This window comes from Vibrio chagasii (genome assembly GCA_041879415.1).
GTDB lineage: Bacteria > Pseudomonadota > Gammaproteobacteria > Enterobacterales > Vibrionaceae > Vibrio.
This window is the reverse complement of sequence record CP090852.1, coordinates 980,416-1,441,788: the sequence shown is the minus strand read 5'-3', so window position 1 is coordinate 1,441,788 and position 461,373 is coordinate 980,416. Positions and strand designations below refer to the sequence as shown.

The following is a 461,373-nucleotide window of genomic DNA, read 5'->3' as shown; positions in this document are numbered from 1 at the left end:
ACCAAGCCATCACTAGATCAACCGTTTGGTTACGCTCGCTCTCCGTTCCGCCAAGCACGCGGACTTCAACCGGGTCCCCCGGAGGCGGGCCACCAGCATCAATCGAGAACTTAATAAACATCTCATCAGACAACGACGCCAACTCTTCATTCAGTGCAGTAATGATCTGCTCAGCAGAACGGCTACGCTGATCAAAGTTCGTTAGGTTGATGATGCCTTGTGAGACTGGTGACGAGTAAATCAGTTCATAGCTGACTAGCTCGGTTTCAGGCAGAGATTCAATCGCATGTTCAATAGCTTGATGAGCCTCTCGCACTTGAGATAACGGAGTTCCAGCCTTTACCTCGGTATACACATCAATGTATTTACCCGCTTCAGTCGGGAAGATATCCACTTTCAACGAAGACACTAAATAACCTGAAGCGACGAAACCAACAACGGCCAATGCGATAACCGATTTTTTGTAATTCAATGCCACATTGAGCAATGAACGATATTGGTTAGAAACCCATTCAAAACGGTCTTTTTCTTCGACTTTTTTGCTGTTCTCTTTCGCAGAAGATAAGTGAGCGGGTAGTGTTAACGTACACTCGATAAAGGAGAACACTAATGCCGCAATAACTGTAATTGGAATCACTGCGACGGCTTTGCCCATGGTGCCCGGAATGAACATCATTGGAATAAACACCAATGCCGTTGTCACTAGGCTTGCCATCAATGGCTTAATCACTTTTAAAGTCCCCGACACCGCAGCATCGACGCCTTTTTTACCCGCTTCTTTCTCTTGGAAAATACTCTCGGCAATGATCACTGAGTCGTCGACGATAATACCAATCACCAACAGCAACGCAGCCAATGTAATGCTGTCTAAATTCAGCCCCATGATTGGCAGAACCATCATCACGCCAAATACACAAAATGGAATAGAGAGCGATACCCAGAAAGCCACGCGACGCTGTAAGATCATGCTCAAGATCAGTAGAACCAGCACTAAACCTATTGCACCGTTGGTTGCCACGATAGAGAACTTCTCGCCCATGTCTTTACCAAGATCTAGGCTTGTCTGGAAAATGAATTGGTCGCCAATGCGTTCGCTCTCTTTGTCCAACAATGCCTTGATGCTATCGATGGTGGCGATCACATCGGCACTACCGCTATTGGTGATTGAGAAGATAACTGCAGGCTTACCGCTCATGACTGGATCTTGCGTCGCCCGAGCAAAGGTATCGATAACTGTCGCCACATCAGAAACTCGCACAACTTGACCAGAATCCAACGCCTTAATCACGATGTTAGACACATCATCCGTCGACTCTACTTTGGTCATGGTGACGATCTTCTGCTCTTGACTCCACGACTCAACAAAGCCGCCTGATTGCGACAAATTGTGCTGCTCTATCGCGGTGCTGATATCGTTGAAAGCCACTTGGTAGCGACGCGCTTTTTCAGGATCAACCTCAACCCAAAACTCTCGCTCATTAAAGCCAGACATAGTGATAGAACCAACACCGCCAAGGTTGTTGATTTTCTTTTCTAATTGATAAGCATAGTGCTGCAAAGACGCCGAATCTGTATTGTTACCCGCTAGGCTGACGCCAAAATGGTACACATCCAACGAAGAGGTTTTTGGCTGAGTCACCATCGGTGGCGAATCAATATCTTTCGGCAGATTACCGACTCGATCGACGGCTTGTTGGATGTCTCGCAAGATCACGGCGGCATCTTCACCGGGTAGGTACTCAACCTCGATGAAAGAACGTCCCTCCGAAGATTCAGACGAAAAGTACGCAATACCATCCACTGAACGAAGCTCTTTTTCGATTGGATTAGTAATGTTCAACTCAATGTCTTGAGCCGTTGCACCTGGATAGATGGTTTCGATTTCCGCGGTGTCCATCGCAACATCTGGGTACTCTTGCAAATTGAGCTGCATTAACGACATAGCACCGGTTAACAGCACCATTACCGTGATAATACGAGCCAAGAACTGACGATTGGCGAAGTATGCTAGAAAGTTCATTGTTACAGCCCTTTACCTTCATTGGATGCAGTTTGATTCGATTTTATTTGAGCGGTTGTCATGCTTTGCAGAGAAAGATCCGTCGAGGCATAAACCGACATCCCCGGCTTAAACTGATGGCCTTGGTTGGTGATTTCGACGAGCACCGGATAGGTTGAGTTTTGCATCTCAACACCAATGCGCTGCACCTTGGCTTCCATCTTGAATTCTGGATTAGTCTCAGACCACACCACCACTTCCTGACCGACGGTGAAATGTTTTAAGTCATATTCACTTGCCATGAACGATAGCGTCACCTTGTCGATATTAACCACTTCATAAAGCAAATCTCCCTCGCTCACCCAAGCGCCTGATTGCGCGGGTTTATTGGAGATGTAACCCGAGATTAGGGATTCAATCTGAGTGTTTTCGAGATCCACTTGCGATTGTTGATATTCAATTTTCGCGACGGAAACGGCGGCTTTGGCGCTAAGAAATTCTGCACGCGCGGTGTCTAACTCTCCCAATGAAAGGCTGTTCTTTTTGATGAGCGCTTGATAGCGGTTGTAGGTTGCTTTACGCAATGCAAGGTCCGCCTCTGCCAAAGCAAGATTCGCTTTCGCCTTGTTCACGCTAAACTTAAAATCATCGGCTTTTATCTGAGCCAGTACCTGCTGCTGGTTTACCGCATCACCCACCTCAAGGTTATTCATCTCCACCACGCCAGGCACCTCGGCCACGACACTGTGTTTATTTAAACCCTGAACATGACCAATTAACTCCGTCGCTTGAGTTATTGATATTTGAGTTATGGATACTCCCAGAAGAGCTGCAAGCGCGATAATTTTAGTGTTCATAATTCAACCCTCACCTATTGATGCGGACCATTGTTGAATTCGCTTTGTCGAATTAAAGTCGAAGTCGGTTCGACAATGATAAATAATCTGATGGCGTTGTATTTCTGTGCGCAGCAGTATCAATTAGACATAAATTCGACATAATTTTGGATAGGCTACAATTTTTACTGGCCGTATATTTTGGGTGGGAGCAGAGTGATGCTTGAACGCAGTCGTATTTTGGTTATTGAAGACAATATCGAACTACAAGGCATTATTGCCGACTTCTTAGAAGTAAAAGAAGCGATTGCAGACTTCGCTTCTGATGGTGAGCAAGGCTTCAAACTTGCGATGAAAAACGACTTCGACGCTATCGTTCTCGATGTCATGCTGCCCAAACTGGACGGGATGCAAGTGGCGTCTAAGTTACGTCAAAATGGCGTAACCACTCCAATATTGATGCTAACAGCATTGAATGGCCAAGAAGACCTACTAAGTAGCTTTGATTCAGGTGCCGACGATTTTGTCACCAAACCTTTTCAGTTTCCTGAATTAGAAGCTCGCCTTTGTGCACTAATCAAACGCAATAAAGGCTTGGTCGCCAAAAAGTCGTTGAGCTTTGGTGAAGTGATCATCGATGAAAAAACACATACCGCCTCAAGAAGCGGTCAATCACTCAACCTTACTCCAATCATGTTTCATATTCTGAGGGAACTAGTCAAAGCTCAAGGTGGGGTCGTCACTCGCGATAGTTTAATCTACATGCTGTGGGGAGATGATATTCCAGACAAAGATGTGCTCCGCAGTCATATCTACCTACTACGAAATGTGCTCGATAAACCTTTCGATTTCCCGATGCTCAAGACCATTCCTAAACACGGTTTTCAATTACTCGCATCTAACAATGAGCCTAAATCCGCATGAAAATTCGCACAAAGTTAGGCAACTCAATTGAAGATGTCCGAATTCGCACTATGCGAACCTTTTCGGTCATCGCACTAGTCTCTTCATGCATTGTCTTTTTCGTTTTCTCGCTACGCTTGGTGTGGCAAGAAGAGGCGCAAATCGAAAATCATTTAAAATCATATAAAGGAGTGGCACAGCAGTTTTACCGTCTTCTTTCTCCCGAAGGCAGCCTCAAGCTGTCGGAAAACGTGACCGCCTACTATGGTGAAACCGACTTTACCGATCAATTAAAAAGGCTTCCACCAATGGCATTGGAAACCGTAGACAGGCTTCGCTTTGAAATCAGACTTTCAGAAGACAACATCGTGATACCGGGTGTAATCGTCTACCACTTTGCTTTTGAAGACCAAGGAAAAACCATTCCTACTTATATCGCCATCAGCTCATTTGACATGGACCTGTGGGACGACAGTTGGGGCGTTTTAATGGCAATCTCTACGCTACTAATGCTCGGGCTGATCATTGTTTTACGCTTTACGTTAAAACGAGTATTTGACCAACTAATGGCCCCCATTTCAGACCTCAGTTCTCAACTCACTAAACATGAATCTGACAACTTCAAAGTACCTGACCACACGGTTGATGAGCTACAGATGCTCACCTCTCACCTCAACAGTTACTCGACAATGAAAGACAGGCTTGCCAAACAAGAGATGATGTTTGCGAAATACGCTAGCCACGAATTGAAAACACCGATCTCAATCGTGATTGGCGCAGCAGAATTACAAGCTATGAAGCCCGATGATCCTGTATTTCAAGCTAAACAACGAGAACGTATTCTTGGAGCCGCCAACGGCATGAGTTCTACGGTTGAAGTACTGCTGAACATCGTTAAGCAAGAGAACTCTTCAACGGATAATACTCTTACAACGATTAGCCAAGAATCTATCGATGTATCGAAATACCGTGGCATGCTAGCTACTGGCGTTGAGTTAGTTCTAAATATTGAGCCAAACACCACGCTCAACATGCCGCTCCCTTTGGTGAACATGGTATTAAAGAATTACATCGAAAATGCGATTCGATTTACCATGCACGGCAAGATTGACGTGACCATCAACTCCAACACGATTTCGGTTTCAGATACGGGCTCAGGGCTGAATGACAATACTAAAACGGAACACGGCCTTGGCCTCATCATCGTAAAACGCATCGGAGACAGTTACGGTTGGACATCCACATTGGTAGATAACGCCCATTCAGACTCAACCCTAGCTACTACTGGCTGCACGGCAACCTTTACAAAGAAAGCGCATTAATAGCCACTAAATGCAAAAAAGGACATCAAATGATGTCCTTTTCCAATAAGTTAGGAGCAAAGTACTAAGACTTTCCTTTCACACCGCAACCTTTAATCACTAACTGGGTGATAAACTCAGCGGCTTCTTCGTAGTCTTTGTCATCGAGCTTATCTTTCTGCATCACGCTGCAAATCTGCCAGCCAAAATCCGCATAGGTTTGAGTTGCCGCCCAAATGGTAAACATCAGGTGATGCGCAGGTACGTCGTCCATCAGCCCTTTTGCCGACCAAGTCGAGAACTTATCAAGGATCATCTGTGACTGCTTATACAACTCATCACCGATCTCTTTCGGAAGCACTTTAGCACCTGACATCACTTCATTAGCAAACACTTTAGAAGCGTGTGGGTGGTCGCGTGAGATGGTTAACTTAGTTTGAATGTATTGAGATAGGGCTTCTACGGGATCACTCAGCTCTTCAATAGGACGAGAGGCTTCAAGTAATGGCTGCGTGACGGTTTCTAGAACGGCATTGTAGAGCTTGTCTTTCGAGCTGAAGTAATAGAATACATTGGGTTTGGGGATGTCGGCCGCCTTCGCGATATCCGCCATTTTGGTTGCGGCATAACCATGAGTAGCGAATTGTTCACACGCCACCTCGATGATTAAATCTTGATTCTTTTGTCTGATCCTAGACATATGACTTCCTTTACAGCTCATTACTTAAACCATAGTAATCAACGTGCTTCATTAGTCCAGAAGATAATTCAAGAACTCAAGGTCACCGCATTGATAACAAAAAATGGCCGCCCATATGCACAGAAGAGCGACCCTTTCATCCGGTTACTAAAGAATCAATATTGCACGGAAGTCATTGACGTTAGTCAGCGTAGGCCCTGTCGTCAGCAGAACGCCTGTTTGCTTGAAAAAGTCATAACTATTATTTGCCTCTAGATAATCATCGGCTTTGAGTGATAAGCGAGCACCTTCTTGCCAAGTCTGTGGTGTTATCCATGCTCCGGCATTGTCTTCCACGCCGTCAATACCATCCGTATCAGCGGCCAGCGCGAATATGTTGTCCTGCCCTTTCAGTTCGTTGTACAAGCTTAAAAGGAACTCACAATTGCGCCCACCACGACCATTTCCTTTAACCGTTACTGTTGTTTCACCGCCTGAAAGCAATACACAAGGAGTCTCGAATGGATGCTTATTATTAGCGACTTGCTTCGCTAATGCTGCGTGCACCTTCGCCACTTCTCTCGCCTCACCCTCGATACAATCACTCAACACATACGCAGGGATACCTAAACCTTCAGCCTCTGCCGCCGCTGACTCAAGGGCAGACATTGGAGTCGCAATAATATGGTGCTCGGCGTTGTTCCAACAAATGTCATCAGGCTTTACGGTTTCAGACTCTGGGTTATTCAGCCATTCAAATGCCGAGCCTGGTATTTCTATTTGGTAGCGTTCCAATATGGCGAGTGCATCAAAACGCGTGGTGTTGTCTGGTACGGTTGGTCCAGAGGCAATCACACTGATGTCATCACCCGGTACATCTGAAATCGCCAATGACACCACTCTTGCTGGATACGCTGCTTTGGCAAGTCGGCCGCCCTTTATCGAAGATAGGTGCTTACGAACACAGTTCATCTCATCAATGGCTGCACCAGATTTAAGCAGCGCTTTGTTGATTTGTTGCTTCTCTGCCAAGCTAATATCGCCACCAGGCAGACTCAGTAATGCGGAGCCACCTCCTGACAAAAGACATATCACGGTGTCGTCTTCACTGAGGTTACTCACCAACTCCAACATTCGGTGACTAACTTCAAGCCCCATCGCATCCGGAACTGGGTGCGCTGCTTCGAGCACCTCGATGTACTCACAAGGCGCGAGGTGTTCATAACGAGTCACAACCAAGCCTTCTAAATCACGTAGCGCAAGGTCTTGCTGTTTCTTGGCTTGCCATACGGCTTCCAATTCTGCGGCCATCGATGCTGCCGCTTTCCCTGCCCCGATAACGACAGTTCGCCCAGCTTGATTTGCCGAGCGATAGAATATGTCTTGAGGAAGAAAAGGTTCGATGTGATTTTTGGGTAGTGCCTGATTTACAGCACTTGAGAAAAGGGTTTGCAGAAACTGCTTAGCATCAATGTCCATCAGCCACTCCTTAGTTGACGGAGGAAAAAAGAACCCCAATACAAGGCGAAAGGGTGCCTGCTAAGATTAAGTTGGAAAGGAACAACTTCAACCTTTGCCTCGTATCGGGAACGCGTATAAAAGGAGACGAAACTACGCGATTTATAAACAAACTGTTTGAAACTGGGGGCTAACTTATCGAAGCTAGCCCGGATTCATTGGTTTTGGTTTCAGCAGAAACGACAAACCAATTATTGAGACGGATTACTCGTTAGGGATCAGCGAATTGAGTGATCAGAACGTTTCTCTATCGCTTGAATCAGCGCAGAATGGTCCCAACCTTCACCGCCCATTTCAGCACATTCGCCAAATAGCTCTTGCGCGATAGCTGTATTTGGCAGCGCAACGCCTAGCTCTTGTGCCCCCGTTAGCGCAAGATTTAGATCTTTCTGGTGAAGCGAGATTCTAAAGCCAGGGTCAAATGTGCCTTCCACCATTCGTTCACCATGTACCTCAAGGATCTTAGAATTAGCAAAGCCGCCCAGTAGCGCCTGGCGAACTCGTGCTGGATCAGCGCCGGCTTTTGATGCGAATACTAGCGCTTCAGAGACCGCTTCAATGTTCAGTGCGACGATGATCTGGTTGGCAACCTTACACGTTTGGCCAGCACCGTTATCACCCACCAGCGTGATGTTTTTGCCCATCACTTCAAATAGAGGTCGAGCTTTATCAAAAGCGTCTTGCTCACCACCCACCATAATTGTCAGTGCGGCATTGATCGCGCCTACTTCGCCACCTGAAACCGGAGCATCAAGATATGATGCACCACCTTCGTTGATGCGTGCTGCAATAGCTTTCGTTGCGATAGGTGAGATAGAACTCATATCGATAACCAGCTTGCCCGTCGCACCACCAGCGGTAAGACCTTGCTCGACACCGTTATCACCAAACAGCACCTCTTCTACTTGAGGGGTGTTCGGCACCATAAGAATAATGACATCCGCCTGTTCCGCGGCTTCGGCTGGGGAATGACAAACCGTTGCGCCTGCTGCAACCAACTCGGCAGGAGCAGCGTTGAAATGATCCGACAGAATCAAGTCATGACCCGCTTTTTGAAGATTACTCGCCATAGGTTTACCCATGATGCCAGTTCCGATAAATGCAATTTTAGACATGTTGTTCTCCTTAACGTTTGAGGGTTACCAGGCGCAATTAACGGTACTGGTTCAGCCAACCAAGGCCTTCTGTCGTTGTCGTTTTAGGTTTGTATTCGCAGCCAACCCAGCCTTGATAGCCAAGCTCATCAAGGTAGTTAAGTACGAATGGATAATTGATTTCTCCGGTACCCGGCTCGTGTCGACCAGGGTTATCGGCCAGCTGCACATGAGCGATTTGACCGATGTTCTGCTGCATGGTCGGTGTAAGATCGCCTTCCATTATCTGCATGTGATAGATATCGTATTGAATAGAAAGATTATCGCTCGCCACCTCTTTAATGATGGCTTTCGCTTGCTCTGTGGTGTTTAGGAAAAAGCCCGGAATATCGCGCGTGTTAATCGCTTCAATCACTAGGCTAATGCCTTCGGCAGCCAGAGCATTTGCGGCATAGTGAAGGTTAATCACAAAGGTTGCCTGAGCGTCTTGCGGAGTCACTCCCTGTGGGACAATGCCCGCCAAACAGTTCACCTGTTTACAGCCCAGTTTCTTGGCATAAGCTATCGCTTTAGGCACGCCCGCTTGAAACTCTTCAACGCGTGCTGGGTCAACCGCAATACCACGATCGCCTGCATCCCAATCCCCAGCAGGCAAGTTAAATAGCACTTGCTCTAGATTATTAGCCTCAAGCTTTTGTTTAATCTCATCCGCATCAAAGGCATATGGGAAAAGGTATTCGACGCCTTGAAAACCGGCCTCTGCGGCGGCTTCAAAACGGTCCATAAAATCAACTTCCGTGAATAACATTGACAAGTTTGCTGCAAATTTTGCCATGATTCTGTCCTTACTCTTTGTTTGGTGAAGCTAATGTGGTTTGGTGAAGCCTCGCTTTATTGGAGGCTTTCCGTAGAGCTCAATCTCGCTCTACGGATACACATTACTTCGTGATTACTTGTACGCTAGCGCGGTTGGTGCATCGCTGCTGCTTTCCGCAAGCGGTTCAAATTCGTTGATGGCGTTGATCTCTACGCCCATAGAAATATTGGTCACGCGCTCCAAAATCAGCTCAACAACCACAGGCACTTTGTGCTTGTTCATTAGCTCTTTAGCTTGCTCAAACGCTGCTGCAATTTGGTCTGGTTCGCGAACTCGAATCGCCTTACAACCAAGGCCTTCAACAACAGCAACATGGTCAACACCGTAGCCTTCAAGCTCTGGTGCATTCTGATTATCAAATGCCAGTTGCACACAGTAATCGATATCAAACTGACGCTGCGCTTGGCGAATCAAACCTAGGTAGGAGTTGTTCACCAGTACATGGATATATGGCAGATTGAATTGAGCACCTACCGCCAGCTCTTCAATCATGAATTGGAAGTCGTAGTCACCGGAGATAGCGACGATATCGCGATCCGGATCCGCAGCTCGAACACCCAATGCAGCAGGTGTTGTCCAACCAAGCGGACCAGCCTGACCACAGTTGATCCAATGTCGAGGCTTGTACACATGAAGGAACTGCGCCGCGGCAATCTGAGATAGACCAATGGTGCTGACGTAGCAAGTATCACGACCAAATGCTTTGTTCATCTCTTCATAAACGCGCATCGGTTTCATCGGTGCTTCATCGAAATTAGTTTTACGTAGCATGGTCGACTTGCGCTCCTGACACTCACCTACCCAGCCACTTCGATTTGGTAATTTACCTGCATCGCGCCACTCTTTAGCGACTTCAACCATGAGCTCAAGTGCCGATTTTGCGTCTGAAACAATGCCTAAATCAGGGCAGAACACGCGACCAATTTGGGTAGGTTCAATATCGACATGAACAAACTTACGACCTTCAGTGTAAACATCGACAGAGCCGGTGTGACGGTTAGCCCAACGGTTACCCACGCCAAATACGAAGTCCGAGTTCAACATGGTTTCATTACCGTAACGGTGAGAGGTTTGTAGACCCACCATACCCGCCATTAACTCATGGTCATCTGGGATAGAGCCCCACCCCATCAAGGTTGGAATTACTGGTACACCTGTGATCTCAGCAAACTGCTGCAGCAGCTCAGATGCGCCTGCGTTGATAACACCACCACCTGAGACAATCAGAGGTTTTTCAGCTTGTGCCATCATGGTGAGTGCTTTCTCAACCTGTTCGCGAGTCGCTTTTGGTTTGTATGGTTCAAGCGGCTCGTAGGTATCAATATCGAACTCAATTTCGGCTAACTGTACATCTAGAGGAAGGTCAATCAGTACAGGGCCAGGACGTCCTGAGCGCATCAAATGAAAGGCTTTTTGAAAAGCGCGTGGCACTTGAGCTGGCTCCAGTACCGTGGTTGCCCACTTAGTAACAGGCTTGGCAATGGATTCGATGTCGACCGCTTGAAAGTCTTCTTTATGAAGGCGAGCACGTGGAGCCTGACCAGTAATACATAGGATAGGGATCGAGTCAGCCGATGCCGAATAAAGACCAGTGATCATATCCGTCCCTGCTGGACCTGAAGTACCAATACACACACCAATATTATCTTGGTTAGTACGTGTGTAGCCTTCTGCCATGTGTGAGGCACCCTCTACATGTCGAGCTAAGACGTGATCGATCCCTCCGAGTTTTTTCATTGCTGCGTACATTGGGTTTATTGCTGCGCCGGGAACACCAAATGCGATGTCTACTCCTTCACGTTTAAGCACTTCAACCGCTGCTTCAATCGCTTTCATAATTGCCATTCGAACCTCCAGTTCAGATTGTATACAATTAAATTAACTTTTGTGTACTATGAATCATCCTCAGCATTTATCAAGCCCAATTTGAAACAATTTTGTTACATCAACCTATCCTATTGAACAGCAAATATGCCTGAAAACCTTACAATTCATTGCTTTACATAAAATATCTTTACGTAAAAATAAATTACAAAAAGATCAAATGATAAATAAATGTTAAATACCATTTGCTTGTTTACAATTTCTACAATATAAATACCGTTAAAAAGAACATTTTGTATACAAAATGACATCGTATTGTGTAAAGGAGACAAGCAATGATGAATGACGTGAAAGAAAGAGAAGAAACACTGTGTATGCAGGTACTTGGGAATATGGACAACCCCGAGTACAAAGAGATCTTGTCTAAAGATGCATTGAAGTTCTTAGAAGCTATCGTTAACAAGTTTGGAGATCGCCGTCATGCCCTGCTAAATGATCGCGACACAAAACAAGCGCAATATGATGATGGTGAGCTACCTAATTTTAGAAAGGACACTATCTCTATTCGTCAGAATAAAGAGTGGAAAGTCGCAACACCACCACCAGAGCTACTGGATCGTCGCGTAGAGATCACAGGCCCTATCGAGAGAAAGATGGTGATCAACGCATTAAACTCAGGTGCGAAAGTCTTCATGTGCTGTTTTGAGGATGCGTCTTCCCCAACTTGGGCCAACATGGTCGAAGGGCAAATTAACTTAAGAGATGCCAATTTAGGCACTATCAGCTATTTTGATGAGAAGAAACAAAAGAACTACCAGCTAAACAGCGACCCTGCGTTGTTAATCGCTCGCCCTCGTGGAATCCATCTCCCTGAACAATCGATTCAATTCAACAATCAACCTATCGCGGGTTGCCTGATGGACTTTGCGTTGTACTTTTTCCACAACTATCAATCACGAGCTCAGCAAGGCTTGGGCGTTTACTACTACATTCCAAAGCTTGAGAGCATGGAAGAAGCACAGTGGTGGGACGACATTTTCAGTTTCACCGAGAACTATTTCAACGTAGCAAAAGGCACCATCCGTGCGACTGTATTGATTGAAACGCTGCCGGCCGTTTTCCAAATGGAAGAGATCTTGTACGCGATGCGCGATCACATCGTTGCGATGAACTGCGGCCGTTGGGATTACATCTTTAGCTACATCAAAACACTGAAGAATCATAAAGATCGTATCTTGCCAGACCGTCACGGGATCGGCATGGATCAAGAATTTCTGAACGCTTACAGCCAGTTGTTGGTGCGTACTTGTCACGCTCGTGGGGCATTGGCGATGGGAGGCATGTCAGCCTTCATTCCAGCAAAAGATCCGCAAGAGATGGAGCGTGTTACCGCTAAGGTTATTGAAGACAAACAAAGAGAATCACAAAACGGTCACGATGGCACATGGGTTGCGCACCCTGCCTTAGTTGATTTAGCGATGTCGATCTTCGACAAGCACCTTGATGGCAAAGTGAATCAAATGGATTTCCAAAGCCCTGATCACACCATCAATGCCGACATCTTACTGAAACCATGTGAAGGCAGCCGCGACGAGGCCGGCGTACGCAAGAATATCCGTATTGCGTTGTATTACATCGAGGCTTGGATCCAAGGCTACGGCTGTGTACCTATTTACGGACTAATGGAAGATGCCGCCACCGCTGAGATCTCAAGAGCCAACATTTGGCAATGGATCCATCATGGCGTCACGCTCGATGACGGCCAAACCTTTACCAAACAACTGTTCCACTCTTGGCTTTACCAAGAGTTAAACACAATAAAACACGAAGTCGGTGACTCGCGCTACGCAGCAGGTCGATTTGAAGAGACGGCCGATCTTTTCTATCAACTTTCTACAGCCGAAGAGTTCGCTGCCTTCCTAACTTTACCCAGCTATGGGCTTTTGCAAGAATCCAGCTAGGCGTCTTGCGGCGATTCAAACAGATCAATAAACACTGATTTTGGTCTGTTTGAATTAGCCAAGCCCCTGAAAATTAGGAGATAACATGGGAAGTTTGACTCTACAACAAGCGTTAACCATCATAGATGGCACCTTTAAAGCAGGCAAAAAGATTCACACAGAGCCCCTCACTGTTGCTGTGTTAGACAGCGGTGGCAAACTGATTTCTCTGCAACGTCAAGATGGCTCCAGCATGATGCGACCTGACATCGCCATTGCTAAAGCCTGGGGCGCACTCGCACTAGGGTGTTCCTCAAGAAAACTCGCCCAAGATGCTGACAACAGGCCAGCATTTATCTCCGCCGTGAACGTACTCGCACACGGAAACATGGTGCCAGTACCAGGGGGGTTACTGATTCGAGACAAGGATAAAACGGTACTCGGTGCTATTGGTGTCAGCGGTGACATTTCAGACATCGATGAAAGCTGCGCCATCAACGGAATTGGTTGCGCAGAACTGTTTAGCGACGAGATGCTGCAAGCTTAATTCAGCAATAGAGATAACTTAAAAAAAGAAAACCGAAGCCTTATGCTTCGGTTTTCTTCTTCATTAAACTGCGGCAACAGCACTAACGAACAAAAGCGACTAAACGTGTGTATCTAGCATCTTGTTTGAACTTGTTTGTCAGCCAACCATCTACGCTCAACACGCCTGCACCAAGCACAGTCAAAGCAAGGAAACCACCAGCAACAGAGACGTTTTTATAGAAATGAATCATTTGACCCGACGAACTTGGATCGTAGTGAAACATAACACCTGAAAGTAGAGAGAAAAATGCAATCGAGAACGCAGTAAAGCGAGTCATAAATCCAAGTAAAATAGCCAACCCACCACCGAGTTCTAGCAAAATAACCAAAGGTAACCATTGAGCACTGACTCCCTGAGAGGTCATGTACTGCGCGGTTCCTTCATAGCTAAATAGCTTTCCCCACCCCGCTTGAATAAACAAATAAGCCAATAAGATTCGGGCGAAAAAAGTCAGTGTGTCATTCCATTTGATGTTCATAATACTAAGCCTTGATAAGTTTCATTGCCGGTAGACTATTCGACTTAGCATCCAGATGATAACGAGAAAAATAGAACGACTTGTTTGAAATTTTAGTAGACATACTCGTATACAAATTACTGACGAAATACGAATATTCATCGGCACCAATACTGTTACCATTGCCTCAAATTCTTGAGAAGCCAGCCTGACAAATACTGATTTATGAAGACCCTGAAGAAAACACTGCCACTCGATACGTTACAAATTTTAGATGTTTTACAGCGAGAAGGGACTTTTTCCTCAGCCTCTGCACACCTCAACCGTTCTGTCTCCGCCCTAAGTTATCAGGTTCAAAAATTAGAAGATGAACTCGGTATTCTGATCTTAGACCGCTCGGGGCATAGAGCTGTGTTTACTCAAGTAGGGCAAATGTTAGTAGACAATGGCCGTCAATTACTCGAAGGTTCCGATGAACTCATAAACCAAATACAGCGTTTTTCTAGTGGCTGGGAAAGTGAACTGCTTGTGTCTTATGATGGCATCATCGGGCAAGATGTGGTGCTTTCGTTAGTCAGTGAAATGGAATCCGAATGCAGCACACAGCTCAATGTCCAAGAAGATATTTTATCGGGAGGATGGGAAGCATTAATCTCCGGGAAAGCCGATATTCTCATCTCATCGAGACCAAGTATCGAACTGCCAAACACCATCAACCTCAAGGCCATTAGCAATATTGAGATGATCTGGGTCGCCGCAAAACAATCACCTATTTTGGCCGAACAAGCCCCACTAAGTGAGTCGACACGACGTGACTACACCATCATCGCGGTGGCAGATACCGCCAAGTCAGCCCCAAAGACCACAAAAAATATCTTATCGAATCAGAAAACCATTACGGTTAGTTCAATGAACAGCAAGTTAGCAGCTATCCAACGTAATTTGGGGATAGGAACCCTCCCGAGGCATCTAATTTCTGAAGAGTTGGAATCGGGAAGCTTGGTGGAAATTGGTCATGCAAGAACGGTGGATGTCGTACTAGCCTGGCAAGTAGGGAATATGGGAAAGGCCAAAACACTGGCTTTAAAAAAGCTCGAAAAATGTTGGAAAGAGTCAGCGCTAGAGCGCTAAAGAATCAATACAGTTAGCCCAAATATCACGTAACTCCCCTTAAGAATTCGCATATTTGGGCTCATCGATTTACTTGTCTCGTCCAATGAATCGGCTTTGTTGCACACTCTCACCTTGAGGTGTGGTTACCTTAAATTTATACACGCTCGGGAATTCTCCCTTATAGAAAAATGCTTGGCCTTTGTTTGAGGTTTTCTTCACTTGTTGACCATGAATATTGGTGGTCACTTTGGCGTTAGAAAGACGCTCACCGTCTTGGTAAACCGTAACCAACACCCCATTCGTTTGTTCGTTAATCGACATTTTCAGTTCTGCGTGTGAGGCAAAAGAAGTCGTTAGCAATATCGCACTAAGGGTCAATTTAAATTTCATTTCAGTAATCTCTGTATTGTGGGAATACGAGAAATATACGGGTGGGCACTCTCTATTGATAACGGGAACTCTTAAAAGGGATGTCCAAAAAATTTGAATGACATTAGTCAGTTATTTTCATTGTATGCGCTTCTGCGTTTACCTACTTGATAGGCTTGATACAGCAGGTATAAAAAAACCGAAGCTCATCACTTCGGTTTCAAATCAGATACTCCGGTTCAGCAATCTCACTACTCGTAAGCGCTCAGCCAAGTTTTTAAAAGTTGGTTAGTGTTTTTCTTCTGGCTAGCCGATAAAGACTTAACCAGCTTTTTCTGCATTTCGACGTGCTCAGTCATCATCTCATCAATCAGAACTAAACCATCTTTGGTCAATTTCACGCTGACGCTTCGTCGGTCTTCTTTACTGTGCTCACGGCTGATTAACCCTTTAGCTTCCAGTTTATCCAGACGATTAGTCATCGCACCTGAGGTCAGCATCATTGACCCAATTAGCTCAGAGGGCGTTAGTCGGTATGGCTTGCCAGAGCGTCGCAAGGTCGCCAATACATCGAACTCGCCCAATTTCATGTCGTATTTTTTATGAAGGTCGGCAACTTGCGTCTCCATATACTTGGCAATACGCATAATCCGGCCCATCATTGCCATAGGCTCAGTTTCTAATTCGGGCTTTTCCTTTGCCCATTGCTCTACAACGCGGTCGATGGCATCCATTTGCAATCTAGCTCCGTTATTAGTCTGATTACTTTAAACTAGTTTAACATAAAGATACTTTACAACCACTAGTTCTCAGTATACAGTTCACACAATAGTTATCTTAACGTAAAGATATTTTAGATGAATATATTATTAGCAATGATTCCCGCATTCTTCTGGGGAACAACTTATGCAGTGACGCAATTTACGCTACAGGAGTGGCCACCACTATTACTAGGTGCTTTGCGTGCATTACCTGCTGGTTTGTTATTGCTAGCGGTAAAACCGACACTGCCGAAAAAAGGCGAGTGGCAAATCATTTTCACTTTAGGTCTGATCAACATCGCGACCTTCTTTGGTTTGATCTTCGTGATGGCACTGACACTGCCTTCGGCGATTTCGGGCGTGGGTATGATCTCTGTGCCTGTGTTCGCAATGATCTTCCATTGGGTAGTGAAAAAGCAGCGCCCACATTTGATTCAAGCCTTGTCAGGTATTGGATTGGTCACCTTGGCATGGATTCTATTCAACCCAAGCCAAATCGCATTGAACCCTATCGGTTTAGGTGCAATGTTTGCCGCGATCATGTGTATCGTTATCGGCAGCAGCATTACCAAATCACTGGGTAATCGTATGCACTGGTGGAAGGTGCTGACATGGCAGCTGATTCTGGGCGGTGCAATCTTGTCTGTCGCGTCTGGCGTTCATGCCTTCATCGACCCGCAGCCTTATGTGAATGCGGTGACTCATTTCGATACTCGCAACGCAATGGGCTTGGTTTGGGTGATTGGGCTAAACACAGCGCTGGGTTACGGTATGTATGTATGGCTACTACAACGTATGACTGTGGTTGATTTTACCTTTGGTGGTATCGCCAACCCAGTAGCGGGCATCGTGACAGGTATGGTTTTGATGGGCGAATCCTTCACTGCGGTGCAATACTCACTCATGACAGGCATGATCATTATGTCACTCCTACCACAATTGATTCTTGCAATCCGACAGTCCAAGACCGTCAAACCCGTTACGCAGTAAAAATCTAGATTACGACTCATAAGCCCGCCAAGTGCGGGCTTTGTTTTGTCTATAGAACTGTTTATTACAGCGTATCCACACCGTTCTGCGATCGTCTTCTAACCCTTGCACATTACCCCTCACTTTGAAGCTCATTTTTGAGCCTATCGCGTATCAGATATGTTTTTTCGACTCGCTTAAAGTAAGCACATCGAAACGAAACTGAAAGGTGACATCATGATTAAGTCGAAGCTAAAAGCACTTGTGTTGGCGAGCAGTCTCTTTATCTCACATCAAGTACTGGCGACGGAAAACTACAATACCGATATCCCGCCGAGCATTATGACGGCAGATACAGTACAAACCAGCATTGGTGAGCTGAACTTTAAAGATGGTGCGCCAACGGCTGAAACCGCGCAAAAACTCTATGATAATTTAGATACACTTCGCTCAACAGAGGTATTCCTTAATGCAATTCCAATGGCTTCGGTTGAAGCACTGCGAGTTGGTCATGCCGAGATAGGTTCAACATCATCAAACCAAGTGGTGGTATTTGATAACTTAATGGATTCGAATCCGCTATTTCTAACCGGTAACACCGACACGGTTTACGCTTCTGTTTTCCTAGACTTGGAGAAAGATGGCCCAACCGTCATTGAAGTGCCCGAAGGTATGGGACCAACTACGGTGAACGATGCGTTCTTCCGCTTTGTGACTGACCTAGGCATCGTAGGACCAGATAAAGGCAAAGGTGGTAAATACCTGATTTTACCTCCAGGCTATGAAGGCGAAGTGCCTGAGGGTTACTTTGTTTCACAATCCACCAGTTATACCAACTGGTTTATCGCTCGCGGATTTCTGAAAGATGGTAAAACCGATGCGGCAGTGAAAGCATATAAAGAAAAACTAAAAATCTACCCATTAGCGAAGAAAGATGACCAACCAGAAATGGAGTTCATCTCGGGGAGTGGCAAATCGTTTAACACTATTCATGCGAACGATGAGCACTTCTACTCAGAAATTAAAACCGTGTTAGACAAAGAACCGGTGTCATTCATCGCCCCTGAACTGCGTGGACTGATGTCGAGCATTGGTATTCAAAAGAACAAACCTTTTGCACCCGATGAGCGCATGCAGAAGCTGATGAAAGACGGCGTCGCGATTGGTAACGCAACGGCAAGATCTCTGTACTTCCAGCCAAGAGACAAGAAGGCTTACATTTATGAAGATCGTTTATGGAAGACTGCATTTATTGGTGACGATTACCAATGGCTTGTTGACCAAGGTGAAGGCGGACGCAACCTAGATGCTCGTTCTTACTTCTTCTATGTTGCAACGGTGAATACCCCAGCAATGTCGCTCAAGCTGATAGAAAAAGGCTCTAAATACGCATTACTTGATCAAGCAAAAGACGGTGAATATTTTGATGGCGGTAAGCACTATAAATTGAATATCCCAGCGAATGTTCCGGCTAAGAACTTCTGGTCTATTGTAGCTTACGACACACAAACGCGTTCAGAGCTACAAACCAATCAGCCGCTGCCAAGCAAGAATAACCAGCGTGATGATTTTATTGAAAATGAAGATGGCTCGGTTGATTTGTACTTTGGTCCAACAGCGCCAGAAGGCAAAGAAGCGAACTGGATTGAGACGGTACCAGGAAAAGGTTGGTTCACGATTCTAAGACTTTACGGCCCTCAAGAAGCTTGGTATGACCAAACATGGAAGCCAAGCGACATTGAAGAAGTTGAGCTGTAACACTCGGTAGTCTTCAATTAGACAGTAACTAAAACGCGCCAGTATCGGCGCGTTTTTTTTGTTGTTGTCATCTATAAAATCAATAGCTTTCTAAGCTCTCACTTAAGATCTGTTCGATACGCTTCACTATAGGGTGCTGATAACAAGCACGGTGATACTGAATACCTACATCAAAAGTCACCGCTTCTCCATTGAATAAAACAGGTCGTTTGCTCAGTCCACTTGGGATTGAAGCAAAATCCATATCAAAGCCAACGTAGACATACTGGCTGACTTGAACACATTCCAATGCGGAGGATACCGATGCAACAGTCAGTTTCTGCTGCAATACCAAGCCTGTACGTTTTTTTAGGCGTTCGTAATAGGAGTTAGCATCCAATGACCCCATCGAAACGCGCACCGTATCAAAGCTCTCTAGTTGGTTAAGGTCAATGGCTTCGTTTTTCGCTAAAGGGTGGGTATCCGCTACATAAGCAAACAATTCCAACGAACCCACTTTGCGCTCAACAATGCGGTCATTGAGTTCATTCGGGTAGCCCGACACACCAATCGCTAAGGTCCCTGCTTTAGGGAATTCAACGCCATCTAAAGACCAGTCCATCATCGATATCTTGGGCTTAGATTCCTCATTAGTAAGCCCCTGCAACAGAGGAACCGTAAACAGTGTGCTCAGTGGGTTGGCGGCGTGAAAAACATATTCGATGTTCGAATCGTTACCGATAAACGACTGCGATAGTTGCTGCGCTTGCTCTAGCTTTTCCAGCGGTTCTTTTACCACTAGCATCAATTGCGTGGTGAACAAAGTCGGCGTATAAACACCTTTGGTCGCAATGAATAACTCATTGGCAAATAAATCTCGACAATCCGAAAGATGACGATTAAACGTTGCGCGGCTGATATCCAAAATATGGCACACCTTCGCCTGAGATTGTTGCTCATAAAGCAGGTCCAAAAATCGATATAGATTTAAGTCGATTGTGTTTTTCAAATGCCCTACCTCATTTCCATACTATGTCGTCTTTATTCAGTATGAACGTGAACCAAATAAACTTTAAACACTTAATACGATAACTTTGCGACTAATAACTATTTTATCTAAAAGAGGGCATTCGGGAGCAGAGCAAATAAACGTACTCGTCAGCCCTACTTGACCGAAAGTGAGGATCCCGTGAGCAGTTGCAAACGGCTGGGTTGATTTCAGCCAAATCACCTTTCTTCACTTAATTGGTTAATTCTTAAACTAAGATTAAACCTTACAAAGAATAATGACTTTATAAAAATATCAATTAGTGAAAATATTTGCTTTTCAATAGTTATATTAGAGATTTAATTTCTACATTTCATTTCAATTAGAGACAAAAAGGCAAACTTTTTCTCCGACGACCTCCTTATACTGTGCCACGTCATTAAGGCGCTACAAGCCTATGATTTAAAATAATTATTAATGAGTAGTCACCATGAATTCGAAGTCGCTAACTATCTTGCTTTTTGTCTCTGTTTGCTTAATTTGGGGAACCACTTGGTTCGCTATGGAAGTGGCATTGCATTCTATCCCACCAATTTTTGCTACTGGACTGCGCTTTTTACTTGCAGCCCCTCTGCTTGCAGTATTAGCAAAAGCCTTCAATCAACCTTTGCTGTTCCCTAAGGGCAAGCGTCAATGGCTGCTTATTGTGGCACTGATGTATTTTGCGATTCCGTTCACTTTGATGATCTATGGTGAGCAATACATCTCTTCTGGTTTGGCATCGATCATCTTCGCTAACATGCCTGTTGCTGTGATGCTGATGTCGGGTTTGTTCCTTGGTCTACGCTTAGCGAAGCATCAAATATTCGGCCTAGTTACTGCGGTTATAAGCCTGTGCTTAATTCTTGGTAACGAAATGCAAATGGGCGGTGATGACTACTTTATTGGTACGGTTTGCCTGGGGCTTGCAGTTGCGATTCACGCGGTAATGTACGTGTTAGTTCAAAAGCACTGTAAAGGCATCGAGGTACTGACTTACAACGCTGTGCCAAGCTTTATTGCTGCGATTTTCTTGTTTGCTGTGTCGGCTGTTGGTGAGAACGTGAACGTAGAATCTTTCACTTGGGATTCTATCTCAGCGGTTGTGTATCTGGGTTTTGTAGCGAGTGTCGGCGGTATTGTGGCTTACTTCAAACTAGGTCAGGTTTCGACACCTTTCCAAGCATCCATTTGTTTCCTTATCTTCCCAGTGGTTGCACTGTTGATCTCTTGCTACATCAATGGTGAGGTGCTATCGGAACAGTCTCTGCTTATGATGATCCCTCTGCTTTGTGGCATCTTGCTAACTAAAGCACCAAAGAGCATCTTCAAGCTACGTTCAACGCTTAAAACAGCAAGCAGTAACTAACGTAGCGAAACAACTAAGAACTAAGATAAGCCGTATTCAAACTGCCCCAGAAGCCCACCATATGCTTCTGGGGTTTTGTTTAACCCAAGCACTCCTTCACAATCTACTGCCCCTTTACAGCAAGCCCCTTCTCATATCGGATCACTCACCAAGCGAATGACTTAAGCATCGCGATCAACTACATTAGACTCAGCTATTATTACCACCTCTGGTTAGTACCCTAGTTATCTCTCCACAAAGGAATGTCATGAGTAATCCCATCAAACACATGCGTCTTGTCAAAGGTCAACCTTGTCGCGTGACAGAACTGTCTAACAGTGATGATGCGTTCTTAGAGCCGCACAGACATGAATACTGGGAGTTAGTATGGTGCGTGGATAACCATGGCAGTCAGAGCATTGATTTCGTTGACTACGACAACAAGGTCGGCCGTATTTTCACCATTGCACCGGGCCAAGTACACCGCTCGGAGCTAGTCGGAGAAAATGCTCGTTTACTGGTATTTACCCCAGGCTTTGTTAAAACCAATCACCGCAACACTCAGCTGGTCGACACAGTTTTCGCCATGCACCAAAGCCGCCCACCCTATTTGGACTGCAGTGAAGAAGGCAACCGCTACCTGCTGCCTATTTTCGACATGCTGAAAGAAGAGTGCGCACGAGAAGAGAGCGACTGGGACTTAGTAGAATCACTCATGAATAGCTTTTTGCGTTACATTCTGCGTTTTGCTAGCCAATCGTCATTGAAAGGTGAAGTACGCGATAGCCGAGTGAACAAGGTGGTTGATTTGATTGAGCAGCATTACACCACCCATAAACACTGCGATTTTTATGCGCAAGCTCTGTCGATAACCAACAAACGCATTAACGAGATCGTCAAAGCCGAAAAAGGTAAAACCGTCACTCAATTGATCCACGATCGGATCATTTTAGAAGCGAATCGCGAGCTGATCTTCTCAACCAAGACCATCAAGACCATCGCTTTTGAACTCGGCTTCGAAGACCCGGCCTATTTCAGCCGTTTTTATCGCGGACAAATGAAAGAGTCACCGGCACAGTTTCGAACTCGATGTGCAGATAGTGCAATATAATAAGCAGATAATCCCTTTTTTAGCCGCCACTAAGTTCCGATAATGCTCCCTCTTTATTTCATCCATTTTGGTACATCCAAATTGTTGGGAGCTTGTTCTAATGGCCATCAACCTAAAAACCGATCCAATATCTAAATCCTTTTATCAATACCTTTGGCCTGCGTTAACCGGCATGGTGATCAAATCCCTGTTCATCATGGGAGACGCTTGGTTCGTTGGTCATGGTGTCGGTCCTGATGGCTTGGGCGCTATCGCTCTCACCATCCCTGCTTTCTCAATATTCACTGCAATTGCCATGATGGTTGGTATTGGTGGCGCGGCGCTGATGTCTATTGAAGTGGGCAAAGGCAACGTAACCTCTGGGCAAACTCTTTTTAATCAATCGATGTTGATCACCGCTCTGTTTAGCACAGTAACCGTCAGCATTGCCTTGTATTGGCTCGATGAGATTATTGCGCTGATGGGTGCTTCTGGGTACATGGCAGAGCTCACTCACGACTACCTATCTGTAATGCTGCAGTTCTTCGTGCTCTACTCGTTAGCTTGGGTTATGTCGTGCTTTGTGCGCAACGATACCAACCCAAAACTGGCGACTTACGCAATGTCGATTGGCGCGATAGTCAACCTCGTATTAGATTACTTCTTCGTCCTAAAATGGGGCTGGGGCATGAAAGGGGCAGCTTACGGCACAGCCATTGCCCAAGGTGTTATTGCTTGTATTTTATTAAGCCACTTTGTACGCAAACAAGGCACCTTAACGCTGAGTTTAAAAGGCATTGGATTTGATAAACTGCCAAGCATCCTGAAAATTGGCACTCCAACTTTCTTCATTGAAGTAACAGCAGCGATGACGATCTTGCTGTTCAACTATGTACTGTTAGATCAGTTTGGTGAGAACCACATTATCGCTTATGGTTTAACAGCCAACATCGGGGTCTTTGCTCTATTTGTGATGGTCGGTATTGCTCAAGCTTGTCAGCCTATCATTAGCTTCAACCATGGTGCGAACCAGCCAAGCCGCATCGAAGAAATCTTCCGCTTAGGATTAAAAAGTGCGGTCGGCAGTGGCCTAGTATTTATGGGGATTGTGTATCTGTTCGCACCTCAAATCGCAGCGCTTTATCTGGGAGCTTCAAGTGATTTGATTGGGCTATCCGCGACCGCGCTCACCTTCTTTTTCTTTGGTGTGCCGCTAATGGGAATCAACTTAGTGATTGCTAACCTGTTTCAAGCGACTGCCAAACCAAAACAGGCAACACTAATATCTCTTGCTCGCGGTTTTGTGTTCGTGGCTTTGGGTATCATCATTCTGCCAAAGCTGTTCCCAGAACAAGGGATTTGGGCAAGTATTCTATTCGCGGAAACTCTAACGGCAATCATCAGCTTTAGCATGTTACGTAGTTATAAGAAGCGCTTTGCTGACTCCTTAGAGCAACAAATCGTGTAGACGAGCGAACAACAGAAACTAAAAAAGCTCCAATATCGCTATTGGAGCTTTTTATTTATCTCGCGTTAAGTGACCGCAACATTAGCGCCAGCTAAACATTCGCACTTCGTTGCCCTCTTCTGGCTTCTTCGGAATATTCAAAGACAACGCCAAAGATACCGCCGCCATTGCTGCACCAATGTAGAACACAGTCGCAGGCGAAGAGAGCCAAATCACACCGAATACAACAGGAATAACGACTGCTGCAATATGGTTGATAGTGAAAGACACGCCCGCGGTGGAAGCCATATCAGCCGGATCGGCAATTTTCTGGAAGTAGGTTTTGATTGCTAGAGCGAGAGCAAAGAATAGATGGTCGATCACGTACAATGCTGCCGCCCATTCTGCACTTTGCACCAAGCCGTAACCGACAAATACACCAATCAAACCCACGTACTCGAAAATAAGCGCTTTACGCTCACCCACTACACCAATGAACTTGCCGATACGCTTAGCAAACAAGAAGTTAAACAGGTAATTAATTAAGAACAGTAGAGTAACGTCTGCCGCCGAGTAACCGAACTTCTCTACCATCAAGAAGCCTGCGAATACCGTAAATATCTGTCTTCTGGCACCACTCATGAAGGTCAACGCGTAGTACAGCCAGTAACGCTTTCTCAGCACCAACTTCTTATTTTGTTGGGTCTTCGTTTGGAACTCAGGGAAACCAAAAGTCATCACGAGTACCAGAACAAAACCTAGCCCTCCAGTAATGCCATATACCCAAACGAAATCGAGCTTTAACTGCTCCAACATCACCCAGATAGAGCCGTAAGTAAGCAGAGATGCTAACGCACCAACCGAGATCATTTTACCTAGCATCTCTGGCGCTTCTTCTTTGCTCAGCCATTGTAGGGACAAAGATTGCTTGAGGGTTTCAAAGTAATGAAAGCCCGTCGACATCAAAATGGTGGTAAACAAAAGGCCGGTAAGCGAAGGGAACAAGCCAGTAATCGCAGTACCGATAGTGAGCATTGCCAGCGATACCAACATGAAACGTTGTTCTCGGATAAAAGCCAACACAAACACCACAGTAAAAGCTAAAAAGCCCGGAATTTCACGAACGCTTTGCAGCAAGCCGATATCAGCACCGTCAAAGTTCGCTTTCTCTATCACGAAGTTGTTCAACAGAGCCATCCAGCTCGAAAACGCGATAGGTACAACAATCGAAATCAATAATAAAAAGTTTTGCGGCGTTTTCCAGCTCGCCTTCGATGCACTCATAACAACCAGATCCTAAATAGTAATCCAGTATCATACTCCGGTTTTATACCGAGTAACAAATGATTAACTTTTGTTTTTTATGCTTATAATGCGAGTAAATATTGGGTGGTAAGAATGATATGCGGGGGAAATTATTTAATAAAGCTTAGAGGCAAAAGTGTAAAAAGAAGGGAGCTAACCTCCCCCCTTTCACTACCCAAAACTCTTATAGAGATTTATAGAAGGTTAACCACTCGCCTCGTTCTAAGCCGCTAACGTTCACTCCAGTGATGCCACTCGAGGTTGTTGCGTTAGAAGGAGAGAATGAAAGGTTAACATTTTTGAACTTATCAGAAATGCTACTTTCCGTTCCTGTTTGAGAAAGAATGTAGCCCAAGTTAGTAGAGTTCCAACTTGAGTTTCCACTGTCTTCCCATTTTTTAAGGAGTTCTTTTGTTACCAGTTGGCTGCCAACTTTAAGAGCCGGACCACTAATATTTCGGAATTGATAGTAATCTACTCCTGAAGAAGTCAACGCAATCACTTTTTCAGCCAATACATACAAAGAATTGATTGCCGAGCTGCTCAACACCTCTTGTACTAACAAGGTTCTATTCGTGTTATCAACGATATAGAGAGTGTTCGCTGTAGCAACCGCGCTTATTTTGCCATCCTTCGATGTTGCTATCTTACTGATGGTGGAATCGACATCCAACTCCCCAAGTACCGTTTGCTGAATCGAGTTTGAAACCCATTCAAGCTTGTTACTGTCTAGCCCCAACAAAATTTGCTGGTTCGCTACAATATTGGCTGTTTTCAGGTTCAACTTATCAATCGTCATCTTGGTGGACAAGTTAGTTGTATCAATAACCTCAGCCGCTAAATTGGCGCTCGAAAAATAATTTTTGTAAACAATCAAAGCTTCACTCTGATCATACGATGGCATGATTTGAGGTGAAGAAGATTTAAGAGTATGGCGCCAACTTTTCATAGTTAACTTGTCGGCACTTAACGATTTCAGCTCTTGCTGTGAGTAAATCGAACTGCCCGTATTTTTAACTGCCAATAACGAACCGCTCTGCAGCAATGGAACCACTTTAGCGAAGTTATCGTTAATACAAGATTCACTCGAATTAGGAGTCACGGCAGGCTTGGGTTTCGGCGTCGGAATTGGAGGTAGTGTTCCTCCACTTTGGCCGCTATAGCTATCAATAGCGTACGCTTTTGCGCCATTATTATTGTTATTGGTGTCACTTAGATTCGATAAGAAAACACCGTTCGAACCCTTGCTATTACAAACATCACTCGCTGTCGCGGAAACATAGGAGGTCGGCTTATAAAGCTTATAGGCCTGAACGCCATTCAGCGCAGGTACTAACTGAACAATTTCATTAGAGTCTACCGGTATTTCGCCTCCCCCGGTGCCACTACCATGGTCACCATCATCGTCGTCATCGTCATCGTCATCGTCGTCATCATCATGATCGTCGTAATCGTCGTCGTACGAACGAATACCAACTACATCAAAATTCGCTTGGGAAGCAAGGTCACCATCAATTGTCACAGGCTTATTACGTGAAGAGCTATCGATTTGCATAACCACATCATTCGCCGTTAAAAACACAATCTGGCTGCTCGCTGGGTTCAGAGCGATAGACTTCGCACCAGAGAATTCTGGCACCGATTGAGAGCCATGAACAACTAAAGCATCCTCAATTTGTAAGTGTCTCGAAGCGGTTCCCGCGACATCGACATCTGATAGATCTAGCGTTTTATGCTCAATCATGAGATCGAGCGCATGAGCGATATTGGTGTATGCAGCTTGCTTCCCATCAGTTTGTGCCTTTTTCAGAGATTTTAGCAACACATTAGACTGATCTTTAGGGCCGTACGTTGTATCTAGTGAGGAAAAATTAACACCAACATGATCACCCAATTTACTTTGAAGTGAGGCCTTGGCTTGTTCAACATTGTTGCTGACGCCAGGATTAAACATCATCTCACTATGAATCAAAGTGGTGAATGGGGTAACCAACGCCATACTCGGTGAAGCGGTTAAAATTGCACCATCATACTGGCGCTGTTTTGCATAACCAGAAACCTCTTCAAGCTGCTTTTCCTGCTCACTGCATACACCATTCAGATCTGCATCAGCACATACTAATGAACTTTGAAATGCATAGCCTGAAGTAGTAGATCCAACTGGGTTTTCGCCATCAGAACCGCCTCCGCATCCTGCGACCATTAAGACACTAGATATAGCTAGTGATAGTTTGCATACTAAAAAATTATTGTGCATTTTTTCGACCGATTCACCTAGTTTATTGTTGCGTTGATAGTATTTTATTTTGCTATTAAATCACTTAACGAAATAAAAGATCAAATGATATTGATAACTACTATCATTTAAATTAATATTCTCAGCCTTTCTTGCGGGTAATTTATAAATCTTTTGGAGTTCAAGTGGTAAGGAATCCATACAAATTGGCGGGTATTTCACTCGTCTCTACAATGCTTGTTGCTTGTGGTGGTGCAGAGTCAGATCCCAAGCTTAGCCAGTCACAAACTCAGCCAAAATCCTCGAATATTTCAGGCATAGCGTTAGATGGTTATTTGCACAAAGCCAAGGTCTGTTTAGACAAAAATAACAATGCGATGTGTGATTCTGCGGATGGAGAAATTGCGACAACGGACGCCAAAGGACAATTCCAACTCAATGTCGACGACGATGTGGCTCAATACAAAGTGTTGGTTGAAGCCGTAGCAGGCATCACCGTAGATATGGACTCCCCCAACCAAGCAATTGAATCTGGGTTTACCTTAGAAGTACCAAGTAACAACTCGGACGTAGTGAGCCCGGTTACCTCATTGATTGCCAGTGTGTCAAAAACCAGCGGTATCAGCTTCGATGATGCGACTGAGCTTGTTGCTAACGACCTAGGGGTCGACAAAAGCCTAGCATTGGGTGATTACTCTGCTTCAAATTCGGCGAAAAGTCGTGAAGTGCACATGTTTGCGCGCGGCGTGACTCGTGTACTGCAAGAAGCTCAAAAAGCTTCAGTAGACGCAGGCGTCGACCAAGTTAACGCCCGCAAAGGTGCAATGTACAAGCTTGCTGATCTTGATTTGGTCGAGTTCAAAGCCAAAACGGATCGACTTTCACACGGTGCGTCTGGGACAGAGGGTGCTCTAGATCAACTCGGCAAGGAGTACCGAGAGCAGCTCAAAGTCTCGCAAGAAGATATCGACGGTAGTGAAATCGTGGTTAAGCCACCAGCACCCAAGCACGGTAAAGTCAATGATGCATCAGATACTTTCAACTGGCAGTTTGTGCGTGGATTCAATCAAAACACAGATTACGAATATTCCTTAGATTCCGGTAGCACCTGGTCGACTGTGATTCGCAAACCAATTGTGGTTGGAAAACAGGCATTCGATAAAGGCGCTATTCAGGTTCGAGTCGCAGCCTCTAGTGCTCGTAATACTCCAGCAGGTAAACCGCTTCTTTCAAACAAAGCATTTACGCTTACGACGGTCCCGGCAGCACCCGCATGGGTTACAGTGAACAACGCGATCAATCAATTTGATTGGGCACTGGTCGATTCTTTTAATGAATTCTCTCTTTACGAGTACTCTCTAGATAACGGTGCTAACTGGGTAAAAGCAACCGAAAAACCTCAACGTATTCAAGACTTAGATATTCCAGTTGGGCATCTAAAAGTACGTATCGCGAAGGACGACTCCCTAGGTCACCCGACTGGTTTAAGTGCTATGTCAGACAAACCGATGACAGTAACCCCGGCGCAACCAGTAAAACCTGTACTGGACTTTGCAAACGACAGCACTAATCAGATCAACTGGCTTTGGGTCTCTGGATATGATGCGCCATCTTTCTACGAGATTAATCTAGGTAACGGTTGGAATACTGTCACTGAACTTCCCTATGTGGTTGGCAACGTTTCACTTCCGGCTAACAGCATCTCTATCCGTGTAAAATCTAATTTGCAAGACGCTCGCCCTGCAGGCAATCCACTAGTGATTGGTACGGCTTTCACTCGCTCAGAAAACCAGCCTGTTGCGCCAACCCTGCCGATTATTGATGATGCTGAAAACACGTTTGCGTGGACAGAAGTTACAGAGTTTGCAGGCAATGACCTCTACGAATACTCACTAGACAGAGGTCTTACATTTAGCCCGGTAACTAGCAACCCACAAGCAATCCCAGATGAGACGTTTGCTAAGGGACAAGTCTGTGTGAGAGTGAAAGCAGGAACAGATCCTCAACATGATCCTGGTGAAACGCTGTGCTCAGATAAGCCATATTCGGTGACACCTGACAAGCCATCGGCACCCACATTTCCAATCACTCACGATGGGTTAGACACATTTGATTGGACATTCGCAACAGGCTTCTCCGAAGCTGCGGATTACGAGATCAATGTACTCAACACAGGTTGGGCAACGGTTACTCAGAAACCTTATCAGTTAAACGATCAAGCTTACGCTATTGACTCAATTCAAGTGCGAGTTAAACGAGATCCAATTACCGGTCGCCCTAGTGGAGCAGAGCTGACAAATGATACTGCGTTTACCGTTCGTCCATCTGCACCCAATGCTCCAACAGGCCTAGTAGTGAACGATACGGACAACACGCTAGATTGGACATACTTTGGCGAATTCACACAACCAGAGCATTTCGAAGTCACGCTCGACTCAGGTTCTACTTGGACTAAAGTCACCGCAAAACCGGTTGTGATCGGTAACGTCGACAAGAGTATCGGTGAGGTTCAATTACGCGTCGCTCAAAATCCGACGAATGGCATGCCTCATGGCGTAGCAGCATTAACCACACAAGCCTTCACCAAAGTGTTTGAGATTCCAGCACCAACCTCGCCTGAGATTACCAACACCTTCACTGGCTCAAACCCAATCAAGACCAATGGTTTTAAATGGGACTACTTAACGGCCAACGTTGATGGTCAATCTGTTCGCTTTGATGAAGCCGAATACTATGAGTTCACTAACGACAAAGGCCTGACTTGGCACCCTGCTGTTTCGAACCCACAGTTCATTGGCCCTGAAGCATATGACAAGGCTAGTGTCGGTATCCGACTAAAAGCACGTGCGAAAGAAGGCGTCGCAAACTCAACCAGTGACACGCTTTGGGCGACAGCAGCAAGCAGTCGCTTTATCGGCCTAAAATTCGTACCAATGAAAACCCGTTCTCAAGCTGCTGACTTTGGTTATGGTGGCTCATGGAATACGTACTCGCTCAATTGTATTGCTGAATACGATGATAAAGGACAAGGGGAGCCGACATTCTGGGCAGAACGAATCTCTTCAGACATCAATACTGTATTCGATAAAATCGCACAACTGGATGATTGTGGTATCGCGGGTTGGACACTTCCAGACACCAATGAAGTGATCACGTTGTCACAGAGAGATCCTGCAACACTCCCTTCAAATCTAAGAAGTGGTTACTTGGTATCGAATAAGTCAGTAAATGTATTAGCGGATAAAAATGGCGTCGCTGTCACTATCAACAAAGGCCAAGAATCTGTTGAGCAATATTATTCAAAATACGCATACGCTAAATGGCAATTGCCATCAGGTACAAAGTTACTCACTGGTGTAAATAGCGCGACGACTGAAATAACCACCTTTCTGAGTACACAAGATACGAAGATTAGCGCTACAGAGCTTTATTTAGAAACCTGGCTAACCGCCAACCAATCTAAGAGCAAAGGTTACGCTGCATTAGAAACGGAAGCTCAAGCTAAAGTAGTAGAACTGCAGGCTTTAACCCAACCATGGGCAGATGATCTTAAGAATACAAAGCTAAAGCTAAAAGCTCTTGAGTTTCAGGCATCTGTTGCTCAAAGCCGAACTGATGCTGAAAGCCTTGAATTCATTAATAAGGTCAAAGCGTATAAAGAACAAGTCGCTAAATTAGAACAAAACACCGTTGCACTGAGCGCATTAGTCTCTGGTTCTGAGTTTGCTCAAAAATTGGCGTTCATGCAGCAAAAGTCCGTAACTCTATCAAGCTCAACCAACGCACTAAGCTCTGCGTCACTGGCTAAGGATATTCACCAAGCAAGTTTAGACCTATACAAGGCTATCTCAGACTTAGAGTATCAATATGGCATGGTTAATTCGTTCGTAAGCGAGCTGAATACATCAACAAAAACGCTAGGCTCGGAGTTTGCCACCCTAAGTACATTGTTCCAGAAGTTTGTCACTGAGATGAACACAACGGCCACAATCCACAACTTAGTGCAATCAAAAGTACTAGCAAAAGATGGACTGAAACTGGCAAAAGACAATGGCTTTAGCGTTTCTCAAACAGACGCGATGGTAAGCAACCGCTTCGCTAAATTGGACGAGTTAGGTAACTACCTACCAAAAGACACCACCTACCAACAAGGCTGGCGTTGTGTCGAGGACACTAATATCACAGGCAAACGCCGAGTTTGGACACTGCTCAAAGACGGCCGACCAAAAGGTGCTGACGATCTTGCTTATGACGCTTCGGCATCTGGTGTAGCAAGTGTCTTAGGCAGTAACGGCCTGTTAGAAAGCACTAATGATGCGAACTTATGTGGCTTCAACGATTGGAAAGTACCAGCGCTGTCTCAGCTACTTTCACTACAAACTAAAGCAATCTCTAGCTCAAACTCGACCATAACAATCGATACAGATGCGTTCCCTCATCACCGAGGGCTGGATCCGGAGTACGACAAATATAGTTCTTATGGCGGCGTGATCTTTTACTACTGGTCGAATCAAGCAAAGGACGCCAAACAATACATCACAAACTACAGCTCTGAACGCAGCTACCAAGATGTCCGTCGTTCGGCAGTCGGTGGTACTGAAGATGCCGTCATCTTAGGGCGTCTGGTTAGAGAAAAAGAGACAACATACCAGTACCTAGATATGCAAGGGAACGTAGTAGCCGATCGCCAAAATGCCATTTGCGCGCAAGACACTGACAGCAAGCTCGTTTGGCAACTGTTTACCAACGGAGACAGCAGTCGTTTCAAGAAATACGTAGATGTAACACCTTTAATTTCAACACGAAATACACAAAAGGTGTGTGGCAAAGCGAACTGGCGCTATCCATCGAAAGCAGACCTGTATGGATTACTTCCTATCAATGCGGGTGTCTTCAAGTTTAACGAAGCAACTGGTGGAGGTTATTCCAACCATAGTTCCTATATCACCAGCGATCCCGCTCCTTATGGTCGTGTCCTCGGATTGAACATGACAACCATGGATGAAAACCAAGTTGGCACTCAAAGTTACGACGGCCGCTACCTATACCGACTTGTTGCCAAATAGGCACTAAAACCTCTTATTAATTACTACAACAGCCTCTGCTGAGGCTGTTTTCATCTAGGAAACAAGAAATGTTGAACAAGAAAAAGCAACGCGGTGCAGCCGCAATCGAATACGCCATTCTCGCAGCAGCAATGGCAGTCGTACTACTCAATTTTGTTGGCGGTGAGAACGGTGAGCTAACCACAGCTATCAGTGACGCCTACGGTACTGTAGTCGAACAACTAAAAAACGCACAACAAGCCTCAGAGTAAGCCCGTTTATTGCAAATTAAAGGAATAGTTATGACTGCCAAGCGACTCATGTTGCTGTCGTTATTTTGCTCGGTGCTCGGAATATCCGTTTTGCTGTTGAGCCAAACCAATAGCGAGTCTGCGACCACCTCTTCTAAACAAGCCGTTAAGCAAACGGTCAAAGTGCTGGTTCCAACTCGCACGATAGAGATAGGTCAAGCCTACACACCAAACTCGTTCCGATGGAAAGAAGTTCCACAACAAGAGTTGGAGAACTACATCGACCATGTGACACCGGAAGATATTTCTGCTGCTCACTCTATGTCGGGGCTTGCGCGTACCAAGCTTGTCAAAGACTCGATATTGTCTAAAGCGGATATTACCGAGCCAGAAGGCGGCTACTCGCTTTCATTAAAGCTGCAACCAGGTTATCGCGCTATCTCAGTGCCTGTTGATCAGGTGACATCAAATTCGGGTTTTATTGAACCGGGCGACCACGTAGATATTCTCCTGCTCGGTTCACAAGATGGTGAGCTGCTTCGTTATGGCAATTCGTCGCAGGGTTTGTATGTCACAACGATCGCTCATGATGTGAGAGTCTTGGCATTTAATGACAAACAAACGGCTGAGTCTTATCAAAAGGCCCGCGAATCTAATCATTATGAAAATGGTATCCCTGACGACAGCAGTGTCTCTTTAGAGGTAACCCCTGAGCAAGCAAACCAAGTTGTTTTGGCTAAGCAATTAGGCAAGTTAACACTTGTCTTACGCGGGCAAAACGAAGACCCAAGTCAAACTCAGCACGCAAATTCAGCGACGCTGAAAGCCATCTCGCCAGACACAACTCAGGTACTGCCTGACGTCGGTTTGGTGGAATTTAGAGCCGACAACAAAACGATCAACAATAAAACCGGAGCTGATAACAATGGCTAGTACCTGTCGTTGGTGGGGGATTCTCCTACTATCAAGCCTGTGCCTCTCTTTTGCGTCAGCAGCATCTGCGCTTGATGTAACAATCAATGAGGCAAAAATGATTCGCTTACCAGAAAAAGCGAAGTCGATTTTCATCTCTAGCACCCACATTGCGGATTACCAGACATTAACCAACACCAAGGTGATGGTATTTGGTAAGCGAGCTGGCAGTGCCACTATCACTGTTTTGAACGAGCAAGAACGCGTCATCTATACCAATAAGATTCGCGTGACTCACAACAGCCGCGAATTCAATGAATTGGTCAAAAGCAAGTTCCCAGAAGCGTCCGTAAATGCGGAATCTCTGGGTGGAAAACTATGGCTCAAAGGGCAAGTGCCTTCACCTATGATGGCGCATAATATCGTGTCCTTGGCGAAAGGTTACTTGTCTCCTATTGTTGACCAAACCCAGCAACAAGAAAGCTCAAACACTCAAAACGGTGCAGGTAGTAGCAATACGACGACGAAAGATCAGCCAATGCAATCCAATGAAGATGAGCTGATCAATCAATTGGTTGTCACCATGCCAAACCAGGTCAACATTCGAGTGAAAATCGCTGAAGTATCGAGAAATGTTTCGAACAAATTGGGGATCAAGTGGGGCTCTATCGCAGGTGGTGTTGGACAGTTTTCATTCTCAAAGCTGCCGAACGTCAGCAGCTGGGGCAAACCAAGCATTACCGCACTGATTGATGCACTAGCGACAAACGGCATGATGTCTGTACTGGCTGAGCCTAACTTGACGGCGATGTCCGGCGAAGATGCTGAGTTTCTGGTGGGTGGTCAGGTTCCATTGCCTTTGATCACTGCTGATACCACTCAAATCGAGTACAAAGACTTCGGTGTAAAACTGAACTTCACTCCAACAGTGCTCAGCCAAAATCGCATCAGTTTAAAGGTGAACCCAGAGGTCAGTAACGTCTCCATCGAAAGCCAGCAAGTGATACACGGGACTAACTTCCCCTCTTTTACTACTCGTAGCGCTGCTACCACCATCGAATTAGCCAGTGGACAGAGCTTTGCCTTGGGCGGCTTATTGAAATCAGAAGACATTGAACAACTGCAAAAAGTGCCGCTTATCGGTGAAGTACCTGTACTAGGCAGTCTGTTCCGTTCAACTGAATTCACTCGTCGAGAAACAGAGTTGATCATCATTGTCACGGCTTACCTAGTGCAGCCAACTCGTTCAGATTCAATGCAGCTACCAACCGACGGTCTCATTCCACTGAGTGATGTAGAACGTCTTCTAGCATGGCCAAGAATTCAGCGTAAAAGAACACACGACCAAGACACATACACCGACAACCACAAGCCTCGCTTGCTGGGTGACAACGGGTTCTATTACTGAGGACACCATGAATAAATTATCCTTATTGCTCCCTGCCCTATTTGTGTTGGCGGGATGCGCACCTACGCCAACCACTCAACAACCATCAGTCGATGTGGTGTCTGTGACTAACAAGTTCTCTCTGACACTTGCCGGGAAAACGCTGTCGGCTCAGGAAAAGGCCGATATTTCTGACTTTATCGCTCGTCGAGGCAGCGCGAGTAGCTTGATGGTCAAAATAGAAAAAACAACTCCCAAAGGTGAAAAGCAGCTCGAGAAAGTAAGACTTCACCTTATCGAATCAGGTCTCTACCCCTCACAAATTTGGGTAGCAGACGAAGCAACAGTAGGTAAAGGCGACATCACTATTTTAGTCGAGTCTTACCGCGCCAAAGTCACAGCCTGTGACGCGGGTAAAACGCCAAGAACGACGCTCAACGCCTACCGTACTCAGCGCAATTTTGGGTGTGCAAATGCCAATGCGCTTGCACAAATGGTAGCCAACCCTAAAGACCTGATCGTCGGTCAACCGATTAATGGTGCTCAAGGGCAGAAAGCTGTCTCTAGTATCGATAACTACTTTGCTCCACCAGCCCAAAACCAACAGCCAAATAATGGTTCTTCGACGACCACGCAAGGAGGTACGCTATGAATCAAGTACACCAGTTAACGGTACTGATCGCAGCGTCTGAGCAACTCGATGCCCTAGCGCTTACGCATACACTGAATGACTTTGGTATCCACAACATCACTGTCTCTTCAAATCAAGAAGACGACGTAGTGCGACACGTTCTGAAGCATGGCATCAAGACAATATTTCTCGATGTGTTGAATTGTGAACTGGCTGAATCAAAACAAGCCGTGCAGCGCTTGATTAAGCGTACAGGCTGTCAAATTATCGCTATCGGCCATTCAGGTGAAATTTTCATCTACCGTGGCATGCTGGCATCAGGCGCGAGTGACTATCTAGTACCTCCTGTGACTCCGCAAGATCTGGAACACGTTTCTTTCGCGGCTTTACAGAACAACAGCGAAAAACGACATGAAAAAGTCATCTCGGTTGTCAGTGCAAAAGGTGGTTCAGGCAGCAGCACCATTACTGCAACCCTTGCACAGCAACTTTCGGAGCTCGACAAGAAAGTGGCTTGTCTAGACCTAGATTTTTCAATGGGCGACTTGGATCTACTACTCAATGTTGAGGGAAACTCAGCATTGATCGAGCTTTTACAATACCCAGAGAGACTCGACCCGTTAGTTTTCGAGCGTAGTGGGATCAGTGTATCTGCAAAGCACACCCTCTTTACTGGCTATCTACCTTTAGATGCCACACCATTTTGGCCACAAAAGAGCGCTTTAGACCAATTTACCAAGTTTTGCCTACAAAACTCAGACTACCTATTAGTGGATATCCCGACTTACTCTTTGCGTGATCAAGTTGGCTTTGACGTACTGAAAAGTGCCGATATCCGAGTGATTGTCGTAGAGCCAACACTGGGCTCTATCCGCAATGCCGGTCAAATAATCAAACGACTTCAGAATCAAGTCGACTCCCAAACGCTCGTTGTACTTAATCATACCAAGTCCGATTCAGGCTCAATGATTTCAGTTAACGATGTGAAAAAGTCGTTAGGTGTCCCGGTAGACGTAGTCATTCCATTCTCCCCGAACCACTTTTTGAGCAAGTCATCACTTGGTCAACCTGCCCACAAAGGTAACAGGAAAGTGAAAGTGGCGTTCAACTCTTTAGTTGAATTAATCACAGGTGAATCGCAGCAAAGCAGCCGCCGTTTTTGGAAGCGAGGTGCATAATGTTTGGTCAAAAAGCAAACACGGTTGATCCGATTGAAGTCAACCAAGCTCGGTTGCATGAAACGTTAAGATCCGCTCCTTCGTTACGTGATCATTATCATGTGATTCATGAAGAGATCATCAAGGCAATCGATCCATCAGCGGTTGTGAGTTTAAGTGCGTCCGATCTTGAAGCTCGAATTTCAGAAATGGTATCGGAAATTGTGGTCTCTAAGCAGCTACCACTCGGTCATCAGGATGTGACTCATTCTGTAGAACAGCTCTTAAATGAATTTCTAGGGTTGGGACCACTACAACCACTGATTGAAGACCAAACGGTCACTGACATCATGGTCAATGGTTACCGTGAAGTTTACGTCGAGCGTTCAGGCAAACTGCAAAAAACAACGGTCCAATTTCGTAATGAAGAGCAGCTTCTCAACTTAGCGCGACGTATCGTGAGCAAAGTAGGTCGACGAATCGATGAATCGAATCCATTAGTCGATGCAAGGCTAGACGACGGCAGCCGTGTCAATGTCATGATCCCGCCGCTCGCGCTTGATGGAACCTACATATCTATCCGTAAGTTCAATGAAAAGAAGCTGACACTGAGCCAATTGGCACAGTTTGGTGCGATGTCGAATTCGATGATTAAGCTTATTGATATTATCGTTCGCTCTCGCCTCAACGTTCTTGTCGCGGGTGGTACCGGTGCAGGTAAAACCACCCTGCTTAACGCGATGTCTTTCAGCATCTCGCCTCAAGAACGCATCATCACCATTGAAGACACAGCAGAACTGCGCCTGCAACAACCCCATGTGGTGCGTGCAGAAACTCGCCCAGCCAATGCAGAAGGTTTAACGCCGATTACTCAAAGAGAGTTAGTACGAAATGCCCTACGTATGCGACCAGATCGCATCATTTTAGGCGAAGTTCGTGGCGATGAAGCCTTTGAGATGATGCAAGCAATGAACACAGGCCACGAAGGCTCGCTGTGTACACTTCACGCCAATTCTGCAACAGATGCACTGGTGCGCATGGAGAACATGCTAATGATGAGCCAGGCAACGCTGCCTCTCTTTTCACTGCGTCGCCAAATCGCCGACACCATTGATGTGGTTATCCAAGTAGAACGAATGCGCGATGGCAAGCGACGCATTGTTTCAATAACCGAGGTACAAGGATTAGAGGGCGAGCAATACGTCACTCAAGAACTGTTCGCCTTTAAAACGCTATCGGAAGACCAGCAAGGTAACCTAATTGGTGAATATAAGAGTGCCAAGTGCGTGCCAAGCTTCAACGAAAAAGCGAAATATCACCAGCTAGACGCTCAACTAAGGGTGGCAATGGAGCTTGAAGCCGGATGATTGTTGTTCTTACTATTTCTGCGCTGCTGGTTACGGTTTGGCTAATAAAGCTCAACTCAAAACAAGCCATTGTTAATAAGCGCCTGTCATTAGTATCAAATGCTTACAAAGTAAGCCCTGCAGACGTTTCTATCAAAAAGTCGAGCCACCAGCGCGCCAACAAACTGCATGCCTTTTTCCTACGAATAAATGCCTTGCTGCCTGTTTGGGATAAGTATTTTATCGCCTCAATGGTTGTTGGCTTTCCAGTTGCTGGTTACCTGTTAGTACCGGAACTTCCAGTGCATCTTCGATTGCTTGCAGCACTGGGGCTGTGGCTCATATGTACGTGTGCCATTGTGTTTTATCGCAGAAAGAGACAAGTAGAAGAGTTTGAAAAAGACATCATCAACGTCCTTGGATTGATTTCTAGAGCGGTATCAGCAGGGCTATCTATCCCACAAGCGATTGATCAAGTGGCACAGACGCAACCTGGCTTGCTAGGACGCGAGTTCTCTTACCTTCGCGACAATCTTGCGCTTGGCCTTAGTCTTCGTCAGAGTCTCGACGATGCGTGCATTCGCCTCCCTTACAGCAGCTTTCGTTATTTCTCTGTTGCACTGATCCTTAACCAGTCGAATGGTGGTCAACTGCGCGACATTCTTCATAGCTTAAGCCGAACCATGCATGACAACCGAGCGACGAGAAAAAAGGTGAAGAGCTTAACCTCAGAACCTCGTATCACAGCGTTATTTCTCTCTGTCTTACCCATAGGATTGCTAGGTGGCATCTATTTAATTGAGCCCTACATGATTAAGCAGCTGTTTAACACTGAACTGGGCCAACGAGTTCTGACCTATGCACTCATTAGCATCAGCATCGGCACCTTAATTTTGAATGCTCTGACTCGCAATAAGAGGTTCTCATCATGATGTATGTTGCCATGTTGCTGTTGGGATTAGCTGTTCTTCTCACGCTGATCGCACACCTATCTTCGTTCAAACGAGACGTTGTGGCTGAGCGACTGAATCGCGTATCAAGCTATTCCTCAAAGTATAAAAACACGTCGAGTAAGTGGCGTTTCCAAGGTGAGAAATCTCGACGTCAAAAGCTGGTTCTGATTGGCTGGCTTAACCCAAATGCAGAGATGTACTTTTTAGGGCTTAGATTAATCACCATGACCGTAGGTGCTGTTACTTGGTATGCCACTCGCATTCCAGTGCTAACGATGAATTCGGCGGCAGAGTGTATCGCTATCGGCATTGTTGTCGGCATCCTGTTCGATCGCATCCTTGAATGGCGTGTGAACCAAGTTCGAATGCAGATCAGCCGAGTAATACCCGATGCCGTCGACCTAATGGTAGTGTGTGTTGCATCTGGCCTAACACTCGAAGCGGTATTTCGCTGCGTTGGTGAAGAGATGCGTTCGATCTCCCCTGCCTTGTCACGAGAATGGCTGTTAACCGCAACAGAAATCTCTGTTCTCGATTCTCCACAAACGGCACTCAACAACCTAGACAAACGTGTACAACTGTCTGACATCAACAACGTTGTCACTACCATGAACCAAGCATTGCAATACGGTACGCCTATGGCTGATGCCCTCAAACTGATCGCTTCGGATAGCCGTCAATACCACTTTTTAGAGCTGGAAGAGTGGGTGGGAAAAATACCAGCCAAGATGTCATTCCCTTTGGTGGTTTTCATCATGCTACCTGTGGTGGGCATCATCGTCGTGCCAATCATGTTATCTCTTACACAAACTCTGGGGGGCTTATGAGAACCATCCCGTTATTCTTTTTGTCGCTGATATTGTTCGGCTGTCAATCAACCAACCATGTTGAAAAAGATACCGCCGAAAACATGAAGGTGGCAGAAGTTGCGTTAATGAATGGTAAGCCAGAGAGCGCCATGGATCTCTATCGCAAAATGTTGGTAGCGAACCCTAATGACCCGCAGTTACTGCTGTTGATGGGCTCCGCAGCTAATCAAGCCAGTCGTTATGACGAAGCACTGCATTACTTAAAGCGTGGTATCGAGCTTAATCAATCCAATGCGATTTACCGTGAGTTAGGCCGTTCATGGTTAGCTTTAGGAGAGCTTGAACAAGCGACTTCAGCTCTTGAAGAGTCTGTTCGACTGGATGCTTCCGATGACGTTGCTCAAAATAGCTTAGGAGTCAGTTACTCGCTCAATAAGCAGTATTCCAAAGCCAGAGAGTGTTACTCAAATGCGCTTAGCTTAATGCCTTCAAGCAACGAATACCGAAACAACCTCGCAATGGCTTGGGTACTCGATGGTAAACCAGATCAAGGGATTCGTATTCTGCACCCGATCTTTGTCAGAGGTGAAGCTAGCGTAAAGCTCCAGCTTAACCTTGCGTTGGCTTACGCACTTTCTGGTGACAGCGAGTCTGCAAAAGCAATCGCTCGTGAACACTTATCGCAACCGGAGTACGCTAACAATAGCTTGTATTACCAAGCCCTAGCCGCTCACGCTGATCGAGGAGAACAATAATGCTCTCTCGTCAGAAAGGTGCGAATAGCGTTGAGTTTCTAATGATCACCCTACCGTTTCTATTGCTGATACTTGGGTTCTTTGAGATCTGCCGCTTGCTGCTAGTCAACATCATCTTCGATGTCGCCGTTCATGCAGGTGCTCGAGAAGTCAAAACTCGACCATTTGGTCCCATATCAAACCAAGTTTTCATCGACACTATCGACAGTTTCCCACTGATCGAACGCAGCAAGATCAAGTTGTCTCAACCTTTGTACGTTGAAAACCTACCGGACTTAGTTAACAGAAAAGCGGCACCTATAAGCAAAGCAGTATTGGGGGAATACACGGTGTCTTACGGATTTTCATTCGCTCTACTGCCTAGCCTTTCAACTCGTTTTTTAGAACGTACCGGCCAAATGACAACCTTGGAAAGAAAGGTATTGGTGAGTTATGACGGTTAATCACACACACACCCAAAAACAGGCGGGATCAGCAGCCGTGGAATTCCCATTTGTCGTACTCGCGATGATGATCATTCTGTGGGGGTTCGTTGCTATCTACCGTTTATTCAGCCTACAGACTCAGTTAGACAATGTTACCTACAATCTAGTGAATGCGATTTCTTCAACTCAACTTAAACCTGAGCAAGGTAAGAATGGTTTACCCGAGACTCTAAAAGGTCCATTGATCGTACTCGCTGAAAGTTACCTGCCGAGTAGCATTGCCCGTAGCGATATTGGGCTTTTACTTGAAAGTCGTGTCTTTGATATTGCTACTTCAACGTGGGAATACAAACATCTGTATGCGGGAAGCGACTGCCAAAGTGATCGACCGATTGAACAGCTTACGGACATGCTCGTTGTGGGCAGCGGCGATCCTGCGTTGGATGGAAGACCGTCCACCCTGGTTCAGCTGACCTTATGCGTGGAGACACCATTTAGCTACGAACGACTCGCTCTTCCAAAAAGCTTAAAAAGCTCATCAGTAGTGGTAGGTAAGCACTATGGTTAACTCAATGTTTATCGGCCTGGCTCGTCAGCAGAAAGGTTCGATCACCCTTTCCTTCTTGGCACTGCTGACCCCTGCACTATTTATCGCCGTCGGCACTTTGATGATATCAGCGCAAGTGATGGTTTCTAATCGAGCAGCGCAAGCCGCCGACTCTGCCGCATTAGCTTGTGCTTTTGCTGATGAGGCGACTCTGAGAATGATGCGCGCATACCAAGATTACTATCACCCGACACTGAAAGGTGTAAGTGGATTAACACCGAAAAGCCAAGAGTGTCGAATTAGCCTAGGTTACTCCGTTACACCGTTATTGCCTCATTTCAGCTATAGACGCGATGACCAAAAGGTGACGGCAACAGGTGGAGGCTTTAAGGGGGTGGTTGAAAGCAAACACTCTGCGATTCCAACAGAGTTGGTACTAGTGCTCGACGTATCTGGCTCCATGGGCTCAAACATGTCGTCACTAAAATCTATTTTGTCCAACGCATTGAATACGATTCAATATCAGAGCGAAAACGCTAACGATTTAGATTCAGTGAGCATTTCGATCGTTCCTTTCGATTCTGGGGTGGCAACACATCGCCCGCCCTGGTTAGCCAAAGAAGCGACCGGAATCTACTGTATCGATGGGCTTAGCTATCGTAATGGTGATTTCTCTGCGGCGCTGACCGTGGATAACCTCGCGACGCTGCATTCAGAGCGACCTGTGAAGTTTACGCCGCCAAGTAAGTGGTTAAGCGACTGCAATCAAGAATCACCAATGTTGCCATTGACCAACGTCTTTTCCCGCGTCCAAAACTCGATAAACAGCCTCACAGCAAACGGTAATACTCGCTCTTATCAAGGTCTGATATGGGGAGTGAGGCAGCTGATCCCAAGTTGGCAACAAGCATGGGGAGTGAACGTGAGCACCACGCCCGAAACCAGAAGAAAGTTGGTGCTTTTTACCGATGGTAATGACGATGTGGACGCGTTCACCCAACTGGTAAACGCTGGGTTCTGCAATACGGCTATCAAGCAGTACGGCATTGAAATGAATTTCATCGGCTATGGCGTCAGCCCATCTCGAATTACTCAATTCGAGAACTGTGCTGGAAATCCTTTACGCGTATTCAGTGCCACCAATACGACACAACTTAACGAGTACTTCTCCGACATTTTGGCGGTTGAATACTCGGCAAGCATCCACCTCACTCGCTAATTCAAACAAAGCGTTTGATTAAAAACATCTGAATTTAAAACAGAAAAATTAAAAACAATATGGAGAAAAACATGTTTACACGAGCCCTAGCGTTATTGGCGCTGTGCCTTTCCTTGCCTGCAATGGCTTATCAAGAAGGTGACTCTTTATCGCAAGACGTTATCAAGAAACTGCAACTCAACAACGAGGAGCTCACCATCGTCGACTTCTTTGCTGAGTGGTGTGTTTCTTGCCGTGAAGAGCTTCCAGAAGTAAACCAACTCTACAAAGAGCTTAAAGGCACTGGCGTGACGTTCAAAGGCGTTGATGTCGATGAGGATGTTGAAGTTGGCCTTGAGTTTCAAAAACAACTCGGATTGGAATTCCCAGTAGTCAACGATCCAGAGCAAGCATTGATCGCTGAATTTAAGCCTATCGGTATGCCTGCGCTTTATTACATCTACCAAGGCAAGGTTATCAAGATTCGCTTTGGCGCAATCAACTACATTGGCGACGTCATTACTGATGACCTAGTGAAAATGGGAGTGCAGTTGTGATGTTGATGAAAGCCACCCTTGTTGGATTGCTCGCTATTCCAATGACCGCGAACGCAGCTCTTGAACTCGACCTTAGTGGTTTAGGAAAAAAGCCCGTCGAACAGCAAACCAGTAATAACAGCACTAATAGCGATGGTCCCATCGTAGAAGAAGAGATCATCTCCAGCACAGTTTACTCCAGTGGCGGCACGCACTCAAACCAAACCACCAAGAGTGCAACAAGACGCAACATCGACATGGTTACACCAAAGGCAAAGCAACTGGTTATCAAAGAGAAAGCACCAGAAGAGACTAACAAGCCTTCAGCGCTGGCGTTCGTCGATGAATTTCTTGATATTGAGCCGGTAAAACCTTGGGAAAAAGGAACGCTAGCTCAAAAAGAGATGAAACCGGGCGGTCCAGTACCGGAATTTGATGTGTTCTCAGAAAAAGTCTTCGCCTACAAACAAGGCTCTGTGGGTGGCAGCGGTGTTGGCGGCGGTGGCTGCGGCTGTAACTAACGAGTAAATCGACCCCAAAAACTCAATCGAAAAAAAACACTCAATCAATAAAAAAATATTCAGTACTTCAAAAACAAAATAAGAACAAAATGAAAAAACTACCAATTACGCTGCTAAGTGCAGCGGCAGTGGCTAATGTGGCATTAGCTGAAGATCATGTCTCTGTGCATTACCTTAACTATGAAGAGTATGACGACAGAGTTTCGGCTAAGGACACCATGGTTTCGATTGAAAAAAGTATCGGCTTAGATTGGACCCTAAACGCAGAAATAAGCTACGACAGTGTTTCAGGTGCATCTCCAGCATGGGGCCCTACAACGCCTCCTGCTTCGGATGCCGACAAAATAAATCGCGCCCTGAAAACTCAGCAAGCTCAAGACAAAACTAACGAGGTCATCCGTGCGGGTTACGATCCTCACCGAGACAATTATGAGGTCCAGAAAGTCGGCCTAGAAGACACAAGAAAAGCACTCAGCTTGAGTGCCACCTATCGTGACAGACTGCGCAATGAATGGACCTTTGGTGGCAATGTATCCCAAGAAGAAGATTACGAGAGCATTGGTATCAATGGTAAAGGTTTGATTTATGCCGATAGCACTAAAAACCGTTCGTACAGCTTGGGGGGCTCTGCTCTTTTCGACCAAACTCAGGCATTTGGCAAATACGTTATTGGCTCTTCTAATAGCCAGAGCTGGGAAGACATCTTCACGGGTAGCTTAGAAGCGGGGTTATCTCAAACCTTTACACCAAATCTGTACAGCATTTTTACCGCTTACGCAGGCTACCGTAGCGGTTACTTGAGCAACCACTATTTAACGGTTCTTCGCGAAGTCGACATTAACGACGATGGCAAAATCGATGATGACGAAGTGTTCTTGGGGCAAGACTCTAGACCAGATACCCGACTGTCTGGCGGCATCAACATCCAAACCTTCTACTCGCTGTCCGATAGCATCAAAATCCGGCCACGTTACAAATGGTTCATGGATGACTGGGGCGTGATGTCTCATCAAATAGGCGGCAAATTATCTTGGCGTGTCAGTGAGTGGCTAACCCTAGCACCCGGTTATTTCTGGTATACGCAAGATGCGGCAGATTTCTATCGCGACCCTAGCAGCGCTGACCCTTCTTTTGCTTCGACAGGTTACGCGACTTCTGACCTCCGCCTAGGTAACTTCACCGCGAATGCTTATGAGCTTGGCGCGAGTGTTAAGGTCCATAAAACCGTGCGTTTAAATGCGCTGGCGGCTTACTACGAACAGAGCAACGGGTTTGAAGCGCAGTGGTGGGCGGTTGGAGCAACATATGAATTCTAAGCTGCCCTTTGTCCATCGCTTCCATGCCATGACAGTACCATGTGAAGTGCAAATCTTATCGCTTGATTTGACCCACTTCCCAAAGGCGTGCGCAAAAAGCATCGCTGATGAGATAGAGCAGAACACACACCGCTTAGAAGACAAATATAACTTCTACAGCGATGATTCATGGCTAACGCGACATATAAATCAGCGTACAACCAGTGAAGTCGAACTCGATTCAGAGTCTGCGGAAGTTTTTGAGCATCTCGACCGATTAAGCCAACTGACATTCGACACGTTTGATACCACCGTTGGCAGTATCAAACATCTTTTACAGCAGAAGCCGAAGATGTCACATGGTCATGCCTTTCAAGCCCTCTCTTCCGCTCTGGGCAAGCAGGCTTGGGAGCTACAAGAGGCAATAGATCTAGAAGAAACAGTGGATCGAGAAGGAGCCGTCGATCTACAAAGTGAAGTCGACTTATCAAGGAGAAGGCTACACATCCCTGATCCACGCACTCGCTTCGATTTTGGTGGCGTCATCAAAGAGTACGCGGTCGACCAAGCGGTAAAGATAGGTAAGCGACTTGGTGCAACTTCAATGTTGGTGAATTTTGGCGGTGATATCTATGCATTGGGTACAAAGCCAGATGGTTCGCCATTCAATATTGCAGTTCTGGATCCAAGAGACAACAAGACACCTTTTTTTGCCGTTCCGATTACCGACGCGGCGCTGACCACATCAGCCCACAGTGAACGTCAGATGCAGTTCGGCGATAAAACCACGTCTCATATTTTGTCGAAACAAGACGTAGAAAAGAAAATTCTGTCTGTTACGGCAATAGCTTCCTCCACTTTGGAAGCGGGTGTACTTAGCACTTCCTTGACGCTCAACCCGAACATTTCAGTACCAGAAGAGAGCGCCGTTATTTACATCGACGATCAATTACACATTCACCAAAGCACGGAGTTTTTGCATTCATGAAAAACTACCTACTCACGTTAATTCTATTGTTTAGCAGCTTTTTACATGCTCAAGACAGTGAGTTTCTTCCGGTTGAAGAAGCCTTCCCTGTTACATGGGAAGCCACAGGCCAAGGCGCAGTTATCCGCTTTGATACACACCCGGGGTACTATCTTTATCAATCTCGCTTCTCGTTTAAAGAAGAGTCTTCATTATCGACATTAGATCCTCAATACTCTCTGCCAGGTGAAGAAAAACAAGACCCTAACTTTGGCAATGTAGTGGTATTTCACGATCCACTTATTGTTACCGTGCCTTACACCGGAAGTGGCAAGCTCACCGTCCGCTATCAGGGCTGTGCAGACAAAGGGCTTTGTTACCTGCCACAAAAGCTAGTGCTGGATTTACCTACGCTCGAGGCGTTGGCAGAAGTCACTACTGAGAAGCCATCAAATTCTCTGGTTCAAATGCTAGGTGAGATCAGTGACGATACCAATGGCTTGTCGTCGTTTCTCTCTCAAGCAGGCAAATTACAGGCACTACTTGTGTTCTTCTTGCTTGGCTTAGGCCTGTCTCTAACGCCGTGTGTGCTGCCTATGATTCCTATCTTAGCCAGCATCATAGGTGGTGAAAAAGCGATGACAGGCAAGAAAGGTGCAGCGCTTTCTAGCTCGTACGTTCTGGGTATGGCGACCAGTTATGCCATGACAGGGATTTTGGTCACCACATTAGCAAAAGGCATCAATTTACAAGCAGCCATGCAACAACCTTGGCTGCTCAGCATTTTTGCCGCCGTGTTCATTTTACTGGCGTTAGCCATGTTCGGTTTCTATGAACTTCAGCTCCCAGCTGCACTGCAGCAGAAACTCAACAGTGGTTCAGACAAATTGGGCGGCGGTAAAATTGCTAGCGTATTTGCGATGGGCGCGATATCTGCCCTAGTGGTTTCGCCTTGTGTGAGTGCGCCACTAGCCGGTGCATTACTTTATGTATCTACCACTCAAGACTGGATGTTTGGCGGTGCAACCCTGTTTGTCATGGCTCTAGGCATGGGTGTTCCGCTTATCGCGATCGGTGCTAGCGGCGGACGCTTACTGTTAAGAAGTGGCGCGTGGATGGTATCGGTTAAGCAAGTCTTCGGTGTACTGCTGCTCGCGGTGGCTATCGTCTTATTAAGCCGCTTCGTTGACCCATCAATCATTATGATCTTGTGGGCACTCCTTGCTATTGGTACGGGTGTTCACTTCGGCGCGCTAGAAGCGGCACAACCAGGCTGGGCTCGTACTCGTAAGTTTTCTGCGCTGTTGCCACTGAGCTATGGCTTGATTCTGTTTGTAGGTTTTTTCTTAGGAAATTCCGATCCTCTCAACCCGCTTGCGAATCGAGAGTCCGCACAACCTATGGCCATCACGTCTTTTGAGAAAACCGGTTCAGTCACTTACTTAGAGCAGCAATTACAAGCTGCAGCCAATGCTGAGCAAAAGGTGCTAGTCGACCTTTATGCAGACTGGTGTGTCTCTTGTAAGGTAATTGAGACCAACGTATTCAATGATCAAGAAATCAGCCAAAAACTCAAAGAGTGGCAGACCATCAAGCTAGATGTGACAGAAAGCTCGCCAGAACAAATGGCATGGCTTAACAATAAGAATGTGTTTGGCCCACCAGCCATTTTCTTTTACTCACCCGCTAGCGGTGAGTTAGAACCCGCACGAGTCATGGGAGATATCGACAAAGCAGGCTTTAACAGTAAGCTCAAACTTGCTAATCAGCTTGTAGCAGCCCGTACAGCGGAACCCAGCAGCCTGACAAACTAGAGAGTCGCTCAATAACCCCAAACGCCCAATCAGTGATTGGGCGTTTTTGTTTGGTCTGCTGAGTGAAGAAGCTTACTTAGACATTTCCAACCGCTGAACCACCGCTTGAGTCAGCTGCTCAGTATAAGGATTAATCTTCCAGTGCTCCGGACTCCAACCTTTTACGAAACGTTGGAAATCAGCCCACGCAACGTAAAACAGTGGTCGCCATGCGAGTTCGACGTCTTCAAATGAGAGCTGTGGTTGATAGTGTGCAAGTGCATCTTTCAAGTGCTGGAAATAAGTATCTAACACTTCATTTTCATACTCTTGGCAATCTCGAGGCCTAATCGCACTGCTCATGAACAAGGCAACGTCTTTCATTGCACACCCATGGCCAACGTATTGAAAATCGACTGCAGCCGCGTTTTCACTTTCTGGATCAAAGCAAAAGTTTGCGAGCTTAGCGTCGCCATGCACTAAGGTAGGATACGGGCACTCTTTCAATAAACGATCTATGCGCTGCGCTTGTTGTTTCAAAGGTAAATCCGCCAAGGCGCTTAGCTCATCAGGACGCGTGTCTAAATGCCAATAAGTACCGACTGGCCACAAGGATACCGACTGCTCTTGATTGATATTAATGTGCTTTGCGTGAAAGTTAGCCAGCCATTTTAAGCAAGCATTACACTGTTTAACCTCAACAGGCGTGTAAGCATGATGCTGCTCGCCTGAAGCTGGTTCATCAAAAGCGGCCAGTACATCAAACTGAGAGGTTAAAGGGAAACCGCTATCGGCTAAGTCTTGCATCACGATAAGCCATTCGTTGTCTGCTAATTCACATTGCAACCCCACAGGCACGGGGCAGCGCTCATCCCATTGTTGAGTGAAGGATTGATACCACGCCGTCTCTACTTGATAGGAATGCACTTTACGCTGATGAGACAGCTTAGTGTTCCATCCTTTCGGGTGTTCAGTTTTATCGGGCAACGCGACATGTTTAACGATAACGCTGTTGAACCCAGCATCACTACTATTTGTAAAGACTAAGCGCACTAACTCGCCATAGCCGCCCCACAAGCGTTGAATCACGTGAATATCGAACCCTTTGTGACAACCTAGTGACGTGGCTATTTTTTGATAAAGCTCAGGAAGTTGCTGGCTGGGATTAACATCGGATTCGATAGAGTGTTTTGGAAATATTGATTGAGACATATAACTCGTTGCTACGCCTTGTCAGCTAAAAGGTGTGACCATTGTGGCTGTCTATTCATGTAGTGAACAACATAACTGCATACCGGGATAATGGTGTAACCCGCTCGCTCAATTTCAGGGAGTACCGACTCCATCATCACCTTACCAAAGCCCTTACCTTGCAGTTCATCAGGGATTCGAGTGGAGGTGATATGCAGTACCTCGCCATCCTTTTTATACTTAACAACCGCAAATTGATCTGGTTCCAATTCAACCGTGATCTGGTTCGCATCTTGACCCCATCTAACTGCCTGCATTCTCAACTCCTGCAAATAATGGATACGACAAACAATTAAAGTTTGAAGTATGAATTCCTTGTAATAGACTAACGCAAGTGCATATAAATAAAACTAAGTACTTACAAACAAAGAAAATATTATTATAGCGTGTGGTTATAAATAAAATTCAAACCAATAAGAAGCACTCTATAAATTGCGTTAGTACGCCTACTAAATCTAGCACGTAATAACCCCTTGTTAGCAAGTTATCAATATCTAACAGACGCATGTTGGCACATGGAGAACCTATAATGAACGCACCACTGAAGAAGCCTTTGGAGCATAATCAGGCACTGCAAGATCCTCGAAATCGAACCGTCACCACCATTAATAGTACCGATGCGCTGGCTATGATTGAGCATGGCAGTGAGCTGACGTTAAATGTCTCGACACCTGTTGGTACCAAGTTTCTCGCTACCACCAAATTTATCGGCACTCACAGTGATAACTGTATCCTGATTGAGGTACCGGAGATCTCCAGTGATGACCTACGCTTTTTCTTTCAAGAAGGTTTTTGGATGACGGCTCGTGCCTACTCTTTGCGAGGCGAAGGTGCTCTGATCCACTTTAGGTCTCAGATTCACCACACCGTTGGCGAACCCTTTCCTATCATCGTGCTTTCCACGCCAAGTACCATGCAAGTGACGCAACTGCGTAAAGAAACGCGCTATGAAGTAAACCTAAGCTCTCGAGTGATCTTTGATGATCAACGCATGAACTGCGAGATTCGAGACCTCTCAAAGAGTGGTTGTCGCTTTGTTACATCACCAACCTCTCGTCCAATTCAGGTTGCCGACCGAGTCTCTATCGAAATTACGCCTGAGAACTACAATGGTCCGCTGATTCCGCCACTTCGAGGGATTGTGTGTAATCTGCAAAGATCAACGCACTACGCGCGTTATGGTGTCGAGTTTGATGATATCGGTAAAGCCAATGCCAAGAACCTGCTCAGTAAGCTGAAGTTCGACGGCACCAAACTTCGTTTGCGTAATGCTTAAACGCTCTCGATAGAAACGAAGCAAAAGGCCCCAAATAAAAAACAGCCATCGATAATGTCGATGGCTGTTTTGTTTCAAAACGATAATAGGTTTAGAGCTTTTTCCTGCTCTCACCTACCTGCTTCCACTATTTACGTAAGGCATTAAGCTTAGCTTGCGCGATACCAAAGATAGTATCGATAGGGTAACTGCCCTCATCACTCGCTTCACCTGCCGGTTTGCCTGTGAATAGCTCAATCGCCTCTGTCACATGATCAATCGCCCAGATATTGAACTCGCCCTTTTCCACCGCTTTCACAATATCGCTACGCAGCATCAGGTTATGAACATTTGAGCGCGGGATGATAACCCCTTGCTCATTAGAACGACCTTTGATTTCACATACGTCAAAGAAACCTTCAATCTTCTCGTTCACACCACCAATTGGCTGAGACTCACCGAACTGGTTCATCGAGCCAGTAATCGCAATGTCTTGACGGTTTGGTTGCTTAGAGAATGCAGATACAACGGCACAGAACTCCGCCATACTCGCACTATCGCCATCAACGCCACCATAAGACTGCTCGAAAGTGATGTTAGTCGTAAGCGGGACTTTGGCCGTCTTACCAAACACAGAAGAGAGATATGCCGACAAGATCATCACCCCTTTCGAGTGAATGCTGCCACCAAGGTCTACGTTTCTTTCAATATCAATCACTTCACCATCACCATAAGCGGTGGTCGCCGTGATTCGGTTTGGCGCACCAAACATGTGATCCGTTGTGCTTAATACCGACAGCGCATTGACCTGTCCTACTGCTTCACCATCGACATGAATCAGTGTTGTGCCGTTGGTGAAGGTCTCCATTACGCTGTCTTGTAGTCGTCCAACACGCATCTGTTGGTTCGATAGCGCTTGGTCGACGTGCGATGCACGAATCAGATTCGACTTCGAACCCCTCGCCACGTAGTTGGATTCACGAAGCAGATTAGCAATGTGTGCTGAGTGCAGGGACAGCTTACCTTGGTCACCCGCCTGACGAGAACTGTGCTCAATAATGCGAGCAATCGCCTTGCGGTCACAGTGAAGCATATTGTTGTCGTGGACGATGCTCGAAATAAAGCGCGCATAATGCATTTCAGAGTCAGCAGTACGCTTCATCTCATCTTCAAAGTCGGCCGTCACACGGAACAGTTCACCAAACTCCGCATCGTAATGTTGCAGTAGCTGGTATGTGCGGTAATCACCAAACAAGATGATCTTAACGTCCAGAGGAATAGGTTCTGGGTCGAGCGATACCGCTCCAGTTAACGTCACCTCTTTCTCTAATGAAGTGAAGCTTAACTGACGAGAACGCAGCGCACGTTTCAAGCCTTCCCATACGTAAGGTTGTTCTAGCACTTTGACCGCATCTATCAACAGCACACCGCCGTTCGCTCGGTGTAAGCTACCTGCGCGAATCAACGAGAAATCAGTAAATACTGTGCCTTTAAAGGTTGCCGTTTCTACATAACCAAACAGCGAGTGATAGTTCGGATTCTCCTCGACCACAATCGGGAGAGTGTCTTCCTTCTGGCTTACTATCACGTTCACTTTGTAGCGACGCGGCATTTTCTTGTCCAAAGAAGCCGTCGCGACTTCAGCCTGCTCAGTACTCTCTTCTAAGAAAATATCAGCGTTATCGACAATGTCTTTACGCAGTGCGGTTAGGTACTTTTTAATGTCTGGATATTCGCTGTAATCCTTCTTCAATTGCTTGATGAAGTGCGTGATCACATCTCGCGCCGTGTCATCATTCAGCTTTTGAATTTTCTCGGTATACGTCTCTTCAAGTTCCGTCAGTTCACGAGAAACCGTTCGCAACCCAACTTCCAGCGCATCGATGGTTTTATCGAACTGGTCTTGCTCTTCCGGTGACAGCAGATCAAAGCTCTCTTCGGTATGAAGCTCATCGCCGTTCATTGCTACGAATTGGTAATCACCTTGAGTGGTGATCGTCAGATTCACACCGTTCTTTTTCGCTTCTTGGCTGATCGCCTCTAGCGCAGCTTGTTGCTTGGCTGCTAACTGGTTCTTTAGTCGATCAGCACGGCTGAAGTACATCTCATTGTCGAACGCGAGTGGCATCGCTTTGATGAGTTTGCGCATCAGCTTTTCAATATCTTGCTTTAAGCTGCTGCCCACGCCACGCGGAAGTTTCAGTACCTTAGGTGTACGGATATCCTCGAAATTCGCGATGTAACACCAGTCAAAAAGCTCCTCAACTTCATGAGGGTGTCGGTTGAGATAACGCAAGATCATGGTGCGCTTACCCAGACCATTGCGTCCTATCGCATAAATGTTGTAACCCTTTTCCTTAATTGACATCGCGAACTCAACGGCTTTTTGCGCACGTTCTTGCCCGACGATTTCGTCAATTGGAGCCAGTTCTTTGGTCGACTTGCATGGTAACTTTTCGAGTTCTGCTACCTGATACAGTTGTTCTGTATTGAGTCTTTGAATCGCCATCGCCGCCTCCTTAGTCCTTTATTTCTTGGGTGTAGATAAATTCAGTGTAGATGTAATTGCCTATAAATTTAGTGACTTACGCTACATCGCTGTTCAACCGAACAAATAACACACAATTTAATGCAATTTAACGAATAACAAGCTATTTAATTCACCAAACCTAACACATGAATGATTTTAATTTGCAATTGATAATAAATATCATTAACATTTTAAAATATTATAAATCGAGGATGTGGATATGGAAATTGAACGATGCTGGATGCACTACCTAAAAGCTGAACAGTTAATGGAGCAAGGTCACTGGCCAGAAGCACAGCGCCTTTATGGTGATGTTCTCAATTCTCTTCCTCACCACATTCAAGATGCGGCATACCAAAGCGATATCAAGCCTTGCCAATTTGCCTGTCTACTTGCGGGACTCAGAGATGCAAGCGTGGCTCAATCTGAGATTCTCAACCGCCTAGGTCAACACAAGCAAGCCTTTGATACATTGAATCAGTCTTATGCGTTAATGCAATTTATCTCTCTTGAGAGCACAGAGCTGATTCAACGCACCCACGGGTTACTGGAAAAGCAGAGTGAGGATCTACTCAATCACCTGATCGCTTTTTGCAGTGCTCAACGCAGCTCGCATTGGATGCTAGAGCTAGAACAAATTCAACGTGCTCATCACCATTTTGGGCAACTAAAAACAACGTCAGAAGTTCAATCTTCACCAAATGTCTTAAATTGATAAGGATATATCATGTCGGACCGGGCTCTTCTCAAAGTCAATAACCTCTCCGTTAGCTTCAAAACCAACGATGGAATCGTTGATGCGGTGAAAAAGGTTAACTTTACCCTTAAATCTAGCGAAACCTTGGCCATTGTTGGTGAATCAGGTTCTGGTAAGTCTGTCTCTTCTAACGCTCTGATGCGTCTGCTTCCAGACAACGCCATTATTGACCCACAGTCTCAGATTGAGTTTGAGGGAGAATCTGTTCTCGACAAATCAGAGCGTGAAATGCAGTCGATTCGTGGCGACAGAATCGGCATGATCTTTCAAGAGCCGATGACATCTTTGAACCCATATCTGCGCGTAGGTATTCAAGTGGCAGAAGCCATTATGTGTCACCGCAAAGTATCAAAGTCTCAAGCTAAACAGCGTGTGATAGAGCTGTTTAATCTTGTGCACTTGCCAATGCCAGAAAAGTCATACACCAAGTACCCTCACGAATTTTCGGGTGGTCAGTTGCAGCGCATCATGATCGCAATGGCACTGATTAATGAACCGGATATTCTGATTGCGGATGAGCCTACAACTGCACTAGATGTAACGGTTCAAGCTGAAGTGCTTTCTCTTATCAAAGAGATTCAAGGCAAGATGGGAATGGCAATTTTGTTCATCACCCATGACTTGGGTGTGGTGAAACACTTCGCCGATCGCGTGCTAGTGATGTGTAAAGGTGAGCTCGTAGAAGAAGGGATGACTCAATCACTGTTCGATAATCCTAAACATGACTACACTCGAATGCTCATTAACTCGATACCTAAAGGGGCGAAAGATCCGGTAAGCGCCGCAGCTCCAGAGCTTCTATCTGCTGAAGATATTCGCGTTAAGTTCTTGGTGAAACCGCACTTCATCAAGTCAAAAAATCAGTACTTTGAAGCGGTGAAAGGCATCTCGTTGAACCTAAAACAAGGTGAAACCCTCGGTATTGTCGGCGAGTCAGGCTCAGGTAAATCAACCCTTGGACGTGCGTTAATCGGCTTATTGCCAAGCTCAGGTCGTATTGTCTATAAGGGGCAAGACGTCAGCCTACTCAACGACAAACAGCGCCATAGCCTGAAAAAAGATGTTCAAATGGTGTTCCAAGACCCTTATGGTTCCTTGTCACCACGTATGACGGTTGGCGAAATCATCACCGAAGGCTTAACGGTGCATCAACCTCACTTGTCAAAACAAGAACGTTTAGAAAGAGCTCGTAAAGCGCTGATTGAGGTTCGTCTAGAGCCAAATTCAATCAACCGCTACCCGCATGAATTCTCTGGAGGACAAAGACAACGTATTGCGATTGCTCGTGCGCTCATTCTTGAACCATCTTTCATTTTGTTGGATGAACCGACTTCGGCACTCGATCGCTCAGTACAGCTGACCGTGATTGACCTGCTCAAAGACATCCAAACTAAACACAATATCGGCTTCCTATTCATCAGCCATGATCTTTCGGTCGTAAAGGCACTTTCAGATCGTGTACTTGTGATGCAGAAGGGTGAAGTGATGGAAGAAGGCTCAGCTGAAGAGATTTTTAATGCGCCGAAAAACGACTACACCAAGAAACTCATCGCTGCGTCATTCGATTTAGAAAATAATTCGGAAAAAAATGCCGCTTAAAGGGAACTAATCAAGATTAACAGCGTCTTATAAGTACATTCTGAAAAAGCATCTAATGGATTGCACTCTAGAATGGATATAGCAAAACTGGTTTGGCCGCCAAAAGAGAAATGTCGCATGGATGCGACATTTTTCGTTTCTGAAGGGAAATAATGTGTCTTTCAACGTCATCCCCTAAGACTCAATCACTTCACCATCAACTAACGATACAAAGACTTAGTCGATTCTCTAACAAGTAAATCAATCGGTGGTAGTCGCGCTTCATGTCTCTCACCTGAAAGTAAATTCAAAATAGACTGAGCACACACCTCCCCAATCTCTTCAATTGGCTGTCTCAAAGTCGTCAATGCTGGCGTGAAATACTTCGACGTAGGCAAATCATCAAACCCTATTACAGACACATCTTCTGGCACTTTGTAGCCGTGATCGTGGAGCGCCTTAATCGCCCCATAAGCCGTTTGATCATTGGCGGCAAACAGAGCAGAAAAATGAATCTTCGACTCGATTAATTCCACGGTTTTCTCATAGCCAGTTTCACTACTAAAATCCCCTTGCTTAACAAGCTTTGGCATCACCTTAATGCCCGCTTCTTGAAGCGCTTTCTTATAGCCTTCAAAGCGATTACCTGCGTCTGGCTGGCTTGAAAGCCCTTTGATATGTGCAATATTCACATGCCCTTGTTGGAGCAAATGGAGGGTTGCCATATAACCACCCAACACATTATCAATGTTAATTGAGCGAACATTATCCGCAACCATGTCATAGCCCACCGCAACCACAGGAGTGTCTGGCGCGTACTTGGCAATGTCCTCTTTAGTTATACTGCCTGTCACGATGATCATGCCATCGACATTACTCTTAGCAAGATACTCTAAGGCGTGTATCTCAAGCTTTTTTTGCCAATGCCCGGTAGCTATCACCAACGAATAGCCTTGGGCTATCAGGGTTTTCTCCATGTCGTTAAGGATACGACTGGTATAAGGGCTATCAGGGTGTTGCACTAATACACCAATCGTTAATGAACGGCGATTAATGTTTTCCTGCATTTGAAAATTCGGTTTGTAGCCGGTGTCTTTGATCGCCTGTTCGATGTTCTGGCTTTTATCATCCGACACATAGGTTGTTCGATTAAGAAAACGAGAGACCGTGCTTGGCGAAACGCCAGCTAGCCTCGCTACATCGTATACGGTGGTTTTTTTAGTTTTAGTGCGCATCTCGATACCCTAACCCAGTGACATTAAGGGGAGCCCTAAAGCTCCCCATCAGTTTCAACTCAACATTGCTCAAGTTGAAACTCATACTCTTTAATTAATATAAGTAGGCGAAAATCATCCCCGGTCGGAAATAGCGACCTGCTGTATATTTCAAACCTGTGCTGAGAAGCCACTTGTGAAGAACCGTAGCTTGCTCCGCTGAAATTTCACCTTGAACCATATTAACAAATTTATCATTGTCTTTCGTCAAGCTAGGATTAACCCGACCGTCAGACAGCACACAGTTTTGCAATTTAAGTGCATTAATCCACTTTTTCGCATCACTTTGTGACAATTTAAAAGACTCTGAAAGATCTTTCTCATCAAATGAGACAGAACAGTTGAACCCTTCTGGTGCGGCAAATGGAATTTTTGAATAGTCATACAGCGCGGTATACACAGTATCCATCAATGTTTCTGCTTGCTGCGATTTACCCGCTAAGCTCAACGCTGTCGCGACACTAAACTGCACGCCAATCCACACGTCTTGCGCCTGAAAGGCCTCATGCGGCGAACCATCGGCGAGCGTCATATTTGCCACCCCAAGTTTTGGGCTGTTAATCTCGAAGTTATGTTTATAAACATAGTCCAACGCACGCTGAATGCGCTGTTGTGGGAAAATACCCTCTAGGCCAATCAGTTTGAGATAGCTATCGGCAAGCAGCGCATCACCAAAACTATTGTCTGAATCAGGCACCAACTCTAGATATTCTTGCGTGAAAGCTTGAGGTGCCGTTTCACCCAACAAACGTTTCTTGGAGACACGTTGGGCTACCTTACCGATGTTTATTGAAATATCGGTTTGGTTTAGATAATCGTTAAGCATATTCTTATCGGCAATCGCATCCCCCGTTAAAACCAACCCCAGACTTTCTAAAGCTTGATAGCCTTCACCGGTAAGATGCTTGGCTTGGATAGGCGTCACGAAGAAGTGGTAATACCCCTCTTTCTCATCCCACAAGCTCTGCTCAACTGTTGCTAATGCCTTTTTCGAACATGTTAGATAACCCGCGCCTAGATCGTGTTCGCCCACCAATTTTGCAAGCTCACTTGCGGCTTGAAGGCCTGCAACCCAGAGGCTCGCACAGTAAATAGAGATACCGTGAGACGCAAGGTTATCAAAGGTGTCGTCAGTACCGCGGGTTAGCGGTAAATCGTCACCTTCAGCAATCAAGTTCGACAAGAAATCGATGCTCTCTGTTACGGCTTGCCAGCACTCTTTAACTACTGACATATCTTGTGTTTTTTGGTAGTGACGGTACACCATCAAAATGTATTTCGGTGCTAAGTCCTTCCATTCCTTAACATTATGCCAGCTATACGCATCTGGCTGAATGTCGAACGGGCTACCCAAATCGTGGATGACTGCACCTCGAATTGCGCGCACACCTTGGTACTTTTCATCAATCAATTCAGCATTCGGTGTCGCTTCATATTCCCAGTAGCGGCGCTGAGTAAAGTCTTCAGCCAAAATAGCTTTTGAGAACTCTTTCATCACGCAGCCATCAAGTTCAGGTAGCAAGTAAAGCAGTGAAAACGAGCCGTAGAAATACACATCCAGTGAATTAAAGAATGGGTAATCAACACACTCTTTCACCAAGAACTTATCTTCTTTATCCCATACTGTTGATTCAGAAAGGAATGATAATGAGTTCATCGCCATCGTCGCATAGCGTAGTGCCGATTCAGGTTGTGATATTTTGCTTTGAGCTTGCTCTAGGAAAGCGGTCTGTTGTTCAACGATCTTCTGCTCAATGATTTCTAGCTTTGGCAAAACATCTTCTAACATCGGTAAGGCTGGTTTCGCTTGAGGATAGAATTGCGTGTAAGCCTTGTCCGAGTTCCAGCCATTAAGCATCACTTTGCTATGTGCCATCACTTGAGCAAAACGCAGGTCTACAGACTCACCCGGCTCCAGTTCAACCTGAACCACAACTAATGCGCTCAATGCTTCGCGCCCTGTGTAAATGCCAGTTTGGAATTCAGCGTTAGTGCGGCCGGTTTTCAATGCGAACTCGGTTTGCTGGGTCACTTTCGAAGTATAGAGCGTTGGCTTAACAGACACCGACACCTTGCCAGACTTCATCAAACGGTTTTCGGCTTGAACACCAAACACCACCTCACCCTCGATGTCACTTTGATAAGGGGACTGACTAGTAAGCTGAACACCAGTAAAACCGTGGCTTTCACCATCGACTTTCACCGCTTGATGCTGCTGAGCAATCGGGTTTTGAGATAAGGTACACGCCGAATCTTGAATACCATCACGACCTTTTCGGTAGGTTGAACCGATCAGGTTTTGTAGAGGTTGAGCAAGCGTAATCACGCGTGTTTGCTGTGATTCATTAGTAATCTGGAAGTGGTTCCAGTGCATCGGCAAAGAACAGAGACGCTTATCCTCTTTTACGATCGGCGAGACTACCTTTCGCTTTATATTAATACCATCAAAACTATTATATTTATATTCAGCTAATGGATATAAAGCCTTATATTCTATATCGCTACCATTAACACTTTCTATATCACTATTATTTCCCGCAGTTAGTGATAGCTGTCTCGTTGTATCATTTATTAATAAACCATTAAAGAAATCTAAGGCTACATATAATTGACAATCAATCGACGATGAATCGGATTCAATTAATAATTGAGTCTTATTAGAAAACTCGACATTCCACTTTATAAAGTTATCTTTATTTTCTTTATAGAAATTACCATTTTCTAATGCGGCACGAATGAGGTTAATCGCATTCGAAATATTTTCTTTATCTATCTTCTTTCCATCGAATAGCGCTGGGTAAAAATTCAGATGAACGCTAAGCTCTTGCTCATTAAGAACCTGAAGCGTTTCAATGGCCGGCACATCCATCACTGACGCATAAAAATCATTAAAATTAATAACTTGCTCTGAACAATCGACAAATATCCCTGGAATAAAACTGAAGTTTGGCGTGTTACCATTTGGCGTCAGTGTAAAGGTATTACCGATACCACCGATCGCCATACCTGTATTTTCTGGTGTCGTAGAAATTGGCGTGTACCAAGGTTGAATAAATTCAACTGCGTCGCCCTTTTTACACAAGTGTTCTGAATTTCCTGAATAGCTTGAATATGGAATTTTATTATTCATGTTAAAACCGCCATTGAATATTTTTTTCTTCTTGTTAATATCTTTCAAAAATGGAGACATCAACATGTTTAAAATTATAAATGAAAAATTTGGAAATATTGACTCTGTCACATTAATAAATAAGCAACATGGTATAGAACTTCAAATAATCAATGGGTTTGGTGCTGTTATAAATAAATACATTGTAAATAACAGTCCATTCTCGTTTATTTGTGGCTATCAGAATTATGATGAACTGATCAACCAACATCCGTTCTTTTCCCGCAGTGCTAAATTATTTCCTTTTCCAAACCGTTTACACTTAGGTCGCTACAGTTTCGACAACCAAAACCATCAACTCCCAGCTAACTTTCCTTGGTCTGATCACGCCGTACATGGCCTTCTCTACAACCAACCTTTTTCAATCGCAAACAGCGTGGCCAATGATCAGTCAGCCAGTGTGACGCTTGAGTATCAAACGTCGTCTTTACATCCAGGCTTTCCGTTTGCTTTTAACCTTGAAACCACCTTCACCATCGACACAACTGGTAAGCTCTCTTGCTCAACAACCGTCTCTAATTGTGGTGATTATGCCTTCCCATTCGGTGATGCTTGGCACCCTTACTTCTCGCTCGGCAATGACCTAGAACAGTGTGAACTGACCATGTCGCCTTGTGCTGAGGTCGTACATGAGAACGACCTACCCAATGGTGACAAGCGTGCTTTTGATCGTTCCTCTCTGAGTGAAGACCTGATAAATCAAAGCCTAAATCACTGCTTTGAATTCGAAGCGACTGCGACCAACCAACTGACTTTGGCACGCTCAGATTCATCTGCCGCAATTCACTACCAACAAGACGCGAGCTACCCATTTGTTCAGCTGTATACTCCAACGAGTGAAAAGAGCATTGCGATAGAGCCCATGACTTGCCCTGCCGATGCATTCAATAACCAGATTGGCTTATTGACGCTGAACCCGAACCAGTCTCAAACCTTCACTTGGCATTGCCAAGCTACCTATCAGCCAAAATAATTGAGCGAAGCTAAAGCAACTGCTGAACGTAAAACCAGCCCCAGAGAACGCATTGCAAACGAAAAACTACAACCTAAAAACAAACGAAAGAGACTAATCGAAAGAGCAATAAAGGGCGCATAAAGCGCCCTTCTCTTTGTTAACCTAAAACCACTTCCACCGTGTGCTCACCCGATGTAAATACCGGTGCTTTTTTACCTGAAATCAGGTCACCATTGACCTTCATCTCAACCACGCCCTTACACACGTTATTCGGGTTCGTGACATGAATATGATAAGTCGCACCACGGAACTGACGACGGACTTTGAACTCAGGCCACTCAGCCGGGATACAAGGGTCCACCAGCAAGCCATCAATTTCAGGTCGAACACCCAGAATCCATTGTGTACCCGCAACGTATGTCCAAGATGAAGTACCAGACAACCATGCATTACGACCTAGGCCGAACTGTTTATGTTCATCGCCCAAGATGTTTTGCGGGTAGCAGTATGGCTCCGATTCGAAGGTATCAATATCGTCGTTCTTAGAAGCCGGGTTAATTTGACGGTAGTACTCGTAAGCACGCTCGCCATTGCCCATTTTCGCTTCTGCGATCATCACCCATGGGTTTGAATGCAGGAAGATACCGCCGTTCTCTTTCGCACCCGGTGGATATGTCGAAACGCCACCAAGTTTTGGATCAAAGCCGTTGTAACCAGGAGTTGAAAGCTTGATACCATTGGTCGTGTTCAGCTTTTTGTAAACCGAATCTAGCGCTTGTGTCGCACGCTCTTGCGTCGCAAAACCAGAAATCACAGGCCAGCTTTGACCGTTAGTGTAGATCTGCCCCTGTTCATTCTTATGGGAGCCAATCGGCATGCCTTGCTCATCAAAGTAACGCACAAACCATTCGCCATCCCAACCGCACTCATTCACAGTGCTCTGCATTTGTTGGTATTGCTCTTTGAACTGAGCGGTTAGTTGTTCCTCACCGCGTAGCTCACAAAGGTCCAGCATATCAAGCAGGGCTTTACCGTACATGTTAGCTACCATCATCGACTCAGCACCTGTTGGCAGGTTCACCGTGTCATTCCAGTCTGCAAAACCTAATAACGGTAGGCCGTGGTCACCGGTATTGGTGTAGGTAAATTCGATTGCGCGACACAAGTGATCCCAAACGGTGCCGGTTTCCACAGGGTTACCCGCTTTGTCTTTTTGGTAGAACGGAATATCTTTGTTCAAGAAGTCAGCATTGCCTGTCTCTTTCACATATTGAGTGACTGCGTAGATGATCCACAGATGATCGTCACCGTAGTAATCTGGGCGATCTTCTTCTTCACGTGAGTCACCAGCGTTCGCTTCCATGGTCGATGGGAAGAACTGGTGCATCGCAGAACCATTGGTGTTTTGCACAGACAGTAGACGCTCAATGAACTCACGCGCCTCTTCTGGCATATGAGTAATAACGCCCAATGTATCTTGTGAAGAATCACGGAAACCGATGCCGCGTGCGCCATAGCCAAGCTGATAAAGAGACAGGTAACGAGACCAGTTTTTGGTCGTGTGGCATTGACGTGGGTTGTGTACGTTAAGCATCGAGTTCATAGCTGGATCTGGCGTTTCAACCTGAACCGCTTGTAGGTAAGAATCCCAGTGCTCAGCCAGTTCAGCGAATGCCGAATCAACGACTTGGTGGTCACGGTATTTAGCCAGTAAAGGTTGCGCGACTTCTAGACTCTCTTCTTGTGCAATTTGTACAACCGTACGTTCAGTCTGCTCTGGAGATAACCAACCTAAACGCAGGTTCAGCGCACCGATGTTGTCACCACGCAGACACTCGGTATTACCAAGCTCGTCGTTTTCTAACGCTTGTGGAGCAGCCCATGTACCGTAACCAAACTGACCAAGGAATGACTGGCGATCACCGTCAAAAGACGTCGCAGGGCGATCCGCGGTCATCAGGTTTACTGCATAGTCACGCTTCATGAAGGCATACTGCTCAAGCACGGTGTGACCCGACTCTTGCTGGTGTGCTTTCAGTGTCATGGTTTGTGGAACCCAATCCGCATTCAATAGTTGCTTAAGTGCATCGAAGTGAGTGAATTCGTATACAGGCACAACATCAACGTGCAGCGTTTTGTCTGAAATGTTAGTGACTTTGATGTCTTGTAGTAGAACTTGGTCTGCTTTTGGCACGAAGAACGTCGCTTCACAACGCACACCAAACGCTTCTGCAATGATGGTGGTGTAAGACAAACCTGTGTGGTTTTCAAACTTATCAAGCGGCTTCAGAGTTGGAGTGTAGAAAGGCGAAAAAATTTCTACGTTGCCCGCCTCATCACGCACCTTAAGGTACATAGTCGAGCCTTTGAAATCTGAGTTTGGCAGTTGAGCAATGTACTTGGTAATACGGTTCAGTGCCGGATCACCTTTACACAACAACACACCGCCGTTGCTATCGACAATGCCACCGAAATCTAATGTGCCTACATAGTTACACCATTTGATCGGTGTACATGGCGTGGTTGCTACGTATTCTTTGTTTTTATCGTCAAAATATCCGAATTTCATCATCACTATCCCTAGCCCCTCCCAAATCAGGAGGAGCCAAAACAATTTGTCGTAAGTAGAGTGGTATCAGCTCGTTGGCTGACTTAAATTGACTAGCTCGCTAGCGAGTTCTCGCTCAGTGCGTCAAACAGGTGGAAAGCATCCAAATCCAAGTAAAGTGTCAGTTCTTTCACATCCACTTCAGCGGCTTGGGTCTCAACCATCAGCGGTTGGCCGCCGATTTCTGTTTTCAGAAGAATGCTCGCACCTAGCAGTTCCTTGTCTTTGATTTTCACAGGGAATGGCAGCACACGGTCGTGGTCCACTTGCTCAGCACGTAGGTGGATGTCTGTTGGACGAACACCAAAGTGAAGCGCTAGGTTTTTAGACGCCAGAGACTTAAAGCGCTCCGGCAGTGGGATATGAACATCGCCAAGTTCAACGAAGTATTCACCCTCTTTTTCAATCAGCTTAGCTTCCAGCATATTCATTGACGGGTTACCAATGAATTGCGCGACAAACTTGTTAGCTGGGCGTTGGAACACCTCAGTTGGTGTACCCACTTGAGCAACATAACCGTCTTTCAGAATCACGATGCGGTCTGCTAGCGTCATCGCTTCGATCTGGTCGTGTGTAACGTAGATCGTGGTCGTTTTCAGCTCGCGGTGTAGGTGTTTGATCTCTTCACGCATCACGCCACGAAGTTTTGCATCTAGGTTAGATAGCGGCTCATCAAACAGGAACACTTTCGGAGTACGAACCATCGCGCGGCCCATAGCTACACGCTGACGCTGACCACCAGAAAGCTCTTTTGGCTTACGGTTTAGTAACGGATCAAGCTCTAGCATTTTTGCAGCTTTGCGTACTTCTACGTCAATCTCAGCCTTTGGCATGCCCTTCAGTTTTAGAGCGAAAGCGATGTTCTCGTAAACCGTCATGTGTGGGTACAGTGCGTAGCTTTGGAATACCATTGCTAGGTCACGGTCTTTTGCGTCAACCTTGTTCATCACTTTGCCACCAACCACGATGTCACCAGAGCTGATGCTTTCTAGGCCTGCAAGCATGCGAAGTGTGGTCGACTTACCACAGCCAGATGGGCCAAGGAAAACCACGAATTCACCGTCTTCAACCGTAAAATCAAACTCTTTAACCACTTCAACATCACCAAATGATTTCTTGATGTTTTTGAATTCTACTTTAGCCATTATCTGTTCTCCTCAGCGCGCTCTTGAAGCATGTTTCGGTACGCAATTGCGCTCTGTTTCAGTGTTCTTTCTTGGGTGGTGTAATCAACATGGACGATGCCAAAGCGTTGGCAGTAGCCGAATGCCCACTCAAAGTTATCCATTAGACTCCACGCAAAGTAGCCATCAACTTTCACACCTGCTTCAACGGCGTTGTGCACCGCTTCGATGTGGCCTTGGAAGTAACGAACACGTTGGTCATCCATCACTTGTCCGTTAACACGCTCGTCGTTACCTGCGGCGCCATTCTCAGTAATGTAGATAGGCGGCATGTTTTCGTAGCGAGCATCTAGTCTTACCAATAAATCGGTTAAACCTTGTGGGTTGATTTCCCAGCCGATGTAAGTGTGTTCTGCGTCAGTCTGTTTTACTGATTCAATGTCGCCATTTTCATTGAAGCGAGCGACATTGCGTGTGTAGTAGTTGATACCGATGTAATCCACCGGTGCACTGATGATGTCTAGATCGCCTTCTAAAATCATCGGCATGTTCATCGCTTGACGGTCGACTACCGGCTGTGGGTATTCACCTTTCAATACAGGGTCGATGAACCAGTGGTAGTTCTCTGCTTCACAGTAGTCTGCAGCGCCTTGGTCTTGCGGTGTCAGTGGGTAAGCCGGAGTCGCGTTAAATACCACGCCATGCTTAGCATGAGGTGCATTCTTGCGAAGAATCGGCATCGCCAAACCATGGCCTAGCATTAAGTGGTGAGAGGCTAAGAAGCCTTCTTTTTCACCCTTGATACCTGGTGCATGCTCGCCCCAACGGTAGCCTAAGAACGCAGATACAAACGGTTCGTTCAATGTGGTGTAAACATCAATTTTATTGCCAAAGTAGTTACTCACGACTTCTGCATATTCTGCAAACTTGTAAGACGTTTCACGGTTTAACCAACCGCCTTTGTCTTCTAGGTATTGCGGTAGATCCCAGTGATAAAGTGTCACGAACACCTTCATTCCACGAGCATGACATTCATCGATGATCTGCTCGTAAAACTCTAGACCTTGCTGATTCACCACACCGTCTTGCGGCAAGATACGTGGCCATGCAATTGACAGGCGGTAAGCATCAACACCTAAACCTTGAATCATCTCGATATCTTGTTGCCACAAGTGGTAGTGGTCGCACGCCACATCACCACTGTCGCCGTTATCTACCTTACCTGGTGTCTTACAAAACGTGTCCCAGATAGACGGTGTACGACCGCCCTCTTCAACGCCGCCTTCAATTTGGTATGAAGATGTCGCGACACCGAATACAAATTCCTTACTGCGTAACTTTGAATCACTTGGAAGTTGAAATTTATTCATTGTTATAACCCTTAAACCTAACCTTTAACTGCGCCAGACGTTAAACCACTGATCATCTGTTTCGATGCGAACAGGTATGTGATCACGAGTGGTAAAATAGAAATTGTGGTACCTAGCATTACCGCGCCCCATGGCGTATTCGGAATACCTTGAACACTTCGTAGTGCTTGTGTGATGACGTAATTGTCAGGGTTGTTCAGCACCACAAGAGGCTGCATAAACATGTTCCAGAAGAAGACGAACTGCACGATAGCGAGTGTTGCTAGTGCCGGTTTCATCAGTGGCAGTACCACACTCCAGTACGTTCTGAACTCACCTGCGCCATCTAACTTCGCCGCTTCTAATAGCTCTTTAGGAATCGATGCAATCACGTGCTGACGCATCAAGAAGATACCAAATGGCGTGGTTGTGAACGGTAGCCATACCGCCATGTGGTTATCCAGCAAGCCTAAGAATTTCACGATCATGAAGTAAGGGATCAAGCTAAGCACTGGCGGAATCGCCATTGAGCCAACCAACATGCCGAACAACACGTTCTTACCGCGGAACTTAAACACAGCAAACGCGTAACCACCCATGCTACAAAACAGCAGCGAGATCGTGGTGCCTAAGAAAGCCACGTAAATCGAGTTAAACATCGCTTTCCAGAAAGGCATGATTTCCAGCAGTTTTGCGTAGTTCACCATTAGGCTATCGCCAATTGCAAAGCTGATGCCCGAGCCGAAGATCTCCGAGCGGTCACGTGTTGAAAGCAGTGCTGACCACACAAACGGGAACACCGTAATGATTGCGGAAACAATCAGTAATATGCCGAGCATGACCATCAAGATCTTAGTCATGATGTACATGGTGCGTTCGCTTGGCATTAGGCCACCTAGTGGTGAGGTATTTGTCTTAATTGATGTCGACATCTTAATGTTCCCCTAAGCCTTTCTTACCGAAGAATAAAAATTGAACCAAAGTACAAGACGCGATCAGTGCAAACAGAAGCCATGAAATTGCTGACGCTGTGCCCATTTCTAACCATTCCCAACCCACTTTGTAGAGGTACATAGAGATAGTTAAACCAGATTGACCCGTACCACCTGTACCACGCGTTAGAACGAACGGTTCTTCAAACATTTGCAGGTTACCGATGATGGTCATGGTGATTGCAAAGAAGATGAATGGACGAATCATTGGTAGTGAGATGTTCCAGAAGCGGCGGAAGGCATTGGCACCATCCATACGTGCAGCTTCTAAAATGTCTTTAGGAATCGTCATTAAACCCGTGGTGTAAAGGACGATGTTAAAACCGGTGTATTTCCAGAAAACCATGATCGCGATAGACGGCTTCACCATAGTGGCATCGTCTAACCAGCGGATTGGTTGAAAATCGTTAACCCAAGCAAATGCCCAACCAAACAGTGTGCTATCGGCCAATGCCATTAGCGTTTGGTTGATAATTCCTGAGTTAGGAGAATACATATTGAAGAAAATCAGTGACGCTGCGACCGTTGATGTGATGAACGGTAGAAAGTACGCCGATGTTAGCCAGTGACGCATACGGTCACCCATTGAAACCAACATGTAAGCCACTGGAATAGCGACTAAGTGCTGAGCAACACCTGATGTGATTGCTAGCCACAATGTGTTCTTTAATGAACGCCATAGCCATGGGTCAGTCAAGGCAATGTGATAGTTCTCAAAACCAACGAACTCCATTGCATCCATGCCCTGTACTGGGTTCCATTCGTGGAACGACAGGTAAACAGAGAACAACAGCGGGAAGATCCCAAATACAGAAAAAATGATCAGAAACGGCAGAAGGAATCCATACGGTGTAAGCGCTTTCAAATTCAGACGAGAAAAAAGGCTTTGCTCCGAAGGTTCTATCGTTGTGCTCGCTGTATGATTCATAGTAACGACCTCTTAAAAAAGGAAGCGCGTTATCCACGCTTCCTCACTTACTTAAAGTAAAACCAAATTAAAGATTACGCGTACGACGCTTAATTAGGCGCTCTGCCTCTTTAAGTGCAGTTTCGATGTCCTTGCCTTCATCAAGCACTTCCATCAATGCGTTCTCTAAAATAATAGAACGTGCTACGTGGTCGCCTTGAGCTGGAGATACTGGCTTGATGTTCTGTGCCACTTCTGCAAATAGAAGACGCGCTTTCTGCCCACCTAGGAACTCCATCTCTTCTTGGAACAACTCATCGTCATACGTCGTTACGTTCGCAGGGAAAGCTGCAATCGTTTCGAAGTGCTTAAGTTGAACTTCACGGTCAGTCGTCATGTACTCGATAAGCGCCCATGCTTCGTCTGGGTTTTCAGATTGCGTTGGGATAGATAGGAATGAACCACCCCAGCTGCCGTAGATACCATCAGGAAGGTTTTCTACTGCCCACTTACCTTTGGTTTCAGGTGCAATCCAGTTGTTTAGGTGACCAAGTAGCCAAGCGCCAGAAAGTTGAGTTGCAAATGTGCCGTTGCGGAAGCCTTCGTACCATTCGTTAGACCAAGCCAGAATGCGGCCATCTAAGCCTTTGTCGCGAATCTCTTTTGCTACTTCAAACGCGTGAACAAAGCGCTCTGATGTCACAACTGGGTTGCCATCTTTATCGAAGTAAAGACCTTCACCTTCAGGAACTGTAGTAAAGATGATTGCTTGTGCTACGTCAGCTGCTGAAGCGATAAGCTGTACGTTTTGCTCTTTCAGCTTCTCACCAGCTGCGATGTATGAATCCCAGTCTTTGATTGCGTCTTCTACATTGATGCCCGCTTTTTCAAACACGTCGGTACGGTAGTACATAACACCAGGGCCAAGGTCGACAGGAATACCGTACATGTCGCCATCAGCACCTTTACCTTGCGCCCATGCATATGGTGCGAATCGCTCTTGGTACTTATCAGCACCGTAGTTTTCAGACAGGTTTACTAGGCCACCAGAACTTACGAATGGACCAATTTTCTCAACGTCCACAACAATCACATCACCCGCGCCAGAACCCGTTGCTAAGTTAGTTGTCAGTTTCGTGTGGTGGTCACCGTGGTTGTTCATAAGGTAATCCACTTTGATACCAGTTTTCTTTTCGAAATCAGGCAGTAATACCTTCAGGCTGCTATCAAAATCTGGGAAGCCGTCGAAACGAATCTCTTTGTCAGCAGCATTAACAGCTGTTGCACCTAGTCCTAAAGCAACCGCGCATGAAAGCGCTAAGGTCTTAAATTTCATGTTCTATCCTTAATATTTTTTATAGGGTAACGAGTAAATCCGATACCGAGTTTCTAGTGACCAACGTCGGCAGCAATTTAAAGTTCACGTCATGTTTAATTTTCTTTAGCTTTTGCAGAGTGAGCTGAACCGCTTCAATGCTCATCTCTTCAATAGGGAAATTAATAGTGGTCAAACTAGGGGTCAGATAACGCGCGAAGATGGTGTTATCGAAGCCCACAAGAGAGATGTCTTTTGGTACCGACAACCCCTCTTTATGTAGAACTTCGAAGGCGCCAAATGCCATGTGATCGTTTGAAGCGAACACTGCAGTGAAGTGACACTTACGGTTGATGAGCTTTCTCATGGCACTGATGCCAGTCTCTTCGGTAAAACCCGCCTCAGAGACTAAGGCTTCATCGTATGGCACACCCGCCTCTTCCAAAGCCTTGCGATACCCCTGCAAACGCCCCCTAGCGTCTGCTTTATCTAAAGGCCCGGTGATACACGCGATATCTTTATGCCCCTTTTGTAAAAGATATTGAGTAGCGAGTAGCCCCCCGACTTCGTTATCAATATCAATACAACTCATCGCCATTTCTGGGATGAAGCGGTTAATTAAAACCACAGGGGTCCCCTGTTCTTCCAATTCAATTAAATAATCATCACTGAGCAGTTGAGTATGAAGAATCAAAGCATCGACACGACGCCCCAACAGAAACTCCACCGACTCGCGCTGCCCTTGTTCAGTATTCGACCCCGCAGTAACAACAGCGTGGTAACCAAAGCGGCGTAGGTTTTCTTCTATACAGTGCAAAATGCCTGAGTAGAAAGAACCACCCAGTTCAGGAACAACAACACCCACACTGCCAGTACGACTTGAAGCCAAAGCTTGAGCGATAGAGTTCGGGCGATAACCCAACTCTTTGATCGCCTTTTCAACCTTTAGCTTCTTGTCATGGCTCACTCTACTGGTGCCGTTAATCACTCTAGACACTGTCGCTTGAGACACACCTGCATGCTCTGATACGTGTTTAATTGTTGCCACTCGAACCTCGATACTTCATTAGCTTGTAACCGCTTACAAAACGATTATTAAGAAATTACGTATTCCTTGAAGTGAGTGTCATCACACTAAACTTGGAGGTAAAAAGGCAGGATTTGGAAATCTTGAAAGCGCTTACAGATTGGCTTGATGCCATGAAACTGTTTCATGAGATTATTGTTAATATTATCAGGATGACATTTGGTTAATTACCGTTCAGATCAAAAAGCAGCTCGAAACTAAAGGAACAACGCCCTGCAAAAGCTGGGCGTGAAATGATGTGAGAAGACCAAAAGACGCTAACGATCGCAGGCTGGTTGTTCCGCAAGCTTAAACTCTTGAGTTAGTGAGAATTGCTGCTGCGACATGGTTTCAAGCTGCTGCCCATGAGAAAACAGAACCTGAGATCGTTGAGAGTTGTCCTCTGCCAAGGTGTGTATCTGGCTGATGTTTTGTGTGACTTGAGAGGCGACCACTTGATGCTCGGTAGTCGCTGTCGCAATCTGGTGACTTCTTTGCTCTACCTCGTTCAACAGAGTGGACACCTTTGATATTGAGCCATTCACCTCACCGGTTTGTTCAACACATTGAACCATCCCCACCACACATTGATTAATTTGTTCCACCGCCAGTTTAGAACTGGTTTGCAACTGTTCAATCTTGTTGTGTATCTCTTGCGTTGAGGCATTGGTTTTGGCCGCTAACACGCGAACTTCATCGGCAACCACAGAAAAGCCGCGCCCTTGTTCACCTGCTCGCGCCGCTTCAATAGCGGCATTCAATGCCAACAAATTAGTCTGTTCAGAGATCCCAGATATCACATCCAAAATAGAGCCAATGCTGGCGCTTTCGCTTTCAAGCTGGCCGATGGTCGCTGTTGATTCTGCTAATTTGCGTTCCAAGCTACTCATCAACTCGACGCTTTTGTCCATCGTCTGTTGGCCATGATTGGAACTCGACACCGCTTCAGTCACCAGGGTTAACGTTTGATTAGCCGCTTGAGTTATTTCTGTCACCGAGCACTCTATCTGCTCCATGGCCGTTGCCACCATTACGGTCTGATTGGTTTGGTCTTGCATCGCCTCACTCAAAGAGCGGCTAGTGCTTTGGTTCTCCAAAGATGCTTCTTTTAAGCGCGTTGACGATTGGCGCATGTTCTCAATCATTTCAGTCAGATGACAGATAACCAAATTCACTTTATCGCTAACTAAACCAAACTCATTATTCGCTTGATATTGCACCATTTTGCTCAAGTCCTTGTTAGCAACTTGGTCCAATGCGCCTTGCAGAAGCTTGCTTGGTTTACGAATCCCTTTGGCGATATTCAACCCAATCAAAAGAGCAATAACTACAGAAGCGAGAGCAATCACGCCTTGTATCCAAAGGGCTCTCTCTGAAGAATCCATCGATTCGTGATACAAGCGCGTTGCAGTATCTTCGGCGTATAGAGAAAGCTCATCAAAATGACTCAACTGTGTATCAATCAGCTCTTCAATTTCCTGTTTTTGAAGGGAGATAGACTCATCAAGTTTGACGATTTCTTTATGAGTAGATACCGAGCCGCTAGATGAAAACGCATGTGAAGCGAGCAGTGATAAAGACTGTTGACTGCGACGTAGTAAAGATGAGTCCAGGTTATCTAAGTCGGTTACCGCTTGTTCGAATCGCTCTTTGCGACTTTGTAGGCGTCGCTCTACCCCGCGAACTTCTGATGACGTTTGTAATGAGAATGCCTCATTAGCCTCTGCTGCAATCAGGCTTAGTTGCACCAACAGTGCTTCGACCGCCTTTTGTATTTGATCTGATTTCGCACTCGCCAGTTGATTGACCAAGGTGTTATTAAGCTGTCCCACCACAGACTGAAATTGCGCTTGCCCCATCGCACCAAGATCTTTGCTATCCAGATAAGCAACGTAAAGTTCGAGTACTCCTTCTATCTTTTCGATCGTCGATCTACCCGTTTCATCAATGTTGCTAAGCAGGGTTTCCATTTGTGAGCCAGTGACACCTTTACCTTCAAACCAACTCAACTGCTGCTGATATTGCTCAATATTATTCAATACGGTCAGTTTCAGTGGTTCGAGTTCATCCATGTAATTGGCGGATAAATACGGCGTGATGCTGCGATTAATGTCCAGAAACCGAATGGTCAAGGTGGAGGATTGAAGCATAAGTGGCGTAGCTTGCTGGGTGATGTTTTCAATTCGAGTAGTAATATCTTTATTGCTACTGATACTTAGCCATGCGGAACCTAGCATGATCACAATCAGTACGAAGAAACCTAAGTAAACTCGAGACACGATGGAAGAAAGTCTCATAGTGGATCCTTGATCTAGTGGCGAAAAAAAGGGCACAAAGAGTGTGCCCAAGAATGGAGTTATATAACGTGCCCTAATCAATCTGCCTTTAGGGCTAAAATGGACAGTATTTACGTACTATTGAAACGCATGGATATTCGAAAGCATGGCTCTTTGAAAATATGCCGGATTCAAAGAGCCGCTGTTTCTATATCAGTGATTACCACCAAGCTTCAAACATTGCCCCGAACGACAATGTATCTACATTCGTTGTCTTCACAGTGTTGCCTTTAGTTTCTACATCACCCACTGTTGTGTAGAAACGAAGCATTGGACGGCTCCAAGGTAAACCACCTAGAGAAACGTTTTGAGAAAGCGTTACTTTCCATGCGTTCTCTTCACCGTTGTCATCGTAATCAACCATGCCGTAGCCCGCTTCTAACCATGTAGAGTGAACATCATCCCATTGGTACTGTGGACGAACAATACCAGCGTATTCCGTGTTCTCGCGGTCTAGATCAGAACCAGAGTTGTCTTTGTACGACACTAAGTAATCAATGATGAACTGCTCAGATGCTGCGTAGCTACCTTCCAAACTTGCGTAAAACGTTTGGTAATCACCTTTCAGGTCATATACTGACGAATCAGCACCGTCACCATACTTAACAACCAACTTATTAGACTCACCCAAACCTAAAGTTGCACCCAATAGGTATGCTGTTTCATCACTTACTTTTGGTTTTCCGACTTCATCGGCTTCATCTGATGCAAAACCATAGTTCGCGTATAGGTCCAGTTGACCAATGCCCGCGTTAATTGAGTGAAGCTTAGAAGTAATTGCGTATCGACCGTTATCGTTCACTAGGCCGCCTTTCACTTGGCCTACAAAGCCCATGTCTAGCTTGGCACCACCAAAGTCTAAGTTGTTAAAACCAGCACCTTGACCATCGTGTGTCATCCAGAAGTAATCGTTCAAACCTTGTTGCGGACGTTGATGGAAGTCACGACCAGCCCACATGTAAAGCTCAGGCTGACTTTCAAAGACGTTGGTTACACCAGCGTACATTTTTTTCATGCTTAGGCCGCCGTCATCAGCCCATGCGTCAGCTTCCCAGTGGTCAGCCATGAATACGATGTCCCAGATAGCGCCGTTGTCTGCTTGGAAAAACTTAGCGAACTGAACTTCACCGCCGTTGGCTTCGTTACCTAAACGACCAACAGATCTGCCTGTTGTACCGATGTCTACGTAACGCTCATCACCACTCTTGTAGTGAGCACCGTAACGAGCATAACCAGAGAAGACGATACCGTCTGGTACATTGGTTTCTGCAGTCAGAACCGCTTGTTGTTGATCATCAACATACTTGATATCACCAACTTGAGATTCCAGCTCTTGGATTCGTTGTTCCAGAGCGGCAAGATCCGTTTCTGCAGCAAAAGAAGAGATTGAAGCAAGCGAAGCCGCCACTGCGACCGTTATTGGCAAAAGCTTAAATTTTTGCATTGTAATTCCCTATTATTTTTTTGAGTTTTCATCGAACAGGGAAATATTAAGCAATGAAAGCGTTGAAAAGTTGGTCGCTGTTCACACTGATAAATTAGGTCGAGAGCCATGAAACTTTTAGAAAAGTCATACCCAAAACTATTAATTTAATATCAGAAACTTAGAACAGAAATCGCGTGAAATATCAGCTTGAAATCGCTTTCATTTCATCAATAATGGCGGGGTCTATCACGGAAAACAGTGTATGAAAATGAGGGAAAGATGGTGCAGTTTTGACGGCTTTTCATATATATGAAAAGCCTCAAAATCTATCATCAATTTTGAGGCTTTTTAGTTATGGTCAAATATCTATTTTAATTGATTCAAAACATCTCTACGGCGTATCAAGAGACTCAACACCCATGTTGAACAGAGTAAATGCATAGATATCTGCAGTAAGATCGATAGCTTTACTCAATGGCATTCCAGCACCGTGCCCCGCATTAACATCAATACGAATCATCACAGGCGCACCGCCATCGTGCTTGTCTTGTAGCTCAGCGATAAACTTATAAGAGTGAGCAGGCACCACACGGTCATCATGGTCAGCCGTCGTGACCAATGTTGCTGGATAGTCGACACCACGAACCACATTATGAACCGGAGAATAACCAAGCAGGTATTCGAACATCTCTTTGCTTTGCGCGGAAGTGCCGTAGTCGTACGCCCAGCCTTCGCCAGACGTGAATGTGTGGTAACGCAGCATGTCTAGTACCCCAACAGCTGGCAAAGCCACTTGGAATAACTCTGGCCTTTGAGTCATACAGGCACCTACAAGCAAGCCACCATTAGAGCCACCGCGAATCGCTAACTTGTCGCTACTGGTGTAGTTTTCTGAGATTAGGAATTCTGCTGCAGCGAGAAAGTCATCAAACACATTCTGTTTCTGCTGCTGAGTACCGGCTTTGTGCCACGCCTTGCCATACTCACCGCCGCCTCTCAGGTTGGGAACTGCGTACACGCCACCCAACTCCAACCAACTGCCCACCGTGCCCGAGAAAGAAGGGGTTAGGCTGACATTAAAGCCGCCATAGGCGTACAACATAGTTGGGTTATTGCCGTCCAGTTTTAGTCCCTTCTTATAAGAGATAAGCATCGGAACCTGAGTGCCATCTTTTGAGGTATAAAAGACCTGCTTAGATTCAAATTTGTACGACTCAAACGGAGACTCAGAGTGCTGATAGATCTCCGAGTTGCCAGATTCAACATCAAACGAGAAGATAGTGGGCGGCGTAATATAATTGGTAAAGGTGTAATAAAGCTGCGTTTGCTCTTTTTTACCACCCAAGCCGCTGGCCGTTCCTAATCCTGGCATGTGGAGCTCTCGAACTAGGTTACCTTGGTAATCAAGCTGATCAATTTTGGATACCACGTCCACCATATAGTGCGCGAACAAGTACCCTCCACCTGTACTGATATCTAACGGCTGTGGCTTTTCTGAGATGATATCTCGCCACTGCTCAGTACGTGTGTCAAAACTCACGACCTTGCCATTCGGTGCATTAAGATTGGTGTACAGAATGAAGGTCTCATCTTGGTTATCGATGAGATACGTGTCGCTATCCACATGATCAATCAGAGTATTCAACGATTGTTCTTGTGAGTTTAAATCAATATAAAACAGTCTGTTACCAGACGTGGACTCTTTTCCGAGGATGATTAAATAGCGATCGTCTTCGGTAGTGTAGCCGGACACATAGCGGTGCTGTTCGTCGTTGTTTTCGCCAAAAATCACCTTGTCATTGGCTTGCTCTGTACCTAACTCATGGAAGTACAATTTGTGTTGCTCAGTGCGAGCAGAGAGTTCACTACCATCGGGCTTATCGTAGCTTGAGTAGTAAAATCCACGATTGCCTAACCAAGAGATGCCAGTAAATTTGGCGTCAGTGATTTCTGTTTCGAGCTGCTGCTTAGTCTCAGTATCAATCACGAAGATTTTACGCCAGTCACTGCCGCCCTCAGAAATACTGTACGCCACTAAACTATAGTCTTTCGAAAATGACACTGAGCCCAGAGATGTGGTGCCATCTTCCGAGAAGGTATTCGGGTCTAGGAATACTTCAACCGACTGCCCCTCTTTCTGACGATAGAGAATACTGTGGTTTTGCAAGCCATCATTCTTGTAGAAGTAGGTGTAATCGCCTCGGACAAACGGCTGCGAGCTCTTTTTGTAGTCTTGCGCTTTTGCTAAACGTTCTCGCAGTTCTGCGCGGTAGGGAATTTGATCAAGGTAATCAAACGTGACTGCATTTTGGCTCGCTACCCACTGCGCGGTTTCGCCACTTCTGTCATCTTCTAGCCAGCGATAAGGGTCTTCGATTATCTGACCAAAATAATCATCGCTGACAATCTGTTTATTGGTGATTGGATATTGATACTCTTTTAAATAGCTCATCGTGATCCCTATTAAAAATAGTGAGAAATCGTCAGGTAACGCGTTCTTATGTGTTCAATCAGTAACTTAATCTTGTTGGGCGGCTGGCGAGTAAAAGGGTAAACCGCATAAATACCCAACTTCTTACCCACCAAGTCAGGGAATATGTCCACCAGCTGACCGTTGCGAATATCGTGATAAACCAGACAGCGCGGTACATAAGCCACACCATGCCCACCTAAGGCGGCTTTTCTTAGCGCGGTCGCGTTGTCCGTCGAGAAAGAGCCCGAAACGCGCACGATATATTTGTCGTTGTCGGTACAACCGTCTTTACTGTGCAAAAACTGCCACTCACTCGCTCCAGTGGTTTGATAAGCGTATTGCAAGCAGTTGTGCTCAACTAAGTCCTTGGGCTGCATCGGTTTACCGTTTTTGGCGATATACGAGGGCGAAGCACACACCACCCATTGCGAATCCAATATATGTCGTGCAATTAAGCTGGAGTCTTCTAGGTAACCGGTACGAATCACCAAGTCCAAACCATCTTCTACTAAGTCAACAAAGCGATTGTCCAGTGACATATCGACCGTTAAACCTGGATGCATATTACAAAACTCGGCAACGGCGTCTGCCAGAATCAAATCTCCAGAGATAGTAGGCACTGACATTTTGATATGACCGCTGACATTTTCACCAAAGCCTGAAACTGCGTCCATAGCCTCTTGAGTCGCCTGCTTCACATTTTTGGCTCCGTGCAAAATTGCCTTACCCGCCTCAGTCAGGGTCAATTTGCGCGTCGTTCGATATAATAATTGCACGCCAATTTCTTCCTCTAGGCGTGCAATTCTTTTACTAACTACTGAATTTGTAAGGTTATTTTGCTCTGCTACCTTACTGAAACTGCCCAGTTCTACTACCTGTGAAAACAGGATCAAATCGTCTGCTCGCATCTGATTATGTCAATTTTGGAATTAATTATTTTCATTATTTCCCTATATCAATAAAAAATAAAGGGGTAAATTCACGCCAAATTAACAAAACAATTACAAAAGAGTCATTCCTATTACAAGATTCGCAACCAAATGGTTCCCGCTTAGAGGCCAATAGCGAGTCAAAAAATGACAACCCATAACGTGTTATCTACTTCAAACATGAACGTTTGAAAACAGTACGAGGAAGTACCCATGAGTGAAACTCTACTAGCTCTATTGGCCTTTTCACCAATAGTTGTTGCAGCGATTCTGCTGGTCGGCCTGAACTGGCCTGCGAAAAAAGCGATGCCAGTGGCATTTGCATTAACCGTTGCTATTGCCCTATTTGCTTGGGATATGTCTGGCACTCGCGTGTTGGCCTCGGTATTCCAAGGTTTCGGTATTACCGTGTCGGTTCTCTGGATTGTGTTCGGCGCCATCTTCTTATTAAACACTTTGAAACACACCGGAGCTATCACCACCATCCGCAACGGCTTCACGGACATATCCGCTGACCGTCGTGTTCAGGCGATCATCATCGCTTGGTGTTTCGGCTCCTTCATTGAGGGCGCATCTGGCTTCGGTACTCCCGCAGCTATTGCAGCGCCGCTACTAGTTGCTATCGGCTTCCCTGCGCTTGCTGCGGTATTGATGGGTATGATGATCCAATCGACACCAGTATCATTCGGTGCGGTTGGTACACCTATAATCGTTGGTGTGAACAAAGGCTTGGACACGCATAACATCGGTGAAAGCCTGATTGCTCATGGTTCTACTTGGGACGCTTACCTACAGCAAATCACCTCAAGTGTGGCGCTGATTCACGCCTCTGTGGGTGTGATGATGCCAGTCTTGATGGCGATGATGCTGACTCGTTTCTTCGGTAAGAACAAAAGCTGGACGGAAGGTTTAGATATCCTACCGTTCGCACTGTTTGCTGGTGCAGCGTTCACCATCCCTTACGCACTAACCGGTGTCTTCCTAGGCGCTGAGTTCCCATCTCTAATTGGTGGTCTGGTTGGCCTTGCAATTGTTGTTACAGCAGCAAAACGTGGCTTCCTAGTACCGAAATCAAAATGGGACTTTGAGAGCGAAGACAAATGGCCAGCTGAATGGTTAGGTTCTCTGAAAATTGACCTTGATGACAACAATAAAGGCCATAAGAAGATGAGCATGGCGATGGCATGGGCACCATATGTGCTGCTGGCTGTGACTTTGGTTGCGAGCCGCGTGAGTCCTGAGTTTAAAAGTCTCTTGAAGAGCGTTAGCCTATCGTTCAGCAACATCCTTGGCGAAACCGGTGTGAGCACTGCGATTCAACCTCTTTACCTACCGGGCGGTATCTTAGTATTCGTGGCATTGGTTGCTGTTCTGATTCAAGGCCGCAGCGCAGCGCCACTGACAAAAGCGTTCGGTGAATCAAGCAAAACACTGATTGGTGCTGGTTTTGTACTGGTGTTCACCATCCCTATGGTTCGTATCTTTATCAACTCTGGCGTGAACGCAGCTGACCTCGCGAGTATGCCTGTAACAACAGCAAACTTCGCCGCTGACCTTGTGGGATCTGCTTTCCCGGCATTAAGTGCAACCGTCGGCGCTTTGGGTGCCTTCATTGCGGGTTCGAACACAGTATCAAACATGATGTTCAGCCAGTTCCAATTCGAAGTAGCGCAAACCCTGACTATCTCAAGTGCTGTCGTCGTTGCCCTACAAGCTGTTGGTGCAGCAGCCGGTAACATGATTGCAATTCACAACGTGGTAGCCGCTTCGGCAACGGTAGGCTTACTAGGACGTGAAGGTGCAACACTACGTAAAACCGTTATCCCTACCTTCTACTACTTGGTGATGACAGGCATCATCGGCCTAGTGGTTATCTACGGTTTCAATATGACAGACGCACTTATGTAAGCCATAAGTCGTCACCAAAGCACTTGGCGTTAATACTCAATTCCCCGACAGCAACACCGTCTAATAAGACAGTTGATGAGTTCCGAGATGGACACTAGAGCACATCAACACTCACGGGTATTAACGCCACTTTCCCGAATTAAAGCAGCCCAAACCAAGCTCTCAAAGAAGAGCAACATCCCAAGAATTTAGGACTGAAATTATGATCATATCCGCATCGACTGATTACCGCGCCGCAGCAAAATCGAAATTACCTCCGTTTCTTTTCCACTACATTGATGGTGGTTCTTACGGAGAACACACATTACACCGCAACACGGCTGACCTTGCTGAGATTGCGCTAAAGCAGCGCGTACTCAACGACATGTCGGATCTAAACTTAGAAACCGAGCTGTTCGGCGAGAAGCTTGCGATGCCAATCGCACTGGCGCCTGTTGGTTTAACGGGTATGTATGCACGACGCGGTGAAGTACAAGCCGCAAAAGCCGCAGACAACAAAGGTATTCCTTTTACCATGTCGACCGTGTCGGTGTGCCCGATTGAAGAAGTAGCCCCTAAAATTGAACGCCCAATGTGGTTCCAACTTTACGTGCTCAAAGATCGCGGCTTCATGAAGAACGTACTAGAGCGTGCAAAAGCGGCAGGCGTGACCACACTGGTCTTCACCGTTGATATGCCCGTACCCGGTGCACGCTACCGTGACATGCATTCCGGAATGAGTGGACCAAATGCAGCAGTACGCCGCGTATTCCAATCTATGCGTCATCCTAGTTGGGCAGTTGATGTCGGCTTGCTGGGTAAACCACACGACCTAGGCAACATCTCTACTTATCGTGGTTCTCCTACCAAGTTGGAAGACTACATCGGTTGGTTGGGCGACAACTTCGACCCATCGATTTCATGGAAAGACCTAGAGTGGATTCGTGATTTCTGGGACGGCCCAATGGTCATCAAAGGCATTCTCGACGAAGAAGATGCAAAAGACGCGGTGAGATTTGGCGCAGACGGTATCGTCGTTTCAAATCACGGTGGTCGTCAGCTTGATGGTGTTTTATCGAGTGCTAAAGCGCTGCCTTCGATTGCTGATGCAGTTAAAGGCGACACCAAGATTCTGGTCGACTCTGGCATTCGCACTGGCTTAGATGTGGTTCGCATGATGGCACTTGGCGCAGACTGCACCTTGCTTGGCCGCTCATTCGTATACGCATTAGCAGCACAAGGACAAGCCGGCGTTGAGAACTTACTCGACCTTTACGACAAAGAGATGCGGGTTGCCATGACATTAACCGGCGCAAAGACAATCAAAGACTTAACTCGTGAATCTTTGGTGGGGTTAGATTAAGTCCGTCAATTCACTGTAATGCTTTGGTCTACTTAGACTGAAGTTCAATCGGTGTCACAGCAATTCCACTGCCGTTGTGACACCGTTTAAGCACTGGAAAATAAAATAAAAAGCTAGGGCGTGTTGATCTTTCGAGCTGATTTTTGCAGCGAGTTGCTGGGTATTTATACAAGGCAGAGGCGTCGATGTGTAGCTAGCCTACATGAGAAGCCGATAACGTAGTAGAAATGGCCAGCAAACGCTGCCCGAAGGGTTCGACTAAAAGCGTTTTACTCTTTGTTGAGGGGGATTTGCTTAGAGTGACTAGGCTACTTCCCCCTCGCCGCGATTAAAACGCTTTTATCTCGAACAAAATTTAACCACGAAAGGTCAACACGCCCTAACCAGTGCCAAATAAGAAGCACAAGGAAGCAAAGATGGAGACAAACACATCCCATGAGCGGGTAATTGACGCGAAGGCTTATCAGCAGCTTGAGGCGATACTGGCTCAAAGAATAGAAACGGAACGCATTGTCACGCAAGAGGCAAAGCGATTGGCTTACGGCACCGACGCGAGTTTTTATCGCTTGGTGCCGAAAATGGTTCTAAGGCTTAAAAACCTAGACGAAGTAATATTCACCATCCAAAGCTGTCGTGAACTGGGCATTCATTTTACCTTCCGCGCAGCAGGCACCAGCCTTTCAGGACAAGCGGTTTCAGATTCCGTACTTATCACTCTGACCGACGATTGGCGTGGCCATGAGATCGTCGATAACGGCAATCAAATCATTCTTCAACCCGGTGTGATCGGCGCTGATGCCAACAAATACCTCGCCCCTTTCCAACGTAAAATCGGTCCAGATCCAGCTTCAATCAACACCTGTAAGATTGGCGGTATTGCCGCGAACAACGCCAGTGGCATGTGTTGTGGTACCGCGCAGAACTCCTATCGCACTGTAGAAAGCATGAAAGTCGTGTTGAGCGACGGCACCCTACTCGATACTGCAGACAGTGCTAGCGTTGAATCATTCAAGCTGTCACACAAAACGTTGTTTGATGGTATTGCAGAATTACATCGCCAAACCAGCTCAAATCAAGAACTCGCCGACAGAATCCGTCACAAATACCGTCTTAAAAACACTACGGGCTACGCGCTCAATGCATTGGTCGATTACCACGATCCAATCGAAATCATTAAGCACCTGATGATTGGTTCCGAAGGCACACTAGGCTTCATCGCCGAGATCACTTACAACACGGTGATTGAACACCCGAATAAAGCCTCTGCTCTGCTGGTGTTTGCGGACATCGAGCAAGCAAGTAAAGCCGTAACTACTCTATCCAAGACCCCGGTTGCTGCTGTTGAGTTAATGGACGGTAGAGCGCTGCGTTCTGTCGCGGATAAGCCGGGTATGCCTGCGTTTATGCCAAACTTGGATTTAGAAGCCGCAGCTATTTTGGTGGAATCACATGCCAGCTCCCAGCATGACTTAGATTTACAATGTAAATCAATTTTGGATGCATTGGCTGATTACACGATTATTGAATCTGTCCCCTTCACGTCCGATCCAAAGATTGTCGCTACCCTTTGGGGCATCCGAAAAGGCATGTTCCCAGCCGTTGGCGCAGTGCGTGAAGTCGGTACGACCGTCATCATTGAAGATGTTGCTTTCCCAGTTGAAAACCTAGCGAATGGTATTCGAGAGCTACAAGAGCTGTTCGACAAATACGACTACAGTGAAGCAATTATTTTCGGTCACGCCCTAGAAGGCAACCTGCACTTTGTGTTTACCCAAGGCTTTGATAGCCAAGAAGAGATCGACCGTTACGGTGGTTTCATGGATGACGTTGCCGAGCTTGTCGCCGTGAAATATCAAGGCTCTCTGAAAGCGGAACACGGCACGGGCCGCAACATGGCGCCTTACGTAGAATTGGAATGGGGCAAAGATGGCTACTCTTTGATGCAACAGATCAAAGCGCTGTTCGATCCAGAAAGACTGCTCAACCCTGGCGTTATCATCAACGACAATCCAAACTCCCACATCACAGACTTAAAGCCAATGCCTGCTGCCGACGACCTTGTCGACCGCTGTATTGAGTGTGGATTCTGTGAGCCTGTTTGTCCGTCTCGCACACTGACCTTGTCACCACGACAGCGTATTGTGTTGTACCGTGAGCTGCAACGCCGCCGAGCTGCAGGTGAAGAGATAGAAGCCAGTGAACTAGAGAAAACCTTCGAATACCAGGGTATTGATACCTGCGCCGCGACTGGCCTGTGTGCTGAGCGTTGTCCGGTAGGCATTAACACGGGTGACTTGGTGAAGAAGCTTCGTGTTGCCAAGTATGAGAAGTTCACACCAATCGCTAAGTGGACAGCCGATCATTTCTCGACCACTACGAAGCTCACTAAAGCAAGCCTAAAGACCAATCAAGTAGCGAGTAAAGTCTTGGGTGCAAACACGGTCGGCAAGCTTACCAATGGCTTACGCTCAGTGACCAAAGGCGCGACACCGATTTGGATGCCAGAGATGCCGCAGTCCAACAGTCACTCGCTCACGGCTTCACCAATGACAGCCGCAACGTCGAATAACACTAAAAAAGTGGTTTACCTTCCTTCATGTGCCAGCCGAACCATGGGGCAACAGAGTGATGCGGGCGACCAACGTCCTCTTACTGAAGTAACCATGTCTCTGCTCAACAAAGCTGGTTTTGAAGTCATCCTGCCGAAAAAACTAGACGACCAATGTTGCGGCATGCCTTACGACAGTAAAGGGATGAACGCTCTAGCCCAATCGAAAGCACAACAGCTCGAAGAAGTGTTGTGGCAAGCGAGCCGTCAAGGTGAGTACCCTGTATTGATGGACACAGGCCCATGTGCCAAACGCAGTATTGAGCAGTTCACTAAGCCGTTAGAAGTGCTAGAGCCGACATGGTTTGTGAATCAATACTTGCTAGAACACCTGACGCTTGAGCCACTTAAAGAGACAGTGATGCTGCATGTCACCTGTAGCTCTCGCCGAATGGGCTTAGAAGGTGCGATGTTAAACCTCGCTAAAGCCTGTACCGAAGAAGTGATTGTTCCAGAGCATATTCAATGTTGTGGCTGGGCGGGTGATAAAGGCTTCACTACGCCAGAACTGAATGAAGCAGCAGTCCATCCACTTAAAGAACAAGTACCGAGCAATTGTACTCGAGGTTTCAGTAACAGCCGAACCTGTGAGATAGGTTTATCACACCACAGTGGTATTCCATATCAATCGATCTTGTACTTGGTGGACGAAGTGGCGCAATAGCTCCACTCTCACTGCGAGCAACGTGCTCTAACTTAAAACGAAAAATGGCAGCCCAATTAGGCTGCCATTTCTTTATTCGGCTGAAATATATTATTGGACTAAATGCTATTAAGCGAGAACTACAGAGCCTTATGTTATTGAGCTTACAGTTAGAGCGCTAGGCGCATCAACTCTTCTGGCGAGTAGTGCTCTGCCTCTGCACCTTTGGCGATTAGGTCAATTACTTGGAACTCGCTCATATCACCAAACTCTTTGGTCAAGTACTCGCGAAAGGCTTTTTCGTTCGGCCATTTTCCTCGCACGATATAACCCTCTTCTTTGTCGAAATCTTCCGTCTCAAAAAAAGAAAAATCAGTCATACCAATGTTATGGCAATACAAAACGAGATACATGTTGAATCCTTTACACTTAACTAGGGTCTATTGAACTTTCGAGCAGTTCTAAAAGCAGGCCTAAGGTTACAACATAAATAGCCAACCGAAAACTCAAGCTCCTTGCTGATTCGTTAGTCATCAAACATCATGTTGATGGCTGCACCCAGTAGGATAAGCCCAAGAATTGGTCCCATTACCGCCAGTGGTGCACGTTCAATATATGGCAAGTTCTCTGCAATCATTAAGCCCCATTCCGGTGTTGGTGGTTTTGCTCCAAGTCCGATAAAGCTCAGCGAGGTCAGGCTTAGCGTGATGACTGGCAACCTCAACAACGCGTGTCTTAGTAGCGGCGGCAACACATAAGGTAACAAGTAGAAGCGGAAGATTCTCAGCTTGCTAGTACCCCACAATGGCGCGAGGTGCGTATAGGGCTGAGCCTTGGCTTCTACGATTAAGCTAGAGCAGTGCGCCGCTAATGGCGCCCAAGACACCAGTACAATCGCGATTAATGCGCTGTTCGGATTCATCCCTGTTAAGCCCGCAACCAACAGGCCAGCAATGATGTAAGGAATACCCTTAGTGATCTCGATAAGCCCTTGGCTAAAGCGAGTATTGAAGCCCATGATAATGCCGGTCACCAAACTCAAGAAGGTTGCTAAGATGCCCGCTTGGAAGGTCGCGACCATACCAGAACCGATTCTCGCTAACAGGTCTCGCCCAATGCCATCGGCACCCAAAGGCGCTTGCCAGCTCGGTGATGCCAAACGTGCAAATTGGCTGGTGTATGGGTCTCGGAATGCCGCCCATACCACGATAGCAATTAGGAATGAGAAGATCGCAAAAGCAGTGACACGCTTGGCGCGGCTCTGGGTAAAGCGAAACGAAGAGTGACTACTAATGAGCTTGCCGCTTTTCAGGCTGTGGCCCAGAATCAACTGCTGAACAAACAGGCTGATGCTGCTTACTGCAATCGAAAACAGCAGTAACACCAGTAAGCCGCCTTGCAGCATAGGTAGATCTTGCGCCTTCGCAGCACCAAGAATCATGCGCCCGATACCTGGAATCGAGAAGATAAGCTCAACCGCAACTGCGCCACCAGTTAAACCAATCACGATCATCGCGATTTGTGGGATCAGGCTGCTCAACGCTCTTTTCAGCGCAAAGCGAATAATTTGATTGGAGTGAACGTTGGCACTGAGCCAAGTGATCACCCAAGGTTCGTTAAGAACGCGTTGTAAACTGTCTCTGAGTAGGCGGCTAAATAGGCCGCTAGCAGGCAGTGCCAGCGCTAAACTCGGTAGCCAGATATCTTGCCAGCCTTGCCAACCATACGGTGGTAGCCAGCCTAACCAGATTGAGAACACCAGTATTAATACCGAGGCCACCACGTACTCTGGCAAGGATATTAATACCGTGCTTAAACTGCTGTAACTCTGCCCTAATTTGCCCTTCTTCCAACTGCGCAAGGTAACCAGCAAACCAGCACCACACAGTACGAAAGTCATCACTAGTGCGCTAGACATCAAAAACAGAGACGTAGCCGCTGTTTTTTGCAGGCCTAATGCAACCGAAGAACCATCGATCCATGATGTACCTAAATCTCCAGAAAAGGCACTGCCAACCCAGTCGATTAGGCGCTCACTTGCCGAACGATCCAGCTGTAAATCAGCTCGCACTGCGGCTAAAGCTTCAGGCGTAAGCAGGTGTTGTTGCCCCGCCCTCGCTCGCAGGATGGATTGACTTGGGTCGATGCCAGCAATATCAGGCATCAAGCCAACGAGAATCACCACCACAATCAGTGAAGCGATTCTTGATAGCCAAGGCGTCAAAATAAACAAAGTTCGACGCAGAGTTTCAGCAGATAACATCTATTTAGTTAACCTGTGTTGCCGAGTTAACTTGAGTCGTTTGATCAACCAGGCGACGCTCACTTGGGTCACGAACTACATTATTTACACGTTCGCTTTCACCTTGAATCACACGCTCATGAAGCAGCGGAATAGCTGCGAAGTCATTAAGTATTTTTTGCTCAGCTTCAATGATCGCTTGCTGACGCAGTGCACCTAGTGGTTGCAGGTCTGCGTGAGTCAATGCTTTGTCTACTTCTTGAGAGCAGAACTGACCAAGGTTGAATGAACCCTTACAGCCAAAATCACTCATCATGTAAGCCACTGGGTCACCAGAATCCAGAACGGTTGCACGTGAAAGGATGAACGCATCAAACTTGCCAGACAATGCATCGTTTTCAATCTGAGCGTATTCACGGATATCCAGCTCAACTTTAAAACCAGCCGCTTCAAGTTGCTGTTTAAGTAGTGCAGCTACTTCTGGAAGCTCGGCACGGTCAGTAAAGGTACCGATAACAATGCTCTCACCGTTAGCTTTTAGCGTTTTGTCTACCGCCTGACCTTCAGGTCGAATAGGCGCGGCCCAAGCAAGAGCGGGACCTAACAGACCTTGGGCGATGTCCGCATGGTTTTCATATACGGTCTTCACGATTTGTTCACGGTCCACAGCCGCTGCCGCAACTTTACGAAGGTTGATATCGCTAAATACACCCGACTTGTTGTTCAGGTAAAGCGTGTTAGTACGAGGCATTGCCACTTCATAAAGCAAGCTCGAGTCAATGGTCGCGATTTGTGAAACTGGCACCGCTTCAACGACGTCTGCAGTTCCTGTTCGCAGAGCAGCAGCACGTGCAAAGCCGTTTGGAACATACTCTGCAATCACAGATTCAATTCTCGCCTTTTCGCCCCAGTAGCCATCAAATCGCTGGAGCTTGGCACTTGTTGTTCCGTTAATTTCAGTCAACTCAAACGGCCCCGTACCTGCACCAGTTGGGATTACACGACCATCTTCTTGGTAAGCGCTTGCTGCAAGAATCGCTAGCTGAGGGCTTGATAGACGACTTGGTAAAAGAGGATCATCAAAGCTGGTTTTGATCTCAACGCGGTAGTTGTCCAACGCTTTCACTTCCAGGTCTACACCATCAAGAATGCGAGGCTTGGGTGCTGCTTCAAGTGCCTTCTGAAGCGAGTTCACAACAGACTCTGCGCTTAATGTAGAGCCATCATGAAATTTAACGTCCTGACGAATCGTGAATTGCCACGTCAGTGGATCAACCTGTTTCCAATCCGTTGCCAGCATTGGTTCAGCTTCTGAAGTTGGGCTCAGGTTAACTAGCGTTTCAGCCGTACTCCAGCGCGATAACTTAAACGCATCATCAGAAAGTGGCGATAGGCCCGTTCTTGGTGGCTGCATCATCGCAACACGGATTTCTGATTTGACCGCAGCTTCGCTCGACTCTGGTTGAGAGTCAAAACATCCTGTCAAAGGCAGCGCTAGCGCAAGTGCGCAAGCCAATTTGATTGAATTAAAACGCATCGTTGTTTTTCTCTATAGCTGTATTTTATTAATTAGTGAGGTTGTGTTTAACAAGTAGATTTCGATAGAGGCTGAGATTCGATCAGCATCTGAGTCGCTGGATGAGCAGGTGTGCTCATCACTTGAGATGTCGGTCCATGCTCGACCATTTGCCCATGGTCGAGGACCAGAATTTCTTCGCAAAGCGCCTGTGCTGCGCCTAGGTCATGTGTCACCAAAACAAGGCGCATGTCGCGCTTCTTTTTCAAAGAGTTCAATAAGTCGAGTAGCCTCTGGCGATTCACCGGATCAAGGCTACTGGTTGGCTCATCGGCAACTAATACTGCGGGTCTAACGACAAGCGCCCGAGCAATAGCCACACGTTGAGCTTGGCCCGTAGAGAGCTGATTTGGCTTGAGTGATAACAAAGACACAGGTAAGCCAACGTCCGATAGCGTCTCTTCAATGATGCTTTGATGATTGCCAGAAACATCTAGGTTGCTCAGCGGTTCAGCTAAGATCTGCCGAACGGTGTAGTAAGGGTTGAGGCTAGTGTGTGGCTCTTGTGGCACCAATTGGATAAGGCGACATACCGCCGCTTGCACTTTGCTATTTCGAATTGGCAATGAATGCCTAAACAGGCTGATATCACCAACGGTCGGCAATTTCAGCCCAAATAGCAGTTCAATCAGTGTCGATTTACCCGCACCAGAACGCCCAACAATAGCTAGGCTTTTGTCTTCAACATTAAGGTCGATATTTTGTAGCGCTTTGAACGCCTGACCACCTAACCAACGAGGGATGGAGTAATAGTGCACTCCGACGTTCTCGAACTTAATCTCAATCGGTGTAAGTGTTTCTGAATCAATCACAGGCATTGATGGCGAGACTTCTGAATTTAGTGAAGAGGTCGAGCTCATTCGATGAGATCTCTCAATGAACAACAGAACGCGTGAGAACTCGATTCAAGCGCATGTTTCGGTGCTCCATAAGCCACCACACCGCCATCATCGATCACCAATAACTTGTCACACGCTAACGCGCTGTGTAGATCATGAGTAATAAGCAAGCCGCCAATCTGGCGTTGCTTTACGTTGTCTCGAATCAGCTTAAGTATCTCTTGCTCTGTTACCGGGTCTAACGCACTAGTCGGTTCATCGGCAATGATGATATCGGCGTTACTCAACAAGCCAATCGCAATACACACTCGTTGACGTTGTCCTCCAGAGATTTGACTTGGGTATAACGGCAAAATAGTTTCTGGGTTTGGAAAGCCCAACTGAATCAACAATTCGGTGATCTTGGTTTTGTCTTTTGACTTGGGCTTAGTACGAGTTCCCGTTAGTGCCAACGTAAGCTGACCTTCAATGGAGACAAGAGGATTGAGCGCTTGAAGGGCATCTTGAAAGATAACCGCTGGCCTTTGTGCTGCAGTTCTTTGCAACATCGGCAAATCACACACACTCTCACCAGCAAAAGTAATATGACCATCCGCCTCAACAGTATCGGGCATGAACCCCGCAATCGCACGTGAAAGCATCGACTTGCCGATTCCTGAAGGCCCCATGATCGCTAACAATTCACCTCGATATACATCGAAGCAGATATCTTGGAAAAGGGTTCTCGAAGAAGTTTTGATTGTTAACTGGTCAACAGACAAAAGTGGGGCGTTCACGCAAATACTCATAGACAGATGTTATAACATAACAACCTTATCATTTAGCTGAGGTGATGGAAAGAGAACATTGAACTGTATCGCAGTTTTTTTGCTGTTTGATTGACCAGTTTTAACTATCTATCGGGTACAAAAAAGCGCCGTCTAAATTTACTGTGTAAAGATAGACAAGCGCTTTCATAAAGTTTTAGAAGTGACTTTAGATAGAGTTAATTCGTCGCTCCATTAAGGCTCTCTTTTGCCGAGTAACACTTCTGTTTAACCTGAGTGATGAACGGATACAGGAAGGCAATACGCCCAAGGTAGAACAGAGTGAACGCTAGCCACAAACCATGATTACCCCATGCACCAACCGCTAGTGCCTGGACAACCAAGAACACCAACAAAGTCGCAATACTCGAGTCACGAACCGGACGGGTGGTGCCTGTTCCAGTAAAGATGCCGTAAACCGTCAAACCAAACCCAGCCACCAGCGGAAACGCAATCAGCCAAGGTGCCATCTCATGGTACAAAGCAACCAGCGCAGGAATATCGGTAAACAAGAAAACAATCAGATCTTTAAACAGCAAAGTGAGTAGTGTTAGTGCAGCAATGAAACCTGTGGTCCATTGGAAGTTAAGCCTTAATACACGCTCCAACATCGAAGCATTTTTCTGACCAACCGCTTTACCCGCAAACACGCTCGATGCATTGGCAATCCCGTCAAACATGTAACTGACTATAAAGGTCACCTGCATCAAGATCGCGTTAGCGGCCAGAACATCAGTACCCAGTTTAGAACCGGTGCGCGCCATCATATTGAAGAACACCAAGATACAGATAGTGCGTAACAGTAGGTCGGTATTCGATGAGATGATTGTCGACAGGTCTTTCTTGGTCATCTTCGAACCTTGTAGGAACTCAGATACCGAGATATTGCTCGTCTTCATAACCAGCGTCATACCAATCGCAAAGGTGGTGATTTGTGCAATCAAACTTGCGTATGCCACCCCCGCAACACCTAAATCGAAATACAGTACGAACACCGCATCCAAAACAATGTTTAACACGTTGCCAAACACTTGTGTGTAAAGGACTTCTTTGGCTTTCGCCTGCCCCATCAACCATCCAATAATGGTGTAGTTGAGCAGCACAAAAGGCGCGCCATAAATCAAAATACTGAAGTAGATATGCGCTTGTTCAGCCACGTTCACTTCAGGCTCTATCACCCACATCGCCCCTTGCCAGATCAGAGGTTGTATCAAGATAAAGATCAAACCCACCAAACCAGACAGCACAAATGGGCGCATCAAACTGCCCGCGAGTTCCGAACGCTCCCCTTTGCCCAACGCCATCGCGCTTTGCCCTGTGGTGCTGACACGAAAAAAGCCAAACAACCAATACATGGTGTTCATGATGATGGTGCCAATCGCGACGCCACCGATCAACTCAGCAATACCAAGTTGCCCAATGACAGCAGTATCTACGGCACCGAGCAGAGGCTGAGTAATCGTTGAAATAATGAAAGGGAAAGCGATTTTCAGATAATCTTTGTGAGTAATAGTCATGTTTACTAGAAGGTGATATTAAGAACTATTTGCAATAAGAAGGTGATGCTATCTTTTAATCCGTACGTTGTCATCTTTTAATGGAGTACATTATCAACAAAGCGTGTCTATCTTAGCCCACCTGCATAGAATCGTTGGCAGCTATTAGTCGTGCTAATTCGTCTCAACAAAAGAGCAAAGTCTGGTTCAACAAAACAGCACAAGCATCGATTAGTAAAAACTCACCGGAAGATAGAAATCAAGTTCGAACACTTCATCACTATTTAAGAAATGATTCTGGTGATAATGCACATAGGCTGGTGTTGAACGCTGCTTAAAACCTGATGTAGGTAACCATTTTTCTAATACCATACTGATCTGTGGTAGCAATTCTCCATAACGGCCATTGAGTCGAAACACGGCATGTAAGCCGCCGGGAATCACCATCTGATTGACCACGCTGCGATACTTGATCGGTTCACTGATCGCGATACACGCCACATAGCGACACTGGTCCATTTCAACCCAAGCTGGATTTGAATGGTGCAAACCAAACTGGGTCGAAAAATCACGCTGTTCGGCGTTTGCCCACGCTTTCAATATCAACCACGCATTACGAATAGAACGGTTATAGCCAGTGTGGCGAACATAGGCTGCCATGCGCTCTGGTGTTTCCACTATTTTGGGCTCGGGTAGCTTGCGCTGTGCGACATTTTGATAACCAGCCGCCACCTCAGGATCTTTCAAGTACGGCTTTTCGGCAATCTGCAAATCGTGTTTTCGCCACTCGCCCGGAGACATATTAAAAGTCGCTTTAAACGCTCGACTAAATGAAGACACCGAACTGAAACCACATTTATTGGCTATCTCAACCACCGATGAACTGGTATCGAACATCAACTGATTAGCGGCATACTCCATCCGAGTGCGTCGGATATATTGGTGCAGCGACTCCCCCACCACACTTTTAAACGTACGATGAAAGTGTTGCTCTGAGTAGGCTGCTATCTCAGAGAGCTCTTTAGCAGATAACGGTTGGCTGATGTCTTGATGAATATGGAAAAGAACATCATTGATTCGAGATATGTGTTGACGTGACATCGTTTAAATAGCATAAATGGACATGTTTAAGAGCATAAATGGACACGCTAGTTTTTACAATTGCCGTGTAATATCAAGCGATAGAATAAAAACGAAAAACGACGAGACACAACACATGGAAATCGCACAGTCATTACAACAAATTCAATCTTCATATATTCGAGAGATCCTCGCTGCAGCAAGCGATCCAAACGTCATCTCACTGGCCGGTGGTCTGCCTGATGAGAAAACCTTCCCAATCGATTTAATGAAGCCAACGCTAGAAAACCTAGCGAACATGCCTGAAGTTTTCCAATACGGCTCGACAGCGGGTTACGGCCCTTTGCTCGACCACCTAACACAAAGCTACCAATTGCCAGAAACTCACACTGCGATGATCTGTACTGGTTCTCAGCAAGGTCTAGATTTGATTGCTCGTGCATATGTTGATCCGAATGATGTGGTGGTAATGGAAGCTCCGAGCTACTTGGGTGCGATGCAAGTATTTGGTTTGGTTCAAGCAAACATTGTGACTGTGTCTCAAACTGAATTTGGACCTAACCTAGATGAACTAGAAACGTGCTTTGCCGAGCAATCGCCAAAGATGTTCTACGCGGTACCAGATTTCCATAACCCAACGGGCGTATGTTGGACAACAGAGACTCGCCAAAAAGTGGCTGAGCTGTGTATCAAATACAACGTCGCGTTCATCGAAGATGCACCATACCGAGAGCTACGTTTCACAGGCACAGAGCTGCCGTTGGTTTCGTCTTTCTGCCCTGACAACTCTATCGTTCTTCGTTCATTCTCTAAGATTGCATCACCTGGTTTACGTATTGGTGCGGTAACAGGTAAGCGCAGCTACCTTGAGCCACTGATCAAAGTGAAGCAAGGCGCAGATTTGCACTCAAGTGTTCCGATGCAGGCCCTACTGCTTGGCCTTCTAAAGCACCAAGACTTTAACGTGCACATGGAAAGCATCCGCTCACTGTACAAGTCTCGCTATGAAGTGCTGTTTTCAGAACTAGAAAAACAACTGCCTGCTGACTGTGTATTGAAAGCAGTCGATGGCGGGATGTTCATTTGGGTTGAGATTCCAGAATGCGATACTTTTGAACTGGCTAAGACCCTACTTTCAAATGGTGTAGCCGTTGTACCAAGCCCAGTATTCTATCCAAAGCCGGAGGGAGCAAAAGCGGCACTGCGCTTAAACTTCACTAACGCTAACCCAGAAGAGTTGACTGAAGCGGTGAAACGCTTAACGGAAGTACTTAACCAAGCGTAATCGCTGATTAAGTAAGACAGATTCAACACCAAGCCCTGCTGTATTTGTACAGCAGGGCTTTTTCGTTCCTCAGATCATAAATCCACAATAAAACAGGTGATAAATAGCCCTACACTTGGTTGGTTTTTGTCCTACATCGCCTTAGTTATACTGCGGCGGATTTTAATAAGCCATCATGACGAGCTCGGTTTCAATGCCCAGCTATGATCAGAATAGGCAACCGCTCTGGATTTACGTTCCAGCTCGCAGAAAGGAAAAACCATGTCTCAATATGTTGTATGTGCTCTGTATAAATTCGTAGCACTTGATGATTACCAAGAAATTCGCCAACCGCTAACTGAGCTTCTAGAAGCCAATAACATTCGTGGTACTTTGTTACTTGCAAGTGAAGGTATCAACGGTACCGTTGCAGGTAAGCGCGAATCTATCGACGCCCTCCTTCAATGGTTCAAGCAAGACGACCGCCTAGCGGATGTTGTTTACAAAGAGTCGTTCAACGACGAACAACCATTCAACCGCACCAAGGTAAAGCTTAAGAAAGAGATCGTAACCATGGGTGTCGAAGGCATCGACCCTCGCCATGTTGTTGGTACTTACGTTAAGCCAAACGAATGGAACGACCTTATCTCAGATCCAGATGTGATCTTGGTTGATACTCGTAACGACTACGAAGTAGACATCGGCACATTCAAAAACGCGGTAAACCCAAACACGGAAACATTCCGTGAATTCCCTCAGTACGTTGAAGACAATCTAGATCCTAAGAAGCACAAGAAAGTCGCGATGTTCTGTACAGGTGGTATTCGTTGTGAAAAATCAACGGCCTACATGAAAGAGCAAGGTTTTGAAGAGGTTTACCATCTTGAAGGTGGCATTCTAAAATACCTAGAAGAAGTGCCTGAAGAAGAGAGCATGTGGGAAGGCGATTGCTATGTGTTTGATGGCCGTGTTGCCGTTAACCACCAGCTAGAAAAGAGTGGCTACGATGTATGTAACGCTTGTCGTCTACCAATCACAGAAGAAGACAAAGCCTCTGAGCACTTCGAGAAAGGCGTAAGCTGCCCTAAGTGTTTTGATAAGCACTCTGAAGAGCAGAAAGCGCGTTTCCGTGAACGTGAAAAGCAAGTACAGCTATCAAATGCACGCGGCGAAACTCACGTAGGTGGCGATGCTGCTCACCTAATCGAGCAACGTAAGAAAGAAAAGTTGGCATACAAAGAGCAACAACGCTCTGGTAAAAAAGCGAAATAATCTCTTAGCAGAAACGCTATAGCGATCAACGCAACTGAAAGAACAAAGGGCATCAGCGATTCCAATTGGGCACGCTAATGCCCTTTTTTAATCCTAATCTCGCTTTGTGTTTTGAACCACATTTATCTTCAAAAATAGGTTCTATACTGAAGTTAATTTAACGACAGAGGAAGTGCCAATGCTCAATGAAAACCATGCCTTTATCTTAGATTTCCCAGAGCTGAAATTAGACATTGTTCAACTCAACCACGACGACGAAAAGTTCAAAGCAGACATGCAAAAGTACCACCAGCTTGATTATGACATCCGTGAATTGGAAATATCAGGCAGCCCGATTGATGATGACAGCATGCACAACCTCAAAGTAGAACGCATGGAGCTCAAAGACGCGCTACACAAACAACTCACTAGACATCACGCACTGAAAATGGTTTAGCCAGACCAGCACTTAGTGTGGCAGCAGTCGTCACACTAAGTGAATACCTAAACGTTGGTTTTCTTGTTCCCATCAGAAAAATTCAAATAGGTATGAAACCTCTCCCCGTCATCTCGGGTTTCAAAATGCCAGTTCATTCGCTCACAAATACGCTGAACAATAATCAGACCACACCCGTAGCCTGCGTTATAGGTTTCGTTACCATCATGCCTATTGACGATCACCAACCCTTTCTCAGTCAATTGAATATCAATGTCGCCGATACTATAGCTAAATGCATTCTTGATTAAGTTGTTCATGACCACGGTGATGAAGCTTTCAGGCGCATACACGGTAGCTGATCTTGTAACGTTAAGGCGGTAGCTCGCATCCTGTTTGGCAAACAAAATGGCTAGCTCTTTCAATTGCTGTCGGACCATGGTTTCCAAATCATGCTCAGAGAAGCGGTGTTCATCGACACTTTCTTTCCCAAGCAACAAAAACATCTCTGTCAGAATACGCATTTGCTCACTGGCTTCTTGAACTCGATTGATGGCTTTCAACGCCACAGGAGGTTGGTTGTCGACTTTGGCGAGTAAATCTGCAGAACCTTGAATCACCATGATTGGCGTACGAAGTTCATGCGAGGCGAAGCGACTAAACTCCTCTTCTCGCTGAAAGTAGCCCGATATATCGTTTTTAGAATCGAGTAAGGTTTGCTCGATATGACGAGTCTCAGCGTAACCAGTTGTCACCTCAAAAGAGGGCTGGTCGGGCTGCATCAAACTGATTTTTTGCTCTATCTGGCTTAGTGGACGTGACAATGAACGCACCACATAAACACTGTAAAAGACCATGGCTAAGGAAATAAAGCCCCCCAACAGCATGGTGTAATAGTGTAGGCTCCACTCGTAATTATCTAGGTAATCATCTGCATCATCTTGAAAGACGATGTACATCATCCCTTTCCCCGAAGGATGCTTCAAAACAATGAAATGTTTATCCTCCGCCCCCAGAAGGTATTCGTAGAAGCCTGGCGTTTTATAGTAACTTAGCCAACGGGGTAGTTCGTTCTCACTCCAATAGGTAGAGAACTCATTCGGATTGGGCAATAAGGTATCTTCACCATATAACTCATACTCTGCGGTATAGCGGTTCGCTTCAGTATCTAACCAGTGGTGTAAGCTAATGACTTCCATCTGGTTTTCGGCCAAATAAATGGCTGTCCAGAACATGCTGAACATAACAAGTGTCATGATCCCAAAGCTTCTACGAATTTTCTTATAGATACTTGGGTACGTGCTTTCTTTTACTGAGCTTTTACGCTTTGAGTCGGTAACCTTGTCCATGAATCGTCTCTAATCTTGAATGCTCAAAACCCTTATCAAGAGCATTGCGTAACCCATAAATGTGACTTCTCAATGCATCACTCGATGGTGATTCGTCTCCCCAAACTGAGTCAATCACTTCTCTGCGCGACACTATTGCCGGGGCATGTCGAATAAGCACTTTCAATATTTTCAATTGAATACGACTCAGCTTGATCGGCGAGTCACCACGAAACACTTCATCGGTCTGGGAGTCCATAGTGATATCGGCAAAGCGCACCTTACCAACATCTAACCGAGGGCCACGGCTTGCCAATGCGTGCAACCGTAAACTCAATTCTTGCATCGCAAAAGGTTTCAGCAAGTAGTCATCACCACCGGCTTGGAATGCTGCAATTTTGTCGTCCAACTGCTCTTTTGCTGTCAAAAACAAAATAGGAGTACGGCATGATTGTTCTTGTCGCAGCTTTTTGACCGTCGAAATGCCATCTAATTTTGGCATCATGATATCCATAATAATGACATCGTAATGGTTTTCAGCCACTAGCTTTAATGCCGCTTCGCCATGATAGGCGCAGTCAATACCAACACCTTCTAGCTCGAGATAATCAGCAATGGTTTCAGAGACACTATGGTTATCGTCAACAATCAAAACTTTCATCGATTTATTTCACCTTTCTTCACGAGTGCTTCACGTTCGAGTCTATAAGATAGCGCCCAATTAAAACAAATAAACTTAAATAAATTCTAGTAAAGAGTATAAAAATGAGAAAGTTAGCGTTAATTACGGCGGTAAGTTTAATCCTAGCAGGTTGTGGTGGTGGCAGCAGTGACAGCAGCGATACGAGCGAAGCACACACACCATCATCTATTCAAGGCACGATCGACTCTGTTTCAGGCGACACCATTGTTGTAAATGGCTACACCTATCACGTTGACAGCGCATACTATGCAGGTGAAGAAGTTGCGATAGAAGATCTAGAAAAAAACATGATGGTTTCCATCTCCGCTAACGCTCGCAGTGCGTCCACTCATGCTAGTGGAGCCCAAGTTGGTCTGGAGCCGACAATCGTAGGTTTGATTAGCAATACTGACCACGCAAATGGCACATTTGAAGTCAACGGCATACCTCTAACTTTCTCAGCGCTTTCGACTGAGATTGAAAATGGCGATTGGGTGATGGTGTCTTCTCTACCGACCGCTAACGCAGGTTACAAAGTACTGTCGGTAGTGAAGTTCGAACACTCTAACTTAACAGAATCGGTTGAGGTTGAAGGCTTGATTAGCGAGTTAGACAGTAGCGCAAAGACATTCAAACTTGGCGCAAACCTCAGCGTTGATTATTCAAATGCCTACATCGATAACGATAATAACAACTCTGGCTTATCTAATGGTCTTTGGGTTGAAGTAACAGGTTCAATGACAGGCTCAATATTAAAAGCAGACGAAGTGGAAGTTGAAGACTTTGATGAAGTCAGCAATGACACGGAAATCGAAGGCATTATTACTTGGGTGGCGAACGACAAATCATCATTTGATTTAAGCTATAAAGGTCGCTTTCTTGTAAATAACAACACTCGTTACGAAGACGGCAACAAATCGAACTTAACCGTTGGTACAGAAGTTGAAGTCACGACGAAGAAAGCTAACGGCGACAATGTTGCAACCGAAATCGAATTTGAACACGACGATGATGCACAAGATTGGAATGATAACGATATCGACCTCGAAGGTATTGTTCAGAGCATTGATGAGTCCGCATTAAGCTTTGTTATCCAAACAACTTCTGGTAATCAAACGGTCTACGTTAACCAAAACACTCGCTATGAAGATGGCTTAACGTTCGACACGCTAACCAATCAACGAGTTGAAGCAGAAACGTATAAGGTGAATAACCAATATATCGCTAGCGAAATCGAAGCTGAAGACAACGACTAATATCATGAGTTTAAAAGCCACGTATCTACGTGGCTTTTTCATTTCGTAAAAATATTAGCCGCTTATGGTATTGTTTGCTTATCCAGGATTCAGGGTAAGGAAATAGAAAGAATGACAAGCAAATGCGGAGAACTTAGGTTAGAAACCGTCTTAAACTCCGAGTTTGACGAGCTGTTTGACTGCGTTAAGCAAGGTATCTTCGAACACGTCGACAATGTGTTTGGCTGGGATGACGAGCTTCAGCGCAACCGCCTCTCAAACGACTACCAGCCCTCTTGGTTTCATTGGGTGTATAGAGGCTCTCAAAAGGTCGGGCTTACCTGCTTCAAGCCTTACGGCAATGCATACCACGTCCACTTATTGATTATTTTCCCTCAACATCAAAACCAAAACATCGGTCAACAAGTCATGATGCTGATTCACAATAAAGCGCGCCTGGAACAGCGAAACCAAGTCACCCTATCTAGCTTCAGAGGCAACACTCGCGCCATCCAATTTTATGAGGCTCTTGGCTATCAGGTTGTTGATGACAGTGATGAGGACTTTGTTTCTTATAGGCTAAAAATAAAAGCCTCGCTCTAGCAAGGTGACCTTCAGTCCAAAAAGCAAGTAATTGATATTTATATAGATTGCAAGATTTATACATTTGCGAGAGATATGACTCGCACATCAAAATAACCACATTTGATGTAACTCTAGAATAAAAACTCCTACGGTTTCCGCGTAATCCCTATTTGATACATTCCACAACAATGGCACTCAATTTATAAATAGTCATATTTATCAATGACATTCCGCCAATTGATTTCTGAATAGAAGACTTTTATCAATAACTCAATAAAGGAGAACTAACATGAATGGTCAACGTTCACTGTTAGCAGTGGCAATAGCCCTAGGGATAGCAGGATGTGGTAGCGATAGTTCGAATAGTCCCACAACAGATAGTGGTGGTTCAACGGCAACAACAGCATCTCTTACCGCCAAAGCCGCAGATGGCTATTTGGTAGGTGCTAATGCATGTTTGGATCTAAACAACAACAAAGAGTGTGATAAGGATGAGCCAAATGCCGTAACCGGCGACAATGGCGAATTCACCATTGATAACTTAACTCAAGAGCAACTAGAACAGAGCACTCTATTGATTGAAGTTGTCGCCGGACAAACCATCGACACTGATAACCCTGGTGTTGTGTTAAGCAAAAGCTACCGCTTAACAGCTCCACCACAATCAGAGTTTATTAGCCCATTAACCACACTCATACAAAATGAAATTGAAAGTGGCGCATCATTAGATGAAGCCAAAGCAACTATTCAAGAGAAGTTAGGGACAACGCTCGACTTAACTCAAGATTACATTGAGGCCAAAAATAACGACAAGCTAGCAGACTCACAAAAAGCAGCTTTTGAGAACCTACACCGCGTTGCTCAAGTTACTGCATCGGTCATGGCAGAGAATACTGACGCACTATCAGAAACCGCAGCGGGTGCTGGTATTTCTGTAGAAGCGCTCACGGCGTTGATCAATGAAGAAGTGACTCGAGTACTAGATGAAGTTGTCAAAAATATTGAAGCAGCGGGAGAAAACTTCAACCCGAGCGACATTGCTGGCAGCATTAATCGTGACCACATCGCCATTGATGACTCTAACCTTGAAGATAAAATCAAAGAAAACGAAGCAAATAAAGAATCTAAGCAAGCCGACCTTGCGAAGCTGATTAAAACAGATGGCATCAATTGGTTTGGCGGTGAGAATGACACAGGCAAAGACTTGATGGTCGCCTATGGAACACTAAAAGCGGATTCCGATAACTCTGTCACCGAAACTAGTTACATTTATGACTATTTTGCAGAACAGTTTATCGAGGTAGAAACAACTCTGGACTCCAATGGCATGGTATTGGGTCAAAATGGTTGGGAAACTAGCAATGACACTTTAACTAGCATCAAGCCAAATAAAGACGGCAGTGTCATTCTTGAGTCGAGCAGCTCAATTTTTAATGAAGTTGCTAGTGCTAAGCAGTTGGATATTAGCGGTCTTAACGTTCGCTCAATCATGGATCAAACAGATGGTGAGAACGTTTGGTCTCTAATTATGCCAGCAGGATTAAAATTCCCAGATAACACCACAGCATACAAGTTGTCAGTAGAAGATCTCTACGACAACATATATTACTTTTATAAGGGTGATTGGTGTGCTGAACACGATCCAGATCGTTACCAAGCGCTCAATAACTCGTGTAACGGAATAAGTGCCTTTAAAAATGGCGACGTAACAGATACATGGCTGGCAACTTTAGCATCGACTATTGCTGACGATGAGTCAGATCGTCATGAAACAGCATCTAACAATCATGATGACTTAATCCCGATGGCGGGCTTCGAAAATGCTGAAGTATTCGCACAACTTCTGTCTAACGGTACCGTTGTTTATTATTCAAGAGCGTGGGAAGAAAATTCTCAGTTCTTGAGATTAGCAGACCTTGGTTCGTGGAAAGATATCTCATTGAATGGCGAGGTTGTACGTCAGGTGACGATTCCTGAGTCCATCCACTCGCAAACCACATGGTCAAACTATCAAAGACAAGATAACTCTGCTTACCTATCTGTAGTCGACGGGTTTGTGCGTATAACCTATAAAGAGAACGAAGAGCTTGATAGTGAAGCCTATATCTTTGATGAAGCAACTAAACAGTTCATTTTAGATAACGCATTAACGCCACAGCCTCTACACCCTCTAAATCTGCAGGCTTGTCTTGACTCGCTACCAGATGCAGGGTTCGCACCAGCAACCAATGACGTCACGGTTTACGATGTACAGCGCACACCTATGTGGGAAGACACTCCTGTTACCGAAAATCTAACTTATGAGTTTACCTATCTTGGGGATACTTTTTCTTGGCTAAATGACGTTACGTTAGTCACTGGACTTCCAAGTTGGATTTCTGACCTAGAGGGTAGTCTAGAAAAAACACGTATCGATATTAAAGATTCGGAAGGTGTTTTAATAGGGTATGAGTATTCATATAGCTCTGAAGATCACTACCTAGGTCAAGAAGGCTTTAACTCTGATGACTCACTAGGTTGGGGGACAGCTAAAGCAGTATTACCACAAACGGTTGCTGATAACCAAAAAATCATCAATCAAACGATAGACTTTGGGACGTCAACTAACGCCCCACTCACCTCTCAGCTCGATTATTGGTGGGACGAAGAGAGCGGTGAGATAATCGAAATAGAGTATCCTGGATTAAGAACCGTTTCTGTAGAAACCTCATTAGATGAAATCATCAACGCACGACCTTACTACCTATCTACCTTTGACTACCAGCAAACCTACGTAGGTAAAGAGGAAATCACAGTGCCTGCAGGTGCTTTGGTAGCATGTAAAGTAACAAGTAAGACACAATTCGTAGATTATGGACCTATTGATACTCAAACTACCTGGCTTACTAACCGAGGCTCCATCAAATCTATTAAAGAGGAACAATCTTGGGGTATGTCGATTGTAATGGAGGCAAAAAGCTTACCTTCTATTCAGTAATCAATAAGTAGTAAGAACAAGCCAATATTTTATTGGCTTGTTCTTTTTTGCAAAACACACTTTGCTCTCGACACAGAAACTGATTCACAAGATGTGGTGTAAATACCTCTACAAACGCTTGCCGCTACCATCTTCCCACATCACTTCACACTCTTCTTTAATGGCTGCTTTTAATAGCTCTACCAATGGAAATGCTCGGCTGCCAATGTTTACTGGCGCTTCGACAACTTCATCTTCATTGTCGTCATCTATATCGTCTTGCTCTACAGCTTGATTTTGCTCCGCAGCGATTGCAGTGCGCAGGTTATTCAATGCTTGGGGAACCTCTGAAGCGTCAATCGCTCCTGGGAGCGTACCACTATGTCCGAGCATTTTAATAAACTGAAGACCTACTTCACCAAACATCGTGACACTTGCGTGTGCCTTGCAGCTAAACGTGATTAACATAATTGGTCCCTTAATAATTGAATAGTAAAAGAACTATGTGGAGTAAATCCTTGGAAAGCAAGCACATAATGATTCACTTGCTTTTGGCAAGCTGCACCATTAGTGATATCCATCACTATTTAGAATGCGTTAATCAACATTTCATATGAAATATTGATAATAGTCACATTAAATGGTCAGCTAAGGCTCCGCGTAGCCCATTATTTAATCTAGTATTAATACCATTATCAAAATTAGTGGCACAAATCACATGAACAGGCTTGTAGGAAGGCACCTTGAAGAGATGGCGGATATCCGCTCTACGCGAAAACAAAAAATCGTCTACTCCTTTTCACTGACTGCTGCCGCGCTCTTTATCTTTTACACATGGGCTTACTTTCAGGGACAACACTACACGTTGTCCATGTTTGAACTATGCTTCGCTTTTATCGCTATCGCCAATGCAATTTATGTAAGAAGAGTCTTCAATCCTGAGTACTCAGAGTTAATTCTTAGCTGTGTACTGCTTGTGCAAGGAGTCATCTTATTTCTATACAGTTATGCCATTCCCGACCGCATACTTTGGCTCTATCCGATTTTAGCCGCCGTTATTTTTATCAATGACTTCAGAATTGGCGTCATCCTAAGCACCTCTTTTTGTCTGTTCATAAGCACGCTGATCACTGCATTACCTAGCAATTTTTCTCTACCTTTTAACAGCACACACCGCTTTATTCTTAGCTTGTTTACCATGAGCTTGGTGTGCCATACCTCCGCTTACTACTACACCAAAGCAGTAAGTTACATTCAGCGTTTGTATAAAGAAGGGATTGAAGACTTAGCTTACCGAGACCAACTCACAGGGCTAGCAAATCGATGGAGCTTTGAACGTTGGGCTATTGAAAAACTAACAACTGTTGATAGTGAGCGATCACTTACTGCATTGGTTTTTTTAGATATCGATGATTTTAAAGGCATCAATGACAGTTATGGACACGATGTTGGCGACAGTGTGTTGCAGCACTTTGCGAATCGCTTGAGCAACAATATTCGAACTCGAGATCGAAAAAGTCATGAATACGACTATTCGATTGCGCGTTTTGCGGGCGATGAATTTGTATTAATGCTCTACGATATCCCGACGCGAAAAGACCTCGACGGAATCCTAGACCGAATCTGTGGTTTATTCGAAAGCGGCTGCCAAACAAATGAAAGAATAAAAGAACTAACGCTCAGTGTTGGTGTGTCTTTGTATCCACAAGACGCGCAAGATTTACATGAGTTAACGAGATGTGCGGATAAAGCCATGTATGTTGCCAAGCATTCAGGCAAGAACCGATACGCTTATTATCACGACAACCCGGTTTCTACTTTAATAGAAGAGTGTCCGATGGACAGCATCCATGCAGAAGCCAAAGCTCCTGAACGTGAAGAGGATATTCAAACTAACGTAGAAGGGAACAATGTAACGCTACTAAAGACTCGCCAGCGTTAGCCAGCCATATACATAGCCCATAAACTGATAAGACCAATAACAATAATCCAAACCACTTGCCGAACTCGGCTTCGGTTTTCCCACTTAGATCTGGTGACGGTTTTAAGCGCTGATTCCTTTGCCGAATGCACAAAAGGCGCTTCAACTTCGCGCTTTTTGATACGACGTTTCACCGCGTTATTCGCAACCTCAGTAAAACGTTGACCTTGATCTGTCGTAAAGTCATTTTCAAAGCCCATTCGACCGTGCCTTTCGCCATGTTTTTGTTGTACTGCCATAGCGGCCTCCTTGGCGGTCTACCCTATATTGAGTATAGACTTAATTTCATATTGTTACCTGTTCAAAATTTTCGAATAAGTCACTCAACGCAGCACCATCTTCTTTATAAATTAAATTCCATACACTAACCCTATTCAAGCTTATGAGGGTTTCAATATGTCGAATGTAAGAACCGTAGAACATGTAATCTCAGCCCACGCCACGTCCGATGGCGACGGGGTTAAAATCCAAAGAGTTGCTGGTTTTAATAACAAACGCTTCTCTCCATTTTTGATGATTGATGAACTCAAATCAGATGAGAGCAAAGACTATGTTGGCGGCTTCCCTCCCCACCCTCACCGTGGGATAGAGACACTCACCTATATGCTGCAAGGTCACTTTCAACATAAGGACCACATGGGCAATGTAGGAGAGCTCCGTAGTGGTGGGGCACAATGGATGGCAGCAGGTCGTGGCGTTATTCACAGTGAAATGCCGATGATGGAGGAAGGTGCACTTCATGGTTTTCAGATTTGGATCAATCAACCAGCCAAAGACAAAATGAAGCCAGCGCAATACCATGACTTCCAAAGCGAAACTATTACTGAACACCAAAGTGAGCAAAGTGGTTTACTAAGAGTTATTGCGGGTGGGTTTGAATTACTGAATCCTGCAGCTGACACTTTAAAAATACAAGGACCACTACAACAAACGGGCGTGCCACTGAGTGTTTCAGATTGGCGAGCGAGCGTTGGACAACAAATCTCGATAAGCACTAACGTTAGTCACAATGCCATGACGTATGTGTACAAGGGCAGCCTTAAAATTGGTGAAAAAGTCATAAGCCAAGGTCAACTGGCGTTCCTAACAAGCGCTGAAATACTGTCTTTAGAAAGCCAAGAGGATTCCGGTGCACTTATCTTTATCGGAGAGCCAATCGATGAACCGGTTGTGCATTATGGTCCATTTGTTATGAACTCTATGGAAGAGATTGAACAAACCATCCAAGACTATAACAGCGGCTTGTTTGAAACCTATTAGTGTTTGGTTTGGACTTTTGAGGGATTGAGAAGACAACAACGAATTTGGTCGTCGAGTTGATGACTGCAAAACAAGTGACACTATCCACTGCCGGTTATTATCACTTATTTAACCACGCTCTTAGAGCGTGGTTTTTTCTTATTGGAGAGAAGCTAGCTCACTTCTCCCTAAAGGTATTCACATAGGTAAGCCGTTGCTTCTTTTACTTGTAGGTCAAAAGATGAATCGCCTGCAACGTCAAAAGACTCACCAGATTGGTATGTAGTCCAGTCTTCATCACCAACACGTTTTACCGTTAGTGCGCCTTTTACAACCGTCATCTTTTCTGGAGCCGCCGTACCGAAGGTATATTCGCCCACAGCCATTACCCCAACACTCACATCAGCACCAGATTGGTTAAACGCTAGCGATTTTACGCCACCTTCAAAGTATGTGTTTTCTTTAATCATTGTACTTCCTTGTTATCTTGAAATTGCAGTTATTGGGCTCAACAAATAAGCCTATCTGTAAACTTAGGTGATAATTGTTTTAACCAATTCGCGACTTTCCTACAAGAAATAAATACGCATAACTTAAGATTTACTGACAGTAATTTTCATTGATGACATAAATATTGATAGCAATACTCGAAAAAACATCAAAGCAAGTCTATTTATCGTAACATTGGATCTTGCTTCTAACTCTTATAACGATCTTTGCAAACAAAGATTTTAATTTATAGACTCAAAGACGGTACAAGCAAGAAAATGAAGAGATAATGGCAAAAAAGCCCACTAAAAGCAGAGATATATTTGCCAACTCACTACTCTACGGCTTTCTATTAGCAGGTTTTATGATTGCCGTCACCGCTGGTTATTTTGCTTATCAAGCTCATCAAAAGTCTGTCAGTCCAAGTAACGTCCATGGTAATTGGATTGAGATTGGTGCTCCACCATACAATACCGACATCCTGACCCTTTCTGAAAAAGGGGTAATGATCAATCATCGCCTTATTACCACTTCATTTGAGTTTGACGGTAAAATCGTCACGATAAACACAGGCTCTGGACCAAGGGTTTACACCATCAGTGGTACCTACGATTCACCTCGCCTAAAACGACTGGAGCCAAGCACACCAGCCCAGCAATTTATTAAAGAAGGCTTTGAGCATACCGCTACCAGTGATAATCACAGTGTCATGCAACAAAGAAGAGCTTCATTAGCTGAGCAATTCAAAAGATAGCCTTCAATCGCCAAAATCACTCCACCAACACGCTTCATACCTCCCCTGCCTAGCCGCTACTACTTTGTGATATTGCTTCAACTAAACAGTATTTTCATGCAGTTTGTCGCACCTTTACATAACTTCATGTTGTGAAACTTCACATATGAGATTTTCATGCTAGGCGAAATTTTATTTTATAAAACATGGACTCGACCTCTCACTCATTAAGCAACAATTTTGTAACAAGATACAATTTTTTAGTTGTCCATCGAAAACAGATTTATTTTCAGTTATGAAATTAAAACTCTCTCGAATACTGACGGGGAAGCTCCTTCAAAACTGATCGGAGCAACTTATGAGGCCATTTGGTTCTCGTAACCTTCAAGGAATGAGAGAAATAGTATGATTCGTTTTAATACCTGTGCTGCGAGCATTGCTCTAGCGCTATCTGGTACAGCATTAGCTGCTCCAACAGCACCTAGCATCGACATGTACGGTTCCAACAACCTACAGTTTTCTAAAATTGAACTCGCGATGGAAACCACTTCTGGCTACAACCAGATGGTTAAGTATCACGACAAAGCAAAGGTCGACGTTAAGTTTAACCAGTGGAGCGGAACGTCAGGAAACACGTACAACATCTACTTTGATGGCGTTAAAGTTGCGACCGGTCCAATCACTGGCAGCCAAACTACAGCTTCATTCGAATACGGTCAGGGTGGCTTGTTTGATATGGAGATCGAAGCGTGTGACGAAACGGGTTGTAGCAAGAGTGCACCCGCAAAGATCACCATCGCCGATACGGATGGCGCACATTTAGCGCCATTAGCAATGAACATTGATCCAAACAACAAGTCATACAATACAGACCCAAACACAGTAGTGGGTACTTACTTTGTTGAATGGGGCATCTATGGTCGTGATTACACAGTCGACAACCTACCCGCTGATAACTTGACCCATATCCTTTATGGCTTCATCCCAATTTGTGGTCCTAACGAATCAGTGAAATCGGTTGGCGGTAACAGCTACAACGCACTCATGACGGCATGTCAGGGCGTCAACGATTACGAAGTGGTAATTCATGACCCATGGGCAGCTTTCCAGAAAAGTTTCCCTCAAGCAGGTCACGAATACAGCTCACCAATCAAGGGCAACTATGCAATGATGATGGCGCTCAAGCAGCGTAATCCAGATCTGAAAATCATCCCTTCAATTGGCGGTTGGACCCTGTCAGACCCATTCTTCGATTTCACCACCAAAGCAAACCGTGACACCTTCGTCGCATCGGTTAAGAAGTTCCTAAATACATGGAAGTTCTATGACGGTGTGGATATCGATTGGGAATTCCCAGGTGGCGGCGGTGCTGCACCAGAACTTGGTGACCCAGTAAATGATGGCCCAGCTTATATCGCACTAATGGCAGAACTGCGCGCAATGCTTGATGAGTTAGAAGCAGAAAATGGTCGTACTTACGAACTCACATCAGCGATCGGTGTTGGTCACGACAAAATTGAGGATGTGGATTACGGTGATGCTATCCAGTACATGGACTACATCTTTGCGATGACTTATGACTTCTACGGCGGTTGGAACAACGTGTTAGGTCACCAGACAGCATTAAACTGCGGTAACTTCATGCGTCCTGGCCAGTGTGATGGCTCTGGCATTGATGAAAATGGCAAACCGTACACAGGCCCTGCTTACACCACTGACAACGGTATCCAATTACTGCTTCAGCAAGGTGTTCCAGCTAACAAACTTGTCGTAGGTACAGCAATGTACGGTCGTGGTTGGGAAGGCGTATTACCATCAACACTTTCTGACCCAAGCGACCCTATGACAGGTGTCGGTAATGGCAAACTGAAAGGCAGCACTGCACAAGGGGTATGGGAAGATGGCGTTATCGACTACAAAGGCATAAAAGCGAACATGCTTGGCGCCAACAACCAAGGTATCAATGGCTTCGAATATGGCTACGACGAAATGGCAGAAGCGCCATACGTTTGGAACCGTACTTCAGGTCAGTTAATCACATTTGATGACGACCGCTCAGTTAAAGCAAAAGGTGCGTACGTGCGTAGCCTTGGCCTTGCGGGTCTGTTCTCTTGGGAAATTGACGCGGATAACGGCGACATCCTAAATGCAATGCACGAGGGTTTAGCAGGTGGCACTACAGAGCCTGTGAACAAGAAACCAACCGCATCAGCAGGTGCAGACCAATCTGTTGAAGGTCCAGCTTCTGTTTCTCTAGATGGCAGCGCTTCAAAAGACAGCGATGGCACAATTGCGATCTACGCTTGGTCTCAAGTGAGCGGTACAGCAGTAACTCTGGCGAACGCGAATGCCGCGGTTGCAAGCTTCGATGTTGTTGAAGTCGCTCAGCAAGAAACGCTAACCTTCAGCTTAACAGTAACGGACAACGAAGGCGCAACGTCAACGGACACGGTTGTTGTAACGGTAAACCCAAAAGATACAGGTCCAGTTAACACAGCACCAGTTGCAGTGGTTACGGCTCCGGCAGAAGTCAATGCGGGTGATGTTGTGGTCGTGGATGCATCTGCGTCTAGCGATGTCGATCAAGACACACTAACCTTCACATGGGACGTACCTGCAGGTATCGATGCAACCGTACAAGGTGCTTCAGTAAGCTTTGTTGCAGCAGAATACACGCAAGACACTATTCTGAACTTCTCTGTGACCGTGAGTGACGGTACAGATTCATCAGTCGCAGCTGCATCAGTGAAAGTACTTAAGAAAACCACAGACGGCGGTACGTGTACTAACGCTTGGGATTCAAGTGCAGTCTACACTGGCGGCGACCAAGTGACTCAAGCTGGCAAGACTTGGGAAGCGAAATGGTGGACCAAAGGTGATGACCCAGTTAACTCTGGTGAGTGGGGCGTATGGAAAGAGATTGGCCCGGCAAACTGTGCTAACTAAAAATAGGTGCAAGCTAAATACTTACTAAACACCTAAAAGCAAAGGCCAACCAGAAATGTCTGGTTGGCCTGTTTTTATTTGTTTTCTAAGCCTACGTATTACCGAATTGATTAACTAAAACTAACCAATCAAGGCATCAAAGCTCTCAAACACTTGCGGGCACTTCATTACTCGCCCGTGACCTTGCCCTTGAGTGGCAATCAAGGTAACGCGCTCCATTTCATTCGCTGCACGCTGCGACACATCGAACTTAGTAAACTTATCTTGCTCATCATGCACAATGATGGTCTGAGACTGACGAAGCGCAAGCTTGCCATACGGGTCAACCGACTGAATTGGGTAATTAAACTGCTCTTCTACTTCCCCAACTACCGCCTCAAACAGCTTCATTGAATAACCAGAACGAGCAACGCTGCCAAACAAATTATCCAAGTAATCCAATACAGGTGCGATCAGAAGCAGCGGCTTGTTTTCCAATTTAGCGTGCTTACATTCCAACGCTGAAGCGGTACCCATGCTATGACCAACCAAGCCTGCCACTTCACCCACCGAATCTAGAATCGCCTCAAGACCGTTCACAAACGCCGGAATATGACCATGCACGCCATCGCTGCCACCATGCGCCGGGTGATCGTAAGCCAAAGCGGTATAACCTTTAGCTGCGATATGTTCCATCAAAGGGAAGAATTGACTCGCGGTACCAGACCAGCCATGAGTTAATACCCAAACTGGGCCTGCACCCAAAGAGTAAGTTTTTAACACACCGTCGCGGCCTTTAATTTCACTCTTGATCAGCCCTTGTGGATCCGCATTTTTTTGCTCAGTTCGCATTGGCGTAAGCAGCAGTTTACGCGCGGTTTTCTTCGCATGGCTCGGCGCTAAGATGTAATGTAGATTGGTGGTTGCACCAATCAGGCTACGCTTAAAGCTGAATTTGTTCGATGTATTAAAATAGATTTTGTCACTCATGACCGTTCCTTATCTCGCCAAATTTATTAGCGTATCCAGCTCGGTCATAAAAACGAACGACCGTGCTATTTGTTAATATAAAAAATGGCGCTACTGCTATTTATGCACGCTACCGCCACTTATCTTAAATTTTTTAGGCCATAGATAGGCCAAGCTCATGGGCTTAACCAGCTCAATGGCTTACCTGTTAAACCACTTTCCAGCTAGCAATTAAGCGCTCTACGCCACTCCAAAAATGGGTATGGCTTGCTTGTTGGCCTCGTAACGAATAGAACAAGTTCGCACTCAAATAGAGCCCATACAACTCAAAGGTTGCCTGTTTTGGGTCTAGGTCGGCTCTAAACTGTTTGCTCTCCACCGCTTTTGCTATTTGAATCGTCAAGTAATCAATCCAAACCGAAATGGTTTTCTGCAACGCTTGCTGAATCACAGATGTTTCGCTGCCTGCATCTTTCCAAGCATCTATAAACATGCAACTGCCTTGGAATGAGTGGTTCCATCCTAACCAGTTATCGAGTAACTGTTTTAATTTCGCTTCAATGTCAGCATCACCAAGCTCTCTTGCAGGGATGATGACTCGCTCGGTGAAGATAGCATTGGAGTACTCAAGTACAGAGAGCTGGAGGTTCTCTTTAGAGTTGAAGTGCGCAAACAAACCACTCTTAGACATACCACACTGCTTGGCTAATTCGCCAATCGTCAAACTCTCAAGCCCGTTCTCACTCGCAAGCGCGAATGCATGGCTCAAAATATACTCTTTGGTTATCTTTCCTTTACTCATTATTCACCAAGGATAAATCTGATACGTTATTTTTAGCACGTTCGTTCTTTTTTTCAAAGATTTTTACTTATCTATTGGGATTCAATTTCTCTTCTCAAAGAATTGTGGAAAAATGCGACAGTATTCAAAGGATATTGAAGTTGGCTAAAATTAAGGAAAAATAATGGACACACTTTGGGAACAGTTTGCGTTTTCAGCCTCAGTGACAGGCCCTATCTGTTTAATGCTGTTTCTTGGTGTGGTGCTCAAACGAATTGGGCTTATCAATGACAACTTCATTGATATCGCTTCTAAGATTGTTTTTCAGATCACCTTACCTGCGATGCTGTTTTTAAGTATCGTTCAATCCGAACATAACTTCTCTGCCAGCAGCACCCTGGTGTTATTTGCTCTCGCTGCTAACTTCGCTTTTTTCCTCATTGCTACCGTCTCGACCAAGCTATTATTTAGAGATTCGAAGGACCAAGGCGTCATCATCCAAGGTGGATTCAGAGCGAATACGGGTATCATAGGTTTAGCGTATGTCGCCAATATCTACGGTAATCAAGGCGTGGCACTTGCGGCGATCTATGTTGCCTCAATTACTGTGCTCTACAATATCCAAGCCGTGATTGCCTTAACCCCTAAGGGCAAAGACACAGGCGATAAAGCCATTCAAGCGATAGCGAAGTCGATAACCAAGAACCCTCTTATTATTGCTATTTTCCTCGGGGTTTTCTGTTACGCACTGTCTATTCCAATTCCTAAAATGGTGACTGATGCAGGGCAATACTTGGCGAAAATGACCTTGCCTCTGGCTTTACTGTGTACCGGCGGCTCATTGGATATCAGCTCTCTCAAACAAGAGAAACTCGCGACTTGGTTTTCCTCAAGTTACCGGTTAATTGCCTCGCCGTTACTTATCACATTGGCAGCATTGGCCTTAGGCTTTGAAGGACTCGATCTTGGACTGATCTTCCTGATGAGTGCAGCACCAACCGCTGCTGCAAGTTATGTAATGGCACGAGCGATGGGAGGAAATGCAACGCTTGCTGCCAATATTATCGCGCTGACCACTTTAGGTTCACTTATCACTTGTACGCTTGGTATTTTTGCACTTACTGCAATGGATTTAATATAGCTGCGACAGGCTTCAAAAAATCAATACAAGCCTTTATATAAAGGCCGAAACCCTTGATTTAACGCTAACTGGTTCAACACAAAGGCTGCTAGATTCTACGAAAATTTTCTTAGAGATCTGATATGTCTTCCGTTCAAAATACGCCTTCACAACGCATCGCCAGTATCGAGTTAGGTCGAGTGATTGCTATCTTGGCGATCATTGGCTTACATGGCCAAATGGCCCTTACTTATTGGCAAATCAATGACGTGCCATGGATTGGTTATATTCTCAACCAAACTGCTCGCTTTGCCGTACCTCTGTTTTTCCTAATTTCAGGTTATCTGATTCAACCCAAGCTAGTCTCATCTCCTTGGGAAACCGTCATCAATTACTCGAAACCACTGCTCAAAGTTTGGGTGGTATGGAGCATCATTTGCTTAGCGGTACCCTTCAACCTAGCCAGAGTTGAAGAGCTCGGTTATCTAGGTGAACGCCAAGGGTACTGGGGCTTTTTGATGAGCACACCGCTCAACTCTTTCTTAGAGGGCGGATTAGTGCATTTATGGTTTATCCCAGCTTTAGTTTTCGCTGTTTTGATCATCGCTTTGATGGTTGAGATGAAGCTCGATAAGCTTTTATTGCCTCTCGCAGTTGCACTCTACATCTACGGTGTCTTAGCTGGGAGCTATGCAAGCCTGACTGGACTAGAAGCACCTTTCTTTACCCGTAACGGCCCGTTCTTCAGTACATTAATGGTGACCTTAGGTTTCCTTATTCGTCAGCATCAATGGAAAATGTCGTCGGCTAAGGCGCTAGGACTAATCGCATTAGGTATGGGGATTCATTTTGCTGAAGCGGCATGGCTGTCTAAATTCGACATCGCGTTCAACATCCATGATTTCTTGTTTGGTACTGCGCTATGGGGAATGGGCACGTTTATGTGGCTTCTAGCTAATCCAAACGTGGGCAATTATGGTTGGGTTCGTGCTATCTCAAATCGCATGTTGGGTATCTACGTTAGTCACCTATTAATCATCATCTTGTTGTTTAATGTCTGTGGTGTATTGGGCATTACGGAGCTAGCAAAAGACCTAACCGTATTCTTTGGCACCGTGTTACTCAGCTTTGGATTGGTCGTTGCGATTGAGAAAAGCCCACTGCGACACGTACTGCTTCGTTAGCACCAACAAAATGGCGTGATTAACCTTCTCAGTTTAACTAGCCACAAAAAAGAAAGGCAAGATAACTTAGTATCTTGCCTTTTTTGTTCAGATTGAAAGTGAACTTGCGTCACTCATGAGGTGTTATCGGAACGCCATCGCGCCTTTACCTACCCCTTCATAAGCCACAATTTGTAGTGATTGATTTTCTGTCAAACTTGGGGCGACTTGATCCGCAATGTAGCCTGCCAGTAATTCCACCGTGGTATCGGTTGGCAAGATCTCTGTTTCACTCTTAGCAATCGCTAACTCAAACTCACCTTGTGGGGCCGTGTAGCTAAAACCATAATGGCTTTCGTCATTCACACTCTGTGCGCGCTCACTTAGGTTTAATGATGAAACAGAAACTTGGTCTTCTTTAGAGCCTAGGTAGATGTCTTCCCAGCGCTTAGCGAACGCTAGCTCACGTTGCTCATCACGCTGACCATCAACCACAATTTCAACCGGAGAACGGTGGCCATGAGCAATACGCTGACAGTTACCATCGTGCTTTTTCAAACCATGGGTATAGTGGTAGAACGCACCATTAATGTTCTCGTGGCGAAGGGTGATCTCTAACCCTGTTACGTTGCTTGGAAGGTTGTCGCGAAGAATATCGTAAACGTGTGCGGTCACGCTCTCGATGGTGATCGCCTCGGCATCAACCAGACAGTAAGCTTCATCAGGACAGTGCAAGTGAAGACTCTTATCACCACGCAATACATCGACTTTAGCGTAGCCCGGTTTACTTGCTTGATGCACGATAGCTGCATTTTTCATTGGTAGCAGTAAACGGTGATCGACATGCTGATCAACAAGGTTTTTGATCTGTTTTTTGACTCTGCTAAAGTCTAAAACCATGCTCATTTCATTCAGTTCACCAGACATGGTGACATCTAAAATCCAACTATCTCCTACGACCCCTCTGTGTTCACAGATGTATGAAGAATCGATAACGGTAAGGTCTCTTACAAATAGGTTCAAGTGGAACTCCTTAGTGCTTTAATGAGATACGGGAGGCTGAATAATGTTCAGCAGGCACTTCGTCTCATTGATGTCTGATAAAATAGGACGGGCAGGATGTTACAATGAGCTTATAAAGTCCACCTTTTTAGCCCATCATTCGAGAAATGAGCAAACTACGCGCAATTTCCGCTAAAACATAACCAAGCCTAATGCTAATAGCCACATTTCAGATAAGGTTGCCAGGCGCTTTACGCCACATTCTGTTTTAGCCATAACCGCGGCGACATTCCGGTTACATGTTGAAACGCACGAGCAAAACCAGAATAGCTGTTGTACCCCACTTCATCCGCGACCCAGTTGATGGGCTTGTTTTGCAACAGCAACGATTGAGCCACAGAAACCCGCCACTTTTGAACATAGTCACCTGGGGTTTCGCCAACCTCCCGCTTGAACGCTTCAATAAACTGAGTTCGAGACATCGCAGCCAAAGAAGCCATTTGAGCGATAGAAAAGTGTCGAGCGGGCATCAAGTGAATAGCAGTCACCACCGGAGCAAGTCGCGGATGAGCAAGCGCAGAGAACACGCCTTGATCGATTTGCTGGTGCTCTATGAGATGCCGAAAAATCAAAGCCATTAGCGCATCACTCAACTTATCCATTAAGTATTGCTGACCCGATGATGCCTGGCTCGACTCTCTAAACAGCACTTCAATCACCGGCATTACATTCGGAGCATCCTCAAACGGAATCACAATCACATCAGGCAATGCAGCCAACAATGGGTTCATCTGCCCTGATCGGTATTCGACGTTTGCACACACTAATTCAGCGCCCTCTCCCACACCTTCTATTGCATGAGGCGTGCTATTAGGTAAGTAGACGATACAAGGCTGTGAAAGCTGCCTGTGCTCCCCATGAGCACTAGACAAGGTCAGCTCCCCCGCACTCAATACGTGTAGGTGTCCCTCTTTCCCTTCTTGTGCATTAAATGATGAGACGCCACACAAGTGCCCTGAATAGAAAACACCGGTACGTATCGAGAAGTGTTCCATCAACTGTGACAGCAGATCCATGCATCCTCCGAACGATTCGCTTACTTTTTAGTTCTTTTGTCCCTCTATAGACCGGACCAGTCGGCTAATTTATTTCATACAAGTTAACTAACACTGACAAGGAACTTGATATGTCACATTTAAAATCGACCAGTCAAAAAATCACTCTTACAGCCGCGTTACTAGGCGCGAGCTTTTCAATAATGGCAGCTGACCTGGATATGAGTGTCGATAGCAACGATCTTGCCATTAAAGGCTATGACCCTGTGGCTTACTTCGACAACAAGGGTCCAGTGAAAGGCACGTCAGAATTCACTGCAACGTATAAAAATGCCATTTATCAATTTGTGAGCAGTGAAAACCGAGACCAATTCCGCGCTGATCCACAAGCCTATGCGCCTCAATATGGTGGATACTGTGCCTTTGGTGTGGCAATGGGTAAGAAGTTTGAGACCGATCCACAAGCTTGGAAAATAGAAGATGGAAAGTTATATCTGAACTTAGACAAGTCAGTACAAAAGCGTTGGTTGGAGAACACACAAGAGTTCATCCAAGATGCCGACAACAATTGGACCACCATAAAAACGGTTGAGGCCTATAAGCTCTAGATAAATTGCCACTACCCTCCCTTCTATAAACGGAAGACCCTCTGTCTTCCGTTTTTCCAAATATCATATTAACCATATTTAATACGCAGCATCTTACGACGCGAATCCAACCTATTTTTATTCTATACTCATGGCAGATAAGCTTTTCATTTCATGGAAGAATAATGATATTACCTAGGATTTTGGTAGTTGGACTCTGTCTATTTTCAGCTCTCTCTTATGCGACTCCGTGGCAGTTCGTCAAAAGCGAAAGCGGCATCACCATTCATAAACGTAACCATGGGAATGGTCTTGTTGAAGTTCGAGCCCAAATGCAGGTCGCAACGAGCTACTCAGGATTTCTCTTGTTATTGGAAGACAGCGATAACGTACCGAATTGGATCGACAATGTGTCGCACAGTGAAGTATTAATGCAGATCTCTAGTAATGAAAATATCGTCTACACCCAGTTCAAAGCGCCTTGGCCTGCTCGCGACCGTGATATGGTGACGTATTCGAAATATGAAGTAGAAGACGGTCAATTCACCTTAGCCATTAAAGATGCATCCAATTACTTGGCTAAAGAGTCGGGGTATATTCGAATCAACGAGGTCGATGCACTTTGGGTTTTACAGCCTCTAACCAATGGCCTGACCCACATCACCTATACGGCATATGCGAATGCCGGCGGTATCTTACCTGACTGGTTAATGAATCGCTTATCCGCCAACAACGCATTCAGTACCTTCAAAAAGCTTAAAGACCAGCTTCCAAAGTACCAAGGGCAACAGCACCCTAATCTCGACCAATAACTCATCATCAGCTTTAGCGTAAGGCGTGGAACGGTTAATTTCGTCTCGCTAGGTCACGCGCAAGAATCAATGCTAAGCCAAAGATCTGAAGAAAGAGCGCGATATTTTTATAGAGGGTCATCTGCTCTTCAAGGGCTTGAAGGAGTTCAGATAAGGTTAGATTATCAAGGTAGAAGTCATCGATGCGTGTGCGTTGCGATTGTTGAGCTTGGTTAATCAACATCATGATCTGAGAAAGGTTTTCGACGGTAATCTCTGGAACTTCGCCACTAACCCACGCACCAAGCTGACCACGCATTGCTTCTTCTAATTCCGGTGTCACTGCAGAATTTGAAGAAGTACTGATATCCATGTGCAGCAACATAGATTCACGCTTACGCTCTAAGGTTTCAATCGTGTTCCAAGCCAGCTGAATCGAGTACACGTTGCCCTGTTGACGCTCTCGATACTGGGCTTGTTCAACCACCATTTTGTCGAGCACTAGGCTCGACACAACAATGGCCAGAATATTCAGCACCAAACCTGTTAATACAATCATCCATGGTGGAGGAAGGCGTAACGCCATGCTTGTCCTTATATAAGCTTATCAAATGGCAGATAAAGCAAGTTTAGAACAACTAGAGACACCATGCTGGCAAAGGTCAAATACATGCCTTGCTTTCTTCCCTTCAGGCTACGAGCAATAATGCTTTTTCCATGAATAATACGGCCAGCAACAAAAGCAACACCAATAACGTGAATCAGCCATACATTGGCGCCGTTGAACTCTAGCAACGCCATCAGTATCACGGTAATCGGAATATAATCCATTGCGTTACTTTGAGCAGAACGAGCCACTTGTAACGATTCAACACCACCATCTGCGTGTGCGACTTGATTCTTTCTCCTTTGCTTAATCACTTCAATGGAAAGCCATAACATGACCAAAGTGAGCAACGAAGCATATAACGCTGTAACCATCATCATTTCCTACTGGTTAGTTTATTCGACGGGCTACCTCAACGTATCTGTATTCAGCAAACAAGGAGCATTCACGCCCGCACATATGTAAGAGATCTCTCACAACAAACGTAAGAGATTACAATCAAGCTTCGCAGAAAAATCCTAGATTACAAACCCAAGTCCTTGTTTTGTATGAGTCCGCACAGTTTTTCTTAGCATTGCCTTCAGATTATTTGCTTGAGGTAGATTGTCGGAGAAGCCTCCAGAGTGTTTAATATACATGTCGACAGGGAGTTGGCAGGAACAGGAAGAAGCCTAATGGATTAGGTATCTTCAGGATGAAGATTTGATGACTTAGGATGAGTTATCAGCAAGGAAGTTATGCTCTAGGATAGAGTCACTTATCAGGATGATGAGTTTGCAAGGACACCGCTAGGAAGGCGATGGATTGGATAGGTTAAAGGATTTAGCCACGTCAAGGAACGATGCAGGGAGCACCAGTTGCCTATTGAAAGATAAGTAACGCGCAGTAGCAGGATGGCTACAAAAAGAATAGACCCCGTTTGGTGAAAGCCAAACGGGGTTTCCTTTTTCTAAAGCCTAAGAAATTTTAGAAGTCAGGCTACAGAATAATGTTCATCAGGAACATCGCACCAAACGCATTCAACACTGAAATAGCGATCATCACTGGAATGTAACGACCTTCGGTACCAATTGGTCCCATGATACGACCCATGTATTGAACCTGTGAGCCCATCAAGTAAATAGCTGGCGCTAAGATCGCAATATGGTTGCCATTCAAGATACCTTGGTCAAACAGCGTGATTACCACACCCACCGCACCGCCCATCGACATCCACGCACCGATCAATACTGCAGCTGCTTCCCCCGGCAAACCAAACACCGCCATGATTGGAGCAAAAACGCTGCCCATCAGATCCAACGCACCCGTAATCTGCAATGCTTTGATGATTACAAACGCCATCAGAACATTTGGCACTGTCGAGGTGGTCGCAATAACCCAGCCTTTCTTAGCACCTTCAACGAAAATATCAGTCACCATTGGTTTCTTTGCTTTTACTTCACTCATTATGCTACTTCCTCTTCCAGTTTTTGTTCTTTGTCTGATTTGGGTTTGTCTTCTTTGCCTTCAGTAATATTGAGGTAGATACGGAACAGATTGGCACCCACAAACTTAAAGATGAACATCACTGCCACAGCAAGACCAATAGATGACGTTACTGCGAGAGAACCGTCCATTGCGGTTAGAGTAAATAGCACAGCGCCAGACGAGAAGAAGTTAACGATCGCCGCACCTGCTGTGAATTGGAACATGGTAAAGACATCGGTTTCGCGCTTAGTTAGATGCCCTTCATCTTTAAGCTGACGAGTCATCGCGGCACCTGCATCGGTACTTTGCAAAGAAGCGATCAGTGCCAAGCCTGAGTTACCAGGAATGCCCATAAGCGGACGAAGCAGTGGAGTAAGCAGTTTACGAGCCGCATCTAGCGCACCGTAGTGCTCAAGTACGTTGATCATACCCAAAGCAAACATCACGGTCGGAATAAGTGTCAAAGCAAAAATGAAACCGTCACGAGCACCACTACCGCCTTTACCACGCAAAGAGGTGGTTGCCGCTTGAATACCATCAGCGGATTCACTTACATCGTAAGCCACTTTACCGAATGAGCCGTTAAGCGTCGTAAAATCGAATACGCCATACCATTCATTGGACTGCATCAAGCCAGAGAAAAACACAACCGCAAAGGCGAGTGCGATGTAACTGCCGATCGTGACTTTACGATCGGTTTTCGTTGGATTAGTCATAAGGACCTCTATACATCTAGTTTATGTGGAACAGAACACGCATAGATAGTGCAAACTAATGAGAAGAAGGTTAATGACCAAAATCAAACAGAGTATCGGTTTAAATTGAAGATGATAGGCAACATATAAAACTGTGACTATGGTTTAGATATCGAAATATAAACTGACAAAATCCTCATATTTCACATACAAAACTAAATAAATTTTGCTGCAATAGCGCAACCGAAAACATACAGACGAGACACAAAATCAGTGCTTAACGGATAAAACCCTGGATAGTCCGATCTCTGATAATTATGTGAGATATCTCTTACATAAATTTTTAGTTAAATTTTTATTTAATTATAATACAGGCACTTAAATCGTGATTTTTCTTCCAAAACGCAACCGTTTTCATTCTGCTGATTGAGTTTTATTCCAAGCCGAATTCATGAGCCATTTTATAAAGGATTTGAGCTTGATTCGAAATTCCAGCCTCAAGAGGTGCTATAGACTTCGCGCAGCCAATATAGAAGGAAAACGGTGACAAAAATGGAAATGAGAACACTCAAATATCAGGTAATGGGCAAAGGCATGTGGATCACTGCCACGGTATCTCGCGTAGTTGCGGACAAACTTGCGATGGAATACCAATCCTATGGCTGGCCTGTTGAGATATGTGCTGCAGAACAAACAATGACGTTTGATCGTAATGCTGCATAATGTTGGCGACACAGAATAAGCTCTATCGGACTTAAGCCCGGTAGGGCTTTTTCTTTATTACTCGCGTGTACAAGATTGTAATTTGAGACGCACAAGGCCGTACTTCAGCCCACCTCACAGTCTATCGCTTTCCCTGTAATCTGTTGAATTATTAAGATATCTATCACACTCCACATGGTTATTTAAGTCTACGCTTTTACGCGTGTTAATAACTTATTAACTTTGGAGCGTAATCCATGCTAGGTATCCAGCTTTCTGTTGTCCTCTCTTTACTGTGTTTTTCTGCGGTCGCGGGGGCAGCTACCTCCCAACTAGGGGAACCTCTCAAGCTTACCAACTCTTTTGCTGGCTACCTCTCGCTCACTATTTTCGTTATCGCTTACGTTGTAGTGATGATGGAAGAGTACCTAAAGCTGCGAAAGTCCAAACCCGTTTTACTTGCTGCTGGCCTTATTTGGATCATCATTGGTTTCACTTACCAAGAGCACAATCTAGTTGAAGTCGCGAAGCAAGCGCTCGAACACAACTTATTAGAATACGCCGAGTTGCTACTCTTCTTGCTCGTCGCCATGACTTACATCAGCGCGATGGAAGAGCGAAGACTATTTGATGCCCTGCAAGCCTGGATGGTGGGTAAAGGCTTTAATTTTCGGTCTCTATTCTGGTTAACCGGTATTTTGTCGTTCTTTATCTCCCCGATAGCCGATAACCTGACAACGGCTCTATTAATGTGTGCCGTGGTACTTAAAGTCGCAGGAGACAACCCTAAATTTGTTAACCTCGCCTGTGTGAATATTGTGATTGCAGCGAATGCAGGTGGCGCGTTCAGTCCATTTGGCGACATCACTACCTTGATGGTATGGCAGGCAGGCTATGTCAGTTTTAGTGAATTCATTCCCTTATTCATTCCTTCAATGATGAACTACCTCGTTCCTGCTCTGATCATGTCTTACTTTGTACCCACCACCCAGCCCGACACGGTACATCAACACGTTGAATTGAAACGAGGCGCGAGACGAATTGTATTCCTATTCATTATGACCATAGGTACTGCGGTTGCTTTCCACGCCGTCCTGCACTTCCCACCAGTAATGGGCATGATGATGGGGCTCGCATACCTCCAGTTCTTTGGGTATTTCTTGAGAAAAACACTGCCCAACTCGCTGGCTAAGAAGAAAGCCGTGGCAATTGCGAATAACGATGAAGGAGCCTTGAAACGACTCGGCTCTGTTGTGCCTTTTGATGTATTTCGAAGAGTCTCTCATGCCGAGTGGGACACATTACTCTTCTTCTACGGGGTGGTAATGTGTGTCGGTGGTTTGAGCTTGCTTGGTTACTTAGAACTCGCTTCAGGCGTCATGTACAGCCAATGGAATCCGATTTGGGCGAATATCATGGTGGGCATCTTGTCTGCGATCGTCGATAACATTCCGGTGATGTTTGCAGTGTTATCAATGGAGCCACAAATGTCGATGGGTAACTGGTTACTGATTACATTAACCGCTGGCGTTGGGGGAAGCTTATTATCTATCGGTAGCGCCGCTGGTGTGGCATTGATGGGGGCAGCTCATGGTAAGTACACCTTCTTTGGACACCTAAAATGGATGCCTGTCATCATGATTGGCTATGCGGTCAGCATCGCGGCTCACTTATGGCTTAATGGTGGGTTATTCTAGTTAGATGGACCTTCTTGATGCGGGGTTTCGACTCGGGTCCAAACGTTACTCAATTGAACCGCTGGGCATTGGTTGCATGTCAGTACCTCACCCTGCTGTTGAATGCGCATCACCAAGTCAGAATCAGTTCGGCTGCTTCCTGAGTTCAGCTCAATAGTAATTAAATCATCATCGACGCTATAACTGCGTGTCACCGTGTTATCTGTCGTCTGATAAGTGACTCGTCCCGACTCAAAAAGCAAATAGCTGTCGTTATCAGTACTTTCATACATACCTTTAAATAGAACCAGCTGTGGGACTTCAAAAGGTTGACTGGTATCGCTTAAACAACCTGTCAGTAACAGCGTACTACTGCAACTGAGTAAGAAAGGGATTTGACTATTCATTTGGGCATCCTTGCCTAGAGAACATAACTAAAAGGATATGCAACCAAATAAATATTTTCCAGAAAGCGCCAACCTTTTTGCAAAGTCACACTTTTAAGGTCTTTGGGTTAGGCCCAACACTGCGAGGCATCAGTTAACCAAAAATCCAATAACCAAGTGATCTATTCTTGGCCAATTCCCTCAATCGCCAATAAGCGCTGTTTTCGTTCAATCCCGCCCGCGTAACCCGTCAATTTGCCATTCTTGCCTATCACTCGATGACACGGAACAATCACTGATACCGGGTTCTTGCCATTGGCTAACCCCACAGCTCGCACCGCTTTTGGATTACCGATCGCGTCGGCTAACTGAGCATAGCTCCATGTTTCTCCGTAAGGAATAGTAGTAAGAGCGTGCCAAACCGATTGCTGAAAAGGAGTGCCTTTGGCAGCGATTGGTACATCAAATTGAACGTCTTCTCCTGCAAAATAACGTTCGAGCTGCTCTTTGACCGATTGGAAAATCGGAAAGCTATCTTCTTGTGTACCTAAGTCTTCCGGTTTCGTTGTGTGTGTTTCAAACCAAACTCCGAGTAAGCCTTGCTCATTCGCCTGCAGAGTCACAGTGCCTAACGGGCTGTCATAATATGTAAAACGGTTCACCATGATTACTCCTAACTTTGTATTGCGGACTTTCGCGGGTTGCTCTTTCTATTAAGACTGATTCCAGCAGTGGAACGTAGCATAACTGCCCCACGGTGAAACACTCTCTATATTGATAGCAGGTCGGTGCTCGATAAACTTCTTCACCACTAAATCACCCACCAACAAATGATTCGGCTCACTCAAGCCACGCAGTAATGCATATTGTATGGTCCAAGGGCCAATGCCTTTTAGGTCAATCCATTTGGAAGGGTGCTCGGCTTGGTTGTCGACCATGTATTCGGCAAAACGCTTTAAGGTCTCCTTACGGCTTCCTGGCATTCGCAAAAAGCTCACATCGGCTTCCGCTATTTGTTTCGGTGTCGGAAAATAGGTTTTCTTATCTGATTCAGAAAGCTCTTTAACCAATAGGTTTAACTGACCAATCGCAGCTGTTACCGAAACTTGCTGTCCAAGTATCGCTCTGACACCCGCCTCCCAAGCACTCCATACACCTGGAATACGAATGCCACTTCTGGCGACTAAGTTAGGATCTATCGTCGCAAAAAAGGCTTCAACTTTAGCGATGTCGACATCTAGGTCGAACATACGACGAATGTGAGTGATCAAACCTCGTAATTGGTTTATATCATCCAACTCAAATTCAATATCTAATCGGTTTTTTTTAGCTAAAGTCGCCTTAAACCAACCTTTCGAGCCATTGACTGTCACAGTTCGCTGGTAATAATCATCCCCAACCTCTTCTATCCCTTCAATCATTCTGCGTCGATAGAAATCCAATAAGTGCTTCCAATCTAATGGGCCATGAAAAGCCAGTTGGATGTGATTACTCAGACTGTCATTAGGTTTGGTTCGTCGAATCTCACTTGGCGAAAGCTTCAGCTCTTTTTGAAACGCATCGTTAAAGCGACGCGTGCTATTAAAGCCACTCACAAAACCGATATCAGTAATACTCATACTGCTGTTGTGCAGCAACTGTTTAGCGAACATTAATTGACTGTACAGACTATATTGCTTGGGTGACACACCAATATAGCTGTCGAATAAGGTGCGTAAGTATCGATCAGAGATCCCCAAACGCTTAGCAAGATCGGTAATCGAACCTGAGCTTAATGCACCATTATCGATAAGCTGCATCGCTCTAAGAAACGTGGTTTCAACCCCTTTCCATGCTGGCGAGAAAGGCGCACTGTCTGGTCGACAGCGTAAACAAGGTCGGTAGCCTGCTTTTAATGCCTGAGCCTGATGAGAAAAATATTCGACGTTCTCTTCTTTTGGTGGTGTTGCAGGGCAGATAGGGCGACAAAAAATCCCCGTCGTTTTTACTGCAGTGAAAAACATACCATCAAAGCGAGCGTCTCGCGCATAGCGAGCCAAATGACACTGCTCATTAGTTAACGCACTGTTGTGATGGATATTTTTCGACATGTTGAGTTCTTCTCTTTTTCAGTAATTCTTACTTCACGCCCTAAAAGTCTATCCTGAATAACCACTGTCGCTAGCCATTTTCGGAACTGAAGGTTAGATAAATCACAAAAAAGGGTTTTATTTTTATCCAATTCGACTAGATTTAACCAAGAGAAGTCAATCTTCTCACAACGTCAAACGATAGGTACTTAGCACGCCAAAGATGCAGAGACCTATCGAATATAAAAAGGAAAAGGCTATGGTTCTTCACACGTGTCGTATTGTTTTATCAAACCAACAGGTTCTCACCAGTCAATCAGTCGAGCAGTCACTAGGCTTTCTAGAAGACCAAGCAGAACAGGGGATTTCTAAAATTGAGATTGACGCAACGGACGGACAAACAATCCATTCGTACATGTCACACTCTCTTGAAGAGTCGATTGAAAACCTAATGAACCTATAAGTGCTTTATAACCTAAAGCCTTTTAGATGGGTTACACACCAGGCTTAAACGATTTTCCGACTTAGAGCTTTCTCTAACTTGGACAGTATGAATATCTCTGGTTTAAACAAAAATGGCTCCCCAAAAGGGAGCCATTTTTTATTTATTCAACAAAGCAACAAGTGACAGCCTAAACGGCTACTCTGGTGCTTGTTCCGCTGCTTGTTGCAGTGTGTATGCCGTCGATGGGTCAATCTCGTTAACCAACTTCTCAACCTGCATGATCGCCTCTACCGAGGTACTGTTTTTACGGTAGCTTAGGTAAATCGGGCGATACCAGTCTTCAACGCCTTTCACCTTGTGCAACTGTCCTGACTCGATAAAAGGTTCAACAAGAGACACTGGCAAATAGGCACTGCCCCCTTTCTCTAAAATGAAATCGAGTGCAATACGAGCCGTTGAGGTACGTAAGTACGGTGCGGGTACTTTTGGATGACGCTCTGCGTGCTCAGAACCAAAACGTGTTCCCCAATCAACATAAACATACTTATGCTGGAACACGGATTCTAAATCATCTGGTTGTGTCGATACCAAAACCAACACGAGATCCGCCACTTTTTTACAATTCAGCTCTTCAGCTTTGATCTGATCAAATGCAAAGGCCATATCTAAGGTGCGCTCAAGCAAGTTACGGTTCAGTTGCTCACGCCCCATCACCTCTGCCATAAAGCCGTAACCACCAAAAGAATCCGTCACAACACTCAGACAGTTTTGTAAATATGCATCCCAAATATTCGGTGTGCCACCCAACGTTAACTGCAGGGCTTTTCCACTCTCTAGTGACAGCTCAAACTTAGCCTGTTGCAAAGTAGAAACCATCACCTCAGCGTATCCAATCAAACGCTCACCTGAAGAGGTAAGCTTGATGTTATTACGATCACGGATGAACAACTGAGTATCAAAATAGCCTTCTAGCTGTTTGATCCGCGCACTCACCGCCGCTTGTGTTAAATACAAGTTTTCAGCAGCACGCCCAAAGTGGCGCACCCTTGCAACCTCAAGAAAGGTTCTAAATACTTTCACATCCATCAAATACATCTCTGTAATAAATCTGCTAACTAGCGGATCTAGGATTGTTTATCGTAAAGGCAAAAACGTTTTGTTTCCTATTTTAGCCTTTTAACAATATTTTCGCGTGAGCAATAAACACTAATTTCTATCTAACCACATTACTGAGGCTGATATGTCTGAGACCGAATTCCGTCACGGAAAAAAACGTTTTTATGACACCATTAAATTCCCACGAGGGTTCGCTAAGTCAGGGGATTTTACTCTTTCAGAAGAGGAAATCCTAACCTTGTTTGGCGACACTATGCTTGCACTTGAGACTGGTGAACTTACACCAACCAATGCAGAAGAAAAGCACTTCCTTAAAGTGTTGTCTCACCCTCATAAGGCAAAGTCCAAGTTAGAGCGTGTTTGGTTGAAGTACATTCAACTGGCTCGCGGACGCCGTCGCTTTCATACCCTAAACGGCTGCAAACGCGGCGAAGTGCCTAGGGAAGAATACGACAGCGAGTTAGTGTTAGAAGATTAGTAAAATCGCTCAAAGTGATACCTCATCACTTTGGGCTTTTTTTGCCTTCAAACACGACTTAACCTCGTGATTAGTAATTTTAGCTAACCAATTAAGTTTTACCAAGATTTATAGAAAATTCATAGCGATAGCACACAATAGCTATCTCTCAGTATTCACCTTTTGCAAATTCAAAGCTAAGAGCCCTTTCAGAGAGCGACTATTGCTACTGCTTTTGCATGCAACCCTATCTCCCGGGTTCATGCTTTTCTGCTCACCTCGACTATACTCCTCTAGCTCACTCCTACTTCAAAATCGGTGAACCCTTTCGGGCGCTGAATTGAATCAAGATTACGATATATGACAAGCGTATTAATCTTGTTTAACGCCACCAAATATCCATACAATAAGTGTGCAATTTTGCGAGTTCGAGTCACAGATACGACGAAAAAAGTAAAAACTTGACCTAAAACAATGGCAGAAACAGATCACTTATTTTATAATGCGAATTAATGTTTCAGCACACTATAAATTACTTATCTTAGGGGCTACAAAAATGAGACTTATTCCTTTAAACAACGCGGCACAAGTAGGTAAATGGGCAGCACGTCACATCGTTGAAGCGATCAAAGCATTCAACCCAACAGCTGATCGTCCATTCGTTCTTGGTCTACCAACTGGTGGCACACCACTTACGACTTACAAAGAGCTAATCGCACTATACAATGCAGGTGAAGTTAGCTTTAAAAACGTTGTTACATTCAACATGGATGAGTACGTAGGTATCGATCCTAACCACCCTGAGTCTTACCGTACTTTCATGTACACAAACTTCTTCAACCACGTTGATATTCAAGAAGAGAACATCAACCTACTAGACGGCAAAGCAGAAGACATCGACGCTCACTGCGCAGCTTACGAAGAAAAAATCCGTTCTTACGGCAAAATCAACCTGTTCATGGGCGGTATCGGCATCGACGGTCACATCGCATTCAACGAACCTGGTTCTTCTCTAGCTTCTCGTACTCGTATCAAGACGCTAACTGAAGAGACTCGCATCGCGAACTCTCGCTTCTTCGACAACGACATCAACCAAGTGCCAAAATACGCACTAACTATCGGTGTTGCGACTCTACTAGACGCTGAAGAAGTAATGATCCTGACTATGGGTCACAACAAAGCACAAGCTCTACAAGTTGCTATCGAAGGTTCTGTAAACCACATGTGGACTGTTACAGCACTACAAATGCACCGTAAAGCTATCATCGTTGCTGATGAGCCAGCTCAACAAGAGCTAAAAGTTAAGACTCTACGCTACTTCCAAGAGCTAGAAGCAGAAAACATCCAAGACCTATAATTTCAGGTTTTGTTGAAAAAAAGCCACGTTCTGTGGCTTTTTTTGTACCTGAAATTTGCCATCGATATGCTGAACTACCGACGAGTTTGAACAATCAGATAGGATGCTAGGCGAGAGAATCATCTCAGAAACGACTATTACTCGGATCAGAAGAAATGAAGGATGGAATGAATACAAAAAAGCGATTCCTCAATGAGAGAAACCGCAATCAGTATTTATTCTAGGATGGGTAAAACAAGTGGTAGCAAGTTGTTATGTCGTAATGAAAACATTCAATAACAAAATCTAAGAACTCAAGGCGTTGTCACGACATAAGGTGTTAATGATGTCTGTGATAGCCAAAACAATGGTCGACTTCACTTTCTGATGATGTCGCCCTAAGAACATTTGAAGCATCGGGCCAGACATGGTTTCGACCATCTCCGCATCATATTCGATAGGCATAATACGCTGAATCGCATGTACCTTATTGAGCTCAAAGATAACATCAACTTCGGTAAAACTGGTGTCGTCACCTTGTAATTTCGCCCACTCTTTCAAGGTTACGAAAACCTCTAAATCGTCATAAAGCTCTTTACTGATAACACCCAGACCCAAGAGCAATTTACCGCGAACCATTATCTCGCCTAAAGGCCCACCGCTGTTGAGTAGAGGTTCGACAACGAATTTAATCGCCGTGTCGTCTTTCTTGAAGATGTTTTTTAAAACCGCATCCACCGTATCATCCAATGCATCATAAGCCGCCATCAAGCAGGCGCTAGCACTCTCAGCTTCAGATAAGGCCTCGAGTAATTCTGTTTCATGACTAGGATGTATTGGCATAACGGCTCGGCAATAAGAAAGTGCCACAGGTGTGGCACTTTGATGATTTATCATTTCAATGCTAGGTAAGCTTGTTCCGCTAGTTTAACAACTTCTGAGTCGATATTCAGCTCAGAATAGTGCGCTAATGTCTCAGCAAAACCTTTTTCTGCGAACATTGCCTGAAGTTCAACCGCTTGAGGGTCATCTTCATTCTTGTAGTGGAAAGCCGCGGCAATCGCTTTTACAAGGTGTGCATTTGGTAGGCCGTATTCTAGCGTACCGTTCAGTGGCTTGACTAGACGATCTTGTGGGCTCAGTTTACGGATTGGTTGACGGCCAACGCGGTCAACTTCGTCACGTAGGAATGGGTTCGCAAAGCGGCCTAGAATTTTTAAGATGTATGCTGCATGTGCCTCTGGATCAAAGCCGTAACGCTTGATAAGCACCTCACCACTCTCTTCCATCGTCGCTTTTACTTCAGCGTAAATTGCTTGGTCTTCAATCGCGTCTTTGATTGTTTCGTGGCCTGCAAGCACGCCAAGGTATGCCGTTACCAAGTGGCCTGTATTTAGCGTGAATAGTTTACGCTCAACGAAAGCCATAAGGTTGTCAGTGCATTCCATACCAGGGATGTTTGGAATCTCACCTTTAAATTGTGTTTGGTCTACGATCCACTCGCTGAACGTTTCAACCGTTACTGCTAGTGGGTCAGTTTCACCTGCTTCAGCTGGCGGCACGATACGGTCAACTGCTGAATCAACAAAGCCAATATGTTGTTCAGTGAACGCTTTCATGTCATCAGAAAGATGCTCTAAAACCGCCGCTTTTAGTTGGCTCGTACCGCGAACCATGTTCTCTGCTGCGATGATGTTCATTGGCGCAGTATTGTTTGCCGCTGCGCGCTTCTCGATACCTTGAGCAATAGACTTAGAAATAATCTTAAGAACCGTTGGGCCAACAGCTGTCGTCACAATGTCAGACTCAGCAATGCAATCTACCACAGCGCTTGTTGCTGAGTTTACTGCTGTCACGTTCTTAACGGTTTCAACAACGCACTCTTCACCAACAATCTTTACTGGGTATTCTTGGCGTTCAATTAACGCATTAACAACCGTTTCATTTACGTCAGCAAAAGTAACCTTCATACCAGCGTCAGAAAGAAGTTTACCAATGAAACCACGACCGATATTACCTGCACCAAAATGTAACGCTTTCATAATTTTGACCTTATAAATATTTGAATCTAGATAGCTAACTGCTCAACAACATGCCTGATGATTAACTAGAGACATTAAGCAGTAAGCTATTCAGACTGAATCTTGTTAAGACAGATTTAGACCGAAAATGAGGCCAGTAGGGGGATACCGGCCTCCTTCACTTAGGAGCTTGACTAGAGCTTTTTAGTTTTCGCTAAGAATACGTAGAACATCAGCAGGGTTTGTTGTGTTCTGTAGGCATTCCACAGCGTCTTCATCATCAAGTGAATTGGTAATAGCCATCAGCACCATGTTGTGCTCATCGCCTTGAGCGGCAATACCGATAACCATCTTCGCGATATCATCTTCATCTTCGCCCCACTGAATACCTTCAGGGTACTGACAGAACACGATGCCGGTTTTTTGTACGTATTGCTTCGCTTCGATTGTGCCGTGTGGTACTGCGATAGACTCGCCTAGGTAAGTAGATACAAGCTCTTCACGAGCAAACATGCCATCTACGTACTCTGGAGATACATTGCCAAGTTTCACTAATTGGTCGCCAGCAAACTTGATTGCGTCTTCTTTCTGAGTCGCTTTAAGGCCAAGGAAGATGCTGTCATTAGTCAGTGCAAGCTTGTTGCCTTCTTGAGCTGGTGCTGCTGCAGGAGCCGGAGCTTCTACCTTCGCTTCACCACTTTGTGCTTCAACAAGTTCTGCTACTAGGTTGTCGTATACTGCGCCGTCTAAGAAGTTGTTCAGAGACATGTGCATTGCACCAGGAATGGTTTTACGTGCACGGTCTGTTAAATCTTTATGCGTAATAACAATTTGTGAATCAGATGGTAAGTTGTTGATTGCGTAGTTAGTTACCGTGATATTTAGGCCCGCTGCCTCAACTTTCTTACGAAGTAGACCTGCACCCATTGCACTTGAACCCATACCCGCATCACACGCTACGTATACTGCTTTCACGTCAGCTAGGTTGATGTCTGCACCCGTTGCTGCACCTTTAGAAGACGCTTTCATGTCTTTCATTTGTGCTGATGCTTTCTCTAGTGAATCTTCCTCATCATCTTGCGCTGATGTTTTAAGAAGGATTGACGCTACAACAAACGATACTGCCGTTGCTGCGATAACCGATAGAATCACGCCGATGTAAGAGCCTTTTGGTGTCATCAACAGAATCGCGAAGATAGAACCAGGAGACGCTGGAGAGATTAGGCCAGAGCTGAACATTACGTTAGTGAATACACCAGCCATACCACCTGCGATTACCGCTAGGATTAGACGTGGGTTCATTAGAACGTATGGGAAGTAAATTTCGTGGATACCACCTAGGAAGTGGATGATAGATGCACCCGCAGCAGATTGCTTCGCGCTGCCTTTACCAAATACCATGTAAGCAAGTAGTAGACCTAGACCAGGACCTGGGTTCGCTTCAATTAGGAAGAAGATAGAACGGCCGATCTCTTCAGATTGCTGAATACCTAGTGGAGAGAAAATACCATGGTTGATTGCATTGTTTAGGAATAGGATTTTCGCCGGTTCTACAAAGATAGAAGCAAGAGGTAGTGCACCCGCTTCAACCATCACGTTAACGCCAGCCGCTAAACCAGAAGACAGAACTTTCACAGCAGGACCAATCACGATGAACGCGATGATCGCGCAGATCATGCCGATGATACCAGCAGAGAAGTTGTTCACTAGCATTTCGAAACCACTCTTCACTTTACCGTGAATAGCTTCATCGAATTTCTTGATTGCGATACCGCCTAGTGGACCCACAATCATTGCACCCATGAACATCGGGATGTCAGTACCAACGATAACACCCATTGTTGTGATGGCACCTACTACCGCACCGCGGTCACCACCAACCATCTTACCACCAGTGTAACCAATCAATAATGGCAGCAAGTAAGTGATCATAGGACCAACCATTGATGCTAACGTTTCGTTAGGCCACCAACCTGTTGGGATGAATAGTGCTGTAATGAAACCCCACGCAATAAATGCGCCGATGTTTGGCATTACCATATTGGATAAGAAACGACCAAAGTTTTGAACCTTGATCTTCGCTTCTGGTGATAACATAGGTAGAACCCCGTAGTGTATTGGTTGGTCAAATGACCGAAAATGTGTGCTCAAAAGTTGATTGAAATGTATCACAACATTTCCAAAATGCACCTCAAGCCAATTTTCGTGATAACAATCACACACAAAAAACACTTAGGGGTTACTGAGAACGATTTAGATCACAAAAACGCCATGAATTAAAATTACAAAGCAAAATTAACGATAATAAATCTCATTCACACGAGATTTAGATCACACTTATAAATTTAGTCACCAAAAATAATTAGCGATCCAGATCACACTTGATAAAAGACACACCTTAAAAACTATAAACCATGTATGAAAGAACGCCATTCCAAGTGTGTTTTCTATGCACTCAGATGAATTCAGCTTGCTGTTTTGTAATTTAATTACAAAATCAGATTAATGCCTATTTTTCAAAATTCTGATTTTCCCAGCCCTCAAACCTCAAAATACATGAACAATGAAGGAACGAAATTGCTTAAAATAGATGTGTTACTCTAATTACTCCTACCCCAACGTTATCAAGTAGCCCAATAACGAGTTAAGAGAAGACTATGTCAGACAAGATCTCCACATCAGCTCTCGCTAAACAGAGAGGTATAGAAGCTAAAACTCTATTCAGTGACCTAAAAACGGCCGGCTATATCGTACGTTCACAGGATCGATGGATGCTGACCGAACGAGGGGAAAGCTTTGGTGGGGAGTATGTAGAACACAAAAAGTTTGGTGTCTTCATTGTCTGGCCTGAGAAGCTACTTATCGATTTGGACACCTTCTCAGGGCAAACACTAACCGCAACTCAACTTGGGAGTGCTTTCAAGCTCAGCGCAAAGAAAATTAACCTCTTGCTCAATGAACTGGGTTGGATAACAAGAGAAGAAAACGGTTGGCACGTCACCTCGACAGGTTTAAAGGCCGGTGGTGAACAGAGAGAAGATAAAGCCACACAAAACCTATTCGTGGTATGGCACGATTCATTAGTCCGTAATAAACGTTTGAAGCAATCAGTTGTTGAATTCCTAGGGCACGATGCAGAAAGCCACTCAACGGACGTGTCATTTTCTAGCTTCCGCCAGAAGTTCGAGGCCAAGCATAGAACCTTGGATGGGCACTATGTGCGTTCAAAAGGAGAGCTAATCATCGACAACTGGCTATATATGGCGGGTGTGGTACATGCGTACGAGCGTCCGCTGCCAATAGCGAAAGAAGTGATCAGCGACTTTTATCTTCCAAGCGGCAAAGTATACATTCAATTCTGGGGAACCGATTCTGCGCCAATCGCCGAGGAAAAACGTGAAGTGACGAGAAAAATCTATGATGAGCATGGTTTTGGCTTAATCGAGATCACACCGGAAGATATCCCAAACCTAGACAGCGTCCTTCCACCATTATTGCGCCAATATGGCATCAAGGCATACTAAACGACTGAATCTAGACAATTCAAACCTATTGAGATCACACTTATCGAATCATTATGGACATTATTTACCATAGTGATTTGATATGTTCGCTATTTTTCCCAAGCTAATCTTCTATTATCTTACCTCCATCGACTTGAGCTACCGCAGATACTCGATTTATTGGGGCATGTTCGATGACCATTTCAGCGCTTGTTTCTTAAAAACCCGTTCTATTTAAGACCGATGATATTAGAGACAAAGCCCAAATGCGTTATCCGTTTATTGTTGACGTTACCGAACATAACACCCTACAACATTTATTATTGATAGATATTAGGATTCAACATGACTCATCCAATCATTACTGATCTAAACACTCGTTACACAACTAAAAAATACGATGCAGAAAAACGCATCTCTGCGGAAGACATGGAAGTAATCAAAGAAGCACTTCGTCTGTCAGCTTCTTCTATCAACTCTCAGCCTTGGAAGTTCATCATCATTGAGAGCGACGAAGCAAAACAGCGTTTCCACAACACTTTCGAGAACATGTTCCAGTTTAACCAACCACATGCGAAAGAAGCGTCACACACAATCCTGTTCGCTCACGATCCTAAGTACACTAAAGAGAAATTCGCGAAACGCGCAGATACGGAAGTAAGCTCTGGTCACCTACCGGCTGAAATGTATGAACAGTTCTTAGGTGCTTACGCATTCGCAGAAATGAACACTGACGAAACAGGTTTCAATGGTAACTGGACTAAGTCTCAAGTGTACATTGCACTGGGTAACACACTGCACACGCTTGCTCGCCTTGGTATCGCTTCAACTCCAATGGAAGGTGTAGACGCGGCTATGATCAGCGAAGAGTTTGCTGACGAGCTAGAAGGTCACGTTGTTGATGTAGCACTGGCTATCGGTTACCACAAAGACGGCGAAGACTACAACCACGGTAAACCAAAAGCGCGTCTAGCTCTTGATGAAGTCGTGACTACGCTTTAAAAACTAACCAATAAATTGCACTGCTTATTTGGCCAGACTTTCGTCTGGCCTTTTTTATGCGCGCCTTTTGGTTGTTGGTCAGCATTGGAAATTACCAGAGTCAAATGGACGCTTTAGAATCATATTAATCACAAAATTTAGAATGTCATAAAGACACAAAAGCAAGTTCAAAAACCAAACAAAACCATTAAAAACAACACCTTAAAAACATGGCACGACTAGTGCAATGATGACCTTAGAAATTCAAATAAGGTATTATCATTATGACTATTCACGTTAAATCAAATGTTCACTGGGTTGGTATTCACGATTGGGAAACCGAGCATTTCCATGGCAAGGAATACCACATGAACAAAGGCACCAGTTATAACTCGTACCTAATCCGTGAAGAGAAAACGGTGCTTGTCGATACTGTTGACCATCGCTTTACAGAACAATTCCTTGCAAACCTTGAGATGGAAATCGACATCAACGAGATCGACTACATCATTTGTCAGCATGCCGAAGAAGACCACTCCGGCGCTCTTGCCGCGCTACTTGCTAAGATCCCTAATACCCCGGTCTACTGCACAGAAGCGGGTGTGAACTCGATTGTCGGCCATCATCACCAGCCAGACTGGAACTTTAGAACGGTAAAAACCGGCGACACACTGGATATCGGTAATGGTAAGCAACTTATCTTTGTTGAGATGAAAATGCTGCACTGGCCAGATTCAATGGCAACTTACCTAACAGGCGACGAAATTCTGTTTAGTAATGATGCCTTTGGCCAACACTACTGCGATGAAAACCTGTTCAACGACCAATTAGACCAAGTTGAACTGCACGAACAGTGCCTGCGTTACTTCTCGAATATCCTGACGCCATTTGCACCGCTAGTAAAAGCCAAAATCGAAGAAGTATTGAGTTTAGGTGTACCGATTGATGTTATCGCGACTTCTCACGGCTGTATTTGGCGAGATAACGCCACCCAGATCGTAGAGCAATACTACGAATGGTCAAAAGCTTATAAAGAAGACCGCATCACAATTGTGTACGACACCATGTCGAACAACACTCGTATGATGGCCGATGCCATTGCGAAAGGGATCCGTAAAGGGAGCCCAGAAACGGCAATCAAGGTGTTCAATATTTCCAAACATGATAAGAACGACATCCTTGCCAATATCTTCAGGTCAAAAGGTGTACTCGTTGGCTCATCAACCATGAACAATGTGATGATGCCGCAAATCGCAGCTTTACTCGAAGAGATACACGGCTTACGCTTTGCCGGAAAAAGAGCCGCGGCATTCGGTTCTTCAGGCTGGACTGGTGGCGCAGTAAAACGTATTGATGCTCGCCTACGTGAAGCAAACTTCGAAGTCAGCGCTCCGCAACACATCCATTGGAAACCAGACACCGATGCCCTTCGCCAATGCATCGATTACGGCATGACATTGGCTGAAGTTTGGCGCACCGATGCAAACGAGGTAAGTAAGCCTAAACAAGTTGAACGCAGCGTAAAGAAAATCGACACTCCAGAGAATCAGTCAGAGCACACAACTGAATCAGAAGCCGTTGCAGCAGCCTCTACCAAAGAAGCACAGCAGGTAGAGATTCAATCCACTCACAGCGAAGACTGCACCTGCTGGCGTTGCACGGTTTGTGAATGGGTATACGACCCACAATTAGGTGAACCGTACCAAGGTGTTGAACCTGGAACACCATGGGCACAAGTACCTGATGACTTCCTTTGCCCTGAGTGCCATTTAGGCAAAGAAGTATTTGTGGAGAAGTAACATGTCGAACATTGTGATTGTGGGTGGCGGTTTTGCTGCCCTACAAACTATCAAGATGGTACGTAAACTCGACCAAGATATCGCGATCACCATGATCACGGCAGATTCGGGGGTTGAGTACAGTAAACCAAACCTTTCGCACGCGTTTAGTCAGGAACAAACGCCCGAAACACTCACCGTACATAATGCTCAGCAACTTGCTGAGCAGTACAACGTGGCTATTAAAACTAAAGCGCTTGTCAGCGAAATCGATGTTGATCAGCAGTATATTCGTGTCGATGGCCAACCAATCCATTACACAAAGTTAGTGTTAGCAACGGGGGCCACACCATTTATTCCACCAGCAAAAGGGCTAAAACGACGGGCGACTATTACGCTCAATAGCCTAGAGGAGTTTGAGAAGCACAAAACGCAAATCGATGATGCTCAGCGTGTCACTGTGATTGGCGGTGGCCTGATCGGAGTCGAGCTGGCCTTTGACCTCCAAACCGCAGGGAAAGATGTCACGATCATCGAGCCTGCCAGCTATCTCTTGAGCAGTTTGGTGCCGCCTTTCGTTTCTTTAGAATTGGAGCAAGTGTTAAGAAAAGCAGGGGTGACCGTTGAAACAGACTCTGCTGTTTGTCGAGCGACTTACCTCGAAGAGGATATAAGATTACAAACCACCGCTTCTCGATTAATACGCACGGATGCTGTGATTGCAGCAGCAGGGCTGAAACCGAACACGACATTAGCGATACAAGCCGGAATCACCGTCAACAAAGGGATCGTTGTCGACCAAACCATGAAAACCAGTGCTAACAATGTGTATGCGATTGGTGATTGCGCCGAAATTGAAGGGCGTATCATGGCTTATCTCCAGCCCGCGATCTTGTCTGCTAATGTGTTGGCAAAACAGCTCATTGCGAGTGATGAAGTACCTGGGACCGCAGACATAAAACTCAAGTTGCCTCATATCATCACCAAGGTGAAAACCCCAAGCTATCCCATTCAGCTTGCAGGCCGCGATCTACAAACCGCTCAAAGCTGGGAGACTCGCTTTGGCCCGAAAGGCATTATCGCAAAAGGCTTCAACGCAGATAATCAATTGGTTGGGTTTATCGTCACTGGAGAGCATACCAAAGCAGCATTCCCACTGCTCAAAGAGCTACAAACAAGCTCACCCGCTTAATCTCAATGACATAAGCGGTGTCTTACAAAACAAAAAAAGCCAGTCTATTGACTGGCTTTTTTATGCGTTAAGCGAGGTGTTCACATTAACCGATAAACGAGATGTAACCTTGCAGGATAATCAGGTTAACGATATCAATGAAGAATGCGCCGACGATTGGCACCACCATGAACGCCTGTGGTGATGGACCGAATCGGTTCACCAAAGAGCCCATGTTCATTACCGCTGTAGGTGTTGCGCCTAGGCCGAAACCACAGTGACCACCCGACATAACCGCTGCGTCGTAGTTTGAACCCATCACCTTAAACGTCACAAAGTAAGAGAACAGGCCAAGTACCACTGCTTGAACACTTAAGATCACCAAGAATGGGATCGCAAGGTCGAAGATGTTCCACAGTTTCAGGCTCATTAACGCCATCGCTAAGAATAGAGACAGTGACACAGTACCCAGAATATCAACGGTTTCGCTGTCGGTTTTATGCAGCTTAGTCACTTCAAACACGTTAGTGATGAACACACCGATAAACAGAGCGTAAACAAAGTCAGGAATCATCAACCAAGAAATTTCGAAAGTCGCAACCCACTGCTCTAGGTATTTCGCACCTGTGATACAGATAAGGAGAATGAACAATACTTCAATCACCTTCTTGGCTGTTACTTTGTCTTCTTCATACTCGTTATACGTCACTAGCTCAGGGAAACGCTCGTGCGTTTGTGTACCTGTGCCGTACTCTGATTCAAGGTTGTTTTTATCGATCAGCTTTTGTGCCACCGGGCTACCGATGATACCGCCAATGATCAAACCAAAGGTTGCCGAAGCCATCGCGATTTCTAGCGTGTTGGAAATGCCATAAGTATCAGAAAAGGTTTGCGACCAAGCTGCACCTGTACCGTGACCACCAGATAGCGTAATAGAACCTGCGATCAAGCCCATTAGCGGCTCAAGACCAAGCGCGGTAGCTAACGTCACACCCACACCATTTTGGATGATGATGTATACCGAAGCGACGCCCAAGAACAAGAATACCTTCGCACCGCCTTTCATTAACTGTGTGTAGTTAGCAGCAAGACCTACGGTTGCAAAGAACATCAACATGAATGTGTTCTGTAAAGGTAGGGAGAACTCTAGATCAACGCCGTTAAAATGCAGACCTGTAATCGCAAAAGCAACAATTAAGCCGCCCACAATGGGCTCTGGGATATTGTACTTTTTGAGAATCGGTAGCTTTGCGTTTACAAAATGACCTAGAAACAAAACGCTGATCGCGATTAAGAAAGATTCTAGTGGCCCTATTGAAATTAATTGATTCATATAACCTCTATTGTTTTACGTTCTCATCTTCCCTAATGAGTCTAGTTTTATCTGTAAGTATTTGTGTTGCTCTGCCTATATTTATGCAAATTGATGAGAAATTGTTGGATTAGAAAACCGAACACATTAGCGTGTCAGCTAAGTATCATGTTAGTAACACGTTAACTTTAGTAGGCGATGAGAGGTTTTGTGACCCAAATCAACACCTATCTGTTTATCTTATCGCCAATGCGATCGTCGATTTAACCCTTTCTGAATACCTAAAAAAGCAAAAAGGAGCTATTGCTAGCTCCTCTTTTATTACCATCGCTGGTAATTAGAATTTTTTAGGGGCATAACCCGTCATAACCTCAAGACGAAGCTCTTTACCAATCTTCGTCATTGGGTGAACAACGACTAATCCTTTTACAGACTTTTTCAGTTTACCCATATCCGCTTGCTCAGCTTTAGTAATTTCGCGGCTAAATGGCATATCAAGCAACGACTTACGTTCTTGATTCACATCGTAGCTTTGCTTGTGCTTAAGCTGTGCAATCTTCTTTGTTAGCTTTTTGATTTCGTCTTCAAATTGACGAACAACAGGACGATCATTACGAGCTTTAGCAGCCGCTAACTTATGGCGACACTTGTCTAAACGGTTGTTAATTTGTTGAAGTTCGTTTTTAGCACTCATAATAATTTCCTAAGATTAAGCAAGCCAATTCGGATTGGGGCGCGGAGTATAGCACAAGGGTTTACCTGAACCGAAATTTATCTGATAAATAGCCTTTGGAATAAAAAACAGCCTAAACTGTCTATCAGCCCATCGATACAAAAATACCACTAATCCGCCGATCAGATATCAACCACAAGGAAGCGTAATGACATCACTGAAACAAAGAGTATTGACCTACAGCCTAGTCCTTGGCTCTGTATTTGCCACAAGTTATGCATCCAGCGAAGCCTCTAATGAAAGCATGCACGACAACAATCTGATTATTGAGTATTCAGCGCCTCAAGACGAAACAGAGAGACAGCTTAAGCAAGAGATTGAGCAGAGTGGCGTTAATGACACCATGGTAGACCTATCGAATCAGTTGTTCCTGTTCAAACAGCCTTTGGTCATTCAATACGGTGGCGATGAGGGTCCGCTCTACGACCCGCAAACTCATCATGTACTGATTCCTTACAGCTTCTACGCCGAATCACTCAACTATTTTGAAAAGAACCAATACGAAAAAGAGTATGGGAAATCCGCGCAAACTGGCGCCATCGATACCCTGCTCCATACGCTGATTCATGAGGCTGGCCATGCCTATGTTGAAGATCAGCAAATTGCCATTCTAGGTAAAGAAGAAGACGCGGTTGATAATTTAGCGACCATCTTACTTATCAACTATGTCGAACACGGTACAGATGCAGCGATAAGCGCAGCTGATATGTTCGCCTTCGAATCAGAGGATCGCCCAGAGTATTACGATTTGGGTGAATACATTGATGAGCACAGCTTCGATCTACAACGCTACTTCTCAACCTTATGTTTGGTCTATGGCAGCGATCCTGAGGCCTACAAAAACTTACTTGATGAAGTAGAAAACGACTATCTGAAAGATAGAAAGGAGTTTTGCGTAGAGCATTTTGATGTCATCAACGCCAATTGGCATCGATATTTAAAAGAGAGCGACGATAGTTAACAGCTTCACTATCACAGTTCAGAAGTTTTCCCATTCGACTGCTACTTCCAACAGCGGCTTCGTGCTTTTAAAGCCGCTGAATGTTGTTTGGGGAACGTAAAATGAGACGTCAGACAAAACCTAGACGTTCACTTTGTACTTCAAATCTTGTGCTTCATCGCCCGTCATCCCTCGGAAACCCCAACAATGTGAAGGCTGCTCTTTGATAGTGATTTCAATATCGATCGGAGAGATAGAGAGCTGCTTTTCAATCTCAGAAAAGATCTTCTTAATTAAGCGCTTTTTGGTGTTAACAGCGCGTCCTTCCATCATATTAATCTCGATAACGGTATAGGCCTGCGTTCGCCCTTCTGGGTAAAAGAAGTCATCTCGTTCTAATGGCACAAAACGATGTGCACGCTTGTCATCTGGCAACCCCATCTCACTATTTAAGCACTGCTGCAAAACATTAGAGAGCTCTAGCTTAATCGGGTTTAAGCACTCTTTGATACCATAAATAACAATCATGACCAGTCCTTCGATGTGATGTTAAGTAAAGAAGAAAGTTAGAAAGAAGCAGCCATTCACCCTTTCTGCTCGCTCACTATTTATCCATATACTACCTAATGACATCGACTAAAGAAGAGACGAACGATGAATTTATGAACAAGTGCAACAAAAAACATATCCTTCTATTGCAGCTGGTTTGCCAAACAACTTCGATTAATAAACAACCACCTTCTGACCTAGATTGATCGAACCTCTCAAACAGTCCGTATACCCTCCTAAATCATCTTTGAACTAAGGAGTGCTATGTGCCGAATTCAACTGGGAAGATCACGCGGACAGAAGCCAAACCAGACAAACCCGTAGAGTCTTCTCTAGAGCTTGCTGTGTTCCCCCTCCCCATCTTTCTTTTGCCAGGAGGGAGACAAAGGCTAAGAATCTTCGAACAAAAATATCTCACCATGGTGGCACACGCTGCCAAAGGCGAAGGTTTTATCATCGCGACGCAAGACAACACAAAGTCCGAACATCTTAGTACGTGGGGAACTAAGGTCACGATTGTCGATTTCAATATGTCGGATGATCAGTTGTTGGAGATCGACGTAGAAGGGCAAAACTTAGTGCAGTTGCACTCCTCACATCGCCAAAGCGACGGCCTGATTAAAAGCCAATTCCATGATTTACCCCATTGGCCAGCGCTCGACTATGATGTGCCCAATGTCTTTACTGCATTTCTAGTGCAGTTATTCCGTGACCACGACTCAATCAGAACGCTCTACCCGACCCCAGATTTTGACAGCCCGCAGTGGATTTGTGCGCGATTGCTCGAGATGATGCCAATCCCGTTAGAAAAGAAATCAGAATTTACAGAACCTGCGAGTTTTCCCTCGCTAGTTCCTTTTTTGAATCAAATCATTACGGGGCAGTAAACACTTTTTTTCACTATAATTTTGTATAGTAAAAATTAATTTAAACAAAAGTGATCCCTACTGATGCTTTGCACGTAGTGCCACTCAAATTCGCATGATGGTTACTGACTATGCAAGTGGAAAGCAGAAGTAAAGGGAAGGGCAAGGAGCATGTCATCATTCCCGACAACAAATTACCGAGTGAAAACAAGGTACCTACAGAGCTCTCAAGCTGGTTGATTTCGGTGGGAGAAAACCGAGACAAGCAGGCATTCACCTGTTTGTTCAAGTTCTTTGCACCCAAAATCAAACGTTTCGGAATCAGCAAACTCGGTGGCGAAGCAGCCGCAAATGAACTGGTTCAAGACACCATGACCAATGTTTGGAAGAAAGCACACCTCTACAACGAAGATAAAGGTGCGGCGACCACTTGGGTCTACACAGTAATGCGAAACGCAGCATTCGATATGCTTCGTAAAGTAAAAGCTAAAGCAGAGCAAACGATAGCTGACGACATTTGGCCATTAGACGCTATGGTGGCTGAGACTCAAAACGAAGATTTGCCTTTTGGCGATCATCTAATGAGCCGACATGTCATGACGCAAATCGAGAAGCTCCCTTTAGCGCAGAAAACCATAGTGAAAGGCGTTTACTTCCAAGAGCTGTCACAGGAGCAACTCGCTCAGCAACTCGGCGTCCCGCTTGGAACCGTGAAATCCCGTTTAAGACTCGCTCTAGCCAAACTTAAGGTTCACATGGGGGAACAAAGCCATGATTAAACATCACCCAAACGATGCAATATTGAAAAACTTTGTTGATGGCACGCTTGCTGACTCAGTTTCCCTAATTGTGTCCAGTCATGTCGAGCTATGTGAACATTGCCAGGCAAAAGTGCAGCAGCTAACGGCTAATGCAGCTGACAGCGTATTTGATGAGCAGCAAACAGCAACAAGTAACGAACTAGATAGCTTCCTTGCCGACGACATAGATTTCGATTTTGATGTGATTGATCAGATCACTGCCGATTTGTCGCAATCAATAGAGGTGGAATCAAAAGCCGAACAAGTGATAGTCGCTGACACTACTTTCACCATTCCACGTGCGTTGAGTTCAATCGCAAGAAAGGACTGGATGAATCTCGGGAAAATATCTCGAGCACGACTCGATTTTGAAGATGACGCTCACCACACTAGCTTGTTGCACATTGATAAAGACGGCCAAGTGCCTTGCCATACACACAAGGGTTTCGAGATTACTCTATTATTAGAAGGCAGTTTCGAAGACGAAATGGGTGTCTACAACAAAGGCGATTTCATCTGGTTGGATGGAAATCATACCCATCAGCCAGCAACGAAAGAAGGGTGTGTGTGCCTGACAGTATCAAGCGACGCCTTGTACTTCACCAAAGGGGTGAGCCAGCTGTTCAACCCACTAGGTAAATACATTTATTAAGGTACGTCACGGAACTTTTAAAGTCGGCTAGGAAACAACGTCAAAAACAGACTAAATTAATGTGGGATAAGCAACATCCCACATAATAAGAAATAAAATGAGCAATGAACGTAAGGAATTGACCAATGGATAAAAAAATAAAAATAGGCATTAGTGCATGTGTCGCCGGTCATAAAGTTAGGTTCGATACTGGCCACAAACGATCTCGCTTCTGTACTGAAGACCTTGCAGATTATGTTGAGCTTGAGCCAGTGTGCCCTGAAATGGCAGTTGGATTGCCAACGCCTCGCCCAACCATTCGTCAGACACGGATGTTAGACGACATCATTCACGTTTCCCGTCCTGATGGCACTGGCGACGTTACTGATGAGCTAATCGAATTCGGTCAAAACTACTCCAAGAATAACCAACATATCGCTGGTTTCATCGTGTGCCAAAAGAGTCCAACTTGCGGCATGGAGCGCGTTAAGGTGTACCACCACCATGGCCGCGGCTCTGAATCCACAGGTATTGGTATGTTCACGAAGCAGGTTATGGAAGGCAACCCTTTGCTGCCCGTGGAAGAGAACGGTCGTCTGAACGATCCGATTTTGCGCGAAAACTTCATGACTCGTGTTTTCACTTATCAGAAGTGGCTAGACCTAGTAGATGAAGGTATTACCAAGCACAAGCTTATCCAGTTCCATAGCGCCCACAAGTATCTAGTAATGTGCCATCACGTTGAGGGCTATAAAAGCCTTGGTAAATTACTAGCAGGCAATGAGCTAGAGATAAATGAGCTTGCAGATAAGTATATTGAAGGGCTGATGACGGCATTATCGCACCATGCAAACCGAGGTACGCACGCCAACACGCTTCAACACCTTCAAGGTTACTTTAAGAAGCAGCTCAGCAGTGCTCACAAGCAAGAGTTATCTAACCAGATTGCTTCTTTCAGAGAGGGCGTGATTCCGCTGTTAGTGCCACTAACACTGATCAATCACTACTTGATGGAATACCCAAATGAGTACCTGCAGTCACAGGTTTACTTAAACCCTCACCCGCAAGAACTTAAATTGAGATACGGATATTGAGCGATATTCTATGGATAAGACGAGACCTGCGTATTCACGATAATCCAGCTCTCGTCTCAGCAATCGAAAACGGCGTTTCAATCGCCGTTTTTATTTCAACACCACAAAAGTGGCATCAGCATCACCTTGCTCCGATTAAAGCAGACTTTATCTTCCGTCATTTAAAGCAACTGGAAGCTGAACTCGCCGACTTGGGCATAACCCTGCTGCACCTCAAAGCGACCGATTTTGATGATCAAGCCCAGCAGTTGACCGAGCTGTACCAACAACTTGGTTCTCAGGTTGTTTTCGCCAATTCAGAGCCAGAAGTCGATGAACAAGCTCGTGACCAACAACTGATATCGAGCGGTATAAATCTTCAGATCAGTGACTGTGATGTGATGCTCCCTCTAGGCAGTGTGCTTAACCAACAAGGTGAGATGTTCAAAGTATTCACGCCATTTAAAAATGCCTGGTTAAAAGAAGTGCAAGCAAAAGGCATTCAATGCAGTCCTGCTGCACTCACTTCTAATAACAACGCTAAGACTCAGTTGCCTGACAACTTGCAAACGCTCCAGCTTGCCAGTGACTATGACTTCGACTTTCCGCGAGTCGACTCAAGCCGTTGGCCGTTAAGCCAAGACGTACTCGGCAATGTGATACCTAACTTTCTAGCCAACAAGGTCAACGACTACGCTCGCCTGAGAGACATCCCTTCAGTAAAAGGGACTTCAGGTTTATCGCCTTACTTAGCGATTGGCGCGGTAAGCCCAAGATGGTTAGCCATTCAGCTCATCCAGCAGCAACCCGATTTACTGTTTGATACCCAACTGCCCGCTTTTTCTTGGCTCAATGAATTGATTTGGCGAGACTTTTATAAGCACTTGATGTTCCACCATCCTAAACTGGTTAAAGGGGCTAATTTCCAGCAGAAATACAATGGTTTAGATTGGTATAAAGATCATCCTAGCTTCAAAGCTTGGTGTGAAGGAAAAACGGGGTATCCATTGGTTGATGCAGCCATGCGTCAACTGGTCGAAACCGGCTGGATGCACAACAGGTTAAGAATGGTAGTCGCTAGCTTTTTAACTAAACACTTGTTGATTGACTGGCGTTGGGGTGAGCGCTTCTTTATGGATCACCTCATTGACGGTGATTTTAGTGCCAACAATGGCGGCTGGCAGTGGGCTTCAAGTACCGGCTGTGATGCACAACCTTACTTTCGAATCTTCAACCCGATCACCCAGAGTGAAAAGTTTGATCCGAAAGGAATTTTTATCCGTAAGTACATACCAGAGCTGCAAAATATTCCGGATAAGCATGTGCATTTCCCACATGATTACATAGCAAAAAACGGAATAAACAGTGAATACTGGCAACCCATCGTTGAACATAAAGAAGCACGATTGAGAGCCTTAGCCTTTTTCAAATAATTAGAGTGAATATTATGGATAACTCTCTATGGCTTGATAACTTTCTCAACATGTATCGAGAGCTCGGAACAGACAATTTCGACGTGCTAAAGACGGTTTATCACCCTAATATCGAATTCCAAGACCCGCTGCATCATGTCAGCGGGATTGCAGCGCTAACTCACTATTTCGACAACATTTACACCCAAGTGACTAGCTGTAACTTTCACATCGAGCACACGTTTGAAGTTAACGGCGAAGCATCGGTATATTGGACAATGCACTTTGTACACAAGCAACTTAATGGGCAGAAGCCTATTGAGGTGCAAGGCCACAGCCACCTCAAAATGCTCGATGATCAAGTGATTTACCACAGAGACTATCTCGATGTCGGCTCTATGTTGTATGAACATATTCCGGTGTTGGGCTGCGCCATCAAATCCATCAAGAAAAGAGCGAGTCGATAATGCGTATTATGATCACAGGCGCGACCTCAGGTATCGGCCAATCACTCGCTCTCGATTATGCCCAACAAGGACATCAAGTCATTGCTTGTGGTCGTAGCCAAGATAAATTACAGGCTCTAGTCGATTCGCACGAAACTGACATCTCAGAGTCGTCTATTACACCTCTGTGCTTTGACTTAACGGATTACCACAACTTCCCAGAGCTTGATCAAGACAATCCACTTGACCTTCTCATTCTCAATGCGGGTGACTGTGAATACATCGATGACCCAGTAAACTTTGATGCCGAGCTTTTTGAGCGCGTCATCAACATTAACTTAATCTCTATTGGTTACGCTCTAAAGTCTTGGTTGAAAAACATTAAACCCGGCGGACGCTTAGTTTTAGTAAGCTCTAGCGCTAGCTTTCTGCCTCTGCCAAGAGCTGAGGCTTATGGCGCTTCAAAAGCAGCACTCACTTACTTAGGAAGAACACTTTCGGTTGATCTTGCCAAACACAATATTCATGTCTCAATTGTGCATCCTGGCTTTGTGGAAACGCCTTTAACCGAGCGAAACACGTTCGCTATGCCTATGATTATTAGTAGTGAGGCTGCAACTCAGCGAATCGTTAACGGAATTGCTCAAGGAAAGAGCGAGATCGATTTCCCTCGACGATTCATCATGTTGATGAAGCTATTAAGAATGCTTCCAACTTCAGTTTGGCAAAAACTCGCTTCAAGGATGGTATAACAATGAAGAAAATCGCCATTATTGGTTCAGGGATTTCTGGACTCACTTGCGCGCACATATTAGATAAACACCACGACGTAACAGTATTCGAAAAAAATGATTACGTTGGTGGGCACACCGCCACCGTTGATATTGAACATCAAGGCTCGGCGTTCTCGATTGATACTGGCTTCATCGTGTTCAACGATCGAACCTATCCAAACTTCAACCAACTACTCGAACAGTTGGGTGTTGAACGACAACCGACAGAAATGAGCTTCAGTGTACATAACACAACCACTCAGTTTGAATACAATGGCCACAGCATCAACTCGCTATTTGCGCAGAGGAGCAACATCTTCAAACCGCAGTTCTGGTCATTAATCTCTGACATTCTCAAATTCAACAAGTTGTGTAAGGCTCAATTCGAAAGTAACCGCTTCACACCTGACGTTACCCTTGGCAGTTTCCTGCGTGACAATCAATTTTCTGACTTCTTTAGCCAACACTACATTCTGCCAATGGGTGCGGCTATTTGGTCAACCAGCCTTGAAGAGATGGAAGAGTTCGAACTTAAGTTCTTCATTCAGTTCTTTTACAACCACGGCCTGCTTGATATCACCAATCGCCCCCAATGGTATGTGATTCCAAAAGGTTCTCGTTCTTATGTTGAGATCATCCTTTCTCGCCTGAGCAAGCCAGTGGCATTGAACACATCGATTCAACAAGTCATTCGTCATGAAACAGGTGTAACTATCGAATTTGAAGACGGTGCAACAAAGCAATTTGATGAAGTGATTTTCGCCTGCCATTCAGACCAAGCGTTAGCCCTGTTAGGCGATGCAACGGCAGATGAGAAAGAGGTATTAGGTGAGATACCTTACAGCCGCAACGAAGTGGTTCTTCATACCGACACCAGCTTGCTACCAGACAGAAAGCTGGCGTGGGCGAGCTGGAACTACATGCTGGATGGTAATAGTAAGCGACCAGCTTGTGTCACTTACAACATGAATATTCTGCAGGGAATAGAGAGCAAAGACACCTTCTGCGTGACCTTAAACCAGAGTGAAGCCATTGCTCCAGAAAAGATCATCCGAAGCTTTGTGTATCACCACCCAGTATTGAACTCCAACACAGTCAATGCACAGCAGCAGCGTGACCGCATTTGCGGTAAACAGAATACGCATTTCGCAGGCGCGTATTGGTACAACGGGTTCCACGAAGATGGCGTGCATAGCGCATTGGATGTGACCAAGCGCTTTGGTCTGGATCTCAGCACGAGCACAGCACAATGAACACCGAGGCCCTAGCATCCAACACAGAAATAGCATCTGAACAGAGTGAAGAGTTCAGCGGTATCTATTGGGGAAACGTCAGACATCGCCGCTTTGGTGATATACCCCATGAGTTCAGCTACCAGCTCTACATGATGGGGCTAGATCTCGATGAGCTGCCTAAGACCACTACGAGAAGTGTGCTGTTTGGGACTCGCTGGTACAACCCGATTCGCTTTGTCGAATCGGATTATCTTGCTGAAAAAGAAGAAAATGCAATTAGCGATGAACCTAAGTCTCTAAAACAACGTATAGCATCCAAAGTACAACATCTTGGTGGCGATTGGTCTGATGTAAACCGAGTAACAATGCTGGCTCAATGCCGATGTTTAGGTATTTACTTTAGTCCAATCAACTGCTTTTTCTGTTACGACGAAGCAGACGAGTGTCGATATATGTTGGCCGAGGTTAGCAACACACCTTGGCGAGAGAGGCACTATTATCTGATCGACATGCGCCAAGAGTTGAAAGTTAAAAAAGATTTTCACGTTTCGCCGTTCATGGATTTAAACATGACCTATTTCTGGAAGATTAAACCACCAGCGAAACGAACGCTTGTTCACATCGAAAGCCGCCGAAGCGAACGAATATTCGATGCGACACTAGCGCTGACTAAGCAGTCAGTAACGAAAACAAATATTAGGCGAACGGTATTTAAGATCCCGGCAATGACGGTGAAAGTGGTGATGGGGATTTATTATCAGGCTCTCAAGTTATTCCTGAAAAAAGTACCGTTTGTGGCGCACCCGGACTCGACACCTTAAGCGCCAAAATCAATACTCAATTATGTTGTGAGTGTGCTCAAACCAACGAATGCCACCCAACTTAGTTGGCAAAAAAGTTAGAATGAATTCTCAGCGAGGTTGACATGGAACAGCTTGCAAAACAAAACAACAACATTGAACAACAAGCTAAAGTCGTTGCTGTTTCAAGCAACTGTAAGTATCGAGCTTTAATCTTTAAGGTCCTAGAGCGCCTGCAATTTGCAACGCTGGAAATCATCGAACGAGACCAGCATTCGGTGTTCGGAGACAGAGAAGCAGATTTGAAAGGTCGAATTGTGATTCACGATGCGACCTTTTTTAGAGACGTGGTTGTCAACGGCAGTATCGGGGCATCCGAAGCCTATATAGATGGTAAATGGACCAGTCCAGACCTAACCCGCGTTATCCAGATTATGGCTCGCAACCAAGCCCAGTTAGATGAGCTAGACGACAAAACTCAGTGGATTTCTCGCATTAAGAATCTCCTGCTTCGTCGCAAAAACGCCAACACCGAGCAAGGCTCTAAGCGAAACATTTTGGCTCACTACGACATCGGTAATGAGCTATACGAACGTTTTCTTGATAGCTCAATGCAGTACTCGTCAGCTATCTATAGTGATGAAGCACTGACTTTATCGAAAGCACAGCAGAACAAAATGAAAACCATCTGTGAGCGTCTAGAACTCTCTGAGGCAGACAGTGTGGTCGAGATTGGCACTGGCTGGGGTGGTTTAGCAATCTTCATGGCGCAGCATTATGGCTGCCACGTCACGACGACGACTATTTCAGATGCACAGCACGAGTTGGCAGAGCAGCGGGTAAAATCGCTCGGCTTAACCGATAAAATAACTCTACTCAAAGAAGACTATCGCAACCTAACGGGTGAATACGATAAGTTGGTTTCCATCGAGATGATAGAAGCGGTGGGACATGAATACCTGCAAACCTTCTTTGAGAAATGCTCTTCATTGTTGAAGCCTTCCGGCAAAATGTTGATTCAAGCGATTACCATCGCCGATGGTCGTTATGAAAAGTACCGCAAAGGCGTCGACTTTATCCAAAAGTACATTTTCCCTGGCGGCTGCTTACCTTCTGTATCAGTGATGACCCAACATCTTGCGACCAGTACCGACCTTGTCGTTCAAGAAATTGACGATATTGGTCTGCATTACGCTCGCACATTGAACGATTGGAACGTTGCCTTTCAAAACAGCTGGGAAGAATTGCAGTCTCTGGGCTATTCAGAAGAGTTCAAGCGTCTTTGGACCTTCTACTTCTGCTACTGTGAAGGTGCATTCAAAGAGCGAGTGATCAGTACTCACCATTTAGTCGCAAGAAAACCTCGTTACTTTGGAGCGAAAGATGAAACGGTTTTGGATTATTAATCTCATTCTGTTTCAAGCGACCTGGGTTTGCAGCGCGTTCTTCACCGCTCAAGCCCCGTTCGTAACACCGCTGCTGGTGATCGTTCACTTCCTATTGTCACCGACTCGCCACAGCGACCTTAAAATACTCGTTTTATTACCATTGGGGCTACTGCTTGATAGCCTCATGCTTCACTTCGGCGTCTTCGCCGTCGACCCTGCCATTGCCAATCAATCATGGTTCCCTGTGTGGCTCGTCTGCCTATGGATCATGTTCTTGATTAGCTTCAACCACAGCCTTAATTGGCTCTTAAAATGCTCAAAAGTGATCTTGTTCGCCTTAGGGTTCGTAGCAGGTACTAGTAGCTATTGGGGAGGAATAAAAGCGGGAGCCCTCCTTGCTACTTGGCCAGATGCATCGGTAGTTGCTGCCCTTGCGCTGAGTTGGGGGATATTTTTACCTCTTCTTGTGGCCGCCTACTCCAACCTAATGAAACCGACAATGGCAAGGACAACGAGGTGACTTATGGCTTACTCACTCAAACGGACACAGGCGCTCCATTCAAAGAGCTCTGAGAGTCACGCGTGTGCCCAATCTAACACTCAGACGGCTGCAAACAATCAGCACTTAAAAGCATTTCTAGGTGCTTTCACCTTTTCTCTATTAATCGTAGCGTTATTGTTTGCTGGGCAAGCTCGCGCCTCTGCTGTCGACGATTTAAACAAGCGCGGACAAGGGGAGATGAGTTACCTATTTTGGACCCTCTACTCTGCTGAATTCTACACTGCACCTTCGAGTTCAAAACGCGCTCTGAAAATAGAGTACTACCGCGCGATAGACAGTAAGGACCTAGTCGAAGCAACCGAGGATCAGTGGAACAAGCTCGGCTACCCTAACAGCAATATCGAACGCTGGTTGAAGCCCCTCTACTCGATGTGGCCCAACGTAGAAGCAGGAAGCACATTGACGATTCGTGTTGAAGAAGACAACGTGAGTCGCTTTTACTTCGATGAACAGCCTATCGGTGTCATTCAAGATAAACAATTCGGCGATGCCTTCCTAGCGATCTGGCTCTCTGAAAACACCTCCGAACCTGGCCTACGCAAACAACTATTAGGTTTGAATAAATGATTTCAAAAACAAAAATAATCAAATTGGCTCTCGCAATACTGTCTCTTAGTTGGCTAACAGGTTGCGGCTCTGCCAGCCTTGATAATCATGTCGACACAATACCAGAGCTCAAGCTTGAGTCCTTCTTCAATGGCGAGTTAATGGCCTACGGTATGGTACTCGACCGCTCCGGCAACTTGTTAAGACGCTTCGATGCTAAACTCATCGCTACGTGGGAAGGCAATAATGGTGAAATCAAAGAGTGGTTCTCATTTGCCGATGGTGAACGCTCAACCCGAGTTTGGAACCTGATAAAAACCGGCGATAACACCTACTCAGGCACAGCTAACGATGTAGTAGGAACGGCTTATGGTGAGACACAAGGTTCTGCACTGTATTGGAAGTACGATTTAGAAATTGAAGTCGACGGCAGTACCTATGAAGTTACATTGGATGATTGGATGTTCTTGATGGATGAAAAACGATTGTTCAATAAGACCGAGATGTCTAAGTTTGGCTTTAAGGTCGGAGAGGTCATCCTGTACATTGAAAAGATTTAGACAACTCGCCCTTCATTCGATCTGAATCGCCCACTTTAGAATCCAGCCCACAACGACACGTTGCGGGCTGTTTCGTTTAATCCCTCGAATAGCATGCCTACATGCTCCTCCACTGTGCTAAGATGCGCCACCAGCGTACAAATGGCCAATACCTCATACTGATGAATGCCCCTTTGTTTCGCCACGTGTAGATTCCCTATCACGATAAATTAAAAAGGCTTTAAAGCATGAGCAAGTTAACCTCAGCGGAGCGTAAAGCTCGCGACAATGAACGTTTCTCACAACGCGTAAACGAGCGCAGAGAAAAAGGTGAAGACGTAGCTGCTTACGCATTAACCAACAAAAAAGCCGTTAAGTTCCTGACCAAGTCAGAGAAGAAACGTCTCAATGAGATGAAAACAGCTCGCCAAGAAGAGCTTCGTCAGAAAGAACAAGAAGAGCTGAACCGAATCGAAGACGCCTTCACCATCAAACAGTTCGACGACGAATAATCACACCAAACAACTCAAAGTGCTGTCGCAGATTTTGGCTACCAGGCAAATGAGATCTTAAATTATTTTGTAAGGGTGACCTTCAAAGTGTGCGACAATGCGCGATGTAAATTCATATTCAAGGTTCATTATGAAACTTCTAGTTCGTAACCTATCTCGCTCAACAACAGAGCAAGACATCCGTGTACTATTTTCTGAGTTCGGTTCAGTAAAAGCATGCAACCTAGTATTAGACCAAGAAACTGGCTACTCAAAAGGTTTCGCTTTCGTTGAAATGCCAGAGCAAGAAGAAGCGAAAACTGCACTAGACAAGCTGCACATGACCAAGCTTGGCAAAAACACGATTCGTGTAAAAGTCGCTAACTCTTAATTCGACTTTAATTCTCTCGCTGGTTTCACAGAAACTCAGATGATAAAGCCCGTAACGATATCGCGCTGAAATAACGCCATATCGTTACGGGCTTTTTGCTGCTCGGTACTTTCTAAGCACTCATAACTTATCTATAGCCCCTCATAGTCATCAATGGCTCGTCGTGCTTCGGCCATAGAACACCCAGACTCCATCACCAATTGAGCAACTGTCATAGAAGGAGTTGCAGCTAACAGCGACGCCAAACACACCACAGGTTTTGGCAGTACCTTGTCTATGGCTACTGTTATCCAGCCGTCTTTTTCATGAGTTAACAAAGCTTTGAATTCGATCAATTGATGCTCTTGAGCCACTAATAACCAGTTGCGTGAGCGACGAACTCGCTTCAACTGACATCCACACTCAGCAGCGTTCGCCATTACTTGGCTCTTATCACTCACACGATGTACAAAACTATTCAGTGGGACGCTAAACATAACTCTCTGCCAATCAATCTCTATAATCATTCTGTGCTGTCTAAAACAGCTTTATGAAACCATGAGTAGGATTACACAGACACAAAAAAACCGCCAGCCATGCACTAAGCTGACTCGCGGTTATCCGATTTGAAATGGCATTATCGTGTCAAAACTAGCGTTCAGCTTGCTCTGCATTATCAATCGCGTTTGCCAGTGCCTCAAACGATTTTTCGATATTGTCGCGAGACGTCGCAATGTTCATTCGCATGAAATGATAACTCTCAGCGCCAAACCATCCGCCCGGAGTTAACCCCATCCCCGCCAGCTCAAACACGGTATTTTTTAGCTTCTCTTTAGAAAAGCCTAACGCAGAAAAATCAAACCACACCTGATAAGTACCTTGTGGTTGGAACACTTTCAATTGAGGAATGCGCTTCTCTGCAAACTCAGTAATCCACTTAACCGTCTCTTGTAAGTACACCAACATGCCATCTAACCACTCTCCCCCCTTTTCAAAAGCAGCAATGGTCGCAAATGTCGTCAAAGCGTTACCGTGGTCAAGGTACATCGCAGCTACGTTGGCTTTAAACGCTTCAAATAGCGCTTCATTATTAGTGTACACATAGCCATTGGAGATGCTGTGCATGCCAAAGGTTTTCGCCGGAGAACCAATCAAGGTAATCACCTTGTCGTAATCAAAACTGGTCAAGCTCGTGAAAGCATGGCCTTCAAAAATAATGTCGGAATGGATTTCATCGCTGATGATCAGGACATCATGGCGCTTGGCGATCTCAACGACTTGCTCTATTTCTTGCGCAGTCCATACACGGCCAGTTGGGTTATGGGGGTTGCAGAAAATCATCGTCTTCACTTTATGGTCGACGATCTGTTGATCCATCCCCTCAAAATCTATTCGATAACTTTGGCCATCATTAACCAGCGGGCTTTTCACTACCTCGCGACCGGCTTTGTTCACCAAGTTAGAAAACTGGTGATAGGCTGGCGTATGAATAAGCACGCCATCACCTTCGTTGGTGAATTGGCGCAGTAACAAGGCAATACCAGAGAGCACACCCGGAACCTGCACAAATTTGTCCGCTGAAAGGTTTAGCCCATGACGCTTTGCATACCATTTTGAAAGGGCTTCAAACACCGCTTGCTCATGAAACTCGTAAGAATACACGCCGCGTTCGACCAAACGATTCAGCTCTTGAGTGATGGGTTCCGCTATCTGAAAATCCATATCAGCAACCCAATATGGGAATACATCTGTGGTGTTATACATATTCATAAGCATCTGCGGTTTGCTTTTAATAAACGCATTATCACCGTAGCTCGATGTACTCTTAAACGCTGTCATGGCCTGTCCTCAAATAGTTTATCAATCATCTTTTACGAATAAGATGAATTGCATAAATGCCCGTAAGACGATGGTAAAGTCAAAAAGACGAAGCTTTTAGAAAAAAACTGGAAATGAGTCCCTTGCCTCTACCTTTATCTCAGTCTTAACCGAATTCGTAATAAAGCAATTCTTGTGTGGTAACTAGTGCTGATTTTGAGAGCGATGCAGCGTCAGTGAGATGTGTATTTATCACGGTAAGCCTAAGAAAAAAGCCACCACTGAATTCAGTGGTGGCTTTCCGGTTACTCACACGCTTTCTTACTGCTCAGGGCAAAAATGGATGTGCTGATTAGCTTTAATCCTGGTAAGACTGAGAAGCCAAACGAATAAAGGCGTTGGTTTCACCGTATTTTTTATACTCACCCACTCGCTGTACCACTTCAAAGAACAGGCCATTCACTTCCTTGGTGTAGAAATGGAAGAACGCCCCCGTGTCATCTTCGGTGTAAAGAATGTTGTTTTTCTGCAGCTGTTCAATCGACTCATCTTCCAGATCGAATTGTGCCTGAATATCTAGGTAGTAGTTATTCGGGATCTTCAATTGGTAGATAGGCGATAGGTTAGCCGCCGCTTTAAAGATATCTCGACACTCAATCGCAATCTGATTGATGCTCGCACCATTGGAATCATTTAAGAATCGCTGAGCCGAAGTGCGCTTAGCGCTGGTACTGTTAAGTGCAATCTTAATGTTCTCATTCGGGCTCTTGATTGTGCGACTGGTGATCAAGCCGTTTATGTCTGGCAGATCGAAGCTATCTTCAGGAACAAAGCCAAAGATCGACTTATAGAAGAACATATTCGACAGCAAAGTCTCTGGTGACACTACCTGACCAATGTGGTCAACGCGAATCAAGTTATCGTTGACTGCCGGTTGCTGCTCTACTGGTTTGAAATCAACGTCGTAGAACTTGTCTGCTTGGTTCTCATCCAAAAGATGAATCATCAAGTTGCTAGAACTCTTAAGCGTTGGAATATCCAGCTCATTTTCTTGGCGGGCTTGGAAAATCGCTGGACTGTTATAGCGTTTTGCCAGTTCAACCAAACGATCTGAATCTTTGGTTAATACACCAAGCGCGCACACAGATTCACCATGACCTTCTAAGTACGCCTGAGCGTTGCTGTTTTTCTCGTAGTTAAAGACGAAGTTAATATCACCTACTTGGTATAGGTCGACATTCTTACTCTTATGGCTGTGTGTTTTGCTAAAGCCCAATGACTCAATCACATCGGTAAATGGATTATCTTCACGCTCTTTTACGGCAAATTCAATGAAGCTCAAATCAGAGACACTTGGCATCTCAAACAGGTTGTTGGTCTGGTCTTCTAGCCATTTCAGTGAGCGTACGCCATCCACCGCTTTCTCTCTTGGAGAAGAAGCACGGAACTCATCATTAAACACTTCATGAGAGAGGTAATCATCGTAACCTTTATCTTTGAGTGTTTTCACAAAGTCGATTACAGGGAAATCCCCTTGACCCGGGAAGCATCGGTAGTGACGGCTGTATTGCAAAATATCCATCTGCATTTTTGGCGCATCAGCGACCTGCACCAAAGCAATCTTTTCCACTGGAATATCTTCACGCAGCGTGTCTAGTGTGTTGCCACGAGCAAACATGTGGAAGGTGTCCAATACCACGCCAAGATTCGGGTGGTCGACCATCTTCACCAAATTCCAAGCATCATCGTAGTCGGCAATATGACGCCCCCATGCCAGCGCTTCGTAACCTAATTCCATATCTTCACGCTTAGCCAATTCTGCCAAGGCATGCAGATCTTCAGCGCAGCGGTCAAGATTATTGGTCGAAAGTGGGTTCACGTTACTGCACATCATTAGGCGTTTTGTGCCCAGCTGATGCGCTAGATCCATCTTGCGCTCCATCATCTTGTATTTCTTTTCGCGCAAGCCATTTGGCATCCCTTCCATGTCTCGGAAAGGTTGTAGAACCAAGATCTCAAGCCCCATGCTGTCAGCAATACGTTTAACGTCGGCTGCAGAACCACGGTACTGAGTTAAATCATTTTCAAAAATTTCGATGGCATGAAAACCGGCTTTAGCCGCTGCATGCATCTTCTGTTCAAGAGTGCCAGATAGACAAACAGTCGCGATTGAATACTTCATCCTAAACTCCCTTAATTAACCAGTGCAGTAACATCTTGAACCGGAACGTATTGCTCCGTTTCTGTCGCTTTGATGATGGCGTCGATCACCAACAGATTTTGCAAGCCATCGTAAATGCTGACTTTTGGTGTCTGTTCTTCGCCACGAATTAAGGCGCAGAAATGCTCAAGTTGACGCTTAAGTGGATCTTCACGCGTTACTGGCTCTTGGCGCTCTTCCATCGCATTCCACCAAGAAGGTGTCACACCCTCTTTAAAAGACTTAATCTGCATTGTCGGGATCGATAGCGAGCCGTTAGTGCCAGCCACGTGGTAGCAATCCTCAGTTTCGTAAGTCGCGTAGGTCTTGTTTTCTTGCGAGGTTTGCTCCCAGCTGCGCGGGCTTGCTGAGGCATCTGACAACATGAATGAACCCAGTGTGCCGTTAGCAAATCGCAGCGAGATTGCGGTTGTATCTTCAACTTCAAACTCGCGAGTCGCATTCGAATTCAGAGCCTGAACACCAACAATGTCGCCAACCAAATGACGCAGGTTGCCAATCTCATGAATCATGTTAATTAAGATCGGGCCGCCGCCTTTAACTTTGCGCCACTCGCCTTCGTTGTAGTAGTAATCAGGTTTGTAGAACATAGCGCTGCCCATGATAGATACCGTCTTACCCAGTTCGCCGCTGTCGATAATCGACTTAGCCGTCTCTAGCAGTGGGCTATATGCACGGTGATGGCCAACCAGCATTTTTGCTTCTTCACGATTTGCGTGTTTAAGAAGCTCAATGGCATCTTCGATCGAGTCGGTAACTGGCTTCTCGACAATGGCAGGCACGCCGGCATTGATACACTCGTGCGCTTGAATCGCATGCAGACGATTTGGTGTCGCCAAGATCACACCGTCTGGCTTGTCTTGAGCAAACAGCTCTTCTAGGCTGGCGTAAACCTTAACGCCATATTCTTCAGCAACCTCTTTTGCACCCGGAGAAGGATCAACAATCGACGCCAACTGACATTGCGCGTTTTCAGAAACCAGTTTGATGTGTGTTTTTCCGATCAGACCAGCCCCAGCGACAGCAATTTTAACTTGTTCCATGTTATGACCTTATTTTTCATTCACGCTCTACAGGCGTCTATTTTTATGATGATGTTGTGATAGCAATAACGACGGACAGCGAGAGTCCAGAGGCCACCGTCGTAATAATTAGAGTGTTCAAACAGAAGCGTTGTTGTTGATAGAGCCCACCTAAAATCGGGTAGATAGACAACATAGGAGACGCAGCAAAGATCAGTAAGACATACTTGAGGTCACCTTCAACGGGTAGCGTCATCAGCAGTGCAACAACCACCAATGGGAAGAACACCAGCTTCATCGACGTCACAAAAGCGATTCGTCTGAACTGCTCAAATTTCAGTGACTGCCCCAGTGCCCCACCAATAGCAAATAGCGCCAATGCGACCGATGTTTTCGCAAAAATGGATACCCCTTCAGTCACGAATTCTGGCAAGCGAATTCCCGTGATATTCACGACTAAAGCAAAGCTGATCGCCAAGATAATCGGATTGCGACTAATACGACCCGCGACAATCTTTAGCTGCTCACTGATGCTTGACGAACGACCTTGGGCAAACTCCAGTGAAATCAAACTCAGTGGGATAAACACCAGATTCTCAATCAGCACACACATTAAAAATGCTTCAATGAACTGGCCGTCGTACAGCGATAACACCACTGGAAAGCCAACAAACGCACTGTTTGGCATACCGCTGCCCAAACCATTGATGAAGCTTTCCGTCCAAGTGGACTTGAGCAGGCCTTTGCTCACCAATATCGCCACAGTCATCGCGCTCAAGCCTGCAATGGCGTACACCAACATGAAGTTGACTTGGATGACCTGCCCTAATTCAATGCTACTCAAGCTGCTGATGATCACTGCTGGCAGCGATACATACAGCACGAACTTGCTCACCTCAGCGACGAATTGTTGGCTAAAAAAGCCTTTTTTGGTCGTGAGGAACCCTACTGCCACGATAAAAATCAGTGGCAGCAACACTTCAAATACAAACATTGTTTTTCTCTAGTAGCCGAATAATTTCGGTAAGAAGAGCACGCTTTGTGGTACGAAAGTGATGAAGAACAGCACTACAACTTCCAGTAGGAATAGAGGAATAACTTGCTTAGATATCGCAGCAATCCCGACCTTGGAAATGGTATTGGAGACAAACAGACAGATGCCCATTGGTGGTGTAATCAAACCAATCATTAGGTTGAAGATAACCACAATGCCAAAGTGAACTGGGTCGATACCAAAGCTCATCGCAATCGGGTGGAAGATTGGGATAAGGATTAGCATGGCTGCAATGCCTTCAAGGAACAGGCCCACCGCCAGTAGGATTAGGTTCACCATGATTAGGAACATAATCGGATCTGAGATAGTGCTAAGTACCTGTTGGCTAATGTATTGAGGTACACGCGAGAAGGTTAGTAGCCAGTTTGCTACAGAGACAACAGCAATCAGAATCAATACGATAGAAGAGTCGCGCATTGAACGCATAAACACTTCAGGTAAGTCACTGACTTTGATTGATTTGTACATGAACATGCCTACCGACAGCGCATAGAATGCAGCAAATGCGGCCGCTTCAGTTGGCGTCACGATACCCATCAGAATTGATCCAAGGATAAAGATTGGCATCGTCAGTGGTACAAAGGCTTTAACCAACGCTTTGCGACGACTGGTTCGCACACCGGTATTCACAATCTTATGCTTGGTCGCATAGAAGAAAACAAACACTGACAGGGCAATCGCCGACAAAACACCCGGAACAATACCCGCTAAGAACAGAGCAGGAACAGAGACACCACTAGCGATAAGTGCGTAGATGATCACCGGAATACTCGGTGGGATCATAGGACCAATCACCGAAGAGGCAGCCGTCAGTGCCGATGAAAACTCTTTGCTGTAGCCCTCTTTTTCCATTTGAGGGATAAACACTCGACCCAGTGCAGAAGTGTCTGCTACCGCGGAACCTGAGATCCCGGCAAACATGACCGAAGACCAGATATTTACTTGTGCTAAACCACCACGGAAATGACCAACCAAGGCGTTAGCAAAATCAATAATGCGATTCGTAATACCACTCTTGTTCATCAGCTCACCAGCTAGAACAAACAGTGGAACAGCCAGAATAGAGTATGAGTCTAGTCCGCTAAAAATTCGTTGTGCAACAAGGCTGATTGAGATTGGAGTGCTCGTTACGTAGAACGACATAGCCAAAATAATGGCAAACACTAGCGGAACACCAAATACGAGCATACCGCCCATTAAAGCTATTGATGGCATAGTAGATCCTTATACATCGCCTTGAGTGAGAGAAGAGACTGGCGCATTGGCGCGTCGAGATAGCGTGACATGTTGTGCGAGACGCAATAGAGCGGCCACAAACAGACAGATACCACCAACAACTAACGCAGACTGGAAGTAGTACATGCTCAAGCCAATACCTGGTGATTCGATACCACCGCGTTTCATGACAAATAAGTAGCCTGAGTAAGTCATGATGCCCGCCGATACTAGCACTGCGATATCAACTACAATCGCCAAAACCTTTTGGAAAATGGCCGACTTGACTGAATCTAAAACCGCAAATTTGATATGTAGCCCCTCTAGGTAACAAAGAGACGTACCAAACATCACACCGTAGATCATTGAGTACTTACACAGCTCTTCACCCCATAGGATCGAGGTATTGAAGAAATAGCGCGAGATGGTGGTGACCAGCATGACTGCAAACAGTACAAACAGAGACGAACCTGCGCAGAATGCCAATAGTTTTTTATATTGTTCCATCATAGTTCCCTATCTCCTTGGGAAAGCGCAGCATTGAAAGCATCAATGCTGCGAACATCAGAGTTACTTCGTTGCAGTCTCAACCGCTTGAAGTGCGCCATCGATCCATTTCGAATCTACGGTACCTTCAAGCCACTTGATTACTGCAGGCTGAGTTTTGTCGCGGAATTGCTTCTGCTGCTCTGCTGTCAATGATGTAATCTTCATGCCTTTCTTACCTAGCGTTTCTAAGCCTTCTGCAGAGTTAACCTGCTGAACAGCTCGGCCAACCGTACCTGCAACTTGCGCTGCACGATCGATGATCGCACGGTCTGCGTCAGATAAACCTTGGTAGAAATCGTCGTTCATTAATAAGAAGTCGGTGCCATACACGTGACCATCCAGCGTGATGTACTCTTGCAGCTCGTAGAACTTATTCGCGCTGATAACGCTCACTGGGTTTTCTTGACCATCAATAACACCGGTTGTTAGAGCAGCTGGTACTTCTGGGAAGGCAATAGGTGTAGGCTCGGCACCTAAAGATTTCAGCAGCTCAACATAAAGCGGGGTTGTCATTACACGAATCTTCAGACCTTTTAGATCATCAGGAGATTTGATTTCGCGTTTTGAGTTGGTGAAGTGCCGGAAGCCTGTCTCACCGTAAGCCAGGTTACGTAGACCTGTTTGTTTTAAACATTGCTCATTAAGTTGCTGGCCAAACTCGCCATCTAGCACTTCCCAAGCAACAGGCGCAGATGGGAAAAGGTAAGGAATTTCAAGAACATTGGCTTCTTTACACAGTTTAGAATAAGCACCAGACACCATCGTCATGGTCAGCATTCCCTCTTGTGTAGACTGAAGCAGCTCTGTTTCACCACCAAGTTGACCTGATGGGTAGATGTTAACCGCGATACGACCGCCAGATTCCGCTTCTACGATATTTTTGAATACCTGTGTCGCAGCCCCTTTCTTAGAGATCGTCCAATCCTGAGAGTCGACATGACCTATTGTAATATCGATATCCGCAGCTGATGTGTTTGCAGCAAATGCCAGTGATACAGCCAGTGATAGTGTCTTTATAGTTTTCATTCTATGGAACCTCCTGTTTCATTGCCGATAAAACTAACACTAGGAATTAACAAAACAAAATTCACTTACTGAAAGCATTATTCAAAAATTAGATAATCCTCGCTCTTAAAGGGTCAGAGATAAATAGAAATAATCACAAAAAATCATAAAGTTAAGAATAAAAAATAAACATAATCACCATCAATAAATGGTCAAATTTGATATTTTACAAATTGGTTAATTTTGGAGAATTAAGTCACACTTTAGAAACAATATATCATTCGCTACTTCATAGAGTGTTTGAATTCCGTTACTAATATGTCCATTGATAAGGGAGTCGACTGTTTCGAGCCAGATCATTAATAGAGTTTAAACTCTAAAAACCCAAACTGTGATTTATTTCATATTTCGTACCGTAACCAACGTTCAGTGGTAAGGAAACCGTATGTTTAACATCCCAAATTTGCGCCACCTTAGGGCGATATCTGAAGTCGTTCATACAGGAAGTATTAGCAAAGCATCTGACACGGTTTTCCTTTCTCAACCCGCAATAACACAAGCTATCTCCAAGCTTGAAAAGAATATGAACAGTGAGCTGTTTGAACGCACCAGTGACGGCATGACGCCAACGAAACAGGGTGAAGCCTTCGCTTTTCGAATTGACCGTGCGCTGGAAAACATCAGTCAAGGCATCTCTAATGCGCTAAAAATTGCCACGAAACAACGCAAAAATAGTGTGCAGCGTTATCTGTTTAATATCACCACCACACAACTAAAAGCCCTAGTCGCCGTCGCTAACGGACAAAGCTTTACCGAGGCGAGCCGGTTACTTGAAGTGTCTCAATCATCGGTTTACCGAGCATCAAAAGATCTTGAAGAAATTCTCGGGTTTACTCTGTTTGAAAAGACCAGTACTGGGATTGCCCTCTCTAAGGCAGGAGCAGCATTAGACAAGGCGAGCAAACTCGCTTTTGTTGAGATAAAACAAGGGCTTGATGAGGTAAACCTTCTAAGCAACCGACACAGTTCGGTGATCACAGTCGGTTGTTTACCTCTAGCGAGAACCTGCTTGCTTCCAAGTACCATTAATGAGTTTTCTAACGCCTATCCTGACTGCCAAATACACGTCATTGATGGCCCTTATAAAGACCTGCTCAACCACCTAAAATACGGCGAAATTGATATTCTAATTGGTGCACTACGCTTTCCCGCTCCTAGCACCGATATTCGTCAAGAAACTTTATTTGAATCGAAGAACACCATTTTATCGCGTGCAGACCATCCTTTAGCAAAACGAGATAAAGTCAGTATCAAAGAGCTTCAAGAATCAAGCTGGGTTGTCTCTTCCAGTGCAACCCCCGCGCGTAAAATGTTCGAAGATATGTTTACCAAAGCCTCACTGGAAGTACCGAATCGTTTAATTGAGGCAAGCTCGCAAATGCTAGTTAAAGAGCTATTACTGGGCAGTGATCGATTAACCCTTCTTTCCCAACATCAAATCAGACGCGATCTCGATGAGGGGCATTTAGTTGCTCTTCCTTATGAAGGTGAAGAACAATCCAGGCCCATTGGTTTGACGGTCCGCAAAAACTGGTTTGCCACTTCTGTACAGACTCACTTCTTACAATTATTGCGAACAAACGGAGTTAAAATGTCGCTGTAATAACCCTATTATTTTCAAAATTGAATACCCTTTGAATTAAATTGATTATCCGCACTCAATACCAAATGATAGTGTTTGACCATAGCCAAAGATAATTAACGAACAAAAAGGTGGTTATGGTGAAAATCAGTAGGATTGCATTTATTGGTTTTGGCGAAGCAGCAAAAACATTTATTTCTTCTTGGAATGATCGAGCACCTGAAATAATTAATGCCTTTGACATAAAGACGAACAATATATTTACCCGAGAGAAAAAACTTCTCGAATATATTGATCAAGGTGTGCAAGGGACATTTCGTCCTGAAGAAGCCATTCACGGCGCACAACTTATTTTTTCCCTAGTCACCGCTGACCAAGCTGAACAGGCACTGCAGCAGATCGCAGGCTCTCTGACTGAAAAACAGATTGTACTCGACTGTAACTCTTGCTCTCCGCAAGCCAAACAAAGACTGGCAAAACTGGTTAAAGCGCAAGGCGCTGAGTACATCGACATTGCCATCATGGCACCTGTATTGACATCACAGCCTAATATTCCGCTCTACTTGTCCGGACAAAAGGCCGACAAGGTCGCGGAATACCTAACTCTACTGGGTTTCGACGTTGAGGTTATCTCAGAAAACGTAGGCGATGCATCAAGCATAAAAATGATGCGATCAGTCATGGTTAAAGGCTTAGAAGCGCTAACCACAGAGTGCGTACTGGCAGCTCGTAAATCAGGTGTTGAACATCACGTGCTGAAATCGCTAAGCCACACCTACCCGGGATTAGAGCTGAGTCACCTAAGTCGTTATCACATGGAACGCATGCTCAACCACGGTCAAAGACGTCACGCAGAATTGAAAGAAGTCGCAGCGACTTTAAACGAGCTAGGCATGAGTCACTCGATGGTCGAAGGGGCAATGAACTGGCATCAGTCGCTCGGTGAACTCAACATCGAAGCATCAGAGCAACCTCTAGCTCAACTGTCTGACCAGATCATAGAACAACTGCAGGTCGAGGATACAGAATCGACCGCAACGAAATTACAAAATATCCAATAGTTTAATCGCTTGAATACAAAAGGAATGATTATGAAAGTGTGTGTAGTAGGCGCTACGGGTGCATTCGGCCAAAAACATTTAGAGGCACTGCGTAATATCGACGACGTTACTGTTACTGCGATGGTTGCCCCTGAAGCGGACAAACTTGATCAACTCATCACAGATTACAATCAAACAGCTCAAGGCTTCTCTTCACTTGAGGAAGCACTGAAATCTGACAACGTCGATGCAGTGATTCTAGCAACACCAACTCAAATGCATGCTGAGCAAGCTATCGCATGTATGGAAGCTGGCAAGCATGTTCTGGTTGAAATCCCAATGGCAGACAACATTGAAGACAGCTACAAAGTGGTTGAGACTCAAAAGAAAACTGGCGTTGTTGCTATGGCTGGTCACACTCGCCGATTTAATCCAAGCCACCAGTGGATCCACAACAAGATCGCAGCTGGCGAGCTAAACATCCAACAAATGGATGTTCAAACCTACTTCTTCCGTCGCACTAACACCAACGCAAAAGGTGAACCACGTACTTGGACTGATCACCTACTATGGCATCACGCTTGTCACACTGTTGACCTTTTCCAATACCAAACCGGTGAGAAGGCATCAAAGATTCAAGCACTGCAAGGCCCTATTCACCCAGAGCTGAACATCGCAATGGACATGAGCATTGGTATGAAAACGCCATCTGGCGCGTTATGCACGCTATCACTCTCATTTAATAACGACGGTCCATTTGGCACCTTCTTCCGCTACATCTGTGACGAAGGCACCTACATCGCTCGCTACGACGATCTATTCGATGGCAAAGAGAACCCGATTTCACTGGAAGGTGTCGCGGTTTCAAACAACGGCATCGAGCTAATCGACCGTGAGTTCTTCGATGCGATTCGCACAGGCCGCGAACCAAACTCAAGTGTCGCAAGCTGCCTACCAGCAATGGAGACACTGCACGCATTAGAACAACTGCTAGAGCAAGAGTAAGGAGCCCGGCGATGATTACTATAGGTGAGCACTCACTCGCGCCAGTGGCCCTTGGATGTATGAACGTTTCTCACGCATACGGAACTCCTCCAAGTGAAGAGCACAGCATCAAGCTACTTAATAAGGCGCTTGATCTCGGCTACAACATGCTGGATACCGCAGCTCTTTATGGGTTTGGTAACAACGAGAAACTACTCGCTAAAGCAGTAGGTCATCGCCGTAATGAATTCTTCCTTGCCAGCAAGTGCGGCATGTTTAAAGGCCCGGATGGTAAACGTGCGATTGATGGTCGCCCACAAACCATTCGTCAAACCTGCGAAGAGGCGCTGCAACGTCTCAATACCGATGTGATTGACCTCTACTATCTGCACCGCTGGGATAAATCAGTTCCGATTGAAGAGAGCATTGGTGAACTTTCGAGACTGGTTGATGAAGGCAAAATCAAACACCTTGGCCTATCTGAGGTATCGGCAACCACGCTGGAAAAGGCACACCAAATCCACCCAATTGCAGCGGTTCAGTCGGAATATTCATTGTGGTCACGCAACGCAGAGATCGCAGTGATTGATAAATGCCAAGAGCTGGGAAGTACCTTTGTGTCTTTCAGCCCTGTAGGGCGCGGCATCCTGAGTGGCGAGCTGCAAAGCAATCAATTTGTGGATGGTGATATTCGTAATGCGATGCCGAGATTTAATGCAGAAAACTTTGAATCTAACTTATCGGCCGTGAATAAATTCGCTTCTCTGCTGCCGATTTTTGCTGAAGAGAATGTATCACTACCTGCGCCAACTCTGGCTCAATTTGCATTGGCATGGACGCTGGCTAAAGCGCCTCATTCGATTGCACTACCAGGCACCACTAACTTTAAGCATCTAGAAGATAACTTAAACGCGCAGCACTACACGGTTTCGAACGCCCTGCTAGAACTGGTTGAGCGCACGGTTCCGCAAAAGGCATTTGTTGGCGGTCGCTACAACGCGCCTACTCAAGCCGAAATCGATACCGAACAATTTTAACCGAACAAAGAACATAAAAGACACGCTCATCAGACGAGCTCAAGAGTAAATAAAGGATTAATAACATGACAACAAAGAAAACAGCTTTAGTAATCAGTGCCCATTCAGCAGATTTTGTATGGCGTTGTGGCGGTGCCATCGCCCTTCACCAAAAGCTGGGCTACGAAGTGACCATTGCATGTCTTTCATACGGTGAGCGTGGCGAGTCTGCAAAGCTATGGAAACAAGAGGGCATGACACTTGAAGACGTTAAGCGTATTCGTCATGAAGAAGCGACAGCAGCAGCGGCAGCTCTTGGGGTTAGTGACATTCGTTTCTTTGATTTCGGTGATTACCCATTGGAAATCGACAAAGAAGGAAAGTACCAAATTGTCGACCTGATCCGTGAGATTCAACCAGAGTTCATCATGACTCACTCTAAATGGGACCCGTACAACACAGACCACATGTATGCAACTGAGATCACTCTACAGTGCCGTATGATCGCACAAGCTTGGGGTCATAACCCAGGTGAGAAAGTACTAGGCGCCCCTCAGGTTTACCTATTCGAACCACACCAAAGTGAGCAGATGGAATGGAAACCAAATACCTTCCTAGATATCTCTGAAGTGTGGGAAAGCAAGAAAGCGGCCATTGAATGCATGCAAGGTCAAGAACACCTATGGACCTTCTACGAGAACCTAGCAGAAAATCGTGGCAACCACTTTAGACGTAACTCAGGTGGCCAAGCGGGCGGCAGAAGCTGTCAACACGCTGAAGGCTTCCAAGCGATCTTTCCACAGTGTGTTGATTCGCTGTAATTAACCATTAGCACACTCAAAGTTGCTTTAAAAAAAAGCCCTATAACGATGAAACGTTATAGGGCTTTTTCATTCGACGATAGAAAGAGTCAATTATGCTGTTGCTGTTTCCGCAGCTGCTTTCGCTTTTTCTTCTTCATCCGCTTTACGGATAGCCGCTACTTTCTTACCGAAAGCAAGTTGGCAGATAGCAAGCGCACCAAATGCAACACCTAGACAAAGAGCAGCAGGTAAATCAGCAGCACCTTTAATTAGCATTGCACCAGAAGCAATCAGTAGTACAAATACCATTAGGCGGAACACAGATGTTGGGATGCGTTTATGAACGTACTGACCAACAACAGAACCAAGAATCATAGTCGGGATAGCGAACATTACTAGCTTCACTGTATCAACAGTCAGAATACCGCTTGTTGCCAAACCACCAATGATTGTTAGGTTGTTTGCAGTAAAGAACGCGTTCAGTGTGCCACGGAAAGCCGCAGGACCAAGGTTACGAAGCATACCGTAGATAACAACCGGTGGACCATTCGTAGAGAAAGCCGCACCTAACGCACCTGCTACTGCACCCATTGGCGCTGCAATCCAGTTTTTATCGTAAACCGGTAGGCGTGGAACAAATAGGCTGTAGAAAGAGTACACGATTAGGAAAATACCTAGGCCCATTTTCATGATGCTGTCTGGTAGGTAAGACAGTGCGTAGATACCTACTGGTACACCTAAGATAGAGAAACCAATCAGAACCATTGCTGATTTCCAGTCAGTCTCTTTACGAGATAACCATGTCGCGTAAAGAGCTGTTGCGGTACCAACCATAACGGACATCGGTGCCGCCATTTTTACTGGTAAAAGCATTGATACCAAAGGCATCGTTGTTAGGCCGCCACCAAAGCCAGCACAAATGCCGACAAAGGTGTACATGAACATAAGACCTACAACAGTTATTACCGTTGTACCGCTTAGTGCATCTCCATCTGGAGTTGTTAAATCAAAAAATGACATTGCTAAAAATCCATTTAATTATAATTAGTTAAGAGTTAGACCTGCATCCACTACGAAGTCTTGACCAGTACAACCACAAGATTCATCCGAACCTAGGAACAGCGCTAGTCGAGCACAGTGAGTGCCATCTAAGCGGAATTTAAGCGCTTGAAGTTCTACGAATTGGTTTACTGCTGATGGGTCTAGTTTTGCCCACATTGCGTCTTGCTTAGGTGTGCGGATTGCACCTGGAACAAGGCTGTTCACACGAATACCACGCTCACCTAGTTCTTGAGCTAGAGTACGAGTGAAGCCGTGGATAGCCGCTTTAGACAGTGAGTAACACACACGACCTGGACGGCCACGCATCCAGTTGATTGAACCCATGTTGATGATTGAGCCCGCGCCTTTTTCTGTCATGCCATCAATAACGCTTTGAATCGCAAATAACTGGTGACGTAGGTTCATGTTGATGCGGTTGTCGAAGTATTCTTCTGTTAGATCATCGATAGTGTGGTGATCATCAGAACCAGCGTTGTTCACTAGGATATCAACCGTACCGTAGTGCTTAGACACTTCTTGGAAACAGTTTTGAAGCAGTTCAGTGTTGGTCACATCACAGAACAGGAATAGGCAACCTAGTTCTTCAGCCAGTTTCTCGCCTGCTTCTTTGTCGTAATCTAGGAAAGCAACTTTAGAGCCTTGGCTTACAAAGCTACGTACCAGCTCTTCACCGATGCCACTTGCACCACCCGTAATTACAGCAACTTTGCCTTCAAGAGATGCGTATTTTACATTTTCTGCGTAATTCATTTTCTTTTGCCTCGATTGGAAATTACCTCCAGCCGATAGCCGGAGGTCAAATTAGTTATGCTTTTGAGTTTTGTTGAACAACTTTGTAAGTTGCACAGAAATCTTCACCGCCGATACCCGCTTCTAGGCCTTGGTCGTATACCGCTTTAACGACATCTGCACCTGGAAGTGTCAGGCCTGACTCTTCCATCATTGATTTCATGATGTGAACGTCTTTTGCCATGTTCTCTAGAGAAAACGCAGTGGTGTAATCTTGCTTAGCGACAGCAGGAAGTTTGCCTGTCATGTAAAAGTTCGATGCACCACCGTAAGAACATGCTGTACCAAAGTCGTCTTTTTCGATGCCGTAATGCTCAGCGGCTGCAACCATTTCGTTCATCGCGTTTTGAATGCCACCAACTAGGTTGTTGTGAAGGATTTTCATCACAAGACCACGGCCATTGTCACCAAGGTGGATTTGGTTTGAGCCCATCATTGCCAAGATGTGCTCTACTTTTTCGTATGCAGCTTTGTCACCACCGATGTAGATACCTAAGTCAGCAGCGATGGCTGCCGGTACTGATTTAACTACTGGTGCATCAAGCATAATTGCGCCAGTTTCAGCCACTTGCTTAGATACTTCGATAGACACGCTTGGATCGATAGTCGACATGTCGATAGTAATATGGCGCTCAGACAGTTCAGGGATAAGCTCTTTATAAACGGCTTGTACGTGAACTGACTTCGGTACCATTGAGATGATAACATCGGCTTTTTTCGCAACTTCTGCGATGCTGTCTGCTGCTGTTGCGCCAGCGTCTACGAGCTTAGCGACTTGCTCTTTGTTTAGGTCATAAACAAAAACTTTACCTTCGTGTTTTTGAACGATGTTCTTTGACATCGCTTCACCCATAAGACCTAGGCCAATAAATCCAATAGTTTGCATATTATTCGTTCTCTAAAAATGTTGGTTTGACCATACCGGCCACGTTGGTTCTCATTGTGAAGATCGCACCGGAAAGTGGGCGCTCTTCAAGTTCTTCCTGTTCCATGTTTTCACGAGTAGTTGTAATGAAGAGTGTCTTCATATCGTGACCACCAAAACAGACCATGGTTGGGCAGCGCACTGGCAATGGGTACTCTTCAAGGATCTCGCCTTCAGGGCTGATTCTTGCGATACGGTGACCATCAAACAGTGCCGTCCAGTAACAACCTTCCACATCAACTGCCGCACCGTCAGGACGACCATTGCCTTGAGGGAAAGTCTTAAACACTTCACGCATTCCCAGCTCACCGTCCGCCAGTAGAGGGGTTCGGTACATCACATGGTTAGGAGTGTCAGTGGTGTACATCCATTTTTTGTCAGGGCTGAATGCAAGGCCGTTAGCGCCAAGAATGTCGCACTGCACAACCTTTGGTGTAAGCGATGCATCAATACGCATCAACATTGCACCGTTAAACGTTCTTGGGCCCCAGTAAGTGCCCGCATAGAAGCGGCCATCTTGGTCAACACCGCCGTCATTGAAACGCGCAACAAACGGGTTGTTTGGGTTTTCACATACTTGCTTTTCGATCTTGCCGCTGTCATCAGTAAGGAAGATGCCTGTGCGCATAGCTGCAATGAAGCCGCCTTTTTCACGCAGAGCAAAACAACCCACTTCTTCATCGAAGTTCAGTACTGTGTGAGCTTTACTCTCAGGGCAGAAACGATGGATCTCGTGTTCTAAAATGTCTGTCCAAAGCAGAGTTTGGGTCTTGGCGTCCCAAGTTGGACATTCAGGTAAATGCCCGATGTAATCGAATAAGACTTCTGGGTTACTCATAATCTGAAACCTTAATAATCATTGTCATTGATACGGACTGACCAGCATCGACGAGCTTCATTGCTTGGTCACTTTCACCACTGGTGAGGTCATTAATTGCGTTGTTCACATTCGTTACTGGCTCGATAGCAACGAAGTTTTTCTCCGTTCCTGGCACGAACACAATCACATTGCTTGCATCCGGAGAACTCATTTCCGCTCTGATACCTTGTTCAGGCCAAATCACATTGGCGTGACCATCCCAACCTGAGAAACAGTTGTCTACAGACCCTGGCTGAGGGCGTCGTAAAGTACTGAAATCCCACTCTTTAGGCACATCAACAGTGGCACATGGCAAGGTGTTTTCATCGTTGAGTAGTACCTTGTCTGCGTTAAGTTGAATCAAGCTTCGATCAGCATTGGCAAAGTAAGGGTGGAAACCAAGGCCAACAGGCACAGTGCGCTCTGCTAGATTGAAATATTTCAGTGTCACTCTCAGCTCATTTTCAAGCAGTTCAAAGGTTTGAGTCGCTTGATAAGGCCAAGGCCAGTGGTGGTATTCTTCCAAATCAGCTTGGTGTAAAAACTTGAGGACACACCCTGTCGCAGACTCTTCTGCCACTACCCATTCGCCTTTCCAAGCGTTCCCATGAATGGAATGCGGGTGGTCCCCAAAGTTTTTAATTAGTTCATAACGCTCGCCACCAAACTCAAATTTACCCAGCCCGATTCGGTTGGAGTAAGGCACAAGAGGAAAACTGCCCGACTGATTCACAATCACATCATCTTGATTGGGTAACGGTCTTAAAATATCGATACCTCGATAGGTTAAGCCTGCGATTGCACCGCCAAGTTGTGGAGCGACTTTAAGTACAAGTTCGCCTTGAGTTTTAGTGACGACATTAAGCATTAGTAAACCTCACCGCCTGATACTGTGATTTCTTCACCGCGGATAGCTGCTAGCTGCTCTTTTGCACGAGCCATTAGGTAGCTCATATCAGAACCTAGCGCGACGAATGAGAAGCCCATTTCTTGGTATTTGTTCGCCAGTTCAGGTGTACCGCCAACGATCCCGCAAGGTAAACCCAGTGTTTTCGCTTTATCTAAACCTTGTGCGATTTTTGCTTGTACCTCAGGATGAGACGGGTTACCCGTATGGCCCATTGCCGCAGACATATCGCCAGGGCCGATGAAGAAGCCAGTCACACCTTCAACCGCTGCAATCTCTTCCATATTGTCGATCGCCTCTGGTGTTTCCATCTGTAAAATGAAGCATAGCTCTTCGTTTGCTTCACGTAGGAAATCAGAGTTTGAACCGTACATAGAAGCGCGGTGAACAGCTGCAAAACCACGTTTACCTAGTGGTGGGTAGTAAGCCGCTTCTACTGCCGCTTTTGCTTCTTCTGCTGTGTTAATGAATGGCACCATTAGTGAGTTTGCACCACCATCAAGAGCACGCTTAATCAACACCACGTCATTCCACGCTAGGCGGTAAAGCGGTACTGTTTTGTTTGATGCGTTGCGAACAGCACGGTCAATGCGAACTGCATCGAGTGAGTCTACTGGCACGTGCTCTTGGTCAAGAACCAAGAAGTCAAAGCCCACTGTCGCCATCGCTTCAGCAACGGTATCGCTGCCTGTCATCATCCAAGTACCAAGCTGTACGTCACCAGCTTCAATTGCGTTTTTAAATTTGTTCATTGTTTATACCTTAGTGAATTGGTGGTTCTGGAACGTCGCTGCCCGCTTGAAGGAAATCGAAATCACACCCTTCGTCTGCTTGAGTTACGTGTTGCTGGTATAGCGCAGCGTACGAACGCTCGAATGTTTTGTGTGTTGGCTTCAGGTTCTCACGGCGATTTGCTAGCTCTTCTTCAGACACCAGCATGTTCAGTGTGCCTGCTTCAATATCGAGCTCGATGATGTCGTCAGTTTTCACCAATGCGAGTGGACCACCTACTGCTGATTCTGGCGCAACGTGTAAGATACAAGTGCCATAGTGTGTGCCTGACATGCGTGCATCGGTAATTCGAACCATGTCAGTGACGCCTTCTTTAAGAAGTTTCTTAGGAATTGGAAGGTTGCCCCATTCCGGCATACCCGGTGCACCAACTGGCCCTGCGTTTCTTAGGATGATGACTGTGTCTTTAGTGACATCTAAGTCTGGTTGATCGATGGTGTCTGATAAATCTTGATGATTATCGAATACCAGTGCACGACCACGGTGCTTACGCAGTTCGGGCAGTGCCGCTGAAGATTTCATTACCGCACCGTTCGGGCATAAGTTGCCTTTAAGAACAGATAGTGCGCAGCCTTGAGACAGTGGCACTACTGGGTTTTCTAGGTCACGGATAACGTTGTCATCGTAACAATCAGCGTGTTCTAACCAGCTACTCATTGGCGTGTTGAGCACACCCGTTACGTCAAGGTGTAAGAATTGACTGATTTTCTTCAGTTGAGCCATTAGGCCGCCAGCAAAGAAAAACTCTTCCATAAGCTGATCACCCGATGGGAATAAGTTCGCAAGTACAGGTACTTTACGAGCAATTTCTTCCATATCATCAAGCGTGATCTTAATTTTCGCTCGGTTAGCCATCGCAATCAGGTGAATGGCTGCGTTTGTTGAGCCACCTACAGCCATGTAAGCAACGATGCCGTTCAGGAAGTTTTCACGAGTTAGCCAAGAAGACGGCTTATGGTCATACCAAACCATGTCGACAATCGTTTTACCGCACTGCGCAGCCATTTGTGTATGGCGAGAATCTGCAGCAGGAATAGAAGAAGCACCTGGAATCATAAAGCCGATTGCATCAGCAATAGAAGTCATCGTTGATGCAGTACCCATAGTGTTACAAGTACCGATAGAACGGGTCATGGCACCCTCTAACTCAACCCAATCGTGCTGAGTAATCGCGCCTAAACGAAGTTGGTCCCAGTATTTCTTAGTGTGAGTACCTGCGCCTGTTGTTGTGCCACGCCATTTGCCTGAAGACATAGGTCCTGCTGGGCAAAATAGCATCGGAATATCCATTGAAATTGCGCCCATTAATAGAGCAGGTGTCGATTTATCACAACCACCCATCAAAATTGCACCATCAATTGGGTGCTGACGCAGTAGTTCTTCTGCTTCCATAGCAAGGAAATTGCGGTATAACATCGTCGTTGGTTTGACCAGTACTTCACCTACCGAAAGTGCAGGGAGTTCTACTGGGTAACCACCTGATGCCCATACCGCTCGTTTTACTGCTTCTGCACGCTCTCTTAAGTGAGAGTGGCAAGGGCTTAGGTCACTCCACGTATTGATAATGCCAATAACGGGTTTACCCATGAACTCTTCGCGATTCAGGCCCATTTGCTGGCTGCGTTGACGATGAGCAAACGCTCGAATCGTATCTGGTGCGTACCAACGTTGGCTTCGTAGTTCCGAAATATCGCGTTTCTTCAAATTCGCTGTATTAAACATATTTTCCAACTTGTTATTCGTATTTCTTGGGGTGAACTTTATTTTCGTAGCGCTACGATCGCAACGCCGAAAAAACAATAATGAGATCTCTATCAAGAAACATAGCATACGAATTAACTTTTATTGTTTTAAGTCAACTTTACGTAAGAAACAGGGTGAGACGCCCAAAAAATGTAGGTATTTTCCACGTAAACGCTATCAAATTGGTACTTTTAATGAGTCAGTCACTTTTTATTACATTTAGCTTTTTGCTCTTTACAGTAATTGTAGCGCTATATTCTTATCGAAAAACGAAAGGAATAAGTGAAGAGGGTGTGTCCGGTTTTTTCTTAGCTGGCAGGGGGTTATCCGCCTACTTCATTGTGGGTTCACTGTTGTTGTCTAATTTATCTGCCGAGCAACTGATTGGGCTAAATGGCAACGCATATCGATTTGATATCAGTGGTATGGCTTGGGAGAGTACAGCCGCCATCGCGACTATCATCATGGCGCTGTTCTTTCTTCCTAGGTACTTGAAGCGAGGGCTAACCACCATTCCTGAATTTTTGGAAGAACGATTTGACGCCCACACCCGCCGTATGATCAGCATGATGTGTCTGATTGGCTACGTTATTATGGCCAATCCAGTGAGCCTCTATCTCGGCTCAATCACAATTGAGAAAATGTTTCACATACAAGAGATGGTCAATATAGATTACTTCTGGGTAATCGCTGGGTTGTCATTGGCTATGGGTGCTGTAGGTGGGCTATATGCCGCAATTGGCGGGCTAAAAGCAGTGGCAATTTCAGATACGATTAACGGAGTTCTGTTACTACTCGCTTCTCTGCTTATTCCTGTTTTGGGTTTAATGATGCTAGGGGATGGCAGTGCGCTAACTGGAATTGAAGAACTAATAAAGAGTAACCCAGAACAACTCAACGCCATTGGTGACGCAGATAGCAGCGTCCCATTCTCAACCATCTTTACTGGCATGATTGCGGCGAACTTATTCTACTGGTGTACCAACCAGATGATCATTCAGCGTACCCTTGGTGCTAAGTCTCTTTCTGAAGGTCAAAAAGGCGTGTTATTCGCAGGCTCTATCAAACTGATTGTGCCTATCGTTATGGTACTGCCAGGGCTCATCGCTTTTAAGATTTACGGTGATACTCTAGAACTGCCTGACTTAGCATACCCAACACTGGTGAAGTTGATTCTTCCTTGGTGGTTAACTGGCCTATTTGCTGCCGCGTTGTTTGGTACAGTGATCAGCCACTTTAATAGTATTGTGAACGCAAGTGCGACCTTGTTTGCCCTCGATTTCTACAGCCCGTTAATGAAGTGTAATGATGAGAAGAAACTGGTTAGAGTCGGTAAAATGACGTCACTCGGTTTTGCGCTAATCTCTATTATTATCTCTCCGTTACTATTGGAGTTCCCAAGCGGTATCTTTGATCTGCTGCGTCGATTCACTGGCTTCTATAATATTCCGGTTATCGCGATTGTGTTGGTTGGCTTTTTAACGACTAAGGTGCCAGCGAAAGCAGCGAAGTTTATCCTACCTTTCCATATCGTTGTTTACAGTGCTTACAACTTTATCTTCAAGGATGTGATTACCGTTCATTACATCCACCTAATGGGGATATTGTTCGTGCTGGAAATCTCGATTATGTTGCTGATCGGCCATTTCTCACCAAGTCATGCTTATGTCGAGAAAATGAGCAAGCCTCAGATTCCTATGGCGAAGTGGCGTTATGCCGAAGCTTATAGTGTATTTATGGTCGCGGCATTAGTTCTCATTTATGTTACGCTATCGCCACTTGGTATTGCTAACCCTAACGGGGTACCAGTAACCTACCCATATTTGGTTGCCGCTATCGTTTTTGGCGCGACTGTGATTATTGTTAAACTCGTTAAGTCTTCAGGTTTACGTCCTTATGCGAAAAAAAGCCACTCAAACTGTTAAGATCGATGACGTTGCGCTTCACGCGAGCGTCTCACCATCTACGGTTTCTCTCTATATCAGAAAGCCTGAAAAGGTCTCTAAGAAAACTGGCGATAAGATTCAAAAATCAATTGATGAGCTTGGCTATGTTTACAACAAGATCGCGAGTCAGTTTACTGGGAGCAAGAGCAAAAGCATCTCTGTCATTGTCCCATCTATTGCCAATGAAGTGATCAGTGACATTCTGCAGCAGTTAGAGGAATTAGTTAGCCCAAAAGGCTTCCAACTAAAAATAGCGTCCCATGATCACAACTTAGATAAAGAAGAAGAGCAGGTTCGCTCAATGCTTGAGTGGTCACCTTCGATTCTAATCATCACAGGCCAAGAGCATACTGATGCGACCAACAAGATGCTTAAAGGAAGCTCTGCGACTGTCATCCAGCTACTCGATTTAGGTGGTGATACCGATATTCGAGTCGGGCTTGAACACGAAAAATCTGGCTTTGATACAACCCAATATCTTATTGATTCAGGCTGTAAGAAAATCGCTTATTTTTCAACGCGCTATAAAGATGATATACGTGCTCAAAAGCGATATATCGGATACTGCGAAGCGCTTCGTAGTGCAGAGCAACAAGAGCCAGTGCTCATTGATATCCCTTACACGCGAAACTCTTACGAAGATACGCGACGCCATCTCTCGCAAGCCCTAGCAAACCATCGGGGCATTGATGGGATTGTTGCTACCAATGATGCGATCGGTATCGGCGTCATCTTAGAAGCAACACAAAGAGGTATCGCCATCCCAGAGCAACTCAGTGTAATTGGTTTTGGTGACTTCTCAATAAGCTCATGTTTGACTCCAATCAGCCTATCCAGTGTGAATCTTAATAGTCAAATTATCGCTGAAGAGCTGGCTAACTTAGCTTTCGAAAGCTTTCACGATGAGAACTTTGTACCAAGAGTGGTCGACACGGGCTATAGCATTGTCCCACGAGATTCAACAAAGCTAATCTGCTAATAATAAAAAGCCCCAGAGCATGACACTCTGGGGCTTTTTAAACATTTGACGGTTAATGTAATCAGCGGTTTTCTATCAACATGGTGCCAGCGCCGGTATTCGACACGGGTGCGTGATAGCTGCTTTTCAGCACATCAAGCTCGCCCGTCAATGCACCACGCATACCAAGCCACATAATGAATTCCGCACCTTGTGCACCACCCTGCTCTACTAGGTCGTAAATCGAAAGCTTAGTCAGCTCTTCTGGGTTGTCGATCAGTTTCTTCATGCAGTAAAGGTCGAACTCTTTATTGATAAAGCCAGCACGCTCACCGTCTAGCTGGTGAGAAAGACCACCAGTGCCAAGCACAACAACCTTCAAGTCTTTATCGTAGCTTTCTACTGCCTTACCAATCGCTTTACCTAGGTCGTAACAACGTTTAGGTGATGGCATTGGGTGCTGTTCTACGTTGATACATACCGGGATCACCTTCATGTGACCGTAGCTGAAGTTTGGCCACATCAGCTGCATTGGTACAGTTAGACCATGGTCAACTTTCATCTCTTGGCAGATGGTAATATCGAACTCGTTCTCAACCAGTTCGTTACAGATGTGCCACGACAGCTCTGGGTCACCGTTGATCTCTGGAATAGTAGGAATACCCCAGCCTTCATCGGCATTCTTATAACTTGGTGCGGCACCAATGGCGAAGGTCGGTTTCTTATCAAGGAAGAACTCTAAGCCGTGATCGTTATAAAAAACGACCGCAACATCTGGTTGAACTTCATCTAGCCAGTGGTGAATCGGTGGATATGCATCAAACAGAGGCTTCCAGTATTCAGTTTGTTGTAGATTGTTCTCAATTGCTTTACCAATTGAAGGAATGTGGGAAGTGGTAATTCCGCCAACGATCTTTGCCATAACTATTTCCCTGCCTCTACTAACATCTGTTTAAATTCTTCAACTGTCATACCCGTTTGCATTGCACCAATGTCTTGCATGTTGAGTCCCAACATACCTACGAATTTGGCAAGGTAATAGATACTGCCACCTTCTGCGATCAACCCTAGAACGTCACGCTCTTTGATCGCGGTCTTTTGAGCTTCCGTCAGTCCATACTTGTCACAGTAGGCCATTTCATCGGCTGAAAACGCATCGCGTCCCGCTTGCTCGTTAAGTGAATGACACATCTTGTTCAAGCCATAGCCTTTACGCGCCATCGCGCCATCAAACATGGTTGTGCCGGGGATCGGCTTATTATTTAGGTAAGTCATGTTACACGCTCTCCGGCCAGTAAAGTTTCATTGGATTAGTGACGAGTAGTGCTTGCTGTTTCTCTACCGTAGTGGCAATTTGTGGTATCACATCCACTAAGTGACCATCGTCTGGAGTGTGTGACTTCATGTTTGGATGTGGCCAGTCGGTACCCCAAAGTACGCGGTTTGGAAACAGATCAACCAAGGTTTTAGCGAACGGCACCACATCGGAGTAATCCGGTGGCGTTTGAGTCAAACGCTCTGGGCAGCTCACTTTGCACCAGATATCTGGGTTACGCTCCATCAGGGAAATAAACTTGCCGAACTCTTGGCTATCAACACCTTTTGCCACATCAGGACGACCCATGTGGTCAATCACTACCGTCATGTTAAGCTCTTCTAAAAACGGCGTTACATCATCAATATCTTGCGCTTCAAAGTAGACCACAACATGCCAACCTAATGGGCGGATCTTCTCAGCGATAACTTTAAGCTTTTCAGTTGGCACTGTATCAACTAAGCGCTTCACAAAATTAAAGCGGACACCACGAACGCCGGCTTTGTCCATCGCTTGTAGCTCTTCGTCAGTGACAGTTTCGTCAACGAATGCAATGCCACGAGCTAACTCACCAGCGGTCTCTAGCGCATCAACAAGCGCGCGGTTATCTGTACTGTGGCAAGAAGCTTGGACAATCACATTACGGCTAAAGCCTAAGTGATCACGCAGGGCAAAAAGCTGCTCTTTTGACGCGTCGCATGGGGTGTACTTACGCGCCGGAGAGTAAGGGAATTTAGCCGCAGGACCAAAAACGTGACAGTGGCTGTCCACTGCGCCTTCTGGCACCACAAACTTCGGCTTGCTTGGATTTGGGTGGAACGGTAGGTAATCAGCGTCCATGTTTCTTCCTTGTTATTTTCAGCAGGCTTACAGTCCAAATACGGTGCCATCGAACAGCTTTCTTGCTGTGCGAAGGATCGCGGCGGACTTCACTTGATTTTGTTCAACGTCTAGCACCACGCTCATCTTTCCGATTGGGTGTTCAACATCGATATGTATTTGTTTTTCTATTTCGACTTCAGCAAGTTGCTTTGCTGGGGCGTCATTCAAGATGCAGGCACTCGCGACACTCACTGCGCCCAATACACCGATCGACGCATGGCAGCGATGGGGGATAAAAGTTCGCGTTGAAATACCACCACCATATTGAGGTGCGCTCACCAGTGTCATTTTCGGCACACTTAGCTCACGAACATCGCCGAGATTCATCATTGGCCCAGCTTGCAGGCGTATCGACTCCAGACGTTGCTTAAGTTCGGAGTTGTCATCCAATTGCTCGCGAGATTCATCGCCTGTGAGGCCAAAATCTTGCGCTCTTAGCACCACGACAGGCATACCGTTATCAATCAGAGTTACGCTCACGTCATCAATCACGTCGACTTCGTTCCCCGTTGGCAATAAAGCACCGCAGGTAGAGCCCGCCGTATCTTCAAAGCAGACCGCTAGCGGAGCCGCGGTATTAGGAACTCCATCAATATGGCAGTCACCAGCATAGGTCACTTGCTTGTTTGGGGTTTGCACAGTAACCGTTGCTACCTGCTGCGTGTTCTCCATAAAGATGCGGACCGAGGTTTGGCCCTCTTGTGCTTCTACTAATCCACGTTCAATCGCAAACGGTGCAACACCCGCTAAAATATTGCCACAATTTTGCTTGCCACTAATAAGCTTTTGGTCAACAAATACCTGTTGAAATAGGTAGTCAACGTCGACGCCTTCACGTTTTGACGATTCCACTATCGCAACCTTCGAAGTGAGTGGGTCTGCGCCGCCAATACCGTCGATCTGTCTTGGGTCCGGGGTACCCATCATCGACAGTAAAAACTGCTCACATGCTTGCTCGTTCTCTGGTAAATCCTTGCGCAGGAAATAGGCTCCCTTTGATGTACCAGATCGCATCCACATGCATGGTGCACTGAAGGGATGGCTAGACATATTTCAGCCCTTTCTCTTCTAGGCGGCCGCGCATTTGATAGATGTCCAGACCCAACTCGCCATTCGCTAATCGAACACGCTTTGCTTCTTCACGTTCCATGCGCGCTAATGATTCATGCAGAACCTCTTCCGCCTCCTCGCGACGCACAACTACAACGCCGTCTTCATCCGCAACCATCACATCACCTGGGTAAACCAGAGCGCCGGCACAATTCATTGGTACGTTCACCGAACCCAGTGTCTCCTTGATGGTACCTTCACTGAAGATCGCCTTAGACCATACTGGGAAATTCATTTCACGCAGGTCACGAGTGTCACGTACGCCACCTTCGATGATAAGGCCGACCACGCCGCGCGCTTGCGCCGATGTCGCTAGCAAGTCGCCAAAGAAGCCGTGATTAGAAGGGGAAGTCGGTGCGAATACTAAGAAGTCACCGGCTTTTGCTTGCTCGATCGCTACGTGCATCATCCAGTTATCACCCGCTGCACCTGAGATGGTCAATGCAGAACCCGCAACCGCGTCGCCTTGGAAAATTGGGCGCATGTAATGAGCCAATAAGCCTTTACGGCCCTGAGCTTCATGAATGGTAGCCACACCACATTGACGCAAGCCTTCAATAAGCTCTTTGTCTGCGCGCTGAATATTTTGTACTACGACGTTGTTCTGCATTTGTGTTCCCTCTTAATACATTTCGGCAGGTGAATCCCTTCAAAGGTGGTTACTGCTCGCTGATGTATTCACTATAAAGAGGTGCTGACAAAGGCGATATTTCAATTATTTCGCAAGGTATAAGATTTTGAGATAGGGAGTGCAATTACACCCGTTACCGCTTAGGTGCTGCGCCCTGCACTATCGGTAATCTTCAAAAATTGAATGGGTGTTAGGAAAAAACAATTATCGCGAGAAAGAGGGTTTTGCTAGCGTAGTGACAAATAACGATAAGGAGTGAATCATGATTCAATGTCGACTCATAGGGCAGAATATCCAACGTTCTCAATCGCCAGATTTTCACAATGCCCTTGCTGAAAAGCTTAATATTGAACTGCACTATCAACTCGAAGAGCTGACCACCAACAGCGCAGAAGCACTCCACCAGCACACTACAGACTTGTTCGACAACGAGATTGATTCAGCCAACGTTACCTACCCCTACAAAGAACAAATACTATCGGTCGCCGATCAGCTCGCGCCTTGTGCCAAGCGAGTCGGTGCAGCTAACACGCTGGTTAAACGTGACCAAGAGGTCATCGCTTACAACACAGACTACAGTGGCTTTATCGCTGCATTTAACCAATTTGCTCAGCACAAGCCGGGCAAAGTAGTAGTGCTTGGTTGTGGTGGCGTCGGCAAAGCAATCTGCTTTTCACTGGCCGATCTCGGTGCGACAGAGATCGCAATATATGACCGGGATCTAACAAAAATGAATAGCCTAGCGAAGCTACTTGCGGCTGAGAATATAGATACCGTATGTTTGAATGAAACGACGCTAGAAACAGCGGTACAGAAAGCAGACGGTGTCCTCAATTGCACGCCCATCGGTCACTATCAAACACCCGGTTGCCCAATTGAAACCTCTTGGTTACAGGAGCAAGCTTGGTGTTTTGATGCCGTATACACACCGCGTGAGACAGAGTTTCTAAAAGCCGCACAGCAGAAATCGATCAATACGTTGAGTGGCTTTGAGCTCTTTTTCCATCAAGCCCATGATGCGTTCACCCTGTTCACTGGTGCCCAAGTTTCAACTCAACAACTCAATACTTTTAAGCAAACACAGCTTGCGAATTTACGTTAAGGACAATGACCCAATGAAAAAAATCTTAATACTCAACGGACCAAACCTGAATCTACTTGGCACACGTGAGCCTGCACAATACGGCTACGAAACACTGGCTGACGTAGAAGAAAACTGCCGCAAAGTCGCAGCGGGGTACGGTTATGACGCTGAGTGTTTTCAAAGCAATACTGAAGGCAGCCTAATTGATGCCATCCACAAAGCTGGGCGTGAGTTTACTCAAGGTGAATGCGCTGGCGTTGTGTTTAACCCGGGTGCTTACACGCATACATCGATTGCTCTTCACGATGCGATCAAAGGGGTTGAGGTACCAGTGGTTGAAGTACACATCTCTAACGTGCATGCACGCGAAGCTTTCCGCCATCACTCGTACATTTCACCTGTCGCTGCAGGCACCATCATAGGTATGGGCACAAAAGGCTACAAATTAGCGTTAGATTTTCTGTTAGATAAGTAATCAAACTGAATATGTTGAGAGGCGCTTTGAAGAAGTCATTGTAAGCAGATCGGCTTGAGCAACGCCCTATCAATCGCAGTCGCTATCTAAAGAAAGGGAGCATCGCTAAGTTGCTCCCTTAATTGATCTTGAGTACAACTGAGTAATCGTGTGGGTTACGAGCCTATCTCTACCGTGATCTCGGTTTTTACAGAATTGGCGATGAAGCAGTTACTGTGCGCCAAATGGTGCAACTTTTCGAGCTGTTTATCCGTCGGGCGCTTATCACCAACAAATTGAATTTGGGGTCTAAGCGTCACGTGGCTAACCCAAGCTCGCCCCGCTTTATCTTCTTCAAGAACACCTATCGCATCATCAACGTAAGACTCAATCACGTACTTACGCTTAGCTGCAATGCCCAAAAGCGTCAGCATGTGACAACTGGCAATCGCGGCAATAAACGCTTCTTCAGGGTCAACATTTTCTTCAACAGAGAGTGGCAGTGGCACCACATGAGGCGATGATGAAGCGGGGACAATAACGCCACCGTCGAACTCCCACGTATGCCCGCGACTGTATTGATTATCGCTAAATACCTCATCGTCACCTTTCTGCCAGCGAATCAGAGCACCATAATCCGACATACTTTTCTCCTTAGCGATCCGCAGGGTGATTAACCCCATCATTGGTCACAACATCACCAATATCAAAAGGGTTCACCCCTTCTAAACAACCAATATTGAATCCGTATTCATTTGGGCTAGAGCGACGTTGATGGTGGGTATAGATACCACAGTTCGAACAGAAGTAGTGCTTCGCGGTGTTGGTATTGAATTGATATAACTTGAGATGCTCTGCACCTTTGAGGATCTTGATACCATCTAGCGCAACAGAGCCAACAATCGCCCCTTTACGACGACAGATAGAGCAATCGCAGCGACGCGGCTTTTCGATGCCGTTAGGTAGGCTGAGCTCAAACTCCACCGCACCGCAGTGACAGGTCGCTTTATGAAATGGTTTGATCACCGTATTGCCAACTATTTTCATTGTTCTCTCCAGTAACATCCATGTATTGCTCACATCATAACCAGTTCAGCCACTTCTGTCCGCAGCCTCGTTTTCAGTTCGAGAGTTTTGTCATATCGCGTTAATTAATTGATTTATCGGTCAAACGACCAAAATTATCGATTAGGAAATCCAAAAATAGTCGAATTCGCTTAGGTTGATACTTCTTGCTGATGTACACCACATTCAAATCGGCGCTCGATACAGAGGTTGAGGTATTGAAGTTTTTCATATAACCATTAAGCAAAGTAACAAGGCGTTGGTTATTGATGTCATCTTGCACATCCAACACGGATTTGAGCGCAATACCCTCGCCTTTTAATGCCCAGTAGCGAATCACTTCGCCATCGTCTGAGAATCGCTTTGGCACAACGGTAATCGACTTCTTCATGTCGTGATCTTGAAAGTGCCAAGTCTTGAGTTCCTCATTGCTACGCAGCATTGCCAAACAATCGTGGTCTGCTAAGTCTTGAGGCGTTAGAGGCGTTCCATGCTTGGCAAGATATTCAGGAGAAGCACACAACACACGTCGGCTCGGGGATAAACGTCTTGATATCAAACTGCTGTCAACCAACTCTCCGTAGCGAATCACCACATCCATGCCCGACTCTGCAATATTCGACAAGTTATCGTTCAAATACAGGTAAGGGATCACGTCGGGATATTGCTGACAGAACTCAGAGAGAATCGGAAGAATGTATTGCTTACCGATGTCTTTCGGCGCGGCGATCTTTAATGGACCTTTAACCTCTTTGACGCCATTTTGAATCAGGTTTTCGGCTTCGCTAACGTTATCCAATATCTCTAGACACGCCTTGTGATACAGCTCGCCAGAGTCAGTTAAAGATACATGTCGAGTACTTCGATTCAACAGCTTCACGCCATATCGCTCTTCCAGTGCTTGCAACCTTGCCGTCATGGTCGCAGGTGATAAGCCTAGCTCTCGCCCTGCTGCAGCCAACCCTTGATGCTTAACGATACTGACGAACATCGCCATGTCTGAAAACTTATCCATGCTACTTCTTCCTCGCCACACTGTTCATATAAGCCGAATAATGAATTCACATTTTAGCCAATTATCAAAATTAATCGAATAAATATAATGGCAACCATCAGCAGAACACGCAGGAATTCAGAACATGAACAACGTAGTAACGAACCAAGAAAAAAGCACTTTCGTCATCATTGGTGGCACGTCTGGCATCGGTAAAGCATTAGCTATGCAATTGAGAAACGAAGACAACACAGTACACATTGCGAGCCGACATACAGGCGTTGATATCAGCAATGAAAAGTCGATTTGCGAGTACTTCGAATCGATTGGTCCCTTCGATCATTTGGTGGTCACGGCTGGCTCATCTGCTCCCGCAGGAAAGGTGACCGACGTTGCTCTTGAAGACGCAAAAACGGCATTTGATACCAAATTTTGGGGCAGCCTAAACGTCGCCAAGCATGCGATGCGTTACATCAAACCCAAGGGTTCTATCACGCTCACCACAGGCATGTTGTCACGTAAAGTAGTCTCAGGCACTTACGTAAAAACCGCCATCAACGCCGCACTAGAGAGCGTGACTAAAGTGCTTGCAAAAGAACTCGCTCCTATTCGAGTGAACGCCGTCAGCCCAGGCTTAACCATGACCGAAGCCTACAAGAATATGGACGACTCATCTCGTAGCGCCATGTACGACAACGCCAAGAAGAACTTGCCTGTTGGCAAAGTCGGTGATGCTTCAGAGGCCGCCATGGGCTACCTGTTCGCGATTAATAACCCATATGTGACCGGCTCAATTATCGACATCGATGGCGGTGCGCTACTCGGCTAAAACACCTCGCAAAGAGATAAAGAACAACCGTTAGAACGTGTACCTAAGCGTCCTAACAAACCAGAATTTACATAGGCATATCATCATGAAAAAAGAACAGATCCCATTCCAAGTTTGGATACTGACACTCGCAGCATTTGCAATCGGCACCGCTGAGTTTGTTATCGCAGGTATCCTTCCACAAATTGCCACATCCCTTTCGATCACCGAAGGCCAAGCAGGTTATCTAATCAGCGCTTATGCGTTAGCTATCGTTATCGGCGGGCCAATCTTAACCATCTATCTTGCTCGCTTTAATAAGAAGATGGTGCTGATTGGATTAATGGCGCTATTCATTATTGGTAATGTCTTGTCAGCCCTAGCGCCTAACTACTCATTGCTGCTCGCTAGCCGTGTGATTGCAGGCTTAGTTCAAGGGCCTTTCTATGGCATAGGTGCGGTTGTTGCGACCAACCTAGTGTCGGAAAAAATGGCAGGCCGCGCGGTTGGTCAAATGTTCGCAGGCTTAACACTGGCTAACGTTCTTGGCGTTCCCGCTGGTACATGGATTAGCTTACAGTTCGGCTGGCACACCACCTTCTTTACCGTGGCTGCACTTGGCACCATCGCAATGATTTCTATCCTAACGTCAATCAAATCAAGCGGTCATAGCGAAGCGAAAGACATCAAAACTCAACTAATGGCATTTAGAAATCCAATGCTTCTTATCAGCTTGGCGATCACCGCTTTTGCTTGGTCTGGGTTTATGACGCTTTACGGCTACCTTGCGCCTATTGCCATGCACATCACGGGCTACGGTCAAGACTCAGTCACTTGGATCTTAGTCATTGTCGGTGTGGGCTTAATCATAGGTAACACATTGGGTGGCCGCTCTTCCGATAAAGATTTAGGCAAAGCTTCCATGTTTTGGGCAATCGCGATGATCGCTTCACTGGTTGTGGTAGGCCTAGTGGTAGACAACAAAATCCTATTCGTTGCAGCTGCATTTGTCTTTGGTATTGCATCATTTGCGAACGTTCCTGCCATGCAACTTCGAGTAATGAACCACGGTGGCGAAGGACAAGAACTTGCTGCTACAGCCAACATTTCAGCCTTTAACCTAGCGAATGCCTTCGGTGGATTCCTTGGTGGCATGGTACTCGACAGCCAGCTAGGCGCAGGCATGATTCCATTCGCAGCCGTTGTTGTTCCTGTAATTGGCTTGCTACTTATCGTCAAAGCCAACCGAGCTGATAAGCCTCAGAGCAACTCGATTTTCAGCCCAGCGGAAAGCAAGTAATCCGCTCTATAACCCGAATACAAAACTAAAAACATTGAATTAAAAACATTGAATTAAAACAAGGTAGATACCATGAACAAATTATTCGAAACATCAGCACTCAAAGGTCTAGCACTGCAAAACCGTGTCGTTATGGCACCTATGACTCGCGCTCGTACTAGCCAACCAGGAAACGTGCCAAACGATATGATGGCGACCTACTACCAGCAGCGCGCCAGTGCGGGGTTAATCATCACTGAAGCGACACAGATATCCGATGATTCTCAAGGCTACTCATTCACTCCCGGCGTTTACACCGATGCACAAATTGAAGGTTGGAAGTCAGTAACCAAAGCAGCCAAAGAACAAGGCGCAGCGATATTCTGTCAGCTCTGGCATGTCGGCCGCGTGTCTCACCCTACCTTTCAAAAAGGCGAACTGCCGATAGCACCGTCAGCTTTGGCTCCGATAGAAACTCAGGTGTGGATTTCTGATGAGAATGGCAACGGCAACATGGTCGATTGCATCCAACCAAGAGAGATGACCCAAGCAGACATCGATCGAGTGGTTCAAGATTTTGCGAACGCAGCAAAGAAAGCCATCAAGGCAGGCTTTAATGGAGTGGAAATCCACGGTGGCAATGGCTACCTGATTGACCAGTTCCTAAGAACCAACTCAAACAAGCGCAACGACAACTACGGTGGAAGCCGTGAGAACAGACTTCGCTTCCTGATTGAAGTGGTTGATGCTGTGATTACAGAGATAGGTGCCGATAAAGTTGGCGTGCGTTTGGCGCCATTCATCACCTTCAAAGACATGAACTGCCCAGACATAGTGCCAACAATTTTGGAGGCTTCGAAAGCAATGCAAGCTCGTGATATCGCTTATCTGCACTTATCAGAAGCCGACTGGGATGATGCACCGGTTATCCCTGAAAGCTTCCGAGTCGAACTAAGAGAGTTGTTCTCTAACACCATCATCGTCGCTGGCAGCTACACACCACAACGCGCCGAAGAAGTGCTAAGCAAAGGCTACGCGGATCTCGTCGCATTTGGTCGCCCATTCGTGGCTAACCCAGATCTCGTGTCACGCTTACGAAACGGCAGCGAACTATCAGAACTTGATGGGACTACCCTCTTCGGCGGTAACGAAAAAGGCTACACCGATTATCCTGCGTTGTAGTGGATTTTGACATGACAGTGTTGCCCTAAGTTTTACAACAAGCAAAAGAAAGGCTCGCGTGACTAGTGCGAGCCTAATGCAGTTTAGGGGGTAAACCACAATCTGATATTAATTTGGGCTAATTATTTAACTTATGAGCCATTATGCACTTGCGCGCATTGATATTCCATTTTTAAATGATTCACGGCAATTAATCAATCGATAAAAGTTAGCGTTTGGTCAATTTAAACCACATAAATAACAGTGATTTAGTGAAGTGTGTCTACTAATTCATCAGAAAGCCCATACCAATCAGATTTATAGGCTTTTCATTTGCCAGTAGCCTTCACCATTGGTTGCAAGCTGACTATGCAAATAATCGAGCGTGTCAGCAACCGTCCCTGCAATGCCTTGTGGTGGGTTAAATAACAGCAAGCCACTACCAATAAGGCGGTCATCCCCTTTAGGATCGCGCAGTCGTAATTCCGACTTTATCGGACTTGGCAACAAGCCATCTGTCACCGCTGTCACACAGTGGTCCAATATTAGAGAGCTTCGATCATCCGTGTATAACGGATACCAAATTAACGCAGAGACTCTCTCTGACTGTTGATAGGCCTTAACCAAAGCATCAATCACCGCGAGATATTCGGAATCCGTTTCGTAAGGTGGGTCGATCACAATCAGGTGCTGGCTATCGTGTTTCGCAACATCGTCAGGCAGTGCTTTAAGCCCGTCGCCCGCAGTAATGGTCAGCTTGCTAGAGACATCCAGATCTCGTTGTAACTTCTCAATATTGGTTTGCAGTAAGTCGGCTTCATCTTGCTGAATATCGGAGAAATAGAAACTATCTTGGCTACGACCTTGTTGATAGGTAATCGCCGCCGATCCGGGATACAGCGTAATAAGTTGATTCGGATTGTAGTATTCCAACACCGACATAAAAGATGCGAATGACTCAGGAAGGTAGGCCTTGTTTCGCCAAAGGTACCCAACCCCTTCTGCAAACTCGCCAGCGTGATTACTTGGCGCAGTGGTTAGGTCGTAACACCCTGTACCTGAGTGAGTGTCGATAACATTGAGGCGCGAATGCTGCTGCATTAATGACTGAACCAGAGCACTTAATACAGGGTGCTTCAGTGCATCACCGTGGTCGCCTACGTGACATTGATGTCGATATTCCATTCCCTTGCCTCATTTCTACTAACGTCATATAAACATACTTCATATCATTAGTGCTTGCCTGCTCAACCCGTCGTTTTTTGAAATAGGCTCTCTTTTCTCTAACTAATTGACTCTTAAATAAAATAAAGCCCTTCGTTCGGTTAAAAACGAAGGGCTAAAGTAAACTCACTTACTGAGTTGCAGCATTATCAAAATAGATAACTTAAGGGTACTCACCCTCAACTTCTACCGGCGGTTTCACTTGATAGTGACAAGGCTGTAGGCCAAGTAATTTCGGAAGGGTGATACCGACCGAGATTGAAGACCATGTACCACTCGCAATACCGACAACCAATGCAATCGCAAAACCTTGTAGCGCTGCGCCACCAAGCAACCAAAGCGCAGATACCGTTAACAAAGTCGTACCTGAAGTCACCATGGTACGAGAGAACGTCGCTTTGACTGATTCGTTAAGCAGGTTATCAGTATCACCGTTAGGGTTGCCACGTAGCATCTCACGGACACGGTCAGCAATGATGATTGAGTCATTCAGTGAGTAACCTAAAATCGCTAATACCGCCGCTAGCACCGTTAGGTTGAACTCAAACTGAGTCAAGGCGAATAAGCCGAAGATAATCGTCACGTCGTAAATGATCGCAGCCAGAGCACCTAGAGCTAAACGCCATTCAAATCGTACACTTAGGTAAAGCATGATCATTAAGAAACACACCAATACCGCTAAGCCACCTTGGTCAACCATGTCTTGACCCACTTGAGGGCCAACCACACTGCTGTTCAGTACTTTTACTTGGTCACTCACCGATGCCAAGGCATCAACTAAGTTGGTTTGCGGTGCGTCTGTCAGTTGGCTGTAGCGAATAGTCCAGCGGTCTTGCTCTGCCATGCCAACCACTTGCACGTCTTGTTGGAAAGCGGCATCAAGCTGTGTTTTCAGCGCGTCTTTGGTCACTTGATCAGAAAGTTGAACCTCAGCAACCACACCGCCTGTAAAGTCCAAGCCCCAGTTAAACCCTTTCACGGCCACCAGCATTACTGAGCTCATGAACAACACAATAGAGATTACCGACATCACCTTACGAAGGAGAGTCATATTACTATTTGAAAAATAGCGTTCTGAAATTGTCATTTTTGTTGAAGTACTCATGCTTAAATCCTTACATCGTGGCGTTGGTCACGCCCCCAAACCAAATTGATGATCGCTCGTGAAGCAAAAATGCCCGTAAACATACTGGTTAGAAGACCTAAGCCCAGTGTCAAAGCAAAGCCTTGAATTGGTCCGTTACCAATGGTGTAAAGAGCGACAGCTACAATCATGGTGGTGAAGTTAGCATCGAAGATAGACGAGAACGCGCTATCGAAACCACGATCGATGGAGCTAGCAAAGCTGCGTCCTTCTTTCATTTTGTCTCGAATACGTTCGAAGATAAGTACGTTAGTATCCACCGCCATACCAACGGTTAATACCAAGCCAGCAATTCCCGGCAGTGTTAATACCGCACCCGGTAGCAATGCGATCAGACCAAACAGCGTTACCATGTTAACGATAAGCGCACCATTCGCGACCCAACCAAGACGGCGATACCATAGCGCCATAAACGTAAGAGTAAGACCAAGACCAAGCGCCAGTGCAGCAAAGCCGTTAGTCACGTTTTCTGCGCCCAAAGATGGACCAATGGTACGCTCTTCAATGATGGTAACAGGCGCCGTTAGTGAACCTGCGCGAAGCAACAGAGCAAGCTCTTGCGCTTCAGCCATGCTGCCTGCACCAGTAATTCTGAAGCGGCTACCCAATTGAGATTGGATGTTCGCAACGCTGATCACTTCACTGGTTTTCTCGCTGTTACCGGCTCTGTCACGGCTGTACTCGCTGTACACGGTCGCCATTGGCTTACCGATATTATGACGAGAGAACTCAGACATTTTCTTACCACCCGCAGAATCTAGGGTGATGTTTACTTCTGCGCTGCCCATTTCACCAATGCCACTGCGTGCATCAATAATATGTTCACCACTTAGTACTGCTTTGCGAGCTACAACCACACGGTTGCCATCGGTATCTTTTAGCGTTTGAGTGTTGCGCGTTGGGTTGTCGTAAACCGAGTAGAACGCCAATGATGCTGTGGCACCAATCACGTCTTTTGCAGCTGCAGGATCTTGTACACCCGGCAATTCGATACGGATACGGCTTTCACCTTGGCGTTGAATTGAAGCTTCGGTGATACCTAGCTCTTCAATACGGCTGCGCATGATTTGTAGGTTTTGTTGAACCGTTAGGTTGCGAAGCGTGCGTTGTTCCTCTTCTGATTGCGTTAGAGTCAGCTTTTTGTCTGAGCTGTCACGTAGCCATTGCGGGAACTCTTCACGAATCAGCTTTTGCGCCTTTTCAAACTCCGCATCGGTACGGAAGTTAAATTCCACTTTGTCGTTTACAACTTTACCGCGGGCATAACGCACTTGGCTGGTGACCTCGTCCACCACGGCTTGAGCTTGCGCGTGGTAAACCGGTTCCATGTCTACTTCGAGTAAGAACTGCACACCACCACGTAGGTCAAGGCCTAGCTGAATCGGTGCAAAACCCATGTCAGTCAGCCATTTTGGTGCCGCAGGCTCCATTGCTAACGCGACGGTTGCAGTATCAAGCAGACGCTCATTCAGTACTTCTTTCGCTTTTGCTTGCTGCTCGGCATCTTCTAAGATCACGACTAAACGCTTGTCTTTCTGATAAGCCGATTTAGCTTGGATGCCTTCGCTCGCTAGGTATTGAGTCACCTGCGTCGCGTCGATGGTTTGCTCAGAGCGATTGTTAATTTGTACCGAAGCATCTTCGCCATACCAAGACGGTAAAGCGCTCAGAATCATGATGATAATGGTGGTAATAAGTACCACGTATTTCCACTTCGAGTAGTGGTTGATTTGTTTTCTTGGAATGCGTTTTTTCACAGTCAAGATCTCTTATTTTAACTAAGTTTTGTGAACGCGAACGATGGCTAACCGCAACCAGACCAGACTGATTGAACGGCAGCAGAGTACATTCGCGAATTGTTTTTGGGATTGGCTAGAACAACGAACACAGGGGATCGTTGATGCGACCAATCAGGGGCAAACGATTAGCTAAGAAGTTCTCGGAAATGTGAATATTGGATGTTGCCCTCTTTCCACCCCGATAAACGGGAAGGCGGAGAGCTGACAATACTGGTCCAGTGCTGTTTGAGGTCCAACATAGGGGTTGTCGCTAACAGCGAAGCCAGTAAAGAAGGGGGAGAGAAGTCAATCAGCAAGTGGTAAGCAGGCTCAAGATCGGGCGCGCTTTCTTGCTCATTAGTTGATATACGTCGGTAAGTGGTCGCTTGAAGGCTAGATTCAGTATCGTGATAGTTAGAGCTGTCACCTACTGACGAAGCGCCTACTTGAACTTTATCGCACTCCAAATAGGCCGATGGGTCATCAATGGCAGCGTTCTGACACTGTTTTTGCGCGAAAGATTGCTGTTGAGCAGTCTCGATTTGAAACGGCTTAGAAGGAAACGAATAGCCGTTAGAATTCACTAAGCCAAAGCTCAGTAAAAACAACATTAAGACTAATCGGGTACCCAGTTTAAGCAATCTTATATCCAAACAACATTCTCGTAGATCGCCAATCTACAACACAAATGAAACGCTGTCTTGATTTAAAACATTTTTTTAGAAAATGATTCGATGCACCGATTAAGCTTCGATGCTTCTAAAAAAAGAAAAAGCCAAGCAACTAGGCTTGGCTTTCCATTACGTATGCGTCCAACGCTGATTGTTATGACGCTTTAGGTCGCATGATGTTCTTAACCTTACGGCTATTTTCACCAAAGATACGTTGCACTAACGCATTCATATCTTCTGCTGAAATCGATCTCGCCATTCGTTCCACTTGAGATAAAGCATCGATATCGTAGCCATGCAGTAGATAACGAGATACATACCAGGCTTGGTCAATAGAGCTCATCTCAAGAGGCTTAAAATCAGCTTCAAACTGTTTCACCACCGCATGCATCTCTTGCTCAGAGACACCTTGTAGAAGGTCGCTAATGACCTTATCGATTGCCACTTCTACTTTTTCGACATTCTCTGGCGCGACCATCGCACCAATAACCCACTCAAGAGACGGCTCCCCATCGGCAGATGCTGAGTAGGTATAAGGCGAGTAATCTAAGCTTAATTCTTCACGAATATAGCTATCTAAACGAGTCGCCAGTAGGCGCTCCAGTAAGCTTTCCATGAAAATATCTTTTGCCGTGAAGTCTTGCTCGGTAGCGCTTGCGGGTTCAGAGATCACTCGCAAGATATACTCAGCACTATTTACATTGTTAATCGCCAAATCAATACGTGACTCCAGTGGCTGGTTGTATGCCACTTTAAACTCAGGTACCGCGGCTTTTTCCAACGGAATAGAAGCCAAGTACTGCTGAACCAAAGGCTTCAATACACTTGGGTCGATATCACCAACGACCACCAGCTGGTTATGTCTCATTTGACCAAACAGCTGCTGATGAAGATTATCGACATCTTCCACTGAAACCTCTGCAACACGCTCTTTATCAACCAACAGGTGACGACTATCCGGACTATAGATATTTTGGTTTATTGCGCGCTCAAACTGACCGACAGGACTGCTCAAGAAAGATTCTTGTCCCTGTACAAATTCTTGCTTCACCGCCTCTAATTGCTCAGGGTTGATTTTAGGTGCTGTGATGAAGGTATACAGCGCAGCAAATGTATCTTTTAGCCCATCTTTCTGAATATTAAATTCAATGCCATGACGGGTATTGCCAATGAAACTATCAGCTCGGATATCTTCACGGTCAAAATAAGCAAGTAGCTCAGATCCCGTAAACTCACCTACACCACTTCGAGCAAACGTCGGCAATGCAACTTCAACCGCTGGGTATAAGCTCGGATCTAAAGCGGCTTTTCCGCCGAGGCTCATATACATCACACCAACATCATCACCCGCAGCATAATCACGCAGGTACCACATATCGACGCCATTGCTTAACGTCCATTTCTGAATGTATGGATCTACCGACATTTGTTCTACCAGCACAACCTCGCCCGTCGAACTAGGAACGGCGAAGGCACTTGCAGAAGCAATAACGAGCGGTGGGGTTCCTGGTTCGCTATAAGTCGCTTTTAAGCTGTCTAAAGAATTGACGACAGCGGTTCTATCTTCAGAGTCGTCCATCCCGATAACAAGGAAGTAATCATCAGAAAGCAGATTCTTGATGTTGTCGTTGATCGTTTCAAGGTTTAGATTAGCGATGAATGCCTCTAAGCTGGCTTGATAGTCTTTCTGTGATTGGACGATTCGACCACTGGCAAGCGCACTCGCTTTATCGCTCGCGTGATCAGCGCTATCAAACTTATCCCAATCATCTTCAATGTTATCCAGCAGGTCTTGGTAGTAGTGCTGCTCGGCAACGATATCCGTTTTCGACACGCCAAAATCACGCAGTGATGCCAACGTTGAGAGAAGCTCCTGTTGGATTACGTCGCGCCCACCATTTGGGAAACCGACACTGATTGATGAATAATTCAGAGCTCCCATCTGATAGTTTTCAGATGCTACCCATTGGGTCGGCAAGGCTGCGTCATTGAATACCGTTTCGAGTCTTTGACGAATGAGCTGTAGAGCCGTTTCATCCAACCAACGCTGATGTTGTTGAGCATGGTTTTCGATGCGATACAGGCCACGATTGAACGTTAAAGTGATGCTTGGCGCTTCTCTGCCTGCATACTCAACATAATCACCCTCATTAAACGAAGTCGTATTCTGTTTCTCTGGTCTTGGCGTTTCACCGCGCTCCCAACCCGAAAACTTCTCTTCAATCATTGGAATCAAGGTGTTGAGGTCAACATCACCAGAAATCACTAACTCTGCGATCTGAGGTTGATACCAAGTCTGGTAAAAGTCACCTAGGCCTTGCGAGGTTGCATCAACAACTGACGCTTTGGTGCCCAATGAATCTTGAGAGTCGTAAGGACCGCCTTCAATGAAGTGGTCGTAAAATATCTCTCCGAATGACTTATCATCAAGGCGAGCCATGCGGAATTCTCCGAGAATGACGCCTTTCTCTTTTTCAACTTCTGAGCTGGCAAGATCGAGACCATCCCCAATGTCACGTATCCAGGTCAAAGCTGACTCTAATTGGAGGTTATCTGGCAAATCTAATTCATACACCGTCTCTTCATAAGAGGTATAAGCATTTAAGTCCGCGCCGAAACTAGAACCCGCATCTTCAAATAGACGAATCACATCGTTTTGAGAGAAATTCTTGCTACCATTAAATGCCATGTGCTCGACAAAGTGAGCGTAGCCTTCTTGTTGAGGTGTTTCTTGAATAGAGCCCGCGTGCACGACTAAACGTACAGATACCGATGCTTCATGATCTGGATAAATATGGTAGGTAAGACCGTTTTCCAACTGACCTGAAGTCCAGGCAGGATCTGGTTGGATTAATTGTTCAGTGATGTTTGATGTTGAGCTACACCCCACCACAGATAGGCATATTGCCGTTGCTAAATAATATGTTTTCATAACAACCTCTTACTGTTATTGACTGACAATATACAGACTGAGCTTATGATTATTATTTAATATACAACCAAATAAGTATCTTTGTGACTTCGATCTTCATTTTATAAATCATCGTACGATTTGCGAGATCGTTACATATCTTTAAGTAGCGCCTCTACATGCCTTTAAACAGAGCTTGTGAGGCACGGCTGATTGGCAACTTGTCACCGGATACATACGCCGACATCTGACCGGACAGTCCTTTTTTGACCTTATCAATAGCCGACACTTTCACCACCACTGAACGATGGATCTGCCAAAACTCATCCGGATTAAGTTGAGCGAGTAACTCCTTTAGAGATACACGAAGAATAAACTCCTCTAATAGCCCACCGTGCCCTTTCTTGAATATCGATACGTACTTATCTTCGGCTTTGAAATACGCCACATCATCAACGGCGATCAGGTGAATGTCTTCGCCAACGCTGGCTTTGAGCCACGTGAGATACTTTTTCTGCGACAAATAAGGAGGCTGCGTTTGCTGTGACGCCGATTGTGACAGTTGCTGAAGTTGACTCATGAGTGCAGCAATGTCGGGTTGTTCTGGCATGTGACCGGACTGTGTTTGATTACTTGATAAGCGCGCTTGAACCTTCTGACAGGTAGCAAGCAGGCGCTCTTCATTGATTGGCTTGAGTAGGTAATCTATCGCATTGTGCTCAAAAGCTTTAACTGCATACTCATCGTAAGCCGTAATAAAGACCACCAGCGGCGGTGATGCAAGCTTGTTCAATTGTTTGGCTAGCGAAATACCATCAAGCTCTGGCATGCGAATATCAAGAAAAGCAACATCAGGTTGTAGCTGCTGAATGCTCTGCATAGCCTCTGTCCCATTTTTTGCCTTGCTGACAATCTCTAGCTCAGGCCAAACCTCAGCAAGACTCTTATCCAAGTGATGCCTTAACAGTGCTTCATCGTCTGCGATAATTGCCGTCACGCTGGGCTTTAGTCCTGAGTTGATCATTATTATTCCTTAAAATTCACACTGTAAATCGTCTGTTTTCGTAACAGTACTTAGAGTTTCAGAACTGCATTCTCGGAGCTAGTTTCGCTGATGAACGGCAACAAGATAGTCGACACCACGCCGCCATTCGCTTGCTCTGTGATCGTCAGGCTCGCCTTATCTCCGTATAGGGTATCAATACGCTGACGAATATTACTCAAACCAACACCATGACCAGCAGCAATAGACGGTGCTGTTAGCCCCACACCACTGTCTGATACTTCAATTTTAATCTGGTCGTCTTGTTGAACAATTCGGATATTAACTTCACCACCAGTAGCCTTAGGTTCAATTCCGTGTGTTAACGCATTCTCAACCAAAGGTTGAATCAAGAAAGGTGGAATCACTTGTTGTTCGCTGATGTCGTTGGTTTCAATCGAGAACGTCAAACGATCATCTAATCGTATTTTCTGAATGTTCAAATAAGCGTCTAGCAAGTCGACCTCTTGCGCGATGGTCGACTGCTCGGTACGGCTATTTTTCAAAGTAACACGCAACAAATCAGTCAATTTTTCAAGCATCAACTTAGCTTTGGCGCTGTCACTCTCAATCAATACATTGATGGTCGCAAGAGTGTTGAACAAAAAGTGCGGCTCAATTTGGCTTTGCAGCTGTTTTAACTGGCTAAGTACCACGACCTTTTCTTGATCAGCTTGGCGACGCTTCGCCACCTCTAATTCATTGTCGGCACGTAACTGCTGCTCTCTTGTGTAGAAGTAGTAATAACAAACGGAACAGAAGATCACCCCAAGCAACATCACGGACTTGAGATCGGAAAGGTTAGAGCCGAAAAAGCCGTTCAACCAATAGTGTGCATTCAAGGTACCCACCACCATAGCAATGAGCATCGAAACACCGACTTCAAATACACGAGATTCACGTTTAAACCACTTAACCAACACAAACGAAGAGCCAACCGCGCTGTAGCCAAAACCGAAACTGATAGCCAAATTAAGCGTTAAACCGCCTCCCCAAATCGTATTGGTTGTAATTGCAATAAGAACGCAAAATAGCGTGGTGAACGCAAAGCTTTTAATCCATGAAAAGCGACTATTTGAAGAAGTGTCCATTAAAATCGTCCTTTGATATTTAAAAGAATCATATGACTATCCGGTAAGTTGGCGTAAGCAGAATCACTTTTACCGCCTAGAAATCGTGCAGCAAGTTCCAATTCCAACGATGAATCGCCATTATCGAAAGCCTGATAATTGAGCCACTGCGTAGCAATAAAGCCACCATCTTGTGGAGACAGCATGACATCAAATGTTGGCGTGATATCTTCAAGCCAGCCATGTGTCGAGTCCAAAGACCAGTGAAACATGAGGTTGTGTTGAACCAAATTGGCGTGTTGATAGCCTTGAGCGTAAGAGCCCGCCAACGATATTGCCATGGGATTAAGAGACAAAGACTCCGCATTCTCTAAAGCGCTTTGCCACTCACTATCACTCCAAGCGCGGCTATCAAACCAGTATTCCAGTACTACATTGTGACCCGTGTCATTGGCCCATGTCAGTCCGACTAAGGCTTGATAAGCCTCGCCCTGCTCTTCTAGATAAACCGGTTTATGCAGTGAATTGGACTGGCTGTAGCCCAAACTTTGTCGCTGATAAACCATCGAACCGTGAAACTCCCATGCGAGGTTCAATACCGACACCAAGCTCGCTCCAAGCAAACCGTGGCGTACATCGTCGTAATAAGCGACCCATTGATATTCGTGATCGCCTACTAAGTTGTAACGCCGTAAACCGAACCCTTGTTGCTGATTCTGCTTTTCGAACTGATTCACGTCCTGGGAAGTCCATGATGAGTCGCTGTAAAGTAGTGTCCATTCGCCCGTCATATCGAACAGTGACGCTGAAGCCACACCTGCGCCCTCTTCTGCGACAATGCCCACTGGGTTTTGTCGATAAGGCTTGATGATGTCTAAAGGTCGGTAGCCATAACCAACGCCCCAATCTAGGCGAACCTTGCCGAGCGTGACATCGAGGTAATGATCTCCGATTACTGAATTCGACACCTCAACACCACCTTGCCAAAACAACTCACGCACAATGAATTCCGATTCAAAGCTCGCGTCTTGGTCTTGAGGAGTATTACTCAAAATGTCATTGGCTTTTACGGCAAACAGCCCAAGCCAATTACCATATCCAACCTCAAGATCCAGCAAGCCATTGAGTGACTGACGGTTGTCAGGTTCGAAAGGGCTAAATGGCGACTCTCTCGATTCAACGGCCTCAGCACTCAGTTGCCAGTCCCACGCTAGGCTCAGATCGTCCGCTTGAGTCGTGTTACTCACACAAGACAATGCAAGCAAGCTAGCGATTAAAGGCTTGATGTGGAATCGACGACTAAAAGCTCTCATGCCACCCACCTAAAGCCCAGAGACGCTATTGCGAGATAAGTAAGCAGGGTTGTAGTATTTATCTGCCAAGGCTTGTTCCCTTACCTCGCGGTACTCAATCACAGTTTTCTTACTTGGTTGAATCTTATCGAGTAGGGTCATCGACACCACACTTGGCAAGCCATCTCGCACGCCTTCAGTAAACCACGCTTGCTTAGCTAACTTACCTGAACGCAGATACAGATCCGCTTTGACTGGAAATGCTCGGTCTGCCGTTAACCACAGATCGATGGATTGATAACTCGCGCCCTTAGTTTTTGCCGTGAGTTTTAAGTGGTAGGTATCAAGCTGCTCACCACTTGGCATCTCAACCGATTGTTCAGCAACCCACTCGCCTTGGTAGTCTTCGCTCCAAGTCAGCGTTGAGATATCACCAACCGAAGCTTCACCAAGCAATTTTTGCATCGGGGTGATACGAATTGGACGGCGCGATTTCGGCATCAGTAACCAATAGTTGTCTTCTATCATCAGCATCTTTTGACCCGCCTCGACCGCCGACTTGAACACAACCAGCGACTCTCGGTTTGGTCTTGTGTAGACGTTGTATTCACGGGTTTTGTCTAGTTGCTCGTCTTGATATAGCGCGACCAGAGATACCACTTTTGATGCCTGTTCGCTGTTCAAACGGTAGCTGTCTGCCTTAGCAATCATCTCGGTAACTTGCTGTGAATCGATAGCCCAACTTGGTGCCGATGCTAGAGCCAAAACCAACGCACAACCTAAAACAGTGAGTGAACGAGTAAATTTATACATAAACTAGCGCCTCCGTGATTGGTTTATTTACGCCTTTGCGAGCAGAGAAATACGCAGCCAGCAAACAGATCGTCAGCACACCCAAAGTGGCGTAACCAACCAATTCCAATGAGAAGTAAATATTGAGTGGGTAACCTTCGGTTCTTCCCGGAGGTGGTGGCATTTGCACATCAACCACCAGCAATAACACCGACACTAAACCGCTCACTAGTGCGCCTATCGCACTGCCAATCACCGCCAGTAAGCCCGCCTCTTTTAGAAAACCCGCCACGATTTCAGAAGGGTAACTGCCGAGTGCCGATAAAGTGCCAATTTCACGAGTTCGCTCCGTCACTGACATGGTCATGGTATTGAACAAAGATACGAACACCACCAATGCCATGACTGCGCCCATGATGCCGAAGATACGGTCGTAAAGGTCTTTAACCTTGGTGTAGAAAAACGCGCGATCTTGCCATGGGGTAATCTCAATGCCTGAGCCTTGATGACCAGCTTGCTTATCCAAAGCCAATTGGATGCGTTGTTGAACCGTCGAAGTCTTGTTAGTTTCAAAAAGAAATACCGACAAGGTGCTGACTTTATCTGACGCCAAAAGCTCTTGTGCGGTGGTGATGTGTACGTACAACTGGCGTTTATCCAGCTCAGGTACGCCAGTCGAGTAAATGCCCTGCACCTTAAAATCAAAGGCATTCAATGCACCGTCACTGGTGGTAGCAAGCAATGTGACCCAATCACCAACGGCCACTTTGAGGTTACGAGCAAGGTCGGTTCCGAGCATCACCTGTGGCTCTTGGCTGTCGTATCTTGGTGATTTCACATCCGAGAGGGTTTGACCGCTGCGCACATCAAGGAAAGGTCCTTTCATGTCAAACTCTCGCTCATTAACGCCGGTTCCCATGAAGATGGTCGACTTGCTACCGTTAGACACCAAACCGCTAAAGTAAACTCTTGGCTGCACCCCACGTACATCGCTGACGCCAATAATGCTCTTGGTGAGCGCTTGAACATTATCTAAACCATTGCTCAGCGGCATATCTTCGTCTTGTTCAAAGTAACCCGGCGTGCTCAAAGTAAGGTGCCCCGTATCGCGCGCGGTTGATTCTCTCAAAGATTCGTAGGTGTAAAGTCCATAACCGCCCGCACTAGTCAGCGCAAACACGGCAATCGCGATGATCAACACCGAAAGCAGACTACGTCGGCCATTTCTCAATAGATTGAGCCACGCCAAACGCACCGAGGTTGGAATCAAAACGGAGCTAAAGCCTTGCGTTAACTTGCCCATGAGATCACCTCCATTGCTTCGGCTTGTGACGTTAGTTGCCCATCGATAAGTTCAATCACTCGGTCACAGCGCTGCGCCATTCTTGGGTCATGCGTTGCGACGATAAAGGTAGTGCCCATCTCATGACCGAGCTCTTTCATAATGTCGATCACAAGGTTGGCTGTGTGGCTATCTAAGCTGGCGGTCGGCTCATCAGCAATCATTAAGCTTGGTTTGTGGATCAGTGCTCTGGCTATCGCGACACGTTGCTGCTGACCGCCTGAAAGGTTGTCTGGTCGGTGATGGATGTAATCCCCTAACCCAACACGCTCTAACATATCTTGCGCTTTGGCCTGCTGTTCTTGCTTCGCGCATTGGTTCAACATCAATGGGTAAGCAACGTTCTCAAGCGCAGTCATCACAGGAACCAGATTGAAGCGCTGAAACACAAAACCCAGCGACTGACGACGGAAACGCGCAGCAGCAATCTGCTCTGTTGGATACGCTTTGCCATCAATAGTTATCTCACCTCGATAGTCCATATCCAACAAACCTAGGATGTTCAGCAGTGTGCTTTTTCCCGATCCCGACGGGCCGCACAGTGCCACCATTTCACCGCGTTTAATCTGACCATCGACTCCCTTGAGTGCGTCTACACTTTGTCCACCCGTGAGATACGACTTGCTGATTCCTTTAAATTCAATCATCCCGTTTTCCTCTGATTACTAACCAACTGTTTAGCTTCAATGCCCTTTATTTCGCTTTCGTAACTATTACTTGGCTTTCGCTATTAGGGCCTTCGCAGTCATCGTTTCGATGTTGTCGGCATCGGCTATTTCCATCTGTTTTAACCACGCTTGTGCTTGCGTTAGGTCTTCAGCACGAATCGATGCGGTAATTGCGTAACGATAAATCCATGAGGTTGCAGAGAAGTGCTGTTGTTGAAATTCATCTTCCGCGAGTAGCGAGAGGAACAGGTCGTAGCCGCGATCAAAGTGGTTAAACATGTCAGGTAGAGAGGTGTAGGTCACCGCGGCCATTGCACGAGTTAGGTAAGAATCTGGTAACCCTTGAACACGAGGTTGTTCATGAATCGGTTGGTCTTCGTCTTTAAGCAGCACCAATGATTTATCTATGGTCGATAAGCCCTTTTCGACATACTTCATTTTGTTCCAAGGTAAGAACGCATCACGCCCCATTAAGGTTTCTGTGCTGCCTAGATAAACCAAAGTCAGTGGCGTCGCACCGTCTTGTTGCAGCGTATCGTTGAGGCGCTCATACGCCACCTCGACTAAGTCTTCATTGCCTTGCGCGGCTTGGTTGTAAATATCCAGCACGTCTGAACTTGGGTTAGCTAGTGCCATCGTTGGAGCGATTGAAGCTAACCCAATTAAAAGTGAACGACGAAACAGAGCAGTAAATGAGTTTGAAGTGTGTGAAGCAGTCATGATGTGTAATCCCTTTCAAATGTTGACGTTGAAAGGTTAACCACAAACTGTCACGCCGTTTTATCAATGCGACGAATGGCAATAATGCGGAGTGAATGGTTGAGTGAAGGCGTGAATGGGGAACAAAAACATCTAAATCTTATACGGCAACCTATCAGCAGTATCCTGCAGCCTTCCCAATAATGGAAAAGTCATTTGCTTTTTCCCCCTCTAATCAAAATTTCGTCTCATCCATATACTTCTGTCGACTTCACGAACTAATGAACCACCTTCGATAAGGTGTTGGGAAAGAGATATGAGCAAACAAAGAACATTACTTCACACCTTAACGGCTAGACCAACCTCCGACGGGGCTGGCGTTAAGATTCAAAGAATCTCAGGGTTCAACATTAAAAAATTCTCGCCGTTTTTAATGATTGATGAACTGCAATCAGAAGAGAACCAAGACTATGTGGGCGGCTTCCCACCACATCCTCACCGCGGCATTGAAACCTTCTCCTACATGTTGAAAGGCCACTTCCAACACCAAGACAGCCTAGGTAATTCCGGTGAGCTACGTAGTGGTGGTGCTCAATGGATGGCATCAGGAAAAGGGATCATCCACAGCGAAATGCCAATGATGGATGAAGGCCAACTGCACGGTTTTCAAATCTGGATAAACCAACCATCACACGAGAAAACATCTCGAGCTCGCTACGCTGACTTTCAACCTGAAATGGTCACAGAACTTGAATTACCAGAACTAGGTACGGCACGAATCCTAGCGGGAAAAAGCATTATCAATGGTGTACCGGTAGACAGTGCGCTGGATAAAACAGGCGTCCCAGTCAACATCATTGACTGGCGAGCGAGTGACAATCAGCAGCTTGAAGCCTTACTGGACAAGTCGTTCAACGCGATGATTTATGTTTATCAAGGTTCAATTGAAATCAGTGGAAAAACCATCTCAGAAGGGCAGCTCGGCTTTTTGAGCCAAGGGGACAGCGTCAGCGTAAGCGCATTGCAAGACTCAGGCGCTTTACTGCTGGCAGGCCAGCCAATTGATGAGCCAGTCGTACACTACGGGCCTTTCGTTATGAACTCCATGGATGAAATAAACCAAGCAATCAATGACTACAACCAAGGTCTCTTTGAAACCTATGCGTAGGCAATAGCCTCAAATAAGCCTTATCTGACAATCGGTTACTAACTCGATTTAGATAACCGATGTCATTGACCAATGTTCCATAAAGCCAGCTATTTTTGCTGGCTTTTATTTCAGAGCCCGTTATGAAACCTTTTATTCCATTACTTTTGGCGCTTATCTTTCCTCTCATCGCCAATGCGACACAAGAGCGTTCCCAGTTAAGTAACCAAACACGTCAAACCATTGCTGTGGTACTTGCCGGTGGTGGAGCTAAAGGAGCGGCTCACGTTGGTGTGTTAAAGCGTCTTGAAGAGCTGCGTATTCCTGTCGACTATATTACGGGGACCAGCATCGGTGCTTATGTTGGCGGGCTGTACGCTACCGGGCTTTCAGCAAGCGATATTGAAAACATCCTGACGACTCAAGATTGGAATCAAGGATATACAGATCGTATAAGTCGAAGTGACCGTTCCATCCGTTCAAAGTCAAAAGGCGACCGCTATCAAGTCCATACTGATCTTGGTATTCACAGCACTTCGATTCAAGCGTCTAATGGCATGCTGCAAGGCCAAAGCATGCTTAAGCTGCTGCGCCAAACTACAGGTAATATCACCAAGCTAGAATCTTTCGATGAACTAGCCATTCCTTACCGAGCAGTCGCGACAAACATCAACACCATGGAAGCGGACGTTTTAGATAGCGGGTACCTGCCAGATGCGATGATGGCAAGCATGTCGATCCCAGCTTTACTGCCTCCGTTCGAAATCAATGGCCAAAAATACGTTGATGGTGGCGTCACCAATAACATGCCAATTGTCGCAGCCAAAAGGATGGGAGCCGACATCATTATTGCAATCGATGTTAGCAGCAATTATTCAGATCAGGCCGATATCCATGGCATGGCCGACATGCTCAATCAGCTCTCGATCCACATGGTAAAACGCAGCACTGACAACCAAATAAACACGCTAACGGTTAGAGATATCTACCTTAAGCCGGACGTAGGTCACATAGAGACCACAGACTTTTCGGCCATGCCTTTCGCTCTCGAGAAAGGTTACCAATCAACGGCTAGAGTGTTGGATAAATTAATAGCCTTGTCAGTGTCTGATGAGGAGTATCAGAAATATCAAAATGATAAACGTCAACGTAGAGAACAACTCTTCGAAATCGATACCTTTTTCATCCATGAAATTGAGATACAAAATCGCAGTCATTACGCTCTCGACACGCTCTACCACCAGCTTGGTTTGTCGCAAGGAAAAGTGTATTCGGCGCAAGATGTCGAAGCGGCAGTTGACAGCCTATACTCCCTAGATAATTTCGAGTTGGTCACGTACCAAATTGAGCGAAATGAAGGGAAAACCAAGCTGCACGTCAATGTCAAAGAGAAATCGTGGGGCCCCAATTACTTAGATTTTCGCATCCACATTGAGGAAGATTTCAATGCAAATAGTATCTACTCTATTGGTGCTGTAACCCATTTTACTAGCATCAATAAAGAGGGTGGTGAAGCTTGGTTGGGGGTTGATTTGGGTACAAGTAAACGAGTCGATGCTGAATACCTCCAACCTTTAACCTTAGCGAATAAGCTGACGTGGGGAGCGGGCCTTCATTACTTCTCAGACACAGGTAATATCCTATTTTCCCCTGATGAGAAGTCGGTAAATCAAGGAAGCAATGACTTTATCCCTTACGACAAGAAGTCGTTCATTACCGAATTTGAACTGACCTTCAATGCCGCACTCTGGCATGAGGTTAGTGTCGGTTATAGCTTTGAATCTGGTGATACGTCTATTACGCCAATGCCTTCATTAGGTGAGGTTGATTACCAACGACATGGTGTATATGGCCGCTATCAATTTGATACTTTAGATGACTTAACGTTTCCTCGTTCTGGTTTTTTAGCCAAAGTAGACATCCACCAATACAAGGATGACTACCAAGTTTCAGGAGCGCAATCGGAGCAACCAAACACCCGAGAGCTCGATTCAACCATCCGAATCGTAGAGAGCTTTGGCCGTCACACCTTAGATACAAAACTAGAGTATGCACTCATCGATACCGACGACGATGCTATTGCCGTTACTCCGGTTCGCCTTGGCGGTTTCCTTAACTTGTCGGGGCTACCCCGTGACAGCTTAGCGGGAAAAGAAAAAGTCTACTCAAGTTTAAGCTATCGATATCAATGGTTTGAGAACGACTTTGGACTCTTTCAGTCACCCGTTTACTTGGGCGCAAGTATTGAAAAAGGAGGAGTATGGCAAGACACAAGCCTGAAAGTGCAAGATGTAGATTTGTATAAAAGTGGCGCTGCCTTTGTTGGTGTGGATTCTCCAATAGGCACTATCGTGCTCTCATACAGCCGCGTCAATTCTGGAAACGACGCCTTGTACTTCATTATTGGAACCCCTTTTCCATGATCTCAATGAAGCAGGTGTGGAAATGAACAAGCCCTCAAAGAAGCAACTCTTTGAGGGCTTGTTATAAAAGAATCGAATGCGTTAATCCGACGTCGAGGCTGTTTTAAAATTGAATTTAAAGAATATAAACGCCGCTAAGTTTAAAGAAGCTAGCGCTAGAAACGCCAACGTATAGTCTCCATAAATCTGATGAGACATATCAACCGTCAAGTGAGCAAAATAGCTTCCCATCGCAGCGGCAAAACTGGTCGCTCCCCAGTTTAACCCATAATATTTTAGTCCAAATTTATTCGCCACCAGAGCGGGTAGTAAACCAAAGGCTCCTCCGAAGGAGTAACCTGCAATCACGACTCCGACCGTAAACATGACAAGCGATTGATGGCTAAGAAATAGCAAAAGGTTAATCGCTTGAATCAAAAGTAAGGTGAGTATGGTTGCTGACTCCCCAATTTTCTCTACCGCAAAGCCACTCGATATTCTGCCGAAGAAGTTCGAGACAGCGAACAAAGACGTGAGATAAAAAAGGTTAGATATCGGCGTGAACGAATGGGCAATATTGATGACATTACCAATAAACATGAAAGCCGTCGCCATAATCGCAACTTTAGCTACCCAAATGGCATAGTAAGAGCGTGTTTGCAGAGTCTTTAACAAGGGACTATCCGATTCAGTCGCCTTAATCACAGCAGTATGAACTCGTCTCGCATTGGCTGTTAGCTTCCAAGCAATAGGAAAAGTTACAACAAATGTAATAACACCAAGCAACTCTAAAGAGTGATAGAACCCGAAGTTCGCAAACAATAGGTTCAATAACGGTGCGAAAATTAAAGGGCTAAGCGCGAACCCCGAGACAATCACTCCGCTCGCTTTCGACCTTTTTATCGGCTTAGTTGAGAGCAAAACCGTAGGAATGATGCTGGAAAGACATAAACTGCTACCCACGCCAGAAATCAAACTAAACGATATCATCAACTCAGAACTCGTTAATGTGAAGCTGGATAAAAACAGCCCTAAAGAGAACAAAGCGACGCCAGAACAGAGCGTTAACCTGGCCCCGTATCTGTCTCGCAAGCCACCAGAAACAATAAAGAGCACCGACGTTAATGATGCATGAGCAGCAAAAGGTGCATTTGCCTCAGCAATCGTCCAGCCAAGCTGACTCGTAAGCTGATGAGAAATCACACTCCACGCATAAACGACTCCAATAAACAAATTGATGACAAAGCCATATACGACCAATCTACTCGGCATTAAACATCCTCAGAATAATTACAATCTTTCAGTTGGTAAGTCACCCTTAGCAAGGGCAGTATCAAGGCATATCTACGGTTCTGTACCAATCGGTTGTCTTTTTGTTCTCAATACTTTTAAGGAAGTAATCAATAAAAGTTCTCGTGATACTTGAGAGCAACCTGCGACTTGGATAAACCAATTTGAACGTTATGTTATTCCCGTCTTCAGGCTTAAAAAGCTCAATTAATTGCCCATTTTCCAATTCAGTTCGGCACATTGTTGGTGGGATATTTGCGATACCCATATTTTGCAAAGCAAAGTACTTCACTAATCGAATATTATTAGCTTTAAACTTGGGAGTAATAGGATAAGCAACACCACCGAATGTCCAAGATACCTCTTGGTTTACGTTACCGATCGATAAACAGCTATGATCGACGAGCTCATCAGGGTGCGTTGGAGTACCATGACGGTTTAGATACTCTTGAGTTGCCACCAACACACGATCTGCATTACCTATTTCTCTCACCACATAATTAGGGTTACTTACAGGGGCAGTGACTACCGCCGCGTCAACACCGTCAGCGACGAAATCAACAGATCCAAGGTAATTGCGAACTTCGATATTGATGTTGGGGTATTGCTCTTGAAAGCCTCTTAAAATTGGCCACAAGGGCTCAAAATTCGTCACTATCGACAGGCGTAACGTCCCTTCCAAGTTTTGTTGGTTTTTATCTAGAGCGAGAAGCCCGGCCTCAGCCTCTGCGATGCTTCTCTCCGCAAACTCATAAAATACTTCACCAGGTTCGGTGAGCCTCAAGTGGCGGGTCGAGCGTTCAAGCAGCCGTAACTCCATCGACTCTTCCAATTCACTCACTTTACGGCTCACTGTCGATACAGGCATTTTTAACGCTTTGGCTGCTCCAGAGAAACTTCCTTGACTCACCACAGCCACATAAATTTTCGCAGCATTGTAGTCCATACCGTTACTTACCCCGCTTTCCAATATTGTGAATTCTCGTCTTGGGTAAATGCGACTGAGTATTCAATAAACGCACGTACAACACGAGAAAGATGCTTCCTACTTGGGTAAACCAAATGAACGTCTACTTTTGGAGGAGCAAACTCTGACAGTACAGGAACAAATTGACCAGACTCTATTTCTTGTTGGCAGAAATAAGGTGGGAGCTGTGCTATACCCAAATCTTGGCTAACGAGATAGCGTAAAAGCCTAAATTCGTTTGCTGTTAGATACGGCTGAAAGTAAGTTCTCTTCCCATTTAGTGTCCAGTATGCATCTGCATCAGGATTTTCCCTCGCAAGGCATTGAAATTTCGCTAGATCATCAAGACTAGTTGGCTGTCCATGCGTTTCGATATAGCGTTTTGATGCAACTAACAGTGGTGTGATTGCCGCGACTTTTCTACTGATTACTGAAGGGTTGTTGCTTGCTTGGTATTGAATAACCACATCAATATGGTCAGCGATAGGATCAACTTCTCGTGTCATAGCCAAAGTTTGAAGCTTAACTTTTGGATGGGCTACTACAAACTCACCTAGAGCCTGCCAAGCTACTTCAAAGTTCGGAGGTAACGCAATGCGCAAAGTACCTTCAACCTGATCTTGCCTCTCCTCAAGTGCCATGAGTCCTGCTTCCATTTCCTCGACAGAACGTAGCGCGTATTGGAAGAGCGTTTCTCCCGATTCAGTCAGCCTAAGATTACGGGTTGAGCGCTCCAACAACTTTTGGCCTAGCGACTCTTCCAGTTCACTGACTTTTCGACTGACAGTAGACACAGGCATATGAAGCGACTTAGCTGCACCAGAAAAGCTGCCTTGATTCACCACCTCGGTAAAAACTTTTAAACTGTTTAAGTCCACTACTTTTCCTATAATTATTGGTAATCAATTAAATAATAGACTTACTTTCCCAATTTTAAAGGCAATACAAAGCAAAAAGTGCCCTAATATTTTAGGGCACTTTTGAATGGCTTAGTCACAACAATAACTAGAACTTAAAGTCGACAGATGCTGACAGTTGTTGAGTAGAATCTAATGACTCACCGCCCGCTTGATTGTCCTGATCAAGGTAGCGATATGCGAGCTCTAGTGACCATGCATCATCGAACTCATAAACCGCGCCCATTTGCCCACCCCATACTGACTCACTTTCGTGGCTATGGCCCAGCTTGCTATCAGAAATACCCGCAGAGGCACCTGCGAACAGTTTTACGTTCGAATAAACGGGATACAGATAGTCGTATGACGCTAGGTAGTTATTTTGCTCAAGCTCATCTGAATATTGGTAAGACAGCATCAAGCGGTGATTCTCTTCAAGGGTCACACCCGCACGCAGCTGAATGGCGCCGCTCAGATCATTATCACTGTCTACTCGATCGATGTTCATTCCCGTACCCATACCGAGGAACGGTTCGACATCGATTGATGCACTCGCAAGCGTTGGTGCTAATGACGTTGCAATGATCAAAGAAATAAGAGTTAGTTGGTTTTTCATGTTTAATTACCTAAATAAGTCGTTGTTTGTGAGCTTTACGCTCCAGAAATGTAGGTCTGCTCTTATGAGCAAAATCCTTAAAATTGATACAGCATGCCCATAGAGGCAGTAGCGATATGCGCATCGTAAAAGTCGATATTTGAGTTCTCGTTTGCATAGGCCAAAGACGTAACGAATGATGTGTCTTCCCAACCAAATGGCTTGGCATAAGACACCACAAGTGATGCTGCGCTGATGTTGTTGTCGCCCACTTCATCCATACCCCAAATCGGGCTTATTTCGTCATATTCACTATGGCTGTAGGCAAGCTGCCCAACTAAGCTAAAACGTCCTTTTAAATAGAGGTAAGACAATGAAGCTCCGTACCTATCGTGAGCTATTGCACTGCCATCTTTATCTGCTCGCTCAACCACAAACTCAGGTTCGATATGATGAGCACTTGAAAATGAGTGTGAATAACTCACTTTTGCCGTTCGCGTGATGCCAGTTCGCTTCAATAGGTTCTGCTCGTCAGCTTCAATCAAATTGGATTCAACAAGCGACTGACCTGACTTTTCATCCTCAACATCGACATCTTTCAGAGAGAATTCAATATTCACCCCACTCTTAAAAATGTCATCCAAGCCGAACTGAACGCCTTGCATGTCTCGGTCTGCTTCCGTTGTACTTTCTACATTGAAAGGGTCTTCATATACATGTGTTGGGAGTACACCTGACGTGATATAAGCGACACGCGCGATACCATTGCCATTAAGGTCTTTACGCACACCAAACTTGGTCGCGAGGTCGTAACGCAGCACATCTTCAAGCTCATTACCGACATAAATTTGGAGGCCTTGATCTGCAAAGGTGTAATTGAGCTCACCAGTTAAGACGCCTGAGACGCCATTCTCTGAAGAGGGCTCTTCGTTTAATCCGTTCGTCGATTCGTGGTCGACATGGGTAAGAGAGTTACCCGCAACAATGTTGCTAGAAAAATTGGTGAAGGTTCCACCCACTAATACAAAGCCGTTGAAGCCTGATTCTTTCGGAATCGTGTTAAAAGAAGCGGCATGCGTTGCAGCAGAAGTCATACACGTCGCAATCAACAATGCACGAGTCAGTTTTGTCATTTTCATCTTTAGAAATTTCACAACGTTTCGCCCACTGACTCAGTAATCATTAAGTGCAGCGCGCATAAGAGTTTAAGAAGTTGCCAACCAATGTGATTGGCATTTGAGTTAGCGTGATGTGCTAAACAATTTTCAGGACATCTTCGATGCTTAAACGTGGTTTTTGTGGCCAGTTATCTTCGCCTTCGAAGCCGATCGGAATTAGCATGGCTGGAACGGCAGTGTCTGGAAGCTGAAACTCCTTCTTAACCGCATCAGGGTCAAAACCAATCATTGGACAAGACACCATGCCCATCTCTTCTGCTGCCAGCATCATGGTCATCGCCCCTAAAGAAGCTGAACGAATGGCTTCATCACGCTGGAGTGTTGGGTTATTGGCGTACATATTGGTGACAGCACCAATCCAGCCTTCAACCATTTCAGGGGAAAGTACTTCGTTTTGCTGAGAGGCTTCTAGTGAGCGAGCAATCAGGTTTTGAGGCTCTAAAAGGCCAGAAACAATGAATGTCACAGCCGCGTCTTCGACTTTTTGCTGCCCATAAGCCAAGCCTTTCAACTTCTCTTTTTGCTTTGCTGAGTGAACCGCAACAAAATGCCAATTCTGAACATTAAAAGCAGTCGGTGCTTTCGTCGCGTGCTGAACTAGCTTGTCGATGGTCTCTTGGTTGATGCCCTGTAGCGGATCAAAGTTACTAATAGAACGACGAGCATTGATAGCCTCTAAAGTGGATGGTTTGCGTTTAAAAAACATGGAATGTCTCCCGGTTGTTATTCAAGCCTCTGGGGCCGTAAGTGATTTCGGGAGCAAGTTTATGGATAAACTTTGGACTTGATTAGAGGGTGTTTTTTGAAATGACTTTTCCAAATTTAGAAAAGTGCATATTCCTAAATATGGAAAAATCTTTCCTAATCTCAGCTCTAAATCTCATCATGGTTTTCCTTTCTAATAGCGCTCTTCATTCAAAGAGGAAAAATAAAGATGGGAAAACTAATTGAAGGAAAATGGTTCGACATTGGCTATGAAACCAAAGCAAATGGCGGCCGTTTTATACGAGAAGACGCGGGCTTTCGAGACTGGATCAAAGATGATGCCAGCCACCGCTTTCAACCAGAGTCCGGGCGCTACCACCTGTACGTGTCTTATGCCTGTCCTTGGGCACATCGCACTTTGATCTTTCTGAAACTAAAGGGATTAGAAGAGCATATTAGCGTGACTGTCGTGACGCCCGATATGTTGTCTGAAGGTTGGACAATGTGTAAACCAGAGCCCAATTACGGCTATACACACCTGCATCAAATTTATACGCACGCTAAAAAAGACTACACAGGTCGTGTCACCGTTCCTGTACTTTGGGATAAAAAAACACACACGATAGTGAGTAATGAGTCTTCAGAAATCATTCGCATGTTCAACTGCGAATTCAATAAGTTAACTGGCAACACTGACGACTACTTCCCAGAGAGCTTACGCAGCGAAATTGAATACTGGAATAACTTTATCTATCCAAACATCAATAATGGTGTCTATCGTTGCGGTCTAGCCACGACTCAACCCGCCTATGAAGAAGCTTATGACAACCTATTCGACTCACTGGACAAAATCGAATCACATTTGAGTCGAAATCGTTACTTGCTTGGCAATCAATTAACGGAAGCAGACTGGCGACTTTTCGTTACTCTAGTTCGTTTTGATGCTGTTTACGTTGGTCACTTTAAATGCAATAAACAGCGCATTGCGGATTACCCTAATCTGCAAAACTATCTGAAAGAGCTTTATCAGTACCCTGGTGTTGATGAAGTGACAAACTTCTTTCACATCAAACGGCACTATTATTTTAGCCACACCATGATCAACCCAAGTCAGATTATTCCAGCAGGCCCAGAGTTAGATCTCTGGAGCCCACACAACCGAGATAAATCACTTAAATAAAAGATGATTATTGCCTAAGCCCTGTCGATTTGTTCGATGGGGCTTTTTTTGTATTTCAATTCGATGGATGAAAAGTACTCGCCACGATTATTCCATTTTTAGGAAAGTATTTTCGAATTTAACCGTCTAATCAAACATCACAGCTTGCGGTTTAATGCACCCCGTTCGACGAATTACCGACATTTTCGGTAAAGCACTTTCAAATAAAAATTGAATCGAGGTTCACATGAAAAAGACACCATTAGCAGCATCAACTATCAGCATTCTTGGTAAAGGCCTACTACTTGGCGCAATGGCGCTAGGGGCAACAGCTGCTCAAGCTGAATATGTAAAAATCAGCCCAGAGCTGACTATGCACTATGAAACGGCAGGTCACGGCGACAAAACCATCGTCTTTACTCCTGGCTGGTTAATGTCAGCAAACGCATTTGAAAAGCAATTAGCGCATTTTGAAGGCTCTGATGAGTACACAGCAATTGCTTACTCTCCACGTAGCCAAGGCCTTTCAACAAAGACTATGGAAGGTAACACCTACATGCAGCACGGTCGTGATTTAGCGGCATTCATGGAAAAACTAGACCTTAAAGACGTAACACTGGTGGGCTGGTCATATGGTGTCGCAGAGACTCTGTCTTATGTGAATCAATTCGGCGACGACAATCTAAACGGCCTAATGCTTATCGATGCGTCTCCAAAAATCGCAAGCGAAAGCTACGCAGACTTTACCTGGTACCTGCGTGATGACTCTGATGGTCGTTCAAACTGGTCTACAACCACAATCCTTGAAGACAAGAGTGGCCTTATCGATGTGTTCGTACCGTGGATGTTAGAAGACACTGAAAACAAAGAAGCAGTGAAATTCTGGAAAGATATGGCGCACCAAACTTCAGCGTCAGCAGGTGCAACCCTTAACGCAACAGGTTTCTACCTAGATTACACAGCCGATGCACAGCAGTTCGATGCCGAAAAACCAATGTCTTGGGTCATTCGTGATGAATGGAAACCAGTAGCAGAAAAATGGATTGAGAAGAACACACCAAACGCTTCTGCATCTTACTTTGGTAAGCACGCGATGTTCTGGGAACGCCCTGAACAGTTCAACGAAGTTTTAGAAGAGTTCTTAGAAGAAGTCGAATCTAAGTAATCCCGTATTTCAATAAACGGATGGCCCTTTTGCCATCCGTTTTTTTATGTCGAAAACAGTAATACAGAGAAAAATTATGATTGAAATAAGAAAGTCGCAAGACCGTGGGGTTAACGATTGGGGTTGGTTATATAGCCGAAATACGTTCTCTGTGGGTAACTACTATGATCCTCAGCATATGGGCTTTTCTTCATTACGAGTGCTCAATGATGATGTTGTTGCTCCAGGGAAAGGGTTTGCTACCCATTCTCACAAAAACATGGAAATCATTAGTTTGGTGTTGGAAGGGGTTATCGAACACAAAGACAATCAAGGGAACGTGAAGCGCTTAGTCGAGGGCGAATATCAGCTGATGTCAGCGGGTAAGGGGATTTCGCATGGTGAGTATAATGGACTTGAATCTAGCCCTTTGCGCTTCATGCAAATATGGATTGAGCCTAACCAGTCAGGAGGTAAACCATCTTATCAGCAGCAAGCGTTTAGCAGTGATTCTGGGCTTACGCCGATCGTGACTCCAACAGGAGAAAATCGCACCTTAAAGATTAAGCAAGATGCCACTATGTATCAGCTAATCCTTGAGCCAAACGAAAGTATCACCGTACCCTTATCTAAAGAGCGTCACGGGTTTATTCATTTAATCTCTGGCACTATGCAAGTAAATAATATTCAGGTTAATGAAGGTGACGGAGTGAAAATAAGCTCCGAAACAAACTTATCAATCAATAATAATGGTCATCAAAGAGTCATGGCTCTGTTTTTCGACTTACCATAATAATAAAACCAGGGTGTTCATACCCTGGTTTTTTATATTCCTAAATTTAGGAATAACATTCCCAATAAAACCGTCTAATAACATAAGAGTATTTATTATCTAATATACCTGAAAGCACGGAAAAGTATCATTTTAGTGCTACGTATTAATTCAGGAGATAGAAGTGAAATTTAACTCAATAACCAAAGCATTCGTAACCACGGCTTTAATTGCAACGGCTTTTACTGCCGCAGCTCATACGAATGAAGATAACACACCCCATTCTCACGGCTATGAGAACTCTATCCATTTACCTCATGATCATACTGTCCTTCATGATTTTACCGATGTTTCAATTAAGAACATTGATCACTCATTGGAGCACGTGAGAGGTAATTTGTACCGACACACATCAGGCAATGGCCTCGCTGTTCATTCTGGCTTTGTATTAGACACTGAAGAAGGCGTGGTAGTGATTGACCCAGCAATGACTGCTACGGCCAAGTGGCTAAACGAAGAGATACAACAGCGCTTTGGCAAGAAAGTGGCCTATGTAATCTACACTCACGCACATGCCGACCACATACTCGGAACCAATGTGTTTAAAGAAGATGGAGCAACGATTGTCGCTAACAAGCGAGCTATTGAGCCGATCATCGGTGAGAAGCTCGATGTACCACTTCCTGACATTGTTTTTGATGATGATATGACACTCAACGTCGGTGGCGAGGAAATCTACTTAAAACGTGTAGCACCTAGCCACTCAGATAGCCTTACTTTGGTTTATTTCCCAAAATACAAAGCGATGCAGTGTACAGATATCTGTCAGGCGCAAACTATGCCCTACTCAGACTTCCTTGATTTCTACTACACGGGTTGGATTGACACTCTAGACTGGGTGATTGAGCAAGACGTTGAAGTTATGGATGTTGGTCACTACTGGCTATCAAACAAAGAAAATCAAATCGCTCTGCGTGAGTATTTAGTGGACCTACACCAACAAGTCCTCGATCTAAACCGTCAAGGTATGACATGGGATCAGCTATGGAGAAACGTTAAGTTCAGTGACGAAGTAAAATCTTGGACTGGCTACGACGTTATGGCATTCCGAAATATTGTAGGCATGCAACGCTGGGTAGAGAATCATCGCCGAGGAAACTGGTAATATCACATCGATAGCGAGTAATAAGAAAGCAGAGCACAATAACCAAGTACTCTGCTTTTTTATTTCAGCCAGTATTATTTATAAAGACACACTCGAAAATAAATAGCGAAATAGAAATTTAATAAACATAAAATAAAACCCCAAGATAAGCATCTTGGGGTTTTATTTTTCTTCCACTTAGATATTAAATAAACAACCTAAAACCAAGAGTAAACATAATATCTGTCGAGTTATCCATATTACCTATATTTTCCGTCATCGATAACTCTACCGCTCCAATCTCGACAAAGTTGTATCGATACCCTAATGTCACTTCTTGTGAAGGTTTTGAGAATGCACTGTTATCATCAAGAGCACCTTGAAAGATATAATATTCAGAGATGAAGTGATGATGTTCAGACAACGCATAAACATACCCTAAGCCAAGTTCCGCGGTGACATTTACAATATCAATCGACTCTAAATCCGAGGCATCACTACGCTTAATGACGCCGAAAGTTGAGTGAAAGCTGTGTTTGTTGACCAACTTGCTGTAGTTAAGCTGAAAGCCATATTCAAAAGCGTCTGAGCGAAAGGAGTCCTCATCTGGCTGGTCGAAGTAAACAAGACCCGACATAGATAAAGCATCCGTTTCTGATTGATACCAGTGGTATTGAAGTTCCATCTTTAGAGCACTCACCAAGTTTTCATCTTCGAAGTCATCTAACTGAACACCATAGTATTGGCTTGAAACATGAAAACCATCTTCTTCAACCTCATCACGACCGTTTTGGCCAACTCCAAACAAATCATGGAAATCCATAACAAAAGAGTCCAAACCATTGTCGTTTGCCCACGTATATTGGTATTCAATTCCAGTCGTGAACTTCTCTCCCGTAGCGAGTTTCATTCCAACCGTCATGTTGCTCTGATAGTAATCTAGGGAGTACTTATCACTCTGCGCCCAAATACTCGAGGCTGAGTTAGTAAAATAGAACTCAGATTGCTGCTCTTTAAAGGCAGATTCTAGTTGTGTAGAAAGTCTAGTCGATTGAAAAGGGGAAGACGCAGCAGTGCGTAAAGGTTTAGCGATATCACTTGCTGCATGAAGCGTCAGTGGCAAAGAAAGTAAAGCAGTGGCTATCGGAAGAAGTCTTGTATTCATGGCTCATCTCGGTATGTGAACAGGTGCTTTATCTCCCTATAAAAAACCTTAAGTGGATCGATTAAGTCTGTAAAAACCACCTTGAAGATCTACTTACGTGGCCTTTGAGATGAGAAATTATATTGATTGGTCAAAAAATGATTAGACGCCGGAAAAGCAAATAACTTTTCCATGGTTGGGAAGGTGTAACTGGTAGGATGCTGACTGGCAGTGATTAAGCTCATAAACAAAAATAGCCACTGATTAGCGGCTATTTTTAGTTATCTAAACGAAGCTTCTATTACTTCTATCTTTCTACTTCTTTGTCTCTTCAACCACAGCTTTCATCAATACTGAAGTATCCATGCGGCCTTCACCTTGTGCAGAAAGAGCCTTGTATGCGTTGTTAGTCTTTTCCGTCAATGGAAGTTGAATGCCTTGGCGCTCAGCTTCATCTAGGCAGAAACCTAAGTCTTTGATCATCCAGTCAATGGCAAAGCCGAAGTCGAACTTGTCTTGCGCCATTGTCGTAGCACGATTTTCCATCTGCCACGAACCAGCAGCGCCGTTTTTAAGGCAATCAACCAGAGTTGGGATATCCAAGCCTGATTTTTCAGCAAGCACTAAGCCTTCAGATAAGCCATTCAACACACCAGCAATGCAGATCTGGTTAACCATTTTCGCACGTTGGCCTTGACCGACTTTCCCCATCAGAACCGACGATTTACCGTAAGCTTCGAACACAGGTTGAAGGTCGTTAAATAGCTCTTGTTCACCACCACACATGATCGTTAACACGCCGTTTTCTGCACCCGCTTGGCCACCAGACACTGGTGCATCCATAAAGCGAATACCCGCTTCTTTCGCTGCGACTTCAAGTTCTTCAGCAAGGATTGCAGACGTTGTAGTGTGATCAACAAGAATCGCGTTTGACTTCATAGCGGCCAATGCACCTGTTTCGCTGATTGTCATGCTGCGTACGTCATCATCGTTACCCACACATACCAGCACAACATCGGCTTCTGCCACACACTCAGCAACGCTCTCAGCGGCTTTACCTTGGTGCTTTTCAGCCCAGTCCAATGCTTTGCTGTGAGTACGATTAAATACCGTTACCTCGAAACCGGCTTTGACTAGGTGTCCTGCCATTGGGAAACCCATAACGCCTAACCCGATAAAACTTACTTTCATTTCTTTCTCCTTTTGTTTAACTCAGCTCATCGCTATGGAACGACTGAACGCTTTTAATTAACGCCTCAATAAGCAGAGTTAAAGCCTTCGGCTGATATTTTCTTTCTTTGTACACTAAATACGCTTGGCGATCACCCCGATGGTACTCAGGGAGCACTTGAACCAGATTCATTACCGGATACACATGACGAAAAGGCAGCGAAGCGATACCCAGCCCCTTTTGCGCTGCCGCCGCGACAGCATGAATATCGTTCACAATAAACTTGGGTTTGATCGTCACCATCTGTTCCAGATGACCCGCTTTGTAGAGCGGCATATCAAACACATCATCAACGTTAATCCAGTCTTGATGTTCAAGATCCTCTGGTTTAACGATCGGTCCACGCGAATCTAAATAGGCTTGGCTTGCAAAAAAGCCATGTTTCGCTTTAAACAATGGTCGAGCGATCATGCCGTCCATGTCGGAAATTTGAAACGTGATCAACAAATCACGGTCGGTTTGAGGCACCACTTGTTGCTGGCTCAAAATCAGATTGAGCTGCACATTTGGATATTGAGTAAGGTATTGCTCGACAGTCGGGCGAAGAAAACCACTATAGAAATTATGAGGGACTGCGAGTTTAATCTTGCCTTGAATGGCATCACGTTCTTCAAGCAGGCTACTAAAACCTTGATGAAGAGACTCCATGCCACTACTCAGCGCTGCAAAGGCCGCCTCGCCATCTTTCGTCGCTACCAGTTCCCTACCCTTCTTTTCTAACAAGCGAATGCTCAAACGCTCTTCTAAAGCGGTTAATCGGCGTGACATAGTCGATACAGGCAGTTGAAGCCGCTTCGATGCCGACAGCAACGAGCCCTCTTCAACCACAGTACAAAACAGGAATAGATCGTCAATGTTTCCGAATATGGAATTCATACTTCTATTTATGCCTATTTTTCTCATTAATGGATAGTTGTAACCTTATCTCATCAGTTACAGAAAATCACGGGAGAAACATAGATGAGCAAAAAACAATTTTGGGTAACCGCGATTTTATCCTCACTCACCATGGCAACCATCATGTCTGGGTTAATTTCTGGCTATAAAATGGGATTCAGCCACGATTGGCCGCCAGTCTGGTTACAAAGCTTCTTTCTTGCTTGGCCGTGTGCCATTGTGCTGAACCTCACAGTACTCCCTTTGATTCGAAAGCTATCTGAGTGGATTTGTCGACCGCGCACGCTTTGCTAATCAGCGCTATATCAACGGGCTCTTTGTTGGCAAAAATACGGAACGATGATCAAGGCTTGATCAATACTCAAAGCATAAAAAAACCGAGCACTAGGCTCGGTTTTTTATTAACTATTGTAACTGTAAAAATTACAGCTCAGCGTTGTGGTATACCTGCTGAACGTCATCACAGTCATCAAGAAGGTCTAGGAACTTCTGGAACTTCTCAGAATCTTCTTCCGCTACTGGCGTCATAGTTTGAGGAACGAAAGTGATTTCCTCAACATCTAGAACTAGCTCAGGGAACGCGTTAGTTAGTGCAGTCTTAGTTTTGAAGAACTCAGTTGTTGGAGCGAATACAGTGATTACACCATCTTCTAGCTCAACATCTGTTACGTCTACATCGTCCATCATTAGTGTTTCTAGGATGATCTCGTCATCTTCACCTTTGAACTGGAATACAGCTTGGTGAGCGAACATGTGAGAAACAGAACCTTCAACACCGATTTTCGCGCCAGTTTTAACGAAACATTGGCGAACGTCTTGGAAAGTACGGTTGCCGTTGTCAGTTAGACAGTCAACGATTACGCTTGTGCCGCCAGGGCCAAAGCCTTCGTAACGAGCTGGTGCGTAGTCTTCACCACCGCCGCCGTTTGCTTTGTCGATCGCTTTGTCGATAACGTGTGCAGGAACTTGGTCTTTCTTCGCTTTAGCAATAAGGTGCTTAAGCGACAGGTTCATGTCTGGATCTGAACCACCATTCTTCGCACACATGTAAATTTCTTTACCGTATTTGGAATAAACTTTAATTTTTGCGCCAGCAGTTTTAGCCATTGAGGCTTTGCGCACTTCAAAACTTCTTCCCATCGGGATCTTCTCTCTGATTCAATTAACGGGGCAAATTCTAGCAAATTACTGTGTCATTTCAATTCTACAGCTTTGCTGAGCAAGGTTTGTCTGCGGTTATGCGACGCCCATTACTCGTTTGTATTTTTCTACAGACTGTTCAAACCACGCCTTTTCATCTGGGTCACCGAGCTTCATTGCTTCTTCAACAATGGCTTCTGGGCCACATTTAGCCTGCTTCAATTTCCATACTAGAAACGATGCCTGCTTATCCAGTTCGATTTTGTTTTTCTCGCTGGGTGGAAGGAGTGAAAGGTTGATAGACATTAGTCGCCTTCGTCTGTAATACACTTGGCCGAGAAATATATCATAGAGCAGCCTCATAAAACCAATACTATGAGTAGCAGAAAGGATTTATGAGACAAGAAACCAGGCAAGTCGCTGATGCAGGTCAAGCTAGTTTAAGAGAACTTATGCCCCTTGATGAGAAAGTATCACTTATTCGACTCACCAAATGAGCCGAATAATGAGGTATTCGAATCACAATGACTAGAGAAGTACTTCTCCAGCTCAGAAAGACTATTCACTCACTGCGAATGCATCGCAGCGTGAAGCACAGATGAAGTCATTTTTGTGGAGACCTTTGATTGAGTGACTCCACCAAGTGACGGTGACTTTACCCCACTCCAATAGGATAGAAGGATGATGGAACTCTTCTTCTGCCAACTCTGACACTTTATTGCTGAATGCCCATGCTTGTTTGTAGTTCTTAAACTTGTATACCTTTTCAAGCTGTGGGATGCCGTCTCTTTCGATGACTTGCCAATCAGACAACTCCAACAATAGCGACTGTTGTTCATCTTTAGTCAGGGCAATCGCATCGATACTGCAGGCTTCGCATTTTAATTCATTCAACATGTGTCGGTTCCTTGGGTTCAAAAAGTGGTGGTAGTAACCCCGCATCAATCGCGAGATCAGCTTGCTGTAACAGGTTTTCTTGGCTGATTTGAAATAGCTCAGCTAAGTCATTAATCACATAATATTTCGGTTGCATGATGTCGATGCGGTAAGGCGTTCTTAGCACCGTTTGTAAATCAAAACGCTCACGAACAGCCAAATCCCCTTCCAGCGCATAATTAGTTTCTGCTGGAGAAGAGAGAATGCCGCCGCCGTAGATTTTCAATCTATCGCCCTCTTTTACTAATCCGAACTCAACCGTAAACCAATACAAACGGGCAAGATAACCCCGCTGCTTAGACGTAGCCGCTTGACCCAGTTTTCCATAATGCTCAGTGAACGCAGCAAAATCAGGATTAGTGAGCATGGCACAGTGACCAAAAATCTCATGGAAAAAGTCAGGCTCTTGTAGGTAATCAAACTCGTCTCGCGTTCTCAGAAACGTCGCGACGGGAAACTTCTTATTCGCAAGCAGATCAAAAAAACGATCGAAATCTATCAAGGCGGGCACCGGCTCTACCTGCCAACCTGTTGTTTCTTTTAACACTTTGTTTATCTCAGGGAGTTGAGGAACTCTATCTAATGGCAGATCAAGCAGCGTTAATCCGTGTAAATAGGCTTCACAAGCGCGGTCATTAATGACGTCCAGTTGCCTTGTCACCAAGTCGTGCCAAATGGCGTCTTCTTCGAGGCTCCACTCAACCCATCCCTCTTGGCTCACGGGCTTAGAATGATATTGAGTCATTACGTACCTCCTTTCGAATGTCTCCCTTTAAGCCTATCTCCACTCCTTATAAGCGCCAATTTGCTCTATTTTTCCAAAACCCAGATCGTGTAACATTTTATTTACACAACCCCGCCATACCCTTATTTTGCTGATCTTTTGACTTTGTAAATCCTAAATACCAGACTGAAATCGTTAACTTTTTGTTAAAGGTAAAGGAATGCACAAAAGCAACAAGTCAGTTTGGCAGCCTAGCGATCAGCGTATCGCTAATGCCAACTTAACCCGATTTATCGACAGCCTTAATCTCTCTGAGTTAAACCCAAAGAGAGGCATACAAAGCTACGCCGAACTCCATCAATGGTCTGTGGATCAGCCGGAATCGTTTTGGCAAAACGTATGGCAGTTTTGTGGCGTGGTTGGCTCGCAAGGGGATGACGTCAAAACACAAGGTGAGAGCCGTTGGCAGCAGCCTAAATCGAATCGTGATGCAGTTTGGTTTCCGAATGCGCAAGTAAACTATGCCGAGAACTTGCTGCGCTTAGCGCAAACCATGCCTGCCCAGCACGCGATTTGGTTTGAGAATGAACGGGGTGAGCAGCAGAGTTACACATGGAAAGCCCTATGTGAAGCTGTCTCCAACGTTCAGCAATGGCTTGTTGATAGCGGTGTCGGGCAAGGTGATGTGGTTGCTGCATATACGCCCTACCTGCCACAAACCGTGATAGCCATGCTCGCGACCACCAGCTTGGGAGCAATTTGGACGTCAACCTCACCTGATTTTGGCGTTGAGAGTGTTATTGAGCGGTTTGGCCAAGTTAAACCCAAGGTGCTATTCACCTGCGATGGCTACACCTTCAATGGTAAAACATTTGATATGGCTGACAAGAACAGCGCCATCATTGAGCATCTCAGCGAGCTAAAACAAGTGTGTCAGATCGGCTATTCAAAAAAGAACGATTTTGAGCACGACGTGTCGCTGCAAAGCTGGCACAACATCATCAATCATTACCAGCCACAGCTTGTTCGATTTGTGCGAATCGGCTTCAATGAGCCGCTGTTTGTGCTCTACTCTTCTGGAACCACAGGTAAGCCAAAGTGCATAGTGCATTCTGTTGGTGGCACCATCATTAACCACCTAAAAGAGCATCAACTGCATAGCGATGTTAAGCCGAACGATCGCGTGTTCTACTACACCACCTGTGGTTGGATGATGTGGAACTGGCACGTCTCTGCGCTTGCCAGCGGTGCGTGTTTGGTGATCTTTGATGGCAGCCCAGTTTATCCGCAAACCAATGTGCTGTGGGACTTAGCACAGCGTGCCGATGTGTCGCTGTTTGGTACATCTGCCAAGTATTTAGAAGCGATTGAGAAGGCAGAGATCTCGCCTATCGACAGTCACTCTCTACCTCATTTAAGAACTCTGTGTTCAACGGGTTCTGTGCTTTACCCAGAGCAATTTGATTACGTTTACAAACACATCAAACAAGACCTGCATTTAGCATCCATTTCTGGCGGCACGGATATTTGCGGATGCTTTGTGTTAGGTAATCCTATCTCGCCAGTGTATCGCGGCGAGTGCCAACAGGCAGGGCTTGGCGTCGACATTAAGGTGTTCAATTCAACGGGCCATAAAGTCGATCAGGAACGTGGTGAACTGGTGTGCACGAATTCCCTCCCAAACTTCCCAGTTGGCTTCTGGAATGACACAGGAGAGCGCTATCACAGCACTTATTGGGACAGGTTCGAAAATGTATGGCACCACGGTGACGAGGTCGCACAGAGCGTGCATGGCGGTTATCTGTTCTACGGGCGAGGCGACACCACGCTCAACCCTGGAGGTGTGCGTATTGGTACTGCTGAGATCTACCAACAAGTGAACACCATTGAGGGCATCATAGATTCCATCGCCGTCGGTAAAGATGTCGAACGCAATGAGCAAATTTGGTTGTTCGTTCAACTGCAGCAAGGTGTGGTTCTAAATGAAACACTATTGGCCGCCATTAAGCACAAGCTCAAATCCTCTTGTTCACCTAGGCATGTACCAAGCCAAATTTTTACTATCAGCGACGTGCCAAAAACACGTTCAGGAAAACTGGTAGAGCTGGCAGTGAAACAGGTGGTAAATGGCAAACCCGTTGAGAACATCGGTGCAATAGCCAATGCGGATGTGCTCAATGAGATCAAGCGTGTGATTTCGCTTTAAGAACTTGAAAAAAAAAAGCCCTTCACGAGTGAACATCGTGGAGGGCTTTCTACTCTTAACAGCCATTGGGCTTAATCTGAGCTATACGTTCGCATCCGCCTGATTCTCTGGCATCGCATCAATAAACGCAGGCAACTGGTTACACGCTGCAACAATCGAGTTGATCAGCGGATAAGGCGACATATCCACATCAAAGCGTAGCGCATTGTAGACTTGCGGCACTAAGCAAATATCGACGATACAAGGTGAATCCGTGAGGCTATATACCGAGTCGCCGTGCACTTTTCTGTGCTTCGCCAGCTTCTCTTCTAAAGCATGGAAACCCTGGCTCATCCAATAATGAAGCCAATCCATTTTCGCTTCTTGTTCACACGACAATTCTCGCTCCAAATACTGCAACACGCGCAGGTTATTGAGAGGGTGAATTTCCATCGCAATATCCTGAGCCATCGCCAGCGCTTGGTAACGCAGTGGTGTTTGCTCAGGGATCAACAGGGTGTCTGGACTGCTCTCATACAAATAGCTTTCATCCAAGTATTGTAAAATTGTCAGCGACTGATTGAGTTGAACGTCACCATCCACCAGCACGGGCACTAATTCACTGGAATTGAGTTCGCGATATTGTGGATCGTGCTGCTCGCCGCCATTACGCACCAAATGCACCGATTTAGACTCATAGCTAAGTTGCTTTAGGTTCAACCCAATACGCACTCGATAGGCTGCGGAAGAGCGCCAATAACCATAGAGTGTGATCTTCTTGTTCATAAAGAGCCCTTGTCCATACTATTCATCTCTATCGCTTTGCTCTTGTCGCTATCACTAGCGTGGTCGATATTGACTGACTTTTTGGTCAATCGCGCCAAAGATCGAGTCACCAGCGGCATCGAACATCTCTAGACGAATCGAATCACCAAACGACATGAATTGAGTCGACGGCTTACCATCACGAATCGTCTCTATCATGCGTACTTCAGCAATGCACGAGTAGCCCACACCGCCTTCCGCAATCGAGGTACCGTGATCAGTGCCTTGCTTGTTCGATACCGTGCCAGAGCCAATGATCGCACCAGCCGACAGTGGACGAGTCTTCGCAGCATGGACAATCAGCTCCGCGAAATTGAAGGTCATGTCGACACCGGCATTCGGGCAACCAAAAGGCGTGTCGTTGTAAGTTGAAGTCAGTGGCAGGTGCACCTTGCTCCCTTTCCACTGTTCACCCAGCTCATCAGGCGTAACGGCAACCGGAGAAAACGCTGAAGAGGGCTTAGACTGGAAGAAACCAAAGCCCTTGGCGAGCTCAGCCGGAATCAAACCACGCAGCGACACATCATTCACCAACATTAGCAGACGAATCGAATCATGCGCCTGCTTGGCACTGGCCCCCATCGGCACATCTCCGGTGACAACGGCGACTTCACCCTCGAAATCGATACCCCATTCGTCACTGGCAAATTCGATATTGTCTCGCGGACCAATAAACGCATCTGAGCCGCCTTGATACATAAGCGGATCAACCCAGAAGCTTTCTGGCATTTCAGCACCACGAGCCTTACGCACCAGCTCAACGTGGTTTACATACGCGCTGCCATCTGCCCATTGATAAGCGCGTGGCAGAGGCGATTCACAATATTGAGGTGCAAACACTTCACTGCCTGTCACATGGCCAGTATTGAGTGAGTTGTATAACTCCTCTAACTGAGATGCAACACTGTCCCAGTTATCCAAGGCGACTTGCATAGTTGGCGTCAGATGCATCGCGTGGAAAATTTCCGTCGCTGGCACACACTGTTTGAGATCTCTACTCACGACCATCAATAGACCGTCGCGAGTACCATTTTTCTTGGTTGCTAATTTCATCCTTGTTGCCCCTTACTTCTCTTGCCAACTGTAGACATATTCTTTGTTCTCAACGCTATCGAGTTCGTCAGAGAACTGCAGCGCGTGGCGTGTATCGATCATCACCGCCACTTCGTCGGTAAACTTTTTCTTATACGCTTGCCCAGCCTTAAAAGCTTTCGGGTGAGGCCCATGAGTGAAGCCCGCAGGATGGAAGGTCACCATACCCGCTTCAATGTTATCGCGGCTAAAGAAGTCACCTGCGTGATAGAAAAGCACTTCATCGTAGTCGTCATTGTTGTGATAGAACGGCACTTTCAGCGCACCGGGATCGCTCTCAATCGGTCGTGGTACAAAGGTGCACACCACAAAGCCTGCCCCAACAAAGGTAGTATGTGCAGACGGTGGCAAGTGGTAGCGATGTGACATCAGCGGTCTGATATCTCGCCAATTCACTTTCACTACCGCCAAGTCACCATGCCAGCCAATTGCGTCTAAAGGATTGAATGGATAAGTGATCACACTGACTTTGTCGTGGCGTTTCACCTGCACTTGGGTTTGCTCTTCTGAATACTGAGCGCGGAATTGATCATTAATCGATGGGATTTCAAGAACCGCAGGATCAAACACCGCATGATTACCAACCATGCCTTTTTCTGGCAATGAGTAAGCCGCGTCGGTGTTCTCAATCATCAGGATGAACATTGGTTCGTTTGGCTCCAAGCGCCAATTGGTTGAGCGCGGGATCATCACGTAATCCCCTTCATTCACCTCTAAATGACCATAGTCGCAATAGAGATCAGCGCTGCCTTGGTGAATGAACAGTAGCTCATCGCCATCGGAGTTACGTACCAAGAAATCCATCTTCTCATCCATGCGCCATACGCGAATTTTGCAGTCCGCGTTGTGCAAAAGATGAGGCACAGCCCAAGGGGTTATCTGACTGGCTTTTTCCACCAGCGTAAAATCAAAAGCGCGAGGGCGTAAGTCGCCCTCCCACTCAGACCAACCTGTCGGCGCATGTTGGTGATGAAAGTGAGCCGCAGGGCCGAAGAAACCACTTCGGCCCGCCTCTCGCTCATAGATAGCCTCTTCGGGGAAATCAGCATGCGCTTGTTTAGAGCACACCCCCTCCCGATGAGGAAACGAGATCCATTTATGCATCGTCTAATACTCCTCGACGAATCTGGTCCTCTTCAATCGATTCAAACAGCGCCTTGAAGTTGCCTTCACCAAAACCTTCGTTGCCTTTACGCTGAATGATTTCAAAGAACACAGGCCCGATTACCGTCTGTGTGAAAATTTGCAGCAAGATGCCGTCTTTCGTCGGTGCACCATCAATCAAAACGCGTAGGTCGCGTAGCAGGTCGGTATCTTCCCCGTGGCCTTTAACGCGCTCGTCAACTTTCTCATAGTAAGTATCTGGCGTTGGCATAAAGTCCATACCGCGATCACGTAGGGTTTTCACTGTTTTGTAGATGTCATCCGTAGCGAGTGCAATGTGTTGAATGCCTTCACCGTTGTATTCGCGGATGAACTCTTCAATTTGTGATTTGTCGTCTGAAGACTCATTGATAGGGATGCGTATTTTGCCACATGGGGAAGTCATTGCGCGGCTCACAAGGCCTGTCAGCTTACCTTCGATATCAAAGTAACGAATCTCGCGGAAGTTACCGATACGCTCATAAAAACCAGACCACAGGTCCATATTGCCTTGTTTCACGTTGTGCGTAAGGTGATCGATCTCGTAGAGGCCTACATCAGCTTTTGCCATGCGCTCTTCCGCATCGTCATAGAATCGGAAATCAACATCATAGATGCTCTGCTTGCCGTAACGGTCTACGAAATAAAGCAAACTTTCACCAATGCCATAAATGGCAGGAATGCTCAGCTCCATTGGCCCGATTTCTGTTTTGTACTCTTCACCACCACCGTTAGACGCCTGCGTCATTGCCGTGGTTGCATCGTTAACACGAAACGCCATGCCACACACCGATGGGCCGTGAACTTTAGCGAACGCTTCAGCTTGGCTGTGTGGTTGTTCATTGACAATAAAGTTGATGTCACCTTGTCGATAAAGCCAAGCCTCTTTTGAACGGTGCTTAGCAATCTCGGCAAAACCAAGTGACACAAACAGCGCTTTAAGTTGCTCAATTCCCTTGTGGTCGACAGCTGTGTATTCAACAAACTCAAATCCATCCGTACCAAGCGGGTTGTATGACTCCACCATGAACTTTCTCCTTGTACCTATCGGTCTTGTGTTACGTTTTTTATGAAATGGTTGTGTGTTTTTTGTCCTTAATTAAATTTGGCCCACAAGCCGACAGATTGGAATGGATGAAGAGAAATGGACAATCACGCTAAAAACCCGTCAATTTGTAAAATATTTGTTACACACAAACTCTAAACACAAGAAAGTGAGCGCTATCAAGGGATTGAAAGATGGTGGTTTGATTTACAGGTAAGCAAGAGATGTTATTGAATTGTTACATACAAGCTTTTGTGAGCTAAGGTGATAAGTCGAACATTAGACTGATGAGGAAAAAAGCCGCTGTAGTCAGCGGCTTGATAAGTTCTAAAACGAAGAGAATTCGAATTTAAAGATTCACTTTAATCCCAGTTTAGAATCGACCAATTCGGTTGATCGGCCAGTGCTTTCAAACGCGGGCATGGGTTCACTAAATACGCAAAGTCAGCGTGGTCACACAAAGGTAAGTCGTTGATTGAATCGGTATAAAAGTGAATGTCTGAATAGTTAGTTTCTTGATTGTCTAACCACTCTTTCAAACGGGTGACTTTACCTTCTCGGTAGCTCGGCACGCCTAATATTTGAGAAGTAAAACGTCCTTGATTTTCGACCAAATCGATACCGAGTGCGTTCTCGATACCAATCTTGCGACCGACCGCTTCTACTAGGAAAGTGACGCTGGCTGAGATGATCAACATGTCGATATCGTCACGCTCCAGCTGCTCTATCAATGGTTTCGACTGTTTGAACTGCTTAGGTAAAATATGCTGCTCAACACACTCTTCAACCAAAGCGCTGACTTGCTCAGTTGGCATGTCAGCCAGTGGCTCCATAGCGAACGTGAGGTAGTCTTCCATGTTCAGCTGACCTTCCGAATACAAGCCCATTAAGCGCTGGTCTTCTTCAATAAAGTTCGGCGCTGTAGCAATGCCCTTTTCAACCAAGAATTCATTCCAGAGCATCGCTGCATCGGCATTGATCAACGTTTCGTCCATATCAAATACATACAAAGGTTTGAACATCTTAGGCTCTCACTGGTTGAATTTCGTTAAGGTTAAACAGGAGTTCAAGTTGGCTGCCATTTGCTAACAGTCGTTCAGAAGAACGGTTAAGCAGGTCGACCGTCAGCTCACACTCGTCGACATCCACTTGGTAGCGAATCACATTGCCCAACAGTTGGTGGTTACGAATAGTGCCGGTTTTCGGCGCAGAGATGTGTTCACCATATTGTCGACCTTGCTCTTTAACGTAGATAGATTCAGGTCGAATCGCCACCTTCCACTCGGTTTCAATATTAAACAGCTGCTTAGCCTTGTTCGCTTGTACCAAGTTGTAGTGCCCCATGAATCCTGCCACAAACTCATTAGCTGGTTGAGTGTAGATCTCTTCGGGTGTGCCGGCTTGGACGATCTCGCCTTTATTCATCAGGAAGATACGGTCAGACATGATCATCGCTTCTTCTTGATCATGAGTCACGAAGATCGTGGTCAGATTCATTTCTTTTTGAATGTCTCGGATCTGTTGGCGCAGATGTTTACGAATCTTCGCATCCAGCGCTGAAAGTGGTTCATCAAGCAATAGAATACGCGGCTTGACCACCAAGGCTCTAGCCAATGCTACACGCTGACGCTGACCACCTGATAATTGATGCGGGTAGAACTTCTCTTTGCCCGATAAGTCCACCAGCCCAATCACTTTCGCGACTTCGTGCTTGATTTCGTCAGCAGCCAGCTTTTTCATTTTAAGGCCAAACGCAATGTTGCCCTCAACCGTCATGTTCGGGAACAGAGCATAAGATTGAAACACCATGCCGATGCCACGCTCTTGCGGCACTTGGTGAGTAATCTCTTCTCCATTCACCCAAATCTCGCCACCATCGACCGGATTCAAGCCTGCCAAGCTACGCAGTAGCGTTGATTTACCACAGCCACTTGGACCAAGCAGCGTGATGAATTCCCCCTTCTCGATGGAGAATTCAATGTCTTCAAATACTGTGTTGTCACCAAAACGCTTGGTCAGGTTTTTCGCATTTACGTAGCTCATTATTTGGTTCCTTGGCTGAAACGACTTGCCAACCAAGTCAGTAAGAAAATAAACAGGAAGTACGTCATCACAAGGGCTGACGTGAAGTGACCGCTGGTTTGACGCATGTTGTATAGGTAGATTTGCAGTGTCTCGTAACGTGTACCAACCAAGATATTGGCAAACACGAATTCGCCTAGTAGGAACGAGAACGACAAGAACAGTGACGCCATTAAGCCTTTTTTAAGGTTTGGCAAAATAATCAACAAAAACGCCTTAGTGGTGCTTGCACCGAGCAGGTGAGCCGCGTCCATCAAGTCGTGCAAGTTGATTGCTTCAAAGCTGTTGGCAATCGCGCGATACATGAATGGCAACGCGATGGTGAAGTAAGTACCAATCAAAATCCACGGCGTGCCTATCAAAGCAATTTCGCTATCGGCATACAGCTGAAGCAAACCTACCGACGACACCACTGGCGGCACTGCGAACGGCAATAAGATCATGATATTCATGACCTTGTCGAGTTTCGGGAAATAGTAAAACACCACAAAAATCGCAGGCAGAATCAACACCACACTCAATGATAATGCTGCTATACAAATAAACAGTGAACGGCCAAAGGCTTGTAAGAAGCGAGGATCCGTCAGCAGGTTGATGTACCAATCCAAAGTAAAGCCATCAGGCAGGATCGTGGCGCCCCAACGCGACGAGATCGAGTAGATGAAGGTCGCTAAGATCGGGATCATCATGATGCCAACGATCGAATAGACCACAGTTTTATGAAAGTGAGTATTTGCGGTGTTCATTACTTTCTCTTCCCTGCGTAGCTTTTGCTGATCAGCCATTGGTTAATCACGGTGATGAACGCAAGCATCGCCATCAAAATCACGGAAATTGCCGCAGCTAGATTAGGTTCTAGGAACAAATCGCCCGATACCAAGCTCGCGATTCGAATCGTAATCACGTTGTAGTTACCCGAGGTTAACGCGTACACGCTCGCATAGGCGCCAATCGCATTAGCAATCAAGATGATGAAGGTGCCAAATAAAGCTGGAGACAGCACAGGAAGCGCAACTTTGGTCCAGTATTGCCAGGTTTTCGCACCAAGCAGTGCTGAGGCGGCTTGCCAGTCGTCGCTAAGGGCATCAAACGCTGGATACAGCAACAACACCGCCAATGGGATCTGGAAGTAGACATAAATCGCCAGCAAGCCCCACTTGCCGTACAAGTCGAAGTCTCCCAACAATCCGTACTGCTTGAGCAATAAGGTGATTGCACCGTTGGTGCCTAAGATGATGATGAAGGCGAACGACAGGGGCACCCCCGAGAAGTTGCTGCTCATGTTGGTGAAGGCGATCACCGCGTCGCGGATTTTAGAGTCGACACGGCGCAATGAAGAGACGAGCAGAGTCGCAATCGCCAAACCAAAGATACTCGACCAAACCGACAGCCATAAACTGTTGCCAAAGGCCTGCACCATGAAGGCAGAGTCGAATACTTCAGAGTAGTTTTCTAAGGAAAGCTCATCATCGTAGAAGAAGCTGTTGATCAGCACCCAAACCATAGGAGCCAGTTGGAACAAGTAGAAAAACAGGGCGAAAGGCGCAAGCCACAAAGCGGGCTTGAAGCGTTTGAACCAAGATTTGGTTTGAGGTTTAAGGACAGAGCCATCGCTCTGAGTGATTACAGAACTGCTCATAGGGCCAACAATTCCTGAGTGTAAGATTTATCGTGTTCAAGGTTGAGTAGCTGACACACACTGCCGCAGATGTCAGTCTGTTTTACTGAACAGGCTTGGTGTGTGAACTTATCGCCAATCACAAAGAATGGCACTTCACGCTCTTCAGGAAGAATGCCACCGTGTGATAAGTCATTGTTCATGCCGTGGTCACTGGTGATGATCACCTGATAACCATCGTCCACCCATTTCTCAAGGTAGTTCGACAGGTAGATATCCGCGCCACGTGCACTATTACGGTATTGGCGAGAGTCCAACCCGTGCTTGTGACCCATGTCGTCAATGTTCATTGGGTGAATCAGCAAGAAGTCCGGCTGATGGGTTACACGCAAATGCTCAGCATCCAAGAACAAGGCTTCATCTGGGTAGTGGTCCCAATGGTAGAAACAGCCATGTTGAATGTTCATGGTTTCGTCGTTGGTAAAGCGATCACGCACCGCATCAAATGGCGCTCGGTTATACAGCTCACTCACCCAGTGATAGGCTGCGGCAGCTGTTACTTTGCCCTGTAACTTGGCCAAGCTAAAAATAGATTCGTGATTCGATAAACGCACAATTTGATTGTTAACGATGCCACTCTCAACGGGGCGAACTCCGGTTAAGATGCATTCATACAGTGGACGTGACATGGACGGCAGCTCACACTGCATTGGGTAAAGTGTGGCGCGAAGCTTGTGTTTTGGCGTGCTCACATTTAGCGAGTCGCCTTGTTTTTTCTGAAGATCACTCAGTTCTAGAAGACCGTTCAGGTAGCCCATGCAATCACGGGCTACCTGATAATTAAGTCCATCTAGAACAACAAGGATAACCTTATTGCTCATGGTCTATTCTCTGTTGCTTGTTTTGAATATGGATTACTGCTGGTGAATCAAGACGCTTTCTTGCCATTGGCGCGGCAGACGACGTGCTGATTTTTCCCATGCTGAGAAGTCAGTGACTGGATGAACGTTGCTGTATTGCTCGTTCGAGATCAGCTTGTCTTGTACTGATTGAGGTAGCGTCACGTTGCTACGGATTGGGCGCGCGTAACCTTCTGCTAGGTTGATCTGGCCTTGGTCACTGAAGATGTATTCACGAGCCAGCTTTGCGGCATTCGGGTTCTTCGCGTATTTGTTGATGATGGTGGTGTAACCAGAGATCACTGAACCATCTTGTGGAATATTTACAGTAAAGCGCTCACGGTCAATCTTGTCGCGGTAGTTTAGTGCGTTGAAATCCCACATGATCGCGACTTCCACTTCACCTTTTTCAAGGTTCGCAATGCTTGGATCTGTGTAAGATAGACGGCCTTGCTTCGCTAGTTCACCAAAGAATTTGATCGCCGGTTTTAGGTTCGACTCGTCACCGCCATTCGCAAATGCCGCCGCTAGAATCGCGTTGTTAGCTTGTGCTGCTACACCTACGTCACCAACAGTAACTTTGTAATCGCCTTCGAGTAGGTCACTCCAAGATTTTGGGGCGTCTTTGACAAGATTGTTGTTTGAGATGAACGAGATAGTGCCCGTATAAGCCAGAGCCCAGTGACCATCTTTGTCTTTCGCCCAGTCCGGAATATCATTCCAAGTACTTGGCTTGTATGGCTGAGTCACGTCTTTCTTCACCGCAACACGTGCAAAGGCGAAGCCAACGTCACCAATATCTGCGGTTGCATTTCTTTTCTCTGCTTCAAATTTCGAGATCTCTTGTGCTGAGCTCATGTCAGTATCCTGATGCTTCAAACCGTAGTTCGCTTTCAGATCAGCCCATGTGCCTTTCCAGTTTGCCCAACTGTCTGGCATGCCCACACTGTAAACCGCACCCTCTTTTTGAGCGGCTTCAATCAGTGACTCAAGATCAGCATCCTTCGCCATCGCTGGCATTGAAAGTGTTGCCGTTATTAGCGTTGCGCCTAACAGTTTTGCAGGTAAATCTCTCAGTTTGGCTGGCGATACAGTTGAACGGCTAAGCAAAGTTTTCATTGTCTCTATCCCTCTGGACTAGGTCAGTAAGTTCGTTTTGTATGCTATCGCCAGAGTGTGACGCTTTCGCGCAACTTATTTGACAGTTAGGGTGCATTTTCGTGGCAGTTATATTTCACTCATATGACAGTAAGCCTTTGTTTACTGTCACATTCCTGTTAACTGCATGGTTTACCTTATTGAGCACACGAACTTATGGACTAGATCAGTAATGAGAACATTGGCAACAGCGCAATCAGGGACACAGCTAGGTAGAATTAAGGCGAGCATTAGAGAACAACTTCAATCGGGTATCTTCACCGAGGGGCAAAAACTGCCATCCGAACGAGAGCTCAGCGAACTGTTTTCCACCACACGAATCACACTCAAAGATGCATTGGTGTCGTTAGAAACTGAAGGTCTGATATACAGAGAGGAGCGCCGAGGCTGGTATGTGTCACCCGAACGTATTCGCTACAACCCACTGTCTCGTTCTCACTTTCATCAAATGATTCGCGAACAAGACCGTATCGCAGAAACACGGCTACTGAGCACTCGCACAGAGATGGCGGCAGGCGATTACGCCAAAGCATTAGAGATAGAACAGATAACGCCAATACACGTGATCGAGCGATTACGCTTTATTGATGGCAGGGCGGTACTGTTCGTTGAAAACGTATTGAAAGCGCCCCTGTTTGAAAAAATATTGTCGGAAAACCTCACCATGTCGCTGACAGGCATTTATAGAGAGAAGTATGGCTATGAGACCAAACGTTCGCGCTTTGATGTCATTCCCACTTCAGCCCCAGCCTATGTCGCTAAGGCGCTAAATTTGGCTGAGGGTCAGCCAGTGCTGAAGATCTGCCGTGTGAACTACAAACAAGATGGCGAGCTAATGGACTGCGAATTGGAATACTGGCGACCAGACTCAGTAGTGATCCACATTGATAGCATTGGCTAGTGCCGCATCCGTTGAAAGAATAACCCCACATATACAAAAACTCCGACTGATTAGGTCGGAGTTTTGGGTTCTAACGATGAGATTTAATGGCGCGCGGACTAAACAATCTTCTGCTCACTTTCGCCTGTTAGTTCGCTTTTATCAGACAAAAAACTCGCGACAATCTCTCTCAATTTACCTTGGTTCACGGGTTTAGGTAAAAACTCATCCATACCCACATCAAAACATAAATGCTTATCTCTCTGCACTACATTAGCTGTCAGCGCCACAATAGGAATATGTTTCGACGTCCCTTCTTCGAGTGCTCTAATTTGTTTTGTCGCTTCAAAACCATCGAGCACTGGCATCTGACAATCCATGAAGATCATCTGATATTCGTTGTGCTTAAACTTATCGACTCCGACTTTACCGTTGTCGGCAATATCCACTTCAAAACCAAGCTTCTTGAGCATCATCTTAGCAACTTGTTGGTTAACTCTAGAGTCTTCAACCACCAGTACTTTACCGCTAAATAACGAGGTTTCAGTTTGAGGCTTAGACTCTTCAGCCTTAACGCTCTCTTTCGCCACCACCGCTGGTTTAGTGGTTGGTACAGGCTCATTGTCCTTGAACGCGACTTCACCGCGGTTTGGATAGGTGAAGGTCGAGGTGTCCGCCGATCTCGCTAATACCTCACTGATGGTCCACTTAAGCTGGTTATCTTGATACGGGCGAGCAATGTAGGCAATAAAACCCACTTGTTTGGCATGCATTTCGTCTTGCTTCCGAGGGTCGGCAGAGATCATAACTAGCTTAGGGCAGGCTTTGCCGAAACGCTCTATCAGGTTTCTTGCAAGCTGGAACCCGTCGATAGAAGGCATCACTTTGTCAATCAACACTAAGTCGTAAGGCGAAGCGTTTTCGACAGACTCTGAAACGAGCTCTAGCGCTTGGGTTGCGGTTTCACAGCATGTAGAGGACACACCAAAAGACTGTAGCTGTGTCGAGGTGATACGCATGTTAAGTTGGCTATCATCTACCAGCAACACCGAGACTTTATTGAAATCGATATTACTCTCGTCTATCTCCAAACACGGATCAAAGTCAGCCACAAAGTAAAAGGTACTCCCCTTCCCTTCGATACTGGTTAGCTCAAGCTTGCTGCCCATTAAGGTCACGATCTTATCGCATATGGTCAGACCCAACCCTGTACCGCCGTAAATGCGTGTGGTACTGCCGTCAGCCTGCTGAAACTTATCAAATACCGATTTTTGTTTGTCTTCCGCGATACCAATACCACTGTCGGCAACTTCAAATCGAACTCTCAACTTCTGCTCAGGTTCGATCACTTTTTCTAAACGAAGAGAAAGCGTCACATGACCTCGCTCGGTAAATTTAATGGCATTACCCACTAAATTATTTAGCACTTGTCTGAGCTGCGTTCCATCACCAATCACCATGGTTGGAATCTTAGGATCTATTGCTAGTTGGAAGCGAAGCCCTTTTTGCTCAGCTTTAACTCTGAACGTCGACTCAACATCAGCCGCAATACCCATCATTTTCATCGGCTCTTGTTGAAGCTCTAAACGTCCCGCTTCAATTTTCGAATAATCCAAGATGTCATTGATAAGGTCTAGTAGGGTAAGTGAAGAGGTATTGAGCATGTTGACATACTCTTTTTGCTCTTTCGGCATATCCATTTCAGATAGTAGAGACGAAAGTCCGATGATTCCGTTCATTGGAGTTCGGATCTCGTGGCTCATGTTAGCCAAAAATTCACTCTTATTTCGGTTGGCAACCTCAGCCGTCTCTTTGGCTTTAATCAACTCTTGATATTGTTGACGAATACGTTCAATCGATTGGTTATAGCTGTTTTCCAACGTCGATATTTCGTCTTTGTAGGTAGAATCAGTTGGGGTTATAAAGCGCGGTTTGTTGTCTTCAACTTGCTGCTCGTTAATCTGTGATGACATGGTCATTAAACGTTTTACGACCAAGCGATACACGATGACCAAACACACTAATGACAATAGAAAGATTTTCACGGCTTCGAAAGCGAGTAGCAACAGCACTCGCTCTTCAAAGTCATTGAGGATCATACTTAAATCGGACTGCACCGTGAGGGTTGCCAACGGGAAGTCTTTCCCTCCCATCTGATACACCATTTCCCATGACTGAGAGTATGACTGCCCAGTCGCTGGGCGGCCTAGCTCTAGAATTTTTTCATCGGGGCTTTCAATGAGAAGGTAACTGACCGAGGGAAGACGAGAGATACCTTCCGCTTGCACAAACAGCTGAGCCCGATCTTCAACCCAAAGGCTCGAAGTTAAACCGGAAAGGTAGCCTGCTTTGACCTGTTCGATCTGAGAACTGATAAAAGAAACTCGATTTTGGTACTCCACATATAACCCAAGACCTGTCACTATGACTGTGAATAAGGTACTGATTGCAATGATGGCCCCGATCAACTGTCGAGAGAGTCCAATATAGCGTTTTCCTTTTTTCACCATACAAAAATTACCATTGTTGTTATCTTAGCAAACTACAATTACTCAACTAGTATAATAGTAGTCATTCATCAAATAACTAGGGAAGGTTATGAAAAAACATCTTATCGTTGCATCCATAGTCAGTTTGTTTTCAAGCAGTTATGCTTTTTCAAGCGAGCCTCTTCACTACTACATTATTGCGAGCCAAGCGCAACCTTTTCAGATCGAAACTGACGGGTCATCTCACACTGGAATCGTATCTGATATTGTGGAAGCAGTATTTGATGACAGCCAGTACGAGATTAATTACCACACCTACCCTTTTAATCGAATGATCGACAAGCTAGATGCGAGGGAGAACCCAAATTGGGTCACTTACGGTAGCCCTAGCTGGGGAAACATCCAATCAGCCAACCTATCTGAAGAGCCAATTTACAATGTAAAACACGTATTGCTGAGTAGCGGTAAAAAGCCATTCGAGTTCAATACCATTGATGATCTGGACGGAAAGGCCGTGGTGTTGCTGGTGGGGTTTGAGTATCCAAACTTAGAGCCATACATCCAGCAAGGTAAGCTCAACGAGATCCGAGTAAAAGATTACACAGCTGCGTTCCGCGTACTTAATCGTGCACCCGGTGATACCGTATTTGTAGAGATGGAATCACGAATCAAATACAACCTAAATGAACAGAAACTCAATATCGATGATTACCAAATGCAGGACTTCGGTTCAGTCATCAATAACTACCCAATTCATTTGGCTTTCGACCCAGAAATGGATCCCAAGCTCGAGACTTTTATTAACCAACGTTTAGACCAAATGAAAGACGATGGACAACTCGACGACATCGTAAAAAGATACCTATAGGATTCGATTAAACGTATCGCTCGGCAACGCACTCTAGCGACTTCGGATACCGGAACTATAGAAATACAAAAGGCCGCTCTGCATTTAGCGTACAAGCTAACCAGAGCGGCCTTTTTTAATGTGTACTTAATATGATGTGATCAAATGCAGTTGCTGGCTACGAAGTTGTTGGCGTACTGCCATCAAAATTTTTCCTAAGTGATTCTCACCGGTGCCGTCTCCTCCATCTCCCCAAAAATGGTCTTTATGAGAGTGCTCTTTGATCACCGAATCGCCCGTGCTCGTTAAAAACAGAGCAAACTGCGGGTTCTGTGTGAATTTCTCAGTCACAATGAATCGCATCACCTCTACACGAATATCGTACCAGTCCTCTCGAACCTGGTCTTCGTATTGGCGGCTCAAAGCGAATGCTTCAGCGGGAGTGTTCGCTTCAAGAATGATGTTTCTCAGCGACGGTGAAGAAAACTTCATCGCCTGATAATAATGCTCACTTGTAGCCCAAACTTGATCATCGATTTTGATAGGGCAAGCTGCGAAATTAGAAAGGTATCCGTTCGGATCTTCTGGTTCATAAAACAACACTTCTTCAGCTTGAGCCACAGAATTGGACATAGCCTTCTCCTCACCAACGTCATCGCATAATTTTGCTGTGACTTTAAAACTAGTGGCGTTGCATATTGCTGTCAAACAACTTAGTTCAAGAGTATGCCGTCAGCCTGTTTTTGGACGAAAAGTAGAGACCACTGAGAAAGTTTGTGTGAGTGAGCTTTGAGCCTAGAAGGTAAGATTGCAGATGGGAATCGAGTGAGAAATGAGTAAAGTGCTTATAAATCAAAGGGTGGCACTGAGCCACCCTCTTAAATGCAATCGGGGATATTAGTGAATCAGACCCAGCTCCCTCGCTTCTTCCAGACTCAAACCGCTTTCTCTAATTTCTCTTAGCGCCTCGATACGACGACGAGCTTCAGCGGACTTCATTTTCTTTTCTGGTTTGAAAGATACTTCTTCTTCAGCATCCCACTTGTTTGCAATGTTTGTCATTTCATCATGGTTGATAGAATTAATGGACATGTTTTCCTCCGAAAAGCACCATGTAATGGACAGGTAATCTGTAGCAAATGCTATTTCGCTTGTTAAGAAATTCTGCACTGAAATGTGATGATTCCGACGCTTCATAAAGCTAATTAATAAATGGCTCATTTAAACTTTGCCAAAGCCATTTTCTGCAATTACATTTAAAAGATTCCCCATAAGAAATGTGGTTTGATCCAACTCTCACTTTCCTCCCTTAGTTTTCGCGTTTCCCACTGAAAATTCCTGAAATACCCCAAGATAAATTTCGAGTCACTTCATTGTTTTTGTGCTGATCGCTTTCACTAAATCCAACACATGTTAATGATAATAGTTATCAATATCATAACTGAGTATCTATCATGTCTATGGAAAATCCGGATACACCTCTTCTAGAAGTGAAGAATCTATGTGTCGACTACATCACCGATGACGGAGACTTCAACGCGGTAAAGTCCGTCAGCTTTAGCATAGGACAGGGAGAAATCTTTGGCCTGGCTGGCGAGTCAGGTTGTGGCAAAAGCACCATCGCATTTGCTATTAACCGACTTCACAAGCCGCCCGCATTCATCTCCGGCGGTCAAATACTTTTTGACGGGCAAGACCTGCTGAGACTATCTGACAGCCAGCTTAATACATTACGCTGGAGTGAGATCGCCATGGTGTTCCAGAGTGCCATGAACTCACTCAACCCAGTGTTAACCATTGAAGAACAGTTTGCCGATGTGTTACGCCACCACAAAGGAATGAGTGATGAACAAGCCAAGGACCGCGCAGAAAAGCTGCTCGACTTAGTGAATATTCCTCGCCATCGCCTGACCGAATATCCTCATCAATTTAGTGGCGGTATGCGTCAACGATTAGTGATTGCGATTGCTCTCGCACTCAATCCCAAACTGATCATCATGGATGAGCCAACTACGGCTCTAGATGTCGTCGTTCAACGAGAAATATTGCAACAGATACACCAACTCAGAGAAGAGTTCGGCTTCTCAATCCTCTTTATCACCCACGATTTAGCCCTGATGAGCCAGCTGTGTGACCGCATTGCCATTATGCGTCATGGCAAGATAGTTGAAGTCAATCAAGCCTACGAAATTCGTAATAACCCTCAGCACTCCTACACCCAAAAGCTGTGGAGTTCATTCCCTAATATTCACGAACATGCTCACGCCACAGCGTGCTAGGAGCCTCAATGTCACAACCAATTATGCAAGTAAAAAACCTCGTTAAAGAGTTCACCGTTGGTGGCGGATTTGGCAAAGAGGAGATATTTAGAGCCCTGCATGGCGTGAGTTTTGATTTATACCCAGGAAGAACGCTAGCACTCGTTGGCGAATCAGGCTGCGGAAAAAGTACCTGTGCGAGGCTAATGACCAAGGTTTACCCACCGACAGAGGGCGAGATCCTGTTCAATGGCAAAGACATCTCAACCCTCAACAGCCGCAAAGACATCTTGGACTACCGCAGCAGAGTGCAAATGGTGTTCCAAGACCCGTTTGGCTCGCTGAATCCAACACATACTATAGAGCACCATTTAACACGCCCTCTAAAGATTCATAAGCAAGTCGCCAACAAACAAGCGCTAGCAGAGCGCCTGGAAGAGTTATTAACGCTGGTGGAGTTACCCATTGAAACACTGGCTAAGTACCCTCACGAGCTAAGTGGGGGCCAAAGACAAAGGGTTAACCTAGCAAGAGCACTGGCTGTTGGCGCTGAGGTTATTCTTGCCGACGAACCTACCTCCATGTTGGATGTTTCGATTCGACTTGGTGTGCTCAACCTCATGCAACGGATGAAGAAAGAACTCGGGATTGGCTTTTTGTACATAACCCATGATCTAGCGACCGCACATTACATCGCAGAAGAGACAGCAGTTATGTACAAAGGACAGATCGTCGAATGGGGATCCACTCAGTCGATCTTGACCAATCCTCAACACCCATACACCAAGCTATTGATCTCTGCGGTGCCAGATCCTGATCTGCCATTTGGCGAACTCGTTAAAAATGAACCAAACTATTCAATAGACGCTGATCGTATTCGAGAACAAAGCAGTGAAATACAGCATAACGTTAAGCAAGTTGCTGATAATCACTTTGTAAAACAATGGGATAATGTTGCATGAATGAACTAGACACTTGGTTAGAGCGGATCGGAGATTGGTACAAAGCCCGAAAGCATGATCAAGTGGAACGGTTAGAACCTTTGATCTTAACGCCTCCAGATGCACTCTGGGGGCCGTTGATCACGGATGAACAAAGCAAAGGTATCGCATGTTGGTTAGATGGCTGCCTGAGAATCTTTACCTTCTATCGACAGCCGAACCAAAATGCACACCATCAAGAAAAGGCTTACCAATACCTAATGTTTGCTTACGGCAAGCTGCAAGCGGTGTCTTGTGACCCCAAGGCAGAGCCAGACTTGCAAGAGTGGTGTACTCAACGAGTTCAGCATCTATGTGTGCTGGCTCTCGAGTTTGCCAATCAACAGCAGGAACCGCGCTGGCAAGCAGAGTCAGAGAAATTGATCGAGTCGCACGTCCGCTTCATGGCGAGCCATCCCCGAAACGATGATCAAGGTAATGTAAAACATCAGATTCACTGATTGCTGCTCACTTGATCCAAAGTCTCCCCTAAGAAACTTCCATTGCTGCCAACGAGCCAGATCCATGAAAGCATGATCTAACCTTGATCATGCTTCGGGAGGAAACGCATTAAACTATTGATTTTTAATGGCTAGTCGAATTTTAGACAAAAAAAAGCGAGTCCCTTGGGGAACTCGCAAAAATCTATTCAGTATGATGTAACAAAATATGAGCCAATCTATTAATCATAAGAAAGGACAAAAGGTTGTCTATTCGGGATAAATAATAATCAACCGAGTGCGCTACTTTGTCATCACTTTGTCAGCGTTAGGTGCGGTTCTTATCAACACCTAATGATGTTTCAAATTTCCATTCACAGGCCTGAAAACAAGCCCAGAATTAGTGGCCAATCGCCATCTCATCTAACGCTAAGAACACATTCTCATCCAAATGCCCTTCGTGAACTTGCTTACACACTTTACGGCGAACCGCTAAGCCCGAGATAAGACGTTCAATAGAAAGGTGGCGGTTGCTATTACTATCGCGGTCGTTGTACAGCTCAATTAACTTACTTAGCGTTTCGTAAGGAATGATTTCATCCCCTACTCTTAGCCAATCAAGCTTCTCAATAAGCTCTGAGCACTCTTCTTTGATTGAGGCGTGTGAATGCCCTGTCATAGCAGACAAAGCCGTTATACTGCGTTCTAGAGCCTCTGCTGAGGTGTATTTAGAGAGTGTTATCATGATCTCGTCTGCATTAATCTCAACAGAGTGCTTACGCTGCTTAACACGACGCCCTAATTTACCTCTTGGTGATGGTGCCTTGCGTTGGATTGGTTCGAACTCACCATCGATAATTTCAGACAGCTCTTCCAGCTTCTGCTTCGATACCATCTCGTTGCGGAGCGGGTTTGGCAGCGTTGGTGCCATATTACGTTTGCCAGCGTTGGTGGTACGGGCTCTCGAGTAACGCAATACTTCTTCCACGTTACATTTAATATCAACTTGATAGTCTGTAGTTTTCCCTTTCTCGATCAAAGCTGTGATCGTCAAATGGTAACCCCACAGGTTAACCAGGAAGGTATCTTCTTGATCTCCTGCTTCGCCAAGCTTTCTCAATTCACGGATCAGATCCATTGAGAATCGACGCCAATCGATGTTGCGAGCCAACTTCTGATTCAGCTCACTTAACAGCATGCAATCAGAATGACGACGTGCCATACGACTTCTGAAGTAAGAATACATTTGGAAAACCAAGGTATGCTGCTTCAGGATCTCAGGTGGGAACAAGAAGAAATAATCACGTGTCAACAGCTCTTCGTAGAACGATGGCTCCCAAACAAGGATGTATAGGTTCGGTTTAATGCGAATTTCGCCGTCAGAGCCCTCTGTAGGCGCCTCTTCCGATGCAGTAATGGTTCTCGCTAAGAATCGGAAACGATCACTCTTAAAGCCTTCTGGCATGTTCTCGCTAAGCCAACGACCAGTAAGCTCATGCAATTGAAAATCTGTAAACTCGATACGATCAATACTGTCACGGATTGAGTCACGTGCAGGGCCGCTGTCTTTTTTGCCTCGAAGCGACAAAATATCGGTGATGTAGAGTGGTGTTTTGTTCGGTGTGTGCTTTGCATCAAGATGGTAATCATCTTGGTGGTGATCATGATATTGAACGGTGAGTGTAAATAACGCGAATAGCGTCATGAGATCATCAACCGTCATGATATTTTTCGATGATCTTGTCTCGATCACTGCGCGAGTACCTGAGATCGAAACCATTGATTTTTGGTAACTCTTACGCGTTCGTGGTGGCGCTAACGCTTGATCAATAATCCCCGCCCAGTTTGTAGGAGACACAATGAACTGGTCTGCTTCATCTTTCATTGTTGGGGGAGTATTGAGTCCGTGTTCATTCAGCAGGCGTTTGTTTACTTTAGTTTGAGCTAGGGCTTTAGAACGCTTCTGCTTTTCATTTTGTTTGACACTTTCTGTCACCAAGCTAGTGGCACCCAATACCGATATTAATTGGTTAGGGTTCACAAAACGATGCAGCATGGTTTTTCCTGCTAGGCCTTCTTCAAAGCGAACAGGGATTTGCTTGAAAAGACCGATATTTACCGCCGCTCTCAATCTTTGTTGCAAAGCTGCACGGGTTACTTGACCATCGGTTGATTCAATAATCTCGGTCGTTGAAACGTATCCATCTTTGCTGCTAAATCCACGAAGTGAAATTAGGTTAAGAAGCTCAACTATGCTTTTAGTGACACCTTTGAAGTGTTGATATTGTTCTATCCATTCAACGGCTGTTTCAGATACCTCAAATAAATGACCATCTTTGTGGCTTCGTGCCTTAATTAACAATTTCTCTTCTGGTTTCATTTTTGATCCGTATCACACTAACCGTAATTTCACTATAGTTCCTGAATGATAAAGAAAGAATGATCATAAATAAAGAGAATTTATTGGCTTTTAAATAACTGATCTTTTTGATTAATATGATCTTAAATGATTAAGTGATCTAATGATCTGGCTGTAAGTTTGCTTTTAAGTTGCTGAATTTAAAGTATTAAATAAAACACGCTTGGAAAGCATGATCATAAGTTACTCGAAACGATGATCATAAAACAGAAGAAAGCATGATCACAGAGAGTCAGAACGATGATCATTAAGTCATTGTAAGCATGATCATTATTGATTCGAAAGCATGATCATTATGGTTATACAGCTTATCCACAGCCGATCTTTGTCTACTTTGTTTTGAAGCGCTTATTTGCTGACAGTGTGGATATTTTTGACGACCAATTTATCGGAACAATGATCAAGTAAGTCGTGATTTTCATTGTTCCTGCCCTGTTTCGTACAAAATCCATTCAATATTGATTTATCATAGGTTGCCTCTCATTTTAAAAAGACACCTAACCAAAGGTAGGAAGCATGATCATGAAATTGTCATGTTTCTGTATTCCCATCTTGTGTCGATTGAATTTTCTAGCAATGAGGCCCAATAAGCCTTGAATCCCCATTCCAAAAGCATTTGTCCGTAAGTTAGGTCCAAAAATATATGCTTCCGGAACGATATCTACTTGATCATTTTTCCGGAAGTTGATCATTTTGAATAGACATTCATTCGGATCAATATTGGTGACAATGAACCTTGATCATGCTTCATAATATCAGTTTATCAATTGTAGAATTCGTCATTTACACCATGATCATTCTTCCGGTTGTGATTTAGCTTGTCCATTATTCAATGGTGCTCATTACTTCGAAATGGCTCGGTATCGAATCGCTTTTCTCAAATCGAACTTCCAATTTTCATATATTGTTATTTTTTTGCGTGATTCGCCTGTAATTTAGAATGAAAATCACATAGACCGTAATCTATGGTTGTATTTCAATCGTTCCGGCGTTTTTTGGGCATTTTAGCATTTACATTGTAAATAAGTGATGCTGTAACATTTTAAATCTAAGGGGAAATTAGGCTAGTTATGCACTATGAAAGTAGTCAAATTTGTATTCGTTTTAGATACTATTTCATCAAACTGTAAAAATTCAGTCTATTTTATGTGATTTTACTCATAAATGTATGTTCATGTTTTTGTTGTTTTTATCGATGATCGCTGTACAATTTGTACTTAGTTAATCATTACGGAAACTGGCAATGAAAAGAGAACAAACGATTGATAAGCTCTATCAGCTAGCCGAACAAACTCAACAAGTTCAGGCTGACCGAATTGAGATTATTTTGGAAGAGCGAAGTGATGAGCATTTTCCGCCTATGTCTAAGGCTATGATGGAGACTCGTTCTGGCTTAACTCGTCGTAAATTGGATGAAGCTATCACTAAGCTTGAGGCGGAAGGCCACCAGTTTACGAAGAATAATGCCAACCATTACTCAATTTCATTGACCGAAGCTCACATGCTGATGGATGCGGCTGAAGTGCCAAAATTCCACCAACGTAAACAGCATGCGGGGAATAAGCCATGGATTATCAACGTACAGAACCAAAAGGGTGGTACGGGTAAATCAATGACAGCGGTTCATTTAGCGGCATGTTTATCTTTGAATCTTGATAAACGTTACCGTATCTGTCTGATTGACTTAGATCCACAAGGCTCTCTGCGCTTATTCCTAAACCCACAAATTAGTGGTACTGAGCACGATAGCATTTATTCTGCTGTTGATATCATGTTGGACAACGTGCCAGAAGGCCAAGAAGTTGACCAAGAATTTCTGCGTAAAAATGTATTGTTGCCAACACAATATCCAAACCTAAAGACTATTTCAGCTTTCCCAGAAGATGCAATGTTCAACGCTGAAGCGTGGCAAAGCCTTTCTCAAGATCAGTCTTTAGATATTGTCCGTCTTTTAAAAGAGAAGCTTATCGATAAAATCGCGGATGATTTTGACGTGATTATGATTGATACCGGCCCGCACGTAGACCCGCTGGTATGGAATGCAATGTACGCGTCTAATGCACTTTTGATTCCATGTGCGGCGAAGCGTTTGGATTGGGCTTCAACGGTTAACTTCTTCCAACACTTACCAACCGTGTACGAAATGTTCCCGGACGATTGGAAAGGGCTTGAGTTTGTTCGTCTGATGCCAACCATGTTTGAAGACGACAACAAGAAACAAGTATCAGTACTGACTGAAATGAACTACCTGTTGAATGACCAAGTAATGATGGCAACGATTCCGAGAAGCCGTGCATTCGAGACTTGTGCAGATACTTACAGCACGGTTTTTGACCTTACTGTGAGTGATTTTGAAGGCGGTAAGAAGACTCTGGCTGTCGCTCAAGACGCGGTACAAAAAAGTGCTCTAGAATTAGAGCGAGTATTACATAGCAACTGGCCTTCACTTAATCAGGGATAACAAGAATGGCAATTAAAACATCTGACTTAAATGCAAAGCTATTTGGTAAGGCAAACAAACGTCGTGTTGCTACGCCTCAAGAAGCGCAAACTGCTGCTAAAGAACAGGCTCAAGTGATCGAGCTTTCTGTTGCTGGCGAAGATTTAGTTTCATTTGAATTGGTTCGAATTCCTGCTTCTGAAGTAGCAACTCGCACCGTTGTTTTTGAAGAGAATGCTCGTGAGCAATCTTTCCTAAACGAACATGCTCTTTCTGATGTTCTTACAACATTGAAAGAACGCGGCCAGCAATACCCAGCGGTAGGTCGTAAAAACAAAGACGGTAAGATTGAAGTTCTTGATGGTAGCCGTCGTCGTATGTCGTGTATTTTGGCCGACAAAGAGTTCCTAATCTATGTTGCTGAAAACATTAACGGCGAACACGCTAAGTTCTTATCTGATGTAGCAAATGCTCATAAACCACTTTCTCTGTACGAGAAGGGTAAAGAGATGCAAGCCAAGCTTGATAAAGGCGAAGCTGAAGACCAAAAAGCGTTAGCAAAAATGTTCCAGTGCAGCGAAGCGCTAGTGAGTGGTGCTTTGAAAGCAGCGGCTCTACCACTTGAACTACTTCAAGCTTACCCAAATGTGAGCGACCTTGGTCGTCCAACGATTGTTAAACTGCATAAACAATTCAGTGGCCTGACTGAAGACCAGCAGCAAACATTACTCACTAAGTGTGATGCTTCTGAAGGTTTTGTATGGCAGCGCAGTGAAGCACAAGGCGTAACTCGTCTAACTAAAGACGTAACGGAAACGCTAGAAGGTTGGATTCTTGAACTGGCTCCTGCGCCAGCAAAAAGGGCGTCACCAAAAGTTGAGCTTATCAAAGGTCGTGCTTCATACAGCCGCAAGGGTTCAAGCCTAGCGTTAAACCTGAAGAAAGTTGATGACGCAACGATGCAAGAAATCCTAGCGTTCGTGCAATCGAAACTCGACTAAGTCGATTACTTTCCAATACTTCTCTAAAGCCGCTTTATGCGGCTTTTTATTTGGCTGTGATAAACTGTGTTTAGATGAATCTGGACACGAATTATGACAAGCCCAATCAACACGTTTCTGCATACACTTTCCGATATCGCACAACATAATGATCACCGTTACGGCGTGGTGTTTAATGGCGATGCGACATGGCAAAACTCTGCTATCTCTAGTTATCTCAAAGAGAACAACACACAAACCGTTTTCCAAATTGGTGGGACTCCATTTGATGGCGTCATACATGCACCTGCAAAGAAAGGTCAGCAACTTCTCGGTCGCGAATGCCAAGTGCTTGTTTGTGATTTTAGAGAGCAATTTGATGCGAATGGCTTTAGTGCAGCACTCGGTGCCTTGGTCGGTGGCGGACTGTTGTTGGTGTTACCGCCTGATATTGAAAATACTGAAGGTTTAGTGCTTGGCCAACGTTGGTTACATACGCATTTCGAAAAGCTAATTTCAGTGTCTCAAGATGATGAAGCTGCAGGATTGGAACGCAGCTTCGATTTACTTCCACAAAAGAGTAACGACCCAAAACATCTAGATCGATTTGCGCAGCAGAATGTCGCCATTGAGTTAGTCAAAAAAGTGGTGTCTGGTCATCGCAAGCGTCCTTTGATTTTAACGGCTGACAGAGGCCGTGGTAAAAGCTCGACGTTAGGTATTGCAGCAGCGCAGCTTTTGGTTGAACGTCCTGGATTCAACATTGTTGTGACAGCTCCATCTGTTAAAGCCACTGAGCCTGTTTTTTCACATGCGAAGCAACGGCTCGATGGTTGTGAAGTCGTGAATGCTACTCATGTTTGTTACCAAGGTGGCAGCCTTAGATTTGTTGCGCCAGACGAACTACTAAAATCAAAGCCCGAGTGTGATTTATTATTGGTTGATGAAGCAGCGGCGATTCCAATCCCAATGTTGAAATCTATGGTCGACAATTATCACCGCATGGTTTTTTCAACCACGGTGCACGGCTATGAAGGCAGCGGCCGAGGGTTTGGAATCAAATTCGAGGCTTGGCTTTCTAAGCATCGTCCTGGCTGGAAAGGATACAAACTTGAACAGCCTATCCGTTGGAACAACAACGACCCGCTTGAAGCTTGGTTATTTGATTGTTTCTTACTTGGTGCAGCCTCATCAAATGATGCCGCAGAGTGCGATGTTGAGCTGCTTTCTAGTGAAAAACTTAACTCACTAAGTTTGGTCGAGTTATCCAAGCAAGATTGTTTAACTAACCCGAGCATGCTTAAACAATGTTTTTCTCTATTGGTCGATGCTCATTATCAAACATCCCCAAATGACTTGATGCAATTTCTCAATAACCCTGCGATTCAGTTGTACGCGGCTTGGCAGCAAGAAGAGTGTTTGGGGTGTATGTTGGTCACGCAAGAGGGCGGGTTAGACAGTGAATTGATTTCCCAGATTCAAATTGGAAAACGCAGACCACAAGGCCATCTGGCTCCAGTGTTGTTAGCTAATCAACTTGGCGCAGCACAAGCGGCAACGAGCCGCTGTATCAGAGTCATGCGTATCGCGGTTTCAACACGTCACCAAGGTCTTGGTATTGGCAGTTGGATGCTGGACAAGTTGTCACAACATACTGAACAAGCCGACTACTTAGCGACGAGTTTTGGAGCGACAAGCGATTTGATTGCATTCTGGCGTAACAATGATTTCGCACCAGTACATATTGGCCACCAGCGTGATCAGGCAAGTGGCTGTCACTCTGCGCTAATGGTTAAACCTCTTAAATCAAATTCAGAAAGTTGGATCAGCCAGCTTCTGAACCATTTTGAGCGTAGTTTTTGTTTTGTTGTTTCGGGCTCTCTGGCATCTATTGAAGTCGATATGGTACGAGCATTGTTGCCAACTTATTCTGAATCGATCTGCGAACTCGAAGTCCGACTTATCAAGAACTATGTTGATGGAGGGAGTAGTTACGACAGCATCGGCTACAGTGTGTTGAAGTTGGTGCTTATGAGTAATGCGTGCCAAGCTCAGAAAACAGTTCTCGATTCTACGAATGTCGTTCACTCTTCCGTTTCTGATTTGTTGCTTGCCAAAGTTGTTCAACAGAAAGGGTGGGGGAGCTGTGTTGAACAATTTAACTTTGTTGGGCGTAAGCAAGCTGAGGCTCAATTCCGAAAAGATGTAGAAGCCTTATTGGTGAATTTACAGTGTAAATAGCGACAGCCAATTTCAAATGTGATTTACAGTGTAAATTAGAATGTTGAATTTACACTGTAAACTGTACCTTAATCCCAAGTCTTCTGCCTCATTTCGATTCCACTACCTCAATTTCCTATTTAACTCACCACATCACAGGACAGTGAAACTTCAAATTAAACCGTGTGAGAATTGTCGCTTTGTTTTTGTAAAGGTGAGACAAATCATAAAATGAGTACGTCTTATTTCTGAGTCATCTTTGCAGTCACGAAAGTAAGTGATGTGACGCTGATTATTATAATGTGATGATTCTAAGCTCAGATTGATTTATATAGACTGAATAACAACTGAGTCATTAGGGATACTCAATTCGAATGTGGGATAACATCGTTACACTGTCGGAAGATAAGCAACAAGTGATGGCATGTCTGCCGTCTGGGTTTGTGGTTGATGCAAGCTTTGATAACAAGACACTGCCACCAGCCTTGGAAGCCATAGACGCATCAAGCTATTTTCTTTTTGAAGAAGAAGTGCTGCGTTTTGTCTCTCTTGCTAAAGAAGGCAAAGGAGAAGCTTACGAAGGTATTTTGATTGCTGAAGTTCGTGACGCCAGTGTAGAGGTGCAACTATCCGATGATGAGATGTTAGCGAGTCTTGTTGTCACTGGTCCATACAACGGAAACCCTCTGCGCGGTAGTGACATCATCCATTGTCTAGCTCAAGCTCATATCACTAAAGGGATTAACAAGTTAGCCCTCAGAAAAGTATTAATGATGAGCAGTAAGCTTAGACCGGGAGAAAAGTTTACTCAGCCTGTCGCCAAAGGCACTCAGCCGATCAGAGGGAAAGACGCTAAGTTTGCAGCGCTCGTGGAAGACATTACACGTCAAGTTCTAAAACCGCGCGGTAAAGACGAAGGCAAGATTGATATGCGGGATTTGGGAGAAACCATCACCGTTGGATTGAATGACCAATTGATGAAGCGCACTCCCGCGACCAAAGGTGTTGCTGGATTTACGGTTCAAGGCCGAGTCATCCCACCAATCCCTGGACAAGACAGTTTAATCAAGCCTGGCAAAGGCACCTATATTTCTCCTGATGACCCTAATCTATTGCTCGCTTCCCACCCTGGCTTACCCATCATTAAAGATCGAACCATCGAAGTGGATGACGCACTGTGTGTTAGCAATGTCGATGTCTCTACTGGACATGTCAAATTTAAAGGTAATGTGTTTGTCTCTGGCAACATTGAACCAGGCATGGTTGTGAAAGCCACAGGGAGTATTACCGTCGGCGGCTTTATTGAATCGGCTGAAGTTCAGGCGCAAGGCGATATCAAAGTCGCGAAAGGAATCATCGGACATACGACCAAAGAGGGAGAACCGAAAAGCTGTAAGGTATTTAGCAAAGGTTCTATCACGGCAAGCTATGCTCAAAACGCCGAATTACAGACGGCGGGCGATATTCGTTTTGGCGTGCACAGCATGAGTAACGAAATACGCTGTGGTAACAACCTTATTGTGATGGACTCACTCAAGAAGCACGGCACACTTAGTGGCGGTGAAGCGAAAGTGGGTGGCAAGGTGGAGTGCGTTTTCTTAGGTGTTGAAGGAGATACTGCAACTAAGGTTCATGGTTTTGCACGCTATGATGGTTACCGACAGAAGATTGCTGAACTCAAGGAAATCTATAGACATGCGCAAGAACAAACTATGGATGTAATTCGCCAAGAGCTTGAGTTTAAGAAATTACCTAAAGCCGAACGAAGTGAAGAACAAGCGTTACAAATAGAGCTGGAGCGGGAGAAGAACAATCACGCCATAGAAAGTACTAAACAAAAGCTTGATACTCTGGAAGCAGAATTTGAAACGAACCTAGCAGAATGCACAGTAGAAGCTCACGAAAAGGTTTATACACGAGTCACCGTGCAGTTTGGTGATGAAACCGTGACAACTAAGCGCACTCATGGGGGAAGCGTGTTTTCCTTCAACCAATACGAGATTCAATGTTCCTTTAAGATGGAACAGGAAGACATTTCACTATAAAAGGCGCCAGTGTGCGGCGCCTCTACCAAAAACATCCTCATCGCAACCTCTCTTTAATCAGAAGACCACACCGAGCGAATGTCTGGCCATCCCCAGTTGGTGAGCGCGACATCTTCTAACACCCCTTGAAATCGTAATGTTTGAGTGTGATGAAACATTGGGGCTATCCAGTACTCACTGACCAAGGTTGAAGCGATCGGCTCTAACGCCGTTAGGTAATCTTCAAGCGGGGTGCTTGCTCTTAGGTTTTCCAATTGCTGATCAAGCCAATTCGCATTTGCTTCCCCTAAAGTGTGGTACAGCACGTTGTTACAGTAGAAGTTAGAAAACGCTGAAGCATGACGGTTATCGTCTAAATTGATATTGGTTAAGATCAGTGTTTCATCGAGGGTGCCGTTGTTCGATTTCTCACTCAACTCTCGATAGGAGTACATCACCATTTCAACCACGCAATTGTGTTCGGCAAGTACTGAAGAAATAGCCCGAGCGCATCGACGCAATGCCGTGTAGTTGTATCCAGCAATGGTAATGGTTTTTGGTAGTGCACTGAATTCACCAAACGGGCGTAAAACGGGGTTCCAAACCGGTAATAAATTGTTGGCTACGACACTGCCGTAATGAACCTTCTTTTTCTGGAATACTTCGAGTAGTCGCTGCGGTTGGATCAATTCCGCAATGTAACAGCGTTGGGCACGTGTTAACGGATGCTTTGCATGATGGTTGAATAACGCGAACAAGCAGCCGTCTTCAGTGCGACTGTGTTGACTCGCTTGAGTAGCATTGGGCGCTTGTATTGAAACTTCAATACCGCTTGTCGTCTCAGACACTTGGATTGGTGCATTACTGGATAGTGACGGATTCTCCATTTTCTCGTCGTTGACGCTCCAAATCGTAACTAAGTCGACTAACACACGACACGAATAGTAGCCATCGAACGCTTGCAGTTTAAGCTTATTTTTGTCGTGTTCTATCACTGTAAATGGACCACTGCCAATCACAGCATTGTTGTTTGCGACATTAACTTGGTTTGCTGGTTGAATACCGTATTTGACACCAGAGACAAGCCCTGCAAACCCTTGATCTGGTTTGCTTAATGTAAATACCACTTTCAATGGATGTGGTGCGCTGATGTCGCTGACGTGCGCGAGTTCTTTTTGATAATAGGGAAGGGCACTGAGTTTAGCAAACAGGCTCACAATGGTATCAGCGTCTATTGGTTCTTCGTTGTGGAACTTAAGTCCTGGACGAAGGTGGAATGTCCATTGATAGCTTGCTTCGTCATAACGCCAGTGGTGAGCGAGTTCTGGTTTGATAACACCATTGTCATGGCTGGAGACCAAGCAGCAATAAACCTGACGCAAGAAGAAGCGCTCGCTACAGCGGTGTAATTGGTGTGGCACAATGCGCTCGAACATGCGTTTGTATGTGAGTTGAATACTGACACGGCCTTCCTGAACAGAAGCTCCTGAAGTGGTTTTCAGCAGGCGGCCAAACGTTGCTTCGTCCTCATCAAGGATAGCCAAAGCTTTCTCATACTTGCCTTGTTGGATTCGCTCTAGAGCAAGTCTCTCTTTGAGTGCGCCTAATTCGATATTTAACAGTAGCGATGAACGTTGGTTTCGACCGGCTTTCGGTTGCCAGGTTAACCACGTTAGCTCTTGCATTTGTGATAACAGGTTGCGGGCATGTCGAGGAGAAGTACACAGTAAATCAGCCACTTCCTGTACTGTGGTTTTCATTTCGCTGCCGACACCGATGGGTGCGATTCGCTGATAATACCTAAGCAGGTTGAGATTAGACACCAAGAGCCCTTTGTTAATGGATAGCCTGGTATTTTACTCAACTTAACTTCGAGAAAATAAGAAAATGTTCAGTTACTTTGTTCCCCTTTTGTCACAGTTTAAGGGAATAAAAAAGGGGAGCATTTGCTCCCCCTTTGGTCATTGTATTGATGACAGGCTTTAGCTAACTGCTCTTACACGACCTTGTTTTAGATCGGACAGAACTTTAGCTTTCGGACCATCAGCAATTATGCTGCCTTTCTCCATCACGATGACTCGGTCTACAACATCTAACATCGAGGTTTTGTGAGTGATAAGGATCAGCGTTTCACTTGGTAACAGTTGGCTAAGCTGGTGCTTGATATGCATTTCTGAACGGTTATCCATCGCACTGGTTGGCTCATCCATTAGCAATACTGGTGGACGGCCTAAGAAAGCTCTGGCAATCGCAATTGACTGACGTTGACCACCTGAAAGCAAACCACCACCTTCACCCACTTGGCGTTCTAGGCCGGCTGGATCTTGCTGAGTAAAGGCTGTCACACCGGCACGGTTCGCTGCATCCATCACATCACGATCGTCCACCAAAGGGCGGCCTAGAGTAATGTTATCTCTGACTGAGCCATAGAATAGGTTACTATCTTGCGGTACACAGCCTATATTGCGTCGTACGTCGACATGGTGAAGTTGCTCCATGTCGGTATCATCAATGCGTACATGGCCTTCTGTGGGCTTGTACAGGCCCATAATCAGGCGTTCTAGGGTTGTTTTACCTGAACCAATACGACCAATGATCGCCACTTTCTCGCCAGGTGCTATGGTCAGGCTGAGATCTCGCACTGAAGCGACGGGTGAATCAGGGTAGTGGAACGTCACTTTATCCAGCGCAATGTGACCTTGGATGATTGGTCGGTGAATGTAGCGCTTACCTTCTTCTTGCTCGTCAGGCATCGACATCACTTGTTCAATCAGCGTCATTGATGATTTGGCTTGGTTGTAGCGTGTAGAAAGCAGCGACAATTGAACAAGAGGACCAATCGCACGTCCACTCAACATGGTCGCAGCGATCAAACCACCCATCGTTAGTTCGCCTTCCGCAATTAGATACACACCAAAAATGATCATCCCGACATTGGTACTTTGCTGAACAAAGCCTGCGGTGTTTTGGATGCTGTCGGTAATACGGCGGCTTTTAATATTCCAGTTCGCCATATGAGCAACGGCTTCTTCCCAACGGAATTGGAACTGGCTCTGTGCGCTGAATAACTTAACGGTTTCCAGGCCCGCCAAGCTTTCGATCAAGTTCGCGTATTTCTGAGAGGCTAGGCGCGAACCTTCTTCAATGGTGCGACGCAGTGGACCTTGAATCAACAGCGCGTAGATGATCAGAATCACCACACCTGCCACTGGAACAAACACTAAGTTGCCCGCCATTAACCAAATTAAGGCTAGGAACATAAGCGCGAAAGGCAAGTCGATCAGAGAACCAATCGTAGCTGAGGTGAAGAATTCTCGAATTGACTCAAACTCTTGCAAATTCTTCGCGAAGGCACCAACTGAAGCTGGTTTTGCTTCCATACGAATGCCAAGTACCTTGCTGAACAATTTGGAGGAAATCAGGATATCGGACTTTTTCCCCGCAACGTCGATGAAGTAGCTACGCATCAACTTTAAGAGCAAATCGAACAGGAAGACTACGAAGATACCGCTCGCTAATACCCACAAGGTTTCAAATGCGAGGTTAGGCACTACTTTGTCGTACACCAAACGCGTAAACATCGGCGCAGCAATCGCAAAAATGTTGATAAGAATCGATGCAATTAACACATCACGATAGATGTTTTTCGATTCCCAAATCGTGCTCCAAAACCAGTGACCTTTGCGTGTTTTAAGAACTTCTGGCGAGCGCTCGTCGTAGCGGAACTGCTTTTTCACTAAGAAGTAGCGGCCAATGAACTGCTCTTTGAGTTCTGCAACAGGAATGATGATTGGCACCATTCCACTCTCAGCTGTGATGATTTCAGCTTCTTGTTTTTCAAGGTCGATGCTGTTGAGCACACACGCTTCGCCCTGCTTTAGCAATAATACCGCCGGCAAAATGAGGTGTGGGATGTTATCTAAGTCGGAACGGTTTTCTTTTGCCACTAGCCCCGCACGTTCTGCCGAACGTGGGAACAGGAAAGGGGTTAGCTTTCCGTCTGATAGTGGCAACCCATTGACCAACGCCTCAGGCGAGTTCGCTAATCCGTAATATCGGCTAACGTAGATCAATGAGTTCAATAGTGGATCTTGCATGCGATATAACCCTTACAACTATTTATCAACAATGAAGCCTTGGAACACTTCTACGTAGTTATCAGACAAGATATCTAACTGAGTCTGAGTTTCGATTCGAGATGCGATGGTGGTGACACCAAGGTTATGAGCCGTTCGTGAAATCGACGTGAGCGTGAATTTCTGCTTCTCATCGTCCAAGTTATGCGTGAACAGGTAATCCAGTTTCACGTAGCTAGGACGGTACTCGTTGATGTAGTCCAGTGATTGGAAGTTACGTCCGTAGTTATCGACACCAAACATCGCTTCAGCATTACGAATGGTGTTACACAATAGTGCCGTGTAGTGCGGAACGTTGATGAAACAGTTTTCTGGGATCTCAAAATGCAACAGATGAGCGACTGAAGCGTTTTGCTCAAGCGTTTTACCTATCCAACGAATAAAGCTTGGTTGAGAAATACTGCTTGGTGAGATATTGATTGCGATTGGGCTCGTCACCTCTTGTGCTGTTAGCTTCTCAATCATCTTCTCGATAACGTATTGGTCGAGAATGTGGCTCATTTCAAGCTGCTCTAGTGCGTATAGGTACTGGTTAGCACCGTAACGAATGCCATCTTTCTCAATTGCAGAGAACACTTCTTGGTGATAGGTTTTGCCAAACGCATTATTTGCAGCTTGCAGGCGGAATGTGACTAGGTCATTGATGATCGCTTCTTCAACCAACATACGCCATTGTTGTTTACCCATTACTGCGCCATGGTCGTCAGCAGTGACGTAGCCGTAAGTAAGTTCACGGTTCGCTTTAGCACTAGAGAGCGCGTTATCGACCAATGACATGATTTCAGTGCTGGTTTTACGTTTGTTGCTGTACGTTACACCCAATGCAATGTGCGGGTTTGCCATACCTGTTGGATCTGAACCTAAGCTTTGAATACAGTTAACGATACTGCCAGCGACCAGTTTAAGCTCGCTTTCATCAATGTTTGGCATAATGAAACCAAACTCGTCACTCGAAATACGTGCGATGGTGATATCTGGTGATGAGATAGAAGCTTGTAGTTGCTCTGCCAATTGATGAACTAACGCGTCACCTTCTTGATAGCCTTTCTCGTCGTACTCTTCACTGATAAATTCCGCTTTTAATACTGCAAGACCACCTAAGCTCGATTCTTCTAGCCACTGATTTAACTGCGACATGTAGTAAGCGCGATTACCCAGTTGAGAAACAGGGTCAATGTACGCTCTTTCACGTAGCTTCTGAGCTTCTTTTGCTTGGTTTTTAAAGGCTTGTTCAACTTGAGTCGACATGTGATTGATGCCATCAACCACCAAGATCAGATCTTTTGTTTTAGGACGTGTTAGCGGCTCACCGAATTGGTTCTTAGCAATTTGATCCATCTTAGTAATGATCATCGCCAGTGGGCGCAGAGCTCGCTTAAGGATCCATGAAATCGACACTAAGCCCAATAAGAAGATCACACCAAAGATGCTTAATAAACGGGTGAAGGCTTGCCACAATTGATCGTAGGCTGGGCCTGGGTGGCTGACGATCTCTACTTCCGCAAGCTGCATCCAACCACTGGTGATCACTCGGCGATCATGGACAGGTTCAAATAGATTGAGGTTGGTAAACCACTGAGGCACGCCTGATGGTTTTACAGGGTATGAACGTATGATGTCTTCACCGCTGTCTAGAAAAATCAATCGTACGACTGAGTAAGAGCTGCCATCAAACAGAGCGTTGATAACAGACTCCACCGATACCCTGTCTTTTTCTTCAAGGTAAGGGGCAAGAGCCAGTCCAACAGTATTAATGGTATTACTTACCTCAGAGCGTTGCTGCTCCTCTAAGTATCCACGGGTAGTATTGAATTCGATCATAAAGACTGACGTCATCAGTAATATGAACACCGCAACCATCCCGACCACAAGCTGTTTATATAAAGTCATTGTACCTACTCATCGTAATTGATAATGGGTTTGTTTAATTTTAGAGAGCGCTCACGGGAACGTAAGTCGTTCCATAAGCTCAATCTTGAAGATTTCCCTGCTAGCTTGCCGCTGCCTGCTGCTGACTTGATTAACCAAAGGTTTTTACCATTGAAACTGTATATTGGTCGTAGGTCAGGGCGCTTAGAACCGCGCTTTATTTCAGGGTTTAAGTTGTCCAAAATTAGTGGCTCTGCACTTGGTGTGGAGTAGTAAGCCAACACCATGTGGAATTGGTTTAGCTCCAGTGCCTTTACGTACACTAATCGCAATTTCTTATCTGGAACGCCTAGCTCAAGCAGAGAGAAGTATTTCGCAATGGTGAAGTCTTCACAGTCACCTGCGTTACTGCCTAGAAACTCCAGCGGGGTCGCCCAGTAGTCGTTTTTTCCCCAGAGAATACTGTCGTCGACAAAGTACATCTGGTTAAAAAACTGGTTAACCGACCTAAGCTTCTCTTGCTCGCTTAAACCATCGTATGACGTCATATTTGAACGCCAAGTTGCCACGCGCTTTCCGGCTCTCTCACCGTAGGTTTGCGTGACAGCATCGATCCATCTTTGGTCGTTCTTATTGAGAGCGACAGAAGTAAAAGAGGTGAGGACGAGCAATAACAGCGATATTCGAGACTTCATGGCCTCAGCTCTTGCTGGTTTGCTATGTATTGAAAGGCGTTGTTAACCATCAAACGTCCTTACTCTTTCAATGCGTTATTTTGAGCACTGAGGATAGGTTTCAACATGTACTCAAGTACGGTTCTTTTACCTGTGATGATATCGACAGAGGCTGTCATACCAGGAATGATTGGCAGCTCTTCATTTTGTCCAAAATTGTGCTGCTCGGTACGTACACGCACGATGTAAAAGCTGTTGCCTTCTTCATCTTGAGTGGTATCGGCGCTGATGTGTTCTAATACGCCTTCTAAGCCACCATATTTTGTGAAGTCATAAGCACTGAACTTAACAATAGCGGTCAGCTCTGGGCGCAGGAATGCGATGTCTTGTGGGGCAATTTTTGCTTCAACGAGTAGGGAGTCTTCGGTCGGTACGATCTCAACGATGTCCATACCTGGCTGGATTACGCCACCTACGGTATTGATACCTAACGTTTTAACGGTGCCGGTTACTGGAGAAACGACGACTGTACGGTTTACTCTGTCTTCTAGACCAACCGCAGATTCGGTTAGTGCAGAGAGTTTATCTTGTGCTTGGTTGAGTTTTTCTTGTTGTTCAGAGCGGAAGTTAAGCGCCGCGTCGATACGGCTGAGCATAGCTTCTTTGATTGCTGAGCGTAGCAGAGGGATTTTAAGCTCGCTTGAGGTCATTTCTCGGCGAGTGTCGTTGACTTGTCGTTGCAGCTTAAGTAATTCAATTCTTGGGACCACGCCTTCGTCGGCAAGCGGTTTCGTGATGTCCAATTCTTGGCGAGCGAACTGGTAACTCTGTTTTAGGTTTCGCACACGTGCTTTGATTTCAACAAGATCTTGTTGTTTCTGTTCAACTTGTTGATCAAAAACGGAAAGTTGGTTTTTAAGGTTGTTTAAATCTTGGCGGTATTCTGCTTTTTGACGATTAACTAGCTCAGGCTGAACCTCGTAGAACTTAGGTGGGAAAGCGAGTTTTCCATAATCAAGAGTGACACTTTTCTTCCACTCTTTCTCATTAAAGTCCTCGTTGATTACTACGCTGGTTAACGATGCGGAAAGCATCAATACGTTGGCGGTTAAGTTGGCAACTTGCTGTTCACGCTCACGGAAATCAGAGCGGAATCGAGTGTCATCGATCAAGAGCAGTTGTTGACCTTTTTGAACCTGTTGACCCTCTTTAACCAAGATCTCTTTAACTAAGCCACCTTCAAGGTTTTGCACAACTTGGATCTGCGAAGAGGGGATCACTTTGCCTTGGCCTACGGTGACTTTGTCGATCTCTGCCCAAGCGGACCATCCAATAGCAGCAATAAAGAACAGAACGATCATCCACAACATGATACGCGCACTGGTCGGCGTATTAAGTAGTAGCGCCGCGGTTTTATCGTCGACGTACTCAAGTTCGGTTTCGTTCAATTTGCTGAAATTCTTCTGGCTCATAACAGTCCTTGTTTGCTGAATAAAAGTGCAAGCCTATTGAGTGTATTCTTACTTTTGATAAATGTTAAGAAATTGCTCCTTTAAATATTTGAATTTATATATTTTTTAACTCTTATCTGTTTTTGAAATCTGTTTTGTCGAGTTGATGCTTTCTTAGCTTGTCATAGAGGGTTTTCCTCGACACTTGCAGCTCTTGTTGTACGTCTTTTAAGCGCCCCTGATGGCGATGCAGTGCTTCTATCAAGAGGATTTGCTCAAAGCTGTCGGTACGTTGGCTTAATGACAGTTGTTGTTCTTCAATATTGACGTCTAGCGAACCGTCATCAATTTGTTCTGGATTGTCTGCTTTATCCGACTCTTGATTGTCGAGTGCTGGTTGCTTCACCTGAGTTAGCACGCGTAGCTCGGCATGTTGACGAAGCTGGCGAATGTTTTCTCCCCAGTGAGTGGCTATCAAGCGTTGAATCTCTTTCTCTGTGATCACTGGTGGTGGCAACTGGTAACGACTTGCTGCACCTCTAGCAAAGTGTTTGAACAAGGAGCCAATATCCTCTGTTCGTTGCGCCAAAGGCAGTAAGTCAAATCGGCGCAGCTCACTTGTAATTGTAGTAGGAACTACTGTAGTTGCGACAATGATACAAGTTGCATTGGTCTTACATGAGTTTTCTCGAAGTAGAGTCGGTTTTAAAGCCGCCAACCACTGCCATTGATCAGAAGTTAATGCTTCTGTTTCATGGATATAGAGTGTTCCGCCTTGATGTTTGCGAAAGAGCTGTAAGACAAACTGATGAAATGTCGCTTCGTCATTGCGTGGCAAATTAAACGCTGCAACTGGGCAAAGTTCAGCGGTGGGCTGGCTGTGTAAATCGTGAGTGTACTGAGCGGTGATTCGTTTGCCTGTACCTATGTCACCAACAAACAGTAACAGCGGGTTCTGTTTGCAATCCAAGGTGATCAATTCGCGGCGCAATGTCTGCATTGATTGAGATTGACCAATCAGTTTCGGGCCCACTTGATTCTGCATCGCGAGCTCTTTTCTGAGTAGATTGTTCTCTTCAACTAAAGCGAGCTTATCGGCTGCTTTTTTTACTGCCGTTAATAGCGCATCAACAACAAACGGTTTCTCAAGAAAGTCATAAGCGCCGGACTTCATCGCAGAAACGGCGGTTTGTACATCACCGTGACCAGTGAGAACGATGATTTGAAAATTCGGATTTTGACTCAACAGCTTTTGTGTAAATTGAATGCCATCCATCACTGGCATGTGAATATCGGTAATCACAATACCTGCTTGCGTGACGTTAATCTGCTTGAGAGCCTCGATGGCATTCGGAAAGCAGGTTATATCGATACCTTCAATGAGCATGGCTTGTTCTACCGAGTCACGAATCGCGGGTTCATCATCGACAAAGTAGAGTTTAGGCATAGAGTGCAAGTGTTGAGTCCTTAATGTTGAGGAAAGCTATTAATAACAGGCGGTTAGCCTTTGTCTTGGTACAGTGGAATATTCAGAGAGAATACCATGCCTGAAGGCTCGAGCTGGGTTGCGCTGATTGTGCCGTGATAGGCTTCAATGATTCGCTTCGATATAGAAAGTCCGAGCCCTAACCCTTCCGGCTTAGTGGTAAAAAACGGGTCGAACAACTGCTCCAGTTTGTCGCTGGCGATACCAATCCCGTTATCCCAAATGATCAGTTGGCAGGCTTCATCATTAAGCTGCCACTCTACGCCAATTTGTGGAATGGTCAGTTGATTCCCTTGTTGAGCTTTCGAGTCGTTTTGAAGCCCTACTTGTTGCGAGGCCGGCTGCGAAAGCGCTTGTGTCGCATTGTGCATCAGGTTAACCAACACTTGCTCAAGCTCGGTTGGGTGAATCGCGATATTAATGTCATCTGGCACGGTGCTTAATCTAAGCGTGATGCCTTGTTTGATCATCAGTGCGCTGAGAATGCTGGTGGCGTTGTTGATCGCTTGATGCAGATTCGCCACATGATGCTCTTGCTTGGTCACCTTGCGCGTAAATACCTTAAGGCGTGCAATGATCTCGGTAATCGAAGTGTTTAGCGCGATCATTTTATCCAGGTTGCTTTTTACTAAGTCTGAACGTCCCATCTCAAGCAGCTTGACACTGTTTTCGCTGTAGGTTCTAAGTGCAGCAAGTGGTTGATTAATCTCGTGGTTAATACTGGCTGACAGCTCACCCAGCACGGCTAACTTAGCGGTTTGTGTTAGTTCTTGCTCTGTCTGTTTTAACTTCAATTGAGACTCTTGATATTGAAAGAGTGTCTGTTGAAGTTGTTGATTGGATTGCTTCAGATATTGAGTTCGTTTATCTACGGTTTGCTCTAGGTTCTGATTGAGCTCTGTCAGTGCCACTTTCGCGAGGTAGGTTTGGCGCCACGACCAAGCAATCAGCATGACCAAGCTGTAAATCACGATGAAGATAACGTCGATCTGCAGCACTTTAAGCAGTTCGGATCTTGTGTCCTTGATAGCAACAACTTGGTACTGGTTGTCACTGATAGCGGCAGGGTACAGGTTAAAAGTCCCAAGTTTAAATAGTTGGTTCGCAGTGAGCGCTTTACTTGCATCGGTTGTTTGGCTCGAAGAGTTAAACGCATCAATGATCGAAATTTTGTTTTGGCCGTATTGGCGTTGCGCTGCGATATCTTGTTGCTGTTGATCCGTTAATGGTAGTAATGAGTGATAAAGCCAAGGTGCCTGACTAGAGAGAAACACCACTTGGTTGGAATCAAGCACCACAATCTCAAAGTCGTCGCTAGTTAGAATGTTTTCTAGGTTCTCTAAGCTTACTTTCACCGTGATGACGCCTACGATGTTATCGTCGATATAGAGTGGTGAAGATAAGAAATAGCCTCGTACATCAGAGCGAGCGCCGAGTGCGACATATTGGGTTTTATGGCCTTTTATTGCGGACGCAAAGTAGGGACGAAACGCGAAGTTTTCGCCAACGAAAGTTCGAGGTTTTCGATAGTTACTTGAGGCAACCACGGTGCCGCTCGGATCGTGGATGTAGATGGTATCGGCTTGGCTTTGCCCCGACCATTCGAATAATAAGGTGTTGAGTTCAGCTGTGGAGATTTTGTCGGTCTTTGGTGATTTATCAAAGTAAGACAGCAGGCGTGGATCGTGGCTGAGCAGGTCGGGAATTTGTTTGAACTTATCTAATTCAGAATCGATCTGCAGGTTGGCTTTGTTCGCCGCTTCGTTGAGTTGTTGTGTGACAACTTGCTCTTGGTATTGACCTGCCAAAAAGTGAGTTGCAGTGAGTCCTGCCGCTCCCAATATCAATGAGAAAAATACAAAAGGCGTGATCAGGTTAGACAGTTTTTTAGACACGAGAAACTCAAGTTACAATCAGTTTACATATAGACTATCAATATGACGGTTGGCGTACCGAGATCTCGTTAACACAGAGCACCTTCAATGAGACAAAACCAAGGCTTAGACTTGTGTTTCAAAGGATTACGGCGCAGAATCACAAAAAAATTAAAAGGAGCAACCAAATGGAACTGACAGACATTCGTCGTGAATACGCTCAGGGTGGATTGAGACGTAAAGACTTAGCCGCAGACCCAATTGACCAGTTTAACCTTTGGTTAGAGCAAGCGATTGAAGCTAAGTTGACGGATCCGACGGCAATGACAGTGGCGACGGTTGATGAAAATGGACAACCATTCCAGCGCATTGTTTTGCTAAAGAATGTTGATAAAGATGGTTTCGTTTTCTACACCAACTTAGGTAGCCGTAAAGCGCAGCAACTTGAGCATAACAGCAAGATCAGTTTGCACTTCCCTTGGCATCCTTTAGAGCGACAAGTTCATATTACGGGCACGGCTGAAAAGCTGACGGCGATGGAAAACATGAAGTACTTCTCGTCTCGTCCAAAAGAGAGCCAATTGGCAGCTATTGCAAGTAAACAAAGTAGTCGTATCTCTGCTCGTGGCATCTTAGAAGGCAAGTATCTAGAGCTTAAACAGAAGTTTGCGAAAGGTGAGATCCCAGTTCCTTCTTTCTGGGGTGGTTTCCGAGTGCGCGTCGATAGCATTGAATTTTGGCAAGGTGGTGAGCACCGCTTGCATGATCGCTTCTTGTTCTCACGTCAAGACAACAGCTGGGACATTGATCGCCTAGCGCCATAGTTTGAGTCTGCTGGACTAAGCAGCAAAGACAGTAAAATTAAGAAGATACCGTTGATCTTGTGTTCGTCCACATCAACGGTATTTTTTTGTCTGTCTTTCCATCTCTATGGGCGCTATGAGTCGATAATCAGTCGCTGTGTAGAACCACTGAGATCTGTTTCTTGAGTAAGGTTTCAGGAATCACAGAGCCTAACCCTGAATCCAATGCATACTCGATTAACTGGCTTTTACTGCGTGCATCGAACTTTTGCTTAAGCCTTGCGACATGCCCTTCGACCGTCTTGATTGAGATGTTCAATGTCAATGCAATGTATTGAGGCTTCTTACCGAACAGCAGTAAAAAGAGGACTTCTGATTCACGTGAGGTCAGCTTCTTTTGCAGTTTAGACACACGCGGTGTTGAGCCCGCGATCGATGCCTGATTGTCTTTGGCGCAAGTTGCCTGACATACCCAGTGACCTACCTCTAAAATCGCCGTATCAGTCAGCTCTTGCCCATAGAAGATGGTGCCTTGTACGTTGTCGTTGTCATCAAGCCAAGGCGTTTTGGTGAAGATATGGGCGTGCCAGCGTCCGTCGGGGTAGGGGTGAATATCAAGAATCTTGAGTGTCGAACGCGTTTCCATTACATGCTTGTCTTGAGCCCTAAAGTCTTGCGCGCATTCGATGGTTTGGCTCGGCATATCGAAATCTGTCAATCCAGTACAACTCTCACCCGGTTTTAAGCCGATCAATTGGTTGTAAGCGAGGTTTGCGTATACGAAAACAGAGTCAGTATCTTTACAGCCCCAGCAGCCTGGAAGTTGTTCGAACAAAGAACGATGTATGGGGTTTAGTGATTCTGGCAAGGTTTTATCTCGTAGATGGCTATGTTGCAATGATATCAGTTTACTATTGCACTGCAATGGCAATTACAGGTTGGAATACGTGTAGAAAAGATGGGGTGAGTTTTCGTTAATCAGAGTGTTGAATAACTGCATGATTCACGGGCAATAGATAGGCGAACCGCGTGTTCGATAGGCAAAAAAAAGCCAGCCTGAAGAGGGGCTGGCCAAAGACAAGATATGCCTTGTCGACATGTAGAAGATTTTCAGCTTAGTTTACGAGGGTCAGGCAAATTAAGCTGAGGCATCAGTTAGATACCCAGAGTGACTTACTACTCTATCGACGAATCTACTCCTAGGCGTGCTCATGTATAAGGGGGGAATTCCCCTATAAACACAATTCAATGCGATAAATGAGAGCCTAGAGTAAATATTTTAAACTACGGCGCGAGTTATCGAGAGCTTATAGCTCTCGTAACACTCTAAAGCCGAGGTAGTTGGCTGCTGTTGAAGGCGGAACGTATAGCTCGTTAAATGCTTTGGCTTCTTCAGGAGAGAAGCTCCACGCGCCACCTTTGGCTAGGCCTTTCTGAGTGGTTGTCCACTCCCATACATTGCCTACCATGTCGTAGAAACCTGTTGGTGTTGGCATGAATGATTTTACCGGAGAGGTACTTACGTTTGACCACGGTGTGCCTGCCCATCCTGTATTCGCTTTTCCTGAACGGAATTCATTACCCCACCAGAAGTTGGTTTCTTGGCCTGCTCTTGCTGCCGCTTCCCACTCTTGTGGTGTTGGCAAACGATAGGTAAAGCCAGTGTTCTTGGATAACCAACGAGTGTAGGCCATCGCATCATTCTGACTGACACAAACTACTGGTGAATTATCTGCTTGCTTGAAGCCTGGCTTTTGCCAGTTGTTGTCGGCAACAGAGGTAATTTCAGCATTGGCAAAGGTATCGCAGGTATTCATTAGCTCTGCATCTGTTTGATAACCAGTGCTCTCAACAAACGCTCTAAAGTCTTGTACACGTGTTGGGGTAGCGGCTAAGGCAAACGGCTGCTTTATCGTCACTTGCTTGGCACTGTTTTCACCCAGTAGGTAACGACCAGAGCCGACAACAATCATTTCAGGGCTCTGAGTGCTATCTTTCATCGGGTCCGCAAACTTGGTGCCCACGTTTAAGGTATTTTGCTTGGCTTGTAACACAGCTCTTAGGTTGTGATCGCGAGTTATTTTTAACTCTTGTTGGAAAGAGATGTAGCCTTCTTTCTCGATCGTCACCATGTGCGGGCCTGTTGGCAGCATGACTTCAACAGGAGTGCTGCCGTAGTTGACGCCGTTGATTAGTACTTTGTCGTTATACTGATTTGAGCGAACTACCAAGTTAACCCAAGCGACTTCTTTTTGTTGGTCGTTGGCTTGTTGATCAGTTTGTGTGAAACAGTTGGATGACTGAATACCAAGCAGGCGACAAGGGGTGTTCTTGTTTGGGCGAGTTTCTAGGTTCGCAGAGATGACAGCGCGGTAGCGGTTATCTTCCGAGAAGCCTGAAGAGGTCACTTTGTGTTGCAGAACGTGAATGTTCAGTGATGTAGACGACAAGTGCTCTTTAACGGTTTTCGACTCTGTCGTGTTATCAATCAGGCTGTGCTGGAACTGTTTCACCGCCTTCTGAAGCGCTAAGGTTACCGTTTGATCAGAACATTGAGCTAATGTCATGTCGCTGCTACAGCGATTGGTAAAGCTGACCGTTTGCTCTTGTGTTTGGGTGATCTCGTTCCTGAGTCGTTCAGCTCTTGCTCTCAGCTTGTCTTGTTCTAGCTGTGCGATGGCTGTTTCTGTCGCTGTTTTCTCGGCTTGGATAGCTTCAAGCTCCATAGCTAAACCTTGCTGCTTCTGCTTCGAGTCAGAAATCGCAAGTTTGCCTTCTTTCACGGTTTTCCATGCGTCTTGGAAGTGATTTTGAGCAGTCGAGATATCGAAGTCTGGCTCATCAATCATGCGCGTGTAATCTTGCTCTAGGCTTGCTTTGGCCGCTGCAAGTTTTTGTTCTGCTTCCACAGATAGTTTAGCGAGACGTGCCGTTTGCTGTGCTTGGTTGTCGACTTGGTTTTGTTTGTCTGCGACTTTCTTTTCGAGAGCCGTTAACTCAGCGTGCTTTTCGAAAAGTGAACTTTCAAGATCAGTAACAGACGCGGCCGTGATTGCTGGTGGTGTTGCTTCAGCGAAAACAGCAGGTGTCATTAAGCAGGGAGCAAGTGCAAATAATAGAGTGGGTAAACCTTGGCGCATGATGGGCTACTTCAATCGTAATTTAGGTTAATCGACTATTCTAAACGACAACGCCATTTCGTCTGCAGCTACTGTTTATAAAAATCAACAGTTTATAACTATCAACAAAATGGCGAGTGTTCATTCAGCTTTGTGAAATCGGTATGGCGATCTTCTACTGAGGGAATTAGCTTTCTTTGCTAGGAAGAAGCTTAACCCAGATAGTATCGCTGCCGTTGATGGTGACTGTGCGGTTGTATGACTCGTAACCTTGCTTAGAGATGGTTACTTGGTGACGACCACTTGGTAGCGCGACCTCAAGAGGTGTGCTGCCATACTTAATGCCGTTGATGGTCACAGAGTCGTTGTATTGGTCAGAACGCACAGTTACGTTTGCCCATTTCTTGTCGCTCTTTTTGACTGCAGCTGCATCGCTGCCAGTTAAACAGTAGCGTGTCGAAACGTTCAATAGGTTACATGCAGCAACTGCTTCAGGTTTTGCTTGCAGCTGAGCTTGCATTTGCATGAAGTAAGAGTTGTTGCCAGAGAAACCGCTCTTGATTGGCTGGCTATCCTGAACGTGGATGTTCAGCTGAACACCTTGTAAGTTCTGCTTCGCCAAAGTGCTTTCTGTGAGCTGCTCAAGTAACTGGGTCTTGAACGTTTGCACCGCTTTTTGGTTCGTTAGGTATTTACCTTGTGCAGTACACTCACCAAGCGTCATTGTTGATGCACATGTCGTGGTGTAGCTGGTTTCCAAAACCGCACTTTCACGCAGTTCTGTAGCAATACGTTTTACGCGAGCTTCAACTTTAGACTCGCGTAGATTCGCTAACTCATTATTTAGGCGAGCTTGCTTTTGTTTGATCTGAGAAAGGTGAATCTCACCTTCATTCATCGCTTGTTGATTGTCTAACTGAGCCGATTGATTTTCTTTAACTGCAGCCCATGCATCTTGGTAGCTTTTTTGGAAAGAGACCAGATCCGTTTCTGGATCTTCAAGTAGACGACTGTACTGTTTGTCTAGTACAGACTTGGCTCTGTTACGTTTCGCCTTAAGTTCTTCACCTTCGCGTAACAACTTACTGTTTTTGTTTTGTAGTTGTTTTAGGTTCTCAGTCGCCGATACTTTGGTTGCTGAAATACGCTCAATATCTGAGTTTTTCTCTGTGATTTTTGCATCGATGGCTGAAACGGGATCGACTTGATTCAGTTCTTCAGCTGATACCGATGCAGATACCCAAAGTGGGGATAGCGCAAGTAAAAGCGCTGAAATTCGAAAGTTAGTCATAGGTCCCTGCAACTTATAGATTGTAATTGGCTCATTGATCATGTGTCTGCTTTCTAGTTGTGAGTCACTAGTTATTAGCAATTAACACAGTATCCGTCTTTATACCGTTTTATTGTATTTCAATCTACTCAAATGCCGCGTTTCGGTACTTTGGATACACTTTTTATAAGTTTTATGCGAATTGTTTGAGCTATAGAAGCAAATTTTTCAGCGATGTTCTGATGATTGAATTCTCATTTATGAATCATCTCGAGTTGGTTGGATAATGAGGTTGGGATTTATAAAAAAGCACTGGAAATATTGATTTTACATAGCCCGTAGTTTGTACACTCTTGATCATCTTTCCGGAGGCATGATCATGATGATCGCGATAATGATCTTTTCGTTCTCGCGTGCAAATAACTCTCAGGAACATTTACAAATTCATCTTATGCGCATTTAAGAGTATTATTCTTAGTATGTTGACCCGAGTATTTGTCTGTCATGTCTAAACCTTTACCCTTTCCTAACCTAGACCTTTCTCCGCTAGGCCTTACTGGCCCTAGACCAGCTGAGATAATCACTTTGCCTTCGCACATGGATTGTCATGATCATAGTTATTCTCAGGTGGTGATTGGTTTAAAAGGTCAGGCTGAATTTGAAGTCAGTGGTAAGGGGAATCTTGTCGGCCCTGGACAAGGTTGTGTGGTGACGGCGAGCTCTGATCATGCTTTCGGTGGTGTGGTCGGTCAGTCCGATATTTTGGTGCTTAACATGCCCGTGCCGAGTGACGACGACCCTCTGATGCTAGAGAAGATTAACCAGCTCGAATCTTCGAACGTCTATTTCCAATTAGATGCTCAAATTCAAAAGCTTATCCATATGTTAGTGCAAGAGATGCAGGCGAGTCCTGATGATCTCTTATTAAGCCGAGCGTGTAATGATACGGTTATCGCCTTAATGCAAAGGCACATTTCGGCATTTGAAACGTCAGTGAAGGATTCGCGCTTTGATCTTGAAGCTCTTGATCGTTACATCGAGCAACATTTGGCAAGTAAGATCTCAGTCGCGCAACTAGCGGGGAGCGTGTTCTTAGGCGAGAGCCAGTTTCACATGCTATTTAAAGAACAAATGGGCATTACTCCTCATCAGTATGTATTAGGCAAGCGAATCGACCGTGCTCGACGCCTTATTGAACAAGGGAATTTAAGCCTTGGTCAGGTCGCAGAACTTGCTGGATTCTCCGGTCAATCCTCCTTTACTCACACTTTTTCACGCCTTCAAGGCATGTCACCATCTCAATACAAAAAGCAAATTTCTGTTAAATAGTGAAACGAAACGGCATATTATATTAAAGTTTCATATGTGACATTGTGTTTGTTTTGTTAATAAAGCGAGTTTTTAGCAAAAAACTCGGAGTTTTTGACAAGTATTCCTTATATACTCTAAATACACTGCAGCCATTGTAGAGATCCCGGGCTAATTCCGGGTGTGAGATTAAGGAAAACGCATGTTTACAGCTACTGATGTGTTAAAGCCAGAATTCAACGAGCAGTCGCTTGATGATCTATGGTCGCTTATCTCACCATTATATATGGTGGATGAAACCCAATGGCTAGAGCAACTTCTGCCACTAGCTACCCCTTCTGAGTCTGAAAAGCAGCAAATCACAGACAAAACGACTTCTTTGATCGAAGCTATCCGTGCGGATAAGACTTCTATCCAGATGATCGATGCGCTGTTACTTGAATACAGCTTAGATACTCAAGAGGGCATCTTGCTGATGTGTCTGGCGGAAGCCTTGATGCGTATTCCTGATTCAGCAACGGCTGATGCACTGATTCGCGACAAGCTAAGCGTTGCGGATTGGAAGTCTCACCTAAAGAATTCTGATTCAGTTTTTGTTAACGCTTCGACTTGGGGCTTAATGCTAACAGGCAAGGTGGTTGGACTTTCATCGAACGAGCAGAGTGCTGGACAAGCGGTTAACCGTCTAGTGAACAAGCTTTCTGAGCCGGTAATTCGTAAAGCGATGCACCAAGCGATGAAAGTGATGGGTCACCAATTTGTTCTTGGCCGCAGCATTGCTGAAGCGCAAAAGAACGGTAAGTCTATGCGCGACAAAGGCTTTACCTACTCTTACGACATGCTAGGTGAAGCGGCACTGACTACAGCTGACGCAAATAAGTACTTTAAAGATTACCTAATGGCGATCGAAGCCGTAGGTCGAGACACTTATGTCTCTTCAAAATCTAGCCCTGCGCCATCTGTGTCTATCAAGCTTTCTGCACTTCATCCTCGTTACGAAGTGGCGAATGAAGACCGCGTACTGTCTGAGCTATGCGACACGCTAGAGCAGTTACTGCGCCGTGCGATTGAGCTTGATGTTGCGATCACGATTGATGCAGAAGAAGCGGATCGCCTAGAGCTTTCGCTTAAGTTATTCGAAAAACTGTACCGCAGCGAGCTAGTGAAAGGCTGGGGCAAGTTTGGTCTGGTTATTCAAGCGTATTCAAAGCGTGCGCTACCGGTTCTAGTTTGGCTAAACCGCCTAGCAAAAGAGCAGGGTGACTTAATCCCACTTCGCCTAGTTAAAGGTGCTTACTGGGATAGCGAGATCAAATGGTCGCAACAAGCCGGCTTCGATAACTACCCTGTTTACACTCGCAAAGAAGCGACTGATGTGGCTTACCTAGCGTGTGCGCGTTACCTATTGAGCCCAAGTGTTCGCGGCAATATTTTCCCGCAGTTTGCGAGCCACAATGCTCACACGGTTTCTGCTATTGCAGTGATGACAGACCATAAAGACTTTGAATTCCAACGCTTACACGGCATGGGTGATTCACTTTACAACCATGCTATGGAAGCTTACCAACAGTCGGTACGTATTTACGCGCCAGTTGGTAGCCATAAAGATCTACTGCCATACCTAGTACGTCGTCTGCTAGAGAACGGTGCAAACAGCTCGTTTGTACACCGTTTGGTTGATGCTCGTTGCCCTGTGGCGGAGCTAACACAGCACCCAGTCGACATGCTTTTGGCATTCGATACTTTGAACAACACTAAGATTCCTCTACCGCCAGCGGTATTCCCTGAGCGTAAGAACTCATACGGTGTGAACATTGATATCGAAAGCGAAGCGCATCAGTTTGAAGAGCAAGTAAAAGGCTTTTTGAACAATCAATGGACTGCTGGACCTGTGATCAACGGTGAATCTCTTGCCGAAAGCATGATCAAGGCTGATCAGAATGTCGAGCAAGTAACAGCACCTTACGATCGTCGAATTAACGTAGGTCAGGTGGCTTTTGCAAACCTTGATCATGTTTCCGCAGCGATCACTGGTGCAGACGCAGCATTTGCTGATTGGAATGCGACCTCGGTTGAAACCAAAGCCGCTGCGCTTGAGAAGCTGGCTGATTTGATGGAAGAGAACCTAGCTGAGCTGGTGGCAATTTGTCATCAAGAAGCGGGTAAAACTATTCACGATAGCATTGATGAAGTGCGTGAAGCGGTCGACTTCTGTCGTTACTACGCAAAACAAGCGAACAACCTACAAGGTTTTGAGCTAAAAGGCTTTGATGGTCTAACTCGAATCGCTTCGCGACAAGGTCGTGGTGTGTTCGTTTGTATCAGCCCTTGGAACTTCCCATTGGCGATCTTCCTTGGCCAAATTACTGCTGCACTAGTGGCGGGTAACACGGTTGTGGCGAAACCTGCAGAGCAAACAAGCTTGATTGCAGCTCGTGCGGTTGAACTAATGAAGGAAGCGGGTTTCCCTGCTGGCACGATTCAACTTCTACCTGGTCGTGGTGCAGAGATCGGCAGTGCGCTAACGAGTCACGATGCGATTGCTGGCGTTGCCTTCACGGGTTCAACACCAACTGCACAACGCATCAACGTGTCGCTAGCAAGCCGCAACGCTAAGCCTGTGCCGTTTATCGCGGAAACTGGTGGTCAGAACGCGATGATCGTCGACAGTACAGCACTGCCTGAACAAGTGGTTCGTGATGTTATTCGTTCTGCCTTTGCTTCAGCTGGTCAACGTTGTTCAGCGCTACGTGTGCTTTACATTCAAGAAGACATTGCAGACCGCGTGATTGGATTGATTCACGGTGCGATGGATGAGCTGAGCGTTGGTATTCCACATCTTCATAAAACGGATGTGGGCCCGGTTATCGACCAAAACGCGAAACAGAAGTTGATGACGCACCTAGAAAACATGACCAAGACCCAGAAGAAAGTGGCTCAACTTTCTCTAGGAGCGGATTGTGAACATGGTGACTTTGTTCCACCAAGTGCATTTGAAATCGATGACATCAGCTGCTTGAAAGAAGAGCAGTTTGGTCCTGTGCTGCATATCGTTCGCTTCAAAGCGAGTGAACTGGCGCAAGTGGTAGACCAAATTAACCAAACTGGTTTTGGCTTAACCATGGGTATCCACAGCCGTAACGAGACAACTTACCGTTGGATCGAAAAACACGTTCGTGTGGGTAACTGTTACATCAACCGTGACCAAGTAGGCGCTGTTGTTGGTGTACAACCATTTGGTGGTCAAGGCTTGTCTGGTACTGGCCCTAAAGCGGGTGGTCCTCACTACCTATACCGCTTTACTGATGTTCATTTTTCTCAATCACAAGACAAGGCATAAGGAGCAGTATCATGGTTCATCAAGTGACAGGTTTTTCTGATGCTTTCTTGGCGTGGGAACAATGGAATCTTACCGACTTTGATCATAAGAGTGCTCAGGTACTTGCATTCAAATCAGAGATCGAAAGCCAATCTACGTCTTTGGCGGCAGTGGCAACTTATCACCTAGAGCAAGCGTCTGCGCTGCTTTCTGAGCAGCATCTAATGGCTGGCCCTACTGGTGAAACAAACGAGCTGTATGCTGCAGGTCGTGGTGTGGCTTTGGTGATTGTTGATGATTGCCAAGACAAAGAGCCAGCACTGCAAACAGCGACAGCGATGATTACCGCAGCACTATTAGCGGGTAACAGCGTGCAACTGTGCAGTGATGACGTGCAATTCAATACGTTGATCGCTGATGCGGCGAAACAAGCGAATCTACCGACGAACTTGGTGCAGGTTGCTTCGTACGATGCGGCTCAACAGCTGCTGTCTTGCGATGTACGTAGCGCAGGTTACGTAGGTAATTCACAGACGGCTCAAGCTATCAATTTACAACTTGCTAAGCGTGACGGTGCCATCGTCAGTTTAGTAGCTGAAACGGATCTGACAGCAATGCATGTTGCTCACGATCCACACCTATCGCTACGCTTCATTACCGAGCGTACGCGAACTATAAATATAACAGCCGTGGGTGGTAACGCGACCTTGCTCGAACTTGGAAGCGAAGCTCACTAACCTTCAGTAATATTGGCTCTAAACACTTTTGGTTTTCTACCTCAGTGCTTTGGAGCCAAAATCCCTAACTCAATGTAATGGCTTGCCTTTATTTAGGTAAGGGCATGGTATTGGGTTAGGCATGGAAGGCTTTTTACAAATGAGGACTATCTAATGATAGAAAACAGTTTTGCAATAACGACGACGTTCATTGCGTATCTAATTATGATGCTGGCAATCGGTGTTATTGCTTACAAACGTACTTCTAACTCGACAGACTACTTCCTAGGTGGTCGTTCGTTAGGCCCATGGCCTGCAGCACTTTCTGCTGGTGCATCAGACATGAGTGGTTGGCTATTACTTGGCCTACCGGGTTACGCTTACGCTGCTGGCTTTGAAGCATTTTGGCTTGCTGGTGGTTTGCTAGTGGGTACTTGGGCGAACTGGTTAATCAGTGCTAAGCGTCTGCGTACTTACAGCATTACAACAGAGTCACTGACGCTACCTGAGTTCCTATCTCGTCGTTTCAATGATAATTCTAAGCTGATCCAAACAATTTCTGCTTTCTTTATCCTTTTATTCTTCCTTTTCTACACAAGTTCAGGCTTGGTAGCAGGTGGTAAATTGTTTGAAACGGTATTCGGCCTAGATTACACAACTGCGGTAATCATCGGCACAGTATGTGTGGTTTCTTATACGCTATTTGGTGGTTTCCTAGCGGTATCTTGGACAGACTTGGTTCAAGGTCTACTGATGTCTGCTGCGCTATTGATCGTACCAATCGCGGCTATGAACGGTGGTCTTGGTCAGTTGTCTACTGATCTTCATAACATCAACCCAGAGCTTCTAACGCTATGGAATGATGCGAAAGGTGAACCACTGTCTGCTATCGCGATCATCTCGCTAGCGGCTTGGGGTCTTGGTTACTTCGGTCAGCCACACATCCTTGCTCGTTTCAAAGCAACACGTACTAATAAAGACCTAGCAACAGCGCGTCGTATCGCTGTGGTATGGACTGCACTGTCTATGATTGGTGCAATGCTAGTGGGTCTGGTTGGTCTTATCTACGTGACTAACTCTGGCGCGCCTAAGCTAGACGATGGCGAGAAGATCTTCATGCTTCTTGTTAACGCTATGTTCCACCCAGTAATCGCAGGTATCCTACTGGCGGCTATCCTTGCTGCAATCATGAGTACTGCGGATTCACAACTTCTTGTATCTTCATCTGCAATGGCGGAAGACCTTTACAAGCAAGTGCTTAAGAAAGATGCGACATCTGAAGAGATCGTTCGTGTGGGTCGCTTTGCGGTAATCATTATTTCTCTTATCGCGCTATTCCTAGCGATGACGCCAGACAGCTCTGTACTTGGTCTTGTGTCTTACGCTTGGGCTGGTTTTGGTGCGGCATTTGGTCCAGCTATCGTGATGAGCCTTTACTGGTCTCGTATGAACCGTAACGGTGCTCTAGCGGGTATCGTGGTTGGTGGTGTGACTATCGTACTTTGGAAACAGTTCACGGGCGGTTGGTTCGACGTTTACGAAATCGTACCGGGAATCATCCTATCGACTATCTCTATCGTTATCGTGAGCCTAATTACTGGCGAGCCAGAAGACGAAGTGAAAGCGCAACACGCTGAGTTCGAGAAGAAGCTAGTAGAGCTAGACTAATTTACATTGTAAAAATGCAAGCGAATTAGCAAAAGATATTAATCAAGAACAATAGAGTCACTTCGGTGGCTCTATTTTTTTGACCACTCTCTAATGCTCGCGACTTCTTGCTCATCGATATTCAAAGACTCCAAAAACTCTTGGTGAGCGGTTGGCTCCATCTTTTCAAATTGCTTGTGCCAGTTCTTCATGTCCTTTTCGTCAAACCCAGCATTCTCCATCACCCGTACCCAGCGCTCTTTTGTCAGCATCTTTTGTTCAAGCAACTCAGGTTGTTCAAGTAACATCACAATCGCCTTCTGCTGTTGACGCAGGTTCTGAATTTCCTTTTCCAAGGCGTTGAACTGATTTACTAATGTCTGCTCTTGTTTCACATCGTCTGTGCGATCGAGCAGGGCGCTTATCTCCTGAATAGACAGACCAAACGATCGGTAAGAGATAATGCTTTCTAACCGAGCTTGCTCTTTTTTGCCATACCAACGATAGCCATTATCGGAGCGACTGTGAGGAAGCAGCAGCCCGGCACGCTCGTAGTAGAGAATGGTGGTACGAGATATGTTGTAGGCCTTGGCAATTTGAGTGACAGTGAGCATTTCTACCTCATTGGTTGCGAGAGCGTGAACTAAACAGGCATATTTAATTGATAGCCGAGTATTCTAATCGCGTCGTATAAAGGTGTATAGGTGAGTAGTTTGGATTCGGTAATTTGAACAGCTTACGATATCGGTATTTTGTTACTGAGGTGCGATGTTTGTCGTACTTAAGATCGGGGTGAAATCAGACGTGATCGAGCGGTTGTTGGGGTTTTACAATGTAAATCGAAGCGCTCGGATCTTGCGTGAGAAGGGAAAGATCAACTTACTCAATGGCGTGTGATGTCAAAAAATGAAACAGAAAAGTGGCTAATTTTTGAACTTGGCGCTCACTTTTGTTATTAGCTCGGTGAATTGTGGAACCGAATTGGACATGATGTGTCAATTGTCAGTAACCACTAAAGACCTATAGGACAAAGGTATGCCTGATCTCTATTGCAAAGGATGTAAAAAAACAACACTACATAAGTCTATAATGAAACGTTGTGAATCAGAGCCCGAGACAGCCTCTGGCCGTATGTTGCAATGGACCTCAAAGCTATTTAGTGGCAACTTATATTACGATATGGAAACGCAGCACTTTTGTCGTACATGCAACTGCCGTTGTGAAACTGGAAACTCAGTTCCTCAAGTTGGCTTAGCTTAGCTGATGGTAAGTGCTTACTAACCGATATCAAAAAAACCTCCGTTTGGGAGGTTTTTGTCATTTAAGCCGCTTTAAGTGCGATCTCGCTGTTAATGGCATTGCCATCAATTTTTACTTCCCATCCGTAGTTTGAGTATTCATTAGCGAGTGCTTGAGCCACATCTTTTGACACTGTTACGTGTGTCCATGAGCCGATACCGTAGGGTTTATATGCGAGTTCTTGTGTTTTCATAATAGAGTCATCCTTTCTCTTTGATAATTATATTATTCACTTTGCCATATATCCTTTCTTTCGTTTCTGGCTCAACTTATTTGTTTATCGGGTCATTTCTATAATAATTTGTTAATAACCAGAGTTTGATTTATAAGGGTTGTTATCGATTTGTGTGGATTTATATTTGGTGTGAATACGACTTGTGCGTTTAGTTTTTAAATGTGTGAGCGGGGTTTTCTTCGATCGCTCTAGGTATGGAATATACTGAGCCGAATTTATAATGTTTAAGGAATGTTATGTCTCAGCATCAGCTTGATCGTATCGATAAAGAGATACTAAGAATTCTGCATATGAAAGGGCGCTTGCCTGTGGTTGAGTTGGCCAAGCAAGTTAACCTAACCACCTCTCCTTGCTCTGATAGATTGAAGCGATTAGAAAAAGAGGGTTACATCACGGGTTACCACGCAGAGCTGTGTTCTGAGAAGTTGGGGCTCGATGTTCAAGTCTTTATCCATATTCGTCTCGACCAAACCAGCTTTTCAATCTTTGATAAATTTGCCCAAGCCGTGGAAATGATGCCAGAGGTGGAAGAGTGTTACTCGTTGTCGGGAGACTTCGACACCATGATTAAGGTTCGAGTGAAAGACATGAAGGCGTACCAAGCATTTATGGCCACCAAGTTAGGTACCTTGCCTGGCGTGATTCAGACACGCAGTGAAGTGGTGATTGAAGAGCATAAAAAGGGCTTTGGTGTGAACCCAGAGCTGTTAGCGACTTTAACTTAGCGCGCTTCTAACTTGAGCCAGTTTGATAGATATAAAAAATGGAAGCCAATGAGCTTCCATTTTTTGTGACTGCCAGAAAGGGGCAGTCAGATAAGTGTGGTTATAGGCGATTTACAGTGTAATCGCCGCTGAAATAAGACCAATCACACCACCGAATACACCGCCCCAAACGACAAGCCAGCCAAGGTGTTTCTTGATCATGGTTTGAACCATCTCTTTTACCAGTTTCGGTGTCAGCTCATTCAAACGCTGGTCGATGATGGCTTCAATGTTCTCTTTGATTTCATCCATCATCGCTGGTGATTCCAGTTCTTCCTTGATGGCATTTTTCACTGAATCACTCTTGCTGATTTCGATAACAGATTCTTGCATCTTCTCAACAAATGGCGCTTTCATTGGCTCTAATGCTTCTGTACCACCAAACATTGCTAGCATGCCGCCAAACTGTGAGTTCTCGATAACGTTAACTAGTGAATCGAATGCAGGGTTGAAATCGATTTTCTTAATCACAGGCTCTAGGTTCAGTGATTGGCCGCCGCTCATTTCGCTGCTTAGGAAGCGGTCGATGTTACTTTCAGTAAAGAATTGCTCCATCATCAGTTGTTTGATGGCTGCTTTGAACTCTTCAAAGCGCGCAGGAATAACGCCAGAACCGTATAGGCCGGGTACTTTCTCGAACAACATGTGAATCGCAAGCCAGTTGGTGATGGCACCAGAAAAGGCGAATAGGCCCGCGTAAAGTAGGTATTGATTTGCTGTCGCATAGCCGCCAGCAAGCAGTGCTAACGCGATAACGTTAGTTAAGACACTTTTGTTCATGGTTGATCTCTAGAAAGAATATTGCGCGCATTTTAAGAAAAAAACGCCAAGAAAAAAACAAAAGGATCGATGAAGTTGAAGGAACAGGTGGGAAAGATCGCTGAACTACGGGCATAAGAAAGGCTAGCCTCCCCCCGAAGTCTAGCCTTATTCCAGAACGCGCAAGCGAAGCCGTCTTGGTTTGTTAAGGTCATTATATAATTACGACATAACATTCTGCCATGTGTAATTTACCGCCATTTAGCAAATTGGCGTGAAATGCGCCGCACTTTTAAAATAGCACACAAATTAATCGTTGCTAGCTTGCTCAAGATCATCAGCTATGAAGCCACCGGTCTGGTGATTCCACAACTGCGCATAGATACCATTTTGGTTAATCAGATCTTGGTGCGTGCCTTCTTCAACGATATTACCTTCATCTAAAACGATCAGGCGATCCATTGCTGCGATGGTAGATAGGCGGTGCGCAATCGCGATAACCGTCTTACCTTCCATTAGCTCAATTAGGCTCTCTTGGATTGCTGCCTCAACCTCTGAATCTAGAGCCGAAGTCGCTTCATCAAGAACCAAAAGTGGTGCATTTTTCAGAAGTACACGTGAAATCGCCACACGTTGGCGTTGACCACCAGAAAGCTTAACACCACGCTCGCCCACTTGAGCATCGTAACCAATGTTGCCAAACGGGTCGGTTAGGGTTTCGATAAACTCATGCGCGTGCGCTTGCTTGGTCGCGGCATACACCTCTTCATCCGTTGCTTCCGGACGACCATAAAGAATGTTGTCTTTGATCGAACGGTGAAGCAGTGAAGTGTCTTGTGTCACCATGCCAATATTGCTGCGCAGTGAGTCTTGAGTAACGCTTGAGATCTCTTGATCATCAATCAGGATACGACCGCTTTCGACATCATGAAAACGCAGTAACAAGTTAACCAACGTCGATTTACCTGCGCCAGAACGCCCAACTAGACCTACCTTTTCACCTGGTTTGATGTTTAGGTTTAGCTTGTTGATAACGCCTTTGTTTTCACCGTAGTTGAAGCTCACGTTCTCGAAGTTGATGCCGCCTTGTGGGACCTTAAGTGGCTGCGCGTCTTTCTTGTCTTCGATAGCGATAGGCTTCGACATGGTTTTAATACCGTCAATCACGGTCCCTAGGTTTTCAAACAGGCCGCCGATCTCCCACATGATCCATTTCGACATGCCGTTAATACGTAGAGCCAAGCTCACCGCAATCGCAATGGCACCCACAGTGATTGCGCTATCAAGCCATAGGTAGATAGAGATACCCGCGATACTGAATACCAGTAGGTAGTTAGCGAATTCCACACAGATGTTGAAGCCAGTAACAAGGCGCATTTGGCGATACACGGTATCTAGGAAACCTTCCATGCCTTCTTCTGCGTATTCCGTTTCACGTTTGCTGTGTGAAAACAGTTTTACTGTCGCGATGTTGGTGTAGCTATCAACAATTCGACCTGTCATGAGTGAGCGAGCATCCGCCTGTTCCGATGACACGTCTTTAAGTTTCGGCACGTAGTAAAGCTGAATGCCGATGTAGACGAACAACCAGATCAACATTGGAGCCATTAAACGCCAATCCGACTCGGCAAGCATGAACAGCATCGCGGTGAAGTAAACCGTCACGTAGACAAACACATCAACCATCTTGGTCACGGTTTCACGTACCGCGAGCGATGTCTGCATTACTTTGGTGGCAACACGCCCAGCAAAGTCATCTTGGTAGAAAGATAAGCTTTGTTTTAACAGGTAGCGGTGCGCCAACCAGCGAATCGACATCGGATAGTTGCCGAGTAAGGTTTGATGAAGCAACAGTGAGTACACACTGATCAAGATTGGCATTACGACCAACAGCAGTACACCAAGACCCATAAGAGTGGACTTGTTGTCAGCTAAGAAGGTTTCTGGGTTGCTTGTTGATAGCCAGTCAACCAATTGTCCCATGTAACCAAATAGCGCCACTTCGATGATCGCAATCGTCATGCTCATGATACCGAGCAAGATGAGCGGCTTTTCAAAACCTCGCGTATAGTGGCGGCAAAATGCCAGTATTCCAGTAGGAGGTTGTATCGGCTCTCCCTTTGGAAAGGCTTCAGTAAAGCCTTCAAACTTTTTGTACATAGATTTCCCTTTATAAACTCGTGTCTCTATAAGCAGCGGCATCGTCGTGCAGCTTTGTTTTTATAGTCTCAATTTAAATTTTCACAGTCTTAGTTTGAAATTTTATGAGCGCCCATGCGTTCTTATAAGCATTAAATCATTCGATGGAGTTTGGTTTTCACTCTGGCTTAAACGCTTGGCTCTAGAGCTTGGTTTAACACCGTGTTTTAGTGATCGCGAAAGGTCCAAAACGTATTGTGTATGACGCTTATTTTAGATTGGATCAGATGGGAAGAGTTAAGCTTATTTCAAACGTAATTGATTGTTATGCAACGGTGATAATCCTAACGCTAAATGGATTAAATTGTAACCTAAACTCGCGGTAACACAGAAAAGACCGCTCGGATATTTATTCAGCAAATTCTCTAATTGATATGCAAACTGTTGGTTCTTTCTGATGTGCTGTTATCTTGCAGTAAAAATTACGGTTTAAACTGGGTTTGGCAGTAAATGTTTTGGATAAATATTCAAATCATTATTCTTTTCAGTGAATCTTGTCGTAACAACTTGTTTACAATTCTGAGGTAAATAAAAGATAGGGACGGTTGAAATGTTAAACCTACACAAAAAATCACTTCACATTACTAATGTTCAAAACGCCAATTGCGTTGTTATGGTGCCGCCAAAAGAATTTCGATTTAACGAAGAAACTGCACGTGATAACGAGTTTCAAAACAGAGTTAACCTCACCGAAGCTGAGGTGAAGTTAGAAACTATGGCTGAATTTAAGGCGATGGTGGCTTCATTACGTAAAGAGGGTGTGCAAGTTGTAGAGTTTGATTATCCAGAGCTTGGTGTGGAAACGCCAGATGCGGTGTTCCCAAACAATTGGTTCAGCACCTGTAGTGATGGCAGCTTATTCACCTTCCCAATGGCCTGTGAAAACCGTCAGAATGAAGTGAAACCAAATGCGCTTATTGAAGCACTAGAGGCGTCGGGTCGTATTGTTAACCATACTGAGTCGCTAGAATCTTACATCGCACAAGGCTCTTATCTTGAGAGTACGGGTGTGATGGTGATTGACCATATCAACAAGACCATCTATGCCGCGCTTTCTCAACGTTGTGACCGTGAAGTGTTAGAGGATTACGCGAAGCGTATTGGTTATTCACGCGTGGTTTCGTTCCAAACGGCATTGCCATCTGGTCAGCCGATTTACCATACCAATGTAATGATGGCGATTGGTGATAACTTCTGCGTGATCTGTGATGAAGTGATTCCAGAATTTGAGCGCCGTTTTGTGGTTAAGTCACTCGCGAAAGATAAACAGGTTATCTCTATCTCAATCGATCAGATGAATCGCTTCTGTGGCAACATCTTGCAGCTTGAAACCGTGAATGGCGATAAAGTGATCGCGATGTCGCAGTCAGCTTTTGACGCGTTTTCTCCTGCACAACGCGCTCAGCTAGCGACGCACGGTAAACTGCTGCCATTCAACGTGAAAACCATCGAAGATATCGGCGGTGGCTCAGTACGCTGCATGCTTGGTGAGGTGTTCTTACCTACCAGAGTGAATCGCCTCTAAGATTGTTAGTCCAACTTTGCTAATCGAATCAACAAATACCACTCTTTAATAAAGAGTGGTATTTTTGTATGTCGGTATTGTGGCCTGTAAATTTTGGTCGCTCAATTGACCACAATGGTACGACTGGCTGACGAATAGTTGGAGATGTATGGACTTAAATCTAATTATCCCTTTTTTACGTGTTTATGAACTCAACAGTATTACTCAGGCTGCTGACGTATTGGATGTCACTCAGCCTGCGATGTCGGCTAGTATTAAACGCCTAGAACAACAGTTAGGTAAGGCTTTGTTTGTCCGTCATGGTCGAAGGCTAGAACCGACATCCGATGCGCATGCTCTGGCGGAGCACTTTAAAGAGATTGAGCATCGCTTGGAGTTAGCTTTAGATAAACCGAGAGAGTTTACGGTTTATGCTCCTGAACATATCGTTATTCACCTGCCTGTAATTGACGGGGTCAAGCTAATTGAGAACCCTTTGTCAGAATACATGGTGCTAGACCATTTAAGACACGACAAAATCGATATGGCTATTGAGTCTCGCTTTAAACAAGAGAAAGAGCAGGCATTTGTGTATGAACATATTCAGGATGTCGGCCTTGTCTACGTTTGCCGTCAAGATCATCCAACAATAGGGGATTCTGTTACCTTGGAAGAGTTTTATGACCTTGAGCACGTAACGCTAACGTACACGGTTCGTGAAGTCTCTGGCATTGAGAAGCTTGCCAAAATGAATCTGCCGAGGAAGATTGTTAAGCAGGTGACCAGCCCTAGCTCAATGCTGCTATGTGTCCGAAACTCCAATGCTATCTGTGCAACGAATGATAACGACCCACTGATCGAACAGCTCGGGTTGAAGAAAATTCAGGTGCCTTTCTCCATTGATCCTATTCAGCTTGATCTGGTTTATCACAAGAAATACGCAAACAATCAAAGCCATGCGGCCATTCGATCTCAGCTTCATCAGTATCTGAAAAACGTCTAGCGCTCTTTCAAGCGATCTTTATATTGAATCATCGAACTTGCTATCTCTACATAAGCACCTCTACATAAACCGTGCTTATGTAGAGCATCAATTAGCGCTACTACTTCCTCCCAACATTTCTAATTACAGTAATCGCATCACCGTTATTGGTAAAAATTAGAAATTCAACGAGGAAATGGTAATGAAAAAGACAACCTTAGCTGTATTGGTCGCCGCAACTTCATTTGGTGCTGTTGCAGCAACGCCTGCTTATGAAGCGAACCCTGATTTATATTCGGCGGAGTCAATTAAGCTGATGAGCGCGATTGATTCTTCTGGTTGGGCTGTTAATCCTGAGGACCATGGTATGACGGCTCAGGAGTTCATCCACCAAGAAGCTCGCTTCTTCATCAATAACTTCGTTAATAACTTCCAAGCGGGTTGGAATAACCCTCACCACTTCCGTCAGCTAAACCAAGTTGGCGATACTTGGGTGGTCACCCCAGCGCTTGACCATCTTTATTCTGTTGGTGGTATCGATACATCTAAGCCGTTCTCTATTACGGTTCCTTCGAATGGCGACAAGTTCCAGTCTCTCCATATTCAAACTTCTAACCATACAATCCCCGTGTATGAAGTTGAAGCAGGGACTTACCACTTCACACCAGACATGTTCGATACACGTTTCGTTGCCTTTGGTGTTCGTCTAGCGACAGATGGCACTGAAGAAGACATGGCACGATTACGTGTTTTGCAAGATCAGATCGTCGTCACTGGTGGTGGTAACGGTGAAGGTTTTGTTGGACCAGACATGGAACGCATGATGAAAGTTCGTGGCGCTTTAATGGAGGGCTATAACAACCATCTATCCGTCGCTCAAGAGAAGCACGTTGAATGGAACATTAAAGATGTTACCAACTGGGAAGGCTTAACTTATGCCAACGCAGGAGCTTGGGGACTATCGCCACATGATACCGCTATGTACCCGGTGTACGCTCTGAGTGGCGCAGAAGGCAACACGTGCTACACCGCGACATACCGTGCACCCAAGTCAGTCGATCCGCGTGGCTACTACTCAATTACCGTTTACGGTGAAGATAAGTTTCTAATGACCAACGAGAACAATATTGTTTCAACAAACCAAGGTCTAACGACCAACGAAGACGGTACCTTCACCGTGGTCTTTGGTGGTGAAAAATGTGGTTCATATGCTGCTAAAAATAACGTTAATTACGCTGCAACGCCTGCTGATAACTGGGGGTTCACGCTTCGAGTTTATCTACCTGACGTAGCCGATGTACAAGATTGGGAGGCAAACATGCCTGAGATTAAGCCACTCAATATCTAGTCGTGACTTGTTCAAAGTAACTTCCTTGCTCACGGATGAGCATTTCAAATCTCAGTGAAACGCGTGTATCAGCCACGCGCCCAACCAAGGACTCATCCATGAAAATCGATTTTGATACATTTGTGCCGCGCACGTTAGCGGTAGGCATTGTCACAGCCTTAATTTGTGTACCTTCAATAACTAAAGCCGAAGACTCAGTACAAGACATGAGTGACCCACTGGCTGTTTATACTCAAGCCGGAGCGGGTTACAGCGATAAAGGTCTCAACTTAAAGTTTGGTCAAACCTACGATACGGGCTCAGACACCACCATGGGTATGAACGTACTGGAGATTAAAGGTATTGCGGGAGAAGCAGTAGGCTTTCGTGATAATAATAAAGCCAAGTTCGGCACTGTTGATGACTCAATAGATTCAGTACGCTTTCGTAATTTTTCTGTCGACTTAACCAATGGTCGAGGTGCGCAAGTTGATGTGAACTACAACTTCGATACGAATCAAGGTTCGGCCTCTTACAGCTTCATTCAAGCGTTACCCAAATTCGGACCAGTAAACTTATACCCTTTAGCGGGCGCAGGTATAGCAGCAGGGGAGCCTCTCACAGATAAGGTTCGTGCTGATGCGGATGAGCTGCGTGATCGCTACGACATGCACGGCACATTCTACGTGGCGGGTATGTACGCGAAAATTGAAATTACAGACAAGATCTGGCTGAACTATAACCCGATGTATATGGGCACAATCAGCGGCTCAGATACCTACAAAAATGGCGCGTTCTACGATGATGATTCCATCATGACTCATGAATTTGCTGCGTCTTATCAAATCAACCCTCGCTTTAATGTTCGCTACTTTGCCAACTGGAATGAAGAAGTGAACTTCGAAGACGGCGATCACCGCATAGAGTTTAACTATCAGTTCTAATTTTAGTTTTAAAAGGAGACCCTCTGTATTTCACTGTTGAAGAGATACGGAGGGTTTAAAGTAACGGGAGCTGCTTTGTTTGGGGGAGTTAAGCTCAGAGTCGAGTCGCTAGATAACGTGTGAACCAGCTTGTTATTGAGCCGCTAGGAATGCCTTGAAGTGAATGAATTCAACGGAGCGTTGTACCACTTCTTTAGAATACACCAAGGCAGTGTGGTTGACGTTGAGCGCGCAAGTGTCTGTTGCCCCTTTCAGGTTTGCGTCTTCCAGAGTGACCGTACCATCGCCATGATTTTTTCCTAATACGATTCGTCCTACGCCAGCGTCGTAGGTGCCAGTAATCACACCAATCGGCACATCATTATCGTAGTCACCAAGCCCATCGTTGAGGATGTGTTTGGTCGACCCAAAAATGAACCCAAGACCATGATTAGAAAGCGTTTTAGCTATGGTTGCCCCATTGTGTGGTGTGCCCGCTGTAATAATGCAGGTGTCAGCGAAGTGTGGTTGGTAGAATTTAAAGTAATGACGAATCAGTAAGCCACCGAGAGAGTGACCAAAGAAATAGACCTTATCGTGCTCATCAAAGCGTGCATTTACGAAGCGATTTAGGCGTTTTGCTGCGGATGGAAAACGCAGTGAGTTGTAGGCGAACTTATGGGTGGTGAAGCCGCGTTTCTTAAAATTTCTATCTAGATATTGCATGATCAACGCAGGCATATACAGACCATGAATTAAAACTATGTGTTTGTTTTTATTATTCATTATTGCCCTCCGTCTGATGGTGTTTCCAGTATATGGAGTCGCAATTCTAAACTCAATAAAACTTGCTACGAATGGGACACGATAGACAGAGATCTCGTGTGTGGGCCGTTCGTTACTCTGACCTGACACCACCATAAACATCTATGGTTAACCCACCTTCCTTGGCATAGGTATTTGGTGTGAGACCAATGGTCTTCTTTAGGTACCGAATCAGGTGTGGTTGATCGCTAAACCCAAATTGAAAGGCAACGTCTAGCCAATCTATGTCATTCAACTCTTTCTTATAAAGATATTCGAGCATTGCTTCGAGTTTGTTCATGGATTGGCACTGCTTTAACGTTAGGCCAGTCACCTTGTTAAAGCTTCGCTCGAGTGTTCTTTGAGAACAAAATAGCTTGTCACCAAGTTCAGCTATCGGCGTTGAACCAAGCACACTCAGTACTTTTCGAGTGAGCTCGCTATGCCTATCGGTTCTAGCGGTGGATAGCCAAGGTTGCAGCAAGTCATCCAATTGCTGGCAACAAGCTTCAAAGTCGCTTTGAGCAAGCTTAATCAGTGACGTTACATCGGCATCAGAGTTGTTGAGTAAAGCTGCAAGGTCGATGGTGTTGACGCGATCTAAGCTTGGATGCGGGCAATCAGGGATAGTGAGCGAGTACAAAGCGCCGACGTGGAACTTGATACCCAAGTGGATAAACGGCTTCGTGTGATCCAGTTCTATCGCTTTGTGATGGGGCAGTAATAGGTGACTGCCAATTCCTTGTTGGACTTGTTGATCTATTGTGTAGTGATACGGTTGGTCGCTGGGCGACAGAATCAAATGTGCTGAAGGGTCAGGGTTGAGTATCGGAAACTGGTGAGTTTGAGCGTCGGGCGCTTTTTCGATAAGCCAATAACAATCAATGTATTGAGCAACAACTGAGGATTTAGGAGACTGTAACCAATTGATCATTCGAGCTTCTATTTTTGATGAGTACCACCACAACTATATGTGGATATCGTTGTCGGCGACAGTTTTATCGTTACTGACCGCCTATGCCAAGTATTGCGCCTGAGCATACTCAGCAGAGCAAGGGCTATGCTGAATATCTAACTAGTTAAAATCAAACTGCAAGATGCGATGCTTGGATGACATCCCGGATCGCTCAATCGCTTTTTGCGCACCAATATTGCTGCTTTCAGTTGAGCATATAACTTCCAAACCTTGGAGGTTAGCCTGTTGCTTAAGCGAGTTAAGCACGCGTGTTGCTAGCCCTTTGCCACGCTCTTGTTCTGCGACGATCATGCCTAAGTCTGCATACTGCGTTTGGTACTCATCAAACTTACGGCACTCACCGGCTGCGAGAATGTCACCACTTTCCCAGTAACCCCATAGCTCTTGACGAGTAATCAAGTTGCTGTAGTAACCGCTGAGCCATTCTTTGGGCGCACCAATAGCTGATACCGCAAACTCAACAAAGTTATCGAGTTCTGCTTGTGTCGCGATGCACATGTCGAGTTCTTCAGTCTGGTTGGAACTGAAATCGCAACTAGCTTGAGAGCTTTCACGATACATCATGGCATTGACTTTAAATGATGCGCTGTTGTCCAAGCACAGTGATAAATATTGAGGCTCTGCGGTGCTCACGAATGCGCCTTGCACTTCACCAATCACTGAGCTGTTGCTCTCTATGATCATGGTAAATAGATCTGCAATGTTTACGTTAGCTTCTGGTACAAGGTAAAACTGCAGCAAGTAACCTTCACTGTTTAGTACGCAGTAACCCACAAGTTTGCCGCTCTCGTAAAAACCGAAATGGTCTGACATTGGTACAAAGCCAAAATGCCACATGCCATCGAGTGGCGCTGTCGATTCTGAAAAGTAAGCTGTTTTTAATTCACTTAAGTCGTTAAGTGTTGTGATCTTTTTGATGTCTAACATCGCGTTAATCTCTGTTGTTTCAATGACCGAAAGTGTAAGTGGCTATTGGATTTGGGTATTGAACAAAAACGACAACTTTGGGTGTTTCATTTGGTGAAGTAGCGATCTAATCGGTCGGATCGGACCAAGATTTAGGGATGTTGAATTGAGGCAAGCTGGTGGGTTTGTTTCTTTCACCTTTGCGCCATGCTTTTAGTTGATTCACATAAGTTAGGATGTGCGCTATCGCGACAAAGAGTTGGTTTGGAACCATCTGGTCGATCTGAGTGGTGTTGTAAATCGCCCTCGTGAGTGCAGGACTCTTAACGACTTCAACCTCGTGTTTAGCTGCAAGCTCTCTGATGTACAACGCCACATCATCTTGGCCTTTCGCGACAACAAACGGGGCTTCAGCTTGGCTCAAGTCATAGATTAGGGCAATGGCGTAACGGGTTGGGTTGGTTAATACAACGCTCGCTTTTGGCACTCGCTCATTGGCACTTCTCTTGGCATTTTGAGTCTGTATCTGACGGATACGAGCTTTCACTTCAGGTCGCCCTTCTTGTTCTTTGTGCTCATCTTTGACCTCTTGCTTAGTCATTTTCATCTGCTTTGTAAATTCGTGTCGTTGATAAGGGAAATCAAACAAGCCAAATAGCAAGACGATTAAAAGAAGGTAGCCCAAGTACTCAATGGTAATGGTCGCGACCGAGAGCACCACGGTATCAAAGTGGGCGCTGACGAGGTTGGTGATCACTGAGATGTAGCTCGATATGACCCAATACAGCAGAGTAAAAAACAGAGAGACCTTAATAACGTTCTTGAACAGTTCGACGATCGATTGGGAGGAAAATATACGTTTCAATCCCTTGAGTGGACTTATCTTTTCCCATTTGGGAATCAGCAAAGATGGGCTGAATATCCACCCTCCAAGTAGCGTCGAGCCGACGATTGCGGCAATCATTTGATAAATCAGTAGTGGGAAAAATAGCGTGATCATCGAAAAAAGCGCGGTGCCTACTAACTCGACGATAGCCATTGGCTGGCTGACTGTTTGGCTATCAAACTGAAAGCTTACAAGAAACAGTTCAATGAAGGTCTGTTTAATCATGTCTACATTCAACACGTAGTAAGCGACGACGCTGATGAGAGTTATGGAAGAAACGAACTCTTTCGCGCGCGGTACTTGTCCCTCTCGCCGAGCTTTAGCGAGCTTATGTTGGCTAGGTTGTTCGCTCTTGTCTCCGGAATCTTGATGATCAGACATTAGGCAGCCTCAGCATGTAGTGCAGGTGCTGGTTCAACTCTAATACCAGATCAAAATAGTGATCGCCGATACCAGTTAGGGACGCCATTAATGCGAATAAGCCAAGTAGCATGGTCATTGGGAAACCAAGTGCAAAGACATTAAGAGACGGTGCCGCTTTGTTCATTAGCCCAAACGTAATATTACTTAGTAGCATGACGACGATAGCTGGCACCGCTACCAGTAAGCCGGTCGCAAACATCCAAGACACCATTTTCAGTACGTATTCAATGCTGTTGAAAGGGAAAGGTGAATTGAGAGGCCAATACTCAAAGCTCTCTTTGAACACAAGCAGCACCACTAGGTGCCCGTCCAAAGAGAGGAAAAGCAGCATCGAAGTGATGAACATGATTCTGCCAATGATGGCAATGCTGACTCCGTTGGCTGGGTCGTTCATCACAGCCATGGCTAAACCCATTTGCATGGAAATGGCCTGACCCGCAATCGAAAAAATGGTGAAAAATATCATCACCGCAAAACCAATTAAAAAACCAAAGATGAGCTGATAAAAAGAGAACAGTAGGGTGTCGATACTGAATGGGTTAAATGGAGGAACCTCTTTCACCATGGGGGCGAGAAGTAGAGAAAAAATAAAAGCAAACAGCAGTTTAACTCTTACCGGTATCGCTTTATCACCAAAAAATGGTGCGATCAGAAAAAGCCCAGTAAACCGAACAAAAGGCCACCAAAGAGCCCCTAGCCATTGGGTGATATCGGTAAAGGTTATTTGCATCATGCCTAGCCAACCTTGCTTGGTATCGTATTGAAGATAAACAAGAATAGGTCGTTGATCTCTTGTAATAGCCAGTGACCTGCAAGAATGATGCATAGCAGAGTGACGAGCAGCCGAGGGAGGAAGCTGAGGGTTTGTTCATTGACTTGAGTGACGGCTTGGAAAATCGCTACCACCAAACCGACGACCAGGCTAGGTACGATAAGAACCGACACCATAAGAATGATCAGCCAGATTGCTTGGCTGACCAGTGTGACGGCTTCTTCCGGGCTCATCCACTGATCCAAAAACTGTTGGCTAAACTCCCCATGAGTAAGCCCCAGCCATCAACGATGACAAATACCAAAAGTTTGAAAGGCAGAGAAACAATCAAGGGTGACAACATCATCATCCCCATCGACATTAAGACGGATGCGACCACTAAGTCGATGACCAGAAAGGGCAAAAACAACATGAAGCCGATTTGGAAGGCGGCCTTGAGCTCACTCAGCAGATAGGCCGGCAGTAAAACTAAGAAGGGGATATCCTGATCAGACTCTATGGAGGTTTCTCCTGCTATCTTGGAGACTTGTTCAAGTGCCTTGCGTTGTGTTTGGTCGAGCATGTAGCGACGCAGTGGTTTTTCTGCTGTGTCTAACGCCTCCATCAAGGTGACTTCATCGTTTGAGTATGGAATGTAAGCGGTGTCGTAAATCTTGGTCCAAACTGGCCTCATGATCAGCAAAGTGAAAATCAGGGCGATCCCCACAAGCACCTGATTTGGCGGCGTTTGTTGTAGGCCAAGCGCTTGCCTTAAAATGGCCAAGACAATGACAATTCGTGTGAAGCTAGTACACATAATCACGAAAGCTGGAACGAAGCTCAGTAATGTCATCAGGATCAGAATCTGCAATTTAACGCTGTATTCTGTGCCGTCAGATGTGGTGGTTTCACTGAGAATCGTCAGCCCTTCTGCGTGCGATGCGCCCGCGAATAAGGCGAAAGCGAGCGTGAAGAATATTGGTTTAGACATCGTATTCTTTGCGTTACTCAAAGACGTTACTTACTTGGCTTCTTGATGATGCTCAGTAATCTCACGCCATACTGACCATTCTTGGATACGATTTCTCCTGTGCCGAACGCGGTGCCATTGATTTTGATATCAACAGGGTCTCCTTCATGTTTTTCTAGCATCACGACGCTGCCCGCTTTTAGATTCAGTAGCTCATCTAATATCAATGTCTTACGCGCAACCTCAACGGTGATGTCGACAGGAATACTCTTGAGCAGAGAGATGTTACTGACGTGTTCTTTGTCGGCACCAAGGTCGATGTCGTCGGCAAGATCATCCAGATCTAAATCATCAAGATCTGGCAATTCATCATGCAGGTTTAGGTCGCTCATTGAGCTGTCAATGTTGCGTGTCTCTTTATCGTTAGCCATCGATTTCGACTCCCAGTTCAGAGTTTATGGATTGAAGTTTGCCAAAAAAAGTTGGGTGCCCGTTGACCTTAACCGTCAGGTTTTTGCATAGGGTCATGGGCATAAAATCCCCAGGTTTCAGCTGAGAAAGCTCATGCAGTGTGCACTGCTTGTGAAGCATCACGCACCCTAGCTCGACGGGCTGATAGCGTAGGTTGTCGAGTATCTCTTCCCGATCAAATGTTTCATTACTTTCCATCATGTCGCGCAGCTTTTTCACGTACTTGTTATCGATCATGAAGGTCACATCGAGCTGCTGGTCGTCAAACTCAAACGTAATGGTGACGCCAATGTCTGAGGGTTGATGGTCGGTGTGCTCAATAGCGTAGTGATTGGCATCGGCGGTCAGCGCGTTGGTGATCGCCATGGTGAACTTTTGAAAAAGCCTTAAGTGGGTTTGGGTTAGCGCAATATCGGGGTTGCTACGCTTAGATTTTTTGAGTGGTAATGGGTTGTTGAGGTGCTTGTGTAGCAGAATATCGGCAGCTTGTGGCGAAATAAAGAAAAAAACATGCCCAAATTCCTCAATATGAAGAACGGTTTTGATGCTGTTGGCTGGTGGTCGGCGTGCTTCTGAGAACGCGGCTTTGACGTGACGACCCGCAAAGTTAAATTTAAAAATATCAATAATTTCTGTCGAGAAATGGCTTGAGTGTCTTAACAGAAATTTACGCATTTTTATGCTCGGATTACCAAATTCGGTCAATGATAATTTCTTCATGTCAAGTACCAATTGTTGGTTTTTGCGGTCATTCTCAAATTTGACACGCTAATTAATCCTAACTATAGGTTAAAGCAATCTCATTTCAACTTCGGTTGTGAGAGAAATATAAAAAGATAAAGGCCTACTTATTACAAGGAATTAGGCCTAACAACGACGAGGCTAGGGCAATGATTCACTTAGACGATGCACTTGGGGTACACCCTAAAATGGTGCAGTTTCGTTTGGACAGAGCGGCAGTATTGAGCTCCAATATTGCTAACGTGGATACGCCTAATTACAAAGCGATGGATCTCAGATTTGAGGCGGTACTCAGTGGTATTGGTCACTCAAAAGACTGGTACATAGGTACGGCGGCTCAATATCGGATTCCTGTGCAAAGAACACGAGATGGCAACACCGTTGAGCTAGAAAACGAGCAAGCTAGGTTCGCGAAGAATGTGATGGATTATCATCAGAGCCTTGCGTTTTTGCAGTCTAAGATCAACGGGATAAAGTCTGCCATCAAAGGACAATAAGTGAATTAGGTAGGGACATCATGGCATTCTTAGGTATCTACGAGACGGCAGGCTCAGCGATGAGTGCGCAGACCGTCAGGCTTAATACTATCTCCAGTAACTTGGCGAATGCCGACTCTGTATCTGGTGACCCATCACAAGTTTATAAACCGCTAAAACCGATTTTCTCAGCGGTCTATAACCACTTCAACGCACAGCAAACTCAACAGCAAGGTGTGGTGCCGATTCGCATTGCCGATGTTGTTGAAGTCTCCTCAATGATGGAAGGGCGTTACGAGCCCAACAATCCTCTCTCCAATGACGAAGGGTATGTTTATTACTCTGGCATCAATGTCGTTAACGAAATGGCTGACATGATATCGGCTACTCGTAGTTTTGAAGCCAGCGTCGAAGTGCTCGGCAACGTAAAGTCGATGCAACAATCATTGATGGGGCTTTGGCGCAGTTAACCCAACTGCTGCCAATGACACCAGAGGAACGACACCATGACAACGATATCCGGTGCTGCGCAGGTCAATAATATTGAGTCTGCGTCAACGATGGCCCCTCAAGACAATCCGAACAGTGCGAGCGCATTAAAGAATGAGTTCATTACTTTAATGGTGGCTCAGATTGAAAATCAGGATCCACTGAACCCAACTGACGGCACCGAATATGTTGCACAGTTGGCGCAGTTCTCTCAGGTCGAAAGTACGGAAAACCTAGTTCAGTTGACGCAAAACAACTCGACAATGCTCGATAACTTACAAGTACTTAGCACCGCCGCATTGATCGATAAAACGGTGACGGTAAAAAGTGATCGCTTGTCTGCAGCAGGTGTTGATCAGCATACCGGGTACATTGAGCTGCAAGCTCCGTCGAATACCGTGATGCTTGAGTTAGTGGATTCGCTTGGCAACGTAAAATCATTGAATCTTGGCCCGAATAGCGCAGGGCGAGTGGATTACACATTGGATACGCAAGCCATGGGGCTGACCGGCCAGTATCAGATGCGTATCAAATTGGACAGTGGACAGGATTACCAGCCATCGATTTATCAGCATGGCCAGGTGGAACATGTGACGACGCCTTTGATTGGTGGCACTAGCCACTTGCAGGTTAAAGGGGTTGGCATGGTCGCGTTTTATGACGTGGCTGCCTTCTCAAATGAGTAAGGTTTTTAATTAGTTAGATAATTTTCGCTACATTTTTGGCTTTGCCGGTTTTTGGTTTGTATTTTTTAGTTTTGTTTTAAGTAAGTAAGATGACGGCTGTCGTTCTCCGTGGTGTTTGAGTCGACGGAGATAGCCTCTTTAGCGTGAAGAGGAAGACATTATGAGTTTTAGTATTGCACTGAGCGGGCTGAATGCCTCGAACTCAGAGCTAAACACCATTTCAAATAACATTGCTAACGTTTCTACGACGGGTTTTAAGGAGTCGAGAACCGAGTTTGCGTCCGTTTACAGCGGCAGTGAGGCAGGTGGCGTTGAAGTGGTCGGGGTTTCGCAAAACTTTGAGAAAAGCGGAACGGTAACCGGAACTGGGCGCTCACTGGACATGGCATTAAGTGGCAATGGCTTCTTTGTGCTTGAAGACAGTAAAGGGCAAACTCTCTATACCCGCTCTGGTATTTTCAACATGAACGCTGATGGGGTAATCACTGCGAACAGTGGTGCGGCTCTACAAGGTTACTCGGTTGATGGTAATAACAATTTATTGCTCGGCTCGGTAGGCACGGTGCAGATCAGCACGGCATCGCTGCAAGCTAGAGAAACGGACAGCATCGAGTTTGTTGCCAACCTCGATGCCAGAGAGCAGGTTCCTGCCAGCGCATTCGACTACAGCGATTCATCGACCTACAACCACTCTTATACCACGCCAGTCTATGACTCTTTGGGGAATCCTCATACGGTGAGCCAGTACTTTGTCAAAGGCGCGTCTAATGACTGGGATGTTCACATCTTGGTTGACGGTAAAGCGATTGATGGGGCTGATGCCTTGATACCTGCCGCTTCACCAACCGCGACGGATACCGCAAACTTTACCTTTAATGCCGATGGCACCATCTCATCGGGTGGTAACTACTCAGTCAGTTTCGACCCAGCTAATGGGGCAAACAGTGTCACGGTGAATATCGATCTATCTGCGGTCACCCAATTTGGTAGTGACTTCGTGGTTTCCAAAAATAGCCCAAATGGTTACACCTCTGGTGATTATGCCAGTGTGCGAATGGAAAACGATGGCCGTATCTTTGCGACCTACACCAATGGTCAGTCTCAACTGCAAGGTCAGGTTGTACTTGCCGACTTTGCTTCCCCTCAAAACATGATCAAAACCAGTGATACCGCTTGGTTACAAAGCTTTAGTTCTGGCACGCCTGTTCTGGGTACTGCGGGCAGTGGTGTGTTCGGGGATTTGACTTCTGGTGCGCTCGAAGGCTCCAACGTTGATCTGACATCTGAGCTGGTGGCCCTGATGACGGCTCAGCGTAATTATCAAGCCAATACCAAGTCGATATCGACATCGGATCAACTGACGCAAGCCTTGTTCAACGTGGTGTAGCGCTATGAATCCGATTCTATTTAGTGCAGCGAAAGGTGCTGAGCGAACCATGCTCGCTCAGCACGTGCGCGCGAATAATTTGTCCCATGCGGACACTGTTGGTTTTAAAGCCTTGATGGAGCACTCAACACCGATGCGCCTTGAAGGCTCGGGTTTTCTCACTTCCGTCACTTCCAGAACCAACTCTTCGATCAATAACTTTGCCCAGGGTGAAGATATACGCACCGAGCGACCACTGGATGTAGCAATTAATGGTGACGGCTTTATTACGCTCGAAGGGCTAGAAGATGAACCTGCCGAGCTCTATACGCGGGCGGGCAATTTTCGATTGGATGGCAATGGCCAACTCTACCTTGGCGAGCGTCGAGTGATGTCGACTGATGGCCCAATGGTGTTGCCAGACTTTGAGTTTGTGTCGGTGAGCTCGAATGGATTGGTGTCGATCACCCCGATTGGCGGTGAGGCGTCGCTAGAGGTTGGTGCGCTTAAATTAGTTAAGCCCGAGAACGAACAGATGACCATGCATGCAAGTGGACACTTTGTTCCCAAAGGCGGTCAGGTTCTGGCTGAAGACTTTAGCGTTCAGGTTCGTTCTGGTTATTTAGAGGCGAGTAACGTCTCCAGTTTAGAAGAGCTGGTCAGCATTATGTCGCTGACTCGACAATACGAAATGCAAATTGAAGTGATGGCATCTGCCGATGAGATCGCTCAGATAGGCAATAAGCTTCTCAAAGCTTAAGGAAGGGAATTATGCACAGTGCCTTATGGATATCCAAAACAGGGATGGCAGCACAAGATGCAAAAATGACGGCTATTTCGAACAACCTTGCCAATATCAATACGGTTGGTTTTAAGCGAGACCGAGTGGTGTTCGAAGATCTTTTTTACAGCGTCGATAAACAAGCAGGTACCGAAACCACAGAGCTCAATGAACATCCAACAGGGATTCAGCTTGGTAATGGCGTTCGAGTGGTTGGCACCGAGAAAGTGTTTACTCAAGGGAATATCCAGAACACCAACCAACAATTTGATTTGGCGATTCTAGGTGACGGTTTCTTCCAGATAGAGAACTCAGATGGAGAGCTGCTCTATACCCGAAATGGCCAGTTTCAAACCAACTCTGATGGTCAGCTAGTTAATACGCAAGGTTACCCTCTGATCCCTGAAGTCGTCATTCCTCAAGAGGCGACTCTCGTCAGTATTACTGCTGATGGTGTGGTCAGTGCCACCATTCCGGGCCAAGTGAACCCTGAAGATCTAGGGCAAATCACCATAGTGAAATTCATGAACCCTGCGGGGCTTTCGGCTCAGGGAGGAAACTTGTTTGTTGAAACGGAAGGCTCGGGTGAAGCGGTTGAACTTGTCGCCGGAACGGAAGGTTCTGGTCAACTAAAACAAGGAGCTCTTGAAGGATCGAACGTACAGGTGGTGGAAGAGATGGTCGATATGATCGCCACCCAACGCGCTTATGAAATGAGCGCCAAGATGGTCAGTGCAGCCGATGAAATGCTGCAGTATATCGCACAACAATCATAGCTCTCGCCTTAACGGGTGAATAACTATGGTAGTTAGGGAGATCTGACATGGAAAAGTCAATCAAACCAAGGTTGGGCAAGCCGCATGCAATCGGTGTGATTTATTACCTCGCTTTAGTCACCTTGCTTGTGGTGATGGTTGCTGGCTGTGCTGGTCGCCAAGATGATTTTATTCCGCCTTCACCAAATGATGAAGCGTACGCACCGCCCGAGTTGGACTATCAAGTGACCAGAGTTAGCAAAGGCAGCCTGTATACGGGAACGACTTCGATGACCCTATTTCAAGATCGAAGAGCGTATCGTGTGGGCGATATTTTAACGGTGTTGTTGGATGAAAAAACAGAGTCAGATAAGAGTGCTTCAACTCAATACGGCAAAGATTCCAGCGCCAACATAACCGCGCCAACATTAGGCAACAAGACATTTGAAGACGTGAGCGCTTCTGTTGATGCTACGCGAGATTTTGATGGCGCAGCTGCTTCGAAACAAGGTAACAGCTTATCGGGTTCTATTACTGTCACCGTTTACAACGTCTTGCCGAATGGAGTGCTTAGGGTGAGAGGAGAGAAGTGGCTCAAGCTTAACCAAGGAGATGAATACATTCGTCTGACGGGCAATGTACGGGTCGATGATATTCAGGCAGACAACACACTTTCTTCCCAGCGAATCGCCGATGCAAGAATCACTTATGCTGGCCGCGGCTCGTTTGCTGATACCAACACTGCAGGTTGGTTGACCCAGTTCTTCAATTCGCCATGGATGCCATTCTAATGAGCGCCCCAATTCGCTTCTACTTAACCTCATTGGCGTTGCCTTGGTGTTTGCTTGCGTTTACTTCTTCGGTAGATGCGGCGCGTCCTATCGCTGAAGTTGCAGAGGTGTATGGCGACAGACAAAACCAACTTATTGGCTATGGATTAGTCGTAGGCTTGGACGGGTCTGGCGATAAATCGCAAGTGAAGTTCACGCAACAGTCGGTGGTCAACATGATCAAGCAATTTGGCGTGCAATTGGATGATGCGACCAATCCTAAGCTGAAAAACGTGGCCGCTGTGAGTGTCACAGCCATGGTGGAACCTCACCAAGGTGCAGGTCAAACCTTGACGGTCACGGTGTCTTCATTGGGGGACGCAAAAAGCTTGCGCGGTGGCACCTTATTGCTCACTCCGCTACGAGGCATTGATGGTGAAGTGTACGCCATAGCGCAAGGTAGTCTGGTGGTTGGTGGCTTCAATGCAACTGGTGAAAACGGAACCAGTATTACCAGGAACACACCTACCGTCGGGCGTATTCCTAATGGTGCGACCTTGGAGCGAGAGGTCTCGACTGGTGCTGATTTAGAGCCAACGATACGCCTGCAACTCAAGCAACCGAATTACGAAACTGCGCTCAATGTTTCCAAGGCCATCAACAAGATGTTTGGCGGTCAGGTAGCGAAAGCGCTCAATAAAGGTCAGGTTCAAGTCTCTGCTCCGATAGATAGCGAAGACCGCGTGATGTTTGTTGCCATGATTCAAGAACTTGAGGTGGAAGAGGGGCGCCGACTGCCGAAGGTGGTGTTTAACTCTCGCACCGGGACAGTGGTTATCAGCCAGAACGTGACGGTGTCTGAAGCGGCGGTCAGCCAAGGTGGGATCACAGTGACAATACAGGAATCTCAATCTGTTTCTCAGCCTGGTGGCGCTTTCAATACCGCAGGGGAAACCGCGATTATTCAGAACTCACAAGTGAGTGTTGATGAGGAAGATGGGACCACTATGGTTTGGCCGAAAGGGACAAACCTGCAAGAGATCGTGGATGCGATTAACAATATTGGTGCGACACCGGAAGCGCTTATGCAAATCTTGCAGGCACTCGATGAGGTGGGTGCCATTAACGGTGATTTGGTGGTGATCTAATGGCAAATCTAACGGTTGTGAACTCTTCGTCGCTTGAGCCGATATCGAGTAACCATGCGGCGCCAATACTAGATAACCTCAAAATGGTAGCGTCGGTGAAGCCTGTTGATCATCCACAGTCATTTGAAAGACTCATGTTGAACAGGGCACCAGAAATGATGCCGATGGTGAAAGCCAGTGCAGGTTCGAGCCAAGCAATGACCAACTTTTACTTGGACAACAACGCGCTTACTAAATTAAAGCATGATAATTCTGCCTCAGGTTTACTGGCCGCTTCACAGCAGTTCGAGGCGTTGTTTTTACAACAAATGCTGACCCGAATGCGTTCTGCCAGCCAAGCACTGAGTGATAAAGACAATCCGTTGTCGATGAAATCAGACGATATGTTTCAGGGCATGCTAGATGCTCAGCTTGCACAAAGAATCAGTCGTCAATCGTCGTTTGGATTAGCAGATATGATCTTCAAACAGTTGTCATCACAAGTTATGGGACGACCTTTTGATAAGGAGAATCAATAATGGGCATGACCAACATCGGGTTAAGTGGCGCACTCGCCAACCGGGTAGCCCTCAATACGACGGCGCAAAATACCGCTAATGTGAATACTCCCGGGTATAGCCGTCAAATCGTCACCATGGAAGCCAGTTTATCGGGCAATGCTGTGAATGGCATTAATCTAGGGTCTGGTGTTGAGGTTAGCGATATCCTGCGGATTGCCGATCAGTCGTCTATCAATCGACTAAGAGAAGCGACGGAATCAGCCCAATTTAGCCAAAGCTACTTCAATGGCCTCTCTAATTTGGAAAACTTATTGGGGGCGGATGGACTGAGTCTCACACAAGGGATGAACGGATTTTTTGCTGCCATTGATGAGGCCAGTGTTACACCAGAAAGTGTCGCTTTTCGCCAGCAAGTACTTACCAATGCTGACGCCTTGGCGCAACAGTTTAACTCTGTGTCTGCGCAGTTGAGCCAGCAGGAAGCCGCGCAAAGTGAGCGTTATGGAGCCTTGGTGACCCATGTGAATAGCCAATTAGAAAGCATCGCTTCCCTAAATCAAAAACTGCAAGAAGATGCGCTGCTTGGCAAGAGCGTTGGTGGTTTACAAGATGCGATGGATAAACACCTCAATGAACTCTCTAAGTCTCTCGATGTTCAGGTGATCTACAGCAATGGCGGTGTCGAACTTTCTACACCAAACGGCCAGCCTCTTGTGATTGGTGGTTATGCCGCATCGCTTGCGCGAGACCTATCCAGTGGCGACCCTTACAGCACGGATTTGAACATCACTTTTCAGTCAATGACAACGCCTGTTGATGCTTCATTAGGTGGAGAGTTAGGAGCGCTCGAAGCACTAAAAACGAATCAATATGAACCCATCAAAACACTGCTCGCGGACCTTGCCAAAGGCTTGGCTGATGGTGTGAATACGGCATTGAACTCAGGGTTTGACCTCAATGGCGCGGCGGGTCAGAACTTGTTTACCTACACCTCAGGCAGTGAAGCTTTATCTTTGGCGATTGATCCTGCCCTCACCGCACAAGACTTAGCCTTTTCATCGAGTGCAACGCTTGCCGGAAATGGCGATGTGTTGAAAGACCTATCGATGCTGTCACAAACACCATTAACCAATGGTTCTGTGGCGGGAGAAACACCCTATAGCGCTTACTCAGGGCTACTCGGTGATATCGGCATTTTCACTCGCCAGGCACAGAGCGAAGCAACGGCAGCTCAAGTGAGCATGGAAGACGCGCAAGTGGCAAGAGACAGTGTCAGTGCGGTTAATTCCGATGAAGAGGCGGCCAACATGCTGCTCTACCTCAACGCTTATGAGGCCAACATGAAAATTATTAGCACGGCCAATCAGATGTTCCAGACCTTGCTAAGAGCATTCTAGGAGAAAAGTGATGCGTGTAACGGACTCCCAATTTAACGCGGTGATGCAGCGTTCATTAATGGACAACAATATCCGCTTGAACAAAGTTTTTGAGCAAATGTCGACTGGGCTGAGGATCAATCATTTATCCGACGACCCAATTGCCGCTGTGCGCCTTGAGGGATTAAAAAAGACGGTCTCTGATAATCAGCAGTACCAGCGAAATATCGAAAATGTGCAGTCACAATTGACGCGCTACGAAACCAACGTCAACACGCTGGAATCGCTCTCCCAACAAGTGAATGAACTGCTTTTACAAGGGAAAAACGGCACTCTTGATTCGGAAAGTCGGGCGGGAATCGTGCTCGAACTCAAGTCACTTAAAACGGAAATGTTGAACACATTGAATCAAGCCAATGATGGCAGTTATCTCTTTTCAGGTACCGACATCAGCAATCCGGCAATCGATACTGCACCGCCTTATACCTTAAACCCCAATTCAGATTATCGCGAAACCAAGGTCGGTGATAACCAGTATGTACCGAGTAATTTAACCATCACCGACACCATTGGTAGCAGTGCAATTTTTACTGACTTAGATAATGCGATAGCAGAGTTGGAGTTAGCAACCGGGGGATTTACAACGGCTTTGGATAATGCGCTCAATACCAACCAAGCGCTTCATCAAGACTTGTTGGTTTCATTAACCGACATCGGGAGTCAATACAACGCTTTAGAAAGATTGAAAGAGACCTGTATCGATATGGTGTTCTTTGCAGAAACGGTTCGCTCTGAGCTAGAGGAATTGGATTATGCAGAGGCATCCGTTGAACTTAACCAAGGCATGATCGCGCTAGAAGCGACACAAAAAACCTTTGCGCGTGTTGCCGGAATTTCACTGTTTGACCTGTTATGAATAAGTACTCTTGGGCAAGCGCGAGCTCAGACATTTTTCCTGTTTTTAGGTGCCCACTTGGCAAGGTGCTGAGTGCATGTCTAATAAGCTGGGGAGTAATGTCGTCTCCGGCTTTGGCACAGCGCTACATTGTTCCCTTCGATAGTGTCGAGTGGCGGTTTACTGAGTCTGTTGATATGTGTGAACTGAACTCTTTTGATCCCCACACTGGCTTTTCAGTGCAATTCATTTTGTTGGCAGCAAGCCCGATGAAAGTCAGAGTGGAAAAGCGAGGTGTGCGATCGCTGCCAACCTCAACGTCGTTCAATACCACTGAGCCGGTATGGGGAACGTCTCAGTCTTATACCACAACCACCATTGAAAGAGTTAACAAGCAAGGGGCCGCTCTGGTGACAGACGATGGCGCTACCTTGATGTTGGATGATATGGCGAGTGGCGCTTGGTTTAACGTCAATGCGATGGACTTTGATGTCTATTTCCCAACCACCAACTTTAAGCCAGCTTTAGAGCAATTCAATGAATGTCGTTATGGCTTGCCGCCTGTCAATTTCCAACATGCGCGTCGAGTCGAACTGCGCTTTCAACAGGGTGCGGTAGCCCTCACCGAAGGGCAGAAGCGCACCATTAACGACATCAGTACCTTGGTTAAACGAGACTCGAGAATCATTAAAATTCTGATTGATGGGTACACCGATAACTCCGGTGACTCCGTCGCTAATTTACAACTTTCGAAGCAGAGAGGATCCGACGTTGCGCAGTGGTTTATGGGCAATGGCGTGTCAAAGAAAATGATTGAGATACGTGGCCATGGTGATCGTTATCCCAAGTACGACAACACGACTCAGCAAGGCCGGGATAAGAATCGTCGCGTAGAAATTCGGTTAGTACGCAAGTGATGCAACCGCGAGGGTAAATAATGGAAAAGATGACTGCAGTCCAAATGCAACAAGCCATGTTAGGGAAGATAGAACAGCAGCAAGAGGTTGCCAGTAACCCATTCTCTAACCAAGCCGTCACTGGAAACATGGTGAGAGGCATCACGCATGACAATCTTGCGGTAAATCCGGTATCGGACAATTCACTGGCGTTCAGCAACACCTTAAAAAGTGTGCTTGATACTGTGGATAGGTATCAGTCTCATGCTGCAGAAAAAATCACCGCTGTTGAGTTAGGGAAAAGCGATGATTTATTGGGAGCAACGGTCGCATCTCAGAAAGCCCAGCTCTCATTCAATGCATTAATGCAAGTGCGCAACAAGATGGTGTCCAACTTCCAAGACATCATAAAAATGCCAATTTAGGCTAGGGATTAGCGATGGCAGGAGAAGCAGAAACTCAACCCGCGTTGACCAACAACATGGGAACCGCTAAAGAGAAGCTCACGGAAGCCTCTGGGTGGCTGACCATGTTTTGGCAGAGTTCACAGCGCAACGTCATTATCATCACTATTTTTGCGACGATCACAGCGGCGATCATCGTGATTATGTTGTGGACGTCATCGGAAAGGTTTAGACCCCTCTATAGTAAATCGGCGAACTTCGACTCTAGCCAAGTGCTGCATATGTTGGACGAGGAATCAATACGTTACCAATTGAGTCAGGACGATGGACAAATACTGGTGCCCGAAGGTGATGTCGCTAAGATCCGGATGATATTGGCGTCGAAAGGCTTAAAAGAACAATTGCCGAGTGGTTTTGATTCACTGGATAGCTCAAAGAGCCTTGGTGAAAGTCAGTTTATGGAGAATGCTCGTTATCGCCATGCTTTAGAGGGCGAGCTGGCACGCAGTATTACCACCATGAGCGCCGTGAGCTTGGCTCGTGTTCATCTAGCTATACCTAAAGAAAGCCTATTTATGCGCGATGACGCTGAGCAGCCGAGAGCCTCTGTGATTGTTCATATTATCAATGGGATGGACCTCAAGCCGACGCAGGTTGAGTCAATCATTAACTTGGTGTCTGGTGCGGTGATAGGACTTAAATCGGAACATGTGCGAGTAGTCGATCAACACGGTCGTTTGTTATCGAATGACGCGACGGTTGGGGACATTACCGTGACGATTGGTAAGCAATCTGATTACAAACGTAACCTTGAAAAAACCTTGGTTGCTCAAGCGACCGATATGCTGACTCCGATTCTCGGTGCGGCTAATTTTCGAGTGCAAATTGCCAGTGATATTGATTTCTCTAAGGTGGAAGAAACAGAAGAGATCTATGCTGATCCCGTTGTGCGAAAAGAGACCTTACTGAATGACATGAACGAGTCGTCGATGGCGCTTGGGATTCCGGGGGCATTGAGTAACACACCACCAGTGACCGATGGTGAGCCTCAACCAGAGCCCAACGCCAAGGTTAACCGAAGTGAAACATCGCGTGATTATGCAGTGAGTGGCAAGGTTCGCCATACTCAGCACCAGCAAGGTGTCTTGCAGAACCTTTCGGTTTCTATTGTGGTTAACGATTTAGCGAACCCCAATCAAACTTGGACTCCAGAAGAGCTTACTAATGTTGAGAATGTGGTTCGTTCGGCCATCGGTTTTAATACCGAGCGCGGTGACAGCATTCACATCACTCACTTCCCTTTTGTGATTGCGAGTATTCCAGAGCAAGCTCCGATAGCTTGGTTTGAGAACACGCACATTATGCAGCCTCTCAAATATTTGCTAGGTGTGATGCTCAGTGGCTTGATGATCATGGTGGTGCTACGACCTCTTGCTCAATATCTCACTAAGTCAGCGGAGCAAGAAGAGTTGGAAGCGGAAAGCATGGAATACGATGACGTCATTACTAAAGAGGAGCGTGCCGCTGATGCTGCATTGCAATCCAAACTGGAATCGCTAGGTATTGATGCAACCGGTATTAAAGCACTCGATGACAACTTGCCATCTGCAGATAGCCCACTCGAAGTTCAAATTAAACACCTCAAGCTAATCGCAAAAGAGGATCCGAACAGGGTGGCTGAGATTTTACGTACTTGGATACAAGCATAACGAACCAAATAAAAGTCAGTAGGAGAAGGTGCATGGATGGCAAACAAACCTATCAATCAGTGGATGGCGTCGCGATGTTGGTGCTCACGATGGGAGAAGACATCGGTTCTGAGGTACTCAAAGGCTTCACCCATGAAGAGATAAAACAGATCACGCATGCCATGAGTAAGATGAAGGACATCAAAGCCAAGGATGCTTTGGTCTCTTTGTCGGGCTTTTTTGATGATTTTCGTAAGCACTCCGGGATTCTCGGCGGGACACGACAATACATCACCAATGTGTTGGAAAAGACATTAAACGGTAATTTGGCGAGAGATCTAGTATCGGAGATTTATGGCGACGAGATCCGCTCACATGCTGAAAAACTGGCGTGGATTCCCCCAGAACTCTTGGTTAATGACCTTAAAAAAGAGCACATCAACCTGCAAGCGCTGTTGATTGCCCACCTCCCTCTGGAATACAGCGGCCGTGTCATGGATGAATATGAGGAAGAAGAGTGCCATGCGTTAATACTGCAAATATCTAAAACGCAGGTACTCACCTCTGGTTTGATGGAGACACTCAAAGACCTTATCGATCGCTGCAAAATCAATTATCACAGTGGTGGGTCTGCCAGCTTGCAAGGTTCGAAAGTGGTCGCGAACCTCATCAACCGTTATTCCGGTGACAAAAGCAATTTATTCCAATTCCTTCATGATCAAGACGCTGAAGCCGCAGAGCTGGTGGAAGAGGCGATGTTTGATTTCTTCACCTTATTCAATCAAGACCTAGAGACCATCAACCTGATTAACGAAAGAGTCAGCTTAGAGCAATGGGCTTATGCTCTGAAAGGTACCAATAAAGATTGCCGCCTTTACATCATTAACTCTATGCCACAACGGGTATCGACAGAGCTCAAAGAAAATCTGGTACGCATTGGTGCGGTGCCAGTCAGTCAGGTTGAGCAAGCACGGAAAGATATCATTGAAATCGTCAAACAAATGCAATCGGAAGAGATCATCAAGCTGAACTTTGCTAATGAGCCAAGGTTGACCTAATTGGAGAGGCAGTATGAAACTCACGGGTATTACGCAGCGCAAGAATCAAGTGAATCCGACAACGACAGGAAAGATTAAGAAGCCGGAAAAGCTGACCAGCAACAAGCCGAATAATGCACTCATTCGACAGCAAATGGTGCAAATGAACTTGCAAGAAAGGCCTAAGCTGATTGCTGAGGTCGCCGACTCTCACAAAATGTACAGCAGGCTCATGATGGCCGGGGAAGTGCTACGAACCGTGGCGAGTGAGTTGATTAAGCTGCGCCAGTTAGCCGAGCTGAACCAATACAACCCTGAACAAGCCAACCATATTGATGTCATTAAGAAAAAACTGGTGTTTTGGAGTCAGAAACGGTTGTTTGGTGACTATGTGGTGGATTCAAGTTTTGCACCGATTCAAGGTGATAACCCTTTTATCGAGTTCACGGTTCCAGGGCTCGACTTACAGCGAGAGCGGTTTCGTGATGAAGTTGTCTCTCTGTACATCAACAACCGCTTGATACCGTTGGCGTTTGAACGCTCAGAAGACAGAGAGGTATTGCTAGAACAATTCAAGATGATGTTTGCTTATGCGCATTTGCAGCTCAGAATTAATGAACAACAAGAGTTTGTGATCGGCATTCGAGACCAACAATGGCGTTTGTGGGATGGGCAGGTTTTCGTTTCGGGTCAAGGTGGTCGCTATGCTGAAGGGCCACCGATTGCGGTACAGGCTCAAGCTCGCTATCCGGTGTTGGACGACATCAGTCGCTTGTTGGTCAATGAGCCTGGTTCGAATCAACAAATCGATGCCTTGCTTGAACGGGTCAATAAACTGTATTTGGCATTATCGAAAATGTTGAAAATGAAAAGGCAAAAAGCTGACCAGCTTATCGCGTTTTGTTCACACCCAGAGTTGCACAAATTAGGCAGTTTTAAACATCAGTTAGTGAGCAATCCAGAGCTGTCGCTGAAGTCTATTCATCGCGGCTTTAGCGGGCCAACCAGAGACAATGTAATCAAACTATTGAGAAAAAGGTGAAACAGAGACGAAATACTGCCGTTATAGTTAATTAGTAGTGCAGAAAAATGGGTAGGCAGAGATGAGTCAAATTAAGGTCGACAATGTAAAACACGTTGTGCCTCATACTCAGGTAGATGTGGTTCAAAACAAAAAGACAGAGCCGGATCAAAAAGCGAAGGTGAAGCCGATTAACCTCTCTCAACATGAGGTGGAGTTGCTCGATAACACCAAGAGCCTTTTTGACGGTGTAGACGATATCGATATGGCTAAAGTCGAGCAGATTAAAGCGCAAATTTCCGCGGGAGAGTTAGTGTTTGATATGGATGAACTAGCGAAAGTCATTACGAGACTGGATCATGGAACGTAGAAGCGACCTGATTGGTTACATTACTTATGGTCAACATGTGTTGGCTTTGTCAGGCGAGTTGTCCGCACGTCTAGATGACATCCGTGTGGCGATATTAAACCGCGAGTATCAGAAGCTGGAATCGCTCAATCAAGCGATCACATCACTGACTCAACGGCTAGCAGACGCTGACGATAAGCGATTTGCTCTGGCCAAGCGACTGGGGTGTGAAGACAGACAGTACGCAAAAAGTATGCAGGCTCGGCTCAAAGGAAAAGCACTACAACGTATTCAAACTTTGGATACGGAAATCGAGCTGACCATCAAGCAGTGCAAAACTAAGTTGGCGCGCCAAGGCAGTGTCATGGTGATGCAGCATCAAGCAATGGAAGAGGCGCTTGGTAAGCATCAATTAAGGGTCAATGTTTAGGTTGAGGCGGTGTATGGCTAAGTTATTAAAACTAGCTAGCACATGGCTGTTCGCCCTTGGTTGTGTGACCAAGGTGAGCGCAGAAGTTGGTAACATTACTCTTGAACAACAACTCTCCACTCAAATCCAATCGCTCATTGAACAAACCATGCGTTACCGTTATCCCCAACAGTACCAATTGGATATTCAGATCCGCTTTTCTCGAGCTATTCATCAGTTACCACAGTGTAGCGAGTCTGTTGAAGTCACGCACAGAAGTAAAATCAAGCTTGGCAAACAAAAGTGGAACGTGCGTTGTGAGCCAGAGAGGTGGACCCTTTCAGCGACCTCAACGTCGACAATAACCGTCTGGACTGCGACAGCCAACAAGGCACTTAAGAAAGGCCAAAGACTGACGCATGACGATATTGCGATTGAACCTATCAAACTCTACAAAGACCAAAAAGTGTTCTTCAAGGCTAACGAAATCGCTGGCAGCAAAATCAAGCGTTCAGTAAACAAGGGCGATTTATTGACTACATCTTCTATGTATTTGGATTATGACGTTGAAAAGGGGCACGCTGTGGATGTGGTTTTTCAATCGAAAAGTATCCGTTTAGAAACGTTAGGAATGGCGTTGGAAAGTGGGCTGATAGGCGATACGGTCTCAATTAAGAACCAACAATCTGGAAAGTTGTTACGCGGCGTCGTCATTGAAAAAAATAGAGTTCGAGTCTTCTAAACCCTCCTCAAATCTGCGTTTGTATAGTAAATCACCACGCCATGATAATAATTTTACAGTGTGATTATCTGGCTCTGACTCTTCACCAGACAATGACATAGAATTCATTCACCGCTGAAATATCACTAATTTTAATCCTTATTATGCCCTCCGATACAAAAACATAATTAAGGAAAGACAATGAAAATCAAAGCAGTGGTAATGGCAGCAACAACCGTGGTGACACTCTCAGCGTGTAAAGAGGAAGCTTCTGCCCCAACACTTGCCAATATTACGTTAGTTGAGGCCGTCACCAAATCGGTCAAGACTCCTCATAAGGTTTGCCATAACGTACTGGTTACTCGACAAGCTGAGGTGAAAGACGAAGCCAAGATTATAGGCACGATCGGCGGCGCTGCTGCTGGGGCCGCTTTGGGCAACCAAGTCGGAGGTGGCTCAGGAAAAACCATCGCGACGGCTGTTGGCACGGTAGCAGGAGCAATGACAGGGCGTAAGATTCAAGATAACGCACAGAAAAACGATACAATAACGACTACCGAGCAACGCTGCAGCACCGAATACACCACATCGACACAAGTTGATGGATACGATGTGACTTACGAAATCGGCGGCGCTTTGACGACCGTACGTTTGGCTAAAAAGCCAACCACAAACACTTTCCCGATCGTCTCAGGTCAGGTTGTCTTGCCCCAATAGGATGAATAGACTCCCGCCTGTTAAATGGTGAATTCATTTTTTGTCAGAGTGTTTTAGCATTCATTGGCTTTGCGGGAAGGTAAATGGATAAAGAGGTTCATCAATAGGCTTTCTTGAGCTGGATGGGCTTCTTTCTTGCCTCTTATGACTTATTCCACATCCCCCAATACGTTCAACCCATACTCATTTGGGATCTCGTTGTAACTCAGCACAATCAGCTCTTTGGCAAAGGCTTTTGCTAACTTGGCGATCATCGGGCGTGTCGTGGGCGGTACAACTATAACCGGTGGCAGGTTTTGGCTCTGCATGGTTTGTACTATGGTCGGCATGCGGTTTTGGAATTTTTGCAAGATGGTCGGTTCAACAGGAATCGAGTCGAGAGGGATATTGGGATCGCTTTGCTGACTCAAAGAGATCGCGCCTTTCAATTCACCTTCTAAGGTTGCTCCAATAATGAAAGCATGGATGGTCTTGCTGTTTGGTGAGATCAAATTGACGATGGTTCGTTTTAACGCGACCCGAATATTAGAGGACAGCAAGATTGGGTCTTTTATGGTGTCGACGCTTTCAATAATGGTATTAGCGATGGTCCTTACGTTAATGATAGGCACTTGTTGAGCCAGTAACTGACGGATGACCTGCATTTGTAGGTTCGGGCTAATGACGCTCGCTAGGTTCTCTGCAAGCTCAGGGTGCTGCATAGCAAGTCGTTGGTTGAGGGCTTTTACATCATCGTAATTGAAGATGTTGTCTAGGTGTTCGCTGCATACTTTGCTGACGTGGGTCGCGATAACATCATGTACTTCAATGACCTGAAATCCATGGTTGATCGCCTTGGTTTTGTCGCCTTTTTTAATCCATAGGGCTGGAAGCTGATAAGCAGGGTCGATGCCAACAATGCCATCCAGATCTGGGTGGTCAATATGGTTGCCGACTGCCATCGCTTTATCGGCATACACCTCACCACGCTCAATCTCATCACCATCAATGCTAATGGCATACTCAGAAGGCTTGAGTGAAAGGTTGTCGGTGATGACCACTTCTGGCATCACAAAGCCTATTTGTTCACTGAGTGTCTTTCGGCTACCACGGATACTTTTAATCAAATTGCCGCCCTTTTGTGAGCTCGCCAAAGGAACCAGCTTGAAGCCTAACGACAAAGCAATCACATCGACGTTGGGAATAATGCTCCAATCGATGGTGTTTTCTTGGTGGGGCTGAGGAAGCGCATCTAAATCGGGGCTGGTCTCGGGTGTCACATGCTGAAATTTCGATTGTCTCCAGCCGACGAACGCTAGCAAGACGGCAAAGGTATAAAAGGCTAAGTGTGGCATGTTTGGCACGCTACCGATAACAAACATAACCCCTGCTGCCATGTATAAGTTGTTCGGTGACGCAAGTAACTGCCTTTTGACCGTTTGCGCCATGTCGTTATCGTTGTCACTGATTCGCGTCACGATAATAGCGGCAGAGGTGGCCAGCAACAGCGATGGAATTTGAGCAACCAGACCATCACCAATCGTTAGTAGGGCATAGGTTTGAAAAGCCGCTTCTGCGCTGAGGTTGTGCTCAAAAATGCCTATCAGCACTCCCCCGATTACGTTGATGAATAGAATCAATAGCCCGGCAATCGCATCACCACGAACAAACTTACTGGCACCGTCCATTGCGCCATAGAACTCAGCCTCTTCTCCTACTTCTAAACGTCGAGTTTTGGCTTCTTTCTGATCGATTGCACCTGCATTTAAGTCGGCATCGATGGCCATCTGTTTCCCTGGTAGGGCATCCAGAGTAAAGCGCGCAGATACTTCGGAGATCCGTTCGCCCCCTTTGGTGATAACCACAAAGTTAATGATCATCAAGATCACGAATACTACGATACCGACAACGTAGCTCCCGCCAATAACCACTTCACCGAAAGATTGAATGACCTTACCTGCGGCGTCTCCGCCATTGTGACCTTCGAGTAGAACAATACGGGTAGAGGCGACGTTAAGAGTTAATCGAAGTAAGGTTGCGACAAGTAATAGTGATGGAAATATAGAGAAATCAAGCACTCGCGAAACGGTGCTGCTGACCAGTAAGACAACAATGGCAAGCATGATGTTAAAGGTAAAAAACGCATCCAATAGAATAGGAGGCAGCGGCAAAATCACCATCGCCAAGATCATGAGTAACACAATTGGAATTGTTAGCCTTGCAGCCACTGTATTAAATACGTGTCTCATAACAACCATTATTATGAATATTGTTGATTAATATACTAGGATATTTTTACGTACTTCTCATTTTTGAGCCTTGCTATTTTTAAATTTAGTGATCTTTTTTCGAAAAATATGAAATGAAAATTTTCCTCTGTCGTTAACAGTTAGTGAACAGCAAACACAGATGGGGAACATCAGATGGCTATATCAGTACATACAAATTACGCAAGCTTAGTGACTCAAAATACATTGCAGTCGACCAACAATGCGTTAACTAAATCAATGGAAAAACTGTCCACCGGCTTTCGAATTAACTCAGCTGCGGATGATGCGGCGGGTTTGCAAATTGCTAACCGTTTGGAAGCTCAATCACGTGGGATGAGCGTGGCAATGCGTAATTCTCAGGATGCAATCTCTATGATGCAAACAGCAGAGGGGGCCTTTGATGAGATGACCAATATTGCATATCGAATGAACGACCTAGCTGTTCAGTATGCAAATGGGACTAATTCTACAGCAGACCAAACTGCGATTGATGTTGAGTTTAATGCGCTTAGTGATGAGCTGGCCAACATAGCGTCGAATACGAATTTTGGTGGTACGAATTTGTTAACTACAGGTAGCTTCGGCGCAGGTGCGGTTGTGTTTCAGATAGGCACCTCATCAACTGAAACTTTAACGGTTAATGCATCAACTGAAGTCGGTGCGGTGACAGGTCACGCACTAGCGGCCGGTGGTGGTGCTTTAACTGCTGCATCTAATATCGATAACCTCTCTGGTGCGGGTGGTCTTATTGAACTGCTGGGTACTGCGCGAGCTGAGTTCGGTGCGAATATTAACCGTCTTGAACATACTATTACCAATCTTGGCAACATGACGGAAAACCTAGAGTCCTCTAAAGGTCGAATCATGGATACCGATTTTGCCTCTGAGTCCGGCATGATGAGTAAGTCTCAAATGCTCATGCAATCAGGTGCTTCTATGCTGAGTGCATCTAAGATGGTGCCGCAGTTGGCGATGAGCTTATTGGGCTAGGTTGAGTGGTAATTGTTTACGCAGTAATGGCTATATACATAGCCGATCACTAGGAGGGTAGAGCTGTACCTCCTATAGAATTAAGGGGAAGGGTTATGAACGTTGACGCGGCTCAGTTAGCCAGTAATTTTGCCAGTTTAGATGTGCAGCCGTTTGAGTTTCGTTACAACCAAAAGCTGTCGATGATCGCTTCTAAAACATCCGCTATCGGTAAAGTTAAAACGGCCCTTCAATCTCTCGAAAACAAGATCTATGAATTCACGAAATCGGGCTCAAGTCTCACTCAAACGTCAACCTCGACATCGAGTGATGACTATTTTTCTCTCTCCGTCGATTCTGGTGTGAATGACATGAACTTAGATGTTTTTGTGCAACAGATGGCTTCTAATCATCAAGTGGTTTTTGATGCCAACTCGGTCGATTCAAATGATGTGATGGCGTCGGGGGGCGTATTTTCTGTCACTCAAGACGGCGTTACTACAGACATCAATATTATGGATGCAGACACTGACGTAAGCGGTGATGTCACGTACAGCGAGTTTGTCAGTTACTTCAATGATCAATTTGACGGTTCTATTCAAGCTACTCTCGTTAAGTCGCAAGGGGCGATGAAAGTACTGTTTGGTTCTGAAAATGAAGGTGCTGACGCAGCTTTTACTTTGTCTGCAGATGCAGCAAGTGGTTGGGATACAGTCGTCGCGACAGCAAGCGCTGCACCTATGCAAACCGCCCAAGATGCGGTGATCGCACTCGGTGGTGAGTTTGGCACTCAACTTACTAACTCAAGTAATACCTTTGAATCGCTTATCGATGGGGTCGACCTTACGCTGACTAAGGCGAACAACGCCGGAGATTCAGCGACAAAGATCGAAATAGGTGATGACTTTTCTGCCACGGTCGCTTCTTTACAAGAGTTTGTCGACGCCTATAACAGCGCCGTTACCGAGATCACTAACCTGACTGCCTCTGGTAATGAGGATGAGGCAAGGGGAGTGTTGGCTTCAGATAGCGCAGTGCGCAGTATTGAAAACCAACTGGCTAGCGTTATTCGAGATGATTACAACGGTACTCGCTTGTTTGAGTTAGGGCTCGAAATCGACCGTGATGGCAAGCTCAGCCTGGACTCTAGCAAATTTGAAAGTACGGCAGCGACGGTCGATTTTGAAACGCTATTTACCGGAAGCGGTGGAGTTTTTGAAGCGTTTGAAAGCAAACTTGAAACCTATATCGACTTCTCCAACGGCTCCCTTAATCGACGCATCGATACACTCGACAATGAAAAGAGCCGCATTAATGACGCCTTAGCGGCACTCGACACTCGTTATGAGACTTACTACAACCGCTACTTGTCTCAGTTTACTCAACTGAACTCACTCAGTAGCCAGTTGGATTCGGTATCGGGACTTTTCACTATTTAGGGAGCTACACATGCTTTTAGGGAAACAGCAGCAAGCCAATTATGCCAATGTTCAAGTGACGGCGAATGCTTCAGTGTCGTCGAGCTTTGAATTGATTTGTATGTTACATGAGCGACTGATTCAAGAGTTGGAAAGTGTAAAATTCTCAATTGAAACCAAAGACTTGGAACTCAAATCCAAAGCAACACAAAAATCGATTGATATTTTAGTCGGGCTCGATGCGTCTCTAGATTTATCGACCGGGGAAGAGCTTATCCAAAACATACACGCCTTATATGAGCACGCCATAGCGACTGTATTTGAGGCGTCAAAAGAGATGAATACCGAGCTGATAGTTAAGTTGATTGGCGTCGTGACCGATCTGAAAGAGGGCTGGGAAGGCGCCATGGAGTGGCTTGATGAAGCCCAGTCCTAAACAGCTAGAACGTCTTGTCAGTAAGTTAGAGGATGCAGCAAATCATAAAAAATTTGCTGAGATCGCGAAACTTAATCTGTTAGTGAAAAAGGTGCTTATAGCCGTTGAACAGTCGCACCCTGACTATGTTGTTATCGTCAGGCGACTGAAGGCGATTCATGAGCAATGCCGAATCTTGGTGAACCATGAACAAGCCATATTAAAACAGCAGCTTAGTAACAATATCAGTCTACGTGAACGTGACAAAGCCTATGCTCAGACACAGGTCAGAGCGGGAGAGTAATTATGGAATTGCAAGCACAAACGTCGTCTTATCGGGGGAGTTTGGATGTACTGTCGACGGCAAGTTCTTCGGTGAAAAGTAACACCGCGAGTACGTTATCGGCGCCTCAAGCCTTTGACCACTTAGCTTCTGATCCGGTAGCTTCTGCCCCTTTAGCTTCTGAACGATTGGCTTCAGAATTGGGCGAAATACGTATGACGCCGCTTGCACAGTCTTTTCAGTCGCTATTTTCGGTACTCGACCAGGTGAGTTCGTCTATGGCTGCAAGCTCTCCAGATCCTGCTTATCTCACCACCTCCAATTCTCCTGAAGGCATGGCTGGTTTTGCTCATTCGGTACTCTCTTACTCACAACTATCTAATTCTGAATTATTGAATCCTGAGCTTGATACTACTCACTCTTACTTACCTTTATCTCAACTGGAATCATCAGTGCAAGGGTTGAACTTGAGTGATAGAGCGGCGGTGCAGTCGCTCAATTCGCCACAAGAGCTTGTGTTGCAATCACAGATTCAACCACCGCAGTTAAGTGCGATTGCTCGTTCTGTTACCCAACAGTTGGAGTCGATGAATCAAAGACGGGGAGTAGGTTTTGAATTCGGTTCAACGAGCAGCGCTTTATTGTCTTCTAAGGGAGTGGAATATTCAGGGCTTGATTGGCCAGCGAATACGCCTTCATTTTTTGGTCACACGCCTAATAGATATAACCCCTCTGAGCTTGCTTTGTCGTCTACTCATCAGCTGGCCAGTTCAATGTTCAACGCCACTCCTGCAAGCCTCAAATTAGGCGCTACTTCCAACACACCATTGTTAACGGGGTTGCCCTTAGTTGAAGCCGTTAATGCTACCAGTGATAGCAGCCATGTTAGGGCGATGGCCCCGGTGGTTGAAGCGACCAAAGAGCTTAGTTTAGAGAGCCAAAGGCAGATACATCAAGTTTTGAGAGACAAAATCCAGCTTCAGTTCGATACGTTAAATCAGGCGGCTCGAATTCGTTTTGATCCACCTGAATTAGGTAAGGTCGAGATGTATATTCGCATGGACGGTGACAAAGTTAACATCCAAATGAGTGCGTCATCAGCGCTAACCAGAGAAGCCATCTTAGCGACATCTGAGCGTTTGAGACACGAATTGACCGCGCAAAATTCCGAATTGTCTGAGGTAAATATTGTTCTCGACCAGCCGACTCATCGCCAACCTGATTCGAAGCAACAAAATCAGCTCTTAGAGCAAGAACGTCTGTCCTCCAGTGATGATCACGCGCAAGAGCAACCAGAGTACGTACTGGAATACCAAGCATACATAGCGAGGGTCTGAACATGATTAAAGTCTTTATCACCTTTGCTTTAACCCTTGCTCTATGTGTAACCGGTTTTTGGTTTTATCAAACCAATCAGCTGAATATGGCGGTCTTGAGTTCATGGTTAACCCCGAGTGAGCCAGAGCCGGCTCCAACGCAACAGATTGAGGTTCAGTTAGAAAATGTGCTTGTGCCGATTAATTTAGGTAACCGACAAAGTCTGTTGTTGCTGGATGTCTCTATGTTTACGCCAGAGAGAAACAGTGGTTACGTGCATGATCAACTGAGCAGAATCAAAAATCGAATCATCAAAAAATTCAGTGTGAAGGAGGCGTCTTATTTTTATAACAAGCAGTTTATCTATGTCATTCAAGATGATTTGAAAGACGATTTGGACGAGTTACCAAGCTTACAAGTGGGTGATGTGCTTGTGACCAAAGCGGTATTTCAATAGGTCGTCATCATGTTAATGCAGCCCAAGTATCAACACACCCAAACTGATGACCAAGCAACGCTACAAGAGCTTGAGAAGTTGGTATTGCAGCAAAACATTAAGTTGATTAATGGGCTGCTGTATCAATACCGTTATGCGGTGGATGAGGGCACGTTTGAAGACCTTAAACAGACCGCCATGATGACCTTAGTGATTGAATTGAGAAAGTTTGACCATGTGGCTAATGATGATTTTCGCCGTGCCGTTGCGGTGCGTATTCGTGGTGAATTGATCGATGAATTGCGTCGACGTGACTACATGGAGCGTGATAAGCGCCAACTGGTTAATCGCATCAAACATGCCGAGCGACAGTTACTCCAGCAACTCGGGAGGGAGCCAACCAGCAATGAAGTCTGTCGACATTTAGGGGTTGAAGCGAGCGATTATCAGCAAGCTATGACTCTCGTGGATGTGTTTGATGATATCGAGCTAGAGTCGGTGGTAACCGCTGTCCCCGAAGCCGACAAAGAAGTGCTGTTTAACGAGGTAAAAGAGGTGTTGAACTCGCTTCCTGCAATGGAGCAGCGGATTCTGTACCTGGTTTATGTGAAGAGCTTGAGCACCAAAGAGACAGCGTTGGTCCTTGATATCAATGAGATTAAGGTACACCGACTCAAGCATCGAGGCTTGGGCATTCTCAAAAGCAGAATTAAGGAGAGTGATGTATGCAAAAGTTAATCGGCATTGTCGTTGTATTGAGCGTGATTTTTGGCGGCTTCATTTTCCTTGGTGGTAAGTTTGAGTTCATCTTTAAGCTATCAGAGATCATCATTATTTTTGGTGCGGCCTTCGCCAGCTTGCTGATGTCTACGACCTCTTCAACGCTTAAATTGATGGTACAACAGATTGGAATTGCGTTTCGATCGACCCCTTACAACAAGGACTATTATCAGCAGTTATTGTCATTGATGTTTGAGCTGATCAATACCGCGAGAGTGAAGAACATCAAAGCGTTGGATATTCATGTGGAGAATCCTGAATCCAGCAAGATTTTCGCGAAGTATCCCCGAATTGCCAAAGATGCGTTGACCACGCAATTTATTATCGATTCGTTCCGTCAGGTGATTACGGGTAAGCAATCTCAACATTTACTTGAGGCGTTTCTTGAAGAAGAAATCGAACATCTAGAAGACGAATATACTAAGCCGTCAGAGAAACTGCATGCCACTGCTGAGGCGATGCCAGGGTTAGGGATCTTAGCGGCGGTGATGGGGATAATCCTCACGATGCAGGGGTTAGATGGTGAGATAAGCGAAATTGGTAAGAACATTGCTGGCGCATTGGTGGGTACTTTCACTGGCGTTTTTGGTTGTTACTGTGTGTTAGGTCCGATGTCGAGCAGCATTAAAGATGTGTCGGAGAATCAGCTAGCGCCTTTGTTGTGTGTTAAGTCGATATTGTCCGCTTATGCGCAAGGGCAGTCCGCTCACATGTGTGCCAATGCCGGTCGAAAAAATATCGAGACGCGCTACAAGCCATCATTTGTTGAACTTGAGAAAGCGGTTGAAGTATTAAGACAGCAGCCGTCATCAAGTTAAGGAGACGATGATGCAGCAACCTCAAATCATTATTCAGAAAAAAGGTCGCCGTAAGCGTAATGAACTGCAACATGGTGGTTGGAAGGTCGCAATGGCGGATCTGATGATTTCGCTGATGTGTCTCTTCTTGGTGCTATGGATTTTGCAGGTCGTGGATGTTGACGACCAGAAAAAACTCCTCAATTACTTTGCTTACGGCAACGACCCAATCATGCATTTAGGCACCAGTGAGAGTGGTGGCAATTCAATTAATCCGCTACCACTGCCTCATGTCGCGACCTCCCACTATGATGCCGATCTTCATCGGATTAATGACACCTCAGTTTTGCAAGGGGAATTCAACAGTCAGCAGGAGCTTGAAATGCTGGCACAGCGCATAACCCAAGAGCTTTCAGGCATTGATGCACTTGGCAGTGTCAGTGTTTTTGTTACGCCACAGGGCGCTAAATTAGTGATTGCAGACTCAGACAAAGGGCCGATGTTTTTCCGAGGTGGCGCGAAAGTGACGCCTTTTTATCAGGACCTGTTACTCAACCTCGCAGGCTTACTCGAGAATATTGAGAATAAGATGATCATTACTGGTCATACGGACGCCAGTCGCTATAAGGGAAGCCGCATGACGAACTGGGAGCTATCAAGCAATAGAGCAAATAGCGCACGTTACTATTTGAATAAAGGAGGGTTGCAAGAGCGGCATATTTTCCAAGTGACTGGAATGAGTGATACTGCTCCAGTCGATTATGAGAACACCAAGTCTGGCATTAATCGTCGCATCGAGCTCTATATTTTAACGGCGAATACGTTGGCGCAATTAAACAAGGTCTACAAGTCTTTTGCGATTGGCAGCGCTAAAGGTAATGGCTCTTCGCCACTTGCTCAGCATGAGTTAGATAAGGTTTTGCCCGACAGTAAGAGAAGGGCCGTTAGACAAGCGGAGTTGAACCAACCAGTCACCTCTTTTGAAGTGCTAAGTCGCTATGACTGAATCACTCAACGTCATGTTTAACACACGAAAGTGCCTAGCTTGGCTAGTACTGATTGATTACATCTTAATTGGTTATTATGTCTATTTAGCGACAAGTTTGCTGTATTTCGATGTTTTTATCGTAGGTTTGTTGATTGCTATCTACAATATTTTGTTGGTGATGTTTATTGTGCAACAGCCACAAGGTTTTATTTCTCTCGAGAAAGATAAGCACTTAGTGATTCCCATCTGTTTCGCGGTGTTTCTGGGTTGTACCATCGTGGTATTAACCTTTTTTTGGTGAGTCTTTGAATGAACAGAGCATAGGTGTGCTTCTAAGGTTGAAAGTCGCTGTTAACACGGATAAAGAACGATTAATACGTATCAAAACAATACGATGATGGAGTGATGTTTTGGCAAAATGTTTGAGCGCTCAACTTCTCGTACACTGGTTATTTAGGCTGGTGCTGTTCCTTATGTGTCTTCAAATTACTTCCAGTTATGCGCAAAATCGTCCGCCCCATAACGCAATCCAGCCCCACATCAATACGCTTAAGCCATATCAAAGCCAAATACTGAAAAAGCTAGAAGAGTTCGACCCATTGGTTAACGAGATCTTTAGGCAGCTTGCTGAGCGGTCACTCCCCGACAGCTTAGTGTTGGTACCTATGCTTGAGTCTTCGTACAACGCCAACGCGGTATCTCACGCTAAAGCGGCAGGTTTATGGCAGCTGATGCCAGCCACTGCTGAAAGGTTTGGTTTGACGGTTAATGACAGGCAAGATCAAAGGTTTGAGATTGAACCTAGCACTCATGCGGCGATGCAGTATCTCGATTTTTTGTATCGCAAGTTTGATGGAGATATTAACCTCACGCTTGCGGCATATAACGCTGGAGAGGGGCGAGTGCAACGGGCTGTTAAAAAGGCGGGTAGTCGGCAGTTTTCCGATTTACGATTACCTAAAGAGACCGTCGATTATGTTCATCGTTTTTACGCCTTGCTAGTGTTAGTGGACGTCACTTCACTTAAAAAAAACTCGGTTGCGCCAATGTGGCTGTTTGCCAGCGAAAGTCACTGGCAAAACGCGCCTTTGGTTGACTTAAACCCCTTACCACCGTTGGTTTCGTTGTGATGGTTAGTGAATACGAGAATCACTTTTTGGAATTAAAAGTACACAAGCCTCTTTTAAAACGAGCGGCACGGAGCGAAGATATCTTGGTTCTTCCTATACTCAGTGGTTTGCACGTCCATTAAGCCAAGTAGGGAGTCAAACAAGTTATCGTGTGAAAAACTCTGCTCTTTTCCTGCCTTTCTTAAGCAAGTCTGGTTGATCCCTTTTTGCTCGGCAAAGCCATCAGACATCCATACAATCATCGGGACATGGGTTTGTTCTTTCGGTGCTAATGAATAAGGCATCCCATGAAGGTAAACGCCGTTCTCCCCCAAAGACTCTCCGTGATCCGAGATATACATCAGCGCGACATTGTATTTTTCTGTCAGCGTCTCAAGTTTCTGGATCGCCTGTGAGATAAAGAAATCCGTGTATAAGATGGTGTTGTCGTAGGTATTGACGACTTCCTCTTTGGTGCAGTTTTCAATATCTGCACGAGCACAGTCTGGCGTGAATTTCTTATGTTCTTCTGGGTAACGTTCAAAGTAGGTTGGGCCATGAGAACCCGAAATATGGTAGAAAATGATGCTATTTTGTTTAATATCTTGAGTATCTTTCTCGAAATCCTCTAGCATCGCTGTGTCATAGCACACGTCTTTGTTGCACAAAGGATCGCTATCTTTGGCTACCAGAGTCATCTCTTTGATTCGGTGTGCTACTGCCTTGTCTCCACCATCGTGCTCTCGCCAGATTGAGTGAATACCGGCTCGGTTCATGATGTCGACCACGTTATCTTGGTTGTAGGCTTTGTCGCGGTCGTAGTTACTTCGGTTCATGTTAGAGAACATGCAGGGTACAGACACGGCGGTAGCGGTTCCACATGACTGTACGTCAGAGAAAAATATTGGGTTGTAAGGTTTGGTATGAGCGTTGGTTTCTCGCTCGTAGCCATGATATTGGTAGTTATACACGCGTGCAGTTTCGCCGAGCACAAACACCAGTAAGGTCGGTTTGGTTGCGGTTTTTGCTTGCGGCTTTTGTTGGGCGTCTAACCCTAATTCTTGATAAGGAACCGGTTGTTTGATATAGGTGTTATTGATGTATTTTACCGTCGATGCCACGTACTCGGTCGGGATAATCATCTTCTTGATATGAGAGTTATTACGACCAATTGAGACATAATCTTTGTAGAACAGCCCTGCGATGATGGTAATCACGATCAAAGATGAAAGCAGCCCAATAGCTTTCCATACTAGGAAGTCTTTCCACGATTCTTTTTCTAATTTTGTGAACAAAAGAGCGATAGATGGAATGCCGCCCATCAGCACCAGCCACAATGCAGAGTGAGCGCTTACATAACTGGCCGCTTCACCACTATTGGTTTCGAATACGTTTTCTATCATCCCGTAGTCTACATAGATGCCATAGTTAAACATGCTGTAGCTGACGAGTGTTGAAGTGATAAGCAAGAAGATAAAAAATGGCTTGGAGAATATTGGCCAGTTGAAGATTTGGAAGATGAAGTTGAACGCTGCGAGGAAGAAGATTGGAATGGATAGAACAAACCAGAGGCTTTCAGATTTTGAAGACTGAACAATACTAAATAGTTCTTGGGAGAGCGGTATGTTGATAATCAGCAGGTAATATACCGCCAATACAAAGGGCAGTTTGTTTATCGACATATTTACACTTGGTAGATTCACTATGCTTGTCTCCTGCGCTTTTTATCCCTTTATTTTAGTCTCGCTATCAAGAAAGCTCTAATATCAACCTACACAGCTCAAATAGACGATCGTGAGCGATAACTGGCTAAAGTGAAATGACGCGTTTGGGGCAGTAGAAACAAAAAATTCACTTTACTGAGTGACCTTCATGACAAGGTGGAACAGCAAAGTGAATTATTTACGTTAGGGTGTTCTACGTAGGCTCGCTACATTAGAAGTTGTAAGAACCACCTAGGCTAACACTGCTGAATGCCAGTGTCTTGTCATCAGTTTTGAATGAACTGTTGTTTCCGACATAGTAGTTTTCTACGCTCACAGCATCAGCTTGTGAAATTAGGCGTAGTGTTAGGTTTTCGATTGGCGTGTATTCAACACCCAGACCGAAGTGGAAACCTGTACCGCTGTCATCAGCGTAACCAGCACTCTTGTTTGCGTTTAGGTCAACAGAGCTTAAACCAGCCAATACGAACGGACGAATTGTGTTGTCGAACGTGTAACCTAGGTTTGCAGATACAGAAACAGACGTTGGAGACAGTTTATCTGTACCTTTTTTGTAGTCTGCGTAGTCGTTGTAGCCAAGTTCAACACCAACAATACGGTTGAACTGGTAGCCACCATATAGGTTGTAACCCATACCGTCTGAGTCTAGGTTGCCTTGACCGTCTGTATCAGAATCTTGGTACACACCAAGGCCACCACCGATGTACGCACCGCCGTCAGTTCCTGCTGCTAATGCTGGAAGAGAAACCGCACCGATTAAGCCCAGTGCTAATGCTGATTTCGCGAATTTGTTCATTGTTCTTACTCACTCTTTAATGTCATGCAGTATCAATTATTTTTGTTTTTGGCCTTTCGACCGTTGGTGAGCATTATTCCGTAGTCTTATACGTATTACTGTATGGCTTTGTAAGCTAAATCGTTACATAGTAGAAAATATATCCATCAGATTGCTTAGTGAGTTAGGCTGCCAAAACAAGGAATACACATGCTAATGAGACAAAATACAGGCTTGGTGGTTGTGGACGTTCAGGGCAAGCTCGCACGCCTTGTTGATGAGAGTGAGACACTTATTTCTAGCTGTCGGAAGCTGATTAAGGGCGCGCAGGTTTTGGGGCTGCCCATCATTTACTTGGAGCAGAATCCAGATAAATTGGGATCAACAGTCAGCGAACTGAATGACTTATTGAGCGATGTTGAGTTAGTAACTAAATTCACATTCAACGCGTGTGATGAGCCCCAGTTTGTTGAGGCTGTGCAAGCCAAGAACGTGGATACGTGGTTGGTGTGTGGGATTGAGGCTCATATTTGCGTGTATCAAACGGCAATAGGGTTATTGGATCTTGGCTACAAAGTTGAGGTAATTAGCGACTGTATTGGTTCTCGAACGGCGTTTAATAAGGAGCTAGCCATTTGCCGAATGCGAGAGTCAGGCATTCAAATCACTGGGTTAGAGATGAGCTTATACGAGCTTGTGAAAGACTGCCGAACCCCAGAGTTTAAACCTATCCTTTCCCTTATTCGTTAACTATGGCTTCGTTAACGTCCAACTCGTTAATTTTCCCATTTGAAGAGGTCTATTTGAGCAATCTAATTGTATTTACTGGTGGGCCGGGATCCGGCAAAACCTCGGTTATCGACGCTTTGAAAAGCAAGGGCTATCGCTGCGCACCAGAGGTTGGGCGTAAAGTGATTCAACACCAAGTATCCCAACAAGGGAGTGCTTTACCTTGGCTAGATAAAGTGGCTTTTCGTGATGAGATGGTGCGCGAAGAATTAGTCAATTATCAGGCGTTTCAGGCGAGTAACCTGCCCGTTTTCTTTGATAGATGCATTGTCGATTCATACGGCTACAGCCTGTTAGAAGCACTGCCTATTCCAGACTCCTTACTAGATCTCTGCAATGAACTTGAATACAGCACTAAGGTGTTTATCTTTCCACCTTGGGAGGCGATTTTTATCAATGACCAAGAGCGTAAACAGGATTTTGAAGAGGCAGTCGCCACCTATGAAAAGATGGTAGAAGCCTATACCCGATTTGGTTATCAACTGGTGGAAGTGCCGAAGAGCTCTGTTGAAGAACGAGTAGAGTTCATTTTAACTTCCATTGACTTAGATGAGTGATTTCAGGAAACATCCAAACGAAAAAGCCCAACAGTATCGACTCGATTGAGTGATTAATGCGGGGCTTTTCTATCTAGATTCAATTTTTACTGAGCTGTGGGAAGCTTAGTCTCGATAACGTTTAATCACCGAGAGGTTGTCGGTCGCCGCCACCTCGGTAGGAGTCTAAAGCAACCTTCAAGCGGCGCAGTTTATCGCGCGATCGGTTCTTGTGATTGACTGCCATGCCCATTGAAAGCACATCCACTAACGCTAGCATTGCGTAGCGAGACGCCGATGGCTTGTAGATGAAATCAGTTTCCATGTGCTTGATAGGTAACAAGATATCTGCAATGTTTGCCAATGGTGTGTCTTGTGGCGTAATTGCGATGATCTTAAGTCCGTACTGTTTAGCTAATGCGGCGGTTTCGGTGATAACGGGTGTAAAGCCTGTCGCGGAAATCATCACCATCACATCATTGGCATCGGCTGTTGCCGCAACCATGCGTGACATTAAGCCATCATTGTACGACACCACTGGATAGCCTAAACGAAACAGTCGGTGTTGCAGCTCTTGAGAGGCAATAGTTGAGCCGCCACCCATGCCGATTGCAATGATCTGTCTGGCGTTGTGCAGCCAGTTTACTGCAGTTTCAACATCTTGTTCGTTAAATAGAGTGCGGTTGATGTCTAGGCTCTGCTTGATCGACTCGTAGATACCTTGATAGCCAGTTTGGTTGACCGGCTCGAGAATAAAGCGCTGGCCAACTGTTAGGGTTTGAGCAAGCTTGATCTTCATATCACGTACGTTGTTACAGCCAATCGCCTTAGCAAAACGGGTAATGGTAGCTTCACTGACTTGCGCGTTTTCAGCGAGTTCTGTAATGCTGGCTTTGGCAGCAAAATCGATGTCATCCATTATCAGCTTGGCGACTTTTTTCTCGGCATCACGAAGAGCGGGAAAACGCTCTGTTATCTGTGAAATGATATCTACTTCTAAACTCAAGAATCCTGATCCTTTGTTGATGGGGCTAAGCCTTAGCCCCGTTAGTATATCTGAATGCTTCGCTGATTCTAGCTTATTGAAAAATCGAGCTAGAAGCAGGTCCCTACCCAGTTTGTTACCTGATAGTCGTCATCGCTGATAGCGATGTAACGCCACTTATCGAACGTCAAGCACGGGTGTGAGGTTGAGAACGCAATCATGTCACCCACTTCAATCTCTGATGAGCCGTCCGTTTCCACGAAAGTATGTTGATCCATCACCGCAGTCGCCGTCAGGCCTTTAACTGAGATAGATTCGCCATTGCGATATCCGCGTTCAGCAATAGGTAATCCCGCGTCGAAGGCCACATCACGTTTACCAAGCCCAATCACCAGTTTGGTTGGCTCTGGGCGAGAGATAACATATGCCCAAACCTCAAGTGCCGATTCTAAATCCCCACCCAGTTCACACGCGTAACCTTGGTTTACTTGTGCGCGCTGTAACACCTTGCTTTGAGCATCTAGGTAGATCCCAGTATCGTGAATGGCATAGCAACCTGGGCGGATGATCGCCAAGTAATCGGTTAGGTTCGCCAAGCACTCTGCCACCACATCATACCAAGCCGATCCCGCGCCAGTGATGATTGGCTGTCCCGTGATCAGTCCATCTGATGCAAGGCTTTCGACAGAGCTTAGTGCTTGCTCTAAGAAGGTACGAATATCTTGCTCGGCATTGTCGCCATGAATCACACCTTCGTACACCTCAATACCCGCAAGAGAAAGTGCAGGTGCGTCTTGAATGGTTTGTGCAAGCTCTAGAACCTCTTGTGGTGAGCGACAGCCACAGCGGCCGCCTGGTACTCCAAACTCAATCAGAACCTTTAGCGTTTGCTCGGTATTAGCGAAGTGTTGACTCAGTTGTTGCACGTTCACTGGTGAATCGACACAGCAGTAAAAGTCGACGTCGAATTCACGAATAAGTTGTTCGACGATCGCAATATTGGTTTTACCCACCAATTGGTTGGCCATGATGATTCTTTTTGCACCCGCCATTGCCGCAATCTCTGCTTGTGCAGGTGTCGCAACAGTAATTCCCCAAGCGCCGTTTTCTAGCTGCTGACGAAAAAAATCAGGCGTCATCGATGTTTTGCCGTGTGGTGATAATTTCACCTGATGATGATCGGCGAATGATTGCATCCAATTCAGGTTATTGGTTAAGGCTGATTGTTTGATAATTGCTACCGGAAGCGAAATATCTTCATCGACCAGTCGATAAACGCCGTTCTCAGTTTGTGATACTGCTCTCCCTTTTTGGCCTCTTTCAGTCAAGACGAAACAATCTTTTTGATACTTTATAACATCTTTTTGTGCAGGGTTATGTTTCATTGCTGATTCCTAACATGATTTAAGTGGTTGTTATTTAATGTTTAAATCTATCTTGCGTTTGCTTTGTGATAGAAACTATCACACAAATTAAAATATTATGTGTGTTTTGTCACTGAAAATAATCGGCTGTATTTTTAATATAGCTCCATCAACAGAGTGGATTGAGAGAGTGAGAAATGTTGTTCGATACGATAATTAAAAATGTAGAGGTGTTCGATGGCACCGGCGAACAATCGTTTTGTGCCGATGTAGCAATCCGAGATGGAAAAATCGCCGAAATTGGCAGCATTGATCATGAAGATTGTGGCCAGTTGGTTGAAGGAGCAGGCTTAGCATTGGCTCCTGGATTTATTGATGTACACACACACGACGACACCAACGTCATTCGTTACCCAGACTGCTTACCAAAGATCAGCCAAGGTGTAACAACCGTGATTGTTGGTAACTGTGGTATCAGTGCGTCACCAACGGTTTTAGCTGGTGATCCACCAGACCCTATGAACCTTTTAGGCGCGCAGGCTGATTTCAAATACCCAACCTTTGCCGCGTATGCACAAGCGGTGGAGCAAGCACAACCAGCGGTGAACGTCGCTGCTTTAGTGGGTCACACCACGCTGCGTAACCAAGTGATGGATGACCTACAACGCACTGCAACAGAAGATGAAATTGCAGAGATGCAAAACAACCTTGATTTAGCGATGGAGCAAGGCGCATTAGGTTTGAGTTCAGGTTTGGCTTACGCAAGTGCGAAACAAGCGAACGCCAATGAAGTAATGCAGTTAGCCAAAGTGCTGTCTAGCCATGGCGGCATCTATACCACACATATGCGTACCGAATTCGAAGAGATCTTAAGCGCGATGGAAGAGGCGTTTGAGACCGGGCAATACGCAAAAGTACCGGTTGTTATTTCCCACCTTAAATGTGCAGGTGCGGGCAACTGGGGCAGAACCGTTGAAGTACTTGATTTGATGGACAAGGTTTCAGAGCACCAAGATGTGTCTTGCGACTGCTACCCATATTCAGCGAGCTCTTCGACATTAGATTTGAAACAGGTGACGGACGATTTCGATATCTTCATCACTTGGTCTGAAGCAAAACCAGAACATGCAGGCAAAACCCTTAAGCAGATTGCTGATGAGATGAACCTATCACTGATGGACGCTGCGAAAGCGCTTCAACCAGCTGGTGCGGTTTACCACTGCATGGATGAGAACGACGTAAAACGTGTATTGAAATATAAGCTGACCATGGTTGGTTCCGATGGTTTGCCTAATGACCCACATCCACACCCGAGGTTGTGGGGCACTTTCCCGAAAGTGTTAGGCCATTACTGCCGAGATGAAAAACTGTTCTCGCTACCAGAAGCGATTCACAAAATGACGGGAATGTCGGCAGAGCGCTACAACTTGTCTGGTCGAGGTGAAGTTCGATGTGGTGCATTTGCTGATTTAGTTTTATTTGATCCAAAGAATATTAAAGATACAGCAACATTTGAAAATCCTATTTCAGTTGCTGAAGGAATAGAAAGTGTATTTGTAAATGGTGAGTTAACTTACCAAAAAGGAAAAGTAAGAAATAATCGTTCTGGCGTTTTTATTTATCGTAATTAATTGAATACACGAAAATAAAACGACGAATTAATTTAAATATATTGGAAATCAACCAATATTATCTATAAAGAAGTGGAGTTAAAAAATGACTATTAAACGTTACGGTGTTGAAGGCGGAACAGGTACAGGCGGACAACATTTACCATTTGCACGCGCAACTGAAGCGGGTGGTTTCCTATACGTTTCTGGCCAGACACCGATGACAGATGGTGAAGTAGTTGAGGGTGGCATTATTGACCAGTCTCGCCTAGCGATCCAAAACTGTGTCGATATCATGACTGAAGCAGGCTACGGCCTAGAAGACGTAGTACACGTAAAGGTTGTACTAACGGACTCTCGTTACTTCCAATCTTTTAATAAGGTATTCAAAGAGTTCTTTGGTGCTAACCCACCGGCACGTATCTGCATGGTTTGTGACCTAGTCGTAGACGTGAAAGTTGAAGTAGATGTGACTTGCTACCGCGCTGACCGCGTATAGTAATAACCTAATCACAATAACCTACTTAGAGAGTATTAGGGCGTAATCATCCCTGTTATTATTCCTTAATACTCTCACCCTACATTTATAAAAATTACTTTAATTAAAATATACAAAATAAATAAAGTAATTATATGAAATATAAAATGAATGAATCATAAATAAAAGTTCAGGAATGAGCTTAATATTTCACTGAGAGGTGTCAAATGAACAGCACTCTTTTTCTTACAGGCTTCGGCGTGTACGTATGTTTTTTAATTTGGTTAGGCTGGTTTGTCTCGCGTAATCAAAAATCTGGCGAAGATTTCTTATTAGGCGGCCGTGGCCTGCCACTATTTTTAGTACTTGGTACAACGGTAGCGACGATGGTCGGTACAGGTTCAAGTATGGGTGCGGTTGGCTTCGGCTACGCAAATGGCTGGGCTGGTGCTCTGTACGGAATTGGAGGTGCTGTTGGCATCCTATTGCTTGCGTTATGGTTTGCTCCGGTTCGTAAGCTGAACTTCATGACAATGAGTGAAGAACTAGCGTATTACGTGGGTGCTAACCGAATCGTGAAAAACGTGGTTGGCCTACTTATCTTCATCGCGTCAATTGGTTGGTTAGGTGCGCACATTCTAGGTGGCGGTATGTACCTAGCGTGGATTGCTGACATTGACCTGAACCTAGCGAAGATCATTATTGCAGCGGCATTCACTATCTACGTTGTTATCGGTGGTTACACAGCGGTTGTATGGACCGATACTATCCAAGCTATTATCCTTTTTGCTGGCTTCATCTTGATGGCGGTGATGTCTGTGAACCACATTGGTGGCATGGATAACCTTTACGCTGCGATGGACCCTGCTGCTACGAGCTTTTTAGCAATCGATAAACTAGGCATTCTGCCTGCTGTTTCTCTGGCTGTGGTTATCGGTGTTGGTGTTCTGGCGACGCCTTCATTCCGTCAACGCATTTACTCTGGTAAAGATGTTTCAACTATCCGTCGTTCATTCGTGGCGTCTGGTGTGTTGTACCTTTTCTTCTCTATCATTCCAGCAATCATTGGTATGGCAGCACACGCTATCGACCCAACGCTGGATAACCCCAACTTCTCGTTCCCTTACATCGCAGCAACGGTACTTCCAGTTGGCGTTGGCATGATTGTTCTTATCGCTGGCCTATCTGCAACCATGTCTAGCGCAAGCTCAGATGCGATTGCTGGTGTGTCTATTCTGCTGCGTGACGTATACGTGATGTTCACCGGTCGTGTACCAAACAAAGAATCAATGATGAACTACTCTCGTTTAGCTTTGGTTGTGGTGATTGGTTTTGCACTGCTATTTGCACTGACGTCAAACGACATCATTGGCTACATCACTAAGATGATTTCAACGGTTATGTCGGGCATGTTCGTGTGCGGTATGTTGGGTAAATTCTGGAAACGCTACAACTGGCAAGGTGCACTTGCAACGCTAGTGGGTGCTTCAGTAGCTTCATTCGTAGTAATGCTAAACGCTGACTACACAGCATTCTGGGGCAACCCTGTTATCCCATCATGCTTGTTCGCTCTAGTAGCAGGTGTGGCAGTGAGCCTAGTGACTCCGGCTAACCAAGTAACACCAGAAATGGCAAAAGCGATTCTTGATGACGAGCGTGCTCTGATGGAGATGGAAATGTCTGAGACTGGCGTACTTGAAGAAGAAGCGGCACCTCAACGCCCTGCAAATCAAACAAGCTAAACCTAGTCTCCACAACTGGTTTGCTTAACTCAGGCCCTGCTTAGTGGTAGGGCCTTTTCCCCATATATCTCTCTATTTTAGGATCGGCTATGTCGACATCTTCACACTACAATATTGCTTTTTTTGGCGAATGTATGGTCGAAATCAGCGGCTCTCCATTAACCAAAAAGTTTGGCGGTGACACGCTAAATACCGCGCTTTACCTTTCTCGCTTAACTCAACATAAAGACCTATCAGTGCATTACGCGACAGGTCTTGGTGGCGATGAACTGTCTCAAAATATGATTGATAGTTGGCAGTTAGAAGGTATTCAAACCAATTTCGTAGAGCGCATTGCGAACAAGCTTCCGGGTCTCTACATGGTCGAAACCGATGAGATTGGTGAACGACACTTTCATTACTGGCGCAACGATGCGGCAGTCAAATCTTACTTCCAAGCGAATGATCTGAATAAGCTTGAAATCGCGCTGACAGAGAAACAAGTCGACGCGGTTTACATTAGCGGGATCAGTATCGCGATTTTAGATGACACCTCCCGTGAACGCCTGTTGAAAGCCATTGGCGTGTTCTCAAATCAAGGCGGTAAGGTGATTTTCGATAACAACTATCGCCCACAGCTTTGGACGACTGACCAAGCTCAATATTGGTACGCCAAGTTATTGCCATTGGTAGACATCGCGCTGATCACTGAAGACGACGACCTACTGGTTTGGGGTAACTCTGAGAGCGTTCAACAACGTTGCCTTCGCTTGGGTTGCCAAGAGATCGTTATCAAGCGTGGCTGTGAGCCATGCAAAATTGTTCAGGTAGAAAGCGGCAAGGTAGTAGAAAGCTACGTATCAGCGACAGCTGTTGCGAACGTTGTTGATACGTGCGCTGCCGGTGACTCCTTTGCGGCGGGTTACTTAGCTGCACGCTTAACGGGCGAGAGTGCTACCGAAGCTGCTGAACTCGGCCACCAACTGGCTTCTACCGTTATTCAATATTCAGGCGCCATCATCCCAGTAAGCGCTATGAACCACTTAATCAAAAAATAGAAAGATAAAGCGAAATTATTATGTCTCAAGAAATGATCAACACTCTTAAGCAATTCAAAGTTATCCCTGTTATTCAAATCAACAAGGTGGAACACGCGATTCCACTAGCAAAAGTGTTAGTAGAAAACGGCCTGCCAGTAGCAGAAGTGACGTTCCGTACCGAAGCGGCAGCGGATTCGATTCGTGCGATGCGTGATGCCTACCCAGAGATGTGTATCGGTGCTGGCACAGTATTAACCCCTGAGCAGATCGATCTTGCGAAAGAGGCGGGCAGTGAGTTCATCGTAGCGCCTGGTTTGAATCCAAACACAGTTAAGCGTTGCCAAGAGATCGGCATGCCAATCGTTCCTGGCGTAAATAACCCAAGCCAAGTAGAGCAAGCGCTTGAACTTGGCCTTAACTTCTTGAAGTTCTTCCCAGCAGAAGCGTCTGGCGGCATCAACATGGTGAAATCTTTGCTAGCGCCTTACGTTGATGTGTCACTAATGCCTACAGGTGGTATCGGTAAACACAACGTTAATGATTACTTAGCCGTTGATCGCGTCGTGTGCTGTGGTGGCACGTGGATGGTTTCTCCAAAGATGATCGAAAACGAGCAGTGGGACGAGATTGCCGTGCTGGTTCGTGAAGCGGTTGAGCTGGTTAAATAGCTAATAGCTAATAGCTAAAAGCAAATAGCTCATTTGTTTTGAATTGACGACAAACAGCAGCAGTGGCTGATGGTTCTGTTTTGTGAATCGCCTCCGATAAACAAAACAGAACCCCCGTTATATAGGAAAACTAATAATGAAAAAAACTATATTGTCTCTATTGATTTCAGGTTCAGTAGTGTCCCCAATGGCGTTAGCAATGGCTCCGAATACCGATCTTAACTTAATGCCGTACCCACAAACGGTTGAACTACAAGCAGGGCAAGTAAAGGTCGACGGTAACTTCAAGGTTTACATCAAAGGCTATAATTCTGATCGTGTTGAGTACACGGCGAAACGCTTTGTCGATCGTTTGGTACGCCAAACCGGTATCCCGATTCTGAATTGGCAGGTTGATAGCGCAGACGAAGCAAACCTGATCATTGATATTGACGCAGCTCCAAAGTCTGAAATTCAGAACATCGACTCAGAAGAGTCTTATAAGATTACCACTCAGGGTGAACAAATCACGCTGAGCGCCCCAAGTCCTTATGGCGCTATTCACGGTATCGAAACCCTTTTACAGCTCGTTGAAACAACAGCGACTGGCTACCACATTCCTGCCGTTACGATTGTTGATGAACCTCGTTTCCGTTGGCGTGGTGTTTCCTACGATACCTCTCGTCACTTTATTGAATTTGATGTGTTGATTCGTCAGCTAGATGCGATGGCTTCTGCGAAAATGAACGTGTTCCATTGGCACTTCTGGGACGACCAAGGTATCCGCATTCAAACGGAATCTTGGCCGCGCCTATGGTCAGAAACTACCGATGGTGATTACTACACCAAAGACCAAGTTCGTTACCTAGTCGAGTACGCTCGTAACCTTGGTATTCGTGTGATTCCTGAAGTCTCACTACCGGGACACTCTTCTGCTGTGGCGCATGCTTACCCACGCTTAATGTCGGGTGGCGAAGGTCAAAGCTATGACCAAGAGCGCGGCTGGGGTGTGTTTGAGCCATTGATGGACCCTCTGAACCCAGAGCTTTATGAAATGCTGGGTGATGTGTTTGATGAAGTGACCGAGCTATTCCCAGATGAGTACTTCCATATTGGTGGCGATGAGCCAAATTACTCTCAATGGATCAACAGCGAAAAGCATCAGAAATTCATCGAAGAGAACGACATTGATGGCGAGCGCGGTTTGCAGTCTTACCTCAACGTAAAAGTTGAGAAGATGCTGGAAGAGCGCGGCAAGAAGATGACGGGTTGGGATGAGATTTGGCACAAAGATCTGCCAACTTCTATCGTGATTCAAAGCTGGCAAGGTCACGATAGTATCGGCCGTGCAGCGCAAGAGGGGTATCCAGGTATTCTGTCTACCGGCTACTACCTAGACCAGCCTCAGCCTACTAGCTACCACTACCGCAATGACCCAATGCCAACTGGCATCACGGTTGATGATAAGCTTCACAGCGGCGAGAAGTTCGTGACTTACCAGTGGCAAAAGCCTCGCTCTAAAGGCAGCCCACGTAAGGGAACGCTGACTATCATTGAAGCAAAAGACGGTACTTTCCGTGCGTTTAGCGATTACAACGGTAAGTCTCGTGAAGAGATCTACATTCTTGATTATGTGCCGGGCAAAACTTTTGTCGGTCATTTCGATAACTTCATGTCTTACACTGAGTTTAACCTGAACCTAAATCCAAATGGGTTCTCTGAGGGTAGCTACCAATTGATTGGTAACGTGCGCTGGCCAACCACAGGTGAAGTGATTGCGAGTAGCGATATCGAAGGCAGTGTAATCCCTGAGCCCAATGGTGGTTACCCTGCAGAACTCACCGACAAAGAAAAAGAGTTGATTCTAGGTGGTGAGATTACGATATGGCTTGAGAACAAAGACAGCCTCACAGTAGAAAACTACTTATGGCCTCGTAGCTACGCTATTGCAGAACGCTTCTGGTCGGATGCTGAACTGACTGATGAACGCAGCATGTACAAGCGCATGAAAGCGATGGATACATGGTCGGAAATCTCAGTAGGTCTGCGTCACCACGCGGATGCTGATATGTTGCTGAAGCGTATTGCCAGAGGCCAAGATATCCAAGATCTTCGTATTCTCTCAAAGTATACCGAGCCAGCACAATACTATGCTCGTAACTGGGAGAAATGGAACTCAACAGAGCCTAAAGGCACTTTGTACAGTCAATACGAGCGCCTAAACCGCTTTGTTGATGCGCTGCCAGTAGAAAGCTATGCGGTGTATGAGATGCAAGACTTGGTTAACGAAGTTGCGACAGGCAATCAACAGGCATTGGAGCAACTTACAGAGCATTATCAGCAAGCAAAATCGGCTGCATTTGCCGCTGAAACTATCTTTGCTGCTAACGTCTCTTCGGTAGAGACTGTGGTGGTGGCAGAGAAAACGGTCGAAGTTGCCGATCTGGCGTTAACCTTGATTGCTAAAGTGAAAGCGGGTGAGCAAGTTCGAGAAGCAGACGCGAATGCCTACCAAGCTATCCTATCTGATGCTGCGAAGATCTACGATGAATCGATCATTGCGATTGTTCGTCCAACGGAGTCACTGCTCAAGCAGCTGAGTAAGTAAGCGAGAGAATAACTCACACGCTAATAAACTCTCCAAACCGCCCTCTATGGGCGGTTTTTTTGTTTCAGAATTCAAATAGAGTATGTGTCTAAGATGTTATGTAAGCGATTACTCACTATCGGCACTTTTAAGCGTTAGTGTGAACGTCATTCCTTGTTCAGGGTTGTTCTTTGCAATTAGATAGCCTTGCATATCGCGTACATTGTTGGCGGTGATGGCGAGTCCGAGCCCGAGACCTTCGCCCATTTTTTTATTGGTGTGGAAGGGTTCGAAAATAGTTTCTAGTTGGTCTTCGGATACGCCACAACCGTTATCTTGCACCCTGATGATGACACGCTCTTGTTCGGTATGAACACTGATAACAATGGTCGCTGGTTTCTGATTTTGCGTAGCATCGATAGCATTGCTTAAGAGATTCCCAAGCACTTGTCTAAGTCGTGCTTCTTCGCCCATCACCATTGAAACATTAGAGGCGACACGTACTCGAATATCGACACGTTCTAACGCGGCTTGGTGAATGCGTAGGGTTTCTTGAAGTGCGTCTGTTAGTGAAACCGGATAAGGCTTTTCCAATCTTTGAAAGGCGAAGGACTTTAACTGACTCGTCATGTTGGCCATTCTGTCGATCAGGCTCATTACCAGATCCATGTTCGCTTTCAACATCTTAGTCTCGCCTCTCTCCATCAGTAATTGATTACTTGAAAGCAAGGTTTTGAGGCCAGTAAGCGGTTGATTGAGTTCATGAGTAATCGCGCTAGACATGCGCCCCAATGCGGCAAGTTTGCTTGATTCGACTAACTCTTGCTGCGCATCTTTTAGGTCTTGCGTTCGCTCTTCTACCCTCAGCTGAAGTGTTTTATTAGCTTCCTGTACCGCGATCTCCGCTTTCTTACGTTTACTGATGTCAATCACAGTACATAGGTAATAGGTAGTAGCATGCCAAGGAAAGGGGCTAATAGAGAACAACACCGGGAAGTAGCTGCCATCGCTGCGTCTTGCCATGGTTTCAACACTAGTGATCTCGGCCAACTCCTGATGTTGTTCTAAGTTCTTCAACAACTGCAAAGTGGTTGAGTTCGGGTTACCGGCCTCAAAAAGTTGCCATGCTTTGATGTTGCTGATCATCGAATCGGATAGGCAGAAGTAGTTTTTCGCCATCAAATTAATGTCGTGGATGTGACCGTGTTTATCGATCAGCACAAGTCCAACGTGTGTCTTGTTGATCATTCCAGACAACCGTTTTTCAGACTCTTCAATTAGCTTTTGGATTCGTAGGTTGCTGAGTTTTTTCTGGCGTCTTTGATAGAGAATGACCAGCAATAGCATGATGAAAAGACAGCCCACCGCCACGCTCCAACTTATCCAGTTAGTGGTTTGATTGAGGCTAGTTAATGGGGTGAGGTAGGTTAAACGCCAGTTGAGGTCATCTAACTTGATGGACTGAATTAGGTAATCCTTACCTTGGAGTCGCCAAACGCGAATGTGGGTTTGGTCGTACAACTCTCGTTTGGTGGCCGTAGGCTGCGAATTGAAGGTGTCGTTAAACCAGTCAGCACTCAATCTATTGTCACTCGAGAGAAAGAACTGATCGCGAGGGTTTTGGAACAGGATTGCTTCGCCATCGGCAAACCATTGATCAGTCAGTAGCGATAAGTCAATTTGCACCGCAACAATGCCCACTACATCAGAGGCTCGATACACCGGAGCGGCAATAAAGTAATCAGGGGTGACGCCTTTGCTTTTGGTTACTACTGAAATCGCCCCGCCTTGCTGGTGGATCTTAGAGACTATCGTGTTGGCGTTTTTACGGCTGAGTTGGCTGCTTTCCACACTCGATACTAGCAAATCGCCTTTGTGGGAGAGTAGGTACCAGCCCTTGGTATTCGCTGCTTTGTCTAATTGAATAAGTTGTTTTTTGATGCGTTTTTCAAGAGGTTCTTCACCATCGATAAAGCGAACCGTAGTTTCGTCGTTGGTAACTAGGTAGGGCAGGTAATAGAAGCGCTTTAGGGTGCGCCTTGCTTCAGCGATGTAGCCAAGGAAGCGCTGCTCAGCATAGCGCTGTGCTTGCTCAAGCTTCCATTGGCTGATTCCATTCTTGGTGGTGACCTGTACTAAACCAATGATTAAACAGGCAAACAGGAATAACCAATATCGATTGTTGTTTATCATTCTTGATTAAATCCTTTTTAAATTAGTGGTTTAAATCAGTTTCTGTTTGCTTTTTGAACCATTGGAGAGTGAAACAAGTTGAACCTAACAAACATCATAAAACTGTTAAAGAGGTGTTATTCAAAGTGGGAGCTAGCTCCTTTTCGTCAGCACTGTTTTTGAATACCGTGGGCGGCATATTCGGTTCAAGTGTTAGGAATAGACCATGCAACGTATAGCTTTGATTGAAGACGATGCGATTGTGCGTCAAGCAACCAGCCAGTGGTTACAGTTGGCTGGCTTCGATGTCACTGCGTTTGAGGTTGGGCAAAATGCGCTAAACGCAGTCAAGCAGGGGGATTTCCACACCATCATTAGTGACGTGCGTTTACCCGATATTGATGGGGTGGAATTACTTGGAAGATTTAAGAGTTTGGTGCCAGAAGTCCCAGTTATTTTGATTACTGGACACGGTGATGTTGATATGGCGGTAAAGGCGTTACATCAAGGCGCCTATGATTTCATCGAAAAGCCGTTTGACCCTGAACGTCTTTCCCAAACCGTTTCTGAAGCGGTCGAGAAGTACCAAAGCAGCCAAGACAGAGTTAACCGTCAAAGCTACTTAAATAACCTAAAGGGTATTGAGCAGGTTCTGATTGGTCGCAGCAAGGTGATGTGCGAACTGCGCGAACAAATACAGAAGGTGGCTTCCATAGACACTAATGTAATCATTTATGGTGAAACTGGCTGTGGTAAGGAGTTAGTCGCTTCTTGCTTGCATGAGTTTAGCGAACGTAAAAGACACCCTTTTGTGCCGCTTAACTGTGGTGCCATTCCTGAAAATTTGTTTGAGAGTGAACTGTTTGGACATGAAGCTGGAGCCTTCACTGGAGCAGCAAAGCGACGCATCGGTAAGCTTGAGTTTGCTGATAAAGGCACGGTCTTCCTTGATGAAATAGAGAGCATGCCTTTGTCTATGCAGGTCAAGGTGCTGCGAACTTTACAAGACAATGTCGTTGAGCGTGTGGGGGGGAACCAGCAGCAACACGTTGATTTGAGGGTAGTCTCTGCCTCGAAATGTGACTTATTGAATCATCCTGACTTTCGCCAAGATCTGTTCTATCGCTTGAACGTTGCCCAACTGCACTTGCCGCCACTTAGTGAGCGTGAAGATGACGCTTTGATCCTTTTTGAACACTTTACTCAAGAAGCGAACAGTGAAACTCGGGTTGCCAGCGAGGCCGATCGCCACGCCTTATTGTCTTATGCATGGCCGGGTAATGTGCGTGAGCTGCGTAATGTCGCGATTCGTTTTGCACTAGATGAGAGCCTAACAGTTGGGGAGATCTTGGCGTGTCGCCCCAATTCGGTAACGGAATCTGCCACTGCGGGAATTCCGTTGGCGGTGCAGGTGCAGAGTTTCGAACGTAAAGTGATTCACGATGCGCTGGTGCGTTATCAAGGGCGCATCAATGACGTGATGCAAGATTTGGATTTACCTCGTCGAACGTTGAATCAAAAGATGGTGCGCTATGCGTTAAACCGAAGCGATTATGTCGATTCATAAATGGCGGTTAGAGCTAAGGGTTGCTCTGAGCCAATAAGCAAGAAATGGCTCACCTCATATTTGGCACTTTATAAATATTGATCACATAAATAGGTCACAGTGTGAGCTAGCTACTTCTGAACAGATGTTAATGGTTGTTTTGGATAAGCAAAAAATGGCTCATTCATTCACTATTAAATAAGCAATAATTAGCTCACTTTAAATGGTGATATAAATAAATTTCAATAAAAACATAAAGTTAAGTTTTGGCATTGCATTTGCTATCTAGCGATTGTTGTTAACAAAAATATAACGTGAATAACTCTACATGGAGAGTAACAATGAAATACAACAAGCTAGTTAAAACTTTAGCAATCGCAATGGCATCCATTGGCCTTATCAGCAACGCCTCTGCTCAAGAAGAGCGCAGCTACATCTTGGCGACCGCTTCAACTGGTGGGACTTACTACCCAGTAGGCGTGGCGTTGGCGACATTGAGTAAAGTTAAGCTTGCGCCAAAGCAGCACTTTTCTTTGGCGGCTATCAGTTCTGCCGGGTCGGGCGAGAATGTAAAACTTTTGAATGAAAATGAAGCCCAGTTCGCTATCTTGCAAGGCTTGTACGGCGCGTGGGCTTGGCAGGGACTAGGGCCATACGAAAAATCGGGTAGCCAAACTCAGCTGCGCTCTGTCTCTATGCTTTGGCAAAATGTGGAGCACTTTATTGTTCGTTCGGATCTGGCTGAAACAGGCACCATGAGTGATTTAGAAAACCTCAACGGTAAGAAATTTTCTATCGGTAAGAAAAACTCAGGTACAGAGAACTCAGGTCGTCAGATCATGCAGGGCTTATCAGTAAACCCAGAACAATTTAAACTCGCCTTTATGGGTTACGGTGGCAGTGCGAGTGCGCTACAAAATGGCACTATTGACGGCATGAACACCCCAGCGGGTGTACCTGTGGGCGCAGTAACCCAAGCTTTTGCTGCTCTAGGTGAAGATATTCAAATCCTTTCGTTTACCGATGAACAGATCAAACAAGCGAATGGCGATTACAACATCTGGACCAAGTACGAGATCCCTGCCAATACCTACCCAGGTGTTGATAAGCCGATCACCACAATCGCTCAACCTAACTTCCTAGCGGTTCGTGAAGATATCTCAGAAGAAGATGTCTACCAACTAACCAAAGCTATCTATGAAAACCTACCTTTCCTACAAGGCATCCATAAAGCAACCAAAGCCATGGCGCTTGAGAAAGGGATTGCAGGTCTGCCTGTTCCACTTCACCCGGGCGCAGCACGTTACTACAAAGAAGTGGGCATCGAGCTTCCTTCTGAGTTGATCGTTAACTAACGGCTTTCGTCGACTCACTTTTTTAGTCGATCCCCCATCTTTAATGGCTTAACCGCTAGGTGCGCGTTCACGTTGTGAATGGGTTCGTGCACCTGCTTATCTTATGGATTTTCTCTGCGCATTTTGCTGTGGAGAGCAGGAGTTTTCTATGAGCGATTCGCTGCAGCAGGAACTGAAAAAATTTGAATTGCCGACCCGAACGGATTTTCCGTGGGTAGGCAAAGCGATAACAACCATGGGAGTGATCCTCTCCCTATTACACATTTGGTTTAATACCTTATCTACCTTACCGGAGCTTTGGATCTCTGCGACTCACTTTGCTGGTTTCGCGATCATTTGTGCGCTTTGGTATCCCGCTCATATCTCATTGAAAAAGAGCAAGGTAGCGCTGGCGGTCGATATCGGTATTGCCTTGGCAGCATTGGCTTGCCTTATCTATATCCCCTTTGCAGAGGATGCCCTTTATGAGCGAGGCGTAAAGTTCATCGCCAGTGATTGGTTCTTCTCTATCTTGGCGATTGCCATCGTCATTGAGCTGATTCGTCGTACCATGGGCTGGTTTATTCCTGTACTCATTCTGGTGTGTTTGAGCTACGTAGTGGTGTGGGGACAATGGACCAGCGGTATCTTCCACTTTCCTGGTTTGAGCCTTGAGACACTACTCTACCGAAGCTTTTATTCATCGGAAGGTATGTTTGGTTCTATCTCTAGAATCAGCTGGACCTTCGTGTTCATGTTCATCCTATTTGGTGCTTTCTTAGTACGCTCGGGCGTCGGTGACTACATCATTGATGTTTCACGTGCCGCGGCGGGCAAAGTGATCGGTGGTCCCGGTTTTATTGCGGTGATTGGCTCTGGTTTGATGGGTTCAGTGTCCGGTTCTAGCGTGGCTAATACGGTGTCGACGGGGGTTATCAGTATTCCTCTGATGCAAAAAGCAGGCTTCCCTTCGCGTTTTGCGGCAGGTGTTGAAGCGGCGGCATCAACGGGTGGGCAGTTGATGCCACCTGTGATGGGGGCTGGTGCCTTTATCATGGCGTCTTACACACAGATCCCTTATGTCGACATCATTGCAGTCTCTTTCTTGCCAGCGCTTATCTACTTCTTGTCAGTGGCGTTTTTCGTACGTATTGAAGCGAAGCGTAGCGGTGTACAAAAAGTCTCTTCAGGTTGTGAGCCTCTATTAAAAGTACTCTTGTCTGGTTGGCATAACCTTATCCCTCTTGCAGTGCTTGTAACTCTGTTAGTGCAAGGTTTTACTCCGACGTACGCTGCGGGTATCTCAATCATCTCGGTAGTTGTCGCGTCGTGGTTCTCTAAAAATCATAAAATGGGACCAAAGGCGATCATCGAAGCGCTCTCTCAAGGCGCAAAAAACATGGCAACCACAGCCGTATTGCTAGTGGGTATTGGTTTGGTGATCAACGTGATCAGCACCACGGGCATTGGTAATACCTTCTCATTGATGATCAATAGCTGGGCGAATGGTGATTTGTTAGTAATGATTGCCTTGATCGCGCTAGCATCTTTGATTCTCGGTATGGGCCTGCCAGTAACTGCGGCTTACATCGTGTTGGGCACTCTGTCTGCTCCAGCCTTGTACAAGTTGATTGCTGAAAGCCAGCTGCTTGACCTGTTGGTTTCGGGTCAGTTACCTGAACAGGCGAAAGCGATTTTCATGTTGGCAGCGCCAGAAAAGCTTGAACTGCTTAATGCACCAATGGCTCTGGAAACCGCAAAAGAACTGATTGCGTTAGTGCCCGCTGATTTTGTCGAAACCCTGCTTGAGCAAAGTTTAGGCTTAGAAGCGATCAGCCTTGCGCTGCTCTCTGCACACTTGATTATTTTCTGGCTATCGCAAGACAGCAACGTGACACCACCGGTTTGTTTAACCGCCTTTGCGGCAGCAACGATTGCTAAAACGCCGCCAATGAGAACGGGGTTAATGGCATGGAAGATCGCCAAAGGCTTGTACTTGGTGCCACTGCTTATCGCTTACACCAACTTGGTAAGTTGGGATGTGACCTCGGTTTTAGTGACTGGCGGCTTTGCTATTATTGGCACTTATGCGTTTATTGCAGCGATTGAAGGTTACCTCGAGAGCGAAATCAATCTTGTGTTGCGCGCGGTATTGATTGCCTTAGGTGTGGCTTTGGTTTGGCCTGATGTGTCAATCGTGATCCGCTTGGTAGGTGTGGCACTGTTTGTTGCTATCTTCTTATACAGCGGTCGTAAGTACGATATCAATCAAGTGAAAAAGCAGTCGGATGAAGAGCAAGAGTCTTTGTCTCAAACCGAGCCTGGCACTGTCGCTTCTTCCCTATAATTTAAAGGACTGAATGTAGGAACATTATGAACTCAATATACGACTATATTATCGTTGGTGGTGGCATTGTTGGCGTGTCGACGGCATGGCAACTGCAACAAGCTCACCCTGATAAAAGTATCCTTTTAGTCGAAAAGGAGCGTGGCTTTGCGCAGCACCAAACAGGTCACAACAGTGGTGTGATTCACGCTGGCGTTTACTACGCTCCGGGTAGCTTGAAAGCAGATTTCTGTAAGCGTGGCGTGGAGCGCACCATCGCGTTTTGCCGCCAACATGATATCCCCGTCGAAAACTGCGGCAAGTTATTGGTTGCGACCAATGAGCAAGAAGTTGAGCGCATGAACGCACTCTATCAGCGCTGCCATGATAACGATATTGATGTCGATTTGTTGGATCAAGCGCAGCTCAAACTCGCCGAGCCGAACATCACTGGTTTAGGGGCGATTTACGTCAAAACCACCAGTATCGTCGACTACAAAAAAGTCACTGAGGTGATGGCTCAGCAGTTTGTTGAGGCTGGTGGGGAGTTGAGTTTAGGTACGGAAGTTATCCTGGCTGATGAGCAATACGATGAGGTTCAGTTAACCTGTAAAGTGGATGGGCAGACCTTGCAGTTGAACAGTCGATTCTTGATCACTTGTTCAGGCTTAATGGCAGACAGAATGACTAAGATGCTTGGCATTGAAACTGACTTCCAAATCGTCCCTTATCGCGGTGAATACTATCAGCTGGATGCTAAACATAACCAAGTGGTGAATCACCTTATCTATCCTATCCCTGATCCTGAGCTGCCTTTCCTCGGCGTGCACTTAACACGCATGATTGATGGTTCGGTAACGGTAGGGCCCAACGCGGTTCAAGGGTGGAAACGAGAAGGTTACGGTAGGCTGAACTTTAGCATCAAGGATACCTTGCAGATGCTGAGCTTTACTGGTTTTTGGAAGGTGACGGCTAAGCACCTAAAAACCGGTTTGATAGAGTTCAAAAACTCGTGGTGGAAGCCGGGATATCTAAAGTTGGTCAATAAGTACTGCCCAAGTATCACTGTGTCTGACTTCAAGCCATACCCTGCAGGTATTCGTGCTCAAGCGGTACTCAAAGATGGAACCTTGGTTCATGACTTCCTGTTTGCGGAAAGCCCAAGAAGCTTGCATGTGTGCAATGCACCATCGCCAGCGGCGACTTCAGCGATGCCTATTGGCGAATACATTTGTGGCAAGATAATGCGTAAAACAGCCAGTTAAATAGCCCTAGCCTCCGTAATAAAAAAGACCATCTTGATGATGGTCTTTTTTTATCAGCTGCTTACAAAATAGCAGGCACGCTACACTATAGGCAATAGAGTGAGCTACGGCTGCGAACCGCTACTTCTTCACCGCTGTAACTGTCATAGATGTGGATATCAGGTTCCGCTTTCAGGTATCGAGAAGGGTTCTTTACTTCACGCATCTTGATGTAGTTTTTGTTGGGTGAGACTCGCTCAATCGCTTCTACTCGAAAGTAGGTGTTTGGCTTCGCGAGTATTTCTGCTTCATCTGGTTTGAACGTATACGCGTTAATGGCGCGACCTGCCGACTTGAGTTCAATTTTGAATTGAGCAGCAGAAGCACCTTCATAAACACCGGCTGAAGAAAAGTTCTTGGCGACACTTGGTAGAGTTGATGTCGATAAAAACGCTTTCTCATGCAGAATATCACCCACGTTGAGTTTATCGAGTAGTGAGTTCTTGATGGATGAGCCACGATAAACTGTACCTTTGTAGTTAGGCAGTTTATTCATGACATTTCGCATGTGGAATACGCGTGATTTCAATGTTCGGCCAAACATTTCGGATAAGTAGCCTTCAGGCTCTCCCGCTCTCATGTATTCATTCACCACATCATGGTCAACTCGGCCGTAATTCTTGATGGCAGAGTACTCTTCACTGATCATCTTTTTTTCAGCTTTTACATGGTGTGTCGTTGCCCAATCCATCAAGTCATCCGCAATTTGTTGTTGCGCCTGATAGGAGAGTGAACGCCCTTTAAACTCAGGAAACTCCTCACTCTGTGCCGAAAAACTGATCATTAAAGAGAGACAAAGCACTCCAATAAATTTTTTCATTGCTTGATCCTTAGTTTATGTACAAACGAGAGAGTGCCAAAATGACGCTTCTACTTCTTCGCCTGAGTAGAGGTTATATTTCTGAGTATTTTTGACTGCAGATGCCTTCACCGTTTCCACGCCGATGTAGGTATGGGTAGAGGTTCGCTCTATCTGAGTGGTTCGGAAGTGTGCATTTGGCGCAAATAGAACCTCTGCTTCTTTGCTGTATTCCGAAAGCCCAGCAATGGTGTGCCCCCCTTGATTGATGTTTACTTCAAACAGTACTCGTTTGAGCCTTTGCGGGGAGTTGGGATGCACTACCGAAAAGCGCTTAGCGACTTCTGGGAGAGTAGACGTTGAGGTAAATGCTGGCTCGACCAACACGTCCCCCTCTTCGATCTTATTAAGTAAAGATTGTTTTACCCAAGTGCCTCGATAGGCGGTCCCTTTGTATTTTGGTAGCTTGTTGAGAGCCGATTTAACCGTGCGAATGTAATGCCTCGCATCCGCCCCTGCGACCCCCCATGTTGAGGTGTCAGTGGCTCTTAGGTAGTCATTAGCGGTCTGATAGCCAGAAATGGAAAAGTCTTCCACTGCTTCCTTTTCATTAGCAGTGATGAAGGAATAGCGCCAATCATTGGAAGCCTTTGACCAGTCTTTGAAGTCTTCTGCTAGCTGGGTCACTTCTTCCTCTGAACGGTTTGGCTGTTTGAGCGAATCAAACGGTTGAGAGAAGGTCGTAAAACTCAGACAACAGAGCAGTAATAAAAAACGAGTATTCATAGTGTCCGCCCTTTATTGGTAGCTGTTAGGGCTTAAATCACATGGAATGCCGAAAGTGTTCTGATTGATGACGGCATATTTCAGAGCCCCAAACATATTGAGCTGTTGGCGAGTGACGGCGTCGTACCATTCTGAGATAGGTGAAATCCAATACAGGTCCTCGTCAGCCGCAACATCAAGCAGTGCGCTCTTAAGGTATGGGTAGTAAATCATGCAGCTACGACCCGGTTTATCGGTAAAGTTTTCGTTTGTATTGCTTAACTTATCGAGTTTTTGATTGAGCTCAGACGTTGGATTAAAGATCGCATCGATAGAACGCTCAATGCGCGCATCGTAGCTATCAGGGATAATGTCTGAAATCAGGTAGCGCATTAGGTGCGCGGGTAGCATCTCTGAGAACAGAGCGGTGACTTCACCTTCCCCTGATGCGTAGTGTCCAGTAGAGATATGTTGAGAGTGGATGATCGACGTATAGCGCTGGAATTGACCCACTTGCGAATGTAGCCATTCAATGCCGTTACTGTCTGAAACACTGATTGCTTCAGCAAGACGAGTTTTTACGATCCCTTTCGCGAGTTGCAGCGTGTTGCCTTCCAGGTGAGCAAGATCCAGTGAGGACGATTTCAGTGCAGAATAAATCAGTGGCGCATTTTTCTGAAGATCAATGCTACCTGGGTAAGTGAAGCTATAAAACTCGGTGGCTCTCTTAGCCTGCCATTCACTCTCTAGCGCAGTGGTGATCAAGCCACCAAGCTTTTGATAGCGCTTCGAATGCACATAGGCGCCTTTGCCTGAGTAATTTGCGTGCCAATTGTTGATGTAATGTAGCGACGCTTGTCGTGAAAGGTTCTCTTTTTGAAGGTAAGACAAGCTCCACCCAGCACATGCGCTACCGCCACCACATTCACCTTCAAGCATTGCGCTTGAGTCCAGTAACCAGTGATAAACCTGTTGTTTGTCGAATTCAGCTTGCTTTTTTAGACGTTGCTGCGCAGAAAAATCCAGCAACTGTTGTTCCAACCAACGCTCCTCTGCTTCGGCATTCCAACCATGATCAATTAGGTTACTAAGTGAATCGAAAAGCACGCGTTTTACTGCTTCTTTGCTTGGCGGCGAGATCTGAGCAATAACGGTATCTTCAGATGGAATAAATGGGCGAGTTTCTGCTGGTACCCAAGCGTACTCAACGCAACCCCTAAAGTTTGGGTCGCCTCCTAGAATGCCAATACGAACGCATTTTTCGTAACCACTTTGCAGGACGATCTCTTTGTTGCGTATTTCTTGTGTTGTTGCTGGGCGCCCCAGAATGCTGCGTGTCATCTCGTCAATGGCGCTGCGCTCGGCTTGTCCTTTGAAGAAATTATGCATGGTTTCTACCGAACCTGAACGGAATAGTCGCTCTATGGCGATATCACCTTGTGTGAACATCTCTCTTTGTAGCTTACTCATCAGTAGATTGACATGATTATCTGCCGTTTCGATGATCTGTGTTTTAGCCGCAAGTGTGCGTGCATACAGCTGTTGAACTGCAGCTTGGTCTAGCCCCTCAATTTGACCAGTTCGCAACTCATTCAGTTTGGCAATGGCTTGATCTAGCAGGTTCTGCTGACAGTGCTGAAGTTTGGCCAATGCGCGGTTCGCTTGGCGTTTTGAAGGTAATGCTGGTGGTAGGGAGTTACTCTCTTCAATATCATGATCAGGATAAAGGTCTGCCAGCACTCGAGTTTCCTCGTTACAGCTAGAGGCAATGTCCGATGCGAACAGTCGAGAGTCTTTATGGTCGAGAGCCAGTTGGCTAAAGATGGCCTTGCGGAGCTCGTGGTCGACCGCGGTGATCAGCTCTTCCGCCATAATGGTCTGAGCTTTTACCACCTCTTGATAATGTTGTTGGTATTTGAGGGCAAGATCGGTGGCAAAGCCGTGTGCAACGGCGTTCAACATCGCTTGCTGGTCTGAGGCGAGTTCTGCCCAATAAATTTTGTCTCTTAAATCTTGCTGGGTAACGAGATCCTCATGAACGTGATAACTGTAATGGTTACCTGCTGCAATTCTATCCCAGCGACTACTCAAAATTTGGCGGTCGATCTCTCTCGCAGGCAGCTTTAAAACGCCAAACCAATCGACGAGCCCCATTACTGTGGCAAATCGATCGTAAGAGGTACGTGATTCATCTTGGAAGCTAGTTGCGACCTCATTTGCCCAAAGCCCAACGGCAACCGCGTCGACAATCGGTCCCAGAGCTTCCAGTGCACCTTTCGCTAGCCCTGTCGTTGAACGGCCCAAAGTGTCCATCAGCCTTGCTGCTTCCTCAGGTGCTAGCGTAACCGCAGAGGCGGGTCCTGTTTCTAGTAAGGTGGCAGTTTCAGGGAAAACATCACTGGCTTCAGAGAGAGAGGGTTTTAAGTCGACAATGTGCTCTGGCGCTGATGGAAACAGGTTTTCAGGAGTAATACCTTCACCGAAGGCATCATAGTTTTTCTGTCGGATCTGATGAAAGCTTTCGCTGTCCAAGACGTTATATTCGTCTCCGATGTTACAGACCTGAAAGGCATTAACGTTGGATGAAATCATAGCAGTAATAAGTGCTAATCTTTTTAACTTCATAGGTTTATCCTTATTGTTAGCGAAGTTATATGCTTAATTTAGAAAGCAAAAAGCCTCTCCTTGCCGAGATGGAAAAGAGATAACTAAAGGTTGTTGTGTGGGGTGTTTCGAAAAATTGTTTACTCAAATCACCAGGGGGATGATATGAGGTTTAGCTTTGGTGTTGTGATTAGGGGAATAGCTTCCCCTAATCATTCTTTGTTGAATCTTGCTGAGGTTAACGGTTTAGCTTAAAGATACTGACTGCTTGCGTGAGCTTCTCAGACAGTGCAATAAGCTCCGACGCTTTCTCTTGGTTCGATGCTGACAAGCTGTGTGTCTGACGGGCTTTGTCATTGACGTCAACGATACTCTGGTTGATTTCGCCTGCGACAAGGGTCTGTTCTTCAGTCGCTGTGGCTATCTGTGTATTCATGTCTTCAATAATGGTGATTGAGCTCGAGATTTCATTGAGTGAAGCCTGTGCTTGTTTCGCATTTTCCATGGTGACATTTGATGCCTCTCGGTTCATCTGCATCATCTCCATAGAGCTATTGGCTTCATGTTGCAGTGAAGTAATCACCTCTTGAATTTCGTTGGTACTCTGTTGAGTGCGGTTGGCTAGGTTACGAACCTCGTCAGCAACAACTGCGAAGCCTCGACCTTGCTCACCTGCTCGTGCAGCTTCAATGGCAGCGTTAAGAGCGAGTAGGTTCGTTTGGTCTGCAATGTCTTTGATCACGTCTAATACGGTGCCAATGCTTGAGGTTTTCTCACCTACAGTGTTAATAACATCGGATACTTCTTGAATCCCTTGAGAGAGGCTCACAATACTGTGATTTACAGTATCGAACGTTTGATTGCCAGACTGTGCTTCTTGAGCAGCTTGCATTGCCGCTTCTGAAGCTCGATGGGCGTTTTGTGCGACTTCATCTACAGCGACCGACATTTCGTTCATTGCCGTCGAGGTTTGCTCTAGCTGTTCCATTTGTGAGGCAGAGCTGGCATTCACGTTGTCGGCAGCGTTGGTTATGCCTTCGGCAAAGGTAAACAGGTCGTTTGATGAATTACGGATGGTTTCAATTGTGGTGCTCAGCTCATTGACCATATCGTTAACCGCAGCGTTAATACCAATCGCTTTACCCTGTTGCTGTTTGATTGCGGTAAAGTCACCAGAGGCTACTTTAGCTACTGTCGCTTCTATTTCGCTTGGCTCTCCACCGAGTGGGCGGTAAACCAAAACTTCAACAACGTAGTACACGCAACCCGCACAAATGAACAGTAGCGTCAAAGAGGTGATCAGAGTTTCAGTGAGGTTATCCTTTGAGTCTTGATTAACATTGTTCTCTTTATCCCACGCCCAGACACTCCAACCAAGATCGTTGATTTTAGCGCCTGCTGCCAAGAACTCAGTATTCTCAAAAATGTACTCGAAGCTCTCTTCTCGCGTGGTGTCTCTGTTTGCGAAAGCTGGGATCTCGTTGAAGATATTTCTACCTATCAAAGACGCGTTTTGTGCAGCTAAGATAAAGCCGTCTTCACGAGTGACGAAGATTTTATTATTTGTGGTGAGTTGCTCGGTGAATCTAGTCAGGTCTTCAACTAAGATGTTCAGAGCAGCCACGCCAACAATCTTGCCTTGTTTGTAGATAGGCGTTGCTAGAGACATTACTTGGTCACCGGTTGATGCCAAATAAGGGCGAGTAATGATTTTGTCCTCGCCGCTCATTGCTTTCAAAAACCATTCGCGTTGTTTGGTTTTTGCGTTGAAATTTTCGATCTGTCCATTTGTCTTTGACGAGTAAGAAGTACCATCCGCTAGAGAAAAGTAGATGTTAGTAACCTTGGTTGAGCTCATGGCACTATGGAGAGTTGTGATTGCTCGTGATATGTCGACTTGACCACGCTCATCGAAGGATAGCTCATTGCTCACTACGTTCAAAATATCAAAGTAGCGATTAATTTTCTGTCCGATAGTATCTGCAATCAGTTGAGATTTATATCCTAACTGTTTTTTATAACCTATCGTCGAAGAAGCTTCGAAATTCTTCCAGCTTAAAAAGCTTGTCGTCATGATTAACATGACAGTTAGCCCCATAATAGAAAGTATTATTTTTAGTTTAGCACTCATAACTTGTTCCAATATAAGCAGTGTTAATTATTTTTTAGTTTTCTTATCATTCAGATAAATGTCTGAATAGAAATAATATAACACTTATAAAATGCACATATAAGCTCGGTTTATTTGTGAATGATATACATCTAATTAATATATGCAATATTTATTAAATGGGTCGATTACTTATTTGTTCGATGTATTAAGTGCTTATTTTTCTTGAGCCAATATCTCAAGTTTAAACTGGTCTTACTTGTCACTTATATTGCCTAGGCCTTGCTATGTATGGGTTTGCTGGCTGATAGTTACCCTTAATTAAAATATGGTTATACATTTTAAGCACTCTAAATAAATCATAAAATGAAGGTTTATTTAATTATATTTAAAATAACTCAACTGGTCTGATTTGTTGATTGCCGCAACGGTAGGTGCGAATTAAATAAATAAAGATCTTTCTAATTAAGACTATGCTATTTTAGTTTTTGTTTAAGTTAATTTTCGGGATAGGTTTATTCTGGTAAAATAAGCTTGATATACTTGTGTTTTTTATTGCTTTAAATGAACCTCTCTATTTAGAACTAATTTTCTAAATTCTATGATCTATCAATTAATTCGGCTTCTTCCAAAAAACGCAGCCAGTTCGGCTGCGTTTGTTTTGGTTATTTTGGCAGTGAGCCGTGTCATGCTTGAGTTTAGCTAGTCAGCGCTAGAGAAGATCAGGAACAAAGTTAGCGACGATGGAGACATCGCTGAAGTTGCGATAGCCGCGCACCATGATGCTGAATTCACCCGCAGGTTTGTTCAATACACATTGTTCGTTGCTGCTATTCTGGTACGGGCGGCAGTCAAAGTTCGCTTTCGATACCACACCGTTATATTTGACGTATAAGTCGGCATCGCCACTGCGAGGCCCCGTTATGGTTACGGTCAATTTCCCTGCATATTCCGTCGTTACGGTAAAGAATTGCTCGTCACCGTAGCCTGCGGATAGCCCTTCAACAGGGACGTCATATTGAAGTTCTGTTGGACCAGCAACAGGTGAATCTAGGCTGGTTTCAACGAGATAAGCAATCGCCAACTTAGCGAACTTTGAGGCATGGGTTGCAGTTGGATCTGAGTTCTCAATCGTATCATGCTGAGTGTGGATGCTAGGGTTGTAATCGTTGAACATGCTCTCGAACGGCATAGCTGCTGGGTAGCCAACGTTGTGCCATGAGGCGTGATCGGAACAGGCATAACCACAACGGTCGAAACTGTAACTGATGTCGCTAGCATAGGTGTCAATTAACTCACTTAGGTAAGCCGTTAGGTTGCTGTCAGTGTAGTCGGTGATGAAGGTGATATCGTGCGCGGAGCCATTGTAGTTAGTCATGTCCAACTGAAGTACAGAGACAATATTTGCTTGTTCGTCTCTAAGTGCATTAGCAACATCTTGTGAGCCACGCAGTCCTACTTCTTCAGCCGCATAGCCATAGAACTTGATGGTTTTGTCTGGCTGAATACCACTAGCTATCATCAAACGTAGCGATTCAGTAACTGTGGCAATCCCTGACGCATCATCGTCTGCTCCTGGAGATATTGTGCCTTCGCTCGTCCAAGAACCAACGGTTGAGTCGAGGTGTCCGCCGACGACAACGATCTCTTCCGGATACTTCGCGCCAAGCAAGGTGACTGCGACAGACTTTTGCGGATACTCTTCGTGCGTGATTTGGCGTGCTGAAGCGTATGGCACATCTTTGATTTCCCTTTTCCAACGCTCTAGCAGCCAATCTGAAGCAGCAACACCCGTAGAAGTGGTATAAAAACGGTTGGTGAAGTTGGTTAGATTTTCGATGGTCGTAACCATGTTGCTTGGCTCAACCTGAGCGAGCAAATCATTCACTGTTTCTTGATGACTGATCTCCGGTTTTTCGAAGGTGCTCATTGTTAGTGGCATTGCTGAAGCTTTAAGCGCGCTTGCTTTGTCTTCGTGCACCATATAGCCGCCACAACGGTGAGTCTCTTCGTGCATATGGCTCGAGAGCGCAGCCAGTTGCTTCGCATTGATTTTTGCGACGACCGAGTGTTTGTTCCCGTTTACTGCTGGGTAAACCGTTGCGCCGTGCTCCACTATCAGGTGCTGAGCGTCAGCATCGGTGGTGATCCAAACCTCTGAGCTTTCTGGCGGTGTAATACCTAGGGATGCGTAAGCCGTTGCGTTGCCAAATAGAGCCACCGTGAGAATACTTTTTTGAATAGCCATTTGATGTCCTTTCTATCGTTTATATTGTTGTTTTTCTTCTTATTGCTTTAGCTATGAGGATTTTCATCATCCACATAGTCAAAGGGCCCCTTTCGGAGCCCTGAATTAACTATCGATTATTGTGTTTTGATGAAACGGTAGTGTTTGGTTTCTGAACAAACATCGCTTGAGGTACACACTTGGTACTCTACATCTACTGTGCCGTTGTGACGGAACTTATCGACGTATGAGTTGAAGTCTGTTGCACCAACATTTTTGCCATTACGCTTAATCACGAAGTAATCGTTAGTGTCGTAATCCCATGCCAGCTTGACGCGAGCTTTACCATTCGGATTTTTGTTACCGAACTTCAGTTTTAGTGGGAAACCTTCCGCAGAGTCACCTTCAATCGTGATCGATTTGCTTGTTGATGTTGCAACGCCAGCGTCGTCAGTTACGGTCAGTGTTACCACGTAGTCGCCCGCTTCAGCGTAGGTGTAGCGAGTTACTTCACCCATTTGCGTGTTGCCATCGCCAAGGTTCCATTGGTAAGAGACGATTTGGCCGTCGCTATCTGAGCTGGTGCTGCGAAGTTCGACTTCTTTACCAACCACAGAGTGCTCAAATGACGCTACAGGTGGTACGTTAGTGCTACCTGCTTCGTACGACGCTTTCAGGTTGGCACCTGTGTAATCTGAGTAGCCCAGAATGTTAACGGTGTAGCGACCTGCTGTTGGGTTCTCGATGACACAAATTTCATTGGTCACGCTTTCACTCTTACAGATGTTCTCTTGTGGGCTTGGTGCATAATCGAGACCGACATACATATCTGGATCACCCGTAGAGACAGCCAGATCAATCGTTAGTTTGTTTTGGCCTGCGGGTACTTCAATATCAAAGTAAGTCTTGGAACCTGTTTCACCAGCCACTGGAGCTTCAACACCATTTTCTAGACGCTGATATTCAGGCTCTGGCGGTAGTGGTGGCTCATCACATGGTGTGACTCCCACCAATGCGAATGCAGAAACCACGTCATCGGTATTGTAGCCAAGATCGGTCGCTGAGCTTTTCACGCCACAAGCACCTTGCCAGAAATCACTGTTTTCCGACCAGTAGATCTGGTTAGCTAATACGAACAACTCGAATGCTTTCTTTGTATCCCAACCCTGTGTCGTTGCAAGGTGGTAAAAGGCCTTGTTGAATACACCTGAGCTGTAGTGCACGTTCAAGCCATCGTAGTATTCCGATGCGTTGTTGATTGAAGAACCGTCACGTGATGGGTCATCCATGTAACGTAGAGCACCGTCACCTTTGAAGATATTACGACCGACCATCCAGTCGTTGGTGCCTTTCATGTAGTATTCTGCAGCTTCGCCAGCGATGTCTGAGAAGGCTTCATTCATACCGCCAGATTGGTTTGCGTAGATCAGACCTGAGTTTTGCTCAGTGAAACCGTGGCTGACTTCGTGTGCTGATACGTCAAGGCTAACAAGCGGGTAGAAGAAGCTTTCACCATCGCCAAATGTCATAGCCTTACCATCCCAGAATGCATTCTCATAGTTTGAGCCGTAGTGAACACGCATCATGAGTTTGAAAGAAAGTGGTGCAGTATCGAACCAGTTTTTGTACATATCGAAGACAACGTTGCCGAAGTAGTGGGCATCGTTTAATGGAGAATAGGCACCGTTTATTTCTTTGTGTTCGTTGCGAGGGCATTCGTAGCTGTAAACAGTATCGCCATCTGTTGCGCCATTTAAGTCAACCGTGACAACGTTGTCCGACTCCATCACACATTGAGTACCGTTTTCTTGCACATCGAGATAGTGATAGTCCGTACCATATTCGTACATGCCTGTTTTTTCGTTCCCACCAGGCCCTGTACCGATCTGTGCGTGAGCAATACCTTCCCAACGGTCAATGATTTCACCTGTGTGAGCATCTAGCATAGTGAATGGTCGTGAAGGCTTGTCACCACCCTTGATGAGGTAAGACACAACGTACACTAAGCGTGTTTTATCCGATCTTTGCTTGCTGACGCCCTGGTTATTCTCACCTTGATAGATAAACAACTCATGCTGGATATTGTCTAAAGATTTAGTCGTTAAGCCCTGAGCCTTTAGATCTTTACTCGCAAATTCAACCGCTTGAGCGCTATTGATTGATGGCTTGACGAAGGAGCGCTCTAGAGATGTCGTTTTCAGGTAGCGACCTTGAACAGACTTAAGCGCACCACCTTGAACGCTTTGGGTTGCGTTTAGGTAGTGTCCCCAAACCGGTGTCCCCCATATGTTCTGCTGGATCTTAACTTTGTAGATACCGCGCTTTTTCAGGTTAACTTCTTTAACCATTTTGAAGCTTGAAGCATTGCTGACGCCTAACTGAGTATTTAGCCCAGAGAAGCTTGTAAAGTTGATCGGTTGATTAATGCTAACGGATTCACCCGCGTGCACTGATAAAGACATAGCACTAGCTATAGCAACGGCAACTAAACGCTTTTTCATTTTCATTGTTATTTTCTCTTTCCATGTAAAACCCATGGAAACGTAACAAAAATATCACATTGAATTTACATTATTCGATCGGATTAATTAGTAGCATGGCAGCGATCTCTTTTATTCATGAAAATTATATTTCTCGTATTTACAGATAGTTATGATTTCTGTTTATTTTTGAATGCACTCATATGCTTTATTTATAAAATCATGATGAATTTATTAACTGTTATTTGGCGAAGTGAAATAAGACCATTGTGTGAATTGATCTGTGCCTCAATTAATTGAGTTCAAGCTGATAGAAGAGTAAATGGTTGAAATGCGTACGTTGTACTTTGCGACGATTAAGTGATTTTAAAAATGATTTTGACGAAGATTCTATCTTTTAGACGCTTATTGCTTAAGTTGTCATTTATTTCGCATCGCGATTTTTGAGACGTTTTTTGGCACAGCGCTCAAAAAGTCAGGAACAAAAAAACCAGCGACGAATGCCACTGGTTTGAAGATTCTTGCTTGGACTAGCTTGCGTTTAACGTTACGTAAGCTCTCGCAAATTACTGCTTTTTACCGCCAACTTGAACGTAGTCGATGCCGATAATGCGGTTGATGATACCAAGGGCAGAGCTGGTGTCAGAGTTTGTTGAACGGATGGTATCAACACTTGCACCTTCAGGAACCAGTTCCATTGCACGATCCTGTGTATTACCAGGAATTTGGAAGCCTACGATGTTGAAGCTTTCAGCGTGCGCAGTGTACACCTCATCGTTGTGGGTAATACCTGAACAACCTGCAAGAGAGACAATACCTAAAACAACTAATAATTTTTTCATAAACATACCTTTAGAATAAATGGGATCTAGAGGCTTTGCCTTTGGCACTAATGATTCGTAAAGAACGTCGGAGCGGTTCTTCGCCGCACTCAAGTGACAAGCCATTAATGTGGCGCCAAGGTTATCTAGATCGAATAAATGGATTGGGAGACAGTGCCTCCCAACCGATGTGAACATTATTCCAGAGGAGTTTTGTCGTTACTGTATGGCTTTGTCAGCTGCTTGGTTACAGAGTGGGAAAGTGATAGTGAAGACCGCCCCTTTCAAACTAGGGCTTTGAGCGATCTGGACGGTTGCACTGTGTTGGGCGCAGATTTTATGGACGATAGATAACCCTAAGCCATGACCACTCTTAGCTTTGTTACGTGCTTTGTCGCCAACATAAAAGGGATCGAACAGGTGTGCTCGGTGTTCTTCTGCAACGCCATCACCATCGTCATGTACCGCAATTTGTAGCTGATCTTGGTGTTTGGTTACTTCAATTGAAATCTGTGTGCGTGCAAATTTCATTGCGTTACGCACGAGGTTATCCAAAGCACGATTGAGCAGGGTTTCATCTGCCACTATCGATTGCTCGTGTTCTGGTAAGCAAAGGTCAATACTGAGCGCGGTCTCTTTATTCCAACGCGTCGTAGCGTGATCGAGAAAGTTTTTTATTTCCAATGGCTGCTGCAGGCTTTCGAGAGCAGTGCTATCGAGCTTGGCATAATACAAGAGCTCATCAACCATCTTTTCCATCTCTTCCGTATCTTCAACAATGCTCTCAATGGTTTTCTCTTGTTCTTCATTCAACGGCGTGTCTTTAAGCATTTCAGCTTGCCACTGAATACGAAATATTGGCGTGCGCAGTTCATGAGCGACCGCATTGGTGAGCGAGCGATTACTTTCAATTAGGCGGTGAATTCGATCGGCCATGAGGTTGAAGGACTTATTCAATGAGCCAATCGCAATGCCACTTGAGGTTTCAGCTCGCGTCGAAAGATCCCCTTCTGCAAAACGCAGAGTTGCGGATTCAAGCTTCTTAACTCGTCGAAAAATGATCAGTACATGGCACAAGCCATATAAGATAAAGCTAGCTAAAAAGAACAGCCAGATTAGGTCATCCTCTAACTCTATCTTTTGCCTCACTAACGCTTCACTGTTGGGTAGATAGTGGTATGTGTTGTCACTGTTTGCTAAGCGAAACCACAGGTCACGTTCGTCATCATGAAAGATAAAGGTATTCGGGTTGGCGGTGAAGAACTCTGAAACAGGGCCTGGTATTTCATCATCTGGGCTGAAGGTCACCAGCTTGTTCCGCGTTGTCTCGACAAACTGATTTATGGCTTGATGAGCCGCCTCAAGCCCCTGATTTTTTGCGATGTTTTCTATAAGTTGTTGGTGCGCTGCTGCTTCATAGTCTTGCAGCACATATTCGTAGTCGGTATTAAGCTGATAGACACAGATCTCATAGGCGATAATGCCGCTCATAAAGCAAACTAGCAGCCCTAATAATGACTCCAAATAGATACGTCGCATAATCGTTCTCTTTCATTACGCTCGTATTGAGCGAGGTTAATGCCAAGCGGTGGACACAAATAAGTAACCTTTACCGCGAATGGTCTGAATTTTTTCTGCTGGCGTATGGTCGTCACCCAGTATTTTCCTTAGGCGCACGACTTTGTTGTCAATGGTTCGATCAATGCCGTCATACTCAATACCGCGCAAGGTTTGTGTCAAGTAGTCACGTGATAGTGGTGTATCAGGGTTACTCGCCAATAGCCAAAGTAGGTCAAATTCACTGTCTGTGAGTGACAACACTTCACCTGCCAGTTCGCATTTCTTATAAGTGTTTTTTAACACCAGTTGATCGAACTGTAGGCTGTCTGAGTCATCGGCTGAAGCGGTATTAGTGTCTTGGCGGCGTAATAATGAACGAACTCTTGCAAGCAGAACTCTTGGTTTGATTGGCTTAGTGACATAGTCATCAGCCCCTGTCTCTAAGCCTGCGACATGATCAAAGTCGTCGTCGCTAGCAGTGAGCATCAGGATTTTACCTTTGTAATGTGTACGCGTCTGTCGGCAGATTGTAAGTCCGTCGCTTACAGGAAGCATCAGGTCCAGTAATACAATGTCTGGTTGTTCAGCGAGGATAGTCTGTGCAGCACTGCTGCCATCATCGAGTACCGAGACGTCAAAATCTTGCGCGATAAAGTAGTCTTGCAACATTCTTTGAAGCTTTAAATCGTCTTCCACGATGATCATTCTAGGTTTTGTCATTCCATTATCAGCCTTATCGTGTGTTTAACTTATGAGATTCCGTGAGTGCAATTATCTTATTAGGTAATCATAGTTGCATATTAGATTGGAATGCTTCACGAAAAATACCTGATGCGAATGATTAAACACTTTATAAGTTAGTTCAATGCTGAATTGGCATTTATAACAAAAATAAAAAACATTGTTCAAATGTAAGACTGGCAACCATTAAGCCCAACTTTTGAATGGGCTTAATGGCGAGGTTCTATTTCAATAGACTAGATGGAAGGCGGTAGATGTGAGGTGAACTAAGCCTGCCCTTCGGGATACATGGCATTATGGTGCCTCGCAAATTCAATGAACTCGTCTAGTGGCATCGGTTTGGCAAAATAAAAGCCTTGTACTTCATCGCATCCTGCTTGGTTCAAGAACTCCAGCTGCGCTTTCTCCTCGACACCTTCAGCGAGAACGTTAAGAGACAGTTCGTTTGCAAGCTTACATATCATGTTCAAAATGGATTGGTCATCGGTGTTTTTCAGTAAGTCTTTGACAAACTCGCGGTCGATTTTTAAGCGATCAATCGGCAGCAGTTTTAGGTAACTTAGAGATGAATAACCCGTTCCGAAATCATCCAATGCGATTTCGATTTTTAGGCTTTTTAAGTCGTTCAACATTGCTACGACTTTGGATACGTCGCCTAGCATGGCGCTCTCGGTGACTTCCAATTCTAATAGTTCTGGAGAAAGCCCCGTTTTTTCGAGTATCAGTTGCGTCAACTCCAAAATATTCTGCGCAGAAAATTGAATACTGGAAATATTGACCGCGACTTTTACTCCGCTTAATTCTTTGTGGCTCTGCCAGTGGTGGCAGTCGGTCGTTGCCTGCTCGAAGATATGCGCTCCCATTGGAATGATTAAATGTGACTGCTCTGCCAAAGGTATGAATAGATCCGGCCTTACAATCTCACCGTTGGCCTTTTTCCAACGCATAAGTGCCTCAGCCCCGATAATGCGCTTTGTCTGCACACAAAATTGAGGTTGGTAGTAAGGGATAAACTCACGCTCTTCGATGGCGTTGTTCATCTCCTTAATTAACGCTACACGTTGCAGCGCTGCGTACGACAGTTCGGGTTGGTGTCGTACCGTGATACCTTCGCCTCTTTCCTTAGAGACATACAGCGCAATGTTGGCTTGTATCAGCATTTCTGAACTGGTTTGCGCACCGTGAGAACTGCAGCTTGCACCAATATTAGCAACCAGTTTTATCTTGTTGTCATCAATAATAATCTCATTAGAGATCACATCGCTTAACATAGCGAAAAACGCTTCAGCACCCTTGTCACCGTCGTGCTCTTTCGCGGGCACAGCGATACAGAATTTGTTCTCATCAAGTCGACCTAACAGAAGATCAATCATTGTTGAAAAACTTGATAGGCGTTTAGATAGGTGAAGCAAAATAGTATCACCTGCCTTATAGCCAAGGGTGTTGTTGATGTCTCTAAAGCGCTTAATATCAATGATTAATACGGTGACATGCTGATTGTTTTCTTCTTGTATTGCTAACAGATCATCGAGCGAGCGCAAGAAGCCTAAACGGTTGGGCAATTTAGTGAGTGAATCATAATAAGCGAGCGTTTCGATTTTCTTAGTTAAGGCTCTGCGCTGTTGTTCTTTGTCGTATAGCCCAGAAAATGCCAGCTGTAGTTCTGATATTTCGTAGTAGTTCGCGGGTAATAACGTCACGTTCTCATCTTTGCCTTGAGCTAACAAACTAAGTGAACGAGTGATGTTTTTTAATGGTGTTGAAACCCTGCGAGCCACCTTGTAGTTGATTAGCATGACCGTAAGAAAACTTAGGATACTGATCAGGGTCAGCGACTTGTTGATCATCTCACCATATTCAAGCCAGTCATCAACGACAGTCGTGACCTCTAACAGGCCACGAACATCGTTGAGTTTCCAATCATGCTTGGGGGAATCTGGGTGGCTGTTGTGGCAGTTCACGCAATTGGCGTTACTCAGGCGGTCTGCGCGTGCAACTCGGACAAGTGTTTGATTGTTCTCTTTTACAAACTCTACATAAAAGTCATCGGGCTTTTTGTTTACCGCAACCCACGCGCGTTTTTGAAACTCATCAAAAAGCCTATCTTGGCGATTTTTGAACGGATACGGGCTAGTAAACGACGTTGTGATTGTGAGATCTTTATCAGAATTATCAAGCATTTCGATAAGGAAAGTGGCAGGTACGGGAATACTATTCTCTTGGGCGTGGTGAGCGGTTCCAGCAACCAAGTGTTCATTATTGACCACCTTTTCAACCACATGTGAGGCGTAGTAATTACGAATGCTATGGAATGTTGTTACATAGTTCTTCGCGTTCTCAATCGATACTCTTTGAACAAAATTTTCCAGAATAATGGTAGATATTAAGGAGAAGAGCAAAATACAAACAAGTGCAATGACTATGATTGGATAAACAATGGTCCAAGATAGTGACCGCTTCATACAATACCTTTACTGAAATTTAAGTTGGCTTAGCCGTAAGTGTTTGATTTCATATGGCTAATGTTGGGTTCGACGGCATTATATATATCTGTAGATAAGCTAATGTAAGGCTATGTAACTGGTCTAACTTGTTGGCTTTGTATGAGCTGGATATAGATTGGTGAATGGTATCAGTCGCTATACATTCTATTACATTCTCAAGACAGATAGTTTGACAGCTAAATAATAGAATTTTCCAATCTTACGTTTGGGGGAATCATTGCATGAAGTACTATCGAAACGCGCTGTTGGCATTACCATTAATCTTTTTAGCTGGATGCCACTCTGGCTCTAACACCATGAAGAAACAATTACCTCAACCCAAAGCCGATTACGTGTTCTCATCGGCCAAGCTAGGAAAGTTGTATCAAGACCGAGAAGAGCTCCAAGAAGCCTTCACACTGAATTACGATGGTGTGCAGTACGAGAAAGTGATGTTTGCCGAGGATATTAGCGGGCAGAAAAAAGTCATCAGGCTTGTCGACCGACTAGGTCAAACCATTGACATGTATTTCCCTGATGCTGGAGTCGATACCTGTGGCATTTACAAGGAAGGGGGTTTCTATGATGAGTTTGATTGCAATGCTGCACAGCGCTCAGTGTCGAATGAAACCACGTTAATCCAAACGACAACCAGTGATAGAAAACGGCCCATTGAATTTGAGTTCTATACTGAAGCGTTAGATTACGTGACGACGCTAGGCTCTACGGTTCTAACCCGCTCTCTACAAGATAACAAAGTCACGATCACTACCTCGTTCGCTTTTAATGCTTTTTACCGAGAGCGCTTAAATAAGCCTGCTGTTGGTGAGCGCATTGACTCCACGTTAGGCGTATCAACCTATTCTCAGCTGTTTGACATTGTGAAGTTATCTCAAGGTCGCGAAATGACATTAAAGTTCGATAATCATATTGGCGGGAGTGCCGATGATGAAATTAACATGTACACCGGGCGCATGATCCATAGCAATAAAATGACAACCATCGTGACTCCAAGAGGTTCGGTTTTCTCGGGTGGTACGGACTTATTCGCAGCGGGTTACCCACGTATTTTGCAACGTGCGGACACCAGTAAAGCTATTGAACAGAATAAGCAGCTTGGTGTACATAGTTGGGCTGAGGGAGATAAAACCGCGAAAGAATTTCCTTACACTAATGAGAGCCATCGCAGCCAAGCGACTTACTTTAACAAGGTGATGGGAGACAAAGGGATCGCTTTTTATATGTTTACCCTAAATTCAGCCCCAGCGTCTGGTGAGCATTGGATGACGAAAGCGGACTCTGATAAATACAGTTTCATTACCCGTATTGAGTAAGTTTAGGGACGACAACTGAGCGTTCTCCACCGATTGCTAAAGGTTGATAGTGGCTTTGTCATTATCAACCTTTTTTGTGTTTGTTTTTTCCATTTCAACTTCATTCTCAAATTGAGAAAAGCGACAGGTTTCAATGTAAGTTATTGTTAAATATTGCTTTATTTTTCGGCACTATACTTGCTCTATTTCTCTTTACACGTTTAAGGCTGGTGAAGAGAGGGAACAGAATGAGAAATTGGAATTCAGTCATACTGCCGAGTTGCTTGGTGCCATGTGTTGCGATGGCGTTGACAACCGCAGATCTTACATTTGAATCTGGAGCGGATGCTTCTAACTATTCTGCAAAAGGTAAACCCAACAATACCTATTCAATATCAGAGTCACTTCCGCAAGATGTTTTAACTAACGTTTACTCGATGCTGCCTGAAGGGAGTACGGTCAATAGTGCATTCATTGCTCCTGAGCGTTATTCAAGTATTGATATTGACGATGAACTAAATGGCGCGGAATACGCCACTGTATCTTTGACGTTCCTCAACGAAGGAGCCGGTTACCGAAATACCCTCGGTTACTTTGTTTATGATACCGACAACCCACCTGCAACTAAAGATGACATCAACGCACACGTTGTGGTGTTTCCTAATACATCCGTTGCTGATGTTGGGGAAATGCAAGAAGGGGATACCATCGATCTCAATGTCCAACTCACCGCGGGTCAAACATTGGCCTTCTTTATCATTTCGAATGGTTGGGGCTGGGAAGGATCTTATAACAACATCCCTTGGCTTGGCGGTTGGGGAACGCCTTTCTACAGCTACCCTGCGTTGAACCCAGAGGCGACTGCTGAAAATAGAAGACACAATGTTGCTTTCCTTGATACCGAGAATGAGTTCTTGGTACTTGGTTTTGAAGATATCTACCGACCTAGTGGAGATAATGATTTCAACGACTTGATCTTCACGGTTGACGTGACTCCGTTTTCTGCGGTTGATGGGGTTAACGAAGATGGTACAACAGACTCGAAATATGAGGTTCTTGTCCAAGAGAACAATGAAGATGTGACAGTGACAACCGTCTACCCAAGTTCGAATAGCTACGCAACAATTGCCTTTGAGGATAACTGGCCGCTAAAAGGTGACTACGACTTCAATGATGTGGTTTGGCGTTATCAAGTCACGGAGCTGCTTAACGGTCAACGAGAACTCAAAAATTTGACCGTAGATTACACGCTTCAAGCGATGGGTGCAGGCTATTCGAATGGTTATGCTGTGAAGTTGCCGAATGTCTTGCCTGCGAATGTAGCGTCTACCACACTGACTCGTAACGGCGTCGCTGTTGGTCACACGATTTTACAAGCGGGAGACAGTGAGACGATTTTGATGGTGTCAGAAAATCTAAGAGAGGATCTGGAAAACTTAGGTGAACTAACAGAAAGCTGTGTTTTCTACCGAACCCAAAGTGCGTGTTCTGGGGTACAAAACGCAGACGTGCTTAACTACCAACTGTACGTGGAATTTACTACACCAGTATCACGTGATGATATAGGTTACCCACCTTATGACTCGTTTATCTTTGGAGCTGATGGTACTTATCACGGTGACTTCGTTACGACCCCACCGGGTATGACGTGGCAAACTCACTTAAAAGAGTTTTCAGGTACAAGTGATATGAATGACACCTTGTTCAACAGTCATGATGATAGCTCTTCAGGCTCTGAGTCGTTCAAAACCAGCAATAACATGCCATGGGTTATTAATATTCGAGACGAATGGGATCACCCTGTAGAACTGGTTGATATCAGTGATGCCTATACGTCATTCCCTACATGGGTAACCAGCAGCGGTGAAACTGATGGTGAATGGTATAAAGCACCGACCACTAACAAAGTTATATCAGCGACGGATGAGTAGGAGAGCACCATGAATAAGATCAGCAAATTAATCACCATGACATCCTTCTCACTCATAGTCAGTGCTTGTGGCGGCGGTGGAGGAGGTGGCGGTGGTAACACGAGTGCATCACCTGCACAGACTCCAGATACGACACCGTCTCCAACACCTGCTCAACTGCCTGCGTCAGCAATCCAACCAGCCGCGATCAGTACGTCTGACATTGTGGCGCCTGTTGGCTTCTCATTCGATATCGGTGAGAAGATCAGTTTGTCGATGGACTACACGGGAACGACGGCAGGGGCTCTTCATTTGTACTCTGAGTCAGCATTTGTCATGAGTAATGGTGATGTTGTTGCGGAGCCTACTTCTCGAATCACAACCGTTTATCCAACACACACCGATGTCGTAGAGTTAGAAGTCAATGGCAACTGGGAGCAGATCTATGCTCGTTGGGTGCCAATGAGTAGTAAGGAGCAAGAACAGAGCTGGATGATCACACTCGATCAGCCGAGCAATAGTTACCATTTGGCTTTCCAGTAACGTGTCGCTTCTCGATAAAATATCGAGCGATATTAGTGATAGTATTTCCAATTTAAAGTACCCAAATATTTGGGTACTTTTATTTTTCACCTGCTTTCCCTTCCTTTATTCCAAAGAAAAATAGAGCCGAAAAGAGGGCTTTCTCATTTAGTAAGCCCACCTCCTCTTCTGCTTGAAACTTAGGCGTTTTAATCAATATCTGTTGAGCCATAACCATCATAGTTCAAACTTTTAATGAATTTGATTAGTGCTCTAAATGAATATTAAGTGTTTGTTTTTATTGTGATTGTTGTTTGGTTGGTGTTGTTTTGTTAACGGTTTGTTTTAAATAATCATTTGAACCCTAACTAAATTTCTGTCATTTTATATTTAACTGAACGTTCAATAAAAAATAAAAGGACTGAGAAATGCCGAAGGTTGGGATGCCTGATATACGTAAACCACAGCTTGTTCAAGCCACTATGGCTGTGATCGATCGAGTGGGTTTACATGCCGCGAGTATTGCGTTGATCAGCAAAGAAGCGGGAGTCTCTACCGGCATCATTAATCACTATTTTGGTGGCAAGCACGGCCTGCTCGAAGAGACCATGCGTGAAATCCTTCGCCAACTGTCCAATACCATCACCACCTCATTAAAAGCCCTTCCTGTTGATGCTCACCAACAGAGGATCAATGCGATCATCGATGGCAACTTCGAAGGCTATCAAGCCGAGAATAAGGTCGCGAAGGCGTGGTTGGCGTTTTGGTCTTACTCCATGCATGACGAACAGTTAAAACGATTACAGCGCGTGAATGAAATACGTTTACTCTCGCATTTACGCCTTGAATTAAAAGGTATTTTGGATCATGAACAAGCGGATCTCGTTGCTCACGGGATTGCTTCTATGATTGATGGATTATGGCTAAGAGGTACGTTAAACCCTGATGGTATTGATGCTAAGAAAGCCAAAGCCATCATCAATGATTACCTTGATAAACAACTGACGTTCTATTCGTGTGACACTAAGTAGACCGCGGTTTTGTCATAGAGCAGCACTAGAACGACCAATACTTACAACTAACATTCAAACAAGACCAACAGAGTCTAATAACAACAATCAAGTCAGAATCTCAAATGGAAATGAACTCGTTATATATTGACGGCGCAGCAGTGAACGCTACGTCTGGTGAAACCTTTGATAGCATCAATCCAGCAAACGGCGAGCCTATTGCCATGCTAGGCCAAGCCTCTGCGGCGGATGTCGATAGCGCTATCGAATCAGCAAAACGTGGCTTCGCAGTGTGGTCAGCAATGACAGCAGTCGAGCGCAGTCGCATTCTTTTGAAGGCGGTAGAAATACTTAGAGCTCGAAATGATGACCTTGCAAAACTTGAGGTTGTTGATACGGGTAAGCCACTACAAGAAGCGATTGAAGTGGACGTAGCCTCTGGCGCGGATGTTATTGAATACTTTGCTGGCCTGGCGCCAACGCTGCAAGGTGACCAACAACCGCTTAGCGAATCTCAGTTTTTCTACACACGCCGTGAACCGTTAGGTATTTGTGCGGGCATTGGTGCGTGGAACTATCCAATCCAAATTGCGATGTGGAAATCAGCTCCGGCGCTGGCTGCGGGCAACGCGATGATTTTCAAACCTTCAGAAGAAACACCGTTAACCGCTCTCAAACTTGCCGAGATCTTTACCGAAGCAGGCCTTCCAGATGGTGTGTTCAACGTGGTTCAAGGTGATTACCGTGTGGGCCAAATGCTAACGGCTCATCCTGATATCGCGAAAGTCTCGTTTACGGGTGAAACCGGTACGGGTAAAGCGGTTATGGCTGATAGCGCTAAGACGCTTAAATCAGTGACGATGGAGCTTGGCGGAAAATCACCAATGATCGTATTTGATGATGCGAAATTGGATGATGCGGTTTCGGCTTCTATGGTCGCTAACTTCTATACCCAAGGCGAAGTATGCACCAATGGCACTCGTGTTTATGTACACGAAGATATTTATGACGCATTCATCAAACAACTCAAAACGCGCACAGAGAAACTGGTCATTGGTAATCCAATGGAGATGGAGACTCAGATCGGTGCGTTGATTTCTAAAGAGCATCTTTCGAAAGTCCTTGGTGCGATTGAGCTGGCGAAACAGTCTGGCGCTACTCTATTGACGGGCGGTTATCAAGCAACCGACAACGGCCTAGAAAACGGCAACTTTGTTATTCCAACGGTGTTTGTCGATTGTGATGACTCTATGCCACATGTTCAGCAAGAGATCTTTGGCCCAGTGATGTCGGTGATGAAGTTTACCGGCGAAGACGATGTGATTCGCCGTGCTAACGACACCAAATATGGTCTGGCCGCAGGTGTATTCACACAGAACCTTTCTCGTGCTCACCGCGTGATCCACCAAATGCAGGCGGGTATTTGTTGGGTAAATACGTGGGGCGATTCACCGGCAGAAATGCCTGTTGGTGGCTACAAACTTTCGGGTATTGGTCGTGAAAACGGACCAGAGACTCTACTTCACTATACGCAGACTAAGAGCATTCTTATCGAACTTGGCGATTACGCTAGCCCTTATGCCTAACGCGTAACACTCGATTTAACGGGCTAGCGTTTTAGAACTAGCCCAACTGACTCATCTCAGGGAATAGATAACATGGAACAACGCTACGATTATATTATCGTCGGCGCGGGTTCGGCCGGCTGTGTGTTAGCGGATAGGCTAACGGAAAGCGGTGAACATAGCGTTTTATTACTGGAAGCTGGTGGCACGGATAAGAGCATTTTTATCCAGATGCCAACCGCGCTTTCTTACCCAATGAATACTGAAAAGTACGCTTGGCAATTTAAAACTGATCAGGAACCGGGTCTTGATGGGCGTGAATTGCACTGCCCACGTGGCAAGGTGTTAGGTGGCAGCTCATCAATCAATGGCATGGTTTACGTGCGTGGCCACGCGTGTGACTTCGACCAGTGGGAAGAAGAGGGTGCTGCCGGCTGGAATTACCAAGCGTGTTTGCCTTATTTCCGCCGCGCTGAATCGTGGAACAAAGGTGGCGACCAATACCGTGGTGACAATGGCCCAGTCGGCACATGTAACGGTAATGATATGACGCTAAACCCACTTTACCAAGCGTTCATTGATGCAGGTAAAGACGCCGGTTACCCAGAAACTCAAGACTACAACGGCTACCAGCAAGAAGGCTTCGGCACTATGCACATGACGGTAGATAAAGGTGTTAGAGCCTCAACCTCAAATGCTTATCTGCGTCGAGCATTGAAGCGCCCAAACCTTACGTTGAAAAAAGGCATCGTGGCGCGCAAGTTTTTGATCGAGGTTCAATCAGATAAAAGCAAGAAAGCAGTCGGAGTGGAATTTGAAAAGTCAGGCAATATCCAAACTGCTATGGCGAACAAAGAAGTGCTCTCTTCTGCGGGCTCTATCGGCTCTGTTCAACTACTGCAACTATCTGGAATTGGCCCAAGAGCGGTGCTTGAAAAGGCAGGCGTGGAAGTTAAACACGAGTTGAATGGTGTGGGTGAAAACCTTCAAGACCACCTAGAAGTCTACTTCCAATATCACTGTAACGAACCTATCACGCTTAACAGTAAGCTTGGCTTGGTGAGCAAAGGAATGATCGGTGCAGAGTGGATTCTTACTCGCAAAGGCTTAGGTGCGACCAATCACTTTGAGTCGTGCGCCTTCATTCGATCTCGCAAAGGATTGAAGTGGCCAAATATCCAATACCACTTCCTACCAGCAGCAATGCGTTATGACGGCCAAGCCGCCTTTGATGGTCATGGCTTCCAAGTACACGTTGGTCCTAATAAACCAGAAAGCCGCGGCACGGTTGCTATCACCTCAGCAGATCCGCATGCCAAACCTCAGATTCAATTCAACTACATTTCGACCGAGCAAGACCGCCAAGATTGGCGTGATTGTATTCGTCTAACGCGCGAAATTTTGTCGCAACCAGCAATGGATTTTTACCGTGGCGAAGAGATTCAGCCTGGCTCGGATGTGACTTCTGATGAAGCGATTGACGAATGGGTTAAGCAGAATGTTGAAAGTGCTTATCACCCATCATGTGGCTGCAAAATGGGTGCTGATGATGACCCAATGGCAGTGCTTGATGAAGAGTGCCGTGTTCGCGGCATCGAAAGCCTGCGTGTCGTTGACTCTTCTGTTTTCCCAACCATTCCAAACGGAAACTTAAATGCGCCAACCATCATGGTTGCAGAGCGCGCATCTGATCTGATTCTGGGTAAACCAATGCTCAAAGAACAAGACGTTCCTGTGTGGATAGCACCTGAATGGCAAGAGAAACAAAGAATCAACAAACCCGTCAGAGAAGCGTAACGCGCGGTGACTGGGTGAAAAACGATTAGAAATTCGCAATAAAAATAATTAGTTAAAAGTCAGCAAAACTGCCTCCACTGATTGAGAAGAGGCAGAAAAAGGAAAGATTAAAAGGAACCATTATGACGACTCTAAACATGCACAACGTGACCACAAAAACGTTAGCCTCATTAGCGATTAGTTCATTTGCATTTGCAGCCAACGCTTCCGTTGAACCACAACAATGTGAAAACGTACGCTTTGCCGATGTTGGTTGGACTGACATTACCGCTACCACAGCTGTCACCACTGAACTTTTAAAAGGCCTAGGCTACACCACAAAAACCGACCTGCTTTCAGTACCTGTGACTTATTCTTCAATGGCTAACGGCGACATCGATGTGTTCCTAGGGAACTGGATGCCGACTATGGAAGGCGACATTGCTAAATACCGTGAAGCGGGCACTGTCGAAACGGTTCGTGCCAACCTAGAAGGTGCTAAGTACACGTTAGCGGTACCTAAATACGTTTATGACGCGGGGGTTAAAAGCTTCGCAGATTTAGCTAAGCACGCCGATAAATTCAAAGATCGTATCTACGGCATTGAGCCAGGTAATGATGGTAACCGTCTAATCCAATCGATGATTGACTCTGACGCATTCGGTCTAAAAGACTTCAGCCTAGTTGAATCAAGTGAAGCGGGCATGGTGTCGCAAGTATCACGAGCAGCACGCCGCAGCCAATGGATTGTTTACCTTGGTTGGGCACCGCACCCGATGAACAGCAACGTTGAGATGGAATACCTTTCTGGCGGTGATGACTTCTTCGGCCCGAATTACGGTGGTGCGAATGTTTACACCAATGTTCGTTCAAACTACCTATCTGAATGTTCAAACGTCGGTCAGCTTCTGCAAAACCTAGAGTTCACACTAGAGATGGAAAACCAATTGATGGAAGACATCCTCAACCAAAACGCAAAGCCTGAAAAAGCGGCGCAACAGTGGTTAAACGACAACCCACAGCAAGTTGAAGCTTGGTTAGATAACGTAAAAACTCATAAAGGTGAATCAGCAACTCAAGCGGTTACTGAGTACTTAAAGCAAGTAAAAGCGTAGTTCTACCTATAGACCTGTTTACCAAAGCTATATAAAGAATAAAGGTGGGCTTCGGCCCGCCAATAATGAAAGGCAATATTGTGAATTTTATTACGGAAAACAAAATCCCTGTCGGACAATGGATGGAGGCTGGTGTTGACTGGTTAACTATCAACGCAGCGGGTTTTTTTGATGCTATTTCTATCTTTTTAGAAACCGTTATTCTGTTTTTAGTCGATGTATTTAAATGGATGCCGCCTGCGCTCCCTATTGTGATTACCGCTGCGATTGCTTGGTATTTACACCGTAAATTGTCGTTGGTGATCTTCGTTGTCGCTGCGCTTCTGACCATCCTCAACCTTGGCTATTGGCAAGAAATGCTGGAAACCTTTGTTCTCGTCTTTGCGGCGACAACGATTTCCGTATTAATTGGCGTACCGGTTGGTATTATGGCAGCGCACCGCCCTTGGCTGTATACGTTACTGCGTCCCATTCTCGACTTAATGCAGACGGTCCCAACGTTTGTCTACCTTATCCCAACCTTGGTGTTATTCGGCTTAGGTATTGTCCCTGGCTTAATCTCAACCATTATTTTTGCTATCGCAGCCCCAATACGCCTGACCTACTTGGGCGTGACTAAGGTGCCAGAAGAGCTGATTGAAGCAGGTAAAGCGTTTGGCGCTAGCCGCATGAAATTGCTCCTGAAAGTCGAATTACCGGCTGCTCTCCCAAGCATTATGGCTGGTGTCACTCAGTGCATCATGTTGTCGCTTTCTATGGTCGTGATCGCGGCACTTGTTGGTGCTGACGGGCTTGGTAAACCAGTGGTTCGAGCCTTGAATACAGTGAACATCTCACAAGGTTTTGAAGCGGGACTGGCGATCGTACTCGTCGCTATCATTCTTGATCGCTTGTGCAAAACACCTAATCAGAAGGAGGCTTAATCATGTCTATTCCTCAGCAACAAAAGACAGTGGACGCAATTACGATTAAAAATCTTGATGTCGTTTTTGGTGATAAACCGAAGCAAGCGCTTGAGCTACTTGACCAAGGTAAAACTCGTCAGGAGATCATTGACGAGACCGGCCAAGTCGTCGGCGTAGATAATGTGTCGCTAACGGTTAAAGAGGGCGAGATCTGCGTGCTGATGGGCTTGTCTGGCTCGGGAAAATCTTCATTGCTTCGAGCGGTAAACGGTTTGAATGAGATTAGCCGTGGCTCGTTGGCAATTAAAGATGGCGATAAGCAGGTTGATTTAGGTGAACAGTGTGATGAAGCGACACTGCGCCACCTTCGTACCCACCGTGTTTCGATGGTGTTCCAAAAGTTTGCCTTGATGCCTTGGTTGACCGTATTAGATAACGTGGCGTTTGGTCTTGAAATGCAAGGCGTTGCTAAAAATGTACGTCGTGCTAAGGCGCGCGAGCAGCTTGAAATGGTCGGTCTCGCAGAGTGGGAAACCAAATTCCCTCATGAGCTTTCTGGTGGTATGCAGCAACGTGTTGGCTTAGCTCGAGCGTTCGCCATGGACACTGACATTCTATTGATGGATGAACCGTTTTCTGCCCTTGATCCATTGATTCGTGCACAGCTGCAAGATGAGTTGATCACACTGCAAAACAAGCTTAATAAAACGATTCTGTTTGTCAGCCATGATTTAGATGAAGCGCTGAAGATTGGTAACAACATTGCGATCATGGAGTCAGGCAAGCTGATTCAACATGGTAAGCCGGAAGAGATCGTACTCACACCTAAAACGGAATACGTGAAGGACTTCGTTGCTCATACTAACCCATTGAATGTACTAAAAGGTCGCTCATTGATGCAGCCTCTGGATTCTTTGAAACAAGAAGATGAAAGCTGGCAGATCTGCGATTCAAAAGACCTATGGGTTGAACAGAGCGAAGGGGAGCTATCTGTAAAAGGTGAATCGGATTTGGCACTTGTCGAGTGGAATGAGTCTGATGATTTAACCGAGATCAGCGGGTCGAGTGTGGTTGTCGTAAGCCCTGAAATAGGCATGCGTGATGCAATTAAGCTCAAGCAGATCAGCAACCATCCCATCTTGCTGGTTGAAGACAATCAATTGGTCGGAATCTTGGATAACAGTGAGTTCTACAACGCATTGACGGGGAATTTCCAACTCAATAATGCTGCTTAGTCGTTTGAGTTGAGCACACTCGCTTTTTAACGATAAATAGGTAGTGAAACCTCGCTACCTATCTGACTCTACTCTCTTTTTATTTTTCTCTTGTTCGCGACTTTTCTTTGATGGTTCTCCGCTTCAAACCGGAATATCAGTACTCAAAGTACAAAAGTGTTGTCACGCTCAAACTCAGAGGCATAGAAAAGATTGAGAATAGTATGAACATCAGTACAATGCGGGAAAATTAATGAAGTAATTTATCAATTTACAGTGTAATTCCCGAGCAGCTTTGGCTCTAGTAATTGGAGTTCTTAGTCGCTTGAGCACTGTGAAAACATTCACCGTATATTAGTACAAAGGTCTGCATCTTGGACAAACATGACGAAATCCTGGTCGCTATTCGCCAAATTATTCGCGCTATCGATTTACATTCGAAGAAGCTGAGTAAAGAGTATGGTTTGACTGGCCCTCAATTAATCTTAATGAGAGCAATCCAAGAAATGGGTAACGTGACGATCAAAGAATTGTCTAACCACACCAATGTAAGCCAAGCGACCACCACTACGATCATTGATCGTCTAGAGGTGAATGGCTATGTACAACGTATCCGTAGTGTTGCTGACCGCCGTAAAGTGCATGCAAACTTGACCGAAAAAGGTCAAGAGCTGCTAAACAATGCGCCACCACCACTGCAAGATAGCTTCGTTAACAAATTTCAAAACCTTGAGCCGTGGGAGCAAAGTCTGCTGCTTTCTTCGATGCAACGTGTGTCATCTATGATGAACGCGGAAGACATTGATGCCGCTCCAGTTCTTCAGCTTGAAGGTATTGCTAATATCGCGAAAAGCTAATTTTTCATTTAAAACAATGAATTAAAGAAATAATGAATGGTCGCCTAGAGCGGCCATTTTTGATCCTATCGTCTCAATTTGGGCCTCTTCGGCCTTTCACTTCTTCTGCGTACGCTCTCCTAGTCCATTTAATATCTATGCATTGATTAGTCATAGCATTAACGATTCTCTGACAAAAAACATCTAGACCGACCGGTTTGTTTTGTACTATTGTGTGCATCTCCCAACGATGAGGTGACGTATGAAACATGAATTGACGGCAACACAAATGACAGCGACGTTGAAGAAAATGCAGGAAGCTTTTGCAAATGATCCGATGCCAACGGTACCGGTGAGAATTGAACAGTTATTAGCTCTGAAATCTGCACTTATTGATTACACTGACCGTTTGTGTGCAGCGGTCAGTGAAGATTATGGCCACCGAAGCAGACAAGACACTTTGATGGCCGACATTCTTCCTTGTCTGGGAAACATCGACCATAGCATTGAGTGTTTGCCTCATTGGTCGACCTCATCTATTCGCCATTCTGGCCCTTTACTTTCAACTTCTCGTGTTGAAGTGGTTTATCAACCAAAAGGTGTGGTGGGAATTATTACTCCGTGGAACTTCCCAATCATGTTGTCTGTAGGGCCACTGATCTCAGCTTTGGCTGCGGGCAATCGCGCGATGATAAAGATGAGTGAATTTACTCCTGCAACTAATCAAGTATTGAAAGCCATGTTAGATGAGGTATTCCACTCTGATGAAGTTTGCCTTGTTGAAGGAGAAGTTGAAGTCGCTGCGGCTTTCTCTGCGCTGCCGTTCGACCACCTTTTGTTTACGGGTTCAACTCAAGTGGGACGTCAGGTGATGAAGTCTGCGGCTGACACGTTAACTCCTGTCACGCTTGAATTAGGTGGTAAGTCACCGGTGATTGTGGCTGAAGATATGCCAGTTGATCTTGCTGTTGAGCGAATCATTTATGGCAAGAGCCTCAATAACGGTCAAGTTTGCGTTGCTCCGGATTACGTATTACTTCCTGAAGATAAGCTCGAGGCGTTTATTCTTGAGTACAAAAAACAGTACCAATTGCTGTTTGATGAAGGGATCTATTCCGAGAATTTAACCTCGCTGATTAACCCTCGCCAATGTGACCGTATTGTCGGCCTATTGAATGAAGAACAACAAGCAGGCACACGAATCGTTGCGTGCCATGACGATGCTATGGACTTAGAAACTCATCGATTAGTGACGCACTTGATCGTTGAACCCAGCTTGTCGTCTAAGGTGATGAACGAAGAGATTTTTGGCCCGTTACTGCCGCTGATCACCTATCGAAACATTGATGAAGCGTTCCAGATCATCAATAGCAAACCAAGACCTTTAGCTCTGTACTTGATGAGTTTTAACTCTACCCTCCAGTCTCAAGTGAAGCAGCAAGTGCACTCGGGAGGAATGTGTATCAACGACTGTGTCTTTCATTTGGCGGTCGACGATGCGCCGTTTGGTGGCATTGGCGAATCTGGGCAGGGCAATTATCACGGCAAAGAAGGGTTTATCACCTTCTCTCACGCTAAAACAGTATTGGAAACTGGCTTAGATCATCGCGTTAAGTATCTGTTTTCAAAAGAAGACAACGAATTAAAGACAGCTGTGATGAACATGCTAGGCAAGTAAATCACACCCGACATTACGCTATTCATTTTAGAAATTATTTAAGAGGTTACTTATGTTAGAACGTTTTTTTGAAAGAACCATGAAGTCGTATTTGATGATCACCGGGTTGTTGACCGCCACTGCTTTTTCCACTTTTTTGGCACCGGACTGGAGTATGCAGACGCTGTTTTCCTACAACGAGACCATGATGGAAAACAAAGAGTATCTGTTGGGTACTTATCAGCACTGGGGTGTCATGGTTGGTTGTATTGGCGTGCTATTGATGTTTTCTGCCAAGTACAAGTCACTACGTACTTCGACCATGATTTACAGCGCGTTTGAGAAGTCGATGTTTGTTGGCATCTTCTTATACAACGTTTGTATTAATGACTATGAGTGGTTCTACGGTTGGAGTGGTGTGTTTGCGCTTGACGCGTTTGTAACCATCTACTCTTTGGTTTATCTCTACTACTACCTCAATCGAGACAAAACCAAGGTGCCCGCTCACTTGCGTTAACCTCGATTGTTTAACTCATTTGATCAAATATTTCTAAGCCCGCATCTGCGGGTTTTTTTGTATGTGCGAAATGATCTTCAAGGATCTTAATTGACATATCTTTGACAATTACATCCTAGACCGACCGGTTTGTATTGGTTATTGTTTAGTCATCAAATAGAAATGAGGTAAACACCATGACAACCAATAATTTTAACTTTCAACTGAAAACCATTGTTCACGCTCAAGAGAACGGTATCGAAAATATCCCATCTTTATTCTCTCGATTAGGCGCAAAACGCGTTGTGCTTTTTTCTGACAAGGGCTTGGAATCGTTGGGCTTTGTTGAGCAATTCTCGGCACTGTTTGTTAATCCAGAAGCTAGTCAAGATGCTGCGCAACTCGTCGGCGTGTATACCGACATTGCACCAGATGCAACGTGCGACAATATTAACGCTGCGATTGAGTTTGCGAACAACTTGAACGCAGACGCTATTTTGTCAGTCGGTGGCGGTAGTGTGATTGATGCTTCGAAAGGCGTGAAATACGCACTTCATAAACAGATTGATGATATCCGCACTGTGATTGCCGGTGGTGGCTTTATGGAAGTGTGGCCAAATAACGAAGACATTCGAGTGCCTCATATTGCGGTACCAACAACAGCAGGCACGGGCGCAGAAGCTTCTCCGATTGCTGTTTTTTACAACGAGCATGAAAACATTAAGGCAAGTTTAGTGGCGTCTGGTTTAGAAGCTGACATCGCGATTCTTGATCCTACAGTTACGACCAAATTACCTGCTCACCTTACTCGCTCCACTGCGATGGATGCACTTACACATGCGGTTGAAGCGATTGTTTCGCCAATGAGCAATTCTTTTACCGATGCTTACGGTATCCAAGCTGCAAAACTGATTGTTGAAAACTTACCCGTGGCACTTGAGGAACCTGAAAATCTCACAGCACGCGGCAATCTTCTTCAAGCGAGCACTATGGCGATCTCTGCGTTCTACTCTTCGTTGGGCGGAATCCCAATCCACAACTGTGCTCATGCATTTGGTGCGATTAGCCATATTCCTCATGGCGATGCCAACACGGTATTGATGCCGGTTGTGATTGAAGCTCTGCCGGAATTCTATATGCCAAATTCATTCAAATTAGCCCAAGCGTTCTCGATTGAATGCACGGGTACAGACGAGATGATTTATCAGAGAGTGTTGGGCTTTTTAAACGATTTCCAAACCTGTGTCGGAGCGATGAAACGCTTTAGTCATTGGGAGTTTGACGCGCAAGAGAAGAGCAATATTGCCCAAGCGATTGAAAAAGATATCTGCTTCCAGTTTTACCCAATTTCAAAGCAAGTGATTGAGCAGATTATAGAAAAATCCATCTAGTTAGTTGCTGAGAAGATTTAGTCATTAATTGTACACCGAGGACTCACCATGAAGATTGAAAACGTATTGCTGTCTAGTTTGTGCATCATCGCGCCATTCCTACTTTTCACCTAAATCATTCAACAGGGACGTTGTGACCTTTATTCCCGAGGAGGAAATAAATGTTCAATAAACGTTTTACTACCGTGACTCTGGCGAGTGTTTTGGTCGCCCTGCTGTTTGCCAAAGCGAGTACTGGAAAACAGAGCTTTGAGAGTGAGGCTGTTTTGGCTAAATCGCAGCAGCATCAAGATGTCGTGCAATTGTTGGATGAAGCTTACCAAGGTCAACTAGACGCTCAACTTTCTGTTGCCTATCGATACCTAAGCGGAGAGGGCGTCGAACAGAACGATGATAAAGCGGCGGAGTGGTTCGAGGCTGCAGCAAGTAAGGGGAGCCCTGAAGCCCAAACTCAGCTTGGCCTGATGTATTTCTCTGGTAGTGGCGTTGAAGTGAGCCAATCGGAAGCCGTCACCTGGATTGGTATGGCAGCCGCTCAAGGTTATGACCCTGCGCTCGACTTATTACATTGGATGTCTCAAGCCGCGCACTAATTCAAATCCTAACCTGTGTTAATTGCAGAATAAGTTAATTGTAGAAAAATTATTCATAGAAATTGGAGAGCGTCTTATGCAGACATTCAAGAAATCCGTGTTGTTCACCGCAATGGCAGCAGCAAGCAGCGCAGCCTTTGCCGCCGAATCTGAAAAACCGAATATTGTGGTTATTGTCGGCGATGATGTTGGCTTTGCTGATACCCAGCCTTATGGATCAGAAGTTGATACACCTAATTTGATGGCGTTGGCCGAAGAGGGGGTGAAATTCACTAACTTTCACGCTTCACCAACCTCATCAGTGACTCGTTCAATGATGCTTACCGGTGCCAATAGTCATGAGGTTGGGTTAGGCACCTTTGATTATGCTGTGTATCCGGGGGCAATTGGCAAGCCCGGCTATGAAGGTTATCTCACCAAAAAGGGCGTAACAGTAGCTACGTTACTTAAAGACAATGGCTATAACACCTACTTATCAGGTAAATGGCACTTAGGTCATGAAGATGGCTTCTTGCCTGATGACCGAGGTTTCTCGGAAAGTTATGGCATTTTAGCTGGCGGATCGAATCACTTTAACCGCGACATGATGTTCCCTGCCAAAAATGCAGCGACAGCTGATGCGCTTCAAAAAGGTGAAATTCCAGGCGTTGAAGTTGAGCCAACATACCGTAATGGTGAAGTCGTCGAAGATAAACATAAAGGCGAATACTCAGATCAGGTTTATACCAACGAGATCATCAAGATGATCGACAGCAAAAAAGACGACGGCAAGCCCTTCTTTGCCTACGTCCCATTCACCGGAATTCATCTTCCACTGCAAGCACCAGAATCCGCATATCAAGACAAGGTTGATTATTACGTCGAGCATGGTTGGGACTCGGTTCGAGAAGACCGTTTTCAACGAATGAAAGAGATGGGCGTGATTCCTAAAGATGCGGATATTTCAGGTCGTAATTCATTAAGCCGACCATGGGACTCGCTCTCTGAGAAAGAGCAAAAATGGTACGGCAAGAAAATGGCTGTGGCGATGGGTATGATGGAAATGCAAGACCAGCAAGTTGGCCAGATTGTTGATTACCTAAAAGAGATCGGTGAATACGACAACACCTACATCATGTATCTGGCAGATAACGGCCCAGAAGCTGCAGATATTACCGGTGAAAACATCAGTGATCTGATTCGAACTTGGACGGCGCATCACTTTGATAACTCAACTGAAAATTTAGGTAAAGCAAACTCTAGTGTGTCACTTGGCCCTGAGTGGGCGAGTGCGTCTACCGGTGGCTTGTCTTGGTATAAAGCCTATACCGCGGAAGGTGGTATCCGAGTTCCGTTCATTGTTAAACCTGCGAAGGCCGTTTTAGAGGGAGAGCAAGCATTAGAGCCGGGAACTCAAACCGATGACTTGTCACAAGTAAAAGACATCGCTGCCACCATTCTTGAAATTGCTGATGTCGAGCATCCAGGAACAGAGTATCAAGGTAGAGAAGTGGCACCGATGAGTGGTGTGAGCTTAGTGCCTTACTTCAAAGGAGAGACACCAAAGGTTCACAGCTCGGATAACTCGATTCCGTTCGAACTGTTTGGCAGCGGAATTCTACTTAAAGGTGATTATAAGATCATTCGAATCTCTACCGGCATGGGTGGTGATAGCGAGTGGCATCTATATAATACCAAGAAAGATCCTGCCGAACAGCACGACTTAAGAGAGCAATTGCCCGATCTGTTCCATGGGATGGTCGCTGAGTATCAAGAGTACGAAAAAGCACAAAAGATTGTGCCCGTTGATGAAGCGTGGAACCCGTTTGAGAACGTGAAATAGAGGAAATGAATCAGTTGGCTAACTTAGCACCGCAAAGCTGAGTTGGCCGCTAGATACCGTGTAAAGGAACTACTGATTGTTTTAGCAAATACAATAACTTTTACATCGAGGTACTTTTCATGACGGCACTATCATTATCAAATCTAAGCGCTATTCCTCAATTCAACGGTAAAGCACACAGCAAGCTTCAAGCGTTGGCAAAACCGATTGGGGCGGTGTGCAATATCAGTTGTACCTACTGTTATTACTTGGAAAAGCAACAGCTGCTTGAATACCCGAAGGGCACTCAATATGTGATGGATGAGGAACTGCTGGAGCGGTATATCAAGCAGTATATAGAAGGACAAAACACTCCAGAAATTATCTTCTCTTGGCATGGTGGCGAGCCTACCTTACTGGGGATTGAGTACTTTAGGAAGGTGGTCGAACTGCAAAACAAGTATTGCCCTAGCCACAGCAAGATCAGCAACGACCTTCAAACCAATGGCACCTTGTTGAATGATGCGTGGTGTGAGTTCTTCAAGAATAATCACTTTATCATTGGTGTGAGCATTGATGGCCCCGAGCATCTGCATAATCACTACCGTACCAACCAAGCGGGCAAGGGGACCTTCTCTCAAACCATGCGAGGGATTGGTTTTCTAAAGAAGCATGGCGTTGAGTTTGCAACCTTAACCTGTGTGAACGATGTAACGAGCCAACACCCAATAGAGGTTTATCGTTTTCTGCGTGACGAAGTTGGATCCAAACAGCTTCAGTTCATCCCTGTCGTAGATAAGCGCGAGGCTCATACTAACAATAAATGGTTGAGCAACCAGCAAGCGATCATTCCGGTTTCGGGAGAGGTTGAATCTTGGAGTGTTGGTTCTTTACAGTGGGGAGAGTTTCTTAAAGCCGTTTTTGATGAGTGGTTCGAGTATGATTTTGGTCGAGTACTTATCCCTTACTTTGAAAATTTCGTCGGTGTTTGGATGGGAAAAGACAGCACCATGTGCACTTTGAGTGAAATCTGTGGCAAAGGGCTAGCGGTTGAACCTAATGGCGATGCGTATTCATGCGACCATTATGTTTACCCAGAATTCAAGTTGGGTAATATCCACGACAAGCCATTATCAACATTGGCGTTTTCACCTGCTCAACAAACCTTTGGATTTGCGAAGCAAAAGTCGTTACCTAAACAGTGCCAAACCTGTGAGTTTAAATTTGCTTGCCATGGCGAGTGCCCCAAGAACCGAATCATTACCAGTCGTGACGGTGAGGCTGGGTTAAATTACCTGTGTGAAGGGTGGCTTAAGTTTTTTAAACATATCGACCCTACACTTAATGCCCTTTTGCAAGCTAATGGAATGCTGCCGCGTACAAGGTGATTTATCTGTCGATAAAGTGAAGCAAAGCGTTCGTTGAGTCCAGGAATAAAAAAGCTCGCGGAACATGCGAGCCTTTGAGCATTGTCGTTGATTAGTCCTTTGAACTCAGTGCGAGTAAAGTTTCTTCCATCGCATTGTTGAGAGTCGAACGGTTTCTTTGCATCGCCGCCATTAAGGTTGATCCTAGCCAGAGACCATAAAGTGTCCGTGATAGCGTTTCAGGTTCTGCGATATTGAAATCACCTGCTGCATTGCCTTCTTCAAACAGCTTTGCCATACGTAGGATGATCTTCTCAGCTCCTTCCGCCATGGTCGATTGCAATGGATTTTCTGAACCTGAGACTTCACCAGCGAGTTTGACGACAAGACACTGGATATTGAAGTCTTCAGTCAGTTTCGATGCGCACCAAAAGTCAAAATAGGCTTTTACACGGTCACGACGAGAAAGTGACTCATCACTTAAAAAGTCATCAAGTTTAGTTAAATGCTCATCAAAGTAGTTAGTCAGCAGGATTTCACCAAAGTGTTCTTTAGATTTGAAGTAATGGTAAAACGAACCTTTAGTACCTTCTGCCTGGTTGATGATTTTCATCAAGCCAACGCCTGCGAACCCATGTTCATTAATAAGGCTAAACCCTGCATCGAGCATAGCTTGTCGCATGTCTTTCATTGGTTTTACTCTTTATGCCGAGAATGACAAACAGTGTAGCGAGAAGCATACCAACCGTCCAGTCTAGAGGGGTAGGCTTACATCCTAAATAGCCTAACTCGTCTCATTACCTTTTCTTTCTGTAATCGCCTCCAGAGGTCGAAACTTTTGTCAAAATAAGCGCGTTCTATTAACTGGAAATAACCTGCTTAAATTGCTTATTTGGTGCCTTAAATTGGCTAAAAACAGGTGTTTTAAGTTACTGTTTTTTTTGGTTTTTAATTTGATGTTTTCTGAAGATCGCAGTGGTAGTCTTAGCTTACTTTCTTTAGGGGGCTAAATGGACACTAATAACAGTACTTATCATCACCACAATTTCGCTCAACAAGATTTGTCCGATATGACTTTCACAGCATGTACCTTCATTCGCTGTGACTTTAGGCGTTGTAATCTGCGTGACACGACCTTTATTAATTGTAAGTTCATTGAGCAAGGCGATATCGAAGGGTGTCACTTCGGTATCGCAGACCTGCGTGATGCCAGTTTTCAGAACTGCCAGCTCGCCATGGCGAATTTTAGCAACGCCAATTGCTATGGGATTGAGCTACGTGAATGTGACTTGAAAGGGGCTAACTTTACGAGAACAAACTTTGCCAACCAGGTGAGTAATCGAATGTACTTTTGCTCTGCGTATATCACAGGCTGTAATTTGTCTTATGCTAACTTTGAACAGGCTTGTTTAGAAAAATGTGAGCTGTTTGAGAACCGTTGGATAGGGACTTACCTTGCAGGAGCGTCATTAAAGGAGTCGGACCTGAGTCGAGGCGTATTCTCTGAAGATGTATGGGGACAGTTCAGTATGCAGGGAGCAAACTTGTGTCATGCTGAATTAGAAGGGTTAGACCCTCGAAAGGTTGACACATCGGGCATTAAAATTGTCGCTTGGCAACAAGAGCAACTGCTTGAAACTATGGGTATTGTGGTAATGCCTGATTAATAGGGTTAGCGAAATCTTTGATTAACCGAGAAAAGACGGTTGTTTTGCTTTTCTAACCACTGCTAGACTACGGTTTCGCGGCTGCACATGTTTATATTCAGTTCAATCAAGAGAAAATTATGACTATAGAAAATGTGCTTCCTGAAGATTATGCAGAAATGCTTAAGGTTTGGGAGAATTCAGTCCGAGCAACTCATGACTTTATTACAGAAGAAGATATTGAGTTTTTTAAACCTATCATCATGGAACATGCGTTCCCTGCGGTTTCTTTGAAATGCGTTAAAAATGAAAGTGGTTCGATTGTTGGCTTCGTGGGCGTCCATGATGCAAAAGTCGAGATGCTTTTCGTTCTGAACGAAGTTCGAGGACAAGGAGTGGGTACGGTGTTGTTGCAACATGCGATTGAGCAGTTGGCAGCGACCAAAGTTGACGTGAATGAGCAAAACCCACAAGCGGTAGGTTTCTATCAGCACATGGGGTTCAAAATTGAATCACGCTCACCACTTGATGATATGGGGAAACCATTTCCAATTCTGCATATGACGCTGTAAGACTCGGTTGTCGTATTACCCGGTTGTAATCAACCACAGTCGCTAGAAGAAAAGCCCAAAGCTAATAACTTTGGGCTTTTCCGTATCTGTGCCAATGGAATCTAAACTATTCAATATGGGGCGCGCCCAATTCGGCGAGTCAACGAGATGTTATTCACTTACAAGGTAGTGGTGTTTGTATTTCATACGGGATCTTGGTCACTGATTTTAGCGCTTAACATTACCCAAACGCCCAAATTAAGTGTAATCATTATCACACTTAATGCTTGGTCAATACGTGTAAATAGATCTTTATCACATTTGTGGTGTTTAAATTTAATCCTTAAATTGTTTTCTCGATCAAATTTACGGTATTGACTTGTTGTTAATAATAAATTTGTAATTAAATTTCATAATAAATATGAGAGGTAGAGAATAACTAATCGTTTGACTCTGATATTTAAGTGAACTAAATCTCACTTTGCCGCCATTTCTCTATTCCTCAACTTCCATTGATAATAATCCCAACAACAACGAACAAAGAATAACTGGGATATATTATGCTTTATGACCTTATTGACCACGACTTAATTGATGTTATTAACCACTCTGAATATAAGTGGGAAGATGCTGTTAAGGAAACGACTCGTTATCTGCAAGACAAGGGTTACGTTACCGATAACTACGCAGACGCGATCATTCAGTCAACGCATGATAATGGACCTTATTACGTTCTTTGTCCAGGTATTGCTATGCCTCATGCCCGCCCGGAAGCCGGAGTATTAAAGACAGGCCTTGGCATTCATGTCTTTTCTAACCCTGTGGATTTCGGTTCTGATATGGGACCGGCCAATGTTCTATTAACATTAGCTGCAAAGGATTCAGATACACACATCGAGGTTATTCAAGCGCTGAGCGAAATGTTGGTTGATGAAGAAAACATTGCCAAACTGGCAGCTTCTTCTTCAAAAGCTGAAGTACTTGAAATTATTAAAAGTTACTAATAATAACCTTTGAAATAAGGAATATAACGTGTCTACAAATATAAGAGCCAAAGTGCAAGCTTTTGGCGGTCATTTGACTGCCATGGTATTGCCAAATATCGGAGCCTTCATTGCATGGGGCTTTATTACTGCATTATTTATCCCAACAGGTTGGATGCCGAATGAATATTTCGGTGAACTTGTTGGTCCGATGATTACCTATTTATTACCGTTACTTATTGGTTATACCGGTGGTCAAATTGTCGGTGACAAGCGTGGTGCTGTAGCGGGTGCTATCGGTACTATGGGTGTTATCGCTGGTGCCGAGATTCCAATGTTTGTTGGTGCAATGATCATGGGCCCACTAAGTGGCTGGATGATTGTTCAAATTGACAAACGCCTACAAGACAAGATCCCTTCTGGCTTTGAGATGGTAGTGAACAACTTCTCGCTAGGTATCTTCGGCATGTTGATGTGTCTGTTTGCTTACGCGATTGTTGGACCATCAGTAACGGCAGCGAACCTGTTCGTTAAATCTGGCATCGAAGCGTTAGTTGCGACTGGCTTCCTACCTTTACTTGCGATTATTAACGAGCCAGCAAAAGTACTGTTCCTGAACAACGCTATCGACCAAGGTATTTACTACCCTCTAGGTCTGCAAGCAGCAGCTGAAACAGGCAAATCTATCTTCTTTATGGTGGCGTCTAACCCTGGTCCTGGTCTGGGTATGCTTCTAGCTTACGCGAAATTCGGTCAAGGTCTAAGTAAGAAATCAGCACCAAGTGCAATCATCATCCACTTCTTCGGTGGTATTCATGAGCTGTACTTCCCATACGTGCTAATGAAGCCAATCATGATTCTCGCGATGATTGCAGGTGCAGCGACAGGTATTGCAACCTTCAACCTACTTGATGGTGGTCTGGTTGCAGGTCCAAGCCCAGGTTCAATCTTCTCTTACCTAGCACTAACACCAAAAGGCAGCTTCTTCGCAACCATCGCCGGTGTAACAACAGCAACAATTGTGTCTTTCCTTGTGGCAAGTGCAATCCTGAAAGTGAGCAAGAAGACAGAATCTGAAGATGAGTTCGAGCAATCTGTTACTGACATGAAGGACATGAAAGCAGAAGGCGCAGTCGCTAAAGCTCCAACAGTAGCGGTAAAAGCAGAAGCTAAAGACATCAAATTCGTCGCCTTTGCATGTGATGCAGGCATGGGTTCAAGCGCGATGGGAGCATCAACCTTCAAGCGCAAACTCGAAAAAGCCGGCTTTAATGTTGAAGTGAAGAACTTCGCAATCGAGAAAGTTCCAAGCAACGCGGACGTGGTGGTGACCCACGAGAGCCTTGAGAGTCGCGCAGTCAAAGCAACAGGTCTTCCTGTGGTGACTATCAAGAACTTCCTACATGACCCAGCATTAGACAACCTAATGGACACCATCGGTCAGCAAGCTTAATTAATAGTCTGGGGTCAGGTATTGGCCCCACTTTTCGGAGATAAAATCATGGTTCAAACAACTGCAGCGGTAATTTGTGGTGAGAAAGACGTTCAACTAAGAACCTTCGATCTGCCAAAGATTTCAGATGATGAACTGCTGGTTAAAAACGTTTCAAACAGCATCTGTTTATCGACTTACAAAGCGGCGTTACTCGGTAGCAACCACAAGCGTGTGCCAGAGAACATTTCAGAAGTGCCTGTGATGACGGGTCATGAATATGCAGGCGTGATTGTAGAAGTGGGCGCTAACTTACAAGACCGTTTCAAACCAGGTGAACCATTCGTACTGCAGCCAGCAATGGGCCTACCTACAGGATATTCAGCAGGCTACAGCTACGAGACATTTGGTGGTAATGCAACCTACTCAATCATCCCTAAAGTTGCGATTGATTTAGACTGTGTGCTGCCATATCAGAGCTCTTACTACGCAAATGCATCACTTGCGGAGCCAATGTCTTGCATCATCGGTGCTTTCCATGCGAGCTACCACACCACGCCTTACGTGTACGAGCACCAAATGGGTATTAAAGAAGGTGGTGCGCTAGCACTTCTAGCGTGTGCTGGCCCTATGGGCATTGGCGCGATTGATTACGCGATTAACGGCCCAGTTAAGCCAAGTCGTATTGTTGTGACTGATATTGATGAAGCTCGCCTGGCGCGCGCTGAGAGCCTAATTCCGGTATCAAAAGCGGCTGAAAACGGCATTGAACTTCACTACGTAAACACGGCAAAAATTGATGACCCTGTGGCATACCTGAAAAACCTAAACGAAGGCAATGGCTACGATGATGTTATGGTTTACGCAGCGGTTGCACAGGTGCTTGAGCAAGCTGATGAACTATTAGGTAACGATGGCTGCCTGAATTTCTTTGCGGGCCCAACGGACAAGCAATTTAAAGTACCGTTCAACTTTTACAATGTGCACTATGAATCAACGCATATTGTCGGAACCTCTGGCGGTTCAACGGGGGATATGGTTGAATCCATTGAACTTTCTGAAGCGGGTAAGATCAACCCATCATTTATGTTAACTCATGTTGGTGGTCTAGAAGCGGCACCTCACACAATCCTAAATCAATTGGATATCCCTGGTGGTAAAAAGTTAATCTACCCGCACATTGACCTGCCACTGACGGCAATTGATGAATTCCACAAGCTAGCAGACCAAGACCCGTTCTTCGGTGAACTAGACCGAATTTTGAAAGACAGCAACTACGTTTGGAACGAGCTAGCGGAGAAAGCACTGCTTGAGTTCTATGGCGTTAGCCTAACGGCTTAATCGATGATTTAGTGGCAGCTACATAGCTGCCACGACCAATAAGGAACATGTTATTACGGTGCAAGACAATTTATTAGATGCGTTAGAAGAGTGCGAAACTGCCACTTGTTTTATTCAAGCATCTCATAAGCTAATTACAGCCAAGTTGAAGCATTTGTTGCCAAGGGTATTCGTACAAGATCCTTTGGTGATTGAGTATGCCGTGACCCCTCTTCTCAAAGAAGATGGTCCATTAGTCGAGATTGATGTGGTATCAAAACTAATGTTTGCGATGGGTAAGATCTCACTAGAGAGTTACGCTGACATTAACTTGTTTGACCAAATGCACGGCTTTGTCGCTCAACAAAAAGAGCCGATTTCGTTTAGTGATGATGTGATTTACGACTTCATCAGCAACCAATCTACGCTCTCAAAGTCCGATAGCAGTATCTATCTTGATTCGATTAACCAATTAAAATTTTCATCATTCGACTCCTTTTCTCAAGCTCGCTATGAGTCACTGGTTAAAACCGTGTTAAAGCTCGCTTGTGAGGGTTTACTAGAAACCGTGGAGAACGAAATTTTAGATTAAGGCTTTTCATATGAAAGTTTCCCTAAATGTCAGTGGCTTTGAGACTGAAGCTGTATTCCCAGATAACAATATCGAACAGATTCATAAGCCATTGGTTGAAAAGTTTTCTCGCCTTCACCAAGAAAAAAACGAACGAACAGTGATATTCCTGGCTGCGCCTCCTGGTAGCGGGAAATCGACCCTAGCGGCATTTTGGGAGCATCTCTCCCAAACCATTCCTAATGTCGTGCCATTACAGGTTCTCCCTTTTGATGGTTTCCACTACCCAAATGATATTCTTGATTCGAATTACACCATGCGCGGCGATGAGAAGATAAAGCTGCGTAGTATCAAAGGGGCCCACGAGACCTTTAACCTCACATCCCTGATAGACAAGCTAAAAAAGCTCAAAGTCCAAGATCCGAAATGGCCATACTACGACCGTAACCTACATGATCCGGTTGATGATGCTATTACGGTAGAGAAAGAAATTGTCGTGATTGAAGGTAACTGGTTACTGCTTAACGAACCTGTATGGAATGGGCTTAACGAACTTGCTGATTTCACTATCTTCATTGATACCGATCCTAAGTTTTTAGAAGAGCGCTTGGTGAACCGAAAGATTCGCGGTGGTTCAACACCAGAAGAGGCACTCGCGTTTTATCAAAGCTCAGATTCTAAGAATGTAGACATGGTTTTGAATCACTCAGTAAAAGCAGATCTGACACTGTACATGAACCAAGATGGTTCTTTTGACATCAATTGATTTTAGGAGGTCGCTATGAAGATCGTCGTCGACAGCCATACTCATACTCTTGCTAGCGGCCATGCTTACAGCACTATTATAGAGAATGCGAAAGCAGCACAGGAGAAGGGGCTAAAACTTCTTTGCACAACGGATCACGCTCCTGAAATGCCGGGTGCCCCCCACTACTGGTTTTTCAATAACCAAAGAATTTTGCCCCGTTTCCTTCACGATGTTGGAATCCTACGTGGAGTGGAAGCGAATACTCTTAATGTTGAAGGTGATTTAGACCTAGCATCTTCAACCTATCAACACCTTGATTGGACTATTACCAGTTTCCATGAACCTGTGTTCCCGCCTTCAACGGAAGAGGTACATACTCAAGCGCTAATCAATGTGATTAAAAGAGGGAAAGTTGATGTGCTTGGACACCTCGGTAACCCCAATTACCCATTTGATATTCGGGCGGTACTTGAATGCGCGAAAGAGCACAATGTAGCAATAGAAGTGAACAATACCTCTTTGACGGGGAAAAGCCGCAAAGGTAGTGATGTTCGCTGCAGTAACATTGTGGAAATCGGTAAGGAAATAGGCGTTTACTTTTCGACTGGATCTGATGCGCACTTTTGTGAGGAGATTGCACATTTAGATCTCGCCATTGCGCTTTTGGAAAAGCATGAAGTACCTGAAGAGAAAGTAATCTCGACTTCCACATCACGCTTTCTTAACTTTTTGTTATTAAGAGGAAAGAATCGGATTGAAGAGTTTGCAGATCTTTATTGAGCACAGGTTTTAAAGTGATTCGCTTCTGAAGTAAAAACGCCCAAAGTGGATAACTTTGGGCGTTTTTCTTTCTATCATTCTTGGTGCTTAAGAGTGAGCTGGATATTTGATTAGTGCATACCCGAACGCATTTTGTCGGCGAGGGCAAAGAACACAAACAGCACAAAACACACCAAAGCAACACAAAGTGAAACGAGTATCGTTGTGGCATCTTTTGTCATTAGTGGAACCACGATAGAAGCTAATGCTATCAAGATAACAAGGATATGAACGATTCGTCCGGGAATTGGGTTTTTATGACAGAATGAAGCCCATAGGTAACGCATTATTAACACCAGTATAAGATTAGTGGGTCTATTTTATTTATTTAATGAGTATTTTGTAAATAAGTTTTCTTTACGGGTGACTGTAAATATGATCTAAGTCGATGTGGTATAAAACTAGTTAAATAACAGTGATTTATTCTTGTTTTATAAAGTTAAAAGTATATATATGACAATAATAGTATTCTGTATTCTTTGGGTTGGTAAGCTAAAAACGGTCTAACTTTCAGTTTCTTGACTGAATGTCTCATTTATTGAGTGTTTTGTTAAGATATCGTTTGCGTATTTGTTTTTATCTTGTGAATGTCAATTGGGCGGGCATTGATTTCGGATCTGCGAATTGTTTTATGTAATTTATCAAAGAGAGTGTTCGAATTGAGAGCGCGGTAATCTTGTCGAAGATTTGGTTTGATATACTCAAGGTTCATTCTACGAAGATGATGGAGATGATATGTCGAAAACCGCGAAGATCATGAATGAAGATAAGCTGGTTAAGAAGGCTCTAGAAGTCGGTTTTAAAATGGCAAAGTTGCAAGGTTTCGATTTGCCGAATTCATCTCAACCAATCAAGGTTAAGGCTGTTTATCTATTTCTTGTTGAAGTTAATCAAATCACTCCGTTACCAGACAGTAAGTTGGATGGTGCAAATATTAAGAAGCGCCTAGCGTTATGGATACACAACGCTTTGCCTGATAATGATCCTCTGAAGTAAGCAAAGAGTTATTCGTTCTTATTTTTGAAACCTAGCGACCAATTGCTAGGTTTCTTTGTTTTAAGGTGACCAATTCAAGTGTGATCAGCTTCAGTAAAGTAGTATCAAACCTTGGTAACCACCTATCTGCACTTCATCTATATATTCGCCCACTTTGCCATCAGTAGCTACGGGCTTCATTGGTGGGTCTAATCGAATAGAGACTTTCTCTACGGCATAAAAATCAGCGTTTTTCCCATAAAAATCGGTGCGATAGAGAACGCGTCCATGCTCAAACTCTCTGGCAATCACCATGTCTTCTGGGCCGCCTTCCACAACCTGTTTATCTGATTGATAAAGGAAATAGGTATGAGTAGGTAATAGTGAAACCTTGCCATTCGGTAGATCTGGGTGATCGATGTGGGTTTGCGAAGTGTTGCCAACAATCGAGTAATCTTCAGGTTGTGGAGTGCGGGTTGAGAGCATCAATGTAAGTGGTTGGAAGCCATTTGGTATGGCTCCTGAAGGCGCACCAAGATCAACGTTGAGCAGTGTTGTGGGCCGGTAAGCCATATTTTGGGGTACACCAGCCTTCCAGAAATTATCTGTTGTGGTGTTGTTGCTCCCATATGCGTAACCACTGTTCCATTGGTTGAAGTAGGTGTGCTCGGGGTGGTGGTTGAGGTAATAGATCGCGAGAGCTGAGTACTGGTCTTGTTGCCAATTCTCTTGGTTGTTTCCAAATAACTGTACTCGTCCATAGCGCGTAGTGGCTTGTTGAATAACCTTCGAACCTGAATAGCCGAGTGCTGAGTTATCCCAAAACTTCGATAGCCCGCCATAGCCGCTAAAGCCCGTTGACGGAAATATATAGTGCTCCCTGAAATACAGGTTTCCTGCACCTATGAGGTGAGATTGTCCATTTCGACCATAGAGGTTCGCTGTTCCAATATTGAGTCCAATTAACGGTTTGTCGTTAACGGCAGTTAGTCGTTTGAGAAAGGTGGAAAACTGTTGTTTATAGCGTTCATCAGCTTCAGTTGAGCCTGCGATAGCACCAAGTTCAGCGATGTTCCCGCCAGAGTAAATATAAAATTGATTGCTACCTAAGAGCTTATTGGTGTCATCGTTGTAGGCGCCAGAGACACCTAGCTTGGTCCAATGTTGACCATAATAACTGCCCATTGCCATTAATAGCCCGGGATTAGCCAGATTGGTTAGCGACCATGACGAATTTTGGTCCCACATTCGACCAAAAGGAATAACGCGAGATTCCCAACGAAATCGAGCTGTGGCGGATTTGTTACTTCGATTCTGGTATTCAGCAGGAGACAAATAGTTGTCTTGGTTAAGGTCGGCCGATTGGTCGAAGCCACGAATTTTTCTCCAACGCTTTGGCTCATTAGGGGAGGGGCTGTGGCTACTCTCTTTAAAACCAAGCGTCACTTTGTTCGACGGTAAGTCCTCTTTGGTAATTCTTGGAAAGCTATCTCTGAATTGGATGCGACTTAAACGGGGTCGAATATCACTTGCTTGACCTTGCCAACGCACTCTAACTACGTATAAACGACCGCCATCACGGACAAAAGGCGAACCGAAATACTGCCCGCCACCATAACTTTTGCCACTACCACCATGAGTGCTTGCTCGTACCCAATCAGAGGGCACTTCCCAGCTAACCGCTTGGTTTTGAGTCATGTTCTCGGTGTTATCTTCACTTATAACAAGATGAGACCATGCAGTGACTTGATTGTTGCTGTTCGCCTCAGAAGGGTATTCCATCCAAAACCTCCCACCTTGTGCAAAGCGTGAAAACTCAAAATCGACACTGTTGAACTGTTCTGAATGGTAAAGGTAGAGTGCACCACCTTGTTGGAAATGTTCAAAGACATCGGCATCCCAAGGTGGTGGTTGGTAAAGGGCAAAACCTGCGTGCATTGCGTCTGCGGTATAACCCACAAGCATGGGCTTACGGTTTAACAGCGTATTCTCGCCATGAGTTGGGTTGGGCTCTGTAAGGATGGTGTCTTCTGAAAAGTGTAAAAAGAAATCTTCGTAATCGATGCCGTACCGTTCTGCTATTTCTCTAATCTCGTCTTCGAGTGGACCTGAGTTTAACTCTAACTTTTGGTTGTACATGTAGCCAACGGCCGGGATATTGGTTTTAAGGTTTTGGTTAGCATTAGCTCCAAATATCAAATCACTATGGTTGATCTCCCAATCAGTCACATCGTGGGCAGATATTTCATTACCTTGTAAGTCGATCCCTTGCTCATGTTGACCGGGTAGAACGATCGCATAGTTGGCCCAAATAATATTAGGAATGGTAAGGCTGGTAAGAAATAGGGCAGAGACAAATCGTGTTGTTTTCATTAAGTTTCCTAGCCATTCACTCTTTTAGTGTTATCCCTGTTTGGTAAGTGTAGCTAATCGTAAAATCTGTGCTCCGTTTCGTGGTATGCCTGATTTTGAGGTGCGCATGCTTTTCTTGATTCGGCGTGTTACTTGCATCTTCTATCCACAGAAGCGTTTTGTTAGTCGCGGAAACTTGACAGGTTAACGCTTACTAACAAGTATTAAATTGATGATTTTTAATCCGTAATCCATAGATTTGCCGATTTTGAATGCTGTTTGGGGCGTAGGTGTGGATATTCATTTTGACGTTCAATATGACTGGACTTGATAAATAGCGAGGGAATACCTCTTATGATGTCTTTACTGTTTCTACTATTACTCGTGGCGATGTTATGCGCTTTTTTCGAGAAGAAGACCGCGGCTTATGGCTTTTTTGCGGGCTCTGTGATCCTTGGGTTGTATTGGTTCAATCACCATGCGACTGATTCGTTACCCATCTTATTGTAAGGAGCTAACATGAATCGAAATCAGTTAACGCTCCTAAATACGCTTGGCCTACTCGGCATGACTGCCGTTCTGTTGATAGGCTTCATCCTTCAGTTTGTTCTTCACGAGTTGCCTTGCCCGTTGTGTTTATTGCAACGTATCGGTTTCGTGATGGTTGCGTTTGGCTTTATGTTGAATGTGGTTTATGGGCCTCAACCCCGTCACTATGGCATTGTTTTGATCGGTGCTTTGTATGGTGTCGCCACCTCTTTAAGACAGGTATCGCTGCATGTGATTCCAGGCACGCCTGGCTATGGTAGTCCTATCTTTGGAATGCACTATTACACTTGGGCTTTCGTGTTATTTGTTGCGACCATATTAGCGGTTGCCGTCATTCTAATATTGACTAATAAAGAGCCGTCGCAAGAAGCGTATAAGATGAGTAACTTGGGGCGTGTGGCGTGCTTATTAGCCATCGTCGTGGTTGCACTCAATGCTATCGCTACCTTTGTTGAATGTGGACCTTATCAGTGCCCAGACAATCCAGTGAGCTATTGGCTGCTTAATTGATGGATTGGTCGTTTTATAGTGAAAAGAAAAGCCACAGCGTCTGCTGTGGCTTTGTTGTTTTAGAGGAAAGGGAGTTTGTCCTTTCTAGAACGTTAATGACTAACGATTCACTTGTTCAACAATCTCGCGTGTTAGTCGGGCAATCTCGTCCCACTCGCCATTGGTAACGAGCTTCTTGTCGACCATCCAAGTACCACCGCAAGCTAAAACTTGAGGTATGGCTAGGTAGTTATCGATGTTAGATGGTGTGATACCGCCAGTCGGCATGAGTCGAATATCGCCGTATGGTCCAACTAAAGATTTCACCATGCTGATGCCACCAGAAGCTTCAGCTGGGAAGAACTTGAGAGTAGTGAGGCCCATCTCTAGTGCCGCTTCAACCGTGCTAGGGTTGTTTACGCCAGGAACAATATCGATGCCGATTTCTTGGCACGCTCTTACTGTATTTGGATTAAAACCAGGAGAAACCACGAATGTCGCGCCCGCTTCTTTAGCTGCGAGTGCTTGCTCACCATTTAAGATAGTTCCTGCGCCAATCAGCATCTCTGGTTGTGCTTGGCGAAGTAGTCGAATTGCTTCAACAGCAGCATCCGAACGGAACGTGATCTCTGCTGCGGGCAGTCCATTTTCTGCTAACACTTTACCTAGTGGGATGATGTCTTCTGCGTTATCAATAGCAATAACAGGGATAACTTTTAGGGCTTTAAGTTGGTTGTTGATTGTAGACATAATGTATTTCTTAATTAGAGGTAAAAAGAGTATCTGTGATGGTTTTGGGAATGATGGCGCCATGATGCTGAATGACCAGTCTCGCCAGTGCATTACCTTGGCGACAGGCTTGCTCAACAGAGCCACCCGATAGATAACAAGATAAGAAACCACCATTGAATGAGTCACCGGCCGAAGTGCTATCGATGACGGTTTCGACTGGCGTGGTCTCAATGAGACTTGGCGCTTTCTCTGGTGTTTCACTGACCAAACAGCCTTCAGCACCGAGTTTTACAATGATGGTCTTCACACCAAGCCTGTGCAGTCGGTCGATGGTGTCTTGAGGTGTTTGGTCGCCCCATAGTTGCTGTTCATCATCAAAGGTAACCAAGGCGATATCAGTGACTTGATAACCCAGTTGATAGCACTCTTTGGTCGCGTTTTCTGATTCCCATAACTTTGGTCGGTAGTTACTGTCACAAGCGATAGTGACGCCTCTTGAACGCAGTTTCTGGATTACTGCTAGTAACTTGATTTGATCGCTTTGTGGCAATATCGCGAGCGAAATACCGCTGAAAAAGATCATATCCACATCGTTTAGTGATTGGCAGATTGCATCGAAATTAGGGTGTTGAACTAGATAGCGAGCAGCGGAGTTGTTGCGCCAGTATAAGAAGGTTCTTTCCCCTTCGTCATCCAGCTGAATCAAGTACAAGCCTGGAGAACGCTTCTCGTCGATAGCGACAAGATCTGTCGATATCCCCTCACTTTGCCAGCGTTCTAGCATCTGTTGGCTAATGGCATCAGATCCCAGCGCAGTCACGTAGCTGGTACGTATTGAAGGATTACCTGCCTGTTGAACATTGCTGGTGGCACTTCGGTTCAAGTAAATAGCGGCGTTGAGCGTGTCTCCGCCATAGCTTTGTTGCATGGTGCCAAATGGCGCGCCATTCAATTCAATCATGCATTCGCCGATAATCGCAATATGGCTCATAGTGTGCCTTTTCGAAAAGTTGGATTCTGGGTATCAAATGATGGAACGTGGCTACAGAGTAGGTAGCCACGTGGAGCTTTTGAGCAAGTCAAAAGGAGCTTATTTGTTGTCTAGTTTTACAAACAACATGGTTAGAATGAAAGACAGTGTGAATACACCTACCACGCCCATGATTGCTTGAAGGAAGTTTTGTGTACCGCTTGCAAGGTAAGCTGGCAGGCTGAATACAGAAGAAAGAATGTAGCTCGTTAAGTGAGTATCAATCGTTACTGAGATAGCACCGAACACACCTGCTGCTAAACTCGCGGTCATCATCGCTTTGGTGTATTTAGTTAGGACACCAAACAGAGCTGGCTCCGTAATACCTAGAATCGCCGTTACACTTGAACCCATCGTAATCGAAGATTGCTCTTTAGAAACTGTCTTACGCTGTTTGTGCCAGATAGCCATGGTTGCGCCCGCAATCGCCATGTTACCCAAACACATGATAGGCATCAGTAGATCCTTGCCATACAGTGCGAAGTTGTTCAGGCTGATTGGCGTCATGCTGTGGTGAATACCAAATACAATAGTAATCGGGCGAGTTAGACCAAATACAAAGCCCGTTAACGTCGGAGAGATCTCCAGTAATGAACTCATTACCCAACCGGCTCCGTTACTTAGCCAAATACCCGCAGGGCCAACAAAAGAGAGTGTAATGGTCGAGGTTACTGTAAACGCCAGTAGCGGTGTGAACACTGGCTTAGCTGAAGCAGGGACCATTCGATCAACCAGAGGTGTCACTTTAGACAGCAACCAGATTGCGAGAATTGCAGGAACAATTGCACCGCCGTAGTTGAGCAGTTCAATCGGAACTACGCCAAGAACCGTTAGCTCCGGAGCTGCACCTGCGTCTTTTAGCATCGCCGCTTTATCTACTAGCTTGGGTGCTAGCATTGCTGAGGAAACAGCAAGTGCGATGTACTCATTTACTTTAAAGACCTTGGCTGCAGAGAAAGAAACCAGCATAGGTAAGAAGAAGAACACCGCAATAGAAATTGAACGGAAGAAGTAAACCGTGTCTGAGGTTTCAGAGATAACATTGGTAGCAATAAGGCCCGATAGCAGACCCATTAGCATACCGGCACCCGCAATAGCTGGTACTACAGGGCCAAAGATGCCAGCAACAATGCGCATCACGCCTTGGAATAGCTTGCCTTTCTCTAGCTCATCAGCAGGACTTGAATCAGCTTTTTGCGTATTTGATAGGGCGTTGAACCACTTCTCGACCTCAACCCCGATGATCACTTGGGTTTGACCTTGTTGAAGAACGACACCTTTCACACCTGCGATTTGCTTGATGTCATCTTCGTTAGCCAATGACTCGTCGGCTAATTTGAATCTCAGTCTTGTCATACAGTGCGTGATACTCACGATATTCTCTTCACCGCCAAGAGCAGTGACTAATAACTGTATATTTTCTTTGAAGTTTTTCTTTTTCGATGATGACTTAGAGCTATTCACAACGGCATCACTCTTTTCTACCATTTGCATACTACACCTGTTATTGGAATATATTTAACTCGAGAAATCATAACGACAACCAATTTAAATCCAACGGAATAAAAAGAGATCTCAATCACATTTAAAATCCCAAAAATTATTTTTTCACCGTTTTTTGCCAATTGGTATGTTTTGTTTATCAAAAAAAAACACTTAACGTACCAATTATTTTTAGGCAAAAATTAGCCCTTGAAATGTGATTTTTAAAGCGGTTAGATAATAGGAGTTGACTTAAGTTTAGGTTATTTAATTGTGAAAGAAACTATTATATCCGATATCCATTGTATTATTACTAAGCCAGACAGACACAACCTAATTACCGTTGTCGTTGAAACGAGTGAAGGTGTGACTGGCTTTGGCTGTGCGACATTCCAGCAGCGACCACTTGCTGTAAAAACAATGGTCGATGAATATTTAAAACCGATTCTTATTGGAAAAAACGCTAATAATATTGAAGACTTATGGCAAATGATGATGGTTAACGCTTACTGGCGAAATGGACCTGTCATCAATAATGCTATTTCTGGTGTTGATATGGCACTATGGGATATTAAAGCTAAGTTAGCAGGTATGCCTCTGCATCAATTGTTTGGTGGTAAGTCTCGTGATGCAATCCCTGTGTATACGCATGCGACAAGCGACACCATGGAAGGCATTTATGATTTGGTTGAAGGTTTCTTAGAGAAAGGCTACAAGCATATACGTTGTCAGCTTGGTTTCTATGGCGGTGTTCCAACCGATTTACATACCACTCAAAACCCGACTGAAGGTTCCTACTACGACCAAGATCAGTACATGGACAACACGCTAACCATGTTTAAGTCGCTGAGAGAGAAATATGGTAACCAATTCCATATCCTCCACGATGTGCATGAGCGTCTTTTTCCAAATCAGGCAATACAATTTGCGAAGGAAGTCGAGCAATATAAGCCGTACTTCATCGAGGATATTCTTCCGCCAAACCAAACGGAATGGCTAGACAATATTCGTAGTCAAAGCTCGGTATCATTGGGTTTAGGAGAGTTATTTAATAACCCTGAAGAGTGGAAGTCTCTGATCGTGAATCGTCGAATCGACTTCATCCGTTGCCATGTTTCACAAATCGGTGGTATTACGCCAGCTCTTAAACTTGGACACTTATGCCAGAACTTCGGTGTACGTATTGCATGGCACTGTCCGCCAGATATGACGCCAATTGGCGCAGCGGTGAACACGCATTTGAACGTGCATTTACATAATGCGGCGATTCAAGAGCATGTCGAATACAACGAGAATACGCACAAGGTATTCCCGAATGCAGCAGAGCCGATCAATGGTTACTTATACGCATCTGAAATTGCCGGAATTGGTGTTGAGATCGACCGAGAGGCTGCTGCGGAATTTCCAGTGATGTATCGCCCCCACGAGTGGACACAAAGCCGCCTTCCTGATGGCGCTATCCATACCCCTTAACTCGTACCTTTAAAATAAAATGGCCGCTATTAGCGGCCATTTTTTTGAGTTGATTGTCTAATTAAAAATAGGTACTAACAAGATTATATTATTGGTGAATTAAATAAATATTTTTAATAGTCAGTCACCCTTTCCCACTAAATATAATCAATCATTTTCTGGCTAGTATTATTACTTCTTGTCTCGGTAGCTCATACTCTCACTGTTAAAAGGGGTGTGATACGTGCATTGGTAATTAATATCAATAATATCGCTGACTATAAATAACTCACCAGACGCTAAGAAACCTCGGTTAGTAATATTCATTGCAGCGACATTTTTTTTACAACCAAGCAGTTCAGCATCTTCTTTAGATACGTTAACAGCCTGATAAGTCGTCAAATAACTATCGATCTGCAGCCCTTTTGACAAAGCGTGTTTTTGAATCGAGCTTTCTATGATCTCCGCATTCATTTCAGGAAATACGCTAACCGGGATTTTTGCCTCTTCAATTTGAACCACTTTATTGTTGATCAATCGAAGGCGTCTAATTTTCCAAATATATTCGTTGTCGCTTAATGAAAAAATTTGCTGCTCGTGATTGTCGGGTAGTGCTTTGTTCAACTGGATTTTTTTGTAAGAGATCTCTTCAAAGCTGTTCTCTGTGATCGAGTTGTAGACTAAAGGTGTACCAATCAGAGCGGTGTTGACGAAGTAGCCTGAACCCACCTTAGATGTGACCATGCCAATCGCTTCTAGTTTTGCTAGTGCTTTTCGAATAGTAAATCGAGATAGCCCATATATTTCAGAGAGTTCTCTTTCTGCTGGAAGCTTATGGCTGATACTGTTTTGACAGATCTTACTCACAATATCTTGGACAACTAATTCGTATTTTTTCATAGTTCGATAACGTTAAAGTGGATTCACTGTGGTTAAAGAATAGTGAACTAAATCAGGGATTCAGCACGCTTTGAGAGACTAAGAATTATAACACATAAGGGCATTTGGAGGATGAGAAATGAGTATTATTAAACGGCTTAAGTCGGTGTATTTTGAGGCTTAATCGTAAATGTGTATCTTGTTAATTCAAGAGAAGAGGGGCTAAACTAGAAAGCCAAAATGTGCACTCTACGTCATAAAAATAGGGGAAGGGTATAGAATGGGACTTAATATACCGCTGATAGATAAGCGTATAGCAATCCATTTTCAACAGGCTTTGCAAGAGGATAACTCGTTTGGTTTCAAACAAGGAGTTCTTGATGAGCTAGCTGCAAAAGCGAACCTACCTTTTAGTATGAGCACCTCGTCTGCTACGTATATTCCATTTAACCTATTTGCTCTTTTCTTACACGAACTGCGACTGAATTTAAGCGCTGATTCATTTACCTCACTGTTGTTAAAAAGTGCTCAGCAAATAGGTCAAGAGGTATGGTTTGGTGAGCTTTCGATGGATAGCTTTCTGCGCTGCTTGTCTATTGATGAGCTGACGATAAACGAGGATAAGCTCGGATTTTCGGTATCACTAAAAACGACCAAGCTAGCCTTGAAGCATGTAGAGTCAGAGTTGCTTCTGATTGTTTATGTACATGCTTATTTGAAAACAAGATATCCGGAATTATCTGACCCTATTCGATATGATTTAGTCGCAAACAGCGCTGAAGATTTACGCGAGCTACAGGTTCAATCCGATACGCCCCAATACCTTGGGCAAGAGCACACACGTATTCATTATTCCTCCCTAGGCTCTATCTCACTAAGCCCAGCTAAGCCTGAACCGATGGCAGACTCCGATAGAGTCTCACATGCCTTGTCGTCATATATAGGAAGAATGGATATCGACTTAGATAAGTTTTGTGACCTCAATGGAATAGGAAAGCGAACAGTACAGAGAGCACTGAAGGATGAACAGACCACTTTCAAAGCAATTAAGGAGTCACTATCGTTCGAGTTTGCAAAGCGAGTCCTTTCACAGCAAGGCTATGCAATTTCTGATGTAGCTCTTCACTTAGGTTATGCCGATTCCTCGCAATTCATTCGATCTTTTAAACGAGCCAATGGCATAACACCATACCAATGGAAGAAGTTAAACTAATAAGTACGATCAACGGTATTAATCAATACCCCTAAAGTATATACTGGTACCTGTTCCATATATTGAGAGGCTTTGGGAATGAATAAGGTAAGGGGTTTTACCTTGATTGAGCTTGTTGTCACCGTTGTGTTGCTTGGCATTCTTTCTGTGATTGCTGCCCCTAAGTTTCTGGGGCTTCAGTCAGACGCAAGAGCGGCGGCATTAAAAGGACTCAAAGGCTCGATGGAAGGGGCGGTATCAATTGTTTATGGGAAAGCTGCTATTGCAGGTGTTGAGAACCTCCCTGCTTCCGGTGGATTGAACACTGTCGTAGAAGGTATTGAAACAGATTATGGTTACCCAACCGCTTCTGAAGGTGGGATTGGAACTGCTGTTCAAGGGTTGCGTGGTGAAAATAGCGATTGGAAACAATTGGGCGCTCACATTGAAGCTGTGACCAATGAAGTTATCGTTTATTCATTTGCTAATGCCGAAGAAAGCGAAACTTGTGTTGTTATTTATCGCTCGAATGCTTCAGCTGGCGCGCCAACGATCGTCTCATCCGAAGCCGATTTGTGTTGATAATTAGCTCACTTGCAAATAATGAGAAGGCCATCGTAATGATGGCCTTTTTTATGTTCAATTGATTGTATATTCTACATGAAGCTTTAATTTATAAACGTTCGTCATGATTCTTAATGTGCGGCACTTTGTGTTTGCCTAGATTGAATTACATGACGCTCTCTGGAGAGTGTATGAGTGCAAATGAAATCAAAAATGTAGTGTTCGACGTAGGGAATGTGATTGTGCGTTGGGCACCACTGGAAATAGCACGTCTTACATTCGGTGATATTGACGATTTGGAACCACGTGCACGTTCTATTTTCCAAAGTGCAATTTGGTTGGATTTAAACAAAGGTTTCTTGAGTGAGAGCGAGGCCAAGCTCCGTTATCAACGCGAACTCAACTTATCTCCATTAGAGTGTGATCGCCTGTTCTATTACGTCAAACAAACGCAGATCTTACTGCATGGTTCTGTAGAACTCATTGAGCGTGTAAAGCGCTCTGGCTATGGCGTGTATGCGCTGACCGATAATGTGGTCGAGATTGTCGAGTATTTGAAAAAGACCTACGAATTTTGGCCATTATTTGATGGTGCGGCGGTATCTGCAGAGCTTGGCATGCTCAAACCGCAGCCCGAAATTTACCAAGCGCTGCTATCTAAAAACAATCTCAAAGCGTCAGAAACAGTCTTCATCGATGACATGCCCTATAACGTCAAAGGGGCGGAAGCCGTCGGCATATCAGGTATCCAATTTGTCGATGCTGAACAGTGCCAAAATGCGTTACACAGGCTAGGTGTTGATCTAAAAGAGTGACGTGCAGAGAGATACCTTCACTGAGGATGTAGAAAATGAAAAGATACCCATCTAAATCGATCGTTACATTCTTGATTCTGACATTGTCAGTGTTGGTATTGTTTGTCGCTGTTGTGCTTCAAATTCGTGGTGATAAGGCATGTGACGATTGTTACGAGTCAGACAAAGGGCTGTTTAAATATGTCCTCTACAATGGAACATCCCCCTCTGTCATTCCCAGTATTCATAACACCTTGTTGCTCAACCGAGTTCCGTTGATGCAAGCGTTCGAACTTGAATCTATGCCGACGGTGACCGTTAGAGTATGGCAGGACCAAAAGGATTATTTAGATGAACAAGAGCGAAGCATTGGCTATAGATACGCTTTCTCTACGGGATACATAGAGCCTAAGAGTCATGAAATTAGGTTGCTTCACTTTGGTGGTGAAATTCAAAAGACTGCGCTGCATGAATTTGTGCATCTCCTGACGCTGCAAGTGAATCCCAACTTTCTGAATAACCCGCGTTGGTTATGGGAAGCTATCGCTATCTATAAATCTGAAGATTATTGGTTTCATCTGAGCAATAGAAATGCGATTAATCGTCGTTTCGACGGGTTGGTTCAAGAGCTATACATCCAGCCTAACAGTAGCCCTGCGATTTATGAGGTTGGTTATACGATAGGGGAGTTTATCGAGCTATCTTGGGGGAAGAAGGCATTTGTGGACCTTATTAAGAGCAATGGTGATGTCTCGCAGTTTTCGGATAAGCCACTAGAGAGCCTGTTTTCTGATTGGGAAAAGTTCGTCAAAACTACCTATTTGGGCTCTCCTCAAAGCGATTATGAAAAAGCGATGGAACAGAGCTTGTTGGATAAAACAGATAAGCTCAACTAGCTAAAAGGGGATGTTTAATATTAAACATCCCCTTTTGCATTTTAGATTGGCTTACTGTTTATTTACCGTCGTTGTCTGTTCGCTCGGTGTTTAAGTAACGAATCAACTTAGCCGGTGTACCACCGTAGAGGCAATCTGGTGGTACATCACTGTTGACGACAGAGTTGGCAGCGATAACAGAGCGAGCGCCAATCGTCACATCTTGATTAATGACCGAGTTCCCACCAATCCATACATCATCTTCAACGATAATAGGGAAACAGAAGGTTTCCCACTGACGACGACTGCGGTGATCCAGAGAGTGAGAAGCGGTATAAAATTGAACGCTTGGTCCCACTAAAACATTGTTGCCAATTTTGATGTTAGCACCGTCCAGCATGACCACATTCATGTTGATGAAGGTATCGTCACCTATCTCAATGGTTTTACCAAACTCACAATGAAAAGGGGGACGCACTATGCTGCTACCAATCTTGCCAAACAGGTTTGTTTGCAAACTTGGCTGTTGAGTCTCGTCTGTACATTGATTGAAGTCTGACAGGGCTTTACTGGCATGAGAACGCATTTGGCTAATCTCATGGTCGGCGCCGTCAAAAACCTCGCCAGTGAGCATTTTTTCGAGTTCTGTTTTTGTGTTCATGGTTTATATCTTGCGAATCAATATTGGTATCAGAATACTGATAAATGGACATAAAAAAAGAGAAAAGCGTCAGCCTTTCTCTTCCTATTTTGTGCTTTTAAGCACTAGCTTTAAGTGAGCCTAGCTCTTCAGCAAAAGGCGCTTTTAACCGTTAGATTTGCTCAACAAAACCCATTAGATGCTGCTTTACTTCGTCTGAAGCAAATGCGCTTTCTACAGAGTACTTGTAGATTTCTGCGTAATCTTCTTTCGTTAGGTCGAAAGTTTCACATACGCGTTTCACTTCGTTAGTCATTGTTGTGTTCGACACAGTGCGGTTATCTGTGTTGATTGTTACAACGATGCCATCTTTCTTGAATTCAGAAATTGGGTGGTCGCTGAATTTATGAATACATTTAGTTTGAACGTTACTCGTTGGGCAAGTTTCAAGCGCAACCTGCTTCTCTTTCACAATGTTGTACGCATCTTCGTTCCCTTGGATGTGAACACCGTGGCCGATACGCTCAGCGTCCAGCATAGTCACTGCGTCGTAAACGTTTTGACCGTGCCATTGCTCACCTGCGTGAACCGTCACTCGGTAGCCTTGTTCGATCGCGTATTGCGTGTATTCAGGGAACTCAGCACAGAAACCTGGCTTTTCACCGCCAGCAATATCAAATGCTACAACGCCTTTACCAAGGTATGGCTTACCTGCATCGATCACGTCTTTGATTGAATCTTTAGGGAACATACGCAGTACAGACATAATGTAGTTGCCCTTGATGTCGTATTTCTCTTCAGCACGCTTCATGCCTTTCACTGCACTTGCAATGATCGCGTCAAGAGACAGGCCTTTATTCACGTGCAGGATTGGTGCGAAACGAACTTCTAGGTACTTAACGTTTTCTAGTGCTGCGTCTTCGTAAAGCTCAAAAGAGATACGCTCAATTGCTTCTTCAGTTTGCATCACTTTTAGTGGCAGGCTGAAACAAGCTAGGTACTCATCTAGGTTTTTGCAATCTTCTGGCACAGTTAGAGATTGAACAACCGCATCACGGTCTTCAGGTAGTTCGATATTGTACTGTTTTGCTAGATCAATAATCGTATCTGGGCGAACACTTCCGTCTAGGTGGCAGTGTAAGTCAATCTTTGGTAGTGCTAGAAAATCCATGAGTATTCCTTAATTCTATTATTCTTTGAGTGTGTTAACTCACATGCGCTCAATTTACCAAGAGCATGATATGATTTAAAGTGACAAATAATCATCATTAACCTGAATTTGGGGAATATCATGGTCGATGTTAAAAGCTTACTTAAATGCGATATGAATTTGCTGTTGTGCTTACATGTTCTGATTGAAGAACGTAGTGTGAGCAAAACGGCAGAGCGGCTGTTTTTGAGCCAATCTGCGGTAAGTAAACAACTCACCAAGCTTCGAGCTTTGTTTGACGACCCGCTATTTGAGCGTGAGTCTAAAGGGTTATTCCCAACTCCAAAAGCACTCGTCTTAGCGCCCAAGATCCACCAAATTTTGCTGCAAATCGAAAAGCTAACTGTCCCTGAGGTGTTTGATCCTAAGGAGAGCGAGCGTACTTTCACTATAGACCTTGTTGAGACCGCCTACACAGCGGTTTATCCGCAATTTATGCCGACAGCGCTTGCTGATGCACCCCATATCACCATCAATAGCTCAACGTGGAGTAGTGATAGTTTCAAACGTTTACTTAAGCGCGAAGTCGATTTTGGTATCGGTATTTTTGAATTAGATGAACGCGCTTCAACCCATGTGCAATGTATTCCGGATGAACTGGATTATGTTGAGCTGTGTTTGGATTATTCCGTTTGTTTGATGCGTAACGATCACCCTGCTTTGCAAGAAGAGTGGAACCTCGACACCTTTCTTAAGTATCGGCATATACAATTGGTGACGGGCGGAGCGGGCGACTGGTTATTGATGGAAGTGCTTAACGCTAAGCAGTTAGAGATCAACAAGGCCGCTAACGTGTCGGATATCACTAGTGCTATCAAACTCTGTAAACAGAGCGATTTGTTGATGTGTTATCCATACAACTCGGTACGTGATTATATCGATAGCGGTGAATTAGTGATGAAGCCCGTTCCCATCGATTTGGTACCAGGCGGGTTATTCTTGTTGTGGCACCGTTATTTTGATTCTGAGCCTAGCCATCGCTGGCTACGAGAGCTGATTGTTAACAAGACGCAAGACACTCAAGAGTAGACGGTCTTTGAACGCATTGTAATTCGTAAAATATTTTTCGCTTTTCGTTCGTCTTTTCAGACTGAGTGTCGTCTTAATTGGGGGCGTAATTCCCGATAATAGTGAGAGAGCAAAATGAATCCAATGTCAGCGTCATTGATTCCACAACAAATAATTGAAGATGCCTGTGAGTGGGCGATCATGCACGGTGTCGCTTTTCGGCAAGCTGATAATACCGCAAGGCACTGCCCATTCAGCCTTGCGCCAATGACAATGGAGCGTGAGGTTTATGAACATTTGCGTCGCGTGACTCCGCTTATTACTAAGCTGATCAGCAACGTATCGGAAGATCATGATTTTCTGCAGTCTTCATTGAGCGATATGGCGCAAGCTGATCCATTCTTTGGACGCTTAATGGCACTTCATCAACAAGCTCATGGTAGTGCTGATGAACGCTTGAGTCCTGACCGCCAACCTTTGCTATTGATGCGAACCGATTTTATGGATGACCGTCAGCATGGAGCAAAAGTGATTGAGTTCAATGGCATCGCAGCAGGTATGGCACCCTTTGGTCAGCGCGCGACTGAATTTCACGCGTTCATGAATAATCAGTGGCCAGATACTTATAAAAATTGGTTGGAAGATTCATCAGCAATCCCGGCAGAAAACCGAGGGCTTGAACAATTGGCTTTCGGTATTGCTAACTCGGCAAGAAAGGTAAGAGAGCACTTTGATGATTCAGCTAAACCTACATTTTTAATGGTGGTGCAGAAGAACGAAGATAACGTATATGACCAGCACTTGCTTGAAATTGAACTGCAAAAGCAAGGTGTTCGTACGGTGCGTCGTACCTTTGAGCAGCTGAGTTGCCAGCTTTCAACGGGGGATAACCAACGCTTGTTACTGCAAGATGTTGGCGCAGTCGATGTGGTGTATCTACGTGCTGGCTATCAGTACTCAGATTATTGGGCGCCTGAGTTGAATGAGCCCGTTTGTTGCCACACATTGAGTCAAACTCGCTTGTTCATCGAACAACACTATGTCGCTATGAATGCCACCATCAGTCAACAGCTAGCAACCAGTAAAACCATGCAAATGTTGCTCACTATGATGCCAGCGTCAGAATATGCGCGCTGGGGTTTAACGTTTGAAGAGGCTCAGCTTGTGAAGAGCGTTCTAGCCGATATGAAGCCTATCACCAGCGAGTCGATTGAATGGTTTAACACGCAAGCCAACAAGAAAGAGTGGGTGCTAAAAAATCAAGGTGAGGGCGGCGGTCACTGTGTATTCGGTAATGATATCAGCCAGCAACTGATTCGACTTAAGCCTGAAGAGTACGATGCATGGGCTCTAATGCAGCGTTTGTATCCACATGAACGTGATGTTCCAACTATTGCGGTGCGTGGTACTCAACAAACCTTGGTCGATGATCTTGTGAGTGAGGTTGGGCTGTTCACCGCCTATTATCAAGGTAAGCCGGTCACTCAGCTTGATGGTTATGCGGGTTACTTGATTCGCAGCAAACCGGCCAGTGAAAATGAAGGCGGGATCCACAGCGGCAAAGGGATTCTCGATTCATTGGTGTTGATTGATTAGTTTATTAGCTCTCAATAAAAACCAGAACTCATGTTCTGGTTTTTTTGTATGCGAGAAACGCCGAACTGAAGTAAAGGGAACAAACTCGTTACGCTCTCAACTTGGTGAAGGCGAGGGGTGTTTGTCCAGTTTGTTGCTTGAAAAAGGTAATAAACGCACTATTGGATGAGAACTCCAATAGCTCTGCGACATCGCCGACCTGTCGATTTTCTGAGAGCAGTTCGATGGCTTTAAATAAGCGCCATTGTTGCCGCCAATCTTGATAAGTCATGCCGGTTTCTGCCTTGAACAGTCGAGTGATGGTTTTGGTGCTTGCCCCAACTGAATCCGCTAATGTCGATAAACCAGGAGCTAAGAATGAATCGCTTCTCACTTGTTCACAAAAGCGTTTGAATCTGCGATCTGTAGGGAGTGGCAAGATAAATGAATGCTTATTCGCACAGTAGAATTCCTCCCAAAATAGGTTGGCAGTATTGGTGGTTTGCTCCGATGCAATGTCCCATTCCCAAAACGACATTTTGTTGATTAGCGCCTTTAGTAGTTCATTTACTTCGATGATTTCTATGTCTTCAGGGCATGTGTAAATATGACTGTCGAAGTAGAGCGAACGATAGGCTACTACGTTAGTCATCTGCGCTCTATGTTTGGTATAAGGCGGGATCCATACCGCTTTGGTCGGCGGTAAAATGCAAAGAGCGTCTTCTAAGGTCAAGGTGATACAGCCTTGTGGAGCATACAGCAGCTGTCCTTTCTTGTGGTAGTGGATACCTGAATCGTGCTGGCCTATATCTGCAGCAACACCGATTACGGGGGCGGGTAATCCGTCTGCATCAAAGTTACTCGTTTCGCTAATTAATGCCATTTGTCCCAATCTTGTTGTTTTTGGTTTTAATGTTGTTAACGAGTCAAGGTTAGTTTTCTATAAACTTCTCGTCAAGTTCACCGATTTGGAAAAATGATGAAAACGAAACCTTCTTTGTGGCAAATGGTATTGCTGTTGATGTTCCCGCAAATAGCAGAAACCATTTATAGCCCAACTCTGGATTCAATATCGAAATCCTTTGATGTTAGTTACACACAAGCGGCACAAACTCTCTCGATCTACTTCTCTGCATTTGCATTAGGCGTGGTGGTATGGGGTGTACTCGCTGATAAATGGGGACGCCGACCAACCATGTTATTGGGGCTGGGGTTATTTGCTTGCTCTGCACTTATCGCACTGCAAACCAATAGTTTCACTTGGTTAATGGTCGCTCGAGCGATGGGCGCTTTTGGACTTGCGGTTGGCTCCGTTGTGACCCAAACCATGTTGCGAGATGCCTTTAGCGGACCTGAATTGGCAAAAGTGTTTGGTTACATGGGCATGGGGCTATCAATTAGCCCAATTATTGGACTGTTGCTTGGTGGTCAATTGAGCGAAGCTGGCGGACACCAATATGTGTTTATGGCTCTATTTATCATGGTGTTAGCGCTATTAGTTCATAGCTTATGGTCTCTGCCAGAAACGCAACAATCTAAACAGCCGCTGCAATTAAAATCGCTTGGAATGCGTATGGTAAAAGATAGCGATATATGGATGTCTGCGTTGCTCGTTGCCTCGTTTAATATTGCGCTATTTTCGTATTACCAACTGGGGTCATTTACGTTCTTACAACTTGGCTTCAGTGTAGAGCAGTTTGGTTATAGTGGTGTCGTACTTGGCTTCGGAACTTTATTCGGCAGCTTAGTGAACAAGGCACTATTGAAGAGACAATTTTCTTCTCCATCTTTGATCGGTATAGCGGCTGCTCTTCAAACGCTAGGTGCGGTTGGTGTGTATTTTTCACAAGGGACGATCTGGTTCTTACTACCAATGATGCTGGTGGTGATGGCGTTTGGAATCGCGATTCCTAATGTACTGAGCCGAGCTTTGGTACGTTACCAATCTCAAGCAGGAAGTGCAGGTGCATTGTTTGGTTTGATGTATTACACCCTGATTGGTTCTGGCCTTGGTTTAGCAGGAATGATTCAAGATTTAGGTGTGGTACTGGTACTTTGTGGCGCGCTGTCTGTATTAGTGACGATTCGCAGCCGACTCTAGCCGAAGAAATAAACCCCTGATCTATATTGATAAACTCCGCACCTTATTTAGGTGCGGAATTTGTCATTTTTCTTGCTCGTAAAGTTGTCAGTTGACATGGGTAGAGTGATCGTTCTACCCTGTAAGTAGAACAATCATTCTACCTTTTGTCGGGTACGTAAGAGAGCACTATGTTGAGAGAACAGATTGCAGCAAGCCTTGAAGTGGCATTTAGCCAACAAGGCTTTGCGGAACCGAGCGTTGCGCAGCTGAAAACGGCGTGTAATGTTAGCCTAAGAACCCTATACAAACACTTCCCTTCAAAAGAAGCGATGATTGTTGGTGCATTGGAATACCGACATCAGCGCTACCTGAACTTCCTGTTAGAAGCATCTCCTGAAGCTGGCTTAGAAGCTGTCGTTCATATTTTCAATAAGCTTCAACAATGGTTAGAAGAGTATGCACCACACGGCTGCATGTCGATGAATGCGATTGCTGCGTTCCCAGATAATGAGCTTATTAACCAAGCCGTTACGCAACACAAAGAACAGGTTCGACTGCTTATTGGCAAGCAGAGCCTGCGAGATGATCTCGCAACGCCCCTGTTTTTACTTCATGAAGGCGTATCAAGCGCGTGGCCGGTATTAGGCGAAGAAGCTGTGGCATCGGCACAGGATATGGTGACAAAATTACTCGAGGAAACACGATGAAATTCGAAATACCGAAAATGATGAAAGGCGTAGAGATGTTGGGTCATGGCGGAGCGGAAATGCTTGGCTACCGCGAAGATATCGCTGTCCCTCAAATCGAACCTAATGAAGTGCTGATCAAAGTGATGGCGGCAGGCGTTAACAATACGGATATCAACACACGAATCGGTTGGTACTCAAAAAGCGATGATTCAAACGATGCCAGTTGGTCGGGTGAAGCGCTAAAGTATCCTCGTATCCAAGGTGCTGATGTGTGCGGTTTCATCGTAGCAGTCGGAGAGGAAGTCTCTTCAGATCGTATTGGTGAGCGTGTTCTTATCGAACCTTGTTTAACGGAAGTGTATGGACGAGATCTGCGACAACCATGGTATTTCGGTTCTGAGTGTGATGGCGGTTTTGCTGAATACACTAAAGTCGCAGCAAAGCACGCTTATGCGGTGGACAGTAGTATGTCGGATGTTGAGCTGGCGTCTTTTCCATGTTCTTACTCGACAGCAGAAAACATGCTGACTCGAGCTAATGTAACTGAAGGCGATCGCGTGTTGATCTCTGGTGCATCAGGCGGTGTCGGCTCTGCGGCGATTCAATTGGCAAAAGCTCGTGGCGCACATGTGATTGCGATTACTAGCCCAAGTAAAAACCAGCAGTTGCTAGAGCTAGGTGCCGATGAGGTCATTGCTCGTGATGCTGATTTAGTCGAAACGTTGGGCGAAAGCAGCGTTAACGTTGTGATTGATTTAGTGGCGGGTGACAAATGGCCAGAGTTTCTTGACGTCTTAAAGCCGCATGGTCGTTATGCCGTGTCTGGTGCAATTGGTGGTGCGATGGTTCAGCTTGATGTTCGTACTCTGTATCTAAAAGATTTGAGCTTTTTTGGTTGCACGGTGTTGGAGCCGCAAGTGTTCCAAAACTTGGTTAACCGCATTGAAAAACAGCAGATTAAGCCGATTGTTGCGCAGTCTTTCCCGCTTGCCGATATCCATACAGCACAAGATGAATTTTTGAAGAAAAAGCACGTTGGTAAGATCGTATTGGAAGTCGCCGAGCGCTAGTTTAATTAGCTCATGTTTCCAATATATGAGAGAGCGAGCAAGTGCTATTAGCTCGCTCTTTTTGTTTTTAGGAGATGTATCATTTTGCTTTAACCGCTTGATGAGTAATAGATTATATACAGCTAAAAAATTAATGATTCATTTATCACTGTTTGGTTTATGAGTCACCTGTGCGATAATCACCGCCGTTATATATCCCGATTTATGTTGTATTCATCTAGGAGCCGTATTGATGTTTAAAAGGGTATTACAGGCACTATTTTCCCCTTTCGCTTCCAAGCAAGGTAAGCAATTCACTTCCTCACAAAGTGCCTCTCAAAAAGTCGTTTCTGATCAAGACAGCTCTCTGGAGCAAACGACTGTTAAGCCTTCAATCTTTGTTCCGCCTTCGTCAAATCAACCATCATCATTAATCGTCGATAAAGCGATGAGCCTTCACGATGGAGAATTTCTTGATTATCTGTTTGGAGAGTCACGTCTACGAACGGAATCTGATCCATTTAGCGACTTTGTTGCCTGCCAAGTTGAACGTTTAATTCGTTCTCCTAAAGCGCTTCTCAATGAATTGCCTGTGATGCCTGCTTCTGTTACGACATTAATGGGTGAACTACAGAGTGATGAGTTTGATGTCGATGCTCTGCTTAAGGTGATTGAGCGAGAGCCGAGCATGGCAGCGGATGTGATTAAATTAGCGAACAGCGCATACTACAAACGCAGTGAAAAACAGGTAACCGATCTAAAAACCGCATTCTTAAATATGGGTTCGCAAGGTTTGGTAGAGGGTGTAGTGAATTCGTACATGAAGAATTTTACCCCGGGCAACAATATCTATTGGCGCCATTTCGGTGAGAAAATTTGGAACCACAGCATCCAAACAGCTTCTTTTTCAAAGGAGTTAATGAAAGAGTCGCCATCTCAAGAAGATCAGGCTAGCGCCTATTTTATTGGGCTGATCCGTAACTTAGGTAAGATGATCATTTTCCAAATGATGGTGGAGGCTTTCAAGCATGTTGACCCTTCTGTCCCGCCTAACTCATTGGCGTTGAAGCGTTTGATCAACAGTTACTCTATTCGCCTCACCTATACCATTGCTAAGTTCTGGGAGTTACCGGAACCGGTACTGACAGCTATTGGCTATCAAGAGTCGAGCCGCTACGCATGCACACCGCTTGGCCAAGCTGTGTTTGAGGCTAACTCTTTGAGTGAGTTGACGTATTTATTGGATGCTCAGGCGATCGATATCGAGCAATTTAAGAGCCGATGTAAGGAGAGACTGACGTCGCCCGCAGCCTACAAGGTGGCTAATCGCATCTATAAAGAATCTGTGGTCGCGTTGGCTGGATAAGCCATTGGCGTTGATGCTGACTTATAGCGATCTTTTACGAATGGTCTTACGAATGAGTAAGACCATTTTTTATTGAAGCTGCTACGATCTGCGTGAATTTGATTTAAGGGATTTCAGACAGTTCTTGCTTTAAGTCGTTAATTTTACGCTGCTCTTTTTCTATCTTGCGCTGATACTTTTTAATTTTGTCCGATCTGTTGTCTTGTTTGGCTTTTTCTAAGTCGGTTTGGTAGTCAGCCAAATCTTCCTCATTGGATTCGATTTTTTCACGAAGGTCGTCTTTCAAACCTTCGTTGCTACAGTTTTCTTTTGCCGCTTTCAATGCCGTTGTGAGTCGCTCGACTTTGTATTGATTATCGTATTGCTTGGCTTGTTCGATTTGATGCTCGATCTCACAGAACTTTTTCTCACAGCCAGTCAGTGAGTTGCAGGTCGTGCTTGCCATACTGCCAAAAGAAAATGCACTGAGGAGCAGTATTGAGCCTTTTAGGTGTCGATTCATGATTTACCTTCTACTGGTTCTATAGGGTTGAGCCTAGTTTCATCGTAACTTAACACCCGCACGCTTTGCTTATGGCAGAGGAGTGTTAAAGGTAAGTCTATGTGTTGAATGACTTATCTCTGTTAAAGATAGAATCAAATATGGCTAATCCACAACTTATCGAGGTCACACCAACCGAATCCATTTACTCGTGCTCCGTGTATTTTTTCAGATACCTCAAGATTGAATGCCTCTTGCTTAAGCTCAACCAATACTTCAGTCTTGTATAGCCAGCATTTGAGTTTCAAGAGCGTTTTGGCGGCTTGCTCAAAGTCTGGTTCGCATTGAATTGAGATTAAAGCCTGCTCGATGTTTGCGAGCATCTCAACGGGTAGTGACAGATCTTCGAAAGGGAAGCGGGTGAAGAAGCCTAACCAAGAAGAGAATGAGTGGTTTTCATCGATAATGCTGCATAAAGCAACGTCTCTTATCGTTGAAAAATCGCCATACTCTACGGTGAGTTTAGTCTCACCAGGCACTGAAGATTGCTTGAAAAAGGCTTGGCATTCCGAGGTGTCTTCAACGGTGAATATTCGGTTGGGAGAAGACAACTCTGGATTTTGAATTTGGAAAAAAGTAGAGCCGTGAGCTCGCGCATGTGCACTGCTGTATTCGCCAACTTTGAGTGTCTTCTCAGGCATTTTTACGCACACCTGATTTTGAGCACACGCTTTACTCTCTGCCCACTCTGGGTAAACCCATAATTCGACTCGATTTAGGATCGGAACCTGACTTGAATACGCATCATTGCGGTTCAGTCTGAGCATCTTGTTTGAGAAGATCGCTAATGAGAATGGGCCAGAACCGACCAACCTCTCGACAGAATTAGGTTCAAAAATCGATGCTTCGGCTCTAGCAAGCAAGCGGGGTAGATGCCAATCCGTCTTACTGAGTTTTATTGTGATGATGTTGCCTGAAGACTCAGAGACTTCAGCAATATGTTGATAGCAGCGATGCCATAACTTGTTTGAAGAGAGCAAAGTCAGACAGTGTGCAATGTCTTGAGCTTCCAGTGTTCGGCCGTTGTGGAATTGAACACCATTGCGAATTTGGAAACGCCAGATCGTTGCATCTTCATTGGGTTGCCAATGATAAGCCAAGTCGCCACATAATTTGCCTTGTTGTACAGAGGTGAGACGCTGGCAAATCTGCATCACTAAGAAACGCTCGGTGCGTCTCAGTACACGCTGAGGGTGAAGCGCTTCTAATTCACGGTGGAAGGGGATGTACGCGACGCTCTGCGCCGATTGATTCGTGCTGTTTAGAAAGGCTTGCAGCTCTGTACCAGCATTGCGTCCATTAAAGCTTAAGGTGCTGAAGACCTGCTCGATATTGCCGGAGTCTGCTTGGCTTTGTGCGTATTGGTAGCACGCTTCCATCGGTTCAATCAGACACGTGAGTTGTGCCTTTTTATTGCGTCCTGAACTGGCTTGCCACTCAATCCAGCCTTGTGCTGTCATTGCTTTGAGTAGAGTTTGAACATGACGCTCACTCACATGTAGAAGCGTTGCGATTTGATTGACTTGGCAGCGTGATACTCCAGGCCCAAAAGCCTGAAATATCTTTTCGTACAGTTCAAGCTTGCGCTTTAGGTTGCCCAATTCGAATTCCTAAATGTTAGGTTGAGTTAAGTGTTGGTAGCCTGCATCAGCGAGCGCTTTTTCCATGGTTTCAAGAACCTGTGCACTTATCTTTGAGCTTAGGATATCAGACTCAAGTTTTCCCTCTAATACAAGTTGCGAGAAGTGCTCGATTTGATACTCGAACCCATTACCTTGAACGGGGTGCTCGATGGTGAAGGTTTCTTGTTTGTACTCCACCGTTATATGGGCTGGGTTCCACCACTTCTCTTTAATCGTAATGGTGATATCTGGGCCCGTTAATCGCGCTGCGCGTGGCAGATTACGTACCGTTGAAGCCGATATGGTCGCGTTGATCTCTCCAGAGAACTGGAAGCACGAATCGGTATCTACATTCGAACCTTCATAGAGGCTCGACATTTCGACTTGAGGTAGAGGAGGCGTAATACTAAGAGCGCGACATAAATCGTAGAAGAACCACAGACCATACACGCCAACATCAAGTGTTGCCCCGCCGGCTAAATCCGGGTTGAAGATAAACAGGTTAGGGTTGTAGTCGTGTTCATTACCAAAGCTGGCTTCTATCGAATCAAGCTTAATCTGGTTACTGGTTAAAAATGTTGTAAGCTCGCGATAAGCTGGGAATACGACGGTCTTCATTGCCTCTAGCAACATCACACCATGTTGGCTAGCTAGGGCTTTCATTTCTAACCAATCACCAAGGTTGGTAAAGGCTGGTTTTTCTACCAATACGTGCTTGTTGTGGCTCAGAAATAGTTTGGCTAGAGGTTTGTGATAAGGGTGGACCGTGGCAATGTATACCGCTTCAACATCAGGATCTTGAGCCATGGCTTCATAAGAACCATAAGCTTTATTGCAATCAAACTTATTAGCAAAAAGAGCCGCTCTTGATTGGTCGCGTGCTGACACCGCGTAGAGTTCGCCAAATGAGCAGTGCTCTGTTAGCGCTGTTGCGAATCTATTCGCGATATTGCCGAGCCCTGCGATACCCCATTTAATTTTACGTTGCGTGTCACTCATCACTTACTCCAATCGTTGTTTTGTTCCAGTGTACTCAGTGGGCTCACATACAAATAGAGAACACTTGCTTCGATTTGTTCAGGGTTTACATCACTAATTCAACTCATTGAAATACTTACGCTTCTTACAATCCATTACTCCCACTTACCCTTTCTCTTTGATTGATATGCTCCAATGGACATTGAAAGTAAGTTCATTTATGTAGAGTCAATTAAGGATAATAATAATGAAACACATGATAAGCATCGTAATGATGTTTACGGCTATCTTTAGTCACTTGGTTAGTGCTGCACCGAGTAAAGGATACACTGAGACACAATACCCAATCGTATTAGTTCATGGCTTTTTAGGCTTCGATGACATTCAAGGTTATGACTATTTTTATCAGATAGCTCAAACCTTGCGTAAAGATGGAGCCAAAGTATTCACTGCACAAGTCTCCTCAGCAAATACCACCGAGGTTCGCGGTGAGCAGCTTTTAAAGCAGGTGAAACAGTACCTTGCTCGAACAGGAGCTAAAAAAGTTAACTTGGTTGGGCATAGCCACGGCGGACCGACTTCCCGCTATGTCGCGTCGGTTGCCCCTGAGCTCGTGGCCTCTGTGACGAGTATTGGTGGAGTAAATAAAGGCTCCAAGTTTGCTGACCTTTTCTATACCGTCGCTCCCGATGGCACCTTAGTAAATAGCGCTGGCGCAAATATCATTGGGTATCTTTCGAAAATAACTCAATACCTATCGAGTGGTTCTACTTTACCGGTTGATGCTACTGGTGCGTTAAAAGCACTGACTACGCATGAGTCGTTGGCATTCAACAAGAAATACCCAGAAGGTGTACCAACAACAGAATGCGGTCAAGGTGCGCCTGTTGTTACTACGAAGGTAAACAACATCGAGCACGATGTTTACTACTACTCATGGAGTGGTAACCGATTACTGACCAGCCCGAAAGATGCGCTTGTTGATGGACCGCTGAAAGCAGTGAGCCTATTGGCTTTTGGTTCTTCAATCTTGGGTGGCGAAGAGAATGATGGAATGGTTGGTGTTTGCAGCACACACTTAGGTAAAGTGATTAACGATAGTTATCGAATGAACCATGTGGACGAAATTAACCAAGTTCTAGGGCATACGGCACTGTTTTTATCTGTTCCAAGCATTTATCGACAGCATGCGAACCGCTTAAAACTGCAGGGCTTATAAACATGAATAAGGCTATTCTAGTTATCACTGTGATTGCTGTGGCTGCTAGCGTAGCCTATTTTAAAACGCCTGTTCCCCGCTCACACCAGACGCAAAGTTTACCAGTCGTATTTGAAGAGCCTCTTGCGTCAGCAGAAATGCCGCAGGAGAGTGAACAAGTTGAAAAGTTTGCAAAGCCCAAAGTTTCTTTGAAAGAGCCTGAGCTTCAAGCACCTTCCCAACAGGATACGGAAATCGACCAAGCATCATTGCGTGATACGTTTGATTATTTTCTGTCAGGGTTTGATGACTCGACGATGGATATCGAACAGTTAAAAACAAGGGTTAAAGAATTCATGACAAGAAACCATGAACGCTATCGCCCTGAGCACTACGATCTGTTTGAGCAATATCTGCTATATAAAGAGTTATTGATGTCAATTGAGGTTGAACAGGCGTTGAGCCTTGATGATTTGATTCGAATCGATAATGAGCTGCTTGAACATCAGCTCTCACTCTTTAGCATAGAGGAACAGGCACTACTGTTCAGCGATGAAAACCTCCATCGTCAAGTAACCATTAAGAAAATGTCTCTCAAAGATATTGCCGTCTCGAACAATGATTACAATTACTTACTTAACGAAGAGTTGGATGAAATGCCAGAAGAGATCCGTCGTGTTTACCAAGACGATCTTATTTCTGCGCAATTGAATCAGGTTGCGAACTACGAAGATGAGCAGCAACGCTACATCGCTTACGAGACGTTAATTGGTACCGAAGCAGCACAAAGAATGGTGGAATTAGAGCAACGAGAATTGGCGTTAGATCAAAAAATTGAGCGCTACTTGGAGCAGCGCCGCCAAATTTTAAACAGCAGTGTCACGATAGATAAAGAGTATGAGATCGCTAGGTTGAGAGAATCGTTTTTTGAGTCATCAGACCATAGGCGCATAATGTCACTAGAATCGATAGATGACCTTTAAACACCTTATATGTGGACTTCGCCCTGTATTGGAATACAACTAACAGGGCGCTTATCTTGCCATTGAGCCCAAACTACTTTTCTTCAATGACCCCAAGTTTCCAATCCGCTAGGGCTTTAATATGTTTTGGTCCTATGCCGCAACACCCACCAATAATATTAGCGCCGAGGGCATGCCAGCGTTTTGTATAGGTTAAGTAACCTTGGCCATCTAACTCGCGCATTTCTTGAAGCATGTCATTCGCTTCATGTTCGCTGCTGATCGGCGCAAAGTTATTTGCATAGACACCGATTTCTAGATCTTGGCCTAACTCATCCATTACCTGTTTGGTATCGATAATCGCTTGATCCATCACTTCCGGTATTGAACAGTTAAACATGATGCCTGTCGCGTTAGACTGACAAACCAGTTTGACGGCTTCTTTTACGCTCTCACCAGAACGAATAGATGCAGAGTCGCCTTTGGTATCTTCTAAGCTAAAGGCGTAATAGCACGGTTTCGTTGATTGCTTGAGTACCCCATGAATGGATTCAAACTCTTGTACGCTGCATAGGGTTTCTACCAACCACAGATCGATATTTGGTTCTTGTGCATCGTAGAGGGTTTGAATGATTGATGCCGCTTCTTCGACTTTGAATAAGTCAGGTCGGTAGCTACCAAATGGTGGTGGAATAGAGCCTGCCACTTTGACCGCTTGAGGTGCTTGGTCAGCAACTGCTTTAGCTAATTCGCCAGACAGCGCAGCTAGCTCAAATCCTCTTTGTGCAAACAGTTCTTCACCCAAATGAAAAGGCACACACGCATAGCTGTTGGTAATTATGATTTCAGCGCCTGCATCGACAAAGTTTTGGTGCGCTTGGCTAACAAAATCTGGGGCTTCAATCAGAGCTTGAGCGCTCCAAAGAGGCTGTGAGAACGGTGCGCCAATCTCTTTGAGTTCTCGGCCCATGCCGCCATCAAGTATGGTGAGTGTTTTCATATTCAATACTATCTAAAACAATTGCTGAAGTTCTGCCGCCACCATATCAGACAACCTTGCGTGACTAAAGCAGTCCAAGCGCGAGGTTCTTAACAAAGCCAATACTGCCTAGATAGGGATAATAAAATATTGAACCTCCAGCGCTATGTTGTATTGGATTTGGGGGATATATTATTAACCTAGGGCCAATGATTGACCTGAACCCAACAAGCTGTAGAGGAAAAGTGCATTGAAGTTAACGAATAAGCTCGTGCGTTACCCGCACATTGATGTTGATCGTGCGTTTGAAAAAGAAGATGAGCTATTGCAGCAAATACAGAACGGTGAGATTGGACAAGCCTTAATGTTGTGGCAAGCCAAAACGCCGACACTTGTTTTACCTGCAGGTAAAAAGTGGCCAGTGACGTTGGAATCTAGAAAGCAGCTTGAGGCTCAAGGTTGGCAACTCTCTTCGCGTAAAACGGGTGGCGCTCCCGTTCCCCAGCTACCGGGCGTGATTAACTTGTCGCACATTTATCATTGGCCGAGCGATGAAGCCTACAATATTCAAAAAGCCTATCTGCATTTATGTGATGTTTTAACTCAATTTTTTAGAGAGTTAGGCGTTGATGTCGATGTGCATGCGACTCCTGGTTCTTATTGCGATGGCGATTACAACCTCAACATCAACAAGCAAAAAATAGTAGGGACGGCTCAACGTGTTTTGCTCAAGCGAGGGGGCGGTCAAATCGTACTTTCCCAAGCCTGTATCTTGTTAGATGCAGACTTAGAACACATCGTTGCGCCCGTGAATTTTTATAATCAAATTTGCGGCAATCCAACCGTTGTAGAGCCACACGTTCACACGCTTTTATCTGACCATGTGACGTCCATGCCCAATGTGGACTCACTCTTTCAGCAGTTGAGCCAAGCTTTTATCAAGTATGCGTAGTGCTCTGTGTCTGCCGGAATCAATGGGGGGCGGCGGATAACTTTTCTTGCAACAGCTGCTCGATCACTTCCACCAGTTTACGGTTTTTAATGGGATCAAGAGCATCGTTGTGAGGGTCTTTGAATAACCCAGAATCATTGTCGAAGTATCTTCCTGAGGCATCGGAAAACTCATCGCTGAGCGCTGCACGGCAAAGGATGTCTGCGCCAATCGCAAGATCATTACCATCAACGCCATAAGCATCTTTGACCAGCTTGCTCCCTAAGAAAGAGGCAGGGTTTACTGGAATAACCGCGAGGCCATTAGTTGTTGGGCTATTTGTTAAGGCATTCGCCAAGTCAATCGACCACATCGTTAGTGCGAGTTTACTTTGTGTGTAAACGGGGCCATCTAACTCTCCTGCATTTGGGCTGATAAGGGCACTTAAATCTACGGGTGACTGAGCTGCTGAAGATAGGTTGACGATACGGCTGTGCGTATCAAAAAGAGGAAGCAGCTTTTGTGTCAGTAAATAAGGTGCAATGGTGTTAACCACGAAGCGCACATCAAGGTTATCTGAAGTGGTAATTTCCGACACCTTATACACGCCTGCGTTGTTGATGAGAACGTCGAGTCGCTGGTGGTCAGCCATTATCTGAGTGGCGAGCGCTTCGACCTCTGAGAGTGTTGATAGGTCTGCTACGTAACTTTCAATGACCGCCGTTTTAGACAGTCGAGATAGAGCAGCCACAACTTTGTTGATCTTGGCAGGGTTTCGGCCATGAATCAGAATGTGATGTCCCTGCTGAGCGAGCATTTTTGCGGTCTCTAAACCAATGCCGTCAGTTGCTCCTGTGATCAGAATTATTTTCTGCATATCTTTCCCTTGATACCGATTCCGAAGCACTTTTATAACAAAGTTTTATTGCGCAAAGTTTCTAATACTTCACAGGATAGCGATAACAAGATCGTCCGTTATTGAGAAATCTGAAATAAATCGCTTGATGACTCATCAAACAAAAAAAGCCTCAACCCATCGAATGGGTGAGGCTTTGTCGTTAATAGCCGTCTGCCTTTTAGGCTTGGTTTGACGTTGTTGTCGTTGTTATTCCGTTAGTGCGTAATGGTTTTAGTGGGCATGTTCTGCTGAATCTTTGTATAGCTCAGCGTCCACTTCTTCACCTTTATTCGGACGTGGGACAATCTCAAATGAGGTGTCGGCTTCCGTCAGAGAAGAGAGCAGTTTGTTCAGTGATGACTTGTCACCTTTCACGCCAGCTTGACCATCTTCTAGCAGTTTATTGAGTGTTGTCTTCTTCAATACGATATCAGACACGTCTGCTTTATTGATGATCAGCGTAGTATCGGCATCTTGCAGTTCACTCACTTGAATGTTGTTTAGGTTACCGTTAGACATTTCTACGTAGTAGAACTCTTTCACGTCAGGCAGTTGAATATTCATGGTAAATGGCGTGTTTTGCGCTTTCAATGAATCCACTTTTACTGCTAAGTAATCCAACAGGTTCTCAATTGTCATATTCGCCAATACATCTGGTGATGCTGTCTTCGGTGCGCCAGGTTGCGTGCCGATACGAAGTTCTTGTGCACCTGTTAGGTAGATGTTTCTCCAACCTGCACCTTCTGATTGATAGCCCAGTTGCTCATATGTATCTGCAAGCAAACCACGTGCAACTTTGTTGTCTGGTTCGGCTTGAACCACCTTATTCAGAGCCGTTGCTACAAAGCGGTATTCACCCTCTTTAAAGTCTTGCTGTGCTTTCTCAATCACAGCGTCACTGCCACCCATGTATTCAACAAACTTAACCGATTCTGGCTTCACTTGTAGTGGGTTAAGGTTTGCAGGGTTCATGTCGAAGTAGCCAAGGTACATGTTGTATACCGCACGAGCATTGTGTGAGTATGTACCGTGGTAGCCATTGGTGTGCCAAGACTGTTGGATGCTGTCTGGCATCACTTTGTAGATTTCGTCACCGATATCTTGCAAAACCACACCGTTGTTCGCTAAACGAAGGGTTTGGTTATGGGTAAAGCCGTAGGCGTCACGCTGCATTTTTAGGTAATCAGAGATCTCTTGTTCACCCCAGATTGGTGACGAGTGCGAAGCAAATAGTACTTCGGTGTCTTCGCCCCAAGTGACTAGCATTTCGTTGATCTTCTTAGACCATTTCAGACCATCACGAACTTTTGCACCGCGTAGAGTATAAAGGTTGTGCATGCCTTGGTAAGTCAGCTCACCCGTCCATAGCGCTTTCATGCTCGGAATGTAGGTCACCATCTCAGAGGCTGCTTCCGTGCCTGATGCATCCATGAACTGCATCTCAAGACCATCGATAACCAAAGTCTCGATCTCTTCATTATGGTTCAATTCGTAATCTGGTAATACGTAAGTGATGCTACCGGTAGATAAGCCTTTAGCGAGTGCAGCATCAACAATACCGTGTTCATGGCGGTTCAGTGTCGCACCATATTGATAAGCAGTACGACGAGACATCGCATTACCCGCTAACACGTTTTCATCGACGATCTCTTTAGTGATGTTCTTAGAGCCATACACTTTCACATCTGGGTACGCGTCTTTAATCGCACGAGCACCACCGAAGTGATCGGCGTGTGAGTGTGAATAGATCATCGCAACGATTGGTAACTCGCCGCCGTCAGGAACATTCTTTTTGAAAAACTTCAGTGATTTCTCTGCCGCTTCTTTAGTCAGTAGAACATCATAAGCGATCCAACCGCTGTCACTACGGATGAAAGAGATAGAGGCTAAATCGGCGCCGCGAACTTGATAAATCTGTCCAGGAACTACTTCATAAAGGCCTTCTGCTGCTTGGTTCAGAACTGCTTGGCGCCACAAAGACGGGTTTACGGAATCTGGTGCTTTGTCGGCATTAACAACGCTTGGTTCTATGAAGTTGAAGCTGTTACGAATGATGTCGCCAGTTTCTTGGTCGAAGCTTGCGATCAGTCCTTTGTTGTTATTGTCAAAGGCACGAGTGTCTGAGAAGTTTAGGGTTTTAGCGAACTCTTGGTTTGCCTGTGCCGTCATTTCAGTTGCATCTTTACCACCTTGATCACCGATCTCGCTAAAGTGCGCGTGGTCGTGGTTCGCTGCAATGGAAGGGAATGCAAGAGAGATTGCAAGGAACAGTGTTGCGTTTTTGAAAGTGCGTGAAGTTGTCATACGAGCCTCTTCAGTTCGGGTTTCGTTTCGATGAAGAAAGTGTATGACTTACACATATAGCAAAAAATAAAGTAAGCTTTATTTAACACATCACGAACAGTTATGTGTTGAAGTTGTATTAAAGTGAAGGTTCAAGATTAAACTTTGTCGTATGTTGAATACGGCCACAAGCGAACATGGAGAGCAGCTGTGAGCGATGTTGAAAAGCTAGACCTGAATCTACTGAGTGTGTTTTTAGAGGTATATCGATTGAAGTCGATCACTTTAGCCTCTGAATCTCTTGGCATGACTCAACCGGGAGTGAGTGGCGCGTTGAAGCGACTACAATCCCAACTTGATACTGACCTTTTCATTCGTGAAGGGCGGGGTATCTCGCCGACCAATGCGGCGGTACAACTGGCAAGTCGTGTAGAACCAGCTCTCGATGGAATTACGAGTGCGGTGAGTACGTTAAAGCAGTTCGACAATCAGCAGCATCACGTGTTTCGAGTTCTGGTTAATGAGATAGGCTTAACCAAGCTACAACCACTTGTGGAGCAGGATGACTCTTTAGGGAATATCTCAATCGAGTTCACCATGGTGCCGAATAATGAAGAGGATTTATTGCAAAGTCTGAGCATGCAGCAAGCGGACTTAGCTATCGATATTCACTACCCACAAGTGAATGGGTACCTAAAGCAACCTTTGATTGAAGATGAGCTAGTACTTATTGCCAGAAAAGGACATCCACGAATCAATGGCTCAGTGACAGAAGCGCAGTATTATCATGAAAAGCACATTACTTTCCGAATGCGCCGTACGCGTTTATACACCGCTGACTATTTTACTAAATCGCCGCTTAAGCAAAGAAAGGTCAGTGCGGAGTGTGATTCGCTAATGACAATGTGTGTGTTGGTATCGGGCTCGGATTGTGTAGGCAGCACATCGCGTGATTTTGCTAACCAGTTTGCAGACTCTTTTCAGCTTCAAGTGCTCGAACAACCATTTGAAATCTTGCCGATGCAGCAATACATGATTTGGCATAAAAGAACCGATTTAAACTCTGCTCATCAGTGGTTGAGGGACAAGATCCAGCAGTATATGAAGAAGTCTAAAATCGGCTGAGTTACATGTAAATCAAATAAAAACGGCCTCAAAATGAGGCCGTTTTTATATCTGGTTATTCCGCTTTTTGTTTTCGCTTTTGGCGCGCGTTTTTGAGCATCTGCGTTGGTGATAAACCGGTCACCAGCATGGTACCTGTGATAACCAAGACAGAGCCAACTATAGTATTAATGCCAATAGCTTCACCTAAGAACAAGTTACCCCAGAGAATACCAAAGACTGGAATTAAGAAGGTCACAGATAGCGCTGAAGGCGCACCAAGCTCATTGATGAGATTAAAGTAAAGCAGATACGCTAACCCGGTACATACTGCACCCAATAAGATGACCGATGTGGTGATAGTGAGATCGGGTGCTTCTCGCATTGGCATGAAAAACACAAATGGCAGTACGATTAACACCGCTGCCCACATGCTGCCGTGGGCGTTATTGAAGGCTTCAACTTTGGGTGCTGTTTTGGTGTAGTTAGACGCAATACCGTAGCTAAATGCGGCCATCACGGCTGCAAAGATTGGAATAATGGCTTCTTGGCCGATATTGAACGCATCCCATCCAACCAACACGGTTACGCCCGTCACACCAATGCCTAGCCCAAGCAATACCTTGCTCTCAAGTGCAGTTTTGGTCCATATCGCACCTATGATCGCCGCCCATATCGGTGCTGTGGAGTTCAAAATCGCAAGGGTTGAAGCATTCAAAGTTTGGGCAGCATAAGCGAAACACAAAAAAGGAAGCGCGGTGTTAAACAAACCAAGAATGAAAAAGTGTTTCGAGTGAGCATTAAATGAGAGCTTTCTCTTTAGATAAAAAGAAACCAAAAGTAGGGTGATTGCCGCGCACAAAACTCGCGCTTCAATTAGGACCGCAGGGCCTAAAGGATTCGCTGCAATTCTCATGAAAAGGAACGATCCTCCCCATATGGCAGCTAGCATGATCAGTTTAAAATAGCTCACAGTTTGAATCTCGATTGTGTAAAACACCGACTATGGAGCAAAGCTATCTATTACACAAATTGGATATGGCAATATTGCGCAGTGATTAGGTGAATATCGACAATTAAATAGGAAGGTATTTGGCGCTATCTGTTCTGTTTATTGCTCCTAATTTGGCGAGTAATCTGATGCTAAATATCCACATTAGGTGTTAGAAATGAAGATTGAACATATCGCGATTTGGACCAAACAACTCGAAGTACTGAAACGATTTTATGAAGATTACTTTGGTGCGACGTCTAACCAGAAATACCATAATCCAACTAAAGGTTTCTCTTCCTACTTCCTATCTTTTGATAGCGGCAGTCGATTAGAGCTGATGGAGATGGACTCGGTTCCTGAATCGAAAGATGACATCTATGATCAGTTCACTGGCTTTGTTCATATGGCGATTTCGTTGGGGTCAGAGCAAGCCGTCGATGAACTGACTCACCGCTTAGTCGAAGATGGTTATGAACGTTTAGACGGTCCAAGAAGAACGGGCGATGGCTATTATGAGAGCTGTGTCCTCGATCCTGATGGTAATCGCTTGGAACTTACCGTTTAATGTAAGGACTTGATTGAATGGCTTACGGATTTGAGGGGGAATGATGAAGCGCATTTTGGCTTTTGTTTTTAGTCTGAGTTTGGTGGGATGTGCGTCTTCGGAGCTAGCGCAGGTTGATGCACCAGAGACGACAATCGAACCATCTCAACCGATTGGTTACCTAGGCTTCAAAGATCATCAAAACTGGGCTATCAAATTCAATGATTGTACGGTTTATGATCTAGCCGGAGCTCAACCATATCAATGGTTTGACCGCACTTCTGCGTCTGTAAGTTGTTATACCTTTAAACCAAGCGACGCTATTGCACCTTTGCCCGTCTATTCGAGTGCAAGTTTCGAAAGCGATCAGCTTACTTCGATTGAGCGCTTTCAAGAGCTACAGGTGTCGGATTCTGGCTGGGGCCACTTTCCTATTGTCTATGATAAACATGGCACCAATTGGCTAAGGGTTAAAGAAGGTTGGATTCATCTTACGCTCGCCGACCAGACACTCGTCCAGTTCTACCCGGGAACTCAAGATCAGTCTGCTAAATCACAACATGAACAGTATTTTGAGCACCATTGATAAACGAATGATCAATGCCCCTTGCTAAATGCGGTTTGGGGCATAAATAGCTAATCAGTAACAGTTAGCCTGAACAATGACAGTTACTGTTTCTGCTTCGCTTTGATGATAAACGGTAGGATTGCACTGAATAAAATCACGCTCGCACCGATCAAAGCGAGTGAATTTGGCAGCTCCGCAAACAACAGATAGCCTAGAACCATTGAGTAGATCATTTGTGAGTATTCGACATTCGACACCACGTTCGCTTCTCCCCATTTATAGGCTGTCACTCCAAACCACTGCCCGATAGAAGAGATAACGCCGACCAGAACTAATAAAGCCAATTCAGACCATGTCGGCCATTGCCATTCGATGATTGCTGGGATTAATGCAACGGCGCCAACAAAGATCGCTTGGTAGGCCAATACAACGGTTTTCGATTCTACATTCGCCATCTTCCTCACACAGATAACCGCAATAGCAGCACCTAATGCTGCGATTAATCCTGTTCCAACATAGAACAGAGATTCACTTTCTAAGGTCGGTTGTACGACTAACATCACTCCAGTAAAGCCAACTAAGATCGTCGTCATACGAGCCCAGCCAACGTTTTCTTTCAGGAACAGACGAGAGATAACAGCCACGAACAACACCTTAAGAAACCCTAATGCGGTTGCATCGGCAAACGGAATATTACTGACGGTTAAGAAGCTGAAGTAGAGTGCGACGAACGCTCCAGTGACACGCCATACATGCATCGACACCATTTTAGGGTGGAGCATTGCATCGATGTTGCTGATTATCGATGGCATTAATAAGGTGACGAAAACCAGTTGTCGGAATAGCAAGATCTGAAAAATATCGATGGTCTGGCTCAACTCGCGGACAATAACGCCTACTAATATGAACAGCGCATTTGAGATAAGCGCCAGTGCAATTCCTTTTGCTGGGTCGGACAGTCCGTCGAAAAATGAAAGCAGCGGACGAGGCACTGCGAAGGAACGATGAATAGACATAACACACCTCTTGATGAATGGGTGCTGAGCATAAAGCCTACACTGGTAGACGGGTCAAACACGGTTTTCACTTTTTCGAACACGCCAAATTTATCTTTTGGATCAAAAAAAGATCAAAAAGATATTGTTGAAACCGGTTTCAGTGTGTATCTTTATTGCATCTTGAAATCGGTTTCAGAGTGGCGGCTTTTAAGTTTGTTACCTTAAACCTATCTATTTTCTAGCGAATAACTTGTAGCGAGTGATGGTATGAATAACGAATTTCCAAACGATTTTTTATGGGGTGGCGCGGTTGCGGCGCATCAGCTAGAAGGCGGCTGGGATGCGAATGGTAAAGGTGTGAGTGTGGTTGATGTATTAACGGCAGGCGCTCATGGTGTACAACGTCGAATCACCGATGGTGTAATCGATGGTGAAAACTACCCTAACCAAGTTGCTGTGGATTTCTACCATCGTTACAAAGAAGACATTAAGTTATTTGCTGAGATGGGCTTTAAGTGTTTCCGCACTAGTATCGCGTGGACGCGTATTTTCCCGAATGGTGATGAAGCTGAGCCATGTGAAGCGGGCTTAAAATTTTACGATGACCTGTTTGATGAGCTTCTGAAATACGATATTCAGCCGGTAGTGACGCTGAGCCACTTTGAAATGCCTTACCATCTAGCGAAAGAATACGGCGGCTGGATGAATCGCAAAGTGATCGACTTCTTTGTTAAGTACTCAACCACGGTGATGGAGCGTTACCAGCACAAAGTGAAATACTGGATGACCTTTAACGAGATCAATAACCAGATGAACACCTCGGCGGACATCTTCGGATGGCTATGCTCTGGCGTGAAGTTCCCACAGTGCGAAAAGCCGCAAGAAGCGATGTACCAAGCGGTTCACCATCAGTTTGTTGCGAGCGCATTGGTGGTGAAGAAAGGTCATGAGATCAACCCAGATCTGCAGATCGGCGCAATGTGTGCGATGGTGCCTTTCTACCCTCGCTCTTCAAAGCCAGAAGACATCATGGTGGCGCAGCAAGCGATGCGTGATCGTTATTTCTTCTCTGATGTCATGGTTCGTGGTCACTACCCAAGCTATGCCAAGCGTGATTGGGCTATTAAAGGCTTTAATATCGAAATGCAGCCTGAAGATGAGCAGATCCTAAAAGAGGGTAAAGCCGATTACTTAGGCTTTAGTTACTACATGTCGAATACCTTGGATTCTTCTTCGCATCAGTCGACTGAAGAAGCAATGGACGGTGGACATGAAAATTCGGTCGAGAACCCGTTCATCAAGTCGAGCGATTGGGGCTGGCCGATTGACCCAACAGGCTTGCGTTACTGCTTAGCGTCTCTTTATGAGCGTTATGAAGTGCCACTGTTCATCGTTGAGAATGGTTTTGGTGCGGTTGATACCATCGAAGAAGATGGCAGCATCAATGATGACTACCGTATTGCCTACCTTGGCGATCACATCAAAGAGATGAAAAAAGCCGTTGCGATCGATGGCGTTGATCTAATGGGCTACACCCCTTGGGGCTGTATCGACTTGGTATCGTTCACCACTGGCGAGATGAAAAAGCGCTACGGATTCATTTACGTAGACAAACACAACGACCAGTCAGGAACACTAGAGCGTAAGCGCAAGAAGTCTTTTGAGTGGTATAAAGGCGTGATTGCATCTAACGGTGCCACTATTTAGAATGCCTGCAATTAAACGGCAGCGAGCGTTGCCGTTTCACTAAGCAATACAATTAGCTGGCTTAGGTCGGCTAGTTTTCTATAGAAGGGTAAGTGAATGGTAACCATGCTTGATGTTGCGAACCGCGCTGGCGTCTCGAAATCGACGGTCTCTCGCGTGCTGAACGGCAAGAACATCGTAAGGCCTGACGTTGCCAAGAAGGTCTTTGATGCGATTCAGGAGACAGGCTATCGACCAAACTTGTTGGCTCAACAATTGGCGACTAAGAAGACTAATTTTATCGGTTTTGTTATTACCAACGAGCTTTTCAACGGCCCTTACTTTTCGTCTTTGATGTATCACGCCGCTTCTTACAGTGAAAAATACAATCATCAGTTGGTGATTACCGATGGTAAACACAGTGCTGAAGACGAGCGCAAAGCCATTAATTTTCTACTCGATATGAAATGCGCCGGGATCATCATTTATCCGCAATGCTTCAGTGAATCTGAAATCGCGCAGATCATTGAGAGCACTGACACTCCCATTCTTGTGCTCAACCGTGAAATGCCTTCGAAGCCTGAGCATGCGATTACCACAGACCACTACCAAAGTGCTTGTGTGATGATGGAGCATGTTATTGAACAAGGCCATCAGCAGATCGCTGTGATCCGAGGGAAATCAGGGTCATCGACAGACGAACAGCGCTTCGCCGCTTATCGCGATACTTTGTTGAAACACAAGATTGCTTATAACGAATTGAGAGTCGTACAAGGTGATTGGACAATGGAGAGTGGTTTTACCTCAGCGCAGGAACTGTTGGCCAACGATGTCGCTTTTACCGCGGTAGTTTCGGAAAATGATGATATGGCAATCGGCGCGATGAAAGCCTTTCTAGAGAAGGGCTACAAGCTACCTCAAGATATCTCTATCGTCGGCTTTGATAACAGTAAAGTAGGCGAGTTCCTCACACCAAGCTTAACCTCTGTGAGCGTTCCATTAGAGCAAATGACCCAAAAGGCGATTCTACAAATCGTTGGAGATTCGGAACACGCAGATGCCATCGACACTACGGGTAGTCTTGTCATTCGAGATTCAGTACTCAGTCGCTAAGATACTCGACTTAAAGGAATGCCTAGAAGGTTCTGGAGTGAATCACTTCTAGGCTGGGGATGTTCGGTAGAGTGTTGAGATTAGTGAGCCAGCTTGGCGATGATTTTGCCAACCGTGCGTTGGTTTCTCATATCCAGTAGCGCGTGACCAATCTCTTCGAGTGTAATCACCTTGAGGTTAGGAACGACTACGTCACCTGATTCAACCAAAGCATTAACGGCGTTACCTGCATCCACCAAGGTTTTCATACCTTTAGCACCATTCACATGACCTGAACCTAGGCTAAGCTGGTGAAAGCTTAATCCTTTAAGGAAAGCATTGTCGTAGCGCTCAGGTGCCACGGTTTGCACTAACTCCACCATTTCGCCTTCATAAGCCAACACATCAGCGGCAAGTTTATCGTTCTTGCCACCGACGCAATCCAGCGCAATATCCACACCTTGGTCTTGAGTAATCTTCATCACCTCTGTAACGACATCTGAGCTGCGGTAATCGATGGTGTGAGTCGCACCAAGCTGGCGAACCGCCGCATGATTGGCTTGTGAGCAAGTCGTAATAATGGTTTTTACACCAAGTGCTTTGGCAATTTGAATCGCAAAGCTGCCTACACCACCTGAACCACCAGTGATGAGTAAACTCTCTTTGTTGCTTGCATGAAGCTTATCCACCAAAGCACGGTAGGCTGTCCACGCAGCACAAGGTAAAGCCGCTGCTTGTTCTGGAGAGGTATTTGGGTGTGGAACCAAAGTGCGAGAGTCTTGAACGGCGAGTTCTGCAAAACCACCATGATGGCGTCGCATATTGCCGTGATAAAGCACCTTGTCGCCAACTTGCCAATTATCTACCTTGCTGCCGACTGCGATGATTTCACCTGAAACGTCTAAGCCACCAACAAATTGATCGTCTATGTTTGGCACCATTTCATGCCAAAGGTTGATTTTCGCATCTACGGGATTGAGCGCGACAGCCACAACCTTAACCAAGACATCAAATTCACTTTCTAAATTGGGTGTTGGAAGTTCTGATACTGAGAATGTATCACTCAATTTTTGGTAGGTAATTGTTTTCATTATCGCCTCTAATCCATGATCTATTATCACTAGAATAGCGTGCATTTCATAAATTGATAATTATCGATTCTTTAGCTTGTCATTACATTTTGTTATTTACCTATAGCGTCGATTCAGCCTATTTATCGGTTGTCCGTTATCTATTTTTCACGCCAGAATTGAATAGTAAAACTGTGCGCAGCGTTGATTATTGTGTCAGTACAAGCCTCTATAATCGGCGAAAAGTTTTTGGTAAGTAGATAAAGAACATGAAAACAGAAAAACAGAAGATGTTGGCTGGAGAGCCTTACTTAGCATGGGATGAAGAGTTGTACGCTGAGCGAATCGAGTGTCGTAAGGTTCTGCAAAAGCTTAACAACAGTATTCCAGATACCGATGAATGGCGCACGGCGATTGATAAGCTGATCCCTGATTCTGAAGGCGCTTATTTAGAGCCACCATTTCGATGTGATTACGGTTCAAACATTAAGCTGGGTAAGAATTTCTACGCCAACTTTAACTGCGTCGTGTTAGATGTAGCAGAAGTGACGATTGGCGACAATGTGCTGTTTGCCCCTAATGTACAAGTGCTTACGGCAGGTCACCCATTGGATGTGAAGAGCCGTGTCGATGAAGGCGTTGAATTCGGTACGCCAATCTCGATTGGTGACAATGCTTGGATTGGTTCTGGAGTGATCATTTGCCCTGGCGTGAACATTGGCAAAAACAGTGTGATCGGTGCGGGTAGTGTGGTAACCAAAGATGTTCCAGACAATGTGGTCGCAGTTGGTAATCCATGCCGAGTTCTGAAGCCAATTGATAATGAATAGTAGAACAACTAAATAGACAAAGCCCGAACCTAGATTCGGGCTTTGTTTTTTCTATTTTAGCTAGATGCTAGATGCTAGATGCAGCGACTTGTTGATTCTGCTTCTTGTCTAATAGACCACTGAATCGAGTCAGTGCTAGTGCAACTAAGACAATCACAGCGCCAATCCAAGGTGTGTTCATTAAGCCAGACTCTGCGACAATGATACCGCCGCCCCAAGAGCCAAGTGCGATGCCTACATTGAAGGCTGCGATGTTCAAGCCTGATGCTACGTCTACTGCATCTGGCGTGTATTTCTCTGCCAGCTTAACCACGTAGACTTGTAAGCCTGGAACATTACCGAAGGCAAAAGCACCCCAAATCAAAATAGTAGCAACTGATGCGTACGGGTTAACCGCCGTGAAGTTAAATACAACCAGTACCGCAGCTAGACCAGAAAAGATAACCGTCAGTGCTTTGATTGGCCCCATTTTGTCGGCCATCTTACCGCCCCAGATGTTGCCTACCGCGACTGAAACACCGTAAACCAACATGATTAGGCTGATTGCGCTTGAGTCAAAACCAGACACATTTTCTAGGATCGGAGCAAGGAACGTAAACGCGGTAAATGTGCCTCCATATCCCAGTGCTGTGATTGCATAAACCAATAACAGTCTTGGCTGAGTCAGAACTTTTAGTTGAGCTGATAACTTAGCCGCTGGTGGCTGTTTTAGGTTGTTAGGTACTAATAATGCACTGCCAATCAAAGCGATTAAGCCTAGCAGAGCAACGATCAAGAAGGTCGCTTGCCAGCCAAAAGTCTGGCCAATATAAGTACCTAGTGGCACGCCTGTTACTAGAGCAACCGTTAATCCAGTAAACATGATTGCTATTGCGCTCGCGGCTTTGTCTTTTGAAACCAATCCAGTCGCGATAGTTGACCCAATCGAAAAGAACACACCATGGGCAAGGCCGGTAAGAATACGTGCCGCAATCAGCGTGTTATAGCCGGGAGCCTGCCATGCTAGTAAGTTACCGACAACAAACAAAGACATCACGGTTAACAGCACCAATTTTCGGTTCCATTTTCCCGTTAATGCGGTGAGTACTGGTGCGCCAATCGCTACGCCTAACGCATACAAACTCACTAAGAGTCCAGCTGATGGCAGTGATACATTCAGGTCGCTCGCCATGGTAGGAATCAAGCCTACGATGACAAATTCTGTGGTTCCGATGGCAAAGGCGCTGAGCGTCAGTGCAAGTAAAGCTAGAGGCATGATTATTTCTCTCAAAGGTTATTCTTAAAAGTGGAGCCGATTTACTGGCTCGTTTTGTTGGCGAGGATTATGAGAGAAATATCCTTTGCCAAAAACAGTGTGATTAACAAATTACTTTTGTTATAAATGCAATAGTTGTTCTGTTAATGGTTTAGGAGATTCCCGTGTTAACGCGATCGGATGATTTAGAAATTATGCTTACTGTTGTTGATAGCGGTGGTTTTTCTGCAGCCGCTCAGACGCTCGATATCCAAGTGGCTCGCGTCTCTCGAAGCGTCAGTCGAATAGAGAGTCAGTTAGGCGTTTCTCTCTTTAATCGAACTACTCGTCGAGTTGAACTGACGGAAGAGGGGCGACAGTTTGTTGACTCTGTTAGGTTGGGTTTACAAATGATCCAAAGCGCTGAAGAGGAAATTGTGTCGCGCGGTGAACTACCAAAAGGACGTTTGCGAGTCGATGCCGCTAGCCCATTTGTGTTCCACCAGTTAGTACCGATAGTCGGTGAGTTTAATGAGGCTTATCCTGATATTGAGCTTGAACTGACCTCAAATGAAGGGTTTGTCGATTTAATCGAGAAACGAACCGATGTCGCTATACGAATAGGAAAATTAACGGACTCCACACTCCACGCTCGACCATTAGGTAAGAGTCTCCTCTATATGGTGGCATCACCTGCCTATCTAGCCAAACGCGGCATACCACAAAATGCAGATGAGCTATCAACGCATCAGACGGTGGGCTTTACTGGTGCGAAGGTGTTGAATCACTGGCCACTGCCAAACCAAAACTTCGTAGAGCCAACCATGACAGCAAGCAACGGTGAGACTGTGCGCCAATTGGTATTAGCAGGTAATGGTGTCGCTTGTTTATCTGGCTTTATGGTGCAGCAAGATATTGCTGAAGGGCGATTGATTCCGGTATTGGAGCATTTGAAGCTGAATGACACAGACCGAGAGCGAGTCAATGCGGTGTTCTATAAATCATCCTCGGTATCTAAGCGTATCTCTGCGTTTATCGATTTTATTCAGCCTAGGCTAAACCTTTGATCTACGGTTAGACGAGTTAATCTTCCTGTTTATTATTACCAATGTGTAATAATCATTCTCAAAAATATGGGATTATCAAACTGGATGGTCACACCTATACTAGCCTCAACAAAACGAGAGAGCGATAACAAACAAGCTCAACGTTGACTGACTAATATAGGAAATATCACATGACTATCGAAATCAAACCTGGTCAAACTCATATCCAATCTAAAGCTATGGTTGCTTGGAAAGCTGGTGAGCCACTAAAGCGTGAAACGGTTGACGTTGAACTGCCAAAGGCTGGCGAAGTACTTGTTCGTATCGTTGCTACTGGTGTTTGTCACACTGACGCATTCACTCTTTCAGGTGACGATCCAGAAGGTATCTTCCCTTCTATCCTTGGTCACGAAGGTGGCGGTATCGTTGAAATGATCGGCGAAGGCGTAACAAGCGTTGAAGTTGGCGACCACGTTATCCCACTTTACACAGCAGAGTGTGGCGAATGTAAATTCTGTAAGTCTGGTAAAACTAATCTTTGCCAAGCGGTGCGTGAAACTCAAGGTAAAGGCCTAATGCCAGATGGCACAAGCCGTTTCTCTATCAACGGTGAGCCAATCTTCCACTACATGGGTTGTTCTACTTTCTCTGAGTACACTGTACTTCCAGAAATCTCACTAGCGAAAGTAAACAAAGAAGCACCTCTTGAGGAAGTTTGTCTTCTAGGTTGTGGCGTAACCACTGGTATGGGTGCGGTACTGAACACAGCTAAAGTTGAAAAAGGCGACACAGTTGCTGTATTCGGTCTAGGCGGTATCGGTCTTTCAGCAATCATCGGTGCTCGTATGGCGGGTGCAAGCAAAATCATCGGTGTTGATATCAACGAGAGCAAATTTGAGCTAGCAAAACAACTTGGCGCGACTGACTGCATCAACCCAATGAACTACGACAAGCCAATCCAAGACGTTATCGTTGAGATGACAGACGGTGGTGTTGATTACTCATTCGAATGTATCGGTAACGTAAACGTGATGCGTCAAGCTCTTGAGTGTTGTCACAAAGGTTGGGGTGAATCAGTTGTAATTGGTGTTGCAGGTGCAGGCCAAGAGATCTCAACTCGTCCGTTCCAACTAGTAACAGGTCGTGTATGGCGTGGTTCTGCTTTCGGTGGTGTTAAAGGCCGCTCTGAGCTTCCAGAAATCGTAAACCGTTACATGGCGGGTGAGTTCGGACTACAAGAGTTCATCACTCACACTATGGGTCTTGAAGACGTAAACGAAGCATTCGAACTAATGCACAAAGGTGAGTCTATCCGTACTGTTCTACACATGGATAAATAGCCTTAAATCTTAAACCTCATCTGGTTTTAATAAAGTCCGTTAGATTGAATCTAACGGACTTTATTTTTTCCTAGGCATGCTTTACCAAGGCATATTTTTATTAAAGGCGTTTCCCTTTAATAAAGGTATCTGAATTGTCCTACAGGGTTACTGGAATCGTCCTTATGTTGACCAAACTTCGCCACTCTCTACCTCTTCAACTGATGCTAGCTGCATTGCTTGCTTGGTTTCTGGCACAACTTATTTCTCCAACATCTGATGTAACCCAATCGGGTTGGTATCAGTTCTTAATGCTTGGCAAAACTACCTATATAGGATTGCTAAAAATGGTCGTTGGGTTAGTGGTTTTATTCTCGCTATTGCAAGGCATAACAAGCATTGGTTCGATAACTCGATTGAAGAAAATTGGTCGCAATACCGTACTTTTCTATAGCTTCACGACGTTGGTGGCCATTTCTTTGGGCTTGGGTGCCTCACTGTTGCTGCCTGCTTGGGAACCACTAACTAGCTTCGCTCCGGTTGGAGATGGTGTTCAGCTCATAAGTGAAGATGCTGCAGACGGAGCTGCGATTGCCAGCAAGCTTTTTAGTATGGCACTAGTGAACCCGGTAGCGGCGTTAACCAATGGTAACTTGCTCGCGATTGTCGTGTTCTCATTCATGCTAGGTATTGCTCTACTTTCTTCATTGCCAGAAAAACACCCGATTTTTGAGGTGCTTAATGGCTTGAACAAGAGCATCAATACCATTGTTGGTTGGATCATTCGTTTAGCACCGCTCGCGGTTTTCGCCATTGTTCTCGATTTTACCGTTCGTGGTGGTGAATCACTGTTTGAGCAATTGGCACTGTTTGCTTTGCTCGTGTTTGTGCTGACTTTGATTCACGGAGCGATTGTCTTACCGACTATTGCCAAGGTGATGACTGGGATTCGTCTTAGCACACTATTTAAAGGTATCTCTGCACCAATGGCGATGGCGTTCGCAACGTCATCAAGCTCTGCAACTTTGCCACTGGCGATGCAGAGCGCAGAAGAAAAGCTCGGCGTATCGCAAAGTACAAGTAGCATGGTGTTACCACTTGGCGCAGTGATGAACATGGATGGTACGGCACTTTTCGAAGGTGTGGCGGCAATCTTCTTGGCTCAACTGTTTGGTGTGGACCTCACGACTTCTGGCTTGGTGATGATCTTCATTATGGCGATGGTCTCTTCTGTGGGCGCTCCGGGCATGCCATCTGGGTCTATGTCTGGCATGCAGCTGGTGTTATTGGCCGCAGGTATACCACTGGAAGCGATCGCGATTCTGCTGATTATTGAACGTCCGTTAGATACATTTCGTACGGCAGTTAATGTAGAAGGTGACATGATTGCTGCACTGGTCGTGGATAAATGGCAGAAGCAACAAAAGACAGTGCTTGAACCAACACTGGGCGAATCTGTAGCTTAGAGAATACCAAGTTCAATGAAAAAGCCCGTTCAGGTGTTCTGAACGGGCTTTTTATTGTTTGTTAATGTGTGCAGTCAGTGACTAACCGATTTTCGTCATCTCATTGAGAGTGAATGACGCTACACAACCTTCGGTTGCAGCCATGTACTCAGCGAGATGAGTATTTCCCATGTGCGCTTGCCAAAGTTCGCGAGACGTCCAGTTTTCGTAGAAAGTGAAATGCGCTGGGTTTTCGTTGTCTTGGTGTAGGTCGTAGTTGATACAACCTTCTTCAGCACGAGTGATATCAATCAGCTTTAGCAGCTCTGCTTTAACCAGTTCAACTTTGTCTTCGTTAGCGACAATGTTTGCAATGACAGTCAGTTGAGTCATGTTCTTTACCTATATTATTTGATTCACCGAAGTGGTGCTGTTCACTGAGTTGCTCTTTATTGGATGAGCAATCATCAGTGCCGATGAACAAAGAATAGTAGGAAGGTTCATGATGATAAACCGCGCTTGGTTAGAATTATTATCAAAAATTAATTGATAATAATGGAGCTATTAGGTGTTGATTAACAAAGGTAATTGAACTTTAAAACCCGCCCGCCCAGGCATCGAAGTCATCAATATTGTCGAGTTCTTGCTGGCTTCTTGGGGCTGGGTAATAAGGCAGGGCTAATCTCACAACTGAAGGTAATAGCTCCCATTCTGGCGTCATCTTAAGGCGCTTCAATTCATCATTGAGACGTACAAACATATAGTAGCCGTCGCTGTGGGTATTGGCGTAGCTTGCGATTGTGGCGATATCACCAGAAGGTAGTTTTACATCTCGGCCAAGTGGGTAGAGCTGGTGAAGCGCAAAGCTCACTTTTGGATCTTGTAATTTGCCTTGTTTAAAGCGCTCTAGGCCAATAGCGGTTGAGGTGGTGCGAGGCTTCCAGCCTGTGAGGAACAAGCCACTCAAACTATCTTGGAACGGCTTACCTTTTCGATTACCTTCATTGCTAATGAATTGAACCGTCAGTTTGTCTCCTGATTCTTCCAGAATTTCTAAAAACTGTTCACCAGTGCGATCGACTAAAAGCTTCATAAGACATAAATACCATTAAGAATGAGATACGATAAATGGTACTACTTTTGGGTAGGGTTGTGTAGGAGTGATCAACCCGTTATTGCAAGTGTCGTGTCAAGATTGCCGTACTTATCATGATTGTGCTGAGAATGAATACGCCGAGAGCAATTAGCCCTCGGCGCATTTATGAATTGGCTGTTAAAACCTGTGGATTACTTAATACGGAATTAGCTTAACTCTTCCTCAACGTATTGAAGACAAAATGACTGAGCATGATCATCAATGTTGACTTGCTCGTTACCTCTCAACTCAAGGTACAGTGTGACAGCTTGTTTGAGTGCCGGGAGCAATGCGTCACGTTCTGGCATCGCGACGGTTTTTACGAGTGCTTGCGCAAACTCAGGCAGTCGTTCTTCAATTTTCCTCACACCAGACGGCGTGAGCCCAGCTTGCTTTAGCGCCAGCGGAGATAGAACGTTTTGACGAATGAAAGAGAGAAACTCAACTGTTTCGAAGTATTCGCCACGAGCTATCTTGGTTGCGGCATAGTGCGTCCAAATCCAAAAACGATCTTCAATCCATTGCGGGTCTGGTTGTGGGTAGCGTGGTTCCGCGCTGCTGAACACATCGGTTAACAAGCTATCTCGTTCCCATAACACTTGGTTGTTATCAACTCGAACTGCTGCATCTGGTAGCGAGACAAATTTGAAATCAACGTGAACAGGCTCTGGGCCAAATATCGACACAATTAAACGTGGCTCACCAACGTGTTCACCCGTGAAGGCAGCGACTTTACCGCCAATGCTATCAAGAATGTTGAAACGCTCTTGCATTACGCTTTCATAGTCGGCTGGGTTAACCGCGATAACAAAATCTAAGTCGCTGTATTTGTCCATCGAGTTAGCGCCAAAGGAGCCACTTGCGGCAATGCCACATATACGAGGATCTTGAGACAAGACATCAACCACTTTGATGAGAAGTGCTTTGTGAGGTGCTGGAAGAGTGCTTGGGTAGTTCATATTTTACCTATCTTAAAAAGTTAGAACTGCAGTGCAGCTAGTGCGGCAAAATCAACGCAGCATTACAGAATGTCAATGTTGGCTTAGCTTGTCAATAATTAGCTTATGAGCAGGATGGAGATTGGCTTTGAGGAGAGAGCTGGGTTGAAGCCTTTATGTCTCTGGAGTAACTGAGGCATGATGAGCCAACTCTATTTTGGCTCATCAACATCGATCATTTAAGTTGCTTAACGCTTACGTAAATAGTGAGTAGTTACGATCTCATCGAGGTAAGTCGTGACACTTTTTAGCGTTAAGTCGAGAGGAGAGACTAGGTCACCAAATAGCGGAGCACCACCACCAAGAACGACAGGGATCGTCGAGATAATCAGTTCATCAACCAGGTCTTCTTTCAGGAAGTTTTGAATGGTCACACCGCCATCAATATACAGATTGTTAAGGCCTTTACTGTTTAGGTCTTCGATGATCTGAGTGAGTTCGCCCTTTATCAAGAACACTTTACCTTCAAGCTCTTTAGGCACTTCAGTCAACGTGTTACTCAAAACATAAACCGGTTTTGTGTAAGGCCAATCAATACCGAAGCTCAGCACCATATCCATGGTGTTTCGGCCTATTACCAAAGCATCGATACGATCGATATGGGCGTTGTACCCCATGTCATCACCCTCTGGATTTGGGATGGCTTGTAACCAATCAAGACCACCGTTTTTGTCTGCAATGTAACCATCAAGACTCGCACCGATAAAGACAATATTTGACATTGTTAACTCCGAAATTGAACAGGAACTTGGCATTCACGCTGTATTAAATTAAAATATTCTACAGTGTAGAAATTAAGTTTAAGAGGTGGTGTTATGACTGTCAAGGATCAGAAGCGAGGTCGACCAAAGAGTGGATCAAGTCAACTGAGTGCCGAAAAGATCTTAGATACGGCAAAGGGCATGATGCGTGAAGGCGGTAAAGTTCCGAGTATCAGAGGGTTAGCCACAGAGCTCGGCGTGGATGCGATGGCGATATATCATTACTTCAAAAACAAAAATGATCTCTTGGAATCGATCACTGTTTCTTTAGTCGGAGAAGTGGCGCAGCCTGAGCAAAACCAAGTGTGGCAAGAGAACTTGTACCAGCTTAGCGTGAGTTATCTGTCGGTGTTGAATGACTACCGTGGGCTGCTAGAAACTTTGCTGACGATGAAATCGCTTGGACCCGTTGAGGTATTTAGTGAGCGCTTTGAAGCAGTAGTGAATCCGTTGAATCTCACATCAGAGCAAACCGAGGACGCTCTTCATTTGCTAGTAGACTACTTGCATGGCTATGCGCTTGCATTGAACTGTAACCCGGATAGAACTGAGATTACGGTTGAGATGGTGAGAAAGCCTTTAGGCCTTTATTGCTTGGGTATCGAACAACTGAAAACGTCGTGACCTTGTTGTCAATATCGATGCCTGAAAGATGATCTTGGTACTGTGTACCTTATGATGAAGTCGCTAAGTTTTACTTATACTGGATAATTACCTATAAATTTCTGGATTTAGCAGTAATAATCAATGAATAACCTCGAATAACTTGGTCTTTGAAAAGTTGTCGAGGCCAATTCAAAGACCTCACCGTGAAAAGGAAGTCAAACACATGCCTGTGCTCCAACGCATCAGCTTAACCTTATTACTCGTCGCTGTACTCGGCGGCTGTTCTTCATTACCAGAAGGCATCGATCACCCGGCAGAACCGTACACCTCTTATGGACCAAGCGCTTTATCGGTTTTGGCGGATGAATACCAACCCGCATCAGAGCAGGCGACGACGGCCGTTCGTTTACAAGAATCTGGTTGGGATGCTTTGGCTCAGCGCTTGGCATTGGTTGAAAGTGCAGAGCACACCATCGATATTCAATACTACATCTGGAACTCGGACGAATCGGGCAAGTATCTCGCTAGCCGATTGTTAGCCGCTGCTGATCGTGGTGTTAAGGTTCGAGTGATGCTGGATGACATCAACCTCAATGAGCGTGAAGGGCTATTGTCGGCACTCGACGCTCACCCGAATGTTGAGATCCGAATCTTCAACCCAACACCAACGCGCCGTGGTTTCAGTAAGTGGTTGAGCTTCCTTGGTGACTTCTCTCGTTTAAACCGTCGCATGCACAACAAATCGTTCACTGTCGATGGTACTTTGTCTGTGGTGGGTGGGCGTAATATTGGTGATGAATACTTTGACCTTTCTGACGAGATAAACTTCCGCGATCGTGATGTATTAGTGATGGGTACCGTCGTTACCACTATTCAAACCAGCTTTATTGAATACTGGGACAGCCGTTGGTCTTACCCTGTCGCTATGTTGGGTGACGAAGAGCAACCAGATCTTTCAAAGATTGACGACATAACCGTTCCACAATACAAGAACTACCCAGAGTTGCCATTAAGTCGCGAAGCAGCAGATAGCCTACTGAAAAAGGCTCTTGATGAGATGACTTGGGTGAATGCTCGTTTCGCTTACGATCGCCCTGTGCCTGTCGATTCAGACAATACTGATGAACCAAAAGCAACGGCAGTTCTGTTAGGACAACTAGCGAGCGAGTCGAAACAAGAGATCTTGCTTGAGTCGGCTTACTTGGTATTCGATGATGGCCAATTAAATGAGTGGCAAACGTTGAATAACGAAGGCGTTGAGATAAAAGCATTGACCAACTCAATGGCGTCAAATGACTTGGTTACTAATCACTCTGCTTACGCGGGCAGACGCTACGATATGTTAGAGCATGGCATCGACCTATTTGAGCTAAAACCAGATTCTAAGTTGTGTGAAGCATCTACCCAAGACGTGTCTAAATGTGCACCTGAGACAGCTTATGGCCTGCATGCTAAATCAGTGGTATTTGACCGCAGTATTGCGAGTATTGGCTCATTCAACTTCAACCTGCGTTCGACTTACCTAAATACGGAGTCGGTGTTAATCATCGAAAACAAAGAGATTGCTGAAACGCTAGCTGAAACTATCGAACAGGCAATGAGCGAAGACAACAGTTGGCGTTTGGAGCTAGAAGATGGTGATGTGTATTGGTATTCAGGTGAGCAAAGTTGGGACAGCGAACCAGAAACCGGTAAGTGGGAACGCATGCAATCAGGCTTCCTACAGCTTCTCCCGATAGAGAAATACCTTTAAGGGAATCGAGAACCCTAGAAAAGAAAATGTCAGCGCATAATACGCTGACATTTTTGTTTGTGATGATTGAAACTGAGCTTGTGTATCAGAGCGAGGTCTTGAACGCTATCTTTTAGTCAGTTGCTTACTGTTCAAGTACGGTAAAATATGTGGGCGAGATTCACCAGAGAGTTTCTGTGTGATCTGTTTTGACCAACTGCTTTGTTTTTGGTTACTTGAGCGGTTGGCGTAGTAGCTCTGCATTAAATCGTCATAAGTAGCGATTTCATCTAGGCTCAATGGTTGGTATTGGTTTTCGTGCATCACCACATGAGCTGGAAGTCGGGGTTTAATCTCTGGTTGCTGTGCTGGGTGACCTAAGCACATACCAAAGAGCACGGCGGTGTGCTGTGGAAGTTCTAATAGCTCATCAACCTGTTGAGCGCTATTGCGCAAGCCACCAATGTATACGCCACCTAATCCCAACGACTCCGCTGCTAGCATGCAGTTCTGCGCCATAATGCCGGAATCGACAGCGCCAATCAGGGTAAGCTCGGTAAAGTCGGTTTTTACCTCAGGGTTAATCTGAGCGTGGCGTTGATAGTCGATACAGAACACCAAAAACTCAGCAGCACTTTCCACGTAAGGCTGGTTACCAGCGTATTCCGCTAGCAGCTTACGCTTCTCCCTGTCCGTTACTTTGATAATAGAAACAGCCTGCAGTAAGCTTGATGATGACGCAGCGAGACCTGCCTGGACAATTAAATCGAGGTGCTCTTTCTCTATTGGTTGATCAGTATATTGACGAATGGAGCGATGCCCCAAGATGGTCTCAATCGTACTATTCATAGCGCTCTGACTGTCCTTGTTTTTATGATGTATTACAAATCACAATAACGACATTTTTTAGTGGGGTAAACCTCAAAACAGCCTTAGTTGAAGATTAGTGGGTTTGGCTTTTCATCGTTTTAGGGCAAATATGAGGAATGTATAACTGTAGGTAGGATTCTGTCAGTCTAATCGCTTCATTAGCAAGCTCTGGGGTGATATGGCCGTGTTGGCGATATGATAAAGAGTATATTTTATCAGCAACTTGCAGTGAAATAGCGAAGACATTTATAGATTGTGGTAACTGTGGAACATCAAAGAATTGTCGATAAATGGTTTCAACTTCTTTGCCTAAGATTAAATCATTTTCGGTATCGGCATGCCCTAACTCTGTAAATGTATGGCGACCTAAAATCAGCTTTTTAGCAATGGGATGGTTGTTATAGTAATTCACATACGCTGTTTCTATCATACGGTTGATATCCGTCCAGTGATTTACATTTTCAGGATCAATACATTTACTTAGGAGAGAATCAAAATCAATAAATACATCATCTAAAAGGTTGTGGAACAGATTCTCGATATTTGGATAGTGATGGTAAACCGTGGACGTAGCCATTCCACACTCTTTGGCCACATCGTACATTGAAATATCTGTCGCTTCACGGCGTTCCATTAGTTGTACAACAGCATCATGAATTCTAATTAATTTCTCTTCAGTTTTTACCTTGCGCATCTAATGGTCCTTAATTTTTAAACTAAAAAATTTAAAGGGTTTTGAATCAAAGTTCCAACTGCAATATCTAAAACTTAGACTTCATAACCCTTTATTTATATAAAACATGATAGTCAGATATTATGCTTTAATATGTGTCCCTGTTTTACCCTTTATGATCTCTAATGCACTTGATAGATCGCCAATATGTCCGTGTTGTTTTGTTTTCTCAACAAATTGACAACATGCATCCACTTTCGGGCCCATAGAACCTGCTGGGAATGTGTACTTTTTCATTTGCTCAACTGATACATTTTCAAGCTTCTCTTCTTTTGGTGTTCCCCAATCTAAACAAACATGGGAGCCGTCGGTGAGAATCAGCAAATGTTCTGCGCCAATTTCTTCTGCAATGAGGGCAGCTGTCATGTCTTTATCGATTACAGCTTCGAAACCTACATAAGCGCCATCTTTTTCTACGACTGGAGCACCGCCTCCGCCGCCACAGATAATTAAGTGATCTTTCTCTAGCAAGTCTTTGATGGCTTTTATCTCTAGCACTTCTTTTGGTGAAGGGGATGGAACCACACGGCGCCAGTGTGAACCGTCAGGCTTAACAATCCAATGGTTAGCTTCTGCGAGTTGTTTGGCTTGTTCTTCTGTATAGACAGGGCCAATAAACTTGGTTGGCTCAGCAATAGCAGGATCGTTCTCATCAATAACGATTCGAGTAAGAATGGTGGTTGTAAAGCGGTCTTTAATCGCAGCGTTCAATCCTTGCTGAATCAGGTAGCCAATCATTCCTTGAGTCTCAGCGCCAAGCACATCAAATGGATAAGGTGGGCAATCTTTGTAAGCATCATTTTGCAATGAGAGTAAGCCTACTTGAGGGCCATTTCCGTGCACAACAACCAAACGGTAGTCTCTACTGAGCTCTGCTAAAGAACCGGCGGTTTGCGCGATGCTCTTTTTTTGGTTTTCGCAACTCATTACTTCACCACGCTGTAGTAAAGCATTCCCACCGACAGCAACAACAATAATAGGCTTCGACATGTTTAATTCTCCAAATGATATTTCGCTCATAGCAAATAAGTTGGTTTGAATTGTATTTAAATACTGTTGGAGTCGTGGGGATAAAAATCACAATTCGATTTGTGCTCAATATTTGATGTTTTTAGTCACCTATATGTCACAGAAAGCCTTAAATATCTCTAGATTAAATAGATATGTGATCTTGGTTTTGAAATAGAAAATATATTTATTAATCGAATGGTTATTGACCAAAATCAAGTATTCCGACTTTTAGCATTATAAATCTAATATTTGTTGGGTTTATTTTATTTTTGCCCCGAACTCGTTTATGTAAAACCGATATTCAATTTTCATCCCAGTTCACTTCATCGCTTTGCCGTTTAATTAATCCCGAATTAGAGATTAAGGAGCTAAGAGATGAGTAACGAAACGCAAGGAAAAATGGGGGTTACGGGAATTGCACTCTTTACACTGTGTGCAGTTTTGGTGGTCGACACATTAACCGCGTCAGCCAGTATTGGTGTCAGTGCCATTGGTTGGTGGGTGTTAATGCTGGTCTTCTTTGTAATCCCATATGGCCTAATTACTTCCGAATTGAGTACCACCTACCCGGGTGAAGGTGGGATATACGATTGGGTAAAACAAGCCTTCAACTTTAAATGGGCAGTGAGAACAACGTGGTTTTACTGGATTAACGTTGGTTTATGGATGCCAGCGGTATACATCATGTTTGCAGGCATGTTTGCCGAACTCTTCATGCCGGGACTGTCTTTATGGGGCCAAATCGCCATCTGTATATTGCTTACATGGCTAACAGTTTGGATCTGTAATGTGTCAGCTGATATCGGTGTTTGGGTTACGAATGTGGGTGCTGTACTAAAAATCATAGTGATCAGCACATTAGGTATCGGCGGCTTCATTTATGCAATGAAAAACGGTGTTGCTAACGAATTTACGTTACCCGCAATGATGCCTTCATTAGATTCAGCCGTGTCTTTCTTGCCTGCGATTGTATTCAACCTGATGGGCTTTGAGCTAGTCGCGACCATGACTAAGGAAATGAAAGATGTTCGCGATATGCCTAAGGCCGTCTTCCTTTCTATCGGTATCACTGCCTTCTTATACATCTTCGGTACGGTAGGAATCTTGATGGCGCTTCCTGTCGAGAGTATTGGTTTAGTAGCAGGCCTTATCGATACCTTCAAAACACTCTTTGGTAATGGTGTGTTTGGTACAGCAATGGTCTACATCTTTGGTACATTCGCCTTACTAACGCTTATTGGCAACATGGTGAGCTGGACTATGGGGGCTAGCCGAGCTGCCGCTGAAGCCGCTCAAGAAGGTGAGCTTCCAGCACCTGTCGCGAAGGTATCAGATAAAGGTTCTCCAGTTGGTGCCAACAACATCACGGGCACAGTATCAACAGTTGTTATCTTGTCTTACGCACTGTTTGCACAAGGGAATGATGATCTGTTCTGGTCGATATTTGCTTTCTCTAGCTGCATTTTCTTACTTCCTTATCTGTTCATGTTCCCGGCATACCTAAAGCTTCGCGTGGTTGATGGTCAACGTGAACGTCCATTTAAAGTACCGGGCGGCATGGCGGCTCAATGGGTAATGTCGATTGTTTGCTTTTTCGTCATCCTACAAGCCGTGATCTTATTTATCTTCCCTGAGGCTCTTGATCTAACTGTCGCTGATTGGGGATATACAGGACCTGTTTTGATTGGCGTCATTGCTACCGTTCTTGCTGGTGAGTGGATTTTATTAGGCGCTCTAAAGCGTAAGAAACTGCAAGGCTCGGACGATAACGACACAGCCGATACGCAAGACAAAAAAGAAGCTCAAGCATAATTTAGGGGACATAACGATGAAAAAACTGATTGAGACTACTCCAAAACATGATGGCTTCAGAATGCCAGGGGAACACGAGCCACACAGCGAAATTTGGATGGCTTGGCCTGAACGTACGGATAACTGGCGCAATGGAGCAAAACCAGCACAAGCGGTGTTTGCAGAGGTTGCTACCAAGATAAGCCATACAACACCAGTGACCATGCTAGCGAGCTCTGAGCAATATGATAACGCGGTATCTCGTTTACCTGAGGACATTCGAGTGTTGGAAATCTCGACCGATGACTCTTGGATGCGCGATATCGGCGCGACTTATGTGGTCGATGACAGCGGTGAACGCCGAGGCGTGGATTGGGAATTCAATGCTTGGGGCGGTTTTGTCGATGGTTTGTATTCTCCGTGGAATCGTGACAACCAAGTCGCTCAAAAGATGTGTGAAACCATTCGTGATTCTCGATACCGCGCTCCAATCGTTCTAGAAGGTGGTTCAATCCACGTTGATGGAGAGGGCACACTCTACACAACAGAAGAGTGCTTACTGCACGAAAGCCGCAACCCGGACATGAGTAAAGAAGAGCTGACGGAAGTGCTTTGTGAACACCTCAATGTTGAGAAAGTCATTTGGCTGCCTCGTGGTTTGTATAACGATGAAACCAATGGCCACGTGGACAATATCCTTCATGTCGTGAAGCCCGGTGAAGTGGTTCTAACGTGGTGTGATGACAAGAATGACCCTCAATATGAGATCAGCAATGAAGCCTATGACTACATCACAAGTCAAACGGATGCCAAAGGCCGTCAGATAAAGGTACATAAGCTGCCAATGCCAGGCCCTCTATTCATGACAGAGGAAGAAGCGGCAGGTATCGATATCGCAGACGGAATGGAGCGAGAAGCGGGTGAGCGTTTAGCGGCGTCGTATGCCAATTACCTGATTACCAACAACCAAATCGTGCTGCCGTTATTGGATAAGCGCTACGACAACGATGTTATCGGGATCTTAGAAGATATTTATCCAGGCTACGAAGTGAACGGCGTCCCAGCTCGAGAAATTTTGTTAGGTGGCGGCAATATCCACTGCATCACTCAACAAGTGCCAAGAGTTTAGTTGGAACAATAAAATCAACTTAAGAATAGATACTTAAAATAAAACAAAGACTTAAAGATAGTCATTAATACCAACATTTAATCCAAACGTAGCGGTTCTTGAAAGTGATGGCAGGTATTCGAAATCAAATCGCCATGAAAGTGAACTGAAAAGAACCGCACACAAAATTATGAAAAATAGGAACTTATTATGAAATTACCTTCTTCTAGCGCAACTGAACTAAACAAAGCAAACCTAGAGCACATGGTTTCCATGAAAGACTTCTCTGTCGAAGAGATGGACAACATGATGGAGCTAATGACGCACCTGAAACAGGCGCGTAAAGACAATGCAATTCCACCTCTGTTTAAAGGCAAATCAGTAGGGATGATCTTCGAAGCGGGTTCGACTCGTACACGTGTTTCTTTCGAGGTGGCGGCAACATTACTGGGTGGTCACGCACTATTCCTATCTCCAAAAGATATTCACTTAGGTGGCAAAGAGTCGATCGATGATACGTCTCGTGTGTTATCACGTATGTGCGACATCATTATGGCTCGTACAAATAGCCCTGAAACACTCGATGGCCTACTTGCAATGTCGACAGTACCAGTAATCAACGGCCTTGATACGCGTTTCCACCCAACTCAAATGCTAGCGGATCTCTACACGATCAGAGAGCACATCACAGATGGACGTAAATTGTCAGATCTCACTTTGGCATTCATGGGTGATGCGACAGATGTGTGCCGCTCTTTGATGCTGACGTGTGCTAAGTATGGCATGGGCTTTAAGCAAATTGGTCCTAAGAAATACCACATGGAGCAAGAGTGGATCGACATGGCGCTGAACTTCTGTGAAGAGTCTGGTGGGACGATTGAAATTACCGATGATGTAGAGCGTATCAGTGACTGTGATGTGGTGTATGGCGATAGCTTCTACTGGGTGACTCAAATGGATGAGAAAGAAGAGCGCCTTGCGGCATTCATGCCTAACTATGTGATCACAGAAGAGCTAATGGCTAAGGCTCGTCCGGGCGCAATGTTACTGCACTGCCTACCTGCGAATGACAAAGAAGAAGTGACTCGTGGTGCACTGGAAAGCGAATACTCAGTGGCGTTCGATGAAGCAGAAAACCGACTCACTGCTCAGATGGCGATTTTAGTGTACTTCACACATAAAGATGCGGTTATCCCGACACAAGAAACCGTTAAGCATCATGAAGAAAAAATCAGTAGCTTCTTAAGCACTCTGTAGGGGGTTATTTGTGGGGGCGTAAGAGCCTCCACTGTGATGCTCGAATTAAGCTGAACCAGTATTCATCACGATTTATTGGTTCGGCTATTTTTGTGCCTTTTATTTTGAAATGTCGGTAAACACGCAGCTAATTGGCTCTATCTGACATCAATACTCGAATAGGAGATGTATCGACATGAGTGCCGATATTATTAAAGTTTCAAAAAACACTGAAGATGCACCATTGAGCCCTTTCTCAACACAATCGGTGGCATTCTCACACTACAATAACCTGTCTGCTCAGTTACCGATTGATCCTAAAACAGGCAGCTTAGTCTCTGGCTCTTTAGTGGATCAAACAAAGCAGTGCCTATTGAACATTCAAGCGATAGTGGAGAGCATTGGACACCGAATGCACGATGTTGTGAGAGTGAACGTATACTTGAAAAACATTGCCGATCTCGACAGTGTGAATGAAGTTTATGCATCGTTTTTCCAGTCTTACACACCAACGTGTACGACACTTGCTGTTGCTGATTTACCGCTTGAAGGTGCTCATTTGCAGATGGATGCCGTGATCTCTAATGGTGAAGGTACTTACCCACAAGATGCTTGTGAGCTGGTAAAAATCGCGAGAAACACCCAACACGCACCAGTCAGTTCTTTATCAACTCAGACGGTGGCTTTCTCTCACTATAACCATATTTCAGCCCAGCTACCGATTGATCCTCAAACGGGCAATATCGTTGTTGGTGGAGCAAAAGAGCACGCGATTCAATGCCTAAAAAATATCAAATCGATACTGGAAAGCATTGAAGTCCCACTTGATGACATCGTAAAGGTTAACATCCATGTGAGAAGCTTTGATGACATCGCTGCCATTAATGAAGTGTATACCACCTTCTTCCCAGATTCGGCGATTGCAAGAGCTGTCGGTTACATGCCAGCACGTTCAGTAACTGTTGTTGAAGGCTTAGCGATGGGAGCGTTAGTACAGATGGATGCAACCGTGTCACACGGTGATGGCACACCGCCACAAGCCGTCGAAGATCGTCATGGAATAGTGATTAAGGCAAACAATACCAAAGCTGCGCCAATTAGTGAGTTCTCAACACAAACCGTGGCCTTTTCGCACTACAACAATATCTCTGCTCAATTACCGCTGGATCCAAGAATTGGAGCGATTGTTGCGAATGGTGCAAAAGAGCAGGCGATGCAGTGTCTCAATAATATTAAAGAAGTGATTGAGAGCGTTGGGCATGTAATGGATGACATCGTGAAGCTAAATATCCAGCTGAGATATATGGCTGATTTAGATGTGCTCAATGACGTTTGCACGCATTATTTTGATGGTCCGTTGCCTGCGCGCACAGTGATCGGTGTCTCTGATATTCCTATGGGCGCTTTGGTGCAAATTGATGCCATCGCTTCCAATGGTGAGGGCACTCCGCTTAGCCTTTAAGCTTTCAATTTAGCGTTTAAACAATGAGGGTTGCCCGTGAGGTTAGCCCTCGTTTTACGTCTGTACCAATAGCAACATAAACAGTGGTTATAGTGTTCATAAGTGGAAAATCAGAGTGGAGCAACTAGGATGAATGACATTAAGTCCGTTAATTAATTCAATAACATGGTAGTGCTATGAAGAAAATAACCCTTTTGTCTTTCGCGATATTATCTAGCCTCTCATTCTCATCTCTTGCTAAAGATTGTGACCCAAATCTGCTGCCTTCATGGAAGGACAGTGAGAGTAAATCTGCTATCGTGGATTTTGTTGGTCAAGCGACGAAAGCGGAGTCTGATACATTCGTTGCGGTCCAAGATCGTATTGCCGTGTTTGATAATGACGGTACGCTTTGGTCTGAAAAGCCATACTACTTCCAATTGGCTTTCGCGTTAGATCGAATCAAAGAGATGGCGCCTGAACACCCTGAATGGAAAACGGAAGCACCGTTTAAGTTCGTGCTTGAAGATGACATCAAGAGTGTTCTAGGAAGCGGCGAAGAAGGTTTATTGAAAATTATCATGGCGACGCACTCTGGTATGACGGTCGAACAATACCAAAAAGATGTTGAGCAATGGTTAGCCGCAGCGAAAGATGAACGCTTCAACAAAGCCTATACCGACCTGACTTACCAACCAATGAAAGAGATGCTGACCTACCTTCAAGAGCATGACTTCAAGACTTACATTGTGTCGGGTGGCGGTGTTGATTTCATGAGAGTGTGGGCTCCTGAAGCCTACAATATCCCGCCAGAGCAGATCATCGGTAGCGCACTTAAATACAACTACAGCTACAACGACGGCAATCCGACCGTTACTAAAGACTCGTCTATTTTGACCATTGATGACAAAGCCGGAAAGGTCACTAACATTCAGCATATTATCGGCAAGAAGCCTATTTTAGCGGTGGGTAACTCAGACGGTGACCAAGCTATGATGCAATGGGCAACGAGCCAGCCAAATTCAATGGCGATGATTGTTCACCACACCGATGCCGAGCGAGAGTGGAAGTACGATCGTGAATCCCACGTTGGTAAGCTTGATAAAGCGCTCGATGAAGCGAACTCTAGAGATGATTGGACGTTAATCGACATGAAATCCGATTGGTGTGAGGTGTACTAACCCTCATAAACATTCAGATAAAATAACAAAGGCTCGAATGGTTCATTCGAGCCTTTTTGCTAAATAGCGAAGGCTTCGTCTCATTTTCAGCAAGATCGTACTATAAATTTTTAGCGCATGACGCTTTAATCGGGATAGTCAGAAATTAAAGGAATAGAAAAATGAAAACGATCGGTTTACTTGGTGGTATGAGTTGGGAATCGACCATGAGCTATTACAAATCCATTAACGAAGGTGTTAAAGCGACGCTTGGCGGCCTTAACTCTGCAAAGATCTGTATGTATAGCGTGAACTTTGATGAGATTGAAAAGTTACAACACCAAGGTCGCTGGGCTGAGACGGCTGATATTTTAGCTGAGGCGGCATTATCGGTTGAGAAAGGTGGCGCAGACTTCATCTTAATTTGCACTAATACTATGCATAAAGTTGTGCCTGAAATCGAACAGAAGATCACGGTTCCAATTCTCCATATCGCTGATACCACAGCGCAGAAGCTACTTGAGCAGGGCGTGAAGAAAGTCGGGTTACTCGGCACAGCTTTCACGATGGAACAAGATTTCTACAAAGGTCGTCTAACCGATAAATTCGGTATTGATGTTGTGACCCCGGATGAGGACGAACGAAAGCAAGTACACGACATCATTTACCAAGAGCTATGCCGAGGCGAAATTAAAGAAGAGTCTCGCGCAATCTATAGTCAGATCATTGAGAAGCTAAGCCTACAAGGAGCAGAGGCAGTTATTCTCGGCTGCACTGAAATCGCCTTACTGATTCAGCAACAACATACTGATGTTCCTTTGTTTGATACCACAGCCATCCATGCAGAAGCAGCGGTGCGCTTGGCGACGAGTGACTAGCATGTAGCTCTTATTATTCGTTCCGAAATAGCCCTCTGTTACTTTTGTGCGATTTTTTATTCGCAGGGGTGAAAGTTTTTTGTACAAAAGCAGGTCGTAGATTAGAGAAGCGATGCTTTGTTCATTAACCAAGGCTTTATCGGTAGTAAGGTTTTGGTTAATGATTAAGGTGTCTAAGCTCATAAGTACTATGTTTTAGTCATGACTAAAAGAGGAATTATTATGAAATGGCTTATCTTATCTGTAACGCTATTATTCGTGGCAGGATGCCAATCTACGGGCTCTCAAGAAGCGCAAGTCGGTGACGACATGAACCGAGTTCATACCCAAGGGTGCAGTAGTTAACTAGTTCTTTCAAATATGTTTTAGCTGCTCTTGCTGAAGCCACTTCTTGTAAAGCCTTGTATTCTCACAAGGCTTTTTATTTTCTACAAAATCTAAAAACTGATTCGACTATATTGTGGATTATCAACGAATGCTGACGTTGATACGTTTTGGTGTATCCAAGCACGCTCTGTGCTTGTAGACCGGAGAGACCAAGATGAAATATGTGGGAAAAGTATATCGTTACTGAGACAATTCAATTTACCACCCTCGATTTTGTAGGGGGATGTTGTAAATTTATGAATCTAAATTGTCTATATTCTATGCTGTGTACTGGATCTCATTTGTTATTTGAGTCCCTTGCTAAGGTTAACAATGAACGTGTAATACCAATCACTTTAATCAACTGAAGAGGTTTCTATGCTAGGTGAAAATCACTCTCTTGTTCACGAATTTCCTGAAATGAAAGACAAAATTGTTGAGCTTGCTAAAACTGATGATGGCTTTGCAACAGACATGAAGACATACGACAACCTTGATAAAGAGATTCGTAAACTTGAGCTGAAAGATTCACCCATTGATGATGGCTCAATGCACCAACTGAAGCATGACCGTTCCGTGCTGAAAGATGCGCTATATGCTCGCTTGAACAGCTAATGAACAACAGCTTTTAGATATCGACAATAAAAACTCCTTCGGGAGTTTTTTCTTTTTTGGCTCCGAGAATCTGAATGTCATCAATGGGGCGGCATATGTTGTATTGTTAGTGGGATGACGCATAATGTGGGTTATAGCGATATGATTTTTAAGATTCTGTTGGTAATCACATGAACTTTGAACACCTCAAATTGTTTGTTCGTTTAGCGTCCACACATAACATCAGCATGGCCGGCCAAGAGTTGGGTTTATCTCCCGCAGTTGCTAGTTCGCACATCAGTAAATTGGAAGACAATTTAGGTGTTCGCTTGGTGCATCGCACCACTCGTAAAGTGTCACTCACTGAAGAGGGAGAAGCATTTCTACCTCACGCCGAAGAGGTCCTGTCGAGTGTCGATGCCGCAAAATCGGCGGTTGGAGTCGGTAGTGATTCACCAACCGGTACGCTGCGTGTTACTGCCTCTGCTTCATTTGGGCGTTTGCACCTAATACCGGCATTACCGGGGTTTCTTGAAAGATACCCAGGGTTGAACGTCGATTTCAGATTATCAGACTCCGTAGTCGATCTTGTGGAAGGCGGCTTCGATATAGCTATTAGAATCTCTGAGTTAAAGGATTCGACTCTGATTGCTCGCAAACTTGCAACAGATAAACGAGTCGTATGTGCATCGCCAGATTATCTCATCAAATATGGCAAACCCGCCACGCCTCAAGACCTTAATGACCATCAATGTATTAGCTTGATTGGCTTAGAAAGCTGGACCTTTAATACTGAAAATGGACCGAAAACGATTAAGGCGACAGGATCTTTTAGAGCTGATAACGGAGAGGCACTGCGTGATGCTGCAGTCGGTGGGCTTGGCATCACAGTGACGTCGAATTGGTGTGCGTATGAGCAACTAAAAAGTGGCCAGCTGATGCAAGTGTTGGAAGACTACCCACTCACTTCAGAACCTGCGATCTGGGCAGTGTACCCAAGTACTAGGCTGCTTGCTCCGAAAGTAAGAGCGTTTATTGATTACTTTTCTGACTACTACGGTAACCCACCGTATTGGGAACAAGACTAAGATTGAACGACAAAGCCCTGCATCATTATGGCAAATCATAAAATGCAGGGCTTTTTCTTAGAACCTTCAAATCAACGGTATATCGCTGACTTAAGAAAGTGTTGTAGCGATAATCTCTTCTATTTTGGCGACAACTTGTTGTGCTTTGTCACCGTATAGCGCATCTGGGTGTGGGTTAGCAAAAGTGTTGTTATCATTATCAAAATATTGACCGCCAGCTTGTGCGAATTCGTCAGAGAATGACGCACGAACGAGAATGTTAGAGCCAATGCTCAGATCGCCGCCCGCAATGCCGTAGGCGTCTTTCACCATTTTACTGCCCAATAAAGACGCTGGGTTAACAGCAACAATCATTGGCCCAGTAGAACCTAGCTCTTTTGCCATTTCACGTGTCCACATGGTGATCGCTAGTTTGCTTTGCGCGTAAGCATCGCCATCAGAAAGTGGCTTTTTCCCTTCTAGTGCTTCGATATTCACTGCCGCTTGCGCAGCCGACGATAAGTTCACTACTCGGCTCGACGAATCTAATACTGGTAACAGGCGTTTGGTCAGGTGATACGGCGATACTGTGTTTACAGCAAAACGAATATCTAAACCGTCTTTGGTGATAGGGTTTGGAGTATTGAACACCCCCGCGTTGTTGATCAATACATCAATCTTCTCGTGCTCGGCAATCACTTCGTCAGCCAGCGCATCAACATCTGCCAGAATCGACAGATCTGCCACGTAGCTTTGGATCTTCGCTTCCGTAGAGAGAGCGACAAGTTGCTGCTCAACGTCTTTAAGTTTGCTTGGGTTACGTCCATGCAATAAAACGTGGTGACCTTGCTGAACGAGTGCTTTTGCTGTTTCGAAGCCGATACCGTCGGTAGAGCCTGTGATCAGAATGACTTTTTGCATGGAATAGATTCCTTATTAAAGCGCTGACATCGTGAGCGTTTTGAATGAATTGTTTTGTTGAGATAAAGAATAGCAACCTTTCATAAAGTTGATAATTAACCCATCTGATAAAACACTATTTAGTTTTTGTTGAAAATAGAAGAGGGTAATGGGGCGATCTGGGCCGAGTGACGGTTACTGAAGTGCAAGTAATTGAAAGCAAATAGCGGGGACAAATAATAAAAAAGCTTAGCGTGGGGGACACTAAGCTTGGTTATTAATCAGGTTTTTGAACTGTGCTTGTTGGCTGGTGGAGTTAGCCTACTTGAGAAAAGCTTACCACTTTACGTTGTAGCTTCTCTTTTAAGTAATCAGACAATGCTTGTTGCTCAGATTCGCTCATGTACAAGCCAAGCTTGGTTCTTCGCCATAAGATGTCTTCGTCTGTCATTGCCATCTCTTGGTTGATCAAGTAGTCAATCTCAGCTTGGTAAACACCGTGTGCTTCGCTTGAGAACTGGATGCCAAGGTCCGCTTCACACGTAGCGCCTTCAAGTAGGTCCCATGTGTAAGTGCCAAATTGGGTCACGTAACGAAGTAGCAGAGCTTCAGATGCCCAAGGGTATTTCGTGTGCATCATTGCGGCAAGCTGTTCGCGGCTGCAGCTGAAGTTACCACCCGGCAGCGTGTCGTTAGCTGTCCAAGGTGCGCCCATGTGTTTCAGGTAAGGTTCTAGCTTGTTCAGTGCCGCTTCACCGAGTTTACGATAAGTCGTTAACTTGCCACCAAAGATAGATAGCAGTGGTGCTTGATCCATTTCTGCATCCAGCTCCAGTGTGTAGTCACGAGTGATCGCTTGTGGCGAGTCAGATTCGTCGTCACAAAGCGGTCGTACGCCACTGTATGTCCAGACCACATCGTCACGCTCTAGTTGCTTAACAAAATGCTGGTTAACGATATCAATCAAGTAATCCACTTCTACATCGTCGATAGCCACTTCGCGAGGGTCGCCTTTGTATTCAAGGTCGGTTGTGCCGATGATCGAGAACTTATCTAGGTAAGGGATCATAAACACGATGCGGTTATCTTTGTTTTGTAGAATGTACGCTTGTGGTTCGTCATGAACACGAGGTACCACAATGTGTGAGCCTTTGATTAGGCGAATATTACGTGGTGAGGTTTGCTCTAAACCATCATCAAAGAACTGTTTCACCCAAGGGCCAGCTGCGTTGACCAATGCTTTCGCTCTGCGCTCGAAACGTTGGTTTGTCATCACATCAAGAATTGTTACGTGCCAAATGTCGCCTTCACGGTGTGCTTTTTCAACTCGGCAGTAGTTGCGTACTTCTGCGTTGTTTTTTTTCGCCGCCAACACGTTCAGTAATACCATACGCGCATCATCTACCCAGCAGTCTGAGTATTCGAAACCTGTTTTCATTTCTGGTTTGAGCAAACCTGATTGAGCCAAGTTTACCGTTTTACTTCCAGGAAGCGTCGTACGTTTACCTAAGTTATCGTAAAGGAATAGGCCACAGCGGATCATCCAAGCCGGGCGTAAAAATGGTCGGTGCGGTAAACGGAAACGCATTGGTTGTGCAACATGAGGTGCTTTTCTCAGCAACACTTCGCGCTCTGCGAGTGCTTCCGAAACTAAACGAAACTCGTAATGTTCAAGGTAACGTAAGCCACCGTGGATTAGCTTTGAACTTGCAGAAGACGTCGCAGAGGCGAAATCATTTGCTTCGTATAAACCAACGTTTAGACCACGACCAGCAGCATCTGCCGCGATACCCGCACCATTGATGCCGCCGCCAATAACGATTAAGTCTAGAGTTGAAGATGTACTATTGTTTGAATTAGTTTGTTGAGCACTCATGGTTTTGACCTCTTTCTGAGCGAACGAGCATTTTAGAACATAATTGAATCCTATATTAACTTTCGTTTGCGGTCATTTATTATTTTCGTTTATGCGCGTTTTATGTGATTTGCGCATAAAAAAACCTTCGCTTATGACAGCGAAGGTTCAAAATAACTCCTATTCGAGCATAGAAGTGATACTGTTCATGTTCGAGTACGACTCTCTAAGTAACAAAAAAGCCCATTATCGATAAAGTGATCTATCAATAATGGGCTCTTTTAATGAACATGATTTCTGAGCGTTTTTTTATTCGTCCGACGCTACTGGTTGAGCAGCGGTCTCGATAACTTCTAACGGAATGTCTGAATCTTTAAGGATGTTCAGGATTTCCTCTGGTGGTTGTTTATTAGTAAACACCATGTGTGCCTGAGAGATGTTACCGAGCTTAACCATTGCGTTGCGACCAAACTTACTGTGGTCGACTGCCAGGAAGATGCTGCGGCTGTTTTCGATGATGGCTTGCTTCACTCGAACTTCATGGTAGTCAAAATCGAGTAGTGAGCCGTCAAAGTCGATACCGCTGATCCCTAGAATACCGAAGTCGAGGCGGAACTGCTTCACGAAATCGAGTGTTGCTTCACCAACGATACCGCCATCACGGTTTCTCACTTCGCCACCTGCCAAGATAACTTTTATCTCTGGGTTTGGTAGCAGGATACTAGCAACGTTGATGTTGTTAGTCACGACTCTGAGTTGTTTGTGGTTTTTGTTCAGCGCGCGCGCCACCGATTCTGGCGTAGTGCCGATATCAACGAACAAGGTTGCGCCATCTGGAATGTGTTTTACCAGCTCGTCGGCAATCACATCTTTTTCATTGAAGTTAAGCGCTTTACGCGTGTTGTAAGAGGTGTTTTCTGAGCTAAGAGGAATGGTTGCACCACCATGATAGCGACGGATTTTGTTGCTATCAGCCAGTTCATTAAGATCTCGTCTGATGGTTTGTGGGCTCACATCGAACTTCTCTACGAGCTCTTCGGTGCTCACATATCCTTGTGTTTTTACCAGGTCTACAATCTGCTGGTGTCTTGGTATCTGCTTCACTTAACTTACCACTCCCTGCGCGCTGCAATACTTTAGCGCACCTAATTCTAAATATTACCTCGCGCTATTGTGCTCGAATTGATACTCAGAGAGAAGTAATGATGGTAAGGAATTATGTCTAAACCGCAAAAACGTTGATCAAAACATGAAAAAAAGGCCCCAAACGCAAAAAAGAGCACAAAATAGTGCTCTTTTTAGTTTCGTTTACTGAGGAACGAACAATTCAATCGAAAAGAGAGTGATTATTCGAACGCTCGATTTTACTCTTCGTCGTCATCGTGCAGTTCAGACCAAACTTGTGCACACTTGATAGCACGTTTCCAACCTTTGTAACGGCGGTTACGTTTCTCTTCATCGTGGTGTGGCAAGAAAGTACGGTCTAGTACTGCTTTGTCTTGAAGCTCATCGATGCTGTCCCAGAAACCAACCGCCAGACCAGCAAGGTATGCTGCACCCAGAGCCGTTACTTCAGTTACTTCAGGACGGTGAACTTCTGTATCTAGCACGTCTGATTGGAACTGCATTAGGAAGTTGTTCGCTACTGCACCGCCATCAACACGTAGGTTTGCTAGCTTGATGCCAGAGTCCGCTTGCATCGCATCCAGTACGTCACGAGTTTGGTAAGCAATACCTTCCAGTGTTGCACGGATGATGTGGTTAGAGTTAACACCACGAGTTAGGCCAACAATCGTACCGCGAGCGTAAGCATCCCAGTATGGTGCGCCTAGACCAGTAAATGCAGGAACAACGTAAACACCGTTTGACGTATCGACTTTAGTTGCGAAGTATTCAGAATCTTCTGCGCCAGCCAGTAGTTTCATTTCATCACGTAGCCATTGGATAGATGCGCCACCCATGAATACCGCACCTTCAAGTGCGTAAGCTGGTTCGCCTTTAGGACCACATGCTAATGTCGTCAATAGACCGTTCTTCGATGTTACTTTCTCTTGGCCTGTGTTCATCAGTAGGAAACAGCCCGTGCCGTATGTGTTTTTCGCTTGGCCAGCTTCAACACACATTTGACCGTAAAGCGCTGCTTGTTGGTCACCGGCAATACCCGCGATTGGAATACGAGTACCACCCTTACCACCAAGGTTCGTTTGGCCGTAAACTTCAGAAGAGCGTTTCACTTCAGGCATCATAGATGCTGGAATACCCATCTCGTCTAATAGCTTGCTGTCCCAGCATAGGTCGTTGATGTTAAACAACATAGTACGTGATGCGTTAGTGTAATCCGTAACGTGTACACGGCCTTGAGTCATCTTCCAAACCAACCAAGTATCAACCGTACCGAACAGTAACTTACCTGCTTCAGCGTCTTCGCGAGCACCTTCAACGTTGTCTAGAATCCATTTTACTTTTGTACCTGAGAAATACGGGTCAAGGACTAAACCTGTATTGTCACGCACGTAGTCTTCTAGGCCACGTTCTTTTAGTTCTTCACAAATTTCTGCAGTACGACGACATTGCCATACGATAGCGTTGTATACCGGTTTGCCTGTCTCTTTGTTCCAAACGATGGTGGTTTCACGTTGGTTAGTGATACCGATACCCGCTAGCTCGTCGCTGCGAATACCTGCTTTAGCTAGAGCTTCAACCAATGTAGAGCTTTGAGTCGCCCAGATTTCCATTGGATCATGCTCAACCCAGCCTGCCTTTGGATAAATTTGAGTAAATTCTCGTTGAGAAGAGCTTACGATGTTTGCATCGTGATCGAGGATTACAGCGCGAGAGCTTGTAGTGCCTTGGTCTAGGGCAACAATGTATTTTTGCTCGGTCATGGTAAGAATCCTTTTTGTTCCGTTATTTATATTTTAGTAAATGTAAGGTTGCTTGGGGTTAAGCTTGAGCTTGTTCAGCTTCTTCTTCTGTTTCACATTGGTTTGGAATTGTGCAGCCTTGGCCTTCCACTGGTAGGTGAGCACCGATAACACGTGGGTACAACCAGCCACCAAAACACGCACCAGCGATTGGAGCAAGAATTGGAACGATGAAGTAAGGAATATCACGAGCACCGGTTAATGCAAAATCCCAACCTGCAAAGTAAGCGAAAAGTTTTGGTCCGAAGTCACGTGCTGGGTTCATAGCAAAGCCAGTTAGTGGACCTAATGAGCCACCAATTACCGCGATAAGAATACCGATCAGTAGAGGGTTCATTGCGCCGCGTGATGCGCCGTTGTTCTCGTCACCCAGTGCCAGAATGGCAAACATCAATACTGCAGTAATCACGAATTCCACAGCAAAAGCGCCGAAGAAAGAGAGTGAAGCATGTGGGTAAGTCGAGAAAATACCAGCAGTTGATAGTGCGTCTTGGCTGCTACGAACAAAGTTATGAGCAATTTCGTAATCTGTAAACAAGTTGCTGTATAGGCTGTAAACCAAAGCTGCAGAGCAGAAGGCACCAAGTAATTGAGAGATGATGTAAGGCACTACCTTCGCCTTATCAAATCCATGGAACATGGCTAATGCAATGGTTACTGCAGGGTTTATGTGTGCGCCAGAAACGCCAGCTGTACAGTAAATTGCGATAGATACGCCGAAGCCCCAGATGATACTAACTTCCCATTGTCCGAATGTTGCACCTGTTAATACCAGTGCAGCCACACAGCCAACGCCAAAGAAGATGAGCAGGCCAGTACCGATAAATTCGGCGAGGCATTGCCCAAATAAAGAAGGTTGTTTGTTTGTTGTCATGTTCGAGTCCTTGTTATTTTTGCTTATCTAGCACGCGTATTGTGCATAAATTTGCGAACACGAAAATAAACGAACATTAAAAATGAGCGTTTGAGCATAAAATTGTTAATTAAACTGGCTTGAAATGTTAAACCGAACACTTTTGCTCGAAAAAGAAGCTTGTATGGACGCTATTGCGCGAATGTATGTCCCGTGAGGTCGCTAAAAGTACCTGTATGTAAGCAGATGCACAACTGGTACGAGGAGTTGATGGCTGGATTTGTGATGCTGATTCGCGAGTGGTGGTTTATTAAACTTGGATCTTGTGGACCTACCCGGGTTCTCAAATGTTGGAAAAGCGTTAACAAACAAGGATGTACTTAAGTTGTGACGAAAAATGCCAGATCCATACTGAATCTGGCAATTCGTTTTGTTTATCGCTCAGTGATGATATTTGAGCGAATCGGTGCATTAATTGAGAGCGTTAACTTTGCCTTGTGTAACAAAGTAGTCTCTTACTGAATCGTACGCCCAGTTAAATCCGATAGCGTAGAGTACAAAGAAAATGACTAGGCCGATGTCCATAATCAATACGGTTAGAAAATCGAGCTTTAACACCCACATCAAAACTGGCAGCGTTACTGTCATTAAACCAAGTTCAAATCCCAATCCGTGTAAAACTCGTGTTTTCTTCGTTCGTTTTGTTCTGTCTGCCCCGAAGATTTTGTCGTAGCCGTAGTTGTAGACGTAGTTCCAAGCCATTGCTATCAGCGACATCGCAAGCGCTAACCCCGCCATTTCCCCGGCTCCATTACCAGTAATGTAGGTTGCTAGCCCTGCCATCATGATTAGTGCGAACACTTCAAATAGCACCATATGTAGAATTCGTTCTTTGTGTGACATGTACTTTCTCTTTTTGTTGAATCTATATTTGCTGTTTGAAAGGTATATTATCTTTAATTATGATTATAGAAAGATAGTAAATATCACTAATGGTGATGATAGGTTGGTGGCATGTATAACATTGAACAGCTTAAAATGTTCGTTTACGCAGTGGAGCTGGGTTCTTTCTCAGCAAGTGCTCGTCATTTGGGTAAGGTGCAATCGGCGGTAAGCCAAGGTATCAGCAATCTTGAAATAGATTTCAATGTAGAGTTATTTGATCGTTCGACTCGCAAACCTTCGCTAACGAAAGAAGGGGAGCAACTGTTTAAACAAGTGAAAGCGATCGTGCTTCAGGTTGAAGATCTGAACGTTACGGTTAATGCGATGGGGAGCGGCGAAGAAGGACTTATCAAAATTGCATTGGATGACTCCTTGTTGGTCCCGAATCTATCTAAGATTCTTAGTGAATTCAGCCAGCATTTCCCTGCTACCGAAGTTGAACTGGTTGCGTGTACCACGACAGAGGTCAATTCGTTGATTATCGAAGAGAGAGCTGAGATTGGGTTGATGTTTACCAACTTGGCTTTTGATGTCGGCTCTGAGCCTTGCTTTATTGGCCACTTGCCGTTTATTGCCGTGTGTCACCCTAGTCATTTGCTCGCAAGAACAGGTGTGGCGAAATTGTCTGACTTACTCCCACATCGTCAGTTAATGCTGAGGGGCGATAAAGGTAAGATGATGGATCAGTTTCCACTTATAGCGGGCAAGGTATGGTGGTCGAACAGCTTTATCGTCATCAAAGAAATGATCCTCGGTAGTGATGTCGGTTGGGCGTATTTACCTAAACACCTTGTTGAAGAAGAGCTGAGTAAACAGCGTTTGATAGAGGTGAACGTCTCATTTGACCACAAAACATGGTCGCCTCCGGTTGATCTGGTTTTATCCAAAACACGCTCGAAAGGGCCTGCATTGCTTTGGCTTGAACAAGCATTGAAAGGCCTATTGGACGAAACATAAGATGGATGAGACTTAAATTGGAAGAAACTGAATAAAGAAAAGGCTCACAAAGTCATTTGTGAGCCTTTCTGTTTAAAGCGATACGCGATTTTCTAGTTCGCAGATTTTACTGTTAGACCGTTGTAGTACTTGTCTTTCATCTTAAGTGCAACGTTCACTAGGTAAATCAGCACAGGTACTTCAATCAGCGGTCCAATAACGCCTGCAAACGCTTGGTCTGAGTTGATACCGAATACAGAGATTGCTACGGCAATAGCCAACTCAAAGTTGTTACCCGTTGCTGTGAAGGCAATTGATGCGTTCTTGTCGTACTCAATGCCCATCTTCTTACCGATGAAGAAGCTGATGAAGAACATCGCTGTGAAGTAGATAGTCAGTGGGACAGCAATCAACAATACGTCCATTGGCAGTTCAACAATCATCTCGCCTTTTAGGCTGAACATTAGAACGATAGTTGCCAGTAGAGCTATCAGTGTGATTGGTGAGATGCGTGGAATAAACACGTCGTTGTACCACTGCTCGCCTTTCATCGACACTAGGATCTTACGGCTTAAGAAGCCCGCTAGGAATGGGATACCTAGGTAGATAAGAACACTGTGCGCAATATCGATCATCGAGATATCAACCATCATGCCTTCGTAACCAAATACTGGTGGAAGAACGCTGATGAATAGCCACGCCATAAAGCTGTAGCTCACCACTTGGAATGCACTGTTTAGAGCAACCAATGCCGCGCCGTACTCTTTGTTACCGCCGCCGATGTCGTTCCAAACCAGAACCATTGCCACACATCGAGCAAGACCAATCAGAATTACACCCACCATGTAACCTGGGTGATCACCTAAGAAAGTCAGTGCCAGTACAAACATGAGGATTGGGCCAACAAACCAGTTCATGAGCAAAGAGAGCTTGATGGCTTTCTTATCTTTTACCACGGTACCTAGTAGGTTGTAGTTAACCTTAGCCAGAGGTGGGTACATCATTAAGATAAGGCCAATCGCAAGTGGAATGTTGGTTGTGCCAACAGACATTGATTCGTTCCACTGCTCGATCTGTGGGAATAGGGTGCCAAGCAGTACACCAATGCCCATAGCGATGAAGATCCACAGCGTTAAGTAGCGATCTAGAAAACCTAACTTTGGTTTCATGGTAATCTCTCTTTGTTGATATCGTAAATCGTCGAAAAACGATTAATGGTTGCAAAAAAACACGCTTAAAAGTAAAGGCCATTAAGCCAATCGTTTAAGCGTGAACTTCTATTTCAAAATGCTGTTAAAAACCGATTCGAAGCGTTGAATATTGTTGCGGTCGATGCGGTAACACATCTTAGGCGGAATTGACTCAGCAGTAATGAAACCTGAGTTTTTCAATATTCTTAAGTGCTCTGATACTGTTGATTGAGCTAAGCCCAACTCACTAACCAGATCACTGTTCAAGCAGCCGCCTGACTTTTCTAACGCGGACAAGATACTAAGTATGCGAATTCTCGCTGGGTGAGCGAGTGCTTTTGCCAACGCCGCCATTTCTTTTTCTGCTTCGGCGTTACTTGGAGGCAGAGAACAGCTATCTGTTGCTTGGCATGTTGCAGTCATACTTAGGTGGCTCACTTAATGCTAATCGTTAAAAGACGATTAATAGTAAGCCTATTTCTTTTAGCGGTCAATGTGAATTTTAATAGTCGCCTTAAATTGGCCTGCTCAGCTTGTTGTTTTGATGACGCTTGATATCCGATCAGTTATCTATTTGAAA

The 461,373-nt window shown here is 45.3% G+C and carries 413 protein-coding genes (1 of these 413 only partly in view); 218 read left to right on the top strand and 195 right to left on the bottom strand.

Translation table 11 applies throughout. The features are described 5' to 3' along the window. Both L0991_20295 and L0991_20290 read right to left on the bottom strand, forming a co-directional pair. Nucleotides 1-2,020 carry the 5' portion of an efflux RND transporter permease subunit gene (locus tag L0991_20295; GenBank protein ID XGB64369.1) on the bottom strand. Its footprint begins 1,025 nt before the window's first position, so 2,020 of the gene's 3,045 nt are visible here — the first part of the coding sequence; it begins with the start codon at nucleotides 2,018-2,020; the stop codon falls past the left edge of the window. A 2-nt stretch (nucleotides 2,021-2,022) separates the two neighbouring features. Then, on the bottom strand, nucleotides 2,023-2,856 hold the full coding sequence (locus L0991_20290) for an efflux RND transporter periplasmic adaptor subunit (protein ID XGB64368.1): 834 nt from the start codon (nucleotides 2,854-2,856) through the stop codon (nucleotides 2,023-2,025). A 198-nt stretch (nucleotides 2,857-3,054) separates the two neighbouring features. Between L0991_20290 and L0991_20285 the strand changes: the two genes are divergently transcribed. Both L0991_20285 and L0991_20280 read left to right on the top strand, forming a co-directional pair. After that, a complete protein-coding gene (locus tag L0991_20285) occupies nucleotides 3,055-3,759 on the top strand; it encodes a response regulator transcription factor (GenBank protein XGB64367.1) in 705 nt (234 codons plus the stop codon). A 50-nt stretch (nucleotides 3,760-3,809) separates the two neighbouring features. Beyond that, complete coding sequence (locus tag L0991_20280; GenBank protein XGB65424.1) at nucleotides 3,810-5,060, top strand: HAMP domain-containing histidine kinase; 1,251 nt, start codon at nucleotides 3,810-3,812, stop codon at nucleotides 5,058-5,060. A gap of 64 nt (nucleotides 5,061-5,124) precedes the next feature. Here L0991_20280 and L0991_20275 read toward each other — a convergent pair whose 3' ends face one another. The 5 genes from L0991_20275 to gcl form a co-directional block, all read right to left on the bottom strand. Continuing rightward, nucleotides 5,125-5,739: a TetR/AcrR family transcriptional regulator gene (locus L0991_20275; GenBank protein XGB64366.1), complete on the bottom strand. Its 615-nt coding sequence runs from the start codon at nucleotides 5,737-5,739 to the stop codon at nucleotides 5,125-5,127. A gap of 147 nt (nucleotides 5,740-5,886) precedes the next feature. Then, entirely contained in the window at nucleotides 5,887-7,197 is a 1,311-nt protein-coding gene (locus tag L0991_20270) for a glycerate kinase (GenBank protein ID XGB64365.1), read from the bottom strand. Nucleotides 7,198-7,454: 257 nt separating this feature from the next. Further along, complete coding sequence (locus L0991_20265; protein XGB64364.1) at nucleotides 7,455-8,351, bottom strand: 2-hydroxy-3-oxopropionate reductase; 897 nt, start codon at nucleotides 8,349-8,351, stop codon at nucleotides 7,455-7,457. Nucleotides 8,352-8,388: 37 nt separating this feature from the next. After that, nucleotides 8,389-9,165, bottom strand: coding sequence for a hydroxypyruvate isomerase (hyi, locus tag L0991_20260; GenBank protein XGB64363.1), 777 nt, complete (start codon nucleotides 9,163-9,165; stop codon nucleotides 8,389-8,391). Nucleotides 9,166-9,279: 114 nt separating this feature from the next. Continuing rightward, nucleotides 9,280-11,052 (bottom strand): glyoxylate carboligase, encoded by a 1,773-nt coding sequence (gene gcl / locus L0991_20255; protein ID XGB64362.1) that lies wholly within the window; start codon nucleotides 11,050-11,052, stop codon nucleotides 9,280-9,282. A gap of 314 nt (nucleotides 11,053-11,366) precedes the next feature. On the opposite strand from gcl, the gene aceB reads away from it, so the two are divergent. Then, nucleotides 11,367-12,992: a malate synthase A gene (gene aceB / locus L0991_20250; GenBank protein ID XGB64361.1), complete on the top strand. Its 1,626-nt coding sequence runs from the start codon at nucleotides 11,367-11,369 to the stop codon at nucleotides 12,990-12,992. Between the two features lie 85 nt (nucleotides 12,993-13,077). Then, nucleotides 13,078-13,518, top strand: a complete 441-nt coding sequence (locus L0991_20245) for a heme-binding protein (GenBank protein XGB64360.1) — start codon at nucleotides 13,078-13,080, stop codon at nucleotides 13,516-13,518. 82 nt (nucleotides 13,519-13,600) lie between these two features. Here L0991_20245 and L0991_20240 read toward each other — a convergent pair whose 3' ends face one another. Continuing rightward, the gene (locus tag L0991_20240) at nucleotides 13,601-14,038 is read right to left on the bottom strand and encodes a DoxX family protein (protein ID XGB64359.1); all 438 of its coding nucleotides are present in this window, start codon (nucleotides 14,036-14,038) and stop codon (nucleotides 13,601-13,603) included. 204 nt (nucleotides 14,039-14,242) lie between these two features. Here L0991_20240 and L0991_20235 point away from each other — a divergent pair, with 204 nt between their 5' ends. Next, entirely contained in the window at nucleotides 14,243-15,148 is a 906-nt protein-coding gene (locus tag L0991_20235; protein XGB64358.1) for a LysR family transcriptional regulator, read from the top strand. A gap of 69 nt (nucleotides 15,149-15,217) precedes the next feature. On the opposite strand, the gene L0991_20230 is transcribed toward L0991_20235, so the two are convergent. Next, entirely contained in the window at nucleotides 15,218-15,520 is a 303-nt protein-coding gene (locus L0991_20230; GenBank protein XGB64357.1) for a hypothetical protein, read from the bottom strand. 230 nt (nucleotides 15,521-15,750) lie between these two features. Further along, nucleotides 15,751-16,233: a MarR family transcriptional regulator gene (locus L0991_20225; protein XGB64356.1), complete on the bottom strand. Its 483-nt coding sequence runs from the start codon at nucleotides 16,231-16,233 to the stop codon at nucleotides 15,751-15,753. Between the two features lie 123 nt (nucleotides 16,234-16,356). Between L0991_20225 and L0991_20220 the strand changes: the two genes are divergently transcribed. Together L0991_20220 and L0991_20215 are read left to right on the top strand one after the other, a co-directional pair. Then, entirely contained in the window at nucleotides 16,357-17,250 is an 894-nt protein-coding gene (locus L0991_20220; protein ID XGB64355.1) for a DMT family transporter, read from the top strand. Between the two features lie 216 nt (nucleotides 17,251-17,466). Next, nucleotides 17,467-18,987 (top strand): DUF1254 domain-containing protein, encoded by a 1,521-nt coding sequence (locus tag L0991_20215; protein XGB64354.1) that lies wholly within the window; start codon nucleotides 17,467-17,469, stop codon nucleotides 18,985-18,987. Nucleotides 18,988-19,066: 79 nt separating this feature from the next. Here L0991_20215 and L0991_20210 read toward each other — a convergent pair whose 3' ends face one another. Further along, the gene (locus L0991_20210; GenBank protein ID XGB64353.1) at nucleotides 19,067-19,975 is read right to left on the bottom strand and encodes a LysR family transcriptional regulator; all 909 of its coding nucleotides are present in this window, start codon (nucleotides 19,973-19,975) and stop codon (nucleotides 19,067-19,069) included. Nucleotides 19,976-20,444: 469 nt separating this feature from the next. Between L0991_20210 and L0991_20205 the strand changes: the two genes are divergently transcribed. From L0991_20205 to L0991_20195, 3 genes are all read left to right on the top strand, one after another. Then, nucleotides 20,445-21,362 carry a DMT family transporter gene (locus L0991_20205; GenBank protein ID XGB64352.1) on the top strand — a complete coding sequence of 306 codons (918 nt, stop codon included), beginning with the start codon at nucleotides 20,445-20,447 and terminating at the stop codon, nucleotides 21,360-21,362. Nucleotides 21,363-21,609: 247 nt separating this feature from the next. Continuing rightward, nucleotides 21,610-22,452: an AraC family transcriptional regulator gene (locus L0991_20200; protein ID XGB64351.1), complete on the top strand. Its 843-nt coding sequence runs from the start codon at nucleotides 21,610-21,612 to the stop codon at nucleotides 22,450-22,452. 100 nt (nucleotides 22,453-22,552) lie between these two features. Then, nucleotides 22,553-23,899 (top strand): MATE family efflux transporter, encoded by a 1,347-nt coding sequence (locus L0991_20195; GenBank protein XGB64350.1) that lies wholly within the window; start codon nucleotides 22,553-22,555, stop codon nucleotides 23,897-23,899. Between the two features lie 81 nt (nucleotides 23,900-23,980). Here L0991_20195 and L0991_20190 read toward each other — a convergent pair whose 3' ends face one another. Continuing rightward, a complete protein-coding gene (locus tag L0991_20190; GenBank protein ID XGB64349.1) occupies nucleotides 23,981-25,162 on the bottom strand; it encodes an MFS transporter in 1,182 nt (393 codons plus the stop codon). A gap of 205 nt (nucleotides 25,163-25,367) precedes the next feature. Then, nucleotides 25,368-27,386, bottom strand: a complete 2,019-nt coding sequence (locus L0991_20185) for a hypothetical protein (GenBank protein ID XGB64348.1) — start codon at nucleotides 27,384-27,386, stop codon at nucleotides 25,368-25,370. A gap of 266 nt (nucleotides 27,387-27,652) precedes the next feature. Here L0991_20185 and L0991_20180 point away from each other — a divergent pair, with 266 nt between their 5' ends. The 18 genes from L0991_20180 (at nucleotide 27,653) to dsbD (ending at nucleotide 47,968) form a co-directional block, all read left to right on the top strand. Beyond that, nucleotides 27,653-32,485 (top strand): DUF1566 domain-containing protein, encoded by a 4,833-nt coding sequence (locus L0991_20180; protein ID XGB65423.1) that lies wholly within the window; start codon nucleotides 27,653-27,655, stop codon nucleotides 32,483-32,485. Nucleotides 32,486-32,553: 68 nt separating this feature from the next. After that, entirely contained in the window at nucleotides 32,554-32,736 is a 183-nt protein-coding gene (locus L0991_20175; GenBank protein XGB64347.1) for a Flp family type IVb pilin, read from the top strand. Between the two features lie 30 nt (nucleotides 32,737-32,766). Next, a complete protein-coding gene (gene cpaB / locus L0991_20170; protein ID XGB64346.1) occupies nucleotides 32,767-33,648 on the top strand; it encodes a Flp pilus assembly protein CpaB in 882 nt (293 codons plus the stop codon). After that, nucleotides 33,641-35,035 (top strand): type II and III secretion system protein family protein, encoded by a 1,395-nt coding sequence (locus L0991_20165; GenBank protein ID XGB64345.1) that lies wholly within the window; start codon nucleotides 33,641-33,643, stop codon nucleotides 35,033-35,035. The genes cpaB and L0991_20165 overlap by 8 nt, the downstream gene beginning before the upstream one ends. Nucleotides 35,036-35,042: 7 nt before the next feature. After that, complete coding sequence (locus L0991_20160) at nucleotides 35,043-35,666, top strand: CpaD family pilus assembly protein (GenBank protein ID XGB64344.1); 624 nt, start codon at nucleotides 35,043-35,045, stop codon at nucleotides 35,664-35,666. Beyond that, nucleotides 35,663-36,823 (top strand): P-loop NTPase, encoded by a 1,161-nt coding sequence (locus tag L0991_20155; protein ID XGB64343.1) that lies wholly within the window; start codon nucleotides 35,663-35,665, stop codon nucleotides 36,821-36,823. The genes L0991_20160 and L0991_20155 overlap by 4 nt, the downstream gene beginning before the upstream one ends. Continuing rightward, nucleotides 36,823-38,169: a CpaF family protein gene (locus L0991_20150; GenBank protein ID XGB64342.1), complete on the top strand. Its 1,347-nt coding sequence runs from the start codon at nucleotides 36,823-36,825 to the stop codon at nucleotides 38,167-38,169. The genes L0991_20155 and L0991_20150 overlap by 1 nt, the downstream gene beginning before the upstream one ends. After that, nucleotides 38,166-39,080 (top strand): type II secretion system F family protein, encoded by a 915-nt coding sequence (locus L0991_20145; protein XGB64341.1) that lies wholly within the window; start codon nucleotides 38,166-38,168, stop codon nucleotides 39,078-39,080. Before L0991_20150 ends, L0991_20145 begins: the two co-directional genes overlap by 4 nt. After that, on the top strand, nucleotides 39,077-39,928 hold the full coding sequence (locus tag L0991_20140) for a type II secretion system F family protein (protein XGB64340.1): 852 nt from the start codon (nucleotides 39,077-39,079) through the stop codon (nucleotides 39,926-39,928). Before L0991_20145 ends, L0991_20140 begins: the two co-directional genes overlap by 4 nt. Continuing rightward, nucleotides 39,925-40,665 carry a tetratricopeptide repeat protein gene (locus tag L0991_20135; GenBank protein ID XGB64339.1) on the top strand — a complete coding sequence of 247 codons (741 nt, stop codon included), beginning with the start codon at nucleotides 39,925-39,927 and terminating at the stop codon, nucleotides 40,663-40,665. The genes L0991_20140 and L0991_20135 overlap by 4 nt, the downstream gene beginning before the upstream one ends. After that, the gene (locus tag L0991_20130) at nucleotides 40,665-41,108 is read left to right on the top strand and encodes a pilus assembly protein (protein ID XGB64338.1); all 444 of its coding nucleotides are present in this window, start codon (nucleotides 40,665-40,667) and stop codon (nucleotides 41,106-41,108) included. Before L0991_20135 ends, L0991_20130 begins: the two co-directional genes overlap by 1 nt. Next, nucleotides 41,098-41,658: a hypothetical protein gene (locus tag L0991_20125; GenBank protein XGB64337.1), complete on the top strand. Its 561-nt coding sequence runs from the start codon at nucleotides 41,098-41,100 to the stop codon at nucleotides 41,656-41,658. The genes L0991_20130 and L0991_20125 overlap by 11 nt, the downstream gene beginning before the upstream one ends. Next, nucleotides 41,651-42,856, top strand: coding sequence for a VWA domain-containing protein (locus L0991_20120; GenBank protein ID XGB64336.1), 1,206 nt, complete (start codon nucleotides 41,651-41,653; stop codon nucleotides 42,854-42,856). The genes L0991_20125 and L0991_20120 overlap by 8 nt, the downstream gene beginning before the upstream one ends. 71 nt (nucleotides 42,857-42,927) lie before the next feature. Beyond that, nucleotides 42,928-43,392 (top strand): TlpA family protein disulfide reductase, encoded by a 465-nt coding sequence (locus L0991_20115; protein ID XGB64335.1) that lies wholly within the window; start codon nucleotides 42,928-42,930, stop codon nucleotides 43,390-43,392. After that, on the top strand, nucleotides 43,392-43,892 hold the full coding sequence (locus tag L0991_20110) for a DUF4266 domain-containing protein (protein XGB65422.1): 501 nt from the start codon (nucleotides 43,392-43,394) through the stop codon (nucleotides 43,890-43,892). The genes L0991_20115 and L0991_20110 overlap by 1 nt, the downstream gene beginning before the upstream one ends. Nucleotides 43,893-43,981: 89 nt before the next feature. Beyond that, a complete protein-coding gene (locus tag L0991_20105) occupies nucleotides 43,982-45,208 on the top strand; it encodes a DUF3570 domain-containing protein (GenBank protein ID XGB64334.1) in 1,227 nt (408 codons plus the stop codon). After that, nucleotides 45,198-46,175 carry an FAD:protein FMN transferase gene (locus L0991_20100; GenBank protein ID XGB64333.1) on the top strand — a complete coding sequence of 326 codons (978 nt, stop codon included), beginning with the start codon at nucleotides 45,198-45,200 and terminating at the stop codon, nucleotides 46,173-46,175. The genes L0991_20105 and L0991_20100 overlap by 11 nt, the downstream gene beginning before the upstream one ends. Next, nucleotides 46,172-47,968, top strand: a complete 1,797-nt coding sequence (gene dsbD / locus L0991_20095; protein XGB64332.1) for a protein-disulfide reductase DsbD — start codon at nucleotides 46,172-46,174, stop codon at nucleotides 47,966-47,968. Before L0991_20100 ends, dsbD begins: the two co-directional genes overlap by 4 nt. 72 nt (nucleotides 47,969-48,040) lie before the next feature. On the opposite strand, the gene L0991_20090 is transcribed toward dsbD, so the two are convergent. Continuing rightward, nucleotides 48,041-49,159 (bottom strand): phosphotransferase, encoded by a 1,119-nt coding sequence (locus L0991_20090; GenBank protein XGB64331.1) that lies wholly within the window; start codon nucleotides 49,157-49,159, stop codon nucleotides 48,041-48,043. 11 nt (nucleotides 49,160-49,170) lie between these two features. Further along, nucleotides 49,171-49,455, bottom strand: a complete 285-nt coding sequence (locus L0991_20085; protein ID XGB64330.1) for an N-acetyltransferase — start codon at nucleotides 49,453-49,455, stop codon at nucleotides 49,171-49,173. Nucleotides 49,456-49,727: 272 nt separating this feature from the next. Between L0991_20085 and L0991_20080 the strand changes: the two genes are divergently transcribed. Next, nucleotides 49,728-50,474: a flagellar brake protein gene (locus L0991_20080; GenBank protein XGB64329.1), complete on the top strand. Its 747-nt coding sequence runs from the start codon at nucleotides 49,728-49,730 to the stop codon at nucleotides 50,472-50,474. Nucleotides 50,475-50,601: 127 nt separating this feature from the next. On the opposite strand, the gene L0991_20075 is transcribed toward L0991_20080, so the two are convergent. Next, nucleotides 50,602-52,962, bottom strand: coding sequence for an AAA family ATPase (locus L0991_20075; protein ID XGB64328.1), 2,361 nt, complete (start codon nucleotides 52,960-52,962; stop codon nucleotides 50,602-50,604). Nucleotides 52,963-53,203: 241 nt separating this feature from the next. Here L0991_20075 and L0991_20070 point away from each other — a divergent pair, with 241 nt between their 5' ends. Continuing rightward, nucleotides 53,204-53,698, top strand: a complete 495-nt coding sequence (locus L0991_20070) for a hypothetical protein (GenBank protein ID XGB64327.1) — start codon at nucleotides 53,204-53,206, stop codon at nucleotides 53,696-53,698. 12 nt (nucleotides 53,699-53,710) lie between these two features. Then, a complete protein-coding gene (locus L0991_20065) occupies nucleotides 53,711-55,339 on the top strand; it encodes an ABC transporter ATP-binding protein (protein ID XGB64326.1) in 1,629 nt (542 codons plus the stop codon). Nucleotides 55,340-55,539: 200 nt separating this feature from the next. Here L0991_20065 and L0991_20060 read toward each other — a convergent pair whose 3' ends face one another. Continuing rightward, the gene (locus tag L0991_20060; protein XGB64325.1) at nucleotides 55,540-56,553 is read right to left on the bottom strand and encodes a substrate-binding domain-containing protein; all 1,014 of its coding nucleotides are present in this window, start codon (nucleotides 56,551-56,553) and stop codon (nucleotides 55,540-55,542) included. Between the two features lie 94 nt (nucleotides 56,554-56,647). Beyond that, nucleotides 56,648-59,722, bottom strand: a complete 3,075-nt coding sequence (locus L0991_20055; GenBank protein XGB64324.1) for a non-lysosomal glucosylceramidase — start codon at nucleotides 59,720-59,722, stop codon at nucleotides 56,648-56,650. Between the two features lie 64 nt (nucleotides 59,723-59,786). Here L0991_20055 and L0991_20050 point away from each other — a divergent pair, with 64 nt between their 5' ends. Beyond that, nucleotides 59,787-60,734, top strand: coding sequence for an aldose 1-epimerase (locus tag L0991_20050; protein XGB64323.1), 948 nt, complete (start codon nucleotides 59,787-59,789; stop codon nucleotides 60,732-60,734). 139 nt (nucleotides 60,735-60,873) lie between these two features. Here L0991_20050 and L0991_20045 read toward each other — a convergent pair whose 3' ends face one another. The 11 genes from L0991_20045 to L0991_19995 all read right to left on the bottom strand — a co-directional run bounded on the left by L0991_20045 (nucleotide 60,874) and on the right by L0991_19995 (nucleotide 77,220). Continuing rightward, the gene (locus L0991_20045; protein XGB64322.1) at nucleotides 60,874-63,288 is read right to left on the bottom strand and encodes a glycosyl transferase; all 2,415 of its coding nucleotides are present in this window, start codon (nucleotides 63,286-63,288) and stop codon (nucleotides 60,874-60,876) included. A gap of 89 nt (nucleotides 63,289-63,377) precedes the next feature. After that, entirely contained in the window at nucleotides 63,378-64,469 is a 1,092-nt protein-coding gene (gene ugpC / locus L0991_20040; GenBank protein ID XGB64321.1) for a sn-glycerol-3-phosphate ABC transporter ATP-binding protein UgpC, read from the bottom strand. Continuing rightward, complete coding sequence (locus tag L0991_20035; protein XGB64320.1) at nucleotides 64,469-65,818, bottom strand: GH1 family beta-glucosidase; 1,350 nt, start codon at nucleotides 65,816-65,818, stop codon at nucleotides 64,469-64,471. Before L0991_20035 ends, ugpC begins: the two co-directional genes overlap by 1 nt. Before the next feature lie 17 nt (nucleotides 65,819-65,835). Continuing rightward, nucleotides 65,836-66,684: a carbohydrate ABC transporter permease gene (locus tag L0991_20030; GenBank protein ID XGB65421.1), complete on the bottom strand. Its 849-nt coding sequence runs from the start codon at nucleotides 66,682-66,684 to the stop codon at nucleotides 65,836-65,838. Between the two features lie 46 nt (nucleotides 66,685-66,730). Further along, the gene (locus L0991_20025; protein XGB64319.1) at nucleotides 66,731-67,717 is read right to left on the bottom strand and encodes a sugar ABC transporter permease; all 987 of its coding nucleotides are present in this window, start codon (nucleotides 67,715-67,717) and stop codon (nucleotides 66,731-66,733) included. A 67-nt stretch (nucleotides 67,718-67,784) separates the two neighbouring features. Then, nucleotides 67,785-69,032, bottom strand: coding sequence for an extracellular solute-binding protein (locus L0991_20020; protein XGB64318.1), 1,248 nt, complete (start codon nucleotides 69,030-69,032; stop codon nucleotides 67,785-67,787). Between the two features lie 19 nt (nucleotides 69,033-69,051). Beyond that, on the bottom strand, nucleotides 69,052-70,059 hold the full coding sequence (locus L0991_20015; protein ID XGB64317.1) for a LacI family DNA-binding transcriptional regulator: 1,008 nt from the start codon (nucleotides 70,057-70,059) through the stop codon (nucleotides 69,052-69,054). 296 nt (nucleotides 70,060-70,355) lie between these two features. Then, on the bottom strand, nucleotides 70,356-72,374 hold the full coding sequence (locus L0991_20010; GenBank protein ID XGB64316.1) for a methyl-accepting chemotaxis protein: 2,019 nt from the start codon (nucleotides 72,372-72,374) through the stop codon (nucleotides 70,356-70,358). A 199-nt stretch (nucleotides 72,375-72,573) separates the two neighbouring features. Next, nucleotides 72,574-73,857: a carbohydrate porin gene (locus tag L0991_20005; GenBank protein ID XGB64315.1), complete on the bottom strand. Its 1,284-nt coding sequence runs from the start codon at nucleotides 73,855-73,857 to the stop codon at nucleotides 72,574-72,576. Between the two features lie 373 nt (nucleotides 73,858-74,230). Beyond that, on the bottom strand, nucleotides 74,231-76,291 hold the full coding sequence (locus L0991_20000; GenBank protein ID XGB64314.1) for a prolyl oligopeptidase family serine peptidase: 2,061 nt from the start codon (nucleotides 76,289-76,291) through the stop codon (nucleotides 74,231-74,233). 11 nt (nucleotides 76,292-76,302) lie between these two features. After that, nucleotides 76,303-77,220 carry a LysR family transcriptional regulator gene (locus tag L0991_19995; protein XGB64313.1) on the bottom strand — a complete coding sequence of 306 codons (918 nt, stop codon included), beginning with the start codon at nucleotides 77,218-77,220 and terminating at the stop codon, nucleotides 76,303-76,305. Between the two features lie 234 nt (nucleotides 77,221-77,454). Here L0991_19995 and L0991_19990 point away from each other — a divergent pair, with 234 nt between their 5' ends. From L0991_19990 to L0991_19980, 3 genes are all read left to right on the top strand, one after another. Continuing rightward, nucleotides 77,455-79,149: an L-lactate permease gene (locus tag L0991_19990; GenBank protein XGB64312.1), complete on the top strand. Its 1,695-nt coding sequence runs from the start codon at nucleotides 77,455-77,457 to the stop codon at nucleotides 79,147-79,149. A 202-nt stretch (nucleotides 79,150-79,351) separates the two neighbouring features. Then, nucleotides 79,352-80,491, top strand: coding sequence for an FMN-dependent L-lactate dehydrogenase LldD (gene lldD, locus L0991_19985; GenBank protein ID XGB64311.1), 1,140 nt, complete (start codon nucleotides 79,352-79,354; stop codon nucleotides 80,489-80,491). A 416-nt stretch (nucleotides 80,492-80,907) separates the two neighbouring features. Then, the gene (locus L0991_19980; protein XGB64310.1) at nucleotides 80,908-83,763 is read left to right on the top strand and encodes an FAD-binding oxidoreductase; all 2,856 of its coding nucleotides are present in this window, start codon (nucleotides 80,908-80,910) and stop codon (nucleotides 83,761-83,763) included. Nucleotides 83,764-83,912: 149 nt separating this feature from the next. Here L0991_19980 and L0991_19975 read toward each other — a convergent pair whose 3' ends face one another. The 7 genes from L0991_19975 to L0991_19945 form a co-directional block, all read right to left on the bottom strand. Further along, complete coding sequence (locus L0991_19975) at nucleotides 83,913-84,155, bottom strand: hypothetical protein (protein ID XGB64309.1); 243 nt, start codon at nucleotides 84,153-84,155, stop codon at nucleotides 83,913-83,915. 113 nt (nucleotides 84,156-84,268) lie between these two features. Beyond that, nucleotides 84,269-86,005 carry an ABC transporter permease subunit gene (locus L0991_19970; GenBank protein XGB64308.1) on the bottom strand — a complete coding sequence of 579 codons (1,737 nt, stop codon included), beginning with the start codon at nucleotides 86,003-86,005 and terminating at the stop codon, nucleotides 84,269-84,271. Between the two features lie 4 nt (nucleotides 86,006-86,009). Beyond that, nucleotides 86,010-87,521, bottom strand: coding sequence for an ABC transporter substrate-binding protein (locus L0991_19965; GenBank protein XGB64307.1), 1,512 nt, complete (start codon nucleotides 87,519-87,521; stop codon nucleotides 86,010-86,012). A 47-nt stretch (nucleotides 87,522-87,568) separates the two neighbouring features. Beyond that, nucleotides 87,569-88,420, bottom strand: a complete 852-nt coding sequence (locus L0991_19960) for an ATP-binding cassette domain-containing protein (protein XGB64306.1) — start codon at nucleotides 88,418-88,420, stop codon at nucleotides 87,569-87,571. Next, on the bottom strand, nucleotides 88,417-89,175 hold the full coding sequence (locus L0991_19955; GenBank protein XGB64305.1) for an ATP-binding cassette domain-containing protein: 759 nt from the start codon (nucleotides 89,173-89,175) through the stop codon (nucleotides 88,417-88,419). Before L0991_19955 ends, L0991_19960 begins: the two co-directional genes overlap by 4 nt. 209 nt (nucleotides 89,176-89,384) lie before the next feature. Beyond that, on the bottom strand, nucleotides 89,385-90,722 hold the full coding sequence (locus tag L0991_19950; GenBank protein XGB64304.1) for an MATE family efflux transporter: 1,338 nt from the start codon (nucleotides 90,720-90,722) through the stop codon (nucleotides 89,385-89,387). 210 nt (nucleotides 90,723-90,932) lie between these two features. Next, on the bottom strand, nucleotides 90,933-91,802 hold the full coding sequence (locus L0991_19945) for an AraC family transcriptional regulator (GenBank protein ID XGB64303.1): 870 nt from the start codon (nucleotides 91,800-91,802) through the stop codon (nucleotides 90,933-90,935). A gap of 115 nt (nucleotides 91,803-91,917) precedes the next feature. Between L0991_19945 and L0991_19940 the strand changes: the two genes are divergently transcribed. From L0991_19940 to L0991_19930, 3 genes are all read left to right on the top strand, one after another. Continuing rightward, the gene (locus tag L0991_19940; GenBank protein XGB64302.1) at nucleotides 91,918-93,066 is read left to right on the top strand and encodes a PLP-dependent aminotransferase family protein; all 1,149 of its coding nucleotides are present in this window, start codon (nucleotides 91,918-91,920) and stop codon (nucleotides 93,064-93,066) included. A 261-nt stretch (nucleotides 93,067-93,327) separates the two neighbouring features. Further along, entirely contained in the window at nucleotides 93,328-94,317 is a 990-nt protein-coding gene (locus tag L0991_19935) for a rhodanese-related sulfurtransferase (protein XGB64301.1), read from the top strand. A 178-nt stretch (nucleotides 94,318-94,495) separates the two neighbouring features. Next, entirely contained in the window at nucleotides 94,496-94,753 is a 258-nt protein-coding gene (locus L0991_19930; protein XGB64300.1) for a YdcH family protein, read from the top strand. 47 nt (nucleotides 94,754-94,800) lie between these two features. Here the strand turns inward: L0991_19930 and L0991_19925 are convergent, their stop codons facing one another. Beyond that, complete coding sequence (locus tag L0991_19925) at nucleotides 94,801-96,081, bottom strand: HAMP domain-containing histidine kinase (protein XGB64299.1); 1,281 nt, start codon at nucleotides 96,079-96,081, stop codon at nucleotides 94,801-94,803. Continuing rightward, nucleotides 96,053-96,721 carry a response regulator transcription factor gene (locus L0991_19920; protein XGB64298.1) on the bottom strand — a complete coding sequence of 223 codons (669 nt, stop codon included), beginning with the start codon at nucleotides 96,719-96,721 and terminating at the stop codon, nucleotides 96,053-96,055. The genes L0991_19925 and L0991_19920 overlap by 29 nt, the downstream gene beginning before the upstream one ends. Nucleotides 96,722-96,825: 104 nt before the next feature. Here L0991_19920 and L0991_19915 point away from each other — a divergent pair, with 104 nt between their 5' ends. The 3 genes from L0991_19915 to L0991_19905 all read left to right on the top strand — a co-directional run bounded on the left by L0991_19915 (nucleotide 96,826) and on the right by L0991_19905 (nucleotide 101,539). Beyond that, on the top strand, nucleotides 96,826-97,998 hold the full coding sequence (locus L0991_19915; GenBank protein XGB64297.1) for a DUF5666 domain-containing protein: 1,173 nt from the start codon (nucleotides 96,826-96,828) through the stop codon (nucleotides 97,996-97,998). A 111-nt stretch (nucleotides 97,999-98,109) separates the two neighbouring features. Beyond that, nucleotides 98,110-98,580 (top strand): GNAT family N-acetyltransferase, encoded by a 471-nt coding sequence (locus tag L0991_19910; GenBank protein XGB64296.1) that lies wholly within the window; start codon nucleotides 98,110-98,112, stop codon nucleotides 98,578-98,580. Between the two features lie 271 nt (nucleotides 98,581-98,851). Then, nucleotides 98,852-101,539, top strand: a complete 2,688-nt coding sequence (locus tag L0991_19905; protein XGB64295.1) for a hypothetical protein — start codon at nucleotides 98,852-98,854, stop codon at nucleotides 101,537-101,539. A 108-nt stretch (nucleotides 101,540-101,647) separates the two neighbouring features. Here L0991_19905 and L0991_19900 read toward each other — a convergent pair whose 3' ends face one another. Then, nucleotides 101,648-101,986, bottom strand: coding sequence for a DUF1840 domain-containing protein (locus tag L0991_19900; protein ID XGB64294.1), 339 nt, complete (start codon nucleotides 101,984-101,986; stop codon nucleotides 101,648-101,650). A gap of 283 nt (nucleotides 101,987-102,269) precedes the next feature. On the opposite strand from L0991_19900, the gene L0991_19895 reads away from it, so the two are divergent. Next, a complete protein-coding gene (locus tag L0991_19895) occupies nucleotides 102,270-103,460 on the top strand; it encodes a diguanylate cyclase (GenBank protein ID XGB65420.1) in 1,191 nt (396 codons plus the stop codon). Here the strand turns inward: L0991_19895 and L0991_19890 are convergent. Beyond that, the gene (locus L0991_19890; protein XGB64293.1) at nucleotides 103,457-103,738 is read right to left on the bottom strand and encodes a hypothetical protein; all 282 of its coding nucleotides are present in this window, start codon (nucleotides 103,736-103,738) and stop codon (nucleotides 103,457-103,459) included. The two genes, L0991_19895 and L0991_19890, sit on opposite strands and share 4 nt — an antisense overlap. 157 nt (nucleotides 103,739-103,895) lie before the next feature. Here L0991_19890 and L0991_19885 point away from each other — a divergent pair, with 157 nt between their 5' ends. After that, entirely contained in the window at nucleotides 103,896-104,759 is an 864-nt protein-coding gene (locus tag L0991_19885; protein ID XGB64292.1) for a pirin family protein, read from the top strand. 167 nt (nucleotides 104,760-104,926) lie between these two features. On the opposite strand, the gene L0991_19880 is transcribed toward L0991_19885, so the two are convergent. Next, complete coding sequence (locus tag L0991_19880) at nucleotides 104,927-105,208, bottom strand: pyrimidine/purine nucleoside phosphorylase (protein XGB64291.1); 282 nt, start codon at nucleotides 105,206-105,208, stop codon at nucleotides 104,927-104,929. 308 nt (nucleotides 105,209-105,516) lie between these two features. On the opposite strand from L0991_19880, the gene L0991_19875 reads away from it, so the two are divergent. Beyond that, nucleotides 105,517-105,981 (top strand): DUF2850 domain-containing protein, encoded by a 465-nt coding sequence (locus L0991_19875; protein XGB64290.1) that lies wholly within the window; start codon nucleotides 105,517-105,519, stop codon nucleotides 105,979-105,981. Between the two features lie 384 nt (nucleotides 105,982-106,365). Continuing rightward, a complete protein-coding gene (locus tag L0991_19870; protein ID XGB64289.1) occupies nucleotides 106,366-108,906 on the top strand; it encodes a glycosyl hydrolase family 18 protein in 2,541 nt (846 codons plus the stop codon). A gap of 120 nt (nucleotides 108,907-109,026) precedes the next feature. Here the strand turns inward: L0991_19870 and L0991_19865 are convergent, their stop codons facing one another. Both L0991_19865 and L0991_19860 read right to left on the bottom strand, forming a co-directional pair. Further along, nucleotides 109,027-109,875, bottom strand: a complete 849-nt coding sequence (locus tag L0991_19865) for an alpha/beta hydrolase (protein ID XGB64288.1) — start codon at nucleotides 109,873-109,875, stop codon at nucleotides 109,027-109,029. 187 nt (nucleotides 109,876-110,062) lie between these two features. After that, nucleotides 110,063-110,656, bottom strand: a complete 594-nt coding sequence (locus L0991_19860) for a TetR/AcrR family transcriptional regulator (GenBank protein XGB64287.1) — start codon at nucleotides 110,654-110,656, stop codon at nucleotides 110,063-110,065. A 163-nt stretch (nucleotides 110,657-110,819) separates the two neighbouring features. Between L0991_19860 and L0991_19855 the strand changes: the two genes are divergently transcribed. Both L0991_19855 and L0991_19850 read left to right on the top strand, forming a co-directional pair. Beyond that, nucleotides 110,820-111,776 carry an AEC family transporter gene (locus L0991_19855; protein ID XGB64286.1) on the top strand — a complete coding sequence of 319 codons (957 nt, stop codon included), beginning with the start codon at nucleotides 110,820-110,822 and terminating at the stop codon, nucleotides 111,774-111,776. 122 nt (nucleotides 111,777-111,898) lie between these two features. Further along, nucleotides 111,899-112,939 (top strand): acyltransferase family protein, encoded by a 1,041-nt coding sequence (locus tag L0991_19850; GenBank protein ID XGB64285.1) that lies wholly within the window; start codon nucleotides 111,899-111,901, stop codon nucleotides 112,937-112,939. 123 nt (nucleotides 112,940-113,062) lie between these two features. Here L0991_19850 and L0991_19845 read toward each other — a convergent pair whose 3' ends face one another. Together L0991_19845 and L0991_19840 are read right to left on the bottom strand one after the other, a co-directional pair. Continuing rightward, on the bottom strand, nucleotides 113,063-113,941 hold the full coding sequence (locus L0991_19845) for a 6-carboxytetrahydropterin synthase (protein XGB64284.1): 879 nt from the start codon (nucleotides 113,939-113,941) through the stop codon (nucleotides 113,063-113,065). A 230-nt stretch (nucleotides 113,942-114,171) separates the two neighbouring features. Then, entirely contained in the window at nucleotides 114,172-114,996 is an 825-nt protein-coding gene (locus L0991_19840) for an AraC family transcriptional regulator (protein ID XGB64283.1), read from the bottom strand. Between the two features lie 110 nt (nucleotides 114,997-115,106). Between L0991_19840 and L0991_19835 the strand changes: the two genes are divergently transcribed. Then, on the top strand, nucleotides 115,107-115,583 hold the full coding sequence (locus tag L0991_19835; GenBank protein XGB64282.1) for a hypothetical protein: 477 nt from the start codon (nucleotides 115,107-115,109) through the stop codon (nucleotides 115,581-115,583). 164 nt (nucleotides 115,584-115,747) lie between these two features. After that, nucleotides 115,748-116,374: an START domain-containing protein gene (locus tag L0991_19830; protein XGB64281.1), complete on the top strand. Its 627-nt coding sequence runs from the start codon at nucleotides 115,748-115,750 to the stop codon at nucleotides 116,372-116,374. Nucleotides 116,375-116,408: 34 nt separating this feature from the next. On the opposite strand, the gene L0991_19825 is transcribed toward L0991_19830, so the two are convergent. From L0991_19825 to L0991_19810, 4 genes are all read right to left on the bottom strand, one after another. Continuing rightward, the gene (locus tag L0991_19825) at nucleotides 116,409-116,939 is read right to left on the bottom strand and encodes a DNA mismatch repair protein (GenBank protein XGB64280.1); all 531 of its coding nucleotides are present in this window, start codon (nucleotides 116,937-116,939) and stop codon (nucleotides 116,409-116,411) included. An 8-nt stretch (nucleotides 116,940-116,947) separates the two neighbouring features. After that, complete coding sequence (locus L0991_19820; protein XGB65419.1) at nucleotides 116,948-117,334, bottom strand: MAPEG family protein; 387 nt, start codon at nucleotides 117,332-117,334, stop codon at nucleotides 116,948-116,950. Nucleotides 117,335-117,938: 604 nt separating this feature from the next. Beyond that, nucleotides 117,939-118,406 carry a YjiG family protein gene (locus L0991_19815; GenBank protein XGB64279.1) on the bottom strand — a complete coding sequence of 156 codons (468 nt, stop codon included), beginning with the start codon at nucleotides 118,404-118,406 and terminating at the stop codon, nucleotides 117,939-117,941. After that, on the bottom strand, nucleotides 118,406-119,143 hold the full coding sequence (locus L0991_19810) for a YjiH family protein (protein XGB64278.1): 738 nt from the start codon (nucleotides 119,141-119,143) through the stop codon (nucleotides 118,406-118,408). The genes L0991_19815 and L0991_19810 overlap by 1 nt, the downstream gene beginning before the upstream one ends. Before the next feature lie 531 nt (nucleotides 119,144-119,674). On the opposite strand from L0991_19810, the gene L0991_19805 reads away from it, so the two are divergent. Both L0991_19805 and nhaD read left to right on the top strand, forming a co-directional pair. Further along, complete coding sequence (locus tag L0991_19805) at nucleotides 119,675-119,845, top strand: hypothetical protein (GenBank protein ID XGB64277.1); 171 nt, start codon at nucleotides 119,675-119,677, stop codon at nucleotides 119,843-119,845. A 236-nt stretch (nucleotides 119,846-120,081) separates the two neighbouring features. Beyond that, nucleotides 120,082-121,521 carry a sodium:proton antiporter NhaD gene (gene nhaD, locus L0991_19800; GenBank protein ID XGB64276.1) on the top strand — a complete coding sequence of 480 codons (1,440 nt, stop codon included), beginning with the start codon at nucleotides 120,082-120,084 and terminating at the stop codon, nucleotides 121,519-121,521. On the opposite strand, the gene L0991_19795 is transcribed toward nhaD, so the two are convergent. From L0991_19795 to L0991_19785, 3 genes are all read right to left on the bottom strand, one after another. Next, a complete protein-coding gene (locus tag L0991_19795) occupies nucleotides 121,518-121,907 on the bottom strand; it encodes a hypothetical protein (GenBank protein XGB64275.1) in 390 nt (129 codons plus the stop codon). The genes nhaD and L0991_19795 overlap by 4 nt on opposite strands. 161 nt (nucleotides 121,908-122,068) lie before the next feature. Further along, complete coding sequence (locus L0991_19790) at nucleotides 122,069-122,551, bottom strand: methylated-DNA--[protein]-cysteine S-methyltransferase (GenBank protein XGB64274.1); 483 nt, start codon at nucleotides 122,549-122,551, stop codon at nucleotides 122,069-122,071. A 48-nt stretch (nucleotides 122,552-122,599) separates the two neighbouring features. Beyond that, nucleotides 122,600-123,976 (bottom strand): helix-turn-helix domain-containing protein, encoded by a 1,377-nt coding sequence (locus tag L0991_19785; protein ID XGB64273.1) that lies wholly within the window; start codon nucleotides 123,974-123,976, stop codon nucleotides 122,600-122,602. 238 nt (nucleotides 123,977-124,214) lie between these two features. On the opposite strand from L0991_19785, the gene L0991_19780 reads away from it, so the two are divergent. Beyond that, nucleotides 124,215-124,418: a hypothetical protein gene (locus L0991_19780; GenBank protein XGB64272.1), complete on the top strand. Its 204-nt coding sequence runs from the start codon at nucleotides 124,215-124,217 to the stop codon at nucleotides 124,416-124,418. Nucleotides 124,419-124,595: 177 nt separating this feature from the next. On the opposite strand, the gene L0991_19775 is transcribed toward L0991_19780, so the two are convergent. Continuing rightward, entirely contained in the window at nucleotides 124,596-125,486 is an 891-nt protein-coding gene (locus L0991_19775) for a LysR family transcriptional regulator (protein XGB64271.1), read from the bottom strand. Nucleotides 125,487-125,640: 154 nt separating this feature from the next. Between L0991_19775 and L0991_19770 the strand changes: the two genes are divergently transcribed. Next, complete coding sequence (locus L0991_19770; protein ID XGB64270.1) at nucleotides 125,641-125,994, top strand: DUF413 domain-containing protein; 354 nt, start codon at nucleotides 125,641-125,643, stop codon at nucleotides 125,992-125,994. 535 nt (nucleotides 125,995-126,529) lie between these two features. Continuing rightward, nucleotides 126,530-127,330, top strand: coding sequence for a glucosamine-6-phosphate deaminase (locus L0991_19765; protein XGB64269.1), 801 nt, complete (start codon nucleotides 126,530-126,532; stop codon nucleotides 127,328-127,330). 285 nt (nucleotides 127,331-127,615) lie between these two features. Here the strand turns inward: L0991_19765 and L0991_19760 are convergent, their stop codons facing one another. From L0991_19760 to L0991_19750, 3 genes are all read right to left on the bottom strand, one after another. Further along, nucleotides 127,616-128,152, bottom strand: coding sequence for a transcriptional regulator (locus L0991_19760; GenBank protein ID XGB64268.1), 537 nt, complete (start codon nucleotides 128,150-128,152; stop codon nucleotides 127,616-127,618). 50 nt (nucleotides 128,153-128,202) lie between these two features. After that, nucleotides 128,203-129,351, bottom strand: coding sequence for a mannitol-1-phosphate 5-dehydrogenase (locus tag L0991_19755; protein XGB64267.1), 1,149 nt, complete (start codon nucleotides 129,349-129,351; stop codon nucleotides 128,203-128,205). Nucleotides 129,352-129,534: 183 nt separating this feature from the next. Beyond that, nucleotides 129,535-131,427, bottom strand: coding sequence for a PTS mannitol transporter subunit IICBA (locus L0991_19750; GenBank protein ID XGB64266.1), 1,893 nt, complete (start codon nucleotides 131,425-131,427; stop codon nucleotides 129,535-129,537). A gap of 560 nt (nucleotides 131,428-131,987) precedes the next feature. Between L0991_19750 and L0991_19745 the strand changes: the two genes are divergently transcribed. The 4 genes from L0991_19745 (at nucleotide 131,988) to norW (ending at nucleotide 136,784) form a co-directional block, all read left to right on the top strand. Beyond that, complete coding sequence (locus L0991_19745) at nucleotides 131,988-132,854, top strand: glycerol kinase (protein XGB64265.1); 867 nt, start codon at nucleotides 131,988-131,990, stop codon at nucleotides 132,852-132,854. Between the two features lie 324 nt (nucleotides 132,855-133,178). After that, nucleotides 133,179-133,835, top strand: coding sequence for a nitroreductase family protein (locus tag L0991_19740; protein XGB64264.1), 657 nt, complete (start codon nucleotides 133,179-133,181; stop codon nucleotides 133,833-133,835). A 263-nt stretch (nucleotides 133,836-134,098) separates the two neighbouring features. Then, nucleotides 134,099-135,613 carry an anaerobic nitric oxide reductase flavorubredoxin gene (norV, locus tag L0991_19735; GenBank protein XGB64263.1) on the top strand — a complete coding sequence of 505 codons (1,515 nt, stop codon included), beginning with the start codon at nucleotides 134,099-134,101 and terminating at the stop codon, nucleotides 135,611-135,613. A gap of 1 nt (nucleotide 135,614) precedes the next feature. Continuing rightward, entirely contained in the window at nucleotides 135,615-136,784 is a 1,170-nt protein-coding gene (gene norW / locus L0991_19730) for an NADH:flavorubredoxin reductase NorW (protein ID XGB64262.1), read from the top strand. 85 nt (nucleotides 136,785-136,869) lie between these two features. On the opposite strand, the gene gltS is transcribed toward norW, so the two are convergent. Both gltS and L0991_19720 read right to left on the bottom strand, forming a co-directional pair. Then, nucleotides 136,870-138,096 carry a sodium/glutamate symporter gene (gene gltS, locus L0991_19725; GenBank protein XGB64261.1) on the bottom strand — a complete coding sequence of 409 codons (1,227 nt, stop codon included), beginning with the start codon at nucleotides 138,094-138,096 and terminating at the stop codon, nucleotides 136,870-136,872. Nucleotides 138,097-138,412: 316 nt separating this feature from the next. Continuing rightward, entirely contained in the window at nucleotides 138,413-138,769 is a 357-nt protein-coding gene (locus tag L0991_19720) for a YibL family ribosome-associated protein (GenBank protein XGB64260.1), read from the bottom strand. Between the two features lie 187 nt (nucleotides 138,770-138,956). Between L0991_19720 and L0991_19715 the strand changes: the two genes are divergently transcribed. Next, complete coding sequence (locus tag L0991_19715; GenBank protein ID XGB64259.1) at nucleotides 138,957-139,769, top strand: DUF4344 domain-containing metallopeptidase; 813 nt, start codon at nucleotides 138,957-138,959, stop codon at nucleotides 139,767-139,769. 120 nt (nucleotides 139,770-139,889) lie between these two features. Here the strand turns inward: L0991_19715 and L0991_19710 are convergent, their stop codons facing one another. Then, entirely contained in the window at nucleotides 139,890-140,276 is a 387-nt protein-coding gene (locus L0991_19710) for a tautomerase family protein (protein XGB64258.1), read from the bottom strand. Between the two features lie 287 nt (nucleotides 140,277-140,563). Between L0991_19710 and L0991_19705 the strand changes: the two genes are divergently transcribed. The 15 genes from L0991_19705 to L0991_19635 all read left to right on the top strand — a co-directional run bounded on the left by L0991_19705 (nucleotide 140,564) and on the right by L0991_19635 (nucleotide 152,250). Then, nucleotides 140,564-141,184: a hypothetical protein gene (locus L0991_19705; GenBank protein ID XGB64257.1), complete on the top strand. Its 621-nt coding sequence runs from the start codon at nucleotides 140,564-140,566 to the stop codon at nucleotides 141,182-141,184. Between the two features lie 110 nt (nucleotides 141,185-141,294). Further along, nucleotides 141,295-141,942: a sigma-70 family RNA polymerase sigma factor gene (locus L0991_19700; GenBank protein ID XGB64256.1), complete on the top strand. Its 648-nt coding sequence runs from the start codon at nucleotides 141,295-141,297 to the stop codon at nucleotides 141,940-141,942. Beyond that, nucleotides 141,935-142,615 (top strand): ChrR family anti-sigma-E factor, encoded by a 681-nt coding sequence (locus tag L0991_19695; protein ID XGB64255.1) that lies wholly within the window; start codon nucleotides 141,935-141,937, stop codon nucleotides 142,613-142,615. Before L0991_19700 ends, L0991_19695 begins: the two co-directional genes overlap by 8 nt. A gap of 125 nt (nucleotides 142,616-142,740) precedes the next feature. Next, entirely contained in the window at nucleotides 142,741-143,688 is a 948-nt protein-coding gene (locus L0991_19690) for a DUF523 and DUF1722 domain-containing protein (protein ID XGB64254.1), read from the top strand. Beyond that, nucleotides 143,685-145,100 (top strand): deoxyribodipyrimidine photo-lyase, encoded by a 1,416-nt coding sequence (phrB, locus tag L0991_19685; GenBank protein ID XGB64253.1) that lies wholly within the window; start codon nucleotides 143,685-143,687, stop codon nucleotides 145,098-145,100. Before L0991_19690 ends, phrB begins: the two co-directional genes overlap by 4 nt. A gap of 14 nt (nucleotides 145,101-145,114) precedes the next feature. Continuing rightward, a complete protein-coding gene (locus tag L0991_19680) occupies nucleotides 145,115-145,546 on the top strand; it encodes a nuclear transport factor 2 family protein (GenBank protein XGB64252.1) in 432 nt (143 codons plus the stop codon). Further along, on the top strand, nucleotides 145,546-146,277 hold the full coding sequence (locus tag L0991_19675) for an SDR family NAD(P)-dependent oxidoreductase (GenBank protein XGB64251.1): 732 nt from the start codon (nucleotides 145,546-145,548) through the stop codon (nucleotides 146,275-146,277). Before L0991_19680 ends, L0991_19675 begins: the two co-directional genes overlap by 1 nt. Nucleotides 146,278-146,279: 2 nt before the next feature. Further along, nucleotides 146,280-147,551, top strand: coding sequence for an FAD-dependent oxidoreductase (locus L0991_19670; GenBank protein ID XGB64250.1), 1,272 nt, complete (start codon nucleotides 146,280-146,282; stop codon nucleotides 147,549-147,551). Next, a complete protein-coding gene (locus L0991_19665) occupies nucleotides 147,548-148,354 on the top strand; it encodes a DUF1365 domain-containing protein (GenBank protein ID XGB64249.1) in 807 nt (268 codons plus the stop codon). The genes L0991_19670 and L0991_19665 overlap by 4 nt, the downstream gene beginning before the upstream one ends. A gap of 104 nt (nucleotides 148,355-148,458) precedes the next feature. Beyond that, nucleotides 148,459-149,739: a cyclopropane-fatty-acyl-phospholipid synthase family protein gene (locus L0991_19660; GenBank protein ID XGB64248.1), complete on the top strand. Its 1,281-nt coding sequence runs from the start codon at nucleotides 148,459-148,461 to the stop codon at nucleotides 149,737-149,739. Beyond that, nucleotides 149,717-150,241, top strand: a complete 525-nt coding sequence (locus L0991_19655) for a DUF2878 domain-containing protein (GenBank protein XGB64247.1) — start codon at nucleotides 149,717-149,719, stop codon at nucleotides 150,239-150,241. Before L0991_19660 ends, L0991_19655 begins: the two co-directional genes overlap by 23 nt. A 3-nt stretch (nucleotides 150,242-150,244) precedes the next feature. Further along, nucleotides 150,245-150,850, top strand: coding sequence for a chalcone isomerase family protein (locus L0991_19650; protein XGB64246.1), 606 nt, complete (start codon nucleotides 150,245-150,247; stop codon nucleotides 150,848-150,850). Then, nucleotides 150,847-151,389, top strand: coding sequence for a DUF3833 domain-containing protein (locus L0991_19645; GenBank protein XGB64245.1), 543 nt, complete (start codon nucleotides 150,847-150,849; stop codon nucleotides 151,387-151,389). The genes L0991_19650 and L0991_19645 overlap by 4 nt, the downstream gene beginning before the upstream one ends. A 227-nt stretch (nucleotides 151,390-151,616) precedes the next feature. Beyond that, nucleotides 151,617-151,880: a DNA polymerase III subunit epsilon gene (locus L0991_19640; GenBank protein XGB64244.1), complete on the top strand. Its 264-nt coding sequence runs from the start codon at nucleotides 151,617-151,619 to the stop codon at nucleotides 151,878-151,880. Nucleotides 151,881-152,010: 130 nt separating this feature from the next. Next, on the top strand, nucleotides 152,011-152,250 hold the full coding sequence (locus tag L0991_19635) for an RNA-binding protein (GenBank protein ID XGB64243.1): 240 nt from the start codon (nucleotides 152,011-152,013) through the stop codon (nucleotides 152,248-152,250). Between the two features lie 131 nt (nucleotides 152,251-152,381). Here L0991_19635 and L0991_19630 read toward each other — a convergent pair whose 3' ends face one another. The 8 genes from L0991_19630 to L0991_19595 form a co-directional block, all read right to left on the bottom strand. After that, on the bottom strand, nucleotides 152,382-152,726 hold the full coding sequence (locus tag L0991_19630; protein XGB64242.1) for a ribosome recycling factor family protein: 345 nt from the start codon (nucleotides 152,724-152,726) through the stop codon (nucleotides 152,382-152,384). Nucleotides 152,727-152,880: 154 nt separating this feature from the next. After that, nucleotides 152,881-154,068: a PatB family C-S lyase gene (locus L0991_19625; protein XGB64241.1), complete on the bottom strand. Its 1,188-nt coding sequence runs from the start codon at nucleotides 154,066-154,068 to the stop codon at nucleotides 152,881-152,883. Nucleotides 154,069-154,405: 337 nt separating this feature from the next. Continuing rightward, the gene (locus tag L0991_19620; protein XGB64240.1) at nucleotides 154,406-156,229 is read right to left on the bottom strand and encodes a TIM barrel protein; all 1,824 of its coding nucleotides are present in this window, start codon (nucleotides 156,227-156,229) and stop codon (nucleotides 154,406-154,408) included. A gap of 11 nt (nucleotides 156,230-156,240) precedes the next feature. After that, nucleotides 156,241-157,311: a Gfo/Idh/MocA family oxidoreductase gene (locus L0991_19615; GenBank protein ID XGB64239.1), complete on the bottom strand. Its 1,071-nt coding sequence runs from the start codon at nucleotides 157,309-157,311 to the stop codon at nucleotides 156,241-156,243. Between the two features lie 43 nt (nucleotides 157,312-157,354). Then, complete coding sequence (locus L0991_19610; GenBank protein XGB64238.1) at nucleotides 157,355-158,284, bottom strand: AEC family transporter; 930 nt, start codon at nucleotides 158,282-158,284, stop codon at nucleotides 157,355-157,357. Nucleotides 158,285-158,293: 9 nt separating this feature from the next. After that, nucleotides 158,294-159,559 (bottom strand): TRAP transporter large permease, encoded by a 1,266-nt coding sequence (locus tag L0991_19605; protein XGB64237.1) that lies wholly within the window; start codon nucleotides 159,557-159,559, stop codon nucleotides 158,294-158,296. A 9-nt stretch (nucleotides 159,560-159,568) separates the two neighbouring features. Next, entirely contained in the window at nucleotides 159,569-160,069 is a 501-nt protein-coding gene (locus L0991_19600) for a TRAP transporter small permease (GenBank protein XGB64236.1), read from the bottom strand. Nucleotides 160,070-160,129: 60 nt separating this feature from the next. Then, nucleotides 160,130-161,134 carry a DctP family TRAP transporter solute-binding subunit gene (locus tag L0991_19595; GenBank protein XGB64235.1) on the bottom strand — a complete coding sequence of 335 codons (1,005 nt, stop codon included), beginning with the start codon at nucleotides 161,132-161,134 and terminating at the stop codon, nucleotides 160,130-160,132. Between the two features lie 424 nt (nucleotides 161,135-161,558). On the opposite strand from L0991_19595, the gene L0991_19590 reads away from it, so the two are divergent. The 5 genes from L0991_19590 to L0991_19570 all read left to right on the top strand — a co-directional run bounded on the left by L0991_19590 (nucleotide 161,559) and on the right by L0991_19570 (nucleotide 166,616). Further along, the gene (locus L0991_19590) at nucleotides 161,559-162,776 is read left to right on the top strand and encodes a LysR family transcriptional regulator (protein XGB64234.1); all 1,218 of its coding nucleotides are present in this window, start codon (nucleotides 161,559-161,561) and stop codon (nucleotides 162,774-162,776) included. Nucleotides 162,777-162,892: 116 nt separating this feature from the next. Then, on the top strand, nucleotides 162,893-163,816 hold the full coding sequence (locus tag L0991_19585) for a DUF1932 domain-containing protein (protein ID XGB64233.1): 924 nt from the start codon (nucleotides 162,893-162,895) through the stop codon (nucleotides 163,814-163,816). Nucleotides 163,817-163,846: 30 nt separating this feature from the next. Continuing rightward, on the top strand, nucleotides 163,847-164,800 hold the full coding sequence (locus L0991_19580) for a Gfo/Idh/MocA family oxidoreductase (protein ID XGB64232.1): 954 nt from the start codon (nucleotides 163,847-163,849) through the stop codon (nucleotides 164,798-164,800). Between the two features lie 11 nt (nucleotides 164,801-164,811). After that, nucleotides 164,812-165,816, top strand: coding sequence for an aldo/keto reductase (locus L0991_19575; GenBank protein XGB64231.1), 1,005 nt, complete (start codon nucleotides 164,812-164,814; stop codon nucleotides 165,814-165,816). 65 nt (nucleotides 165,817-165,881) lie between these two features. Beyond that, the gene (locus tag L0991_19570; protein XGB64230.1) at nucleotides 165,882-166,616 is read left to right on the top strand and encodes a PIG-L family deacetylase; all 735 of its coding nucleotides are present in this window, start codon (nucleotides 165,882-165,884) and stop codon (nucleotides 166,614-166,616) included. A gap of 93 nt (nucleotides 166,617-166,709) precedes the next feature. Here L0991_19570 and L0991_19565 read toward each other — a convergent pair whose 3' ends face one another. From L0991_19565 to L0991_19535, 7 genes are read right to left on the bottom strand one after another with little or no spacing between them, the layout of a single operon-like run. Then, a complete protein-coding gene (locus tag L0991_19565; protein XGB64229.1) occupies nucleotides 166,710-167,618 on the bottom strand; it encodes a sulfite exporter TauE/SafE family protein in 909 nt (302 codons plus the stop codon). Nucleotides 167,619-167,642: 24 nt separating this feature from the next. Next, nucleotides 167,643-168,410 (bottom strand): SDR family oxidoreductase, encoded by a 768-nt coding sequence (locus L0991_19560; protein XGB64228.1) that lies wholly within the window; start codon nucleotides 168,408-168,410, stop codon nucleotides 167,643-167,645. A 55-nt stretch (nucleotides 168,411-168,465) separates the two neighbouring features. Further along, complete coding sequence (locus L0991_19555; protein XGB64227.1) at nucleotides 168,466-169,335, bottom strand: NAD(P)-dependent oxidoreductase; 870 nt, start codon at nucleotides 169,333-169,335, stop codon at nucleotides 168,466-168,468. Between the two features lies 1 nt (nucleotide 169,336). After that, nucleotides 169,337-170,212 carry an SMP-30/gluconolactonase/LRE family protein gene (locus L0991_19550; protein ID XGB64226.1) on the bottom strand — a complete coding sequence of 292 codons (876 nt, stop codon included), beginning with the start codon at nucleotides 170,210-170,212 and terminating at the stop codon, nucleotides 169,337-169,339. Further along, nucleotides 170,205-171,101 (bottom strand): aldose 1-epimerase, encoded by an 897-nt coding sequence (locus tag L0991_19545; protein XGB64225.1) that lies wholly within the window; start codon nucleotides 171,099-171,101, stop codon nucleotides 170,205-170,207. The genes L0991_19550 and L0991_19545 overlap by 8 nt, the downstream gene beginning before the upstream one ends. Then, nucleotides 171,101-171,892 carry an aldolase/citrate lyase family protein gene (locus L0991_19540; GenBank protein XGB64224.1) on the bottom strand — a complete coding sequence of 264 codons (792 nt, stop codon included), beginning with the start codon at nucleotides 171,890-171,892 and terminating at the stop codon, nucleotides 171,101-171,103. The genes L0991_19545 and L0991_19540 overlap by 1 nt, the downstream gene beginning before the upstream one ends. Before the next feature lie 10 nt (nucleotides 171,893-171,902). Then, nucleotides 171,903-173,654: a dihydroxy-acid dehydratase gene (locus L0991_19535; protein XGB64223.1), complete on the bottom strand. Its 1,752-nt coding sequence runs from the start codon at nucleotides 173,652-173,654 to the stop codon at nucleotides 171,903-171,905. Nucleotides 173,655-173,869: 215 nt separating this feature from the next. On the opposite strand from L0991_19535, the gene L0991_19530 reads away from it, so the two are divergent. Beyond that, complete coding sequence (locus L0991_19530) at nucleotides 173,870-175,600, top strand: solute:sodium symporter family transporter (GenBank protein ID XGB64222.1); 1,731 nt, start codon at nucleotides 173,870-173,872, stop codon at nucleotides 175,598-175,600. Then, the gene (locus tag L0991_19525; GenBank protein XGB64221.1) at nucleotides 175,572-176,600 is read left to right on the top strand and encodes a LacI family DNA-binding transcriptional regulator; all 1,029 of its coding nucleotides are present in this window, start codon (nucleotides 175,572-175,574) and stop codon (nucleotides 176,598-176,600) included. Before L0991_19530 ends, L0991_19525 begins: the two co-directional genes overlap by 29 nt. A 61-nt stretch (nucleotides 176,601-176,661) precedes the next feature. On the opposite strand, the gene L0991_19520 is transcribed toward L0991_19525, so the two are convergent. From L0991_19520 to L0991_19500, 5 genes are read right to left on the bottom strand one after another with little or no spacing between them, the layout of a single operon-like run. Beyond that, on the bottom strand, nucleotides 176,662-177,501 hold the full coding sequence (locus L0991_19520; protein ID XGB64220.1) for a protocatechuate 3,4-dioxygenase: 840 nt from the start codon (nucleotides 177,499-177,501) through the stop codon (nucleotides 176,662-176,664). A gap of 2 nt (nucleotides 177,502-177,503) precedes the next feature. After that, a complete protein-coding gene (locus L0991_19515) occupies nucleotides 177,504-177,854 on the bottom strand; it encodes a protocatechuate 4,5-dioxygenase subunit alpha (protein XGB64219.1) in 351 nt (116 codons plus the stop codon). A gap of 1 nt (nucleotide 177,855) precedes the next feature. Beyond that, entirely contained in the window at nucleotides 177,856-178,734 is an 879-nt protein-coding gene (locus L0991_19510; protein XGB64218.1) for an amidohydrolase family protein, read from the bottom strand. Nucleotides 178,735-178,761: 27 nt separating this feature from the next. Further along, complete coding sequence (locus L0991_19505) at nucleotides 178,762-179,826, bottom strand: 4-oxalomesaconate tautomerase (protein XGB64217.1); 1,065 nt, start codon at nucleotides 179,824-179,826, stop codon at nucleotides 178,762-178,764. After that, nucleotides 179,819-180,496: a 4-carboxy-4-hydroxy-2-oxoadipate aldolase/oxaloacetate decarboxylase gene (locus tag L0991_19500; GenBank protein ID XGB64216.1), complete on the bottom strand. Its 678-nt coding sequence runs from the start codon at nucleotides 180,494-180,496 to the stop codon at nucleotides 179,819-179,821. Before L0991_19500 ends, L0991_19505 begins: the two co-directional genes overlap by 8 nt. Before the next feature lie 283 nt (nucleotides 180,497-180,779). Here L0991_19500 and L0991_19495 point away from each other — a divergent pair, with 283 nt between their 5' ends. Continuing rightward, nucleotides 180,780-181,619, top strand: coding sequence for a saccharopine dehydrogenase NADP-binding domain-containing protein (locus tag L0991_19495; protein ID XGB64215.1), 840 nt, complete (start codon nucleotides 180,780-180,782; stop codon nucleotides 181,617-181,619). A 13-nt stretch (nucleotides 181,620-181,632) separates the two neighbouring features. After that, on the top strand, nucleotides 181,633-182,076 hold the full coding sequence (gene aroQ / locus L0991_19490; GenBank protein ID XGB64214.1) for a type II 3-dehydroquinate dehydratase: 444 nt from the start codon (nucleotides 181,633-181,635) through the stop codon (nucleotides 182,074-182,076). A gap of 155 nt (nucleotides 182,077-182,231) precedes the next feature. On the opposite strand, the gene L0991_19485 is transcribed toward aroQ, so the two are convergent. From L0991_19485 to L0991_19475, 3 genes are all read right to left on the bottom strand, one after another. Then, the gene (locus tag L0991_19485) at nucleotides 182,232-182,699 is read right to left on the bottom strand and encodes an OsmC family protein (GenBank protein ID XGB64213.1); all 468 of its coding nucleotides are present in this window, start codon (nucleotides 182,697-182,699) and stop codon (nucleotides 182,232-182,234) included. A 10-nt stretch (nucleotides 182,700-182,709) separates the two neighbouring features. After that, nucleotides 182,710-183,102 (bottom strand): GFA family protein, encoded by a 393-nt coding sequence (locus L0991_19480; GenBank protein XGB64212.1) that lies wholly within the window; start codon nucleotides 183,100-183,102, stop codon nucleotides 182,710-182,712. Between the two features lie 100 nt (nucleotides 183,103-183,202). Further along, nucleotides 183,203-184,135, bottom strand: coding sequence for a LysR family transcriptional regulator (locus L0991_19475; protein XGB64211.1), 933 nt, complete (start codon nucleotides 184,133-184,135; stop codon nucleotides 183,203-183,205). 124 nt (nucleotides 184,136-184,259) lie between these two features. Between L0991_19475 and L0991_19470 the strand changes: the two genes are divergently transcribed. From L0991_19470 to L0991_19460, 3 genes are all read left to right on the top strand, one after another. Further along, nucleotides 184,260-184,943, top strand: a complete 684-nt coding sequence (locus L0991_19470; GenBank protein ID XGB64210.1) for an SDR family oxidoreductase — start codon at nucleotides 184,260-184,262, stop codon at nucleotides 184,941-184,943. Between the two features lie 85 nt (nucleotides 184,944-185,028). Continuing rightward, entirely contained in the window at nucleotides 185,029-186,222 is a 1,194-nt protein-coding gene (locus L0991_19465; GenBank protein ID XGB64209.1) for an MFS transporter, read from the top strand. A gap of 72 nt (nucleotides 186,223-186,294) precedes the next feature. After that, a complete protein-coding gene (locus L0991_19460; protein XGB64208.1) occupies nucleotides 186,295-187,383 on the top strand; it encodes an alkene reductase in 1,089 nt (362 codons plus the stop codon). Nucleotides 187,384-187,680: 297 nt separating this feature from the next. On the opposite strand, the gene rlmJ is transcribed toward L0991_19460, so the two are convergent. From rlmJ to L0991_19400, 12 genes are all read right to left on the bottom strand, one after another. Further along, nucleotides 187,681-188,547, bottom strand: a complete 867-nt coding sequence (gene rlmJ, locus L0991_19455; protein XGB64207.1) for a 23S rRNA (adenine(2030)-N(6))-methyltransferase RlmJ — start codon at nucleotides 188,545-188,547, stop codon at nucleotides 187,681-187,683. A gap of 202 nt (nucleotides 188,548-188,749) precedes the next feature. Further along, nucleotides 188,750-189,691, bottom strand: a complete 942-nt coding sequence (secF, locus tag L0991_19450) for a protein translocase subunit SecF (GenBank protein ID XGB64206.1) — start codon at nucleotides 189,689-189,691, stop codon at nucleotides 188,750-188,752. Nucleotides 189,692-189,693: 2 nt separating this feature from the next. Beyond that, nucleotides 189,694-191,493, bottom strand: coding sequence for a protein translocase subunit SecD (secD, locus tag L0991_19445; GenBank protein XGB64205.1), 1,800 nt, complete (start codon nucleotides 191,491-191,493; stop codon nucleotides 189,694-189,696). A gap of 161 nt (nucleotides 191,494-191,654) precedes the next feature. After that, the gene (locus L0991_19440) at nucleotides 191,655-192,119 is read right to left on the bottom strand and encodes a hypothetical protein (GenBank protein XGB64204.1); all 465 of its coding nucleotides are present in this window, start codon (nucleotides 192,117-192,119) and stop codon (nucleotides 191,655-191,657) included. Nucleotides 192,120-192,333: 214 nt separating this feature from the next. Further along, complete coding sequence (locus L0991_19435; GenBank protein ID XGB64203.1) at nucleotides 192,334-195,111, bottom strand: insulinase family protein; 2,778 nt, start codon at nucleotides 195,109-195,111, stop codon at nucleotides 192,334-192,336. 154 nt (nucleotides 195,112-195,265) lie between these two features. After that, complete coding sequence (locus L0991_19430) at nucleotides 195,266-196,114, bottom strand: response regulator transcription factor (protein XGB64202.1); 849 nt, start codon at nucleotides 196,112-196,114, stop codon at nucleotides 195,266-195,268. A gap of 50 nt (nucleotides 196,115-196,164) precedes the next feature. Continuing rightward, nucleotides 196,165-197,223, bottom strand: a complete 1,059-nt coding sequence (locus tag L0991_19425) for a histidine kinase (GenBank protein ID XGB64201.1) — start codon at nucleotides 197,221-197,223, stop codon at nucleotides 196,165-196,167. Next, nucleotides 197,223-198,515, bottom strand: a complete 1,293-nt coding sequence (locus tag L0991_19420) for a hypothetical protein (protein ID XGB64200.1) — start codon at nucleotides 198,513-198,515, stop codon at nucleotides 197,223-197,225. Before L0991_19420 ends, L0991_19425 begins: the two co-directional genes overlap by 1 nt. A gap of 9 nt (nucleotides 198,516-198,524) precedes the next feature. Further along, nucleotides 198,525-199,307 carry an outer membrane lipoprotein-sorting protein gene (locus L0991_19415; GenBank protein XGB64199.1) on the bottom strand — a complete coding sequence of 261 codons (783 nt, stop codon included), beginning with the start codon at nucleotides 199,305-199,307 and terminating at the stop codon, nucleotides 198,525-198,527. Beyond that, nucleotides 199,300-200,589, bottom strand: coding sequence for an ABC transporter permease (locus tag L0991_19410; protein XGB64198.1), 1,290 nt, complete (start codon nucleotides 200,587-200,589; stop codon nucleotides 199,300-199,302). Before L0991_19410 ends, L0991_19415 begins: the two co-directional genes overlap by 8 nt. Beyond that, nucleotides 200,577-201,275: an ABC transporter ATP-binding protein gene (locus tag L0991_19405; GenBank protein ID XGB64197.1), complete on the bottom strand. Its 699-nt coding sequence runs from the start codon at nucleotides 201,273-201,275 to the stop codon at nucleotides 200,577-200,579. The genes L0991_19410 and L0991_19405 overlap by 13 nt, the downstream gene beginning before the upstream one ends. A 66-nt stretch (nucleotides 201,276-201,341) precedes the next feature. Then, on the bottom strand, nucleotides 201,342-202,016 hold the full coding sequence (locus L0991_19400) for a hypothetical protein (protein XGB64196.1): 675 nt from the start codon (nucleotides 202,014-202,016) through the stop codon (nucleotides 201,342-201,344). Between the two features lie 295 nt (nucleotides 202,017-202,311). Between L0991_19400 and L0991_19395 the strand changes: the two genes are divergently transcribed. Both L0991_19395 and L0991_19390 read left to right on the top strand, forming a co-directional pair. Then, nucleotides 202,312-203,163 carry a pirin family protein gene (locus tag L0991_19395; protein ID XGB64195.1) on the top strand — a complete coding sequence of 284 codons (852 nt, stop codon included), beginning with the start codon at nucleotides 202,312-202,314 and terminating at the stop codon, nucleotides 203,161-203,163. Nucleotides 203,164-203,285: 122 nt separating this feature from the next. Continuing rightward, on the top strand, nucleotides 203,286-205,565 hold the full coding sequence (locus tag L0991_19390) for a patatin-like phospholipase family protein (GenBank protein ID XGB64194.1): 2,280 nt from the start codon (nucleotides 203,286-203,288) through the stop codon (nucleotides 205,563-205,565). Nucleotides 205,566-205,646: 81 nt separating this feature from the next. Here the strand turns inward: L0991_19390 and L0991_19385 are convergent, their stop codons facing one another. From L0991_19385 to L0991_19360, 6 genes are all read right to left on the bottom strand, one after another. Next, a complete protein-coding gene (locus L0991_19385; protein XGB64193.1) occupies nucleotides 205,647-206,816 on the bottom strand; it encodes an MFS transporter in 1,170 nt (389 codons plus the stop codon). A 61-nt stretch (nucleotides 206,817-206,877) separates the two neighbouring features. Continuing rightward, nucleotides 206,878-207,780, bottom strand: a complete 903-nt coding sequence (locus L0991_19380) for a LysR substrate-binding domain-containing protein (GenBank protein XGB64192.1) — start codon at nucleotides 207,778-207,780, stop codon at nucleotides 206,878-206,880. Between the two features lie 8 nt (nucleotides 207,781-207,788). After that, nucleotides 207,789-208,679, bottom strand: a complete 891-nt coding sequence (locus L0991_19375) for a LysR family transcriptional regulator (protein ID XGB64191.1) — start codon at nucleotides 208,677-208,679, stop codon at nucleotides 207,789-207,791. 127 nt (nucleotides 208,680-208,806) lie between these two features. Continuing rightward, on the bottom strand, nucleotides 208,807-209,313 hold the full coding sequence (locus L0991_19370; protein XGB64190.1) for a porin family protein: 507 nt from the start codon (nucleotides 209,311-209,313) through the stop codon (nucleotides 208,807-208,809). A 77-nt stretch (nucleotides 209,314-209,390) separates the two neighbouring features. Beyond that, complete coding sequence (locus L0991_19365; protein XGB64189.1) at nucleotides 209,391-210,425, bottom strand: DUF2860 domain-containing protein; 1,035 nt, start codon at nucleotides 210,423-210,425, stop codon at nucleotides 209,391-209,393. A gap of 121 nt (nucleotides 210,426-210,546) precedes the next feature. After that, entirely contained in the window at nucleotides 210,547-211,176 is a 630-nt protein-coding gene (locus L0991_19360) for a nitroreductase family protein (GenBank protein XGB64188.1), read from the bottom strand. 228 nt (nucleotides 211,177-211,404) lie between these two features. On the opposite strand from L0991_19360, the gene L0991_19355 reads away from it, so the two are divergent. The 4 genes from L0991_19355 to L0991_19340 all read left to right on the top strand — a co-directional run bounded on the left by L0991_19355 (nucleotide 211,405) and on the right by L0991_19340 (nucleotide 215,415). Continuing rightward, on the top strand, nucleotides 211,405-212,355 hold the full coding sequence (locus L0991_19355) for a glutathione S-transferase family protein (GenBank protein ID XGB64187.1): 951 nt from the start codon (nucleotides 211,405-211,407) through the stop codon (nucleotides 212,353-212,355). Between the two features lie 226 nt (nucleotides 212,356-212,581). After that, nucleotides 212,582-213,499 (top strand): alpha/beta hydrolase, encoded by a 918-nt coding sequence (locus L0991_19350; protein ID XGB64186.1) that lies wholly within the window; start codon nucleotides 212,582-212,584, stop codon nucleotides 213,497-213,499. Between the two features lie 76 nt (nucleotides 213,500-213,575). After that, on the top strand, nucleotides 213,576-214,271 hold the full coding sequence (locus L0991_19345; GenBank protein XGB64185.1) for a pirin family protein: 696 nt from the start codon (nucleotides 213,576-213,578) through the stop codon (nucleotides 214,269-214,271). A 163-nt stretch (nucleotides 214,272-214,434) separates the two neighbouring features. Next, on the top strand, nucleotides 214,435-215,415 hold the full coding sequence (locus L0991_19340; protein ID XGB64184.1) for an MBL fold metallo-hydrolase: 981 nt from the start codon (nucleotides 214,435-214,437) through the stop codon (nucleotides 215,413-215,415). Nucleotides 215,416-215,599: 184 nt separating this feature from the next. On the opposite strand, the gene L0991_19335 is transcribed toward L0991_19340, so the two are convergent. From L0991_19335 to L0991_19325, 3 genes are all read right to left on the bottom strand, one after another. Next, a complete protein-coding gene (locus L0991_19335; protein ID XGB64183.1) occupies nucleotides 215,600-216,559 on the bottom strand; it encodes a DUF3187 family protein in 960 nt (319 codons plus the stop codon). 294 nt (nucleotides 216,560-216,853) lie between these two features. Next, nucleotides 216,854-217,729 (bottom strand): NAD(P)-dependent oxidoreductase, encoded by an 876-nt coding sequence (locus tag L0991_19330; protein XGB64182.1) that lies wholly within the window; start codon nucleotides 217,727-217,729, stop codon nucleotides 216,854-216,856. A 16-nt stretch (nucleotides 217,730-217,745) separates the two neighbouring features. Next, complete coding sequence (locus L0991_19325; GenBank protein XGB64181.1) at nucleotides 217,746-218,645, bottom strand: LysR family transcriptional regulator; 900 nt, start codon at nucleotides 218,643-218,645, stop codon at nucleotides 217,746-217,748. Nucleotides 218,646-218,729: 84 nt separating this feature from the next. Between L0991_19325 and L0991_19320 the strand changes: the two genes are divergently transcribed. Continuing rightward, nucleotides 218,730-218,960 carry a DUF2798 domain-containing protein gene (locus L0991_19320; GenBank protein ID XGB64180.1) on the top strand — a complete coding sequence of 77 codons (231 nt, stop codon included), beginning with the start codon at nucleotides 218,730-218,732 and terminating at the stop codon, nucleotides 218,958-218,960. A gap of 129 nt (nucleotides 218,961-219,089) precedes the next feature. Here L0991_19320 and L0991_19315 read toward each other — a convergent pair whose 3' ends face one another. The 4 genes from L0991_19315 to phhA all read right to left on the bottom strand — a co-directional run bounded on the left by L0991_19315 (nucleotide 219,090) and on the right by phhA (nucleotide 221,487). Further along, nucleotides 219,090-219,806 (bottom strand): YebC/PmpR family DNA-binding transcriptional regulator, encoded by a 717-nt coding sequence (locus L0991_19315; protein XGB64179.1) that lies wholly within the window; start codon nucleotides 219,804-219,806, stop codon nucleotides 219,090-219,092. A 96-nt stretch (nucleotides 219,807-219,902) separates the two neighbouring features. After that, nucleotides 219,903-220,112, bottom strand: coding sequence for a DUF3283 family protein (locus L0991_19310; protein XGB64178.1), 210 nt, complete (start codon nucleotides 220,110-220,112; stop codon nucleotides 219,903-219,905). A 252-nt stretch (nucleotides 220,113-220,364) separates the two neighbouring features. Then, on the bottom strand, nucleotides 220,365-220,703 hold the full coding sequence (locus L0991_19305; GenBank protein ID XGB64177.1) for a 4a-hydroxytetrahydrobiopterin dehydratase: 339 nt from the start codon (nucleotides 220,701-220,703) through the stop codon (nucleotides 220,365-220,367). Then, nucleotides 220,693-221,487 carry a phenylalanine 4-monooxygenase gene (phhA, locus tag L0991_19300; GenBank protein ID XGB64176.1) on the bottom strand — a complete coding sequence of 265 codons (795 nt, stop codon included), beginning with the start codon at nucleotides 221,485-221,487 and terminating at the stop codon, nucleotides 220,693-220,695. The genes L0991_19305 and phhA overlap by 11 nt, the downstream gene beginning before the upstream one ends. 199 nt (nucleotides 221,488-221,686) lie before the next feature. Here phhA and L0991_19295 point away from each other — a divergent pair, with 199 nt between their 5' ends. Continuing rightward, on the top strand, nucleotides 221,687-223,672 hold the full coding sequence (locus L0991_19295; GenBank protein ID XGB64175.1) for an acetoacetate--CoA ligase: 1,986 nt from the start codon (nucleotides 221,687-221,689) through the stop codon (nucleotides 223,670-223,672). A gap of 81 nt (nucleotides 223,673-223,753) precedes the next feature. Here the strand turns inward: L0991_19295 and maiA are convergent, their stop codons facing one another. The 10 genes from maiA to L0991_19245 all read right to left on the bottom strand — a co-directional run bounded on the left by maiA (nucleotide 223,754) and on the right by L0991_19245 (nucleotide 233,474). After that, a complete protein-coding gene (maiA, locus tag L0991_19290) occupies nucleotides 223,754-224,437 on the bottom strand; it encodes a maleylacetoacetate isomerase (protein ID XGB64174.1) in 684 nt (227 codons plus the stop codon). Between the two features lie 54 nt (nucleotides 224,438-224,491). Continuing rightward, nucleotides 224,492-225,529 carry a fumarylacetoacetate hydrolase family protein gene (locus L0991_19285; GenBank protein ID XGB64173.1) on the bottom strand — a complete coding sequence of 346 codons (1,038 nt, stop codon included), beginning with the start codon at nucleotides 225,527-225,529 and terminating at the stop codon, nucleotides 224,492-224,494. Nucleotides 225,530-225,541: 12 nt separating this feature from the next. Next, nucleotides 225,542-226,672 carry a homogentisate 1,2-dioxygenase gene (locus L0991_19280; GenBank protein XGB64172.1) on the bottom strand — a complete coding sequence of 377 codons (1,131 nt, stop codon included), beginning with the start codon at nucleotides 226,670-226,672 and terminating at the stop codon, nucleotides 225,542-225,544. After that, on the bottom strand, nucleotides 226,665-227,738 hold the full coding sequence (hppD, locus tag L0991_19275) for a 4-hydroxyphenylpyruvate dioxygenase (protein XGB64171.1): 1,074 nt from the start codon (nucleotides 227,736-227,738) through the stop codon (nucleotides 226,665-226,667). Before hppD ends, L0991_19280 begins: the two co-directional genes overlap by 8 nt. Nucleotides 227,739-228,118: 380 nt before the next feature. Beyond that, nucleotides 228,119-228,778, bottom strand: coding sequence for an HAD-IB family hydrolase (locus L0991_19270; protein XGB64170.1), 660 nt, complete (start codon nucleotides 228,776-228,778; stop codon nucleotides 228,119-228,121). Nucleotide 228,779: 1 nt separating this feature from the next. Continuing rightward, nucleotides 228,780-229,799, bottom strand: a complete 1,020-nt coding sequence (locus tag L0991_19265) for an ABC transporter ATP-binding protein (protein ID XGB64169.1) — start codon at nucleotides 229,797-229,799, stop codon at nucleotides 228,780-228,782. Continuing rightward, a complete protein-coding gene (locus L0991_19260) occupies nucleotides 229,799-230,584 on the bottom strand; it encodes an ABC transporter permease (protein XGB64168.1) in 786 nt (261 codons plus the stop codon). Before L0991_19260 ends, L0991_19265 begins: the two co-directional genes overlap by 1 nt. Then, nucleotides 230,584-231,477, bottom strand: a complete 894-nt coding sequence (locus tag L0991_19255) for an ABC transporter permease subunit (protein ID XGB64167.1) — start codon at nucleotides 231,475-231,477, stop codon at nucleotides 230,584-230,586. The genes L0991_19260 and L0991_19255 overlap by 1 nt, the downstream gene beginning before the upstream one ends. Further along, the gene (locus tag L0991_19250; protein ID XGB64166.1) at nucleotides 231,474-232,337 is read right to left on the bottom strand and encodes an alkaline phosphatase family protein; all 864 of its coding nucleotides are present in this window, start codon (nucleotides 232,335-232,337) and stop codon (nucleotides 231,474-231,476) included. Before L0991_19250 ends, L0991_19255 begins: the two co-directional genes overlap by 4 nt. 33 nt (nucleotides 232,338-232,370) lie before the next feature. Beyond that, a complete protein-coding gene (locus L0991_19245; protein XGB64165.1) occupies nucleotides 232,371-233,474 on the bottom strand; it encodes an ABC transporter substrate-binding protein in 1,104 nt (367 codons plus the stop codon). Between the two features lie 211 nt (nucleotides 233,475-233,685). Between L0991_19245 and L0991_19240 the strand changes: the two genes are divergently transcribed. Further along, nucleotides 233,686-234,414, top strand: a complete 729-nt coding sequence (locus L0991_19240) for a UTRA domain-containing protein (protein XGB64164.1) — start codon at nucleotides 233,686-233,688, stop codon at nucleotides 234,412-234,414. Between the two features lie 98 nt (nucleotides 234,415-234,512). Here L0991_19240 and L0991_19235 read toward each other — a convergent pair whose 3' ends face one another. Next, nucleotides 234,513-236,903 carry a response regulator gene (locus L0991_19235; GenBank protein ID XGB64163.1) on the bottom strand — a complete coding sequence of 797 codons (2,391 nt, stop codon included), beginning with the start codon at nucleotides 236,901-236,903 and terminating at the stop codon, nucleotides 234,513-234,515. A gap of 88 nt (nucleotides 236,904-236,991) precedes the next feature. Between L0991_19235 and L0991_19230 the strand changes: the two genes are divergently transcribed. Continuing rightward, complete coding sequence (locus L0991_19230; GenBank protein XGB64162.1) at nucleotides 236,992-237,750, top strand: transporter substrate-binding domain-containing protein; 759 nt, start codon at nucleotides 236,992-236,994, stop codon at nucleotides 237,748-237,750. Nucleotides 237,751-237,876: 126 nt separating this feature from the next. On the opposite strand, the gene L0991_19225 is transcribed toward L0991_19230, so the two are convergent. Then, nucleotides 237,877-238,437 carry an NADAR family protein gene (locus L0991_19225; protein XGB64161.1) on the bottom strand — a complete coding sequence of 187 codons (561 nt, stop codon included), beginning with the start codon at nucleotides 238,435-238,437 and terminating at the stop codon, nucleotides 237,877-237,879. A gap of 189 nt (nucleotides 238,438-238,626) precedes the next feature. Continuing rightward, on the bottom strand, nucleotides 238,627-238,821 hold the full coding sequence (locus tag L0991_19220; protein XGB64160.1) for a hypothetical protein: 195 nt from the start codon (nucleotides 238,819-238,821) through the stop codon (nucleotides 238,627-238,629). A 362-nt stretch (nucleotides 238,822-239,183) separates the two neighbouring features. On the opposite strand from L0991_19220, the gene L0991_19215 reads away from it, so the two are divergent. Genes L0991_19215 through L0991_19205 form a run of 3 tightly spaced genes read left to right on the top strand, consistent with a single transcriptional unit; the run spans nucleotide 239,184 to nucleotide 241,428 of the window. Then, a complete protein-coding gene (locus L0991_19215; GenBank protein ID XGB64159.1) occupies nucleotides 239,184-240,008 on the top strand; it encodes an ABC transporter ATP-binding protein in 825 nt (274 codons plus the stop codon). A gap of 8 nt (nucleotides 240,009-240,016) precedes the next feature. Continuing rightward, nucleotides 240,017-240,949: an ATP-binding cassette domain-containing protein gene (locus tag L0991_19210; protein ID XGB64158.1), complete on the top strand. Its 933-nt coding sequence runs from the start codon at nucleotides 240,017-240,019 to the stop codon at nucleotides 240,947-240,949. Next, a complete protein-coding gene (locus L0991_19205) occupies nucleotides 240,946-241,428 on the top strand; it encodes a transcriptional regulator (GenBank protein XGB64157.1) in 483 nt (160 codons plus the stop codon). Before L0991_19210 ends, L0991_19205 begins: the two co-directional genes overlap by 4 nt. A 379-nt stretch (nucleotides 241,429-241,807) precedes the next feature. Here the strand turns inward: L0991_19205 and L0991_19200 are convergent, their stop codons facing one another. Beyond that, nucleotides 241,808-243,787 (bottom strand): DUF3346 domain-containing protein, encoded by a 1,980-nt coding sequence (locus L0991_19200; GenBank protein XGB64156.1) that lies wholly within the window; start codon nucleotides 243,785-243,787, stop codon nucleotides 241,808-241,810. Nucleotides 243,788-245,069: 1,282 nt separating this feature from the next. Here L0991_19200 and L0991_19195 point away from each other — a divergent pair. The 4 genes from L0991_19195 to L0991_19180 all read left to right on the top strand — a co-directional run bounded on the left by L0991_19195 (nucleotide 245,070) and on the right by L0991_19180 (nucleotide 251,511). Then, the gene (locus tag L0991_19195; protein XGB64155.1) at nucleotides 245,070-246,287 is read left to right on the top strand and encodes an AAA family ATPase; all 1,218 of its coding nucleotides are present in this window, start codon (nucleotides 245,070-245,072) and stop codon (nucleotides 246,285-246,287) included. A 5-nt stretch (nucleotides 246,288-246,292) separates the two neighbouring features. Next, entirely contained in the window at nucleotides 246,293-247,267 is a 975-nt protein-coding gene (locus L0991_19190) for a ParB/RepB/Spo0J family partition protein (GenBank protein XGB64154.1), read from the top strand. Nucleotides 247,268-247,360: 93 nt separating this feature from the next. After that, nucleotides 247,361-249,487 carry a GNAT family N-acetyltransferase gene (locus tag L0991_19185; protein ID XGB64153.1) on the top strand — a complete coding sequence of 709 codons (2,127 nt, stop codon included), beginning with the start codon at nucleotides 247,361-247,363 and terminating at the stop codon, nucleotides 249,485-249,487. 353 nt (nucleotides 249,488-249,840) lie between these two features. Next, nucleotides 249,841-251,511, top strand: coding sequence for a FapA family protein (locus tag L0991_19180; GenBank protein XGB64152.1), 1,671 nt, complete (start codon nucleotides 249,841-249,843; stop codon nucleotides 251,509-251,511). 53 nt (nucleotides 251,512-251,564) lie between these two features. On the opposite strand, the gene L0991_19175 is transcribed toward L0991_19180, so the two are convergent. The 7 genes from L0991_19175 to L0991_19145 form a co-directional block, all read right to left on the bottom strand. Beyond that, entirely contained in the window at nucleotides 251,565-253,313 is a 1,749-nt protein-coding gene (locus tag L0991_19175; protein ID XGB64151.1) for an SgrR family transcriptional regulator, read from the bottom strand. 159 nt (nucleotides 253,314-253,472) lie between these two features. Continuing rightward, nucleotides 253,473-255,587, bottom strand: a complete 2,115-nt coding sequence (locus L0991_19170; protein ID XGB64150.1) for a type I secretion system permease/ATPase — start codon at nucleotides 255,585-255,587, stop codon at nucleotides 253,473-253,475. An 18-nt stretch (nucleotides 255,588-255,605) separates the two neighbouring features. Further along, a complete protein-coding gene (locus L0991_19165) occupies nucleotides 255,606-257,516 on the bottom strand; it encodes an EAL domain-containing protein (GenBank protein ID XGB64149.1) in 1,911 nt (636 codons plus the stop codon). A gap of 5 nt (nucleotides 257,517-257,521) precedes the next feature. Next, complete coding sequence (locus L0991_19160) at nucleotides 257,522-258,190, bottom strand: transglutaminase-like cysteine peptidase (GenBank protein XGB64148.1); 669 nt, start codon at nucleotides 258,188-258,190, stop codon at nucleotides 257,522-257,524. 59 nt (nucleotides 258,191-258,249) lie between these two features. Next, nucleotides 258,250-259,641 carry an HlyD family type I secretion periplasmic adaptor subunit gene (locus tag L0991_19155; GenBank protein XGB64147.1) on the bottom strand — a complete coding sequence of 464 codons (1,392 nt, stop codon included), beginning with the start codon at nucleotides 259,639-259,641 and terminating at the stop codon, nucleotides 258,250-258,252. A 112-nt stretch (nucleotides 259,642-259,753) separates the two neighbouring features. Further along, complete coding sequence (locus tag L0991_19150) at nucleotides 259,754-261,067, bottom strand: response regulator (protein XGB65418.1); 1,314 nt, start codon at nucleotides 261,065-261,067, stop codon at nucleotides 259,754-259,756. A 53-nt stretch (nucleotides 261,068-261,120) separates the two neighbouring features. After that, on the bottom strand, nucleotides 261,121-263,001 hold the full coding sequence (locus tag L0991_19145; protein XGB64146.1) for an ATP-binding protein: 1,881 nt from the start codon (nucleotides 262,999-263,001) through the stop codon (nucleotides 261,121-261,123). Between the two features lie 167 nt (nucleotides 263,002-263,168). Between L0991_19145 and pdxH the strand changes: the two genes are divergently transcribed. Continuing rightward, entirely contained in the window at nucleotides 263,169-263,804 is a 636-nt protein-coding gene (gene pdxH, locus L0991_19140) for a pyridoxamine 5'-phosphate oxidase (GenBank protein ID XGB64145.1), read from the top strand. A gap of 127 nt (nucleotides 263,805-263,931) precedes the next feature. Here the strand turns inward: pdxH and L0991_19135 are convergent, their stop codons facing one another. The 3 genes from L0991_19135 to L0991_19125 all read right to left on the bottom strand — a co-directional run bounded on the left by L0991_19135 (nucleotide 263,932) and on the right by L0991_19125 (nucleotide 268,193). Beyond that, nucleotides 263,932-264,714 carry a helix-turn-helix transcriptional regulator gene (locus L0991_19135; protein XGB64144.1) on the bottom strand — a complete coding sequence of 261 codons (783 nt, stop codon included), beginning with the start codon at nucleotides 264,712-264,714 and terminating at the stop codon, nucleotides 263,932-263,934. 376 nt (nucleotides 264,715-265,090) lie between these two features. Next, complete coding sequence (locus L0991_19130) at nucleotides 265,091-266,923, bottom strand: SUMF1/EgtB/PvdO family nonheme iron enzyme (GenBank protein ID XGB64143.1); 1,833 nt, start codon at nucleotides 266,921-266,923, stop codon at nucleotides 265,091-265,093. 166 nt (nucleotides 266,924-267,089) lie between these two features. Further along, complete coding sequence (locus L0991_19125) at nucleotides 267,090-268,193, bottom strand: PEGA domain-containing protein (GenBank protein ID XGB64142.1); 1,104 nt, start codon at nucleotides 268,191-268,193, stop codon at nucleotides 267,090-267,092. 483 nt (nucleotides 268,194-268,676) lie between these two features. Here L0991_19125 and L0991_19120 point away from each other — a divergent pair, with 483 nt between their 5' ends. From L0991_19120 to putP, 4 genes are all read left to right on the top strand, one after another. Beyond that, complete coding sequence (locus L0991_19120) at nucleotides 268,677-269,501, top strand: AraC family transcriptional regulator (GenBank protein XGB64141.1); 825 nt, start codon at nucleotides 268,677-268,679, stop codon at nucleotides 269,499-269,501. A gap of 181 nt (nucleotides 269,502-269,682) precedes the next feature. Further along, a complete protein-coding gene (gene putA, locus L0991_19115; GenBank protein XGB64140.1) occupies nucleotides 269,683-272,820 on the top strand; it encodes a bifunctional proline dehydrogenase/L-glutamate gamma-semialdehyde dehydrogenase PutA in 3,138 nt (1,045 codons plus the stop codon). Nucleotides 272,821-272,831: 11 nt separating this feature from the next. Next, on the top strand, nucleotides 272,832-273,536 hold the full coding sequence (locus tag L0991_19110; protein ID XGB64139.1) for a 1-pyrroline-5-carboxylate dehydrogenase: 705 nt from the start codon (nucleotides 272,832-272,834) through the stop codon (nucleotides 273,534-273,536). A 156-nt stretch (nucleotides 273,537-273,692) separates the two neighbouring features. Next, nucleotides 273,693-275,183 carry a sodium/proline symporter PutP gene (gene putP, locus L0991_19105; protein XGB65417.1) on the top strand — a complete coding sequence of 497 codons (1,491 nt, stop codon included), beginning with the start codon at nucleotides 273,693-273,695 and terminating at the stop codon, nucleotides 275,181-275,183. Nucleotides 275,184-275,254: 71 nt separating this feature from the next. Here putP and L0991_19100 read toward each other — a convergent pair whose 3' ends face one another. Then, a complete protein-coding gene (locus tag L0991_19100; GenBank protein XGB64138.1) occupies nucleotides 275,255-275,776 on the bottom strand; it encodes a MerR family transcriptional regulator in 522 nt (173 codons plus the stop codon). A gap of 421 nt (nucleotides 275,777-276,197) precedes the next feature. Between L0991_19100 and L0991_19095 the strand changes: the two genes are divergently transcribed. Next, nucleotides 276,198-276,422, top strand: a complete 225-nt coding sequence (locus L0991_19095; GenBank protein ID XGB64137.1) for a hypothetical protein — start codon at nucleotides 276,198-276,200, stop codon at nucleotides 276,420-276,422. Nucleotides 276,423-276,483: 61 nt separating this feature from the next. Here L0991_19095 and L0991_19090 read toward each other — a convergent pair whose 3' ends face one another. Next, entirely contained in the window at nucleotides 276,484-276,654 is a 171-nt protein-coding gene (locus L0991_19090; GenBank protein XGB64136.1) for a hypothetical protein, read from the bottom strand. Between the two features lie 278 nt (nucleotides 276,655-276,932). Between L0991_19090 and L0991_19085 the strand changes: the two genes are divergently transcribed. Then, nucleotides 276,933-277,421: an Lrp/AsnC ligand binding domain-containing protein gene (locus L0991_19085; GenBank protein ID XGB64135.1), complete on the top strand. Its 489-nt coding sequence runs from the start codon at nucleotides 276,933-276,935 to the stop codon at nucleotides 277,419-277,421. A 111-nt stretch (nucleotides 277,422-277,532) separates the two neighbouring features. Here L0991_19085 and L0991_19080 read toward each other — a convergent pair whose 3' ends face one another. Next, nucleotides 277,533-278,240: a DUF445 domain-containing protein gene (locus L0991_19080; protein XGB64134.1), complete on the bottom strand. Its 708-nt coding sequence runs from the start codon at nucleotides 278,238-278,240 to the stop codon at nucleotides 277,533-277,535. Nucleotides 278,241-278,528: 288 nt separating this feature from the next. After that, nucleotides 278,529-280,379, bottom strand: a complete 1,851-nt coding sequence (locus L0991_19075) for an ABC transporter ATP-binding protein/permease (protein ID XGB64133.1) — start codon at nucleotides 280,377-280,379, stop codon at nucleotides 278,529-278,531. Nucleotides 280,380-280,968: 589 nt separating this feature from the next. On the opposite strand from L0991_19075, the gene L0991_19070 reads away from it, so the two are divergent. From L0991_19070 to L0991_19055, 4 genes are all read left to right on the top strand, one after another. Next, nucleotides 280,969-281,943, top strand: a complete 975-nt coding sequence (locus tag L0991_19070) for an arginine deiminase-related protein (protein ID XGB64132.1) — start codon at nucleotides 280,969-280,971, stop codon at nucleotides 281,941-281,943. Nucleotides 281,944-282,091: 148 nt separating this feature from the next. Beyond that, complete coding sequence (locus tag L0991_19065; protein XGB64131.1) at nucleotides 282,092-282,925, top strand: LysR family transcriptional regulator; 834 nt, start codon at nucleotides 282,092-282,094, stop codon at nucleotides 282,923-282,925. 181 nt (nucleotides 282,926-283,106) lie between these two features. After that, nucleotides 283,107-284,252 (top strand): DUF1214 domain-containing protein, encoded by a 1,146-nt coding sequence (locus tag L0991_19060; GenBank protein XGB64130.1) that lies wholly within the window; start codon nucleotides 283,107-283,109, stop codon nucleotides 284,250-284,252. A 98-nt stretch (nucleotides 284,253-284,350) separates the two neighbouring features. After that, nucleotides 284,351-285,175 (top strand): hypothetical protein, encoded by an 825-nt coding sequence (locus L0991_19055; GenBank protein ID XGB64129.1) that lies wholly within the window; start codon nucleotides 284,351-284,353, stop codon nucleotides 285,173-285,175. A 132-nt stretch (nucleotides 285,176-285,307) separates the two neighbouring features. On the opposite strand, the gene L0991_19050 is transcribed toward L0991_19055, so the two are convergent. The 9 genes from L0991_19050 to L0991_19010 all read right to left on the bottom strand — a co-directional run bounded on the left by L0991_19050 (nucleotide 285,308) and on the right by L0991_19010 (nucleotide 292,061). After that, nucleotides 285,308-285,940 (bottom strand): acetyltransferase, encoded by a 633-nt coding sequence (locus L0991_19050; GenBank protein ID XGB64128.1) that lies wholly within the window; start codon nucleotides 285,938-285,940, stop codon nucleotides 285,308-285,310. A gap of 112 nt (nucleotides 285,941-286,052) precedes the next feature. Next, complete coding sequence (locus L0991_19045; protein XGB64127.1) at nucleotides 286,053-286,892, bottom strand: helix-turn-helix domain-containing protein; 840 nt, start codon at nucleotides 286,890-286,892, stop codon at nucleotides 286,053-286,055. 141 nt (nucleotides 286,893-287,033) lie between these two features. Next, a complete protein-coding gene (locus L0991_19040; GenBank protein ID XGB64126.1) occupies nucleotides 287,034-287,861 on the bottom strand; it encodes a GNAT family N-acetyltransferase in 828 nt (275 codons plus the stop codon). Between the two features lie 106 nt (nucleotides 287,862-287,967). Continuing rightward, a complete protein-coding gene (gene flhB / locus L0991_19035; protein ID XGB64125.1) occupies nucleotides 287,968-289,107 on the bottom strand; it encodes a flagellar biosynthesis protein FlhB in 1,140 nt (379 codons plus the stop codon). After that, nucleotides 289,100-289,882 (bottom strand): flagellar biosynthetic protein FliR, encoded by a 783-nt coding sequence (gene fliR / locus L0991_19030; protein ID XGB64124.1) that lies wholly within the window; start codon nucleotides 289,880-289,882, stop codon nucleotides 289,100-289,102. The genes flhB and fliR overlap by 8 nt, the downstream gene beginning before the upstream one ends. 2 nt (nucleotides 289,883-289,884) lie before the next feature. Continuing rightward, a complete protein-coding gene (fliQ, locus tag L0991_19025; protein XGB64123.1) occupies nucleotides 289,885-290,154 on the bottom strand; it encodes a flagellar biosynthesis protein FliQ in 270 nt (89 codons plus the stop codon). Continuing rightward, the gene (gene fliP, locus L0991_19020) at nucleotides 290,151-290,891 is read right to left on the bottom strand and encodes a flagellar type III secretion system pore protein FliP (protein XGB64122.1); all 741 of its coding nucleotides are present in this window, start codon (nucleotides 290,889-290,891) and stop codon (nucleotides 290,151-290,153) included. The genes fliQ and fliP overlap by 4 nt, the downstream gene beginning before the upstream one ends. A gap of 26 nt (nucleotides 290,892-290,917) precedes the next feature. After that, nucleotides 290,918-291,301 (bottom strand): FliM/FliN family flagellar motor switch protein, encoded by a 384-nt coding sequence (locus L0991_19015; protein XGB64121.1) that lies wholly within the window; start codon nucleotides 291,299-291,301, stop codon nucleotides 290,918-290,920. Next, nucleotides 291,294-292,061 (bottom strand): FliM/FliN family flagellar motor C-terminal domain-containing protein, encoded by a 768-nt coding sequence (locus L0991_19010; protein XGB64120.1) that lies wholly within the window; start codon nucleotides 292,059-292,061, stop codon nucleotides 291,294-291,296. The genes L0991_19015 and L0991_19010 overlap by 8 nt, the downstream gene beginning before the upstream one ends. A 170-nt stretch (nucleotides 292,062-292,231) precedes the next feature. Between L0991_19010 and L0991_19005 the strand changes: the two genes are divergently transcribed. The 20 genes from L0991_19005 to L0991_18910 all read left to right on the top strand — a co-directional run bounded on the left by L0991_19005 (nucleotide 292,232) and on the right by L0991_18910 (nucleotide 308,566). After that, nucleotides 292,232-292,579, top strand: coding sequence for a flagellar basal body protein (locus L0991_19005; GenBank protein ID XGB64119.1), 348 nt, complete (start codon nucleotides 292,232-292,234; stop codon nucleotides 292,577-292,579). A gap of 20 nt (nucleotides 292,580-292,599) precedes the next feature. Continuing rightward, entirely contained in the window at nucleotides 292,600-293,028 is a 429-nt protein-coding gene (gene flgC, locus L0991_19000) for a flagellar basal body rod protein FlgC (GenBank protein XGB64118.1), read from the top strand. A gap of 36 nt (nucleotides 293,029-293,064) precedes the next feature. Further along, on the top strand, nucleotides 293,065-293,733 hold the full coding sequence (gene flgD, locus L0991_18995) for a flagellar hook assembly protein FlgD (GenBank protein ID XGB64117.1): 669 nt from the start codon (nucleotides 293,065-293,067) through the stop codon (nucleotides 293,731-293,733). A 160-nt stretch (nucleotides 293,734-293,893) separates the two neighbouring features. After that, nucleotides 293,894-295,120 carry a flagellar basal body protein FlgE gene (gene flgE, locus L0991_18990; protein XGB64116.1) on the top strand — a complete coding sequence of 409 codons (1,227 nt, stop codon included), beginning with the start codon at nucleotides 293,894-293,896 and terminating at the stop codon, nucleotides 295,118-295,120. Between the two features lie 4 nt (nucleotides 295,121-295,124). Continuing rightward, nucleotides 295,125-295,859 (top strand): flagellar hook-basal body complex protein, encoded by a 735-nt coding sequence (locus tag L0991_18985; protein ID XGB64115.1) that lies wholly within the window; start codon nucleotides 295,125-295,127, stop codon nucleotides 295,857-295,859. 11 nt (nucleotides 295,860-295,870) lie between these two features. Beyond that, nucleotides 295,871-296,656, top strand: a complete 786-nt coding sequence (gene flgG / locus L0991_18980) for a flagellar basal-body rod protein FlgG (protein ID XGB64114.1) — start codon at nucleotides 295,871-295,873, stop codon at nucleotides 296,654-296,656. Between the two features lie 134 nt (nucleotides 296,657-296,790). Further along, nucleotides 296,791-297,426, top strand: a complete 636-nt coding sequence (gene flgH, locus L0991_18975; GenBank protein ID XGB65416.1) for a flagellar basal body L-ring protein FlgH — start codon at nucleotides 296,791-296,793, stop codon at nucleotides 297,424-297,426. Then, nucleotides 297,426-298,553, top strand: a complete 1,128-nt coding sequence (locus L0991_18970) for a flagellar basal body P-ring protein FlgI (protein XGB64113.1) — start codon at nucleotides 297,426-297,428, stop codon at nucleotides 298,551-298,553. Before flgH ends, L0991_18970 begins: the two co-directional genes overlap by 1 nt. After that, the gene (locus tag L0991_18965; GenBank protein ID XGB64112.1) at nucleotides 298,553-299,071 is read left to right on the top strand and encodes a rod-binding protein; all 519 of its coding nucleotides are present in this window, start codon (nucleotides 298,553-298,555) and stop codon (nucleotides 299,069-299,071) included. The genes L0991_18970 and L0991_18965 overlap by 1 nt, the downstream gene beginning before the upstream one ends. Then, complete coding sequence (gene flgK / locus L0991_18960; protein XGB64111.1) at nucleotides 299,071-300,450, top strand: flagellar hook-associated protein FlgK; 1,380 nt, start codon at nucleotides 299,071-299,073, stop codon at nucleotides 300,448-300,450. The genes L0991_18965 and flgK overlap by 1 nt, the downstream gene beginning before the upstream one ends. Before the next feature lie 10 nt (nucleotides 300,451-300,460). Beyond that, nucleotides 300,461-301,345 carry a flagellar hook-associated protein FlgL gene (flgL, locus tag L0991_18955; GenBank protein ID XGB64110.1) on the top strand — a complete coding sequence of 295 codons (885 nt, stop codon included), beginning with the start codon at nucleotides 300,461-300,463 and terminating at the stop codon, nucleotides 301,343-301,345. Between the two features lie 98 nt (nucleotides 301,346-301,443). Then, entirely contained in the window at nucleotides 301,444-302,241 is a 798-nt protein-coding gene (locus L0991_18950; protein XGB64109.1) for an OmpA family protein, read from the top strand. A gap of 128 nt (nucleotides 302,242-302,369) precedes the next feature. Continuing rightward, nucleotides 302,370-302,645, top strand: coding sequence for a flagellar hook-basal body complex protein FliE (locus L0991_18945; GenBank protein XGB65415.1), 276 nt, complete (start codon nucleotides 302,370-302,372; stop codon nucleotides 302,643-302,645). Nucleotides 302,646-302,659: 14 nt separating this feature from the next. Beyond that, entirely contained in the window at nucleotides 302,660-304,333 is a 1,674-nt protein-coding gene (gene fliF / locus L0991_18940) for a flagellar M-ring protein FliF (GenBank protein ID XGB64108.1), read from the top strand. A gap of 32 nt (nucleotides 304,334-304,365) precedes the next feature. After that, nucleotides 304,366-305,370: a flagellar motor switch protein FliG gene (fliG, locus tag L0991_18935; GenBank protein ID XGB64107.1), complete on the top strand. Its 1,005-nt coding sequence runs from the start codon at nucleotides 304,366-304,368 to the stop codon at nucleotides 305,368-305,370. Nucleotides 305,371-305,383: 13 nt separating this feature from the next. After that, nucleotides 305,384-306,391: a hypothetical protein gene (locus tag L0991_18930; protein XGB64106.1), complete on the top strand. Its 1,008-nt coding sequence runs from the start codon at nucleotides 305,384-305,386 to the stop codon at nucleotides 306,389-306,391. A 61-nt stretch (nucleotides 306,392-306,452) separates the two neighbouring features. Next, nucleotides 306,453-306,740: a flagellar biosynthesis anti-sigma factor FlgM gene (locus tag L0991_18925; protein ID XGB64105.1), complete on the top strand. Its 288-nt coding sequence runs from the start codon at nucleotides 306,453-306,455 to the stop codon at nucleotides 306,738-306,740. Continuing rightward, entirely contained in the window at nucleotides 306,730-307,149 is a 420-nt protein-coding gene (locus L0991_18920; GenBank protein ID XGB64104.1) for a hypothetical protein, read from the top strand. The genes L0991_18925 and L0991_18920 overlap by 11 nt, the downstream gene beginning before the upstream one ends. A gap of 13 nt (nucleotides 307,150-307,162) precedes the next feature. Beyond that, entirely contained in the window at nucleotides 307,163-307,870 is a 708-nt protein-coding gene (flgA, locus tag L0991_18915; protein XGB64103.1) for a flagellar basal body P-ring formation chaperone FlgA, read from the top strand. Between the two features lie 180 nt (nucleotides 307,871-308,050). Continuing rightward, nucleotides 308,051-308,566 carry a glycine zipper 2TM domain-containing protein gene (locus L0991_18910; GenBank protein ID XGB64102.1) on the top strand — a complete coding sequence of 172 codons (516 nt, stop codon included), beginning with the start codon at nucleotides 308,051-308,053 and terminating at the stop codon, nucleotides 308,564-308,566. Between the two features lie 149 nt (nucleotides 308,567-308,715). On the opposite strand, the gene L0991_18905 is transcribed toward L0991_18910, so the two are convergent. Continuing rightward, nucleotides 308,716-310,803, bottom strand: coding sequence for a flagellar biosynthesis protein FlhA (locus L0991_18905; protein ID XGB64101.1), 2,088 nt, complete (start codon nucleotides 310,801-310,803; stop codon nucleotides 308,716-308,718). Nucleotides 310,804-310,968: 165 nt separating this feature from the next. On the opposite strand from L0991_18905, the gene lafA reads away from it, so the two are divergent. The 11 genes from lafA (at nucleotide 310,969) to L0991_18850 (ending at nucleotide 319,348) form a co-directional block, all read left to right on the top strand. Further along, nucleotides 310,969-311,805, top strand: a complete 837-nt coding sequence (gene lafA / locus L0991_18900; protein XGB64100.1) for a lateral flagellin LafA — start codon at nucleotides 310,969-310,971, stop codon at nucleotides 311,803-311,805. 95 nt (nucleotides 311,806-311,900) lie between these two features. Further along, complete coding sequence (gene fliD / locus L0991_18895; GenBank protein XGB64099.1) at nucleotides 311,901-313,223, top strand: flagellar filament capping protein FliD; 1,323 nt, start codon at nucleotides 311,901-311,903, stop codon at nucleotides 313,221-313,223. A gap of 10 nt (nucleotides 313,224-313,233) precedes the next feature. Next, nucleotides 313,234-313,638, top strand: coding sequence for a flagellar export chaperone FliS (gene fliS, locus L0991_18890; protein ID XGB64098.1), 405 nt, complete (start codon nucleotides 313,234-313,236; stop codon nucleotides 313,636-313,638). Next, nucleotides 313,622-313,921 carry a hypothetical protein gene (locus tag L0991_18885; protein XGB64097.1) on the top strand — a complete coding sequence of 100 codons (300 nt, stop codon included), beginning with the start codon at nucleotides 313,622-313,624 and terminating at the stop codon, nucleotides 313,919-313,921. The genes fliS and L0991_18885 overlap by 17 nt, the downstream gene beginning before the upstream one ends. Nucleotides 313,922-313,923: 2 nt before the next feature. Then, nucleotides 313,924-315,237: a flagellar hook-length control protein FliK gene (locus L0991_18880; GenBank protein ID XGB64096.1), complete on the top strand. Its 1,314-nt coding sequence runs from the start codon at nucleotides 313,924-313,926 to the stop codon at nucleotides 315,235-315,237. 2 nt (nucleotides 315,238-315,239) lie between these two features. Beyond that, on the top strand, nucleotides 315,240-315,674 hold the full coding sequence (locus L0991_18875; protein XGB64095.1) for a flagellar biosynthesis sigma factor: 435 nt from the start codon (nucleotides 315,240-315,242) through the stop codon (nucleotides 315,672-315,674). A gap of 9 nt (nucleotides 315,675-315,683) precedes the next feature. Beyond that, nucleotides 315,684-316,391 (top strand): sigma-70 family RNA polymerase sigma factor, encoded by a 708-nt coding sequence (locus L0991_18870; GenBank protein XGB64094.1) that lies wholly within the window; start codon nucleotides 315,684-315,686, stop codon nucleotides 316,389-316,391. Next, the gene (gene motA / locus L0991_18865; protein XGB64093.1) at nucleotides 316,379-317,251 is read left to right on the top strand and encodes a flagellar motor stator protein MotA; all 873 of its coding nucleotides are present in this window, start codon (nucleotides 316,379-316,381) and stop codon (nucleotides 317,249-317,251) included. Before L0991_18870 ends, motA begins: the two co-directional genes overlap by 13 nt. A gap of 7 nt (nucleotides 317,252-317,258) precedes the next feature. After that, on the top strand, nucleotides 317,259-318,236 hold the full coding sequence (locus tag L0991_18860; GenBank protein XGB64092.1) for an OmpA family protein: 978 nt from the start codon (nucleotides 317,259-317,261) through the stop codon (nucleotides 318,234-318,236). Continuing rightward, entirely contained in the window at nucleotides 318,229-318,519 is a 291-nt protein-coding gene (locus L0991_18855) for a hypothetical protein (GenBank protein ID XGB64091.1), read from the top strand. The genes L0991_18860 and L0991_18855 overlap by 8 nt, the downstream gene beginning before the upstream one ends. A 172-nt stretch (nucleotides 318,520-318,691) precedes the next feature. Further along, a complete protein-coding gene (locus L0991_18850; GenBank protein XGB64090.1) occupies nucleotides 318,692-319,348 on the top strand; it encodes a lytic transglycosylase domain-containing protein in 657 nt (218 codons plus the stop codon). A gap of 53 nt (nucleotides 319,349-319,401) precedes the next feature. Here the strand turns inward: L0991_18850 and L0991_18845 are convergent, their stop codons facing one another. Together L0991_18845 and L0991_18840 are read right to left on the bottom strand one after the other, a co-directional pair. Continuing rightward, on the bottom strand, nucleotides 319,402-321,030 hold the full coding sequence (locus L0991_18845; GenBank protein ID XGB64089.1) for a phosphoethanolamine--lipid A transferase: 1,629 nt from the start codon (nucleotides 321,028-321,030) through the stop codon (nucleotides 319,402-319,404). Between the two features lie 232 nt (nucleotides 321,031-321,262). After that, a complete protein-coding gene (locus tag L0991_18840) occupies nucleotides 321,263-321,847 on the bottom strand; it encodes a porin family protein (GenBank protein XGB64088.1) in 585 nt (194 codons plus the stop codon). Between the two features lie 189 nt (nucleotides 321,848-322,036). Between L0991_18840 and L0991_18835 the strand changes: the two genes are divergently transcribed. Next, complete coding sequence (locus L0991_18835; protein XGB64087.1) at nucleotides 322,037-322,576, top strand: hydrolase; 540 nt, start codon at nucleotides 322,037-322,039, stop codon at nucleotides 322,574-322,576. A 53-nt stretch (nucleotides 322,577-322,629) separates the two neighbouring features. Beyond that, nucleotides 322,630-323,172, top strand: coding sequence for an AAA family ATPase (locus L0991_18830; protein ID XGB64086.1), 543 nt, complete (start codon nucleotides 322,630-322,632; stop codon nucleotides 323,170-323,172). 121 nt (nucleotides 323,173-323,293) lie between these two features. Here the strand turns inward: L0991_18830 and L0991_18825 are convergent, their stop codons facing one another. Together L0991_18825 and L0991_18820 are read right to left on the bottom strand one after the other, a co-directional pair. Further along, on the bottom strand, nucleotides 323,294-324,157 hold the full coding sequence (locus L0991_18825; GenBank protein XGB64085.1) for a MurR/RpiR family transcriptional regulator: 864 nt from the start codon (nucleotides 324,155-324,157) through the stop codon (nucleotides 323,294-323,296). A gap of 89 nt (nucleotides 324,158-324,246) precedes the next feature. Then, nucleotides 324,247-325,521, bottom strand: a complete 1,275-nt coding sequence (locus L0991_18820) for an amino acid deaminase (GenBank protein ID XGB64084.1) — start codon at nucleotides 325,519-325,521, stop codon at nucleotides 324,247-324,249. A 176-nt stretch (nucleotides 325,522-325,697) separates the two neighbouring features. Between L0991_18820 and L0991_18815 the strand changes: the two genes are divergently transcribed. The 6 genes from L0991_18815 to L0991_18790 all read left to right on the top strand — a co-directional run bounded on the left by L0991_18815 (nucleotide 325,698) and on the right by L0991_18790 (nucleotide 333,604). Next, complete coding sequence (locus L0991_18815; protein ID XGB64083.1) at nucleotides 325,698-327,131, top strand: D-aminoacylase; 1,434 nt, start codon at nucleotides 325,698-325,700, stop codon at nucleotides 327,129-327,131. 85 nt (nucleotides 327,132-327,216) lie between these two features. Beyond that, nucleotides 327,217-327,609 carry a RidA family protein gene (locus tag L0991_18810; GenBank protein ID XGB64082.1) on the top strand — a complete coding sequence of 131 codons (393 nt, stop codon included), beginning with the start codon at nucleotides 327,217-327,219 and terminating at the stop codon, nucleotides 327,607-327,609. A gap of 206 nt (nucleotides 327,610-327,815) precedes the next feature. Next, nucleotides 327,816-329,330 (top strand): sodium:solute symporter family protein, encoded by a 1,515-nt coding sequence (locus L0991_18805; protein XGB64081.1) that lies wholly within the window; start codon nucleotides 327,816-327,818, stop codon nucleotides 329,328-329,330. Nucleotides 329,331-329,419: 89 nt separating this feature from the next. Next, nucleotides 329,420-330,367 carry a sugar kinase gene (locus L0991_18800; GenBank protein XGB64080.1) on the top strand — a complete coding sequence of 316 codons (948 nt, stop codon included), beginning with the start codon at nucleotides 329,420-329,422 and terminating at the stop codon, nucleotides 330,365-330,367. A gap of 20 nt (nucleotides 330,368-330,387) precedes the next feature. Further along, a complete protein-coding gene (locus L0991_18795) occupies nucleotides 330,388-331,017 on the top strand; it encodes a bifunctional 4-hydroxy-2-oxoglutarate aldolase/2-dehydro-3-deoxy-phosphogluconate aldolase (protein ID XGB64079.1) in 630 nt (209 codons plus the stop codon). Nucleotides 331,018-331,153: 136 nt separating this feature from the next. Continuing rightward, nucleotides 331,154-333,604, top strand: coding sequence for a beta-N-acetylhexosaminidase (locus L0991_18790; GenBank protein ID XGB64078.1), 2,451 nt, complete (start codon nucleotides 331,154-331,156; stop codon nucleotides 333,602-333,604). Between the two features lie 108 nt (nucleotides 333,605-333,712). On the opposite strand, the gene L0991_18785 is transcribed toward L0991_18790, so the two are convergent. Continuing rightward, nucleotides 333,713-335,776 carry an ATP-binding protein gene (locus L0991_18785; protein ID XGB64077.1) on the bottom strand — a complete coding sequence of 688 codons (2,064 nt, stop codon included), beginning with the start codon at nucleotides 335,774-335,776 and terminating at the stop codon, nucleotides 333,713-333,715. Between the two features lie 205 nt (nucleotides 335,777-335,981). On the opposite strand from L0991_18785, the gene L0991_18780 reads away from it, so the two are divergent. From L0991_18780 to lhgO, 4 genes are all read left to right on the top strand, one after another. After that, the gene (locus tag L0991_18780) at nucleotides 335,982-337,322 is read left to right on the top strand and encodes a sigma-54 dependent transcriptional regulator (protein XGB64076.1); all 1,341 of its coding nucleotides are present in this window, start codon (nucleotides 335,982-335,984) and stop codon (nucleotides 337,320-337,322) included. 320 nt (nucleotides 337,323-337,642) lie between these two features. Next, complete coding sequence (locus L0991_18775) at nucleotides 337,643-338,656, top strand: TAXI family TRAP transporter solute-binding subunit (protein ID XGB64075.1); 1,014 nt, start codon at nucleotides 337,643-337,645, stop codon at nucleotides 338,654-338,656. Nucleotides 338,657-338,804: 148 nt separating this feature from the next. Beyond that, a complete protein-coding gene (locus L0991_18770) occupies nucleotides 338,805-340,982 on the top strand; it encodes a TRAP transporter permease (GenBank protein ID XGB64074.1) in 2,178 nt (725 codons plus the stop codon). A gap of 26 nt (nucleotides 340,983-341,008) precedes the next feature. Further along, nucleotides 341,009-342,226, top strand: a complete 1,218-nt coding sequence (gene lhgO / locus L0991_18765; GenBank protein XGB64073.1) for an L-2-hydroxyglutarate oxidase — start codon at nucleotides 341,009-341,011, stop codon at nucleotides 342,224-342,226. A gap of 85 nt (nucleotides 342,227-342,311) precedes the next feature. Here lhgO and L0991_18760 read toward each other — a convergent pair whose 3' ends face one another. The 10 genes from L0991_18760 to L0991_18715 form a co-directional block, all read right to left on the bottom strand. Continuing rightward, the gene (locus L0991_18760; GenBank protein ID XGB64072.1) at nucleotides 342,312-343,085 is read right to left on the bottom strand and encodes an ADP-ribosyltransferase; all 774 of its coding nucleotides are present in this window, start codon (nucleotides 343,083-343,085) and stop codon (nucleotides 342,312-342,314) included. Between the two features lie 15 nt (nucleotides 343,086-343,100). Further along, nucleotides 343,101-343,850 carry an ADP-ribosyltransferase gene (locus L0991_18755; GenBank protein ID XGB64071.1) on the bottom strand — a complete coding sequence of 250 codons (750 nt, stop codon included), beginning with the start codon at nucleotides 343,848-343,850 and terminating at the stop codon, nucleotides 343,101-343,103. Between the two features lie 12 nt (nucleotides 343,851-343,862). Continuing rightward, nucleotides 343,863-346,454 (bottom strand): hypothetical protein, encoded by a 2,592-nt coding sequence (locus L0991_18750; GenBank protein XGB64070.1) that lies wholly within the window; start codon nucleotides 346,452-346,454, stop codon nucleotides 343,863-343,865. A 217-nt stretch (nucleotides 346,455-346,671) separates the two neighbouring features. Then, nucleotides 346,672-348,564: a methyl-accepting chemotaxis protein gene (locus tag L0991_18745; protein ID XGB64069.1), complete on the bottom strand. Its 1,893-nt coding sequence runs from the start codon at nucleotides 348,562-348,564 to the stop codon at nucleotides 346,672-346,674. Between the two features lie 691 nt (nucleotides 348,565-349,255). Then, nucleotides 349,256-350,791: a M28 family metallopeptidase gene (locus tag L0991_18740; protein XGB64068.1), complete on the bottom strand. Its 1,536-nt coding sequence runs from the start codon at nucleotides 350,789-350,791 to the stop codon at nucleotides 349,256-349,258. A 116-nt stretch (nucleotides 350,792-350,907) separates the two neighbouring features. Continuing rightward, nucleotides 350,908-353,277: a M4 family metallopeptidase gene (locus L0991_18735; GenBank protein ID XGB64067.1), complete on the bottom strand. Its 2,370-nt coding sequence runs from the start codon at nucleotides 353,275-353,277 to the stop codon at nucleotides 350,908-350,910. A 539-nt stretch (nucleotides 353,278-353,816) separates the two neighbouring features. After that, a complete protein-coding gene (locus L0991_18730) occupies nucleotides 353,817-354,092 on the bottom strand; it encodes a hypothetical protein (protein ID XGB64066.1) in 276 nt (91 codons plus the stop codon). A gap of 198 nt (nucleotides 354,093-354,290) precedes the next feature. Next, nucleotides 354,291-355,610: an ATP-binding protein gene (locus tag L0991_18725; protein ID XGB64065.1), complete on the bottom strand. Its 1,320-nt coding sequence runs from the start codon at nucleotides 355,608-355,610 to the stop codon at nucleotides 354,291-354,293. A 36-nt stretch (nucleotides 355,611-355,646) separates the two neighbouring features. Further along, entirely contained in the window at nucleotides 355,647-356,351 is a 705-nt protein-coding gene (locus tag L0991_18720; GenBank protein ID XGB64064.1) for a response regulator, read from the bottom strand. Between the two features lie 287 nt (nucleotides 356,352-356,638). Further along, nucleotides 356,639-358,834, bottom strand: a complete 2,196-nt coding sequence (locus tag L0991_18715; protein ID XGB64063.1) for an EAL domain-containing protein — start codon at nucleotides 358,832-358,834, stop codon at nucleotides 356,639-356,641. A 263-nt stretch (nucleotides 358,835-359,097) separates the two neighbouring features. Between L0991_18715 and L0991_18710 the strand changes: the two genes are divergently transcribed. The 16 genes from L0991_18710 (at nucleotide 359,098) to L0991_18635 (ending at nucleotide 378,347) form a co-directional block, all read left to right on the top strand. Next, entirely contained in the window at nucleotides 359,098-360,189 is a 1,092-nt protein-coding gene (locus L0991_18710) for an alpha/beta hydrolase (protein ID XGB64062.1), read from the top strand. Nucleotides 360,190-360,416: 227 nt separating this feature from the next. Then, nucleotides 360,417-362,099, top strand: coding sequence for an LruC domain-containing protein (locus L0991_18705; protein XGB64061.1), 1,683 nt, complete (start codon nucleotides 360,417-360,419; stop codon nucleotides 362,097-362,099). 9 nt (nucleotides 362,100-362,108) lie between these two features. Continuing rightward, nucleotides 362,109-362,621, top strand: coding sequence for a hypothetical protein (locus L0991_18700; GenBank protein XGB64060.1), 513 nt, complete (start codon nucleotides 362,109-362,111; stop codon nucleotides 362,619-362,621). 407 nt (nucleotides 362,622-363,028) lie between these two features. Continuing rightward, entirely contained in the window at nucleotides 363,029-363,631 is a 603-nt protein-coding gene (gene betI, locus L0991_18695) for a transcriptional regulator BetI (protein ID XGB64059.1), read from the top strand. Between the two features lie 104 nt (nucleotides 363,632-363,735). Beyond that, nucleotides 363,736-365,196 (top strand): betaine-aldehyde dehydrogenase, encoded by a 1,461-nt coding sequence (gene betB, locus L0991_18690; protein XGB64058.1) that lies wholly within the window; start codon nucleotides 363,736-363,738, stop codon nucleotides 365,194-365,196. 72 nt (nucleotides 365,197-365,268) lie between these two features. Beyond that, complete coding sequence (betA, locus tag L0991_18685) at nucleotides 365,269-366,972, top strand: choline dehydrogenase (protein XGB64057.1); 1,704 nt, start codon at nucleotides 365,269-365,271, stop codon at nucleotides 366,970-366,972. Nucleotides 366,973-367,094: 122 nt separating this feature from the next. Further along, nucleotides 367,095-368,066 carry a choline ABC transporter substrate-binding protein gene (locus tag L0991_18680; GenBank protein XGB64056.1) on the top strand — a complete coding sequence of 324 codons (972 nt, stop codon included), beginning with the start codon at nucleotides 367,095-367,097 and terminating at the stop codon, nucleotides 368,064-368,066. An 80-nt stretch (nucleotides 368,067-368,146) separates the two neighbouring features. Continuing rightward, nucleotides 368,147-368,989, top strand: coding sequence for a choline ABC transporter permease subunit (choW, locus tag L0991_18675; protein ID XGB64055.1), 843 nt, complete (start codon nucleotides 368,147-368,149; stop codon nucleotides 368,987-368,989). Between the two features lie 2 nt (nucleotides 368,990-368,991). Then, the gene (gene choV / locus L0991_18670) at nucleotides 368,992-370,206 is read left to right on the top strand and encodes a choline ABC transporter ATP-binding protein (protein ID XGB64054.1); all 1,215 of its coding nucleotides are present in this window, start codon (nucleotides 368,992-368,994) and stop codon (nucleotides 370,204-370,206) included. Between the two features lie 353 nt (nucleotides 370,207-370,559). Further along, nucleotides 370,560-371,042 (top strand): MarR family winged helix-turn-helix transcriptional regulator, encoded by a 483-nt coding sequence (locus L0991_18665; protein XGB64053.1) that lies wholly within the window; start codon nucleotides 370,560-370,562, stop codon nucleotides 371,040-371,042. Nucleotides 371,043-371,283: 241 nt separating this feature from the next. Then, nucleotides 371,284-372,699, top strand: coding sequence for a coniferyl aldehyde dehydrogenase (locus L0991_18660; protein ID XGB64052.1), 1,416 nt, complete (start codon nucleotides 371,284-371,286; stop codon nucleotides 372,697-372,699). 52 nt (nucleotides 372,700-372,751) lie between these two features. Further along, complete coding sequence (locus tag L0991_18655) at nucleotides 372,752-373,195, top strand: hypothetical protein (protein ID XGB64051.1); 444 nt, start codon at nucleotides 372,752-372,754, stop codon at nucleotides 373,193-373,195. A gap of 176 nt (nucleotides 373,196-373,371) precedes the next feature. Beyond that, nucleotides 373,372-374,565, top strand: a complete 1,194-nt coding sequence (locus L0991_18650; protein ID XGB64050.1) for an iron-containing alcohol dehydrogenase — start codon at nucleotides 373,372-373,374, stop codon at nucleotides 374,563-374,565. Nucleotides 374,566-374,726: 161 nt separating this feature from the next. Then, nucleotides 374,727-375,158: a sel1 repeat family protein gene (locus L0991_18645; protein XGB64049.1), complete on the top strand. Its 432-nt coding sequence runs from the start codon at nucleotides 374,727-374,729 to the stop codon at nucleotides 375,156-375,158. 76 nt (nucleotides 375,159-375,234) lie between these two features. After that, entirely contained in the window at nucleotides 375,235-376,980 is a 1,746-nt protein-coding gene (locus L0991_18640) for an arylsulfatase (GenBank protein ID XGB64048.1), read from the top strand. Between the two features lie 119 nt (nucleotides 376,981-377,099). Continuing rightward, nucleotides 377,100-378,347 (top strand): anaerobic sulfatase maturase, encoded by a 1,248-nt coding sequence (locus L0991_18635; protein ID XGB64047.1) that lies wholly within the window; start codon nucleotides 377,100-377,102, stop codon nucleotides 378,345-378,347. A 91-nt stretch (nucleotides 378,348-378,438) separates the two neighbouring features. Here L0991_18635 and L0991_18630 read toward each other — a convergent pair whose 3' ends face one another. Continuing rightward, nucleotides 378,439-379,017 carry a TetR/AcrR family transcriptional regulator gene (locus tag L0991_18630; GenBank protein XGB64046.1) on the bottom strand — a complete coding sequence of 193 codons (579 nt, stop codon included), beginning with the start codon at nucleotides 379,015-379,017 and terminating at the stop codon, nucleotides 378,439-378,441. A 319-nt stretch (nucleotides 379,018-379,336) separates the two neighbouring features. Between L0991_18630 and L0991_18625 the strand changes: the two genes are divergently transcribed. From L0991_18625 to L0991_18590, 8 genes are all read left to right on the top strand, one after another. Further along, nucleotides 379,337-379,993 carry a QnrS family quinolone resistance pentapeptide repeat protein gene (locus L0991_18625; GenBank protein ID XGB64045.1) on the top strand — a complete coding sequence of 219 codons (657 nt, stop codon included), beginning with the start codon at nucleotides 379,337-379,339 and terminating at the stop codon, nucleotides 379,991-379,993. 119 nt (nucleotides 379,994-380,112) lie between these two features. Then, nucleotides 380,113-380,544 carry a GNAT family N-acetyltransferase gene (locus L0991_18620; protein ID XGB64044.1) on the top strand — a complete coding sequence of 144 codons (432 nt, stop codon included), beginning with the start codon at nucleotides 380,113-380,115 and terminating at the stop codon, nucleotides 380,542-380,544. Nucleotides 380,545-381,083: 539 nt separating this feature from the next. Then, on the top strand, nucleotides 381,084-381,527 hold the full coding sequence (locus L0991_18615) for a PTS sugar transporter subunit IIA (GenBank protein ID XGB64043.1): 444 nt from the start codon (nucleotides 381,084-381,086) through the stop codon (nucleotides 381,525-381,527). Nucleotides 381,528-381,609: 82 nt separating this feature from the next. Continuing rightward, complete coding sequence (locus L0991_18610) at nucleotides 381,610-382,959, top strand: PTS mannitol transporter subunit IICB (GenBank protein ID XGB65414.1); 1,350 nt, start codon at nucleotides 381,610-381,612, stop codon at nucleotides 382,957-382,959. A gap of 48 nt (nucleotides 382,960-383,007) precedes the next feature. Next, on the top strand, nucleotides 383,008-384,279 hold the full coding sequence (locus L0991_18605) for a zinc-binding dehydrogenase (protein XGB64042.1): 1,272 nt from the start codon (nucleotides 383,008-383,010) through the stop codon (nucleotides 384,277-384,279). Between the two features lie 52 nt (nucleotides 384,280-384,331). Beyond that, complete coding sequence (locus tag L0991_18600) at nucleotides 384,332-384,850, top strand: transcriptional regulator (protein ID XGB65413.1); 519 nt, start codon at nucleotides 384,332-384,334, stop codon at nucleotides 384,848-384,850. A 10-nt stretch (nucleotides 384,851-384,860) separates the two neighbouring features. Next, nucleotides 384,861-385,595: a nucleoside/nucleotide kinase family protein gene (locus tag L0991_18595; GenBank protein ID XGB64041.1), complete on the top strand. Its 735-nt coding sequence runs from the start codon at nucleotides 384,861-384,863 to the stop codon at nucleotides 385,593-385,595. Nucleotides 385,596-385,610: 15 nt separating this feature from the next. Beyond that, the gene (locus L0991_18590; GenBank protein ID XGB64040.1) at nucleotides 385,611-386,357 is read left to right on the top strand and encodes a phosphatase; all 747 of its coding nucleotides are present in this window, start codon (nucleotides 385,611-385,613) and stop codon (nucleotides 386,355-386,357) included. Nucleotides 386,358-386,467: 110 nt separating this feature from the next. Here L0991_18590 and L0991_18585 read toward each other — a convergent pair whose 3' ends face one another. After that, nucleotides 386,468-386,683, bottom strand: a complete 216-nt coding sequence (locus tag L0991_18585; protein XGB64039.1) for a hypothetical protein — start codon at nucleotides 386,681-386,683, stop codon at nucleotides 386,468-386,470. 448 nt (nucleotides 386,684-387,131) lie between these two features. Here L0991_18585 and L0991_18580 point away from each other — a divergent pair, with 448 nt between their 5' ends. Next, nucleotides 387,132-387,392, top strand: coding sequence for a DUF5062 family protein (locus tag L0991_18580; GenBank protein XGB64038.1), 261 nt, complete (start codon nucleotides 387,132-387,134; stop codon nucleotides 387,390-387,392). 90 nt (nucleotides 387,393-387,482) lie between these two features. Here L0991_18580 and L0991_18575 read toward each other — a convergent pair whose 3' ends face one another. After that, entirely contained in the window at nucleotides 387,483-389,744 is a 2,262-nt protein-coding gene (locus L0991_18575; protein XGB64037.1) for a hypothetical protein, read from the bottom strand. 333 nt (nucleotides 389,745-390,077) lie between these two features. Here L0991_18575 and L0991_18570 point away from each other — a divergent pair, with 333 nt between their 5' ends. Then, a complete protein-coding gene (locus L0991_18570; GenBank protein ID XGB64036.1) occupies nucleotides 390,078-390,233 on the top strand; it encodes a DUF5993 family protein in 156 nt (51 codons plus the stop codon). Nucleotides 390,234-390,242: 9 nt separating this feature from the next. Continuing rightward, nucleotides 390,243-390,782, top strand: a complete 540-nt coding sequence (locus L0991_18565) for a disulfide bond formation protein B (GenBank protein XGB64035.1) — start codon at nucleotides 390,243-390,245, stop codon at nucleotides 390,780-390,782. Between the two features lie 99 nt (nucleotides 390,783-390,881). Here the strand turns inward: L0991_18565 and L0991_18560 are convergent, their stop codons facing one another. From L0991_18560 to L0991_18550, 3 genes are all read right to left on the bottom strand, one after another. Next, on the bottom strand, nucleotides 390,882-391,511 hold the full coding sequence (locus L0991_18560) for a bifunctional 4-hydroxy-2-oxoglutarate aldolase/2-dehydro-3-deoxy-phosphogluconate aldolase (GenBank protein ID XGB64034.1): 630 nt from the start codon (nucleotides 391,509-391,511) through the stop codon (nucleotides 390,882-390,884). A gap of 10 nt (nucleotides 391,512-391,521) precedes the next feature. Then, nucleotides 391,522-392,484, bottom strand: a complete 963-nt coding sequence (locus L0991_18555; protein ID XGB64033.1) for a sugar kinase — start codon at nucleotides 392,482-392,484, stop codon at nucleotides 391,522-391,524. Nucleotides 392,485-392,583: 99 nt separating this feature from the next. After that, complete coding sequence (locus L0991_18550; protein XGB64032.1) at nucleotides 392,584-394,017, bottom strand: PTS transporter subunit EIIC; 1,434 nt, start codon at nucleotides 394,015-394,017, stop codon at nucleotides 392,584-392,586. A gap of 261 nt (nucleotides 394,018-394,278) precedes the next feature. Between L0991_18550 and L0991_18545 the strand changes: the two genes are divergently transcribed. Next, on the top strand, nucleotides 394,279-395,478 hold the full coding sequence (locus tag L0991_18545; protein ID XGB64031.1) for a starvation-sensing protein RspA: 1,200 nt from the start codon (nucleotides 394,279-394,281) through the stop codon (nucleotides 395,476-395,478). 171 nt (nucleotides 395,479-395,649) lie between these two features. On the opposite strand, the gene L0991_18540 is transcribed toward L0991_18545, so the two are convergent. Then, entirely contained in the window at nucleotides 395,650-396,357 is a 708-nt protein-coding gene (locus tag L0991_18540; GenBank protein ID XGB64030.1) for a GntR family transcriptional regulator, read from the bottom strand. A gap of 259 nt (nucleotides 396,358-396,616) precedes the next feature. Here L0991_18540 and L0991_18535 point away from each other — a divergent pair, with 259 nt between their 5' ends. The 4 genes from L0991_18535 to L0991_18520 all read left to right on the top strand — a co-directional run bounded on the left by L0991_18535 (nucleotide 396,617) and on the right by L0991_18520 (nucleotide 399,782). Continuing rightward, nucleotides 396,617-397,549 carry an AraC family transcriptional regulator gene (locus L0991_18535; GenBank protein XGB64029.1) on the top strand — a complete coding sequence of 311 codons (933 nt, stop codon included), beginning with the start codon at nucleotides 396,617-396,619 and terminating at the stop codon, nucleotides 397,547-397,549. A gap of 78 nt (nucleotides 397,550-397,627) precedes the next feature. Next, the gene (locus L0991_18530; protein ID XGB64028.1) at nucleotides 397,628-398,110 is read left to right on the top strand and encodes a type II secretion system protein; all 483 of its coding nucleotides are present in this window, start codon (nucleotides 397,628-397,630) and stop codon (nucleotides 398,108-398,110) included. 173 nt (nucleotides 398,111-398,283) lie between these two features. Next, nucleotides 398,284-398,907 carry an HAD family phosphatase gene (locus L0991_18525; GenBank protein XGB64027.1) on the top strand — a complete coding sequence of 208 codons (624 nt, stop codon included), beginning with the start codon at nucleotides 398,284-398,286 and terminating at the stop codon, nucleotides 398,905-398,907. A 35-nt stretch (nucleotides 398,908-398,942) separates the two neighbouring features. After that, a complete protein-coding gene (locus L0991_18520) occupies nucleotides 398,943-399,782 on the top strand; it encodes a hypothetical protein (GenBank protein ID XGB64026.1) in 840 nt (279 codons plus the stop codon). Nucleotides 399,783-399,840: 58 nt separating this feature from the next. Here L0991_18520 and L0991_18515 read toward each other — a convergent pair whose 3' ends face one another. Then, nucleotides 399,841-400,422, bottom strand: coding sequence for a sugar O-acetyltransferase (locus tag L0991_18515; protein ID XGB64025.1), 582 nt, complete (start codon nucleotides 400,420-400,422; stop codon nucleotides 399,841-399,843). 151 nt (nucleotides 400,423-400,573) lie between these two features. Further along, complete coding sequence (locus L0991_18510; GenBank protein XGB64024.1) at nucleotides 400,574-401,572, bottom strand: adenosine deaminase; 999 nt, start codon at nucleotides 401,570-401,572, stop codon at nucleotides 400,574-400,576. Between the two features lie 120 nt (nucleotides 401,573-401,692). On the opposite strand from L0991_18510, the gene L0991_18505 reads away from it, so the two are divergent. Both L0991_18505 and L0991_18500 read left to right on the top strand, forming a co-directional pair. Then, a complete protein-coding gene (locus L0991_18505; protein ID XGB64023.1) occupies nucleotides 401,693-402,640 on the top strand; it encodes a LysR substrate-binding domain-containing protein in 948 nt (315 codons plus the stop codon). A gap of 123 nt (nucleotides 402,641-402,763) precedes the next feature. Further along, a complete protein-coding gene (locus L0991_18500) occupies nucleotides 402,764-404,215 on the top strand; it encodes a glutathione synthetase (protein XGB65412.1) in 1,452 nt (483 codons plus the stop codon). Between the two features lie 88 nt (nucleotides 404,216-404,303). On the opposite strand, the gene L0991_18495 is transcribed toward L0991_18500, so the two are convergent. Further along, a complete protein-coding gene (locus L0991_18495; protein ID XGB64022.1) occupies nucleotides 404,304-405,077 on the bottom strand; it encodes a helix-turn-helix transcriptional regulator in 774 nt (257 codons plus the stop codon). Between the two features lie 96 nt (nucleotides 405,078-405,173). On the opposite strand from L0991_18495, the gene L0991_18490 reads away from it, so the two are divergent. The 4 genes from L0991_18490 to L0991_18475 all read left to right on the top strand — a co-directional run bounded on the left by L0991_18490 (nucleotide 405,174) and on the right by L0991_18475 (nucleotide 409,381). After that, nucleotides 405,174-406,295: a multidrug effflux MFS transporter gene (locus L0991_18490; protein ID XGB65411.1), complete on the top strand. Its 1,122-nt coding sequence runs from the start codon at nucleotides 405,174-405,176 to the stop codon at nucleotides 406,293-406,295. A 170-nt stretch (nucleotides 406,296-406,465) separates the two neighbouring features. Then, nucleotides 406,466-406,984 (top strand): TetR/AcrR family transcriptional regulator, encoded by a 519-nt coding sequence (locus L0991_18485; GenBank protein XGB64021.1) that lies wholly within the window; start codon nucleotides 406,466-406,468, stop codon nucleotides 406,982-406,984. Beyond that, nucleotides 406,981-408,036, top strand: coding sequence for an alcohol dehydrogenase family protein (locus tag L0991_18480; protein ID XGB64020.1), 1,056 nt, complete (start codon nucleotides 406,981-406,983; stop codon nucleotides 408,034-408,036). Before L0991_18485 ends, L0991_18480 begins: the two co-directional genes overlap by 4 nt. A gap of 232 nt (nucleotides 408,037-408,268) precedes the next feature. Beyond that, complete coding sequence (locus L0991_18475; protein XGB64019.1) at nucleotides 408,269-409,381, top strand: HDOD domain-containing protein; 1,113 nt, start codon at nucleotides 408,269-408,271, stop codon at nucleotides 409,379-409,381. Nucleotides 409,382-409,484: 103 nt separating this feature from the next. On the opposite strand, the gene L0991_18470 is transcribed toward L0991_18475, so the two are convergent. The 3 genes from L0991_18470 to L0991_18460 form a co-directional block, all read right to left on the bottom strand. Continuing rightward, the gene (locus L0991_18470; GenBank protein ID XGB64018.1) at nucleotides 409,485-409,883 is read right to left on the bottom strand and encodes a DUF1090 domain-containing protein; all 399 of its coding nucleotides are present in this window, start codon (nucleotides 409,881-409,883) and stop codon (nucleotides 409,485-409,487) included. 134 nt (nucleotides 409,884-410,017) lie between these two features. Beyond that, entirely contained in the window at nucleotides 410,018-411,523 is a 1,506-nt protein-coding gene (locus tag L0991_18465; protein XGB64017.1) for an SgrR family transcriptional regulator, read from the bottom strand. 9 nt (nucleotides 411,524-411,532) lie between these two features. Further along, entirely contained in the window at nucleotides 411,533-412,543 is a 1,011-nt protein-coding gene (locus L0991_18460) for a Gfo/Idh/MocA family oxidoreductase (protein XGB64016.1), read from the bottom strand. A gap of 226 nt (nucleotides 412,544-412,769) precedes the next feature. Here L0991_18460 and L0991_18455 point away from each other — a divergent pair, with 226 nt between their 5' ends. Continuing rightward, a complete protein-coding gene (locus L0991_18455) occupies nucleotides 412,770-413,741 on the top strand; it encodes a triacylglycerol lipase (protein XGB64015.1) in 972 nt (323 codons plus the stop codon). A gap of 2 nt (nucleotides 413,742-413,743) precedes the next feature. Further along, nucleotides 413,744-414,703: a hypothetical protein gene (locus L0991_18450; GenBank protein XGB64014.1), complete on the top strand. Its 960-nt coding sequence runs from the start codon at nucleotides 413,744-413,746 to the stop codon at nucleotides 414,701-414,703. A gap of 73 nt (nucleotides 414,704-414,776) precedes the next feature. Here L0991_18450 and L0991_18445 read toward each other — a convergent pair whose 3' ends face one another. Beyond that, entirely contained in the window at nucleotides 414,777-415,682 is a 906-nt protein-coding gene (locus L0991_18445) for a homocysteine S-methyltransferase family protein (protein ID XGB64013.1), read from the bottom strand. 229 nt (nucleotides 415,683-415,911) lie between these two features. On the opposite strand from L0991_18445, the gene L0991_18440 reads away from it, so the two are divergent. Then, nucleotides 415,912-416,613: a lipoate--protein ligase gene (locus tag L0991_18440; GenBank protein ID XGB64012.1), complete on the top strand. Its 702-nt coding sequence runs from the start codon at nucleotides 415,912-415,914 to the stop codon at nucleotides 416,611-416,613. 19 nt (nucleotides 416,614-416,632) lie between these two features. Here L0991_18440 and L0991_18435 read toward each other — a convergent pair whose 3' ends face one another. Together L0991_18435 and L0991_18430 are read right to left on the bottom strand one after the other, a co-directional pair. Continuing rightward, nucleotides 416,633-417,469 carry an SDR family NAD(P)-dependent oxidoreductase gene (locus tag L0991_18435; GenBank protein XGB64011.1) on the bottom strand — a complete coding sequence of 279 codons (837 nt, stop codon included), beginning with the start codon at nucleotides 417,467-417,469 and terminating at the stop codon, nucleotides 416,633-416,635. Nucleotides 417,470-417,721: 252 nt separating this feature from the next. Continuing rightward, nucleotides 417,722-419,794 carry an MBL fold metallo-hydrolase gene (locus L0991_18430; GenBank protein XGB64010.1) on the bottom strand — a complete coding sequence of 691 codons (2,073 nt, stop codon included), beginning with the start codon at nucleotides 419,792-419,794 and terminating at the stop codon, nucleotides 417,722-417,724. A 189-nt stretch (nucleotides 419,795-419,983) separates the two neighbouring features. On the opposite strand from L0991_18430, the gene L0991_18425 reads away from it, so the two are divergent. Continuing rightward, entirely contained in the window at nucleotides 419,984-420,898 is a 915-nt protein-coding gene (locus L0991_18425) for a LysR family transcriptional regulator (GenBank protein ID XGB64009.1), read from the top strand. Nucleotides 420,899-420,953: 55 nt separating this feature from the next. On the opposite strand, the gene L0991_18420 is transcribed toward L0991_18425, so the two are convergent. After that, a complete protein-coding gene (locus tag L0991_18420) occupies nucleotides 420,954-421,793 on the bottom strand; it encodes a DMT family transporter (GenBank protein ID XGB64008.1) in 840 nt (279 codons plus the stop codon). A 253-nt stretch (nucleotides 421,794-422,046) separates the two neighbouring features. Here L0991_18420 and L0991_18415 point away from each other — a divergent pair, with 253 nt between their 5' ends. Together L0991_18415 and L0991_18410 are read left to right on the top strand one after the other, a co-directional pair. After that, complete coding sequence (locus tag L0991_18415; GenBank protein ID XGB64007.1) at nucleotides 422,047-422,436, top strand: VOC family protein; 390 nt, start codon at nucleotides 422,047-422,049, stop codon at nucleotides 422,434-422,436. 40 nt (nucleotides 422,437-422,476) lie between these two features. Then, nucleotides 422,477-423,001: a hypothetical protein gene (locus tag L0991_18410; GenBank protein ID XGB64006.1), complete on the top strand. Its 525-nt coding sequence runs from the start codon at nucleotides 422,477-422,479 to the stop codon at nucleotides 422,999-423,001. Between the two features lie 83 nt (nucleotides 423,002-423,084). Here the strand turns inward: L0991_18410 and L0991_18405 are convergent, their stop codons facing one another. Further along, a complete protein-coding gene (locus L0991_18405) occupies nucleotides 423,085-423,999 on the bottom strand; it encodes a DMT family transporter (protein XGB64005.1) in 915 nt (304 codons plus the stop codon). Between the two features lie 249 nt (nucleotides 424,000-424,248). Here L0991_18405 and L0991_18400 point away from each other — a divergent pair, with 249 nt between their 5' ends. Together L0991_18400 and L0991_18395 are read left to right on the top strand one after the other, a co-directional pair. After that, nucleotides 424,249-425,688, top strand: coding sequence for a 6-phospho-beta-glucosidase (locus tag L0991_18400; GenBank protein XGB64004.1), 1,440 nt, complete (start codon nucleotides 424,249-424,251; stop codon nucleotides 425,686-425,688). Nucleotides 425,689-425,784: 96 nt separating this feature from the next. Beyond that, nucleotides 425,785-426,780: a LacI family transcriptional regulator gene (locus L0991_18395; GenBank protein XGB64003.1), complete on the top strand. Its 996-nt coding sequence runs from the start codon at nucleotides 425,785-425,787 to the stop codon at nucleotides 426,778-426,780. An 80-nt stretch (nucleotides 426,781-426,860) separates the two neighbouring features. Here the strand turns inward: L0991_18395 and L0991_18390 are convergent, their stop codons facing one another. Beyond that, on the bottom strand, nucleotides 426,861-427,850 hold the full coding sequence (locus tag L0991_18390; protein XGB64002.1) for a zinc-binding dehydrogenase: 990 nt from the start codon (nucleotides 427,848-427,850) through the stop codon (nucleotides 426,861-426,863). Between the two features lie 248 nt (nucleotides 427,851-428,098). Here L0991_18390 and L0991_18385 point away from each other — a divergent pair, with 248 nt between their 5' ends. Then, nucleotides 428,099-428,659 (top strand): sugar O-acetyltransferase, encoded by a 561-nt coding sequence (locus L0991_18385; protein ID XGB64001.1) that lies wholly within the window; start codon nucleotides 428,099-428,101, stop codon nucleotides 428,657-428,659. A 67-nt stretch (nucleotides 428,660-428,726) separates the two neighbouring features. Here L0991_18385 and L0991_18380 read toward each other — a convergent pair whose 3' ends face one another. After that, a complete protein-coding gene (locus tag L0991_18380) occupies nucleotides 428,727-429,914 on the bottom strand; it encodes an MFS transporter (GenBank protein ID XGB64000.1) in 1,188 nt (395 codons plus the stop codon). A gap of 164 nt (nucleotides 429,915-430,078) precedes the next feature. Here L0991_18380 and L0991_18375 point away from each other — a divergent pair, with 164 nt between their 5' ends. The 3 genes from L0991_18375 (at nucleotide 430,079) to L0991_18365 (ending at nucleotide 433,724) form a co-directional block, all read left to right on the top strand. Then, nucleotides 430,079-430,960 carry a LysR family transcriptional regulator gene (locus L0991_18375; protein ID XGB63999.1) on the top strand — a complete coding sequence of 294 codons (882 nt, stop codon included), beginning with the start codon at nucleotides 430,079-430,081 and terminating at the stop codon, nucleotides 430,958-430,960. A gap of 170 nt (nucleotides 430,961-431,130) precedes the next feature. Beyond that, on the top strand, nucleotides 431,131-432,279 hold the full coding sequence (locus L0991_18370) for an S-(hydroxymethyl)glutathione dehydrogenase/class III alcohol dehydrogenase (protein XGB63998.1): 1,149 nt from the start codon (nucleotides 431,131-431,133) through the stop codon (nucleotides 432,277-432,279). Nucleotides 432,280-432,443: 164 nt separating this feature from the next. Beyond that, nucleotides 432,444-433,724, top strand: coding sequence for a dicarboxylate/amino acid:cation symporter (locus L0991_18365; protein XGB63997.1), 1,281 nt, complete (start codon nucleotides 432,444-432,446; stop codon nucleotides 433,722-433,724). A gap of 81 nt (nucleotides 433,725-433,805) precedes the next feature. On the opposite strand, the gene L0991_18360 is transcribed toward L0991_18365, so the two are convergent. From L0991_18360 to L0991_18345, 4 genes are all read right to left on the bottom strand, one after another. Continuing rightward, nucleotides 433,806-434,096: an antibiotic biosynthesis monooxygenase gene (locus tag L0991_18360; GenBank protein ID XGB63996.1), complete on the bottom strand. Its 291-nt coding sequence runs from the start codon at nucleotides 434,094-434,096 to the stop codon at nucleotides 433,806-433,808. A 202-nt stretch (nucleotides 434,097-434,298) separates the two neighbouring features. Further along, nucleotides 434,299-434,796, bottom strand: a complete 498-nt coding sequence (locus L0991_18355; GenBank protein XGB63995.1) for a hypothetical protein — start codon at nucleotides 434,794-434,796, stop codon at nucleotides 434,299-434,301. Nucleotides 434,797-435,005: 209 nt separating this feature from the next. Beyond that, complete coding sequence (locus L0991_18350) at nucleotides 435,006-435,797, bottom strand: oxalate:formate antiporter (protein XGB63994.1); 792 nt, start codon at nucleotides 435,795-435,797, stop codon at nucleotides 435,006-435,008. A gap of 227 nt (nucleotides 435,798-436,024) precedes the next feature. Continuing rightward, the gene (locus L0991_18345; protein XGB63993.1) at nucleotides 436,025-436,591 is read right to left on the bottom strand and encodes a dihydrofolate reductase family protein; all 567 of its coding nucleotides are present in this window, start codon (nucleotides 436,589-436,591) and stop codon (nucleotides 436,025-436,027) included. Between the two features lie 60 nt (nucleotides 436,592-436,651). On the opposite strand from L0991_18345, the gene L0991_18340 reads away from it, so the two are divergent. After that, nucleotides 436,652-437,221 carry a TetR/AcrR family transcriptional regulator gene (locus L0991_18340; GenBank protein ID XGB63992.1) on the top strand — a complete coding sequence of 190 codons (570 nt, stop codon included), beginning with the start codon at nucleotides 436,652-436,654 and terminating at the stop codon, nucleotides 437,219-437,221. Nucleotides 437,222-437,426: 205 nt separating this feature from the next. Next, nucleotides 437,427-438,956: a phospholipase D family protein gene (locus L0991_18335; protein ID XGB63991.1), complete on the top strand. Its 1,530-nt coding sequence runs from the start codon at nucleotides 437,427-437,429 to the stop codon at nucleotides 438,954-438,956. Between the two features lie 105 nt (nucleotides 438,957-439,061). On the opposite strand, the gene nfsA is transcribed toward L0991_18335, so the two are convergent. The 3 genes from nfsA to arcC all read right to left on the bottom strand — a co-directional run bounded on the left by nfsA (nucleotide 439,062) and on the right by arcC (nucleotide 441,528). Next, nucleotides 439,062-439,784, bottom strand: a complete 723-nt coding sequence (gene nfsA, locus L0991_18330; GenBank protein ID XGB63990.1) for an oxygen-insensitive NADPH nitroreductase — start codon at nucleotides 439,782-439,784, stop codon at nucleotides 439,062-439,064. 94 nt (nucleotides 439,785-439,878) lie between these two features. Continuing rightward, nucleotides 439,879-440,499 carry a TetR/AcrR family transcriptional regulator gene (locus tag L0991_18325; protein ID XGB63989.1) on the bottom strand — a complete coding sequence of 207 codons (621 nt, stop codon included), beginning with the start codon at nucleotides 440,497-440,499 and terminating at the stop codon, nucleotides 439,879-439,881. Between the two features lie 120 nt (nucleotides 440,500-440,619). Further along, on the bottom strand, nucleotides 440,620-441,528 hold the full coding sequence (arcC, locus tag L0991_18320; protein XGB63988.1) for a carbamate kinase: 909 nt from the start codon (nucleotides 441,526-441,528) through the stop codon (nucleotides 440,620-440,622). Between the two features lie 396 nt (nucleotides 441,529-441,924). Here arcC and L0991_18315 point away from each other — a divergent pair, with 396 nt between their 5' ends. From L0991_18315 to L0991_18280, 8 genes are all read left to right on the top strand, one after another. Beyond that, the gene (locus L0991_18315; protein ID XGB63987.1) at nucleotides 441,925-443,361 is read left to right on the top strand and encodes an APC family permease; all 1,437 of its coding nucleotides are present in this window, start codon (nucleotides 441,925-441,927) and stop codon (nucleotides 443,359-443,361) included. 16 nt (nucleotides 443,362-443,377) lie between these two features. Continuing rightward, nucleotides 443,378-444,469, top strand: a complete 1,092-nt coding sequence (aguA, locus tag L0991_18310) for an agmatine deiminase (protein XGB63986.1) — start codon at nucleotides 443,378-443,380, stop codon at nucleotides 444,467-444,469. 189 nt (nucleotides 444,470-444,658) lie between these two features. Beyond that, nucleotides 444,659-445,705 (top strand): ornithine carbamoyltransferase, encoded by a 1,047-nt coding sequence (gene argF, locus L0991_18305; GenBank protein XGB63985.1) that lies wholly within the window; start codon nucleotides 444,659-444,661, stop codon nucleotides 445,703-445,705. 175 nt (nucleotides 445,706-445,880) lie between these two features. After that, nucleotides 445,881-447,146, top strand: coding sequence for a reactive intermediate/imine deaminase (locus L0991_18300; protein ID XGB63984.1), 1,266 nt, complete (start codon nucleotides 445,881-445,883; stop codon nucleotides 447,144-447,146). Between the two features lie 176 nt (nucleotides 447,147-447,322). Further along, nucleotides 447,323-448,306 (top strand): haloacid dehalogenase-like hydrolase, encoded by a 984-nt coding sequence (locus tag L0991_18295; protein ID XGB63983.1) that lies wholly within the window; start codon nucleotides 447,323-447,325, stop codon nucleotides 448,304-448,306. Between the two features lie 161 nt (nucleotides 448,307-448,467). Next, a complete protein-coding gene (locus tag L0991_18290) occupies nucleotides 448,468-449,163 on the top strand; it encodes an aspartate/glutamate racemase family protein (GenBank protein XGB63982.1) in 696 nt (231 codons plus the stop codon). A 744-nt stretch (nucleotides 449,164-449,907) separates the two neighbouring features. Then, nucleotides 449,908-450,144: a YdcH family protein gene (locus L0991_18285; GenBank protein XGB63981.1), complete on the top strand. Its 237-nt coding sequence runs from the start codon at nucleotides 449,908-449,910 to the stop codon at nucleotides 450,142-450,144. A 170-nt stretch (nucleotides 450,145-450,314) separates the two neighbouring features. Further along, complete coding sequence (locus L0991_18280) at nucleotides 450,315-451,211, top strand: LysR family transcriptional regulator (protein ID XGB63980.1); 897 nt, start codon at nucleotides 450,315-450,317, stop codon at nucleotides 451,209-451,211. Nucleotides 451,212-451,301: 90 nt separating this feature from the next. Here the strand turns inward: L0991_18280 and L0991_18275 are convergent, their stop codons facing one another. The 6 genes from L0991_18275 to L0991_18250 all read right to left on the bottom strand — a co-directional run bounded on the left by L0991_18275 (nucleotide 451,302) and on the right by L0991_18250 (nucleotide 458,625). Beyond that, a complete protein-coding gene (locus L0991_18275) occupies nucleotides 451,302-452,111 on the bottom strand; it encodes an SDR family NAD(P)-dependent oxidoreductase (protein ID XGB63979.1) in 810 nt (269 codons plus the stop codon). A gap of 295 nt (nucleotides 452,112-452,406) precedes the next feature. Beyond that, the gene (gene glpD / locus L0991_18270; GenBank protein ID XGB63978.1) at nucleotides 452,407-453,966 is read right to left on the bottom strand and encodes a glycerol-3-phosphate dehydrogenase; all 1,560 of its coding nucleotides are present in this window, start codon (nucleotides 453,964-453,966) and stop codon (nucleotides 452,407-452,409) included. A 288-nt stretch (nucleotides 453,967-454,254) separates the two neighbouring features. Continuing rightward, a complete protein-coding gene (locus tag L0991_18265) occupies nucleotides 454,255-455,049 on the bottom strand; it encodes a DeoR/GlpR family transcriptional regulator (protein XGB63977.1) in 795 nt (264 codons plus the stop codon). Nucleotides 455,050-455,309: 260 nt separating this feature from the next. Further along, nucleotides 455,310-456,830 carry a glycerol kinase GlpK gene (gene glpK / locus L0991_18260; GenBank protein ID XGB63976.1) on the bottom strand — a complete coding sequence of 507 codons (1,521 nt, stop codon included), beginning with the start codon at nucleotides 456,828-456,830 and terminating at the stop codon, nucleotides 455,310-455,312. Between the two features lie 58 nt (nucleotides 456,831-456,888). Then, entirely contained in the window at nucleotides 456,889-457,743 is an 855-nt protein-coding gene (locus tag L0991_18255) for an aquaporin (protein XGB63975.1), read from the bottom strand. A gap of 450 nt (nucleotides 457,744-458,193) precedes the next feature. Then, the gene (locus L0991_18250) at nucleotides 458,194-458,625 is read right to left on the bottom strand and encodes a PACE efflux transporter (protein ID XGB63974.1); all 432 of its coding nucleotides are present in this window, start codon (nucleotides 458,623-458,625) and stop codon (nucleotides 458,194-458,196) included. A gap of 111 nt (nucleotides 458,626-458,736) precedes the next feature. On the opposite strand from L0991_18250, the gene L0991_18245 reads away from it, so the two are divergent. After that, nucleotides 458,737-459,624, top strand: a complete 888-nt coding sequence (locus tag L0991_18245; protein XGB63973.1) for a LysR family transcriptional regulator — start codon at nucleotides 458,737-458,739, stop codon at nucleotides 459,622-459,624. 92 nt (nucleotides 459,625-459,716) lie between these two features. Here the strand turns inward: L0991_18245 and arsB are convergent, their stop codons facing one another. Continuing rightward, the gene (gene arsB, locus L0991_18240; GenBank protein XGB63972.1) at nucleotides 459,717-460,772 is read right to left on the bottom strand and encodes an ACR3 family arsenite efflux transporter; all 1,056 of its coding nucleotides are present in this window, start codon (nucleotides 460,770-460,772) and stop codon (nucleotides 459,717-459,719) included. Nucleotides 460,773-460,880: 108 nt separating this feature from the next. Further along, nucleotides 460,881-461,216, bottom strand: coding sequence for a metalloregulator ArsR/SmtB family transcription factor (locus L0991_18235; protein ID XGB63971.1), 336 nt, complete (start codon nucleotides 461,214-461,216; stop codon nucleotides 460,881-460,883). Nucleotides 461,217-461,373 lie beyond the last annotated feature (157 nt).

Excerpts from the sequence above, each read along its gene's own strand:
- L0991_20290 (XGB64368.1), bottom strand. The coding sequence starts at position 2,856 with ATGAACACTAAAATTATCGCGCTTGCAGCTCTTCTGGGAGTATCCATA.
- L0991_20285 (XGB64367.1), top strand. The coding sequence starts at position 3,055 with ATGCTTGAACGCAGTCGTATTTTGGTTATTGAAGACAATATCGAACTA.
- L0991_20280 (XGB65424.1), top strand. The coding sequence starts at position 3,810 with ATGCGAACCTTTTCGGTCATCGCACTAGTCTCTTCATGCATTGTCTTT.
- L0991_20275 (XGB64366.1), bottom strand. The coding sequence starts at position 5,739 with ATGTCTAGGATCAGACAAAAGAATCAAGATTTAATCATCGAGGTGGCG.
- L0991_20270 (XGB64365.1), bottom strand. The coding sequence starts at position 7,197 with ATGGACATTGATGCTAAGCAGTTTCTGCAAACCCTTTTCTCAAGTGCT.
- L0991_20265 (XGB64364.1), bottom strand. The coding sequence starts at position 8,351 with ATGTCTAAAATTGCATTTATCGGAACTGGCATCATGGGTAAACCTATG.
- hyi (XGB64363.1), bottom strand. The coding sequence starts at position 9,165 with ATGGCAAAATTTGCAGCAAACTTGTCAATGTTATTCACGGAAGTTGAT.
- gcl (XGB64362.1), bottom strand. The coding sequence starts at position 11,052 with ATGGCAATTATGAAAGCGATTGAAGCAGCGGTTGAAGTGCTTAAACGT.
- aceB (XGB64361.1), top strand. The coding sequence starts at position 11,367 with ATGATGAATGACGTGAAAGAAAGAGAAGAAACACTGTGTATGCAGGTA.
- L0991_20245 (XGB64360.1), top strand. The coding sequence starts at position 13,078 with ATGGGAAGTTTGACTCTACAACAAGCGTTAACCATCATAGATGGCACC.
- L0991_20240 (XGB64359.1), bottom strand. The coding sequence starts at position 14,038 with ATGAACATCAAATGGAATGACACACTGACTTTTTTCGCCCGAATCTTA.
- L0991_20235 (XGB64358.1), top strand. The coding sequence starts at position 14,243 with ATGAAGACCCTGAAGAAAACACTGCCACTCGATACGTTACAAATTTTA.
- L0991_20230 (XGB64357.1), bottom strand. The coding sequence starts at position 15,520 with ATGAAATTTAAATTGACCCTTAGTGCGATATTGCTAACGACTTCTTTT.
- L0991_20225 (XGB64356.1), bottom strand. The coding sequence starts at position 16,233 with ATGGATGCCATCGACCGCGTTGTAGAGCAATGGGCAAAGGAAAAGCCC.
- L0991_20220 (XGB64355.1), top strand. The coding sequence starts at position 16,357 with ATGAATATATTATTAGCAATGATTCCCGCATTCTTCTGGGGAACAACT.
- L0991_20215 (XGB64354.1), top strand. The coding sequence starts at position 17,467 with ATGATTAAGTCGAAGCTAAAAGCACTTGTGTTGGCGAGCAGTCTCTTT.
- L0991_20205 (XGB64352.1), top strand. The coding sequence starts at position 20,445 with ATGAATTCGAAGTCGCTAACTATCTTGCTTTTTGTCTCTGTTTGCTTA.
- L0991_20200 (XGB64351.1), top strand. The coding sequence starts at position 21,610 with ATGAGTAATCCCATCAAACACATGCGTCTTGTCAAAGGTCAACCTTGT.
- L0991_20195 (XGB64350.1), top strand. The coding sequence starts at position 22,553 with ATGGCCATCAACCTAAAAACCGATCCAATATCTAAATCCTTTTATCAA.
- L0991_20190 (XGB64349.1), bottom strand. The coding sequence starts at position 25,162 with ATGAGTGCATCGAAGGCGAGCTGGAAAACGCCGCAAAACTTTTTATTA.
- L0991_20185 (XGB64348.1), bottom strand. The coding sequence starts at position 27,386 with ATGGTCGCAGGATGCGGAGGCGGTTCTGATGGCGAAAACCCAGTTGGA.
- L0991_20180 (XGB65423.1), top strand. The coding sequence starts at position 27,653 with ATGCTTGTTGCTTGTGGTGGTGCAGAGTCAGATCCCAAGCTTAGCCAG.
- L0991_20175 (XGB64347.1), top strand. The coding sequence starts at position 32,554 with ATGTTGAACAAGAAAAAGCAACGCGGTGCAGCCGCAATCGAATACGCC.
- cpaB (XGB64346.1), top strand. The coding sequence starts at position 32,767 with ATGACTGCCAAGCGACTCATGTTGCTGTCGTTATTTTGCTCGGTGCTC.
- L0991_20165 (XGB64345.1), top strand. The coding sequence starts at position 33,641 with ATGGCTAGTACCTGTCGTTGGTGGGGGATTCTCCTACTATCAAGCCTG.
- L0991_20160 (XGB64344.1), top strand. The coding sequence starts at position 35,043 with ATGAATAAATTATCCTTATTGCTCCCTGCCCTATTTGTGTTGGCGGGA.
- L0991_20155 (XGB64343.1), top strand. The coding sequence starts at position 35,663 with ATGAATCAAGTACACCAGTTAACGGTACTGATCGCAGCGTCTGAGCAA.
- L0991_20150 (XGB64342.1), top strand. The coding sequence starts at position 36,823 with ATGTTTGGTCAAAAAGCAAACACGGTTGATCCGATTGAAGTCAACCAA.
- L0991_20145 (XGB64341.1), top strand. The coding sequence starts at position 38,166 with ATGATTGTTGTTCTTACTATTTCTGCGCTGCTGGTTACGGTTTGGCTA.
- L0991_20140 (XGB64340.1), top strand. The coding sequence starts at position 39,077 with ATGATGTATGTTGCCATGTTGCTGTTGGGATTAGCTGTTCTTCTCACG.
- L0991_20135 (XGB64339.1), top strand. The coding sequence starts at position 39,925 with ATGAGAACCATCCCGTTATTCTTTTTGTCGCTGATATTGTTCGGCTGT.
- L0991_20130 (XGB64338.1), top strand. The coding sequence starts at position 40,665 with ATGCTCTCTCGTCAGAAAGGTGCGAATAGCGTTGAGTTTCTAATGATC.
- L0991_20125 (XGB64337.1), top strand. The coding sequence starts at position 41,098 with ATGACGGTTAATCACACACACACCCAAAAACAGGCGGGATCAGCAGCC.
- L0991_20120 (XGB64336.1), top strand. The coding sequence starts at position 41,651 with ATGGTTAACTCAATGTTTATCGGCCTGGCTCGTCAGCAGAAAGGTTCG.
- L0991_20115 (XGB64335.1), top strand. The coding sequence starts at position 42,928 with ATGTTTACACGAGCCCTAGCGTTATTGGCGCTGTGCCTTTCCTTGCCT.
- L0991_20110 (XGB65422.1), top strand. The coding sequence starts at position 43,392 with ATGTTGATGAAAGCCACCCTTGTTGGATTGCTCGCTATTCCAATGACC.
- L0991_20105 (XGB64334.1), top strand. The coding sequence starts at position 43,982 with ATGAAAAAACTACCAATTACGCTGCTAAGTGCAGCGGCAGTGGCTAAT.
- L0991_20100 (XGB64333.1), top strand. The coding sequence starts at position 45,198 with ATGAATTCTAAGCTGCCCTTTGTCCATCGCTTCCATGCCATGACAGTA.
- dsbD (XGB64332.1), top strand. The coding sequence starts at position 46,172 with ATGAAAAACTACCTACTCACGTTAATTCTATTGTTTAGCAGCTTTTTA.
- L0991_20090 (XGB64331.1), bottom strand. The coding sequence starts at position 49,159 with ATGTCTCAATCAATATTTCCAAAACACTCTATCGAATCCGATGTTAAT.
- L0991_20085 (XGB64330.1), bottom strand. The coding sequence starts at position 49,455 with ATGCAGGCAGTTAGATGGGGTCAAGATGCGAACCAGATCACGGTTGAA.
- L0991_20080 (XGB64329.1), top strand. The coding sequence starts at position 49,728 with ATGAACGCACCACTGAAGAAGCCTTTGGAGCATAATCAGGCACTGCAA.
- L0991_20075 (XGB64328.1), bottom strand. The coding sequence starts at position 52,962 with ATGGCGATTCAAAGACTCAATACAGAACAACTGTATCAGGTAGCAGAA.
- L0991_20070 (XGB64327.1), top strand. The coding sequence starts at position 53,204 with ATGGAAATTGAACGATGCTGGATGCACTACCTAAAAGCTGAACAGTTA.
- L0991_20065 (XGB64326.1), top strand. The coding sequence starts at position 53,711 with ATGTCGGACCGGGCTCTTCTCAAAGTCAATAACCTCTCCGTTAGCTTC.
- L0991_20060 (XGB64325.1), bottom strand. The coding sequence starts at position 56,553 with ATGCGCACTAAAACTAAAAAAACCACCGTATACGATGTAGCGAGGCTA.
- L0991_20055 (XGB64324.1), bottom strand. The coding sequence starts at position 59,722 with ATGAATAATAAAATTCCATATTCAAGCTATTCAGGAAATTCAGAACAC.
- L0991_20050 (XGB64323.1), top strand. The coding sequence starts at position 59,787 with ATGTTTAAAATTATAAATGAAAAATTTGGAAATATTGACTCTGTCACA.
- L0991_20045 (XGB64322.1), bottom strand. The coding sequence starts at position 63,288 with ATGATGAAATTCGGATATTTTGACGATAAAAACAAAGAATACGTAGCA.
- ugpC (XGB64321.1), bottom strand. The coding sequence starts at position 64,469 with ATGGCTAAAGTAGAATTCAAAAACATCAAGAAATCATTTGGTGATGTT.
- L0991_20035 (XGB64320.1), bottom strand. The coding sequence starts at position 65,818 with ATGAATAAATTTCAACTTCCAAGTGATTCAAAGTTACGCAGTAAGGAA.
- L0991_20030 (XGB65421.1), bottom strand. The coding sequence starts at position 66,684 with ATGCCAAGCGAACGCACCATGTACATCATGACTAAGATCTTGATGGTC.
- L0991_20025 (XGB64319.1), bottom strand. The coding sequence starts at position 67,717 with ATGAATCATACAGCGAGCACAACGATAGAACCTTCGGAGCAAAGCCTT.
- L0991_20020 (XGB64318.1), bottom strand. The coding sequence starts at position 69,032 with ATGAAATTTAAGACCTTAGCGCTTTCATGCGCGGTTGCTTTAGGACTA.
- L0991_20010 (XGB64316.1), bottom strand. The coding sequence starts at position 72,374 with ATGAGACTTTCTTCCATCGTGTCTCGAGTTTACTTAGGTTTCTTCGTA.
- L0991_20005 (XGB64315.1), bottom strand. The coding sequence starts at position 73,857 with ATGCAAAAATTTAAGCTTTTGCCAATAACGGTCGCAGTGGCGGCTTCG.
- L0991_20000 (XGB64314.1), bottom strand. The coding sequence starts at position 76,291 with ATGAGCTATTTAAAAGAGTATCAATATCCAATCACCAATAAACAGATT.
- L0991_19995 (XGB64313.1), bottom strand. The coding sequence starts at position 77,220 with ATGCGAGCAGACGATTTGATCCTGTTTTCACAGGTAGTAGAACTGGGC.
- L0991_19990 (XGB64312.1), top strand. The coding sequence starts at position 77,455 with ATGAGTGAAACTCTACTAGCTCTATTGGCCTTTTCACCAATAGTTGTT.
- lldD (XGB64311.1), top strand. The coding sequence starts at position 79,352 with ATGATCATATCCGCATCGACTGATTACCGCGCCGCAGCAAAATCGAAA.
- L0991_19980 (XGB64310.1), top strand. The coding sequence starts at position 80,908 with ATGGAGACAAACACATCCCATGAGCGGGTAATTGACGCGAAGGCTTAT.
- L0991_19975 (XGB64309.1), bottom strand. The coding sequence starts at position 84,155 with ATGTATCTCGTTTTGTATTGCCATAACATTGGTATGACTGATTTTTCT.
- L0991_19970 (XGB64308.1), bottom strand. The coding sequence starts at position 86,005 with ATGTTATCTGCTGAAACTCTGCGTCGAACTTTGTTTATTTTGACGCCT.
- L0991_19965 (XGB64307.1), bottom strand. The coding sequence starts at position 87,521 with ATGCGTTTTAATTCAATCAAATTGGCTTGCGCACTTGCGCTAGCGCTG.
- L0991_19960 (XGB64306.1), bottom strand. The coding sequence starts at position 88,420 with ATGAGCTCGACCTCTTCACTAAATTCAGAAGTCTCGCCATCAATGCCT.
- L0991_19950 (XGB64304.1), bottom strand. The coding sequence starts at position 90,722 with ATGACTATTACTCACAAAGATTATCTGAAAATCGCTTTCCCTTTCATT.
- L0991_19945 (XGB64303.1), bottom strand. The coding sequence starts at position 91,802 with ATGTCACGTCAACACATATCTCGAATCAATGATGTTCTTTTCCATATT.
- L0991_19940 (XGB64302.1), top strand. The coding sequence starts at position 91,918 with ATGGAAATCGCACAGTCATTACAACAAATTCAATCTTCATATATTCGA.
- L0991_19935 (XGB64301.1), top strand. The coding sequence starts at position 93,328 with ATGTCTCAATATGTTGTATGTGCTCTGTATAAATTCGTAGCACTTGAT.
- L0991_19930 (XGB64300.1), top strand. The coding sequence starts at position 94,496 with ATGCTCAATGAAAACCATGCCTTTATCTTAGATTTCCCAGAGCTGAAA.
- L0991_19925 (XGB64299.1), bottom strand. The coding sequence starts at position 96,081 with ATGGACAAGGTTACCGACTCAAAGCGTAAAAGCTCAGTAAAAGAAAGC.
- L0991_19920 (XGB64298.1), bottom strand. The coding sequence starts at position 96,721 with ATGAAAGTTTTGATTGTTGACGATAACCATAGTGTCTCTGAAACCATT.
- L0991_19915 (XGB64297.1), top strand. The coding sequence starts at position 96,826 with ATGAGAAAGTTAGCGTTAATTACGGCGGTAAGTTTAATCCTAGCAGGT.
- L0991_19910 (XGB64296.1), top strand. The coding sequence starts at position 98,110 with ATGACAAGCAAATGCGGAGAACTTAGGTTAGAAACCGTCTTAAACTCC.
- L0991_19905 (XGB64295.1), top strand. The coding sequence starts at position 98,852 with ATGAATGGTCAACGTTCACTGTTAGCAGTGGCAATAGCCCTAGGGATA.
- L0991_19900 (XGB64294.1), bottom strand. The coding sequence starts at position 101,986 with ATGTTAATCACGTTTAGCTGCAAGGCACACGCAAGTGTCACGATGTTT.
- L0991_19895 (XGB65420.1), top strand. The coding sequence starts at position 102,270 with ATGGCGGATATCCGCTCTACGCGAAAACAAAAAATCGTCTACTCCTTT.
- L0991_19890 (XGB64293.1), bottom strand. The coding sequence starts at position 103,738 with ATGGCAGTACAACAAAAACATGGCGAAAGGCACGGTCGAATGGGCTTT.
- L0991_19885 (XGB64292.1), top strand. The coding sequence starts at position 103,896 with ATGTCGAATGTAAGAACCGTAGAACATGTAATCTCAGCCCACGCCACG.
- L0991_19880 (XGB64291.1), bottom strand. The coding sequence starts at position 105,208 with ATGATTAAAGAAAACACATACTTTGAAGGTGGCGTAAAATCGCTAGCG.
- L0991_19875 (XGB64290.1), top strand. The coding sequence starts at position 105,517 with ATGGCAAAAAAGCCCACTAAAAGCAGAGATATATTTGCCAACTCACTA.
- L0991_19870 (XGB64289.1), top strand. The coding sequence starts at position 106,366 with ATGATTCGTTTTAATACCTGTGCTGCGAGCATTGCTCTAGCGCTATCT.
- L0991_19865 (XGB64288.1), bottom strand. The coding sequence starts at position 109,875 with ATGAGTGACAAAATCTATTTTAATACATCGAACAAATTCAGCTTTAAG.
- L0991_19860 (XGB64287.1), bottom strand. The coding sequence starts at position 110,656 with ATGAGTAAAGGAAAGATAACCAAAGAGTATATTTTGAGCCATGCATTC.
- L0991_19855 (XGB64286.1), top strand. The coding sequence starts at position 110,820 with ATGGACACACTTTGGGAACAGTTTGCGTTTTCAGCCTCAGTGACAGGC.
- L0991_19850 (XGB64285.1), top strand. The coding sequence starts at position 111,899 with ATGTCTTCCGTTCAAAATACGCCTTCACAACGCATCGCCAGTATCGAG.
- L0991_19840 (XGB64283.1), bottom strand. The coding sequence starts at position 114,996 with ATGGATCTGCTGTCACAGTTGATGGAACACTTCTCGATACGTACCGGT.
- L0991_19835 (XGB64282.1), top strand. The coding sequence starts at position 115,107 with ATGTCACATTTAAAATCGACCAGTCAAAAAATCACTCTTACAGCCGCG.
- L0991_19830 (XGB64281.1), top strand. The coding sequence starts at position 115,748 with ATGATATTACCTAGGATTTTGGTAGTTGGACTCTGTCTATTTTCAGCT.
- L0991_19825 (XGB64280.1), bottom strand. The coding sequence starts at position 116,939 with ATGGCGTTACGCCTTCCTCCACCATGGATGATTGTATTAACAGGTTTG.
- L0991_19820 (XGB65419.1), bottom strand. The coding sequence starts at position 117,334 with ATGGTTACAGCGTTATATGCTTCGTTGCTCACTTTGGTCATGTTATGG.
- L0991_19815 (XGB64279.1), bottom strand. The coding sequence starts at position 118,406 with ATGAGTGAAGTAAAAGCAAAGAAACCAATGGTGACTGATATTTTCGTT.
- L0991_19810 (XGB64278.1), bottom strand. The coding sequence starts at position 119,143 with ATGACTAATCCAACGAAAACCGATCGTAAAGTCACGATCGGCAGTTAC.
- L0991_19805 (XGB64277.1), top strand. The coding sequence starts at position 119,675 with ATGGAAATGAGAACACTCAAATATCAGGTAATGGGCAAAGGCATGTGG.
- nhaD (XGB64276.1), top strand. The coding sequence starts at position 120,082 with ATGCTAGGTATCCAGCTTTCTGTTGTCCTCTCTTTACTGTGTTTTTCT.
- L0991_19795 (XGB64275.1), bottom strand. The coding sequence starts at position 121,907 with ATGAATAGTCAAATCCCTTTCTTACTCAGTTGCAGTAGTACGCTGTTA.
- L0991_19790 (XGB64274.1), bottom strand. The coding sequence starts at position 122,551 with ATGGTGAACCGTTTTACATATTATGACAGCCCGTTAGGCACTGTGACT.
- L0991_19785 (XGB64273.1), bottom strand. The coding sequence starts at position 123,976 with ATGTCGAAAAATATCCATCACAACAGTGCGTTAACTAATGAGCAGTGT.
- L0991_19780 (XGB64272.1), top strand. The coding sequence starts at position 124,215 with ATGGTTCTTCACACGTGTCGTATTGTTTTATCAAACCAACAGGTTCTC.
- L0991_19775 (XGB64271.1), bottom strand. The coding sequence starts at position 125,486 with ATGGATGTGAAAGTATTTAGAACCTTTCTTGAGGTTGCAAGGGTGCGC.
- L0991_19770 (XGB64270.1), top strand. The coding sequence starts at position 125,641 with ATGTCTGAGACCGAATTCCGTCACGGAAAAAAACGTTTTTATGACACC.
- L0991_19765 (XGB64269.1), top strand. The coding sequence starts at position 126,530 with ATGAGACTTATTCCTTTAAACAACGCGGCACAAGTAGGTAAATGGGCA.
- L0991_19760 (XGB64268.1), bottom strand. The coding sequence starts at position 128,152 with ATGCCAATACATCCTAGTCATGAAACAGAATTACTCGAGGCCTTATCT.
- L0991_19755 (XGB64267.1), bottom strand. The coding sequence starts at position 129,351 with ATGAAAGCGTTACATTTTGGTGCAGGTAATATCGGTCGTGGTTTCATT.
- L0991_19750 (XGB64266.1), bottom strand. The coding sequence starts at position 131,427 with ATGTTATCACCAGAAGCGAAGATCAAGGTTCAAAACTTTGGTCGTTTC.
- L0991_19745 (XGB64265.1), top strand. The coding sequence starts at position 131,988 with ATGTCAGACAAGATCTCCACATCAGCTCTCGCTAAACAGAGAGGTATA.
- L0991_19740 (XGB64264.1), top strand. The coding sequence starts at position 133,179 with ATGACTCATCCAATCATTACTGATCTAAACACTCGTTACACAACTAAA.
- norV (XGB64263.1), top strand. The coding sequence starts at position 134,099 with ATGACTATTCACGTTAAATCAAATGTTCACTGGGTTGGTATTCACGAT.
- norW (XGB64262.1), top strand. The coding sequence starts at position 135,615 with ATGTCGAACATTGTGATTGTGGGTGGCGGTTTTGCTGCCCTACAAACT.
- gltS (XGB64261.1), bottom strand. The coding sequence starts at position 138,096 with ATGAATCAATTAATTTCAATAGGGCCACTAGAATCTTTCTTAATCGCG.
- L0991_19720 (XGB64260.1), bottom strand. The coding sequence starts at position 138,769 with ATGAGTGCTAAAAACGAACTTCAACAAATTAACAACCGTTTAGACAAG.
- L0991_19715 (XGB64259.1), top strand. The coding sequence starts at position 138,957 with ATGACATCACTGAAACAAAGAGTATTGACCTACAGCCTAGTCCTTGGC.
- L0991_19710 (XGB64258.1), bottom strand. The coding sequence starts at position 140,276 with ATGATTGTTATTTATGGTATCAAAGAGTGCTTAAACCCGATTAAGCTA.
- L0991_19700 (XGB64256.1), top strand. The coding sequence starts at position 141,295 with ATGCAAGTGGAAAGCAGAAGTAAAGGGAAGGGCAAGGAGCATGTCATC.
- L0991_19695 (XGB64255.1), top strand. The coding sequence starts at position 141,935 with ATGATTAAACATCACCCAAACGATGCAATATTGAAAAACTTTGTTGAT.
- L0991_19690 (XGB64254.1), top strand. The coding sequence starts at position 142,741 with ATGGATAAAAAAATAAAAATAGGCATTAGTGCATGTGTCGCCGGTCAT.
- L0991_19680 (XGB64252.1), top strand. The coding sequence starts at position 145,115 with ATGGATAACTCTCTATGGCTTGATAACTTTCTCAACATGTATCGAGAG.
- L0991_19675 (XGB64251.1), top strand. The coding sequence starts at position 145,546 with ATGCGTATTATGATCACAGGCGCGACCTCAGGTATCGGCCAATCACTC.
- L0991_19670 (XGB64250.1), top strand. The coding sequence starts at position 146,280 with ATGAAGAAAATCGCCATTATTGGTTCAGGGATTTCTGGACTCACTTGC.
- L0991_19665 (XGB64249.1), top strand. The coding sequence starts at position 147,548 with ATGAACACCGAGGCCCTAGCATCCAACACAGAAATAGCATCTGAACAG.
- L0991_19660 (XGB64248.1), top strand. The coding sequence starts at position 148,459 with ATGGAACAGCTTGCAAAACAAAACAACAACATTGAACAACAAGCTAAA.
- L0991_19655 (XGB64247.1), top strand. The coding sequence starts at position 149,717 with ATGAAACGGTTTTGGATTATTAATCTCATTCTGTTTCAAGCGACCTGG.
- L0991_19650 (XGB64246.1), top strand. The coding sequence starts at position 150,245 with ATGGCTTACTCACTCAAACGGACACAGGCGCTCCATTCAAAGAGCTCT.
- L0991_19645 (XGB64245.1), top strand. The coding sequence starts at position 150,847 with ATGATTTCAAAAACAAAAATAATCAAATTGGCTCTCGCAATACTGTCT.
- L0991_19640 (XGB64244.1), top strand. The coding sequence starts at position 151,617 with ATGAGCAAGTTAACCTCAGCGGAGCGTAAAGCTCGCGACAATGAACGT.
- L0991_19635 (XGB64243.1), top strand. The coding sequence starts at position 152,011 with ATGAAACTTCTAGTTCGTAACCTATCTCGCTCAACAACAGAGCAAGAC.
- L0991_19630 (XGB64242.1), bottom strand. The coding sequence starts at position 152,726 with ATGTTTAGCGTCCCACTGAATAGTTTTGTACATCGTGTGAGTGATAAG.
- L0991_19625 (XGB64241.1), bottom strand. The coding sequence starts at position 154,068 with ATGACAGCGTTTAAGAGTACATCGAGCTACGGTGATAATGCGTTTATT.
- L0991_19620 (XGB64240.1), bottom strand. The coding sequence starts at position 156,229 with ATGAAGTATTCAATCGCGACTGTTTGTCTATCTGGCACTCTTGAACAG.
- L0991_19615 (XGB64239.1), bottom strand. The coding sequence starts at position 157,311 with ATGGAACAAGTTAAAATTGCTGTCGCTGGGGCTGGTCTGATCGGAAAA.
- L0991_19610 (XGB64238.1), bottom strand. The coding sequence starts at position 158,284 with ATGTTTGTATTTGAAGTGTTGCTGCCACTGATTTTTATCGTGGCAGTA.
- L0991_19605 (XGB64237.1), bottom strand. The coding sequence starts at position 159,559 with ATGCCATCAATAGCTTTAATGGGCGGTATGCTCGTATTTGGTGTTCCG.
- L0991_19600 (XGB64236.1), bottom strand. The coding sequence starts at position 160,069 with ATGATGGAACAATATAAAAAACTATTGGCATTCTGCGCAGGTTCGTCT.
- L0991_19595 (XGB64235.1), bottom strand. The coding sequence starts at position 161,134 with ATGAAAACTATAAAGACACTATCACTGGCTGTATCACTGGCATTTGCT.
- L0991_19590 (XGB64234.1), top strand. The coding sequence starts at position 161,559 with ATGTTTAACATCCCAAATTTGCGCCACCTTAGGGCGATATCTGAAGTC.
- L0991_19585 (XGB64233.1), top strand. The coding sequence starts at position 162,893 with ATGGTGAAAATCAGTAGGATTGCATTTATTGGTTTTGGCGAAGCAGCA.
- L0991_19580 (XGB64232.1), top strand. The coding sequence starts at position 163,847 with ATGAAAGTGTGTGTAGTAGGCGCTACGGGTGCATTCGGCCAAAAACAT.
- L0991_19575 (XGB64231.1), top strand. The coding sequence starts at position 164,812 with ATGATTACTATAGGTGAGCACTCACTCGCGCCAGTGGCCCTTGGATGT.
- L0991_19570 (XGB64230.1), top strand. The coding sequence starts at position 165,882 with ATGACAACAAAGAAAACAGCTTTAGTAATCAGTGCCCATTCAGCAGAT.
- L0991_19565 (XGB64229.1), bottom strand. The coding sequence starts at position 167,618 with ATGTCATTTTTTGATTTAACAACTCCAGATGGAGATGCACTAAGCGGT.
- L0991_19560 (XGB64228.1), bottom strand. The coding sequence starts at position 168,410 with ATGAATTACGCAGAAAATGTAAAATACGCATCTCTTGAAGGCAAAGTT.
- L0991_19555 (XGB64227.1), bottom strand. The coding sequence starts at position 169,335 with ATGCAAACTATTGGATTTATTGGCCTAGGTCTTATGGGTGAAGCGATG.
- L0991_19550 (XGB64226.1), bottom strand. The coding sequence starts at position 170,212 with ATGAGTAACCCAGAAGTCTTATTCGATTACATCGGGCATTTACCTGAA.
- L0991_19545 (XGB64225.1), bottom strand. The coding sequence starts at position 171,101 with ATGCTTAATGTCGTCACTAAAACTCAAGGCGAACTTGTACTTAAAGTC.
- L0991_19540 (XGB64224.1), bottom strand. The coding sequence starts at position 171,892 with ATGAACAAATTTAAAAACGCAATTGAAGCTGGTGACGTACAGCTTGGT.
- L0991_19535 (XGB64223.1), bottom strand. The coding sequence starts at position 173,654 with ATGTTTAATACAGCGAATTTGAAGAAACGCGATATTTCGGAACTACGA.
- L0991_19530 (XGB64222.1), top strand. The coding sequence starts at position 173,870 with ATGAGTCAGTCACTTTTTATTACATTTAGCTTTTTGCTCTTTACAGTA.
- L0991_19525 (XGB64221.1), top strand. The coding sequence starts at position 175,572 with ATGCGAAAAAAAGCCACTCAAACTGTTAAGATCGATGACGTTGCGCTT.
- L0991_19520 (XGB64220.1), bottom strand. The coding sequence starts at position 177,501 with ATGGCAAAGATCGTTGGCGGAATTACCACTTCCCACATTCCTTCAATT.
- L0991_19515 (XGB64219.1), bottom strand. The coding sequence starts at position 177,854 with ATGACTTACCTAAATAATAAGCCGATCCCCGGCACAACCATGTTTGAT.
- L0991_19510 (XGB64218.1), bottom strand. The coding sequence starts at position 178,734 with ATGGACGCTGATTACCTACCGTTCCACCCAAATCCAAGCAAGCCGAAG.
- L0991_19505 (XGB64217.1), bottom strand. The coding sequence starts at position 179,826 with ATGTCTAGCCATCCCTTCAGTGCACCATGCATGTGGATGCGATCTGGT.
- L0991_19500 (XGB64216.1), bottom strand. The coding sequence starts at position 180,496 with ATGCAGAACAACGTCGTAGTACAAAATATTCAGCGCGCAGACAAAGAG.
- L0991_19495 (XGB64215.1), top strand. The coding sequence starts at position 180,780 with ATGATTCAATGTCGACTCATAGGGCAGAATATCCAACGTTCTCAATCG.
- aroQ (XGB64214.1), top strand. The coding sequence starts at position 181,633 with ATGAAAAAAATCTTAATACTCAACGGACCAAACCTGAATCTACTTGGC.
- L0991_19485 (XGB64213.1), bottom strand. The coding sequence starts at position 182,699 with ATGTCGGATTATGGTGCTCTGATTCGCTGGCAGAAAGGTGACGATGAG.
- L0991_19480 (XGB64212.1), bottom strand. The coding sequence starts at position 183,102 with ATGAAAATAGTTGGCAATACGGTGATCAAACCATTTCATAAAGCGACC.
- L0991_19475 (XGB64211.1), bottom strand. The coding sequence starts at position 184,135 with ATGGATAAGTTTTCAGACATGGCGATGTTCGTCAGTATCGTTAAGCAT.
- L0991_19470 (XGB64210.1), top strand. The coding sequence starts at position 184,260 with ATGAACAACGTAGTAACGAACCAAGAAAAAAGCACTTTCGTCATCATT.
- L0991_19465 (XGB64209.1), top strand. The coding sequence starts at position 185,029 with ATGAAAAAAGAACAGATCCCATTCCAAGTTTGGATACTGACACTCGCA.
- L0991_19460 (XGB64208.1), top strand. The coding sequence starts at position 186,295 with ATGAACAAATTATTCGAAACATCAGCACTCAAAGGTCTAGCACTGCAA.
- rlmJ (XGB64207.1), bottom strand. The coding sequence starts at position 188,547 with ATGGAATATCGACATCAATGTCACGTAGGCGACCACGGTGATGCACTG.
- secF (XGB64206.1), bottom strand. The coding sequence starts at position 189,691 with ATGAGTACTTCAACAAAAATGACAATTTCAGAACGCTATTTTTCAAAT.
- L0991_19440 (XGB64204.1), bottom strand. The coding sequence starts at position 192,119 with ATGTTGTTTTTACTGAGCTTTGGCTTAGTGAATTCTAACGGCTATTCG.
- L0991_19435 (XGB64203.1), bottom strand. The coding sequence starts at position 195,111 with ATGAAAACATATTATTTAGCAACGGCAATATGCCTATCTGTGGTGGGG.
- L0991_19430 (XGB64202.1), bottom strand. The coding sequence starts at position 196,114 with ATGATCAACTCAGGACTAAAGCCCAGCGTGACGGCAATTATCGCAGAC.
- L0991_19425 (XGB64201.1), bottom strand. The coding sequence starts at position 197,223 with ATGGACACTTCTTCAAATAGTCGCTTTTCATGGATTAAAAGCTTTGCG.
- L0991_19420 (XGB64200.1), bottom strand. The coding sequence starts at position 198,515 with ATGAGAGCTTTTAGTCGTCGATTCCACATCAAGCCTTTAATCGCTAGC.
- L0991_19415 (XGB64199.1), bottom strand. The coding sequence starts at position 199,307 with ATGTATAAATTTACTCGTTCACTCACTGTTTTAGGTTGTGCGTTGGTT.
- L0991_19410 (XGB64198.1), bottom strand. The coding sequence starts at position 200,589 with ATGGGCAAGTTAACGCAAGGCTTTAGCTCCGTTTTGATTCCAACCTCG.
- L0991_19405 (XGB64197.1), bottom strand. The coding sequence starts at position 201,275 with ATGATTGAATTTAAAGGAATCAGCAAGTCGTATCTCACGGGTGGACAA.
- L0991_19400 (XGB64196.1), bottom strand. The coding sequence starts at position 202,016 with ATGACTGCTTCACACACTTCAAACTCATTTACTGCTCTGTTTCGTCGT.
- L0991_19395 (XGB64195.1), top strand. The coding sequence starts at position 202,312 with ATGAGCAAACAAAGAACATTACTTCACACCTTAACGGCTAGACCAACC.
- L0991_19390 (XGB64194.1), top strand. The coding sequence starts at position 203,286 with ATGAAACCTTTTATTCCATTACTTTTGGCGCTTATCTTTCCTCTCATC.
- L0991_19385 (XGB64193.1), bottom strand. The coding sequence starts at position 206,816 with ATGCCGAGTAGATTGGTCGTATATGGCTTTGTCATCAATTTGTTTATT.
- L0991_19380 (XGB64192.1), bottom strand. The coding sequence starts at position 207,780 with ATGGACTACAATGCTGCGAAAATTTATGTGGCTGTGGTGAGTCAAGGA.
- L0991_19370 (XGB64190.1), bottom strand. The coding sequence starts at position 209,313 with ATGAAAAACCAACTAACTCTTATTTCTTTGATCATTGCAACGTCATTA.
- L0991_19365 (XGB64189.1), bottom strand. The coding sequence starts at position 210,425 with ATGACAAAACTGACTCGTGCATTGTTGATTGCGACGTGTATGACTTCT.
- L0991_19360 (XGB64188.1), bottom strand. The coding sequence starts at position 211,176 with ATGTTTTTTAAACGCAAACCATCCACTTTAGAGGCTATCAATGCTCGT.
- L0991_19355 (XGB64187.1), top strand. The coding sequence starts at position 211,405 with ATGGGAAAACTAATTGAAGGAAAATGGTTCGACATTGGCTATGAAACC.
- L0991_19350 (XGB64186.1), top strand. The coding sequence starts at position 212,582 with ATGAAAAAGACACCATTAGCAGCATCAACTATCAGCATTCTTGGTAAA.
- L0991_19345 (XGB64185.1), top strand. The coding sequence starts at position 213,576 with ATGATTGAAATAAGAAAGTCGCAAGACCGTGGGGTTAACGATTGGGGT.
- L0991_19335 (XGB64183.1), bottom strand. The coding sequence starts at position 216,559 with ATGAATACAAGACTTCTTCCGATAGCCACTGCTTTACTTTCTTTGCCA.
- L0991_19330 (XGB64182.1), bottom strand. The coding sequence starts at position 217,729 with ATGAAAGTAAGTTTTATCGGGTTAGGCGTTATGGGTTTCCCAATGGCA.
- L0991_19325 (XGB64181.1), bottom strand. The coding sequence starts at position 218,645 with ATGAATTCCATATTCGGAAACATTGACGATCTATTCCTGTTTTGTACT.
- L0991_19320 (XGB64180.1), top strand. The coding sequence starts at position 218,730 with ATGAGCAAAAAACAATTTTGGGTAACCGCGATTTTATCCTCACTCACC.
- L0991_19315 (XGB64179.1), bottom strand. The coding sequence starts at position 219,806 with ATGGGAAGAAGTTTTGAAGTGCGCAAAGCCTCAATGGCTAAAACTGCT.
- L0991_19310 (XGB64178.1), bottom strand. The coding sequence starts at position 220,112 with ATGTCTATCAACCTTTCACTCCTTCCACCCAGCGAGAAAAACAAAATC.
- L0991_19305 (XGB64177.1), bottom strand. The coding sequence starts at position 220,703 with ATGTTGAATGAATTAAAATGCGAAGCCTGCAGTATCGATGCGATTGCC.
- phhA (XGB64176.1), bottom strand. The coding sequence starts at position 221,487 with ATGACTCAATATCATTCTAAGCCCGTGAGCCAAGAGGGATGGGTTGAG.
- L0991_19295 (XGB64175.1), top strand. The coding sequence starts at position 221,687 with ATGCACAAAAGCAACAAGTCAGTTTGGCAGCCTAGCGATCAGCGTATC.
- maiA (XGB64174.1), bottom strand. The coding sequence starts at position 224,437 with ATGAACAAGAAGATCACACTCTATGGTTATTGGCGCTCTTCCGCAGCC.
- L0991_19285 (XGB64173.1), bottom strand. The coding sequence starts at position 225,529 with ATGAAATTAGCAACCAAGAAAAATGGTACTCGCGACGGTCTATTGATG.
- L0991_19280 (XGB64172.1), bottom strand. The coding sequence starts at position 226,672 with ATGCATAAATGGATCTCGTTTCCTCATCGGGAGGGGGTGTGCTCTAAA.
- hppD (XGB64171.1), bottom strand. The coding sequence starts at position 227,738 with ATGGTGGAGTCATACAACCCGCTTGGTACGGATGGATTTGAGTTTGTT.
- L0991_19270 (XGB64170.1), bottom strand. The coding sequence starts at position 228,778 with ATGTTCAAACCTTTGTATGTATTTGATATGGACGAAACGTTGATCAAT.
- L0991_19265 (XGB64169.1), bottom strand. The coding sequence starts at position 229,799 with ATGAGCTACGTAAATGCGAAAAACCTGACCAAGCGTTTTGGTGACAAC.
- L0991_19260 (XGB64168.1), bottom strand. The coding sequence starts at position 230,584 with ATGAACACCGCAAATACTCACTTTCATAAAACTGTGGTCTATTCGATC.
- L0991_19255 (XGB64167.1), bottom strand. The coding sequence starts at position 231,477 with ATGAGCAGTTCTGTAATCACTCAGAGCGATGGCTCTGTCCTTAAACCT.
- L0991_19250 (XGB64166.1), bottom strand. The coding sequence starts at position 232,337 with ATGAGCAATAAGGTTATCCTTGTTGTTCTAGATGGACTTAATTATCAG.
- L0991_19245 (XGB64165.1), bottom strand. The coding sequence starts at position 233,474 with ATGAAAACTTTGCTTAGCCGTTCAACTGTATCGCCAGCCAAACTGAGA.
- L0991_19240 (XGB64164.1), top strand. The coding sequence starts at position 233,686 with ATGAGAACATTGGCAACAGCGCAATCAGGGACACAGCTAGGTAGAATT.
- L0991_19235 (XGB64163.1), bottom strand. The coding sequence starts at position 236,903 with ATGGTGAAAAAAGGAAAACGCTATATTGGACTCTCTCGACAGTTGATC.
- L0991_19230 (XGB64162.1), top strand. The coding sequence starts at position 236,992 with ATGAAAAAACATCTTATCGTTGCATCCATAGTCAGTTTGTTTTCAAGC.
- L0991_19220 (XGB64160.1), bottom strand. The coding sequence starts at position 238,821 with ATGTCCATTAATTCTATCAACCATGATGAAATGACAAACATTGCAAAC.
- L0991_19215 (XGB64159.1), top strand. The coding sequence starts at position 239,184 with ATGTCTATGGAAAATCCGGATACACCTCTTCTAGAAGTGAAGAATCTA.
- L0991_19210 (XGB64158.1), top strand. The coding sequence starts at position 240,017 with ATGTCACAACCAATTATGCAAGTAAAAAACCTCGTTAAAGAGTTCACC.
- L0991_19205 (XGB64157.1), top strand. The coding sequence starts at position 240,946 with ATGAATGAACTAGACACTTGGTTAGAGCGGATCGGAGATTGGTACAAA.
- L0991_19200 (XGB64156.1), bottom strand. The coding sequence starts at position 243,787 with ATGAAACCAGAAGAGAAATTGTTAATTAAGGCACGAAGCCACAAAGAT.
- L0991_19195 (XGB64155.1), top strand. The coding sequence starts at position 245,070 with ATGAAAAGAGAACAAACGATTGATAAGCTCTATCAGCTAGCCGAACAA.
- L0991_19190 (XGB64154.1), top strand. The coding sequence starts at position 246,293 with ATGGCAATTAAAACATCTGACTTAAATGCAAAGCTATTTGGTAAGGCA.
- L0991_19185 (XGB64153.1), top strand. The coding sequence starts at position 247,361 with ATGACAAGCCCAATCAACACGTTTCTGCATACACTTTCCGATATCGCA.
- L0991_19180 (XGB64152.1), top strand. The coding sequence starts at position 249,841 with ATGTGGGATAACATCGTTACACTGTCGGAAGATAAGCAACAAGTGATG.
- L0991_19170 (XGB64150.1), bottom strand. The coding sequence starts at position 255,587 with ATGCAAGATCCACTATTGAACTCATTGATCTACGTTAGCCGATATTAC.
- L0991_19165 (XGB64149.1), bottom strand. The coding sequence starts at position 257,516 with ATGACTTTATATAAACAGCTTGTGGTCGGGATGGTTGCGGTGTTCATA.
- L0991_19160 (XGB64148.1), bottom strand. The coding sequence starts at position 258,190 with ATGAAGTCTCGAATATCGCTGTTATTGCTCGTCCTCACCTCTTTTACT.
- L0991_19155 (XGB64147.1), bottom strand. The coding sequence starts at position 259,641 with ATGAGCCAGAAGAATTTCAGCAAATTGAACGAAACCGAACTTGAGTAC.
- L0991_19150 (XGB65418.1), bottom strand. The coding sequence starts at position 261,067 with ATGCCTAAACTCTACTTTGTCGATGATGAACCCGCGATTCGTGACTCG.
- pdxH (XGB64145.1), top strand. The coding sequence starts at position 263,169 with ATGGAACTGACAGACATTCGTCGTGAATACGCTCAGGGTGGATTGAGA.
- L0991_19130 (XGB64143.1), bottom strand. The coding sequence starts at position 266,923 with ATGCGCCAAGGTTTACCCACTCTATTATTTGCACTTGCTCCCTGCTTA.
- L0991_19125 (XGB64142.1), bottom strand. The coding sequence starts at position 268,193 with ATGACTAACTTTCGAATTTCAGCGCTTTTACTTGCGCTATCCCCACTT.
- L0991_19120 (XGB64141.1), top strand. The coding sequence starts at position 268,677 with ATGTCTAAACCTTTACCCTTTCCTAACCTAGACCTTTCTCCGCTAGGC.
- putA (XGB64140.1), top strand. The coding sequence starts at position 269,683 with ATGTTTACAGCTACTGATGTGTTAAAGCCAGAATTCAACGAGCAGTCG.
- L0991_19110 (XGB64139.1), top strand. The coding sequence starts at position 272,832 with ATGGTTCATCAAGTGACAGGTTTTTCTGATGCTTTCTTGGCGTGGGAA.
- L0991_19100 (XGB64138.1), bottom strand. The coding sequence starts at position 275,776 with ATGCTCACTGTCACTCAAATTGCCAAGGCCTACAACATATCTCGTACC.
- L0991_19095 (XGB64137.1), top strand. The coding sequence starts at position 276,198 with ATGCCTGATCTCTATTGCAAAGGATGTAAAAAAACAACACTACATAAG.
- L0991_19090 (XGB64136.1), bottom strand. The coding sequence starts at position 276,654 with ATGAAAACACAAGAACTCGCATATAAACCCTACGGTATCGGCTCATGG.
- L0991_19085 (XGB64135.1), top strand. The coding sequence starts at position 276,933 with ATGTCTCAGCATCAGCTTGATCGTATCGATAAAGAGATACTAAGAATT.
- L0991_19080 (XGB64134.1), bottom strand. The coding sequence starts at position 278,240 with ATGAACAAAAGTGTCTTAACTAACGTTATCGCGTTAGCACTGCTTGCT.
- L0991_19075 (XGB64133.1), bottom strand. The coding sequence starts at position 280,379 with ATGTACAAAAAGTTTGAAGGCTTTACTGAAGCCTTTCCAAAGGGAGAG.
- L0991_19070 (XGB64132.1), top strand. The coding sequence starts at position 280,969 with ATGTTAAACCTACACAAAAAATCACTTCACATTACTAATGTTCAAAAC.
- L0991_19065 (XGB64131.1), top strand. The coding sequence starts at position 282,092 with ATGGACTTAAATCTAATTATCCCTTTTTTACGTGTTTATGAACTCAAC.
- L0991_19060 (XGB64130.1), top strand. The coding sequence starts at position 283,107 with ATGAAAAAGACAACCTTAGCTGTATTGGTCGCCGCAACTTCATTTGGT.
- L0991_19055 (XGB64129.1), top strand. The coding sequence starts at position 284,351 with ATGAAAATCGATTTTGATACATTTGTGCCGCGCACGTTAGCGGTAGGC.
- L0991_19050 (XGB64128.1), bottom strand. The coding sequence starts at position 285,940 with ATGAATAATAAAAACAAACACATAGTTTTAATTCATGGTCTGTATATG.
- L0991_19045 (XGB64127.1), bottom strand. The coding sequence starts at position 286,892 with ATGATCAATTGGTTACAGTCTCCTAAATCCTCAGTTGTTGCTCAATAC.
- L0991_19040 (XGB64126.1), bottom strand. The coding sequence starts at position 287,861 with ATGTTAGACATCAAAAAGATCACAACACTTAACGACTTAAGTGAATTA.
- flhB (XGB64125.1), bottom strand. The coding sequence starts at position 289,107 with ATGTCTGATCATCAAGATTCCGGAGACAAGAGCGAACAACCTAGCCAA.
- fliR (XGB64124.1), bottom strand. The coding sequence starts at position 289,882 with ATGATGCAAATAACCTTTACCGATATCACCCAATGGCTAGGGGCTCTT.
- fliQ (XGB64123.1), bottom strand. The coding sequence starts at position 290,154 with ATGAGCCCGGAAGAAGCCGTCACACTGGTCAGCCAAGCAATCTGGCTG.
- fliP (XGB64122.1), bottom strand. The coding sequence starts at position 290,891 with ATGTCTAAACCAATATTCTTCACGCTCGCTTTCGCCTTATTCGCGGGC.
- L0991_19015 (XGB64121.1), bottom strand. The coding sequence starts at position 291,301 with ATGGCTAACGATAAAGAGACACGCAACATTGACAGCTCAATGAGCGAC.
- L0991_19010 (XGB64120.1), bottom strand. The coding sequence starts at position 292,061 with ATGAAGAAATTATCATTGACCGAATTTGGTAATCCGAGCATAAAAATG.
- L0991_19005 (XGB64119.1), top strand. The coding sequence starts at position 292,232 with ATGATTCACTTAGACGATGCACTTGGGGTACACCCTAAAATGGTGCAG.
- flgC (XGB64118.1), top strand. The coding sequence starts at position 292,600 with ATGGCATTCTTAGGTATCTACGAGACGGCAGGCTCAGCGATGAGTGCG.
- flgD (XGB64117.1), top strand. The coding sequence starts at position 293,065 with ATGACAACGATATCCGGTGCTGCGCAGGTCAATAATATTGAGTCTGCG.
- flgE (XGB64116.1), top strand. The coding sequence starts at position 293,894 with ATGAGTTTTAGTATTGCACTGAGCGGGCTGAATGCCTCGAACTCAGAG.
- L0991_18985 (XGB64115.1), top strand. The coding sequence starts at position 295,125 with ATGAATCCGATTCTATTTAGTGCAGCGAAAGGTGCTGAGCGAACCATG.
- flgG (XGB64114.1), top strand. The coding sequence starts at position 295,871 with ATGCACAGTGCCTTATGGATATCCAAAACAGGGATGGCAGCACAAGAT.
- flgH (XGB65416.1), top strand. The coding sequence starts at position 296,791 with ATGGTTGCTGGCTGTGCTGGTCGCCAAGATGATTTTATTCCGCCTTCA.
- L0991_18970 (XGB64113.1), top strand. The coding sequence starts at position 297,426 with ATGAGCGCCCCAATTCGCTTCTACTTAACCTCATTGGCGTTGCCTTGG.
- L0991_18965 (XGB64112.1), top strand. The coding sequence starts at position 298,553 with ATGGCAAATCTAACGGTTGTGAACTCTTCGTCGCTTGAGCCGATATCG.
- flgK (XGB64111.1), top strand. The coding sequence starts at position 299,071 with ATGGGCATGACCAACATCGGGTTAAGTGGCGCACTCGCCAACCGGGTA.
- flgL (XGB64110.1), top strand. The coding sequence starts at position 300,461 with ATGCGTGTAACGGACTCCCAATTTAACGCGGTGATGCAGCGTTCATTA.
- L0991_18950 (XGB64109.1), top strand. The coding sequence starts at position 301,444 with ATGTCGTCTCCGGCTTTGGCACAGCGCTACATTGTTCCCTTCGATAGT.
- L0991_18945 (XGB65415.1), top strand. The coding sequence starts at position 302,370 with ATGGTGAGAGGCATCACGCATGACAATCTTGCGGTAAATCCGGTATCG.
- fliF (XGB64108.1), top strand. The coding sequence starts at position 302,660 with ATGGCAGGAGAAGCAGAAACTCAACCCGCGTTGACCAACAACATGGGA.
- fliG (XGB64107.1), top strand. The coding sequence starts at position 304,366 with ATGGATGGCAAACAAACCTATCAATCAGTGGATGGCGTCGCGATGTTG.
- L0991_18930 (XGB64106.1), top strand. The coding sequence starts at position 305,384 with ATGAAACTCACGGGTATTACGCAGCGCAAGAATCAAGTGAATCCGACA.
- L0991_18925 (XGB64105.1), top strand. The coding sequence starts at position 306,453 with ATGAGTCAAATTAAGGTCGACAATGTAAAACACGTTGTGCCTCATACT.
- L0991_18920 (XGB64104.1), top strand. The coding sequence starts at position 306,730 with ATGGAACGTAGAAGCGACCTGATTGGTTACATTACTTATGGTCAACAT.
- flgA (XGB64103.1), top strand. The coding sequence starts at position 307,163 with ATGGCTAAGTTATTAAAACTAGCTAGCACATGGCTGTTCGCCCTTGGT.
- L0991_18910 (XGB64102.1), top strand. The coding sequence starts at position 308,051 with ATGAAAATCAAAGCAGTGGTAATGGCAGCAACAACCGTGGTGACACTC.
- L0991_18905 (XGB64101.1), bottom strand. The coding sequence starts at position 310,803 with ATGGTTGTTATGAGACACGTATTTAATACAGTGGCTGCAAGGCTAACA.
- lafA (XGB64100.1), top strand. The coding sequence starts at position 310,969 with ATGGCTATATCAGTACATACAAATTACGCAAGCTTAGTGACTCAAAAT.
- fliD (XGB64099.1), top strand. The coding sequence starts at position 311,901 with ATGAACGTTGACGCGGCTCAGTTAGCCAGTAATTTTGCCAGTTTAGAT.
- fliS (XGB64098.1), top strand. The coding sequence starts at position 313,234 with ATGCTTTTAGGGAAACAGCAGCAAGCCAATTATGCCAATGTTCAAGTG.
- L0991_18885 (XGB64097.1), top strand. The coding sequence starts at position 313,622 with ATGAAGCCCAGTCCTAAACAGCTAGAACGTCTTGTCAGTAAGTTAGAG.
- L0991_18880 (XGB64096.1), top strand. The coding sequence starts at position 313,924 with ATGGAATTGCAAGCACAAACGTCGTCTTATCGGGGGAGTTTGGATGTA.
- L0991_18875 (XGB64095.1), top strand. The coding sequence starts at position 315,240 with ATGATTAAAGTCTTTATCACCTTTGCTTTAACCCTTGCTCTATGTGTA.
- L0991_18870 (XGB64094.1), top strand. The coding sequence starts at position 315,684 with ATGTTAATGCAGCCCAAGTATCAACACACCCAAACTGATGACCAAGCA.
- motA (XGB64093.1), top strand. The coding sequence starts at position 316,379 with ATGCAAAAGTTAATCGGCATTGTCGTTGTATTGAGCGTGATTTTTGGC.
- L0991_18860 (XGB64092.1), top strand. The coding sequence starts at position 317,259 with ATGATGCAGCAACCTCAAATCATTATTCAGAAAAAAGGTCGCCGTAAG.
- L0991_18855 (XGB64091.1), top strand. The coding sequence starts at position 318,229 with ATGACTGAATCACTCAACGTCATGTTTAACACACGAAAGTGCCTAGCT.
- L0991_18850 (XGB64090.1), top strand. The coding sequence starts at position 318,692 with ATGTGTCTTCAAATTACTTCCAGTTATGCGCAAAATCGTCCGCCCCAT.
- L0991_18840 (XGB64088.1), bottom strand. The coding sequence starts at position 321,847 with ATGAACAAATTCGCGAAATCAGCATTAGCACTGGGCTTAATCGGTGCG.
- L0991_18835 (XGB64087.1), top strand. The coding sequence starts at position 322,037 with ATGCTAATGAGACAAAATACAGGCTTGGTGGTTGTGGACGTTCAGGGC.
- L0991_18820 (XGB64084.1), bottom strand. The coding sequence starts at position 325,521 with ATGAAACATAACCCTGCACAAAAAGATGTTATAAAGTATCAAAAAGAT.
- L0991_18815 (XGB64083.1), top strand. The coding sequence starts at position 325,698 with ATGTTGTTCGATACGATAATTAAAAATGTAGAGGTGTTCGATGGCACC.
- L0991_18810 (XGB64082.1), top strand. The coding sequence starts at position 327,217 with ATGACTATTAAACGTTACGGTGTTGAAGGCGGAACAGGTACAGGCGGA.
- L0991_18805 (XGB64081.1), top strand. The coding sequence starts at position 327,816 with ATGAACAGCACTCTTTTTCTTACAGGCTTCGGCGTGTACGTATGTTTT.
- L0991_18800 (XGB64080.1), top strand. The coding sequence starts at position 329,420 with ATGTCGACATCTTCACACTACAATATTGCTTTTTTTGGCGAATGTATG.
- L0991_18795 (XGB64079.1), top strand. The coding sequence starts at position 330,388 with ATGTCTCAAGAAATGATCAACACTCTTAAGCAATTCAAAGTTATCCCT.
- L0991_18790 (XGB64078.1), top strand. The coding sequence starts at position 331,154 with ATGAAAAAAACTATATTGTCTCTATTGATTTCAGGTTCAGTAGTGTCC.
- L0991_18785 (XGB64077.1), bottom strand. The coding sequence starts at position 335,776 with ATGATAAACAACAATCGATATTGGTTATTCCTGTTTGCCTGTTTAATC.
- L0991_18780 (XGB64076.1), top strand. The coding sequence starts at position 335,982 with ATGCAACGTATAGCTTTGATTGAAGACGATGCGATTGTGCGTCAAGCA.
- L0991_18775 (XGB64075.1), top strand. The coding sequence starts at position 337,643 with ATGAAATACAACAAGCTAGTTAAAACTTTAGCAATCGCAATGGCATCC.
- L0991_18770 (XGB64074.1), top strand. The coding sequence starts at position 338,805 with ATGAGCGATTCGCTGCAGCAGGAACTGAAAAAATTTGAATTGCCGACC.
- lhgO (XGB64073.1), top strand. The coding sequence starts at position 341,009 with ATGAACTCAATATACGACTATATTATCGTTGGTGGTGGCATTGTTGGC.
- L0991_18760 (XGB64072.1), bottom strand. The coding sequence starts at position 343,085 with ATGAAAAAATTTATTGGAGTGCTTTGTCTCTCTTTAATGATCAGTTTT.
- L0991_18755 (XGB64071.1), bottom strand. The coding sequence starts at position 343,850 with ATGAATACTCGTTTTTTATTACTGCTCTGTTGTCTGAGTTTTACGACC.
- L0991_18750 (XGB64070.1), bottom strand. The coding sequence starts at position 346,454 with ATGAAGTTAAAAAGATTAGCACTTATTACTGCTATGATTTCATCCAAC.
- L0991_18745 (XGB64069.1), bottom strand. The coding sequence starts at position 348,564 with ATGAGTGCTAAACTAAAAATAATACTTTCTATTATGGGGCTAACTGTC.
- L0991_18740 (XGB64068.1), bottom strand. The coding sequence starts at position 350,791 with ATGGCTATTCAAAAAAGTATTCTCACGGTGGCTCTATTTGGCAACGCA.
- L0991_18735 (XGB64067.1), bottom strand. The coding sequence starts at position 353,277 with ATGAAAATGAAAAAGCGTTTAGTTGCCGTTGCTATAGCTAGTGCTATG.
- L0991_18730 (XGB64066.1), bottom strand. The coding sequence starts at position 354,092 with ATGAAAAAATTATTAGTTGTTTTAGGTATTGTCTCTCTTGCAGGTTGT.
- L0991_18725 (XGB64065.1), bottom strand. The coding sequence starts at position 355,610 with ATGCGACGTATCTATTTGGAGTCATTATTAGGGCTGCTAGTTTGCTTT.
- L0991_18720 (XGB64064.1), bottom strand. The coding sequence starts at position 356,351 with ATGACAAAACCTAGAATGATCATCGTGGAAGACGATTTAAAGCTTCAA.
- L0991_18715 (XGB64063.1), bottom strand. The coding sequence starts at position 358,834 with ATGAAGCGGTCACTATCTTGGACCATTGTTTATCCAATCATAGTCATT.
- L0991_18710 (XGB64062.1), top strand. The coding sequence starts at position 359,098 with ATGAAGTACTATCGAAACGCGCTGTTGGCATTACCATTAATCTTTTTA.
- L0991_18705 (XGB64061.1), top strand. The coding sequence starts at position 360,417 with ATGAGAAATTGGAATTCAGTCATACTGCCGAGTTGCTTGGTGCCATGT.
- L0991_18700 (XGB64060.1), top strand. The coding sequence starts at position 362,109 with ATGAATAAGATCAGCAAATTAATCACCATGACATCCTTCTCACTCATA.
- betI (XGB64059.1), top strand. The coding sequence starts at position 363,029 with ATGCCGAAGGTTGGGATGCCTGATATACGTAAACCACAGCTTGTTCAA.
- betB (XGB64058.1), top strand. The coding sequence starts at position 363,736 with ATGGAAATGAACTCGTTATATATTGACGGCGCAGCAGTGAACGCTACG.
- betA (XGB64057.1), top strand. The coding sequence starts at position 365,269 with ATGGAACAACGCTACGATTATATTATCGTCGGCGCGGGTTCGGCCGGC.
- L0991_18680 (XGB64056.1), top strand. The coding sequence starts at position 367,095 with ATGACGACTCTAAACATGCACAACGTGACCACAAAAACGTTAGCCTCA.
- choV (XGB64054.1), top strand. The coding sequence starts at position 368,992 with ATGTCTATTCCTCAGCAACAAAAGACAGTGGACGCAATTACGATTAAA.
- L0991_18660 (XGB64052.1), top strand. The coding sequence starts at position 371,284 with ATGAAACATGAATTGACGGCAACACAAATGACAGCGACGTTGAAGAAA.
- L0991_18655 (XGB64051.1), top strand. The coding sequence starts at position 372,752 with ATGTTAGAACGTTTTTTTGAAAGAACCATGAAGTCGTATTTGATGATC.
- L0991_18650 (XGB64050.1), top strand. The coding sequence starts at position 373,372 with ATGACAACCAATAATTTTAACTTTCAACTGAAAACCATTGTTCACGCT.
- L0991_18645 (XGB64049.1), top strand. The coding sequence starts at position 374,727 with ATGTTCAATAAACGTTTTACTACCGTGACTCTGGCGAGTGTTTTGGTC.
- L0991_18640 (XGB64048.1), top strand. The coding sequence starts at position 375,235 with ATGCAGACATTCAAGAAATCCGTGTTGTTCACCGCAATGGCAGCAGCA.
- L0991_18635 (XGB64047.1), top strand. The coding sequence starts at position 377,100 with ATGACGGCACTATCATTATCAAATCTAAGCGCTATTCCTCAATTCAAC.
- L0991_18630 (XGB64046.1), bottom strand. The coding sequence starts at position 379,017 with ATGAAAGACATGCGACAAGCTATGCTCGATGCAGGGTTTAGCCTTATT.
- L0991_18625 (XGB64045.1), top strand. The coding sequence starts at position 379,337 with ATGGACACTAATAACAGTACTTATCATCACCACAATTTCGCTCAACAA.
- L0991_18620 (XGB64044.1), top strand. The coding sequence starts at position 380,113 with ATGACTATAGAAAATGTGCTTCCTGAAGATTATGCAGAAATGCTTAAG.
- L0991_18615 (XGB64043.1), top strand. The coding sequence starts at position 381,084 with ATGCTTTATGACCTTATTGACCACGACTTAATTGATGTTATTAACCAC.
- L0991_18610 (XGB65414.1), top strand. The coding sequence starts at position 381,610 with ATGGTATTGCCAAATATCGGAGCCTTCATTGCATGGGGCTTTATTACT.
- L0991_18605 (XGB64042.1), top strand. The coding sequence starts at position 383,008 with ATGGTTCAAACAACTGCAGCGGTAATTTGTGGTGAGAAAGACGTTCAA.
- L0991_18595 (XGB64041.1), top strand. The coding sequence starts at position 384,861 with ATGAAAGTTTCCCTAAATGTCAGTGGCTTTGAGACTGAAGCTGTATTC.
- L0991_18590 (XGB64040.1), top strand. The coding sequence starts at position 385,611 with ATGAAGATCGTCGTCGACAGCCATACTCATACTCTTGCTAGCGGCCAT.
- L0991_18585 (XGB64039.1), bottom strand. The coding sequence starts at position 386,683 with ATGCGTTACCTATGGGCTTCATTCTGTCATAAAAACCCAATTCCCGGA.
- L0991_18580 (XGB64038.1), top strand. The coding sequence starts at position 387,132 with ATGTCGAAAACCGCGAAGATCATGAATGAAGATAAGCTGGTTAAGAAG.
- L0991_18575 (XGB64037.1), bottom strand. The coding sequence starts at position 389,744 with ATGAAAACAACACGATTTGTCTCTGCCCTATTTCTTACCAGCCTTACC.
- L0991_18570 (XGB64036.1), top strand. The coding sequence starts at position 390,078 with ATGATGTCTTTACTGTTTCTACTATTACTCGTGGCGATGTTATGCGCT.
- L0991_18565 (XGB64035.1), top strand. The coding sequence starts at position 390,243 with ATGAATCGAAATCAGTTAACGCTCCTAAATACGCTTGGCCTACTCGGC.
- L0991_18560 (XGB64034.1), bottom strand. The coding sequence starts at position 391,511 with ATGTCTACAATCAACAACCAACTTAAAGCCCTAAAAGTTATCCCTGTT.
- L0991_18555 (XGB64033.1), bottom strand. The coding sequence starts at position 392,484 with ATGAGCCATATTGCGATTATCGGCGAATGCATGATTGAATTGAATGGC.
- L0991_18550 (XGB64032.1), bottom strand. The coding sequence starts at position 394,017 with ATGCAAATGGTAGAAAAGAGTGATGCCGTTGTGAATAGCTCTAAGTCA.
- L0991_18540 (XGB64030.1), bottom strand. The coding sequence starts at position 396,357 with ATGAAAAAATACGAATTAGTTGTCCAAGATATTGTGAGTAAGATCTGT.
- L0991_18535 (XGB64029.1), top strand. The coding sequence starts at position 396,617 with ATGGGACTTAATATACCGCTGATAGATAAGCGTATAGCAATCCATTTT.
- L0991_18530 (XGB64028.1), top strand. The coding sequence starts at position 397,628 with ATGAATAAGGTAAGGGGTTTTACCTTGATTGAGCTTGTTGTCACCGTT.
- L0991_18525 (XGB64027.1), top strand. The coding sequence starts at position 398,284 with ATGAGTGCAAATGAAATCAAAAATGTAGTGTTCGACGTAGGGAATGTG.
- L0991_18520 (XGB64026.1), top strand. The coding sequence starts at position 398,943 with ATGAAAAGATACCCATCTAAATCGATCGTTACATTCTTGATTCTGACA.
- L0991_18515 (XGB64025.1), bottom strand. The coding sequence starts at position 400,422 with ATGAACACAAAAACAGAACTCGAAAAAATGCTCACTGGCGAGGTTTTT.
- L0991_18510 (XGB64024.1), bottom strand. The coding sequence starts at position 401,572 with ATGGATTTTCTAGCACTACCAAAGATTGACTTACACTGCCACCTAGAC.
- L0991_18505 (XGB64023.1), top strand. The coding sequence starts at position 401,693 with ATGGTCGATGTTAAAAGCTTACTTAAATGCGATATGAATTTGCTGTTG.
- L0991_18500 (XGB65412.1), top strand. The coding sequence starts at position 402,764 with ATGTCAGCGTCATTGATTCCACAACAAATAATTGAAGATGCCTGTGAG.
- L0991_18495 (XGB64022.1), bottom strand. The coding sequence starts at position 405,077 with ATGGCATTAATTAGCGAAACGAGTAACTTTGATGCAGACGGATTACCC.
- L0991_18490 (XGB65411.1), top strand. The coding sequence starts at position 405,174 with ATGAAAACGAAACCTTCTTTGTGGCAAATGGTATTGCTGTTGATGTTC.
- L0991_18485 (XGB64021.1), top strand. The coding sequence starts at position 406,466 with ATGTTGAGAGAACAGATTGCAGCAAGCCTTGAAGTGGCATTTAGCCAA.
- L0991_18480 (XGB64020.1), top strand. The coding sequence starts at position 406,981 with ATGAAATTCGAAATACCGAAAATGATGAAAGGCGTAGAGATGTTGGGT.
- L0991_18475 (XGB64019.1), top strand. The coding sequence starts at position 408,269 with ATGTTTAAAAGGGTATTACAGGCACTATTTTCCCCTTTCGCTTCCAAG.
- L0991_18470 (XGB64018.1), bottom strand. The coding sequence starts at position 409,883 with ATGAATCGACACCTAAAAGGCTCAATACTGCTCCTCAGTGCATTTTCT.
- L0991_18460 (XGB64016.1), bottom strand. The coding sequence starts at position 412,543 with ATGAGTGACACGCAACGTAAAATTAAATGGGGTATCGCAGGGCTCGGC.
- L0991_18455 (XGB64015.1), top strand. The coding sequence starts at position 412,770 with ATGAAACACATGATAAGCATCGTAATGATGTTTACGGCTATCTTTAGT.
- L0991_18450 (XGB64014.1), top strand. The coding sequence starts at position 413,744 with ATGAATAAGGCTATTCTAGTTATCACTGTGATTGCTGTGGCTGCTAGC.
- L0991_18445 (XGB64013.1), bottom strand. The coding sequence starts at position 415,682 with ATGAAAACACTCACCATACTTGATGGCGGCATGGGCCGAGAACTCAAA.
- L0991_18435 (XGB64011.1), bottom strand. The coding sequence starts at position 417,469 with ATGCAGAAAATAATTCTGATCACAGGAGCAACTGACGGCATTGGTTTA.
- L0991_18430 (XGB64010.1), bottom strand. The coding sequence starts at position 419,794 with ATGACAACTTCACGCACTTTCAAAAACGCAACACTGTTCCTTGCAATC.
- L0991_18420 (XGB64008.1), bottom strand. The coding sequence starts at position 421,793 with ATGAGAATTGCAGCGAATCCTTTAGGCCCTGCGGTCCTAATTGAAGCG.
- L0991_18415 (XGB64007.1), top strand. The coding sequence starts at position 422,047 with ATGAAGATTGAACATATCGCGATTTGGACCAAACAACTCGAAGTACTG.
- L0991_18410 (XGB64006.1), top strand. The coding sequence starts at position 422,477 with ATGATGAAGCGCATTTTGGCTTTTGTTTTTAGTCTGAGTTTGGTGGGA.
- L0991_18405 (XGB64005.1), bottom strand. The coding sequence starts at position 423,999 with ATGTCTATTCATCGTTCCTTCGCAGTGCCTCGTCCGCTGCTTTCATTT.
- L0991_18400 (XGB64004.1), top strand. The coding sequence starts at position 424,249 with ATGAATAACGAATTTCCAAACGATTTTTTATGGGGTGGCGCGGTTGCG.
- L0991_18395 (XGB64003.1), top strand. The coding sequence starts at position 425,785 with ATGGTAACCATGCTTGATGTTGCGAACCGCGCTGGCGTCTCGAAATCG.
- L0991_18390 (XGB64002.1), bottom strand. The coding sequence starts at position 427,850 with ATGAAAACAATTACCTACCAAAAATTGAGTGATACATTCTCAGTATCA.
- L0991_18385 (XGB64001.1), top strand. The coding sequence starts at position 428,099 with ATGAAAACAGAAAAACAGAAGATGTTGGCTGGAGAGCCTTACTTAGCA.
- L0991_18380 (XGB64000.1), bottom strand. The coding sequence starts at position 429,914 with ATGCCTCTAGCTTTACTTGCACTGACGCTCAGCGCCTTTGCCATCGGA.
- L0991_18370 (XGB63998.1), top strand. The coding sequence starts at position 431,131 with ATGACTATCGAAATCAAACCTGGTCAAACTCATATCCAATCTAAAGCT.
- L0991_18365 (XGB63997.1), top strand. The coding sequence starts at position 432,444 with ATGTTGACCAAACTTCGCCACTCTCTACCTCTTCAACTGATGCTAGCT.
- L0991_18360 (XGB63996.1), bottom strand. The coding sequence starts at position 434,096 with ATGACTCAACTGACTGTCATTGCAAACATTGTCGCTAACGAAGACAAA.
- L0991_18355 (XGB63995.1), bottom strand. The coding sequence starts at position 434,796 with ATGAAGCTTTTAGTCGATCGCACTGGTGAACAGTTTTTAGAAATTCTG.
- L0991_18350 (XGB63994.1), bottom strand. The coding sequence starts at position 435,797 with ATGAACTACCCAAGCACTCTTCCAGCACCTCACAAAGCACTTCTCATC.
- L0991_18345 (XGB63993.1), bottom strand. The coding sequence starts at position 436,591 with ATGCCAAGTTCCTGTTCAATTTCGGAGTTAACAATGTCAAATATTGTC.
- L0991_18340 (XGB63992.1), top strand. The coding sequence starts at position 436,652 with ATGACTGTCAAGGATCAGAAGCGAGGTCGACCAAAGAGTGGATCAAGT.
- L0991_18335 (XGB63991.1), top strand. The coding sequence starts at position 437,427 with ATGCCTGTGCTCCAACGCATCAGCTTAACCTTATTACTCGTCGCTGTA.
- nfsA (XGB63990.1), bottom strand. The coding sequence starts at position 439,784 with ATGAATAGTACGATTGAGACCATCTTGGGGCATCGCTCCATTCGTCAA.
- L0991_18325 (XGB63989.1), bottom strand. The coding sequence starts at position 440,499 with ATGCGCAAGGTAAAAACTGAAGAGAAATTAATTAGAATTCATGATGCT.
- arcC (XGB63988.1), bottom strand. The coding sequence starts at position 441,528 with ATGTCGAAGCCTATTATTGTTGTTGCTGTCGGTGGGAATGCTTTACTA.
- L0991_18315 (XGB63987.1), top strand. The coding sequence starts at position 441,925 with ATGAGTAACGAAACGCAAGGAAAAATGGGGGTTACGGGAATTGCACTC.
- aguA (XGB63986.1), top strand. The coding sequence starts at position 443,378 with ATGAAAAAACTGATTGAGACTACTCCAAAACATGATGGCTTCAGAATG.
- argF (XGB63985.1), top strand. The coding sequence starts at position 444,659 with ATGAAATTACCTTCTTCTAGCGCAACTGAACTAAACAAAGCAAACCTA.
- L0991_18300 (XGB63984.1), top strand. The coding sequence starts at position 445,881 with ATGAGTGCCGATATTATTAAAGTTTCAAAAAACACTGAAGATGCACCA.
- L0991_18295 (XGB63983.1), top strand. The coding sequence starts at position 447,323 with ATGAAGAAAATAACCCTTTTGTCTTTCGCGATATTATCTAGCCTCTCA.
- L0991_18290 (XGB63982.1), top strand. The coding sequence starts at position 448,468 with ATGAAAACGATCGGTTTACTTGGTGGTATGAGTTGGGAATCGACCATG.
- L0991_18285 (XGB63981.1), top strand. The coding sequence starts at position 449,908 with ATGCTAGGTGAAAATCACTCTCTTGTTCACGAATTTCCTGAAATGAAA.
- L0991_18280 (XGB63980.1), top strand. The coding sequence starts at position 450,315 with ATGAACTTTGAACACCTCAAATTGTTTGTTCGTTTAGCGTCCACACAT.
- L0991_18275 (XGB63979.1), bottom strand. The coding sequence starts at position 452,111 with ATGCAAAAAGTCATTCTGATCACAGGCTCTACCGACGGTATCGGCTTC.
- glpD (XGB63978.1), bottom strand. The coding sequence starts at position 453,966 with ATGAGTGCTCAACAAACTAATTCAAACAATAGTACATCTTCAACTCTA.
- glpK (XGB63976.1), bottom strand. The coding sequence starts at position 456,830 with ATGACCGAGCAAAAATACATTGTTGCCCTAGACCAAGGCACTACAAGC.
- L0991_18255 (XGB63975.1), bottom strand. The coding sequence starts at position 457,743 with ATGACAACAAACAAACAACCTTCTTTATTTGGGCAATGCCTCGCCGAA.
- L0991_18250 (XGB63974.1), bottom strand. The coding sequence starts at position 458,625 with ATGTCACACAAAGAACGAATTCTACATATGGTGCTATTTGAAGTGTTC.
- L0991_18245 (XGB63973.1), top strand. The coding sequence starts at position 458,737 with ATGTATAACATTGAACAGCTTAAAATGTTCGTTTACGCAGTGGAGCTG.
- arsB (XGB63972.1), bottom strand. The coding sequence starts at position 460,772 with ATGAAACCAAAGTTAGGTTTTCTAGATCGCTACTTAACGCTGTGGATC.
- L0991_18235 (XGB63971.1), bottom strand. The coding sequence starts at position 461,216 with ATGACTGCAACATGCCAAGCAACAGATAGCTGTTCTCTGCCTCCAAGT.